Here is a 445,814-nt window from a genome sequence, read left to right on the forward strand (position 1 = left end):
TGGCGATCCTGTGCGCCCACTCGACCGCGTCTTCGCGGGTCGGCAGTTCGAGCACCGTGAAGCCGCCGGTGAGCTCGCTGCCCGGATAGGTGGTCTTCTGGACGGTGCCGTCGACCGCGACCAGCACGGGATCGATCTCTTCGGCGATGCCCCCGCCGAAGACGTAGACGCCCGCCGCTTTGGCCTCGGCGATCACCGCATGGGACTCGGCCACGACGGTCGGGAAGTCCTCTTCGGCGACCTGCATGGCATCACTCGGGAACGAGATGAGGAACTTGGTCATGCGTCGATGGTGCCGCGCGGGTGGCGACGGAACAAGGGGGTTGCGTCGCCGCTGCTCGTCCGCTCAACCGCACGCCCGCTGGTCCGCTCGCCCGCTCGCCTGCTCGCCCGCTCGTCTGCTCGCCCGCTCGCCCGCTCGTCAGGCGGCGATGTCGAAGCGGGCGCGACCGCCGAGGCGCGGAGTGCGGGCGGGGTCGACGTAGCGCGGAGGCACGAACCAGACGCGCGCGGCCACTCCTGCGCCGTCGATGCGGATCTCCCAGTCGTTGTCGTGGATGCGATGGTGACACGTCTCGCACAACAGCACGCCGTTCGACAGGTCGGTCGGTCCATGATCCCGCTTCCACCATCGGATGTGATGCGCTTTCGTCATCTCCGGCGGCAGCCCGCACATCGCACATCCTCCGTCGCGTTCCACCAGTGCCCGTCGTTGCGCGCGGGTGAAAAGGCGCTTCTCCCGACCCCAGTCGAGGATCTCGCTCTCACCACCGAGAACACAGGGGATCACGCCACCTCCGGCCGCCATCCGACGGGCCGCCGCGACGCTGATGGGCTGGTCGATGCCGTCGATCGCCGCGGAACCCGTTCCGGACTGCAGTTCATCGAGGCCGATGCGCACGATCACCGTCGCCCCGGCCAGCGGGAGTCGCTCCGCGGTGCATCCCAGCGCGTGAGCGCAGAGGACGGCGAGGCCATCGGCCTGGATCATCGCGACCGTGCGGCGATCCGCATCCGGCGATTCGGGGTCGGGAGCCTCCGCGCGGGCCGCGAACGCCGCGGTGACGTATCCGCGGATGGCAGCGACGATCGGAGCCGCCGTCTCGACATCGAGCTTGGCGTCGAGGTGCAGCATGCCGTTGCGCTCGAACATCCTGAGCGAACGGGCGCTGCGCTGCTCCTCGCCGCGCGGTTCGACCCCATCCGGATCCAACCACGCTTCCGCCCGCACGATGAGCTTGCGCAGGTCGTCGAGCGAAAGGCCGGGGGCAGCTTCTGCCAGCATCCGCTCCCCCACTGCGATGCGCTCCGCGCCGGCCGCGACGCGGCATCGGTCGAGGAGCGCCACGATCAAGGCGGCAGCCTGGACGCCGATCATCCCCGACTCGAGCGCCGCGCGCACGGCAGGATACCTGGCGGGCAGGCGCGCGCCCAGAAGGTCACTGCGCGGAGCCGTAGCCTCGCCCACCGCGACCAGTCGCGCGGCGTCGCCGGTCGAGATACCCGTGGTCGCGGCGATGAGTTTGGCCGGCGAACGGTACCCCCGCTGCTTGGCCAGGCCATCGGCGCCGAGTTCGGGACGAGACTCCCGCGCGATGCCCGCAGCCACCTCGGCGTGCACGGCATCCAACTGGCGCTGCAGCGCTCCGATGGCCTCGTGGACCCCGATGAGCTGATTCCGCGTCAGCTCGAGCGCGTCATCCGCATCCGCCCACACGGCATCGAGGCGGAGGACCGCGTCGTGCAGGGCGAGGAGTGTGGACATACTCGATTTTACCGCGGAGAAGGACCGAATTCGTATTTTTGTTCGAATGTATTCCGATACTTCAGCATGCCGCAGCGGGAGCCTGGGGACCGGCGCAGAGACGTCAAGTCTGGCTAGAGCGTGGTTGAGGCACCTGCTTCGGCCGCCGGGTTCAGCCACCCCGACCCGGCGCTTGCCTCGGCCGAATACCCTCGCCTCGGCCAGATCTGCCGCATACGGCCGAGGCAAGCGCATTCGTCCGAGCGAAGTGCACCGTCAACCGCGGAGCCCCGCACCCGCACCCGCCCCCGCAGCTAATTCCGGAGCACCGACTCCAGCAGTCCCGGGAACAGCGCGTCGAGATCGTCACGGCGGAGCGTGAGCATCCGTCGGCGACCGTTGGGCTCATTGCGGATGACGCCCGCCTCGCGCAGCACCTTCATGAAGTGCGACTTGGTCGACTTGGGGAGGTTCGGGTCTGTGGCGTGGCAGGCGGCCATGTCGAGCGGGCCGTCGGCGAGCTGGCGCGTGATGGCGAGGCGCTCGGGGTCGCTGAGCGCGAAGAGCACATCGGTCAGCTGGATCTCGGAGCGCTCCGGGTGCGGAAGATCGCCAGGCATGGTTCGATAATAGTTGAACAATTGACGGATGGCGAGTACGCTCCGATAGTTCGATGATTCTCGAACCATATGAGGAGTCGCCATGACCAGTACCGCGCCGATCGTCGTGCCGACGGCATCCGCTGCCCTTCGACAGGCGCATGCGCCGACCCGCCCGCGTGCACGATTCGGGTTCGCGCTGGCGATCGTGGCGCAGATCCTGATGATGGTCGGGGCCAGTGCGCCGTCGCCGTTCTATCCGGTGCTGGCGCAGGACATCGGTTTCGACGCGATCGTCATCAGCGCCGTGTTCGCGGTCTACGCCGTGGCCCTGCTGCTCACCCTCCTCACCGCCGGGTCGCTCTCGGACCACATCGGCCGCCGACCGGTCGCCATCGCCGGGTTCCTGCTGCTGGCGGGGAGCATGTTCCTGTTCTGGCACGCAGATGCCGTCGCCGTGCTGTTCCTCGCCCGCATCCTGCAGGGCATCGCGAGCGGTCTGCTGATCTCCGCGCTCTCGGCGACGGTGCTCGACTTCGCGCCGGGCGGACGTCCGGGCGTCGCGGCGCTGTGGAACGCGCTGAGCCCCGGCATCGGACTCGCCCTCGGGGCGCTCACCTCGGCCGTGATGCTCGACGTCAGCGGCGAGGCGCTGCTCGACGTGTTCGCGCCGCTGACTTCCGCGTACATCGTGCTCGCGGCACTCTTCTTCCTCATCCCCGAGACCGCACCGCGCAAGCCGGGAGTGTGGGCGTCGCTGAGCTTCCGCCTGTCAATCCCGCAGGAGATCCGCGCGGACTTCTGGCGTGGAGCCCCCGCCGTGATCGCGGGCTGGGCGACCGGCGGGCTGTTCCTGTCGCTCGGTGCCAACATCGTGCGCGGCGAGCTCGGCGGCACAGACCACATCTGGCAGGGGCTCGGCGTCGTGCTGCTCGCCGGAGTCGGCGCGGTCACCGCGTTCGTGCTGCGCAAGATCCCCGCGCGCTCGATGGTGCTGTTCGGCACCTCGGCCCTGGCAGTCGGCACGCTTCTGTCGCTGATCGCGCTCGGCGTGGAGTCGCTGCCCTTCTACCTCGCCGCCGCCGCCGTCACCGGCATGGGCTTCGGCACCGCGTTCTCGGGAGTGGTCGGCTCGCTCGCCCCGCGGATCCCGGCGACCCAGCGCGCCGACACCTTCGCCGTCATCTACCTGCTCGCGTACCTGGCCTTCGGCGTGCCGGCCGTCATCGCCGGGGCACTCGTGGGGGTCGTCGGGCTGGAGGCCGTGTGCGTCGGGTACGGCGTCGTGGTCATCGCGCTGGCGGGGGTCGCGTTCGGACTGCGGGTGCGGGCCGGGCGGGCCTGAGGCACCGTTCGCCCGCGCGCTCGCCCGTGCGCCCGCCGGCTCCGAAGGAGAACTCCCCTTCGGGAGGATCCCTCGGCGCGATTGCTCCGCACGAAAGCGAGTTCTCCTCCCGAATGCCGCCGTCACGAACCGACCGAAAGGACGTCGCTAGGCTTCGAGGCATGACAGACGACGTTCGCAACGTGCAGGATGCTCTCGCCACGATCACCGAGCACTGGCAGCCGCACCGACTGACCAGCATCAACGACTACGACGTCAAGGTGGTCAAGCTGCAGGGCGAGTTCGTCTGGCACACGCACCCCGACACCGATGAGCTGTTCATGGTCGTGAGCGGGCAGCTGACGATCCAGCTCCGCGACCGCGATGTGGTGCTGAACCCGAGCGATGTCTTCGTGGTGCCGCGCGGGGTCGAGCACTGCCCGAAGGCAGAGGAAGAGGTGCACGCGATCCTGTTCGAGCCGAAGGGCACGGTCAACACCGGGGATGCCGGCGGCGACATGACCGCAACACTGCAAGAACTCGGCTGACAGGCCGCGCCGCAGCATCCGTCTCCGGCTCGATTCAGGACTCGGTCATGGGCGTGACATCGACGCTGATGACTCCGAAGGGGAACGGACTGAACACCGACCAGGAGCCCGACGAGAACTGATCGAGCGGGATCATCCGGAACCACACCACCGAGACGACGAGCATCGGTGAGTTGGCGCAGCGGACAGGCGCGCCCCCGTCGGATGCTCCGCCGTCGGGAAGCCTCAGGTGAAGGTGAGAGTGAGGGTCGGCACGGATGACCCGCTGGGCGTCAGCGAACCGACGAGCACCTCGGTCGTGGGCGGCGTGCGGGTGAAGTAGCCGAGGAACGGGGTGGTCAAGGATCCCTGCGCGGGAACGGTAGCCGTGCACACGACGGCGGTCGACGTGAGGGTGATCGCCCAGGAGCCGAACCCGTAGCCGTAGAGCTCGACCGCGCCCTGCAACCGGGGAGCGACGAAGACGACGTCGATGGGATCGTCAGTGGAGTTCGTCGCGGTGAAATTGGTCTGCGCCTGTCGGGACGTGATCATCTGGGCCGTCCATGTCCACGACAGGGCCTGCGCGCTCGCTGCGGCCAGCGGGGTCGCGGCGGTGACGGCGATGACGGGCGCGGACCAGACGGCCGCTCGCAACACGGCGCGTCGATCCGGTGCGTTCGTCCCTTCCACAGTTCTCCCCTTGTCGCGTTGCCGAGCCCCTCGTCCGATCGCTTCTGAGAATCGTGGAGGGGACCCGCCCGGACCGACCCCTGGCCTATCGACCGGTACAGCCATCTCGCTTGCGATGCGAAACCGGCGTTCAACTCGAGTAGATTCTCTCTTGCAGGCGTGAATCTACTCGAGTAGCATCGCCATATCAGCACCACTTCCCAGGCGAAGCCTCGGGACCCGTCGCGTAAGGAACACATGAGCCAGTCACTGCTGACGGCAGACCGAAGCTCCGGTCGTCCGTCGAGAGAGTTCGTCCTCGACACCGACATCGGCACGGATGTCGATGACCTTCTCGCCTTGTCGATGATCTTCGGCTCCCCCGAGCTCCACGTCACAGGAGTCACTACTGTTTACGGTGATGTCGAGCTTCGCGCACGGATCGTCGCGGCAACCTACCGCGCCGCCGGCCTGACTCCTCCCCCGATCGCCGCCGGCCACGCGGAGACGCAGTCGGGACGACCCGTCTGGTGGCCAGGGCACGAAGGATCGACCATCGCCGACCTCGACGACCATGAGTTCGAGTCCGCGGTCTCTGCCATCGACCTGCTCGCCGCGAGCGCCACCCTCGTCGCGATCGGCCCTCTCACCGACGCGGCCGCCGCTACGATGCAGGCAGGGCACCGCGTGAACCAGGTCGTCATCATGGGTGGCGACTTCCGCCGCGACATCGTCGAGCACAACATCAAGTGCGACATCGATGCCGCCCGCTCGCTCTTCGCGTCAGACGTCCCTGTGCTCGCCGTCGGACTCGAGCAGACCGAGCGTGTACGCCTCGGCAGCGACGAGCTCGCCCGCATCGGCGCGGCGGGCCCGCTGGGCGCCATGGTCGCCGCCGAGATGACCCGATTCTGGGCCTTCGCCGAGCAGGACTACAACGTGCCCCACGACCCGATCGCCGTGCTCACGCTCGCCCGTCCCGACCTCTTCGAGATCGCGGCCGGGACCGTGACGGTGACACCGGAGGGCCGGACCCTCTTCCAGCACGACTCCGACGGCATCCATTCGATCGTGACGGACATGGATGTCGATGCCGTCGCTGCCGAGATCACCGATCGCATCCTCACCGCCGCGGATACCTCCACTTCCGCTTCCACCCCCATCTGACACCCTGCATCACACTCAACGAGGAGACCAGCACATGCACACGAACCCGATGCGTGCGACCGCCGTCGCCGGGCTGACCATCGCCGGCCTGGTCCTGGCCGGCTGCGCCGGCGGCCAGAGCCAGGCCGGAGACGAAGGCGGGGCGGTCACGCTCACCTTCGCGAACGCCGACCCCGCGGAGACCTGGGCACCGGTGGTCGAGGCGTTCCAGAAGGAGCACCCGGGCATCACCATCAAGCAGCTCAACATCCCGTACGCGCAGTACACGAGCACGATCAACCAGCGCCTCGGCGGCGGAGGCGGCGGTATCGACGTCATGGTCGTGGATGCCGGCGGCGGCCTACTCGACTGGACCAACCGCGGCTTCCTCGCCGACCTCAGCGCCCTCAAGGAGGACGCCGTCGAGGCATCCGTCTCGGAGAGCATGGTCACGGCGCGCGAGGTCGACGGCACGTTGCGCGCGATCGAGCCGTGGACGACGTCGCAGTTCCTCTACTACAACGCCGATCTGCTCGCCGCGGCCGGCGTCGAGCCGCCGTCGACCGATCCGACCGACCCATGGACGTATGAGCAGCTCACAGAAGCGGCCCGAAAGGTGCAGGAAGCCGGCGTCGCCGAGTATCCGTTCCTGTTCGACCAGTGGGACTCGTACTACCAGCTGCAGATGCTGGGCCGATCTGCGGGCGGCGGCGACGGGATCGATGACGAGGGTGTCGTCGACTTCTCGAACGACGGATGGCAGCGGGCGCTGTCGTGGTACCACGACCTCTTCGAAGAGGGTCTCTCTCCTCGGGGAATCACGAACGACAAGAACGGCGCGCTCTTCCAGACCGGCAAGGCGGCGTTCATGATCTCGGGCCCCTGGGGCGTGGCCGTGAACGAAGACGGAGACATCGCCTGGGGCATGGCCCCCGCTCCCTACTTCGAGGGCGGTGAGCGCGCGACGTCGACCGATTCGTGGGGCGTCGCGATCGCCGAGAAGTCCGAGAACCAGGAGGCCGCCGAAGCGTTCCTCCGCTACATCACGATCGACGCGACCGGCAACGCCCAGTCCGCCGAGGTGGCAGGAATCGCGCCGACGACGAAGGAGGCTTACGCCCAGTACGCCGAGCGGGTCAGCGGCACCGCGGGCGAATCGTCCGCCCCCTTCGGCGACATCATGGAGTACCAATTGCAGGACAACGCGGTGCACCGACCGGTCGTCGTCGGATACAGCGTGTTCGAGCCCGGCGCCAACCAGATGTTCTCCGACATCCGCAACGGGTCCGACCCGGCGGAACGCGCGGCGCAGGCCGACAAGGAGATCACCGAGCAGATCGACCGACTGAAGTAGGACAGATGAGCACCACGACGCGAGAGCGTCGGGCGGGAGCGGCGGGACCCACGGGTTCCGCCGCTCTCCGAGCCCCCGACCGCCGCACACCCACCCGACGCAGCCGCGCCGCTCGCACCACGGCCATGGCGCTGCTCATGCTCGCCCCCGCCCTCCTCGCGCTGTTCTTCCTCCGCGTGCTGCCGATGATCACGGCCGTCGGCCAGAGCTTCCAGAGCACGTCTCTCGCCACCGGCACCACGTCGTTCGCGGGCATCGAGAACTACGCGTACCTGTTTACAGACCCCGGTTTCCACGCCGTGCTGGCTGTGACCCTGCTGTTCAACCTCGTACTGAACCCCGCGATCGTGATCCTGTCGGCCGCGCTCGCGCTGCTGACCGTGCAGAACGTCCCCTTCGTGGGGCTGTGGCGCTCGCTCATCTTCGTGCCCGCCGCCGTGCCCGGCGCTGTCGTCGCCCTCATCTGGTCGACCGCGCTCCAGCCGGACGGACTCGTCAACAGCATCCTCGAGACGATCGGCCTCCCCCCGCAGCCGTTCCTCACATCGGCGAACCAGGCCGCATTCTCCATCGGCATCATGGTCACCTGGGGTGCGATCGGCTACTGGATGATCTTCATCATCGCCGGACTCAAGGACATCCCGGAGAGCCTGTACGAGGCCGCCGCACTCGACGGTGCCGGGTGGTGGCGCCGACTGTTCGCCATCACGCTGCCGCTGCTCAAGCGGCCGATGTCGTTCGTGCTCATCGCCTGCACGGTCGGTTCGTTCCTCGTGTTCGCCCCGGTCCAGGTGCTGACCAAGGGCGGTCCGAACGGCGCCACCAACTTCATCATGTACGACATCTACAACCGCGCATATCTGCTGAACGACCTGGGCGTGGGACAGGCCGAGGTCGTCGTCCTCATGCTCCTGCTGTCGATCATCGTCGCCATCCAGTTCCGTCTGCTTCGCGAGGAGAAATCATGAGGCGATCCCGGGGCACCACGATCACGCTGTCCATCGCCGGCGGCCTGATCGCCGTCGCGATCTTCCTGCCGCTCTGGTGGGTGTTCGTCTCGTCGACCCGACCGGGCAACACCTACGTCGACAACATGACGCCGCTGTCGTGGCTGGCTTTCATCCCCTGGGGTGGCGAGCTCACCAACTACACCGGACTGCTGAGCGGTCCGTTCGTGCTCGGGCTCTTCAACAGCTTCTTCGTCGCCGGGGCCACGATCCTGTTCGGGCTGCTCATCGCGATCCCCGCCGCGTACGCCCTCGCCACCATGCGATTCCGAGGCAGAGGCATCGTGTTCAGCTTCATCGTGATCGTCGCGATGATCCCGTTCGACGCGATCGCCATCCCCCTCTCCTCGCTGTTCCAAGGCTGGAATCTGTCGGATTCCTATCCCGGCCTCATCCTTCCCGCCCTCGCCAACGGCTTCGCGATCTTCGTCCTGCGGCAGTTCTTCCTCGGCATCCCGTCGGAGCTCATGGAAGCCGCGGAGATCGACGGCCTCGGCACCTTCGGCACGCTGTGGCGGATCGTGCTGCCCCTGTCGAAGCCGGCATTGATCGGCGCCGGCATGATGCTGTTCCTGTCGCAATGGCAGGCTTACCTGTGGCCGCTGCTGATCGGCACCTCGCCGGAGCGCCAGCTCGCTCCGATCGCGCTCGCCAACCTGAGCACGATGTTCACGGTCGACCTGGGGCAGATCATGGCCGGATCCTTCGTGCTCAGCATCATCCCCATGATCCTGCTGCTCTTCTTCCAGAAGCAGTACACCGAATCGCTCTCCACGACAGGACTCAAGGGATGAATGCACGGATCGTCGTCGTCGGATCTCTCAACCTCGACCGCACCTACTCCCTGGGTCGCCTCCCCCGCGAAGGAGAATCGCTGCACGCCACCGGCCACGAGGTGGCATCGGGCGGAAAGGGCGCCAACCAGGCGGTCGCGGCGTCCCTGCTCGGGGCAGACGTGCGTCTGGTCGGAGCGGTCGGAGCGGATGCCGCGGGCACGCTGCTGCTCGACGCGGTCGCCGCGTCCGGCGTCGACGTGACCGGCGTGCGTCGTCGACCCGACGGCTCGACCGGCGAGGCGGTGATCTTCGTCGATGACGACGGTCAGAACCTCATCGTCATCTCTCCCGGGGCGAACGCCACGGTCGCCGCCGACGATGTGGCGACCGTGGACGCGGACTGGGTGCTCAGCGGCTTCGAGATCCCCGACGAGGCCGTGATCGCCGCCGCGCGTCACGCGCATGCAACGGATGCCCGTTTCGTGCTCAACCCGTCGCCTTTCCGCCTGATCCCCGACGCGCTGAGGCACGCGGTCGATGTGATGGTGGTCAACGAGCACGAGCTCGTCGAGGCGCTGGGGGCGGCCGTCGACAGTTCCTCTGACGCGGAGCTGCAGCAGGCGCGCGCGAGCCTCTCCGTGCCGCAGCTCGTGGTGACGCTCGGAGCCGCGGGTGCCGCTGCCGTCTCCGAATCCGGCGTCTTCCGCGCACCCGGCCGCGTCGTGACCGCGGTCGACACGAGCGGCGCGGGCGACGCGTTCACCGGTGCCCTGGTCGCCCGACTCGCCGCAGGAGACGCACTGGAGGCGGCAACCGTCTTCGCCACGCAGGTGGGCGCCCATGCCGCCACGCGTCCGGGAACGCAGTCGTCGTATCCGACATCCGCCGAGCTCGATCGCTGGCTGCAGGGCTAGCGCCGGGCGGCGCCCTCCTGCTGATCCTGATCGCATCCGCACGACGAGCGGATGACGAGCGACACCGGCACGATCGATGACTCGACCGGCTGCGTACCGACCACCGCATCGAGCGCGGCCGCAGCGAGCGCGGCGATCGGCTGCTCCACCGCGGTGAGGGGCGGATCGCTGAACACGGCGTCGTCCGTACCGTCGAACGAGATCACAGCCAGGTCCTCTGGCACGCGGATGCCGCGCTCGCGTGCAGCGGCCAACAGCCCGAGGGCCTGAACATCGGAGGCGACGAACACGGCATCCGGGTGCGGGGCACCCGCCAGGAGCGTCCGTCCTGCGTCGAGACCTCCGGCGCGGCTGAACTCCGAGCGGACGAGGAGCTCGTCGTCGATGTCGAGGCCGAGCTCCTCGCACTGGGCGCTCCAGCCCCGCACGCGCTCCTCGGCGCCCGGCAGCCCTTCGAGACCGCCCAGATGCGCGATGCGGCGACGCCCGTGCTTCGCGAGGTGCTCCACCGCCATGCGCGCCCCTCCCTCGTTGTCGACGACGATCGACGTCTGACCCGAGAGCGTGCGCTGGCCCAGGAACACGGTGCGCGTGCCGCGGGCATCGACCACGGAGCCGGGCTCGAGGCTCGTGATGATGAGCCCGTCGATCTGATGGCTGACGAGCGACTCGATCTGCGCGCGCTCCCGCTCGATGTCGTTGTCGGCGTCGCCGAGCAGCAGTGCGTAGCCGGTCTCGAAAGCCTGGTTCGACAGCTCGCGCGCCAGAGCTCCGAAGAACGTGTTGCTCACGTCTGGCACGACCACTCCCACCGCCTGCGCGCGGCGGAGCTTGAGCGCCCGCGCAAGCGCGTTCGGCCGGTAGTCGAGCTGCTCCATGGCCGCCTCCACCCGTTTGCGGGTGGCGGTCGCGACCGGCCGAGGGCCGTTGTTCACGACATAGCTCACGACGGCAGCGCTCACACCGGCCAGCTTGGCCACATCGGTGCGGGTGGCGGCGCGGGGGGCCGCGTTTTCGTGAGGGAGTGTCATGGGGTGCTTTCTGCTGGGGAAAAGGATAACCGTTGCGCCGGGCACGAGCGGAGGCGGGGCCGACTCTGGGATGAGCCGACCCCGCCACGCTCATCGTCGTCTGTTCAGGGCACCGTCGATCGACCACAGGTCGTAGGAGTAGAGCGAGTCACAGGTGGCGAGACTCCAGTCCTGATCGTCGATCGTCGGCAGGCTGGAACAGCTCGTCGTGAAGACGACGGACACCGCGTTCTTCTCCGCGAGATGTCCTTGCCAGTCCCGCGCGAAACCGGCGTTGTGGTTGCGGTCGAAACCGGTCAGGGCCTCGTTCACGTCACCGACGGGCTTCCACGTTCCCCGCCCGCGCAGCAGATCGCGCTGCGGGATGGTCGCCACCTGCACGGCGGGACCGATCCACCAGGGGTTGTCGAAGGCGTACGGATGCTGTTCCCGCACGGTGAGGAACTGACCGCCCTTCTTGTCGAAGACCAGGTCGAAGCCGTTGAGATAGTCCGGAGCACCGTCGGTACCGGTCAGGCCCGAGGTCGGCAGCTGCACAGGAGTAGTCGTGGTGAAGGCCTCGGCCTTCTTCAGATTCACCTCGGTCACGTAGGCGCGTGTCGAGGTGTCGCCCTGGGTGTACCCGAGCAGAACCGTGCCGGGCTTGCCGGGCATCATCACTGCCGTGGGCTGACCGGCACCCCACTGGTCGGTGCGGTCGAAAGTCACGATCGGCTCGGGCAGCTTGACCCACGGCCCCTCCGGACTGTTCGCGAACGCGACGCCGATCTGATTGTGCGCGCTCGCATCGAGGTCGTTGCCCAGATAGAACATCGCGAGCGAGTACTTCACACCCAGGTAGCGGAACTTCCCGGCGACGACGCTCGGGTCGCACACGTGAAAGCTGTCCCACGCCGGGGCGGGCGATGCCTCCAGCACCGACCGGGAGTCGACCACGACGCCGTCGACGATCTTCGTCAGGTAGATGTGGTCCTTGATCACGCGGAACTCGTCGTTGTGACAGGTCCAGATCCATTCGGTGTCGCCGTCGCGCACGACCGATGGGGCATAGGAGTAGAAGCCGTCGGCCGGTGCGTAGACCTCCCGCTGCGAGGCCGGGTCCCATGTCACCGGGGCATGCGTGCGGGACGCCTCGTCGCCGGTCGGCGAGGTGTCGGCGGTGGCGGGGGCGACTCCGATGAGGAGAGCTGCTCCGAGAGCTGCGGTGGTCGCGGCTGCGAGCAGCCGTCGGGTCAGGCGCCTGCGCGGTGCCAGGTGGTCATGCGTCATCGCATTCCTTTCTGTCGCGCCACTCGAGCGAGTTTACTCGAGTAGACGATGTGTGCACGAGTGCGTGGCGGAAATGCACTCGCGACGCTGTCAGAGGCTCGCCGTCGTGCGCACGATGGCGTACGACCAGAGCGAGTTCAGGTCGAGAGAAGCGGTCGTGACGAACACGGTCAGTTGCGATTCGTCGGGCAGGGTGCCGAACTGCGTGCGCAGGAAGCCCGGGTTGTGGCTGCGCGCCGCCCCGGTGACCGAGCTGTCGATCACGCCCTCAGCGGACCAGGTTCCGGTGCCGGACCACATGCCCGCGCCGGAGATGCTCAGCACCTGCACCGCGGTGGAGATGTAGTTGGGGCTCGTCGACGGATACGGATGCATCTCGCGCACCAGGTAGAAGCGGTCGCGCTGCGGCGAGTAGGCGATGTCGAAGTTGTTGAGGAAGTCCGCAGCACCCGAGCTGTCGAGCAGGCCGGCCGTGGGCACGGCACCGACACCCGAGAGCGTCGGCGTGCCCGACAGCAGACTCACCTGCCCGAGCTTCGCGACCGTTCCCGTCGAGTACCCCTCGGTCCAGGTGAGCAGCACCGTTCCCGCCGCGGCATCGATGGTCGTGGCGCTCGGCTGGCCCACTCCCCACTCGGAGGAGCTTGCGCCAGCCTTGAAACCGACGACCGGGTTCGGAGCCTTGACCCACGGGCCATCGAGGCTGTTGGCGTACGCGACGCCGATCTGGTTGTGGCAGGAGCAGTTCTGGTCGTTGCCGAGGTAGAACATCGCGTAGTCGTAGCTCTGCCCACCGAGCGTCGCGTCGACTCTCACCACGCTCGGGTCGCAGATGTGGAACGAGTCCCAGCCCGAGGCCGATGCCGTCAGCACCGAGGCGCTCGACGTCACCGTCGAGCCGGCGCGCTTCACGAGGAAGATGTCGTCGCGCACATCACCGGCCGCGCGGCTGTGGCAGACGAACGATCGCTCCGTCGTGCCGGCGATGGCGGAGGGCGCGTAGGCATACCCGGGAGTCTGGATCGAGGATGCCGCATACACGGGCGTCGGAGTCGACCAGGGCCCCGCCGCGACAGCAGCTGGAGCCACAGAGGCCACCAGCGCGACGGCGAGCAACGCCGCCGGTATGAGCCTCAGCACAGTTGTCTTCAGGGACTTCTTCAACATCGCCGTTCCTCCTCGAACGCGTCATCCGCCGGTGCGGTTGCTCGAACGCTACACGAGTAGAACTCGGTAGACCAGAGGGTGATCGCAGGAGATCTACGGCCATCCGGTCTCGGGACTGGCGCTTCGCGCGGCCAAATGCGCCTCCCTCGGCCGTTCATACGACAGCTGGCCGACGCACGTGCATTCGGCCGAGCGGAGCGCTCCGGCTCTTCGGCGCGGATCAGGTCGCGTTGACCCTTCGCACAAACGACTCCGGTACCCACACGAGACAGGCACCGACGAAACCCGCCCGGCATCCGCTCTACGCTGGAACGTCTGCCTCATTCTCGAGGCGCCTTCCCCTGGAGCATCCATGTCTGTGACGACGGTCGATGATCGTGCCCGCTATCGGGCGAATCCCTCTGTGCTCACGGCGCTGAAGAACCCGCGGATGCTGACGCGCGAGGTACTGGCCGGACTCGTCGTCGGGCTCGCACTGATCCCCGAGGCGATCGCGTTCTCGGTGATCGCGGGCGTCGACCCGAAGGTGGGGCTGTTCTCGTCGTTCATCATGGCGGTGTCGATCGCGTTCCTCGGCGGACGTCCGGCGATGGTGACAGCGGCGACCGGAGCCGTCGCGCTCGTCATCGCCCCGGTCGCGCCGACGTACGGGCTCGACTACTTCATCGCGACCGTCATCCTCGCCGGCATCTTCCAGGTGATCCTCGGAGTGGTCGGCGTCGCGAAGCTGATGCGGTTCATCCCCCGCAGCGTCATGGTCGGTTTCGTGAACGCGCTGGCGATCTTCGTGTTGAGCTCGCAGTTCCCGCAGCTGATCGATGTGCCGTGGCTGGTGTATCCGCTGGTGGCGCTCGGGATTCTCGTGATGATCGTGATGCCGAAGATCACCAAGATCGTGCCGGCGCCGCTGGTGTCGGTCGTGATCGTGACGGGCGTCGTGCTGACGTTCGCGATCACCGTGCCGACCGTCGGCGATCAGGGCGAGCTGCCGCGGAGCCTGCCCTCTCTCTTCTTGCCGGATGTGCCGTTCACGTGGGAGACGTTCACGATCATCGCTCCGTTCGCGCTCGGAGTCGCGGTCGTCGGACTGCTGGAGTCGCTCCTCACCGCGAAGCTCGTCGACGAGATCACCGACACCCACTCGCGCAAGAGCCGCGAGGCGTGGGCGCAGGGAGTGTCGAACGTGCTGTCGGGGATCTTCGGCGGCATGGGTGGATGCGCCGTGATCGGTCAGACCATGATCAACGTGAAGGCCTCGGGCGCGCGGACCCGTATCTCGACGTTCTGCGCTGGGATCTTCCTTTTCCTGCTAGTGGTCGTGTTCGGCGACTTCGTCGGGACGATCCCCATGGCCGCACTCGTGGCCGTAATCATCATGGTCGCGATCGGGGCGTTCGACTGGCACAGCATCCGTCCGTCGACGTTGAAGCGGATGCCGAAGAGCGAGACCTTCGTGATGGTCGCGACTGTGGTGCTGGTGCTGATCACGCACAACCTGGCGGTCGGGGTTGTCGGCGGGGTGCTGGTCGCGTCGGTGCTGTTCGTGCGGCGGGTGGCGCACTTCGTGACGGTGTCGCGGACTGCGTCCGGTTCCGTTGCCCGCTATGTGGTCGACGGGGAGCTGTTCTTCGCATCGAGCAATGATCTGACTACGTTGTTCTCGTACTCATCGGATCCCGATCACGTTGTGATCGATCTGTCGGGGTCGCATGTGTGGGATGCCTCGACCGTCGCCGCGTTGGATGCGATCGAGACGAAGTATGCCGCGCTCGGGAAGACGGTGGAGATCGTCGGGATGAATGACGCGAGTGAGCGGATGCGGGGGCGGTTGACGGGTGGGTTCGAGTAGGGGCAGCGATTCAAGCGCCGGCGCGCCGTGCGACCAAAGTTCCGCCTCGTCGTTTCGCCAAGCCGACCTTGCAGCAAGACAAGTGATGCACAAGCTCTCGGCGCCCAGCTGACGCAAAATAGGGAGATGATTGATGTCTTCATGGACAGCGGCTCCTCCGAGATGTACCGCCTTGAGGCTGTTGGTGTCCGGCTGGTCGAAACGATAATCGCACGGGCTAGCCTCGTCGGAGCGACGACTGGGGATCGTCGAATACACGTCGTGGGTCCTGACTTTGAGTACCGCACGAGTCCGAGACTTTTTGCGGGCCGTGTAGGCCGCGGCGCCTTGAGAATCGCCATGGACACCAACCTCCTTATCGACTATTTCGAGCATGGGCACTCCATGTGGATGGGTGAATCAGTGACTAAACTGCACACCGGCGAGTACGGAGAACATCTTGAGGCGCTACAGCTGATCCTCGCCGTGTGGGTCTTGCGCGACATTGAATTCGTCATGCTCAAGGAGTCCCTTCGCGACTCGAAACGCAGGAAGCTCGCGCCGCACCTGGATCAGAGGAATCGAAAAGCCTGGACGGAGTTCTACAGCGCGCTCACCCACAGTCCTTATCACTCAGAAGACAGGACTGACGCAGCGCAACGTCTGCCGTCCAGATTGATCGATCGGGTCATCGATGCAGTCCCGGCTGGCGGAGACCAACGCATGGTTCGCGCCGCCCTCAACGACGGGGCGCATGTGTATCTCACCCGGGACAAGAGGGTACTCCGCGCATCGGATCAGCTACGACCATTCGGGCTCTCGGCGATGACCCCGGGGGACCTCCTCGACGCTCTATCGCGGTACGGCGCGCTCAATTTCCTCTGGGATCCCACAAGCCTTTACTGGCCGCTTCCCGACCAGGAGAAGGTCGCACACATGATCTGGGCATTGCCGAAGCGTGGAGAAAATGGCTAGGACCCACGGTGCGTCGGGGCGAGCTAGCCTGACCATTGTCAAGGGTCGTCGACCGGAGCCGGCGACCGAACAGAATGCACTTCGCGTGATCGCAGCGATCAGCTTCGATGGTCATGAGATTCTGGCTTGCCGCCAGAAGACGGACAGGCCGCTAGCGGCCTCTAGGAGTTCCCGGGCGGAAAGACTGAGCCGGGCGAGACGCCTACATCGGCGCTCCTCCGAGAGATCGAGGAAGAATTCGATGTCTCTGTCAGTATCGACGACGAGTTGAGCACAGTTGTGACATCCGTACCCGTCGGATCGATCGAGCTCGTCTGCCTGCGCGACCGCCTCCAAGGTGCCCGACCGATCGATAGTTCCGATCATGACCGGCTTCTTTGGCTTCGTGCGGCCGATCTCGATCAGCCCGAATTGGCTGCGCCCGATCTGGCTGCGGTACGACGTCTGATCGCAGCGGACCACAGTCGGCTGTCCGAGGACCCTCAGGCGGTGCGATCGGAGCTCGCCGCGACGGTTGGAACTATTGCCCCTCCGAAGGTCTCCGGGTCGTGAGCGACCTCGCCCAGCGTGCGGCGTTCGGATGCTCGGGAATCGCGTTCGCGACAAACGACCCGAGCTCGCGGTGCGCCGGCTCCTCCATGCAATGGGCCTGCGGTGTCGGGTCGATCACCGTCCGACTACTCAGCTGCGGGCACGAGGGGCCCTGGTGTTTTCTCGTCGATGTATGGTGGTGTTCATCGATGGGTGCTACTGGAATGGTTGCCCCCAGCACTACACATCACCCAAGTCGAACGCGGCTTGATCGTCAGCGAAGATTGCCGCGAATCGCAAGCAGGACGCTCGGACGACTGACGTGTTGACGGAGCTCGGCTGGACGGTGGCGGTTCTGGTCACATCAGGATCCTGTCGAGATCAGGGAAGCTGTCCGACCCGGTCATCCGCCCGCGGAGTGATCAATGAGACGAGAAGCTCATTGAACCCCATGAGTCGGCGATGTGCTCGCGCGTAAGCGACTTCGAGTTGATGGTCCGGGTGCACATTCAGCGACCCCAGCTGGTGTCCGTCGCGGTCCAGAACTGTCCAGTCATCTGCGAAGCAGATCGCGCCGTGGTCGAGCATCACATGGTGGTTGGGGCACAGCGACAGCACATTGGCATCGATGTCGGGACCGTCAGCGCCGCCCCCGAGCGGCACGAGGTGTGCGCCCTCGCTATAGGGGCCGGCAAGTGTGTCGATTCGAATATCGCACACCTGACACCGGTAGTCATAGAGCTCCTTCACTCGCGCGGGGACTCCGGCGTCGCGCACGAGTCGGTAGTGGGTCGTGAGGACTCTTTTCGCCTCTGCTTGCTTGATGTCACCGTTGTCGGACTCTCCAGCCAATTGCAGCGCTCTCAGACGGTACTGACAGATCTGGAAACCACTGGCTCCCGGCCGCAGGAAGGCGTCCTCGACTACGTATAGGCCGGAGTATTCGAACTCGCCTGCCACGGCTCTGATCAATCTGATGGGCTGCGCAGTCTGGGCGTTCATCGCCAGGGAGCGGTTAAGGCCACTGAATTCTTGATCGGCTATCAAACGCCCATTATCGTTACGCTTGCCGATGCCGGTGTAGTAGACGATCTGGCAGAGGTCGAGATCGTCTTCATACCCTCCGGAAACCACGACGCTCTCGGCGCCTCGCTTCTTGTCGGGTCCGCCGCAGATGCCACGGCCTATGTCGCGGTGTATCTTTGCATCGTAGAGCGATCTGCGGTTCCGGAAGCGCGCTCCGATCGGGATCCCGTGGACGGCTCCGTAAGTCACGATAGTTCCTTTCGCAGATATCCGTGACTCCCGAAGAGCGTCTTGCGGTCGAGGAACTTGTTGTAGTGCGAGCAGGATGGTTCACCGATGTGTAGGCAGGCCAGGCACGCGCCGGTCGAGCGGTCGCATCCGGGATCGAGGGGACACCGTGTCTCTGCGTCGACTTGCAAGTCGAGGAGACGATCGAGGTCGGTTTCGAAGACGGACTGGAGGCCGCCGAGAACGAACTGTCCGCGTGGTGTGGCGTAAATGAAGACTCCGAGGTGATGGGGCACCAGGTATTCGGCGAGAGATTCGCGGTCGACACCGGCAAGCACGGCCAGCTGGCGGATGAATCGGTGTGCGTAGGTGTGCAGCAACGAGAGGACCGTGCTCCCGGCGGTCTGGACGGGGACATCGTCGCCGCGGTCTGGGAACTCGGCAGCGTTGATGATCGCGATTCTCGCTTTGGTGGGATCGGTCGGCGCCTCTTTGAGGAGCCCGCGCCGGTGCAGCCATGCTGCGACTCGTACCGGGTCAAGTCGCAGGTACAAAGCCTCGGTCTCATTCGTGTCGGCGTAGACCCGAACAGACTGCTGTCGTCCTTGATAGGCGACCAGTCTGCTCTCTCCTACGGGCTTTCCTCCGCGCGTGTACCCGAAGACGCCTCTCAGGATCGGGAACCGGTCGACATGGTCGACGTCGACGAGTCCGGCGCGATGGATCGCCGGCACGTACTTGTCTTCGTAAATCGCTCGAAGGTTGGCTCCAACAGAATCACCGGGGAGCTGACTCGCGGTGCGTCGTCCTTCATATGTGGCTAGGGCGACCTCAAGTGCCGTGGCTTCGGCTTCTTCTCGGCGAAGGGGTGAGATGTCGAGGACATCGACAGGCTTGTCGAGGTGGCCGGCGCCGGCGTCGATCGCGGCCTGCACGGCGGCTTCTGCCGCCGCGAGTGGAAGACCTTGCTGTACGAAGCTGTCGATCATCGACTGTCTGGTCGGTGCCAGCTTCTCCGGACGTGCGGTCTGCATACCACTCAGTAGCCATCGCAGGCTCTTCTCCCGTCCCCCGTCGGCGAGTAGCGCTTGCAGGTGTTCGGGGCGTGCGGGGTTGACCATCGTGAAGGTGTGCGGAGTGTAGACCGACGCTGCGCGGTGCACGTTGAATGTGAGTCCTGGCTGCTTGCATCCGGGGCAGGGCCGTCCGGCTCCGAGTCCTTGTTGAAGGGCGCGGTGGCAGATAGGGCATACGAATTCGAGGTCGCGCACGCTGCTACTGCTGGAGTGCTTCACGAGGGCCTGGTTGTGCTCGGGACACTTCGGGATGAAGGGCTCGCCCAGGTAGCCGCATTCATGGAATCCGACGAAATGCAGCTGGGCCCAGGTCTTGTTGCCGCACACACATTGCCCCTTGAAGTTGGTCACCCGCCGGCAGCTCTGGCAGCGCCAGACGTTTGGCCAGGCGTCGACTTTGACGCCCTGCTCGGGGTTCACACCGACGACTTCGACGATCTTTCCTTGGTGGAGTTGTTTGGCGAGGCCGTTGTCGTTTCCTTGCGCACGCCAGGGATCGATCGCCGACAGGAGGCGCTGCCTGACTCCGTCGGTGTCGACTCGGAGGGTGAGGGGGTTTAGCCAGGACTGCACCTTCCAGATCCGGCTCTTGATGTCGGTGGTCTGCGCAGGCAGGTGTGAGAAGAGGACTTGGCTGGGACTGCGGGTTTCTCTCATCGTCATTCTTCTCCGGTGATCGGGACGCCCTCTTCGACGTCACGTAGGGATCTCATGGGCTGCCCGCTGGGCGATAGGTCGCTCGGCCACTTTGCTTGGGTGGCGGGGTCTGTGAGGTTGTCGAAGTAGCTGATGGCCCATTCGTTGATGTCTCTGCGCAGCAGTTCATCGAGTGGGCCGTCCAGGCCCAGCGCGTCGGTGAGCGCCGCGGTTTCGGTCTCCACAGTGATGCCTGCGTCACGATAGTAATTCCGGAGCTTGTTGATGGTGGTCAAGGCGGTTCCTGCTGCGTATTCGTGGACCGAGAGGCGGCGGGCTTCTTCGGCTCCGATGGCTGTGAGCGCGAGAACGCGACGGCTGGCGCGGGTGATCGGGATCGGCTCGACGAATCGGTCTCCCTGCGTGATGAACTTGTCGAATTGCGCATAGGTCGCGACTTCGCGCTCCCGTGTGATGCGGTGCAGGACGTAGACGATGCCCGGCCATCGGCGTCCGACGCGTGCCGAGGTTTGGATGAACTCCGCGGTGGTCAGCGGTAGCCCTTTCATGACCATGATGTTGAATCGGTCGACGTCGACTCCGTGGGAGATCATGCTGGATGCCGCGATGAGGTGGATGCGGGCCGCAAAGTCGGACTCTGGGGTGTCGAGTCGTTCGAGGATCCGACGGACATCGTCGAAGGGTGTGGCGCCGGTGAGGGATTCGGCGTTGACAGAGTACGGGAACTCAGTCTCGGCGGAACGGCGAGCTGCCTCGACGTCGCGGACGGTGTTTCCGTAGACGAGGTCCACTCCGTACTGGCTGATCAAGTGTGCAGCGTGTTCAACGGGGATTCCGAGCAATCCGCAGACGCGAGTCGGGTCGTTGACGAGTTCACGGACGCAGGATTGGAGCGTGTTCAGAGCGCGGTCCGCGACGAATTCGAGCGTGACACCCCGGGGCGCGACTGCCACGTATCGCCGCGCAGGGACGCTGTTCGATTCGGACCAGAATGACTCGTCGAGCGCTGGCCCCGGTTGTGGGAAGACACGCACGTCGCGCCGGTAGAGGACGTCGACCTGCCGTTCCACCCCGCTGAGGGTCGCTGACGAGGCGACGATCTTCGCGCGAGTGCCGGTAAGCGCGTGCTGCAGGTGGTCCATCAGTGACTCGTAATGGGAGTCGACGGCGCCCAACGAGTCGCGCAGCAGGTGGAGCTCGTCCTGGAGGCGGAAGCTCGGTGCCCACCTCGACGAGTCCATACCGAGTGGTCCACGAGTTCCCTTGCAGCCTGGAACAAGACAGCCGGAGGGGGACTTGCTGCGGCTGGCGTAGCTGTAGCCGTGCCCAGGTTTGCTGCATACTCCGGCGGGTGGTCCGAAGAATCCCCGGATGGCGGTCTGCATCGCGACGAGGGCAGCCTTGTCCAATGTGCCGACCACCACGGTCGGCAGGAATCGGTAGATCTCCTGATCGACAACGTAGAACGGCAGCGGATTGTCGCCCCATGCGCAGCCCGCTCTCCCGCAGACATGCTCGAGAGTCCATCTCGCTCGGTCGAAGCGCATCGTGATCTGCTCGTTTCGACAGAACGGGCAGCGCAGCAGCACCTGGTACCGCGCGGGCATGGAGCGGTCGACCGCGTTGGGTTCCCCCTCGAGGGGGATGCTGTTGGGAGTGCCTCCCTGTCCGACATAGAAACCGAGTGAGATCGGGGCGCCGCCGATTCCGTGCTTGCGGCGTTCCAGTTCGGCGCCAGCGAGAGCGTCCGCGAATCGTTGGGTCTGCTGGAGCGAGAGCATGCGGAGCGGGAACCGGGTCCATGCAGTGATGCCGTCCGACTTGCCGGTGAGGCGGTCGTAGATGATTGCGGTGACGAGTAGGCCGAGGTAGGTTTCGGTCTTTCCCCCGCCGGTGGCGAACCACACGGTATCGACTGTCTGAGCATCGTTCGGATCTATGATGCCGGGCAGCGCCGAGATGAGGAATCCGATCTGGAATGGCCTCCAGGCATCGTACTTCCCCGCCGCAGCATGGCGGATGGCCGCTGAGGCCATCTTGAATGCCTGCAGTAGCTGCGGGCCGGTGAGGAGAGCGTCGTATCCACGCTCAAGCCTGTCGACCTCGGCCCTGTACGCCGCGGCGGCTTTCTCTGCTTCGGTGTGCATGGCCGCCGTCCAACCTACGGATCGGGCGGCGAGCGCCCCGCGCCCCCAGTGTTCTTCGCCCCATTCCCGTGCGGAATCGATGAGTTGCCGTAGCTGCGGGAGCGGGTCCGTGGACAGTGTGTCGAAGGTGAAGTCGGGCTCGGGTGCGGAGTGATTCCAGTAGCGTGGACGGTTCTTGTCGACCGTGACGGTGTCGCTGGTCCTGAATCCGCTGTCCGTATTTTCGACGCCGCAGTTAATCCCGATTGCGGCGACACTGCGGTCGTAGCGGAACGAGTCCGGCAACGATTCGAGCTGGAAGCCAGTGGTGGCCAGGCCTGCGACCTCAAGCACTGCTTCGTAGAGATGCGTATCGGGTGTGCTCTTGTCTGGTTCGTCGCTTGTGTTGACGAGGGACACGACGAGCTCGTCGTGTTCGCGCCATGTTTCGAGGTCGACGCGGACCTCGGCGCTTCTGCCTCCGAGTCCGAGTGCGCTCAGTTGAGTTGCGATTGAGTTGGCGCCGTTGTCCGAGAGTGTCCCGTCTTGAGCCACGGTGGCGTTGATCGTGGCAGTCACAAGGGGCGACTTGGTGAAGGTGCCGGACGGTTGTGGCTCCCAGCAGCGGAATCGGATGGCGATCTCAAGCGTCCAGGGTCCTGCAGTAGCCGGGCGCAGGCGGATACCGATTGCGCAGGGGTCGAGCTTCTCCGCGCGCTGACCGAGCGGGCTGTTGATGACGGACGTTTCGGATGCAAGGCGTCCCAGCCAGAAGCGGTTTCGCGGTGCGGTGTCGCTGGTGTCGATAAGGTCGCCGCGTGCTTCCTCGACGACGCGTCGGTGCATCCACTCGAGAAACCGCCAGGACGATTCGTATAGCCCGTCGGGGTCGTTATCGTAAGTCATGTAGTCGGGTCCTCGTCAGTCGATGTCGGTGAGGTGGGCGAGTGGCCGCCGCAATTGCGGTGACGCGAGGATCTTGTTGAGGATCTGGCGTGCGCGTTCTCGTGTAATCCCATATGCGGCGCCAATCTCGTCGAGGGTGCGTTCGTGGTCGTCGTCGAGTCCGTATCGGAGCCTCAGCATGGCGACCGCATGTGCGGTCGCGCCTTTTGCGGTCTTGGCCTGATGTTCGGCGACGTCGTCGAGGACGACACGGATACGAGCGTTCGTTAGCGCATCGAGGACTTCGTCCGCGACGTCTGCTGCATAGAGGTCGAGAATCGCGCCGAGGTCGGTGTCAGTGTCCTCGCCAACGGGCGCGTCGATGCTGATTGGATCGCGGGCGAGGTCGAGGGTGGCGCGGACGTCTGCGGGATCGACGTCGAGCTCGACGGCGAGCTCCTGCAGAGTCGGTTCGCGGTCCAGTGAGGCGCGGAGCCTGCTTTGGGTACCGGTGATCCGTTGCAGCTTCTCAGTGACGTGGACGGGTATTCGGATGAGGCGGCCCTTATCCGCGATTCCGCGTTGGATTGCTTGACGTATCCACCAGGTGGCGTACGTGGAGAATTTGTAGCCGAGAGTGTGGTCGAACTTGTCGGCAGCTCGCATCAGTCCGATCGTGCCCTCTTGGATGAGGTCGGCGAGGTCCATTCCTGCCGGCCGATAGCGCCGAGCAATCGATACGACCAACCGTAGATTCGCGAGGACTAGCTGATCGTGAGCGATCCTGCCGTCGGCAATCTGCTTCGCCTCATCACTTTCGCGCGGTGGGGCCGGGTTGTGGGCCGCGATGTTCTGACCTATGCGGATGCGACGGCCCAAGAGGACTTCTTCGTCCGCTGTGAGCAGCTTGGCTCGCCCAGCGGCGCGAAACATAAGGCCTAGCGTATCGAGAGCAGCCATATTCACCTCCGGGGACTCCGCCAACACCGTCAACTCTTCAGTCTCGGCCTCCTTGAGATGGACACCGCTCTTTCGCAGGCTCGCGAACACCGCGGTCGTCTCAGCACCATCAAGTCGATGGGCATCGACGAGGCGTTGGACATCAGTCAGAAAAAGCTGCCCTTGCCGTTCAAGGTCAGCGAGCGCATCATCGACGCATTCGGCAACCTTGACGGACAACATATCTGAACTCTAGAGCGTCCCGGCGGCAGCGCCGAAGTCTCATAAGCGTACGATCGCCGCAGAGGACGCGCGACAATGCGCCGAGGGGTCAGCAACAGGACGAAATTAGCGCCAGCCTACGCAGCGTCAGACTCCGAGCTCTCACGCTCGAGTTACGCCGACGGCTCACTGTCGAGAAGCGCCCTGGATTCTCTGTTGAGACTCCAGATCCCGCGCCGGCTGCAAGATTTCGAGGAGTAACCGCCGCGCGAGTTGGGGTGGCACAGCGTTGCCGATCATCGTCGCGAGCGCAGTGCGGGTGGTTGCCTTGCTGAAAACGAAGTAGTCAGGGAAACCTTGGATCCGTGCTGCCTCGTGCGGCGTCAACGCCCGGGGCAGGTCGGGATGCATATAGCGACCCTGTCCGATGCTCCCGAAGCCACTTGTGATCGTTTGCGCGGGTTGACTCCACTTGAGCCGACCATACATCGACTTGTACGAGTGCTCCCCCTGATGGCACTTCGGCCGAAGGCGATTTGGGAGGTCATACTCGCCTTCCGCCAGGAGGTACTGCATGCGTTTGATGTTGTCGGCCGATGGAGTTGGGGCGCGATCAAACAAACCCTCGCTTACGGTCTTCGCCAGATCGCCGATCGCCCAAGCGAGATCCACAGTTGGCATGATGCCTGTTGCGAGCTGTTCGAAGATCTCGCCCGGCTTTTTCATGCCAGCGCGAGTCGCGAGGAGAATGTGTCGTTTCCGAGTTTGCGGCACTCCTAGCTCATGAAGCGGGACTATCCGATCGTCCACTTCGTACCCGAGGGCCTTGAGACGGCCCCGGACGACGGCCACGGCGTTCATTCCCTTGTACTTGTCGTTCAGGACAGCCGGCACGTTCTCCACCACAATCACGTCTGGAGAGAAAACGAACGCGGCCCTAGCCATGGTGACGTAAAGACCATTCTTTGGGTCTTCCCGTCGAGTGTGATTGTTCAGATTGCTGTGGCCCTGGCAGGGGGGGCCACCGACTAGCACGTCTAGCTTACCGACGCTGCTGCGCAACTCCTTCTCTATCTCGCTTAGCGGCTTGTCGAGCTCTGCAGAGAAGAGAGTTGTGATGTCCGCCACAGTGACAGCGCGAGCCTTGGGGAAGTTCGACCGGTAAACGTCGGCAGGGGACTGATCGAATTCCACCGCTAGGCGCACGTCTAGTCCACGCTCTAGATCATGAGCCGCCTGCGCGACTCCCAGCGACAACCCTCCGCAACCCGAGAACAGATCGACAACTGTCACTGGATTCACGAGAGTTTCGAAGGCTGGTCGCTCCGAGACGGTCAGCGGGTGCGGCTGGGCGATGCCGTCACTAATCATAGGTCTTAATCATACCGCTGGCGCCGCTTGTCGAAGCCGTCCAACCACGGCACAGCATCCGCGTTTCCCGATGACACCAGCGTTTAGACAGCGCTCGGGGAGTTGTTCGACGGCGCTGGATTCCCATGTGGCTACGCTTAGCGGCATTTAGCGAGATTGCCCCTGATATGGCCCGGGGGCAAGAGGGGTTTTCGGCGGGCTTGACGTTCCAAGGTCTGAGTTCCCACCACCCGGCTCATTTATGCGCGCCCACCAAACCTCTCCCCCGAGCTCACCTGCTGCGCCACCCGCCGCAACGCCAACAACAACGGCTCCACCAGCACCGACCCCAGCACCACGTACCGCACCGCAGCCTCCGCAGACTCATCTGGCACTCCGGCTAGCTCGGCATCCGCGATCCGCCGTGCGCTCGCGAGGTACTCCGCCATCGCCGCATCCGGCACGGTGAACCCGGCTCGCTCCAACCCCTGCAGCGCCCGAGCGACCGCGTGCAGCACAGCTTCGTCGCACATCCCCGGCTTCCACCCGAGCCCTGCGACGAGACGCTCGGCCTCGGCCAGATCCAGGGCCTCATCCACCGGGGGAGTGATCGCCGCATGCGCGGTCCCGAGTAGCTCGTGCGGGTTCGCCGGTGGATCATCCAGCGCCCCCAGCACCCGTCGAGTCTCGGCGATGCTCACGCCGGCATCGAGCAGCGCCCGGATCACCCGCAGCCGCTCCACGTGCTTCTCACCGTATGCGGCCTGAGTCGCAGATGACCGCTCCCCCTCGGGCAGCAGACCCTCGCGTAGGTAGTACTTGATCGTCGGCACGGTCACGCCCGTCTGCGCGGACAGTTCGGAAATTCTCATCGCCACCTCTTGACTTCGATAGTAGCGCTATCCAGTATGGATAGTGACGCTATCCAACCAAGAGGAGTCATCATGTCGAAGATCATGCCGGGCCGCATGACCCACCGCCACGAGGGCGAGCTCGTCGTGTTCCACATCGGGATGCAGATCAACCGCTGGTGGCGCCCCGACCTCTGGTTGCCGCCCTTCCTCGCCATGCCGCGGATGCTGCGAGAACTCTCCATCGACACCGACTCGGGCTTGCTCGGCTACCACCTGCTCCTCGGCGCCGGCGGACCGTACGTGGTGCAGTACTGGTCGTCGATCGACAGGCTCTACGCCTATGCATCCAGTCCCTCGCAGGAACATCGTCCGGCCTGGACCCGCTTCAACAAGATGGCGCGCAAGGCTCCGGGAGCAGTCGGCATCTGGCACGAGACCTTCCTCATCGACACCGCCGAGAGCGTGTACGTCTCGACGAAGCCGATGGGGTTGCCGAAGGCCACGGAGCTCGTCGAGGTCCCTCGACGTCATGACCGGGCGCAGGCACGGTTTGCGGATGGGCGGACAGCCGCCCATAACGGGGAAGTGGTGGAGCGTTAGCCGATCGAAAAGGTAGCGCGGCGATACGCTCGACGTGAACCGCGCATCGCCGCATCGAGGCGTCGCTGGACTCGCAACCTGGAGGGCGCTTTGAAGGCTGTCGATGCCAATCTGCTGGAGCTGCTGAAGAAAAGCGAGCGCTTCGTCGTGCCGATCTATCAGCGCGTCTACTCCTGGGGAATCACGGAATGCGAACAGCTGTGGACAGACATCGTCCGCGCCGGCGCACGCAACAGCCTGAGTAACCACTTCACCGGTTCGATCGTCTACATCGAGAAGGACCAGGGGACCACGACGTCGCGAGAACCCGACCTGATCATCGATGGTCAGCAGCGCGTGACCACCGTGACGCTGCTCCTCGCTGCCCTCGCGGCACACCTCGACGACCTACCTGACGACGAGCGCGAGCCTGTCACCGGTTTCGCTCCGCAGAAGATCCGAGGCCTCTACCTAACAAACCCCTATGAGTCGGGCGATGACTTCTTCAAGCTGATGCTCTCGAAGCGAGACAAGGAAGCGCTGAAGGCTGTCATCAGCAATGCACCGCTGCCGGCGTCGGACTCGAGGATCATAGAGAACCACGCGTTCTTCATCGACCAGCTAAGCCGCGCAGACGCGGAGACGGTCATCGATGTCTGCCGCGGGCTCTCCAAGCTCGTCGTCGTGGATGTGAAGCTCACCCGCGGCACTGACGACCCGCAGCTCGTCTTCGAGTCGATGAACGCGACCGGCAAACGACTCTCCGAGGCTGACTTGATCCGGAACTTCGTACTCATGGACCTTCCTCCAGCCCGGCAGGAACGCCTGTACGAGGACTACTGGTTCCCGATGGAGAAGGAGTTCCAGGGAACGAACGAGCCCCGATTCGACGAGTTCGTTCGCCACTTCCTGACGGTTAAGACGCTGAGCATCCCTCGGCTCGACGAGATCTATGACGCCTTCAAGGACTACGCCGCCGGACAGGCAGAGCACGGGATGACCCGCGACCAACTGGTCGTGGAGCTGAGCCGCAACGCGAGCTGGTTCGCTGCCATGGCGCTCGACAACGAACTCGACCCATCGCTGGCCAAACGCTTCCGCGAGCTCGACCACCTTGCAACGGTCACGTACCCGTTCCAACTGCGACTCTATGCCGACTACGCGAACGGCAACCTGTCGAGTGCTGAGTTCGCGGAGATCCTGGACACGATCATCGCCTATCTGTTCCGCCGAGCGGTGTGCCGGATTCCGACTAACAGCCTCAACAAGACTTTCGCAACCTTGGCCGCAGCAATCGACCAGCACGACTACGTCGGAAGCGTGCGCGGACGCCTGCTCACGCTTCCGGACTACCGCCGATTCCCCAGCGACGAGGAGTTCAAGGAGGCTCTCAAGTCGACTGACATGTACCACCTGAAGCGGCGCGGCTACTTCTTCCGCACACTGGAGAACCACGGCCGCAAGGAGCAAGTCTCGACGGCTGAGTACACGATCGAACACATCATGCCGCAGAACGCCACTCCGGCATGGCAGGGCGCACTTGGTTCTGACTGGGAAGGCGTTCACGACCGCTACCTTCACACCTTGGGTAACCTGACGCTCACGGGGTACAACCCGGAGTACTCCGATCGGCCCTTCCGCGAGAAGCGAGACATGGAAGGTGGTTTCCGCGAAAGTCCCCTTCGCCTGAACCACGGCCTTGGACAACTGGACACATGGGATGCCACAGCGATTGAACAGCGCGCGGAGCGGTTGGCCCAACAAGCCGTCGAGATTTGGACGCGTCCGTCACTCTCCGAGTCCGAGATCGACGAGTATCGGCGAAAGTTCGATGACTCGCGCCGGTTCGACTGGTCGATGACTCATTCGATCCTCGCCTCATTCCCCGCGGGGCGATGGACGAGTTACAACGCACTTGCCGAAGCAGTCGGCACGGGAGCGCAAGCATTGGCGCGTCATCTCATGACCTGTCGAGACTGTGAGAACCCGTATCGCGTTCTCACTTGGGACGGGAGAGTCGCGAACGACTTCAGGTGGAGTGACGGTGATGACCACCGCGACCCGGCTGACCTGCTCAACTCCGAGGGTGTGCAATTCTCCTATGGACACGCAGACGCCGAGCAGCAACTGACGACCGATGACCTCTTGGAACTTGCCGGAGAAGGCGACTCATGACATAGCGGCCTGAACTCTGGCCCGCTCATAGCGCTCTTACTCCCGCGCTCAGTGGGGTGGCGTCCAGGTAGAACTATCAGCGTCCCACGCGATCACTGTCTTCGAGCTCCCCTCGTGCACGCCTTCTGCCTGTCTTTCGTCAGCACCGAAAACAGCTGCAGTTGCGTGCTCAAGGGATTCGATCGCCTTCGAAGCAGTCGCCTCGTCGCTGGTCTTGATGACAGCGGTCACGGAGTGCTCACGCGTAGAGATCGTCCAGTTCACCGTCGTGGGCACCTCAGCTGACGACCCTTCGGGTGTCCGGCGGCGGCGCCAAAGCACTTTCACGCCGTCCCAGATAACATTCGCTCCGATGGATAGGAGAACCGCATAGGCCACGTCGACGTAGATCTGCGGGTCCGGGACGAGTCCAAACTGGTAGGCGCGATTGATCGAAATCGTCTCATCGCATCGCTCATCCACGGTCAAAGCAGATTCAGCTGCGACAAGAGAGTCATCATCAAACCAGGCGTGGTCGGCGCTGATAGTCACACCGCCCCGGGTACCGCGTCCCACCCTGGAATCACGCTCGATCGGGAGCGTCATCGTGACGGACATCCCGGGAAGCGTTTCGAACCAACGAACATCGTCCTGGTGAACTTCAAGGTTGCACCACAGTTGGTTCACGCCTTCGTCGGCGTGAACGTAAGCTCTCACGTTGCGCACACGGAGCGGCCGCGCGAGATCGTGCCCCAAGTGCATCGGCAGGCCCTGACGATTAATTTGCGCGGCCGCCTCCTCCAAGAACTCAACCGGGACGGAGAATCCACCGTAGGCACTGATTCGTTCGTCGGTCATCATGATCCCGCGCTTCGCTAGCCATTCGCTGTCGCTCATGCAGCCATGCTCCCAGAGGTCGGGCCGAACCTTCGCGATCGGCTACGTCGCAATCCCCCGCAACAAAACCTCAACCGTTCCCTCCACCCGCTCATCCCCCAACGGCCTCCCCAACAGCGCCGCATAACTCGCCATCGCGATGAGCTGATCCGCAATCGCGGCAGCATCCACATCCGCCCGCACATCCCCCGCGGTAACCGCGAGCGACAACCGCGACGTCACCCACTCCCGGATCGGCGCAGCCAGCTTCTCGTTCAGCTCCAGCCCCAACTCCGGGTCCGACGCGGTCACCACGATCAGCGCTCGCGCGACGGCGACGCCATCCGCATCCGCCAACCCGTACGACACCGCTGAGAACCAGGCCCGCAGGTCCGCACCCAGATCATCGGAGAAGGGCACGGCGGCATCGGCACCCGGCACCGACCCCTCGCGCAGCGCCTCCCCGAGGATCGCCGCCTTCGACCCCCACCAGCGGTAGATCGTCTGCTTCGACACCCCGGCGGATTCAGCGAGCCCCTCGATCGTCACGGCCTCGTAGCCGCCAGCTGACAGGGCAGCACGCATAGCGTCCAGAACGGACTGGCGCGCTTTTTCACTGCGAGGACGAGGCACCTTCCGAGCGTACTCAGGCGTACACTGGAAAATAAGTAGACGCACCGTTGCGAAACTCGAACAAGGAGAACAAATGGCCCTCACCGCTCACTCCACCATCGGCGACTGGCTGAACGACCCCACGGGCGGTCCGCTAATCCGCAGCCTCTTCGAGAAGACGGGTGCCGACCCCGAACTGCTCACCCCGGTGCTGGGCCTCCCGCTGCAGCAGCTGGTCGCGATGAGCCAGGGCGCGATGCCGCAGTCCATCGTCGACGACCTGGTGCGCGCGGCCAACGGCGGCGAGATCCCCGAAGACACCGGCGACGAGGGCTGGACCGAGAAGCCCACCGCCGGACGTTTCTCCGGCAAGACCGTGATCGTCACCGGAGCGGCGTCCGGCATCGGCAAGGCCACGGCATCCCGCATCGCCCGCGAAGGCGGACGCGTGATCGCCAGCGACATCGCTGCCGAGAAGCTCGACGCCCTCAAGGCGGAGCTGCCGGATGCCGACATCGTCACGGTCCCCGGCGACCTCACCCAGCAGCACGCGATCGACGCCGTGCTCGCCGCCGCGGGCGACCGCATCGACGGCCTCGCAAATGTCGCCGGCATCAACGACGACTTCTCCCCCGCCGGCGAGACGACGGATGCCGTCTGGGACCGCGTCATTGCGATCAACCTCACCGCTCCGTTCAAGCTCATGCGCGCCGTGCTCCCGATCATGGAGGCAGCGGGCCGCGGCTCGATCCTCAACGTCTCGAGCGAAGCGGGTCTGCGCGGCAACTCCTCGGGCAACGCCTACACCGCCAGCAAGCACGGCATCATCGGCGTCACGAAGTCCGCGGCGTTCATGTACGGGCCGAAGGGCATCCGCGTGAACTCCGTCGCCCCCGGCGGCGTGGCCACCGGCATCCCGATGCCCCCGCACATGTCGGAGTACGGCTCGGGACGACTGGCTCCGTTCCAGCAGGCGATCCCCACCGTCGCGACCGCGGAGCACCTGGCTGCGTCGATCACGTTCCTGCTGTCGGACGATGCCGTGAACATCAACGGCGCCATCCTCGCCTCGGACGGCGGATGGTCGGTGCAGTAAGCCGCACCCTGTCGCACCCGCGAAGCCGACGCCCCCGCCGACCCGAACGGGGGGGGCGTTTCGCGTCTACGGGCGGACGCTCAGCGGTCGGTCGTGACCACTGCTGTGGCGATGGCCGCCGCGACCACGCCGAGCACCCCGACGCCGAGAAGTACGAGCCCCGCGGGCCAGACCACGAGATACGTGGCCTCGAATGTGTCATCGCCCAGGTCGTTGAGCTGTTCGATCGTCCCGGCGCCCGTCAGCCAGATGCCGACGATGAGCGCGACCATCGGCACGATCCAGGCGACGCTCCACGAGAACCTTCGCGCCAGCATCCGTTGCTTCTCCCGCAGTTCCGCCTCCTCGACGATGACCTCGTCGAATCGAGCATCCGCGGCGCGCTCCTGCGCAGCATCCTGAGTCGCATCCATGCCTGCACAGTATCGCTCCCATCACGCCGCGGGATAGGTTCAGGGCTGGGGATACCGACGACGCTGGCTGCGAATGCGCACCACTGGAGTCCGCTCAGATCCCCCAGGACTGCGCCCTCGTATGCGTGCTTTAGTTGCTCACAAGAGGTTGGGTCACCTCCCGCCCACCTCAACGACAAGAGGACGACGACGCATGCTGATCGAGACCGTTGCGGCGCTTGTCGGGGTGAGCGCGGGCTTGATGTTCGGATCGCGGGCCACCGGGCCGCATCGCTGGATGCTGACACTCGCTCCACTCCTGATCGTCGCGGCGGGCTTCATCGGAGCCTTCGCGGTGCTCCCTACCTCCCCGTGGGCGGCTTCCATCTTCGGGATGAGCTCCTTGATCACCAACGTGCTCGCATCCGCCGCAGTCCGGCGGCAGGAGCCGGCCTTTGTCGCGGAGCCGTACTGGCGCCGCGCATTGATGTTCCTGTCGGGGCGCTACCCGACCACCAGCGCCCTTCCAGAGGGAGACGAGCTCGCAGGTCGATAACACCCGTCACCCCCAGAACTCCCGCGCCTCCTCCGCCACAACCCGCCCCTGCGCAGCCTGGGGCACCCACTGGTCGCGAATCGCCTCCTCCCGAGGGTCGAGGCGACAACCTGCGACCACTCGCCGCACGGACTGGTCGCGAATCGCCTCCTCGCGACAGTCGAGGCGACAATTTGCGACCACTGCGCTGAGGAGAGGGCGCGAATCGTCGGCTGCAAGAGCAGGCGCGACCTCACTGCGCTGAGGAGAGAAATGCGCCCGCCGCACACGACCCCGCACGCGGCGTCTCTCGCCTCCTCACGAGGCCGGACCCGCCCCCCATCCTGGACAGAGTCGAACAATTCCCCCGGTCCGCGGGCAGAAAGTCTCGCCGCAACCGAACCGTGAGCAACACGATATATTGCCGAAACATACGTTCCATACGTTTCATACGTATCCCTCAGGGCCACAAGCCCACCCCGCACCACGACGACGTGATCGGTCGCCCTCGCCATGCCAACCCGAAAGCACCCATGCTCCGACTGACCTCCCCTGCCCGTCGGCGAATGCTCGCGACCCTCCCGGTCACCGCGCTGCTCGCCGGTTCCCTCCTCGTCACCTCCGTTCCCGCAGCCGCGGCCGACGACCCGATCGACGGCCCCCGCACTTCCGGCGACGCGATGTTCCCGAACGTCGGCAACGGCGGCTACGACGCTCTGAACTACGACGTGTCCCTCGCCTGGAGCCCGACCGGCGTCGCCGACGGCCTCATCACCGGCGACATCACCACGGCCACGACCACCATGACCGCCAAGGCGCTCTCGCCGCTGCGCAGCTTCTCGCTCGACTTCGAGGGCATGACCATCTCGGCCGTCACCGTCAACGGCGCACCCGCCACGTGGGAGCGCGACATCGACGCGGATGCCGTGAAGTACAAGCTCATCGTCACCCCGGCCACTCCGGTCGACGGCGAGTTCACGGTCGCGGTCACCTACAGCGGCACCCCCGAGCGCCACGTCGACACCGACGGCAGCTACGAGGGATGGAACGGCACGAACGACGGAGCCATCCTGCTCGGACAGCCGATCGGCATGATGACCGGCTTCCCCCACAACAACACCCCGAGCGACAAGGCGACCTACACGATCTCGGTCGACGCACCCTCGGTGCTCGCGAACGCCTCGGGCGTCACGGGTGACGCGGCCGTCGCCAGCAACGGCGAGCTGAAGTCCAAGACCGTCTCCGGCGACCGTACGACCTGGGTGTGGCGTCAGGAAAAGCAGATGGCCTCCGAGCTCGCGGTCATCGCGATCGGGCGCTTCGAGGTGATCGAGGGTTCGATCACGCTGACGGATGGTCGCAACATCCCGTCCTGGTCGTTCATGGACTCGGGTCTCAGCGACGGCAACAAGACCACGATCCGCAACCGGGTCGCCCAGCTCGAGACCATCACGCAGAACCTGGAGTCGATGTACGGCCCCTACCCGGGCAACAGCACGGGCGTGATCGTCGACAGCGTGCCGGGCGGCGTGAACTACGCGCTCGAGACGCAGGACCGCTCGTTCTTCCCCAGCGCGAGCTCGGTGAACGGCAACACGCTCATCCACGAGCTCGTGCACCAGTGGTACGGCGACAACGTCGCACCCACCACCTGGACCGACATCTGGATCGGCGAGGGCATGGCCACGTGGGGTCCAACGCACTACAACAGCGCAGCCGGCTTCGGCAGCGGCACGAGCACCGAGCAGAGCTACTACTCGTCGTGGAACCGCACGGCATCGAGCAGCGCGAACTGGAACACTCCTCCCGGCGCGCAGACCGCCTCGGAAGACCTCTACGGTTACCAGACCTACACGCGCAGCGCGCAGTTCTGGGCGGCGCTGAAGATCTCCATCGGCGACGACGCGTTCTTCTCGCTGATCAAGGAGTGGCAGACCCGCTTCGCCGGCCAGAGCCGCACCGCCGCCGACCTCAAGGCCCTCGCCGAGGAGATCTCCGGTCGCGACATCACCGCGCTGTGGAACGACTGGATCCTCGAGCCCGGCAAGCCCGCCTGGCCCGACAAGCTCTCGCTCTCGCTGACGGATGCCGGCGCTGACCCGCTCGCGGTCGGCGACACCGTGACCTACACGGTCGCAGCCACCAACACGGGCCTCGTGCCCCTGGCGTCTTCGGTCATCACGGTCGACCTGAGCGAGCTGCTGACCCGCGCTACGCTCGACGCCGTCCCGGCCGGAGCCACGCTCGACGGCACGACGCTCACCTGGAACGTCCCGGTCGACACGGCTCCGGCGGCCACGGCCGAGCTCACCTTCAGCGCGACCGTGATCGACACCGCTCCCGGTGGTGCGTTCTCGGTCACCGGACGCGTCGCCACGCTCGGCGGCACGTGCGACGGCTGCGTCGCCGAGGCCGACGTCATGCAGGTGCTCGCACCCACCACGGCCCCGACCATCGCGGGCAAGGCTATCGTCGGACAGACCCTGACCGCGAGCTCCGACGGATGGCCCGAGGGCACGCAGCTCAGCTACGAGTGGGCGATCGACGGCGAGCCCGTCGTGAGCACGGCTCGCGCGGCGGACCCCGCCACGACGTTCACGATCCCCGCGAGCGCGCTCGGTGCGCGCATCTCGGTCACGGTGACCGGGTCGCTGGAGGGGTTCCGCACGGGCTCCGCAACGAGCGCGGCCACAGCCGTGGTCACCGCGGCGGCCGTGCCGGGCGACGGTGGCGATCCCGACACCGGCGGCGATCCCGACACGGGCGGCGTGACGAGTCCGGGCGACGACGAGCTCAGTTCGACGGGTGGTGACCTGCCGATCGGCGGCATCCTCATCGGCATGGTGCTCCTGTCGCTCGGCGGGGCGATCGTCGCGATGCGTCGACGCCGCGGCATCGACGCCTGAGACCCGACGGATGCCGTGACCCGAACACGGCATCCGTCGTCATCCCCCTCTGGGGATGGGAAGCGCACGTCATCCCCCCGGGCGTGCGCTTCTCTCATGCGTGGGGGCGTGTGGTGCCGGCGGTGTGGCGCGAGAAGCGGAGTGGTCCCACTCGGCCGCATCCTGCGCGTTGTTGCGGCCGTTTGCGACGCCTGCCACGAGCGAGAGGACGCGTTTCGCCTGATCGGCGCACGTGAGGCGACCATTCGCGACCACTGCAGCTGTGGGGTCGGCGCGAAGGCTGGGCCGCACACGAAGACTGGCGCGGGAGGGGATCGCTCCAGCGGATGCTCCGGACGAGCCTACGCCCGCCTCCGCACGGCATCACCCATGGCGACGAAGGCTTCTTCCAGGATCGGTCGCGGGGTCGCGAAGACCACCCGCACGTAGTCCTCGTATCCGCGCCCGAGCAGGCGACCCTCGGTGAGCACGACATCAGCCCGCTCGCGGAAGAACTGCGCGGGAGGGCCGTCGATGTCGAGCGCTGCGACGTCGATCCAGCCGATGTATGTCGCTTCGGGAATGCGGTACACGGCGCCGGGCAGCTGCTGCTCCACGAGCGATGCCAGCTGCCGTCGCGAACCGTCGAGGTACCCGATCACCTCGTCGATCCAGGGCCTGCCGTGCCGGTACGCGGCGGTCGAGGCCACGACTCCGAGCGTCGACGCACCGTGGTGCACCGCGAAGCCGAACTTTCGGTACAGCTCCTGGTCGGCGTCGTTCGAGGTGATCAGCTGGGCGGTCTTGAGTCCCGCGATGTTCCACGCCTTCGAGGCGCTGGTGCCGGTGACGGTGTGGCCGGCCGCGGCATCCGAGGTGGACGCATAGGGGATGAAAGGCGCCTGGTCGAAACGCAGCGGCGCATGGATCTCATCGGCGAACACCCGCCCGCCGTGCCGCTCCACGATCTCGGCGATCGCCTCGAGCTCAGCACGCCCGGCGATGGTGCCGGTGGGGTTGTGCGGGTTGCAGAGCACGAGCGTGCGCGCACCGGCAGCGAAGGCCTCGTCGATGCGTTCCAGGTCGTGCTGCCAGCGCCCGTCGACCTCGACGCCCGGCACCTCGATCACCGGATGTCCGATCGAGGGCAGATATGTCAGAAACGGCATGTATGCCGGGGTGGGCACGATCACGGCCGAGCCGGCGGGTGAGTACTCCCGCACGGCCACGCCGAGCGCCGCCATCACATCCGCGACGTGGTGCACGCGCTCGGGGTCGACCACCCATCCGTACTCATCACGCATCCAGTCGGCCGTGGCCTCGCTGAGCTCCGCCGCGACCGGAGGCGACAGATACCCGAGGTTCTCGTCGGCGACCGCGCGGCCGAGGGCCTCGGCGATCGGGGGCGCGACCCCGAAGTCCATCTCCGCGACCCAGGCGCCGATCGTGCCCGGATGCAGGCTCCATTTGCGGCTGTGCGGCCGATCGAGCTGCACCCGCGAACGGGCGTCGAACGGATGGGACGGGAGCGACTCGACCATGACAGGACTCAGGCAGCGCCCGGACAGGACCGACGGGTCGTGGTCTGGATCTCGGACATGGGAAGGCTCCTTCACAGCGGGACTCGACCAATCTACGGATGCCCTCCGCACGACGCACGTCTCGTGTCGTCGGATAACGCGAGGGGCGTTTCTTCACGTGTGGGGTGGTGGTGGCGCGAGGTGGAGTGGTTGCGGGAGTGGTCGCGAATGGCCGCATCCGCGCGGGGATTGCGACCCTTCGCGACCGGCCCCGCGCGGCGCAGGTCGCAGGTCATCGCATCCCTGCGTGGGAGACGACCATTCGCGACCACTCAATGCCCCGAGACGCCGCGCCTCTCACGACTGCGTATCGGAGTCAAGGGAGCAGACGGGTTCGTGCGGGCGACCTAGTTTCGGAGCATGCTTCACGAGAATGCCGCCGCGAGGGTGCCGCGATGACGCTCGACGTCGTCTCACCGGCGACCGCTCTGCTCGACGACCGCTACCTGCTCCAGGAGCGCGTCGGACGCGGCGGGATGTCGACTGTCTATCGCGCGATGGACACCCGCATGGAGCGCCCGGTCGCGATCAAGATGATCCACGAGGATGACCGCGCCGCCGCATCCGCCGACCGCGCCCACACCGAGAAGGCGCTGCTGGCCGCCGTCGACCACCGCTCGCTGGTGACGCTGTACGACGCGCAGCTGATCCCCGGACGCCCTCGCTACCTGGTGATGGAGTTCGTCGACGGCCCCACGCTCGCCCGACGGCTCACCAGCGGTCCGATGCGCCCTCGCCAGGTCGCCCGTTTCACCAGAGACCTCGCCGAGGGGCTGGCCGTCGTGCATGCGGCGGGGATCATCCACCGAGACGTGAAGCCGTCGAACATCATGCTCGCCCGCGACGCGCTCGGCGGTCCGTGGACGGCGAAGCTCGCGGACTTCGGCATCGCCTGCGAAGTCGGCAGCCCCCGCATGACGGCACCCGGCGTCGTGCTCGGCACCTTCGCCTACATGGCGCCAGAGCTGCTGCGTGACGCCGAGCCCGGAACTCCCGGTGACGTGTTCAGCCTCGGCCTGGTCGCGCTCGAGGCGCTGACCGGGAGCCTGGCGTACCCCGCGAACGGATCCGGCCGCGGCGCCGCGACCGCCCGCGTCATGAATCCTCCCGTGATCCCGGATCGCATCCGCGACGACTGGCGCCACCTGCTCGAGCGGATGACGCGTCTGGACCCGGCCGAGCGCCCGACGGCCGCGCAGGTCGCCCTCTCGGCGGAGTCGCTCATGCGCGTGCGGCGCGCGACCACCGTCGTGGCCCCCGCCACTGCGTGAGCCGCGGCGCCGGCGCGCGCGGTGCGGAGTCTGCGTGCGCTCCGCGCGGCCAGATGTACGTTTATCGGCCATGCGGTGCGGAGTCTGCGTGCGCTTCGCGCGGCCAGATGCACGTTTATCGGCCAGACTGAGCGAAATTGGCCGAAGAACGTGCATCTGGCCGCCGGGAACATCGGCCGACGGAAGCGCCGGCCGCGGATGCCCCGCGCACGGGCTCAGCCGGCCTGCACGTCGAGCACCCAGGTCACGCCGAAGCGGTCGGTGAGCATCCCGAAGCCCGCCGACCAGGCCGACGCCGCGAGCGGCTCGACGATCACGGCACCCTCGGAGAGCGCGTCCCAGTAGCCGGTGATCTGTTCGAGCGAGTCACCGCGCAGGGACTGGAAGAACGTGCGATCCGTGATCGTGGTGCCGTTCTCGCGGTGGGTCGATCCGGCGGTGGCCGTGGTATCCGGATCGTCCTGCCCCGGGATGTCGTAGGCCATCAGGCGGATGCCGTCGGCGGTCTGCAGCTGTCCGAACACGATCTTGTCGGCGCCGGGAACCCCCGCGGGCATACCGAAGTCGCCGTAGGTCGCGGCTGTGACCTCTCCGCCGAACACGGACTGGTAGAAGTCGAGCGCCTGCCGGGCGACGCCGCGGAAGTTCAAGTGCGTGGTGGTCGTGAGAGTCATGAGATGTTCCTTTCTGCCGGCGTTCCGTCGGTCGGAGTCGCCGTGAGATCAACGATCGCAACAGAAGAGGTCAGTTTCGGTCCTCTTCTCGGCGCACAATGGAGGACATGACCGGAAGCTCCTCGCGCATGCTCGCGCTGCTCTCGCTGCTGCAGACGCCGCGGGACTGGCCGGGGCATGTGCTGGCCGAGCGGCTGGAGGTGAGTCCGCGCACCGTGCGCCGCGACGTGGATCGACTGCGGGAACTGGGATACCGGATCGGTGCGGTCAAGGGACCGGACGGCGGGTACCGTCTCGCGGCGGGGTCGGAGCTGCCGCCCCTGCTGTTCGACGACGACCAGGCCGTCGCGATCGCGGTCGCGCTGCAGAGCGTGCCGTCGAGCGGCATCGACATCGACGAGGCCGCGTCGCGCGCGCTCGCGACCGTGCGGCAGGTGATGCCCTCGCGGCTGCGGCACCGCGTCGACGGCATCCGCTTCACCGACGTCGAGAACACGACCAGGGTCGATCCGGCCGTGCTGGAAGCGGCGAGCGCGGCCGTACGCGACCGGGTCGTGCTGCGGTTCGACTACGACTCGGTGTCGCGCCCGGCATCGGGCGATCGGCCCGCCCGGCGCACCGAGCCGCATGCCGTGGTGGCACGCGAGAGCCGCTGGTACCTGCTCGCCTGGGACCTGGATGCCGGTGATTGGCGCACCTTCCGGCTCGACCGCGTGCATCCGCGCATCCCGACCGGCCCGTCGTTCACGCCCCGACCGCTGCCGGCGGCGGATGCGCAGACCTACCTGGCCGCCCGCGCGAAGGGTTCGACGACCGAGGACCGCTGGCCGTGCACGGGCGTGGTCGAGATCGCCCTGCCCCCTCGCGAGGTCGCCCCGTGGATCGGCGACGGCACCCTTGAGGCGATCGACGACGGATCGTGTCGGATCACGATGGGCTCGTGGTCATGGACCGGCGTACTCGCCACGGTCGCGCGCTTCGACGCGCCCTTCACGATCGTGGGACCGGCCGCGCTGCACGAAGCTGCCGGGGCGCTGGCGGAACGGTTCGAGGCCGCACGCGACGCGGAACTGCGGGTGGACACACGCCGGTAGACTGGAGCTGCCCCGCCGGCCCCTTCCTTTGGAGTGCGCGTGACCACCGCCCCTGCACCTTCCCACAAGCACGTCCCCGACTCTGTCGAGAACGCGATCGCGACGCCCGAGAAGGAGCAGCCGTACGCGGCCCTCGGACTCAAGCCCGACGAGTACGAGCGCATCAAGGAGATCCTCGGCCGCCGCCCCACCTCGGGCGAGCTGGCGATGTACTCCGTCATGTGGAGCGAGCACTGCTCATACAAGAGCAGCAAGAACTACCTGCGTCGCTTCGGCCAGAAGGTCAGCGACGAGATGAAGGAACGCCTCATGGTGGGCATGGGCCAGAACGCGGGCGTCATCGACGTCGGCGAGGGCTGGGCCGTCACCTTCAAGGCCGAGTCGCACAACCACCCCTCGTTCATCGAGCCCTTCCAGGGTGCGGCGACCGGCGTCGGCGGCATCGTGCGCGACATCATCTCGATGGGCGCCCGCCCGGTCGCGGTCATGGACGCGCTGCGCTTCGGAGCGATCGACCACCCCGACACTGCCCGCGTCGTGCACGGCGTGACCAGCGGCATCAGCTTCTACGGCAACTGCCTGGGACTTCCGAACATCGGCGGCGAGACTGTGTTCGACGCGGTCTACCAGGCGAACCCGCTCGTGAACGCGCTCGCGGTCGGCGTGCTCCGCCACGAGGACCTCAAGCTCGCCAACGCGACCGGCGTGGGCAACAAGGTCGTGCTCTTCGGCGCTCGCACCGGTGGCGACGGCATCGGCGGCGCCAGCATCCTGGCCTCCGACACGTTCGCCGACGGCGGGCCCACCAAGCGTCCGGCCGTGCAGGTCGGCGACCCGTTCGCCGAGAAGGTGCTCATCGAGTGCTGCCTCGAGCTCTACCGCGACGAGCTGGTCGAGGCGATCCAGGACCTCGGTGCCGCCGGCATCTCCTGCGCCACGAGCGAGCTCGCCGCCAACGGCAACAGCGGAATGAAGGTCTCGCTCGACAACGTGCTGCTGCGCGACCCCACGCTCACGGCCGAGGAGATCCTCATGTCGGAGTCGCAGGAGCGCATGATGGCGATCGTCGCCCCCGAGAAGCTCGACGCGTTCCTCGCGGTCGTCAAGAAGTGGGACGTGGAGACCTCGGTGCTCGGTGAGGTCACCGGAGACGGACGCCTCGTCATCGACTGGCAGGGCGAGCGCATCGTCGACGTCGACCCCTCGACCGTCGCGGTCGACGGCCCGGTCTACGACCGTCCGGTCGCGTACCCGACGTGGATCGACGCGCTGCAGGCGGATGCCGCCGAGAACCTCCCGCGCTCCAACGACCCCGAGACGCTGCGCGAGCAGTTCCTGAACCTGGTCGGCTCGCCGAACCTGGCCGACACCAGCTGGATCACGAACCAGTACGACTATTTCGTGCTCGGCAACACGGCACTGAGCTTCCCCGACGACGCCGGCATGATCCGCGTCGACGAGGAGTCCGGGCTGGGCTTCGCGATCTCGACCGACGCGAACGGCCGCTACTGCCAGCTCGACCCCTACGCGGGTGCGCAGCTCGCGCTGGCCGAGGCATACCGCAACGTCGCCGTCACCGGAGCGACCCCGACCGCGATCACCGACTGCCTGAACTTCGGTTCCCCCGAGAACCCCGAGGTCATGTGGCAGTTCGGGCAGACGGTCGACGGCCTCGCCGACGGATGCTACGAGCTGGGCACCCCGGTCACCGGCGGCAACGTCTCGTTCTACAACCAGACCGGCGATGTGCCGATCCACCCGACCCCGCTGGTGGGCGTGCTCGGCATCATCGACGACGTCTCGCGCCGCATCCCCTCCGGATGGCAGGACATCGGTCAGAACATCTACCTGCTCGGCACCACTTCGACCGAGCTGTCGGGTTCGGCCTGGGCAGACGTCGTGCACGACCACCTCGGCGGACTGCCCCCGAAGGTCGACCTCGCCGGAGAGAAGCGCCTCGCCGGCCTGCTCGCGGCAGCCCGCGACGAGTGGCTCATCTCCTCGGCGCACGACGTGTCGGAGGGCGGCCTCGGCCAGGCCCTCGCCGAGGGTGTCACGCGCTTCGGCGTCGGCGCCCGCGTGTGGCTGAACGAGATCATCGAGCGCGACGGGGTCGATGTGGCATCCGCTCTGTTCTCCGAGTCGACCGGTCGCGTCATCGTGACGGTTCCCCGCGAGGATGACGTGAAGTTCCGCGGACTCTGCGAAGGCCGCGGCTACCCCGTGGCACGCATCGGCGTGACCGACAGCGAACCGCAGCTCGAGGTGCAGGGCGTCTTCACGGTCTCGGCCGCTGAACTTCGCGAGCGGTCGGCCGCCACGCTTCCGTCGTACTTCGGTCCGACCGTCACCGAGCCGGTGAGCGCATGAGCGACGTCAGCCGTCAGAACCCGAACGACGAGGACTACGGCGACCTCGGCGAGCGCCGCAACCGTCGCATCCGCATCGTCGCCTGGACCGTCATCGTCGCGCTGATCCTCGGCGGCGGCGGGGCGACGGTGATCACCCTGCTGCTCGGCTGAGCTCTTCGGTCCGGGCTGGTTTCGGAGGAGATTCCACCTTCGGGCGGACGGTTTCGCGCGGATGCTCCGCCCGAGGCCGAGAACTCCTCCCGGAGCGGTGTGCCCGGGAACTCGACGCCGACGTCGCAGGTCGTGCCTGGAGTGGGCGGATGACCACCGACCTTCGCGCCCTCCTCACGGACCTCCGTGCGCAGGCCGCGGCGCGTGTGGCCTCCACCTCCGCGATGCTGGCCGAGCTGACGCATGACCGCGCGGGCTCGAACGACGACGACGAGCACGACCCCGAAGGCGTCACCCTCTCGTCGGAGTGGTCGCGCCTGACCGGGCTCGCCGAGGCCGCAGCATCCGAGCTCCAGCAGGTCGACGACGCGCTCGCCCGGATGGATGCCGGCACTTACGGCATCTGCGCGAACTGCGGGCGGCCGATCCCGGCAGCACGGCTGGCTGTGCGGCCGTTCGCCGAGTACTGCGTGGCGTGCGCGGAGAAGCTCGGACGCTGACACAGCAGGAGTCGCACTCGACCGGCTACCTGCGCGCCCGCTCCCGCCGCATGAGCTCGCGCAGGAAACCGGCATCGCGTTCGTACTCGTGCGCCTCCGCGAGGAGGTGCGGCTTGTCGAGCTCTTCGGCCTTCTCGATCGACATCTGCGCCAGGTCATCGAGCCGGATGATCGCCACTCGCAGCACGTCGATCCAGGTCGCCTCAGAGCCATACGCACGCAGGATGCGCTCGACACGGCTCTGCGCCTCACTCATTCCCGGAGCATTCTCCGGTGTCACCGCCGTCAGCGGCACTGCTCGGGTCGCGAAGTAGGCGATGTCCCAGAGCCGCGGCCCGGGAGAGCACATGTCGACGTCGATGACTCCGACGATCTTCCCGTCGCGGAACACGAGGTTGTGAGGGGAGAAGTCGTTGTGGCAGACGACCTCCATCGGCACCTTCGCCGGCGCCTGCCACGTCGCGCCGTCGAGAGGGAAGCCGATGCTCGCGTCGTGAAGCTCCCGAAGGAGTCGCGCGCCTTCTTCGAGCACGGAATCCTTGAAGACCCACGTCGGCAGAGGGTAGAGCGGCACTTCTCCTTCCACGAAGGTCAGCCGTTCGCGTCCGTCTTCCACGCCGAGCGCGCGCGGGGTGGCGTCGACTCCGGCCATAGCGAGATAGTCGAGATAGCGATGCACCGTCGGTGTCCAGGGGCCCGCGTTGCGGAGAACCGTGTCGCCCTGTCGCTCGACGTCGTTCATGTTGCCGCCGAGAAGTGGTCCATCCATGCCTCGAGTGTAGGTTGCGTCGCACACCCGGAATGGTGCGGGGCCGTCGTTCTGCGATGTCGCATCCGAACGCGGTACACGTGTGTGGCGTGCACGATTTCGGAGGTCGGGCCGGACACGCCGGGGGCGGGCGGCATGCGCCGGGGTGTCGGGGAGCGGGTCCGAAGCTGTGCACACGACGTGCTCACGAGTGGCGTGCACAGCTTCGGAGATCGGGCCGGACACGCCGGGGGCGGGCGGCATCCGTCGGGGTGTCGGCGCGCGGATCCGAAGCTGTGCACAGGAGGTGCTCGCGAGTGCGGGCGAGTAGCATCCGTCCCATGCCCATCAGACTCGAGAACGTCGGCATCGCGGTGCGCGACCTGGAAGCGACCATCGCCTTCTTCACGGACCTCGGGCTCACAGTGCTCGGGCGCGACGAGGTCAGCGGGGAGTGGGCCTCGACCGCGGTCGGACTCGACGGCAATCACGCCAAGATCGCGGTGCTGCAAACGCCGGACGGGCACGGGCAGATCGAACTGTTCGAGTACATCCACCCCGACGCGATCGAGACCGAGCCGACGCTGCCGAACGAGATCGGGATGCACCGCGTCGCCTTCTCGGTGGATGACATCGACGAGTCCCTGGCGATCGCCGCGAGACACGGATGCCACCCGCTCCGCGGCGTCGCGAACTACCAGGACGTGTACAAGCTCACGTACCTGCGCGGCCCCAGCGGCATCCTGGTGATGCTCGCGCAGGACCTGACCAAGGGCTGATCCCGCGCCCGGCGGGCCGTGCACACCTTCGGAGATCCGGCACGACACGCCGGCGGGCGACAGCATCCGACGGCGCGGCGCCTCCGATCTCCGAAACCGTGCTCGCGCACGACCTCCGAAGTCGTGCGCGCCCTGGCGTCACTTTGTGCGCCGGGGCCACTCCTTGCCCATGCAACGTCGTATCGGCCGCCGCGCGCGGCCCTCGAAGTCAGATCGGAAAGAAGAACATGCAGGAGAACCCCAGAGCCGATGGCTTCTCGCGCCGCACCGTCGTGAAGGGCGCCGCGTGGTCCGTGCCTGTCATCGCCGCGGCGGTCGCCACGCCCCTCGCCGCAGCCTCCACCCCGACGCCCGCCGCCGCGACCTTCTGGGCCACCGGGGCGACAGTGAGCGTCGTGAGCGGCAACGTGACCAACTTCACCGTGGAGGGAAGCGACGCCGACGGCAACCTCGCACTCCTCCCCTCCGGCACGAGCGTCCTGATCGTTCCGGACCCCGGTGTGACGCTGCAGCTCGTCAACGCCACCGGAATCGTGACCACCACCAACCCCGACGGCTCGATCACGGCCATCATCACAGGGAGCGACGTCACGAACATCCGCATCCAGTTCCGCCCGACGGGTCCGTCGGGATCGGGGTACTCGATCACGACCAACATCGACATCGACCCCTTCACGGAGACGATCGACGTCAAGCTGCGCTGACACGCAGGGATGAGCACCGCGCTCTCTCCGGCACCGACGTCGCCGGAGAGAGCGATCCATCCGACTCCGAGAACTCGTGGCGTCACTTTTCGTCGACCCCGCACTCCTTCAGAGAGGATCGCGGAACACTCCCCCTGTTCTCCGATATCCGCCAACCGAGAATGCGTCTGAGCCGACCCGTCCGGGCTGGACTCAGAGGCACCGACACAGGGAGTGCAGTGTGAATCAGCAGAAGAGATATCGGAACCGATTGGGCAGCTGGATCGGTGCGGGCGCGCTCGCACTCGGCGCGCTGATCGCGCCTGCCGCCGCAGCATCGGCCGCAGTGGACGACGGGGATGCTGTCTACATCGGCAGCAAGCAGGGCTACGGCGGCACGGGGGTGTTCCCGATCTGGTCGGAGACGCCCGCCGTCGGCGACGCGGACTTCTGGGCGTACTGCATCGAGCACGACGTCTCCGCGCGGACGCAGCTCGAGGGCTATGTCGGCAGCGCCGAGGACTACCTCGGCGCCAACTACTTCACCGATCCCGCAGTTCAGGGCAAGGTGCTCTGGGTGCTCGCCCACAGCTACCCCGCGCTGACTCTCGAGGAGTTCGGTGCCGCGGCCGGCGTTCCGACCATCTCGCGCAATGACGCGATCGAGGCCACCCAGTACGCGCTCTGGCGCTATACCGACCTCGACTTCGACGCGGCGTGGGCGTGGGAGACCCCGGACTCGGAAGCCGCGTACTGGTACCTGGTGAACGGCGCGAACGCGAGCACGGGGATGACGCCGGCCGACTTCGAGGTCACCGCGACCATCGACGCCCCGAGCGCGCCACAGACCGCCGATTCCCTGGTCGGCCCCTTCCTGGTCGACACCAACCGGCCCACCGTCAGCGTGAGCGTGGACCCCACCGTGTCGTTGGTGGATGCCGATGGTGACGCGATCGACGCGAATGCCGTCGTCGACGGCCAGGCGCTGTACCTCGATCTGCGCGGCTCGACCGCGGCCGGCTCTGCCACCGTGTCCGTGACAGCGACGGGATCGGGCGGCACCGGGAAGATCATATCGGTGCCGACCACCGCAGCTCCGACCCCCACGGCGGAGAACCACGCCCAGACGATCATCCTGGTCGCGCCGAGCACGGCGACCACGACCGCCGCGGCCACCGTCGAGTGGACAACGACGGCCGTCGAAGCACCTTCGATCGGGACGTCGCTGGTCGACTCCGCTGATGGCGACCGCATCCTGCCCTGGAACGGCGGCACCGTCATCGACACCGTCGCCTACCAGAACCTGGTTCCCGGCACCGAGTACACGCTCACCGGCGAACTCCAGAACAAGGCCGACGGCACCGCCACCGGCATCACCGGGACGACCACCTTCACCCCCGAGACTGCGAACGGCTCGATCGACGTGTCGTTCACGATCCCGACCGGATACGCCGGCGCCACGCTCGTCGCCTTCGAACGTCTCCACGAAGGAACCGACACCACCTCTGAGCCCGTCGCCGTCCACGAGGACATCGACGACGCCGCCCAGACCGTCACCATCGAGAACGCCCCCGTGACGCCGACGACCCCGACCCCGACGACCCCGACGCCGGTCGCGACGCCGACGGTCCCGGCCGGACAGCTGGCCACGACCGGCGGGGACGTTCCCGGCATCGCCGTCGGCGCGGCCGGCGCGCTGCTCGCCCTGGGTGCGATGATCCTGTTCGCTGGACGTGCACGACGGAAGACCGTCGACGCCGACTGATGAACCACGCCGGGCCTCGCTTCTCCGTGGAGCGGCGAGGCCCGACTGTCGGCCTGGCGCCACCCCGGGGCGCCGCGTCCCTCGAGAACGAAGGAAACCATGACCGAATCGCTGCCACCACTGCTGTCCGACTTCATCACCTCCGTGAACGCGCACGATGCGGACGCGTTCATCGCGGCGTTCGCACCGGACGGCGTCGTCGACGACTGGGGACGCGAGTTCGTGGGCACCGAAGCCATCGTCCGCTGGAGCGACCGCGAGTTCATCGGCTCCGCCGGCACGCTCCGCATCATCAGCATCACCCGGCAGGGCCAGCGGACCACGGTCGTCGGCGACTGGCGTAGCACCCACGCGAACGGCGTGAGCGCCTTCACCTTCGACGTGGCCGGAGACAAGATCACGCGGATGACCATCCGCGAGGGCTGAGCCCCCTGCCTCGCCCGGCGACGACGAGTCAGTCGTCGCCGGGAACGAAGAACAGCCCGGATGCCTCGGTGCGGGTATGGGCGATCAGCGCATCCATCTCGTCGAGTCGGCGCTGCATCAGCACGTTGCTCCCCGTCGCAATAGTGGCGAAGCCCGATCAGGCAGCGCCAACCCACGGCGATTTTGACCCCTGCTAGGGGTCACGAGGCGTCGTGACGAGCGCACGGCAGCAGAACGACCCGGGCGACGATGGGCGGCTGGGGAATGCCGTGACCCGTCGCCCGGGTCTCTGGGGCCCGTTCTCAGCTGAAGAGAACGGGGAGGGGCACGAGCGTCGCGGGGTCGGGCGCAGTGACGCTGTCCCACACCTGAGAGGGAAGGATTCTCAGCCCCGGAGCGGCGCCGGCTCGTTGCCGCACGCGCACGCCGATCCTCGAGGAGTGAGGGAGCTCGCCGCTGAAGCCGGGTTCCAGCGTGAGCATCGAGGTGAACATCGCGATGTCTCCGTTGATGGAGAGTGTCCAGGCGGTGTTGTCGACCGTCTGCGTGTACGGGCCGCTGTTCCAGACGGCGTCGAAGCTCGTCGCCGTCTGGTCGTAGTCGAACTCGAGATCCGTCACACCGGTGAGCCGCAGGAACACCGTGCCGACGGTGACCGGCGCCTCCCAGTTCGCGACCGTGTAGATCAGATCGCGCCACTCGGTCGTCGACAGGGGCACCGGAGAGTCCGAGTTGACCATGTTCATGAGGCGGCTGAGGGGCAGCGCTCCCGTCGAGGCGGCAGCGAGCGGCGTCGCGATCGCGGCGGCGACCACCGGGACCGACCAGGCCCCCGCCCTGAGGATCTCTCTCCGGGCGATCCCGGAGGAGTCCGAGCTCTTCGTTTCGTTGCGCATGAGTACCGTTCCTGTGGGGCTGGCGCAGAGACTGACAGCTCAAAGTAGCGATCTCGCAGAGAGTGGACTAGTCCCCGAACGGAGGTCATTTTCCGGAGGATTCCGGGGCGGCGCCCGTGCGTCTGCTCCCACGGAACTCCGCACGACCCGGTCCGCGGCTGAACTCCGCGCGAGCGGGCGCGTCACTATTCGTCGCAGACGCACACCTTCTCTGTGTGATGGACATTGCTCACCGCACGGCGACGGCCGACCCCACCCCCGTACCCCCGTCCGCCGGGGCTGTGTCGTGCTGAGCGAGCCGGTGGACGCCCGCCGAAGGAGGCGCGCGTTCATCGTCGATGAGCTCGTGATGCAGCGCTCCCGCATCGACCAGCTGCTGACGGGCGTGGCCGGCCTCGACGTCGTGGGGGTCCGCGACACCTTCCTGGACTTCCTGGCGTGGCTGCGCCGCACGGACAAGACGCAGTGGCCGCATCTCCTCGTCCTCGGCCTCACGGCGCACCCCTGGTCGGCACGCGAGCTGTCCGCGCTCGCGGCGCTGCGAGAGGCCGGCATCCGGGTTCTGGCGCTCACCACATCGACCTCGCGCACGGTCGGTCGCCGGCTCGCCGCCGACGGCGTGGAGGGGTTCGTCTCGGCAACCGACTCCGAAGACGACTTCGTCGCCGCGGCTGCGATCGTCCTGAGCGGTGGAGTGATCGTGACCGCCCGCGCGCACGACCTGCTCCATGCCTCGTCTTCGGGAACCCGCCTGAGCACGCAGGAGGCGCGGGTGCTGTCGCTCTACGCGACCGGCCTCACCATCGCCCAGGTGGCCGACACGATGGGTATCCGCCACGACACCGCCAGGAAGTACCTGAATCGCGTCCGTAACAAGTTCACGTCGGCCGGTCGCCCGGCGCGGTCGAAGCTGGATCTCGCGCAGATCGCCTGGGCGGACGGGTATGCAGAGCCCGCTCCGCGGGATCGCCCCGTCGTGGGCTCGCGGTGACGATGGTGGAGGGACCGTGGAGCCGGGGAGGACCCCACGATCCCTCGTTGAGAAGGAGTGCGGAACGTCGGAATCGTGACGCGCGGCGTCAGGGGTCGACGAGCTCGAAGGTCATCGTGTCGGGCCCGCCGCCCCACGGATCGAAGATGATGTCGGGGTCGTACACGTCCACGGCCTTCTCATATGCCGGTCCCCAGTATCCGTCGCTGTCGAGCGCCCGCATGCTGAAGTAGTACCAGCCGGCCGCATCCATCAGGAGGCGTTTGCGCGTGTAGCCGTTCTGGTCCAGGGCGATGGTCGCGGAATGACCCTCCATCGACGCGATGTACACCCGGCCGTTCGGCGGCCCCGTGACCGCGATGACCACGCCGGTGGTCTGTGCCTCGTCGACCAGCATGTCCTCGAACCCGGTGAGCTGCTCCAACCCCTGCACCTGGATCGGGAGCACCGTGAAGGTGCCGGAGGTGACGGTCGACTGCGACGTCTCGTCGTACGCCCATACCTCGTAGGCGTAGGTACCTTCGTTCGGCTGCAGGTCGCGGGTGTCGAAGCTCCAACTACCGTCTTCCGCGACCGTGGGGGCGTATCGCGTGGAGTCGATCGCGACGACCACGCTCTGACCCGGCGCTGTACGACCCGCGATGACAGGCGAGAGGTACCCGGACGAGGTCGTGGGACTGGTGACCCCTGGCGACATCGGAGACTCCGGATCCGTGCCCGGTCCCGGCGTACCGGGATCAGCCGGCTGCGGCCGTGTCGGCGCCGTGGGGAACTCCTGATCGGGATCATCGGAAAGGCCGGCCGAGGGGATGCTCGGATCCAGCACCCATCGCCCGAGGACCGGTTCCTCCGGAGGCGACACCGGAGGGAGGGACGGAATCGAGACGACCAGCTCGGGGCCGGGAGTGCGCTCGGGATCGGGTTCAGGCGCCGGAGCGCTGAGGGCGTCCGTGCTCACCGGAAGGGCGTCCGCCTGAGAGGGCGCGGGTCCCGGCCCGGCGATCAGCGCGGCGACGAGGATCCCCCCGACAGTGGCGGCCCCCAGGGTGCCGGCGAGGAGCCATCCGGAGAATCCGGCGAACGCGGCGGCGGCGACCGTGCCCGACGACAGCGAGGCGACAGCGGGCGTTCCGGCCCCGGCAGCGCCCAGCAGCACGGCCAGCGTCCGGCCCTGCAGGCGTGCTGCCCCGCCGCGCGTGGAGTGCAACAGGTCGCTGCACTCGACACACGACTCGATGTGCGTGGTGACCTCGAGGCTCACGGTGTCGTTGTTCGGTTCGGTCAGGTACTGCGGGATCAGGCGCGCGATATGCGTCGTGTCATCGCGCAGCGCGACGGGAATCTGTCGGGTCAACCACTGGAACTTCAGTCCCGTTCGCGCGCGACGCTGCAGCGCCGACACGGCATTCGGCTTGATTCCCAGCTCGTCGGCGATCTCCGGCCGGTCGACTTCATCGACTTCGGCCAACCACAGCACACGCTGCCACCGTTCGGGCAGGGCCTGGAAGGCGGCGAGCACATCCGCCGAATTGGCCTGCTGCTCCAGGGCGCTCAGCCCGTCATACAGCTCGACCTGGTCGATGTCGTCGCTGGTCAGCACCCGCTCCGCGTCCTTGCGCCACGAGATCGCCGTGTTGCGGATCACGGTCTTCAAGTAGGAGCGGAAGGCGAACTGCGGGCCCTTGTCGGTCGTGGTGACCTGCTGATAGATCGCCAGGAACGACTCCGAGACGAGGTCGTCGGCACGAGCGGGGAACAGTCGATAGGCGTAGCGCCGCGCCGCCTCGGCATGGCGGCGCCACAGTGCCTCGTAGCTGCCACGATCGCCGGCGCGCAGCGCACTCAACAGCTCCGCATCGCTGCGCGGATCGCTCACGTTCCCTCCCCGGAACAACCACCCTCTGATATATCGCAAATATAGGGCACGGTGGCGCGAGAAGACGCGGTGTCCCGTTTTCGGGGCCCGATGACCCCCGTTAGGGGTCGGCGGGCGAGCACAGCTTCGGAGATGCCGCGCGGCACGCCGACGGATCGGTCGCAGGGGCGGCGTGGCGGATGCGAGCTCCGCAGCTGTACCCGCGAGAGCAGGCGCAGCCCCCTCAGAACCGCCGACCTCCGCAGTAGGCTGAGCACATCATGGAACCGTTCTGGACGTGGCTCGGCACTGTGCCCTGGTGGATCATCTTCCCCATCATGGGCGTGGCCGGCGGCGCAGCGAAGGCGTGGGAGCGCAACTCGCGCCGCCGGCATGAGCGCCGCCTGGAGACTCTGCGAGTGAAGGCGCAGCTCAAGGCCGCCGAGATCGAGGCCCGCGCGCTGACCCAGCAGGGCAAGCGCCGCGTCGCGTCGTTCGTCGACACCACCGCCTCCGTCCCCTCGAACGATCTGCTCGTTCGTCTCTTCGCCGAGCACGACGAGATCACCGCGCACTGGCTCGACTACGAGCTCGACGTGGCCAAGCTGATCGCGTTTCCCGCGATGAGCGACGGTCGCCAGCCGCTGACCGCCGCCTTCCTGCGCGCGAAGAAGAAGGCGGATGCGCTGCGACCGGCATCCGCGGATGCCAAGGTCAGCGAGCAGCAGGTCGGCGAGTACCTGCAGGCGGTCGGCGACTACGCCGTGGCGTTCGAGATCGCCGAGAAGGATGCCCGCCGCCTGCGCGACTCGACCTTCACCGAGCCGGAGCGCAAACGCCTCGAACGTGCGCAGCAGCTGCTGAAGGTCGCGATCGACGAGTCCGCCACCCAGGCCGAGCGCAACGTCGCCTACAAGCGCGTGCGCGAAGAGCTCGACGGCCTGATCCTGCTGAGCGACGACGCCGTCACGGTGCTCGAGAAGCAGGTCGCGCGCGAGATCACGGCTCCGGCCGCGACAGCGCCCCCGGCATCCGCCGACCCCGCAACGACCGAACCCGAGCGGGTGCCGCTCCCTCTCCGCGACCAACAGCCGCTCCGCACCGAGCAGGGCTTCCGCGACGAACGGGCCTGAGTCCCAGGCCGATGACAGACGCGGGATCTTCTCGCGCCCGCCCGAGAGGGCGAACGATGGAGGCATGCCGCAGTGATCACTCGGTTCGAAGAACTGGACTGGCAGACGACACCGATCGGCGACCTCACCCTGCGCCGACGCACGGAGCCGGCCGTGGGGCAGGAGATCTACGAGGTGAAGCTCGGCGACGAGTACCTGATGTCGAGCCTGTTCACGGTGGCCGAGGAAGAACTGTCGAACCTCGGACTCGCCGCCGTCTCGGGCGAAGGTCTGTCCGTGCTGGTCGGCGGACTCGGGCTCGGCTACACCGCGGTCGCCGCCCTGCGCGATGACCGGGTGGCATCGCTCACGGTCGTCGACCGGCTCGGCGCGGTGATCGGCTGGCACGAGCGCAAACTGCTGCCCGTCTCGGCGGAGCTCGTCGACGACCCGCGCACGAGCCTGGTCGAGGACGACTTCTTCGCCCTGGTGCGCTCCGCACCCGCAGAGGGGCACCCGGGGTACTCGGCCATCCTGCTCGACGTGGACCACTCTCCGCGCCATCAGCTCGACCCCACGCACGCCGACCTGTACGACGCCGCGGGGTTGCGCGCCCTCGACCGTCATCTCGCCACGGGCGGGGTCTTCGCGCTGTGGTCGGACGATCCGCCCGACCCGGAGTTCATGGTCGAGATGAACGCCGTGTTCGATGACGCCACCGCCCACGTCGTCGACTTCGAGAACGCGGTCACAGGCGGGATGTCGTCGAACACCGTCTACGTCGCACGGAGTCGCGCATGACTCCCGAGAACGTCACCGGCCCGGTCGCGCACCACGCCGAGGCCCCCGTGTGGTCGACCGGCTGGGGCGGCCTGCGCTGGGTCGACGGAGATGCCGGGGATCTGCTGACGCTGCGCGCCGACGGAGTGACCAGACAGCACGTCGACGACGAGTACCTGGCGTTCGCCCGTCCCCGCGCGAACGGCGGCCTGGTGGCCGTCGGCGCCCGGACGCTCTACCTGGCCGATGCGGATGGCGACGAGTTCCGTGCGGCAGCGAGCCTGCTGGACGACCCGGGGGTGCGCATGAACGACGGATGCTGCGATCCGCGCGGCCGTCTGCTCGCCGGCTCCATGGCGTATGACGCGGCAGCGGATGCCGGCATCATGCTGCGCATCGACGCCGACCTCGCCGTGACGACCGTGCTGCCGCGCACGACCATCTCGAACGGTGTCGGCTTCTCGCCCGATGGACGGCGCGCCTACTACGTCGACACCCTCTCGCACCGCATCGATGTGTTCGACGTGGCCGAGGGCGAGCTGCGGGGCCGGCGGGTGTTCGTGAGGATCCCCGAGGAGCAGGGCCTGCCGGACGGCCTCACCGTCGCCGCCGACGGGAGCGTGTGGGTCGCGCTGTGGGGCGGCAGCGCCGTGCACGGCTATGACTCCGGCGGCGTGCACGTCGCGACCGTCGAGCTGCCCGTGCCGCAGGTGAGCGCGTGCACATTCGGCGACGACGACCTGGGCACGCTCTACATCACGACATCCGCACAGGGGATGCCGGCAGGCCACGGCACCCCGGCCGGCTCGCTGTTCTCGGTGCGACCGGGAGTGCGCGGCATCCCGGTCACGCCGTTCGCCGGCTGACGCGCACCAACGGAGACGGCGACGGCCTCTGCCCGAGCCACGGCACACCCAGCGAAGGAGCCGTGACACGGGCACAGGCCGCCGCCCGTCCCAGTACGGATCAGCCCAGCCGCACCCGCTCGGTGCGCTGGTGCTGACGCCCGAGCCCCTCGATCTCGATCGTCATCTCGTCGCCGTCCTGCAGATAGGGGAAGCGTCCGGACAGCGCGACGCCCTGCGGCGTTCCGGTGTTGATCACGTCGCCCGGCTCCAGCACCAGGTACTGGCTGAGCTCGTAGACGATCTGCCGCACCGGGAAGATCATGTCGGCGGTCGAGGAGTCCTGCCGCGGCTCGCCGTTCACGAACGAGCGCAGCCGGAGCGCCTGCGGGTCGACCTGGTCCGCCGGCACCAGCACGGGACCGAGCGGGTTGAACGTCTCGGAGCATTTGCCCTTCGACCACTGTCCGCCCGAGACGTCGAGCTGATACGCACGCTCCGACACGTCGTTCGAGATCGTGTATCCGGCGATCACCTCATCAGCCGCATCCGGCGACGACAGATACCGGGCGGTCTTCCCGATCACGATCGCGAGTTCGACCTCCCAGTCCACCTTCTCGGCGCCGGGCGGCAGCAGCACCACGTCATCCGGTCCGACGACCGTGTTGGGGTGCTTGAAGAAGATCACGGGATGCTCCGGCGGCGCCGACCCCGATTCAGCGGCGTGGGCGGCGTAGTTCTGACCGATGCAGACGACGGCGGTCGGACGCGCGATCGGTGGCCCGACGCGCAGTCCGTCGACCTCGGCGGGCAGCAGCGTCCCTCGCGACAGCGCGTCGCGCACCCGGGCGATGCCGTCTGCCGCCAGGAACGCCCCGTCGATGTCGCGGGTCAGCGGCGCGAGGTCGTAGACGATGCCCGCCTCATCGCGGACGAACGGATGCTCGTCGCCCGCAGCGCCGAGTCGCATGAGTTGCATAAGGAGTCCTTGGGTCAGCGCGCGGCGGCGTAGGTCGGGTTGACGATCGGCACGGATTCGCCGTCGCGGAAGCGGATGAGGTTCTCGGCGGCGTGCACCGGAAGATCCTCCAGTGCTTCCGGCGAGTACCAAGCCGCGTGAGGCGAGAGCAGCACGTTCGGCGCATCGCGCAGTGCCGCGCCCGCGGCGAGGGGCTCGGACTCGTAGACATCGAGGGCGGCCGCGCCGATCTGTCCGCTGCGCAGCCCGGCGACCAACGCATCCTCATCGACCAGCGGCCCTCGGCAGGTGTTCACGATCACGGCTCCTGGCCTCATCGTCGCGATGGCAGCCTCGTCGATCAGGTGCCGTGTCGCGTCGGTGAGAGGAACGTGCAGCGTCAGCAGGTCAGCGGTCGCGATGGCCTGCTCGATCGTCACGTACTCGCAGTCCGCCGCGCGCACGGCGTCAGCCGAGGCATACGGATCGGCGACGAGCACGCGGAAACCGAGCGCGCGGCATCCACGGGCCACCAGCGAGCCGATACGCCCGAATCCGAGCACCGAGACCGTGGTGCGCGAGGGACGCACGGCCAGCGGGCGGGCCGCGACCGGCTTCCATTCCCCCGCGCGCACCGCCCCGTCGTAGGCGGGAAGCCCCCGCGCCTGCGCCATGATCATCGCGATCGTGTGGGCGGCGACCTCTTCGGTGCAGTAACTGGGCGTGTTCGCGACGGGGATGCCGCGTTCGCTCGCCGCCGCGACGTCGACCATGTCGTAGCCGATGCCGAGACGGCTGATCATCTTCAGCTTCGGCATCCGATCCATCAGCTCGCCGTCGATCCGGCGCCACTGCACGATCAGGCCCTCGGCCTCGGCGCCGAGCGCCGCGAGGGTCTCGAACGAGGTGTCCGGTGCGCGTTCGGCGCGGAATCCCGCCGCGCGAAGCGTCTGCTCTGCCGCGTCGCCGGGGAGGTCGCAGTCCGTGATGAGGATGAGTGGGGTGGCCATGAGGCAAAATGCTATAGCATCTAGCACTTCACGGCCACCCCGACTTTCAGCGGCGGATGCGCCCACCCGCTTCACGCACCGAGGGCAGCCCCCACACCGCCGCGAGCAGAGCGACACCCGTGAGGGCCACAGCGACGACGAGCACGCCCGGCACCCCGACCGCCCCGTGGGCAGCGCCCGCGAGCAGAGGACCGACGAAGGCACCGAGGTTGAGCGCGACCGTCGCAGAGGCGCCACCCAGCACCGGCGCACCTGCCGCTTCGCGCACGATGCGACCGATCAACGCCGAGCCGACGGCGAACGAGAGCGCCCCGCACGCCACGGCGAGGGCGAACACGGCCGTCGCGGATTCGACCAGCATCCACAGCGCGGCCCAGGCGAGGAGCAGCGCGATCAATCCGCTCGCGACCCACACACCCTCCCGCCCCGCAGCCCAGCGCCCCGTCGCGGCGACCCCGACAAAGGCGCCGACGCCGAATCCCGCCAGGAGCAGCGGCACGAACGCCGTCGCGATACCCGCGGATTCTCCGATCACCCCGAGGAACGTGAAGACCCCGAACGTACCGGCATTGACCAGCACCGCGACCACGATCGTCGCGAGCACCGGCCCGCGGACGAGCGCCCCGAGTTCGGTGCGCAGCTCGACGGCCGCCGCCGCTCCGCCCCGCAGAGGCGACCGGTTGAGCAGCAGCGCGCCGAGCGCGGGGCCGCAGAGCAGCACCACACCCCAGAACGTCGCGCGCCATCCCAGCGCATCTGCGAGAGCAGCTCCGGCCGGTACGCCCACGATCGTGGCGAGAGTCGTGCCTGCCAGCAGGGTGGCGACGGCGCGCGTCGTGGCCTGCGGCGGCACGAGCATGCGCACGGCCGAGAGCGACACGGCGAGGAAGCCGGCATTGGCGATGGCCGCGACGACGCGGGTGACGAGCAGCACCGCGAACGACGGGGCGAGCGCTCCGGCGATGTGCGCGAGCACGAACACCAGCAGAAAGGCGATGAGCGTGCGCCGCGGATGCCAGCGGGAACCGAGCAGCGCCATCGCCGGGGCGCCGATCACCATCCCGATGGCGAAGGCGCTGGTTACGGCGGCCGCGCTCCCCGGCGGGACTCCGAACTCCTCGGAGATCGGAAGGAGCAGGCCGGCGAGCATGAACTCGCTGGTGCCCTGGGCGAAGATCGCCAGGGCGAGGACAGAGATGAGGACAGGCATGAAGGCATCCAGACAGACGACATCGACGCACCCGGAAGGATGCGCGACGAGCGAGAAGGGTCGGCGAGATGCGGGGAGCGCACGGCGTGCGGCTCGAACCCGCGATCTAGCGTCTGTCTGACTCAGGACTCACGTCATCCACCCTAACCGGCGTGCGTTCCTCTCGCGCGGGAATTTGCTATAGCATCTACCCATGACTGCTCGTCGCGTACTGCTCACGGGAGCCAGCTCCGGTATCGGAACGGCCGCCGCCCTCGAACTCGCCCGCGAGGGCGCCTCCCTCTGGATCACCTACGCCGGGCGCGAGGCCAAAGCCGCCCGCGTCGCCGAGGAGTGCCTGGCGGCCGGGGCCGCAGATGTGCACGTCTCCCGCCTCGACCTGCGCGACCCGGAGTCCACCGCCGCCCTGATCAACGAGATCACCGCGACCTGGGGCTCGCTGCACGTGCTCATCAACAACGGCGGTGTGTGCCCGTACACCCCCTACGAGGACATCGACCTCGAGGAGTGGGACTTCGTGCTCGAGACGAACGCGCGCGGCACGTTCTTCCTCACCCGCGCGGCGCTCCCCCTGCTGCGCGCGGCGGAGGGCGACCGCTCGGTCGTGAACATCGCCTCGATCGCCGGTCAGGTCGGAGCGCTGCAGACCGGCATCCACTACGCGGCGAGCAAGGGCGCCCTGCTCGCGATCACGCGCAGCTTCGCCCGGCACCTCGCCGCGGAGGGCATCCGTGTCAACGCCGTGACCCCTGGCCCCGTCGCGAGCGCGATCACCGACCAGTTGCAGGGCGAGAAGCGCGAGAAGCTGGCCGCGTCGATCCCGCTCGGCGCGTTCGGACAGCCGGAAGACGTCGCCTGGATCATCGCCTCTCTCGCCTCCCCACGGGCGAGCTTCATCACCGGCGCGACCTACGACGTCAACGGGGGTGTGCGCATTGACTGATCACAACGCTCCCGGCCGCTCCGCCCTGGATACCGTGCAGGCGCAGCTCGATGCGTTCAACGCGCACGACCTCGACGCCTTCGTCGCGACCTACGCGGCGGATGCCGTGATCACCGGGGTCGCTCCCGAGCCCGTGGTCGGGGCGGCGGCGATCCGGGAGTTCTACGAACCACGGCTGCAGAACCCGGAACTCTCGTGCGTGATCGAGACGAGCGTGCTGTTCGGCAGCCGGTGGGTCGTGGCGCAGGAGCAGGTCATCAATGCGGGCGTCGCGACCGAGACCATCGCGACCTTCGACGTGGTCGACGGCCTCATCGCGCGCGCCTCGATGCTCAAGGCCTGACGCACGCGTCACCGGTTCCGGTGAGACCCCGGTTCCGGTGAGACCCCGGTTCCGACGAGACCCCGGTTCCGACGAGGTGCTCCCGATATGAAGGAGATCTCTCGGAATGAAGGAGCCCCTGGGGAGAAACCACCTTCATATCGCGTCTTCTCCTTCAGAACGCGCGAGCCTGAGGCGAGTCAGTCATTCGTGCTCGGGCAGGAGCGGCGACGACCACCCCTCGTCGCGGCCCAGCTGAGCCGCCCGCGAGACGGATGCCGCACCGTAGCGGTCGCGGAGGGTATCGAGCACGGTGTCGAGGCGCGCGTCGTCGCCCCAGTCGATCGGCAGCTCGGGCTGCACGCTCTCGACACGGTCGAGGTGCGACAGCGAGAGGCCGACCAGGGTGATGCCGCGTGCCGTGATCTCGGGCTGTGCGGCAGCGAGCAGGGCGCGAGCCACGGTGAGCAGCACGGCGGTGCGGTCGGTCGGCGCGCGGAGCGAGCGGGAACGGGTGACCTTGGCATAGTCGCCGAAGCGCAGCCGCAGCACGACGGTGCGGCAGACCCGGTCGCCGTCGCGGAGGCGTCGAGCGAGCCGGTCGACGATCTGCGTGAGGATGAGGTCGAGCTCCTCGGCGGAGCGGGGACGGATGCCGAGGGCGCGCTGCGACCCGATCGATCCGCGGCGCCGGGTGGTGTCGACCGGCCGCGGATCCCGCAGTCGCGCGAGCGCGTGCACGTGGGCCCCCGTCGCCTTGCCCAGCATCCGCTCGGCGGTCGCGGCCTCCAGCTCGGACAGCTCGCCAACCGTGTGGATTCCGTAGCGGTGCAGCTTCTCGGCCGTCACCGCGCCCACACCCCACAGCCGTTCCACCGGAAGCGGGAGCAGGAACTCCTCTTCGCGCGCCGGATCCACGACCAGCAGGCCATCGGGTTTGCTCACGGCGCTGGCGACCTTGGCGAGGAACTTGGTGCGCGCGACCCCGACCGAGATGGCGAGCCCCACCTCCGTCCGCACGCGCTCGCGCAACCGCGTCGCGATCTGCTCCGGCGACCCGGCGATCCGGCGGAGACCCCCGACCTCGAGGAACGCCTCGTCGATCGACAGCCCCTCGACGAGCGGGGTGGTGTCGCGGAAGATCGCGAACACGTCTTTGCTGGCGGCGGAGTACGCGTCCATGCGCGGCGGCACGACCACGACATCGGGGCAGAGCTCGCGCGCCTGCCGTCCCCCCATGGCGGTGCGCACCCCGCGGGCCTTCGCCTCGTAGCTCGCCGCCAGCACGACCCCACCACCCACGATCACGGGGCGACCACGCAGCTCCGGCGCATCGCGCTGCTCGACCGAGGCGTAGAACGCATCGAGGTCGGCGTGCAGCACCGTCGCTTCCCCGCGCATCCCGTTCTCCCGTCGACACGCGGATCGTCGCACGAACCAGGGACACAGGGCCCGGCGTCGGCGGTCGGGAGTCGGTGTCCGTGACGGCGGGTATGGTCGGCGCGTGCCGGAACCGGTGGAGCAATGGTGGGCGCGACGGCAGTTCTCCCGCGGTCGCGCGGTTCCGTATGACGTGGGCACCTACCGCGCCGGGTGGGCGGCGTATCCGGAGTTGATCCGGCAGTACCATCCGGAGCTGAACCACGGCATCACACTGTCGCAGATCCCTCTCGCCGCCGATGTGCTGCTCTGCTGGGAGTGCACGGTCGGTCATCGGTTCGCCGCGACCCCGACCGAGCAGCGCGAGCGCCCAGGACAGGTGCGGCGCCGCTCCGCGTGGTGCCCCGAATGCTCCGCGCTCGCCCGCCCGCAGCCGGTCGTGCTCGGCGAAGCGCGCTCCCTTCCCCGCGCGCCCCGTCGCCCCGCGCCGGCGCTGTGCACGAAGACGCCCGACCTGCCGACCGGCACCGCGTTCGTGAGCGAGTGCGCCCCGCGCCCCGCCTCGGCGGCAGAGGGTCGCCTGCGCGCGGGGCTCCGGGCGGCGATCGAGTTCGACGCGACCGTGAACGCCGTGAAGGTGTCGAGACCGTTCTTCCGGCACACCGAGGTCTGGCCCGACATCGTGTTCCCGGAGCTGCGGGTCGCACTCGAGTACGACACGGTCGGCCGGCACGGCCTGGAACACGTCGGCAAGCGTCAGGACACCGATCTGCGCAAGGACCGCGCCCTGCGCGCCGCGGGGTGGGAGGTCATCCGGATCCGCACCGGGAAGCTCGAACCGCTCGGGCCGCATGACCTGGCGCTGACGTCGGTGGGCGCGAAGGGCATCGCCCGCATCATCGACGAGCTGCGGGTCATCCGTGGTGCGCTGCTCGTGGACGCGTACCTGCGGTGAGTCGCGCGCCGCCTTCCCACCCAGAGAAGACCTCACGGAATGAAGGAGACCGCGCGGAATGAAGGAGCGCACAGGGCAGAGCCCCCTTCATCCGGAGTTTTCTCCTTCAGAACGCGCGAGCCCGATCAACTTCAGAACGCGCGAGCCCGATCAACTTCAGAACGCGCGACTCCGATCAACTTCAGAACGCGCGACTCCGATCCCGATCAGCCCCGCTCGAACCGCGCCCGCAGAGCCGGGTCGACCGCGACGTCGCCGAAGGATGCCGTCCACGCGCCGTCGACCGCGATGGACTGGCCGGTCAGATACGGCGCCTGGTCGGAGAGCAGGAACGCGGTGACCGCGGCGACCTCTTCGGCGCGGGCGATGCGTCCCATCGGCGGTCCTTCGGCGAGCGCGCGCTCCGCGGCAACCGGATCGGCGGAGGCGGCGATCTGCGCCTCCAGGTGCGGCGTGCGCACCCCACCCGGTGCGACCGTGTTGGCGCGGATGCCGAGCCCGCCGTACGTCACGGCGAGGCTGCGGGTGAGCGCGTCGATGCCGCCCTTGGTGAACTCGTAGGCGGCGTGGTCGATCGAGCTGGAGCGGCCGTGGATCGAGCCGATGTTCACGATCGCCCCGGCGATGCCCTGGTCGATGAACGCGGTCACGGCGGCCGAGCATCCCCAGAGGTAGCCGAAGCCGTTGATGTCGATGATCTCGCGCACCACGGTCTCGTCGAGCTCGTGCAACGGCGTGCGCTTGGTGATGCCGGCATTGTTGACCCAGCCGGCGAGCGGCGCATGAGCCCGCGCCGCCGCAGCCGCGCGCTCATGCGCGGCCCGGTCGGACGAATCCCCGAGCACGACCTCGGCCACGATGCCCTCGTCGACCGTTCCCGATCCGGGCGAGCGCTCGAGTCCGACGACGATCCAGCCGTCGGCCGTCAGGCGCTCGGCGACCGCGCGGCCGATGCCCTTGCCGCTGCCGGTCACCACGACGCTGTGTGCGGAGTCTGTCATCTCAGTCCCTCCCGAAGTGGAAGACGGCGGGGTCGAGCGTGAAGCCGAGCCCCACGGCATCCGTCGGGCGCACGCGACCGTCGAACGACGGGCCCCCGACGATGAACGACGGGGCCGGATCGTAGGGGTTGACTCCCCGCGCGAAGGTCTCGACACCGATGCCCAGGTGCGCGGTGACCTCAGGATAGACGTGGCCCGACACCGGCACTCCACGCTCGTCCGCCCACGCGATCAGTTCACGCGCCGGTGTCACCCCACCGATCGCGACGACGTCGAGGCGCAGCACGTCCACGGCCTCGTGCTCGACGAGGGCGCGGAGCACGGCGGGGTCGGTGACCTCGTCGCCCACCGAGACGGCGAGCCCGGACTCCCGACGGATGCGCGCGCAGCCGGCCGCGTCTTCGGGAAGCAGCGGGTCTTCGAGCCAGGCGAGCCGGGGGTCGCCCCACTGAGCGATCTCGGCGAGGGCGGCGTCGGCATCCGGCCATCCGAAACCGACGTCGACCACGAGCCCCGTGCTCGCCGGAAGCTCGGCGTTCAGCAGGCCGATCAGCTCCCGCATGTACGCGGGGTCGGCCGCACGGGAGATCTTCACCTGCGACCAGCCGTCCGCCTGCGTGAGCACCTCGTCCGCGACCTCGCGCGGAGTGCGGCTCGGCGACGGATACGCGGCGACCAGCATCGCGTCCCGCGGCGCATCTCCCGTGCCGAGCATCTGCCACAGCGGCACACGCGCACGCCGGGCCGCGATGTCCCACAGGGCGATGTCGACCAGGCCGATCGCACGACGCACCAGGCCGACCCGTCCGACGATCGCGCTGCCGCGCAGCATCCGCTCCCAGGTGGTGGCCGGGTCGTCGGCATCCGGCCCGAGCGCATGCGTCGCGACGAGCCGCTCGACGATCTCGGCCATCGGCGCCTCCCGCGAGAGGCAGTACGCGACCCCGGTCGTGCCGTCGGCGTCGGCTGCCTGCACGGCGCTGTACTCGCGGCGGGTGACCGTCATGGCCCCCAGCTGCAGGGGTGCGGGCAGCGGCAGCACGGCGGCGGCCGTGCGGATACGCGCGATCTCGGTCATTCGGGCTTCTTCGCCAGCGGAACGCCGTAGTCGACCAGGAAGCCGCCGTCGACGGTGAGCGTCTGGCCGTTCATGTAACGGGACTGGTCGGACACGAGGAAGCTGACGGCCGCGGCGATCTCACTCGCGTCGCCCAGACGTTTCGCCGGGATGCGCGACAGGATCGTGTCGAGGCTCAGCGTGCCCTGCTCTACGCCCTGGCGGAACACGCCGGTGTCGATGTAACCGGGGGCGACGGCGTTGACCCTGACTCCCCGCGACGCCCACTCGGCGCCGGCGGTCGAGGTCAGACCGATCACGGCGGCCTTGGTCGTGGAGTACGGGGCCCGCCCGGCGGAACCTCGCGCCGAGATCGACGAGATGTTCACGATGCGGCCTTCGCCGCGCTCCAGCATCCGCTTGCCCGCGGCCTGCAGCGCCGAGAAGACTCCGTGGAGGTTCACGTCGACCACGGCCGACCATTCGTCCCAGGTCAGGTCCTCGATGCCGCGGTGCCGTTGGATGCCGGCGTTGTTGACGAGCACCTCGATCGGTCCGAGTTCCGCCTCGATCTCGCCGAACACCCGGTCGACGCCGGCGTGGTCGGTCACGTCGAGCTCTCGCCACAGGATGCCGGCCGGGTTGTCACCCGCCGTGAGCCCGGGCACACGGTCGGCGGCGACCACGAGGTAGCCGTCGGCGGCGAGGCGCTGCCCGATCTCCCAGCCGATGCCGGCGGAGCCTCCGGTGATGATGGCGACGGGGGCGGTCATGGCTCTCCTCAGGATGGTCGAGATTTGCTATAGCAAGACTAGTAGGTCAGGCGCGGATCTGTCGTCGCGGTTCGGGAGGAGATATCGCCCTCGGGAGGAGGAATTCCCGGAGAAGCTCCTCCCGAGCGAAGGTTCTCCTCCCGAGCGCGCATGACCGTCAGGCGAGCAGATCAGCGACCGCCGCAGTGGCGTGCTCCACGAGCAGCTCCAGCGCGCCGGGGGCGAGGGGCGTCTGCCAGGCCTGATACGCCCCTCGGTCGTAGGCGTCGCGCGTCGGCAGATACACGAAGCCCGGCCCGTTCGTGAGGTTCATCACGACGATCGGGGTCTCGGGGAAGCGTGCCCGCAGCATCGTCTGCAGCGGCGAGTACGCCTCGCCGGGGTGCCCGACGATGATCGCGTCGCCGAGCCGCCAGGCCCAGACCGGATGCGGCACCGTCGGCCCGTCGATGTACCCGTCGCGCAGGTTGCGCGCTCGCCCCAGTCGCTCCTCGCGCGAGCGCGGGTCGATGTCCTTCCACTCCTCGGCGAGCTCGTCGATCGTGGGCAGGGCGCGCAGGGGCAGCTCCACGCTCGTGAGCGACGCTGCGGCATCCGTGCCACCATCGACCGCACGCCCGGCCCAGATCGCCAACGGCGCACCCGACTCGACGACGCCCTCGAGCGTCAGCTCCTCGCCGGGCGTCGGCAGCGCGTCGAGGGCCGCGAGCACCGCATGCCCGAGCGAGCGTCCGTGGCGATCCGCCACCCCGACGTCCCCGGTGTACTGCTCGCGCGGCGCGAGCTCGCCCGAGGCTCCCTGCACGAACAGGCACGGTGCCCCGGTCGCCGACTCGACGATCTCGCGCATCGCGCCGACGTAGTCCGGCGAGACCTCGCGGTTCTGCCAGGCGAGGGTCGTGGGGTGGCAGGCGTAGTTCACGAGCGTCGCGCACACGACACCGTCGAGGCTGATCCGGCCGATCGTCACGGTGTCATCCGCCGTGCCCGCAGGGTTGTAGCCGACGAGTGCGCGCCCGTCGACGTCGAGCTCGCGGTCGGCCGCCAGCGTGCAGCGACCGTGGGTCCACTCGATGAGACCGGGAACGGCACCATCGAGCGCTTCCCGCCCGGCAGCGACACCGGCGGCGGCGAGCGCGTCGAGGTAGCCGGGGATCAGCTCTCCGCCGGGCAGGTGCGCATCGGCCGCGCACAGCACGGCCCCGGCGTGGGTGTGCGAGAGCGAGAGCATCAGCTGATCGGGATCCAGCCCGAGACCGGAGAGGATCGCCCCGCGCACCGCCTGCTCGTCGGCCACACGCCGCCACCAGGTGCCGTCGACCGCGAGCAGCACCCGCGGTCGCTCATCCGACGAGATCAGCGCGAGCGCGGTCAGCTCGAACGGGCGATGCGCGCCCTCCGAGCGCTCCCAGTCCGCCGGACCCCAGTTCTTGGCGCGGATGCCGAAGGGCGGCGTGATGTCGCGGCGCGCGACGCCGATGCGTGCCGCGGTGCGCGGGATGCGGATGCGGTCGCCGACGTGCGTCGCGGTTGCCGTGTCGTTCACACCAGGTCCTCCATGGTCTCCATGATGCCGCCGCTCACGCGATCGTGAGCACGTCGGCGATCAGCACGCGGTCTCCGGCCTCGGGGAGGCCCGCCTCGACACCGCGCACGACGTCGTCGCTGAACAACAGCGTGGATGGCTCCGAGAAGCCGTCAGCCAACCGCAATCGTCCGCCGACGAACTGGCCGCCGGTGACGCGCGCGTGGTTGACGCCCGTGCCGATGTCGACGTGCGTCGCGCCCTTCTCCGCTGTCGAGGTCAGACCGCTCAGACGCCAGGTGACGACCCCGGCGCCGGCGGCTCGGGACAGCATGGCTCCCTCGCCGCGCTCGGTGCTGAGCTCGACCCCTTCCATCACGATGACCTGGTCGCGCACCGCGGTCGCGGTGAGCAGGACATCGCGCACCGTGCCGCCGCGGATGGTCACCCGCGACGCACCGAACTCGGCGGTCGCGCCGTCCGCGGGACCGCTCAGGCGGCAGTCGACGAACTCGACCGGCCCGGCACCTCGCGCCTTCGTCCCGTCCACCCCGGTGATGGTGCAGCGCACGAAGCTCACCGGCACCGTGACCGGGGTCTGGATGAGCACCTGGTCCTTCGGCAGCGCGAACGTGCAGTCCTCGATCGTCGTCGGCCGTGAGGATCGAGACGACCGCTGCCCGATGGCCAACAGCCCGGCGGTGCATCCGCGCAGCTGGGCGCCGTCGGCATTGATCGTCATGGTCGCCTGCGGGTCGAACGTCGACCGTCCGATCACCCGGACGTTCTCGAGCGTCAGATCGCTGATCCTGGTGCCGGCCACGAACCACGAGCAGACGTGATCGCGCACCGTGATCCGTTTGGCGGAGGTGCCCCACTGCGCGCCGGAGTTGGCGATGTCCATCAGCCCCGAGCATCCGATGAAGGTGAGGTCGTGCTCGTACTGACCGTGGGTGGTGAAGGGGTTCCCGCCCTGATCGTCGCCGTCACCGTGGCAGTTCTCGACGATGCAGTATGCGCTGGCGGTCAGATCGTTGAGGTGCCGCGCGTTCGACGACGTGCAGTCGCTCACCCGCCCGTAGAGGCAGGAGATCTGCTGCGTGAGGTACCCCGCGCCCCCGTAGAACACCGTGGGCGGGTTCTCGACGGAGCAGCGCTCGGTCGTGAAGTGGGTGTTCCACCGCCGCATCACGACCGGCCACCAGGTGCGGCTCGCGTGCACATCGGCGACATCGCAGTGGATGGCGTACTCGAAAGCGATCGGATGCGATCCGGTCAGCTCACGGGGGTCGGGGAACGAGCCGTCAGTGGGTCCGTCGAAGGGACCGGCGCCGAGGAACCGCATGTTCGAGATGCGCACTCCGGAGACGGGGTCCATCTGTCGCCAGGTGAGTGTGCGCCCCTTGTCCAGCGGCCAGCCGTTGAGGTAGTCGATCCGGATGTGCTTTCCGTCGATCTGCTGCGTCACCTGCACGAATCGCTGGATCTCGCGCTCATCGGCTCCACCTCCGGCGACCGCATCGCACTGCACCGCCCACCAGGAGTCCACCGGGAACTTCGCTGCATCGGGCACGGCGACGGCATCCGTGAGCTCGGGCCAGGCCTCCGCCAGCTGATGCTCGACGACGACGTCTCGCGACACCCCGGTGAAGAACATCACCGCACCGAACGGATTGTCGTGGGTGTTCGCCTCGATGCCCTCCGTCGAGATCAGATGACCGCCGAAGTCGATCTCGAGGTGGGACCGCGTGAAGCGATGCCGCCGCTGGAACAGCAGATCCGTGTGGGCTTCGATCCGGGCGATGCGGGGGTCGTCCACCATCGCGGCGAGCGCGTCGTCGGCCGCCGTCTTGGGCCCCGTGATGCCGAAGACCCGGAAGTCGACGGTACCGTCGTGCTGCAGCAGCCAGGTGGTGCCGCGCTTGCCGGCGATCACCGTGCCGCCGTTGGGCGTGCTCTTCGGGTTCTCGCTGCCCACGTACACGAGCAGCCCCGCGTCGCCCGGCGTCCGATACCCGGCGACGATCGCCATCTCACCATCCCGCGCGCGCAGCCGCGACAGCTCGGCGACGGATTCCGCCCGCGTGATGTCTTTCGCCCCCATCGCGGCGGGCGCAGCCTGCGCGGGTGTCGTGGCGGCGAGGGAGCCAGCAGCGCCGAGCGCGACCGCACCGAGCCCGGCCAGGAGGGTGCGGCGACCGGTGGAGCGCGCGCTCCCCTCCGGCGACATCGTCTCCGCGTGCGGATCCGTCACGGCGGGTGATCCGTCGGTCATGACAACTCCTTCCTCATCGGATGGTTCCCACCGGGACCGCGCTCGTCACGGCACCCTGCGACTGCCACAGCGCTGCGGCCTCGGCACGCCGACGGCGCTCCCGCACCGGGTCGGCCACCGGGATCGCGGCCATCAACCCGCGCGTGTACTCGTGCTGCGGGTTCGCGAACAGGGCATCGCGGGCACCGATCTCGACGATGCGCCCCTGCTGCATGACCGCGACCGTCGACGACATGTACCGGATGACCGCCAGGTCGTGGCTGATGAACAGGTACGTCAACCCCAGCTCCGCCTGCAGCTCGCGCAGCAGATTGAGCACCTGCGCCTGGATCGACACGTCGAGAGCCGAGACCGACTCGTCGAGCACCAGGAACTCCGGCTCGAGCACGAGCGAGCGCGCGATCGACACGCGCTGACACTGCCCACCCGACATCGAGCGGGGCAGGCGGTGCGTGAACTCCTCGTCCAGCCGCACGCGGTGCATCGCCTCACGCACCTTCTCGGCGCGCGTGGCGCGGGTGCCGATGCCGTGCGCGAGCAGCGGCGCCTCGATGATCTGGGCCACCGTCTGCCGGCGGTTCAGCGCCGAGAACGGGTCCTGGAACACCATCTGCATCCGCCGACGCAGCGTGCGCAGGTCTTCGCCGCGCATCTCGTGCGGGCGGTGGCCGTCGAAGACCACGGCACCCGCATCGATCCCGCCGAGCGCGAGCACCGCCTTCGAGACGGTCGACTTGCCCGACCCCGACTCGCCCACCAGGCCCACGGTCTCACCACGGCGGATCTGGAACGACACGTCGTCGACCGCTGTGACGCGTCGCCCAGAGCCCAGCGTGAACACCTTCGAGAGCCCCTGCACATCGACGAGCACGTCGCCGCTCTCGCGGGCGCGGTCGATCGCGCTGATCGACCCCGCTTCCGTCACCGCCTCCGTGCCGCGTTCGAGCACTTCGGCCGCGGTACGGATCGGCTGGTGCACGTCGATCGTGAGGTCGACCACCGCTCCCAGCAGCGCCTTCGTGTACGGATGCTCCGGCTCGGCATAGAGCGTGTCGACGGGTGCCTCCTCGATCACACGTCCGTGGCGCATCACGTGGATGCGCTCGCAGAAGCCGGCCGCCACACCCAGGTCGTGCGTGATCAGGATCACGGCGGTACCGTGCTCGTCCGCCAGTTTGTCGAGCAGGTCGATGATGCGCGACTGGGTCGTGACGTCCAGCGCCGTGGTCGGTTCATCCGCGATCAAGACCGCCGGGCGTGACGACATGGCCATCGCGATCATCACGCGCTGCCGCATGCCGCCGGAGAACTCGTGGGGGTACTGCGCGAGGCGCTCCTCAGGCAGCGGCACGCCGACCTCCGTCAGCAGCTCGACCGCCCTGGCGCGCGCCGCTTCCTTCGAGACCCGGTCGTGCAGCCGGATCGCCTCGACCAGCTGATGACCGATCGTGCGCACCGGGTTGAGAGACGACATCGGGTCCTGAAAGACCATCGCGATCTCGCCGCCGCGCACGCGGGTCATCTCCCGCTTGCTGAGCGTGAGCAGCTCCCGGTCGCGCAGACGGATGCTGCCGCCGAGCGTCGCGCCGTCGTTGAGCCGCATGATCGACAGCGCCGTGAGCGACTTGCCCGAGCCGGACTCGCCGACCAGGCCGATCCGCTCGCCGGGGCGCACCGAGAAGCTGATGCCCTTGACCGGCATCGCATCGCCGTAGGAGACGGTGAGGTCCTGCACCTGCAGGACGGGCGTGACCTCGGTCATCGTCCCTTCCCCTTCCGATCGCCGCCGAACTGGTCGGCGAGCACGTTGAGCAGCCAGATGGTGACGAAGATGAACAGCGCGGGGAACAGCACGTACCCGATCGACTGGTACATCTTCTGGTAGCCCTGCTGCACGAGGGTCCCCCAGGTCGCCTCGGGGGGCGCGATGCCCAGACCGACGAAGCTCATCGAGGCCTCCAGCAGGATGGCGTTGGCGGCGTTGATGGCGGCCTGCACCACGATCGGCCCTCGCGCGTTCGGGAGCACCTCGGCGAACAGCAGCCGGCTGCGCTTCGATCCGAAGGCGATCGCCGCCGTGAAGTAGTCCTCCTGCAGTTCGCTGAGCACCGAGGAGCGCACCAGTCGCGCGGTCGTCGGAGTGAGCAGGATGCCGATGATCACGGCCAGCTTGACCGGATCGGCACCGAACGCCGAGATGAAGACGAGCGCGAACAGGATCTGCGGGATCGCCATGACCGTGTCGGCGAGCCGCATCAGGATCTCGTCCCAGAGGCCGCGGGCGAAGGCGGCGGCCATTCCCCAGGCGATGCCGAGCACCATCGCGACCAGCGTCGCACCGCCGGCGATGAAGATCGTCAGCTGCCCGCCGTAGAGCACGCGGCTGAACAGGTCGCGCCCGAGCTCATCCGTGCCGAACAGATGCACGGCCGAGGGGCCGGCGAACCGGTCGGACGACTGGGCGGACGGATCGAACGGCGCGATGATCGGCGCCAGCACGCACGCCAGCACGATGAGTGCCAGCAGAGCCAGCGGGATCCAGGAGGCGAGCGCGAGCCGGCGACGGGGTCGGGGTCGGGTCGACCGCAGCGCGAGAGTGAGGGTGTCAGCCACGGCTGCTCCTTGCACGAAGACGCGGGTCGAGCACTCCGTAGAGGAGGTCGACGATGAGCGTGGTGAGGATGAACATCGCCGAGATCAGCAGCACCACGGATTGCAGCACCGCGTAGTCGCGCTTGAACACGGCATCGATCGCGAGCGAGCCCAGTCCCGGAACCCCGAACACGTACTCGACGATCACGACGCCGCCGAGCGTGTAGCCGACGATCAGTCCGAGCATCGTGAGTCCGGGGATCAGCGCGTTACGCAGTGCGTGACCGAGCACGACGCCGCTCGCGGACTGGCCCTTGCCCTTCGCGGTGCGGATGTAGGAGGCATCGAGCACCTCGACCATGGATGCCCGCAGGAAGCGCATGAGGAGCGGCGCCGCAGCGAAGGCGAGGGTGAGGGCCGGCAGGATCATGCGCACGAGGTTGTCGCCCGGGTCCTCGCTGAACGGCGTATAGCCGCGCGCGGGCAGCACCTTGAGCTGCACCGCGAACACCACGATCAGCACGATGCCGATCAGGAACTGCGGCAGCGCCATGCCCGCGGTCGAGATCGCGGTGAGGATGCGGTCGACGGCGCCGAGCGGACGCAGCGACGCGATCACGGCGGCCGGCGTCGCGATCAGCACCGCGAGCAGGATGCCGATGACGGTGAGCTCGATCGTGGCGGGGAAGCGCTGTGCGATGAGCTCGGAGACCGAGTACTGGTTGAAGTACGACTGACCGAAATCACCCGTGAAGACCCCGCCGATCCAGCGCAGGTACTGCTCGATGATCGGCGCGTCGAGACCGGCCTCCTCCCGGAGGCGCTGCAGCATCTCGGCGTCGACGCCGGGGGTCGAGCCGAGCCGGGTGATGACGGGGTCGCCCGGCAGCAGCCGGAGCACCACGAAGACGAGGAGCGAGGTGGCGATCAGCATCGCGATGCTGATCGCCACCCGCCGAAGGATGGACAGAGCCACGTCAGCCCTTCAGGTGCGCGTTCTCGAGGTGCAGCTGTCCGCCACCCTCGACCCACACGCCGTCGACCGTGGTGCTGGTCGCCGTGACCACGGTGGACTGCAGCGGCACGATCAGCGGGACCTGCTGGTTGATGATCGTCTGCACGGTGCCCCACTTCTCGGCGCGGGCGGTCTCATCGGGCTCGGCGACGGCATCCGCGAACGCCTGCTGGAAGTCCGGATCGACCCAGTTGCACTCGCAGCGACCCTCGAGGTAGAAGTTCAGCGAGTACGCGGGCTCCGGCGGAGTGGACTGGAAGTTCGGCACGATGTAGCCGGGGAAGCTCTTACCCGCGGGGTAGAACGAGTCGACCCAGGTGCCGATGTCGTTGTTGTCGATCTTGAGCGTGATGCCGATCTCCTTCAGGCTCGCTTGCAGGATCTCACCACTCGTGTTCCACTCCGGGTACTGGCCCGCGATGCCCCACCAGGTGAGGGTGCTTCCCTCGGTCACGCCCGCCTCGGCGAACAGCTGCTTGGCCTTGTCGAGGTCGTAGGAGTAGTCGGTCAGATCGCCGCCGAACCAGGGGTTGACCTCGCCGAGCGCGTTGTTGGTGGGCGAGACGGTGCCCTGCCCGTAGTACGCGGCCTCGAGGATGGCCTCCCGGTCGGTCGCGTAGGCGAGAGCCTGGCGCGCACGGACGTCGTCGAACGGCGCCGACTGCGTGTCGACCTCCCACGAGGGCCACTGGCTGGGGTTGTCGGGGGTGACGAGCGCGATGTCGCCACCGCCTTCCAGCCCGGCGACGTCGCCCTGCGGCACCGACCACAGCACGTCGATGTCGCCGGAGCGCAATCCGGTGACCGCTGCCGTGGATTCGGCGGCCTTCACGAGAGTGATCTCGTCGAGGGCCGGCGCCTCGCCGAAGTACTCGGGGTTCGGGACGAGCGTCAGGCTGTCATCCGGTGTGAAGGCGTCGACGATGTACGGACCGGTGCCGATCGGCTCCTTGTCGATCGTGTCGAGGGCGTCGACGTCGAGCATCTTGACCCAGACGATGCCGGCGGCGAAGGTGGCGATCGGCTCGGAGAGGGTGATCACGACGGTCTTGTCGTCGGATGCCGCGACATCCGTGACCATCGAGATCTTGTTCTTCTCCTGGGTCGCGGTCTCGGGGTCGAGGTAGTACTCGAACGACGCCACCGCGTCGTCCGCCGTGAACGGGTCGCCGTTCGAGAACGTGACGCCGTCGCGCAGCGTGAAGGTCCAGGTCATCTGGTCGTCCGACACCTCCCACTTCTCAGCGAGGTCGCCGACGATCTCGCCGGACTCGTCGGTCTTGGTCAGACCGTTCCACAGCAGCGGGAACAGCACCTCCTCCCAGGCGAAGGTGCGGATCGCGGGATTGAGCTGCGGGATGCCCTGCGCGGCGGCGACGGTCAGGGTCCCGCCCTCCTGCGCCTGGCCATCGGGAGTCGAGGGCGTGCTGCTGCAGCCGGCAGTCATGAGGGCGACGGTGAGCAACGCTGCTCCGCCCAGCCGAACACGGCGACGAGACATGGTGCCTCCAAGGGGTAGATGGTGCTTCGGGTAGTGAAGGGTTTCGCTATAGCATGTAGCAAAACAGCATCTTCGTCTAGTGCGAATCGGGCGGATGCGGTTACGTTCTCGTTACGCTCGCCGGACGGGTCATCCCGCCACCGCCCCAAATCTGCCATAGCATCGGTCGATGCAGGAACTTGCCCGGGGGCCCCTCGGTTCGCGGCACAGACAGGAGAGCCACCGTGCGGAGCGTGTCGGACCAGAACATCGCCGAACAGGTCGCTGACGAGCTGCGCTCGGCCATCCACTCCGGCGAACTCGCCCCCGGTGAGCGCCTGGTGGAGCGCAAGCTCGCCGACCGGCTCGGCGTCAGCCACATCCCGGTGCGCGAAGCCCTGACGCGCCTCGCCGAGGAGCGCCTGATCACGCGCGAGCCACGCCGCGGCGCCCGCGTCGCCCAGCTCAGCGCGCAGGATCTCGAGGAGATCTCCAGCTTGCGGATCGTACTGGAGCAGTTCATGGCGATCCGCGTGCAGGAGCGATGGAACGCCGAGTCTGCCGCCCGTCTCGGCGCGATCATCCAGGACATGTCGGCCGCCGCTCCCGGCGACATCGCCGAGGTGCTGCGCCAGGACCGCCTGTTCCACGAGACGCTCGCCGACCTCGCGGAACACCGTTTCCTCGACGAGCTGAGCACCCAGCTCCGCGGACGCATCGCCGGGTTCCTCCACGCCGCGAACGCCGCGCTGGACCCCGCCGAACAGGAGGAGCACGTGCGCAGCCATCAGCAGATCGTGGATGCCATCGCGAGCGGCGATCCCGACCACGCTCGTGACGTGATCGCGGAACACGTGACCAGGGCCGTCGAGCGCATCACCCCGTCTGCCGAGTGAGCGCCCCCGTGCGCCCGAGGACCATCGTCATCACCGGCGCCTCCGACGGCATCGGCGCCGCGGCCGCCCGACAGCTGGCCGATGCGGACCACCGGCTGATCCTGGTGGGCCGGTCCCCCGAGAAGACCAGGGCCGTCGCCGCCGAGACCGGGGCCACGCCCTTCGTCGCCGACTTCGCACGGCTCGATGAGGTGCGCGAGCTCGCGGCGCAGATCGCGGCCGAGGTGGGCGAGGACGGCATCGACGTGCTGGCGAACAACGCCGGCGGCATCTTCGGCGATCAGACCCCGACGATCGACGGGTTCGAGAAGACGCTGCAGGTCAACCACCTGGCGCCCTTCCTGCTCACGAACCTGTTGCTCCCGGTACTGCTGCGTTCTGGCGCGGCGGTCATCAACACCTCGAGCGTCGCCCACCGGCTGTTCGGGCACATCGACATCGACGACCTCGACAACCGCCGCAGGTACAGCGCCAACAAGGCCTACGGCGACGCGAAGCTCGCGAACGTGCTCTTCACGAAGAGCCTGCACACGAGGTTCCACGCCGAAGGGCTGCGCGCGGTCGCCTTCCACCCCGGCACGGTGAGCACGAACTTCGCCTCCGAGTCATCCAGCATCATGCGGCTCGTGTACCGCACTCCGCTCAAGCGACTCCTGCTCATCAGTGCGGAGCGGGGCGGGGCGAACCTGCGCTGGTTCATCGACGGCATCCCCGACGAGACCTGGTTCTCGGGCGCCTATTACGACGAGCGCGTGCTGAGCAACCGCGTGAACCCGCAGACCGACGCCCCCGCCCTGGCCGAGTCGCTCTGGCAGCGCAGCGCGGAGCTCGTGGGGCTGTAGCCCGCCACGTCCCCGAGTGCACGGCTTCCCGCCGAGTGCACGACTTCTTCGCGTTGAGAAGTCGTGCACTCGCGAACAACCCGTGCACTCGCGGATGCCGCCAGCGCGAGTGCGGCTCAGACCACGAGGTTCGCGGTGTCGACCACGCGGTCGCCCTCGACGGGGAACGCGGTGCGGGCGACGCCGGACTCGACGTTGCCGGTGTGCAGCAGTGTGGACTCCGCGCCGAACGCGCCGTCGGCGAGCTCGACCGCACCACCCTCGAAGCGGTTGCCCACGGCGCGGTAGTGCGTGACGCCGGTCTTGATCGCGACGTGGGCGGCAGCGCCCTCCGCGCGGAACGTGCTGTCGGACAGCGTCAGGTGCAGGGCTCCGCTCCCGGTGCGCGAGATCCCGGTGCCGCCCTTGTTCACGACATCCGAGCCCGCGATCTCGACCGTCTGGGCCTCGCCGCGCGCCGCCGCGATCCGGGTGTTCCGCAGTGTGGAGCCCTCGAACCGCAGCCGCTCCGACGACGAGACGACCGGTCCGGCATCCTCCGCCGCGGTGAGGGTCGAGCCGCGGAAGGTCACCGCTCCCGCCCCCGCGATCTTCATGCCGCCGACCCCGCTCAGCACCGTGTCGACGAAGGTCACCGGCGTCTTCACGGTCGCGTTCGTGAGCTCCCCCGGCGCGACGAAGGTGAAGTGCGAGTCGGCGATCACGGTCGGCCGCGCGGAGTTGTCGGATGCCTGCGTGATGATGAGCGTGTCCGATGCCGTGCATCCGCGCAGCTGGGCGCCGTCGGCGTTGATCCACAGCATCCCGGACCCTGCGAGCGACGGCTTGCCGATCACCTGCACGTCCTCGAGCGTGAGGTCGGTGATGCGCACGCGGGCCACGAACCACGAGCACACGTGCTTGCGCACCGTGATGCGCTTCGCCGCCGAGCCCCAGGCGGCGCCGGAGTTCGCGAACGTCATGAGCCCCGAGTTGCCGGTGTAGGTGAGGTCGTGCTCGTACTGTCCGTGAGTGACGAACGGCCCCTGGTCGTCGCCGTCGCCATGGCAGTTCTCGACCAGGCAGTAGGCACTCGCGGTGAAGTCGTTCAGGTGGCGCGCGTTCGACGTGTGGCAGTTCGCGACGTAGCCGTAGAGGCAGTAGATCTGCTGCGTCAGGTAGCCGGCGCCGCCCCAGGTGACCGAGGTCGGGTTCGTGAGGGTGCAGCTCTCGGTCGAGAAGTAGGTGTTCCACCGACGCTGGATGAGCGGCCAGAAGGTGCCGGTGCCGTCGATGTGGTCGACGTCACAGCGCACCGCGTACTCGAAGGCCAACGGGTGAGACCCGGTGTACTCGTCGGTCCCGGTGCCGAGGAACTTCAGGTTCGACACTGTGACGTCGTGCACTGGCACGACCCGACGCCACGTGATGGTGCGGTCCTTGCCGAGCGGCCAGCCGTTCTTGTAGTTGATGCGGATGTGCGTGCCGTCGACGATCTGCGTCACCTGCACCAGGCGCTGCAGCTCGCGCTCCCACCGCCCCGACAGAGCGTTGACCTCGGCGGCATACCAGGTGCCCACCGAGAAGAACGAGGAGTCCGCGACCGGGAAGACGTCAGCCAGGTCGGGCACGTCCTCCCCGAGGCGCGCCTCCTGCACAGCATCGGTCACCTCGCCGCGGAAGAACATGACCGCAGCGAACGGGTCGTCCTTCGGGGCGTTCTCGATGCCGTCGGTCGTCATGAGGTGGTTGCCGAAATCGAAGGCGAGGTTCGAGCGCGTGAAACGGTGGCGGCGCACGAAGTTCAGGTCGGTGTGCGCCTCGATCCGGTGGATCGCGGCGTCGGCCACCATCGCGTCGAGGGCGTCGTCGGCGGGTGTCGACGCGTCGGCGATGCCGAACTGCCGGAAGTCCACGACCCCCGCGTGCACCAGCACCCAGACGCCCTCCTTGCGGGCGGCGAGCACGGTGCCGCCGTTGACGTCCGGCGCATCCTTCTTCACGAAGCGGTACAGCCCGTCGCCGCCGTCGCCGGCGGTCGCATAGCCGGCCGTGCGCACGAGCTCTCCGGCCTTGCCCTTGCGCTTCGCGAGATCGGATGCGGTGCCGACGCCCGCGACCGACGCCGAGCCCGCAGAGCTCTGCGGCACGAGGGGTCCGGCCGCTTGGGCGGGCCCGGTCGTGGCGACGGCGGCGACTCCGCCCAGCGCCGCGGCGCCGAATCCGGCGAGCAGCATCCTCCGGCTCCGAAGAGCCGCGGTCTCGGTGTTCTCCTGATACGTCATGGTGATCCTCCTTGCGGCGTCGTCGCCGCGGTCGTGCGCCCGCCGTGTCCGGCCGGGGCGCGTTCTCCGGTCAGTCCCCAGATCCCCAGTTCCGTGTCCGAGCGGATGCCCGGAAGCTCGTTGCTTGCGGTCGCGACGAAGTCAGGGCGGCCCTTCGACAGGCTCAGGGACCCAGGGACAGGGCGGCCCTTCGACAGGCTCAGGAGCCCAGGGGCGGGGCGGCCCTTCGACAGGCTCAGGGACCCAGGGGGCCTGAGTGCGCGCCGCCTCCGCCGCGCGGATCGTGTTCGCCACGACCGTCCGCGCCCGCGTCCACGGCGCCACGACCTCGCCCCGAGCGGCGGCGCGGAGCAGCGCTCCGACGAGGCCGTGGAATCCGAGCGACTCGTTCGGATCATCCATCGGAAGCACGACCGAGCGGATGCCGGATGCCGTGACGAGCTCGACCGCGTACGCGTCAGGGCCGGGCACCCCGCTCACCAGCACCTCCACCGGCACCTCGTCCACCCGCCCTGCGACACGCAGCAGCCCGCTCACGCCGGCCGCATCCTCCGAACGCGTGGTCGATCCGGTGCTCCGGCGGGTCCATCCGCGCCCGGCGCGCAGCTCCGCTCCGGGAAGCACGACGTCGAGCATCTCCCAGGCGTGCACGCCGACCGTCACCAGGGTCCCTCCGCCGAGATGCGGGTCGTCCTGCCAGGCGCGACCCGGCAGCTGGAACGCGGCGCTGTCGTGCTGGGCGCGCACGCGGATGCTCAGCACCTCGGCCGCGGCGACCTGCGCGGCGAAGGCGGTGAGCGCCGGGGCGAACCGCAGCGGCGAGCTCGTGCCGACCGCGCTCCGGCCGGCGGCGATCGCGCGGTCGCGGGCGGCGAGCTGCCCGGTGGTCGCGGCGATGACCTTGTTGAGGAACACCGGGGCATCTGCGGCATCGACCGCGAGCGCGCGCAGGAGCGGCACGACCTCCTGCGGCCGCGGCGTCGCGATCACGAGGTCGGGGCGCAGCGCGCGCAGCTCCTGCACCGAACCGACAGCGGCCCCGCCGAAGCGCAGGGCGAACTCGGCGCTCGCGTGCGCATCCGTGTCATGCACGGCCACGACCTCGGCCCCGAGCGCGCGCACGTTGGCTGCGTCCGTCGAGGGATGCGAATGCGCGAGCCCCGCGAACGCGACGCGCAGCGCTGAGCCGGTCATGCCATGGAGGACAGCTGGTCGCGATCGATCGCGTGCACGAGCGGGCGACCCTCGAGAAAGGCGGCGACCTCGTCGGTCACGATGTGCCCCTGTCGACGCCGGCCCTCTGCCGTTCCGGCCGCGCGATGCGGGGTGAGCAGCACACCGGGAAGGGAGCGGAAGGGGTGGTCGGCGGAGAACGGCTCCTCGTCGAACACGTCGATCGCGGCGCTCAGGCGGCCCGTGCGGAGTTCCTCGATCAGCGCCTGCTCGTCGACCAGCCACGACCGGGCGGTGTTGACCAGGCCGGTGCCGTCGCGCATCAGCGCCAGCTCGCGGCGACCGATCAGGTGGTGCGTCTCGGGCAGCGTCGGCGCATGCACCGCGACGATCTGGGCGCGGCGCAGCGCCTCATCGAGCGAGACGGGTTCCGCTCCGAGCTCGGCGGCGGCGGCCGGGTCGAGGGTGGGGTCGACCAGCAGCGGTTCGGCGCCGAGCGCACGGATCAGCGCGAGGTACGAACGTCCCGTGCGGGAGGCTCCGATCACGGCGATCGGCGCGCCCAGGATCTCGTGCTGCACGCCGGCGGTCTCGGCGTCGTACCAACCTCCGCCCTCGCGCAGAGCGTTGTGCATCTCGGGCACCCGGTGCAGCAGCGCGAGCGTGAACGCGAGCGACACCTCGGCCACCGGGCGCGCCATCCCCGCACCCGCCTGGGTCACGGCGACGCCCCGGTCGAACAGCTCCTCGGTCACGAAGGCCTTGAGCGAGGCACCGGTGTGGGCCACGAGCTCCAGTCGCGGCAGGGCCGACAGCGTGGCCGCATCGAGCGGTCCGACGCCCCAGCTGGTGATGACGATGCGGACCTCGTCGAGCACGGCGTCGGCCAGGCGGTCGACACGCACGAACGATCCGCCCGCCTGCGCGGCGAGGGCGTGGAGCCGCGCGGTGTCGGCATCCGAGAAGAACTCCGCGAACAGCTCGGCGGAGACCACGGCGACGATGCTCGGTGCACTCATGTCATCCCTCTCGGCTCATCTCAGCGCAGCCATGCGTCGAGGTTCTCGGCGATGAAGGCGTCGTCGTTCAACGCCGGGTAGGCCTCACGCACGCGCGCGATCTCCTCAGCCTGCCCCGGCGACAGCCCCTCGTCCGGGTCGAGGCACCAGACGCCGTCGAGCAGCCCCTGCTGCCGGAGCATCTCGTGCACTCCCGCGATCACGCCGTGGAAGTCATGACCGGGATCGAACACCGCCTGGTTCACGTCGACCATGTCGGAGGCGAGGAGTCCGAGCTCGCGGTACGCGTCGGCGTCGCCCTCCATCGACCGACGTGCGCGTTCCAGCAGCGCGACGGCGGCGCGGGTGCCGACCGCCCACTGCCCGAGGAGTCCGCCGACGAAGCGCAGCGTGCGCGGTCCGGACGGGGAGTCCACGTGGAACTCCGAGAGCAGGTCGGCGACGATCGCGTCGTCGTTGCCCGTGTAGAGGGCGATCTCGTCGGCACGGCCGGAGGCGGCGACACCGCGCACCAGCTCGAGTGTGCGGTACCGGTCGAACGGCGCAGCCTTCACCGCGACAACCGCCGGGATCGACGCGAACTCGCGCCAGAACTCGCGGTCGAGCACGGGGCCGCCGATCGCGGTCTGCAGGTAGAAGCCGATGAGCGGGCTGACCTCGCCGACCGCGCGAGCCCGATCGAGGAGCGCCGCGTCATCGGCTCCGTCGACACGCGGGCTCAGCAGCACGGCGTCGTAACCGAGGTCGCGAGCGAGCTCGGCCTCGGCCACCGCCTGCGCTGTGCCTCCGGTGACCCCGGCGATGCGCACAACATCGGCGCTCGCGCGGGCATCCATCTCCTCCGCGGCGAGCGCGAGGACCGGCTCGAACAGCGCATGCTCCGGGTCGCGGATCTCGAACTGCGTCGTGTGCACCCCGACCGCGATGCCGCCGGCACCCGCGTCGAGGTAGTAGCGCGTGAGCGCGCGCTGCCGACGCTCGTCGAGGCGACGGTCGGGGGTGAGTGCGAGCGGATGCGCGGGGACGACGGTGCCGCGGGCGAGGGTGGCCGCGGCCTCGGGGCGCAGGGTCGGTACCGCCATCAGAACTTCCCGTCCCGCACGGCCCACTTGGTGGGCTTGGCCGTCATCGGCAGCCCGCCCGCGATCCAGTCGGCCTGCATGCGGATGAGCGACTCGGCGGGCACAGACGGATAGCCGAACAGCGCCATGCACCGGCGCGCGTCACTGAGCAGCGCCGTCGGCAGCGGCTCGTCGACCAGCGTGACCTCTCGGTCGAACAGTGCGCCGAAGCGGCGAGCGATCGACTCGACGCTCAGCAGCTCGGGCCCGGTGAGGTTGATCCTGAACGGCTCGGTCGACGCGTACACCAGGCTGCGCAGCACGACCTCGTTCGCATATCCCTGCCAGATGACGTTGACGTTGGCGGTCGCGACCGAGACGGGCTCCCCCGCGTACACGGCGCTGCCGATGTCGGCGAGCACCCCGTAGCGCAGATCGACCGCGTAGTTCAGGCGGATGATCGCGACCTTCGTGCCGCGCTCCTGCGCGCCGAACTCGAACACGCGCTCGCGTCCGAGGCACGACTGCGCGTACTCCCCGATGGGCGCGGGGGCGACCTCTTCGGATGCTCCGCCCGAGGAGGCGGGCACGAACGGGTAGATGTTGCCGGTGGAGAGCACCGAGATCGCGCTGTCACGGTAGCGGCGGGCCACGCGGTCGGGCAGCGCGGCGTTGACCTCCCATGCCCACGAGGCATTGGTGGCGGCCCCGAACTTCGCGCCGACCATGAACACCACGTTCGGGGCATCCGGCAGCGACGAGAAGTCGTCGTTCTCGATCAGGTCGAACGAGACGACCTTCACCCCTGCGGCGTCCAGGCGCGCACGGATCGCGGCGTCTCCGAAGCGGGAGACGGCGTAGACGGTGTCGTGCTGACGGCCTGCGGCGTCCAGTCCGCGGCGGGCGAGCATCGCCAGCGTCGGGCCCATCTTGCCGCCGGCGCCGAGGATCACGAGGTCCCCCGCTCCGCGCGCGAGGTCGGCGACGAGCCCGGGGCTCGGGGTGGCGAGAACCTCTTCGAGCTCCGCCTCTGAGGTGAATTCGTGCTGAGTCATGTCGTGCTTTCCCTTCTTCTCAGCCCTTGATCCCGGTACCGGCGACGCCTTCCTGCACGTACCGCTGAGCGATGAGGTACGCGAGGAAGATCGGCAGCAGTGCGACCACGGACCCGGCGAGCATGGTGCTCAGCGGGACGTTCTGCTGCTGCAGTGACGAGATGCCGACGGTGAGTGTGAACATCGAGTTGGACTTCGCGATGATGAGCGGCCACAGGAAGTCGTTCCAGTGCCACAGGAACACGAAGATCCCGAGAGTCGCGAGGATCGGCTTGCACAGCGGCAGCACGATCCGCAGGAAGATGCGGAACTCCCCGGCGCCGTCGATGCGGGCCGCCTCGAACAGCTCGTCGGGGAGGCCCTGGATGAACTGTCGCATCAGGAACACGGCCTGCGCGTTCGCGAGCGAGGGCAGGATCAGCCCCCAGTAGGTGTCGACGCCGCCGAGGTTGGCCATCAGGATGAACGTCGGGATGAGGGTGACGTGGAACGGCACCATGACCATCGCCAGGAACGACCAGAACATCACCTCCTTGCCGCGGAAGCGCTTCTTGGCGAAGGCGTAGCCGGCGAGCGCCGACAGGAACAGCACGGCGACGACCGAGACCAGCGAGTAGATGAGGGTGTTGCCGAGCCATCCGAGGATGTTCTGCCCCGCCAGCACCTGCTCGTAGGCGTCGAACGAGATGTCGGTCCAGGGCAGCAGCGATCCGGGGAGTTCGACGACCTTGCCGGGCTTCAGGCTCAGCACGACCATGGCGTAGAACGGGAAGAAGCTGAGGATGCCGGCCAGGCTCAGCCAGACCCAGCGCACCGCGACGCCCCAGCCGGTGGGCTCGAGTGCGCGGAACGAACGGCGCTTCCTCGACGACGGCGAGGGGACCGGCGGGGTCTTCGTCGCGGACGGCGGCTGCAGGAGAGCGGTCATTTCTGCTTTCCGATCACGAGGCGCTGGATGAGGGCGACGACCAGGGTCATGATGAACAGCGCGACACCGACGGCGGCCGCGTAGCCGTAGTCGAAGTAGCGGAAGCCCTGGTCGTACAGCAGGTAGACGAGCGAGTAGCTGGCGTTGGCAGGTCCCCCCTGGGTCATCACGTAGATCACGTCGAAGACCTGGAAGGCCGCGGTGGTCTCGATGACCGCGAGGAAGAAGATAGTCGGACGCAGATAGGGGAGCACGATCCAGCGGAAGCGCTGCCAGGCGTTCGCGCCGTCGACCAGCGCGGCCTCCTCGAGCTCGCGCGGCACGTCCTGCAGGGCCGCGATCATGATCATCATGCCGTAGCCGAATCGCGACCAGACGCCCACGACGATGATGGCCGGGATGACGAGGACCGTGCTGCCCAGCCACGATCCGCCCAGCCCGAGCGGGGTCATCAGCGCCGACCAGGGGCCGTTCGCCGAGAAGATCCACACGAAGATCGAGCCGGCGAGCACCAGCGAGGTGATGACGGGCAGGAAGAAGATCGAGCGGAAGAACCGGGCTCCGCGGAACGCCCGGCGCACACCCAGGGCCATCACGGTGGAGAGCACCAGCGAGATCGGCACGGCGAAGAGCGTGTAGATCACCGTGGTGCCCAGGGCCCGCCAGAACAGCGGATCGGCGACCAGGCGCTGGAAGTGGTCGAGACCGCGCCAGGCGATCTCGCCGGTGATGTCGTAGTCGAACAGGCTCAGCGCGACGCCGACGATGCTCGGCCCGAAGCGGAAGGCGATGAACAGGAGGAAGGCGGGGAGCACGAACAGGAACGCCACGCGGGCTTCCCGCCGGGCGAGCACCCTGGTCACGCGGCCTGCGGGCCTCTTCACCGTGGTTGCGGTCGTCATCAGTCGATGCCTCTCAGGAGAGAAGGAGGGAGGGGGCGCGCGGCGGATTCCCGCACGCCCCCGGTCATGCTTACTTCTTCAGCAGCGGTGCCGCGGCGGCCGCCGCATCCTTCAGGGCGTCCGCCGGCGCCTTCTGGCCGAGCAGAGCCGCCTGGATCTCCGGAGCGAGCACGCCCATGAGAGCGCGCGAGCTGGCGTTGAGCTCGCCCACCGTCGTGTCGGGCACGTACTTCTCGACCTCGCCGAGCAGCGGGTCATCCGCGTACAGCGGCTCGGTGGTGCTGAGTGCCGAGAAGTAGCCGGCCGCCGTGAGGTAGGGCTCGATCACGTCGGCGCTGGTCGCGTACTCGGCGAAGGCCGCCGCAGCCTCGGGGGCCTTCGAGCCCTTGAGCACCGAGAGCGAGCCGACCGTGCCGTAGGCGACGGTCTCCTTGTCGGTGAGCGGCGCGAGGACCTTGACGTTCTCCTCGCCCCAGAACGGAGCGACCTCGGTGACGCCGTTGTTCCAGGTGCAGGCGACCTTGCCCTGGGCGATCGCGGTCTGCTCGAGCGGGACGTTCGTGGTCAGCGCCTCGGGGTCGAGGGCGCCGGACTCTGCCAGGTCAGTGAGGAAGGTCAGCGCCTGCTCACCGGCCGTGCTGTCGAAGCCGACGTCGCCGTCCTTCGTGAAGACCTCGCCACCGGCCTGCCACAGCAGCGGGTAGTAGGTGAGGTTGAGGGTGTTCTCGGCCGAGGCGGGGTAGTTCAGGGCGTACATCCCCTTCTCGGTGAACTTCGGCGCCATCTCGATGATGTCATCCCAGGTCTCCGGGTACTCGGTGACACCGGCCGCCTCGAACGCCGCGGCGTTGCAGATGAGGGGCTGAGCGCTGGTGAGCACGGGAGCGCCGAGGAGGTCGCCGTCGATCGTGACCGAGCTCTTGACGTTCGGCAGCAGGTCACCCTGACGCTCTTCGCTCAGCAGATCGTTGAGCGGGAGGATCGACTTCTGGTACGCCGCGAGCTGGTCGGGCACGAGGTAGACGAGGTCCGGGCCCTTGCCGGCGGCGATCGCCGTCTGCAGGGATTCGTCGCGATTCGCCCACGGGAAGATCTCGTACTTCACGGTGACGTTCTCGTTGTCCTTCTCGAACGCGGCGATGGTCGTGTCCCAGAAGTCCTTGTGCACCGCCTCATCGGCGATCACGGGGTACAGCCAGACGGTGATGTCCTGCTCCCCCGACGGGGCGCTGCCGCCGCCGGCCGAACATCCGGCCAACAACGTGGCGGCCGCGATGCCTGCGGCGACGCCGGTGAATCTGCTGACGCGCATGGTGCTCCTTTGCTAATGCCGTGCTGGGTCGTCTTATTATGACACCAGCGTGGGATAATTGGTCAAGTGCAGATTCGCATGACGTTGTTACGGTTGTGTTTCCGCGTTGCGAACAACATCTGTTGATTCAAAAATGCGGTGTGCTATTTTGATCGCACCCGGAGACGGCGAAGAAGGAAGGACCGCACATGGTCGTGCTGAACCCGCTGTCGATCGTGACCCGATCGGCGCTGCACCTCCGCGACGTCGGGCCCGCCACCGTGAACGAGCTGTCCCGATCCCTCGAGGTCTCCCGCACCTCGGTCGAGACCGCCGTCACCGCTCTGAGCGACTCGAGCACGATCATCGACAGCCCCGTCCGGGCGGGCGTCGGCGCCGGTCGACCCGCGCGTCGCTACTCCTTCCACTCCGCCGCCGGCACGGTCGTCGGCCTCGATATCGGCGTGGCCAGCGTGCGGGTCGTGCTCGCCGACCTCGCAGGACTCGTGGTCGCCCAGCACAGCTACCCCGGCGTCGCCGCGCACGACGACGGTGCCGCGAAGCTCGCCGCCGTGATCGACGACGTGCGTCGCTCACTCGCCTCCTCGTCGATCCCGGCCTCGCACGTGCGGGCGATCGGCGTCTCGCTGCCCGGCATCGTCGACGACTCCGGGCGCGTGACCACCTCGGTCGTGATCCCCGAGTGGTCGGGCGTCGACATCGGCGCCCAGCTGCGTCAGGCGTTCGGATGCCCCGTGGCGGTCGACAACGGCGTGCGTCTGGCCGCCGTCGCCGAGCACCACCTGGGCGTCGCCCAGCTCGTGGACGACGTGATCTACCTGTCGGTCGGCAACCGCATCGCGATGGGCCTGATCCTCGGCGGGCTCCCCCGCCGCGGCATCCACAATGCCGCAGGAGACATCGGCCGCCTGGCCTTCCGTGGACTCGACACCGAGACCGGTCAGATCACGTGGCGCACGGCGCCGACCGCCGCCGAGGTGTTCGGGGCGGCGCGGGCGGGCGACCCGGAGGCGCAGCGCGAGCTCGACGCCTTCATCGACGAGCTCGCCCACGGCATCGCGACCCTGATCATGACGGTCGACCCGGCGATGATCGTGATCGGCGGCGGCCTCTCCGCCGCGCACGAACAGCTCCTCGATCCGCTCCGCACCGCGCTGCCGCGTCACCTCGGCCTCCCGTTCCAGGTGCCGCTGGCCGAGGCACGCCTCGGTGCGGATGCGGCGGCGCATGGCGCGCTCGTGCATGCGTTCCAGCGGCACTCCGGCCAGATCTACCGGATCGACGACATGCCCGTGCCGCCGATCACTCCGCTGCCCCACGACTCCGCAGCATCCGCGGCGTCCCCCGATTCCCCCGAGGAGAGCAAGTGAGCACGTTGACGGTCGGACTCATCGGCGCCGGCGGGATCTCGCGCGTGCACGCCGACGCCTGGCGCGCACTCGGCGCGGCCTGTTATGTGACCTCCCTGGTCGGCGCCGAGGAGATCGGCGAGGAGTACGGCTTCACGGTCGTCGACGACGTCGATGCGCTGATCGAGCTGGTCGACATCGTCGACATCGTGACTCCCAGCAGCACCCACGCCGACTTCGCCCTGCGCGCGATCGCCCGCGGCCGCGACGTGATCTGCGAGAAGCCGCTCGCCGCCACCGCCGAGATCGCGGCGACGGTCGCGCGGGCCGCCGCCGACGCCGGTGTGCGCCTCTTCCCCGCCCACGTGGTGCGCTACATGGGCGAGTACCGGCGCATCAAGCAGGGCATCGAGGCGGGACGCATCGGCACGGTCGCGGTGCAGCGCTTCAGCCGCTCAGGCTCCGCGCCGCAGACCCCCTGGTTCTTCTCCGAGAGCGCCGGCGGCGGACTCATCCGCGACCTGATGATCCACGACATCGATCAGGCGATCTGGTTCGCCGGACCCGTCACGTCGGTCTACGCGGTGCAGAACCCGCCGACCGTCGACGATCGGGTGCCCGCCCCCGTGACCTCGCACGTCGTGCTCACGCACCGCAGCGGCGTGATCAGCCACATCCACGGCAGCTGGGTCGCACCCGGCATGCCGTTCCGCACCAGCGTGGAAGTCGCGGGATCCGAGGGCCGTCTGCGCTACGACAGCGCCGAGGACCACACGCTGCGTACGGATGCCGTGCTCGACAGCACCGCCGCCGACTACCTGCCGCCGATGTCGCCGCAGGAGAGCCCGTACTACGCCGAGATCGCCGACTTCGTGGCGGCGATCCGCGGGGGACGCGATGCCCTGGTCACCCCGGCCGACGGGATCGAGGCCGTCGCCGTCGCTGAAGCCGCCTATGCGTCGATCGCCGCGGGCGCCGCGATCTCCCTACCCGTCTCCGAGGCCGAGGAGGCCACCCGATGACCGCCGCCACCCCGCTGCGCATCGCCGTCCTGTCGTTCGCGCACACGCATGCGCTCAGTTACGTGCACGCACTGAAGACCATGCCGGGCGTGGAGCTCATCGCCGCCGACCCCGACGGTGCCGGTGCGCCGGACGATGCACCCCGCGGCGCCGAACTCGCGGCCCAGCTCGGCGTCGATTACGTCGACACCTACGACGAGGCCTTCGCCTGGCAGCCCGACGCGGTCGTGATCGCCGCCGAGAACTCGCGCCACCGCGCCCTCGTCGAACGCGCGGCCGCCGCCGGCGTGCACGTGCTGTGCGAGAAGCCGCTGGCCACCACCGTCGAAGACGCCGAGGCCATGCGTGCCGCGTGCGAGCGGGCGGGCGTGATCCTCATGGTCGCGTATCCGGTGCGCTTCGCCCCGGCCGTGCGCGATGCCATCGGCGAGCTGCGCAGCGGACGCCTCGGCCGCATCCTCGGTGTCACCGGCATCAACAACGGCACGCTCCCCCAGGACCGCGCCTGGTTCACCGATCCGGAGCTGGCAGGCGGCGGAGCGCTCGTCGATCATGTCGTGCATTGCGCCGATCTGCTCGATGAGCTGCTGGGCGAGCGGGCGCAGTCCGTGCGAGCCGTGTCGAACAGCATCCTGCACGCGCAGCGCGACCTCGCCGTCGAGACCGGAGGGCTCGTCACGATCCAGTACCCGAGCGGCGTGATCGCGACGATCGACTGCTCGTGGAGCTGGCCGCTCAGCTCGCCGACCTGGGGCGGACTCACGCTGCAGATCGTCGCGGAGCGCGGCACCGTCACCGTCAGCCCCTTCGCCAAGGGCGTCGCCGGCCACGATGCCCACGGCGAGACCTGGGACCCGGTCGGCGCCGACCTCGACGCGCTGCTGCTCGAGGAGTTCGTCGCCGCGGTGCGCGAGGGCCGTCAGCCGCAGCCCGACGCCGGCGTCGGCATCCGCACCGTCGAGATCGTGAAGGCCGCGCAGGCATCCGCTGCGCGCGGCGGCGAGGTCGTCCGGCTCTGACCCCCGCGGAACCCTCGAGCCTGCCACCTCTGGGTCAGCAACCCAGAAGCGACGCAGATCAACTCAGAGGCGACGCAGATCAAGAAGAGGGCTTCTTGCGTGCGCGCTTCTTGATCTCAGGGACCACGAGCGTCGGCACTGCTCGGAGCATGAACTTGTCGAAGTCGGGCACCGTGAAGGCGGCGTAGCCGTGCTCCGGTGTGAACAGCAACCCCATGTCGATGAGTTCTGCACGGGTGGGGCCGACCTGAGTTGACTCTCGACCCATCAGACGGGCAACAGCATCTGCCTTCTGAGGTTCAGGACCCAGTTCAGCCATCGCCCGCATGTACGCGGTCTGGAGGGGTGTGGCCCTATCCAGACGGACTCGGAAGAACGAGCTGTCGAGCTTGTCCTCATACGCTTCCCGTGCCAATTCGACGTCGCTACGAGTGATCGGATTCTGTTCGGCGATCTCCCAGACCTGGAACCCGAGTTCCTGGATGAAGTACGGGTACCCCTGCGTTATCTGGAAGGCGAGATCGACGGCATCCGATTCATAGCGAACCCCCTCGGCCTCCGCCGGCTCAGTGATCGCCTTCTGCGCATCCGCGGCAGCCAAGGAGTCGATGCGCGGGAACTGGAAGAGTCTCTCGGCATACGACTTCGCATCACCGGCGAGTTCAGCGATCTGGGGAAGTCCGGCTCCCACGAACGTGATCGGCAGCTTCCGCTGAACGGTCTTGTGGATCGCCTGGATGAGAGCCTCGAGTTGCCGTTGTGTGAGGAACTGGACCTCGTCGATCAAGATCGCGACTCCGCGGCCCTTCTCCTTCGCCGCTTCCCCGACAGCCACGAGTGCATCGCTGAGGTCCATCGCCAGCTCACCGTGATCGGCCAGCCCCTCGGCCGCGTCGACATCCCAGCCGATCGACCAACTGCCCTGCTGATCGACAGCCACCGAGAAGGCGGTGATGACCTCGGCCGCTCGCCGTCCCACATCGCTCCATCGAGCTCGTGGCGAGATCCGCAACAGAGAAGCCTTCAACAGTGTCGCAATCGTCTGACGGAACCGCGCGTCGTCGTGTTTACTGGCTTCCAGCTCGATGACCTCCCACCTTGCCGCGTAGGCGATCTCTCGGAACTCGTTGAGAAGGACGGTCTTCCCCACTCCCCGCAATCCGACGATCACCATGGATTGGTGCGTCCGCCCTGCCGAGAGACGGGCGAGCAAGGTACGAAAACCGCGGGTCTGCTCCTCCCTCCCCACGATGATCTCCGGAGAAGCTCCAGCGTTCGGCGTGTAGGGGTTCAGGATGCTGTCCACGAATCCTCCTTAGGAGGTTTAGATGGCTTTATTTGCTTCTAATAAAGCGTACTAAGACGAGCAAACGTCGCGCACTCCCAGGAGTGAGGGATCCCCCGGCCCGCGCCTACCGCGAGTTCTGCGGCCACACGCAACTTCTGCGGCCACTTCCTGCGCGAGAGGCCGCAGAAGTGCGAATCGGCCGCAGATCTGAGGGGCCTCCGGGCCCGGAGTGCGGATGCTCAGGAACCAGGCGTATGCTGAAGCGTTGGGTCGAGCGACCCGAGGAGAGTCCGAAAGGCGGTGATGGCGATGTCCGATGATAGTTACGACGCCGCCACCGCTGCGTCGCGACTCCCTGTGATCGCCCGTTGAGCTTCCGCTCCGCGATCGCACGTCCTTCTCCGCAGCCGTCGGCGGCGTCATCCGCCCCCTGACGAATTCTGCGCACGACCCTCAGCGGCCGTGTGCGCGCGAGAACGGAGCCTGATCATGGCCCTCATCGACAACGGCGTGTACGTCCACGGACGTCGCGTGGAGACCCCGAAGAACCTCGACGACACCTACCGCATCATGGATTCGGTCGGCGGCACCGCGTGGATCGGCCTCTACCGGCCCAGCCCGCAGGAAGTCGAATCGGTCGCGCGCGAGTTCGATCTGCATCCGCTCGCCGTCGAGGATGCACTCTCGGGACACCAGCGCTCGAAGGTGGAGCGCTACGGCGACACCCTGTTCGCGGTGCTGCGGCCCGCCCGCTACCGCGACGAGCAGGAGTCGGTGGAGTTCGGCGAGCTGCACCTGTTCATCGGCCCCGACTTCGTGGTGACGATCCGGCACGCGGAGTCGCCGAACCTGGTCGCGGTGCGCCAGCGCATGGAAGCCAACCCCGAGCTGCTCGCGATGGGGCCGGAGGCGGTGCTCTACGCGATCCTCGACGAGGTGGTCGACGGCTACGAGCCGATCGTGGCCGGGCTCCTCAACGACATCGACGAGATCGAGGACGAGCTGTTCGGCGACAGCGATGACGACGCGCTCTCGCGCCGCATCTACGAGCTGTCGCGCGAGGTGATCAACTTCCAGCGCGCGGTGCATCCGCTCACCGGGATGCTGGAGTGGCTGCGTCGCGGCTCCGACAAGTACCGCATCGACGAGGAGCTGCAGCGCTCACTGCGCGACGTGCTCGACCACACCATCCGGGTGAACGAGCGCGTGGACTCATTCCGCGCGATCCTCGACAACGCCCTCACCGTGCAGTCCGCGCTGGTGGCACGGCGCCAGTCCGAGGTGAGCCTCGCCCAGAACGACGAGATCAAGAAGATCTCCTCCTGGGCGGCGATCATCTTCGCCCCGACGCTGGTCGGCACCGTCTACGGCATGAACTTCGACGTCATGCCGGAGCTGCACTGGGCCGCCGGCTACCCGCTCGCGCTCGGAGCGATGGCGGCCTTCGCCGTCGCCCTCTACGGGGTCTTCAAGTACAAGAAGTGGTTGTGACGGGTCAGTCCTCGTCGGGGCCGCTGATGTGGTCGAGGAGATCGTCGAGGTTGTCGAACTCGACGGTCTCCACGCCATCGCGGTCCCTGACCTCGATGCCGGAGACCTCGAGGTCCTCATCCAGCTGCACCAGGATCCGCGAGTCGGGGAACTGACGCGGGGCGTCGAAGGCCAGCAGCACGGCATCCGCGAAGACGACGACGGAGGTCGCCTCCAGATCGTCGCGCAGCTCGACCTGCTCGATCACCGGCTCGTCGTCGACCGCTTCCTCGATGTCGGCGACGACCTCATCGATCACGGCGCGCCAGGTCGTCTCGTTCACCGAGAGGATGCGCGACATCGCCTCGAGCAGTGCGTCGATGTCGACGTCATCCCCGTGATCCTCCAGCTCGGGGTCGACGTTCACCGTCACCACGGTTCCCGCGGCATCGATGCTCGCCTTGCCGTAGACCAGATCGTTCTCGGCCACGGGTTCGTCGAGCAGGCCGCTCTCGACGATGCGGGCGAGAAGGGCGTCGAGCACAGGCGAGGTCATGACACCAGTCTTTCGCATCCGGGCCCGGAGTGGGGCGGCCGATAGGCTCGACACCGTGCCGAACGCCGATTCCCCCGCCTCCGCCGCATCCGATCTCCGCCGTCTCGCCGACGCCCTCGCCGGCGCCGAACCGCTGAACTGGGTCATCACCGGCGACTCGATCACGCACGGCCTCGTGCACACGCAGGGCGGACGCAGCTACCCGGAGCACCTGCACGAGCTGATCCGCGGGGAGCTCGAGCGCGTGCGCGACATCGTCATCAACTCGGCCATCAGCGGCCACCGCATCGTCGACATCCTGGGCGACTGGGAGCGCCGGGTCTCGTCGTGGCGGCCCGATGTGGTGACCCTCATGATCGGTACCAACGACATGTCGACCGGTGGCGTGTGGCCGATCATCTCGGCCGAGGACTACGCGGCGTCGCTGCACGAGTTCGTCTCCCGGGTGCGGGCGCTCGGTGCCGTCCCTGTGCTGCAGACCCCGCCGTCGATCGACTCCGCGAACGCTCCTGAGCGCGCCCGACTCGCGGAGTTCGCCGCTGCGGTGCGCGCGGTGGCCGCGAGCGACGACGTGATCCTGGTCGACCAGCTCGCCCGCTTCACCGAGCTCGGCGGCGGCGGGGTGCCGTGGGGTCTGATGAACGACCCCTTCCACACCAACGCCACCGGCCACGCCGCCCTCGCCGTCGAGCTCGCGAGGGCTCTCGGCATCCGCCCCGATCCGACGCGCTCGCGCACCCTCGGGGCGCTCGCGGCGCAGGTCGAGGCCGCGCGAGTCTGACGCGGCGTTCCGCCCGGCGCACACGCCCCGAGGCGGAGGTCTCCGCTTCGGGAGGAGGATCCTCGGCTCAGGCTCCTCCCGAGACCGAGGACTCCTCCCGAAGGGGAGTCAGAGCGTCGCGAGGATCCCGGTCATCTCGGCGATCTCGGCTCCCTGCGCCTCCACGATGGCCCGCGCCAGGGCGATCGCATCCGCGTCACGCCCCTCGGCGATCTGCTCCTGCGCCATCTCGATCGCCCCCTCGTGGTGCGCGATCATCTGCTCCAGGAACAGGCGAGATGCCTCGGGGCCTGGAGCAGCGTCGAGGGCAGCCAGGTCGTCGTCCGTCATCATCCCGTCGCCGTGGTCCATGCCCGCCCCGTCGTCGGCGGCGACACCCCAGTCATCGAGCCAGCGCTGCAGCTGCTCGATCTCGGGTTGCTGTGCCGCCTGGATGCGCTCGGCCAGATCCGTCACGCGCGGGTCGACCCCGTCCTTGTCGAGGATCAGGGCCGACATCTCGACCGCCTGTCGGTGGTGGACGATCATCATCGAGGCGAACATCACGTCGGCATCACCCGCGGCGGGGGATGCCGAGTGATCCATCCCCGGCATGGAGGAGTGATCGCCGGGCGTGGTGGTGCAGCCGGAGAGCACGAGCACACCGGTGAGGAGGAGAGCGGCCGCAGCCGCAGGTCGAATGGTCATGTCAGTTCTCTTTTCGTCGGAGGTGGCGGCCGCGGGCGCGGCGCGCGGGGATGCGATGCCCGAAGGCGGCGCATCTCACCTGCGACTGATGCAGAGGACGACGAGGGAGGGCGCGCGGGCGCGCACCGCGACGACGGACTCGACGAGGTGGGCGACGCGGGCGCGCATCGGCGGCGCCGAGGTCCAGCCGACAGGGCGCATCAACAGCACGACCGCGGCAATCAACGCGAGCACGCAGACCATCCACATCGAGGAGTGGCCACCACCGCAGTCGGCGCAGTCGGGCTGACCGACCGCGTCGCCTGCGGGAACGGACGGCGCACTCGCGTGCTCCGCATGAGCGACCGCGGCCTGCCCCGTTCCGCTGGAGTGCGTGCCGTGCCGGTCGAGCGCGTGCATCCCGACGATGCCGAGCACGACCCCGGCGACGAGCACGACGAGGAGCAGTGTGCCCTGCATCCATCGCCGTCCCCTCATGCGCACAGCATACCCTCCTGGGGTATTCGAGCGCAGGATGCGGCAGCCGCAGCATCCTGCGTCCGGCGGAGATCTCGGTGTCGGGAGGAGGATCCTCGGCTCAGGCTCCTCCCGAGGCCGAGATCTCCTCCCGAGGCGCGGGCGCAGCGACCCCGCTCGCGATCTCCTCGATCACGCACGCGGCGGCGCCCCGCGCCCAATCCTCGAATGCATGCGGGCGCAGCACGATCGCACAGTCACCCGCGGCCCCGAAGGCGTACTCGGCGAAGGCCGCGCGCAGGTGCTCCTCGTACAGCCCGTACTCGGTGACGTTCTCACCCGCGAACACGACGAGCTCGGGCCCTGTGAGGTTCACCACCGCAGCGAGCGCTGTGCCGATCACCCTGCCGGCCTGCGCGAACACCCCGCGCGCGACCGGGTCTCCGGCGTGCGCGAGCGCGAACGCATCGCCGATCGCCAGATCGGGCTGACCGCGCCCCTCTCGCACCAGGGAGAGGATCGCGGCGGTCGAGGCCGCCGCTTCCACGCACCCCTGACGTCCGCAGCGGCAGCGCAGGTGCGCCGGAGCGAAGGGCAGGTGCCCGATCTCGCCCGCCACGCCGAAGGCCCCCTGCACGACCCGGCCGTTCAGATAGAGCCCGCATCCGGTGCCGGTGCCGATGGTCACGACCGCGAACGACTCCGCATCCCGCCCTGCTCCGAACAGCAGCTCCGTGGTGGTGAGCGCGCGCACGTCGTTGTCGAGCAGCGTCGGGATGCCGGTCGCCTCCTGCACCATCCGCGCGAAGGACACGCCCCGCCAGCCGAGCAGCGCGGAGTCCCGCACCTGCCCACCCGCGCGATCGACGTCTCCGGACACCGCGATCCCGATGCCGCCGATCGGGCCCTCCGCCCCCACCGTGAGGCGATCGACCACCCGCACGACCGCGGCGCGCACCGCTGCCACCGACGACCCGGCGTTCTCCTCGTCGGCCCGTGCACGCACTGTCGCGCCGAGGTCCGTCCGCACCCCATAGGTCCGATCCGCGGTGACCTTGATCCCGATGACATGCGCGCGATCGGCAACGATCGCGAGCGGACTGATCGGCCTGCCCACGGTCGCCGTCGCGCGCGGATCCGCGGACTCGATCACGAACCCGGCGGCGATCAACGGGGCCACGGCCTTCGTCACCGCGGCGGCGGAGAGTCCGGTGTCGCGCGAGATGTCGACCCTGGCGACGGGGCCGTGCGTCAGGATGCGACGGAACACCGCGACCGCGGCGGGCGAGGTGACCGGGATCCGATTCACAGGCGAGTCCTTCCGACCGCACACCTGACGCGCCGGACGCGCTCGGGTTGCAGTCATCCCCGACAGTACGCATGATTAATTCATGACGTCAAGTAACTCGGACGCACAGCGCCAGGCCGCCGCGCCGACCCACCTCCGCAACGGCGGGGTCAGCGTGGTGTTCTCCCCGGACGTCTTCGGCATCCCCGCGGTCGCGCACTGGGGTGCCGCGCTGGATGACGCCGACATCCCCGGGCTGCTGGCGACCGCCACCCCCGCCGTGATGAACAGCTCCCTCGACATCCCCCGGTCGTTCTCGATCGCCGCCGGACGCGCGCACGGATGGTCGGGCACCCCGGCGATCGAGGCGCACGCGGCGGATGCCGTGATCGACGGCTTCTCACTGGTCGAGGCCGCCCACGACGGCGCCGAGGTGCGATTCGTGCTGCGGGATGCCGCCGCCGCGGTCGAGGCGACGTTCCACTACATCCTGGACGCCGCGGGCCTGCTGCACGCGACCATCGCGCTCGCGAACACCACCACCGACCGTCGCGTCGACATCACGGCGGCACGCTCCCTGCTCCCCCTGCCCGCACGCGCGGCCGAGATCGTCGACTTCACCGGACGCTGGACGCACGAGCGCCAGCCGCAGCGGGCGCGGATCCTCGACGGCACGTGGCTGCGCTCCTCACGACGCGGCCGACCCGGACACGACGCCTCCTTCCTCACGCTCGCCGGCACCTGCGACTTCCGCTTCCGCACCGGCGAGGTCTGGGCTGCTCACCTCGCCTGGAGCGGCAACCAGGAGATGCGGGTCGAGCGGCTCCCCGAGGGCGCCGGTGTGCACAGCGCGGTGCTGGGCGGCGGCGAGATCGCGGATGCGGGCGAGCTGCGGCTGCAGCCCGGCGAGGCGTATCTCTCGCCGGAGTCGCTCTTCGCCTGGAGCGACCAGGGCATCGATGGCGTCACGGCACGGCTGCATGCTTCGATCCGCTCCCGTCCGGATCACCCGCGCACCCCTCGACCGCTGCTGCTGAACACCTGGGAGGCCGTGTACTTCGACCACGACCTCGCCACCCTCACGACCCTCGCCACGACGGCGGCCGAGCTGGGCGTCGAGCGGTTCGTGCTCGACGACGGGTGGTTCCGAGGGCGACGGGATGACCGTGCCGGTCTGGGCGACTGGTTCGTCGACGCGACGGTCTGGCCCGACGGCCTCGTGCCCCTGTCCGAGCGCGTGCACGGGCTCGGGATGCAGTTCGGCCTCTGGTTCGAGCCCGAGATGGTGAACCCGGACTCCGACCTCGCCCGACAGCATCCGGAGTGGATCCTGGGTGAGAACCCCCGCCTCACCTCGCGCCACCAGTTCGTGCTGGACTTCTCACTCCCCGAGGTCGAGGCGTACATCCTCGAGCGCCTCGACGACGTGATCACCGCCGCCGGCGTCGACTTCGTGAAGTGGGACCACAACCGCGATCTGCATGCGTCGCTCGGCGCGCACGGCGACCGTCACGTGCGGGCGCACACGCTCGGCGTGTATCGCGTGCTGGACGAGCTCCGCCGACGGCATCCGCTGCTCGAGATCGAGTCGTGTGCGAGCGGCGGCGGTCGTGCGGATCTCGGGATGCTCGCCCGCACCGACCGCGTCTGGACCTCGGACTGCAACGACCCGATCGAGCGTCAGCAGATCCAGCGCTGGACCCAGACGGTGCTCCCTCCCGAGCTCCTCGGCGCGCACGTGGGTCCGACCGTGTCGCACACCACCGGTCGGCACGCCTCCTTCTCGTTCCGCGCCGCGACCGCTCTGTTCGGGCACGCCGGCCTGGAGTGGGATCTGACCGCGGCGACGCCCGACGAGCGCATGGCGATCGCCGCCTGGACCGCGCTGTACCGCGAGCTGCGGGGCCTGCTGCACTCGGGCGTCACGGTGCGCGGCGACGACGTCGACCACGGCGCGCTGCTGCACGGCGTCGTGAGCGCGGACCGCCGCGAAGCCGTGTTCGCCTGGGGGCGCACCGAGACCAGCGGCACCGCGAACACCCCCCGCGTCCCGATCCCCGGACTCGACCCCGCGGTGAGCTACCGTGTGCGGGTGCGCGACGAGGTCGGCGCCGCCGGCCGTCATCAGGTGGCGGATCCGGCCTGGATGTCGGGCGACCTCACCGTCACGGGCGCGGTGCTCGCGCAGGGGCTCCCGCTGCCCGTGCTGAACCCCGGCAACGCCCTGCTGTTGCATCTGACGGCCGCCACCACCACCGCCACCACCACCACCTGACATTCGCCGCACCGTCACGGCGCGGTGCTCCCGTGCACAACTTCGGATTCCGCGCCCGACACGCCGCGGCCGAGGGCCGGCGGGCGGGGTGTCCCCGGCGATCTCCGAAGTTGTGCCCGGCGACCGCCGACTCGAAGATGGCCTAGACGCCCCACCAACACACCGATATGTTGGCCGCATCTGCAGTCGAGAGCGGGGTGGCTCATGTCTCATGTGGTGGCAACCGGAGCGGGCAAGGCGATGATGGAGCGTCGGAACGATCCGACGCACGACTACATCCTCGGACTCACGAGGAAGAAGAGACCTCGAGTCCTCTTCGTCGGAACCGCGACCGGAGACGACGCCGCGTACATCGTGAGCTTCTACTCCACGTACGACTCCGACCGGTGCGCACCGCACCATCTGCCGCTGTTCCACCGCGCGATCGACGACCTCGCCGGGTTCGTGAAGGGCTTCGACGTGATCCACGTGGGCGGCGGGAACACCGCCAACATGCTCGATGTGTGGAAGCGACAGGGTCTCGACGAGATCATGCGCGAGATGTGGGAGGACCCCGCCTCGAACGTCGTCTTCACGGGCGGCAGCGCCGGCGGCATCTGCTGGTTCGAGGGCGGCACCACCGACAGCTACGGTCCGACCCTTCAGGTGCTCCCCGAAGGACTGGGGTTCCTGCACGGCAGCTTCTGCCCGCACTACGACGCCGAGGACCAGCGGCGCCCGCTGTTCCACGACTCGCTCCTGAGCGGCGAGCTCGCCACGGGCTACGCGGTCGGCAATCTGCAGTCGCTGCACTTCGAGAACTCGGAGTTCGTGACCGCGATCAGTCCGGTCGAGAACCCCTTGGCTCTGCGGGTCGAGGCCATCGGCGGTCGTATCGTCGAGACCGAGCTCGCCACCGAGATCCTCGTCGGGGCGGCCCCGGTCACGAAGGGGCCGTCGTCATGAACGACAACGTGTGGATCCTGATCGCCCAGCTGATCGTCGTCATCCTCGCGATCTACATGGGCACCCGCACCAGCGGGATCGGCCTGGGCGTCTGGGGACTCGTCGGTGTCGCCGTGCTCGTCTTCGTGTTCGGCGAGGCGCCGGGCAACGCGCCGGTGGATGCGGTCTTCATCGTCATCACCGTCATCACCGCGGCATCGACCATGCAGGCCGCCGGCGGCATCGACTGGATGGTCTCGGTCGCGGCCAAGGTCATCAGACGCAAGCCGAAGTCGGTCGTCTTCCTCGCCCCCGCGATGTCGTTCCTCTTCACGGTCGGCGCCGGCACGGGCAACATCTTCTACCCACTGCTGCCGGTCATCTACGACGTCTCGTACCAGCAGAAGATCCGTCCGGAGCGGGCGCTGTCGGTCTCGGCGGTCGCCTCGCAGGTCGGCATCCTGTGCTCTCCGGTGTCGGCGGCGACGGCCTCGATGGTCGTGCTGCTCGCACCGCAGGGCGTCGACCTCGGCGGGCTGCTGCTGATCATGTGGCCGGCATCCATCGCGGGTCTCTTCGTCGCTGCGCTCGTCATGATGCGGCACGGCAAGGACCTCGAGGACGACCCGGAGTTCCAGCGTCGCCTGGCCGACAAGCAGATCAAGCCGCCGGCAGTGGATGCGCACGAGACCACGCTCCCTCGCACCGCAGTGCTCTCCGCAGCCCTGTTCCTGATCGGCGTCGGGGTCATCGTGCTGTTCGGACTCTTCCAGGGCCTGCGCCCGGTCATCGGGACGGATGACGCCGGCGACCCCGTGCGCCTCAGCGTCACCGTGATCATCGAGGTGGTCATGGGCGTCATCGCGGCTCTGATCTTCGTGTTCTGCAAGGTCAAGGCCGCCGACGTGCCGAAGCAGCCGACGTTCCCCGCCGGACTCGTCGGTGCCATCGCCCTGTTCGGTATCGCCTGGCTCGCGAACACCTTCGTCGCCGCGAACCAGACCCTGATCGTCGACGGCCTCGGCTCGGTCGTCTCGGGGTCTTCGGCGTTCCTCGGCGCACTGCTGTTCGCACTCGCCCTGTTCGCCGTCGCGATGCTCACGACCAGCCAATCGAGCGCGACCAACGCGATCGTGCCGATCGGCATCACGATCGGTCTGCCCGCACCGCTCCTGGTGGGTCTGTGGCCGTCGACCATGGGCATCTACACGCTGCCAGCCAACGGCAGTCAGGTCGCGACCGTCGCCTTCGACCAGACCGGGACGACGAAGATGGGCAGGTTCGTCTTCGACCACTCGTTCCAGCTGCCGAACCTCGTCTACGTGGGTGTCGCGATCATCGTCGGAGTGACGCTCTCGTTCCTGTTCTCCTGACATGACCGACCCCGACGGGACGGCCCGCTGACATGCCGGATGCCGTCGCCCGCGCGGCCCTGCGCCAGTTCCTGCTCGGACTGGCGCAGGGGATGAACGCGTCGGCCGAATCCGTCGACCGCATCCGCGACACCATGACCGAGGTGGCCGCAGCCTACGGCGGCGACGACACCGACTTCGTGGTGCTGCCGACCATCATCCTGGTCGAGACCGGCGGTGACGAGGAGTCGCGCGTCGCCATCCGCTCCGCGACCAACGCGTCCTTCCGCTTCGACCAGATCGCGGTGCTGTACGAGCTCATCGCGCGGGCGCGCACCGGGTCGGTCCCGCCGCTCGACGGCATCGCCCGGCTGAACGAGATCGGGGCGATGCGGCCGCGGCTCGGATGGGTGACCCGCACGCTCGGGCACGCCGTGCTCACGACCGGCCTCGCGCTGCTGCTCGCCCCCACCTGGCAGGGAGCGATCGTCGCTTTCGTGCTCGGCGCCGGCATCGGACTGCTCAAGCTCGTGCGTTCGCCCACCCTGCAGCTCGTGATGCCGATCGCCGCGGCCTTCGTGTGCGCGACCGCGGTGTTCCTTCTCGCCGAAGTGGTCGAGATCGGCGACCCCATCCGGCTGCTCATCGCCCCGCTGGTGACCTTCCTCCCCGGTGGCGTGCTGACGACCGCGACCGTCGAACTCGCGGCCGGGCAGATGATCTCAGGAGCCTCGCGCCTGATCTACGGCTTCGTGCAGCTCGCGCTGCTGGCGTTCGGCATCCTCGCCGCCGGCAGCGTGGTGGGCGTGGAGTCGCGCTCGTACGAGCCGCTGGCCACCGCATCCTTCCTCCCGTGGTGGGTGGCGCTCATCGGCATCCTGGTGTTCGCACTGGGGAACTATCTGCATTTCTCCGCGCCCGCGTCGACGTTCGGGTGGGTGCTGCTCGCGCTGATCGTCGCGTACGCGGGTCAGTGGGCCGGCGCGGTGCTGCTGGGTGCGACGATGGGCGGCTTCATCGGCGCGGTCGCGATGACCTTGGCCGTCTTCTGGATCGCCTCGCTGCGACACGGCGTGCCCGCGCAGATCACGTTCCTGCCCGCGTTCTGGCTGCTCGTCCCCGGCGCTGCGGGCCTGGTCGGACTCACCGAGGCGGTGGCCACCGACAGCGGCCTCGCCGATTTCATGACCGCGCTCGTGTCGGTCATGTCGATCGCGTTGGGTGTGCTCATCGGCACGGCCCTGTATCGCGTGGTGCACCACGGCGCCGAGGAGATCGTGCAGTTCGCGGTGGCTGCACCGACCGTGGTCGCCCGGGCTCCCCGCGTGTGGGAGCGTCTACTGCCCTGGCGTCGGCGTTAGGCCCGTCCGTCACCCCCGCCCCCACCCACCGCCCTGTCCCGGCCCCCGGCCACAGTTCCGCCCCCCACCCCGGGCACAACTTCGGAGACCGGGGCCGACACCCCGGGAAGGATGCCGTGGCGCCGGCGCGTCCAGCCTGATCTCCGAAGCTGTGCCCGCCAGCCGCCCGCCAGCCGCCCGCCCGCCCCCTACGACCGTCCCGGCGACAGCAGGGGCCGGGCGACCCTCGGCACGACCGCCGCGGCAGCGAGCGCGAGGGCGACTCCGAGCAGCGTCATCCCGACGCGCTCGATGAACCAGTGCGCGGGCGTCGCGGTGTCCTCGAGAAGCAGCATCGAGAGCACGACGAAGGTCGAGAAGAACGGGAAGACGTACCAGCGACTGCCCGCGGTGCCGGTGCCGACGGCCAGGACGACGATCAGCAGCAGCGCGAGCACGGCGGTTCCCGGAGCGATCGCGGCGACACCGCACGCGACCAGCGCTCCCCCGATGACCGAGAGCGCGCGCCCCCACCCGCGGCTGACGAGCGCGAGATGCTGCGGACGACAGACCAGGAGCGCGGCGGCGCACGCCCAGCCGGGGTGATCCACGCCGAGCGCGAAGCCGACGGCGGCCGCGACCGCACCGGCCAGCCCGATCTGGATGCCGTAGACGAGCATCGCCGAGCGTGTGGTGTCGGGGCGGGCCGGACGCGCGACCGCGACCCCGTCGGGCCAGAGCAACGAGACCACGAAGCCGTAGAACGAACCGGCCAGGAGCAGTGCTGCGGCGGCGAGCGCCGCCGACACCGAGGGGAACGAGAGGCCCACTCCGATGAGCGGGAGCCCGAGCAGCATGACCGGCGCCGCGAGACGTCGGGAATGATCGGCGGCGATCACGGCGACCCCGACGCACAGCACGAAGATCACCGCCACGGCGAGCGCGGGGATGCCGGAGACCACGGCACCGAGCAGCACCGCCACCGCAGCGATGGCACCGACCACCAGCGCCATCGCCCGCTGACGACGGCTGCTGGCCAGACCGAGCGCGGCGGCGGGGAGCACGCCGACGGCGAGAGCCAGTCCGGCCGACGGGTCGCTGAGCGTGGCGATGCCAGCGGGGGCGGCGAGGGCCACCCCATGCACGGCACTCCTCCACGACCACGCGACTGCAGACGCCATGACATCACTCTGGACGGTCCGGCGGCCGTGCGCCACCACTCCCGTCATCCGGCATCCAACATCCGCCCCGACACTCGCCCACCCCCGCCCACCCCCGGGCACAACTTCGGAGACGGCAGCCGACACCCCGACCTCGACGCCCTCTCCCCGGCGCGTCCGCCCGCATCTCCGAAGTTGTGCCCGCCACGCGCGTCAAACCGGCCGCGAGAAACTTCAGTATTCGGTGTTGCTAAGTACCGGTACCTAGTGTTACTTTGTACCGGTACCCAGCATCACTGAGTACCGAACAACGAATGAGAGGAGCATCCATGGGCAAGCAGATGACCGAGATGCTCAAAGGCACTCTGGAGGGCATCGTCCTCGCCCTCCTCGCCGAGCAGCCGGCCTACGGGTACGACATCACCGCACGCCTGCGCGACCACGGCTTCACCGACACCGCCGAGGGCACGGTCTACGCCCTCCTGGTGCGGATCGAGCAGCGCGGTCTCGTCGACGTCGAGAAGGTTCCGAGCGAGAAGGGACCGCCCCGCAAGGTGTACACCCTCAACGCGCAGGGCACCCACGAGCTGGCGGAGTTCTGGAAGACCTGGAACGTCCTCGCGCAGCGCATCGAAGAACTGAACACGACACACACCGACACCACCCAGAAGGAGAACTGATCATGGCTGCGAAATGGATCGAAGCCCTCACCGGATCGCTCGAGCAGAAGAAGCAGTACCGCCAGGCGAAGGCGCGCCTCGACGCCCTGCCCGAGCCCTACCGCGCGACGGCCGACGCCTTCCACCGGTACTTCATGTACTACGGAGGCATCACCGAGGGAGACACCCTCGTGCAGATGATCGTCGACTACGCCGACCTGTGGGAGCGCGCCGCGATCGACGGCACCCCGATCAGCGCGATCGTCGGCGACGACCCTGTCGAGTTCGCCGAGAACTTCGCCAGGGCGTACAGCGGAAAGCAGTGGATCGACAAGGAGCGCGCGCGCCTCATCAAGGCCGTCGACGAGGCCACGCAGACGGAGAAGGAATCATGACCGCAGCGATCAGCGTGCGGGGCATCGAGAAGTCCTACAAGGACCTGCACGTGCTCCGCGGCGTCGACTTCGAGGTGGCGCGGGGCAGCATCTTCGCGCTGCTCGGCTCGAACGGCGCCGGAAAGACCACCGTCGTGCGCATCCTGTCGACGCTCCTGAAAGCGGATGCCGGCACGGCGACCGTGCAGGGCGTCGATGTGGCCGCCGACCCCCTCGGGGTGCGGGAGCGGATCAGCCTCACCGGGCAGTTCGCCGCGGTCGACGAGATCCTCACCGGGCGCGAGAATCTGGTGCTGGTCGCCCAGCTCCGCCACCTCGCCGACCCCGGCGCGATCGCCGACGATCTGCTGGCGACGTTCCGCCTCACGGATGCCGGATCACGCAAGGTCGGCACCTACTCCGGCGGCATGCGGCGTCGACTCGACATCGCGATGAGCCTGGTCGGACACCCCGAGGTCATCTACCTCGACGAGCCGACCACCGGCCTCGACCCCGAGGCACGCCTCGAGGTGTGGCAGGTCGTGAAGGAGCTCGCGAACACCGGCACCACGGTGCTCCTCACCACCCAGTACCTCGACGAGGCCGAGCATCTGGCCGACCGCATCGCGATCCTGCACGAGGGGCGCATCATCGCAGGCGGCACGCTCGCCGAGCTCAAGAAGCTGCTGCCCGCCGCGAAGGTCGAGTACGTCGAGAAGCAGCCGACGCTGGAGGAGACCTTCCTCACCCTCGTCGGCGCCCCGTCTACGAAGGAGGCATCCGCATGAGCACGCACTTCGTCGCCGATACCGCGACGCTCACCGGCCGCTCCATGCGGCACATCTTCCGCAGCCCCGACACCATCATCACCACCGCGGTCACCCCGATCGCACTGATGCTGCTGTTCGTGTACGTCTTCGGCGGCGCCCTCCAGCAGAGCGCGGGCACCGAGAACTACGTGAACTACCTGCTGCCCGGCATCCTGCTCATCGCCGTGGCATCCGGCATCGCCTACACGGCGTTCCGCCTGTTCAACGATCTGCAGAGCGGCCTGTTCGAGCGGTTCCACTCCATGCCGATCGCCCGTTCGAGCGTGCTGTGGGCTCACGTGCTCACGTCATTGACGGCGAACGGCATCACCCTCGCGATCATCTTCGCCGTCGGGTTCCTGATGGGATTCCGCACCGGTGCCAGCCCGCTCGCCTGGCTCGGAGTCATCGGCATCCTGCTGCTGTTCACCCTCGCCCTCACCTGGCTGGCGATCATCGCCGGACTCAGCGCGAAGACGATCGACGGCGCGACCGCGTTCTCGTACCCGCTGATCTTCCTGCCGTTCATCAGCTCGGCGTTCGTTCCCACCGACACGATGCCCGGCCCGGTGCGCTGGTTCGCGGAGAACCAGCCGGTCACCTCGATCGTCGACACGATCCAGGCGCTCTTCGCCGAGAAGCCGGTCGGCACCGAGATCTGGGTCGCCTTGGCCTGGTGCGTCGGCATCCTCGTGGTCGCCTCCGTGCTCGCGGTCATCGCCTATCGGAAGAAGGTCGGATGACCGCGCTGCCTGAAACGCAGCGTAGGAGAAAACCCCGAGGTAGGAGCGGATGACAGCATCCGTCCTACCTCGGGGTTTTCTCCTACGCCTGTGCGGGAGGGATCAGATCAGCTGGTGACGACCCAGTCGAACTGGTCGCCGTACTGCTTCAGCCACTCATCCACGGCATCCGCTTCCTTGCCCTCGCCGTACTCGTTGACGACCAGGTCCTCCAGCGAACCGTACTGCTCGTCGTCGAGCTTGATCTTCTCGATCAGCTCAGCCGCCTCGGGGAACTCGTCCGCGAAGCCCTTGGTGCCCAGGAAGTGCAGGCCCTCGGCCTCGCCCATGGCGCCCTGGGGGTCTTCGAGGTCCTTCATGCCGAAGGAGTCGTTGGCCCAGAACGGACGCCACAGCGTGACGACGAGGTCCTCCTGCTTGTCGGTCGCGGCCTTGAGCTCAGTGAGCATCGCGGCGGTCGACGAGGTGACCAGCTGGTACTCGTCCTCGAGGCCGTATGCCGGGATCATCTTCTCGGTCTGGGCGGTCAGGCCCGCACCCGGCTCGATGCCGATGATCTTGCCGTCGAAGTCGGCACCCTTGCCCTTGAGGTCCTCGATCGAGGTGAGCTCGGAGTACTCCGGCACCGCGATGGTGAGCTTGGCGTTGTCGTAGTACGTGCCGAGGTCCTCGATGTCGTCACCGTACTGCTCCATGTAGGCCGCATGCGTCAGTTCGGGCCACGCCGAGGGGTACATGTCGACATCGCCCTGCGCGAGGCCGGTGTACAGCGGGCCGGCCTCGGTGAGCGTCTTCATCTCGACCGTGTAGCCGATCTTCTCGAGCTGGTTCTGCAGCAGGTATGCCGTGCTCAGGCCGTCGGTCCACGAGGGCAGGAAGCCCAGCGTGATCGTGCCCTTGTCGCCGGAGGCGCTGTCGTCGCCGCCGGAGCCGCCGCCGGTGCCGCCCATGCCGTCGCCGCTGCACCCGGCGAGGGTGAGGGATGCCGCGACGCCGAGCGCCGCGATGCTGAGGATCTTCTTCTTCATGCTGATCTGTCTCCTGGTTCCGTATGGATATTCGTACGTCTGTGTGTGCTGTGTTGCGGTGGTGCACCGCGGGGTCGGTCCGCCGCTCGCCGGCAGACGAGAGGCGATGCCGACCCCGCGGGGGTCAGCGCGTGAGCGCGGGGATGCGCTCTGCGGCGGGCTGCTCGTCCGTCGACGCAGCGGATGCCGCATCCGCGCGCTGCGTCGTCTTGCGGCGTGCGAGCAGGCCGAGAAGCGACGAGGGGTTCTGGCCGGCGGATCCCAGGGCGGCCGTGACGCGGTCGAGGAAGACCGCGATCAGCACGACACCGAGCCCGGCTTCCACACCCTTGGGGATGTTGATGGTCGAGATCGCCTCGACGACCATCTTCCCCAGACCGTCGGCGCCCGCCATTCCGGCGATGACCGCCATCGACAGGGCGAGCATGATGACCTGGTTGACGCCGGCCATGATGGTCGGCATCGCGAGCGGAAGCTGGATGCCGCGCAGGATCTGCCCCGGCTTCGCGCCAAAGGCCTGTCCGGCCTCGACGGTCTCGGAGTCGACACCGCGGATGCCGAGCTCGGTCAGTCGCACGCCGGGGGGCAGCGCGAAGATGACCGTCGCGACGAGCCCGGGGACCACGCCGATGCCGAAGAACACGATCGCCGGGATCAGGTACACGAAGGCCGGCATGGTCTGCATGAAGTCGAGCACGGGCTTGAGCACCGCGCGCACCGAGGAGTTGCGCGCCGACCAGATGCCCAGGGGCACGGCGATCAGCACGGCGACGATCGCGGCGACGAGTACCAGGGCGAGGGTCTGCATCGCCGGGACCCAGAGGTTCATGGCGACGATCAGTCCGAACGACACGACCGTGCCGATCGCGAGCTGCCACGAGCGCACGACCCACGCGATGAGGGCGGCGATCACGATGATGACCACGAAGTGCGGGCTCAGCAGCGCGCGGGTGAGCGAATCGACGAGGAAGCTCACGACGAACGAGACGACGTCGAGCAGACCGTCGAGGTTGGCCTTGATCCAGTCGACGCCGGTCGCGACCCAGGTTCCGATGGGAATGCGGAAACCGTCCATCAGCGCACCTCCCCGATCATGTTGTCGGTACTGCCCTGGGCCCCTGAGCCGCCCTGGGTCCCTGAGCTTGTCGAAGGGGGCGGATCCGCCGTCCAGCCGTCATCCAGCACGGCATCGATCTCGGCCTGCGGCATCGGCAGCAGCGGGAGCGTCAGCTCGCCGGTCGCACCGGGGCCGGGGCCCAGGGCGGCGAGCAGGGTGACGCGCGGGATGACCCCGACCAGGCGGCCTTCGGCATCCGTCACCGCGAGCGGCAGAGGAGACTCGACCGAGGGCACGAACAGGTTCATCAGCACCTCGTCCTCGCTCACGCTCTGCGGCACGGGCTTGATGACGTCGCGCAGGGTCGACGTGCCGTTGCGCACGAGCTTCACGGCGTCACGGTCGGTCACGATGCCCAGCAGCTTGCGATCGCGGCCCGTCACGTAGGTCGCAGACATGTAGGCGTCGCGCATCTGGCGCAGGGCCGTGCGCGGACCGGCGGTGTCGGGGACGACGGGGCGCGCCCGCTCCATGACGTTCGCCGCCGTGAGCACGCGGGCGCGGTCGACGTCCTGCACGAACTGCTCGACGTAGTCGTTTGCGGGGTCGGTGAGGATGTCCTCCGGCGTGCCGATCTGCACGATGCGACCGTCGCGCATCACGGCGATCCGGTCGCCGAGGAACATCGCCTCGTTGAGGTCGTGCGTGATGAAGACGATGGTCTTCTGCAGCTTCTCCTGCAGTTCGAGCAGCTGCTCCTGCATCTCACGGCGGATGAGCGGGTCGAGGGCGCTGAACGCCTCGTCCATCAGCAGGATGTCGCTGTCGGCCGCGAGCGCGCGGGCGATGCCGACGCGCTGCTGCATGCCGCCGGACAACTCGGATGGGAGCTTCTCGGCCTGGCCCTCGAGCCCGACGAGCCCGAGGATCTCCTCGGCCTTCGCGAGGCGCTCGGCCTTGCCGACACCCTTGAGCTCGAGCGGGTAGGCGACGTTCGCGGCCACCGTGCGGTGCGGCAGCAGCGCGAAGTGCTGGAACACCATCGAGATGCGGTCACGGCGGATCTCGCGCAGGCGCGAGCTCGGGATGCCGGTGATGGCGTCGCCGTTCACGATGACCGAGCCGTCGGTGGTCTCGTGCAGACCGTTGAGCATGCGGATGATGGTCGACTTGCCGGAGCCGGAGAGCCCCATGATCACGAAGATCTCGCCCCGGTTCACGGTGAAGCTGGCGTCGATGACGGCGGCGGTTCCGGAATCGGTGACGTCTGCTCTGCTCTCACCGGCCTTCAGTCGACGGACGGCGGCGCTCGGATTCTTCCCGAACACCTTGTACAGATTGCGCGCTTCAAGAGCGATTTCGGACACGTTTCCCCTGCGGCTCGCCTTCGGGTGGCTGAGCCTGCTTCGGTTACGCCCGGGTGACGCTCCCGGCCGTTTCGAGAAAGGTGCTGTGGCGGCGCGGACGGCGGATTTCGGATCCACCGCGATAGAGCATCGACCGTACGCCCACGCCTCTTCGCAGCACAGCTCATCGAAAGAAGGACGTGGCCGCGGACTGGTCTTCGGACCGTCAGGCCCGCATTCCAACGTAACGAAATGGCCGGTCAGGGGCAAATCCCGCCGCCGTGGGATGCGCCGCTTTCACCGTCTGACCGGGGATTGCATAGGGTTCTGTCAGTTTCCCGTGCAGCGGGTTCGCGCACCCGACGAGGGGTCGGCACACGCCGCGACGCGGGGTCCGGACGCGGCGCGTCTCGACCCCTCGCGGAGGGCATCAGCCGCGTCGGATGCCGCGTCGGATGCTGCGCGTGACCGTGAACTTCGCCGTGCGCTGCAGCTGCTCGGTCGGACCGATCAGACGGGTCAACTCGGGCCGGTACGAGAGCGAGGAGTTGTACACCGTGAGCAGCTCTCCGCCCGGCCTCAACAGACGCGCCGCGGCCTCGAACAGACGGGTGGCCGCGCCGACATGGATGCTGTTGCCGAGGTGGAACGGCGGGTTCAGCAGCACGACATCGGCCCCACCGTCGGGGAGGTCGGACGCGGCATCGTCGTGCATCACGGTGATGCGGTCGGCGAGGCCGTTCGCCGCGACGCTCGCGCGGGCCGAGGCGACGGCCGCGGCCGAGCGATCGGTGGCGATGACGCGCACGTCGGGGTGCGCGAGGGCGTAGGCGATCGCGAGGGCACCGGTGCCGCAGCCGAGGTCGACCACGGTCGGCACGGCGTCCCTGTCGTTCACAACTCCGGAAGAACGGGCGGTTTCGGGCCGAATCGACCCCGAATCGGCGTAGTCGGCCCCGGTTCTGAGGAGTTGTGAACGACCAGACCCGAGCACATCGAGCAGCACCCGCGTGCCGATGTCGATCCGGGCGCCCGCGAACGCGCCCCCGAAGGCCACGAGGCGGAACCCGTCGTGCGCCGCGGTCACAGGGAACGGCGGGGTCGCCGGCACCTCACGCGGCTCCTTCGCGACCAGCAGCCGCGATTTGCGCGCTGCCCGCTCGGCCTGCACCAGGGCGAAGCTGCGCCCCAGCACCTCGTTCTGGGTGAGGGTCATGTGCTTGACGCGGCCTCCGGCGATGAGCACCACGTCGGGCGCGGCCCAGCGGGCGACGGCATCGGCGATCTGCTCGAGCTCGGCCAGCGCCTTCGGCAGCTGCAGCAGCACGAGCCGCGCACCGTCGAGCAGGTCCGCGTCGAGCTCATGCGCGCCGAAGCCGTCGAGTCCGAGCTCCTGCGCGTTGCGAGCGAGCGCGCGACGACCGGTCGCGAGGTCCTGGTGCACGCGGATGCCGCCCACTCCGGCATCCGTCAGGGCCAGCGTGATCGCGCCGTACTCGTCGCCGATCACGGCCACGTCCGAGCCGTCGAGCTCGCGCGCGGCGATGGTCTCGAGTGCCCTCTCGACGAGCAGCAGATCGGTGGCGTCATGCGCCTGGAGGTTGTCCGCCTCGACGTCGGGCCACCGGCGCAGGCGACTGTAGGGGAACTCCGGCACCAGCCCACTGTACGCGGCGTCCGTAAGGATTTCGCATGCGTTGTTTCACCGTATTCACAACATTGTGAATCAGGCGTACGCTCCCGCGCATGACCACCGTCATCGCCACCCGGAACCTCACCAAGCACTACGGACACGTGCACGCTCTCGACGGGCTCGACCTGACCGTCGAGCAGGGACAGGTGCACGGGTTCCTCGGCCCGAACGGCGCGGGCAAGTCGACCACGATCCGCGTCCTCCTCGGCCTCGCCCGCCGCACCGGCGGCACCGCCACCGTGTTCGACGACGACCCGTGGCAGCGCGCCGTCGAACTCCACCGGCGCATCGCGTACGTCCCCGGCGACGTCAGCGTGTGGCCGAACCTGTCGGGTGGCGAAGCCGTCGACCTCCTCGCCCGGCTCCGCGGCGCCCGCACGAAGGACGACCCCTATCAGCACGAGAAGAAGCGCCTCACCGAGGCGTTCCAGTTCGACCCGCGCAAGAAGGGCCGCGCGTACTCCAAGGGCAACCGGCAGAAGGTCGCACTGATCGCCGCGTTCGCCGTGCCCGCCGACCTGTACATCCTCGACGAGCCCACAAGCGGGCTGGATCCGCTGATGGCGGTCATCTTCCAGCATGAGGTCGCCCGCGCGCAGGCGAACGGCGCGACAGTGCTGCTGTCGAGCCACATCATGAGCGAAGTGGAACAGCTGTGCGACCGGGTGTCGATCATCCGCGCCGGCCGCATCGTCGAGACCGGCACCCTCGGCGAGCTGCGGCACCTCACCCGCAGCGACGTGTCGTTCACCCCGTCCGGAGCCACTCTCGACCAGGTCGCCCGCATCCCCGACGTGCACGATCCGGCGATGCAGGGCGACCGCATCCGTCTCGCCGTCGACAGCGACCGCACCTCCGTCGTGCTGCCCGCCCTCGCCGCGCTCGGCATCAGCGATCTGCGGGTGGCTCCCCCCTCGCTCGAGGAGCTGTTCCTGCGCCACTACGGCGACGACCTCGCCAGCCTCGAGGCGGCAGAGGAGGGCGGAGCGGATGACTCCACGCCCCGCACCCGTCGCGCCCGGCGCGAGCAGAGCGGTCGTGCGTGATGTCCCGCTTCGGCGTGCTGCTGCGGCAGCGGCTGCGGAGGGACTGGCTGCAGCTGACACTGTGGATCGTCGGCACCGCGCTGATGGCGTTCGCCGGATATGCGGGGGTCACGCAGTCCTACGCGACTCTCGCCGACCGGCAGAACATCCTCACTGCGGCGCTCGCGAACCCGGTGATCCTGATGTTCCGCGGACTACCGTCCGGCACCTCGGAGGGAGCCTTCCTCGCCTTCGAGGTCCTGCCCTGGCTCGCCCTGCTCGCGGCCCTCATGAGCAGCTTCCTCGCCGTGCGGCACACCCGCGGCGACGAAGAGGCCGGACGATCCGAGCTCGTCTGGGCGACGCCGGCCGGGCGCCGACTGCCGACGGTCGCGACCGCCGTGCACGGCATCATCGCGAATCTCCTCCTCGCCGCGCTGACCGCGCTGGCGCTGATCGCCACCGGGTTGCCGGCGGCCGGCTCGGTGCTCGCGGGGGCAGCAGCGGGCGCGTGCGGCGTCGCGTTCCTCGGCATCGCGCTGCTGGCCGCGCAGCTCATGCGCACGTCGCGGGGAGCGAACTCCCTCACGATCTGGGTGCTGGTGGCGACCTTCCTGATCCGCGGCATCGGCAACGCAGCCGGCACGCCGAGCGACGATCTGTCCCGCATGACGAGCGCGTGGCCCGCCTGGCTCTCGCCGTTCGGATGGGCGGAGCAGACCCGCCCGTTCGACGCCGACCTGGTGGCACCGATGTTCCTCGCCCTGGGCTTCGGGCTCGTGCTCTCCGCGGCAGCCGTGGGCCTGCAGTCGGTGCGCGACATCGATGCCAGCTTCGTGGCGGAGCGGCGCGGGCGGGCATCGGCACCCGCAGCTCTCGCATCTCCGCATGCGCTGGTGTGGCGGTTGACCGCAGGATCGATCGTCGGCTGGGCGGTCGGCGGCGCCATCACCGGCATCCTCGCGACGACGCTGAGCGGTCTGGTCGACCGGATCTCGGGCGAGAACCCCGCGGTCGCCGACATCCTGAAGAAGATCGGCGGCGCGACCGGTGGTCTCGACGAGGTCGTGGTGACGGTGTTCTTCACGCTGCTCGGCATCCTCGCCGCGTGCTGCGCCGTGCAGACCGTGGTGCGGGCCAGGCAGGAGGAGGCCAGAGGCACGGCGGAGGCGGTGTGGGCGACGCCGGTCGGCCGCGTGCGCTGGCTCGCGGACTTCGTCATCGTCGGCGTGGTCGCAGCGCTGATCGTGATCGCCGCCGCCGTGGTGGCCGGATGGATCGGCGTCTGGTCGAACGGCGGCGATGACACCCTCTACCGGATCGTCGCGGTGGCGGGTCTCGGCCAGGCTGTCGCCGCGTCGATCTTCGCCGTGCTCACGGCCGTGGTGTTCGCGCTGCTGCCCCGGGCGACGGCGGCCGTGGCGTGGAGCCTCGTGCTGCTCGCGGCCCTGTTCGGGATGTTCGGGCCGCTGTTCGGCCTGCCCGAGTGGAGCGCGAACCTGTCGCCGTTCGCCGTGACGCCCGTGGTCGACGGAAGCGGGGTGGATGTGCGCGGGCTGTGGTGGCTGGTGCTCGTCCTGGCTGCCGGCGGCGCGTCCGCCTTGACCCTGATGCGGCGGCGCGAACTCGCCCCCGGCGCCTAGGAGGACCGATGCCCGACGACACCACCGACGGCATCGACGCCGCTGCAGCACACCGCGCCGTCGAACCCGCGGAGCAGGCGGCGGCGATGATGACCGCCGCCGGAATGGCCCGCATGCCGGCGCGGGTGATGATGGCGCTGGTCGCCGCTCCCGAGGGCGGATACACGGCGGCCGAGCTCTCGGAGCGACTCGGCGTCTCCGCCGCCGCGGTGTCGGGTGCGGTGCGCTACCTGCAGCAGCTGCACTTCATCCAGCGCCGGTCGCGGCCGGGCGATCGCCGCGACCGCTACGAGTTCGTGCACGATCCGTTCGTCAGCTCGATCGTCGGGAACCTGCCCGTCTACTCCCGACTCTCGGAGTACATCGACGACATCGCCGCCGAGCACGCCGACGACCAGGGTGCGCATGACCGCGCCCGGGAGCTCGCCGAGTTCTTCCGCTTCCTCTCGACGCGGATGCTGCAGATCGTCGACGACTGGCGCGCGCAGCGCCGTGACACCCCGTCCTGACGGCATCCGCCCGCGCGTGGCGACCGCCCCGTGCACGACTTCGGAGATCGTCGACGACACGCCGCACCCGGACAGCGGATGCCGGCGCGCCGCCGCTCGACTCCGAAGCTGTGCCCGCCCTCTTGACAGAACCCCGGTTGCATGGTTACTTAGTCGAGTAACTAACCCACTAACCGACCGGAGGACTCGTGATCGAAGAAGGCAAGCCGCTCTTCCTCCAGATCGCCGAGCAGATCGAGGACTCGATCCTCGACGGCTCTCTCGCCGAGGAAGCACAGGCTCCTTCCACGAACGAGCTCGCCGCGTTCTATCGCATCAACCCGGCCACCGCAGCGAAGGGAGTCGCCATGCTCACCGACAAGGGAGTGCTGTACAAGCGCCGCGGCATCGGCATGTTCGTCGCCGACGGCGCCAAGGAGCTGCTTCTGGGCGAACGGCGTGCCGCCTTCGCCGACCGTTTCATCGACCCGCTCCTCGCCGAGGCCCGAACGCTCGGGCTCGGCGCCGACGACCTCGCGGACCTGCTCCGGCAGCGCGCCGCGCACACCACCACCGCAGAAGGGAAGAACCCCGCATGACCGCCGTCATCGAGGTGCAGAACCTCACCAAGACCTATAAGGACACGCGCGCGCTCGACAACATCTCGCTCTCACTCGAAGGCGGCGCGATCTACGGCCTGCTCGGCCGCAACGGCGCCGGCAAGACGACGCTGATGTCGATCCTCACGGCGCAGAACTTCGAAACCTCCGGCACGGTCCGGGTCTTCGGCGAGCACCCCTACGAGAACACCCGCGTCCTCGGCCGGATCTGTTTCGTCCGCGAGAGCCAGAAGTACCCGGACGATGCCTACCCGAAGCACGCGTTCAAGGCCGCGAGCCTGTTCTTCCCGAACTGGGACCAGGGCTTCGCCGACGAGCTCATCGCCCAGTTCCAGCTGCCGATGAAGCAGACGATCAAGAAGCTGTCACGCGGTCAGCTGTCGGCGGTCGGCGTGATCATCGGACTCGCCTCCCGCGCCGATCTCACCTTCTTCGACGAGCCCTACCTCGGTCTCGACGCCGTCGCACGGCAGATCTTCTACGACCGGCTGCTCGAGGACTACGCCGAGCATCCGCGCACCGTCATCCTGTCGTCGCACTTGATCGACGAGGTCTCCAACCTCATCGAGAAGGTCATCGTGATCGACAACGGCACGATCCTCCTCAACGAGGACACGGATGCCGTGCGCGACCGTGCCGTCACGGTCGTCGGCGATGCCGCCACGGTCGACGGATGGGTCGGCTCTCGTGAGGTGCTCCACCGCGAATCGCTCGGACGCGTCGCCTCGGTGACCGTGCTGGGCGCGCTGTCGGCCGCCGAACGCACAGAGGTCAGCGCGCTCGGCCTCGACCTGGCCCCGGTCTCGCTGCAGCAGCTCGTCGTCCGTCTCACCCAGAAGGCGGAAGCACAGTCCGCCGCGAAAGAGGAGGTCCGCTGATGCGACGCACACTCAACGTCATCCGCCTGCAGTTGATCAACCGCCAGACCTTCATCTGGGTGCCGCTGATCATCCTCGGCAGCGTCACCGTCCTCGGGGTGCTGATCTACGCGATGATCCCGGGCGACGGGCCGAAGTACATCGGGGCAGGCCAGGCACCGCTCTGGTACTTCTTCGCAATCGGCATCTCGGCGATGACCCTCACCTTCCCGTTCTCGCAGGCCATGAGCATCACCCGCCGGGAGTTCTTCACCGGCACGCTGCTCACCGCGATCCTGGGCAGCGCGTTCCTCGGGGTGATCTTCCTGATCGGCGCCGGCATCGAGATGGCTACGAACGGCTTCGGCCTGAACGGCTACATGTTCTACCTGCCGTGGCTGTGGGAGGCCGGTCCCTTCGGCGCCTTCGTCGCCTACTTCACGCTCGCCCTGCTGCTGTTCGTGCTCGGTTTCACCGGGGCCACGATCTACAAGAGCTGGGGCCCGACGGTGCTCACGATCACGGGCATCGGGCTCGCACTGGTGCTGGTCGGGCTCCTGTTCCTCGCGACGCGGCTCGAACTGTGGCTCGACGTGTGGCGCACGCTCGGCACCCTCGGCGCGTTCGGCCTCGCTCTGTGGGGACTGGTCGTGGTCGCCGTGCTCAGTGGAGTCTCCTTCCTCGCCTTCCGGAGGGCGATCCCCTGAACTCAACCCACCCGCCTCGGATATCGGATGCCGCGCCCGCACTCCCTCGTGCGGCGCGGCATCCGTCGTTCCGGGCGTGCTGAGGTCAGATCCGGTCGTCGGCCGCGAGCAGATCGATCTGCCACGGACGGCTGTCCGGATCGGCGGGGTCATGCGCCTCGACGGCCGCCGACACCACGTCGTCGATGCGCTCCATCAGCGCCTCGAACTCGGCGCCGGTGAGCCGCACCGAGCGCTGCGAGAACGTCGCGTGCACCTCGGTGGCGCGTCCGCTGATGTAGTCGGGGGACCAGGCGAGCACCCGGCGCAGCATGTCGTGATGCTCCTCGGCGATCGCGTTCAGCATCACACCGCCGAGCACCTCGTCGGCGACCGGATTCTCAGGGCCACCGAGGTTCAACGCCTGCTTGCGCGCCACCCACACACGATCGCGGCGATCACGAGCATGCTCCGGAGCCTCCTCGATCAACTCCGCGTCGGCGAGGACGCGCAGATGGAAGCTCGCACTGTTGGCCGCGACCCCCAGCTCCTCGGCGATGTCGGCCGCCCGCAGGTGTCCGCGCTGTCGGAACAGCTGCAGCATCTGCCGGCGAAGCGGATGCGTGTACGCCTTGAGCATGGCCGATGTCATCCACACCGGATCGGGCCGCTTCTGCTCCTCGCTCATGTCGTGAGTCTATCCGCACCCGAAATTGCGCAATAAGACTTGCGCAATAGTTCTTGCGCATCTACTCTCGACCCATGACCACCGTGACCGCCCCGCATCGCCTGTGGCGCAACACCCGCTACCTGACCTGGCTCGTCAGCGATACGAGCAAGGGACTCGCGGCCGCGCTGTTCGCGTTCGCGATCCCGCTGCTCGCCCTGATCATCACGAACGACCCCGCTCAGGCCGGCATCATCGGCGCCGCGGCAATGGCGGCTCGCCTGCTCACGACGCTCGCCGGCGGCATCCTCGCCGATCGTCATCCGCGCATCAGGCTGATGCTGTGGGGGTCGCTGATCGGCATCCTGCTGGCGGGGGCGTTCACGGCCCTCGCCCTCTCCGGCTCGCTGACCTTCACCACGCTGCTCGTGATCGACGTGCTGCTCGCCGCCCGCAGCGGACTGTTCGACGTCGCAGGCGAGAGCGCGATCAAGGAGATCGTGCCCGACGACGGCATGGGACGCGCGCAGGCCGCGAACCAGGGGCGGGATGCGGCGCTGCAGCTCGCCGGCGGACCGCTCGGCGGCCTGCTGCTGGGCGTGGGCGGATGGCTCGTCGGCGCCGTGATGACCGTCTGCCACGTGATCGCCGCGCTGACGGCATGGATGCTGGGGCGCGGCCGCTCGGGCGAAAACCGAGACGATGCCGACGAGCCGCGGAGCGCCGGGCCACGACCCGCCGGCGCCGCGACGGATGATCCCGGTTTCGACACTGCCCCCGCCGCGAGACCGAACGCCTGGCGGGAGATGCGGGAGGGCTTCACCTGGCTGCTCTCCCGACCCGATCTCGGCGGCGTGCTGCTGATCACCACGATCATCAACCTGGGCTTCAACGCCGCGATCACCACGGTGATCTACGCACTGCAGCAGGACGGCTATCCGGAGCTGCTGATCGGCACACTCTCGGCGGGGATCGGGATCGCGATGCTCGCCGGGGCGATCGTGGCACCGCTGCTCGTGCCGCGCATCGGGGCCGGCATGCTGACGATCGTCGGGCTCGCGGTCGCCGCCGCCGCCGTGATCGTGCTCTCGATGGTGACCACACCGTGGGCGATCATCGCGGTACTCGGCACCGCCGTGCTGCTGCTGCCGTCGCTCAACGCCAGCATGATGGGCTACTTCATGGTCGCCACCCCGACGCAGCTGCTCGGGCGCGCCAACAGCGCCGCCGGCGTGCTGGGCATGGGCGCGATGCCGCTCGCGCCGCTGATCGCGGGCTTCGGTCTGACGATGCTCGGTCGGCAGTGGACCATCCTCGTGTGCGCGGCCCTGTGCCTGATCGCGGTCGCGCTGGCCATCGGCAACCGGGCGCTGCGCGCACTGCCGGTCGAGTCGCAGTGGGCCGAGCACGCGAAGCAGTTCGAGGTACGGTGAGGCGCCGCATCAGGCTCCCCTAGGGTGGCGTGTGGGCGGCAGCGCCCTGAGGAGGCGTGATGCAGGAACGACGATGGCCGGCGATCGCCGTGCAGACAGCCGGACTCCTCGCCGCCGCCCTCGCCGTCACCTGGACGATCGCGCACCTGATCTCCGTGACGGTGCACTCGCCCTCGCAGTTGCGCGACGTGGCCTTCGGATGGCCGATCCCCTGGTACCACCAGGACCTCACCCGCTACCAGCCCGTCGACTATCCCGCCACGGTCGAGATCGTGGGCGATCGGGTCGATCCGGTTCCGACGACCGTGGACTGGCTCGCGCTCGTCGGCGATGTCGTGCTGACGACGCTCGTGCTCTGGGCCGTCGTGGCTGCACTCATCCAGCTGTTCGGGCCCGCCCTGCGCCGCACGCTGGCAGAGCGCGAGCGCTGACCGGCCCCGCCCTCGTGTGGGAGAGCTCCGAGCATCCGCCGCCCCGGACACAACTTCGGAGACCGTCAGCGACACGCCGGCGATCGACACCGGATGCCGGCGCGTCGCCTGTGAACTCCGAAGCTGTGACCGGGCTACGCGGCCGAGAACAGGGGACCAAGGGTCACAGTGCGCCGGTGAGCGCAGCGATGCCGACGAGCACCGAGACCAGCGCGAGAACCAGGGCGATCGAGATCAGCACCACGTGCACGGTGAGGAACGGGGTCGCCTTGCCGTTCGCGTCACGGGCCCGCGGATCCTTCGCGACCCGCTTGTAGAACTGCGGCCAGACGACGGCGTTGAAGGCGGCGTTGAGGAAGAGCACGATGGCGAGGGGGATCACCTCTCCACGCTATCGGCATCGGCATCCGCGTGAGCTGCGCCGTCATCCGCCGGGCCCGCCCCGTCATCCGCGCGGGACTCGCGCCGTCATCCGCGCGGCCTGCAGGAGGATGTTCCACCTGCAGGATGACTCGCCGCGAAACGGTCCTGCATTCCGGGCTTTCTCCTGCAAGCGGCACGGCACGCCCCGGGAACGGATGCCGACAGCGGATGCCATGACACCCGATGTATCAGGAAACCCTTGCCGTGCTCCTGGTAGATGTGATCACAATGGGCTTCATGATCGACGGTGCACCCGGCGCCGCACTCGATCCTGCATCGGAGAACGGGCCGGCGCGCTGGCAGCGGGCAGCCGATCTCTTCGACGCATGGCGCGAGGGCGATGGCCGCGCGATGGACGAGCTGGTGCGTCTGATGACGCCTGTGCTCTGGCACGTCGTGCGCGCCTACGGGCTCGAACGCACCCTCGCGGAAGACGTCGTGCAGACGACCTGGTTGCAGCTGGTGCGCGGTCAGGTATCCATCGCCGATGCCCGCGCGGTCTCGGCGTGGCTGACGACCACCGCCCGCCGTGAGGCCTGGCGGGTGGGCAAGGCGCAGGGCCGCGTGGACACCACCGACACGGACGACCTCGACGTCCTGCTTCCCGAGCAGCAGTCTGCCGAGGAGCACGCGACGCTCAGCGACGAGAAGCGGCGGCTCTGGGCGGCCGTGACGCGCCTGGCCGAGCGCTGCCAGCGACTGCTGCGCGTCATCGCCTTCGACGACCGTCCCGACTACACCCGCCTCGCCGCCGACCTCGCCATGCCGATCGGGAGCATCGGCCCGACCCGCCAGCGTTGCCTCGCCAAGCTCCGCGCCATACTCGATGCGCCGACCGCGCCGAGCACAGGAGGTCTCGCATGAGCGATCACGACGACGCCGAGGTCTTCACGCAGCTGCGTGCGCTCTGGCGTGAGATCGACCCCGTACCTGCGACGCTGATCGATCGCATGATCGCCGCGGTCGCCTCCGACGGGCTGAGCCAGGAGTACGCCCTGCTGACCCTGGTCGAGAACGAGCTGGGTCCGGTGCGGGGAGACGCCGATGCGCTGACCCTGCAGTTCAGCGACGGGGTCACCAGCATCCTGCTGCACGTGACGACCACGGCATCCCAGCGCCGACGCGTCGATGGATGGGTCGACACCGCCGCCGCCGAGATCACGCTCGTCCAGGGCGAGAAGTCGCGCACGACAGAGCCGGCAGAGACCGGACGCTTCTCCTTCGACGACGTACCGCCCGGACTCACACGGGTGCATCTGACGACGACCGGCTCCGAGGGGGAACCCCGCACGCTGTCGACGCCGCAGTTCGAGTTGTAGACCGCCTTCGGGCGCAGGGGCGGGGTCACCCGCACGGAGAGGATGACCGATGGAGCAGCCCAGAGGGTGGACCTGGCAGGACCGCGCGGAAGGATCGATCCGGCGGGGCACCGCGCTCGATCCGAGCCTGGAACCCGTGGACGGCATCCGCGCCTTCCCCACCGCCTATCTGCCCGAACGGCTGCTGATCACCCAGGACCTCGAGGACAACGAGGCGTACGACCGGGAGATCCGCACGCTGCGAGACGCCGCGGACAGCTTCGGATGGCTGCTCGAGATCGAGCAGGTCGAGGGCGGCGAGCGCGAGCTCGTGCCCGGAGTGCCGGGGTTCCTGCGTGCGCACCTGACCACGCCCGACGAGCCGGGGCGTGGGGAGTCCCCGGTCGCACCGGACGCCTGGCGCGTGCTGCAACGGGCTCGCCGGATGTCGCGGTCGGTGATGCCGCGCACCGGCCTGGAGCACGTGCTGTCGATCGACCCGGTCGGACTCAACCCGTTCAGCCGTACGAACCCGTTCAGCCGTACGAACCCGTTCAGTCGCACGAACCCGGTGGAAGGACGAGGCGCCGGCAGCGACGACTACCTCGAACCGGGCAGAGGAGCGCGGCAGCCGGTGACCTGGCTCGGCCCCGCACCGCGCCGCGGGCCCGCCCCGAAGCGCGGTCGTCGGCCCGTGGTCGCGGTGCTCGACACCGGCTGCGGGGTGCACGACTGGCTGCCGGATGACATCGTGACCCGGCACCTGGAGCTCGACGGCGTGCCCATCGGCCTCACGGATGACGCCGACCCCGAGCGCTATCCCGATCTGTACGGGCAGCTCGATGGCGAGATCGACGCCGTCGCCGGACACGGCACGTTCATCGCCGGCATCATCCGACAGGCTGCGCCGGATGCCGACATCGTCTCGGTCCGCGTGGCCGGAGCGCTCGGGGTCGTGGACGAGAGCGCCCTGCTCGAGAGCCTGGCGCAGGTCATCGAGCTGCTGCGTCGATACCGGGAGGACCCGAAGACCGGGCATCCGATCGACGTGCTCAACCTGTCGCTCGGGTATTACCACGAGACCCCCGTCGACGGTCAGTTCAGCCGCACCCTCTACGCCCTGCTCGCCAAGGCGCGCGAACTGGGGTGCGTGGTCGTGTGCTCGGCGGGAAACGACGCGATCGACCGCCCCTCGTTCCCGGCGTCGCTGTGGCCCTGGCCCGGCGCCGACAACGGCATCGGACCCGACCGCGGCGCCCCGCACGTGTCGGTCGGCGCGCTGAACCCGTCCGGCCGCTCGGTCGCCCTGTTCTCGAATGTCGGACCGTGGGTGCGGGTGTACGCACCGGGCGCAGCCGTGGTCAGCACCTCACCGGCCTTCGTCGGTGGAGCCCAGGCGACGACCAGGGCCGACGTCGACGGACTGCACCGCGAGACGATCGACCCGGACGACTACCGCGGCGGCTTCGCCGTGTGGAGCGGCACCTCGTTCGCAGCGCCATACGTCGCCGGCCTCATCGCCGCACGCCTCGGCGTCGTCGGTGCCGGGCGCACGGATGCCGCATCCGCCGTCAAGGCCGTCGTGACGACGCTCCCTTCGCCGACGGACTGAGCCCGGCGCGCCTCCCGCCCGAGCCCGCGACCGCCGGCGCGACCCGCGACCGCCGGCGCGACCTGCGACCGCCCGCGCGATGTGCGACCGCCCGCGCGTCCTGCAGGAGATGCCGCGGACTGCAGGAGGAATACACGGCGATTCCTCCTGCATCCCGCCATTCCTCCTGCAGGTGGGCAGGAGACAGGATGCCGACCCGCGCCGCCGAGACGGGATGCCGACACGGGCCGACGAAACCGGGATGCCGCGGCCCGGACAAGTCCCCGGCTCTTCCGCCCGGGCGCGGGGCACGGCATTCTGGGACGATGCCCCTGTCCGCACAAGAGCTGCACCGGCGCGGGGTCGAAGCGGCCAACTCCCGACGGTTCGCGGCGGCCCGGCGTGCGCTGGCGACGGCATCCGCTCGGACGGATGACCCCGACCTGCGCGCCCGCATCGATGGCACCCGGGCGTATGTGCTCGCGCAGACCGGAGAGCCTGCCGAGGCCGAGCGCCTCTGCCGCGAGGCCCTCGACCGTGACGGACTGACCGACGAGACGGTCGCGGTGCTCAGCGGACAGCTCGGCACGCTGCTGATGCACTCCGGGCGGCTGGAAGAGGCCGAGACGATGCTCACGCGTTCCATCGAGGCGATGAGCGCCGAGACGACCGAGCTCGCGAACTGCCTCATGAACCGCTCGATGCTGCGGATGCAGCAGCATCGGCTCGAGGCGTGCGTCGCCGATCTGCAGCGCGCGGTCGCCGTGTACGAGGCGAACGGCGACGATGAACCTCTCGCGGAGGCACGTCACAACCTCGGCTACGCGGCGCTGCTCGGCGGCGACCTGGTCACGGCGCTGGCTCTCATGACCCGTTCCCGTCCGACCCTCGCGGAGATGAGCGACCTGTCGGCGGCGATCAGCGACCTCGACCGTGCCGAGGTGCTGCGCGATGCGGGTCTCACCACCGAAGCAGAAGCCCTGCTCGGCCAGGTCGCGGTGCAGTTCGGGGCGCAGCGGATGCGGCAGGCCCGGGGAGAGGCCGAGCTGCATCTCGCCCGTTCGCTGCTGCGCCACGACGTGACCGCCGCCGAGCGCGCAGCACGCACCGCGGCGCGCCGGTTCGCTGCGCTGGGCAGCGCCGGGTGGGAGGCACGGGCCGACGCCGTGCGGCTGGAGGCCCGGCTGAGCGGCACCTCGCGGCGGCGCCCGAGCGAGGACGAGGTGAGGCGCACGGCCTCGGCACTCGATCGCGCCGGGCTGCGCACCGAGGCGACGGCCTTGCGCCTCAGCGCACGACGAGACGGCGGGGGACGGCTCCCGACCGTCGCCGACGACGCCCCCGCGCCGCTGCGTTTGCGCGTGCACGAGGTACGGGCCGCGCGCGCCGCCTCGGCCGGACGCCCCCGCGACGCCCTTCACGCCGCAGCCGAAGGGCTCGATCTGCTCGCAGGGTGGCAGCAGTCGTTCGGCGCGCTCGACCTGCAGGCCTCCGTGGCGATGCAGGGGAGCGAGCTCGTCTTCGCCGGGCTGACGGCGGCCGCGCGCACCCGCGATCCGGAGACGCTGTTCGCCTGGTCCGAGCGGGCACGGCATCTGAGCCAGCAGGTCGCGCCGCTGCGCCCTCCGCACGACGACGCGCTCGCGACGGATCTCGCCGAACTGCGGATGCTGCGCGCCGACCTCGCAGGTCACGACTGGACGACCGACGCCCGCGTGCGGGTACTGCGGGATCGGGTGCGGGAACGGCAGTGGTCCTCGACCGGCTCCAGGGGCACGAACGAACGCGTCGACCTCGCCGAGACCACGGCCCTGCTCGACGCGGACACCGCCGTGCTCGCCTACGTGTTCACCGGCGCTGCGCTGCACTGCGTCGTGGTGACGCCATCCGCTGCCCGCATCGTCGACCTGTCGCTGTCGCGCGTGCAGTCGGCGCTGGACGGACTGCGCGCCGACCTCGACGTGGCCGCCCTCACGCGCGGCGGACCGATGGCCGAGGTGATCGCCCGCTCGCTCGACGCGCGCCTGGCCGTGCTCGATGCCGAACTCCTCGCACCAGTGCGGGGATCGGCGCGGCAGCTGGTGGTGACCTCGCCCGGCATCCTCGCCGGAGTGCCCTGGGCGATGCTCCCCGGCATGCACGGCACCCCGTTCACGCTCGCGACCTCGGTCTCACGGTGGAGCGCCGATCGTCGTCGTCCCGGCGAGAAGGGCGCCCGCATCGGATTCGCCGCCGGCCCTCGCGTGCCGCGCGCCGCTGAGGAGATCCGCCAGGCTGCCGCAGCGTGGGGCGCTTCCCCGGTGCAGCTGTACGGACCGGAGGCGACCGTCTCGGCCGTCACGACCCTCGCCGGCACGAGCGACCTGCTGCACATCGCCGCCCACGGCCGCCACGCGGTCGACAACCCACTGTTCTCCGGCTTCGAGCTGGCCGACGGCACCCTGTTCGGCTACGACGTCGACCTGATCCCGACCGTGCCGGACACGGTGATCCTCTCGGCATGCGAGCTCGGCCGCTCCTCGGTGCGGTGGGGTGAAGAGGCCCTCGGCATGACGCGGGTGTGGCTGCATGCGGGAACGCGCTGCGTGATCGCGGCGCCGGTGGTGGTGCCGGATGACGTGGCGTGCGAGCTGCTCAGCGCGGTGCACGGCGAACTCGCGGGCGGTGCGACCCCCGCTGCGGCTCTGGCCGCGGCATCCGTCTCGACCGGCCATCGCGCGCCGTTCCAGTGCCACGGCAGCGGATTCTGAACTTTTTCTCCATTCGGTGTATCACCGCGGAGGGTCGGCGCTCCTGTTCTTCGGAAGGTGTCATGCGGAGGGCCTCGGAGAGTCGGGGCGCAAGGGAGGCGCAGTCAACGCGGAGTCTCGCGCACTGGGGAGTGCGAGACGACGTGGACACCAACTGCTCAGAGTGTGCAGCGGTATGCAGCCGTGACGCGCTCGCGAGGCCTCGGCGTTGTGGGGACGCCGAGGCCTTCGTTGCGTGTGGCGATGGCGCCGGCATCCCCCGCCGCGCTGACGAGGTCCGTGCTCAGCGGGCCTCCGCGAATCGTCGCAGTTGGTGCGCCGACAACGTGACCTCCCGCGCTCCCATCGCCTCGTCGATCTGCTCCACCCTGCTCGCCCCGACCAGGGGAGAGATCCCCTGACTCATCAGCCAGGCGAGCACGACCTGGTTCGGTGTCGCGCCGACCTCGCGCGCGACCTCGTCGAGCACACGCAGCACCCGCTCCGTTCCCGGGTGGGCGTAGCCGTCGGAGAACGGGCGATCCGCGCGGGTGTATCCGCCCATCAGCAAGGGTGTGTAGCACCAGAGCGCGAGGCCCTCCGACCGGGCGAAGTCGAGGTCGTCCGGCTGGAGGAGCTTGTGGCCCGCTTCGGGGACCGTGGTACCCGGGCGGGGCTGCACGAGGGAGTGTCGCAGCTGCAGCGCCGACCACTCGGCCACTCCCTGCCGGCGAGCGAGTTCACGCGCCTGCTGCACCCGCCAGGACGCGTGGTTGGCCGCGCCGATGCGGATGGCACGCCCCTGAGCCACCGCCTCACCGAAGCCGGCGACGGTCTCGGCGAGATCGACCGACCGGTCCTCCGCGTGGGCCCACAACAGGTCCACGTGATCGACCCCGAGACGCTCGAGGCTGCCGTCGAGTCCTGCCCTGATGGCGTCAGCCGAGAGGCCCTCCGCGCTCTCCGGCCACGAGTGGGCGACCAACGGGTCCTGTCGGACCTTGGTGGCGAGGCCGATGGTCGAGCGCGCGCCGGGGTTCGCCCGCATCCAGGCTCCGAGCGTGCGTTCGCTGGCACCGCCCAGACCGGTCGGGTCGCTCCAGAACGAGTAGCAGTTAGCGGTGTCGAGCCAGTGGCCGCCGGCTTCGACGAAGCGGTCGAGAAGTCGGAATGCGGTGGATTCGTCGACACGGGTGCCGTGATCCATGGTCCCGAGAATGATCTGAGGAGTGTGCAGCTGTGCGGTCATGCTTCGATGCTGGATGCTGGAGCGCGCTCCAGGTCAAGCCGATCTCAACCGCGGTGCACGTCGGTCGACTGCTCGCTGTAGTGGGCGATCTTGTCATCCAGCACGCCGAGCGCGAGGTCGATGCGCGTCTTCCGCTCCTGAAGCTCCCGCCGATGCCCCTGGAGGAACGCGACGCGGTCCGAGGCACTGCCCTCACTGCGGAGGAGGGAGGTGAACTCCCGCAACTCGGAGATCCCCAGCCCGGCGTCCCGCAGGCACGTCACCAGTCCGATCCAGAACAGATCGTCGTCGCCGTACGCGCGATGCCCGCCGGCCGTGCGCGCGATCGGCCCGATCAGTCCCTCTCTCTCGTAGTAGCGGAGCGTGTCGAGCGAGACGCCCGCCCGTTCAGCGGTCGCCTGCGGAGTGAGTGTGTCTGACATGAGGAGCCCCCTTCTCGTGCACGATCGGTTCCCCTTCCGATTCTGAGCCCTGGCGCGCGCTCCAGGGCAACTCAGCATCGCTCTCGCTCACCCGAGCTGCGCGACGATCTCCGCCTTGAATCCGTCGGAGTTCTCCAGCCACCCGGCGTAGTGATCGGGCCCACCCGCGTGGGGGTAGCGATGCTGATAGAGCGGATGCCACCCATGCTCCGGGGCGGCATCCATGATCGCGTCCACTCGCTCGGCCGCGCCGCCTGTGAATGCCAGATGATTCACCCCCGGACTTCGCCGCTCATGGATCGAACCGCTGAGGTTCGGCGACGTCGTGACGGTGAGATAGGCGCCTCCCGCCTCCCACGACTGCCCCTCGGCCCACTGGCTTTCGCGCGTGAAGCCCACCTGCTCCAGGAGCCACCCCCACTCGGCCAGCGCCCGCTCGAGGTCAGCGACCCATATCTCGACATGATGGAACCCGGCCATTCTTCGAGTCTCTCAGGTGTGCGCTCTGCTGCGCATGTGGTCTCACAGGAGAAGCTCTTCGACGTAACACGAGCACGCCGGCTGTGAGACTGGACGCATGGCAGCCATCGGATCCGCCAGCACCCGCCTGATCATCCTCCGCGGCGACTCCGGGTCAGGGAAGACGACGACTGCGGCGGCGCTTCGCCCACTGCTCCGCCCCAAGACTGCAGTGATTCATCAGGACTACTTCCGACGCGAACTCTTGGCCGGGGGCGAGAAGGAGTCGCGATCCGCCGATGCCGCAGCACTCGTCGATGCGGCCGCGCGCCAGTCACTCGACCTCGGGTATGACGTCATCCTCGATGGCGTATTCAACCTCCGCGACTATGCCAGTCGATTGGAACAGCTGTGGAGAGACCATCGAGGGGTCACACGGATCTACCAGTTCGATGTCGGATATGAAGAGACGGTCCGACGCCACGAAGGCCGGGAACTGCGCCACGCCTTCACCGCCGAACAGATGCGCGAATGGTTCGACGGATGGCAGCCGCTCACGTTCGTCGACGAAGGCCGGATAGGCCCGGACGAATCCCTCGCTGACGTGACCAGACGCATCATCGCTGACGTCGGCTTGGCAGCTCTCGAAACGAGGGAGGACAGCGCGGACGCACCACACCTGCCAGACCGACTGGAGGACACGCGCGATCAATGAAGGAGATCTCGCATCGTGAAGGGCCGCGCCGCCGCATCCGCTCCTTCATAATGCGAGATCTCCTGCATGCCGTGCGAGCGACCACGCGGCAGTACCTCGCCGGCTCGCACGATCCGCCGTCGAGTGGATCGCGCAGCTCTCCGACGTCTCGCGCTCGGCGAGCTGACCGCAGACCTCAGACGCGCGTTGCGCCGCCGATAGCGATCGTCGCGACGACGGTCGTAATCACCACCACGGCGATCCCCACGGTGGGAACCCACCAGGTGACTTTGCCGCGCGCGGAGAAGACCAAGATGAGCACACAGGACAGCACGACGCTTCCCAGACTTACCCACAGTTGGGCCCGCCACGCTCCAGACACGACGTCGTACACACACGCATCTCCGCATCCCGCGACGAGGAAAGTCTGCATCAGCACCCAGTAGCCCGCCGCTCCCGCCACCAGCACCTGCACGACCAGAAGTCCGAGGGCCAAAGCGCGGGAGGTGGGGCTCTTGTGCACCGGCGCCGTCATGACGGTCACCCTACCTGCTGGGCGACGGTCGTCGAGGCGCACGTCGCACCGCAGTTGCTCTACGAACGGGCCGTCGAGCCCGCCGCCCGCTTCTCCTGAACTCCCGACGGATGAGAAGCTGGACCGTGATCGAATTCCGGCCTGCCGAACCGACCGACGCCGAGGACATGGCCGAGGTGCAGAACGCCATCCATCGCGCGGGGCTCCGGCAGAGTCCGGTCGACGTCGCACTGATCACAGAGCGCTACCTTGGTGTCGAGCACACGGTCGCGTGCACTGTCGCCGAGCAGGACGGCCGTGTCGTCGGATTCCAGTCGCTCAAGCGCGCGTGGCCCGACAATCCCTACGACGTGCTCGTCGGGTGGGGGATCATCGGCACTCATATCCATCCCGACGCCGGACGCAGCGGCATCGGGCGCCGCCTCTTCGCCATCTCGCTGTCAGCGGCGAAAGCGGCCGGGTTGCGGCACATCGACGCGACGATCGGTGCGGACAGCGCGCCCGCTCTGGCGTACTACTCGGCCATGGGGTTCGTCCCCTACCGCGAGGGTGACGGCGTCATCCCTCATCGCTTCGATCTGTAGGCGCAGACCCACCCTCACCCCGCGAGCAGCACCTCGTGCCCGGCGTCCCGCAGCGCGGCGACCGCACCGGCATCCGCTCCGGCATCCGTGAGCACGGTCGGGAACAGGTCCACGCCGCCGACTGCGGCGAAGGCCACGACGCCGAGCTTGCTGCTGTCGGTGACCACCACCGCGCGGCGGGCGCGCTCGGCCATCATGCGGTTCACGGCCGCCTCGCGCTCGTCATGCGTGGTCGCGCCGGACTCGGCATCCATGCCGTTCACGCCGATGAAGGCGATGTCGAGGCGCACCCCGCGCAGCAGCTGTTCGACGAACGGTCCGACGAGCTCGTAACTGCGGGAGTGGATGACGCCGCCGGTGACGACGACCTTGATGTCGGGGCGCGTCGCCAGCTGGGCGGCGATGTTCACGGCGTTCGTGACCACCGTGATGCCGGCGCCGGAGGCGAGGTCGTCGCGCGCGGCGAGCGCCGCGGCGATCGCGGTGGTCGTGGTGCCGCCGGAGAGTCCGACGACCATGCCGGGTGCGACGAGGCCGGCCGCGGCCTGGGCGATGCCCGCCTTCTCGTGCGTGCGCAGGTGGCTCTTGTACCGGATGGGCAGCTCGTAGGCGACGGCCTGTGCGACCGCGCCGCCGTGCGTGCGGGTGAGCAGCCGCTGCTCCGCGAGCGAGTCGAGATCACGACGCGTCGTCGCGGCGGAGGCGCCGAACTGCTCGACCAGATCATCGACCGTCACCTCTCCGGCTTCGGCCAGCAGGTCGAGGATCGCGTTCAGCCGGGCGGCGCGCTTCAACGCCGCCCCCGGACGGATGCCGTGTGCGCGAAGGGTGTCATCCCGCCACCGTATCGTCCCCGGCACCGGCGAACAGACGCAGCAGCCGCGCGGCTTCCTCGGCCAGCGCCTCGCGCGCCGGAGCAAGGTACTTGCGGGAGTCGACCAGACGCTCGTCGTCGGCGAGCACCGCACGCACAGCACGGGTGAAGTGCCCGTTCAGATGCGTCGACACGTTGATCTTCGCCATCCCGGCGCGCACGGCCTGAACGATCACGTCGTCGGCCACACCGGAGGATCCGTGCAGCACCAGCGGCACCGGCAGCGCGGCATGGAGCCGGGCGATCAGGTCGAGGTCGAGTGCGGCGGTGCGGTCGATCATGGCGTGCGACGACCCGACGGCCACGGCGAGCGCATCGACACCGGTCGCCGCGACGAAGGCCCGCGCCTCGTCCGGATCCGTGCGCACACCGGGCGCGTGCGCACCGTCCTTGCCGCCGACCTCGCCGAGCTCGCCCTCGATGTAGACCCCGGCCGCGTGCGCACGGGCCGCGACCGCAGCGGTCAGCGCGACGTTGTCGTCGTAGGGCAGCGCGCCACCGTCGAACATCACAGAGCCGAACCCGAGGGCGATCGCCTCATCGACCAGCTCCGGCCGCTCGGCGTGGTCGAGGTGCACCGCCACCGGCATCGCCGCGCGGCGGGCCACGGCGAGGGTCGCGAGCGCGATCGGCTCCAGCCCTCCGTGGTAGTCGGCGCAGTTCTGGGAGATCTGCAGGATCACCGGCAGCTGTGCACGCTCTGCCGCGCGCACGAGCCCCTCGGCGGTCTCGAGATGGATCACGTTGAAGGCCCCGATCCCCCGACCGGCAGCGGATGCCGCGGCGACGAGTTCACGGGCGGAGACGAGGGTCACGAGAGGTCCTTCCGGACGGATTCGGGGTCGGGATGCGAGACGCGCAGCTGTTCGGCGAACGCCGGCCACTGCGGGGAGATGTCGCCGGCGAGGGGCATCAGCACGGCTGCCGCCGACCAGGCGGTCGCGCGGCGCAGGATCACCTCGGGGTCGCGCTCTCCCTCGGCGTACAGCACGGCGCACGCGGCCACCGCCGCATCACCGGCGCCGGTCGGATTGCCGGAGAGGGGGTCATCGAGGCGGGCGTGCACGAGTGCGGATGCCGTGACGGCCAGCATCCCCGCCGCACCGAGCGAGAGCAGCACGAGCTCGGCGCCCCGCTCGATCAGCGCACGGGCACCGTCGAGAGGGTCGAGGATGCCGGTGGCCTCCGCGAGCTCGGCGCGATTCGGCTTGAGCACCGAGGCGCCGGCATCGGCCGCCCGCAGCAGCGCGGGCCCGGAGGTGTCGACGATCACCGGCACACCGGCATCCTTCGCCACCGCGATCAGCAGCGGGACGAAGCCGTCCGGAGCGCCGGGCGGGAGGCTGCCCGAGATCACGAGCACGCGCGCGCTCGGCAGGGCGTCGACCAGGGCGGCGAGCAGGTCCGCCCACTCCTGGTCGCTCGGGGTGAGGCCGCGCTCGTTGATGATCGTGGTGTCGCCGAGGGCTTCATCGACGATCGCGATGCTGCGACGCGTGTCCTGCGCGACCCGCACCAGCGCGTGCGGCACCCCGCTGCGGCCGAGTTCCTCCGCGAACTCCTCTCCGGTGCGCCCACCCGCGGTCGTGATCGCCCGCACCGCTGCCCCCTCCGCGTGCGCGACCCTGGCCACGTTGAGGCCCTTGCCTCCGGCCCGCACGGCACCGGCGTCGGCGCGATGCGTGTCGCCGACGCGGAGCCGGTCGACGTGCCAGGTGAGGTCGAGAGCGGGGTTCGGTGTGACCGTGAGGATCATGCGACCTCCCGCGCCCGCAGCGCTGCCCCGAGCAGTCCGGCGTTGCCGGAGAGCTCAGCCGGAACGAGCACGGGCAGGCGGTGGAAGCTCAGCCGGGCGGCGAGGCGGGCGCGGAGCTCGTCGAACAAGGCACCGCCGGCGCGCGACAGTCCGCCCCCGATCACCACGGCCTCGGGGGCGATCACGGCGGTCAGCTGCGCGAGCGAGAGGGCCAGCGCATCGAGTGCGGAGTTCCAGATGTCCCTCGCCGCGGGGTCGCCGGCTGCCGCGCGGGCGATCACGTCCTTCGCCCCGTCCGGAGCGACCCCGGTGGCCTCGTGGTAGCGGCGCGCGATGGCTCCTGCCGAGGCGACGGCCTCCAGGCATCCTCGCGCGCCGCACGCGCAGATCGGCCCTTCGGCGACGGGCGAGTGCCCGATCTCCCCGGCATACCCGCCGGCGGTGTACGGCACGCCGCCCACGAGCAGGGCGCCGGCGATCCCGGTGCCGATTACGAGCACCACGGCGTTCTCGTAGTCGCGCGCACCTCCGAGCAGCCGTTCGGCCCAGCTCGCCGCACGCACGTCGTGGTCGAACGCGACCGGCAGCCCGAGACGGGCGCTGGCGAGATCGCGCAGCGGGGAGTCGTGCCAGCCGAGGTTGCTGGCGAACACTCCGAGCCCGGCATCCGCGTCCACGATCCCGGGCACGACGAGGCCGACGGCCTGCGGCTCGATGCCGGGATGCGCCGCGCGCAGTTCCTCCGCCAGCACGCCGAGACGTGCGATGAGCGCCTCGGTGCGATCTCCCTCGACGATCGGCGTCGGAGTGCGGCGCAGGCCGTGCGCGGTGCCGTGCGCGTCGAACAGCGCCGACTTGATGTCGGTGCCCCCCACGTCGAAGGCCAGCACCGGCACGCCGGCGCCCAACCCGCGAACGGCCGTGAGCGCCTCTCCCGATGCGTCGCGCAGGACGTCGGGAACATCGGCGGCGGGGTCAGACCTGGTCATCATCGGCTCCGGTCGCGGGCCTGTGTCATGCGTCCAGGACGACGGATCGCGTGAGGTTGCGGGGCTGATCCGGGTCCAGGCCCCGCGCCAGCGCGCGGTCGAGGGCGACCCGGTGCACGCGGACGAGCTCGGCGAGAGGATCGATCGGATGCTGCACGAAGCGCGCGCCTGTCGCCTCGACCTGGGCCTCGAGCCCTTCAGGAGCCGCGCCGAACTGCCACGTCACACGGCCGGGAGCCGCGATCGCGATGGGACCGTGACGGTACTCCATCGACGAGTAGGACTCGGTCCACGACTGCGAGGACTCGCGCATCTTCAGCGCCGCCTCGTGGGCGAGGCCGATCGTCCACCCGCGCCCCAGGAACGTGTACTGGTCGGCGTCGCGCAGCTCGTCGTCGGCCGGAGCGGCGAGCACGGCGGAGGCATCGGCGATCGCGGCGGTGAGGTCCTCTCCGAGCGAGGCGCGGAACAACGCGAGCGCGGTGGTGGCGAAGCGCGTCTGCACGACCGACTTCTCGTCGGCGAACGGCAGGAGCACCGCCTCGTCCACGAGCGAGACGAGGGGCGACTCCGGGTCGCCGATGACGCCGATGGTGGGGATGCGTCCCTTGATGCGTTCGACCAGTTCGAGCACCTCGGTGGTGGTGCCCGAGCGCGTGAGCGCGACGACGGCGTCGTAGCCGCGGTCGACGAAGGCTTCGGATGCCGTGAACGCGTCGGTCTCCCCCAGACCGGCCGTCTCCCGCAGCACGGCGTAGGACTGCGCCATGAACCAGGAGGTGCCGCATCCGACGACCGCGATGCGCGCTCCGGCAGCCGGGAGGAGGGCCTGTGCATCGCGCAGCTCAGCGGCTGCCGCCCACGTCTCGGGCTGGGAGGTGAGCTCTTCGCGCATGTGTGCGCCGGGCGACGATTCCGTCATCGGAGTGCCTTTCTCAAGAATCTTTGCGTGATTGTGATTGTTTAAGCCGTAAGTCGATCATAGTATGGCGCTCATGGATATCCACTAGAGGATTTTCTTGATTTGTTTATTCGCCTGACAAATAATCGAACAAGTTCCACCGCCTCGGTGCCACGCCCCATCGACATCGAGGACTCGAGTCGAACCGACTCGAACGATCACGACCGCCACCGGCGGGACCGATCACCACGCACCGTCGCGTGAAGTGCTCTGCGACTGTGCCCCGCGCCCCCTCCACCGAACGGCGGAGTCACTCCTCATCCGAGTGGCACCCGTCCGACGGAGCGGCAACCCACACACACAGTGAGGAATGCAACACACATGAAGAAGTCACTGCGATTCGGCGCTGTCGCTCTTGCGGCAACCGCCACACTCACGCTCGCTTCGTGCGGCTTCGGCGGATCCACCGGCGACAGCGGCGGCGATGCCGGAGGGTCGACCACGCTCGACCTGCTTGTCCCCAGCTACTCCGACGGCACCAAGGCGAACTGGGAGACCGTCATCGAGGGGTTCGAGAAGGCCAACCCCGACATCAAGGTCAAGCTCGAGGTGCAGTCGTGGGACAACCTCGAGAAGGTCGTCTCCACCAAGATCCAGGCCGGCGAGGCACCGGACATCTACAACGGCGGCCCGTTCGCCGGCTTCGTGGGCGACGAGCTGCTGTACCCGGTCAAGGACGTCGTCTCGGATGACGTCTACTCCGACTTCCAGGAGTCGTTCCTCGCGAACGCCGAGGTCGACGGCACGGCCTACGCGCTGCCGCTGATCGCGTCGGCACGCGCCCTGTTCGTCAACAACGCACTGCTCGACCAGGCGGGTGTCGAGGCTCCGACCGACTGGGACTCCCTGCTGGACGCCGCCACCAAGGTGTCCGCGCTCGGCGGCGGGGTGGCCGGCTACGGCATGCCGCTCGGCTCCGAAGAGGCGCAGGCCGAGGCGGCCGTGTGGCTGTGGGGCGGCGGCGGCTCGTTCGGCGACGCGTCCGAGATCACGATCGACACCCCCGAGAACCTCGTCGGCGCCGAGCAGATCAAGAAGATGATCGACGCCGGTGCGACCCAGGCCGACCCCGGCTCGACGCAGCGGTCGCCGCTGATGGACATCTTCATCCAGGGCAAGATCGGCATGCAGGTCGGCCTGCCGCCGACGGTCGGACAGATCGCCGAGGGCAACCCCGACCTGGACTACTCCATCGTCCCGATCCCGACCAAGGACGGCTCGCCGTTCACGCTCGGCGTCATGGACCAGCTGATGGCGTTCCAGAACGACGACGACAAGAAGGACGCGATCACCAAGTTCTTCGACTACTACTACTCGGCCGACGTGTACGTGCCGTGGGTGCAGGCCGAAGGCTTCCTCCCCGTCACCAAGTCCGGCGCAGAGCAGCTCTCCGGCGAGGAAGCCCTGAAGCCGTTCCTCGACGTGCTGCCCGACGCGCAGTTCTACCCGTCGACGAACGCCAAGTGGTCCGCCGCAGACGGTGCGTTCAAGTCCCTGTTCGGCCAGCTGCAGGACCAGCCTGCCGCTGACGTGCTGAAGCAGATCCAGGCGCAGGTCGACGCAGGCTGAGGCCTGCCGATCGGGAAGGTTCGGGTACACGAATGAGCCAGACGACACAGTCCTCGAACCTCGCGGGGGCGGCCACCGGCCGCCCCCGCACCCCCGACACCCCCCGGGGACGGTCGCGGGCGAAGGACCTCCTCCAGGCGCTGCCCTGGATCGCACCGGCGCTGGTGCTCATCATCGGCGTCGTGCTGTTCCCCGCGGGTGTGATGTTCTACAACTCCACGCGCGACATCTCGCTCTCGGGCCTCGACAAGGGTTCGGTGGGCTTCGACAACTTCGCCACCGTGTTCGCCTTCACGGAGTTCTGGCCGATCTTCTTCCGCACCATCGTGTGGGTCGTCTCGGTCGTGCTGTTCACGGTCGTGATCTCGCTCGGACTGGCGCAGATCCTGAACAAGGCCTTCCCCGGCCGACAGATCGTGCGCATGGCCGTGATCGTGCCGTGGGCGGCATCCGTCGTGATGACGACCATGGTGTTCTACTACAGCCTCGAGCCGTACTTCGGGGTCTTCAACAAGTTCCTCTACGACATCGGACTCTCGTCCGACTCGGTCGGCTACGGCTGGACCAAGAACCCGACGACCGCGTTCATCTGGTCGATCGTGATCGCGATCTTCGTGTCGCTGCCCTTCACGACCTACACGATCCTGGCCGGACTCCAGGCGGTGCCTGCCGATGCGCTGGAGGCCGCGAAGATGGACGGCGCCGGAGCCACCCGCACCTACTGGTCGATCGTGCTGCCCCAGCTGCGCAGTGCGCTGGCGGTCGCGATCCTCATCAACATCATCAACGTCTTCAACTCGCTGCCGATCCTCAAGGTCATGACGGGGTCGATCCCCGGATACGGCGCCGACACGATCATGACGATGATCTTCAAGTACATCGAGCTGCAGAAGAAGGTCGATGTCGCGAGCGCCCTGTCGGTGGTCGCCTTCCTGATCGTGATCCTGATCGTCGCGGCGTACGTGAAGGTCGTCAAGCCCATGAAGGAGGTCTGATCGTGACCGTCACCGAGACCGAACTCGTCACGACCGCAGGCCGCGGCGGACGCAGCATCCCGCCCCTGCCCGGTCGCAAGCGTCGCTACACCGCCGATCAGGTCTCGCTGCCGCGGGTCATCCTGCGGATGGCGGCCGGATTCCTCGTGCTCGCGATCTTCGTGCTGCCGTACCTGATCATGTTCTTCGGCTCGGTGAAGACCAAGCCGCAGATCCGCTCGGTCGACCCGACCTACCTGCCGACCGAGTGGCATTGGGAGAACTACATCACGATGTGGTCGACCCCCGAGACGCCGCTGCCGTACAACCTGATCTCGACCATCATCATCGCGGTCTTTGCGACACTGCTCGTGCTCGCGGTCTCGCTCCCCGCGGCGTACTACACGGCCCGCTTCAGGTTCCCCGGACGGATGGTGTTCCTGTTCCTGGTGATCGTGACGCAGATGCTGCAGCCAGCGGTGCTCACCTCCGGCCTGTTCCGTCAGTTCACGACCCTCGGGCTCGGCGACACCTGGGCGGCGATGATCTTCATCAACGCGGCGTTCAACCTGTCGTTCGCGGTGTGGATCATGCACTCCTTCTTCGCCGGCATCCCCAAGGAGATCGACGAGGCGGCGCAGATCGACGGCGCCGGTCGCTTCACCGTGCTGTTCAAGATCAACCTGCCCCTGGTGTGGCCCGGCATCGTCACCGCGATCGTGTTCACGTTCGTGGCGTGCTGGAACGAGTTCGCGGCCTCGCTCGTCATCCTCTCTACCGACAAGAACCAGCCGCTCTCGGTCGCCCTGACCAAATTCGTGGGTCAGTACGAGACCAGCTGGCAGTACGTGTTCGGCGTCTCGATCGTGGCGATCCTGCCCGTCGTCATCCTGTTCATGCTCATCGAGAAGCGCCTGGTCGGCGGGCTGACCGCGGGCAGCGTGAAGTAGTCCGGGTTCGGGTCGCGCTCCCGACATGAAGGAGATCTCGCGAGATGACGGAGCGGATGCCGAATCGGCTCCTTCATCTCGCGAGATCTCCTTCATTCCTGGATCGCGGCCAGGCCGGGCGCCCCGGGTTCGGGAGGAGATCTCGGCGTGGGGAGGAGCGGATGCCGCCGCAGATCCTCCCGGGGACGAGCTCTCCTCCCGAACCCGAGACGGATGTCAGCGCGAAGGGCGCGCGGCGGCGATCAGCTGCGCCGGGCTCCAGCGCACGCCGAGCACCGCGGTCAGCGCAGCCTGAGCGGCTCCGGCCGACTCCGTCGCGCGGGTGTCGGCATAGCGCACCGGCACCGCGGCCGTGCCGCTGGCGTGATAGTCGGTCTCCTGCTGCAGCAGCGCGAGGAACCGATCTCCGAGCAGGGTCGCCGGTCCGCCGATCACGACCTCGGTCGGATCGAGCAGCGCGCTGATGAGCTTGATCGCCCTGGCGAGCGCTCGCGCCCCGGCACCGAGGTCGGCATCGTCTGCCGTGACGGCGAGCGCGGCGACGGCATCCGCATCCATCGCGTCCGTGAACTCCGCACCGAGCAGGGCGGAGAGCGATGCCGACGACTCGAGGCAGCCGTGGCGACCGCACCGGCACTCGCGTGCCGCGTCGCCGAACTCGACCTGCACGTGACCGATCTCGCCCGCGCGGTCACGAGGGCCGGGAGCGAGGTCTCCGTCCAGGGTGATCGCCGCGCCGACGCCGCCGCCGAGGTGGATGAAGAGACGGTACCCCGCCGGGGACTCCTCCATGCCTGCTTCGGCGATCGCCTCGGCGTCGACATCGTTCACCAGGAGCACGGGCGCCCCGAGCAGCGCCTCGAAGCGGTCGGCGAGCGGCACATCCTGCCAGCCGAGCTGCACGCTCTCGAGCACGGAGCGGCCGTCGGTCGTGCCGGGCAGCTGCACGCCCGCGGCGATCACGCGCGAACCGTACTCTGCAGCGACGTCGACGATCGCAGCGTCGAGCGCCGCATCGCGCGTCTCGGGGGTGTATGCGAGGCGGCGGATGTCGATCTCGGCGCCGTCGAGCGCGACCAGGGCGATGCGGGCGCTGGTGGGCTGGATGACGAGCACGAGGATCAGGTGGTGGCTGGCATCGACGCTCAGGGTGGTCGCGCGTTTGCCGCCCGTGCTCGCTGCCTGCTCGCCGTCGACGATGAGCCTGCTCTCGATGAGCTCGGCGACCAGGGAGGATGCGGTGGCCGCGGTCAGTCCGGTCGCCCTCGCGATGCCCGCGCGCGTCTGCGTGCCCGAGCTGCGGAACACCAGCTGCAGTGCGCGCCGGAGGTTCGCACGCCGCACGGATGCCTGCGTGTCGAGGCCGTCGTCGCTGTTCAACATGGGTTTCCGTTCGTCCGCGCGCCGGGGAGCGCGATTGACAGATCAGGCGGCGCTCCGTACGCTCGGCACAGTTAGTTTATTTACTAAACTTAGTAGCAGAGTCCGCCGCTGCCACAGTGTCCGCCGCCTGCGAAGGAGCATCGTGCACTACTCCCAGATCATAGGACGCCCCGCCGTCTCGGTCCTGGTCGCCTCCTCTCGCCGTCATGTCGGAACGGCCCTCGGCGCATGAGCGTGCTCCTGCCCCCGACCGCCCCGCCGTCGACGCCGCGCACCCCGACGGTGAACACGCATGCCCAGGGCATCCGCCATCGCAACCGTGGCCTCGTGCTGCGCACCCTCATGCAGCATGCGCTCGTCAGCCGCGCCGATCTCGCCCGGCTGACGGGGCTCGCACGGCCCACGATCTCCGAGGTCGTGAAAGACCTGCTCGACGACGGCGTGCTGCGCGAGAGCGGTCAGAGCCAGGATGCCCGCCCGGGCAAGCCGGCGGTGATGCTCGAATTCGACCAGCGCGCCGTGCAGGTGATCGCCCTCGACCTGAGCGCGCCCGATCACGTCGTCGGCGCCCTCGCCACTCCGGACGGCGGCCTCGCACACCGGCTCGTGCGCTCGAACGACGGCGACCCGGTCACGGCGGCATCGGCACTCGTCTCCGATCTCGCATCGCTCGCCTCGCACCCTCCGCTCGGAATCGGCATCGGCGTGCCGAACGGCTCATCCGCACTCCTCGGCCTCGGCCCGCTTCTCGCTCAGACGGCCGGCGCGCCCGTGCACCTGTTCGACGACGCCGATCTCGCCGCAGATGCCGAGCTGCGGTTCGGCGCGGTCGACTCCGACTTCCTCCTGGTGCGCATGGGCACGCGCATCGGCACGGCCATCCGCGCGTTCGACGACGACGGAGCCCCGGTCGAGCGGTCGACCGGCGCCCGCGAGCTCGCGCACGTGATCGCCGGCGGTGACCCTGGAGACGCCTGCCCGTGCGGGCGCATCGGCTGCGTGCACGCCTGGGCATCGGTGCCCGCGCTCTCCCGGCGACTCGACGCGGCGACGACGGCCGACGATCGGGGCGCGGTGCTCACGGCGGCCGGCTCCCGCCTGGGTACCTCACTGTCTGTCATCGCCGCGGCCGTCGACCTGCCGAGCATCGTGGTGAGCGGGCCCGCATCGGTCCTGGGGGACGAGCTCATCTCCGCGACCGCCGCAGCTGTGCAGGCGGCTTCGCACCCCTCACTCGGTCCGGCCGTGCACCGGAGCACCCTGGACGATGCCGTGCTGCGGGGCGCAGCGGCTCGCGTCGTGGCGCAGGAGTTCAGCGCACGCTGAGACGCTCGGGCTGCGGCCCGCACTGCTGCCAGGGGTGGAAGACTCGAAGGGGCGTCCGAGCGGATGCCGCGGCAGACGGAGAGGACACCCCATGAAGGCACTCGTCATCGGAGCAACCGGCAGCATCGGCAACGTCGTGGCGACCACGCTCGAATCCCGCGGCCACGAAGTCGTGCGGGCGTCACGCAGCGGAGAGACCTCGGTCGACGTCACCGATCCGGCGTCGATCGCCGCGCTGTTCGCCCGGGTGACGGATGTCGATGCCGTCGTGGTGGCCGTGGGCTCCGCGCCGTTCAAGCCGCTCGGCGATCTCACCCGCGACGACTACCTCGCGGGGTTCACCGGCAAGGCCCTCGCGCAGATCGAGGTCGCGCGTCAGGCCCTCGCGCAGGTGAAGGACGGCGGGTCGATCACGGTGACCAGCGGCGTGCTGGCCCGCGAGCCGATCGCCACCGGCGCAGCCGCCGCGATGGCGAACGGGGCGTTGGAGTCGTTCGTGATCACGGCGGCCGCCGAGGCGCCGCGCGGCATCCGCATCAACGCGGTCTCGCCCGACGTGCTCGAGAACTCCCCCGGTTACCACGCCTCGTTCCCTGGGCACCGACCGGTCACCGACGAGGAAGTCGGCACGGCCTACGTGCGGGCTGTCGAGGGCGTCATCACCGGACGTATCCTGCCGGTCTGACATTCCGTCATCCGTCCGGTGATCCGGGCCGACGGATCACGGAGACGATGACGAATCACGGACGATGCTCGGCGCAGTCCTCCGGGATCCGTCATGACCTCCGGGATCCGTCGGCGCCGAGGCACGCTGTCGGATGCCGCGGGCGCGAGAGGATGGGGAGATGTACTCCGAGACGCCGCTTCCCGACGGGGCCGCCCTGTGGCGGTCGCTGGGCAGTGACGGCGCGGTGATCCCCGCCGACGGGTGCGTCGACCTGATCCTCCGTGAGGACCGGGTGTTCGTGGCGGGGCCGTCGACCCGGTGGATCGCCACCGAGAGCGACGGTGAGACCGGCAGTGTGGGGCTGCGGCTCGCCCCGGGGCGGGCCGGACGGATGCTGCGCACTGAGCTCTCGGAGCTCGCCGATCAGCTGCTTCCGCTCGACGCGATCGTGCAGGGCGAACCCCGGAGGCATCTGCGCCAGGCGATGATGCGATACCGGGAAGGAACGACGGGGATCGGCCAGATCTCGTCGACCGTGCCGCTGGCATCGGGCTCGAGCCGCTGGGTGACCTCGGTGCACTCCCAGGCCATCGCTGCCGTGCCGGCGATGCAGGTGGCGTCGGAGCTCGGCGAGTCCGAGCGCACGTTCCGTCGAAGGATGCTCGCGACTTTCGGCTACGGCTACGCCACGCTCGTGCGCGCACGCCGAGCACAGCACCTGATCCGACGCGGCGTGTCTCTCAGCGAGGTGGCAGCCCACGCGGGCTTCGCCGACCAACCGCATCTCTCGCGAGAGTTCCGTCGGCTGGTCGGCGCGACCCCGGGTCAGTTCGCGTCCAGCTCCGCATAGAGTTCGATGGAGTTGCCATCGGGGTCGAGCAGCGTCGCGTAGCGCTGGCCCCAGTGCGCATCCCACGGCTCGACGTGCGCCGGGTAGCCCGCCGCGACCAGCGCGGCGACAGCGGAGTCCACCTCGGCCGGGGTGCCCTTGTCGAACGCCAGCGCGATGCGGTGCCCGCCACTCGCCGGCACGTAGCCCGGGTCGAAGCCCCTGATCGTCTCGATGGTGTCCCATGCGAGCGTCACGCCGTCGTCGAGCGTCGCGTCGACGTGAGGTGCGTCATCCTGCCCCGCGGCGATGGGCACGCCCAGTGCACGATAGAACGCCAGCGATGCCGCCATGTCGCCGGTGACGATGCCGATGAAGCCCAATCTCAGTGTCATGGTCTCACCGTACGGCGGCCGTGGCGGCGGGGTCGTGAACAGAACGGCCACCCCTGCGCGTCATCCGTTCCGTCGTCCTCTCGTCATCCCGCCCGACGGATCACGGAGAGGATAACGGATCACGGAAGAACCTGCACGAATCTCTCCGCGATCCGTCACGACCTCCGGGATCCGTTGCGGTGACCGACGCCGCGGCGTCATCCGTTCCGACGTCGTCGTGTCATCACGAACGACGGATCACAGAGCGGATGACAGATCGCGGAAGAACCTGCACGAATCTCTCCGCGATCCGTCACGACCTCCGGGATCCGTCTGCGGCAGCGCGGGACTCAGCGCCCTTCCGCGGCCTCGGTGTGGTGGCGGATGACCTCGGCGACCACGAAGTTGAACCACTTCTCGGCGAACTCGGGGTCGAGGTGCGCCTCCTCGGCGAGCGCGCGCAGCCGTGCGACCTGCTGCTCCTCGCGGCCGGGATCGGATGCCGGCATCTCGTACTCGGCCTTGAGATGCCCCACCTGCTGCGTGGCGCGGAACCGCTCGGCGAGCATGAAGATGAGCGCGGCGTCGATGTTGTCGATGCTGGCGCGAAGTCGGAGCAGTTCGGCCTTCGGGTCCGGGGCAGCAGTCATGCCCCTACTCTAGGGCCGCGCGCAGCCGGGATCCGGCCGTGGGCACCGCTATCGTGAGCACATGAGCAACGACGAGTCGCCGGCATCCGTCCCCGCTGAGCAGTCAGCGGACACCGCCTCCACGCAGACCGCTCCGCCCCTGGCCGTTCCGTCCGACACCACGTCATCCGACGGAACGGAGCCTCGTCGCGTGGTGGTCGAGCCGATGACGCCGAGCCGGTCCTTCTGGACGCGGATCGACCGACCCTTCGTGTTCGGGTTCCTGGTGACGCTCGGCGCACTCGGTGCGCTCCTGCTCGGCCTCGCGCTGAGCAACCTGGCGACCGTTCTGATCTACATCGCCCTCGCGCTGTTCGCGGCTCTCGGACTCGATCCGTCCGTGCGCTTCCTCGAACGCCGCGGACTCTCCCGCGCCATCTCGGTGCTCGTCGTCATCCTGAGCCTGATCGTCGTGATCGCACTCATCCTCTGGATGATCCTGCCGATCGTGATCGAGCAGATCGCCAGTTTCGTGCGTTCGGTCCCCGGCATGATCGCGGACTTCCAGCGCAGCGACATCTACGCGACCCTCGAGCGGCAGTTCGGCGATCAGTTCCAGGACCTCGTCGCCGACATCCAGAAGTTCCTCACCGACCCGGGCAACATCGCCACCATCGGCGGAGGCGCTCTGCAGGTCGGGGCATCGATCGCCACGGCGATCTCCGGCGTGATCGTCGTGCTGGTGCTCACGCTCTACTTCGTCGCCACACTGCCCGGCATGAAGCAGAGCCTGCTGCGCCTGGTTCCGGCCCGCGACCGCGCCCGCACCAGCGACATCACCGACCAGATCACCGACTCGGTGGGCGGCTACGTGATGGGGATGGTGGTGCTGGCGTTCTTCAACGCGATCCTCGCGTTCCTGCTGTACTTCTTCCTCGGACTGCCGTTCCCCCCGCTGATGGCGACGGTCGCGTTCTGCATCACCCTGATCCCGCTCGTCGGCTCGGTGATGTTCTGGATCATCGGCACGACGCTCGCCCTGTTCACCAACCCGATCGGGGCGCTGATCTTCGCGATCGTGTACCTCGTCTACATGCAGATCGAGGCGTACGTCATCACGCCGCGAGTCATGAACAAGGCCATCGCGATCCCCGGCTCGCTCGTCGTGATCGGTGCCCTCGCCGGCGGTACGCTGCTCGGTCTGCTCGGTGCTCTCGTGGCGGTGCCGGTAGCGGCATCCATCCTCATCATCATCAAGCAGGTCTGGGTGCCGCGGCAGGACGCCCGGGTCTAGCCGGCTCGCCCGCACGCAGAAGTGCCCGGACCCACGGGCCCGGGCACTTCAGTGACGACGAGTCAGAGCAGGCCGTTGTCGGTCAGCCACTTCTTCGCGATGTCCTCCGGCGACTTCTGGTCGACCGTGCTCAGGACGTTGAGCGACACGAGCTCCTCGGCGGTCAGCTTGGCGCTGATCGCGTTGAGCACGCCGGACACGTCATCCGCGATGTCGCTCGAGACGATCGGCACGACGTTCGACGAGATGATCAGGTTCTCCGGGTCCTCCAGAGCGACGATGTCCTCCGTCTCGAACGCCGGGTCGGCGGTGTAGATGTCTGCCACCTGGATCTGGCCGGCGAGCAGCGACTCGAGCGTGGTCGGGCCGGTGGCCGAGAACGCCAGGTCGACGCCGTAGACCTCCTTGGCCCTGGCCGGGCTGTACGGACGCTGCTCGAACTCGGGCGCCGCACCGATGGTGAGCGGCGTCGTCACGTTCTTGAGGTCGCCGATCGTCTTCAGGTCGTTCTCCTCGGCGAAGCTCTTGAGCACCGTGTAGGAGTCCTGGTCGGAGGCCTCGGCGAAGTCGAGAGCCGTGAGGCTGTCGGGCAGGGCATCCTGCAGCGCCTTGTAGACGTCGTCGGGGCTGGTGACGGTGACGTCGTCGTCCGAGATGTACTCGAGCAGGCTGCCCGTGTACTCCGGGAAGACGTTGATCGCGCCGGACTCGACATCGGGCATGTACGCGTCGCGCTGACCGATGCTGAATTCACGCTTGACCGTGTGGCCGTCGGCCTCGAGAGCCTGCGCGTAGATCTCCGCGATGATCTCGTTGGAGTAATACGCCTGCGAACCGATGACGATGGTGTCGCCACTTCCCGCGCTCTCTCCGGCGTCGGACGGCTCGGAGAGCGGGTTGCTCGAACCGCAGGCGGACAGGGCGATGGTCGCGGCGGCGATCAGGCCGACGACGGCTGCGGAGCGCGTGCCTCGTGCTGTGAACATGGACTTCCTCTTTTCTGGGACTGCTGTGGGACGACGGTGATGGACGTTGCCGGCATGGACGATCAGGCGGTGGCGGGAGCTGCGGTCGGAGCCGGCGCGGCCGCACGGCGTCGAGGCACACGGCTCGGGCGCAGCCCAGCGGGGACGGCCGCGTGCTGCGCCACCGCGAGCAGCAGGTCGACGATCAGCGCGAGGACGGCGACCAGGAGTGCCCCTGCGAGCACCTGATCGAACCTCTGCAGCGGAATGCCCTGGATGATCGGATAGCCGAGACCGCCGAGACCGATGTAGGCCGCGATCGTCACGGTCGCGATGACCTGCAGCAGAGCTGAGCGGATGCCGCCGACCAGAAGCGGCAGTCCGAGCCGCACCTCGACCTTCCAGAAGATCTGCCATCCGGTCATGCCCATGGCCTTCGCGGCGTCGATCACGCGGCGATCGATGGCCTCGAGCCCGGTGTAGGCGCCGGCCAGCAGCGAGGGGATCGCGAGGAGCACGAACGTGGTGATCGCGGCCTGCGGAACCCGGAGCACTCCGAGCAGCAAGACGAGAAGGATCATGAGCCCGAAGGCGGGGATCGCGCGTGCCGCTCCCGACACGGCGACAGCGATCTCACGCCCCTTGCCGGTGTGGCCGATGAGCCAGCCGATCGGCACCGCGATCGCCATGGCGATCAGCACGGAGACAGCCGTCAGCGTGAGGTGCTCGGCGAGGAGCTTGGGCAGCGCGTAGTTCCCGGTCCACTGCGCGGGAGCGAGCATCCAGGCGAAGGCCTCGGCGAAGAGGTTCATGCGGCGGTCCTCACGGGAACGGCGCGGCTCGCGGTGAGCCGACTGGCAGCGGTGGTCCAGGGCATCAGTGCGCGCCCGATCAGCAGCAGGATCAGATCGAGGATCAGGGCGATCACGACGACGGCGATGACGCCGGCGAACACCTCGGCGATGATGCGACGGTCGAGTCCGTTGGTGAAGAGATAGCCGAGGTTCGAGACGCCGATCAGGATGCCGACGGTCGCGAGCGAGATGGTGCTCACCGCGGTGACTCGGAGTCCGGCGAGGATCACCGGTCCGGCGAGCGGGAACTCGACCGCCCAGAAGCGTCGGAAGGAGGCGAAGCCCGTGGCGGTGGCCGCCTGACGCACGTCGTCATCGACCGAGTCGAGGCCGTCGGACACCGCCCGCACCAGGATCGCGATCGCGTAGATGGTCAGTGCGACCATCAGGTTCGCCTCGCTGCGCGCCGAGTAACCGGCGACGGAGGGCAGCAGGATCAGCAGCGCGAGCGAGGGGATCGTGTAGAGCAGCCCGGTGAGCACGATGATCGGGCCGCGCACGAGCCGGTACCGCCAGGCCACCCAGCCCAGCGGGAGCGAGAGCACGAATCCGAGCACGATCGGGATGATGCTCTGACGCAGATGCACCAGAGTCAGCTCGAAGATCAGACCGAGGTTGTCGGTGACCCAGTTCACGGATGCCCGTCCTGCCCTGCGGCCGCAGCCACGGCACCCGGATCGGCGAGCGGACCGCCATCCGTCTCCGGCGCCGCGACGATGGCGCCCTGCGTGCGGCCCTCGGAGTCGACCACGACCGTGCCGTGCGGGGTCTGCTTCAGGTGCAGCGCCCGGCGTCCTCGGTCGGCGCCGATGAACGCGGCGACGAAGTCGTCTGCGGGGTTCTCGATGATCTCGCTCGGGCTGCCCACCTGCACGATGCGCGCACCCTTGTCGAGGATGACCACCTGGTCGCCGAGCAGGAACGCCTCGTCGATGTCATGCGTGACGAACACGACCGTCTTGTCGAGCTCATGCTGCAGCCGCAGCGTCTCCTGCTGCAGGTCGGCTCGTACGATCGGATCGACCGCGCCGAACGGCTCATCCATGAGGAGGATGTTGGGATCGGCGGCGAGACCACGGGCCACACCGACACGCTGCTGCTGGCCGCCCGAGAGCTGGCTGGGGTAGCGGTCGGCGAGGGCCTGGTCGAGCCCCACCGTGTCGAGCAGTGTGCGGGCCCGCTTGTGCGCATCCGCCTTCTTCACCCCGGTGAGCCGCAGCACGGTGGCCACGTTGTCGATCACGGTGAAGTGCGGCATGAGGCCGGAGTTCTGCATGACGTAGCCGATGCGCCGACGCAGCTGCACCGGATCGCCCACCAGCACGTTCTCGCCGTCGATCTCGATGTCGCCGGAGGTCGGCTCGACCATGCGGTTGATCATGCGCAGCAGAGTGGTCTTGCCGCAGCCGGACGAGCCGACGAACACCGTGGTCTTACGCGACGGCAGCACCAGGCTGAAGTCGTTCACGGCGACGGTGCCGTCGGGGAACTGCTTGGTGACGTTGCGGAACTCGATCATGGCTGGTCTCCAGTCGGTCGATCGACGAGGCGTGCGTCGGCGCCGCGGCGCCGCCAGAGGGAGGTCACTACGGTCCGACCTCGACGCCGGGGGCGAAGGCCACGTAGCCGGAGAAGTCCGTGCCGACGCGCTCGAACGCGGACGGATACGGGTCGGGGTACGACCACGCGAGGTCGGTGTGGAGGCTGCCGCCCGCCTGCACCGAGTAGTACTGGCACACGCCCTTCCAGGGACACGTGTAGGGCGTGGGGCTCTCGACGAGCACTCCGGGCGTGACGGAAGCCGGCGGGAAGTACCAGTTTCCTTCGATGCGGACGAGGTCTCCCTCATCTGCTTCGGCGATGACGGTTCCTGCGAGTACAGCCTTCATGGTCCTGCCTCCTCGGATTCGGGTTCGAGCGTATAAGAGGTCTGCGACATCCGCGCCAGGGTTGCGCGCGGAGCCGTCAATATGAGACACAATCCGCTTCGGCACGCGGGCGCGCAAGAGCATCGAGCTGACTCGTGGATTGTTCGGAGCGCACGTCGGAACGGATGGCGCAGCGCGGCATCCGTCCTCCCGCGGCGTCCGCGAGGATCACGCCGACTGCCGCCCGTAGCCCTCGAGGAGCCTCAGCCAGACCTCGCTCACGGTCGGGTACGAGGGCACCGCGTGCCAGAGGCGGGCGATCGGCACCTCGCCCACGATCGCGACCGTCGCGGTCTGCACGAGCTCGGCCACCTCGGGTCCGACGAACGTCGCACCGATCACGACGTCGCGGTCCGTGTCGATCACGAGGCGCGCCTGCCCGTCGAAGCCGTCCTCGTAGAGGCTCGCGCCGGCGACCCCGCCCAGGTCGTAGTCGACGACCTGCACCTCGCGTCCGGCGTCACGCGCCGCCTTCTCGGTGAGACCCACCGACGCCACCTCGGGGAATGAGAAGGTCACCTGCGGCACGGCACTGTGGTCGGCCGTCGCGACGTGGCGCCCCCATGCTCCGTCGTCCACGGTCTCGTCCTTCGCCCTGGCGACGATCACATCGCCGGCCGCACGCGCCTGGTACTTGCCCTGGTGCGTGAGGAGCACGCGGCCGTTGACGTCGCCGACCGCGTAGAGCCAGTCGGACCCGGGAACGCGCAGTGTGTCATCCGTCTCGATCCAGCGTCCGGGCTCGAGACCTGCGACCTCGAGGCCGATGTCTCCGCTGCGCGGCGAGCGTCCCGTCGCGGCGAGCACCTCGGTCGCGACCACCGTGGAGCCGTCGTCGAGGGTCACGGTCACGCCGTCGTCGCCGCGGTGCACCGATGTGGTGCCCGTGCCGGTTCGCACATCGACCCCGAGCTCGCGCAGCCCCGCGGCCACCCGCTCTCCGGCGAACGGCTCCATCGAGGACAGCAGCTCCCCCCGCGCGATGAGCGTCACGGTCGACCCGAGCGCCGCATAGGCGGTCGCCATCTCGACCGCGACGACGCCGCCGCCGATCACGGCGAGAGAATCCGGAAGCTCCTCGGCACTGGTCGCCTCCCGACTGGTCCACGGCGACGCCTCGCGCAGCCCGTCGATCGGCGGGATGACGGCATCCGATCCCGTGCTGATCGCCACCGCATGACGGGCATGCAGCACGCGGGTGCCGCCGTCGGCATCCGTCACGGTCACCTCGCGCTCGCCCGTGAGGCGCCCGTGCCCGCGGGCCAGGTCGATGCCGGCCGAGTCGAGCCACTTCACCTGTCCGTCATCCGACCAGTTGCTGGTGAACGAGTCGCGGCGGTCGAACACGGCGCGCACGTCGAGCTTTCCGGTGACGGCCTCGGCTGCGCCCTTCACGTGCTGCGCGGCCCGCAGCGCCTGCGCCGAGCGCAGCAGCGCCTTCGACGGCATGCATGCCCAGTACGAGCATTCCCCGCCGACGAGCTCGCTCTCGACGATGATCGCCGTGAGCCCTCCCTGCACGGCGCGGTCGGCCACGTTCTCGCCGACGGGCCCCCCGCCCAGCACGATCAGGTCGTATTCGTCGGTCCGTGTGTTGTCAGCGCTCATGACCCAAGCCTCTCGTCGCCGGTCGTCATGTTCAAGACCAACGTCGGATCAGGGGGCGGATGTTCCCCGACGCGCCGATCGCGTAGTCCTCGGGGTCACGCCTCGACGGGCTGAGGCTGCCGCGACGCGAGCCGGGGCGCGAGCACGACCGCGGCGCCGCCGATGGCCGCGGCGAGGGCGAACACGGCGGTGAACGGGTCGGCGACCGAGGCCAGGCTCGCGAACAGCACGCCCGTGATGGCGAGAGCCAGTGCGCTGCCGAAGGAGTCCGCGACCGTCATGGCCGAACTGTTGAAGCCCTGCGTCTCGGGTGTCGACAGCGCGAGGGTGAGCGCGCTGGTGCGCGGGCTCATGAGGCCCATGCCCGTTCCCGCGACGATCCAGGCGGCGATGATCAGAGCGGCATCCGCGCGGAGGGCTGCCGTGGCCAGGGCCATGCCGATGCCGACGAGCACCAGGACCGTGCCGATCCGCACGGCGACGACACTCGACAACCGCGCGCCCATGCGGCCCTGCACCGTCGCGGCGACCGACCATGCCAGCGCGCCGCCCGTGAGCGAGAGCCCCGCGAGAGTCGGCGAGACCTCGTAGCGCTCGGTGAGCAGGTAAGGGATGTACACCTGGGCCCCGAAGAACGCCGCCGCCGCCAGACCGCGCACCAGGATGACCGAGGGCAGCCCCCGACGCGCACGCAGGGTCCCGCGCGGCAGCAGCGGACGCACCGCCACCAGGGCCACGATCACCGCGACGACCGCCAGCACCGGGCCGACACCCGGAACATCGCCGAGCAGGTTGAGCCCCAGCACCGCGAGCGCCGCCAGCACCGACCAGCCGAGGCGGCCGAACGCCCACGGGGTCGACGCATCGCCGTCGTTGTGCGCCAGTCCGCGCAGTGCGGGCACGACCATGAGCAGCGCCGCCAGCACGAGCACGACGACGCCGAGGAACACCCAGTGCCAGCTCCAGAGCTCGGTCACGGCTCCGGCGACGGTGGGGCCGATCAGCGAGGGAACCACCCAGGCGGCCGCGAATCCGGCGAAGATCGCGGGGTGGAGTTCGCGGGGGTACACCCGGGCGACCACGACGTAGAGGGCGACCGTGAGCGCACCGCTGCCGAGGCCCTGGGCGAACCGGCCGGCGACCAGCACCTCCATGGTGGGGGCGAAGCCGGCGACGAGCAGACCGATCACGAAGATGCCGACCGAGGTGTACAGCGGCTCGACGGGTCCGCGGCGGTCGGCCCAGTTGCCCGCCGCGACCATGCCGATCACGCCGGTGGCGAGCGGACCGGCGAATGCGAGCGCGTACAGCCGCTCTCCGTCGAGGTCGGCGCTCACGGCCGGCATCACCGTGGTCACGGCCAGCGACTCGAAGGCCCCGAGGAAGACCAGGGCGCACGCGCCGATCGTGATCCAGAGGTACGCGCCGCTCAGGATGCCCGGTTCTGTCACCGTCGTGGCGCGCATCTCGCCCGTTTCTGTCGTCATAGGTTCGAACGTAGAACCTCAACAAAGGTTGAGGTCAAGCCGCGGTGTTCACAACTCCTCAAGAACTGCGCCGCACCTCGGCGGCACCCCCGCGTTCCCGCCGATTCAGGCCGGGTGGTCAACCGCTGCCGCGGTACTTTGAGGAGTTGTGAACGCGAGCCGGGCGAGCCCTGGCCCGAGTCCGACGCGCCTCAGTCCACCGGCAGGAAGCAGGTCGGCGAGGGAGCTGCAGCCTCGTGCCGGATGCCGAGTGGTGCGCCCGTACGCTCGTCGAGGTCGAGCAGTGTGATCGTGTCGGACAGCTGCCCGGCGACGAGGAGCTTGCCCTCGTACACGAGGTGATGACGCGGCCAGTTCACCCCGGAGTCGGCGAGCGCGATCGACTCCAGCGACTCTCCGCCTCCGCGCACCCGGAGTGCCGCGATCGTGTTGCTGCCGCGCAGCGCGGTGTACAGGAACGCCCCGTCGCGGGTGCGGGCGAGCTCGGCGGGGAAGTCGGTGCCGATCTGGGCGATCGGGCTCGAGAGCACCGACGAGACGACGCTCCAGGTGCCGTCGGGGCCGGCGGCGAGCGTGAACACCTCGCACGAGTACTCGGTCACGACGTGCAGGTGTCCGCTCGGGTGCACGACCATGTGACGAGGGCCGGTGCCCAGGGGCAGCGTGACCTCATGGTCGAGCGCGAGCCCTGTGGCGGTGAGACGCCAGATGCGCACCAGGTCGAAGCCGAGATCGGTGGTCGCGATGCGGCCGTCCGGCAGGAAGGCGGCGGCGTGCGCGCGCGAGACGCGGTCTCCACCGGCGGCGTGCGGGTCGGATGCTGCGGCACCGACACCGGCCGGCACCGCCTCCGGCTGCTCCTCGCCGAGCAGTGCGGCACGGAGCGCGGCGGCGGCGTTGTCGCGGTCGGCCACGGGGCGGCCCGCGGCGTCGAGGCCGATGCGCACGACCCGACCATCGCCGTAGCAGCTGGCGATCAGCGCGGAGCCGTTGGGAGCGACCGCGACATGGCACACCGATGCGCCCGCCTCGACCGGATCGCCGAGCGGGGCGAGCGTCGACTCCCCCGTGCGGACGAACGCCTGCACGACGGCGGCATCCTCCAACGCGGCGTAGACGACGTCGAGAGAGGGATGCCGGGCGAGCCACGTGGGCGACGAGGGGGTGTCGGTCACCGCCCCGCGGTACGCGAGGGTCGTGGCCTCCCGCCCCGCGTCACCGGCGAGCAGCCCGATGCCGTCTGCCGAACCATCCATGCCGGCGCCGTAGCCGCCGAGCCAGAACCGCGTCATGCTCTCCCTCTCACCGGCCCCGTGCCGGTCGGCCTATGCGCCCGTCGCGCCGTGATCAGTCGAGCAGGTCGTGACGGACGATGACCTGGTCCCGCTCGGGGCCGACGCCGATCACCGAGATGCGCGTGTTGCTCATCTTCTCGAGCGCCAGCACGTAGTCCTGCGCGTTCTTCGGCAGGTCCTCGAAGGTGCGCGCGACAGAGATGTCCTCGTTCCACCCGGGGAAGTACTCCAGGACCGGCTTCGCGTGGTGGAAGTCGGTCTGGTTCACCGGCACCTCGTCGAAGCGCTCTCCGTCGACGTCGTAGGCCACGCACACCGGGATCTGCTCGAGACCGGTGAGGATGTCGAGCTTGGTGAGCACCAGGTCGGTGATGCCGTTGATGCGCGTCGCGTAGCGGGTGATGGGCGCGTCGTACCAGCCGACGCGGCGCGGACGGCCGGTCGTGGTGCCGAACTCGAAGCCCTGCTTGCGCAGCCACTCGCCCTGTTCGTCGAAGAGCTCGGTCGGGAAGGGGCCGGAGCCCACGCGCGTCGTGTACGCCTTGACGATGCCCACGATGCGGTCGAGCGCCCCGGGGCCGACACCGGCACCGGTCGCCGCGCCTCCGGCCGTCGCCGACGACGAGGTCACGAACGGGTAGGTGCCGTGGTCGATGTCGAGCATCGTCGCCTGGCCGCCTTCGAACACGACGACCTCGCCGCGGTCCAGAGCCTGGGCGATCAGGTAGCCGGTGTCGGCGACCATCGGCCGCAGCCGGTCGGCGTATGACAACAGGTCCTCGACGATCTCGTCGGCCGTGATGGCGCGGCGGTTGAAGATCTTCACCAGGAGGTGGTTCTTCTGGTCGAGCGCGCCTTCGACCTTCTGGCGCAGGATGTTCTCGTCGAAGATGTCCTGCACGCGGATGCCGACGCGGTTGATCTTGTCGGCGTAGGCCGGGCCGATGCCGCGACCGGTGGTGCCGATCATGCGCTTGCCGAGGAAGCGCTCGGTGACCTTGTCGAGCGTGCGGTGGTACTGCGTGATGATGTGCGCGTTGGCGCTGACCTTCAGGCGCGACACGTCGATGCCGCGGGCGGCGAGCGCCTCGAGCTCGAAGAACAGCACCTCGAGGTCGACGACCACGCCGTTGCCGATGACCGGGGTCACCCCGGGAGACAGGATGCCGGAGGGCAGCAGGTGCAGGGCGTACTTCTCGTCGCCGACGACCACGGTGTGCCCGGCGTTGTTGCCGCCGTTGAACTTCACCACCCAGTCGGTGCGCTCACCGAGCAGATCGGTGGCCTTGCCTTTTCCTTCGTCTCCCCATTGCACGCCGACGATTACGATTCCTGGCATGGGTGTCCCCCCTGCTTTCGCCGGGTTTGCACCGGCCGATGAGCTGGCCCTCTTCGGGCGACTCCATCCTAGCGAAGGGGGCTCCGGGCCCTTCCGGCGGGTGCCTCTGCGGGTGTGGTGGTCACGGGCAAGGCCTCACGGATCGAAGGGGATCTCACCGGATGCAGGAGCGGATGCGGCATCCGCTCCTGCATTTCGTGAGATCTCCTTCGTTTCGTGTTCGACGAGTCGCGGGAGGGTTCGTCGCGCGCTCGAGGCACGGTCGGAAGAGGGCGGAAATCCGTTGACGGCTGTCCGTCCCGCATATCGCCGATGTCGGTGGCCTCTGCGACGATCGGACCATGTCGAAGACCGCTCCCGTCTCCGGCGGCCTCCCGGTCACGAAGACGCAGGGACCGCTCGTGCTCATCGCCGCTCTGGTGACGGTCGTGCTGTGGGCCTCGGCGTTCATCGGCATCCGCGGGGCGGGCCCGCACTACGACCCGGGCGCGCTGGCACTGCTGCGCATGGCGGTCGGCAGCGTGGCGCTCGCGATCATCGCACTTCGTCACGGCATCCGCCTTCCGGCGAAGCGGCACTGGTGGCTCATCGTCGTCTGGGGTGTCGGCTGGTTCTGCGTCTACAACCTGGCCCTCAACGCGGCAGAGCGCACGCTCGATGCGGGCACGGCCGCGATGGTCGTGAACCTCGCACCGCTCATGGTCGTGATCTTCAGCGGGCTGTTCCTGCGCGAGGGATTCCCGAAGCCCCTGGTCATCGGGGCGCCGATCGCCTTCCTCGGCGTGGTGCTGATCGGCATGAACTCGTCCACCAGCGCCGGCCCCGACATCACGGGCCTGCTGCTCGCACTTCTCGCCGCGGTCATGTACGCCGGCTGCACGCTCGTGCAGAAGCATCTGCTCAGCGCGGGAACCGACGCCACGACCCTCACCTGGTTCGGCGCACTGGCCGGAACCGTCGCCCTGCTGCCGTGGACGGGGAGCCTCATCGGGGCGCTGCAGACCGCTCCGCCGGACGCGACGCTCTGGGTCGTCTACCTCGGCATATTCCCGACGGCCATCGCCTTCACGACCTGGGCCTATGTGCTGCAGCGCAGTACCGCGGGACAGACATCCGCCACGACCTATGTGGTCCCGGCCGTGGCGATCCTGATGTCGTGGGCGATCCTCGGCGAGGTGCCGACGCCGCTGATGTTCCTCGGCGGCGCACTCTGCCTGCTCGGAGTGCTCGTGACACGACTGCGGTGGGGCCGCCGCGCCTGACCTGGTGCCTGACCCCGGTGTCTGTGACGGATCCCGGACACTGCGACGGATCACGGAAGGACGGGAGGGGGTCACGGCGTCCGCCCGACGGATCCCGGACACTGTGACGGATCACGGACGGTTCCATGGAGGTTCGTCCGTGATCCGTCACCCACTCCGTGATCCGTCACCCGCTCCGTGACGTCACACGGGGAGCGAGCCGACCCCGACGCCGTGCTGTCGGCGGAACCAGAGCTCAGCCGCATCCGCATCGCCCGCCAGCATCGCGGCGCGCATCTGCCGGTAGCACTCGCCACGGAACTCCGCCGTGCCGATCAGCGTCCCCGCCTGTCGCAGGTTGCGCGACACCAGCAGGCTCGCCTCGTGCATGACCGTCGCGAAGAGCCGGTTGCCGGACTCGCGGGTCAGGTAGCCGACGAACATCCGCGAGGCGAGCATGAGGTCGTCGGCATCACCGGCATCGGATGCCGCGATCATGCGGTCCAGCATCGCGACGGCCTCGTGCAGCGCACTGTCATCCATCCGCCGCATGGCCAGCTGCAGCGCCATTCCCGCCTGCATCCCGGTGTATTCGAGCGTGCTGGCGAACATCTCCTCCGTGACCTCGGTGACGCGCGTGTAGCGGTTCGGCGCGACCTCGACCAGCCCGAGCCAGGCGAGTCGCTGCAGCGCCTCACGCACCGGCGTGCGCGAGATGCCGAGGGCCTCCGCGATGCTCTTGTCGCTCACGTGCTGACCTCCGGCGATCCGACCGGAGACGATCGCATCGCTGACGGTCTCGAACACGCGATCACTGAGCGCGACCCCGGCAGCCAGCGGGCCGAGGCTCTCCTGCAACGATGTGTCGACCATGATCCCCACCTTCTCCGGCGCCCCCCAGAGCGCCGAACCTCCGATGATATCGACCCTCGCCATGACCACCCTGGCAGGCACGTCGCACCGGTTCCGGTGTCAGATATACCGATGTATTGCGGGTCGCGATAGCGCGTGCTCCCCGGCCACTACAGTGGCGCACGGAGGCGAAATGACAACCTGGTGGCCCTACGCCCGCATCGCAGCAGCCCTGCTCGCCCTGGCGGCGATCATCGCCCAGCTGATGCGCTCCCTGCAGAACGCCCTCGAGGCGACCACGGAGTGGGGCGCGCACCTGCCGACCGTCGCCGCGAACTTCCTGAGCTTCTTCACGATCGAGGCGAACTTCCTCGCCGCGGTCGTGCTGCTGATCGGCGCGGTCTGGGCGCTGCGCCACCGTTCGACGAGGGATGCCGAGCCGCGCTGGCTCGCGGTGCTGCTGGTGTGCGTGAGCACCTACATGATCGTCACCGGCATCGTCTACAACATCCTGTTGCGCGGCGTGGAGCTGCCGCAGGGCGCCACGGTCCCCTGGTCCAACGAAGTGCTGCACGTCGTCATCCCGCTGTTCCTCCTCGCCGACGTGCTGTTCGCACCGCGACGCCGCGCGCTCGGATGGAACGCGATCTTCCTCACCGCGATCTTCCCGATCGTGTGGGCGGTCTACACACTCGTCCGCGCGAACCTCATCATCGCGCCGTCGAGCGGCAAGCCCTGGTGGTACCCGTATCCGTTCCTCGATCCGCACCTGGTGCCCGGCGGGTATCTGGGTGTCTCGGGGTACATCCTCGGCATCGCGATCGCGGTGATCGGGGTGGCCGCCGGGGTCGTCTGGATCGGCCGCCGCCGGGGTACCCCCGCCGTCTGACCGCACCCGCACCCGCATCCGCGACGTGCAGGAGCATCCGCGACCTGCAGGACCGGATGCCGGCGATTCGTCCTGCATCCCGCCATCGGTCCTGCACGTGGCGCGGACTCCGCCCTCGCACCCGGGACGGCCGGACGGGCGAAAGGGCGGAGTCGGGAGCGGCCGCTCAGGCGGTGGCAAGCACCTCACGGTCGTCGTCCCGCGGCACGTCGCCGATGCTGCGCGCCGGCTCGACGGCATCCGGATCCAGGTCGAGGTAGCGCTCGAGCGAGTCGTCGAGCTCCTCGAGCCACGGCGTGTGGTGCACGATCGCCAGGGTCCCGGTCATGACCGATGCGTAGATGCGGTCGCGGTAGCCCATGATGTCGTGCTTCTTGTCGCGCTTCCACATGAGGAAGATCTCGACGACCCGGTCGATGTCGAACTCCGGGTAGTCGGTGAGCCGGAGCAGATCGCGGATGTAGTCGGCCTGGAAGCGGATCTCTGCCTCGACGGAATCGATCTGCCCGAAGCGGGTGCGCCAGTCGGCGATGGATGCCGCTCGCTCCTGCGCGTCCGGCAGCGCCAGGTGCCCCAGGATGAGGTCGCGCACGTACCAGGCCTGCGCATCGAACATGTTGAACGTGAACCACTGGTCCTGCGCGCCGAGGTACATCAGGCGCGGGTTGCCCTGCCACACGACCCCGCGATACAGCCCGTCGGGGTAGACGTTGTTCGGCGATGAGAGGGCGAGGTCCTGGGGGAGGAACGGGTACTTGTGCAGGTATCCGGTGCAGAGGATGACCGCGTCGAACTTCTTCGACGAACCGTCCGCGAAGTGGGCGATGCTGCCCTCGAAGCTGTCGACGGCCGGGCGCTCCTCGATGCCGTCGGGCCAGTCGTAGCCCATCGGCGCCGAGCGGAAGCTCGCCGTCACCGAACGGGCGCCCATCTTGAACGCCTGGCTGCCGATGTCCTCCGCCGAGTAGCTCGCACCGATCACGAGCACGTCCTTGTCTGCGAAGGCCTCGGCGCCGCGGAAGTCGTGGGCGTGGCTGATGTAGCCGGGGAAGGTCTCGATGCCGGGGAAGTCCGGCACGTTCGGGAAGGAGAAATGTCCGCTGGCGACGATCACGCGGTCGAACTCCTCCACGGTCGACCGACCGGTGGGGAGGTGCTCGCTGGTGAGGGTGAAGACCTCGCGTTCGCTGTCGAACACGATCCAGCGCACCACGGTCTGGAAGCGGATCAGCTCGCGCACGTCGCTCTTCTCCAGGCGTCCGGCGATGTAGTCCCACAGCACCGGGCGCGGCGGGTAGGACGAGATGGGACGCCCGAAGTGCTCGTCGAAGCTGTAGTCCGCGAACTCCAGCGCCTCCTTCGGTCCGTTCGACCACAGGTTGCGGTACATGCTGGAGTGCACCGGCTCACCGAACTCATCCAGCCCGGTGCGCCAGGTGAAGTTCCACTGTCCGCCCCAGTCGTCCTGCTTCTCGAAGCAGACCAGTTCGGGGATCTCCGCCCCCGCACGGGCCGCGGATTCGAAGGCCCGCAGCTGCGCCATGCCCGAGGGGCCGGCGCCGATGATCGCTACTCGTTCTCGCTTAGTCACGTATCGTCCTCATACTCTTCAGTCATGTATCGGGCGCGGCCGCATCCGAGCGAGGGACAGTTCTGTCCCGGGGGGAGCGATCGTGCTCGACCTGCCCGGAAAGCGGCTGCTCTTCGACGTTAGCAGGGTCGATCCGGGGCACCCTCGGCACCGGATCCGGCCCCGGCGACGCCATCCGCAGGAGCATCCGCCACCTGCAGGATCGGATGCCGGCGATTCGTCCTGCATCCGGCCATCGGTCCTGCACGTCGCGCGACGACGGCGAGCGGGATGCCGGCGAGTGGCGAGCGGATGCCCGAGGCCGTCGCCCCGAACGATGCGGTTACGCTGTTTCCGGGGGCTGAACGCGACGTGCACCTCCGGAAGATCGAGGGAGCCATCAGATGACCGAGCCGTACGCGTCGGACCCGCAGTCCTCGCAGGCCCCGCCGCCTCCGCCCGCGCCGACCGCAGCGCCGCACCCGACCGTCACGGCCCCGGCAGCGGCCACTCCGAACAACGGCGCACCGACCGATGCCGAGATGGCCCGTGCCGCCGAGGTGCTGTCGATCGTCTCCACCTCGTACTCGGCGAAGATGGTCGGTCAGGAGCGGCTACGCACGAGCCTGCTCGTGTCGCTGATCGCCGGCGGCCACATCCTGCTCGAGAGCGTGCCCGGCCTCGCGAAGACGACGGCGGCGAGCACCCTCGCCGACACCGTGAAGGCGCAGTTCAAGCGCATCCAGTGCACGCCCGACCTGCTGCCCAGCGACATCACCGGCAACCAGATCTACGACGCCGCCACCGGAACCTTCCGCACCGTGCTCGGTCCTGTGCACGCGAACTTCGTGTTGCTCGACGAGATCAACCGCTCGAGCGCCAAGACTCAGAGCGCGATGCTCGAGGCGATGCAGGAGCACCAGACCACGATCGGCGGCGAGGTGCACCACCTGCCCAAGCCGTTCCTGGTGATCGCGACGCAGAACCCGATCGAGCAGGAGGGCACGTACGAGCTGCCCGAGGCGCAGATGGACCGCTTCCTGCTCAAGGAGATCGTCGAGTACCCGAGCCCGGCCGAGGAGTTCGAGATCCTCAGCCGCATCGACTCGGGCGTGCTCGACCCCGACCGGCACGTGAGCAGCTCCATCTCGCTCGACGACGTCCGTCTGCTGCAGGATGTGGCGAGCCGCATCTACGTCGACCCCGCGATCCGCAACTACATCGTCTCGATCGCCTACGTCACGCGGAACCCGGCGCCGTACATCGGCGAGGACCGCGCGCGCTTCATCAAGTACGGCGCGAGCCCCCGTGCGAGCATCGCGTTCCTGCAGGCCTCGCGTGCGCTCGCGCTGCTGAGCGGCCGCTCGCACGTTCTCCCCGAGGACATCCGCGCGCTGCGCCACCTGGTGCTCCGCCACCGGGTGCTGCTGACGTTCGAGGCCGACGCCGAGGGCATCCGCAGCGAGGAGATCATCGACCAGATCTTCGCCTCCGTGCCCACTCCCTGACCCTTCGACACGCTCAGGTCCCCCACTCAGGGGCCCAGGAATCTCCCCATGGCCAGTCTGATCGCCCAGGTGAAGAGCAAGCTCTTCATCCACTCGTCGCGCAAGTCGATGCACGCCCTCGACGGCGCGTACGCCTCGCTGCTGCACGGGCGCAGCCTGGACTTCGAGGATCTGCGCAAGTACGAGTACGGCGATCAGGTGCGCGACATCGACTGGCGGGCGACGGCACGGCTGGGCACGCCGTTGGTCAAGCGCTCGCGGGCCACGCGCATGCACACAGTGCTGTTCGTGGTCGACACCGGCCGCTCGATGGCGGCCCTCGCCGCGGACGAGCAGCCCAAGCGCGACCTGGCGATCCTCGCGACCGGAGCGCTCGGGGTGCTCACGCTCCGCCACGGCGACGACTTCACGGCCGTCTACGGCGATGCCGCGAAGGTGCGCCGCGTCGCTCCCGGCCGCAGCGAGGGGGCGCTCGAGCACACCCTGCGCACGATCGATCGCGCGATCAGCACCAGCTCCGCGCCCAGCGACCGCGACGCCCTGCTGTCGTACGTCACCCGCACAATCTCCCGTCGCATGATCGTCGTGATCGTCACGGACGAGGCGCCCCTCACCGACGAGACAGAGCGGATGCTGCGCCGACTGCGCGTGCAGCACGATGTGCTGTGGCTCACGGTGCGCGATGCGGAGCCCGTGCTCGATCACGCGACCGGCCGCATCCGCAGCGACGTCGACAGCCTCTGGGAGGTGCCCGACTTCGTGCAGGGCGACCTCGGCATCGTGCAGGAGCTGACCGCGCAGACACAGGCGGACGCCGCCCGGCTGGCCGAGACGCTCACGCGCATGGAGATCAGTCACGCCGTGCTCGACGGTCAGGACGACGCCGTCTCGCAACTGCTGCAGCTGCTGAACCGGAGGTCGAATGCCCGGTTCTGATGAGCTCTATCCCCCGGCCCAGTACGGATGGGGATGGATGCTGCTCGCCATCGGCATCCTGCTGCTGCTGGTCGCCGCCACCTGGCTCGTGATCGTGCTGACGCGTCCGCGCCGCGCCCCTGCCGTGGCCTCGCAGCAGGGCCCGCTGCCGGCGACCGCCGACGTGCTCTCGCAGCTGCGCACCGAGTACCTCGACCGCATCCAGCAGATCGAGACCGACTACCGCGAGCGCCGGCTGACCCCACGCAACGCGAACCTCGAGCTCAGCCGTGTCGTGCGCACGTTCGTCAACGAGTACAGCGGGCTGGAGGCCCCGGTGCTCGCTCTCGACGACCTGCGGGCCCGCGGCGTGCATCCCGCGCTGCTCGACGCGATGGGGCGGCACTACTACCCGAGCATCTTCCGTCAGGGTCCGTCGATCGATCCGGTCGCCGGCGCCGAGGCGGCGCGGACGGTGGTGCGCACATGGCACTAGCGAACTTCTGGATGATCATCGTGGCCGTCGCCGTGGTGCTCGTCGCCCTCGGTGTCGGTCTCGCCCTCGGGTTGCGACGCCCCGGCCGCTCGCACGCCGCCGACACCGCACGCATCGCACGCGCCGAGCGCCTGCGCCGGCTGCCGAGCTTCCGTGAGGCGCTGCTGCGCCGGGTGCTCGCGCTCACCGGCATCCTCGCCCTCGGCGCCGTCGCGGTGATCACCGCCGGCGTCGTGGCTGCGCGCCCGATGTCGTCGCAGACCATCCAGCCGGTCAACACGAGCCGCGACATCATGCTGTGTCTCGACGTCTCGGGGTCGATGACCGAGGTCGACGTCGAAGTGCTCAGCGTGTTCGAGGAGCTACTCGACGACTTCGAGGGCGAGCGCATCGGGCTGACGATCTTCAACAGCTCCCCGGTGCAGATCTTCCCGCTGACCGACGACTACGAGTTCATCCGCAGCCACCTGGAGAGCATCAAGAGCAGCTTCGACTACGTCGACGAGATTCCGGAGCACTGGGTCGGAACCCTCAACGGCAACGGCGCCTCTCTCATCGGCGACGGACTCGCCGCGTGCACGATGGGCTTCGACCGCCCGGATGACGAGCGCTCCCGTTCGGTGATCTTCGCCACCGACAATGAGATCAACGGCGCCTCGATCGTGACCCTGGAGGAGGCCGCCGCCTATGCCGCCTCGAAGGATGTGCGGGTGTTCGCGCTCAACCCGGTGCAGGGCAAGGACGCCGACGTGAGCGCCGAGCTGGCGGCCGCGGCCGAATCGACCGGTGGAGCCGCATTCGGCCTGCGCGACACGACCACCGTCTCCGACATCGTCACGCAGGTGCAGGAGCAGGAGGCCACCGCCCTGCGCGGCGAGGCGCAGGTCGTGTGGACAGACACCCCCAATCTCTGGATCGCGGTGCTGATGGTCGCGGTGCTGTCGTTCATCATCGTGGTGTGGAGGGTGCGACTGTGATCTTCCAGCCCGTCCTGCATCCGCTGCTGCTGGTGCTGCTGTTCCTCCCCCTCACCGCCCTCGTGGTGTGGGTGCTGATCCGTGTGCCTCGCCCTTCGACAGGCTCAGGGACCCAGGGGACGGCAGCGGGGACCCCGGGGATGGCGGCCAGGACCCAGGGGACGGCAGCGGGGACCCCGGGGATGGCGGCCGGGGCGAAGGCGGCGAGCGCCGGCTCCATCGCCTCGCATCGCACCCTGTGGGCGCTGCGCCTCGTGCTGGTGCTGGCGTGCTTCTTCCTGGTGCTGCGCCCCGGCATCCCCGGCGGCGCGACCCAGACTCTCGCGACGGACACCGACATCGTGCTGGTCGTCGACACCACCGCGAGCATCGTCGCCGAGGACTGGGACGGCGACCAGCCGCGCCTCGACGGTGTGCGCGAAGACGTCAGAGCGATCATCCAGGAGTACCCCGGCGCGCGCTTCGCCCTGCTGACCTTCGACGCTGCGGCGCAGCTGCGGATGCCGCTGACCACCGACACCACCGCACTCATCGGCTCCCTCGACGTGCTGCGCCCCGAGGTCACGAGCCGGTCGCGCGGCAGTTCGATCGGGATCGCCGCCCCGCTGCTCGCCGAGACCCTGAAAGGCGCGGCCGAGTCGTCGCCCGACCGTTCGCGCATGGTGTTCTACTTCGGCGACGGCGAGCAGACAGTGGACACGCCACCGGAGTCGTTCAGCGCGAGCGCGAAGTACACCGATGCCGGTGCCGTGCTCGGCTACGGCACCGCCGAGGGCGGGCCCATGCGCATCACCAGCGGCGGGCTCTCCGGCGAGGACTCCGGGTACATCGAGTATCAGGGCGCCGACGCCCTGTCGACGATCGACGAGGCGAATCTGACGGCGGTCGCGGACCAGCTCGGCGTGGAGTATCAGCACCGCACGGCGGACGCCGCCCCTACCCTGCCCGCCGCCCCCTCCACGACGACCAGCTACGCGGAGTCGGGCTCGACCGGCAACGTCACCGAGCTGTACTGGATCGCCGCCCTCGTGGTGCTCGCGCTGCTCGGGTTCGAACTGACCAGGGCCACGATGCTCATCGCGCGACTGCGGCGGCTGCGGGCCCCGCGGGCGCGCCCTTCGACAGGCTCAGGGACCCAGGTCGCCGACACCCAGAGCTGGGTCGCTGAGCCTGTCGAAGCGTCCCCGCCCTCGCCCTCCCGCCCCGAGGGAGATGTCCGATGACCGTCGACGCCCCGAACCTCGCGGCCGCTCTGCTGGCGGCGAATCGCCGGCGCCGCCGCATCCGCCGGTGGATCGCGATCGGCACGCTCCCGCTCACGCTCGCCGCGCTGCTCTTCGTGGGCAAGCTGCTGAGCATGTACGCCTTCGCGCATCAGGCGATCACGGCCTACGTGGTCGACGACTACGCGGGGTCGGAGGCGTCAGCCCGCGGCCAGGAGTTCCTCAACTGGTTCGAGCCGTACAAGGCGCCCTTCAACGTCGGCACCGCCCTGGGCGCGGCCGAACAGCTCCCCGAGGCGCGCGCGAAGCTCGAAGAGGCTCTCGAACTCGCCCACGGTCTCGAGGTCTGCGGCGTGCGGATCAACCTGGCCCTCGTGATCGAGCGACAGGGCGATGCCGCCCGCACCGACGGCGACGGGGCCAGCGCGGCGGCGTTCTACGGCGAGGCGCTGACGGTCACGCTGGAGACCCCGGACGAGTGCAACAGCGAAGAGGCGCAGCAACAGTCCTCCGACCCGCAGCGCGACATGGAGAAGTCGCTCGACGACACCGAGGACCGCCTGAAGCAGAAGCAGCAGGAGCAGGAGCAGCCCCCGCCGCCGCAGGAGGAGCAGCCGCAGGAGGAGAAGCCGCAGCCGTCGGACGACAAGCTCCAGGATCTGCAGGACAAGCTCGAGCAGGGCACACAGGAGCGCGACCAGCAGCAGAACGGTGACGACCCGGGCGGCTCGGGAACGGACAAGCCATGGTGATGGACAACGAGAAGCAGCGGGCACGCTACGTCGCCGGCACCGAGGGTGCCCCACCGGTCCCGCCGCCCGGCGGCTACAGGAACGCCCGCCGCCAGCAGGCGCCGGCATCCTGGGTCCCGCCGGTTCCCGTGGTCGACCAGGCGGCCGTCGAGCCGAAGCAGCCCGCGAACGCGATCGGCTGGATCGCGCTGCTGGCCGCCATCCTGTTCGCACTCATCCTGTTCGGCACGCTGTTCGCCGGAGGGACCGACATCCTCTACGGCGTCACGTTGCTCACGCTGCAGCTGGTCGTGGTCGCGGTGATCGTGGCGGCACTGGTCTCTCGTCGAGGGCGGACGCTGGGCGCCATCGCTCTGGTCATCACGATCATCTTCAACGTCGCGACCGTGGGCGGCATGAGCGCTCTGCAGACATCCGCGTCCGGCAACTACGAAGGTGTGAAGTCCGAGGAGCAGAAGCACGCGGAGGCGTACCCGGGGATCAAGGGCACCGATTCGCAGAACGTGCTCGCCCAGCAGTCGCTGGAAGAGGTGCGCGCCGACGCGGACAGCCTGTTCGCCGACATCCGCACCCGCCTGAGCGACCGGTTCGGCTACACCTGGACCGAGGTGGGGGACGAGGACCTGCGCCCTGAGCGCAACGGGTACGGCGGGGAGTCGATGCTGATCGAGTACACCTCGGTCGGATGGGCGACCAACGAGCCGATCCAGGATCCGGACCGCAAGGTCGAGGTCATGCGGATCATCGACCAGGTCGTGGTCGAGCACGGCCTGTGGAACCTGTACAGCTTCAACGACCCGACGAACTCGGGGATCGACCCGACCATGATCACGAAGCTCTACGGCAGCGACGACCCGCGCACGCAGCACACCTGGGAGTACTACACCGAGAACTACCCCGACCCGCTGCGGTTCTACGCGAACATCTACGATCTGTCGAACGACCCCACCGGGGACTTCCGCATCGCCAGGGAGGCGCAGAACGCGCGCACGGGCGAGCCGCTCGAAGGACTGCAGCTGATGGTGATCGCGAGCGCCGTGCTCAGCGAGGCCGACCGCGCAGAGTTCGAGCAGAAGCTGCAGGAGTACCCCGGGTTCGAGTGAGATCAGGGCGCCATCCGCCCGGCCATCATGCCGGCAGCCGGCGCCGTCAGTCGGCGAGCTGCAGCAGCATGCGGGCGGTGACGAACCGCATCTGCCCCCGCGGAGTGCGCGGGTCGTAGCCGAGCTGCTCGATCAGCGCGGTCAGGCGGTCCTGCACGCTGGAATGATGCCGCCCCAGGCGCACGGCGGCGGCCCGCACGCTCTGCTCGTCGACGACCGCATCGAGCAGTTCGCGGCTGCGTGCGTCCAGGCGCCCGAGCGCCGCGGCATCCGGATGCAGCACGCCGGAGTCCGCTGCGCCCGCGATGAGCAGGAAGGCGCCGAGATCGTCGGCGGCCACCACCGGCTCCGACGCCGTCGTCAGGCGCACGGCGATCAGGGCCTCCGCCCAGGAGCTCGGCAGGCTCTCCCCTGGGCCCGCGGTGCCGATGCCGAGGCGCAGATCGCTCGACGCGGCCCACACGTCCTCCGCGGCGGTTCCTGCGGGGACGATCGTGGCCCTGGTCAGCCCATGACGCGTCGCGACGACCGCGGACGGATGCCGGGGCAGTGGTGCGGGGTCGGGCGGAGAGGCGATCACCCGCATGGGCTCAGCGATGAGGCGCAGCCGCGACAGGGCGGATGCCCGCTCGCCCTCGCCCGCGAAAGAGCTGATCACCAGCTCCACCGCGCTCTCCGCGTCTCCGGCTCGGCGGGCGCGGAGGATGCCGAGGGCGAGGGTGAGCCGCTCCAGGATCATGGCGTCGTTGGTGTGAGGGGCGCCCTCGCGTTCGATCCAGGCGACGGCATCAGGGCCGCTCTCGCGCCGCATCCACCTGTCGCCGGGATCGACCGGTTCGATGCGCACGCCGTCGGCCCGCACCCGGATGATCTGACGCGCATCGCGCTGCCCCACGGTCGCGCCGCTGAGCACGGCCGCACCCCGCAGCATGCTCTCGACCCCGACCGCGCGCGCGACGAGGGTGTCGAAGTAGGAGACGACCTTGAGGGTCTCGCTCGCATCCGGGTCGAGGGCGGTGAGCCGCCCCAGCAGATCTTGCATGTCGGGCTCCATCGCGCGGGGGATTCCACCCTACGGGGTCGACGGGCGACCCCGGAGGGCGCAGGAGTCAGCCGAGCAGGCGGTGCACCCAATCGTTGCGGGCGGCGAGCATGGCCTGTGCGACCGCGGCGTGCGGGGCGAACATGTCGAAGCCGTGGAAGCCGCCGGCCCACACGTGCAGCTCGGCCTGAACCCCGGCCTCCCAGAGCTTGGTGGCGTAGGCGACATCCTCGTCGCGGAAGACCTCCGCGCTGCCGCAGTCGATGAACGCGGGCGGCAGTCCCGTGAGATCGGTCGCGCGGGCAGGGGCCGCATAGATCGACACGTCGTCCGTGCCCTTGCGGTCGCCGAGGAGCGCGGTCCATCCGGTGATGTTGGAGCCGCGGTCCCACACGCCGATGCCGTCGATCTGCTGCGTCGACACGCTCTCGTCGCGATCGTCGAGCATGGGGTAGATCAGCAGCTGGCCGATCAGCGCGGGGCCGCGGCGGTCGCGGGCGAGCAGGGTGGTGCCGGCTGCGAGGCCTCCTCCGGCGCTGCCACCGCCGATCAGGATGCGGTTCGGGTCGATGCCGAGGTCGGCGGCGTTGTCGGCGGTCCACACCAGGCCGGCGTAGCAGTCCTCGACCGGGTACGGGTCGGGGAACTCCGGCGCCAACCGGTACTCCACCGTGACGATGACGCCGTTGAAACGCTCGGCCCAGTCCAGGAATCCGACGACACCGAGCCAGCGGTTGCCGATGATCATGCCGCCGCCGTGCGTGTGGAAGAAGCCGGGTCCGGTGCCGGTGCGGCCCGCCTTCTCGATCACCGTGACGACGATCTCGTCGCCCTCGTGACCGGCGATGGACACGTCGCGGTGGGTGAAGCCGCGCTCGTCGAGCACGGCGAAGATCTCGTCCTCGCCGCTCACCGGGTTCTGCCGGAGCAGCGGGATCATCTCGGCCGTCAGCGTCGGGGGCAGCTGGTCGCCGACCAGGGCCAGCGCCGCTTCCAACTCCGGGTCGAACGGAGGGCGGAGGGTCGTCTCAGTCATCAGAACTCCTTTGTTCTCGGTCGCCACTGCGGCGGCGTCCCGCCAGAATCCCCGACGTCGCCCCTGAGCGTAACCCGCCAGGCGAGGCCGTTCCGTGCGTCGGAGGCCGACAGGTGGCGGGGTGCTGCGCTCCGACGGCGAGGAGACCCCTCGAAGTCCCGTCGCACGCTGGCTACACTGGCGCCAGAAGGGAAGGTGCACGCCATGATCCGAGTGCTCGACGAGCAGCAGTCCTACGACCTGCTGACCACGACCACCATCGGCCGAGTCGGTTTCGTCCATGAAGGACGGGTGCAGATCTTCCCCGTGAACTTCGTCGTGTCCGGCCACGACCTCCTGCTCCGCACCGCTCCCGACGGCGTGCTGGGCGAGCTGACGCGCGAGCCGGCGGATGTGTCGTTCGAGGTGGACTATCACGACCCGCTCGGCAGCACCGCCTGGAGCGTGCTGATGCACGGCTCGCTCTCCAGGGTGCCCGAAGAGAAGGTCCCCGGAGCCAGGGCGCGCGTGGACCCGTGGGCCGACAGCGACCGCGACCTTCCGCTGACCTTCCGCGTCGAGAAGATCACCGGTCGCAGCGTGCGCCGCGACCAGACGCACGGGAAGATCTGACCCTCCCCCGCGCGACGCCCGATCTCTAACCGGCGCAGCGCGTTATGCGGTCGTCAGGACGCGAGGGCGAGACCGGCGGCGAGCGCGAAGCCCAGCACGGTCGCGAGCCCCGTCGACTCCTTCGCCTTGGACTGCGCCTCGGGGATCATGGAGTCGACCAGCATCACGAGCAGCGCGCCGGCTGCGAAACCGCTCGCCGCCGCGCGGAAGTCGTCGCCGGTGACGCTCGCCAGTCCGAAGCCGGCGACGGTCGCGAGGGCACAGAGCACGGCGACACCGGCCCACAGCAGCAGCACTCGCGACTTCGCCATCCCTCCCTCCAGGAGGTCCGATGCCGATCCGATCGACTCGGGCAGGTTCGAGACCAGGATCGCGACCACGAGCGCGATGCTGACCGGCTCTCCTGAGGCGAGACCGATGCCGAGCACGAGCTGCTCGGGGATGCCGTCGAGCAGGGCGCCGACCGCGAGCTGGCCGCCCCCCGCCTTCTCCTTGGTCTTCGCGGCCCGTGCATCGAGGATGCGATCTGCGATGTAGTAACTGATCGCTCCGGCCGCGACACCGGTCACGAGAGGGATGGGGCCGGCGAGGGCGAGTCCCTCTTCCCAGAGCTCGAACGCGATGGAGGCCATCAGGGCGCCGGCGCCGAAACCGAGGACGATGCCGAGCCACCGTGGCGGCCACTTCCGGAGCAGCGCGAGCACGGCACCGATGAACAGCGGCGCCGCCGCGACCACACCCCAGAGAATCGCTCCACCCATGTGCCGCCTCCTTCACGGCCACTCTGCCACCGCTCCGGCGGAAACGGCAGATGCGGCCGGCTCGCCCCTGCGCGTCGCCCCCCGCCGGGCTCCGCTCTGCTCAGTCGCTGCGCACTCGATGGATGCCGAGGTCGGTGCGGCCGGGAAGCAGATCCGTTCGGAGCGCCCGGGTGCCGTGGTAGTCGCCGTCTCGAAGTCGGCGATACGGGCTGCTCGGAGATTCGTCGCCGATCCCCGAGAGGCGTTCGACCAGACGTGCGCTTTCGTGGTCGATCTCGGTGCGCCCCAGACGGTCCGCGTCGTGGACGACATGCAGGTCGAGCGGCTCGATCCCCGTGTACCAGAGGGTTCCATGGGTGAGGGGGAACAGCAGCGAGTCGAGATCTCCGCTGACGCCCCGGCTGCCGATGGAGCGCTCGTCCTCACCGGCCGTCACGATCACGAGGGCGCGGCGGCCGGCCAGAAGACCATCGCCGTAGCGGAGGGGGAGACCGGTGCTCGGGTCGACAGGGCCGTAGGCGAACCCGTTGGTGAGCACGCGATCGAACCATCCCTTGAGGATCGCCGGGGGTCCGTACCACCACAGCGGGAACTGGATCACGACGAGGTCGGCGGCCTGGAGCTTGCGCTGCTCCTCGCCCACGTCGGCCGGCACCTGCCCGCCCGCGTAGACCTCCCCCATCAGCTCGACCACATTCCCATCCCGCCCCTGCGGGTTACCCAGATCAGGGGCGGCGAGCACGGGGTCGAACCGCTGTCGGTAGAGATCGGTGGTCACGACGTCGTGGTCGCGCGACAGCGCCTCGACACCGTCGCGGAACAGCCGCGCGTTGAGGGAGCTCTCCTGCGGGTGGGCGTAGATCCAGTGGACGGTGGCACGTGGGTGCGACAAAGGTGGGCCTTTCATCGGTGTGGCGGCGTCGGTGGGGGGCGGCGTCAGGCGGGGCGGCCTCGGCAGGGCCGCATCAGCGTGGGGCGGGGACGACGTCCGTCGATGTGCGTCTCCACAGCGGCAGGAGAGCCGCGGCTACGACCGCCGCCGCTGCGACGAGGAGAGCGACGGTGAACCCTCCCGACCCGACGATCGAGGCGATCGTCCCGAGCACCGCGATGCCGAGGCCGCCGCCGAGCGCGAATCCGACCTCCTGGATCGCCCCGACCTGACCGGCATCATCCTCGGTCGTGACGTCGAAGAGAGTCGTCGCTGCGAGCGTCGCCGTGATGCCGAATCCGATGCCGACGAGCACCAGCGGCATCACGACGAGGTCGACTCCGGTGGAGAGCCAGACGAGTCCCGCGCCCTGGACGATGAGGGCGAGCACCGTCAGCGTGGGCGAGCTCAGCCACCTCAGGAACAGCGGAGCGAGCACACCGCCTAGCGCGATCGCGACCGCCTGCGGGAGGATCGCCAGCCCCGCCTCCGCCGCGCTGTGCCCCCTGGCATCCTGCAGATGCAGACTCACCAGGAGCACGGTCGCCGACGAGACGCCGCCGCTCGCGACGATGCGCACGATGGCGGGGCTGAACCCCGGCACCCGGAAGAGCCGCATGTCGATGAGGGGCTCGCGCAGGATGCGCTGGCGGCGGATGAAGAAGACGAGGGTCGCGACCGCGACGGCTCCGGCGACGGCGGCGGGGAGGGGAGCGGCGAGCACCTCGTGCAGCGCGAAGACCAGGGCACCGAGCGCCACGATCGACGACCCGATGCTCAGCACGTCCCACGACGGCGGACGAGAGCTGCGGGAGTCGGGCACGAGCCAGATCGCGAGCGCGCCGGCGAGCACCGCGAGCGGCACGCTCCCGAGGAGCAGCCACCGCCATCCGGGGCCTTCGGTGACGACCCCGCCGAGCACGGGGCCCAGAGCGCTGCCCGCACCGAATGTCGCGGTCCACAGGCCGTAGGCCAGAACCCGCTGCCGGGCCTGATAGTGGGCGCCGATCGTGGCGACCACCCCCGCCACGACGAAGGCCTCGGCGACACCGAGGAGCGCGCGCACGACGATCAGCACCATCCCGTCCTGCGCGAATCCCCCCACGACGTTCAGCACGGCGAAGCCGGCCAGCCCGAGGATCACGATCCGCTTGCGCCCGAACGCGTCGCCGATCCGCGCGGCGAGGATGAGGGTCGCCGCGAGCGACAGCGCGTAGACGTCGACGAGCCAGAGGGCGCCGCTGTCGCTGAGGACGAGGTCTGCGCGGATGGCCGGCAGCGCGGTGGACACGCTACTGATCGCGAGCGCGCCGATCAGGATGCCCAGGAGCAGCGGAATCATGGCGAGCCACGGGTGGCGGGTCGTGCGTGGTCGAGCGGTTGCCGGGGAGGTCGAGAAGGTCACCACCTCAGTCTCGGGTGGAGGTACGCTTCTGACAAGTACGGTCATTCGAGGTACATACTTACACTTCGGATACCATGGAGGGCGACGGAAGGCGGAGCCGATGAGGGAGAAGACGGAGCGCATCGTCCGGGGCTGGGGCGACGCGTGCGATGCGGAGATCTCGGTGGCCGTGCTCGGCGGGGCCTGGAAGCCCAGCATCCTGAGCCTTCTCGACGAGCATGAGGTGCTCCGATTCGGCGAGCTCGGCAGACTGCTCGGCGAGCCGACCGCCCGCGTGCTCACCCGGCAGCTGCGTGAGCTGGAAGACGACGGGCTCATCGTCCGGATGGTCTACCGCCAGGTTCCCCCCAAGGTCGAGTACCGCCTGAGCGACCTCGGCCGAGGATCCATTCCGCTGGTCGAGGCGCTGACGAACTGGGGCGGTCGATATGCCGCGCACCAGCGGCGCGAGCTCGCACGACCGGCTGCCGAAGTCGAGCACCTCGACGCCGCGGTCGCGCGCTGACCGCGCCCGGTCGTCCGAAACACCCGACACGCCGCGGATAGACTGGGAAGCATGTCCAAGGTCCTCCAGTCCCTTCCCGTCGGCGAGCGCGTCGGCATCGCCTTCTCCGGAGGACTCGACACCTCCGTCGCCGTCGCATGGATGCGCGAGAAGGGCGCAGTCCCCTTCACCTACACCGGCGACCTCGGCCAGTACGACGAGGATGACATCGAGTCGATCCCCGGTCGCGCGCTGGAGTACGGCGCCGAGGCCTCGCGCCTGGTCGACTGCAAGACGGCCCTGGTCGAAGAGGGCCTCGTCGCCCTCTCCTGCGGCGCCTTCCACATCCGCTCCGGCGGCAAGACCTACTTCAACACCACGCCGCTCGGCCGCGCGGTGACCGGCACCCTGCTGGTGCGCGCCATGAAGGAGGACGGCGTCGACATCTGGGGCGACGGCTCCACCTACAAGGGCAACGACATCGAGCGGTTCTACCGCTACGGTCTGCTCGCCAACCCGCGCCTGCGCATCTACAAGCCGTGGCTCGACGCCGACTTCGTCACCGAGCTCGGCGGTCGCAAGGAGATGAGCGACTGGCTCGTCGAACGCGACTTCCCCTACCGCGACTCCGCCGAGAAGGCCTACTCCACCGACGCCAACATCTGGGGTGCGACGCACGAGGCCAAGACCCTCGAGCACCTGAACGTCTCGCTCGAGACGGTCGACCCGATCATGGGCGTGAAGTTCTGGGACCCGTCCGTCGCGATCGAGACCGAAGACGTCACGGTCACCTTCGAGGCCGGCCGCCCCGTCGCGATCAACGGCGTGGAGTACACCGACCCCGTGGCGCTGGTGCAGGAGGCCAACACGATCGGCGGACGCCACGGCCTCGGCATGAGCGACCAGATCGAGAACCGCATCATCGAGGCGAAGTCGCGCGGCATCTACGAGGCACCGGCCATGGCGCTGCTGTTCATCGCCTACGAGCGCCTCGTCAACGGCATCCTGAACGAGGACACCCTCGCGACCTACCACGAGCAGGGTCGCCGCCTCGGCCGCCTCATGTACGAGGGCCGCTGGCTGGAGCCGCAGTCGCTCATGCTGCGCGAGTCGATCCAGCGCTGGGTCGGCCTCACGATCTCGGGCTCTGTCACCATCCGCCTGCGCCGCGGTGACGACTGGACGATCCTCGACACCGTCTCGCCGAACCTCTCGTACGGCCCGGACAAGCTCTCGATGGAGCGCGTCGGCGACGCCGCCTTCGGCCCGGTCGACCGCATCGGCCAGCTCACCATGCGCAACCTCGACATCGCGGACTCCCGTGCCCGCCTCGAGCAGTACGCGGGCCTCGGCCTCGTGGGCGGCGCGACCGGCGAGCTCGTGGGACGTGTGACCGCCGGCGAGTCCGGCGAGATCACCGGCTCGGTCGAGGAGATCGACGAGACCCTGGCGGATGCCGTCGACACGGCCTCCGAGGGCGCGGCCTTCGACTCCGGCACCGACTGACCCTTCGTCGGGCTCAGGGACCACCGCTCAGAGGGGGCGGATGCTGCGGCATCCGCCCCCTCTGTCGTGCCCGGTCCGCCTCTGGATACGAGGATGCTGTGAGTCCGGCACTTATCTTGCACACTACTGTGCACAATAAGTACGATGGACGCATGACCACCCGCGCACCCCGCCGCGATGCCGTCGAGAACCGCGCCGGCATCCTCTCCGCCGCCCGCACCGCACTCGCCGTCGACCCCCACGCATCGATCGACGTGATCGCCCGCAGCGCCGGCCTCTCGCGCCGCACGCTCTACGGCCACTTCGACGACCGCGATGCCCTGATCCGCGAGCTCATCGCGCACGGAGCGCAGCGCTTCAACGCGATCGCCGCGAGCGTGACCGATGCCGATGCCCGTCTGGCGCTCGCCCGGCTCGCCGCCCTGCTGTGGCACGAGGCCGCACACGTGCAGGTCGCCGCCGCCCTCGCCCTCGACGAGACGCATGTCGAGCACACCGCCGAGGCGCTCGCCCCGCTGCGTCGCACGGTCGCCGCGCTCGTGCGCCGCGGTCAGGACGACGGCAGCTTCCGCACCGATCTCACCGCTCCCACGCTGGCCCGCCTGATCGAGGAGATGGCGCGCACCGTCGTCTCCCGCACGGATGCCGCCAGCACAGAAGCGGCGAGCATCGCCGTGCGCACGGTCCTGAGCATCGCCGGGCTGTCGTGGCGCGAAGCAGACGAACTGCTCGCCACGCACCCCGAGATCGGTGCACCATCGAACACGGAGGCTGACGCATGAGGATCACACTGCATGAGGTGAGCAAGGGGCGCGCAGGCCAGGCGCTCCCTTCGATGAGCCTGGAGTTCCACAGCGGCGCCGTGCGCTTCGCACTCGCCGAGACCGAACAGCGCCCCACGGTGCTCGGTCTCATCGCGAGCGGACGGATGAAGCCGGATACCGGCCGGGTCACCATCGACGACACCGCGAACCCGAAGGAGCTCCGCCGCCGCATCGCGCTCGTCGACGCCCCTGACGTGAGCGATCCGCACCCCGACATCACCCTCGCCGGTGTGGTCGGCGAGGAGCTCATGTTCGCCGGCGTCGGCGCGACGCCGCTGCACGCCCGGCGGTGGCTCACGCAGCTCGGCTACAACGAGCTGGCCTCGACCCCGATCGGCAACATCGACCCCGCCGCGCGCGTACGCATCCTGTGCGAGCTCGCCGTGCTGCGCGACGGCGTCGACGGCGTCGTGCTGGTCGCCCCCGACCGCCACGGCGGGAGTCCGGACGGCTGGTGGCGCATCGCCGGCGAGTTCGCCGACCGCGGCTACGCCATGCTTGTGATCATCGGAGGCTCAGCCGCCGTCGCCCTCGAGCGGATGCAGGAGTTCGAGGCCATCAACGCCTCGGGCCCCGTGCAGCCCCTGGTCCTCGAGGCGCCGGCGGATGCGGATGCCGATGCGGATGCCGAGCCCGCCGACGAGGATGCAGAGCCCGAACTCTCGGCGGCTGAGCCCGCCGAAGCAGCCGCCAGCGGCCCCTGGGTCGCCGAGGCTGTCGAAGCACCCGAACCCGACCCTCTCGAGGAGGAGGCCGAGGCCCTTCGAGAAGCTCAAGGACCCGCCTCCAGCATCGAAGCATCCGACACAGACACAGACACAGACACGACCGAGAACGGAGCCGCACGATGAAGGTTCCCTCCATGATCGCCGCCGAGCTGCGGCGTCTCACCGCGAGCAAGATGGGCATCATCGCGCTCATCGCGCTCGTGTGCGTGCCGATCCTCTACGGCGGCCTGTACCTCTGGGCGAACCAGGACCCCTACGCGAAGTTCCCCGATGTGCCGGTCGCGCTCGTGGTCGCCGACGAGGGCGCACCCGCGCCCACCACCGGCAACGACGCACCCACCGGTGACACCGTGAACTACGGCGAGGACGTCGCCGAGAACCTGATCGAGGGCAACGCGTTCGACTGGCAGCGGATGTCGGCCGACGAGGCCGCGACCGCCCTGCGCGACGGCACCGTCGACTTCACGGTGACGATCCCCGCGGACTTCTCCACCGCACTCACCTCTGCGGCAGGCGACGACCCGCACCGGGCGCGCATCGACCTCGAGACGAACGACGCGAACAACTACCTGGCCTCCTCCATGGGCACCCAGGCCGTCGAGAAGATCCGCAGCTCGGTCGCCGAGATGGTCGGCAGCGAAGCGGCCGAACGCCTGTTGACCGGCCTCAGTGACGTGCGCGACAGCCTGATCACCGCGACCGACGGCGCCACGAAGCTCACGGACGGCGCGAACAGCGCCGCATCCGGAAGCTCCACGCTCGCCGACGGCACGGCGCAGCTCGCCTCAGGTACCGCCCAGCTCGCCTCCGGGGCGCAGACGCTCGCCTCCGGCGCGCAGCAGGTGAGCGCGGGCAACCGGCAGCTCGCCGACGTCGCCGATCGTGCGGGATCGGCCGTGCAGCAGGCCGCCGATGCGCTCCCCCAAGTGCGCACCGACATCGCCACCGTCCTTTCCGAGCAGGGACTCAGTCAGGACGAGATCGACCAGGTGCTCGCCCGGCTCGACCCGCTGGCCACGCGGCTGCAGGACGGCAACAGCAAGGTGCAGGCCGCGGTCGGCAAGGTCGACCAGCTCGCCGCGGGTGCGGCATCCCTCGCCTCAGGCGCCTCCGACCTCGCCACCGGAGCCGGCACCGTCGCGACCGGAGCAGCCGCGGCGAACGACGGCGCGGCGCAGCTGCGCGACGGTCTGAGCACACTCGCGTCCGGCACGGCCGAACTGCGCGACGGACTCTCGAACGGAGTCGACGCGATCCCGGCATCCACTCCCGAGCTGCGCACCCTGCAGGCCGACACGATCGCCGACCCGGTCACGGTGTCGAGCGACAAGGTCGCCTCCGCCGAGGACTACGGCGCAGGGCTCGCTCCGTTCTTCGCCGCGCTGTCGGCCTGGATCGGCATCTACGCGCTGTTCCTGATCGTCAAGCCGATCTCGCGCCGCGCGGTCACAGCGCTGCATTCACCGATCCGGATCACACTGGCCGGATGGCTGACGCCGGCCATGCTCGGGGCGGTACAGATGGTCGGTCTGATGGGCATCCTCGCGATCACGCTCGGGTTCACCTTCAACCATCCGCTGGGCACCCTCGGGGTGATGATCTTCGCCTCGGCGACGTTCGCGGCGATCATCCTCGCGTTGAACGTGTGGCTCGGATCGGTCGGACAGTTCCTCGGACTCGTGCTGATGGTGCTGCAGCTCGTGACGGCGGGCGGGACGTTCCCGTGGCAGACCCTGCCGGCACCTCTGGCTGCGCTGCACCACGTGCTGCCGCTGGGCTACGTGGTCGACGCGATGCGCCAGCTGATGTACGGCGGCAACCTCGGCCGTGCCGGCTGGGACCTCGCGGTGCTGGGGATGTGGCTCGTCGGAGCACTGCTGTTCGCGATGCTCGGAGTCACCCGTATGACCCACCGCCGCACGTTGCGCGATCTGCAGCCGAGCCTGATCGGCTGAGTGCCCGCGTGCGGGGGCGCGACCCCCGCACGCGCACGGGTGTGTATAAGATGCGAGAGCGCGTCCCCGAAACGCGAACCCGGACTCGGTGGAACCGAGTTCCCCGCACTACCCGAAAGAGTTCTCGACGATGACGACAGACTCGCAGCCCATCGACGTACCCGCGCGCCGCCCCTGGGGTCCGCGCATCGGGCGGATCGCGTTCCTGGTGCTGGCCGCCATCATCGTGATCGCCGTGGCTGCGGCCTTCTTCGTGACCTGGACCATCCAGCGCTCGTTCCCGCAGACCGCGGGCACCGTGACCCTCGACGGGCTCGCCTCCGAGGTCACCGTGCAGCGCGATGATCGCGGCATCCCGACCATCACCGCCGACTCCACGGACGACCTGTTCTTCGCCGAAGGGTTCGTGCACGCTCAGGACCGCTTCTTCGAGATGGACTTCCGTCGCCATGTCACCTCCGGCCGCGTCGCCGAGATGTTCGGGGAATCACAGGTGGGGACGGATGCGTTCCTGCGCACGCTCGGGTGGCGCAAGGTCGCCGAGGCGGAGGTCGCCGCGATGGACGAGAAGACCCTCGGCTACTACGAGGCCTACGCGGATGGCGTCAACGCCTACCTCGCGTCACGCTCCGGCGCCGAGCTCTCGCTCGAGTATGCCGTGATCGGCATGCAGAACCCCGACTACACCCCCGAGCCCTGGGAGCCCGCGGACTCCGTCGCCTGGCTGAAGGCGATGGCGTGGGACCTCCGGGGGAACGTCGAGGACGAGTCCGAGCGGGCGCTCCTGGCCGCCGAGCTCGATGGCGGAGCGACCGCCGATCCGGATGCCGCCGCCGAGACCTCCGAGATGCTCGAGAGGCTGTACCCCGCCTACCCGTTCGACGAGAACCCGGTCATCGTCCCCAAGATCTCGACGGTCCCCGCGCTCGGCACCGATGCCGAGGCGGCGTTCACGACCCTTCCGGAGCAGGACGGCGACATCCAGCTGGCGACGACGACGCTGGACTGGGAAGAGACCTCGAGCGTGGTCGAGGCGGCGAGCATCCTGGTCGGCGACGTCGGCGAGGGCATCGGGTCGAATTCGTGGGTCGTGTCGGGGTCGCTCACCGAGACCGGACTGCCGCTGCTCGCCAACGATCCGCACCTCGGGGCCTCCCTCCCCTCGGTCTGGTACCAGGTGCAGCTGAAGTGCTCGACCGTGAACGAGGCGTGCCCGTTCGATGTGGGCGGCTTCTCGTTCTCTGGACTTCCCGGCATCGTGATCGGCCACAACCAGACCGTGGCCTGGGGATTCACGAACCTCACCACTGACGTGACGGACCTCTACGTCGAACGGATCGAGGGGGACCAGTACTGGCGCGACGGCGAGCTCGTGCCGCTCGAGGAGAGCACCGAGACCATCGCGGTGGCCGGAGGCGATGACATCGAGCTGACCATCCGCTCGACCGTGCACGGGCCGATCATCTCGGGCCTGACGGACGACTTCACCGCGATCGCCGAGGACCCGTCCGCCGGGCTCTCGGCCGGTGGGGCATCGGAGCCGGCACCCGATGCGGAGTCGTCAGACGCGGAGTACGCCGTGAGCCTGCGCTGGACCGCACTCGACCCGGGGACTGCGGCGACGGCGATCTTCGCGCTGTCGACCGCGCAGGACTTCGAGGACTTCCGCTACGCCGCGTCGCTCTTCGATGTGCCGGCACAGAACCTCATCTATGCCGACACCGAGGGCAACATCGGCTACCAGACGCCCGGCCGTCTGCCGATCCGTGGCGCCGGCGACGGATGGCTGCCGCAGCCCGGATGGGACAGCAGCTACGACTGGACCGGCTTCATCCCGTTCGAGGATCTTCCCGTGTCGTACAACCCGACCTCGGGATACATCGTCACCGCGAACAACGCGATCGTGACAGACGATTACGACTACTTCCTCTCGAAGGACTGGGACTACGGCTACCGCGCGGCACGCATCGCGCACCTGATCGAACGGCGGGCCGCCGTGGCTCCGCTGACGGCGCAGGACATGCGGGAGATCCAGATGGACAGCGAGATGTGGATCGGCAAGCAGCTGGCATCCGCGCTCGGCGATGTGGAGGTCTCGGGCAAGGGGCCCAAGGAGGCTGTCGAGCTGCTGCGCACCTGGGATGCTCAGAACACGGCATCCTCCGCCGGCGCCGCATACGCGAACGTGCTGTGGTCGAACCTCGTGCAGAACATCTTCGCGACGCGCGACCAGCCGCTGCCGATCAGTCACCAGAGCCGCCTGTTCACCGTCGTCTCGGAGATGCTCTCGAACCCGTCCGATCCGCTGTGGAGCAACGAGGCGATCGACGTCGCCGGGATGGAGGAGATGCTGGCGCTCTCGGCAGAACAGGCCTACGACGAGCTCGCCGCACTGCAGGGCGATGTGGTGTCGCGCTGGAACTGGGGGTCACTGCACGCGATCACGCTCACCAGCGACACCCTGGGGTCGTCCGGCATCGCGCCGATCGAGGCCCTCTTCAACCGGGGCCCGTTCCCCGTCAGCGGCGGCGCCTCGGTGGTCAACGCGACCGGGTGGAACCTCGGCGAGAGCTACGCCACCACGACCGTCCCCTCGATGCGCATGGTCGTCGACCTCGCCGACTTCGACGCCTCGACGTGGAATCACCTCACCGGCGCCTCCGGCCACGCGTTCCACGAGCACTACATCGACCAGACGGCCGACTGGGCCGTCGGAGCGCAGAAGCCGTGGGCGTTCTCCGCGAAGGCGGTCGATGCGGCCGCGGTCGACACACTGGTGCTGACGCCGAAGGGCTGACGCAGGCCCCCGAGTCCCTGAGCCCGCTCGGGTCCCAGCCTCGCACCACGCTGGGTCCCTGAGCCCGTCGAAGGGTCCTCCCTGCCTCGTGCCGCCCTGGGTCCTGAGCCCGTCGAAGGGGCCTCCCTGCCTCGCACCACCTTCGGTCCCTGAGCCCGTCGAAGGGGCCTCCCTGCCGCGTCGACTACCGTGGATGGGTGCCGAAAAGTCTGCTCGCCCCGAAGGGCGTCCCCGTGACCCTCGTCGAGTTCGAACGCAGCGGCGCCAGCCTGATCGCCGAGACCTTCGGCGAGGGTGCACACACGTTCATCCTGCTGCACGGCATCGGCATGGGTCGCAGCGTCTACCTCGATGTCGTGCAGAGGCTGAAGGGTCGTGTGATCGCTTTCGACCTTCCCGGTTTCGGCGAGGCTCCCGAACCCTCTCGCACGTTCACGATGGAGCGGCATGCCGACCTCGTCGCGGCGTACCTGCGCGAGTTCGACGCCGGCAAGGTCGTGGTGATCGGTCACTCCATGGGCAGTCAGATCGCGGCAGAGCTTGCGGCCCGTCATCCCTCGCTCGTGGAGGGCGTCATCCTCGCCGGCCCCACCGTGAACAAGGCGGCCCGCAACATCCGCGCGCAGGCGACCTACCTGCTGCGCGACCTGATGGGCGAGCGACCGGAGGTGCTGTGGCGCGGGGCCAGGGAGTACCTGCGCGGCGGCCCGCATCTGATCCGCAAGATGAAGGCGACCATCGTGCACGAGCCGGAGAAGGCGTTCGCGCGCATCGAGGTGCCGGTGCTCGTGCTGCGCGGCGAGAGCGACCCGCTCGCGCCGATGAGCTGGTGCCAGGAGATCATCGACGAGATCCCGGGCGCCGACCTCCAGGTCATCCCCGACCACGGTCACGGCACGCTGATCAGCGACTCTGAGCCCGCCGCGCGCCTGATCCAGCGCTTCACCGACGCCCTCTGACCCGCCCGGCGTTCGTAACTCCTCAATATCAGCGGACCGCGCTTCCGCGTTCGGCGGTGTTCCGGGCCTGCCGCGGTCACGGCTGTCGGAGGGCGCAGATTGTTGAGGAGTTGTGAACAGGATCATGAGGTGAACTTCGGCCCCAGAGTCCGAATCACCGCCTCCAGCATCTGCCGCACCCCGTTCTCGTCTCCCATGATGTCCGCCGCGATCGGGCGCACCGTGACGTAGCCCTGCTGCGCGGCGGCACAGTCTCGACGGCGATCCTGTACCTGTGACTCCCATCCGCTGTGGAACTCCCGGCTATCGCACTCGATGATCAGCCAGCCCTCCACCACGAAGTCGACGCGTCCGACCCCCGGCACCAGGACTTGGGTCTCGTAGTCGACGCCGATGGCTCGCAGGATCAGTCTCATGTACGTCTCGGGGCCCGACTCGGCCGCGCCGTCCACAAGCCTGAGCAGTGCCCCGTGCCGGACGGGCAGCGAGCGGAAGACCTCCTCGAGTTGCGCTCTCGTGACGAGGCCATGGTGAAGCAGACTGTCCAGAGTCGCGACTGCGGCACGCGGCCGCTGGCATCGCACGGACTGGCGCACGGCATCGAGCAGCGGAGCGGCGTGAAGCGGAGACTCCCGCCCGGAAGGCGCGACCCAGTGCACGATCGCACGCTCCTGGTCGACGGGGCGAAGGCGGGACGTTCCTTGGTCGACGGCCACATGAACCCTCTCGCACCGATGCACGAAAACTCCCAGACTCCTGAGGAGGGAGAGGCATGAGAGACGGCCCCCGATCCGAACAGCTTCGATGATGTCGCGATCCGTGTCGGCCAGGACGTACCGATCCCGCCGCACCCGCAGCAGATGCCCGGCGCGGACGCTCGCGGTGATGTCTCTGCCGCGCATCCCCGCCGCGATCAGATCGGCCCTGGTGTAGACCGTGCGCCTGCCGACATCTGTGGCGCGTGCGGTGACGGCGTGCTGCGGAACCATCCCAGCAGTCTTAGGACAATGCGGTGCCCCCGACGACGATGGACGCCGATCCGGACGAACACACCTGTGCGCGGCGTCTGTGCAGGAGGACTGTGCGGGAGGCTGTGGCGGCTGACCTACCGTTCACAACTCCTCAAGAAGTTGCCCTGGGCAGGTCCGTCCGGGGCAGATCGGCGTTCACCCGCCAGTTGTTGAGGAGTTGCGAACGCGAAGAGCGCCCGCCCGGCCGGACCGGACTATCCGGCGCCGGGAGGGGTCTGCTTCGAGTCCGCGAGCTCGTCGACGACCAGGGTGCGCTGCTCCATGGTGCCGTTGCGGTACGCCTGGCGTCCGACCATGTGGGCCGAGAGCGGAGCGGTGGCGAACTGCATCAGCACGATCGGAGCGACCAGCACGATGCCGAGCAGGATGCCGCCGACGCTGCGCTGCGACAGCGCCACCGCGAGGCAGATGAGCACCAGACCGAGCACCTGCGGCTTGGTGGCCGCATGCAGGCGCGAGGGCACATCGCGGAAGTGGAGCAGTCCGACCGCGGCCGACAGGCACAGCACCGCTCCGAGCAGGATGAGCACGAGCACCGCGACGTCGATGACGGCGTCGGGGATCACCAGACCGAACACGTTCATGGCGTCGTGTTGTCCCTTCTCGCGACGAAACGGGCGACGGCGATCGAGCCGAACACCCCGATCGCGGCGATGATCAGCAGCACCGGGATGCTGCGGGTGTGCCCGTTGATGGCCATCTCCGCGCCGATCACGCACATGACCTCGGTGAGGAGCACATCGGAGGCCACGGCGCGATCCAGGATCGACGGCCCCCGCACGATGCGGATGAGGGTGAGGATCGCGGCGACACCGAACACGATCATGATCAGGAGCAGCAGGACGTTCATCGGACACCGCCCTTCTTCGCTCCGGCACGCTCGTCGGCTCTGAGGGCTCGGTACTGCGCGGGGCTGCCGAGCGCACGCACGATGCGGCGCTCCCAGACCAGCACTCCCTCACGCTGCTTCTCGACGTCGGCGGCGTTGCGCACGCCGATCACGTGCAGGTACAGGATACGGCGGTCGCGATCGGCCTCGACCACGAGCGAGCCGGGGATCAGCGACGAGGTGACGGCCACGTGCGTCATGACGAGGTCATCGGCGTAACGCAAGGGCACGGCGATGATCGCGGCTCCGGGCTGACGGCGGAAGTCGAACACCTGCACGGTCACGTACAGCGCGCCCTGCAGCACCGCGAACAGGAACTGCACGACGAAGAGCACCGCGTACCAGATGTTGATCCGGCCGGAGAGGGCGACCGTCGGCAGACGGAACACGCGGGTCACGAAGATCGCGACCACGAGGCCGGTGAGGAACGACAGCACCGTGAACTGCGCCCACAGCAGCATCCAGAGCACGACGAGCCAGGCGAGGAACGGCAGCTGCGAGCCGATGTCGCGCCAGAGGTGCCGGCGGGTGCGTTCCATCATCCGTCCACCTCATCCTGCAGCTGCACCAGATTGACCGGATCGAGCAGCGTGGCCCCGATGCGATCGCACAGTGCGTAGAGGGGACCGGCGAACACCGTCAGCGCGACGGTGACCGCCACCATGCCCGCGGTGGCATACGTCATGATCTTCGGGATGCGGCGACGCTCCTGCTGCTCGTCGGCGGCGGGGGCGTTGCCCAGGTACGAGATGCGTCCCTCGGTCTCGCTGGAGTCCTCCTCCTCGCGCCAGAAAGCGAGGTTCCACGCGCGCATCAGGGCGTACAGCGTGAGCAGCGACGTCACGATGCCACCGACGATCAGCACGATCATGAGCGGGGTTCCGACGGATGCCGCCGCCTCGAACAGCGCGAACTTGCCGATGAAGCCGGAGAACGGGGGCAGCCCGCCGAGGTTGATGGCCGGCACGAAGTAGAGCACGGCGATCACCGGAGCCACCTTCAGCAAGCCCTTCACGCGCAGGATCGAGGTACTGCCCGCTCTACGTTCCACGAGCCCGACCGCGAGGAACAGGGTCGTCTGCACGACGATGTGGTGGACGATGTAGTACACCGTCGCGCCGATCGCCGCCGGCGTCGCGATCGCCAGGCCGAAGATCATGTAGCCGACGTGGCTGACCAGGGTGAACGACAGGATCCGCTTGAGCTCCGCCTGCGCGACCGCGCCGAGCACCCCCACGATCATGGTCGCCAGCGCGACGATGAGCAGCAGGGTGTCGATGTCGTTGTCGGCGAACAGCTGCGTCTCGGTGCGGATCAGCGCGTACACGCCGACCTTCGTCAGCAAGCCGGCGAACACGGCCGTGACCGGAGCCGGCGCCGTCGGGTAGGAGTCGGGCAGCCAGAACGAGACGGGGAAGATCGCGGCCTTGATCCCGAACGCGACCACCAGCATCAGGTGCAGCACCAGCTGCGTCTCCTGCGGCAGCTCGGTCATCCGCTCTGCGATCTGCGCCATGTTCACGGTGCCGAGCGCGCCGTAGATCATGGCGATCGCGGCGAGGAACAGGATCGACGAGACGAGCGAGACGACGATGTAGACCGCGCCGGTGCGGATGCGCGACTCGGTGCTGCCGAGCGTGATCAGCACGTACGAGGCGACGAGCAGGATCTCGAAGCCGACGTAGAGGTTGAACAGGTCGCCCGCGATGAAGGCGTTGAAGATGCCGGCCGCGAGGATCAGGTACGACGGGTTGAAGATCGAGATGGGGGTCTCGTCCGTGCCGTCTGCAACTCCCTGACCGATCGAGAAGAGGAGCACCGCGAGCAGCACAATGCTCGAGATGAGCACCAGCAGCGCGGCGAGCCGGTCGACGTAGAGCACGATGCCGAAGGGCACCGGCCAGCCGCCGACCGAGACGGCGAGCGGCTCACCGGCGTCCACCACCACGAGCAGCACGGCCGCGATGACCGACACCGCGGCGAGGGTGAGGACCGTGACGAGCACCTGCAGCCGGGCGTTGCGACCGAAGATCAGCGTGATGGCGGCGCCGAGCAGCGGCAGTCCGACGAGAAGGGGGACCAGCGCGGTCATGTGCGGTCCTTCCCTTCGTCTTGCTGCGTGGATCCTGAGTCCGCCGATGGGCGTTCAGGCCGGGCGTCGTCCGAATCCGTCCCCGTGTAGGGCCGGGACGGCAGATCCGTCGGGGCGTCGTCCTGGATGGCCGCGTGGTCGCGCATGTGGAGCACCGTGATGGGCGCGGTCTGCACGCCCACGAAGTCGGTGGTGGCCTCGTCGTCCTCGGTGTCGCCCTCGTCGTCCATGACGTCTTCGTCGGCGTCGGTGCGCTCGCGCAGAGCGATGTCGGCTTCGTCGTCCTCGACCGTGTCGGCCTGTCCGAGCTGCCAGGAGCGGTAGATCAGCGCGAGCAGGAATGCCGAGACCGCGAAGGTGATCACGATCGCGGTGAGCGTCAACGCCTGCGGGAGCGGGTCGCTGACGCTGCCGTCGGCGTCGTAGAACGGGGCGTTGCCCGGCACGCCCATCACGATCAGCAGCAGTAGGTTGGTGGCGTTGCCGAGCAGCAGGAAGCCGATCAGCACGCGGGTGAGGCTGCGCTCGAGCATCGCGTAGACGCCGCACGCGAAGAGCACGGCCATGATCACGATCAGGGTCAGCGAGACATCCATCAGACGCTCACCCCCCGCTCGCGCATGTCCTGCGCCTGCCGGTCGACTTCAGCACCGAGGCTGCGGAGCACGTCGAGCACGAGTCCGATCACGACGAGGTACACGCCGATGTCGAAGATGGTCGACGTGACGAACTCCATGTGCCCGATTCCGGGGATCTCCCACTCCCAGAACGAGCTGGTGAGGGGCGCGAGGCCGAAGAAGAGCGGGATGACGGCGGTGCCGACGGCCAGGATCAGACCCGCGCCCAGGAGGCGTCCGGCATCCGTGGGAGCGGCGGCGCCGAGCTCCCAGCGTCCCCCCGCGATGTAGCGCATGACCAGCGCCATGCCCGCGACGAGTCCGCCGGCGAAGCCGCCGCCGGGGAGGTTGTGCCCGGCGAAGAGCAGGAAGATCGACACCACGATGATCGTGTGGAACAGGATGCGGACGATCACCTCGAGCAGGATCGACCTGTTCTCGGGCTTCATCTTCTGGCCGCCCACGAGCCAGGCGCGAGGGCTGGCCTGGTTCTCGATGGTCTGGAAGCGGATGCCCTCGGTGGTCTCGACCAGCGGCCGGCTGCGTGCGGCCTTCCGGGTCGCGCGGGGCAGGGTGCGGGTGGCGGCGAGCAGGTCGGCGCGGTGGGTCACGAACACGAGCGAGGCGACACCGGTCGCGGCGAGCACGAGCACCGACAGCTCGCCCATGGTGTCCCAGCCACGCAGGTCGACCAGCGCCACGTTGACGACGTTCTTGCCGTGGCCGATCTCATAGGCGAGCCTCGGGAACGCGGCCGAGATCGGGTCGGCGACGCGCGACTGGGTGGCGACGACAGCGATCAGCGCCATCGTCAGGCCGACGCCGATGCCGAGCAGCGCACGAGGGATGCGACCGACGGAGGCGTTGTGCTCGCCCATCCGAGCAGGCAACCGACGCAGCACCAGGGCGAAGGTGACCATCGTGACGGTCTCGACGAGGATCTGCGTGAGGGCGAGGTCGGGGGCGCCGCTGGTCGCGAACAGGGCGACCATGCCGAGGCCGGTCACCGAGACCAGCACGACGCCGGTGTACCGCTTCTGCGCGCGGACGGCGAAGATGCCGGCCGCGGCCATGATCGGCGCCACCACGATCTGGGCAGGGGTGTGCCAGGCCGACAGCTGGAAGCGGTCGACGTCGGTCGCGACGAGCGCCGTGACCTCAGCCGCGACGAACACGACGAAGATCGTGCCGACGTACACGGGCAGCGAACCGCGCTGGGTCAGCGTGGTGCTCAAGACCGAGAGACGGTCGACGCCGCGGACGACGAGGTAGTAGACGTCTGCCGCCGTGAAGCGCAGCAGCCGGGGCTTGCGATCCCAGCCGGTGCGACGGGTGAGGAGGAACAGCCCGAATCCGAACAGGATCGACAGGATGGAGATGCCGAGCGCCGGCTCGAAGCCATGCCAGAGAGCGAGGTGACCTGGCCCCTCGGTCGCCTCTCCCGCCGGGTCGAGCCCGGGCGTCGCGGTGACCGCGTAGCCGTGCAGGGCGACGTCGAGTGCCGGGGCGCCGATGCCCGCGGCGAGCGTCACACCCGCGAGGATGATCGGAGCGGAGAGGAAGCCGACGGGAGGGTCCGGCCACGCCGTCGTCGGCATCCGTCCGCCCTGCGCATCGCGCTTGGTCCAGAAGGCTCCCCACAGGAAGCGGACGCCATATGCCGCAGTGAGCATGGACCCGAGCACGACGCCGATGATCGCGACCAAGCCCCAGGGGGAGCCGGCCAGTGCATCGTCGAGAAGAGCGGTGAGGGTGGATTCCTTGGCCACGAATCCGATGGTCGGGGCCACGCCCGCCATGGATGCCACCGAGATGAACGCGGCCGTCGCCATCACGGGTGCCTGACGTCCTACCCCGGAGAGCTCGTTGATGTCACGGGTCGACAGTTGCCGGTCGATCACGCCGACGATCAGGAACAGTGCCGACTTGAACAGCGCGTGGCCGATGACGAGCGCGAGCCCGGCGAGGGCGGCAGCCTGCGTGCCGTACCCGACGACCACCGCGAAGAACCCGAGCTGACTGACTGTTCCGAAGGCGAGGATGCGCTTGAGATCCGTCTCGCGCAACGCCTGGATTCCGCCGAGCAGCATCGTCACGATGCCGAGCGTGATCACGATCGGTCGCCACGGGGCACTGAAGGCGAAGATCGGCGCGAACCGGGCGATCAGGTAGATGCCCGCCTTCACCATGGCAGCCGCGTGCAGGTAGGCGCTCACCGGAGTGGGCGCGGCCATGGCGCCGGGGAGCCAGAAGTGGAAGGGGAACAGCGCGGACTTGCTGATCGCGCCGATCAGCAGCATCACGATCGCGGCATCCACGAGCGGGCCCGTCGGGGCGAGGGCGAGGATCTCGCGGATGCTGGAGGTGCCGGCATCCACGACCAGCAGCACCACGCCGACGAACATGACCAGACCACCGAGAGTGGTCACCAGGAGAGCCTGGAGCGCGGCACGACGGCTGGCGGCGCGGCGGCGGTAGTGACCGATCAGGAGGTACGAGAGGATGCTCGTCACCTCCCAGAACATCACGAGCATCACGAGGTCGTCGGTGAGCACGAGGCCGTACATCGCGCCCGCGAAGCCGAGCAGCACAGCCGAGAACTGACCGATCCCGGCGGAATCGTCGTGGAAGTACCAGCGGCAGTAGAGCAGCACGAGGGCGCCGACACCGGTGACGATGAGAGTGAGCACCCAGCCGAGCACGTCCATGTGCATCGAGAGGTTGAGGCCGAGCTGCGGGATCCACGCGACGGAGACGAACGGCGATGAATCCGGATCGAGCACCTGCGGCGTCATCACGAGCGCGTGGATGAATGCGGCCGCGGGAACGAGGGCGGCGATCGCGAAGGCCTGAGCTCCGAGCCAGCGCACCAGAACGGGCATCAACAGCGACCCGAGGAGGAACACGGCGAGGAGCGTCAGCATATACGCGGCTCCTCGGGGCTCGTCGGCCAGATGGCACAGGCGGGCAGGTCACCCCTAGTTTACCGGGCGATCGAGGCACTCAGGTGCGCAGTATCCGATCCCGAGTCGGCCAAATGGCCGGTTTCGCCGTCCTGACGCAGCATTCTGCCTATCGAAATCGACGAAAAGAGATCATTCAGACGAGGATGCAGGTCGTGGCAGAGTATCGAACATGACACGGGTCCGGGTGCGCGAGCTGGCGGGCTGGCTCACCGCCCTCGCCATCGCCCTGATCGTGACCGGCCAGGTCGCGGCATCCGCTCGCTCCGAGCTGCTGTTCCGCGACGGGGATTCGCTCGTCGTCGCGCTGTTCGCGCAGTCCTGGCTCGCCGGAGATCCGTCGAACTGGGCGATGTCGAGTGTGCTCTTCCTCCCCGAGACCGCCGTCTTCGCCGGCCTCGATGCCGTCCTCCCCTTCGACGTGAACGGCGTGCTGGCCGCGAACGCGGTCGTCAATCTGCTCTCCCTGTACGGCGCGCTGCGGTTCGCCGCCGGTCGCCGACGCGATGATCGTGCCCCGGTGGCCTGGGCGCTGATCGCGATGGCCGTGTTCGGGGCGCTCGCGATGACCGAGACCTCCTCGTCGCGCGATGCGCTCGAACTCGCCTCCCTCCTGCTCACCACCACGTACTACTCCGCGACCGTGATCGGCGTGGTGCTCACGATCGGCGTGATCCGCCGCTTCGTCGTGCACGAGCACCATGGAGCGGGTCAGCTGATCGCACTGGCGCTCATCGCGGCGGTCTCCACGCTGTCGAACCCGCTCTTCGCGGTCTGGGCGACAGTCCCTCTCACGGCCGTCCTGGGCGCTCTGGCGCTGCGGTCGACCGCGCGATCGCGGATGCTGCTCCCGCTCGTCGTGCTCATCGGCGGCACCGCTCTCGGCTTCATCGGACGCATTCCGTTCGCGGCATGGATCGCGAACACCGGAGCCGGCTACGCACAACCCGAGCGCTGGGCGGAGTCGATCGGCTACTACGCGGGGCTCCTCGCCGACCGGCTGTCCACGCCACTGGGCCTTGCCGGCACGCTGCTCACCGCGGCGCTGCTCGTCGTTGCGATCGTCCGCTCAGCCCGCAGCCGCGACCCCTCGGAGCGACTGGTCGCCCTGGCCGCCTGGGTGATCCCGGTGCTCGTCGTCCTCGGTGCGGTCGCTCTGGGCACCCATGCCGCGCGCTATCTGCAGCCGCTCAGCTTCGCTCCGGTGCTCGCTCTCGTCGCGGCGCCGCGCGCGTTCGCGATACCGCGTCCCCGTCCGCTCATCGCGATCGGAATGGTCGTGCTGCTGGCGGCATCCGCGCTCAGCATCCCGCGCCTGGCCTCGGCCGTGCACACCCCGGACGCCGCCCTCACCTGCGTCACCGACTGGGTGGACGCCTCCGGCCGCACCGGCGCCGGCCAGTTCTGGACCGTACGGCTCCCGAAGCTGCACCTCGCCGACCCCTCGCAGCTCGTGCAGGTCGATCATCGAGTGAACGGCTACGCCTGGCTGGTGAACCGCACCGATTTCGACGTCGGCGCGGTGTCGTTCCTCATCGAGGATGCGCAGACCGTGGCGTGGCAGCTTCCGCTCGACGCCATGCCCGACGACATCATCGAGTGCGGTCGGTACCGGATCGTCGACTTCGGGAGCGCACCGCTCCCGCTCGGCCAGCCGCACAGCTGACATCCGCGCGAGCCTCCGGCTCCGCCGCTCAACGGCTCTCGCGACTCAGCGCGCCGGAGGAGCCGTCGTCGTGCCCTGGCGGAACCGGCATGTCAGGTGCTGCGTGATGCCCGGCTCTCCGCGCAGCATCCGCGCGACCTGCTCACCGGCCGCGCGCCCCTTCTCGACCGCGGGCTGCACGCTGGTGGTGAGCAGCTGTGGCCCGAGTCCGTCGACCGCGATGCCGTCGAACCCGGCGACCGAGACGTCCTGCGGCACCCGCAACCCCAGCTCCTCCGCCGCGCGGATGACGCCGACCGCCAGCAGGTCGCTCTGCGCGAGGACGGCCGTGGGCCGCGTCTCGGGGTCGGCGAGCAGCATCCGTCCGACGATCGCCCCCTCGTCGATGAGGCTTCCGGAGGCCGAGATCGCCGGCGCATCGGGGAAGATCTCCCGCATCCCGGCCAGTCGGTCGATGGTCACGTCGACCGTCGCCGTGGCGATGCGCTCCTGGGTCACCAGGCCGCGCTCGCGCTCGGCGTCGAGGGCGAGCGTCACGAGTGCGACGTCGCGGTGACCCAGGTCACGCACATGCCGCGCCACATCGGCAGCGGCAGCCGCGTTGTCGAGCGTGATGCGCGGGATGTCGCCACCGGCATCCCCTTCGATCACGACGACCGGGAGGCCGCGCCCGCGCACGATCTCGAGTGAGGCGCGCGTGCGCCCGGAGCATCCGATGAGCACGAAGGCGTCGACCGGAGCACTCGCCAGAGCAGACCCGTCCTCACCCGGTTCGTCGCGCATCAGCAGGATGCCGGCGCTGAGCTCGGCGAGACCGTCGGTGAGGCCGTCCATCATCGCGGTCGTGACCGGATCGAGGAACGCCGCGCGCAGATGACCCTCGAGCACCACGGCGACGATGCCGCTGCGGCCGCGCCGCAGGGAAGCCGCCCGGGGATCGGGGCCGGCGTAGCCGAGCTCCGCCGCTGCCGCGAGAACGCGCTCGCGCGTCGCTGCGGCGACCTTGGCCTTGCCGCTGAACACCACGGAAGCGGTCGACGTCGCCACGCCCGCCTCTCTCGCGACGTCCGCGATCGTCGCTCGACGCGGCGTCTCGTGACTGCTCATGTATCGAGGATAGCTCCCTTTGGCGTGGCGGAGTCGAATCGATTCGATATGCTGTGCCACATGGAATCCGCTCTCACCCGCTCCCAGTTCGTCCGGTGGCGTGCCGCCATCTTCGCGATCTTCTTCGCGAGCGGCCTCTCGATCGCCACCTGGGCCTCTCGGGTTCCGAGCATCAAAGCGGACCTCGCGCTCGACAACGCACAGGTGGGACTCATCCTCCTCGGCATGGGAACCGCGTCGATCATCGGCATCTCGACCAGTCCTGCCGTGATGGCGCGCACCGGCGCTCGTCGGGGGATGCTGCTGACGATCCTGCTGTTCGCGGCCGGCATCACGCTGGTGGGACTCGGATCGACCGTCTTCGCCTCTGTGCCGGTCGTACTCATCGGCATGGCGCTGTTCGGTTTCGGCAACGGCAGTCTCGACGTGATGATGAATGTCGAGGCGACGGCGATCGAGCAGCAGATGGGCAAGACGATCCTGCCCGTATTCCATGCGTTCTTCAGCTTCGGCACCGTCATCGGCGCGGGCCTCGGAGCCCTCGCCGCACTGCTCTCGCTCACCGTCGCGGTGCACGCCTCGATCATGGGCGCGCTGATCGCCGTGCTCGCGTTCGTCTGCTTCTCCCAGGTGCCGTCGCGGGAGGCCGCTCTCGACCCGGAGCCGTCCGAGAAGCCGCACTGGCGGGAGCGGATGCACGTCGCCCTGGAGGCCTGGCGCGAACCCCGCACCTACCTGCTCGGCGTGGTCATGCTCGGCATGGCCTTCGCCGAGGGAGGGGCGAACGACTGGATCGCGCTGGGCACCGAGCAGGGCCACGGCTTCACGACCGGAACCGGCGCGATCGCCCTCGCGGTCTTCTCCGTGGGCATGACCGTGGTGCGGCTGTTCGGCGGGCCGCTCGTCGACCGCTTCGGGCGCGTGGCCGTGCTGCGCACCCTCGCGGTGGCCGCCGCATCCGGCATCCTGCTCTTCATCCTGGCCCCGAACCTCCCGCTCGTGCTGGTGGGGGCCGCGCTCTGGGGCATCGGGGCATCGCTCGGGTTCCCCCTCGGAATGTCGGCCGCGGCCGACGACCCCGCGAAGGCGGCTGCCCGCGTGAGCGCCGCAGCCACCATCGGCTACGTGGCGTTCCTCGGCGGACCTCCCGTGCTCGGCTTCATCAGCGAGCACATCGGCCTGCTGAACACGCTCTTCATCCTGGTCGCGCTGGTCGTGGCGTCCGGACTGTTCTCCGGCGCCGCCCGCCCGCTGCGCGACGACGAGAAGACTCCGGTGACGACCAGCTGACCGTCAGGGCTGCGGATGCCGCGTCAGCGCGGCGGCGTGCGCGCGACTGCGTGCGCCGAGCTTGGCCAGCACGCTCGACACGTGGGTCTTCACGGTCGGCACCGAGATGCTCAGCCTCTCGGCGAGCTGGGCGTTCGACCATCCTTGCGCGATGCCGTCGAGCACCTCGCGCTCGCGTGAGGTGAGTTCGGGATGCTCTCGGCGTCGCGCGGGCGCAGCCGGTGCGCTGTGCGCCACCGCGGCGAGCGCCCGTCGTGTCACCCTCGGGTCGAGGACACCGTCGCCCGCGGCCACCGACCGCACCGCCTGGGTCAGGGTGGCCGCATCAGCCGTCTTGAGGAGGAAGCCGGCGGCGCCCGCACGGATCGCGCCGAACACGAGCTCGTCCTCGTCGAAACTCGTCAGCACGAGCACCTCGCTGAGCCCTCGCTCGACGATCTCGCGCGTCGCCGAGACACCGTCCCGACCGGGCATGCGCAGGTCCATCAGCACCACGTCCGGACGCATCGCCGCCGCATTGCGCACGGCGACGTCACCGTCGGCGGCCTCGCCCACCACGACGATCCCCTGACCCTCCAGGATGATGCGCAGCCCCGCGCGGATGGCCGCATGATCATCCGCGAGCAGCACGGTCGGCCCGCTCATGCGCGCACCGTCATCGGAATCCTCGCCTGCACCGTCCATCCGCCGGGCGACGGGCCTGCCGAGAACTCGCCACCCAGCGCATCGACCCGTTCCCTGAGCATCGCCAGCCCCCATCCGCCGCCGGCATAGTCAGCCACGACGAGAGAGGCACCGCCCCGCGACCGCACCGCGACACCGATCCCCCGTTCGTCTTCGGCGATCACGACGTCGACCTCGGCTCCGCTCGCATGGCGGATGCAGTTCGCCAGAGCCTCCCGCACGATGCGCACGACCGCCTGCTCGACGGGATCGCTCAGCGGAGACAGGTCGGGCATCGAGAAGCGGATGCCGAGTCCGGCCCGCTCCGCATCCTCCACCACGCCCTGCAGATCGGCGAGGCGCGGCGTGGGCGACAGCTCGCCGTCACCGCGCCGCAGCACGCTGATGAGGGACCGCAGCGCGGCGTGCGCGTCGAGTCCGGCGCCGCGGACAGCCTGCAGTGCCTCACGGTCGCTGGCCTCGTCCGGCGTGGTCGAGAGAGCCGCCTCGGCACGGATCGCCATGGCCAGCACGTGGCCCGCGACCACGTCGTGCAACTCCTTCGCCATGGTCTCGCGTTCGCGACGTACGGCCTCGGCGCGGTCGCGGGCCGCTACCGCCGCAGCGTCGTCGGCGCGCTGACGGTGCAGTTCCGCGAGCTCGTTCGCCTGCGAGACCGCCACCGCCCACCAGTAATCCGTGCCGACGAAGGCACCGAACTGCACGGCGACCAGGAACGCGGCCGGCAGCGAAGCACGCGAGACCACAACGGCTGCCACGAACAGTGCGACCACCGAGACGGCGATCGCACCCAGCAGACGAACGCGCGCTCGAGGCGACGCGAGGAAGGCCGCGGTCCACAGCACATCGAGCAGGACGACCAGCGGTCCGAGCCCGCCGAACGTCAGCAGGTCGATCGCGAAGATCACCGCGGCCGCCACCAGCGAGGCCATCGGGAAGCGCCTCTTCGCCAGCACCAGCGCACAGGCAGGCAGCGCCGTCGCGAGCGTCCACCACGCCGAGGTGCCGGTCGGGACCAGCGAGAACATGCCCCAGATCCCGCCGAAGCCGAGCGTGGCGCCGAGCACGGTGAACAGGGCGATGAGCAGCGCATCCGCCGCCGGACGGTGCGTGCGGTACCAGCTGCGGATCCGCTCCCCCGTGGCCTGCTCCATGTCGTTCATGCAATCACGACATCTCCCTGCATCGCATCCGCCGAAAGGATGAGCGCGCCGTCCGAGAACCGGACTTTCGCCCGATCCGCTCCGCCGCGCGCTCGCACACCCTGGAGGCATGGAACTCTTCGGTGGGCTGCCGCTGCCCCTCTCACTGGCCGTGCTGGCGCTGCTCGACGGCCTCAGCGTCGGCACCCTTCTCATCCCGGTCTTCCTCCTGTTGAACCCCGGGCGGGTGCGGGCTGGTCGCGTTCTGCTCTACCTGGCCACGATCGCGACGTTCTACCTCCTGATCGGTCTCCTCTTCCTGTGGGGGCTCGTGAACGTCGTCGACGTGGCCGCCGACTTCCTCTCCTCGCCGGTCGGTCTCGTCATCCGACTCGTCGTGGGCGCGGCGCTGCTGATCACGGCATTCGTGATGCCCACCGGTTCGAGCGCCGGCGCCGGGAAGCAGGCGGCCGCGCCGTCCGCGTCGGCACGGATCTCCCCCTGGACCGGGATGCCGATGCAGGACCCGGCACCGGTCGTCGGTGCCACCGGCACCACTGACCCGCGTTCTTCGTCGCCCGGACGCATCACCCGGTGGCGTGAACGTCTGCTCGACCCGCGCACGCGCGGCACCGCCGTGATGGGGGTGGCGATCGCGGCGGGACTCGTCGAGGTGGCCACGATGCTGCCCTACATCGTGGCGATGACGATGCTCGCCGATGCGGGCGTCGGCACGCCGCTGCGGGTGCTGTCGCTCGTCGGATACTGCGCGCTCATGATCCTCCCGGCCCTGGTGCTGCTGGCGCTGCGCCTGGTCGCGGCCCGCCTCGTGCAACGGCCGCTCGAGCGCTTCGCGGCATGGATGGAGCGCACCGGCGCCGAGAACACCGCGTGGATCATCGGCATCATCGGCTTCCTGATCGCCCGATCCGCAGCGACGGAGCTCGGGATCTTCGACGCACTCGGACAGCTCGGCGGCTGACCCGCCGTGCAGCGTCGAACCGGGTGCGCGGATGCCGTTAGGCTCGACGGGTGCGTCTCGTCATCGCCCGCTGCTCGGTCGACTACACCGGTCGGCTCAATGCCCATCTCCCGCTTGCCACGCGTCTGCTCGTGCACAAGGGGGACGGGAGTCTGCTCGTGCACTCGGACGGCGGCAGCTACAAGCCGTTGAACTGGATGAGCCCTCCGTGCTCGCTGTCCACCGAGGACCCTGGCGAGGAGGAGGCGAGCGCCGGCGTGGTCGAGGTGTGGCGCGTGACCCACAAGAAGACCGGCGACGCGCTGCGCGTGCAGATCTACGAGATCATCCACGACTCCTCCCACGAGCTGGGAATCGACCCCGGCCTGCAGAAGGACGGCGTCGAGGCCGACCTGCAGCGCCTGCTCGCGGAGCAGGTCGACCGCATCTCGGAGGGTGCCACGCTGGTGCGCCGCGAGTACCCGACCGCGATCGGACCTGTCGATCTGCTGGTGCGGGATGCGGACGGCGCCGCGATCGCGGTCGAGATCAAGCGCCGGGGCGACATCGACGGCGTCGAGCAGCTCACTCGCTACCTCGAACTGCTCGGTCGCGACCCGCGCCTCTCCCCGGTGCAGGGCGTGTTCGCCGCGCAGGAGATCAAGCCGCAGGCCCGTGTGCTCGCCGAGGACCGGGGCATCCGCTGTCTCGTGCTCGACTACGACGACATGAAGGGCATCGAGTCGGGCATCCCCCGGCTGTTCTGATCCCCGAGCCCTCCCAGACGCCTCGGTGGCGTCAGCGAAGGCCGATCAATCGTCGCGGCGGTCCTTCCAGTCGCGCGATCGCGATCCTTATCTCACCCAGCTCGTGCCCCACGCCGAGGAACCTCTCGTCAATCCGCTCGAACCTCTCGTCAATCCGCTCGAACCTCTCGTCGATGCGTGCGAACCTCTCGTCGATGCGTGCATCCTGCGCCGCGAACTTCTCGTCGATGCGGGCGTCCTGTATCGCGAATCTTTCGTCGATTCGCGCATCCATCCGGTCGAATCGCACGTCCATCCGATTGATCAGCCAGCCGCATCCGCTCACGAACGCGACGATGATCGACACGGCGCACGCCAGCATCGTGATGACTTCCACCGACACGAACATCCCCCCAGTCTCGCTCTGTGGGTCCGAGCCTGTCATGCCCCGGATACGGGGGTTCCCCACGATCGCCCGACGGGCGGAGAACGTCTGAGGATGCACACCTGTGCAGGAGGAGTCGGCGGTACGCGTCGAGCCCATAGGCTGGAAGGCATGGCCACTTCCCCCTACTCCTGCGTGCTGTGGGACGTCGACGGCACCATCGTCGACGCCTCGATCGGCATCCTCCGTCGCTTGAATGTCGCGCTCACGCACTTCGGCAAGCCGGCCCCCACCCGCGAGGAGCTGATCCACTGGATCGGCCCGCCGATGTTCCAGTCCTTCCAGGACCAGGCCGGCATGACCCCGGAGGAATCGGCTGAGGCGGTCGCCTTCTACCGCACGCTCGGCAAGGCCGACGGCTACACGACCGATGTGACCACCTACCCGGGCGTGACCGATCTCATCCACGACCTTCATGCGGCTGGTGTACCTCAGGCGACGGCGAGCTCGAAGCCCGAGAACCAGGTCGACGCGTTGATCGACTACTTCCAGCTGCGTCCGTCGTTCCTGACCACGGTCGGTGCGACGCCCGATGAGTCGACCCTGGCGTCGAAGACCGACATCGTCGCCGAGGCGTTGCGCCGGCTGACCGCGCTCGGCGCCGACGTGTCGCGTCCGGTGCTGATCGGCGACCGCCACCACGATGTCGAAGGCGGCAATGCCAACGGCGTGCCCGTGATCTTCGTGGAGTGGGGCTTCAGCGAGACGCACGAGGGCGACGAGGCAGCATTCCGCGCAGCATCCGTCGACGAACTCCGCGCCCTGCTCCTGAGCTGACCGCCGCGCGTGGTCGTCGCCACGTGCAGGACCGTCGGCGACGTGCAGGAACACGCGCCGCGCGAAGCTCCTGCATCCGGCGGTTCCTCCTGCGCATCGCGCGCGCTCGGACCTCGGATCAGCCCCACGAAGCACAGAACTCCCCGCCGGATGCCGCGAACGAGCGGATTCCGGTCGGGGAGTTCAGTGTTGTGCCCGCCTCAAAGGGGGCGGATGTTCTCAGCCTGCAGGCCCTTGGGGCCCTGCGCCACGTCGAACTCGACTCGCTGGTTCTCTTCGAGAGACCGGTAGCCGGAGGAATCGATGGCGGAGTAGTGCGCGAAGACGTCAGCGCCGCCGTCGTCGGGGGAGATGAAGCCGAAGCCCTTCTCCGAGTTGAACCACTTGACCGTGCCCTGGGTGCTCATGTACTGCCTGTTCTGCTGGTGAAGAAGCCGACGCAGGTATGCCCCGACATCGCTAACGCTAGTGGAGGAGGCCCTCAAGGGAATAGCCGCGGCCAGAAGGTAACCCAAATGTTGCACGAGCGGAATCTGGGCGACATGCGCGGATCCAGATCGTCGGAGGCGGGTCGGCGTCGACACGGGCCCCAGAAAATGGTGTGGCCCTCACCGCGGGGGGAGCGATGAGGGCCGAAGACGACCGGAGGGTGCGTCAGGAACAACCCTAACCCCTTTTCCGGACTCTTGTCCCCCTTTTGGGGGACAAATCGAAAAAAAAGTGAGAAGATGTTCGAGAGCGGCCCCCTCGAATAGTCCATTGGGGACTGAACTACTCGAGAGGGCCCAATCGCATGCACGGATCGTCCTGCCTCTGGGGAAGGCTGCCCGTCATCTGGGGGTGACGGAGACGATCTAATCCCCTTGTGCATGCACCTTCACCATAGGGGAGGAATGCACGATCCCGCCACGGACTTTTCGTCCAGGCGACGGGATCTGCGAAGGTCGGGGAGAGGATCCGCGAGGATCGCAGGTTTCGGGAGGAGACAGGGCGTCACAGCACGGAGGCACCTCCGTTCGCCCGTCTCCCCCGAATCCGCGGGTTCCGGCGCGCCGCGCGGGTGCTCCACCGCGCCACCGCGCGATGCACGAAAGGCCCACCCGCGAGGCTCCGGGGAGGGGAGAGTGCCTCGCGGGTGGGGGTCGGGGTGCTACTCCGACGCCGGGCGCGGGCGGGCGATGGCGAAGGCGATCGCGAATCCGCCGATCAGCATGAAGGCGGCATCCCAAGGGAACGCGGGCGACGTCGTCGTCGCGGGCAGCGTGATCTGCGCGCCGTCTGCGGACGGTGCTTCCGCCCGCTCAGCCCGCACCAGCAGGCGATGCGTGTTCACACCGATGGGCGTGCAGGTGAGGAGCGTGAGGTAGTCGTGGCCCGCCACCTGCCGCAGATCGTCACCGACGTCCGGCAGCACGGTCTTGATCTGATCCACGACGTAGGTCAGCTTCTCGCCGGCGACCTCGACCACGATCGCGTCGCCGATCTCCACCTCTCCGAGTCGGGTGAACAGACTCTCACCGGGAATCCCGGAGTGTCCGGTGAGCACGGCGTGCGTACCCGCACCCCCGACCGGAAGTCCCGAGCCGTAGAGGTGGCCGATGCCCTTCGAAAGGGTCTCCGCGTCCGTGCCGTGGTAGACCGGCAGATCGACATCGATCTCCGGGACGCGGATGCGCGCCATCGGCGCGCCGGGACGCAGGGAGAGCTGGGCGAGGTAGTCCGAATGCTGATCGCGGGTGTCATCGGCGCCGCCCTCGGCGTTGAGCACGTACGGATCGCGGAGCGGGCCGTCCGGAAGGTCGGCGTTGTACCGCCGCGCGGCGGCGAGGAGATCGTCGAGGTCGTCGGCATCCGTTGCAGCGACCTCCTGCGCGTATCCCGACACGGTGGAGGCGTGGGTCAGGTCGGTGACCCACGTTCCCGCCGAGGGGTAGGCGACCAGGCAGGTGCCGGCGACGACGACGAGGCCGACCGCGACGTTGGCCGGCGACCAGCGCCGTCCCGCACGCCGTGCCGGGGTGGCGACACGCGCGTCTGTGGTCGTCATGGTCTCCTCCTGAGGCGACGGTGGTGGTGAGGGGAGGACGGCCGGCGACGACCGCCCTCCCCTCACGATGCAGGTCAGGCGTTCCGACGTCGCTTGATGACGAGGAACACGATGCCACCGGCGACGAGGCCGAGGCCGACCAGGTAGAGCAGACCGGTGCCGGTGCCACCGGTGAACGGCAGCTGGAAGCCGCCGTTGTGCGGCACGTTGGTGACGGTGAGGTCGATGCCGACGGCGGTGGTGGCGGCGGTGACGGTGAACTCGATCGGCTGGGCGAGGAGCTCGTAACCGGTGGGTGCCTTCACCTCGACGAGGTAGTACTGCAGGTACCCGGCGTCACCCGGTGCGACCGTGGCCCCGTTGGCGAAGTCGCTGTAGCGCAGGCCGGTGATGGTGAGCGTGCCATCGGCGTCAGTCACCTCGAACTCCGTCTCTCCGTTCAGGGTGACCGGGTTCGTCTGCGCTGCCGCATCGGCGGCCGAGGTGAACACCTGGAACACGGCACCGGTGAGTGCCTGGCCGCCCGGTCCGACCTTCTCCACGGTCAGGCCGCCCCAGCGGGTCTCGACCTCGGGGGTCGTGGTGGGTCCGCCGGGCTCACCGGGCTCGATGTCGAAGCTGGGCAGGTTCGGGTACACGAGCGCCTGGTTGACGATCTCGCCGATGGTGTTCACCGTGGTGATGATGTCCACGACCACGCGTGTCGTGTTGTGGGCGGCGAGCACTGCGCGTCCGGCAGCGGTGAACTGGACGGTGACGGCGTTCGTCGCGGCGTCGTGCGTGATCGTGTAATCGGTGCCCTCGGCGATCGTCGTGCCGTCGGCCAGGGTGACGGTGGAGGCGACGTAGTCGAGCTTGCTGTCGAGTACGTCGACGATCTTGTAGCCGTCGATCGGGTCGACGTTGGGGATATCGGACGTGATCGTGAACGTCACCTCATCGCCCAGTTGCACGGCATCCGCATCCTCCACGGTCTTGGTCGCCGACGTGACCGCGTTCTTCGGGTAGACGTGCACGTCGTACAGCCACGCGTCATGGTTGTCGGGATCGGTCAGCGGCACCGACACGAGGAACGGCGCCGATGGCGTCACCCCCGCCGGGAAGCTGGTCTCCTCGACGAGATACAGACCGACGGGCAGGCCCGTGAACGACGCCTGACCGGCCGCATCCGTCACCAGAGACGAACCCGCCGCGAGCGCGTACCCCGCGCCGGTGATCGAGCCTTCGGGATCTGCGGCGTCGAACACGCCCGACAGCGTCGAGGCGTTGGTCCACCCGCTGTTCGTCGACAGATCGATGCCGGTGACCTGCCGCACCTGGAACTCGACGCCGGCGAGCGGTGCGAGACCGGTGGTGTCGACCGAGGTGCCGTTGTTCGGGAGGCCCGTGGGAGTGTCGGGAGCTTCGAGCTTGTGCACCGTGATCGAGCCGGTCGCGTTCGGATCGACCAGCGGCGCCGCTGCTGCCGGTGCCGCGAGGCCGAGCCCCAGCAGCACCGCGGCGGCGCTCGCTGCGAGGCCGACGCGGAGTCCGCGTCGTGCCGGATTCATGGTCTTCATGTTTCTTCCCCCTTGGGTCTGGTCTTGCGTTTCTCGGGTATTCGGGTGGGCGCGCATGTCACGCCCGGGGACCGCGTGAGGTGACGGCGAGTGCTCGTCGTCGTCGCGCGAGGTTGAGGGTGCCGGCGGTGGTGCCGGCGAGGAGGAGGGTGAGGCCGATCAGGGAGATCCCGGCCGTGCCGGGTCCTCCGGCGTCCGGGAGATCGAGAGCGGGAACGTCTTCGACACGGATCGTGCGGATGCCGTCGACATCCACCAGCTGTACGTTCGAGGAGGAACCCGGCCCGAGCGTGATCGTGCCGTCGGCGGCGACCGTGAACGGCACCCGCCCGGCGAGCAGCGCGAACCCGTCCAGAGCCCGCGTCTCCTCCAACCAATACGTCCCCGCCGCGAGGGTGACGTCACGGAACAGGCCCGTCACCGGAGTTCCGCCCGACACCGCCGCCGGCACCGGGTCAACGAGCGCCGTTCCCCCGGTCTCCGCCGAGAAGATCGCCCACGACGACCCGTCCATCGGCACCACAGCCCCGGTCGACGCCTCACCGACCTTCTGGATCTGCACCGGCGTCGGCGTCACCTGCGACGTCGTGCAGTGCTCGTCACACGGTTCCGGATCGATCGGCGCGGCCGGAGTTCCTGCCGCTCCCGTGACCACGTTCGTGAGCGTCGACGACCACGCGTCCGCCCCCACGGTCACCCGGTAGGTCAGAGTCGCCGTCGCACCCTTCGGGAGCGTGAACGGTCCTGCCGTCAGGACCGTCCCGGCAGGATCGGCGACCGCGACCGGAGTGCCCGCACCGATGACGAGCTGCCCCGACCCCGGAACGAACGTCGCGTCATCCAATACCTCGGCAAGGTCGTCCGACAGCGTCACGCCGGTGATGTCGACGGTGGCCGCGCTGACCGCGGTGACCGTGTAGGAGATCTCGTCCCCGGGCTCGACGACGGCGCCCTGGGCAAGAGGGACTCCGGCGACTGACGCTGATTTCGACAACGACCAGGTCAGAACCGGCTGGATCGGCACCGTCGCCGTCGCCTGGTTCGAGATGACTCCGCGGCCCTCCTGCGTCGCGCCGGCCGCGGTGGCCGTGTCGTCGATGCGACCGTGAGCGACATCCGCGTTCGTGGCGATATAGGTGCCCGTGCACACAGTGCTCTGCCCCGGGTTCAGCGCCGTGACCGGGCAGGTTGGACCAGACGTCAACGCCCCCGCAGGCGCCTGCTGCACATCGGTCACCACGATGTTCTGGATTCGCACATCGGAGATGTTCTTCACGGTGAAGCTGTAGGTCACGGTCTGCCCCGGTCCGGTGATGACTGCCGGGCTCGGCGCCTTCGTGATCGTCAGACCGACACACTGACCGGCATCCTGAACGGCGCTCGCCCCGTAGAACTGCGGTCCTCCCGACAGCACCGTCGTGTAGGAGAGCATCGCCGTGCTCGCCGCCGTGGGCAGAGACGCGAGCGAGATCCGATTGAGCTGACCGCTCGGGGCGGCCATGAAGAAGTTGCCTCCGGACTGCGCACCGCCCCACATCGCCGGTACGGTGCCGATCTGCGTCATCGACCCGTCAGGATGAATGCGGTAGACCCGCGAGTTCGACAGATTTCCATCGAGAGGGCGCACACCGAAGGCGAGGATGTCGCCGTCCGGCAGCACCGTGAAGTCGCCCGCAGAACTGATCTGGCTCGGGAACTGCGTCCACAGCGTCGTGACCCCTGTGTTCACATCCAGCCGGTAGATCGCCCTCGACGAGTACGACCCCACCAGCAACGTGTTCGCATCCAGCGCCGCCAGCGCGTTCAGGCTGTACAGAGTCGCACTCGGACCCGGAACCGTCGCCTGGGTCAGAATCGGCCCCGTGATCGCAACCGATGCGAGCTCAGCACCGGTCACAGGATCGATCCGCCTCAACACCGGCGCCCGACCCGTGCCACCGTCATAGTCCACCCCGTACAGCGCACTTCCGTTGCTGCTCCACGCGATGTCCCCGTACTCACGCGCCAGCGGGGTCGAGGAGACGAGCTGGAAGGTCGTGGGGTTGTACTGCTGCAGCGCATTCGCGGTGTTCGTCCACACCGGCACCGCCACACAGGGGTCGGATGGGAAGAACCTCACCGAGGCGCAGGCGGGAAGGTCGATGCCCACGTGCGCGGTGATGTTCGCGGCGCAGTTGTCGTATGTCCCCGCGGTGTTCGAGGTGACGTCCAGGGTGATGGTGCATGACGCCTGCCCAGCGTTGAGCCTTCCGTTCGATACGACCACGGATGTCGCCCCTGCGGCGGCAGCGACCGTCGCGGTGCACGTGCCCCCCACGTTCGCGGGGGAACGCACGGCGAGGCCGGCGGGGAGGGAATCCGTGAACGACCAGCCGACCTTCTCGGCGAGCTCGCTGGTGTTGGTGACCGTGAGCGTCAGCGTGGACGTGCCGCCCGTCGGTACGGAAGCCGGGCTGAACGATTTGTCCAGCTGCGGGGTCACATCCAGGACGCGGATGTTGTCGAACGCACCGTCGTTGCCGATCCCGTTGCCCTGGACATTGCGCATGGTGATGCCGAGGGTGGCGCTCGTGTAGAGCATCGAGCCGTTCGCCGGGAAGCGGCCGTAACTGACGGAGCCCCCGAATGCGGTCGTGGTCAGCCGTCGCGAGTCGGTGCAGGGGTTGATGGCCGAGCTGGACACCGGCGTCTCCGTGCCGGCCGCGTTCGTGAGGTAGAACCGGAGCGACGGCTGGTTGCCGGTGGCGCAGTTCGTCGCGGCTGCATCCACGGAGAAAGTGATGAAACGTCCGTTCGACGGCACCGAGAGCTGCGAGCTGATGAACTGGCGGGCATTGGCCGGGCCGTTCGAGGACGTGTTGCTCGAGACAGCGCGGTTGGTCGTCGAGTTCTGCGGACTGTTGAGGAGTCCGAGGGCTGCGGCCTTGCGCTGCACCTCGGTCCACTCGGTCGCCCGTCCCCCGCAGACGGTTCCGCCGGGGAACGGGGCGGGCTGGCTCAGGATGAAGCCGTTGCACGCGGTGGCGTCGAGCCAGAACGGATCGGCCGAGTAGGTCGCCCCGGATGCGGAGACGTAGTTCTCGAGCTCGGTGATGCCGGTGCCCTGTTGGAAGTCCTCCTGGAAGAGAACGGCGGGGGCGCCCGGCACCCCCGGCGAACCGGGGGCTGCCGAAGCGCTCTGTGTTCCACCGGTCGCGCCGACCACGCCGAAGAAGGCGATGAGCATGGCCGTGCACGCCATCGCCCCCAGACGGGTCATTCGACGGCGGCGAAGGCGACGACGGTTGCCGTCGACACGGAACGGCGCTTCCGATGAATCCATGACGTTCTCCCCGATGGTCACGTGGCGCTGATCGCGACGCTCGGGGGAGATGTCCACCCGAGGTGCGGAGCCGGGGTCGACGGTACGCGCGGCAGACAGCGGATGGAACGGCGCCGCGGTTCCGCCTTCATTGCGCCCCCGCAACCCGCGGAACGGCGCGTTTTCACGTCGCACTACGCCGAAATCGACGTCGCATTCGCGGCGTTTCGCCGCGGTCGACGGGGGGGGACACCGGACCCCCTCGATCGCTCCGCCGATCCGGCGCGTGATCGCTCCCGCCGCCCCGGCGACAGCGCCGAATCGTCGCCGCGCGCACGAAGCTGCTCGCGCACGAGGTCGCGCAAGTAGCCTGGAGCCGTGACGATGCTCAACAAGGACATGACGCTCTGCATCTCGTTGTCGGCGCGGCCCAGCAACAATGGGACCCGCTTCCACAACCATCTGTACGAGGCGCTCGAGCTGAACTGGATCTACAAGGCGTTCGCGCCGACCGACCTCGCGCAGGCGATCGCCGGGGTGCGCGGCCTGGGCATCCGCGGGTGTGCGATCTCGATGCCGTACAAGGAGGATGTGATCGCCCTGGTCGATCGGATGGATGCCTCCGCGACCGCGATCGACTCCGTCAACACGATCGTCAACGATGACGGTGTTCTCGTGGCGTACAACACCGACTACTCCGCGATCGCACAGCTGATCGAGCGGAACGGCCTCGATCCGGCATCCTCCGTGCTGCTGCGCGGCTCCGGGGGCATGGCGAAGGCGACGGCCGCCGCGTTCCGTGACGCCGGCTTCTCCGCGGTCACGATCATCGCCAGGAACGAAGGCCTCGGCCGCGCACTCGCCGCGCAATACGGCTTCGGATGGCAGGCGGATGCCGCGGACCTCGAGGCGGACATCCTGGTGAACGTCACGCCCATCGGCATGGCCGGCGGCCCCGATGAGCACGCTCTCTCCTTCGACGACGCTGCGATCGCCGCGGCGTCCGTCGTGTTCGACGTCGTGGCGCTGCCGGCGGAGACGCCCCTGGTCATGGCCGGCCGCGCGGCCGGCAAGACCGTGATCACCGGCGCCGAGGTCGCGACCCTGCAGGCGCTCGAGCAGTTCGTGCTCTACACCGGCATCCGTCCGTCCGCTGATCAGGTGCGCGCGGCCGAGGACTACATGCGCGCGCAGTAGCGCGCCGTGACGAGGCGCGGTTCGGCCGCTGAACCGGGCCGGGTGGGGTCCGGTGCGGCCATCGTGCTGAACGTCACGCCGTGACGGTGACGAGGGTCGCCGTGTCGGCGCGGGGACGGGTGCGCGCGGCGAGGGACACGGCGACGAGCATCACACCAAGTGCGGATGTCGTGAGCACGGCGCCGATCCAGATGGGAGAGGTGTAGCCGAGGCCCGCCGAGATCCCGACGCCTCCGGCCCAGGCGCCGAGCGCGTTGCCGACGTTGAAGGCGCCGATGTTCGCACCCGAGGCGAGGGTCGGGGCCCCTCCGGCGTAGTGCATGATGCGGCTCTGCAGCGCGGGCACGGTGCCGAAGCCGAAGCCGCCCATGAGCACGAGGATGACCATGGTCGCCGGCTGCGACCAGGCGAGCAGGCCGAAGGCGACGAGCACGACGGCGAGCGCGGCGATGAACCAGAGCAGCGTGCGGTCGACCGAGCGGTCCGCGAGGCGTCCGCCGATCGCGTTGCCCGCCACCAGACCGAGCCCGAACAGCACGAGCAGCCACGGCACGGCCGCGGGGGCGAAGCCGGTCACGCTCGTGAGCGTGTAGGCGATGTAGGTGAATGCGCCGAACATGCCGCCGTACGCGAGGATCGTGACCAGCAGCGAGAGCCAGACCTGACCGGAGCGGAACGCCGAGAGTTCCTGGCGCAGACTCACGGCGGAGCCGGCGCTCCGCGGTGCACGCACGAGCACGGCGATGCCGACGAGAGCCACGACGCCGATGACGGCGATCACCCAGAACGTCGACCGCCAGCCGAACTGCTGCCCGAGGAAGGTGCCGAAGGGCACGCCGAAGACGTTGGCGGCGGTCAGTCCGGTGAACATGATGGCGATCGCCCTGGCCTTCTTCTCGGGCGCCACCAGATCGGCCGCCACGACGGACCCGATGCCGAAGAAGGCGCCGTGCGACAGTGCCGCCACGATGCGGCCGGCCATCGCAACGCCGTAGTCGGGTGAGAGAGCGGTGAGCACGTTGCCGGCGATGAACAGCACGAGCAGCCCGAGGAGCACCGGCGTGCGCGGGAGTCGTGTGGTCGCGGCGGTGAGCAGCAGCGCACCGACCACGACGCTCAGCGCGTAGCCCGAGATCAGCCACCCGGCGGTCGCTTCGGTGACCCCGAAGTCGGCGGCCACCTCGGGCAGCAGCCCCATGATGACGAACTCGGTGAGTCCGATGCCGAATGCGCCGATGGCGAGTGCGATGAGTCCGAGTGGCATGGGTGCGCTCCGAGATCCTCTGCTAAAGTAGTTGCAGACGCGGTATTTTGCGTCCGAGACATAATGATTGCACGCGCAAGTAGTTTGCGCAAGCAACTACCTCTGGAGGTCACTCATGGGCATCTCCGACGACGCCGTCGAGATCCGCGCGCGCGGCTGGCGCACGCTCGCCGCACTCCACGGCATCATCGAGGCCGAGCTCGAACGGGCGCTCGGCTCCTCGGCCGACCTCTCCGTGGTCGAGTACACGGTGCTCGACGCCCTGAGCCGCCAGGATGGCTGGCACATGCGGATGCAGCAGCTCGCCCGGGCCACGGCGCTGAGCCCGAGCGCCACCACGCGACTGGTCACCCGACTGGAAGACCGCGGTCTGCTCACCCGCATCCTGTGCCTCGACGACCGCCGCGGCATCTACACGGAGCTGACGCCGGCCGGACGCGAACTCTACGAGACGGCGCATCCTATCCACGACGAGGCGCTGGAACGCACTCTCGGCGAAGCGATCACGCAGCCCGAGCTCGCCCCGGTCGTGCACGCGCTGCAGGGCAGCACCGCGCTCGCCTGACGTGCGTCACGCGGGAAGGGTCGACACCTTCTCTGCCGCCGGCAGCACGCGCCCGCGGATCAGGAACAGCGCCACGATGCCGAACAGGATCACGCTGTAGTTGCCGGTGCTGGCGATCGTGAGCCAGATGTTCTGCGCTGCCCCCTCGACGGCCGTGTCGATCCCGCCCGTCGAGAGGAAGAGGGTGGGATCGGTGAGCCCGTGCATCACGATCGCCCAGACGATGCTGCCCGTCACACGCATCACGAGGTACATGCAGATGCCGAAGAAGAACGTGTAGATCAGCAGAATGGCGATCGTGAGGTCGAAGCCGGTGCCGATCGCGTTGACGAGGTGCATCAGCGCGAACAGCGTGGAGGAGAGCACGGCGACGACGAGCTCCTTGTGACCGGCCTTACGCAGCAGCGCCACGCCCGCGCCGCGGGTGACCAGCTCTTCGGCGATGCCGATGAAGAGACCGGTGACGAGCATCAGCACGACCACGCTGGCGGGGAACGATCCGTAGTCGATTCCGATGAAGCGGAAGACGATCGGATACGCGACGACCACGACCGCGATCCACATCCACGGGCGTCCCGCGATCGGTTGACGCCCGAAGACGGGCTTGATCCAACCGATGGCGGCGAGGAAGGCCAGGATGACGACAGCGCCGAGGCCGATCGGCAGCAGCAGCTCGATCGCGACGTTCGTGGCGCTCGCGAAGGGTCCGCCGTCGACGATCAGGTGCCCGAGGGTCAGTCCGACCAGCTGACTGACTCCGAGATAGATGACCAGATACCCGGCCGTGACGAGCAGCGCGCGCCACCATCCACCCCGATGCCAGAAGCCGTCCCGCGTCTGCCAGAAGTCCGCCATGCTGTCCGCCCCTCAGCCCGGTCGCCGGTGTCGACGCTCCTGTTTCATCCTGGCGGTTCGGAAAAGGCGCGTCCAGAAGCGATATACCGGCGCGACGCGGTGCACCGGTTCTGGGGGATCTGGCAGTCCGAACATCGGGGCGAGCTCGTCCGGTCGTTAGCCTCCCGGCATGCCCTCGCATCCGATCTCCGTGGTCGCGCTCATCCTGAGCGCTCATCCCTCACAGTCGCTCTCGCCGTTCGATTCTGGTCGCCGTGGTGACGCGTGTCGCGGGGCCGGGGACGCACCGAACCGGATCGGCGCGCCCCCGACCCCGCGAGAGGTGCGGATCAGGCGTTCGCCCGCTTGCGTGGCTTGATGAAAGCCTCGGGCTCCTGCTTCGACCGCTTCGCGAGGCGCTTCTCCTTCAGCGAGAGCTGCGGGACCTTCTTGCCGTCGCGTGCCTGCGGTGACTTCTTGGACATCTGAAACTCGCTTCCCCTTGATGGCTGGCGGCTGACACTCCCGACCATAGCCACTTCCCAGGGGAAGTCAAATTACCGCTGAACAGGAAAAAACTCCCGATCATCAGCGCTCACTCGTCTTCGCGAGCCGCGGCGATCTCCTCTTCGACCTCTTCCGGAACCTCCGGCTCCTCCGGGACCTCCGGAAGGCCGGAGAAGTCCTCGAAGCTGTTGATCAGGGCGTCTGGATTCGACATCGTGCACTCCCTCGTCGATGGATCTCTCCCCTCCAGAGTCGTACGGATGCGAGGGAAAGGGAAGGCCCTCACAGAGCTCTCGCGGTCTCAGACCTCCGGCTGCAGCCCTCGCCAGAAGATCTCGCTCGCGGTCTCGACCAGGTCTTCCGCCGCGACGCCGTCGAGCAGCCCGCCGGAGCTCAGCGTCGCCACACCGTGGAACGTGGCGAAGGCGGTGAGCGCGATGCGCTGCGGGTCGCCGGGGCCGATGGCGCCGAGCCGCTGCGCCGCGTCGACGACGCGCATCGTGATCGCCATCGACGCGTGCCCGGCCTCGATGAGCTCGGCGCGGGCGTCCGGCGCGTGCTTCAACCCGAACATGAGCGACAGCAGCGTGGGCTGCGCGAGCGCGAAGGCGACATACCCACGAGCGAGCTCATCGAATCGCTGCCGCACGTCCGCCACGGTCGTCGCCTCCGCACCCGCAACCTCCTCGAGCGCCGCACTCAGGCGGAGGAAACCGTCTTCGGCGAGCGCGTCGAGCAGCGCCTGCTTGTCGCGGAAATGTCGACTGGGGGCCGCGTGGCTGACTCCGGCATCACGGGCCAGTTGGCGCAGTGACAGCGCTTCGACACCCTCGACCTCGATGCTCGCGCGGGCTGCTTCGAGGAGCGTGCGGCGGAGATCGCCGTGGTGATAGCGCTGTTCGGGCACCCACCCATCCTAGGAGCAGATGTAGACATTGACAACACCCGGCGACGCGTGCACAATGATGACACTGACAACATCGAGGAAGGCACCATCATGACGCGCGACCTGCACGGAGGCACCGCACTCATCACCGGCGCGAGCTCGGGACTGGGCGTGGAGTTCGCGCGACGATTCGCGGCGCGCGGATCGAACCTGGTGCTCGTGGCCCGACGCGCCGACCGGCTCGAAGCCCTCGCCGCCGAGCTGCGAGCGAGCGCCCGCGTCGACGTCGAGGTCGTGCCCGCGGATCTGGGCGTCGCCAGCGCCGCAGCCGCACTCCGCGACGAGATCGACAGGCGCGGCATCCGCATCACCTCGCTGGTCAACAACGCAGGCTTCGGCTCGCACGGCGCCTTCGATCAGGCCGACCCCGCCCGCACGCGCAGCGAGATCCAGCTCAACGTGGTCACGCTGGTCGAGCTGACCCGCGCCTTCCTCCCGCAGCTGCTGCAGGGACACGGCGCTCTGGTAACGGTCGCGAGCACCGCGGCGTACCAGCCCACACCCGGCATGGCCGTCTACGGCGCCACCAAGGCGTTCGTGCTGAGCTTCACCGAGGCACTCTGGGCGGAGGCGCGCGGCACCGACCTGCGCGTGCTCGCCGTGAGCCCCGGTTCGACGAAGACCGAGTTCTTCGACGTCGTCGGCAGCGACGCGGCATCCGTCGGCCGACAGCAGACCTCCGCGCAGGTGATCGACACGGCCTTCCGCCAGCTGGACCGCACGAACGGCGCACCCAGCGTCATCTCCGGCACCAGGAACCATCTGTTCGCGCTCGGCACCCGTCTGCTCTCGCGGAGAGCGCTGGCACGCACAAGCGCACGCCTGCTCGGCGAGGTGCGACTCGGTCAGCGCTGACGTGCGGACCCGCTCGCGTGAACTCGGCGCGTGAGCGAGAGACGCTTCAGGCGCGCGGAGCTGCCGTCGATGCGCGCACGATCAGCTGCGATCCGAGCGTCACGATGTCGCTGATCACGCCTCCGGCCATGGCCTGCAGCAGCAGATCGACCGCTAGTGCGCCACTGCGCTCGATCGGCATCCGCACCGTGGTGAGCGCCGGGGTCACCGCGCCGGCGAGGTCGATATCGTCGATCCCGACGATGCTGATGTCGGTGGGGCAGCGGCGACCGAGCTCGATGAGTCCGGCCTCGAGGCCGAGCGCGACGAGGTCGTTGTAGGCGACGACCGCGGTGGCTCCGCTCGCCGCAGCGGGCGCGGCAGCCGCGCGGCCGCCCTGGATCGATGCCGCGTGATGACTCAGCGGAGTCAGCCGGATGCCGTGGCGCTCGCACGCCCGTGCGATGGTGTCGGCGCGGCGCACGTCCGCCCAGGAGCCACGCGGTCCGGCGGCATAGGCGATGTGCGTGTGCCCCAGCGCAGCGAGGTGCTCGATCGCCTGGCTGGGCCCGTGCTCGGTGTCCATCAGCACACAGGCCGCACCGTCGATCTCACGGTTGACCACCACGTAGGGCGTGTCCCCGACGATCGCGAGCACATCGGCGTCGGGAAGTCGTGGCGAGCACAGCAGCATGCCGTCGAGCTTGCGGGCCTGCTCGATCTGCTCGCGCTCGCGCCGCAGGTCCTCATCGGCGTCGAACAGCACGATGCGGTGGCGCCCATGCCACGCCTGCCCCTGGATGGCCTTGAGCAGAGTCGCATAGACAGGGTTGGCGACGTCCGGCACCACGACGCCGAACGTGCGGGTGGCGACGGCCGACTGCGGCGTGGAGTAGCCGAGATCGGTCGCGGCCTGCAGCACGCGCTCGAGCGTGCCGTCGGCCAGACGCTCCGGCTCCCCGAAGGCGCGGGATGCCGTGGCGATGGACACGCCTGCGCGCCTCGCCACGTCCGTCAATGTCGCTGCCACTGTCGCCTTCCGGTTATCCCGCAATCCTACGATCACGGACCGGGATGTAAAACAGGTTGACAATTTTGTACAACTCATACACACTGCTTTACATGACGATCATCGCCGATCACCCCCAGTGGTGCGCCGAAGCCCGTGAGGGGATCACCCCGTGAGCATCCAGGCCCCCACCCTCGGCCGTGCATCCTCCGGCTCGGCTTCCCTCTCCGCCGCTCCGTCCGGCGCCGGCATCCTGCACCTCGGACTCGGCAGCTTCCATCGGGCGCACCAGGCGGTCTACACCGCGTCCGCCCTGCAGAGCACCGGTGGCGACTGGGGCATCATCGGCGTCGCCTCCCGCTCTCGCACAGTGGTCGACGCGATGCACGCGCAGGACATGCTCTACTCGGTCGCGACGATCTCGCCCGCGGGCACCTCGCTCACCATTCCCGGCGTGCACACGGATGCCTTCGTCGGCGCGGCCCAGCCCGAGCGCATCGTCGCGCACCTCGCGGATCCGAACATCCGCATCGTGACGCTCACCGTCACCGAGAACGGCTACAGCTACTCGGCGGCCACGCAGCGCCTCGACCTCGACGACCCCGCCGTGCAGGCCGACCTGGGCGGCGGGGCACCACGCTCCACGATCGGCCAGCTGGCCCGCGGCCTCCAGGCGCGCGCCACGGCCGGCGGCGGCCCGCTCTCGGTGCTCAGCTGCGACAACCTCGCCGCCAACGGCAAGCACACCGAGAAGCTGGTGCGCGAGTTCCTCGATGCGCTGCCCCAGGGCGAGGGAGCCGACACGCTCGCCTTCCTCGACCAGTCGGTGACGTTCCCCTCCAGCATGGTCGACCGCATCGTTCCGTCCACCACCGCGCAGATGCGCGAGCAGGTCAGCGCGCTCCTCGGCGTCCGCGACGAGGTTCCGGTGCCCGCCGAGCCGTTCACGATGTGGGCGATCGAAGACCGGTTCGCCGGTGGACGCCCCGCCTGGGAGGCCGGCGGTGCCGTGTTCACGAACGAGGTGGGACGCTACGAGCAGATGAAGGTGCGGCTGCTCAACGGCACCCACTCCCTCATCGCCTACCTCGGCGCGCTCCGCGGCGTCGCGACGATCCCGGAAGCCATCCGTCTCGACGAGATCGAGGAAGCGGCCCGGTCCATCCTGCGCAGCGAATACGAGCCGTCCGTCGATGTGCCATCCGGCGTCGACATCCGCGAGTACGAGAGCCAGCTCTTCGAACGCTGGGGCAACACCGCGCTCGGCCACCGCACGAGCCAGGTCGGCACCGACGGCTCGGTCAAGCTGCGCCAGCGCATCCCGGAGCCGGCGATGCTCGCGCTGGGCCAGGGTGAGATGCCGCACCTGATCGCGCTGACGGTCGCCGGCTATCTGTCGTGCATCGCGCCGCTGCCCGGCTTCGACCCCGGTCTGCATGCCGCCGCCATGACGGATGCCGCACGCGAGCGCCTGGCCGCCCTGGCTGCGAGCGCGCGCCACGGACGCGACCTCGCCGAGCGTGTGATCGCCGGGCTGCAGCTGTTCGGTGATGAACTCGCGGGGCAGGACGCGTTCATCACCCGCGTCGGCGAACTGATCGACATCATCCGCGGTCCCGGAATCGACGCGGCCATCTCCGACGCCGTCTCGGCATCGCACACGATCATGAAGGAGGGGCGACGATGAAGGCTCTCGCCATCCACGGCAAGGAAGACATCCGCTGGGAGGACCGCGAGGTCCCGACGCCCGGTGACGGCGAGGTGCGCCTGCGGGTGAACTACGTCGGCATCTGCGGATCCGACCTGCATTACTACTTCCACGGCGCGAACGGCGAGTACACGATCCGTGAGCCGCTGACCCCCGGACACGAGCTGTCGGGCGTCGTCGACCTCGACCCGTCCGGCCGCCTCGCTCCCGGCACACCGGTGACCGTGCACCCCGCGCGCTACGGCCCCAGCATCCCCGGTCTCGAGAACCGCCCGCACCTGCGCCCCGGTGGCGACTACTTCGGCAGCGCGGCGGCGAGCCCGCACCGCCAGGGTGGGGCATCCGAGTACCTGTTGGTGGAAGACCACATGGTGCGCGTGCTCCCCGAGAGCCTCCCGCTCGAGCGCGCCGCCCTCGCCGAGCCGCTCGCCGTCGCGATCCACGCCGTGAGCCTCGCGGGCGACCTCAGCGGCAAGCGGGTGCTGGTCATCGGCGCAGGTCCCATCGGTCTGCTCGTGGTCGCGGCCGCCGTGCACGCCGGCGCGGGCGTCGTCGGCGCGAGTGACGTGCGCACCGAACCCCTCGACCGCGCACAAGCCCTCGGCGCGACCGAGCTCTCGCTCGTCGGCCGCGACACGATCGAGAACGAGTCGTACGACGTGGTGTTCGAGTGCTCCGGCGTCGGAGTCGCCCTGACGCAGGCCGTCCGCGCCGCACGCCGCGCCGGCACCATCGTGCAGGTCGGCATGCTCCCGAACGCGGAGATCGGGGTCAACCTCGCTCCTCTGCTCGCGAAGGAGCTCACGATCCGCGGCGCTTTCCGCTTCTCGACCGAGATCGACGACGCGGTGACGATGCTCGCCGAGTCCGACGCCCTCGACCCGGTCATCTCCCACGTCATCCCCGCATCCGACGCCGTGCGCGCGTTCGAACTCGCTCGCGACTCGTCCGCCTCGGCCAAGGTTCTGCTCTCCCTCTAGCGATACCCCCCCCCGTTCCCGGTCCAAAGGAGTACCTCCCATGTCAGAACCGCAGACGACGGCACCCGCCGTCGACGATCCCACCGCGAAGAGATCGGTCAAGGACCTCGTCCGCGCCGCGATCTCCGGGTGGCTCGGCACCGCCCTCGAGTTCATGGACTACCAGCTCTACTCGCTGGCCGCCGCACTCGTCTTCGCCGATCTCTTCTTCTCCTCCGAGAACCCCGCCGTGGCCGTCGTCGCGGCGATGGCGACCTACGGCGTCGGCTACGTCGCCCGCCCGGTCGGCGCGTTCTTCTTCGCCCGTCTCGGTGACAAGACCGGCCGCACGAAGGTGCTGTTCTACACGATCCTCCTGATGGGACTCGCGACCACCCTCATCGGCTTCCTGCCGACGTACAACCAGGTGGGCGTCCTCGCGCCGATCCTGCTCGTCCTCCTTCGCATCGCCCAGGGCTTCGGCGCGGGCGCCGAGATCTCGGGCGCCGGCGTCATGCTTGCCGAGTACGCACCGGCGAAGCGCCGCGGCATCATCGCCTCTCTCGTCGCCCTCGGCACCAACTGCGGAACCCTGCTCGCCTCCGGCATCTGGGCGATCCTCCTCGTCGCGTACAGCGAGCAGGAGGTCATCGACTGGGCATGGCGCATCCCCTTCATCGGCAGCGCGATCATCATGCTCTTCGCGATCTGGGTGCGCTTCAACCTCAAGGAGACCCCGGTCTTCGAGGAGCGCGACGACGTCGTCGACGGCAAGGCTCTCTCCCGCGAAGAGACGATCCAGCTCGCCACCGAGACCGGCGACGTGCGCACGCTCGAGGCGATGGAGCGCAAGCCCTGGAAGGCGTTCTCGATCGCCCTCCTGCTGCGCTTCGGCCAGGCCGGCAACTCCGGCATGATCCAGACGTACCTGATCAGCTACATCACCGTCGTGCTGCTGCTCGACCGCTCGATCGGCGTCAACGCCGTGATCGTCTCGTCGCTCGTCGCGTTCATCACCGTGCCGCTGTCGGGCTGGCTCGGCGACAGGTTCGGCCGCAAGCGCATGTACATGGTCTGGGCGGTCGTCGCGCTGATCATCATCATCCCGACGATGCTCATGATCAGCAGCGGTGTCACCCTGCAGGTCTTCATCGGCTACGTCGTGCTGCACAACCTCGCGGTGATGAGCTTCGCGTCGCTCGAGAACCTCACGCTGCCCGAGCTGTTCGGTGCCCGCAACCGTTACACCTTCACGGCCATGGCCCGCGAGATCGCCGCCATCATCGCGACCGGCGCTGGGCCTGTCATCGCCGCCGCGTGGGTCTCGGCCGTGACCGGCTCGTTCATCCCGATCATCATCATGCTCTTCATCTTCACGCTGAGCGCACTGATCGCGTCGATCTGGATGCCCGAGGTCGCCGGTCGCGATCTCACCGACCCGCGCGACGCGATCTGACCGAACCGACACCCACTCGGGGTGCGGCCGCCCGAACGGCCGCACCCCACCTCCACCCCCACTCCTGAGGAACCCCTGCCATGACCATCGAGCTCGTCGACGTCAACATCACCAGCCCCGGACGCAACTTCGTCACGCTCAAGATCACGACCTCCGACGGCATCGTCGGGTGGGGTGACGCCACACTGAACGGTCGCGAGCTCGCGGTCGCCTCCTATCTCTCCGACCACGTCGCCTCGATGCTCATCGGCCGCGACGAGGACCGGATCGAAGACACCTGGCAGTACCTCTACCGCGGACCGTACTGGCGTCGCGGTCCCGTCACGATGGCCGCGATCGCCGCAGTCGACATGGCGCTGTGGGACATCAAGGCCAAGAAGGCCGGGATGCCGCTGTACCAGCTGCTCGGCGGTGCGAGCCGCGAGGGCGTGCGGGTCTACGCGCACGCCTCCGGCACCGACTATGCGGCGCTCAAGAACGCGATCACCGGCTACGAGGAGCTCGGCTACACCGCCGTGCGCGTGCAGACCGGTGTGCCCGGCCTCGGCCAGATCTACGGCGTCTCGTCCACCGGCCCCGGCGTGCGCTACGACTACGAGCCCGCCAAGCGCGTCGAGAACGGCCGCCCCAGCGAGGAGCGGTGGGACACCCGCAACTACCTGAACCACATGCCCGGGATCTTCTCGCAGATCCGCGAGGACTTCGGCACCGACCTGCGCATCCTGCACGACGGCCACCACCGGATGACCCCGATCGAGGCCGCCCGCTTCGCCAAGGACATCGAGCCCTACGACCTGTTCTGGCTCGAGGACTGCACGCCCGGCGAGGACCAGTCGGCCCTCCGCCTGGTGCGCCAGCACTCCACGACTCCGCTCGCGATCGGCGAGGTCTTCAACTCGGTGTACGACTACCAGACGCTCATCACCGAGCGGCTGATCGACTACGTGCGCTCCGCCGTCACCCACACCGGTGGCATCACCGCGATGAAGAAGCTGCTCGACTTCGCCGCGATCTACGGCATCCGCTCCGGCATCCACGGCCCGACCGACATCTCGCCCGTCGGCATGGCCGCCGCGCTGCACCTGGACCTCGCGATCCACAACTTCGGCATCCAGGAGTACATGCCGCACAACGAGAAGACGCTCGAGGTGTTCCAGACGTCGTTCACGTTCGACAAGGGCTTCCTGCACCCCGGCGAGCAGCCCGGTCTCGGTGTCGAGCTCGACGAGGAAGCCGCAGCCGGGTACGAGTACACCAAGGCGTACCTGCCCGTGAACCGCCTGCTCGACGGGACCGTCCATGACTGGTGAGACGTCCCGTATCGCGCTGCCCGAGCGCACGGTCGAGTCCCGGCTCATCGTCGTCGCCCGCGCACAGCGCGCCGAGGACTACGACGCCGTGCTCGACGTGCTGGTGGACGCCGGCATCCGCAGTGTCGAGCTGACGCTCACCACACCGGGCACGTTCGCGCACTTCCCGCAGTTGCGCGAACGCTTCGGTGACGTGGTGGACCTCGGCATCGGCACTGTGACGAGCAGCGACGACCTCACCCGCGCGATCGATGCGGGAGCGACGTACATCGTCACCCCGATCACCTCGACCGCGTTCGTGCAGCAGGCGACGGACGCCGGCGTGCCGATCGTTCCCGGAGGGCTCACCCCGACCGAGCTGTTCGCGTCGTGGTCGGCGGGCGCATCGGCCGTGAAGGTGTTCCCCGCCGGCCAGGTGGGGCCCGGATATCTGAAAGATCTGCGCGGCCCGTTCCCCGACATCGTCGCTGTGCCGTCGGGCGGCGTCGACCTGGCGGGAGCAGAGGCCTGGCTGGCCGCGGGTGCGGTCGCGGTGAGCGTCGGCGGCCCGCTGCTCGGCGATGCGTTCGGCCGCGGCGACCTCGGCGCGCTGCGCGACCGGGCCGCGGCCTTCGTCGCGGTCTGCGCGCGATGACTCGACCCTCGGTGGTCACGCTCGGCGAGACCATGGCGCTCGTACGCACGACCGAGATCGGATCGCTGCGCCACGCGTCCGAGCTGCGGTTCGGCATCGGCGGAGCGGAGAGCAACGTCGCGATCGGACTGGCTCGGCTCGGCGTGCCCGTGTCCTGGCTGGGCCGCGTCGGCGACGACTCTCTCGGTGAGCGCGTGGCGCGGGAGCTCCGTGGCGAAGGCGTGGACGCGCGCGCCGTGGTCGACGCGGATGCCCCCACCGGCCTCATGGTCAAGGAGAAGCCGTCGGTCTCATCGACGGCCGTCCACTACTACCGGGCGGGGTCGGCGGGGTCGCGGCTGGCCGCCTCCGATCTCCCGGACGGCTGGGTCGAAGGCGCCGCGCTGCTGCACCTCACCGGCATCACACCGCTGCTGTCGGAGTCGGCCAGGGGCGCCGTGCACGCGGCCCTGGATCAGGCGAAAGCCGCGGGCGTGACCGTGAGCTTCGACATCAACTACCGGTCCGCGCTGGATTCGGCCGCGGTCGCAGGGCCTGTGCTCCGCGAGATCGCCGAGCGGGCCGACATCGTCTTCGGCGGGGCCGAGGAGTTCGCGATCCTCTACCCGGATACATCGGCCGACGATTCTCCTGCACTGCTCCACGCGGCCGGGTGTGCCGCCGTCGTCATCAAGCTCGGGCCGAAGGGCGCAGCCGTGCACATCGGCGACCGGGTCGTCGCCTCGCCCGGGTTCGTGATCGACGTGGTCGACACGGTCGGTGCCGGTGATGCGTTCGTCGCGGGGTACCTCAGCGCCCTGCTCGACGGTGCCGATCTGGATGCCGTGCTGAGGCGCGCGAACGCCTGCGGCGCGATGGCCTGCCTGGTGCCGGGCGACTGGGAGGCCGCGCCCACGCTGCGCGAACTCGACCGGTTCCTCACCGGCGATGCCGACCCGGTGCGGCGCTGACGCGTCGATAAGCCGATGGACTGCAGGGAGGGCGCCCACTTAGGGTCGTAACTGGAAGTCGTCGCCCGCCCGGAAGGTCCTGATCGTGTTCTCATCGGTTGTGCTCTCCCAATGGGTGCCGGACGAAGTCCGCAGTCTGCCGGCGGGCGAGGTCGCGGTGTCGGTCGATCCCGCGCTGTCGGCGAATAGATCGGTGTCGTTGCTGCGGCGAGAAGATGGGAGCGCCGTGCTCTCGGTCTCGCTCGAGCGGGCGAGCGAGCTCGAGCTCGTTGGCGAGGAGCGCGTTGACCCGGCTGATCTCTCCGCACGGATGGAGCGCGTGGGAATCTCTTTCAACGATCCGGATCATCTCTTCTACCTGGCACTCGAAGACCAGGCAGTTCTTCTCAGCGAGAGTTTCGGTGCCGGAACGCGCCAGCTCACTGCCGCGGATGCGTCGGTTTTCGAGGATTTCGCAAGCGATACGCCCGAGGAGGACCTCGACGAAGCGTTCGTCGAACTCGACCATTGGCTCGTGTTCGGAACCTTCATCGACGACAGGTTGGTGAGTGCGGCGAGCATGTACCCGTGGAGCGGAACGCGCCTCGCTGATCTCGGAGTGATCACGCTCCCCGCGTTCCGTGGTCGTGGGCTGGGCCGCGTGACTGTCCGAGCGATGAGCGCAGAGGCACTGCGGCGAGGATACGAACCGCAGTATCGCTGTCAGCTCGACAACGCCGCCTCGGTCGCGCTCGCGCTCGCATCGGGATTCACTCGTCTAGGCGCGTGGGAAGTCATCGACACGGGTGAATAATGCTCAGTCTCCCCGCCCGTGCCCGGGGGTGAGGATCAACGCGAGGGCTCTGCCCTCAGAGCATGGTCGTGAGAACCCCACCGTCGGCGCGCAGTGCCGCACCGTTGGTGGCTGACGACAAGGGACTGGCGAGATAGGCCACCAAGTGCGCGATCTCCGCCGGTTCGATGAACCGCTGAAGAAGCGAGGTGTCGCGGATCAGCGAACTCTTCAGGTCGTGGACGGAGACCGAGTTCGCTGCGGCGATCTGTTCCACCTGATTCGAGACGCCGTCGGAATAGGTGGGACCGCCGAGCACGGTGTTGACCGTGACCCCGGTGCCCCGCGTCAGCTTGGCGAGGCCGTTCGCGACCGCGAGCGCCGCGGCCTTCGATGCCCCGTAGTGGATCATGCCGGCCGGAACATCGACCGCCGACTCGGTGCCGATGAAGATGATCCGACCCCACCCCTCGGCGAGCATGGCCGGCAGGAGCTGACGCGACAGTCGAACCGCGCCCATGACATTGACCTCGAACGACCGCGTCCACGCCGCGTCATCGAGCTCCGCGAAGGGGACGACATCGAAGATGCCCGCGTTGTTGACCAGCACATCTACGCGGCCGAGCTCCTCGATCAGCGCGTGCGCTTCCGCGGCATTCGAGAGGTCGGAGGCGATGCCGGACACATCCGCCTCCGGCACCTCTGAACGCAGCCTCGCGACGGCGTCTGCGACCCGCTCCGGCGAGCGTCCGTTGAGCACGACCGCTGCCCCCTCGGACGCACAGGCGACGGCCACCGCGAAGCCGATGCCCTGAGTTGAGCCGCTGACGAAGACCTTCTTGTCGCTGAGTTCGAGATTCACTGCTGCATCCATCCGTCGTAATTACTTTCTTAGGAAAGTTAACCCTAGGCGCGATCAATTTCCTGAGCAAGTCATGATCTAGGGTGGGGGCATGACCGATCTCGGACCGTCTGACGCCCTCCGCGACGAGGAGCTCGAGACGTGGTCAGCTCTCGCAACCCTGCTCGAGTGGCTCCCGGCTGCGCTCGACAGCCAGTTGCAGCGAGATTCCGGCATCAGTCATTTCGACTACGGCATCCTCTTCGCCCTCTCCCAGGCAGCCGAGCGCACGTTGCGGATGACGGAGCTGGCGAGCTATGCCAACAGCACCCTGTCCCGCCTCTCCCGCGCGGTGGCACGGCTCGAAGCCCGCGGCTGGGCGCGCCGCGCGCCCGATCCCGGTGACGGCCGCGTCACGCTCGCAACACTCACCGACGAAGGAGAAGCTGCCGCGCGCGCCGCCGCGCCGGGCCATGCCGCACTCGTGCGCCGTCTCGTCTTCGACACGCTCACCCCCGCCCAGGCGAAGCAACTACGCATCGTGAGCCGACGCATCACCGGCGCGATCCGCGACGAGGGCACGTGGGTGCCGCCGGCGTGACGTCGTGCAGGACATCTCGCGACATGCAGGAGAAAGCTCCGGTGAACGATCCTGCATCCGGCAATTTCTCCTGCAGACGGCAACCGACCGCAGCCTCCCCTGGGTGCTCCGGGCGTGGCGCCGACCTCGACCGCCCTCAGCTCTCGAGCGGCTCCGGACGCGCGAGGCCGACGTACGGCGCCAGCCGGCGCTCGAACTCCGCCCGGTCCGCACCCGGCAGCAGTCCGTTCGCGCCGTACATGACCGAGATGGAGTTCGGGAGGGAGCCGTACTCGGCCGAGGCCTCCGCCTGCTCCGAGAAGCGCCCGTCGGCGTCGAGCGAGAGATCCTGCATGGTGAACATCAGCCACTGGCCCTTCGGCCCCTCCAGCATCCCCGAGACGATCACCGACTCTTCCGGCGTCACTCCGCCGAAGGACTCCTTCAGGTCGGCGGCAGTCATGTGCTCGGAGTCGTGATCGAGCGTGAACTCCGTGAAGCCGCGTCGTGCCGCGACACTGGCGATGATCTCCAGCGCCCGCTCCTTCTCGGCCCAGGTCGCGGGCACGTGGGTGGACTGGCGCCCCTGCACGTTGAGCGTGCGGAGCATCGACGGCCCGCCGTAGAAGTTCTGCGCCGGAAAGGCGACCTGGTCTCCGTTGCCTGTGGACGGCGGCGCCCACTCGAGACCGAACTCCGCGGTCAGCGCCGTCTCGATCTCTTCGAGCAGCGCACGTCCTGCTGCCTCTCCCTCTTCCAGGCTGGGGCCGGAGAGGACATCCTCGGGGTCGAGGTCGGGGATCCCCGGGTAGTCCCGCCAGAACACCTCGCGCTGTCCGTCTTCCGTGGCCTCGACCGTCACGACACCGCGCGCATCGGAGACGAGCATCACCGCGATGGCCGCCGCCGGGGCGCCCACCACGACCGCACCGACGACGATCGCGCTGATCGCGAAGACCCGGCGGCGCGTGAAGGTTCCACGCCGTGCGCTCACCCCCTCGGACAACGCGGCCTGCAGCGCGCCGAGCGCCACCTGCACGCGAGGGATGCCGAGTTCCTCCGCTCCGGCGAGATCGGCGAGCCACTCCTCACGGCGCACCTCGCGCCGCGACCGGGGAAGGAGTGCCGCAGCGATGCGGACGAGCGTCTCGGAACCGTTCATCCCGGGATCCCGAAGGCGAGTCGCGGTGTGGGCGCGGCCACGACGCGGCGAGCGCGCGCAGCGACGAGCGCGGCGGCCTCTACGCGTCCCTCATCCGTGAGGCGGTAGTAGCGGCGACGCGGCCCCGCGTGGTCGGACTCCCCCTCCCAGTCGCCGACGATCCATCCGAGCTCTTCGAGCCGGGAGAGGATCGGGTACACCGTGCCCGGCGCGCGCTCCACGGCCTTCGCCAACGCGAGTCCCCAGATCGGGTCCGCGGATCCGAGCAGTACCTGCACCACGTCGAGAGTGGGTGCCGTGACCCGGGTCAGCTTCGTCATGCGGCTTATTCTACATATAAAGAACAAGCCTCACAGAGCGGATGCCGCCTCGGAACGTCAGCAGAGATGCTCTTCATCGAGTTGACGCGAGCGCGAGTCGACAGCTATCGTCGGATCACTGAGAGAGCGCTCTCTCCTAGTGTTCACAGACTTGGAGCCATCACAGATGCTGACTTCCGACGCCCAGCCGCAGGCGTTGCCCTCGACGGTCAACGGTGACGACGCGATCCCTCGCGATCTTGCTCGTCACGAACTGCGGCACGCATCCGACAGCGGTCACGACGTGACGACTCACGGAGAGCGGTTCCGGTTCCTCGAGCGGAGCGGAGCATCCGACGCCGACTTCCTCGCCCTCACCGCGGAACTCGAGACACTCGGGAACGCGAACTATTCGGCGAGCGAACCCTCCGACCTCGACGCGATCCGCGCGCTGCTGCCCGCACCGCACACCACGCCGATCAGCGACGACATCGCCAGAGCGGGAATCCACGCGGCCTGGACGGGGCGCATCGTGGGCAACATGCTCGGCAAGCCGATCGAGGACGGCACCCACTGGAGCTACGAGAAGATCAACGCCTACCTGGCGTCCGTCGACGCCGTGCCTCTCGTCGACTACATCCCCGTGTCGAGCTCAGCTGCCCTCGAATGGGGCTTCCTGCCCAACTGGACCGAGAGCACGCGCGGGCGCGTGGACGGGTCGAGCAGAGACGACGACATCGACTACACGATTCTGAATCTGCACATTCTCGAGCAGCATGGTGCAGCATTCGCTCCCGCTGACATCGCTGCCGCCTGGCTCGAGCGACTCCCCTATCGGCAGACGTTCACAGCGGAGCGCGCGGCCTACCGGAACATCGTTCGCGGGGTGCCGCCGACGCTCGCCGGCGGTACCGAGAATCCCTACCGGGAGTGGATCGGTGCACTCATCCGCGCCGACGTCTTCGGCATGGTGTGCCCCGGAGATCCGCGGAGGGCGGCCGAGCTGGCCTGGAAAGATGCCGTCGTCTCCCACCGAGGAAACGGCATCTATGCGGAGATGTGGGCTGCCTCACTGGTTGCAGGGGCTTTCGGGATCGACGATGTCTCCGAACTCATCCACGAGTCATTGCGTCATATTCCCCCGCACAGCAGGCTCGCGAACGAAGTTCGCACCGTGCTGGACGCCTTCACGGGCGGGGAGACCTGGGAGACGACGCTCGTCGCGTTGCACACGAGGCACAGCGAGAAGAACTGGGTGCACAGCATCAACAATGCCGGGGTGATCACCTCCGCGCTGCTGTGGGGCGATGGCGACTTCAGCCAGTCGATCGAACTGGCCGTTCGCGGGGCGTTCGACACGGACTCCAACGCCGCGACTGTCGGAGCCGTCGCCGGTGTGCTCGCGGGGCCTGAGGGAATCGATCAGCGATGGACGAGTCCCCTGCATGACCTCGTACGGTCCGCGATCTTCGGCTACGACCGTGTCTCGATATCGGATCTGGCCGAGAGAACCGACATCGTCCGCACGCGCATCTCGGGAGAGGGTGCCTGATGCCCTCGACCATCGAGAGTGCCGAGGTCATCGTGTGCTCGCCCGGCCGCAACTACGTCACCCTCAAGATCGTCACGAGTGACGGCGTCATCGGCTGGGGAGACGCCACCGTGAACGGGCGCGAACTGGCCGTCGCCTCCTACCTGCGCGATCATGTGTGCCCGCTGCTCGTCGGGCGCGATGCTCAGCGGATCGAGCAGACCTGGCAGTGGCTCTACAAAGGCGGGTACTGGCGACGCGGGCCCATCACGATGGCCGCCATCGGAGCCGTCGATCTCGCGCTCTGGGACATCAAGGGCAAGGAGCTGGGCGTGCCCGTGTACCAGCTGCTCGGCGGCGCGGTGCGGGATGGAGTGCTGACCTACGCCCACGCATCAGGCTGGGAGGTGCCGCAGCTTCTCGACGCCGTCGACGAGAAGCTCGAAGCGGGCTACCTCGCCGTGCGCGCGCAGTCCGGGATTCCCGGAAGACGCAGCGTGTACGCGGTCGCGTCTCCCGAACCGGATGAACCGACGAACGGCTTCCCCCCGGTCGAGGTCTGGGACACCGACGCCTACCTCCGCCACATCCCCGGCGTTCTCGAAGCGGTGCGCTCACACGTGGGGGACTCCATACGACTGCTCCACGATGCCCACCATCGACTCACACCGATCGAAGCGGCCCGGCTCGGCAAGGATCTGGAGCCGGTCCGGCTGTTCTGGCTCGAAGACGTCACGCCGGGCGAGAACCAGGAAGCACTCCGCCTGGTGCGCCAGCACACCACGACCCCGTTGGCGATCGGAGAGGTGTTCAACACCATCTGGGACTGCATGGGCTTCATCTCCGGGCAGTACATCGATTTCGTCCGCACCAGCGTCATGCACGCCGGTGGGATCTCACCGTCTCGCCGGATCAACGACTTCGCGTCGCTCTACCAGGTCAAGGTCGCCCCTCACGGCCCCTCGGATGTCTCGCCGATCACGATGGCGGCTTCGCTGCATCTCGATATCGCCACACCGAACCTCGGCATCCAGGAGTACATGGGGTACGCCCCCGAAACGCTCTCCGTATTCCGGGCCGACTACTCATTCGACAAGGGATACCTCCACCCGGGTGATGCGCCGGGGTTGGGCGTGGAGTTCGACGAGGTCGCCGCACGCGCCTTCCCCTATGAACGCTCGTACCTGCCTGTCGCGGAACGTGAAGACGGTACTCCGATCGATTGGTGACCCCTCGTAAGCCCGCCATGCGATGAACAGTCCATGGCTACCAGCCGACGACTGGTGCGATCAGTCGCTGGCGCTCCTGACGGCATCCGCCGCCAGGAACACGCACGCAGATCCACACGCAAAGGAGTGTCAAGTGGTGACCAGGAAACACAACATCATCCGATTCGGGGCAGGGGCGGCCGCGGTCGGTCTGCTGCTGACGGGATGCGCGCCGGCCGCAGAAGACGACGCCGCATCGGGCGACGTGACCCTCACGGTGGGGACGTTCAACGATTCGGGCTTCGCCGACGAGATGTTCGCCGAGTACGAAGAGCTCAACCCCGGGGTGAAGATCGTTCACAACAAGGCCGCCACGACCGACGACGCCCGCACCAACTTCTTCCAGAAGCTCGGCAAGACCGGCCTCTCCGACATCGAGTATGTGGAGGGCGACTGGTTGCCCGAGGTGATGGAGTACGCCGACCTGCTCGCACCCGTGCCGACCGACCTGAAGGATCGCTGGCTGGACTGGAAGGTCGAAGAGGCGACCGATCCCGAAGGCAACCTCATCGGATACGGCACGGACATCGGCCCGCTGGCGATCTGCTACCGCTCGGATCTGTTCGAGGGCGCCGGCCTTCCCACGGACCGTGACGCCGTGGCCGAGCTTCTCGGTGGAGACTGGGCGCGCTACTTCGAGATCGGAGACCAGTACGTCGAAGCGACCGGGCTTCCCTTCTTCGACTCGGCGCGAGGAGTCTGGCAGGGGATGATCAACCAGATCGCCGTTCCCTACGAAGACCCGAAGACCGGCGAGATCATCGCGACCGAGAACGATGAGGTCCGCAAGTCCTACGACCAGTTGCTGGCCGCGAGCTCGACGCAGTCGGCTCATCTGAGCCAGTGGAGCACCGACTGGTACGCGGCGATGGCCAACGGCGGCTTCGCGACCATGCTCTGCCCGGGCTGGATGCTGGGCGTCATCGAGGGCAACGCGAAGGACGTCACCACCTGGGACGTCGCCAATGTCTTCCCGAACGGCGGCGGCAACTGGGGTGGCTCGTATCTCACCGTCCCGGCTTCCGGAGCCAACGTCGAAGAGGCGCAGAAGCTCGCCGACTGGCTGACGGCGCCGGAACAGCAGCTCAAGTACTTCGAGAACGCGGGCCTCTTCCCCAGCCAGGTCGAGGCGATGAGCTCGCCGATCCTTCTCGAGGCGACCAACCCGTTCTTCAACGACGCCCCCATCGGGCAGATCTTCTCCGACAGGGCGCAGGCGGTCGAGGTCGCTCCGTTCAAGGGTGAGCTGTACTTCCAGGTCGCGACAGCGATGGGCGACGCGATCGCCCGCGTCGAAGACGGCACGCAGGACGCGGGAGCCTCCTGGGACCAGTGGGTCGAAAAGGTGAACTCGATCGAGTAATCCGCAGCCCCCGCCCGGGTCACGGGCGGGGGCTTCTCAACGAAATGAGACTTCGTTCATGCCTTCACATCGTTCGATCCTGCCGCAGCGGAACGGTGCCTCCGCTCTCCGGGAGAAGCTGACCCGGTGGGACGTGAAGTCCGCGCCGTATCTGTACATCGCGCCGTTCTTCCTGATCTTCGTCGCCACCGGCCTCTTCCCGATCGGCTACACGGCCGTCATCTCGCTCATGGAGTGGGACATGGTTCGCGGCACGGGTGAGTTCGTGGGATTCGACCAGTATTGGCGCGTGCTCTCCGCACCCGATTTCTGGATCGCGCTGCGCAACACGGTGAGCATCTTCCTGCTCTCCACGATTCCGCAGCTCGTCGCAGCGATCATCATCGCCGCCGCCCTCGATCGCAACATCAGAGCACGCACCTTCTGGCGCATGAGCGTTCTCGTCCCGTACGTCATGGCTCCCGTCGCCGTCGCCCTGATCTTCAGCAACATGTTCGGTGACAAGTTCGGGCTCGTTAACTCGCTGCTCACGCAACTGGGAATGACGTCCATCCCCTGGCACACCGATCCGTTCGCCAGCCACGTCGCGATCGCCACGATGGTCAACTTCCGTTGGACCGGGTACAACACGCTGATCCTGCTCGCCGCCATGCAGGCGATTCCTCGGGAGTACTACGAAGCGGCGACGGTCGATGGTGCCGGGGCGATCCGTCAGTTCCTGTCGATCACGATCCCCGGCTTGCGCGGAACCCTGATCTTCGTCGTCGTCACCTCCACGATCGGTGGACTCCAGGTCTTCGACGAGCCTCGGATGTACGACCACACGGGCACAGGCGGCCCCGACAACCAGTGGCTCACGATCGCGCTCTACCTCTACAACGTCGGATGGGGCGAGTGGGACTTCGGTCGAGCAGCCGCGATGGCGTGGATCCTCTTCGCGCTCATCCTGCTCGTCGGCCTCATCAACCTGATCGTCACGCGAGGGCTGGTCCGTGACGATGCTGCGGCGGTCGCGGAGACCCCCGGGCGGCGCTCCCGCCGCGCGCGCCGTGCCGCTCACGACAACGCACGACCGGTCGAGGAGGCCAACCGATGAGCCGTCACCTGCCGATGCCGAGCGCATCGAAGAACGTCCGTCGCGCGCGACGGTTCTCGCGACCGAGCCCGTGGGTCTACCTCTTCCTGGGTGTCGTGCTGCTGGCCAGCGTGTTCCCCTTCTACTGGTCGTTCCTGATCGGATCCGGCGACTCGTACACGGTTCGAGACCCGCACATGTCATGGCTGCCCGGCGGCAACTTCTGGGTGAATGTCGACAAGGTCGTCAACGACCCGTCAGTCAACTTCTGGCGTGCGCTGTGGAACTCGATCTACAGCTCGACTCTGATCGCCGTCTCGGTCGTCTTCTTCTCGACCCTGGCCGGGTGGGCCTTCTCGAAGCTCCATTTCCGCGGGCGGGGACGACTGCTGGTGATGGTCGTGGCGACCATGGCCGTGCCGATGCAGCTGGGCGTGGTGCCGCTGTACATCATGTTCAGCGAGCTCGGTTGGACCGGCAACATCGGCGCGATCATCATCCCGTCGCTCACCAGCGCCTTCGGCGTGTTCTGGATGACGCAGTACCTCAGACAGGCCGTCCCCGACGAACTCATCGAAGCGGCCAGGGTCGATGGCGCATCCTCGTTCCGATCGTTCCTCACGGTCGGAGTCCCCGCGGCGCGACCGGCAGCGGCGATGCTCGGGCTCTTCACCTTCGTATCCGCGTGGAACAACTTCTTCTGGCCGTTCATCGTGCTCGACCGGCAGGACCCGACGCTACCGGTCGCCCTGTCCCTGCTGCAGTCGGGCTACTTCGTCGACTACTCGGTCGTTCTGACCGGAGTGCTCCTCGCTACCGCGCCGCTTCTGCTCCTATTCGTCTTCGCAGGCAAGCAGTTGGTCAGCGGAATCATGGCGGGCGCCGTCAAGGGCTGACCACGCACCGGGATTCAGGTGGACTCGCGGACGATGAGCTCGGTCGCGAGCACCTGTCCCTGTTCGACGGGCTCTCCTGCGACCAGCGCGAGAGCCGTCGCCGCGAGGGCTGCACCTTGCTCACGTGAGGGCTGACGCACGGTCGTCAGCGGCGGAACCGTATCCGCCGCTGACGGCACGTCGTCGAAGCCGGCGATCGCGATGTCGTCTGGGATCCGAAGCCCCCGCTTTCTGAGGACACCCATCGCTCCGATGGCCATCAGATCGTTCGCAGCGAAGACAGCCGTGCACGAAGCGCTCTCGTCGAGCAGTCGTTCAGCGCCGGCGACGCCGCCGGCACTCGTGAAGTCCCCCGCCACGATCGGCCCGGCCTCGATGCCCGCCGCCTCGTGCGCGTCGAGATACCCCTGCAGGCGATCGACCGCGGCCGGCGAATCCTCTGGCCCTCGGATCATCGCGATCCGGCGGTGGCCCCTCTCCAGGAGATGACGGGTGACGAGCTCCGCGCCTCCCCGGTTGTCGACATCGACGTAATGGCACGTCGGTTCGGTGGCATCGGTGGGTCGTCCCGCGAGAACGACGGGAAGCGAGGCCGACATCATCGACATGAACGATTGCTCGATCCTGTGCGAGAAGAGGATGGCCGCATCGACCTTGCCCCCGAGCAACAGGTCCGACGTCTGTCGAGGGTCGTCCGCCGCGATCAGCACATCGAGAAGAAATCCGGAGCCTCGCATCTTTCCCTGGATTCCGGCCACCAGCGCCCCGAAGAAGGGATCGCCGAAGAAGCGCTCCACGTCCTCCGGTACGACGAGGGCCACAGCTCCCGCCCGACGACTCGCGAGCGAACGGGCGGACAGATTGGGCACATACCCCAGTTGCTTCACCACCACGTTGACGCGCTCGGCGAGCGCAGGGTCGACCGTGGACACCCCGTTCACGATGCGCGACACCGTGGCGCGCGAAACCCCCGCCTGACGGGCGACCTGTTCCAGTGTGACTGCGCTGTGCCGAGGGAGCATGTTCTCTCAATGTGTTCGTTCTGTCGCTGCGAGACAAGCGTGAGGAGCTGTCGGCGACCCGTCTCCACAATGCCCGAGATGGTGAGGCATGACAAACAGTCGATCGTCGCCTCGATCCGTCAGCGGAACGCGCGACTGATGCCCCCGGCGATCTGCGTCAGCTGCACGAAGCACAGGAAACGGAAGACCGGCCTGAGCAGCGCCCCCATGACCCTCCGGCGGCGGCGACCCGCGTGCAGCTCCCACCCGAACGAGAGACGCAGCTGCGCTCCTCCTGCGGCCGGCTCGATGTCGACTGAGACGACGCGCGCATTCGATCGCGGCTCATCGGGGTAAGTGAAGTGCCAGGTGACGTGCGACGGCCGCTCGCTCCGCACGGACTCGGCGTACTGCCGACGGATGCCGTCGCGGATCTTCAGCGGCTTGCCACCGGAACCCACCGTGCGCGTCCGCGCCTCCCAATGACCGGTCGCAGCATCCCTCCTCACGACCTCCCCGATGGTCGGCTCCCACTCCGCGAGGCGTTCGCCGTCGGCCAGCAGGGTCCACACGTCGAGCGGATCCGCCGGCACGAATGCCGTGTGCGTGCCGTGGATGGTGGGCTGCTCACCCGCCGTCCTCCGGTGTTCGGCGATCATCGCTGCGGCGTCGTCGAGCGCGTCGATGATGCGCTCGGGCTCCACGTCCATCCGCTCGAGAAGATCCGTCATGAGGCCACTGGGCTCGTCGAGCAGCGCGCGCAGCACGGCGGCCGAATCACCATCACGGTCTCCGGAGACGGCCTCCCTCATCACCGCGACCACCCGCTCCGTCCAGTCGTATCCGCCGGTCTCCGGATAGACGATGCGGCCGCCGGCACTGTCGGCCTGCACGCCCAGCGACCCCAGCTGGTCGACCTGCTGCTTCTCGATCGCCGAACGGGCCACGTCGAGAGTGATGCCGAGGCTGCGCAGCACCTGCCCCCCGATTCCCGCGTCGATCGTCAGTGCGAGGAAGAGGTGCTCGATGTCGGCATCCCGCAGTCCGAACCGGGACGCCTCCTCCATGGCCGCCAGCGAGAGGGTCTGACTCGTCGCGGCGGCGCGGATGAGCTTGCTCATGCGTTCCTCCTCGGGATCTCGATCGAGGGGTCGATCCGCTTCGCGTGCTTCTTGTGGACGGCCTGCCTCGTCACGCCGAGCGCATCGGCGATGCCCTGCCAGCTGATTCCCGCGCGCAACGCCGCTTCGACCTGCCGTAGTTCGAGGGTGTCGGCGAGACGTCGCAACGAGGCGACGGCGCGAAGACCCGCGCGCGGGTCGGAGGTGTCGGCCGCGATGTCGGCGATCTGAACGGATTCCATGTTGTCAACCTACGTTGCTAATCCCCCGCTTGTCAACCTTGGTTGCTCACTCGGCCTCCGCCGCTACGCCCGCCTCCGCCCGCCAGACCGCGCGCAGCACGTCGATCACGTCGTCCTGTCCGGCGCCGGTCGCGGCCGCTTCTGTCACCAGCTCCCTGATGTGCTTCAGCACGGATGCCGGCAGCAGCCCCGCCGACTCCGCGACGCGCGTGCCGGCGGCGGTGCGAGTGACCACCAGTCCGTCGTGCTCGAGCATCTTGTACGCCTTGGCGACCGTCCCTGCGGCGACGCCGAGGTCGGCCGCGGTCTGGCGCACGGTGGGCAGGCGCTCGTTCGCGCCGAGCTGGCCCGACACGATGAGCCCGCGCAGCTGCCGATAGATGTCCTGCGTAGGACTCCCCTCGTCGGCCGCCGACAGGATCGGAGACGCGGTCATCGCACGGCCTCCACATCGGCCGTGTCGGACTCCGCTCCTACCGGGACCTTGGGCGCACGGAGCCGCACTGCGACCAGCAGCAGCAAGGAGAAGGCGAGGACTTCGAGCACCGGTGCAGCCCAACCCGCCACGGCCGCGAGCTCCGCGTGGCGCCAGATCACCTCGTAGGGAGCGCCGTCGTTCTTCCCCTCGACCACGAGACCCGAGGCGGTGCCGGCGCCGGCGATCAGCCTCCAGGCACCCGCCAGCCCCAGCAGCATCGCGGCGGTCGCGATGCGTACGGCATCCCGCGCCACGGCACGACGCGCGTCCCGCTCGGCAGCGACCGTCTCCGGACGGATGTACGGCCGCGCCGCGTTGGCGTGCAGCACACCCCAGGCGGCCGCCGCCAGCAGTGCGGCGCAGATCAGGACGGGCACCCCGTAGGTCCATCCGTAGAAGTGCAGGCGCAGGGGGTCGACCGTCTCCTCATTGGGGATCGGGATCTCGAGCCATGCGGAATCACCCCGGCTGTCGGCATAGGCAGCCAGCCCCGCCGCGATCGATGTCGCCACGATGGCGACGAGCGCGACTACTCCCCCGATGAGCCCGACGCGCGGCCCGAAGCTCGTCCAGGTACGCCGAGCGCCGGACACGACGGGAACCTCCGAGGGTTTCGCGCCGCGCACCTCGATCGCCGCCACGACTCCGAGGCCGAGTGCGGCGACGAAGAGCGCCGTCGCGAAGCGCCACCACGGCAGCAGCTCCCCCAGCTCCAGCACGTAACCGCGCAGCACGTTCTCGACGGCGAAGGCGAGGACCACCAGGACTCCGGTGATCGCGAGCACCACGCGCTCGCGGCGGTGGCGCGCCTGGACGGATCGGATCACCTCCGCGGCACCGCCCTGCCCGCGCCGGACGCCGAGCTGCGGCCGGGACGCGAAGATCAGGATCACGGCGACGACCACCGCGGCGAGGAACAGCGACAACAGCGGCAGCGAGAACGCCGCTCTCACCAGGTCCATCAGCCCGAACAGGGGTGCATCACTCTGTGACATCTCGTCTCCGATCTCCAAGTTGTGTCATATGTCTATCACAACTTGTACTCTGAGCGCGATACAAGCAGGGGAGACAGAATGGAGCCATGGAGTACGTGACGATCGAGATCCCGGTCCACCTCTGGTGGCGGGTCGACGGCTGCGTCGACAACAGCATGGCGATCGATGTGGTCGACGGCGTCGTGATGACGACGATGGCCGGCTCCTGCGTCCGTGATGCAGGATGGCGCGCGTCCGCCGCATTCGACGGCGAGCGGGATCAGTACGGATGGCCCCCGCAGCACCATCCGCTGCCCGTCGTGCTGCGCACCGTGCACTGGGAGTGGACCCTCGAGCAGCTCGACCGCTGGGAACCGTATGCGACGGACTCGAGCTCAGCCGAGGTGCGCACGCTCATCGCTGACGCTCTGCGCGATCGGTGAGCGGTGAGTGCGGGGCAGACTAGTCCTGACCGCGTCGAAAGGACACTCCGCATGACCACCTCCGCCACCCTCCGCTCCCTCAGCGGCGTCGTCGACAGCCCCGCTGCGCTGGCGACGTCGACCGTCGTGCTCGTCGACTTCCAGAACACCTACACGCGCGGCGAGATGGAGCTCGAAGGGTGGGATGCCGCGCTCGATGCTGCGGCAGAACTGCTCGCGAAGGCCAGGGAGGCGGGAGCGACAGTCATCCACGTGCAGCACGACGGCGGCGCGGGATCCGCGTACGACATCCGCGAGGACATCGGTGCCATCCACGATCGCGTCGCTCCGATCGAGGGCGAGGCCGTCGTGATCAAGCACGCCCCGAACTCGTTCGTCGGCACCGACCTCGGCGACCGTGTGGATGCCGCAGGTCACGACGACATCGTCATCGCCGGCTTCATGACCCACATGTGCGTGACGTACACGACCGAGGGCGCGTTCCTCCGCGGAAACCGCCCCACCGTGGTCGCTGCGGCGACGGCGACGCGCAGCCTGCCGTCCGTCGCGGGCGACGTGCCGGCGGAACAGCTGCACCGCTCGGCGCTGGCCGGCATCGCCGACCTCTACGCCACCGTCGTCGCGAACGTGTCCGACCTGCGCTGACGGGTCGGCGGCACCGGCTACTCGATCTGCCCGATCGGCTCGCGCTTCTCGGCCTGGAACTGATCCTCCGCACGTCCACGCGCCCAGTAGGCCGAGATCGACAGCGACTCCCGCGGCACCTCGCGCTGCTTCAGCAGAGCGCGCACTTCTTTGATCGTGCCGCGCTCACCGTGCGCGAAGACCCCCGGAGTGCCCTCGGCCCAGGGCAGGTCGGCAAGGGCGGCGAGAAGTTCGTCGTCGTCCTGCGTCCAGCGGATGCTCACACCCGAGGGCAACGCGGGAAGGATGCGGTCCGCCGGATCGGCCACGCTGAGCAGCACATGGCCCTGCGCCGCCACATCCAAGGCCTCGACGGCGGAGGAGATCGCCGGGAGAGCGGTGTGGTCTCCGATGAGCAGATGCCAGGGCGCGGCGGCATCCGGACGGTAGCCGCCACCGGCGCCGCTGACGACGATCGTGTCACCCGGCTGAGCGGCCCGCGCCCAGGGGCCGGCGACGCCCTCGTCACCGTGCACGACGAAGTCGATGACGATCTGCCGCGCCTCGGCGTCGGCCGAACGGATCGTGTAGGTCCGTCGCGTGGGGAGCTTCTCGGGCTCCTCGGCGCGCAGCTGCGCCAGATCGTAGGGAGGGGTCAACCCGTGACGCGGATCGGAGAAGAGGATCTTGGCGTACTTGTCGGTGAAGAGGTTGTCGTTGTAGTCGGCGAACCCGTCGCCTCCCGCCGTGATCCGGATCAGATCCGGGCTCACCTGCTCCACCTGCTGCACGGTGAGGACGGCCTGGCTGGGCGCTTTGCGGGGCTGCTCTTGATTCATCACGTCTCCGGAGGTCTGCGGATGGTCCTCCCCCAGTCTGCCGGTGACGGAGCGGTTGGGGGCCGCGCCGTGCCACCGCGATGGCACGGCGGGAAAATCGTCGGTAAGGAAGTGGTTCGTCGTCCGAAAGGGCGCGCGTCTTCCGTCGCGACAGGGGCCTGCGCAGCGGTGTGATGAGAAGCGGATCATCAGCATCTCTCGACACCCGGACGGACGAGCATGAACAAGGGGCCTTTCGATCTTGCCGTGGGCAGCGACCTCGTGATGGGGAGCGCGGCGACGCCTGCGCCGGCAAGTGAAGTGTCTGTCGTCCATCCGGATGTCCAGTACGCCATCGATGCGGTGCCGGGGGGCACCGTCATCGATGCGCACACCGTGGTCTGGCCGGAGCTCGGCTTGGAACTCTCTGTTCCGTCGCCCGACTCCCGCGCCGTCGGCTCCTGCGCCACCGGATCGTACTGTGCATACGCCGGAGCGAACAGGAGCGGCACGAAGCTCAGCTGGGTGACGTGTTCGACGGTGAGTACCGCGGCATTGAGCACCGTTGGTTCGATCGCCAACGCGCGCTCATCCGGCACGGTGCAGGCGCGGAAGGGCGCCAGCACCGTGCTCGGATCCGCCGGACCCGGTGCGACCGTGAATCTGCCCGGTGGCACCACGAACCTGCGCTGCCTCCTGTAGCCCTGCGCGTGGGCCGCTAGTCTGGTGAGCAATCCCACCATCGTGAGCGAGGTCCCCATGTTCGCGTTCGGGGCCATCGGTTCGCTGCGGATCGTCTTCTCCAGCGTCTCGTCATCCTCCAGCACGTCCACCGGTGCCCGACAGCTCCTGCGACGCCGCCATAAGGGCGCGACGACCCGAGCCGCGAGCCCGCACGGGCCGGAGCGCAAAGAAGTCGTGTTCCGGCGACTCTTCGACGACTACTGGCCACGGGTGCATCGACACCTCGACTGCTACATCGATGACAGCGACGAGGTCGACGAGATCACCGCCGAGATCTTCACGGTCGCATGGCGCAAGCTCGACGCTGCCCGGCCGATGCCCCTCACCTGGTTCCTGCGCGCAGCGAACAACAAGCTGCGCGATCGCTCCCGTCGCGTGCATTCCCGCGATCGTGCCCTGGAGGCACTCGTCCGTGGGCTCGAGAACCCGTCGGAGGAGCTCGATCCGCTGGAGGTGCTCGCGCTGCGCACAGCACTCACCGCGCTCAGCGCCCGCGAGCGGCAGATCGTCGTACTCACCTACTGGGATGAGCTGAGCGCCGGCGAGGTCGCCGAAGTGCTCCGAACGAGCCAGAACGCCGTGTGGACGACGCTCACGCGGGCGCGCGCGAAGCTCCGCGCCCAGCTGGAAGGCGGTGGGCAGGGATCATGAATGTCTCCGTCGATGAGCTCGACCGCCTCTTCCGGGCCGCCCACCCTGCACCGCCGCAGGATCACGAGGCGCTCTCCGCCGCGCACATCGCGCTCCGCGAGGACATCATCCGTGGCGCCGTGCGCCCCCGCCGGCACCGGCAGCGCCCGCGGAGGACTCTTCTCTGGGCCGGACTCACGACCGCCGTCGCGACCGTCGTGGCGGCCGCGGTGATCGCCGTGAACGTGCTGTCCCCCACCGGTCAGGCGGTGGCGCTCACCCCGCCCCCGCTCGAATACCGACCCTCCGGCTCACTCTCCGACGTGGTGGATGACGCCGAGCAGGCGCTGCTCGCGCCGCCTGACATCCAGCAGGAGTCGCGAGTCCACTCCGTCAGCTGGGGCTGGAGCGTCGACGTCGCGCAGGACCACGTCGAGGTCGTTCCTCAGGACATCACGTTCGTGTGGGCGCCCGGCGAGACCGCGACGAGCACCATCGTCGCCGGGGACCCGTACTGGTCGGATGCCGAGCGCCCGGCAGACGTGGAACCGAGCGAGTACCAGCCCGGCGATCTGATCGACGAGGTCGTCATCCCCCCTGAGGACTTCACGCTCCCCGCAGCGGCGGCGACTCTCTCCGGCAGTTCGCGAGAGGATCTCGAGCCGGCGCTGGCGGCTTTCGGCGCCACCCCCGCATCGTCATCCGGTGAGCTGCTCTCGGCCATCGCCGGCCTGATGCAGTACTGGACGTTGAGCGATGCCCAGCACGCGACGCTGCTGCGCCTGCTGATCGACACCGGCGACGTGCACGTGCTCGGCGAGACGACCGACCGCCTCGGCCGCGACGTCATCGGTCTCCGGGTCGCATCGGCCACCCCCGAGCGTGTCGACACCGTGTTCGTCTCCATCGAGTCGGGGCGGATCGTGGGTACGGAGAGCGAGCTGATCGAGCCGCTCGACACGCTTCCCGTCGGCGTGATCTCGTACACGATGTGGGATGCCGGTCGCTGAGGTCAGCCGACGAGCGGGCCGCCGATCTTCCAGTATCCGAGGAAGGACACGCGCTCCTTCGGGATGCCGACGGCCGACGTGATGTGTCGGCGAACGCGCGCGGTGGTGCCGGATTCACCCGCGATCCAGGCGTAGAACGTGGGGTCGTCGCGCACCGCCGCGCCGTGCTCGGCGCTCCACTCCGATACGGCGCGTTCGGCTCCGGGGACATCGTCATCGCCACGCGCGACGACCCGGATGCGCGCCAGTGCCGGCGCATCCGCGGACACGATGTCGTTCACGGGGTCCTGGCACTCCAGGATCACGTCGACCACGTCCGTCGCGTCCAGCGTCTGGAGGATCGACCTCACGGCGGGGAAGGCGGTCTCGTCGGCGACCAGCAGGAACCTGCGTGCGTCCCCCGGTGCCCAATGCAGCCCGTAGCCCGTCCATCCCATCCGCCGGTCGGGACCGGTGATCACCACCTCGTCGCCGGGTGCCGCGGACGCCGCCCAGGCGGATGCCGGACCCGCAGGCTCGTGCAGGTAGAAGTCCACGTCGAGCTCCCGCTGCTCCGGACGGATCGCCGCCGGAGTGTAGGTGCGCAGGACGTTGCGCTCACCCTCCGGCAGCGCCTTCCACCGGGTGTACCAGTCCGAGGGGTGGGGCGTCGGTTCCTCGAGCAGACCGAAGTCGGCGAGCGATCCGTCGGGCAGAGGCAGGACGAGCTTGATCCGCTGGTCGGTCCCCCAGGTGGCGAAGTTCTCCAGGGCGTCGCCGGCGAACGTCAGCCGCACGAAGCCGGGACTCAGCACCTTCCGCGAGACGACCCGCACCGGGAAGGCGCTGTAGGCCCAGGGACGTTCGGTGCTCATGAACCCTTCTCCTTCTTCGAGGTGCCGCGCAGGGGCACGACCAACGGCCCGCCCGTGACCGGATCGGCGATCACCACGTTCGCCAGCCCGAAGACCTCGAGCACGCGTTCACTCGTGATCACCTGCTCCGGCGTGCCCTCCGCGACGATCCGGCCCTGGCGCATCGCGATGACGTGCGAGGCGTAGCGCGCGGCGTGGTTCAGGTCGTGGAGCACAGCGACGATCGTCCTGCCGCGCGCGTTCAGCTCCGCGAAGAGCTCCATGAGCTCGACCTGATGCGCGACGTCGAGGTACGTCGTGGGTTCGTCGAGCAGCAGCAGATCCGTCTGCTGGGCCAGCACCATCGCCACCCAGACCCGCTGGCGTTGGCCCCCGGACAGCTCGTCGACCGTACGCCCGGCCAGATCGCTGGTGCCCGTCGCCTCCAGCGCCTCGCGCACGGCGGCCTCGTCGTCATCGGACCATTGCCGCAGCAGGCTCTGATGCGGATAGCGGCCGCGGGCGACGAGGTCGTTCACGGTGATCCCGTCCGGTGCGACGGCGCTCTGCGGGAGCAGACCGAGTCTGCGAGCGACTTCCTTCGCGGGGTAGGTCGCAATGGACCTGCCATCGAGCACCACCTCGCCGCGCGAGGGGGAGAGCAGGCGGGAGAATCCGCGCAGCAGCGTCGACTTGCCACAGGCGTTGGCGCCGATGATCACCGTGAACGAACCAGGAGGGATGTCGGTGGTCAGCTCGTGCACGATCTCGGTGCGGTCGTACGACAGGCTGATCCGCTCGGCTCTCAGGCGGGCGGATGCGGCGGTGGGGGAATCGAGGTCAGGCACGGCGGCGGATCTCCAGGATGATCATCAGGACGAGGTAGGCGCCACCCACCGACACCGTGACGACGCCGACGGGGAGCGTGACCGGCAGCAGGTGCTGCGCCACCAGGTCGGAGGCGAGCAGCAGCATCCCTCCGACCAGTGCGGAGAGCGGCATCGACAGCGAGGGGGTGCGTGCGAGCAGGCGGGCGATCTGCGGGGCCGCGAGCGCCACGAATGCGACGGGTCCGGCGACGGTCGTCGCGGCCGCCACCAGCACCACTCCGATGAGGAGCGCGATCGTGCGCACCACGGACGGCCGGGAGCCCGTGGCCGCCGCGACGTCGTCACCGAGGTCGAGCTGACGCAGCCGCGGACCGAGCAGGCCGGCGGCGACCACGAACGGCGCCGCACACAGCAATGCGACTCCCAGGCCTTCGGCGGTCACACCGTTCAGCGACCCGGCGCCCCACGCCGACGCGAACATCGCCGTCTCGAGCTCGATCTGCAGCAGCATCCAGGTGTTGAGCGAGGCCAGGATCGCTGAGACGCCGATGCCGACGATGATGAGGCGGAACCCCTGGATTCCCCCGCGTGCGGCGAGGAACCAGATCACGGCGGCGGTCGCGAGACCCCCGGCCAGCGCGCCGATCGTGCGGGCGGAGACCCCGGCCGACACGAACACGAGCGCGAGGAGCATCCCGGTGAACGCGCCGTTCGAGAGGCCGAGGATGTCGGGACTGGCGAGCGGGTTGCGGGTGACCGTCTGGAACAGTGCTCCGGCGATCGCGAGGAGAGCGCCCAGCGTGATAGCCGCGAGCGCTCGGGGCAGCCGCCACTCCATCACGACCGTGCGTTCGATGCCGTCGCCGCCCCCGAAGAGCACGGTGAGGACCTCGCCGGGAGAGAGCGGGAAGGAGCCGAGTCCGAGCGACAGGATCAACAGGATCAGTGTCGCAGCGATGCCGGCGGCGGCGACCAGCAGGCTGCGAACGCGGAGGGGCACCTGAACGGGTCCGAGCCGCAGGAGCACACGCCGCGGGCCGACCGCGAGCGAGGGGAAGCGGGGGGAGGTCATAGGCTGCTCGCCTTGCGTCGTCGGGCCAGGGCGATGAGCACGGGCGCTCCGACCAGAGCGGTCACGATGCCCACCGGCACCTCGGCTGGGGCGATGATGACGCGGCCGAGCACGTCGGAGAGGAGGACGACGACGGGGGCCAGCACGGCGGAGAGCGGGATGATGAGACGCTGATCGACCCCGAAGGTCCAGCGGATCACGTGCGGCACCATGAGTCCGACGAAGGAGATCGGCCCGGCCAGGGCGGTCGCGCCGCCCGCCAGGAGTGTGACGGCGACGATCACGCCGATCCGGATGCCCAGGACGTTCGCGCCCTGCGCACGGGCGATGTCGTCGCCCAGACCGACGGCGTTGAGCCCCGCTGTCAGCCCCAGGGCGATCACCAGCCCGACCAGCAGGAACGGCAGGATCGGCAGCAGCACGTCGAAGCCGCGGCCGAGCAAGGACCCGGCGTTCCAGCTGCGCATGGAGTCGAACGCCTCAGGGTCGCTCAGCGTGAGACCCGTGGTGATGCCCGACAGCACGGCCCCCAGGGCGACACCGGCGAGAGTGAGCCGGAGCGGATCCGCCGCGCCACGGCCCGAGGAGCCGACGAGGTAGACGGTCACCGTGACCACCAGCGCGCCCAGGAACGCGAGCCAGATGAACTCCGACGCATCACGCAGACCGAGGAAGGCCACGCCGAGCGCGACCGCCAGCGCGGCTCCGGCGTTGACGCCGAGGATGCCGGGGTCGGCGAGGGGATTCCGCGTGAAGGCTTGGATCAGTGCGCCCGCGACGCCCAGAGCGGCACCGGCGACGAGGCCGACCGCCGTCCGCGGAATCCGCAGCTCGAACAGCACGTAGTTCGTCTCCGCGTCGCCGCGCCCGTTCAGCGCATCCCACAGCACCGACGGAGGGATCGGATTCGCGCCGATCATCAGAGACAGCACGACGGCGAGCGCGAGGGCGACGAGGAGCACGGCGGCCCCGGTCGCTGCTCGCCTCGCGCGTCGCCGGCGCGGAACGGTCTCCGCGCCGGCTCGGGCGGAAGGTGTCAACGGTTCGCTTCGAGGTACTTCTCGATGTCGTCGAGCACGGCGTGCGCGCCCTTCGGTCCGACGCCGGAGACCCAGTAGCTGGTGTCGACGAGCGTCACCGACGGGAATGCCGCGGCGTTCTCGGTGATGGCGGCGGGAACGGCGGATTCGTCATCCACGTCGGCCGCCGTGACGAACACGTGGTCGGCCTGCGCGTCGAGGATGTTCTCCGGCGAGATGTCGGCCTGCAGGCCGTCTGCCCAGTCCTGTTCGGGGATCGTGTAGCCGACGCATTCGAGCAGGCTGCCGGCGAACGACACCGGGCCGTAGAGGCTCAGCGTGGTCTCGTCGCGCGGGCGGAGCAGCTGGGCGGTCTCGCCGTCGACCCCGTACTCGTCCTCGAGGCTCGTGCACCGCTCGTCGACCGAGTCGAGAAGGTCGGCGACCTCATCCTGACGGTTGAGCGCCTCGCCGATGAGCAGCGCGTTGTCGCGCCAGGGGTCGGCCTGCGTCGCGATGAAGACCGTGGGAGCGATCGCCGACAGCTGCTCGTACAGCGCGGAGTGACGCGCCTCGGTACCGAGGATCAGATCGGGCTTGAGAGCCGCGATCGCTTCGAGGTCGGGCTCGGGGACGGTGCCGACGCCCGTGACACCCGTGACGTCGAGGTAGGCAGGGGTGCCGGCGACGTTCGACGCGACGGCCGCGCCGACCGGAGTGATGCCCACTGCGACCGCGGTGTCGAGCTCGAGAGGCTCGAGGGTCACCACGCGCTGCACGTCCTCGGGCACCTCGGTCGTGCCGCGCGCATGCTCCACCTCGCGGATGCCGGACGGGGCGGTCGTGGTCTCTGCATCGGCGGGCTGAGCGGAGGCACAGCCGGTGAGCAGGAGCGCGGCGGAAGCGGCGAGGGCGAAGAGGGTGGTCGCGGGGCGTCGGAGGCGTGCGGGCAAGTCGGGAGCCTTTCTCGGGGCGGAGGATGCGCAGAGCGAGTGTCTACTTAGGTAAGGCTAACAAACTTCGACTTCCCGCCGAGCGACCCCTCGACGGAGTCGGTAAGGATTCCGCCGGACGGACGAAAGGGCCGCCACCGGTCAGCCCGTCGCGGCCTCGCCCTCGCGAAGACTGGATATCGTCCGCGACAAGCGCGGCGATGCGACGGGGGGCCGTGATGGCGATCGAGATCACGCATGTTCGGTTCGGTGGCACAGGCCGCACGGCAGACGAGATCATCCGGTACCGCTGGGTGAACCCGGAATCGGGCAAGGTCGGCGAGATCGACAAGCCCTCACTCGTCGCCTGGGTCGAGGTCAAGGGCGGCGAAGCCTCCGTGGGCTCAGGCGCAGATCGCGTGCGGGTCGCGGTGGTCAGGCCGGGTCGCGGAAACCCCTACCTCCGCACCCATGCGGATGGTCAAGGCGCGAACAACCTCGTGAGTCTCGACACGTTCTAGGCGTCATCGGGAAAGGCCCACTCGCACGGCGGACGCCTCGAGTCGACGCGTGTCGCTGGGAGCTCTCGTCGTCAGGCAGCGGGCTCCGCCGCAATCACAGACACTGTCGCCGGCCCGTTGGGCGCCGTGTAGGTGACATGGTCGCCCACGTATCTGCCGTTGACGGCAGCGCCCAGCGGCGAGCGCGGCGAGAGCGCGCGGTCGTCGGCCAGCACGGTGCGGTCGCCGAGCAGGAATGTCTCCGTGCTCCCATCGGCGAACTCGACGGTGACGAGCATTCCCGGCTCCACGAGACCGTCGTTGGGCTTCACCGCGACGTCCGCGTTTCGCACGAGCGCGCGAAGCTCGATCACACGCGCCTTCTCGGAGAGAGTCGCCTCGCTCCCCTTCGATTCCAGCGTCGCGATCTCGGCCTGCAGGGCGGCGAGGGTGGCAGGCGGCATCCACACGGCAGGTGAAGTCATGGCAGTTCCTTCGGTAGGCAGCGACGCAGGCATGATTCACGTGGCCGAGTCAGGCCCCGGTCGCTGACTGGCGTGCGTCGGTTTCCCTGCTGGAGGCCAGCAGGCGTAACCACCGACCATATCGAGTCGCCGCGGGAAGTCAACCTCCTCGGGGAGCGATCCGGCAAGCGCAGCCTGCATCCAGGTGATATCGAAAGGGTCCGTCGGAGGTCGGAATGTCTGCGCCGCCTCGCGTCCGTCACAGGAGGTCTCGCACAGAGCTCTGCCGATGAGGACGTGGATGCAGCGTCATCCCGCCCGTCACGTCGAGCGTCGCGCCCGTCGTGCGCGACGCCCTGTCGGAGACGAGGAATGCCACCGCCTCCGCGACCGCAGACGGATCCGCCACGCCTCCCAGCATCGACAAGCTGCCCATGTAGGCCACCGCGGTCTCACTGCTGAACGCGGGGTGGCCATTGTCGGTGAATCCTGGGATGACCGCATTGACGCGTATTCCGCGTGGAGCAAGCGCCTCGGCCATGTTCCGCGTCAGTGATTCCAGCGCGGCCTTCGTCATCGCGTAGATGATGTCGCCGGCGCTGGCGATGTGCACGCTCGCGGAGGAGATGTTCACGATGCTCGCACCCTCTCCCATGTCCTCCGACAGCATCTGAGTCAGGAAGAGGGGCGCTTTCACGTTGATGCCGACGTACTCGTCGAAGGTCTCCGGCGTCGCCTCGAAGAACGAGGGACCGAGCATCTTCGCCGCATTGTTGACGAGCGCTGCCACCTGGAGATCCGACTGGGACGCCCGCCGGCGAACGGCATGGACCAGTGCCGCCCTCCCCTCGACGGTGGAGAGGTCAGCCTTCACCAGCTCGCACGCCGAGACGTCCCTCCTCAGCTCCGCCGCCGTGTCCTCATTGCTCCGGTACTGCGCGATGACGTGGTAGCCATCCGCAGCCAAGGTCCGGACTATCTCCGCGCCTATGCCGCCGGACGCGCCCGTGACGATCGCCAACTCACCTGCCATCGACCGGCCTCCTCTCGACCACAGCGCCGGCCAGCTTGGCGCGACGCACTCCGTGCTGCACGATCTCCGCGGCGAGCCTTCCCGCGGGCGAGACCTTGAGGCGCAGCGTGGGCGCGGGACTCGCGTCGGCGTACCGCTGGAACGTCAACTGCAGCTTTCGAAGACTCGACCGCGGCGCCACCCGTTGCGCGACTCTCTCGACGTCCGCGATGGCTTGGATCGCTGTCAGGTGGTCGGATGGGTGATCCGAGAGCAGAGGATCCTGCATGTCGACCTGGAGAAGCCCTTCATAGGTGAAGGCCGATCCCTTCGACGGGGGATTCGACCTGTCCGACTCCGGTGCGTGTTGACGGACCCGCTGGTACACGGCAGCAGGTATCAGAGAGGACTTCGCCCGGCCGATGGCGATGAGCCCCTCGGATGTCTCCAGCGCGAAGTGCTGCACGAGCGATCGTGCACGGCCCCGCACACCCGTCGCCACGATCTGCGAGCGAATGCGACCCCTCCGGTGTGATTCAGCCCACTCCCGCACGGAGATCACCCTCGTCATCGCCATCTGGTCCAGAACGAACACCTCGTTCCGAGGCACACCGAACTGCTGGTGGGCCTGGAGGATGCCGGCCTGTCGCTGCACCTCGATGAGCTCCACCAGCCGGAGCGCTCTCGCTCCGACGGGAACCTCGAAGAGCGCGGACAGGGAATGAGGCGACTCACGAATCGGATCCTGGATCCACACGTTCTCCGGTCTCACCTTGTGCACGTCCACCGGACGAATCCGCGCCGCAGGATCTCGCTCCTGGCCGGCCAGGTCGACGCTCACACCGACCCTCGAAGACTGTGATCGTTCAGCATTCATGCCGGCCCCCTCCGGTCATCGAGCGAGCGAGCGCGCTCTTCGCTCACATCCTAATCCGGGCGCGCGCAACGATTCTCGGATGAGTGGCGCCCCCGCTCTCAGACAGGAGGAGGCGCGACGTGTCGACGGGAGGGACCGTTGATCCGGTCGACGACTCGGTCGCCAGACGTCGAGAGCGGCGAGGGCGGAACCGCGCACCTCGCGGCAGGCGCTACTCGGCGAGCAGCGCCTCCAGAGTCGGCATGAGGCGCTGCATGCGCTGGGGCAACGACTTCCAGCCGTCCTCCAGACCGGACAACACCTGAGACCCGACGAAGACGGTGTTGAACAGCTCGGCGAACAGATCGATGTCCACGTCTGAGCGGACGGACCCGTCTTCGAGGCCTCGCTCGAGGAACGTCCGCGTGACACGGACCCATTCCAGGTACGGCTCACTCGCCTCTGTCGTGACCTCCGAGGACGGCTGGCCGGCGAGTCTGATACCGGCCTGGACCACCTCATCCCGCGCGATGAGCTCTCCGAGATCCCTCATCAACCGGAGAAGCTGCGCGCGTCCGGTGCCTCGCTCCTCCTCGACACGCACCAGCACGGATGTCATCCGCTCCTGCTGCTCATCGAGGACCGCCCGTGCGAGGTCCGCCTTGCTGCGGAAGTGGAAGTACAGTGCGCCTTCGCTCACGCCGGACTCCACGGCGACATCGCGGTAGCGCGCCTCGGCGTACGTCGCGCGGGCGAACACGCGTGCGGCACCGGAGAGGAGAGCATCCCGAGTGTCGATCGAGCGCTGCTGCTTGAGCTGCGGCATCTTGCGTTCAGTCATGGAGATCTTCCTCTGGCCGACGTGTGTAGCTGAGCCCCACGGTCACATCCGGGTACCCAGCATATGTTGCCTCACTCACCGGCCCTTACCAAGCTCGACCGGCGACACCGTCGCCATCTGGATCGACAGCGGGAGCGCCGATGCAACCCACACCGCCCCGAGGGCCAGGACAGCCAACGCGCCGGCGGCCGGCGCTGCGGTGAACGCACTGAGCGTCAGCATCGTCACGACTCCGCTGGTCACCGCGATGCCGCCGATGAACGCGCACTCCAGCGTCACCAGCGTGGCGACCGCCCGGGGCGATGCGCCCCCGAAGAGGTAGGCAGCGAGCTCGCCACGTCGCGAACGGACGGCCAAGGATGTCGCCAGACCGCCGAGCAGCCCCACAAGGATCGGCAGCCACCGCTCGGTCCGATCGAGGAACGCACCTATCACCGAGGACGACTCGCGGTACGCAGGGACGGCAGTGATGTTGCCGCCATCCGCACGCAACGCGGCGACGGCGACGGACACGTCCTGCGGTGTCGCTCGCCAGTCCATCTCGACGATGCACTGGGTGCCGACAACCGTCGTCGCGGACAGCGGGACGGTGACGGCCGAGTTGGTGTCGATGCCCGCGGGCTGCATCGTCCCCGTGCTCGCGGGAAGCACGTCGTCGCCGGCATCCAGGAACCCCACGAACCGTTCCGGGCTGATCGCGCTCCCCACCAGAGCGTGCCCGTCTCGGAGTTCGGGGAGGAGGGTGGCGCTCGCTCCCAGGATCGGGATGCTCCCACCCAGTGGCGCCACCGGACCCCGTCCGAGGTTCACGATGATGCCGGCGCGCTCCACGGTCGGAAGCTCTCCGAGACGCTCACAGGATGACCGCTCGATGGACACCGGATGCTCGTCTGAGGACGCCTCGATGAGATACACGCTTCGCCCCTTCTGCTGAAGCCGGGCTATCGACTCCTCGAAGTGCACCCACTGCGCAGTGAAGGCGATGGCAGTCAGACAGCCCGCGAGCAACGCGAAGATCGCGTACGGGAACATGCGCGAGCGTCTCCCCGTGACATTCTTGACCGCCTCCCGCGCGAGGAGCCGAAGGCGCCATCCCTTCGTGCCGGTCATCGTGCTCCCAGATCCAGCAGGGTGTCGCATTGCTCCATCAGGAGGGGATCATGGGTGGCGACGATGATCAGACGCTCGTCCTGCAGGCGGCCGAGCACATCGGCGACATTCTGTGCCGCTTCGCGGTCCAGGCTCGCCGTAGGCTCGTCCGCGATGATGATGGGGCGCGACATGCAGATCGCTCGCGCGAGCGCGACTCGTTGGGTCTCCCCACCCGAAAGCACAGACGCCGTCGCGGCGACTCTGTCTCGCATCCCCACCTGCTCCAGCGCTGCCTCGGCGCGCTCCATGGCCGCCGCAAGCTCCACTCCCTCCGCCAAGGCCCCGATGGCGACGTTGTCGGCGACGCTGCGCTCCGGAAGGAGGTAGGCGCCCTGCGGCACCCAGGCGACGTCGTCTCGCGACGGTTTGCGCCGCTGGCCATCCTGAGAGAACACGACGGTGCCCGTGTCCGGTGCTCTGAGGCCGGCGATGACGGACAGCAGCGACGACTTCCCGCTGCCCGAGGGGCCCACGATGCCGCAGATCCCGCCATCGACGAACAGCGCGCTCGCGACGTTGAGCACCTCGCGTCCGGAGAATGCGACGCTGACACCCGCGATCTCTACTCGCACGCGTCGAGACTTCCCGGCGGGGCCTGAGCGACGTCCGACAGCAGACGGACTCCGACGAGGTCGGCGTGAACGAGCATGATCCCCGGCTGCCCCGTCGATTCACGCGAATCCACGAGCGGGATGACCGTCCCCTCGGCGTCGACCGCACAGCGAGCCCCGGTATCGGAGATGTACACGGCGCTGGAGGGGACGGTTCCCCACGCTCCCGGTTCCGACAAGGAGACGCGTGCGTTGGCATACCGCATCACCGCCCCCTCCTCCAGCGCAGTGGCGTTGACCCCCGCCCCGGACAGGGCGGTCGCGACGTCCGTCGCGGCCGCTCCGTCGAGAGATGTCCCTTCCACGGACACCGAGGTGTCGGCCAACTGGAGCGTGAGAGGCGCGCCCGAGAACGGAGGCAAGGGGTTCAGGTCGGGGTCTTTGATCTCGACCTTGATCGCCGGTGCCATGCCCGACATGATCCGGTCATCGAGCGCGACTCTGTCCCCCGGCACGACATCGATGGCGGCGACAGTGAACGAACTTCCGACATAGGCCACGTAGCCCGGATCGAAGACGCCATCGACCGCGTGACCGTTGTCCTTCTGGAACGCTCTCACCGCCCTGTCGACCTGTGCGCCGAACACATCGTCGATGGTCGTGACGTCGAGGAACCCGCTGTCGCGCAAGAAGACCTCGAGCGCTTCCACATCGGGACCGCGGTCCCCCCTCGTGAGCGGCCGGTACAGCGGGAAGTCCTGGGCGTACGCGCGGATCACGGAATCGTCGATGGCCAGGACGGGCACGCCGTTCGTCAGCACCGATCCCGCGGCCGTGAGCACTTGCGTGACGGTGCCGGCCGATCCGCTGGTGACGAGGTGCGCGTCACCGAGGTGGACATCGACGACCGCATCCCGCGCCTCCGCGTCCACGCGCTCCCCCACCTGGATGAGATCTGGTCCGTCGGCGGTCACCGCCGCGTGCTCGACGAGGCCTGATGCCGACCACATGGCCACGGCGATGCCCGTCGGGACGAGCCACACGGCAACGCACACGATGACGAAGAGGGCGACAGATCGTCGACCCGAAGGCGACGCGGTCACGAGTAGTCAGAGCAGACGGCGGGGTCCTCTCCGGCATCGAGCAGCTGCTTGTTCATCTCCTCATACGTATCGGCCGGCACCAGCCCGAGTCCTTCCAGGCACGCGCGGAGGATACGCGCCGAGTTCGAGGTGTCGATCCGTGCCAGCTGCCAGGCCGAGTCGATGGAGGCGAAGTGCTCTTCGTAGCACGTCTTGTCGACACCTGAATCGACAGCACCGGACGGAACCGAGAACTGGACTGTCTGATTGTCCTCGCCGTCGATGCGCAGCGAATAACCCGCGTCTTCCAGACACGAGCTGTAGGCGCTGAAGGCTGCCTGATACTCGTCGTAGGTGACGTCCTCCACGGGTTGCCCCGCGTCGTCGGGAACCTCCGGTGTGCCGCTCGTGCATCCCGCGAGAAGGAGCACAGCCGCGCACGCAGCGAGGGCTTTGGTGGCGCCTCGCATCAGGACGAGAAGTTGATGTCCGAGCTCGAGCCGCGCTTGGCGAGGTGGTTCGCTCCATGGACGATGTTGCCGGGGTTCGTCCCGTACACGGACGTGTAACCGTAGCTCCATGACGTGTAGTAGGTCGGGGAACCCGAGTACAGGGTGTAGAAGATCCGCACGCCGAGCTCGCCGCACGTCGAGGAGTACTGCGTCCATGTCTGTGCGCTGCCCTTGGCCGAACTGTTGCCGTAGACGGCTGCGACGGATGAGCATGCACCCGAAGAGCTGCCCAGCGCGGAGGCCGGGCTGGCGCTGCCCAGAGCCAGACCCAATGCCGCCACGACAGCGAATCCCACACCCAGCTTGTTGATCTTCATCGACTTCCCCCTCATGAAAATGGCCCTCATCAGGACCGTAGCCGCACAAGTCGGGTGCCCGCAATGTTTTGTTCCCCGAGTCGCTGGCGATCAGATCGAAGACGAGACGCCAGAGGGCCACCCTTCGACGCGTGTCCGGTGCATGCGCTAGCATCACGAATCAAGGTGGGTGCATTACTTAGAAAACCTCGGAGGGTGATCATGAAGAAGAAGAAGCGTTCCATCGGCGGTGCCATCGCTGTCGCCGCTCTCGTGGGTGCGACGCTGCTCGCGACGACGCCGGCTTTCGCCGCCGACAGCCGGAACGGCTACACGGAGTGCAATCCCAACCGCACGCTGCGGATCACGAGTACGACCTCGGGTTCGGGAAGCACCTTCGCGGTGGGGCATGCGGTGGGTGGCGGCTCCCCCGTCAGCGTCGGCTGGTCGACGGCCGGTTACCACCAGTCGTCGCACGGCGTTGCGGGAGGCAGCTGGGCGATCTCCACGAATGGCTCGATCAAGAGCGGCGGAGCGAGCTGCGCTTCGTGAGTCTCGCCGCGACGCGGAAGGGCGGCATCCTCGGGGGTGCCGCCCTTTGCCTCGTCCTGCTCGCGGGTTGCTCCACACCAGGCGAGCAGCCTGGCTCCGACGCGACGACGGAACCCGGGTCGCCTGACTACCTCCGCGGTCAGGCTGAACAGTGGGCCGAGTACTACGGGGTCGAGGATCCGCCAGCTGTCGAGGTCGTGCGCTACGTCGATACCCCCGAACGCGATGCCGCGCTCCGGGACTGCCTCACCGAGGCCGGATACCCGACGGAGTCCAACGGCGGAGTGAACGTCCCGTCCGGCAACGAAGAGGCTTTCGCGCTGGCGCAATACACCTGCGCCGTGCAGTACCCCGTGCCGGAGAGGTACACGAGGACCTGGTCTGACAAGGAGATCCGTCTGCAGTACGCCTGGACCGTCGACTTCGTCATCCCCTGCCTCGAGGACCGCGGGCATTCCATCTCGGATCCGCCCAGTGAGTCCGTGTTCGTCGACTCGTGGCTCTCCGACCCGTATTTCCCGTTCGCGCAGGTCTCCCTGGCCGTGGCGGAGGACAACTTCAATCAGGCGTGGGCGGAGTTGGAGGATGCCTGCCCGCAACAAGCGCCCGGCGAAGTGCTCTGGGACGGGGTCAGCATCGACGACTGGAAGCTCACGAACGGACGTTGACCACGCATGGAGAATGCCCCCCGCACGACCTCCGGTGACGACCACCCCGGAGCGCGGATCCCCACCAATCGTCGAGGACCACTCCTCATCGTCACGACGATTCTGGCTGTCCTCGCCGCCGGCGCCATCGGCTGGGCGGCTTCATCCGTCCTCACTCCCGCCGACGATCCACTCGAGGCGGCGGATTTCACTTACGTGGAGGTGCAGTCGGGCGCTGTGGGATCGACGACGAAGCTCAACACGGTCGCGAAATGGACTCCGGTTCCTGTCGGTTCCAACCGAGCAGTCGGGGTCGTGACGGCGGTGCCCATCGAACCGGGCACCGAGGTGGGCCCCGGTGATGTGTTGTACCGCGTAGATCAACGCCCGGTCGTCATCGGCCAAGGGGACGTCCCTGCGTTCCGCATGATCGGCCTCGATGCCGAGGGCGCTGACGTCGCGCAGCTGCAGAGCATGCTCGCCGCCCTCGGGCACTACGGCGGAGCCGTCGACGGCATCGTCGGCGTGCGCACCGTCGAGGCGATCCGCGCCTGGCAGAAGGCGCTCGACGTCGAGCAGACCGGTGTCGTCGATGTCTCCGACGTCATCTACGTACCGGACCTTCCCACGCGCGTATCCCTGGACGACGCGGTGATCGCTCGCGGAAACCTCGTGGCTGGCGGCGAATCTGTGGTCCGCGCCCTCTCGACCGCACCGGAGTTCCGGGTACCGGTGACCGAGGCCCAGGCGGCCATGATGCCGACGGGCACTCGGGTGGAGATCACCTCCCCCGGAGGAGACCTCTGGACGGCTGCGGCGGGGAAGCAGGTCGTCGACTCCCAGTCCGGCTCGATCGACATCTCCCTCGATCCTCTCGACGGCGGATCCATCTGCGGCGACGGGTGCTCCCAGATCCCCGTCAACGGCGAGGCGCTCCTGGGATCCGTCATCGTGACAGCCGAGGAGGTCTCGGGCCTGGTCGTGCCATCAGCCGCGCTGGTGACAGGTGCCGATGGCCAGGTCGCCGTCATCGACAGATCCGGAGACAGGTTCGCGGTCAAGGTCATCGCTTCGGCGCGGGGCATGAGCGTCATCGAAGGGGTGGATGAAGGGATGGATGTTCGCGTTCCCGGCACGGAGCCGACTCAGTGACTGTGCACCCTCTCGTCGCTCACGAGATCACCTTCGAGTACGGACGAAGCGATCGGACAGTGCTCGACAGGTGGTCGGCAGAGTTCCCGGCTGGCTCCATGACGGGCATCACCGGGCCTTCCGGCACGGGGAAGTCCACACTGCTGTATCTCCTCGGCCTGATGCTGAAGCCCACCACCGGTCAGGTCTCTGTCGACGGCGTGCCCGTGACACACCTCCATGACGCAGGTCGAGCACGGCTGCGCGCGGACACGTTCGGCTTCGTGTTCCAGGACGCCGCGTTGGATGCGACGCGCACCGTGCTCGACAACGTGACCGAGGTCGCGCTGTACCGCGGACAGAAGCGTGCCGACCTGGCCGGTCGAGCTCGCGAACTGCTCGACCGCTTCGGCGTCGACGTGCCGGCGCATCGCAAGCCCGGCCAGGTGTCTGGTGGGCAGGCGCAACGCATCGCACTCTGCAGAGCACTCCTCAGCGAGCCGTCGATCATCCTCGCCGACGAGCCGACGGGCAACCTCGACCCGGCCACGAGCCGGATGGTCGTCCACGCGCTGCGCGACCGCGCCGCAGCGGGCGCGACCGTCATCGTCGTGACTCACGATCCCGCCGTGGCAGAGGCGTGCGATATCGAGATGAGACTGGGATGAAGACGGCATCCCGTGGCATCGCTATCGCGCGAGAAGCGATGTCGACAGCGGCCTCCCAGCCGGTTGCGTCCATCGTCACGATTCTGATGGTCGCCGGCATGGTGCTCACCGTCATGCTGACGACGGGACGGACCGTGGGAGCAGAACAGCGCGTGATCGCCTCCATCGACTCCGCCGGCACCCGGTCCATCGTGGTTCGCGCCGAGCCGGGAGCAGGCGTCACCTCCGACGTCCTCGATCGAATCTCGGGCATCTCGGGAATCGAGTGGGCCGGCGCGTTCTCCTCCGCGATCGACGCCACGAACGCTGCGATTCCCGATGGCACGCGCGTACCCGTCAGGTACGCGTACGGGAGCCAACTCGACTACCTGGGAGTTCCTGCCGCCGACGCGCCGACGGCGTACGGCTCACCACTCGCGTTGGAGCAGCTCGGACTCGTCGATGGAGCCGGCGGCATCAGTCTCACGACAGGAGCGTCGTACCCTGTCGCAGGGCGGATCGCGACGCCCGATTTCCTCGCCGGTTTCGAACCGCTCGTCCTGGTCTCGCAGCCAGGGGCAGCAGGAGACGAACCGGTGAGTGCACTCGTCGTCATCGCTGAGGAACCCGACCTCGTGGCGCCCGTGTCCACCGCTGTTCTCTCCGTTCTCGCCGCGGACGATACGACGAAGGTGAGCGTGCAGACGTCCGAAGAGCTCGCGGAGCTCAGAAGCCTGATCCAAGGCCAGCTGGGCTCCTTCTCCCGAGGACTCGTCATCGTGATGGTGGCAGTCACAGGGACTCTTGTGGCGATACTCCTCTACGCGCTCGTGATGATGCGACGGAAGGACTTCGGTCGCCGTCGCGCACTGGGCGCCACCCGTGGGCTCATCATGTCCCTGCTGCTCACACAGACCGCGGGGCTCGCCTTTATCGGCGTGGTGATCGGAGCGACGACGGCGAGCGCTGTGCTCGCCGTCGGCGGCGACCCGCTGCCAGGGGCCGAGTTCACCATCGCCGTGTGCGTGCTCGCGATGGGAACGGCCACGTCCGCTGCGTTGCTCCCCGCGATCGTCGCGGCGAGACGAGAACCCATCCGCGAGCTTCGCGTGCCGTGAGTGATCGCTCGAGAGGTCGAGGGAACGCTCGTCTGCGCACCCATGACGCCGGGCCGGGCGCCGACGGCCTCGTCACTCCTCGACACGATCTAGGCGTCCAGGAGGCCGTCCTCCAGACGCGCTGCCTCCAGGACGTGCGCACGAAACCACTGGTGTGCCGGGTCGAGCTCGAACAAGGGGCTCCAGGCGGCCGATATCCCGAACGGCGGCGCAAGGTCGCGGGGAGCCGGGATCGTGCGGATACCGTGCGAAGGGCCCTTGATCTCCCCCAGTCGCGCGGGAACCAGCGCCGTGAGCCCGGCAGCGGTGACGATGGAGAACAGTTCGAGGAACCCCTCCGTGCGTACGACCAGCCGATCGCTGAAGCCCGCCTTCTCCAAGAGCCGGCCAGGCGTCCAGGGCGCATCGATCAGATCCCAGCACACGGCCCAATCGCGGTCTCGAAGCTGCTCGACCGTCTCGCCCGCCTCCAGATCGTCGTCCGCGGCCACGATGCACGCCCATTCGTCCGTATCGAGGAGAGAAGAGGGCAGATGTTCGGGGATGGCGGCGCTGGGGAGGACGATCAGATCGTGTCGGCGCAGTTCGTCGTGCAGGCCGTGATGCATCACATTGGTCGGCGCGTCGACGCGCAGTCGCGCGGACGGTGAGGCGGCTCTCAGACGACGGAGCAGAGGGGGCACGATGACTTCGGCCTCGGCATCCGAGATGAGGACGGAGAACTCCCGCGTCGTCGTCGCGGGATCGAAGGGCCCCGTAGCGAGGACCACTTTCCCGATGTCGCCGATCGTGTCGGTCACGACGGCAGCGGGCGCGATCCTGTATCCCGTCTTCGCCCGGAAGGTCTCCGGCTCCCTGCTGCGCACAGCGGCGTTCTGCATCGCGGGTGCAGGCTTGATCGGAACATCGCTCACCACGACCGAATCGCCCGGTCACGAGCATCCCCTGCTCCACCAGGCCGTCGTCGGGCTTCACCGCGACGTCGGCATTGCGCACGAGCGCACGCAGTTCGATCACGCTGGCCCTCTCGGCGAGAGTCGTCTCACTCCCCTTTCCCTCCAGAGTCGCGGTCTCCGCCTCCAGCGCGGCAAGCGTGGCAGGCGGCATCCATACGGCGGGGGAAGTCATGCCAGATCCTTCGATAGGCAGCGAAGCGGGCAATGACGCACGGGCGGTTCGCGGCTGCAGTTGCCGACAGACGTGCGTCGGATTGCCTGCTGGCGGCCAGCAGGCGTAACCACCGACCATGTCGAGTCGCCGCAGCAAGTCGACATCGGCGCGCGTCACCGTCGTCGGGCTCTGGGCGAGGGAACCCTACCTGCGATAGATCATCTCGCCGTGGAGAACGGAGAACCATCCGTCCTCGTCTGCGGCCCATTCCATCCATGCGTCGCTGATCTCTTGCAGATCAGCAGATGTCGCCTGGCCGGAGGCGGTGAGCTGCCGTGCGATCGCGGAGTTCACGATGCGATCGGCCCACATCCCTCCCCACCAGGCACGCTCGGCGGCTGTCGAATAGCACCAGGTACTGGAGGTGGCGGTGACCTCTTCGAAGCCGGCGGCGTGGGCCCACGACAGCAGGCGGCGTCCGGCATCCGGCTCCCCGCCGTTGGCGCGCGCGGCCGTGCGATACAGGTCGAGCCAGGTGTTCAAGGCGGGGAGCTGAGGCCACCAGCAGAAGCCGGCGTAGTCGCTGTCACGCACGGCGACGATGCCACCGGGCTTCGTTACGCGTGCCATCTCGCTCAACGCCCGAACCGGGTCGGTGACGTGCTGCAGCACCTGATGCGCGTGGGTGACATCGAAGGTGGCGTCGTCGAACGGGAGCGCATGGACGTCGGCGACCCGGAAGTCGATATTCGTGCTGGTTCGTTCCGCGGCGGTGGCGCGCGTGAGTGCCAGCTCGTCCGGCCCGATCTCGGTCGCGGTGACTTCGGCGACGAGTCCGGCGAGATCGACTGTGATCGTGCCCGGTCCGGCGCCGATATCCAGCAGCCGGTCCGTGGGCTTCAATAGCGGAAGCAGGTAGGCCGCCGAGTTGTGCGCAGTGCGCGAACGGTGCGATCGCAGGACCGATTCGTCATGTCCGTGGGTGTAGGCCGCCATGGGGTTCCTTACTGATGTGGGGCGTCTTCAGTACGAGCCTCCGGCTCCGGGCGGCTGGGCGGAAGGCCGTAATCTTCATAGGAGTCCCGCACCCACTGGCGCGACCGACGCAGAAGGAGGCCGCCATATGCCCAATGAACTCGGCGACTTCCTCCGCGCCCGTCGCACAGACGCGGCGCTCCAGCCTCCTGTTCCCGGCGGGGCCGGTCGACGTCGTATCTCAGGCCTTCGCCGAGAAGAGGTGGCATCGGCAGCGGGGATCAGCGTGGACTACTTCATCCGTCTCGAGCAGGGCCGCGAGAAGCACCCCAGCGACACCGTCATCGACGCGCTTGCACGCGCGCTATCTCTCACGAGCGACGCGAAGGAGCATCTTTACAGGCTCCGCGGGGCGGCTCCCTCGGCTGAGCGAGGCACCCACACCGATGACGGCGCCCTCTCTGCGCGGATGACAGCTCTGGTCGAGGCGGTCAGCCCCAATGCGGCGTATGTCTTGGACCGGCTGAGCAACATGATCGCCGCGAACGCGGAAGGCCTGGCACTCTACGAGGGTTTCGCCGAGCTCACGCCCCAGCAACGGAACACATGTCGGTATCTCATGACCGATTCGCGTGCGCCGCAGAACTTCATCGAATGGGAAGAGCTCGCGCGCGGCGCCGTGGCTCACCTGCGCGCCGCCAACGCCGACGACCTCCAAGACCCTGAGTTGCAGGCGCTTGTCACCGACCTCAGCCGGCAGAGCTCGCTCTTCACAGACTGGTGGAGCGAGCACATCGTCCAGCGGCGACGGGCATCAATCACACATATTCGGACCAGCACCGGCGACGTGGTCGCCCGGCGCTACGAAGTCCTCCACCTGCCCGATGAAGCGCTGCGCATGACCATCTGGCTTCCCGGAGGGTAGCGAGAGGGCGGTCACGGATTCGGCACGCAGCATCACGGCGTCATCCGCACGCCACCACCACCGTGGCGACGGCGGCGAGCAGTATCGCAGCGCCGCCGACAGCGCACCCTAGCCTGAGGGGATGAACGTGCTCTTCGTGTGCAGCCGGAATCGGTTGCGCAGCCCCACAGCCGAGAACGTGTTCCGTGACTGGCCGGGAGTCCAGGTCGCCTCCGCCGGCCTCGCACCTGACGCCGACGAGATCCTCACCGCCGAGGACATCGACTGGGCCGACGTGGTCATCGCGATGGAGAAGAAGCACAAGGCGGAGATCAGCCGACGGTTCATGCCACAGCTGCGGGATACCCGGATCGTCGCTCTCGGCATCCCCGATGACTACGGGTACATGGACCCGGAACTCATCGAGATCCTCCGCGCGAAGGTTCCCCCGCACCTTCGGCGCCGCTGATGCCCTCCGGTGGAGCCGGGTCTACCGCAAGATGACGCGTGCGGCCCCGTGATGACCGCGAGGACTCCGAGAGCCAACGCCCATCCATGTCGAACGGAACAGAAGCGCGGTAAGGCTAGGCGGCTGGCGTATCGCGAGCGAAGTCGCTCCTGTTTCCATTGTGGAAACTTGCTGGTACTGTTTCCATTATGGAAACAGGCAACGGGCGATCACCGGAGCGAGATGAAGCGCACGCGATGCTTGAAGAGGCACGCCGAGCTGAAGCGGAGACGCGGAACCCGCCGTTGCCATGGTGGTTCTTCGTCACGCAAGCGGCGCTTCTCACCGCGATCTGCAGTGCACAGATGCTCCCCCTCGGGCCGTCGCGAGTGGTGACGATCCTCGGGCTTGTGGCTGTGGTGGGTGTCGGAATGCGGATGGTGTTCACGAGGCCGGGGTACGGCGTCGTCTGGCCTGATGGTCGGGCGGTCTTTCCGTACATGATCGCGATGATGATCCTGGTCGGCGTTCCGGCCGTGCTCGCGGTGAGTCTCGAGGTCTCGTGGCTGTGGCTCGTCGCTGGCGCACTGGCAGGGGTGACGACTCTGGAGATGGGGCGTCGGTACCGCAAGGTATACGGGCGTGACTGAGGCGGGATTCGATCCCTTGATCCACGCCCCGCATCGGCTGCGAATCTGCGCGATCGCGCATGCGGCGACGCATGTCGAATTCGGTGAGCTTCAGGAACGACTGGGTATATCGAAGTCCGCCCTCAGCAAGCACGTCGCCCAGCTCGTCGAGCACGGGTACCTGAGGGAAGAACACCTGACAAGAGAAGGACACTCACGCCTGCGCCTGTCACTCACCGAGCCTGGACGTCGCGCGTATCGCGGGCATACAGCCGCGTTGAAAGAGATCATCGAGGCGGCCGAGTGACCATCAGGCACTCGAAGCGACTGAGCGATCCGGAACTCATCGAGAGCCTTCGCGCGATGATTCCCCCACCTCCAGCGCAGCGGATGCCTGGCGCCCTCGCGTCCGTGCGCGGGGATGATCAGGAGCTTGTCTTCCACCAGGGTTCTTGAAGCTCACGCCACCACGCCCGTTCCGTGAACGGATAGCCGAGCGCTCGGAGTTCAGCCGCGAGCAGCCGAAGCTCCCGGTCGAGTTCGTCACGATCCTGCTTGTGTCGGAGCAGTGCGATCTCGTAGCCCCAAGCCTGACTGAACGACTCTTCCCACAGAGTCAGCCTCCTTCACTGCCCGCCACGCGGTTCTCGGAGATCGACTCGGTAAGGATTCCGCAGGAGTGACGAAAAGGCGGCACCCCGGCCCGCGCGGCGATGTCTCTCCCCCACCAAGACTGGAGATCGTCCGCGGCAAGCGCGGCGATGCGACGGGGTGGCAGGGATGGCGATCGCGCCCCGTCAGACCACGAAAGGAAGAACTGAATGCGTTCAGCAGTAAGAGCGGCCATCGCGACAGGCATGGCGGCGCTACTGGCCTTCAGCGGCGCGATGACGGCGCACGCCTCGACAGTGGCGGAACCCGGCCCTGCACCGACTCTTGCAGGCACGGAAACCCTCCAAGAGGGTGACGTGATCGCATGGTCCCCGGTACTCGGGGCGGACGACTGGGTCGAGTTGGGTCAAGCCGAGACGCCGGCCGCCGGGTCGACCGCTGAAACGGAAGCGCAGCCATTGGCTACGATGACCCGCGCCGCAGTCAGTTGCGGCAGTAGTACGAGCGTGCTCGAGAAGTACTCGAGCAAGTACGACGGCACGATCAAGCTGGAATGCGGGTCCGCTGGCGGCTTCGGACTCAAGCACATCCTGAGCAGCCATCCCGAGCAGCAGTGGCGGAACCAAATGGGCGGTCCGGGCAACGTCCAGGACTTCATCAAGTACCTGATTCGAGGAGGTCTGAGCGCTCCGTCTAAGAAGGGCAACGTCTCGGCAAGCAACAAGCGTTGCTACTCGACGCCGACGATGATTTACGAGATGGTGAACGGCAAGCCGAAGTACAAGAAGACGATCAACGCATCGATCTTCGTCTCGGTCAACAACAAGCGCGTGGTCACCGCGATCCCCAGCACGACAAGCCGGTGTTAGGTTCAGGGCATGTTCGAGACGATGGTCTTCAGTTGGGATCACGCGTTCCCGCTTGAGCAGTACGGTGATGACGATGAGCCCGACATCCGCGACGTGCTACCGGCCGGGCTGGTCGCGCGTCTGACCGAATGGGGCGAGCGCTTCGACGCTGCATGGGACTACGAGGTCGCGCTGTTCCGACACAGACAAGACCGCGAGGAACTCGATCGGGAGTTCCGGCAGTTGGCAGCTGAACTCCGCGCTCTCGGTTACCCGTTCACGGAACGAGCATGGTGGCGTGATCTTCCGGAACCCTGGTGGAAGACAAGCCCCTGACATGATCAGCGGACCGAGGCATCGCGCTCTGGCATCAGCCGCCAGGGCGCGATGTGCTGCCTGGCGCCTGCCGCGACGATGTCGACTTCCGGCCGCGACTCGATATGGTCGGTGGTTACGTCTGCCGGCTCCCCGTACCGCAAGATCGATCTGCCATGACCACGCCCGCCGTATGGACGCCGCCCGCCACGCTCGCTGCCTTGGAGGCGGAGAAATTGCGTCACTGCGCTTGGACGAATCGCTGAACGACCCAATCGATACCGGAGAGCAGCCGGCCGAGCACCGATATCGCTCGGATCCGGTCCGATGGACGCCGTCGACGGCTCTCGAAATCGGCAGTCGCTCCCCAGCAGCTCGGACGAGGCGTTTCGGTGCATGGGTGAGAGCGAGGAGGAACGTCGCAATGACCGCGGTTCCGTTTAGTCGGTAGCGACATGGGCGGTGATGTAGCTGTCGAGATAGAGCTTGAGCTCGTCGAGCAGCGAAAGCGCAGCCGTCACCTCGAGGTTGTCGGAAGAGTCACCGTGTGCAAATGCGGTTGCGCACCCCCAGGATGTCTCCCAGGCTGTCCTCCAATTGAGGATTTGATTACTCCCCCGAGCGCGACAGTTGCCCCAGAAGAGGACCGATGGGATAGTCCGCGGTCACATCCTCAAGCATGCCAAGAGCAACGTGCGTCAGTTGGCGCGTGAGCCACAGTCAGCCGAGGCGGGCCACCCCTCCCCGGCTGACTGTGGCTAGCCTCAGCCTGCGAGGTCTTCTCGCACGAACGTGAACTCGATGCTCTCAGCTGGGCCATCATCTTGGAAGAGTGCGCCAGAGCGTGCGACACCGCATGCCACCGAAACCGTGCTGCCGTACTTCTTTTAGTACGGCGAACCGGACAGCACGTATCCGGGAGGCGGGGTCAGCGTCGCATGCCCCCATCCCTGGAACCTGCCGGGACCCTCTGAACACGAGACAGCCCGGTTGTTCTGGATTCGCGCCTTGTTATGGCCGTTTACGTACGTTTGTGTAAGAATAGAGACGTGAACGAGCTCTTGAGCGTGGACGATGTTGCAGAACGGTTGCAGCTACGGCCGAGGACGATCCGTGAATACATCCGGAGCGGTCGGCTGCGAGCGACGCGCATCGGCAAGCAGTATCGGATCCGGGTCGAAGATCTGGATCTCATCCAGCAGGTGCGCTCCATCAGGGTTGATGGCGAACCGGTGGTCAGCGCGACTATCGCTGTGCGCATTGAAGCGGCGGACCACCGTCAGGAGGAGAGAGTGTTCTCGCTTCTCAACGTCGTCGGCGGTTCGCCCGGAGTGGCGCTACAGGTCGCGCGCGATCCGGAAGGCGGCGTTGTCCAGGTCGTCGCGACGGGCTCCCTCGCCGCGGCTCTGGACGTCCTCACGAGAATCAGCAATGCGATGGAGGCTACCGATGACTGATGACCGACGATTCCGGACAGACGCCGGCGCGAGCGAGATCCGCGACTCCTACAACGACCTCATCGAGAAGTACCTGCCGAACGTCGTCCGGCGCACCGCTCCCACCTCGATTGGTCCGGTTGCAACCTTCAGCGCCGGGCCTGAAGATGGAACGCCCGTCATCCTCTTGCATGGCTCAGGATCGACGGCCGTCTCGTGGGCTCCGACCATCATGCGACTGTCGAACGAGTACCGGATCCATGCAATTGACCTGCCTGGGGAGGCGGGACTCAGCACAGCGACGCGTGTTCCCTTCAAAGCGGACGCGCAAGCGCGGTGGCTCGCCGAGGTGCATCGTGAGCTGGTAGACCGACCATCTATCTTCGTGGGAGTCTCTATCGGCGGCTGGATCGCCACCGCGCTGGCCGCATACGAGCCGGAGCGTGTCTCCCACCTCGTTGTGCAATCGGCGAGCGGTTTCGGTCCACGCAAGACTCTGCCGCTCGTCCTTGCCGGGGTGCTCTCGATGCTCGGGGATGGCGGGCGACGTCAGGCGCTGGCGTACCTGACCGGACCACGGTCCCACGCCAAGAACCGGTCGACGATGCAGCGCGATCTCGATGCGTTCGCTCTGCGCACGTTCGCACACTTCGCCCCCCGCACCGACCCGCTCCCCGAACTTGCGGATGAGGAGCTCGCCCGCGTCCGCGCTCAGGTGACGGCGTCCTTCGGCGCGCGCGACCGGATGCTCGATGCGGGAGCGGCAGCTCGCAGGATCCGAACTGTTCTCCCAACAGCGTCCATCGACCTCAGAGACGGAGTGGGGCACCTCGTCGACGACCAAGAGACCCTCACCAGCCAGCAACTCAGCGCGCTGCTTCGATAAGAGAATGCTGGCGCCACCGACCTGGGCCTGTCTTCCGACGAACTCGCTGGAGTACGCGATGCTCTGCCCGCTCGGGAGGTTGTCGGCTCTCGTGACGGTATCGACGCACCCGCAACAACGTTCGAAGCAGGATGTCGGGAAGGTCTTCACTGTCCTGAATCCGCGCCCAGATTGGCGCGTCGACGAGCACCCGTAGATCCCGCTCCGCACGACCGTCGGTGAGCAACGGATGCTTGTCGGGATGGTGCGCTCGAAGCTGGAACGGCGTTTTCACGGTCTTCGTATGCCTCTCGCTCGAGGCAAGCATCCCATGACCAACTTCACCGGGAACAGAAGAGGCCGGTCAGTTTTTTAGCCTGACCGGCCTCTTCAATTTACGAACAATTGGCCCTGAATTTACGAACAGGGCCCGCTGTGCGCGAGGGGGGACTTGAACCCCCACGTCCATAAGGACACTGGCACCTGAAGCCAGCGCGTCTACCATTCCGCCACTCGCGCGAGCGTCTCGTTCCGAAGAACTCAACTTTGCGAGGATATCACGCGTCTGGAGCACGGAGAAATCAGCGCAGCATCCCGCAGTTCTGGGCCCTGGACGCGCCCGGATTTCGCCCCACAGCGCCGCTGCGGGGCGCACTTCCAGGTCACCTGGCTACGATGTCCCTACCAGTTGGCATGCCAGAGGAGCCCAGTGGGACTACTTGACAGCTTTGAGAAGGGTCTCGAGCGCGCCGTGAACGGCGCCTTCGCGAAGACCTTCCGCAGCGGCATCCAGCCGGTGGAGATCGCTTCGGCACTCCGGCGTGAAGCCGATACGAAGGCCGCGGTCGTGAGCCGCGATCGCATCATCGCGCCCAACAGCTATGTCGTGCGTCTCAGCCCCGACGACGCGGACCGCATGCGCGGCCTCGGCGGCGCGCTGACCGACGAGCTGCACGCTCTGCTCACCAAGCACTCGAAGTCGCAGGGGTATAGCTTCGCCGGCCCACTCGCCATCTCGCTCGAACCGGATGACAAGGTCGCCACCGGCACCGTGCGCGTCAGCTCCGGCACCGTCGAAGGCCGCGTCAGCTGGCAGGCCGTGGTCGATGTGGACGGTCGCCGTCACTCGATCACCCGCGCCCGCACGGTCATCGGCCGGGGAACGGATGCCGACATCACCATCGCGGATGCCGGATCCAGCCGCAAGCACGCCGAGATCCTGTGGGACGGCGAGCGAGCCATGATGCGCGACCTCGGCTCCACCAACGGCACCAAGGTCAACGGTCAGAAGCTGCGCGAAGCAGCCCTCCCCAGCGACACCACGATCACGATCGGCCGCACCGACCTGGTGTTCAAGATCGTCCCTGTCGCATCCCCTTCCCGTCCGACGGATGACTCCACCCGGGCGTTCGGAGCCCTGTCATGAGTGAACTCGTCCTGCTCCTGCTGCGCATCGGCTTCCTGATCGTGCTGTGGTTCTTCGTCTTCGGCGTCATCTACTCCCTGCGCGCCGACCTGTTCGGCGTGAAGGTGCGCAAGCTCCCCGTCGAGGCCACGGCGGGTGGAGCTCCTGCGGCGGGCGCCAGCCCGACCCCCGCACCGACCCCGAGGCCGGCATCCGCGAAGCCCTCGACCGGTCCGGCGACGATCGCGACGGCGAAGCGCCTGGTCATCACGTCCGGCCCCAAGGCGGGGCTGGAGCTTCCTCTCGGCACCGACTCCCTCACGATCGGTCGGTCCAGCGAATCGGCTCTCGTCATCCGCGACGACTACACGTCCAGCCACCACGCGCGCCTCATGCTGCGCGGCGACAGCTGGGCGATCCAGGACCTCGACTCCACCAACGGCACCTTCGTCGCCGGCCAGCGGGTCTCGGGGTCCCCCGTCGCCCTCTCGCTCGGCACGCCCGTCAAGGTGGGCGCCACGACCTTCGAGCTGCGAGCCTGACCCCGGCATGGTCTTCGAAGGCTCGAGCTCTGCGATCTCCCATACCGGGAAGGTCCGCTCCAACAACCAGGATTCCGGATACTCCGGAGCGAACCTGTTCGCCGTCGCCGACGGCATGGGCGGCCACGCCGGCGGTGACGTCGCCTCGAGCATCGCGATCCAGCACCTCGAGCCGCTCGACCAGGGCTACGCCTCGACCGAGGATGCGCAGGCATCACTGCAGGCCGCCGTCACCACGGCCGCCGGCGACCTGATCCGCGCCGCCAAGGAGCGCCCGGAGCTCGCCGGCCTCGGCACCACGGTCAGCGCGATCATCATGGTCGACGATTACGCCGTCATCGGCCACATCGGCGACTCGCGCATCTACCTCTACCGCGACGATGCGCTGACGCAGATCACGACCGATCACACGTTCGTGCAGCGTCTGGTCGACTCCGGTCGCATCACCCCCGAGGAGGCGCGCTACCACCCGCGCCGTTCGGTGCTCATGCGCGTGCTCAGCGACATGGACTCCGACCCCGAGCTCGACCTGTTCGTGATGCACACGCAACCCGGCGACCGCTGGCTGCTGTGCTCCGACGGGCTCTCCGGCGTGGTCGACGAGACCCGGGTGCTCAAGGCGATGCGCCTGGGCATGGCTCCCGGGCGCACGGCGGACAATCTGCTCAAGCAGGCCCTCGACGGCGGAGCGCCCGACAACGTCACGATCGTGCTGGTGGACGTGGGCGGACACCACCCGCTCTCCTCCGGCACCCCGACGATCGTCGGTGCCGCGTCGAACCCGCCCGGCGTGCTGGTGCCCTCCGCCCGCCCTGCCCGCTCGAACTGGCTGCACCCGGTGCGCCAGGCGGCGAACGAGCCGAGCCACTTCGAGCCCGCGGCCGAGTACCTCGAGGAGCTCATCGAAGAGGACCGTCGCCGTGCGAAGCGCCGCCGCCTCGGCTGGATCGCCGGTGTGCTCGTCGTCATCGCGATGCTCGGCTTCGCGGCCTTCGCCGCCTACAGCTGGACGCAGACGCGCTACTTCATCGGCGCCGACGACGACAGCGTCGTGATCTTCCAGGGTGTGCAGCAGAACATCGGGCCGATCACCCTGTCGACTCCCGTGCAGGACACCGACATCCTGCTCGCGAACCTGCCCGAGTACCAGCGCGCCTCCGTGGAGCGCACGATCTCGGCGCGCTCGTTGTCGGATGCGATGGCCATCGTCGATCGGCTGCGCGCGGGGGCCGACGCGAATGCGCTGCCGACGCCCACCCCCACACCGACTCCCCTGCCGATGCCGACCGAGACACCGGCCGGAGGTGACGGATGAGCACCGACGTCTCCGCCGACACCAGCGTCATCAAGGCCCTCAAGCGCATCCGCCTGCCCCAGACGCAGCGCAACCGCGAGTTCTGGTTGCTGCTGTTCGCCTGCGCCATCGCCGGTGCATCGCTGACCCTGGTGCAGCTCGGCGCCCTGGGCGTCATCGACCCTGTCGTGCTCGGCATCGGCGGCGGCCTGGCCGTGCTGGCGTTCGCGCTGCATTTCGTGCTGCGGGCCGTGGCCTCCGACGCCGACCCGTTCGTGCTGCCGATCGCGACGCTGCTCTCCGGGCTCGGCATCGCGATGATCTACCGCATCGACATCGCGTTCAAGAACACCGGATGGGATGCGTACTCCACGAAGCAGCTGGCGTGGACGGCGATCTCGCTCGCGGGCGCCATCGCGGTCGTGATCGCGCTCCGCAACTACCGCATCCTCTTCCGCTACACCTACATCTTCGGCCTCGCCGGCATCCTGCTCCTGCTGCTGCCCTTCGTGCCGGGACTGCGCATCCCCGACGCGAACGCCGCGGTGTGGGTGTCGCTCGGCGGCGTCTTCGCGTTCCAGCCCGGCGAGCTCGCCAAGATCTGCCTCGCGATCTTCTTCGCCGGCTACCTCGTGCGCACCCGCGAGAGTCTGACCTCGGTCGGCACGCGCTTCCTCGGCATGACCTGGCCGCGCATGCGCGAACTCGGACCGGTGCTCGTCGTCTGGGTCATCTCGCTCGGCATCATCGTGCTGCAGCGCGACCTCGGCACCGGAACCCTCATCTTCGGCATGTTCGTCGCGATGCTCTACGTCGCCACGGGCAAGACCAGCTGGGTCGTGATCGGCCTGACCCTGGTGGTCGCCGGCGTCGCGGTGGCCACGCAGATCCTCAGCTATGTGCGCGGACGCTTCATCAACTGGCTGTTCCTGTTCGACCCGAACCAGGTCGACCCGGATGGCGCGGGCTATCAGCCGATGCAGGGACTGTTCGGCCTGGCTCGCGGCGGACTCATCGGCACCGGATGGGGCCAGGGCCGCCCGGAGGTCACCCCGCTCGCCCACAGCGACTACATCATCACGAGTCTCGGCGAGGAACTGGGCCTGATCGGGCTCTTCGCGATCCTCTGCCTCTACATGGTGTTCGTCAGCCGGGGCGTGCGCATCGGCCTCGCTGGTCAGGACGACTTCGGCAAGCTGCTCGCGACGGGGCTCTCGTTCACGATCGCACTGCAGGTGTTCATCATGGTCGGCGGCGTGACACGGGTCATCCCGCTGACCGGCCTGACCACGCCGTTCCTCGCCGCAGGAGGTTCCTCGCTCGTGGCCAACTGGCTCATCGTGGCGCTGCTCCTGCGCATCTCCGACGGCGTGCGCCGCCAGCCCCGGGTGGTGATCGGATGACCCGTCTCCACCCGCGTCGGTCTCTGAACCTCACAGGCGGTGATGCCTCATGACCCGCGAACTCCGCCGCCTCAGCATCGTGATGCTGTTCATGTTCATCGCCCTGTTCGCCGCGACCAGCTGGATCCAGGTCGTCGAGGCCGATGCGCTGGCGCAGGACCCGAACAACAAGCGCACACGACTGGACAGCTACGAGATCCAGCGCGGTTCGATCATCGTCGACGGCACCGCGATCGCGACCTCGGTGCCGAGCGACGACCAGTATCAGTTCCAGCGCGTCTACACGGATGCCGCGATGTGGGAACCCGTCACCGGCTACTTCAACGCGGCGCTCGGCTCGAGCACCGGCATCGAGCAGGCCATGAACACCGACCTGTCCGGCACCGGATCCAACGCGTTCTTCGCCGAGATCGAGCGCATCATCTCGGGCCAGCCGCAGCGCGGGTTCAGTGTCGAGCTCACGCTCGACACGGCGGCGCAGCGCGCGGCCTACGAGGCACTCGACGGCCTCACCGGAGCCGTGGTCGCGATCGAGCCGAAGACCGGGCGCATTCTCGCCATGGTCTCGACGCCTGGCTTCGACACGAACCTGCTCGCGACCCACGATGCGGATGCCGCGAACTCCGCTTATGCGCAGCTCGCCGCCGACCCGTCGAAGCCCCTGTCGAACCGCGCGATCGCCGGAGACCTGAACCCACCGGGGTCGACGTTCAAGATCGTCGTGGCCGCCGCCGCGTTCGCGAGCGGTGACTGGACACCCGAGTCCACGCTGCCGAACCCGGCCTCCTACACGCTCCCCGGTTCGTCGAACAAGGTGTCCAACGCCTGGGGCAGCGCCTGCGGCCCCGGCGAAACGGTCACGATCGCCGAGGCCATCCGCCTGAGCTGCAACATCCCCATGGCGGAACTGGCTGTGGAGCTCGGCGACGACGCGATCCGGGAGATGGCCGAGAAGTTCGGCTTCAACAAGAGCTTCGACACGCCGCTCACCTCGACGCCGTCCAGCTACCCGCGCGCGCTCGACGACGCGCAGACCGCCCTGACGGGGTTCGGCCAGGGCCAGGTCACCGCCACTCCCCTGCAGATCGCGATGGTCGCCGCGGGAATCGCCAACGACGGGATCGTCATGAACCCGCACATGGTCGACGCCGTGATCGGAGATGACCTCTCGGTCATCCGTGCGTTCGACAACAGCGAGTTCGGCCGCGCGATGGAGGCGGACACGGCCGACGAGGTCGCTGACGCCATGGTCGCGAGCGTCTCTACGGGCGCGGCGCAGGGTGCAAGAATAGACGGGGTCAACGTGGCGGGTAAAACCGGTACAGCCGAGAACGGAAACAAGCCGCACACGTTGTGGTTCACGGGGTTCGCCCCGGCGGACGACCCGGCGGTCGCAGTAGCAGTCGTCGTCGAAGACGGCGGCGGTCAGGGACAATCAGGATCCGGCGACACGATCGCCGCTCCGATTGCGAAGAAGGTCATAGAGGCGGTGCTGGGCAGATGAGGCCGACGCAGGGTGTGTCGTTCGGTGGTCGCTACGAGTTGCTGTCGCGAATCGCGATCGGCGGCATGGGCGAGGTGTGGGAGGCGACGGATCACGTCATCGGACGTACCGTCGCGATCAAGATCCTCAAGGACGAGTACATGGGGGACCCCGGGTTCCTCGAGCGTTTCCGTGCGGAGGCACGTCACGCCGCTCTCGTGAACCATGAGGGCATCGCCAGCGTCTTCGACTACGGCGAGGAGAACGGCAGCGCCTACCTCGTCATGGAGCTCGTGCCCGGTGAAGCCCTGTCGACCGTGCTCGAGCGCGACGGTGCGCTCAGCGCCGACAAGACGCTCGACATCGTGGCCCAGACGGCATCCGCACTGCAGGCGGCGCACGCCGCCGGCCTCGTGCACCGCGACATCAAGCCGGGAAACCTGCTGATCACGCCAGACGGCCGCGTCAAGATCACCGACTTCGGCATCGCACGCATCGCCGACCAGGTGCCGCTGACGGCGACCGGTCAGGTGATGGGAACCGTGCAGTACCTGTCACCGGAGCAGGCATCGGGTCACCCTGCCTCCCCCGCGACCGACACCTACTCGCTCGGCATCGTGGCCTACGAATGCCTGGCGGGCAAGCGTCCGTTCACGGGCGAGTCGCAAGTCGCGATCGCGATGGCGCAGATCAACGAGCAGCCGCCGCCGCTCCCGCCCACCGTGCCGATCCCGGTGCAGAACCTGGTGATGGCGATGATCGCCAAGAAGCCGAGCGACCGTCCGTCCTCCTCTGCGACCGTGGCGCGCGCGGCGCAGGCCCTGCGACGCGGCGACCTCAACTCCGCGGCCATCGCCGTGCCGGCGATCGCCACCGGTGGCGTCGCCGCGAATGACGACGCCACGCGCCTGCTCACCGCCAGCGGCGACGACGGCGCCACTCGCATCCTTCCGACGACCGCGCAGCTGCCGACCGGCGCCGGCACCGACGAAGAGACCGAGAAGAAGAAGAAGCGCAGCCCGTGGACCTGGCCGCTGGTCGCCCTGATCACGCTGCTGGTGCTCGTGCTCGGCGGAACGGTCTTCGCCCTCATGAACCAGGGCGATGGCGACGAGAAGCCGTCCGGCGCACCGACGACCACGCAGACCACGCCGCCGCCGACTCCCTCCGACGATCCGGAGCCCGAGCCGACCCGCGTCGACGTCAGCGCACTCAACCTGCGAGGCATGGACTGCGCCACCGCGACGAGCACGCTCAAGGACAACGGCTTCACCAGCGAGATCACCTGCGTGGACGGCGATCCTGCACCCACCGATGCCGAGGTCGGTCGCGTCTACAACGTGGAGCCCTCGGGCAACGTCGACGTCACGCGCGCGATCGCACTGACCGTGTACGGCGCACGGACGGCCCTCCCGGTGCCGACCGACACCCCCGTCATGACCGGCGACCCGGTCGCGGGCAGCACGGTGACGATCTCCTGGGGAACCGGATTCACCTGCCCGAGCGGAACGACGCTCTCGGGGTATGTGGTCTCGCTCACCAACGGCACCTTCGTCGGCGATGGCCCGAACTTCCCGGCCACCCAGCGCAACGCGCAGATCGTGGTCGGCGACGCCGAGGGCAAGCAGCTGATCGCCAGCTACCAGGGGCTCTGCTCCGGCGGTGACCAGCGCACGTCTGACGCCTCGCCGCCGCTGTCGGTCACGATCACCGCTCCGGTGGTCGACCCCGGCGAAGGTGATGGCGGCAACGGCAACGGCAACGGCAACGGGTAGCCTTATTCCAGCTCAGTATCAGTTTCGCCAGGGGGTAGTTCGTGTCGACAGAGCCACGCGTTCTCGCGGGTAGGTACCGCGTCGGCGAGCTCATCGGACGCGGGGGGATGGCCAAGGTCTATCGCGGCCAGGATCTGACGCTCGGCCGCGAGGTCGCGATCAAGATCCTCGATCAGGAGCTCGCCAAGGACACCGCGTTCCGCACGAGGTTCCGTCTCGAGGCGCAGGCCGCGTCGCGGATGTCGCACCCGTCGATCGTGCGCGTGTACGACGCCGGCGACCCCTCGAACACCGACAGCTCCTCCGACGAGCCTCCGTACATCGTGATGGAGCTCATCAGCGGCACGCTGCTGAAGGACATCATCGCCTCCGGCCCCGTGCCGGTGGAGGATGCTGTCCGCTACACCGACGGCATCCTCGAGGCTCTCGACTACTCGCACCGTGCCGGTGTCGTGCACCGCGACATCAAGCCGGGCAATGTCATGGTCACCGAGAAGGGCCAGGTCAAGGTCATGGACTTCGGCATCGCTCGTGCGGTGTCCGACTCATCGTCGACCGTGGCAGAGACCACCCAGATCATCGGCACGGCCGCCTACTTCTCGCCGGAACAGGCGAAGGGCGAGCCGGTCGATGCGCGAGCCGACCTGTACTCGACCGGCGTGGTGCTCTACGAGCTGCTCACCGGACGCCAGCCGTTCCGCGGCGAGTCGCCGGTTGCCGTCGCCTATCAGCACGTGAGCGAGACGCCGCTCCCTCCGACCGAGGTCAATGAAGATGCCCCCGGCGCCCTCGACCCCGTGGTGCTGCGCGCTCTCGCGAAGGACCCCTACCAGCGCTACCCGGATGCCGCGCACTTCCGCGCGGCGCTCGACGGCGCGGTCAGCGGCCACGCACCGAGCCGCAAGGAACTCGGCGCCCTCACCAGTGAGCTGTACGGTCCGAGCCCGCGCCAGGCGCAGGAGACTGCGCGGTCTCTGCGCCAGCTGAGCACCGACACGACCATGGCCCGCACGCAGTCTGGTCCCCCCGTCGCCTGGATCTGGGCAGGCGTCGCTCTTCTCGCCGTGCTCCTCGCGTCCGTGCTGTTCTGGGTGTGGACCATCAGCATGCGCCCACCCGAGGTGCCCACCACGTCCCGCGTGGTGCCGAATCTGGTGAACGTCTCCTCGGAACGGGCACAGTCCGACCTCTCTGATCTGGACCTCACCACGAAGCTCGTGGTCGAGACGAGTACGGACATCACCGAAGGCAACGTGATCCGCACCGATCCCGAGGCCGGAGAGACGGTCAGTGAGGGAGACACCGTCACCCTCTACGTGTCGTCCGGCGTCGAGACGTCGACCGTTCCCCAGCTGGAGGGGATGTCGCTCGCGGATGCGGAGCGGGCGCTGACCAGCGCCGGACTCGAACTGGGCACCGTGATCCAACGCAACGACAAGTCGATCGCAGCCGACACCGTGATCTCCGCCAGCGAGAAGGAAGCCGCGGAGGTCGCGCCGGGTACCGTGGTCAATCTGGTCGTCGCGAGCGGCAAGGTCACGCTCACGGATCTCGCGGGATGGACGCTGGCCGCAGCGACGACGAACCTCGAATCGCTCGGGCTCACCGCGACGCCCGTCGAATCGCCGGACTGCCCGGCGACCGACCCGCCCACCGTCGTCTCGATGTCGGTGGCCCCTGGTGACGTGCCGATCGGGTCGGCCGTCGAACTGCGGTACTGCACCGGCGAGTAGGACTCAGCGCGCCAGCGGGTGCAGTTCCTCGGCCCGCTCGACGGCGGAGGCATCGCCGATGGACACGAGCCAGTTCGCCAGCAGCCGGTAACCGCCCTCGGTCAGGACGCTCTCGGGGTGGAACTGCACGCCGTGGATCGGCAGCTCCACATGGGAGATGCCCATGACCGTTCCGCTCTCGGTGCGCGCGGTCACTCTCAGCTCCGCCGGCAGTTCCGCCTCGGCGAGGGCGAGCGAGTGATAGCGACCGACGTCGAAGGGAGACGGGAGCCCGGCGAACAGCAGCGAGCCGTCGTGATGAACCGGTGAGACCATCCCGTGCATGAGCTCGGGCGCCTCGGTCACGGGTGCTCCGAAGGCGGCGCCGACCACCTGATGCCCCAGGCACACGCCGAGCAGCGGCAGACGCGTGCGTGCGGCGATCCGTACAGCCTCGAGCGAGACACCGGCATCAGCCGGAGAACCGGGGCCGGGCGAGAGCATCAGGGCGTCGAAGTCGGGCAGCAGCTGCGCGAGCCCGGCGGCATCGACATCATCCGACTCGATCATCGTGGTCTGGGCGCCGAGCTCCTGCAGGTAGCCGACCAGGGTGTGCACGAAGCTGTCGTGGTTGTCGACCACGAGCACCCGGATCATTCGAGGTCGATCTCACCAGGGGAGATGATCGGGCTCACCCAGGGGAACACGTAGTAGAAGAGGGCGTAGAGCACGGCGGACACCACGATCAGCACGATCAGCAGTCGCACCCACCACGGGCCGGGCAACAGGCGCCAGAGTCCGGCGTACATCAGTCTTCTCCCTCGTCGCTTTCCACAACCTACACCGACGGTGCGGCCGGAGGCGGCGGCGGATCGGTCAGCGCCTTCGGCGGACCTTCAGCCCGGGGCTGGAAGCTCTCGTAGACCCCGTAGGCGACGATGCGCTCGGCGAGCGAGTACAGCGGCGAGCAGGCGGTGAGGGTGATGTAGCGCTCCCCCGTCTGCACCTCGGGCATCTGCGGCACGTCGGCGAGCACGTCGGTCTGCGTGGGCTTCACGTACTCCAGCGTGCGGAAACGGTACGTGAACCAGCCGTCCGGCGTCTCGACCACGATCGCATCGTTGAGCTGCAGCTTGTCGAGCTGGTTGAAGGGCTTGCCCCACGTGGTGCGGTGCCCTGCCATCGCGAAGTTGCCGACCTCGCCGGGCATCTTCGAGTTCGTGTAGACGCCGATGCCGAGGTCGTCGAGGGTGCGTGCGCGGCTGGTGCCGCCGTAGATGCCGAAGTTGTAGTCGGCGCCGAACCGCGGCACGTGCATGCGCCCCAGCTCTTCGGTGTCGGCGGGGGCGGCGGGGATGACCGGCTCGTACTCGGTCGTGCCGTCGTCCTTCTCGATCAGGGGCGGAAGGTCGGGGGCCGGGGCTGCGGCCCACTCCGCGGAGATGGCGGCGCCTTCCTCGTTCTTCTGGGCGCTGATGATGATGTCGCCGATCCACATCTGCCAGGCGACGAACAACAGCACGAGAACACCGGCGGTGAGCAGGAGCTCCCCGAGGACGCTCGCGAAGGTCGCCCTGGATCGTGGCCGGGAGCGATGCGAGCGTCGCCCCCCAGGCGCGACGGATGCAGTCATGGCCGTGATCCTATCGCCCGGTGCTGAACAGAAGCCGAGCAGGGGCGAGATCCCACATCGATTCGAGACAGCACTCTTGGGTACAATGACGGAATGGCACGAGAGCGCAAGAGTGAAGAGCCCGTCGTCGAGCGCGCCGAGGGCGAGGCGGCTCCGAACGCCGTCTGGTTCAAGCCGGTGATGATCGGTTTCATGCTGCTGGGTCTGGCGTGGATCCTCGTGTTCTACATCTCGGGGATGCAGTTCCCGATCCCGGGACTCGACAACTGGAACCTGGCGATCGGCCTGGGCATCGCCCTGATCGGCTTCCTGATGACCACCCGCTGGCGCTGACCCGCACCCCCCACTTCCCGAAGGGCCCCTCGCAGAGAGCGAGGGGCCCTTCGTTTTCCCCCTCCCCACGGCGAGGCTGGACGGCCGTCCTGGGGGTCGGTGCTCCCGGGAGTGAGCATCGGGAGGGGACCCGCGCAGCGGGGAGGGTGCCCGTTCTGCGAACGAAGGGAGCACCGATCCCCAGGACCCCACAAGCCCTCAACAAGTTATCCACAGTTCTCTCCACAACCTGGGGAGAATTACACCGGTGTTATTCACAGGGGTTAACAACCCTGTTAACAACTCGGGATCAGGCCAGGATCAGCAGTGGCGGCACGACGAACACGATGACGAGCAGCGCGACGGCGGTCGCGGAGAGCAGCACGATCTGCCAGGTCCGCTGTTCGCGGCGCTTCGTCCTGGTGAGGATGAAGGCGACCAGCGCACCGACGATCGCGCCACCGAGGTGCGCCTGCCAGGAAATGCCGCCGGCGAAGAACCCGAAGGCGAAGTTGATGCCGAGGATCACGAGGATCCCTGTCACGTTCGCACCGATGTGGCGTCCGATGATCAGCAGCGCGGCCATGAGGCCGAAGATCGCGCCGGAGGCGCCCACGGTCGGCGACTCGGGGGCGATGAGCGCGACCATGACGGAGCCGCCGAGGCCGCTGATCAGATACAGCGCGAGGTAGCGGGCACGGCCGAGCATCGGCTCGAGGCTCTGGCCCAGCATCCACAGCGCCAGCATGTTCAGCGCCAGGTGCACGAACCCTCCGTGCACGAACAGAGCCGTGAGCAGACGCCAGGGCTCGAACGGGAAGAGGGAGAGCGAGGGATACAGATAGGGCGCGTAGAAGGCGAGCGCCTGGGTGATCGGGTCGTTGAGCCCCGGGATCAGCTGGACCAGCCCGATGAACGAGGTGATCGCGAGCAGGGCATAGGTGACGACCGGCTTGCCGCTGCGCACCGCGGTGACGGATCCGCGACCTCCCCAGCGACGCTCAGCGCGCTTCTGCGCGGGGGTGCGGTTCTTGCGCTGCTCCTTCATGCACTCGGGGCAGATGACCCCGACCGGTGCCGGCGTCTGGCACTCCGGGCAGATGGTGCGCAGGCAGCGCTGGCAGAGCACGAAGCTCTGCCGATCCGGATGCCGGTAGCAGAAGTTGTCGCGATTGCTCGTGAACTCAGGCGTCGACATCCGGATCGGCCGAAGCTGTCGTCAGGCCGCGACGATGTCGATCGAGTGCAGCACGACCGGCTCGATGGGGCGGTCGCCCGTGCCGGTGGCGACGGAGCCGATCGCGTCGACGACGGCCTTGGAGGCGTCATCGGCGACCTCGCCGAAGATCGTGTGCTTGCCCTGGAGCCACGGGGTCGGGTCGGTGGTGATGAAGAACTGCGAACCGTTGGTGCCCTCCGGCTTGCCGGTGATGGCGTTGCGGCGGAGGCCGGCGTTGGCCATCGCGAGGATGTAGGGAGCGTTGAAGTTCAGCTCGTTGTTGATCTCGTCGTCGAAGTTGTAGCCGGGACCGCCGACGCCCTGTCCGAGCGGGTCGCCGCCCTGGATCATGAAGTTCGGGATGATGCGGTGGAAGACCACGTCCTTGTAGAGGGGACCCTCGCCGGGCTTGCCGGTGGCGGGGTGCGTCCACTCCTGGGTGCCGTCGGCGAGGCCGACGAAGTTCTTGACCGTCTTAGGGGCGTGGTCACCGAAGAGGTTGATGACGATGTCACCGTGGTTGGTGTGCAGGGTTGCGACATGAGAGGCGTGAGGCATGCCCTCATTCTCGCAGAGCTTCCCATGCATTGGCTTTGTTGCCGCACCCGAACGGGGACGAGAAGGTACCGCGTACCCTGCGACTTGGCAAGGGGGAGGTGTTTTCCCGCCTCGCATCCAGCCTCTTCTGGCAAGATGGGGAACCCGCACCTCCAATCGACAGGAGAACATCGTGAGCCTCAGCCGCAAGCGGAAGAAGGAACTGCGCCGACTGCAGAACGACGCGACCCAGCTCTGGGAGTCGCAGCAGGTTCTGGTCGGACACGCCGCCGATGTTGCCCGCGAGGCGAGCCGCCAGCTCGGCAGCCTCGGTCGCGAGCAGGTGCTGCCCGTGGTCCAGGACACCTACAACCGCCGGGTCGCCCCGGTGGTGGACCGTGGTGTCAAGATCGGCAAGCACGTCGTCGACGACAAGGTCGTCCCGATCGTCGGCGGAGTCGTCGGCAGCGCACTGACCGCGTGGGACGTCGCGAACGCCAAGCGCCTCGGCATCGAGAAGCAGGTGCGCAAGGCAACCAAGCCCCAGAAGAGCGGACCCGGCCTCGGCTCGGTCGTCGCGATCATCCTGGGTGTCGCAGCCGCCGCCGGCGTGCTGTACGCGGCATGGCAGGCGCTTCGTGCCGACGACGAGCTCTGGGTCGCCGATGACCCGCTGTCCGCTCCCGAGGCGTGACCTCCTCTGATCCCGCCTCCGCACCTTCGGGTGACGGGGGCGATCAGCACGCCCGGGTCCGTGACGCCGCGGCGGCTCGCGGCCTGACGATCGACATCCGGGAGCGCCCCGCGGCGAACAGCCTGTTCGAGGCCGCCGAACTGCTCGGCATCCCCGCATCCGGCATCGTGAAGACGTTGGTCGTCAAGCGCCCTTCGACAGGCTCAGGGACCCAGAGGACGGATTCAGGGACCCAGGGGGAGTACCTGTTCGCTCTCATCCCCGGCGGGCGCTCGATCTCGTGGCCGAAGCTGCGCGCCCTCGTCGGCGTGAACAAGCTGCGGCTGCCCGAACCTGAGCTCGCCCTGGCCGCGACCGGGTACGAACGCGGCACGATCGTACCCATCGGCAGCACCACGGACTGGCCGATCTACGCCGACGAGTCGATCGTCGGTCAGCGCATCGCCATGGGCGCGGGAGCTCACGGCTTCAGCCTGTTCGTCGACGCGGACGATCTGATCGCCGCCTACGGCGCCACCGTCGCCGACATCTCCGTTCCGGAGGAGCGTCGGGACTGACCGATCAGTAGATCCCGGCCATCCGCATGGCGATGTCGACCAGCTTGACCCGCTGCAGATCGGCGACGGCGCGGCGTGAGAACCACTCGGCCATGTCGGTCGAGCCGTCGGTCTCGAACCGCAGCTTGCCGCCCGTCACCTGTGCGCGATAGACGATACGCAGGGTATGCAACGGCTCCGCCGCCTTCTGCACGCGCTGTGTGGCCGGGATCACCCGGGAGTGCACGCCCAGCAGCTCGCCGACCTTGACGCTGTAGCCCGTCTCCTCGCGGAGTTCGCGACGCACCGCGTCCTCCGGCGGCTCGCCCGGTTCGAGCCCGCCGCCGGGCATCGTCCAGGCCACCCGGCGTCCTTCGGTCCAGCGCGCGAGCAGCAGCCGGCCGTCGTCGTCCGTGACGACCGCGTATGCCGCGACACGCAGGTCCATGCTTTTCACCCTAGCCCCGGATACCGGCCCTCGACGTCTGTGAGTCAGACCACAGCCGGTTCCGATCGATCACGAATCGAGAAGCACAGCCCGCGGCGGCATCCGTACTCTGAAGGCATCACAGATCGCATCGCGAAAGGAACGGCCGTGGCCGACAACGAGAAGAACTTCAGTGCCGAAGAGCGCGAGGCCATGCAGGCAGCGGCCAAGGAGGCCAAGGCCCGGCGGTCCCGCGCGAAGAAGACTCCCGAGGAGCAGCGTGCCGAAGGTGAAGCCGACCTCAAGGCCGCCGTCGACAAGCTCTCCGACGACAACGACAAGAAGCTCGCCACCGCGCTGCACGAGCTGGTGACAGAGGTCGCCCCCGACCTCATGCCGCGCACCTATTACGGGATGCCTGCCTGGGGCAAGGACGGCAAGGTGCTCTGCTTCTTCCAGCCGGCCAGCAAGTTCAAAGTGCGCTACGGAACCTTCGGCTTCGAGCCCATCTCGAACCTCGACGACGGCACGATGTGGCCGACGGCGTACGCCCTGCTCGAGTTGACATCTGCGAACCGAAGGCTGCTCGCAGAGCGCATTCGTCTCGCGATCAGCTGACGATACCGGTCGGCACGAGAAGGGCGGAGACACCGGCGAGAGCGCGCAGTAGCGTGGACGCCGTGAGCACTCTGCCCTTCTCCTCAGCCGTGTACGCCGCCCGCCTCGACCGCGCCTCCGCCCTCGCTGCCGACGCCGGATTCGACGCGATCATCGTCGGTCCCGGCCCGGACCTGCAGTACCTGGTGGGTGTCGAAGGCGACACGATCGAGCGACTGACCGCGCTCGTGCTCGGACCAGGCCTCGCTCCGACTGTCGTGGTGCCGCGCATGGAGCTGGCGAAGGTGCGCTCGACCGCGGTCGGCGAACTCGGCCTGCGCCTCGCGGACTGGGTCGACGGCGAGAACCCCTACGACCTGGTCGCCGAGGCACTGGGCGCCGTGACGCGCGTCGGGGTCTCGGATGCGCTTCCGGCGCTGCATGTGATCCCGATCGGGCAGCGGCTGGGCGTCACGCTCGAACTCGCGACCCCCGTGCTGCGCGAGAGCCGCATGGTCAAGGATGCCGCCGAGATCGCGGAGCTGCGCCGTGCCGGTGACGCCATCGACGCCGTGCACCGGCGCGTTCCGGAGTGGTTGCGGGCGGGCAGGACCGAGCGCGAGGTGGCTGCGGACATCGCCGAGGCGATCGTGGCCGAAGGACACCGCACGGTCGAGTTCGTGATCGTGGGCTCGGGTCCGAACGGCGCGGATCCGCATCACGAGGTCTCGGACCGGGTGATCCAGGACGGCGACGTCGTCGTGGTGGACATCGGGGGCGCGGTGCCCAGCGGCTACAACTCCGACAGCACGCGCACGTACGCCGTGGGGGAGCCCTCGACGGAGGCCGCCGAACGCATCGCGGTGCTCGTGCGCGCACAGCAGGCCGCGGTCGATGCCGCGCGCCCCGGGGCCACAGCCGCACAGGTCGATGCCGCCGCCCGTGACGTGCTCTCCGCCGCGGGACTGGGGGAGGCGTTCCTGCACCGCACCGGTCACGGCATCGGCGTCTCGGTGCACGAGGAGCCGTACATCGCCCCCGGCAACGATCTGGTGCTGCGCGAGGGCATGGCGTTCAGCATCGAGCCCGGCATCTATTTCGCCGGCGACTGGGGTGCACGCATCGAGGACATCGTCGTCGTGACCGCCGACGGGTGCGAGCGTCTGAACGTCGCGCCGCACACGCTCACCGTCGTCTGATCGAGCGCAGCCGTACCCGCATCCGCTGCGAAGACGAAGCCGCCCACCCCGGGGAACGGGATGGGCGGCTTCGTCTTGCGGAGCCCCTGGGGGTCAGGACTCCACGCGGCGCCGTCGGAGGACGAGCACGCCACCGGCGGCCAGCAGGACCAGCAGCAGGCTGATGAGCGTCAGGGGGATCGCTCCGCCCGTCCCGGCCAGTCCGTCGCCGCCACCGGATGCCGCCGCGGTCACCCGCAGCGCGCCCTCGGCGCTCAGACCGGAGTCAGCGCCTTGCGCGATGAGCGTGTGATCGCCCACCGGAGCGGATGCCGGCACGGTCACCTGCACCCGGAACGCTCCGGTGCCGTCCGCCGTGACCTCTCCGAGGCTGATCGGGTCGGAGTGCAGCGTCAAGGAGACGCTCTCGCCCGAGGCGAAGCCACGACCGATGACCTCGACGCTACCGCCCTGCACCACGCTCTTCGCCCCGATCACGATCTCGGCCTCCAGCACCGGAGTGCCGCGGACCTCGAGCGTGAGCGGCGCCGACTCGGAGCCGCGGTAGGCCTCCGGGTCGGACGGCACGAACCGTGCCACGAAGGTGTGCGTTCCCGAGGTCGCGATCAGCACGTCGGCCGTCGCGGTACCCGCGGTGACGGTGGCGGAGCCGACCACGGTGTCACCCTCGAAGAAGTCGACCTTGCCCGCCGCGTCGGCCGGGGTGACCGTCGCGGTGAGTGCGACCGATTCTCCGGCGACGGGATCGTCTGAGCCCGCGGCCAGGGTCACCGAGGTGCTCTTCGGGGCCGAGGTCTCGGCGGCGACCCGGAGTGACGTCCGGGCTTCGACGTTCGAGACGTCGCCCAGCGCCACCACGGGGTGATCGCCGTCCACCGCATCCTCCGGCACGATGATGTCGCCGCGGATCGCTCCGTCGCCATCGGCCTTCACGACCACCGGCTCTTCGTCGTCGATGCGGATCGACACGTTCTCGCCGGGGGCGAAGCCGGTGCCGGTGATCTCGACCGAGTCGCCGGGGTGGGCTTCTTCGGGTGCCGCGATCTCCGGGGCGTACTCGGGTTCCGGCTCCTCGACCGCGATCTCGAGCGTCGCATCCGCCGACTGCACACCGTCGTCCGCCGTGACGGTCACCGTGAAGGTACCCGCCGTGGCGTAGGTGTGGTCTGCGGCGACGGCGCCGTCTTCGACCTCGACCGCGGTGACGGGAGAACCGTCACCCCAGTTGACGATCGCGGTGCTGTCTCCGGCACCTCCGGTGACCGTGGCGAGCGTCGCGTCGAACGCCTCGCCGGCGATCTGGCCCGACACGGTGCCGGCCTCGACCTGCAGCGGTGCTGCGGCCGAGCGGTCGCCGTCGGAGCCGACGGCGAAGATGTGCACGCGTCCGTCGTTCAATGAACCCGACTCCTTCGGCATCGTCAGCGACTCGACGATCTTGGGCGCGCCCTCGTCATCGACATCGAGCGTGATCGGCGCGGTCGCGAAGATCGCCGTGTTCTTGGCTCCTCCCGATTCCGCCCCCGTTCCGGAGAGACGGCCCTCCGAGATCGTCAGCACGGTGTTCTGCTTGTACGGGTTGCCGGATGCTCCGACCCAGTCGCCCAGGCTGATCGTCACCGTCTGCGTGCTGCCGTCGGTGAAGTGCAGCACGGCCTGCGAATCGCGGTTGCTCTCGGTCGCCGTTCCGACGAAGGAGAGCTGAGTGGCACCGACGCCGAGCGACAGACGCACGATCTGACCCTCGCCGGTGATGTTGTCGGGCGCACCCGCAGCCACCGCCGGAAGGTCGTACGTCAACTCGGTGCCGGGGATCGTCAGGGTCTCGCCCTGCACGAAACCGTCGGCAGCGAGCTTGTCGCGGTAGTACCCGTGACCCTGCGAGTCGCAGTTGGCCGCGGTGACGCCCAGGTCGCCGATGCAGACGTTGTTGAAGGCGCCGACCAGCGTCTCATCACGGTAGACCGTGACGGTCGCGGTGGTCTGGGCCACCGCGCCGCTCGAGTCGCGCACCGTGATGCCGGCCGAGTAGGTGCCGGGAGCCGTGAAGGTGTGCGGTGCGCTCACCTTCCAGCCGCCCAGGTCGTCGCGCACCAGCTTCACGTCGGTCACCTCGGTGTCGTCGCCGTAGTCGACCGTGACGGTGTAGCCGGAGGCCTCCGTCTCGGTGCCGACGATCGTCGCGAGCGAACCGGTGAACTCGGTGTCGACCTTCACCCGCTGCGGGGCGCCGGCCGAGATCTGGAGTCCGTCGGCATCCGACGCCGAAGCGAACAGCTCGACCTCCGACAGCGCCAGCGCCTCGCTCTTCGACGTCAGCGTGAGCTTCACGCTCGTGAAGCCATCCGCGTTCTGAGCCGTGAACGGCCGGGTCTGGGTGTCCCAGGTGAACGTCTCGCCCTCGCGGCTGTCGATCTCGGTCCACGTCGTGCCGTCGACCGATCCCTCCAGCGTCCAGCTCGACGGGGCATCCGCCTTCGCGGCACTGGTCAGCGTGTACTGCCCGATCGAGACCGGTCCGGACTGCGAGGTCCACACCAGCTCGGTCGAGTCGCCCGCGAACGTGACCTTGGAGTTCATGTTGTCGTCGACCAGCGAGCCGACGGGCGTGCCGTCGGTGGCCGTGAGCGTGCCGCGGCCGACCTTCGTGGCGTCGACCAGCGTGGTGGGAACCTCCAGCTTCTCGCCGAGGTCCTTGGCACCCCAGGCGGACGGCTCAGCGCTCATCGTGAAGTCGAGAGTTCCTCCCTCGCGCACCAGGTCTCCGTCGAACGTGGTGGAGTCGATGGCCGTGCCGTTGACGCTGACCCCGGCGACGTAGTCCTTGCCCGTCGACGCTCCTGGAGCGTTGATGACCAGGTCCGTGTCACCGATCGAGAGCGTCGCGCTGTCGAACAGCGGCGTGCCGATCGTGTAGTTCCCCGATCCCACCTCGAGCGGGTAGAAGCCGAGGGCCGAGAACACGTACCAGGCCGAGAACTCGCCGTTGTCCTCATCGCCCGGGTAGCCCTGGCCGATGTCGGAACCCACGAAGAGGCGGTCCTGGATGTCGCGGATCAGCTCCTGCGCCCCCGAGGGGTTACCCGCCTCGGCGAGCACGTAGGGGATGTGGTGCGCGATCTGGTTGGACATGCCGAGCATGCCCAGGCGCACGTCGCGCGCCTCCCGAGCCTCGTGGATGCCGGAGTAGTCCGCCTTCTCGCGAGTGGTGAGGAAGTCGTGCATCACGTCAAGGAGCCCCTGGCGTCCGCCGTACAGCGCGGCGAGACCGTCGACGTCGTGCGGCGCGTGGAACCCGAAGGTCCAGGCACTCGCCTCGGTGAAGGCACCGCCCCAGGCCTTCTTGTCGAAGTCGGCACCGGAGGTCCAGCTGCCGTCCGCGTTGCGCGAGGTGAACGTACCGGCTTCCGGGTTGTACATCTCGACGTAGTGCTCGGCACGTGCCTCGAAGTAGGTCGCCTCCTCCTTCAGCTGCGCGACGCGGTCGGACGGCGTCTTCGGGTCCTCCGAGAGGGCCTTCGCCATCTCGGCGATGCCGAAGTCATTGATGTATCCCTCGAGGCCCCACGAAGCGCTCTCATGGGTGCTCGCCTCGGTGTAGCCGAGGAAGATCGACTGACCGAGCCCCTTGCGACCGACGGCGTTGGATTCCGGCAGCACGGTGGCGTTCTTGACCGCGGCGTCATACGCCTCGAGTGCGGTGTCGGTGCTGAGCGCACCGGCGAGGTAGGCGTCGGCGAACGCGACGTCGGAGCTCGTACCGGTCATGAGATCGGCGTAGCCGGGGGAGGACCAGCGTGCGACCCATCCGCCGTCGCGGTACTGCTGCACGAAACCGTCGACCAGTTCCTCGGTCACGTCGGGGTAGAGCAGCGAGTACAGCGGCCAGGCCGTTCGATACGTGTCCCAGAAGCCGTTGTTGACATAGATCTTGCCGTCGACGATCTTCGCGTTCGTCTGCGTGTCGCTCGCCGATCCACTGGTCGCGGAGACCGGGCTGGCGTACTTGTAGACCGGCTTGGTGGCCGTGCCCGTGTTCTCGAACTGCGAGTTGGGGTACAGATTCAGGCGGTACAGGCTCGAGTACAGCGTCACCAGCTGGGTGTCGCTCGCGCCCTTGACGTCATGCACGACGCCGAGCCGCTCGTTCCATGCATCGCGGACCGCCTTGTGAGCCCGGTCGAACGAGACGCCCTCGAGCTCGAAGCCGTGGTTGGCCTTCGCCTGGTCCTGCGAGATGAACGACGACGACAGACGCAGCTCGACCGTGCGGTCGGTGGTGGTGTCGAACGCCGCGTAGCGTGCGGTGCCGTTGCGGTCGCCCCGGGTGGTCGCACCGGATGCCGTGGGCTCGCGGTCGAACGTGCCGTAGACGAACATGCGCGTGCGCCCAGGCCAGCCGGATCCGCCGTCGACCCATCCGCTCACGGTGTCACCCGAGATGGTGAGCTTCGAGCTGTTCACGAGCTGGTCGATCAGCACGGAGCTGGCGTCGCCGGTGAACTCGAAGCGGTAGATCGCTCCGTGGTCGGTCGCGGTGACCTCGGTGTTGATGCCGTTGTCGAACTCGACGCCGTAGATGTCGGGTCGCGCGGTCTCGTTCTCGTGGTGGAACGTGAGCTTGCGGTCGTTCAGCGACGACGTGGGGTTCGCGTTCGCGGCGGGCAGCACGGCGATCTGGTTGCGGTCGCCCATCCAGATGCTGGGCTGGTGCGAGAAGCCGATGCCGTTCAGCGCAGGCAGGTTCTGCGCGTTGTTGGCGCGCTGGTACTGGTAGATCGTTCCGACGTTGTCGGCGTTGGTCATCGGGGTGATGAAGTTGAAGCCGTTCGGCCACGCGGTCGCCGGCAGGTTGTTGCCGCGCGAGAATCCGCCGGTCGAGTTCGTGCCACGGCGCGTGTCGACGTAGGAGACGAGTCCGTCGGTGGTGTCGAGCTCCTCCGCCGCGCCGATCGCGACGTCATCCAGCCATCCGCTGAAGGCGGTGTCGCCGGTGGGAACCTCGACGCCCGTGACGTCGGTGCCGGGGTGGTCGTAGGTGAAGAGGATGTCGTCGACCGTGCGTCCGGCGAACTGGCCGAGGTCGACCGTCACCTTGTTCCACTGGTTCGGCCACAGCACGTTGGCCTGACCCTGCTGCCGCGCGTTCGCGCCGTAGCCGTAGGAGTCGACCGCTCCGCTGGTGGAGAGTGAGGTGCCGTCATCGAAGGTCAGGTCGACCGCGACGAACGTGGCGGCGTAGGTCTGCTCGCCGTCGAGCACCGGGAAGACGAGGTACGACAGCTCGCTGTCATCCACGACCGCGAGGTCGACGTCGTCGTAGAGCACGCTGGTCGACGAGGCGGGGCCGGCGGCGAGGTGGCGTCCGGTGTACTGCAGCGCCTTCGTGCCGGTGAAGCCGACGCCGGTCTTGGCCGTGTCGGAGCTGGTGGGGCCGTTGCCGATCTGCAGCTTGAGGTCGGCGGGCTCTGGCGTCGCGCCGTCGACGGCGATGGGCTCCCACCCGGCCAACTGCACGATGTTCTTGCTGGGAGTCTTGGTGGCGAGCACGTCGAGGCGGTAGTACGTGTACGCCTCGCTCGGTGTCGTGAGGGTGAAGGTGCGGGTCTCGCCGCGGCCGCTGAACAGCTCGCCGCTGCGCTCGTCGACGGTCACCCAGTCGGTGCCGTTGTTCGAGCCCTGCACCCGGAAGTCCTTCGGGTCGCGGTCGGGCTCGTCGTTGCCGGAGGTGAGCGTGTAGCGCACCATGGGCTGCGGCTGCGCGAGCTGGTACTGCACCCACGCCTTGTTGGTGAAGGCGAGCCACTTCGAGGAGGCATTGCCGTCGGCGACGAAGGCTGCACCTTCGTTCGGGGTGTTCTGGGCGGATGCCGTGACGGCGGTGACGCCGCCGAGCACGCTGCCGGGGGCGAACTGGCTGCCGGTGACGTTGATCGCCTCGCCGGTGCCCCTCAGGGCGGGCGCGGCGTCAGTCGACTCGAACGATGACGCGAACGTCGAACCGGTCGCGGCGGACGCCTGGACCGGCGTCAGCATGGCCAGGCTCACGGTCACCGCGACGCCGGCCGCCGCCCATGACCGGCGGGCGCGTCGTGCATTCCTCGGGCTGGGGACCCTCATGGTTGCTCCTCAAACTCCACTGCTGTGTGTCGTCCGTCTGCCGCGGGTCCTCCGATGAGACCGCGTGACGATATGACATCGCTGTCATATGATGAGGACGCTACCACAGCACTCGCGGCGCAGGGAAGGTGCATCTCCCGATGCACGACCGCGATAATGAGCTATCCGCCCCCGGCGGGCGAGGGGGACGCATGACACGGACAGACGACGAGGCGAAGCCGCGGCCGACGCTCGCGCAGGTCGCCGCCCGCGCGGGAGTCAGTCTGAAGACGGCATCCCGAGCCCTCGGCGGCGAGTCGTACGTGAGCGCGAAGACGCTCGCCAGCGTGCTGGCCGCGGCCGCCGAGCTCGACTATCAGCGCAACGCCGCCGCGAGCCTGCTGGCCAGCGGACGCCTCGCCGAGTCGATCGGACTGATCACGGGAGACTTCACGAACCCGTTCTACTCCGCGCTCGCACAGGCCATCGAAGACGAGATCCGTCCCCGCGGCATGCACCTCTCGGTCGCGAACTCCCGCGAGTCCGCCGAGCAGGAGCAGCGCGTCGCCCACGACCTCGCCGACCGCCAGACCAAGGCCGTGATCACGGTCTCCGCCATGACCGACCACTCCGACTACGCGCAGCTGCAGGCCCGCGGCATCCCCGTGGTCTTCGTCGACCGTCCGGCCGAGAACCTCGACGCGGACTCGGTCGTCTTCGACAACCGCGAAGGGGGACGCCTGGCCGCCCGGCACCTGATCGACGCCGGCCACCACCGCATCGCCTTCATCGGCGACTACGCCTGGCTGCCCACGTATCGCCAGCGCCTCGCCGGCATGGGCGACGTGCTCGACGGTCACAGCTCGGATTGGCGAGAGCTGCTGCGCACCGACGCGCACGACGTGCCATCGTCGCGGGAGTGCATGCGTGACCTGCTCGCGCTGGAGACCCCGCCGACCGCGGTGGTCGCGGGGAACAACCGCATCCTCCTCGGCGTGATGGAGGAGATCGCCGATCACCCGGAGGCGTCGCCGGCGGTGATCGGGTTCGACGAGCCGGAGTGGGCACAGGTGCTCGGCATCAGCGTCGTCACCGGCGACGTCGAGGCACTGGGCCGTCAGGCCGCCCGCCTCGCCGTCGCCCGTCTGAGCGATCGCACCCGCGCCTACGAGAGCGTGGTCATCCCGATGCAGCTCATCGCCCGACGATCGACGGCCGCGCCGATGAGCTGAGCAGGGATGTCACCTCGTCGGCCGAGACCAGGTCGGCCATGGTCACGGCACCATGGGTCGAGCCCGCGATGCGGACGGCCGCGAGGGCGGTGAGCCGGCCGGTCGCCTCGGACTGTCCGGAGCCAGCAGCCTCTCGGCGCTCGCCCGTGCGACGGTTGCGGGTGACCACATGCCAGTCGTCGCTGCCGACGTGCGGGGCGATCGAGAGCACTCCCCGCAGCACGGGCAGGCGCCCCACCAGGTCGAGGGAGGCCGTCATCACCGCCGAGCCCAGCGTGAGGTAGGAGCGGATGACGGGTGCCCCGGTCGGCGCCAGCAGAATGTGGTCGGGGAAGTCGGCGCGCAGGTAGCGGCGGGTGCGACCGTCCGGGCCCTCGGCCCGAACGCTCGTGCGGAAGTTGCGCACCTTCCCGGTGTCGGGCGGCAGGTGGATGTCGGCGCCGACGAGTCCGGCCGTCCAGGCGACAGCGGCGGGTCCGTGCTTCTCTCCGCTGCCGAGCATCACGAGCACGTCGATCTCATCGTGCGGACGTGTGTCGAGTGCGGCGGCGAGCACGGTCGTCAGTCCCGGAGCGAGTCCGGCGCCGAGCACGACGGGTCCGCGGGCGGCATCCCGGAGCGCGGCGAGGTAGCTCCCCGTGGCCGAGATGTCGACCAGGGGTGTGCGCGCCGCCGCGGTCGCGAGCTCAGGACGCTCGATGCCGGAGGCGTTGATGACGACGTCGTGGTCCGCGGCGAGTGCGGTGAACGGGGCGAGCTCGCCGCGGAGGTCGAGGCGGACCCCGCCCGCCTCGGCGCGACTGGCTGCGGTCACGGTGTGTCCGGCGAGTTCGAGTTCGCGCCGGATCACGGTGCCCACAGCACCGCGGGCACCCAGCAGCAGCGCCTTCATCGGATGCTCGCGGGGGAGGGACGTCGTTCGATCATGGTGCTGCTCCTTCTCGCCCGGAGTGGTTCGCGAGCGGCCTCCATCGTCGAACCGCGGAGCCACCGACATCCATCCGGTTTGCAGATTCTGCAAAGATTGCGGATATGGATGCCGATACCGTCGCCGTGCTGGACGCGATCGGTCCTCGGCTGCGGCGGCTGCGCTCGTCGCGACAGCTGACCCTGGCCGAGGTCGCCGCTCTCTCCGGCCTGTCGGTGAGCGCGCTGTCGCGCATCGAGACCGGCCGCCGGCAGCCGACCCTGGATGCACTGATCCCGCTCGCGCGTGCCTTCGGCGTCTCGCTGGACCGGATCATCGCCGCCCCCGAGACCGGGGATCCGCGGGTGCACCTCGAGCCGCAGCGGCTCAGCACGGGCGGAGTCGCCGTGCCTCTCACGCGGTATCCGGGACGGGTGCAGGCGTTCAAGCACGTGCTGGGGCCACGGGAGCCCGTCTTGGCGAGTCACCCCGGCCACGCGTGGATCCACGTGCTCGCCGGACACCTGCGGCTGATCCTCCCCGGCGAGGAGCACCTGCTCGAACCGGGGGAGCAGGTCGAGTTCGACTCGTCACTCCCGCACTGGTTCGGGCCGGCCGATCAGCGGGCGGTGGAGATCCTGCATCTCTTCGTCCCCGACGGCGAGCGGCCGGTCACCCGGGTGCTTCCGGACGATCGACCGCGCTGAGGTCGCACCCGGTCGGGAGGAGAATCCGACTTCGGGAGGAGGGATCCTGCAGAATCCTCCTCCCGAACAGCGGGGCTCCTCCCGAATCGGTCACACGAGGGCGGCGGCGCTCTGCAGCTCCTGCGCCCGCAGGGCGCGCTCGACCTTCTCGACATCGCGCACGGCGCCGCGGTCGGCGGAGGTCGCCATGGCCGCGTACGCCCGCAGCGCCAGCGACACCGGCCGGGCACGGTCGACCGGCTGGTAGCCGGTGCCCTCGAGCAGGCGGGCGCGGCGCTCCTCGAGCTCGGCCTCGCTCACCTGCAGCACCATCGACCGGGAGGGGATGTCGATGTCGATGATGTCGCCGTCCTGCACCAGGGCGATGACGCCACCGGCGGCCGCCTCGGGGGAGACATGGCCGATCGACAGCCCCGACGTGCCACCGGAGAAGCGGCCGTCCGTGATGAGCGCGCACACCTTGCCGAGGCCGCGACCCTTGAGGAACGAGGTCGGGTGCAGCATCTCCTGCATGCCGGGTCCGCCCTTGGGGCCCTCGTAACGGATGACGACCACGTCGCCCGGCTGCACCTTCTTGCCGAGGATCTTCGCGACCGCCTCCTCCTGCGACTCGCACACCACGGCGGGACCGGAGAACACCAGGATCGAGGGATCGACGCCGGCCGTCTTCACCACGGCACCGTCGACTGCCAGGTTGCCGCGGAGCACGGCGAGACCGCCATCGACCGAGTAGGCGTGCTCGACATCGCGGATGCAGCCGGTCGCCGCATCCTCATCCAGGGCCGCCCAGCGCTCGGACTGCGAGAACGCGCTCGAGGAGCGCACGCCGCCCGGGGCCGCGTACCAGAGGTCCTTCGCGGCATCCGTCGCCTTGCCGCCGCGGATGTCCCAGTCGTCCAGCCAGGCCTCGAACGACGGGGAGTGGATGGTGCTGACGTTCTCGTCGAGCAGGTTGCCGCGGCGCAGCTCGCCCAGGACCGCCGGGATGCCGCCGGCGCGGTGCACATCTTCCATGTAGTACATGCGCCCGGAGGCGGGGTTCGGTGCGATCTTCGCGAGGCACGGCACCCGGCGCGAGACCGCGTCGATCTCGTCGAGGCCGAAGCTGATGCCGGCCTCGTGCGCGGCGGCGAGCAGGTGCAGGATCGTGTTGGTCGATCCGCCCATCGCGATGTCGAGCGCCATCGCGTTCTCGAACGCCGCGAAGCTCGCGACCTCGCGCGGCAGCACCGAGGTGTCGTCGTCCTCGTAGAAGCGGCGCGTGATCTGGACCGCGACCTCACCGGCCTTCTCGTACAGCGCGCGGCGCGCGGTGTGGGTGGCGAGCACCGAGCCGTTGCCCGGCAGGGCGAGGCCGAGCGCCTCCACGAGGCAGTTCATCGAGTTCGCCGTGAACATGCCGGAGCAGGAGCCGCAGGTCGGGCAGGCGTTCTCCTCGATGCGCTTCATGTCGGCATCCGACACCGTGTCGTTCGCCGCCTCGGAGATCGCGTCGACGAGGTCGAGCGTGCGCACGGTTCCATCGACCAGAGTCGCCCGACCGGCCTCCATCGGGCCGCCGGAGACGAAGACGGTCGGGATGTTCAGGCGCAGCGCGGCCATGAGCATGCCGGGGGTGATCTTGTCGCAGTTCGAGATGCAGACCAGGGCGTCGGCCTGGTGCGCATTGACCATGTACTCGACGGAGTCGGCGATCAGGTCGCGCGAGGGGAGCGAGTACAGCATCCCGCCGTGGCCCATCGCGATGCCGTCGTCGACTGCGATCGTGTTGAACTCGCGGGGGATGCCGCCGGCGGCAGAGATCGCGTCGGAGACGATGCGCCCGACGGGCTGCAGGTGGGTGTGGCCGGGGACGAACTCGGTGAAGCTGTTCGCGACGGCGATCATCGGCTTGCCGAAGTCGGCGGGGTTGACGCCGGCAGCGCGGAACAGGGCACGGGCTCCTGCGGCGTTGCGGCCGTGCGTGACGGTACGGGAGCGAAGAGGGGTGGGCATTCTTCCACCCTGTCCGCTGCGGGCGGTCGAAGGAAGACGGCGCTGACACTAGTAGTGAGAGCACTAGGTTTGTATCCATGGCGAGCGACGAACAGCAGCGGAGAGAACTCGGTGCCTTCCTGCGTGCGCGCCGCGAGCACCTCGACCGCGCCGCGTTCGGACTGCCGCCCGCCGGACGCGGCCGCACCGTCGGCCTCCGCCGCGAGGAGATCTCCTACCTCTCCGGGGTCAGCGTCACCTGGTACACCTGGCTCGAGCAGGGGCGCGACATCAACCCCTCCCGCCAGGTGCTGGATGCCGTCGCCACCACGCTGCACCTCACCGTGACCGAGCACGACTACGTGCTCACCCTCGCCGGTTTCGCTCCAGCCCGACCGGGGGGAGGAGCAGCCGTCGAGACCGCTCCTGCGCACGTGCAACGGTTCCTCGATGCGCTCGAGGAGCATCCGGCCTATGCACTCGCGCCCGACTGGGGCGTCGCCGGATGGAACGCGGCCTACGAAGCCCTGTACCCCAACGTGGCGCAGACCCCGCCCGAACAGCGCAACCTGCTGTGGCTGATCTTCACCGATCCGTATGTGCGCTCACTGCTCGACGACTGGGATGTCACGAGTCGACGCTTCCTGGCCGAGTTCCGCGCCGAAGCCGGCCCGCGCCTGGGCGACCCCCGCTACCGCGACCTCGTCTCCCGGCTGGTGGAGGCGAGCCCGGAGTTCCGCGAACGCTGGGAGAGTCACGACATCCGGGGATTCCAGTCCCGCGAGCGGGTGTTCCAGCATCCGGAGCTCGGACGACTGGTCTTCGAGCACCACCAGTTGCGCCCCTCGGATCAGACCGAGATCCAGCTCGTCGTCTACACGCCCGACGAGGCGACGCGCGAGCGGTTCGGGCGACGGGTGCGCTGAAGATCGAGCGGGTCAGCGCACTGACAGACGCCCCGGCCGCCTCCGGTCAGGCGCCGTTCTTCCGCCACGGCATCGGCATCGGCGTGCGCACCTCCTGGATGCGCAGATCGCCGTCCTCCCGAGGGATGAGCTTGACCCACTCGTTGCGCTCGAAGGGTTCGAATCCGTCGTCACGGGCGCGATCATCCTTCGTCACGGCCATGACCCGCCCGTGATTGCTGTTGGAGATGCTCACCTCGATGCCGCGATACGTCCCGCGATGACTGATGCGGAAGCACTCCATCACCTCGTCCTCCGCGATCTTGCGGAAGAACTTGCCGCTGCGCACCTTCGTGAAGCCGGGCACGGGCCTCGTGGCCAGCAGCGTCCAACTGTCACCTCGGGTTCCCAGCCGATACTCCACCCCATCGAACACGGCGAACTGGCCGTGTCGCAGCACGTCCGTCGTCGTCTCGGATGCCGCCGCGGCGCGAGCCTGCGCGGCTCGACGCTTCTTCGCGGTCATCGCCGCCTCCCCTCCACGTTCACACCCAGTACGGTCTCGCGCGCTCGGTGAGCTCGCGCATCGCGGTGCCGTCGAGCACGACACGGGTCTCGTCGACGCCGAGCGCCGGCCACTGCACCACGAGCTCGATCGGACCCTCCGGGGGTGCGGGCCAGAGCCAGAGCTGGTCGCCACCGGAGTAGCTGCTGCCTCCGCCACCACCACCCTGAGCCTGGTTGTTGAGAACGTATCCCTGCGGCTCTGTCATCGGATCACCGACGCCGGAGTACGGCGAGTCGGCCAGCACCTTCTCCCCGTTGCCGAGCACCATGCCGTAGCGAAGTCGGCCGGCCTGGCCCGAGGGTCCGACGAACGGCATGTACTCCATGAAGGTCGAGCACAGCTCATTCCATTCCGTCAGCGGCAGCCCGTTGCGGCGCAGGCGCCGGTCCACCCGGAACTCCACCCCGTCGCTGTAGACCGCCACCGCGACCAGCGCGATCGCGAGATGGTCCGTGACCGCCAGCGTCTCCGAGACCGGCAGCAGCGCGGGAAGCTCATCCTGCGGACTGCTCCACCACCGCGGTTGCCAGCTCTCACTCTCCTCGGGTTCGCTGATCTCGGGGTCCGGCGGGAAGAACGTCATGCTGCCAGCAGATCATGCGCCCTTCGCGGCACGCAAGCGTGGCGGTTGATACCGTCGAACGCATGAACGTCTTCGGCATCGCGACCGCTCTCGCCGGGGTGGTCCTGTTCCTTGCGGCTCTTCTGGCCACCGTGCGCGCGAACCGGGATGTGCGGATTCCGTACTGGATGCAGCCCGTGACCCAACCCCGCGGTTCGGTGGCGATGCGCGCGCTCGGTGCCGGTCTGACCGTCCTGGGCGCCGTACTGGTCGGCCAGACCTCCGTGTGGTGGGCACTCGCGATCGTGGTGGCGGGTCCGGGTGTCGCACTCGTCGTCATCGGGCTCCACAACGCCAGAGTCCGACAGTCGTCGCGCTGAACATCGGCGACATCGGGCGCGGATTCCCGCCGTCTCTGCACAGCACCGAGTTGTTAACAGAGTTGTTAACAACTGTGGACGACCGCCCGGAAACACGAAAGCCCCGCCGAGGCGGGGCTTTCGTGGACTGTCTCAACACAGTGTGGAGCCTAGGAGATTCGAACTCCTGACATCCTGCTTGCAAAGCAGGCGCTCTACCAACTGAGCTAAGGCCCCGTGAGGGTTATTTTGAATTGAAAGTGTGGGGCTACCAGGACTTGAACCTGGGACCTCTTCATTATCAGTGAAGCGCTCTAACCACCTGAGCTATAGCCCCGTCAACCTCCGAAACTTTACCGGAGTTTCACGGAAAATCCGAATCGAGGGCGAGGGCCCGTACGGAGCCCTCGCCCTCGACGGTGATCAGCGCCCCGGACGAATGGTCACCCTGCCCGCTTCGAGCGAGACATCGACCGCGCGTCGAGCACTCGATGACTGCTCGACCTGCGCGTCGAGCGACCCCGCACTCACGTCCTTCGTGATGTCGTACGCGACGTCAGGCACGGTCAGATCCAACGATCCGGCACTCACATCGATCGAGGTCCGGCTAGGCGCTGAACCCGTGAGCTCCACAGTGAGGTCGCCCGCGGAGACACCCAGATCGGCCTCATCCACGCCGTCGAGCAGCACATCGGCTCGCCCTGCGCTCATGTGAACGTCGAATCCGGTCGCAGCGCCCCGCACGTCGAGGGCTCCTGCGTTCACATCGATGTCGAGCGCTCCGAACTCCCCGACCACGTCGAGGCTTCCGGCGTTGAGGGTGAGGTCCGCATCGAGCTCCTCCCCCTGCAGGCTCTCCGGCAGCGTCAGGACGGCCACCTCCTCGTCTCCGAACCAGCTCCCGAACCACCAGCCCCACACGCCCTGCGGACTGCGCACGACCAGCTCGTCTCCGTCGCGCTCGAAGGTCCACGCCGAGCCGCGTCCGTTCGTGATCGCGAGCCGCGCCTCGTCGACCTTGCCGTACTCGACGCGCATGCTGCTGGCATCCGCACTGACGTCGACACCGGTGATGCCGTCGGTCTGCACGGTCTGCACGGATTCGGGAGCGCTCGACGTCAGGATGCTCCCGGCCGCAGCGGCTGCAGCGGCACCACCGGAGCCCAGGATCGCGATACCGCCCACGACGGCCGTGACGATCATGACCGCTTTCGAACCGGCAGAGCGCCCCGCTGCGGGTGGCGCCGGCACCTCCGACGCGGTGGCCGGCGGAGCGGGCTGCGAGTCGGAGGCCGGCGGGGGAGTGAGCGGGGTGTGCCCGCCCGAGAAGTCGTTCTGATCAGTGGTCATCGTGCCACTCCTGTCTGGCCGGTCGGAGGCGTCGGGCCTCCGGTGTTCTCGATGTGTGCAAGGGCGGCGAGCACGCGGCGGTTTCCCGACTCGTCCTGCTCGAAGCCCAGCTTCTGGAAGATGGCGGTGATGTTCTTCTCGACACTCGCCTCCGAGAGGAACAGCAGTGCGGCGATCGCCTGATTCGACTTGCCCTCGGCGATCAGCGCGAGCACGGTGCGCTCCCGCTCCGTGAGCCGGAGCATCCGATCGTCGCGGTTGCGGCGGGTCAGCAGCTGCGCGACGACCTCGGGGTCGAGCACGGTGGCTCCCTCCGCGATGCGCTGCACCGAGGCGAGGAACTCCGAGACGTCAGCGACCCTGTCCTTGAGCAGGTAGCCGAGCGGCCCGCCCTGCGCGGCGATCAGATCCGACGCGTAGCGCTCCTCGACGTACTGCGAGAGCACCAGGATCGCCAGCGATGGGTGGGTGGACCGCAATCCGAGTGCTGCGCGGATGCCCTCGTCCGTGAAGGTCGGGGGAAGCCGCACATCCAGGATGCAGAGCTCCGGGTCGCTGCCGGCGACTGCTTCGGCCAGACCGGTGGTGTCGGGGAGAGCGGCGACGACCACATGACCGGCGTCTTCGAGGAGCCGGACCAGACCTTCGCGCAGCAGGACGGAGTCCTCGCAGATCAGGATGCGCATGGCACGTTCACCTCGAGGCTGGTCGGACCGCCCTGGGGGCTGTCGAGACGGAAGGTGCCGCCTGCCGCGAGCACCCGGTTCGCGATGCCATCGAGTCCGCCGCCGGGCTGCAGTTGCGCGCCGCCCATGCCGTTGTCTTCGACGCGCGCCCAGAGGGTGTTCCCTTCGCGGATGCGCACGGTGACACGAGCCTCACTCGCTCGCGAGTGCTTCGCCGCATTGGTGAGGGACTCCGCGATGGAGAAGTACACGGCGGCCTCGGCCTCGCGACTGCACCGCCCTTCCATCCGCACATCGAGATGGACGGGGATATGTGAGCGCCCGGCGAGCGCCGACAGCGCCGCGTCCAGTCCGCGATCGTCGAGAACCGAGGCATGGATACCGCGGGCGAGCTGCCGCAGCTCGGTGATCGCAGCCTTGGTGGAGGTGTGCGCCTCGGCGATCAGCTCCTTGGCGGTGTCGGGGTCATTGTCGATCTTCTGCTGTGCCAGTCCGAGCGTCATGCCGACCGACACCAGACGCGGCTGGACGCCGTCGTGCAGATCCCTCTCGATGCGGGTGCGCTCGAGGTCGGCCGCGCGGACCGCCCCCTCCCGCTGCGCGGTCGACGTGCGCACCTTCTCGGTGAGTTCGGTCTCGCGGCTGCGGATCACGATCGAGAGCGACAGCGTGCGGTGCAGCAGCGCGAGTCCGACCATGCCGACCACCGAGGCAGCGACCCCCAGGATGCCGACCAGCGGCGCCCAGGCGACGGGGATGCCGCCTCCACCGAACGGACCCATCACGGAATCGGCGGAGGTCAACGGGGCGAAGGAGATGATGACCGACCACACCAGGGTCCACGCGAGGCGCAGCACGATGAGGCCGAGGATCGCGGTGATGGCGAGGTTGGCGACCGCACGCCACATGCGTCCGTCGATGGCCTGTCGTCCGAGCGAGCGCAGCCAGCCGCCGAAGCCGGGGCGATCGCGGCGGCGCAGAGCGAGCGGTGCGATCGGGGTGCGGTAGAGCTCACCGACGCGGGCCACCTCGAACCAGCCGACGCCGAACAGCGCGTAGACCAGACCCACCAGGAGGATGGCACCGACGCCGGCGACGAAGAGCAGTCCGAGTCCGGTGCCGAGCAGCCCGCCGAGAGTGCTGAAGATCATGCCGCCGATCACGCCGACACCTGCCAGATGCAGGATGGTCGTGAAGATGCGCAGCGGCGGTTTCGCGGCCGTCACCGGCGGCGTGTTCGCAGTCTGAGTGGTCATGCTTCCAAGGTACGGGCGCCCCGTGCACGCCGACACCGAGTCAACCGGACTCCTGCGTTCGGGTTTTCCCTACTCCGCCGAGAACGACGAAGGGCGGATGCCGCAGCATCCGCCCTTCCGAAAGAACGGGGTCCCTGAGCCTGTCGAAGGGTCAGTTCGACATGAAGCCGACGAGCAGGCCGCCCGTCACCTTCACGGCGAGGTTGTAGATTCCGGCGATCACGGCGCCGAGCACCGTGAACACGATCAGGTTCAGGATCGCGACGACGGCAGCGAAGGCCATGACCTGCGGCAGCCCCACCAGCGTCGACAGCACGATCGCACCGTCGGAGAACTTGTTGATGAACTCATCGGCGGTCGCCATGATGCCGGTCGCCTGAAGCACGAGGAAGATCAGGAAGAACGACACCATCGTGACGACGGCGAGCGCGACCGCTCCGAGGAACGAGAGCTTCACTGCCGACCAGAAGTCGACGTAGACGAGACGCAGGCGGACCTGCTTGCCACTGGTTTTGCGCGTGGACTTCTTCGCCAGCTTGTCGGCTACTGTGCTCATGCGTCGGTACTTTCCTCAGGGTTCTGGGTCGTCTCGGGGGCTTCGGATTCCCCCTCCGCCTCCGTGGCGTCCTCGTCGTTCGCGAGGCCCCGCTCACTGTTGCGGGCGATGGCGAGGATACGGTCGGCTTCCGTCGTCCGTGCGAACACCACTCCCATGGTGTCTCGGCCCTTGGCGGGCACCTCGGCCACGGCAGAGCGTACCACCTTGCCGCTGGACAGAACCACCAAGACCTCGTCGTCCTCGGCGACGATCAGACCACCCGCGAGAGTGCCCCGATCGTCGTTGAGCTTGGCGACCTTGATGCCCGTTCCGCCGCGTCCCTGCACGCGGTACTCCTCCACCGCGGTGCGCTTGGCGAAGCCTCCATCGGTGACGACGAACACGAATTTCCCGAGTGCGGCGACCGACGCCGACAGCAGGCAGTCCCCGTCGATCTTGAACTTCATGCCCCGCACACCCGCGGTCGCACGACCCATCGGACGCAGTGCTTCATCGGTGGCCTCGAAGCGCACCGACATGCCTCGACGGCTGATGAGGAGGATGTCGTCCTCCTTGTTCACCATGAGCGCGCTGACCAGCTCGTCCTCGTCATTCAGGCGGATCGCGATGACACCGCCCTGACGGTTGGTGTCGTAGGCGTCGAGACGGGTCTTCTTGACGAGACCCTCTCGCGTCGCCAGCACCAGATACTCGGCGACCTGGTAGTCGCGGATGTCGAGCACCTGCGCGATGCTCTCGTCCGGCTGCAGCGCGAGCAGGTTCGCAACGTGCGTGCCCTTCGCGTCACGGCCGGCCTCTGGCACCTCGTAGGTCTTCGCCCGGTAGACGCGGCCCTTGTCGGTGAAGAACAGCAGCCAGTGATGCGTCGTCGTCACGAAGAAGTGCTCGACGATGTCATCCGCACGCAGCTGCGCACCCTTGACACCCTTGCCGCCGCGGTGCTGGGAACGGTAGTTGTCGCTGCGCGTGCGCTTGATGTAGCCCTCGCGCGTGACGGTGACGACCATCTCCTCTTCGGCGATGAGGTCTTCCATCGAGACGTCGCCGTCGAAGCCGTGCAGGATGTGGGTGCGGCGGTCGTCGCCGAAGCGATCCACGATCGCCGTGAGCTCTTCGCGGATGATGGTGCGCTGACGCGACTCGTCGGCGAGGATCGCCTTGAACTCCGCGATCTGGCTCTCCAGCTCGCTCGCCTCGTCGAGGATCTTCTGACGCTCGAGAGCGGCGAGGCGACGCAGCTGCATTCCGAGGATCGCATCCGCCTGATCGTCATCGATGTCGAGCAGGGCCTTCAGGCCCGAGCGGGCGTCGTCGACCGTGGGAGAGCGGCGGATGAGCGCGATGACCTCGTCGAGCGCGTCGAGCGCCTTCAGGTACGCACGCAGGATGTGCATGCGGGCCTCGGCCTTGCGCAGTCGGAAGCCCGTGCGGCGCACGATCACTTCGATCTGGTGCGAGATCCAGTGCGAGATGAAACCGTCGATCGCGAGCGTGCGCGGAACGCCGTCGACGATCGCGAGCATGTTCGCGCCGAAGTTCTCCTGCAGCTGCGTGTGCTTGTACAGGTTGTTGAGCACGACCTTCGCGACCGCGTCGCGCTTGAGCACGACGACCAGACGCTGACCCGTGCGGTCGGAGGACTCGTCACGGATGTCGGCGATGCCGGTGATCTTGCCGTCACGGGCCAGATCACCGATCTTCACGGCCACGTTGTCGGGGTTCACCTGGTACGGCAGCTCGGTGATCACGAGGCACGTGCGGCCCTGGATCTCCTCGACGTTGACGACCGCGCGCATGGTGATCGACCCGCGACCGGTGCGATATGCCTCGTGGATGCCCTTGGTTCCGAGGATCTGCGCGCCGGTCGGGAAGTCCGGGCCCGGTACGCGCTGGATCAGACCATCGAGCAGCTCTTCTCGTGTGATGCCGGGGTTGTCGAGCGCCCACAGCGCCGCATCCGCGACCTCGCGCAGGTTGTGCGGCGGGATGTTGGTGGCCATGCCGACCGCGATACCCACCGAGCCGTTCACCAGCAGGTTCGGGAAGCGTGCCGGCAGGACCGTCGGCTCCTGGGTCTGACCGTCGTAGTTGTCCTGGAAGTCGACGGTCTCCTCTTCGATGTCGCGCACCATCTCGAGCGCGAGCGGAGCCATCTTGGTCTCGGTGTAACGCGGGGCAGCGGCACCCATGTTGCCGGGGGAGCCGAAGTTGCCCTGTCCGAGAGCCAGCGGATACCGCAACGACCACGGCTGCACCAGACGCACGAGAGCGTCGTAGATCGCCGAGTCACCGTGCGGGTGGTACTGACCCATGACCTCGCCGACGACGCGGGCGCACTTCGAGAACGACTTGTCTGGGCGGAAGCCGCCGTCGTACATGCCGTAGATCACGCGGCGGTGCACGGGCTTGAGACCGTCGCGCACGTCGGGAAGCGCACGGCCGACGATCACGGCCATCGCGTAGTCGAGGTAGCTGCGCTGCATCTCCGACTGCAGGTCGACCTGGTCGATCTTGCCGTGATCGTGTTCCGGCTCAGTGCGTTCTTCGTCAGTCATGTGTCTGTTTCGATTCTGTCTTGGCTACCGGACTCCGGGATGCCGCTTCGCTCGCAGAGCGGGGACCCTCCCGCTTCGCGGGCCCCTCCCGATGCTCGCTCCGCGGCATCCCTGCGTCCTCACGTCATGCGTGGCGGTAGCCTCCGATTCGCGTGTGTGTATGTAAGTAGGGTCAGATGTCGAGGAAGCGGACGTCCTTGGCGTTGCGCTGGATGAAGCTGCGTCGGGACTCGACGTCCTCACCCATCAGCACGCTGAAGATCTCGTCGGCCGCCGCGGCATCCTCGATGGTGATCTGCTGGAGAGTGCGCGTGGAGTGATCCATCGTGGTCTCCCACAGCTCCTTCGGGTTCATCTCACCGAGACCCTTGTAGCGCTGGATGCCGGCATCCTTCGGGATGCGCTTGCCGTTGTCGAGCCCGTGCTTGAGCAGGGCGTCGCGCTCGGCGTCGCTGAAGACATACTCGTGCGCGGAGTTCGACCACTTCAGGCGGTACAGCGGCGGCATGGCGAGGTAGACGAAGCCCGCCTCGATGAGCCCGCGCATGTAGCGGAACAGCAGCGTGAGCAGCAGGGTCGTGATGTGCTGGCCATCGACATCGGCATCGGCCATCAGCACGATCTTGTGATAGCGCGCCTTCTCGATGTCGAACTCTTCACCGATGCCCGTGCCGAAGGCCTGGATCATCGCCTGGACTTCCTTGTTGCCCAGGGCCTTGTCGAGACGCGCGCGCTCGACGTTGAGGATCTTGCCGCGCAGCGCCAGGATCGCCTGGGTGTGCGGATCGCGTCCCTGCACGGCCGAGCCGCCTGCGGAGTCACCCTCGACGAGGAAGATCTCGCTGATCGAGGGGTCCTTGCTCGTGCAGTCCTTGAGCTTGTCGGGCATCGCCGCCGACTCGAACACGCTCTTACGGCGAGCGGTCTCGCGTGCCTTGCGGGCGGCGAGTCGAGCGGTCGCGGCGTCGAGCGCCTTGCGGATGATGTTCTTGGCCTGGGCGGGGTTGCGGTCGAACCAGTCGCCGAGCTGATCGCCCACGACCTTCTGCACGAACGCCTTGGCCTCGGTGTTGCCGAGCTTGGTCTTCGTCTGACCTTCGAACTGCGGCTCGCCCAGCTTGATGGAGATCACCGCGGTGAGTCCCTCGCGCACATCGTCGCCGGAGAGGTTGTCGTCCTTCTCCTTGAGGATGTTGTTCGCACGTGCGTACTTGTTCACGAGCGTGGTGAGCGCCGCGCGGAAGCCCTCCTCGTGCGTTCCCCCCTCGTGCGTGTTGATGGTGTTCGCGTAGGTGAAGACGTTCTCGGTGTACGAGGTGGTCCACTGCATCGCGACCTCGAGCGAGATCTTGCGGGCGGTGTCCTCGGACTCGAACGCGATGATCTCCTCGTTCACGACCTCGGCGTGACGGACCTTGTTCAGATACTCGACGTAGTCGACCAGACCGCGCTCGTAGAAGAAGACGTCGCCCGGCTGCTTCGTGACGGTCTGTCCGTCGACCTCGATCTCGTAGGCCGACTGCGGACGCTCGTCGCGCAGATCGATGCGCAATCCCTTGTTCAGGAACGCCATCTGCTGGAAACGGGTACGCAGGGTGTCGTAGTCGAACTCGATCGTCTCGGTGAAGATCTCGGCGTCCGGCCAGAACGTGATCGTCGTTCCGGTCTCGTCGGTCGCCTCGCCCTTCTCGAGCTTCTGCTGCGGGGCGCCGCCGTTGGCGAAGCTGTGCCGCCAGACGAAGCCCTTCTGCTTGACCTCGACGTCGAAGCGCGTCGAGAGCGCGTTCACGACGGACGAGCCCACACCGTGCAGACCGCCGGAGACGGCATAGGCGCCACCGCCGAACTTTCCACCCGCGTGCAGGATCGTGAGCACGACCTCGACCGTCGACTTCGTCGGGTCGGAGGAGTGCGGGTCGACCGGGATGCCGCGACCGTTGTCGACGACGCGCACGCCACCGTCGGCGAGCATCGTGACCAGGATGGTGTCGGCGTAGCCGGCCAGCGCCTCGTCGACGGAGTTGTCGACGATCTCGTAGACCAGGTGGTGAAGACCTCGCGGACCCGTGGATCCGATGTACATGCCGGGGCGCTTGCGGACGGCCTCGAGGCCCTCCAGGATCTGGATCGAGTCCGCACCGTACTCGCCGGGCTGCTTGATCTTGGGGGAGATCGACGTGGACTGAGTCCCCTCGTCCGCCGGTGTCTGGGTCTCTGAGCCCGTCGAAGGGTCAGGCGTTCCCTCGGTGTTGGATTCCGTCTCGTCAGCAGGGGATTCAGGCGTCATCAGAGGGCATTCTCCACATCGATATCACGAACTCCCATTCTAGCCGGGTTTTGTCGTGAAATCCCGCTCAACGGCCGCGTGTGGCCCTCTGAGCCGTCCGGACCCTGCCGATGGTGTCCTACCCGTAGGTATCGCGTGGGCCCCGCCCTGGGACGGCTCTGGGACCCCATTTCCAGGAGGGAACGTCCGGTCCGATGAAGCGGAGGTTCTCCACACCGGCATCCGGATAGCGTCGTCCGATCTCCGTCACGATGGTCGCCCGCATGTACTGGAGGTTCTTCGCCCACGCCGTCGAATCGCACTTCACCGTGAGCAGACCGCGCTCCAGTGAGACCGGCTCCGAGTGCTTCGCCGTGTCGGCACCCGCGAGATCCGCCCACTGGCGCACCAGATCCTCGCGGGCGAGCGTGGTCTGCCACCCGGAATCGCGGCTCAGCTTGTCGAGCACATCGCCCAGGGTTCCCGGGTCGCGCCCCGGTGTGAACGGAGCGTTGTCGTCATCGTCGCGGATGCGACGCTTGCGCTTCCACGAGTTCGGGCTCGGCTTGAGACCCCTCAAACGCAGGTAGGTGGAGACCGTCTCCGGTGGGTCGGATGCTCCCGCGGCGTCCGTGGTGATGTCACTCATCCGTCGCCTCCTGCTCCGCGTGCTTCCCGGTCGCCGTTCCGGTCGACACACTGCGGTCGTCGCTGATGGTCCCTGCACTGATACGCACCACGTGAGCGTGCAGCACCTCGGGAATATCCTCCTCCACGGCCGCCGTGACCACCACCTGCTCGTAACCGGCGGTGAGGTCGGCCAGTCGCTGACGACGATTGGCGTCGAGCTCGGCGAACACGTCATCGAGGATCAGCACCGGATCTCCGGCCGGCGACTCGCTGCGCAGCAGCTCCGCCGATGCGAGGCGCAGTGCGAGCGCGACCGACCATGATTCACCGTGTGAGGCGTACCCCTTCACCGGAAGCGAGCGCACTCGCAGGATCAGATCGTCACGATGGGGTCCGGTGAGCGTCAGACCGCGGTCGAGCTCGCTCGACCGCTTGGCCAGGAGCGACGCGCGGAACATCTCGGCGATGTCGCCGGAGGTCTCGAGCACGGCATCGCCCTGCGCATCGAGGCGCCCTGCATCTTCTTCAGGGTCGGCACCGCGCACCGACAGCGCCCACTCGAGCTGCGGCTGATGATCTGCCCCGGCGATCGCCGCGTAGGCATCGGCCACCGGTTTCTGCAGATCTGCCGCCAGCCGCTGACGAGCCACGATGATCTCCGAGCCGAGCGCGACCAGCTTGTCGTCCCAGACGTCGAGGGTGCTCAGAGCCTCGCCCTTGATGCCGCGAGCCCTCGCGGACTTCAGCAGCGCGTTCCTCTGTTTGAGCACACGGTCGTAGTCGGCCAGAACCGCGGAAAGACGCGGCGTGCGTTGGATGAGGAGCTGATCGACGAAACGTCGGCGCGAGGACGGATCCCCCCGCACGATCTGCAGATCCTCCGGCGCGAAGAGCACCACGTGGGCATAGCGAGGGAGCTCGTTCGTCTTCGACGGCGACCCGTTGATGCGCGCTTTGTTCGAGCCCTGACGGTTCAGCTGCACCTCGACCAGCACCCGACGCTCGCCGTGCGACAGACGAGCGCGGATGATCGCGTAGTCCTGGCCATCACGCACCATCGGCGCGTCGGACGACACCCGGTGCGAGCCGAGCGTCGCAAGGAACACGACCGCCTCAGCCAGATTGGTCTTGCCCTGCCCGTTGAGGCCGACGAGGACGTTGGGCCCCGGGTGCAGGGTGAGTTCGGCGGTCGCGTAATTGCGGAAATCGACCAGACTCAGGTGCTCCACAATCACGGGTTCACACTACCTTCGGCGTCTGACACTGGACACACGACGAGACGGGAGCGCCTCCGGCGGCAAGCCGGGGTCAGCGGAGGAGGAGGTTGGGCTGCAGCAGGTACTTGAAGGAGTCCAGTCCGGCCTGGTCGACCGAGGTCTGGCTGGTGACGAGAACCGGGCTCAGCTTGTTGGCGTTGTCGCTCGAGGTGAACGTCACGCGGACGAACTCGCTCTTCACCGCGCCGAGGGCTTCGATCAGGTACTGCGGGTTCAGACCGAGCGTGACCTCGTCACCACCGTGGAGGATCGCGTCGACCGACTCCGATGCCCGCGCATGCTCGCTGCCGGATGCATCCATGGTCACGCCGTCGCTCGAGAACGTGAAGCGCAGTGGAGCGGCGCGATCGAGCACCAGGGCGACACGGCGAACGGCCTCGACGAGGTCTGCCGTGTTGATGACCGCATAGTGGTCCGTCTGCTCGGGGAACAGTCGGCGCACGGGCGGGAAGTTGCCCTTGATCAGGAGAGATGTGACGGTCTTGTTGCCCGAGGTGAACGCGATGATCTCACGGTCGCCGGCACCGGAGAAGGCGATCTGGATCGTCCCCGCGTGGCCGAAGGTCTTTCCGACCTCGAGCAGCGTGCGCGCCGGAACGAGTGCCGTCGTCTCGACGGTCTCGCCATCCCAGGGCACATCACGCAGCGAGACGCGGTAGCGGTCGGTCGCCACGAGGCTGAGGGTGTGGCCCGAGACCTCGAGCTGCACACCGGTGAGGACCGGCGTCACGTCATCCCGGGAGGCGGCGAAGCCGACCTGGGAGATCGCGGTGGCGAAGTCATCGGCCGGGACGACACCCGACGAGCCGGAGACCTCGGGGATCGAGGGATATTCCTCGACCGGCATGGCCGCGAGGGTGAATCGGGCGGATCCGCAGGTGACCGTGATCCCGCCGTCCTCCTCGACGGCGATCTCGATCGGCGCGTTCGGAAGCCGGCTCGCGATGTCCGACAGCAGTCGACCGTGGACGAGGATCGTGCCGGGGGTCTCGACAGTCGCCTCGATCGTGGTGCGAGCCGAGGCCTCGTAGTCGAAGGCCGAGAGCGTGAGACCGGCACCGTCCGCCTCGATCAGAACTCCGGCGAGGATCGGCTGCGGGTTGCGCTGCGGAAGAAGCTTGACGACGAACGAGACTGCCTCGCTGAAGACATCGCGGTTGACCTGAAACCTCACGGGTGCTCCCTTGTCGTCGTTCTGCGACGCGTGTCGTCGTCTATCCCTGTGCAGGGCTTCCCATGCTAGCCCCAGAGTCACACGTATCCCTACGCCCGAGGGATTTGTGATTCGGATCGCGGTCTTCACACTCTCTGGTGATCGGATCGCGCCTTAACTGGGTTAACTCCTTAACAGTGTTAACAGCTGTGGATTCTGTGGATAACTCGGTGGATAGCTGTCGGGAGTAGGGAACTACACAGTTGTCACTTGTGGAATCCCTGAGGAAACCGGGGGTGGAGGACGATCCGGCCCCTTCCCACTTCCCCGGAGTTATCCACAGGTTGCGTGGATCGACCCACATTCCGTCCTGGCTGTTCAACAGTCATCCACAAGTTATCCACATGTGCATAGACGCATTTACCGGGGGCCCGGTCGGCGTGTCAAGTCGGCAAAAAGGGGGACACCCCACCCGAACGGATGCGGTGTCCCCCTCTGTGGGAGTGTGACGATCGCTCAGCGGCGACCGAGCTGAGTGGTGATCTCCGTGACCTGGTTGTAGATCGAGCGCCGTTCCTTCATGAGCTCGCTGATCTTCTTATAGGCGTACATCACCGTGGTGTGGTCGCGGTTGCCGAAGAGCTGGCCGATCTTCGGCAGAGACAGACTCGTCCGCTCGCGGCACAGGTACATCGCGATCTGTCGTGAGGTCGCGATCTGCTGCGATCTGCTCGACCCGTAGAGGTCGTCGACCGTCAGCTTGAAGTACTGGGCCGTCGCGGTGATGATGTCGGTCGGCGAGATGATGTTGTCTTCCGCCGTGTCGATGATGTCGCGCAGCACCGTCTGGGCGAGGGAGATGTCGAGTGCCGACCGGTTGAGGCTCGCGAACGCGGAGACGCGGATCAGGGCGCCTTCGAGCTCGCGGATGTTGGAGGAGACGACGGTCGCGATGTACTCCAGCACCTCGTCGGGGATGTGGAGCGCCTCGCTCTGCGCCTTCTTGCGGAGGATCGCGATACGCGTCTCGAGGTCGGGCGCCTGCACATCGGTGATGAGGCCCCACTCGAAGCGGCTGCGCATCCGATCCTCGAAACCGGTGAGGTGCTTCGGTGCGACATCGCTGGTGATGACCACCTGCTTATTGTGGTCGTGCAGCGTGTTGAAGGTGTGGAAGAACGCCTCCTGGGTCTCCGCACGTCCCTGGAGGAACTGGATGTCGTCGATCAGGAGGATGTCGACCTCGCGGTAGCGCGCCTGGAATGCGGCACCGCGGTTGTTCGCGATCGAGTTGATGAAGTCGTTCGTGAACTCCTCACTCGACACGTACCGCACCTTGACTCCCGGATAGAGGGACTGCGCGTAGTCGCCGATGGCGTGAAGGAGGTGCGTCTTGCCCAGACCGGAGTCTCCATAGATGAAGAGAGGGTTGTACGCCTTGGCCGGTGCTTCGGCCACGGCGACGGCGGCGGCATGCGCGAACCGGTTGGACTGACCGATCACGAAGTTGTCGAAGGTGTACTTCGGGTTCAGCCGGGACTCGTGGCGCATCGGCGTGGGCTGTTCCATGGGCGACTCGACCCGCACGTGGTCCTGGCGGGCGAAGTCGCCGTCCTGTCGGCCGAACTCGGACACGGGGATGGGAGCGGTGGGCTGCTCGGCGAGCTCGTGATTGACGACGACGCGGAAGGCCGTGACCTCATCGCCCAGGTGTGTGAGTGCCTCCATGATCGGAAGACGGAGCCTCTTGTTGATCTGCGCCGCGGTGAGATCGTTCGGAACCTCGAGGTACAGGGTCGCGGCCATCACGCCGGCCGGGACGGCGAGGCTGAGGAAGCCCTGGAGCTGCGGAGTGACGCGATCATCCGACTCGAGCAGCTCCTGCACCGTGGTCCAGATCGGAACGTCGGGCTGGGCTGGTGTGGACATGACGCTCCGCGCGGGGGATCGGTGAGGGGTCCTGGATGCTGCGGTCCCCTGTGGATAACTTGCTCTGCCACGGTAGTCATCCGGGCCTCGAACGGCAACCTGCCCTTGAAAACACGCGAGCGTGTTGTGCACGCGCTGGGCCCGAGGGTTGTGGATAATGGCTGTGCGGTTCACTCTGGACGCCGTATGCCTCAGCGCGCAGATTTGCTCTGTGCGCCGCCAAGACGTACCCTTACTTGGTTGACTTATGCCATTTTTGGCAGTACCCCATGTCTCCGGTCGCAGTGAACCCGGTGGCAGCATTCCCGGAGTGATTCCATGACTAAGCGCACCTTCCAGCCCAACAACCGTCGTCGTGCCAAGAAGCACGGCTTCCGTGCTCGCATGCGCACCCGCGCCGGCCGCGGCATCCTCGCCGCTCGTCGCGCGAAGGGCCGCACCGAGCTCTCCGCGTAGTCCGCTGTGCTCGCCCGCCCGTATCGGCTGACCCGCGGGAGCGACTATCGATTGGTCGTTCGACGGGGATCCCGTTGTGGCGGGGCGCGCGTCGTGACCTCGATGTTGTCGACGGGCGAGAGCACCGCTGCACGGTTCGGTTTCATCATCAGCAAGCAGGTGGGGAACGCCGTGGTGCGCAACTCCGTACGCCGGCGGCTCAAAGCCGTCTGCGCGGAGGCGCTGCCGCGCGTCCCCGAGGGCACGGATGTCGTCATCCGTGCCCTTCCTGCGTCTGCCACCGCGACCTATGCCGAACTGAGTGCGGATGTGAACCGCTGCCTCGGTCGACTGAGTCCGGCGCCTGCCGAGGTACGGACATGACGGCTCTTCCGGCTTCGTCGATCGGCGACGCGCATCTTCAGGGGCGCGATCTCCTGCGGAGCATCCCGCTGATCCCCCGCAACCTGGTGCTGGGATTCCTCTCGGGATATCGCACCGTGATCTCTCCTCTGTATGGAGATGTCTGTGCGTACTACCCCTCGTGTTCCGCCTACGCTGTAGGTGCAGTGCAACAGCACGGCGCTGTGCGGGGATCCCTGGTCTCGGCCTGGCGCATCCTCCGTTGCAACCCTTGGTCTCGCGGTGGCGTCGATGACGTTCAGCCGCACAAGCACTTCCGCTACGACCTGACTGCTCGCGGTTTCGTCGTCCCTGCCCGAAAGGACTGATCAGTGGGTCTTGATCTCCTACTAGCCAGCACCACCCCCAGCGACGCGCCCGCAGCGGGAGGCTTCGATCTGCTCGGCACCATTCTGTGGCCGCTGAAGTGGGTCGTCGAGCTGATTCTCGTCGCTTGGCACTGGCTGCTCACCGCGGTCGGTCTGCCGGCAGCATCCGGGCTTACGTGGGTGCTGTCGATCGTCGGTCTCGTCATCGTGGTGCGCGCGGCACTGATCCCGCTCTTCGTGAAGCAGATCAAGAGCCAGCGAAAGATGATGGAAATTGCTCCTGAGCTGCGAAAAGTTCAGGAGAAGTACCGCGGTAAGAAGGATCAGCTCTCTCGCGAGGCCATGAGCCGCGAGACGATGGCGCTGTACAAGAAGCACGGCACGACGCCGATGTCGAGCTGCCTGCCTCTGCTGGTGCAGATGCCGATCTTCTTCTCCCTTTTCAGCGTGCTGAGCGACGTCAGCAAACACGCGAAGGACGGCATCGGTGGTGTGGGCCTGCTGAGCCCGGAGCTCACCAAGGAGTTCTACGACGCCAAGCTCTTCGGTGTCGCCTCACTGCACGAGAACCTGGGGAATGCGATCGACGTGGGCAACACCACGGCGATCATCATCCTCGTCACGCTCGTCGTGCTCATGATCGGTTCGCAGTTCTTCACCCAACTGCAGATCATCTCGAAGAACCTGTCGCCCGAGGCCAAGACCGGCCAGGCGTACCAGATGCAGAAGATCATGCTCTACGTGCTGCCCCTGGGCTTCATCTTCTCGGGAATCTTCTTCCCGCTCGGCGTCGTCGTGTACTGGTTCATCTCGAACCTCTGGACCATGGGACAGCAGTTCCTCGTCATCCGTGAGATGCCGACCCCCGGCTCTGAAGCTGCGAAGGCTCGTGAGGAGCGCTTGGCTCGCAAGGGCAAGGCGATCGATTCGTCGGGCAAGGTCGTTCCGATGTCGGTGTACGAGGCTGAGCAGCAGCGCAAGCTCGAGGAAGTCGAGAAGGCGAAGGCCGAGGCCCCGAAGCGTCAGCAGCCGGTCGGCAAGAAGCGTGCGAAGAAGAAGGGGAGCGCCTCATGACCGAGAGCGTGACGGAGAGCGTCGAGCCCACGGTGGCTCAGCTCGAGAACGAAGGCGATATCGCCGCGGACTACCTCGAGGAACTCCTCGACATCGCCGACATCGACGGTGATCTGAACCTCGACGTTCGTCAGGGCCGTGCCTACGTGTCGGTCGAAGCGGAGGATGACGGATTGGCTCTGCTCTCTGCGCCCGATACGGTGCAGGCTCTGCAGGAGCTGACGCGCCTCGCGGTCCAGAACAAGACCGGTGCGTTCTCTCGTCTGATCCTGGATATCGGCGGATCTCGCGACATCCGTCGTCGCCAGCTGGAGACCCTGGTCGATGCCGCCGCAGCGAAGCTCGACGAGGGCTCGTCGCAGGCGTCGCTGCCGGCCATGTCGAGCTACGAGCGCAAGCTGGTGCATGACATCGCCTCGGACCGTGGTCTGGTGTCGGAGTCTTACGGCGAGGGTGCAGACCGGCATACGGTCCTCCGCCGTCGTTGATGTTTCACGTGAAACACTCGTCGGGAGTGGGAGCATGACCGGTCTCGAGGTGGAGCCGGTGATCGCTGCCGAGCTCTTCGGTGATCGGATCGACGAGGCACGGGCGTTCACGGATGCTCTCGCGCGCGAAGGGGTGGAACGCGGCCTGATCGGTCCGCTCGAGCTCCCTCGGCTGTGGACGCGCCACATCCTGAACAGTGTGATCGCGGCTCCGCTTTTCCATGGATCTGTGGCGGACATCGGTTCCGGTGCCGGCCTTCCCGGGTTGGTGCTCGCCATCGCCCGGCCGGATGTGCAGTGGACCCTCATCGAGCCGATGGAGCGGCGTGTCACCTGGCTCAACGAGCAGGTGACGGCGCTGGCGCTGGAGAACGTAGAGGTGCACCGCGCTCGCGCTGAGGATGTGCGCCGTCCTGAGGGATTCGACGTCGTGACGGCGCGAGCTGTGAGCGCGTTGCGTACCCTCATCCCTCTGACTGCGCCCCTGGTGAAAGACGGGGGAGAGCTCGCGCTGCTCAAGGGGATGAACGTCGAGAACGAGATCGAGGCGGCGCAGAAGCCGATCAAGAAGTTCCGGCTGTCGAACGTGCGCGTTGAAGTTCTCGGCGAAGGAGTGCTCGCTGAGACGACCCGGGTACTGCGGGCCGTGGTCCGGTAGATCACGCACGCTGTGTTTCACGTGAAACATGCGCTGCGCGACGGTCACGTCAGCGTCATATCGTCGGGGCATGACGCGTGCGCTTTTGTGCGTGAGCCCCGGGCCCGGGGGTCCTCGCGCAACTGAGCGGGGCTGCCATTGGGATCGGCGGCGACGATCTCGTCTGTGCCTGGTGTCGTTTGTGCCTGGTGTCGTTTGTGCCTGCGGACTGTCGCAGCGGAAGGTCTTCGGGTGCTGGTAGACGTGGAGGCTTGGCGTCCGCGGCGTGGGCGAGTGCCGTCGCGGAGATCGCACCATGTTCGGCGTCGGTAGCCCGCGTGATGCCCGCTCGCTGTCGGTGGATGTTTCACGTGAAACGCGAACGCATGGCTGTCACCAGGTATCGTCGGCAGGCTGAGAGGGCGGGATGGTCATTGTCTCAAGGAGCTACTCAGGGATGGCACGTTCGCGTGATGGCTCCCCGACAGCGGTCTGACGGAGGGTGCCTGAGGATGCGTGTTCGCGGTGTGTGGGAAGACATGCCCACGTGAGACAGTGGCAACGAATCGCGTCGCGGGGCGGGATCTCTGCCGCAGCCTATGGATCAGATGAGGATGTTATCCACAGGCCGCATGAAAGCGGCCGGGAAGGGCGAGGGGTCCGAGATCCCAGTCGTTCACAAGGAACACGGCGAGTGTGGAGGAGAGGCCGCGGGTGTCCCGGTCATCGATCCGGGCTCGCTCCACAGATCCATCCACAGGGCTCGCGACGGTGATGTGCGCGATCTACGAGTACTTCCACCGTCGATGTTTCACGTGAAACATCGCACCCGACCGGTGGGTTCCCTGCAGGGAGCGTCCGGTAGACCGTTCGTCACTGGTCCTGTCGCGTTTCGTGAGTGATGCGCTGGTGGTTGAGAGACACGCACCGTGACCACCGAGCGGGACCTGCGGGTACTTCATCCCTCCGATTCAGAGGCTCCCACACGTGTTGCCGCACGGCCTCATCTAGAGGGTCGATCCAGGGCGATCGATCTCGACCTGCGCGACTAGCTGCGCGCGGAGGTATCGCGTTTCACGTGAAACATCGCGTTCGCACACCCTCATCATGGCCTGCGCCCCTGCACCCTGTGACCCGGCGGGTGTCGTCGTGTCAGGACTGGGGGAGTGGAGGCTCGACGCGTACGTCCGCTGCACGCCACGTGGCTGTCCGAGGCCCGTGCACGGGGCTGCCTCTCATCCACGTCGAATCCTGTGGACCACACTCGGACCCCCACGGCGAGGCGCCATCACCCGCGGCTCACAGCTCGGACGGTGCTCTGCGATGGGGTGCTGCGTGGCGGTGTTCAGCGCGCTTGGGGGCGGGGTGAGGTGTTTCACGGGAAGCATCGGAAGCCCTGGCCGGGGTGACGACGCAGATTCTGCGCACCAGGTCGTCTCGGCGAGGCGACGCTCTCGCTTCTCGCCTGCGGTACCAGCCCGGGGGCAGACGCGCCAACCACTGCCGCGCACCGAGGACCGACTCCCGCTCCCGGGGCTCTTCTCGTCAGGGATCCCCGGAGCCGAGCACCCGGAGTCCGTTCCCTGGGGTCACCATCACGCCGCGCTCCGATCACAGAACCCCACCATGCATGACTGTTCTTCACATCGATGAGGAGCGTGTTTCATGTGAAACATCGTCCTCGCTCCCGGCGCTTCGCGGTCTGAGTCAGGATGGCCGATCCACCTGTTGCGCGTCGAGCGCTCGAGGTGGGCCACTGCCGGGGTGCCGTACGCACCGGGCCGGCCCGGGAGATCCGTGCCACGCGGACGGTCGGACTCCCTCCTGCTCCCGTCATTCACGGCCACTGCGCTGACGTACGGGAGCCTCATCTCACGATCACCCCCGCCGAGGAACCGCACGTGAAGGCCCCCGGTTGCGCAGCGTCTTGCAGTGGGGGAGTGGATGGCGTGGTTTCACGTGAAACACGCGCTACGGGGCCAGCAGTCCGCTCGATGCGGAAGGTCTCGTGCTCACCGACGACGTGGGATCGAGGTGGGATTCGGCTATCGACGCTGCGCCGCGGCTCGGGCATCATGGAAGGCACTGCGTCCGGTGAGAGAAGGCCTCCTTCTGCGAACACGACGCGACCCCTGTGGCTGGATGGCGATGAGAGCGGCATGCCGGTCTCGACGTCACATCGGGGGAGGGGGACGACGATCCCGTGCTGCGGACCGCTGACGACGGCTGCAGGGGTGCTTCCTGGCCGCCGAGGAGCACGCCCGACGGCCGAACGACCGACGATCACCGTCCGTCGCAGCGATTAGAGTAGAACGCGGCCCCGAAAGGAGTGGATGTTTCACGTGAAACAGTCCGAAAAGGCATCCTCGAACGATCCGTTCGGTATGGATACACCGCTCGCGCGGGAACTCGCAGACCTCTCCGCTCGGCGGCGTGCCCTTGAATCCGCGAAAGTGGAGTTCACGGGGAACACACGCGTCCTGACGGTGTCCAACCAGAAGGGCGGCGTCGGTAAGACGACCACGGCCGTCAACGTCGCTTCGGCCCTCGCGGGACTGGGCGCCAAGGTCCTCGTGATCGATCTCGACCCCCAGGGCAATGCCTCGACGGCGCTCGGAGTTCCTCACAGTGCGGACATCCCCAGCGTCTACGACGTGCTGATCGATGAGTTCCCCCTCGCTGACATCATTCAGCAGAGTCCGGAGAACTCGAACCTGTTCTGCGCGCCGAGCACGATCCATCTGGCCGGTGCTGAGATCGAGCTCGTCGCTCAGGTCGCCCGAGAGCACCGCCTGCGTCGCGCGCTGGAAGACTACCTCGCGGACAGTCCGATGGATTTCGTGATCATCGACTGCCCGCCGTCTCTGGGCCTTCTCACCATCAACGCGTTCACCGCGGCATCCGAGGTGTTCATCCCGATCCAGTGCGAGTACTACGCGCTGGAAGGTCTCAGTCAGCTGCTCGGCAGCATCCAGATGATCCAGAAGCACCTGAACCCGGCGCTTCACCTCTCGACCATCCTGCTGACGATGTTCGATGGGCGTACACGCCTGGCGCAACAGGTCGCAGACGAGGTCCGTACCCACTTCCCGACTCAGGTGCTCGAAACCGTCATCCCGCGTTCCGTGCGGGTGTCGGAAGCCCCGAGTTTCGGCCAGACCGTGATCGCCTACGATGGGCAATCCGCCGGAGCGATCGCGTATCGCGAGGCCGCTGTCGAGATCGCGTCGCGCACAGCGTCGCAGAGCAAGGAGAAATGATGGCGAAGCGCACTGGATTGGGCCGTGGAATCGGCGCCCTCATCCCGACCGCCGATCAGTCCGAGCGTCCCGTGGACGTGTTCTTCCCCGGCGCGAGCCTGCGCCCGTCGCCGGAGAGCACAGCCCCGACCGCGGAGCCCGATCTGACGGCGGTCCCCGGCATCCACCTGGTACAGGTCGACCCGCAGAAGATCGTCCCGAACCCGCGGCAGCCGCGCACGCACTTCAATGCCGAAGATCTCGCCGAGCTAGTGCACAGCGTGCGCGAGTTCGGTGTGCTGCAGCCTGTGGTGGTGCGCAAGAACTCCGAGGGTGACTACGAGCTCATCATGGGGGAGCGGCGTACCCGAGCGGCGCGAGAGGCGGGCCTGGAGACCATCCCCGCGATCGTGCGCGAGACCGCCGATGAAGACCTGCTGCGAGATGCCCTGCTCGAGAACCTGCATCGTTCGGAGCTCAACCCGCTGGAAGAGGCGTCGGCCTACCAGCAGCTGCTCGAGGACTTCGGCATCACGCAGGAGGAGCTCGCGACGCGCATCGGACGCTCGCGCCCGCAGATCAGCAACACCATCCGCCTGCTCAAGCTCCCGGTCCCCGTGCAGCAGCGGGTCGCGGCCGGCGTGCTCACCGCCGGGCACGCACGTGCGATCCTGAGTCTCGACGACGCCGAAGCCATGCAGCGTCTCGCCGACAAGGTCGTGAACGAGGATCTGTCCGTCCGTGCGACGGAAGAGGTCGCCAAGCGCCAGCCGGCCGCGGCGGGCTCGACGCCGAAGCCGACGCCTGGGGCGCGACGCGCCTACCTCGACGAGGTGGCCGGCAAGCTCGGTGATCGCCTGAACACGCGCGTCAAGATCGCATTGGGCGCTCGAAAAGGCCAGGTCACGATTGATTTCGCGTCGATCCAGGATCTGAATCGCATCCTCGAGGAACTCGGCGAAGAAGGTTACGGCAAGAGCTGACGTCGCCCTGGGTGCATCGAGGCGGGCCTAGACTCCCCTCAACAGACGTCGGGGAGGACATCATGTCAGCGACACCATCGGGTTCAGCTCTGAAGGGTCGCGTGATCGCGATCAGCATCGCGGCGGCATTGGGCGGCTTCCTGTTCGGATTCGACACCGCGGTGATCAACGGTGCGGTGGACGCCCTTGCGGGATCCGGTTCCGGGTTCGACCTCGGGGTCGGACTCAAGGGTTTCGCCGTCTCATCCGCGCTGATCGGCTGTGCGGTGGGTGCGTGGTTCGCCGGTCCGCTCGCGAACCGCTACGGCCGCATCCCGATCATGGTGGCCGCTGCCATCCTGTTCCTCGTCTCATCGATCGGCTCCGGCCTCGCCTTCAGCGTCGTGGACCTCATCATCTGGCGCGTCGTCGGCGGACTCGGTGTCGGCGCGGCATCGGTGATCGCGCCGGCCTACATCGCAGAGGTCTCCCCGGCACGGATGCGAGGACGTCTGGGATCGCTCCAGCAGCTCGCTATCGTCACCGGCATCTTCGTCGCCCTGCTGTCCGATGCGATGCTTGCAGATGTCGCCGGCGGAGCCGCAGAGCCGCTCTGGGGTCTGTACGCATGGCGCTGGATGTTCATCGCCGAGGCGATCCCCGCGATCGTCTACGGTGTCATGGCGCTGCGCCTGCCGGAGTCTCCGCGCTACCTGGTCGCCAAGGGGCAGCTGGAGAAGGCATCCGAGGTGCTGACCGCCGTGACCGGGACGGTCGACGTCGACGCGAAGATCAAGGAGATCACCGGAACGATCAACACCGAGCGGTCGGAGTCGTTGCGCGACCTCCGGGGCAACCGTTTCGGGCTGAAACCGATCGTGTGGGTCGGCATCCTGCTCTCCGTCTTCCAGCAGTTCGTCGGCATCAACGTCATCTTCTACTACTCGACGACGCTGTGGCAGTCGGTGGGCTTCGGTGAAGCGCAAGCGCTCACGATCACCGTGATCACCTCTGTGACCAACATCGCCGTGACGATCGTGGCGATCCTGCTGGTCGACAAGGTGGGGCGGCGCATCATGCTGCTCGTCGGCTCAGTGGGCATGACCATCTCGCTCGGGCTGATGGCACTCGCCTTCTCGTTCGGCACCCTGGATTCCGCCGGCTCGGTCACGCTCCCCGACCCGTGGTCGACCGTGGCGCTGATCTGCGCCAATGCGTTCGTGGTGTTCTTCGGGGCGACCTGGGGCCCGCTGGTGTGGGTGCTCCTGGGAGAGATGTTCCCGAACTCGATCCGTGCTGGTGCTCTCGCGGTCGCCGCAGCGGCGCAGTGGGCGGCGAACTTCTTCATCTCCACGACGTTCCCCGCCTTCGCGCAGATCGGCCTTCCGTTCGCCTACGGCTTCTATGCCTTCTTCGCGCTGCTGTCGTTCTTCTTCGTGTACTTCCAGGTGGCGGAGACCAAGGGCAAAGAGCTGGAGGAGATGAGCGACGAGGTGAAGATCGAGCGCCGACCACGGCGCACGCGCGCGTAGGCTGGAGGTATGACCGAGTCCGTCCCCCGCCGCGCCAGCCTCGAAGTGCTGCGTGCGGAGGCGACCGACGAGCTCGCCGTGCTCATCCAGGAGCGACTCCTCGGCGGAGAGGACCCCTGGGAGTTCATGGAGGAGTTGCCGAGCGTCGACGAGCTCGTGGTGTACCTCCTGCGGGCCGACAACATCACCGCGAACGATGGAGTGCGCCCCAACGCCGCTCGGCACTACCGTGTGCTGCGTCAGATCGCGCTGGAGTACCCGGAGCTCACCCCGGCCGTCTGGGGCCTCCTGGACGAGAAGCAGCGCCACCGGCGCTGGGACCCGTCGGTCGCCGACGCCTCCTGACGATGCCGCGGCAGCTGGTCGCCTACGACCCGGACTGGCCGGCGCAGTTCGAGCGCATCGCTGCCGAGCTGCGTGCGCACGGCGACCCGGCCTGGGTCGTCGAGCACATCGGTTCGACCGCGGTGCCGGGCATGCGGGCGAAGCCCATCATCGACCTCGCGGTGCGGGTCGCGGACATGGCGGACTTTGCGCGGCATCGGGAAGCGCTGGAACGCTTCGGGTGGCGCCTCGGCAGCGGGGTGCGCACACACCCGGTGATGGTGTTCGAGTCAGACGGCATCCGCACCCGCATCGCGCACTTCTTCCCGGCTGTCGACTGGGACGACGTGAACCAGCGGATCCTGCGCGACTGGCTGCTGACGCATCCGATGGACGCCGACCGGTACACGCACGCCAAGTGCGACGCCGTCGCGGCGGCTGCGCGTGGACAGTCGTCGTACAACGAGGCGAAGACACCCGTCATTCAGGAGATCGTCGACCGCGCGCGCGAGGCGCGGGGCCTGCCTTCTGTCCCCGTCTCCGACAAGTAGGCGGATCCCCAGGCAGTCGCGCACGGCGACACATCCCGGAAAGGATGACACTTCGCTGAACGAGTCACGGTGGAAGCTCCGGGATTCGTCCGAGACTCCGCGATTCGTCGGGGCAACCGCGTCGGGGGTAGCCGCGTGGGCGATAACCGCGCCGGGGATAACCGCGCCGGGGATGACGAAAGGCCGCCGCCTCCCGGGGGAGACGGCGGCCTGGACGTGTGAGGGGATCAGCCGATGAAAGCGGCGAGGTCCTTCTCGAGAGCGAACTTCGGCTTCGCGCCGATGATGGTCGTCTTGACCTCACCACCGCTGAAGACCTTCATCGCCGGGATCGACGTGATCTGGTACTTCATCGCCAGCTCAGGATTCTCATCCACGTTGAGCTTGAGGATGGTGATCTTGTCGGGGTTGTCGGCCTGGATCTCGTCCAGCACCGGGGCGACCATGCGACACGGGCCGCACCATTCCGCCCAGAAGTCCACCAGCACGGGACCGTCGGCCTGCAGAACGTCCTGCTCCCAGGTCGCCTGGCTCGTAGCCTTTGCACTCATCAGAGTTCTCCTTGATTCGAGGTTCGTCTGCTACAACAGCCGACGAGGTGAAACTGTTCCCGCCGCGTCAGGCGGTGAGGATCTCGGCGGCTTCGGCAGCCGGGAACTCGACCGAGGCATCGTCAAAATCCGCGAGGAAGTGCTCCGCGTCGAGGGCGGCGACCGTTCCGGACCCGGCAGCCGTGATGGCCTGGCGGTAGGTCGGGTCGATGACGTCTCCGGCAGCGAAGACGCCGGGGATCGAGGTCACAGAGGAGCGTCCGTCGACCCAGATGGTGCCTTCATCCGTGAGCTTCAGCTTGTCGTGCACGAGGTGCGTGCGCGGGTCGTTGCCGATCGCGATGAAGAGTCCGTCGAGCGGCAGGTCGCGCAGGGTGCCGTCGACCGTGGAACGCAGCTGGACGCCGGTCACGGAGTCTCCACCGAGCACCTCTGCGACCTCGCTGTTCCACACGAACTCGATCTTCTCGTTCGCGAACGCGCGCTCCTGCATGATCTTCGAGGCGCGGAGGGAGTCCTTGCGGTGGATGACGTAGACCTTCTCCGCGAAGCGCGTGAGGAAGGTCGCCTCCTCCATCGCCGAGTCACCGCCGCCGACGACGGCGATCGTCTTCTCGCGGAAGAAGAAGCCGTCGCAGGTGGCGCACCACGAGACACCGTAGCCGGAGAGACGCTCCTCGCCCTCGATGTCGAGCTTGCGGTAGGCCGAGCCGGTCGCGTAGATCAGCGCCCTGGTCTCGTGCTCTGCACCGCTGCCGAGGATGACCTTCTTGACGGGGCCGTCGAGCTGCAGCTCGGTGACGTCGTCGTAGACGACCTCGGTGCCGAACTTCTCGGCCTGCTCCTGGAACTTCGCCATCAGCTCTGGGCCCTGGATGCCCTCGGGGAAGCCCGGGTAGTTCTCGACCTCGGTGGTGTTCATCAGCTCGCCGCCGACCTCGACCGAGCTCGCGATGAGCAGCGGCTTGAGGTTCGCTCGGGCTGCGTAGATGGCAGCCGTGAATCCGGCGGGGCCGGAGCCGATGATGATGACCTGACGCATGTGCTCTCCGTCTTAGAAACTGCAGTCGAATGACCTTCGAGTGCTTCAACCCATGGTAGCCGCGAGGCATTCCCTGACCAGGGTCGCGCGCCGGGCTGGGAGACGGCTCGACGGCAGGCTCAGCGGCCGGGCAGGAACCGTCGCACCAGGGAACCGGCGACGCTGAGTTCAGGGGCGCGCATCAGGGCGAGGATCCCGATGTAGACCACGACCACGACAAGGCCGATGACGGCGGTTCCGACGGCGCCGAGGAACTGGCCGGCGACCATCCATCCGTCGGCGCCTCCGGAGAGCAGGTAGACCCCCCAGCCGGCGAGACCCGCGGGGATGCCGGCGACGGCGAAGCGGCCGATCGTGAGCATCCAGCTCCCGACCTGCAGGCCGCCGATCTTGCGGTGCAGCAACCAGGTCGCCACGACGGTCTGCAGGATGCTCGCGATCGACTGCCCGAGAGCCACCGCAGCGGCGAGAGAGGTGATCGGGATGACATCGGCCTCGAGCAGACCCCAGGCGGCGAGAGTGGTCGCCACGATGAGCACGCACTGGAAGATCGTGAACCAGAACGGCGTGCGGGTGTCGTCGTAGGCGTAGAACGTGCGCTGCACGATGAAGAGGATCGTGAGCGGGATCAGGCTCACGAGGTAGCAGAGCAGGACGAGGGCGGCTCCTTCGGCGGCGCTCGCTGCCGAGACCGTCTCTGTGGGCTTGGTGAAGACGCGGGATGCGGGCACGGCCGCCGCGGCGACTGCGGCGACCGCGGCGATGATGAAGAACAGGAGAGTTCGGATGCTGCGGGCGATGTCCGCCCGCACCTCCGTCGTCCGTCCTGCTGCGGCATGCTCGCTGATCTGCGTGAAGTAGGGCGTCCCGATCGACAGCACGATGACCGAGTACGGCAGCATGAAGATCAGCCACGCGTTGGCGGTCACCGCGAGCGAGGCACCGGATTCGGACGCCGCACTCACGATCCGCCCCTGCAGCACCCCGGCTGCGAGAGAGGCGAAGGCCATCAGGAAGGTCCATCCGGCAAGCTTGCCGACGTTGCCGAGCCCGACGCCGCGCCAGTGGAAGTCGGGGCGCAGCGCGAGGCCGGTCCGACGCCAGAAGAACAGGAGGATGAGGGCCTGGATGGCGATGCCCAGGGTCGCCGTGCCGCCGAGGGCGGCAATCATCTCCGGTGTCCAGGCGGAGGCGTTCGTCGACACCGGTGCGAAGACCGCACCGAGCACCAGGAACCCGATGATGGACACGATGTTGTTCACGACCGGAGCCCAGGTGAACGGCCCGTAGATCTTGCGGGCGTTCAGGGCTTCGCCGAGCAGCGCGTAGAGGCCGTAGAAGAGGATCTGCGGAAGACACCAGTACGCCAGAGCGGTGGCGAGGGCCTGTGTGGTCGGCGACAACCCACCCGCCACGATCTCGACCAGCCACGGAGCAGCGATCGTGGCGAGGGCTGTGATCGCGACGAGGACCACGGTGCCGAGGGTGAACAGCTTCGAGATGAAGGCGTTGCCGCCATCGGCATCGGCTGCGGCCTTCACGATCTGGGGCACGATGACCGCGGTGAGGATGCCGACCGAGATCAGCGAGAACACGCTGTTCGGGAGCTGATTGGCTGCGGCGAAGGCGTCGGCAGGGCCGGACTTGTACGACCCGATGACCGCCACCAGCACGATGCTGCGCAGCAACCCCGTCACGCGCGACACCATGGTCCCAGCGCCGATGATGGCGCTCGCGCGGCCGAGGCTACTCATTCGGCTTCTCGGCAGAGGCGGCATCCGGGGCAGTGTTCACAGCGTCCTCTTCCACGGCATCCGGATCGGCGGTTGCGTCTGCATCCGCCGCCTCCTCGTTCGCCTCGTTCCGGCGGCGTCGCACGGTGCGCCACACACCCAGACCGATCAGCACCACGATCAGCCCGCCGAAGACCGCCAGGCCGATGGTCTCCCATTCGGCACGCACGGCGACGCGGACGCTCTCGGTTCCACCGATCGGAACGCCGGTCGGAGTCGACAGGCTCAACCGGAGTGTGAGCTCACCGCTGCCGACACGAGCCGACACCGGGACCTTGACGCGGGTGCTGGAGTTCGCCGGGACCTGGGCGATGGTCACCGGCTCAACATCGAGGCGCAGGTCGGTGGGGATGACCGTCAGCCGCACGGTGACCGGCCAGGGCAGGTCGTTGCGCACCCGGAAGGGGAGATCGGCGGCTGCTGTGAGCAGCTGGATCGTGCTCGACGGAGGGATGCTGACCGCGCTCAGGGTCTCCCGCGTCGCCTCGCGGTGCGCACCGACCTCGGCGCCGAAGGAGTCAGCCGGGATGCCGACGGCGAGAGTGCGCAGGATCCGGATGCGCTCCGGACTCAGCATCAGCTGGGGGTCCGCGAGGATCGACGAGAAGTCCGTGAGGGTGTTCTCGTCGGCGAGCAGCTCGTGGACGGCGGCGGCGCGGCCGGCGTCGGGTTCCGTGGTCAGGGTCGCGGCCGTGGCCGGCGTGGCGCGGAGGTCGGTGAGGCCGAAGCCCGCGGTGTCAGCGGTCGAGATCGCATCCCGCAGCGCACCGGCACTGCGGGTCTCGTCTCGCTCGAGTCCGATGAGCAGGGGGGCACTGCGGTCGCTCTGTGCGGCGAGGAAGAGATGCGCGGTGGCTGCTGCCAGAGAACGTTGGCGCGCAGCGGCGTGGTTCTCTGCCGCGGCCTGCGAGAGCACCGCCGATGCCGCATCGTCGGTGACCAGGACCGCGGACGACCCCACGGTGGCGTGCGCCGATGTCGCACCGCCGACGCTGCTCGACGGGAGGACGGTGAGGGCCGCGCGTTCCAGATACGACGTGAAGGTCGCCAGGTCGTCTTGCGTGACGTCTCCGCGCGGCCAGAGGATGCCGGGTGTGGCGCCCTCGACCTTCGAGAGCGCGTCGTCATCGGGGAGCGCGGGGTCCTCCGTCGCCGCGGGGGAGGGCGTGGGGCTCATCGTCGGTGCGTCGGTGAGCGGAGCATCCGGCGTCTTCGGGAAGTTGCGTTCGTCGAGGAACGGTGCGAGCGTGGTCGGCTGCAGCAGCGACGGGAGCTCGGCATGTGCCTGCGCGGTGGCATCCGCGTCACCGAACTGGAGGGCGAACCGCTCGTTCGGCAGCTCGTCGAGCCGGGCGAGCCACTCGGTCGCCGATGCGGGTGCCGCTGTGCCGAGCACGCGGATCGAGGCCATGATCGCCGGGTCGATGGCGAGGATCGCCGCGGTACCCGTGACGCCGTCGAGCTGCGCGGTGAGTGCGCCGTCGTCGGCGGTGAGTGTGCCGAGCTCCTCTGACGTGAGCAGCGCTCCTCCGGCCGGAGTCGCCGTGATCGGCACGAGCACGCCGACCTTCGCGGTCGTGCCGGCCGTGACGACCAGCACGCTCGTCGCGTCGGCATCACGGTCGACCTCGTCATCGGATCCCGCGGCTCCCGTGCTCGCTCCGGTGAGAACCGCGCGCAGCGGGTAGACACCCGGAGCGATGTCGCCGAGCACCTCGTCCGGTACGACGACTGTCGTCGTCTCCTCATCGCCGGCTTCCACGGCGCTCGTGGTCTCGGTGCCCAGGGTGGTGAAGTCACCGGAGGCTTCGCCATCGTCGAGCCAGGTCGTGATCGCGTCGTCGTCGGCGAGAGGTGTGCGGTTGAGTTCGACGAGCACCCGTCCGCCGCTCAGCTGCGACTCGGTCTCGTTCTGCACAGTGACGATCGCCGACGTCGAACCGCCGACGGCGACGGCCCCCCGCGCGCCTGCCGAGACATAGAGCTCGACCGTCTCGTCATCCTTCGCCGGAGCGTCGTCTGTCGCGCCGACCGCTGCACTCGGAGCCACGAATCCACAGATCCCGAGTGCGATCGCGAAGACCGCGGTCCTGCGCGTGAGTCGCAGAAGGCGCGCACGGGGGCCGGTTTCGGGGGTGGTCACGGTCATGAAGGTCTTCCTCGAACGCCCGGGACAGGGCTGATCGTGAGTACTGACCTAGTGATTCTAGGAGGCCCGAGGAAGGAGAACCCTGAAGGCGCGTAGAGTGACGGCCGTGTCCGACACCCCTGCACCCGTCCCCGAGCCCCTGCTGTGCGCGGCGTTCGCCGCCGATCTCGACGCCGCCGACCTGCGTTCGGAGCCTCTGCGGAGCCTCTGGGGGGAAGAAGCGGATGACGCACTCGCCCGCGGCATGCGCGAGCCGATCCTGCGGCAGATCCGCGGTGACGGCGGGGTGCTGGCGACCCTCGGGCGACTTCTGGTGCTCGGGATGCCGCAGCCGCGGGAAGCCGTGGAGGCGGCGCTGCCACGACTGAGGGTGGCAGGACTCGTCGGTCTCGGCCTCGCGAGAGCGGATGCCGAGACCGTGACCCCGACCGCGCTGCTGCGCCCGCAGTCCTTCGTCGACACGGAAGGCGTCGGTGAGTGGTGGATCGCGAGCGACCTCGACGAGGTGGCGCTCGACGGTGCGCTGCCGCCCGACCACGTCCTGGGAGTCGGCGGCGCCTCGCGCACCCTGGCGGAGATCGTGGTGCCGATCGAGGTGGAACGCGCGCTCGACCTCGGCACCGGATGCGGCATCCAGGCACTGCTGGTGGCTCGCCGCGCCGGCACGGTGATCGCCACCGACATCTCGGCCCGTGCGCTCGCGTATGCGGAGATGAACGCTCTGCTGAACGGTGTGAGCAACATCGAGTTCCGCTTGGGCAGCATGTTCGAGCCGGTCGCCGGTGAGGCCTTCGATCTGATCGTCTCGAACCCTCCGTTCGTGATCACGCCCCGCGGCGATGATGTGCCCGAGTACGAGTACCGCGACGGCGGACTGGTCGGCGACGCCCTGGTGGAGCTGTTCGTGCGCACCGCACCGTCGTACCTCACCGAGGGCGGCATCGCGCAGCTGCTGGGCAACTGGGAATCACGCGGAGGGGTGGCCGGTCTGGCCCGACTGGAGGCGTGGGTGCCCTCCGAACTCGACCTCTGGGTGATCGAGCGCGAGCAGCTCTCGCCCCTCGGCTATGCGGAACTGTGGATCCGTGACGGCGGCACGAGACCGCGCGATCGGGCGTTCACGCCTCTGCTGACCGCCTGGCTCGACGACTTCGCGGCCCGGGGGGTGACCTCGATCGGATTCGGGTACGTGCTGATGCGCCGGGGTGGCGGCACCCCTCTGCGTCGGACGGAGCGCCTCATGCAGCACGTGTCAGGCGTCGGTCAGGCCCTCGGTACCGGGCTGCACGGTCACGATCTTCTCGCCGAGGGGGTTCCCGCCACGCTCGTCACCGCGGCGGATGTCACCGAGGCCCGGCACCTGCTGCCCGGAAACGACGACCCGAGCGTGATCGAGCTGCGCCAGGGCGGCGGTTTCGCGCGCACGGTGAACGTCGACCCCGCGCTCGCCGCGTTCGTGGGCGCCTGCGACGGCGACCTCACCGTCGGCCAGATCGCCCAGGCCCTCGCCGACCTGTTCGACGTGGCACTTCCCGAGCTGTGGACGGAGCTGGAGCCGCGCATCCGCTCGCTCGTGCTCGACGGTTTCCTGGTGCCGGCGGAATAGCCCACGGCATCCTGTCTTCCTCTCCCTCGCGTGGTGGTGGGGGCGTGGTGCGCGGGGTGCAGTGGTCCGCGGGGTGGAGTGGTCGCAGATGGTCGCTTCCTCGGTCATGATCCGGCGTTCTGCGACGGCTCGCCACGGGGAGTGGTCGCGAATGGTCGCCTCGGATGCCTGGATGCGACCATTCGCGTCCACTCCCGGGGGAATAGCCCATGGCATCCATGCGTTCGAATACATCATGAAGGCTTTCGGATTCCTCTCTTTCGGGCACTACGCCGACGTGCCAGGTTCGGCGACCCGCACCGCGGGCGACATGCTGAAGCAGACGATCGCGATCGCCGAGGGTGCTGACGAGATCGGCGTCAACGGCGCTGCGGTCCGGGTGCACCACTGGGCGCGCCAGGCCGCGTCTCCGATGCCGTTGCTCGCGGCGATGGCCGCGCGCACGAAGCGCATCGAGGTCGGCACCGGCGTGATCGACATGCGCTACGAGAACCCCCTGCAGTTCGCCGAGGAGGCCGCGGCACTCGACCTGATCGCCGATGGGCGGATCGCACTCGGGGTGAGTCGTGGGTCACCCGAGACCGCGCTTCGCGGCTATGAGGCCTTCGGCTTCCGCGACGAGGAGGACCCCGAGCGCGGCAGCGTGCTCGCCCGCGAGAAGTTCGACATCTTCTTGCGTGCGATCGACGGCGAACGCCTGGCTCAGGGCGACCCTCGGATGGTCGGCGCCGGGCACTATCTCGCGATCGAGCCGCAGTCTCCGACCCTCCGCGACCACATCTGGTGGGGATCGGGTTCCCGTGCCACCGCCGAGGAGACCGGTCGCAAGGGCCTCAACATGATGAGCTCCACGCTGGTCACCGAGGCGACGGGGCAGCCGTTCCACGAGCTGCAGCGCGAGCAGATCGAGCTGTTCCGTTCCGCATACAAGGAGGCCGGTCACACCGGCACCCCGCGCGTCTCGGTCAGCCGGAGCGTCTTCCCGCTGATCTCCGACATGGACCGGGCGTACTTCGGTCTGCGCAGCGAGGAGAACGGCGACCAGATCGGTGTCATCGACGGCTTCCGTTCCACGTTCGGCAAGACCTATGCGGCAGAGCCCGACGTGCTGATCGAGCAGTTGAAGAACGACGAGGCCGTGATGGCCGCGGACACCCTGATGCTCACGATCCCGAACCAGCTCGGCGTCGACTACAACCTGCACGTGCTGCAGGCTTTCGCCGAGCATGTGGCTCCGGCGCTGGGGTGGAAGCCGAACACGGAAGGTCCTGTCGAGGGGTACGCGATCTGAGCGAGCTGGTCGAAGAGCTCGGTTGATAGGCTCGCGTTCATGAAGACCAACTGGACGCTGCTGCTGACCTCAGTACTTCTTCTGGGGGGCTTCTTCCTCGTGCGCAGCCCCGAGGAGTTCTCGCAGGGTCTCGGGTATGCCTTCATCTTGGGAGCATGCGCAGTCCAGCTTCGCTACCTCCTCACGTCGATCAGTTCCTACCGGAGGCGTCAGCTCGACCAGAGCTGATGAGGCCGCAGCGCGCGGGCACTGGCATCCTGATGCGATGACATTCGCTGTTCGCCCCCCGTGCATCGCTGACGCCCCGGAGATCGCCGAGTTGCACGTGTCGACGTGGCGCGAGGCATATTCACACCTCTTGCCGGACACCTTCTTCTCCGAGGAGTACGTTGCGGGTCGTCACAAGATGTGGGAACACGTGCTCAGTCACCCCACGGATGGCGTCGTCGTCAGAGTTGCTGAGAGCGAGGGGAAGATCATCGGCTTCGCATGGGTCGGACCGGGGACGAGGCGTGAAGGGGAAGAGCCGCCGCGCGTGCGTCAGCTGTACGCGATCTATGTGGCCGCAACGCACTACGGCTCCGGCGCGGCCCAAGCGCTTTTGGATCAGGCGCTGGGTGACAGTGGGGCGATGCTCTGGGTCGCCAAGGAGAATCCCCGAGCAACAGCGTTCTACCTACGCAACGGATTCCATTTCGACGGCACCGAGCAGATAGATTCGTCCGCACCCGCCATGACTGCAGCTCGAATGGTCAGGTAGCGAACACCGATCACGCCGGCGTGTGGCGACGTCAGGAATCGACCCTGCGGCATTCCGATATACCGGGGTAGCCTGTCCGCATGCGTGTGCGCGGGAGAGGCCTTGTCATCGGAGTCGCGGCGTTGTTCACGGCCGTCGTCCTTGCAGTGCCCGCATCGGCGGCCACCACGTCGACGTGGGCAGCCTGGCAACCACTGACCGGAGTCGGTGGCGCGTTCACGACCTCGGTCGCGGTCGCCGCGAACCCCGCCGTCACGGCCACCGTCACGAGCGACTCGCGCGGCGGACAGGTCGGCATCATCTCCGGGGCATCCGTCTGGCTGTCTCAGGGGACGCCGGTGGGCGCGAAGTACGGCTCGAGCATCAACCAGCCGTACCTGAACCTGCGTCCGAAGGCCGACAACGCGACGAGTCCGTCGACGACCACGTACTCCTTCGACGCACCGACCCCCGCGTCGGGATGGGCCTTCGTGCTCGGCGACATCGATGCCGACGCCGTGCGCATCAGCGCGGTCGGAACGGACGGGCAGGCGCTGACGGCCGCCCAGCTGGGTTTCCGGGGCGGCTTCAACTACTGCGCGCCGGGCGTCGCCGGCAAGCCCTCGTGCACCGGCGCCGCGGATGACGTCCCCACGTGGAACCCCGTGACCCTCACACTCATCGGAAACGCGGCCGCGGCCGACACGAGCGGCGCCGCCGCGTGGTTCGAGCCGAACGTCCCGATCACCTCGCTGAGCCTCATCTTCACCCGACGCGCCGGATTCCCGGTGTACCAGACGTGGTTCGCCTCCCTCGCCCGCGACATCACCGGCACCGTCGCCGACCTCGTCGAGGGGCCGCTGACCGGCGTGACGCTGAGCCTCACCGACGCGAACGGAACCGTCGTCGGCACGACCACGACGGCGGCAGACGGTACCTATTCGTTCGCCGGATTCGTGGCGACCGACGGCTACACGGTGCGCGTGACGCCGCCCGACGGAAAGATCTCGACGGGAGCGACGACTCAGTCCGCCGATCTGACCGATGCGGATGCCATCGCCGACTTCACCGTGCGCGACATCATTCCGGTCGCCGTGTCCGGCCAGGTGACGGATGACAGAGGCGACCCGGTCCCCGGAGTGACCGTCACCATCGACGGCCAGACGACCACGACGGATGCCGACGGACGCTACCTGTTCGACTCGGTGCCCGTGGGAGAGCACACTGCCGAGATCGTCGCACCGCCCGGATTCACGATCACGGACTCGCCGCCCGCCTTCACGGTGCCGGAGGACAGCGAGGATCCGATCACGGGCGTGGACTTCGCGCTGGCCGAGAACCCGACGCTGAGCGGCACCGTCGCCTCGAACGGCGCCGGTGTCGCGGGAGTGACGGTCACGGCGAGCGGCCCCGGGGGCACCCTGAGCACCGTGACGAACGCGAACGGCGACTACAGCTTCCCGCGGTTGCCGGCCGACGACTACGACATCACGATCACGCCCCCCGGTGGATACGTCGCCGCCGGCCCTGTGACGCGGGCGGAGCAGGTCGCAGCGGATGACGTGGAGGACGTCGACTTCGCGCTCGCCCGCCTCGGATCCTTCGACGGTGTCGTGCGCGATGCCGGCGGAGGCCCCATCAGCGGTGTCGTGGTGGAGGTCTCCGGCCCGGGCGGCACGCAGCGGCTGACCACGGATGCCGACGGCTCCTACGGACTCGGGGCACTGCCGCCCGGCACCTACACGCTCACCGTGGTCGCTCCCACCGGCACGACTGTCGTCGGAGCGGCTACGCGCACCGTCCTCATCACGGCTGCGGGCGAGGCGATCACGGATCAGGACTTCACGCTCTCCGCCGTCGTGGTCACCCCGACCCCGACGCCGACCCCGACCGATACGGTCTCCCCGACGCCGGGCACGGGTGGCGGGCAGGGTCCGCTGGCGGGAACAGGCCTCGGGCCGGAGACGTTCGCCTGGGCCGCGGGTGGCGCGGTCGTGCTGATCCTCGGCGCGACGCTGCTGATCGCCTCCCGTCGCCGGTCGAAGCGCGACTGACCAGAACGGACGTCAGCCCTTGGGCGGGCCGAACAGCTCCTCGCCGTGCTCGTGCAGCAGCCGGTAGGCGTCTGCGAAGGTCTCCGGCTCCGGCTCGTCGGGACGTCCGTAGCGGGCGATCAGCAGTCCGAGCAGTCCGCGGGCGGGGGGAGTGAGCGGCTTCTCCTGATCCTTCTCGCCGGGATGCGGCGGATTCTGCTCGGGGTTCGGCGGGGTGTAGGCGGGGGTCGTGATCGGCCAGTCGGCGGGATGCCGCGGCTGGTCGAGGTTCACGACGCCGAGGATGTTGTTCGCGGACTCGTCTCGGTCGTTCAAGGGCTTCAGGCCGTGCAGGCGCGAGAGGGTCGCGGTCACCGAGCCGTGATGCATCTCGTCGTGGATGATCGTCCCGCGCCGCGTGTACGCCGACACCGCGATCGCCGGCACCCGGCATCCGAGGCGGTCGAAGGTGAAGCCCATCTCGCCGGGGCCGGTGTCGGGCGTCGGCTTCGTGGCAGAGGGCGGCGGCACGTGGTCGTAGCATCCGCCGTGCTCGTCGAACGTGATGAGCAGCAGGGTGTTGACCGCGTTCGACCCCTTCGCCGACGCGCTGGTGCGCACGGCCTCGTAGATGTCGTGGATGAGCCGGTCTCCGGCGCGCACGTCGGAGATCGCGCTGTCGAAGATCTCGGAGCCGTCGACGTCGCTCGCCCGCACCTCGCCGAACGGCGGGTGGAAGTCGTTGTGGTCATAGACCATGCGCGGCTCGATGAACGCGTAGGCCGGGAGCGTGCCGTTCCTGGTGTCGGCGTAGAAGTCCTCCATCGTGCCGAAGTGCTCGGTGCGCCAGTACTTCTCGAGCACGGCGGCGTGCAGCATCCCGGTGAACGAGACGAGCTGCAGCTTGTCGATGTAGACCTTCCACGAGATGCCGGCATCCTCGAGGCGGTTGAAGACGGTGGGCGCAGCGGGCGCATCGAGCCACTTGGAGTAGCCGCCGCCCGCCTGGTTGGTGACGAAACCGTGCGAGGTGGAGGCGTGGAAGAACGAGCGGTTGCAGAAGGTCTGCGACGGCACTCCGGCGTACCAGTGGTCGAACACCGCGAACTCGGAGGCGAGGGTCGACAGCGTCGGCAGCATCTCGGGGGAGAAGGAGCCCATGATGTGCCGGGCCTCGTCGAGCGACGGCTCGACCCCCTTGCGCAGCCGGCGCAGATTGACGAAGTAGTCGGTGAGGAACCCGGACATGGTCGCCTTCGTGCCGTGCGGCGGAGCGTTGAACGGGGCGTGCATGCCGTCGACGTAGAGGTCTGCGTTGGAGGCCGGGTCGATCGTGTCGAACAGCTGGGTGTTGACGTGCGGATACTCCTCGCCCGGATCCGGGTCGGGGAGGCTCATGATGCGATCGGTGTCACCGGTGTGCACATGGGCGGGGACGACGGTGCCGTCGGGAGCGGTGTTGCTGTGGTCGCCGAAAGCGAGTCCGTCGAAGGTCTCGCCGTCGGGCAGCGTGTCCTTCGAGTACAGGTAGCCGAGCAGGTTGTCGAAGGAGCGGTTCTCGCCCATCACCACGACGATGTGGTCGAAACCCGGCTCCTTGCGCGGAGTCAGGGCGGCGAAGGGGTCGGGCTCAGCGGCGAAACCGCTGCGACTGTTCGCCGCCATGCCTGCGCCGATCGCGGCTCCGCCCGCCCCGCCGACGACGGCACCGGCCAGTGCGGCACCACCCATCTTGAGGAAGCCTCGGCGGGAGGTGTCGGGTACGGGAGAACGTTCGTCGTCAGCGGCCACGAGCCGATCCTATGACCGCGGTTCGCGCTTCGCAGGGTTCTGCGTCGTGCAGGGTCTCGACCGGGTGCGCACAGTTTCGGAGATCGGAGCGGACACGCCGGTGTCGGGCGGCCTCGCACGGCGCGCCGCCCGGTGACCTCCGAAGTTGTGCACGGGTGCCTGGCGGGGCCGGCCTGGGCCGGGCACCTGGACCCGGGGGTCAGGCGGCCGCGATCCAGAGCACGGCACCGTCGCGCCAGCCGAGGCCGGCGGTGCCCTCGGGGATGGGCTCTTCGTGCCGCGGGCGCACGACGCGCAGCCGCCGACCGGCGAGCTCGACGATGTACACGATGTCGGCGCCGCGGTACACGTGCGTGACGACCTCGACGCCCACGGGAGCATCCGCGCCCACGGCCGGCGACAGTCGCAGGTCCTCCTGGCGAAGCACGACCTCTCCGGCGCCGTCCGGCCCGGCTCCCGTCAGCGGCACCTGGATCCTGGTGCCGTCGAGTGTCGCCACGGCACCGGAGCGCGTCGCCGGGAGCAGGTTGGCCGCACCGATGAAGTCGGCGGCGAACGGTGTGCGCGGTGCGCCGTAGAGGTCGGCGGGTGCACCCTCCTGCTCGATCACGCCCGCGTTCATGAGCACGATCCGGTCGGACAGGCTCATGGCCTCCTCCTGGTCGTGCGTGACGAACACGGTGGTGAGGCCGAGCGTGCGGTGCAGTTCCTTCAGCTCGACCTGCATGTCTTCGCGCAGGCGGGCGTCGAGGTTCGACAGCGGCTCGTCGAGCAGCAGCACGCGGGGCTCGAAGGCGATGGCGCGGGCGAGCGCGACGCGCTGCTGCTGGCCGCCGGACAGCTGTGCCGGCATCCGGTCGGCCAGGTGGCCCATCTGCACGCGCTCGAGTGCGCGCACGGCCAGCTCCTTCTGCTCCGACTTGGACTTCTCGCCCGACATCCGCAGCCCGAAGCGCACGTTCTCGACCACGCTCATGTGCGGGAAGAGCGCGTAGCTCTGGAACATCATGCCCAGGTGGCGCTTCTCGGGCGGGAGCTTCGTGACATCCTCTCCCGCGATCTCGATGGTGCCGCCGCTGGGCGATTCCAACCCCGCGATGCAGCGGAGGAGTGTCGTCTTCCCGCACCCTGACGGGCCGAGCAGGGAGACGAACTCCCCCGACTGCATCGTGAGGTCGATGCCCTTGAGCACCGACGTCCCTTTGAAGTCCTTGGTGAGTGAGGTGATGGTGAGTGTTGTCATCAGACGAACAACCTTCCCAGGCCGATGATGCGTTCGAGCACGATCATGAGGACGACGGTGAGCAGGACCATGAGGGTCGAGACGGCCGCCACGGTGGGCGACGTGCTGAACTCCAGCTGGCCGTATATGGCGATGGGGAGCGTCTCGAGCTGCGGGGTGCGCAGGAAGAGGGCGATGACCGCATCGTCGAAGGAGATGTTGAAGGCGAAGAACGCTCCGGCGGCGATGCCGGGGCGGGCGATGGGGAGCACCACGAGGCGGTAGCGGTTCCAGGCGCTGGCGCCCAGCGTGCGGGCCGCCTCCTCGGTGAAGTGGTCTGCCCTGGTCATGACACCCGTGACGGTGCGCATGACATAGGGGATCGCGATGACCACGTGGATGGCGATCAGCACACCGACGTTCGGGGCGCCGATCGTGAGGGACGAGATCGAGAGGGCGCCGATCGCGAGGATGATCGTGGGGATCGTCAGCGGCGACATCAGCAGCCCCTGGATCGCGGCGCCGCCGGGGACCTTGAAGCGGGTCAGGGCGAGCGCGGCGGCGGTGCCGATGGATGCGGCGACGATCGCGACCGTGATGCCGACCAGCAGGCTCAGTCGGAACGGCTCCAGGTAGGTGTCGGAGGTGAGCGCGTCGACGTACCAGTCGAGCGTGAAGCCCTGACCCGGGAACGTGAGGAAGCGGTTCTCACCCACCGATGCGCCGGCGACGACCATGAGGGGGACGAGCATGTACAGCGTCACGACGACGCCGAGGACGATGGCGAGGACCCTGCCGAGGATCGGAACGGAACGGACCATGGTCACACCTTCTGCTTCCCGAGTCGGGACGTCGCTGCGAGCACGAGCATGACGCCGGCGAACAGCAGCACGGCCTGCGCGGCCGCGAACGACCAGTCCAGGTTGGTGGTCGCGTCGACGTAGATCGTCTGGGCGAATACGGGGATCTGCGCCCCGCCGATGAAGCGGGGGGTGATGAACGAGCTCACCGAGAGCACGAAGACGAGCGAGGCGCCGGCGACGATGCCGGGGATCGCCAGGGGGAGGACGACGTGTCGGAGCGTGCGCCAGAAGCCGGCGCCGAGCGTGCGCGACGCCTCCTCCAGCTGCGGGGTGATGCCGGAGATCACGCCGAGGATGCTCAGCACGGCGAACGGCAGGAGCACCTGCACCATCGCGATCACGACACCGGTCTCGGTGCCGAGGAAGCCCTGCGTGCCGCCGACCAGGAACTCGGCGCCGGGGATCTTCATCAACAGGCCCGACGGCCCCATGAGCACGACCCATCCGAACGTGCGGACGACGACGCTGGTCATGAGCGGCAGGATGACGACGATGAGGAGGAAGGAGCGCACCTTCGAGCCGGCGCGCGCCATCACGTACGACAGCGGGATGGCCAGCACCAGGGTGATCACCGTCTGGATCACCCCCAGGCGGAGCGAACGCAGCGCCGCCTGGAGGTGATATTCACTCGTGAACAACCGGGTGAAGTTGTCGAGGGTGAACCCGCCTGCCGACGATTGCACGCTCATGAGGAGCATGCCAGCCACCGGGGTGATGAAGGCGAGCGCGAGCAGCACGATCGCCGGCAGGAGCAGGAGCCAGGGCTCCCTACGGGTTCGGACGCTCATTTGGTGATCAGCGCATTCCACTCGTCGGTCCAGGACTGCCGGTCGGCGGCGATGTCGCCGGGCGCGTAGACCACGACGTTGTCGAGCTCGTCACCGGTCAGCACCGCATCCGCGGCGTCGCCCGAGAGCTCGGCCTTGGTGTTCACCGGCGAGTACCGCATGTTCTCCGCGAAGACGGTCTGCGCTTCGGGGCGCAGCTCGAAGTCGATGAAGAGCTTGGCGAGGTCGGGGTTGTCCCGTCCTTCGACCACGTTGGCCGTGATGAGGGATGCCGTGGCACCCTCCTCCGGGACGATGAACTCGACCGGGAGCCCTGCATCCTGCAGCGTTCCGGCGTAGTCCATCGCGTAGGGGGCGATCCACGTCGCGCGCTGGGCGAACGCGGTCTGCAGGTCGGGCGAGGTGGGTACGACGATCGCGTCGCCCGACGACGCCAGGGCACCGAGGTCCGCGATCGCCTGCGACGGGTCATCGATGCCGCCGCCGAGGGCATCTGCGACACGGAGCATCGAGAGCACGCCGTACGTGTTCGAGAAGTCCGTGAGCGCGACGTGCCCTGCGTAGGCCTCGTCGAACAGGTCGAGCCACGAGGTCGGCGCGGGGGCGTCGGCCTCGGTGTTGTAGACCAGCCCGATCGGGGCGAGCTGGATGACGGGTCCTTCGCCGCGCTCGAGACCGGCGGTCGCGAGGTCGATGAGGTCACCGGACTCCGAGAGCTCGTCGGCCGCGATCGGGGCGATGAGGCCGTCCTGGGCCGCGGTGAACTCCTGGCCGCCGGAGAAGTGCACGACGTCGATCTGCGGGCTCGCCTTCTGGGCGGTGACCTGCGCGAGGGCATCGGCGCTGTACAGCGTGATCAGCTCGACCTTGGCGCCGGTCTCCTCCTCGAAGGGATCGACGACGGCCTCGATGAAGGCCTTCTCCCAGTCGCCGCCGAACGAGGTGACGACGATGGTCTCGCCGGCGAACTCCTTGTCGCCGCCTGCGGTGGTGTCGTCACCGGCTGCACAGCTGGCGAGGACGAGGGCACCGGCTGCGACGAGCGCTCCGGTCGTGAGAATTCTTCGGGTATTCATGCACTGCTCCTTCGGGATGGGTCCAGCACGGAATGGACGCCTAGACCAGGCGTCCGATGGTGAGCTGCTTCGCTCCGTCGATGCGGATCGCCGCGCTCTCCTTGGCGAACTCCGCCAATCCTTCGGTGATGCCGCCCCAGATGTTGACGGGTGTCCATCCGAGCGGGCCGAGAGTACGTGCACCACGATCGTAGAAGACTCCGATCTCGTACCACTCGAACGGCAGGCCGCCCATCTGCATCGGACGCTGCCAGTACCACTGCAGATCTCCCGGTGCGGGGACGACCTGCTGGTTCTCGAACGGCACCTTCTCGGGGTCGAAGTTCTGTGCCTCTTCGGGGAGGCCGACCATGACCTCGGGTCCGGCGTACATCGCGTGCATCGCCTGCATGGTGACCGGCTTCTCCAGTGCACCCCACATGGCCTCGCACGTGCGAGGGGCGAGGTCCTCGAACAGGGTGGCGACGGCGCGGACGCCGTTCTCGTACTCGAGGAAGACCTGCTTGGTCATCGTGTTCCTTTCTCCACAGCGGCGTGTTCCGCTGCTCGTTCACGGGCGGCCGAGACGAACGCCGCGAACAGCGGGAGCTCCTCTGCGGCCTCGGCGGGGTCGATCATCTTCTCGGGGTGCCACTGCACCGCCCAGAAGGGCCAGTCGCTGTCGGCTTCGACGGCCTCGACGATCCCGTCCGGCGCCCATGCGACGGGGCGCAGACCGGGGGCGGGGATGTCGACGGACTGGTGGTGGATGGTGTTCACGACGCGCTCGCGCACGCCGTAGAGTGCCGCGAGCCGGCTGTCGGCCGCGAACGAGACGGGATGCCGGGCCGAGAGCTGCTCATCGGCGCCGCGCACGGGGTGGTGGTCTTCGGTCGAGGGGATGTCGACGATGAGCGAGCCGCCGAATGCGATGTTGCTCACCTGCAGGCCGCGGCAGATCGCCAGCACGGGAAGGCCGCGCTCGCGGGCGCCGAGGGCGAGCGCGATCTCGAACTCGTCGCGGGCCGGATCGTACGTCTTCTCGGGCTGCGGCTGGGCGCCGTAGCGGGCGGGGTGCACGTCTTCGCCGCCCGAGAGCACGAGTCCGTCCAGGTGGTCGAGCACCTCGTCGACGCCCCCGGTCGGCGGCAGCAGCACGACGGCTGCGCCTGCGGCCTCGATGGGCGCGGAGTACTCGGTGCCGAGGCTGTGCGCAGGGCGCCCTGCACCCAGGTCGGTGTCGATGAAGCGGCGCCACGTGGTGATGCCGATGAACGGGCGGGTCATGAGAGCGCGATCCAGGTGGTCTTCAGATCGGTGAACTTCTCCATGGCGTGCAGGCTCTTGTCGCGACCGAAGCCGGAGCCCTTGACCCCGCCGAAGGGGATCGTCATGTCGCCCTCTTCGAAGCAGTTGACCCAGACGATCCCGGCCCGCAGTCGGCGCGAGAGGGTGTGCACGGCGTTCAGGTCGTTGCTCCACAGCGCCGCGGCCAGCCCGAACTCGGTGCCGTTGGCGATCGCGAGGGCGTCTTCCACGTCGTCGTAGGCGATGACCGACAGCACGGGGCCGAAGACCTCGCGCTGGGCCACCTCGTGCTCCGGGGTGACGCCGAGCACGACCGGGGCGAAGTAGCTGCCGCCGTCGACGGCGTGGAACCGCTCTGCGCTGCCGGCGGCGAGCACGCCGCCTTCGGCCTGGGCGCGCTCCACGAATCCGGCGATCCCCGCGAGCTGCTTCTCGCTGACGATCGCCCCCATCGATGTGGTGACGTCGAAGGGGTCGGCGGGAAGGCTGTTCCTCGCCACGTCGGCGGCGATCTCCAGCGCGCGCTCATGCTGCGATCGCGGCACGAGGAGGCGAGAGGATGCCGTGCACATCTGCCCCTGGTTGTAGAAGCAGCCGTCGGCGGTGGCGCGCACCGCGTTCTCGAGGTCGGCATCCGGCAGCACCAGGCTCGCGGTCTTGCCGCCGAGCTCGGGCCAGACGCGCTTGCCGTTGGATGCCGCGGAGTAGCCGAGGAAGCGTCGGCCGACCTCGGGCGAACCCGTGAAGGTCACGACGTCGACGTCGAGGTGCTCGCCGAGCGCACGGCCGGCGATGTGTCCGGCACCGGGGGTGACGTTGAGCACACCGGCGGGGATACCGGCCTCGTGGGCGAGCTCCGCGAGGCGGAGTGCCGAGAACGTGGTGTGCTCGGCGGGCTTGAGCACCACGCTGTTGCCGACCGCGAGGGCGGGGGCGAGCTTCCAGGCGGTCATCGTGAGCGGGAAGTTCCAGGGCACCACGGCGGCGACGACACCGGCCGGCTCGCGGGTGACGAGCGCCAGGCTGTCCGGCGCGGTGACGGGCATCTCGTCGAGGACCTTGTCGGCGGCCTCGCCGTACCAGCGGAAGCAGTTCACGACCGCGCGGAGCTCGGTCTGCAGCGCCTCGCGTACGGGCTTGCCCATCTCGAGCGAGATGGTGAGGGCGAGCTCTTCGGCGTTGTCGTGGATCTTCTGGGCGAACGCGATGAGCAACTGTCCGCGCTCACGGGGTGCGATGCGCGACCACACGCCGGAGTCGAAGGTGCGGCGAGCGGAGCGCACGGCCCGGTCGACGTCGGCGGCCGATGCCGCGGTGATCTCCGGGAGGACCCGCCCGTCGCGAGGGCTCGTCGGGGTGAGGGGCTCTGCCGAGCCGGCCTCCCAGCCGCCGTCGATGAACATGCGGGTGCGCAGGTGCAGGGTCGCAGCGCGATCCGCCCAGTCGTCTCCAGTTGCCGTGAACACGGTCGTCCTCTCCAGGGGTGAAGGCCCTGGAGAGATAGTCGCCCTATTTCGCCACTGGGTCAAGCCATGACGAACGATCTCGCCATTTCTTTACACGCTCGTAACAGAATCGGCCTACAGGCGGATCGCTCCCGTCGGCATGTCGATGGCCATCGCCTCGGGCGCCTCGTCGACGATGAGCGACCCGCGCAGCACCGGCGTGATGACCACGAGTGACTCGACGACCTCCAGGCCGTCGTGACCCGCCACTGCCGGACCGGTGAGGAACCGGTAGAACTCGTCGGCGTCCTTCACGAGCACGTTCGCGAGCAGCTGCGAGGTGCCGGTGGTCGCCGCGATGAACTTCACCTCGGGCGCGGCCGCGAGTGCGGTGCCCACCTTCTCGAGCCGATCCATCGGCACACGCAGCCATACCAGGGCCTCCAGCCCCAGGCCGAACAGGCTCGGCACGACCTCGGTGCGCGGGTGCATCAGGCCGCGGCGGTTCAGCGACTCCATGCGGCGGCGGGTGGTCGTGACGTTCAGGCCGAGCGCCCGGGCGAGCTGGGCCACCGGCATCCGCCCATCCTTCAGGAGCAGCGTGATGAGCGCTTCCTCCTCGTCGGTGAGCGCATCGGCGGGGTCGACCTCCGACCCCGAGGACTCGTCGAGCATGCGGGCCTGCTCGTCGGTGAGCACTCCGGCGCGCCAGTCGTGGCCGGAGCGGAAGAACTTCAGCACCGTCGTCACGTTGATCGACGCGATGCCCTCCAGCTCGGGGAAGTCGGTGAACAGCAGTTCGCGGATCGAGGCGTCATCGCGCGGCAGCAGCATCCCGGCGATGTCGCTGCTGCCCTCCAGGACCGACACCGAGGAGGCATCCGACCGGCGGGCGAGCGTGCGGGCCACGTGCCAGAGGGCATGAGGCTCGGTCGTGATGCGGAAGAGCACGGCGCGCGCATGCAGCACCCGGGCGGGATCCACGTAGGTGGAGACGCGGACCAGTCCTCGGTCGAGCAGACGCTGGCCGCGGCGGGCGACGGTGCGCTCGGGCAGATCGACCACGCGGCCGATCTCGCCCCACGAGGCTCGACCGTTCACCTGCAGGGCCGCAGCGACGATCCGATCGGTCTCGTCGGCCATCACATCGTTCGCGGGCACGGGTTTCTCCTTCGGCGGGACGGACTCGGTGGAAGGTTATCCCAGTCCGGCGTCGACTCCGGGTGCACGACTTCGGAGATGGCGGACGACACGCCGCGCAGGATGCCGAAACCACGGTGTGTCGTCCGCGGCATCCGAAGTTGTGCGCGGGGGAGCGGCGGAGGCTGTCACGCGACCCTGTCGCGATCCGTCCCCGGCGCGGATCAGATGTCGCTGAAGTCGTTGCCGCCGCTGCTGAGCCGGGTCACGACGTCATCGGTGATCTGGAGGTCGATGTACTCCACGCCGACTTCTCCCGGATGCACGAGTGACGTCGTGCCGGGAACCTCGCGCACGCCGATGCTCAGGTAGTCGGCGACGCCGTCGCCGTCCTCGTCCCACCCGTCCACCGCGCCGGCGGCCATCGCCTCGGCGCGTGTCGACCCGAGGCCGATGCCCTCCGGTGTGCGGAAGAGCACGCCGGACGCATCCGCCGACACGACCAGGTCGATCCGGGTGTCTCGCACCAGCGCCTTGGTCCCTTCCCAGTCGAATCCGTCGTACACGCTGCCGTAAGGTCCTTCGACGGGCCCTTCCGTCGGCGCCGACCCGAACGCGTCGGTGAGAGCGGCGACAGCCTCGTCCGCGGCGTCGTACCCGATCACGGGACCCCCGTCGATCGAGAGACCGTCGACCGAGATCTCGACGATGCGATCAGCGGGTGTGGGGGTGGCCGACGGCGTGGGAAGCGGCGAGGACGATGTGGACGGCGTTGCCGCTCCATCCGGCTCGTTCGCAGGCGTGCAGGCGGCCAGCGAGAGGCCGACGGCTACGGCCGTGGCGGACAGGAGGACGAGGCGAACGCGGCGGTGCATGGCCTCAGCATAGGAGGAGCGCGAGATGCGACTCGGCCTCGCCGGCAGCACGATCACGGATCGTTATCGACGGGAACGCGGAGGGCGCCGCCGAGGCCGAGACCCCGACGGCGCCCTCCTGGACGGATGCCGCGTGCTACTCGGCGTCGACCTCCGCGTGCGGGCGGCGGCGGCGCATCGCGAACAGGCCGAGGCCCAGCGCGAGGAGCACCACGGCGCCGATCACGTACGGCGTACTGTCTGCTCCGGTCGTGGCGAGGTCGCCGTCGGCCGAGCCTCCCGTGTTCCCGCCCGGGGTCTCGTCGCCCCCGGAGGATGCCGCGGTCACGGTGAGCGGGGTGGTGACCTCGGTGCCGTCGGCGCGGATCACGGCGAGCGTGTGCACGCCGGCCGGGGTGTTCGCGGGGATCGTCAGCGTGCGGCTGAAGGCGCCGTCCGCATCGGCCGTGACCGTGCCGAGGTCGACGGGGTCGGACCGGAGCTCGAACCGGAGCTCGGCGTCGGCCGCGAAGCCGCTTCCGGACACCGTGACCGTGCCGCCGGCCGCGACGGATGCCGCGCCCAGCTCGATCTCGGCAGGAACCTCGGGCTCCGGGGTGACGGGCGGCGTGACGCCCTTCTCGGTGACCCACTTCTCACCGGCATCCGACTTGGTCACCGTGAAGGTGTCGTAGACGGCACCGACGGGGAGGTCGGTCGTGGAGTTCTCGGTCTTCTCGGCGAGGTACGAGCGGTAGACCAGCTGGTTCTTCGACACGTCGATCACCTGGTAGGTCGTGACTCCCTGACCGCGCAGCACCTGGGTGGCGCCGTTGTTGGTCCAGACGTTCTTCTCGGGGGTCTCGAGGTCGTAGTGCTTCGCGCCCGAGTTCGACACGACGTAGACCGGCCCGGTCGTGAGGCCGGGAGTCTCGGTGGCGTCGGTGTTCACGTAGCCGCGGGCGTAGGTGTGGTCATGGCCCATGAGCACCAGGTCGATGTCGTTGCGCTGGAAGATCGGCAGCCAGTCGGCGCGCAGCACCGGCTCGTCGCGACCCTCGGATGCCGAGAACACCGGCTGGTGGAACGTGACGACATTCCACTTCGACGGGCTGTTCTGCAGCAGCAGGTCGAGCCAGGCGCCCTGGAAGCGGGTCCACAGCACGTCGATCCGGTTCGCAGGGCAGTCCGTTCCGGTGCAGGACGGGAGCCCGGCCGGGGTGAGGAACGTCTTGTCGCGGGTCGCGTTCAGCGTGATGAAGCGCACGTCCTGGTAGTCGGTGTAGTACGCGGTCTCCGCGGCGAACGAGCTCCAGTGGTCGAAGAACGCGCGGTACTGCTGCGCGACCTCGGAGTCGCCCTTCGCGAGCTCGGCCAGTTCGCCGACCGAGCTGGTGGACGGGTTGTTGTGCGGGTACTCGAACGCGGCCTTCCACGCCGTGAGCAGCTTGTCACCGGAGTACTCGTGGTTGCCCGGCGCCGCCATCACGTTGGTGCGGACCGCGGAGTCCTTCATGCCCTTGAACCAGTTCAGCCACTCGTTCTCGTTGCTGGACGTGTTGATCAGGTCGCCCGCGTGCACGGATCCGATCGAGCGCGGAGCGTTCGCCTCGGCCTGCTTCACGACGCTCGGCCAGGTGGTGTCGAGACCGATCTGCGCGTCGCCGTAGTAGATGAACTGGAAGTCGGTGGCCTTCGGGTCGGCCGTGCGGAACTGGTACCAGTCGCTCCAGCTGCCCGGCAGCCCGACGCGGTAGCGGTACTCGGTGGCAGGGGTGAGGTTCGTGACCGTCGCCGAGAAGTGCTTGTTCGGGTTGCCGTTCACGACGCCCGCGTCGTAGGCGTCGACCGTGCGAGTGTCGCCGCCGGCCGCCGGTGCGATCTCGACCTGCCCGATCGTGTGCGAGGCGTCACCGGCGAGCCAGGTGAACGACTGCGAGATCTCGGGGTTCTCGGTCGGGGTGAGGATGACGCGGGTGGGAGCGGCGACGACCGGGGTGCCGGGGTCGGCCGCTTCGATCAGCGTCAGCGACGACATGTCGAAGTAGATGTCGGAGCTGGACTCGCGGTCCTGGAAGAGCGAGACGGCGATCGTGTTCGTGCCGTCGTGCAGCAGTTCGCCCTCGGCGCTGAAGGAGCTCGTGAGCGGGTCGCCGTTCGAGTCGCCGGCGTACTCGACGTTCGTGGTGTCGGTGATGCGGCCGTCGACGTAGCGTGCGACCTCGGTGCCGTTGATCCAGACGATGATCGCGTCGTCGTACGTGATGGTGCTCTGCAGCGCGGCGACCTGCTCGGCCACGCCCGCCTCGAGCTCGAACGTCGTGCGGAAGAAGTACGTCGGCACGGTGGGGGCCTTGGTGCCGTCGAGGTAGTGGGTGAGCAGCGTCTTCGGCGTCTGCGGGCCGACCGCGCCGAGCTTGCCGTTCTTGGCGCCGAACGAGCCGGGCGCCGTCTTCCAGTTGCTGTCGTCGTAGGCCGGGAGGGTCCAGTCGCGCAGGGCCGCCGGCGCAGGCGACGGGTCGGAGCCGTCATCCAGGTAGTGCCAGGCGGTGTCACCGGAGATCAGTGAACCCGTGGGCACCTCGGGTTCGGGTGCGGCGAGGGCCGCGGGGGCGACGACGGCGCCGCCGAGCAGGGCGAGGAGCGCGACGGATGTGAGTCCGTGACGCCGCCACCGCACCGCAGGGGTGGGGGAGGTCATGTCAGTCCTTCGTGGGGTGGGGTTCCGTGCTCAGCCGCACGGGGCCCCTTCAGCCCATCGGTGCGGGATGACCGCGGGCTGACCTCCGGGCAACCGGCAGATGAACGGATGCTGCGGCAGCCGCCGTCCGTGAGTCGCCCGAGCGGTCCTGATCCTCGCGGTCGCGATCTTCGCCTTCGAGGTGATCGACCCCGATGTCGGCGTCTGGCTGCTCGTCGCGGTCGCCCTGGTCGGCGGGTTCCTGATGAGCGCGCTCCTGGTGCGTCAGATGCAGGCGCGCACGCAGGCCGTCGCCCAGGCCAAGGGGGAGAACCCGCTGTTCTGACGCGTCTGGCGGCGGGATCGTATACCGGTGAGCCGCCCGGATCTCGGTATGGTCGGTCGAAACGATCCCCGGGGGGCGATCATGGGGAAGAAGAGCGTCGTCGACTGCCTTCGCGAAGTGCTGCAGCGCCGGAGAGCAGCCGACCCGCCGGCCGATTCGGAAGAGCCGGTGTCGCGCACCGGCGGCGTGGACGCGGATGCCGTGGTCATCGCCGAGACGAGGTATGCCCGGTCACTCCGGCGCTCGGCCGGTCGCGCGTCGCTGGTCGGGATGCTGCTCGTGGCGGTGCAGCTGCTGTTCGTCTGGTTGACCGGCCTCGTTCCCGACCGCGGGACGTCGCCGTTGACGCTCTCTCCGGCCACGCTCGGCCTCGACCAGGGCGGTGCTGCCCTGGTGCTGCTCCTTCCGGCATCGATCGCCTTGCAGGTGCTGCTGCGGATGCCGCGGGACCACGAGAACATCGAGCCGGAGGATGCGATCGCTCACCGGCAGTTCTGGGGGCATGTCGCCGGGGTCGTGGCCATGTCCTCGGCGTTCGTGGCGCTGTCGACGTTCCTCGGCGCAGCGGCGTCGCGCTTCCCCGAGACCTTCGATGTGGTTCAGGTGTTCGGGGTGCCCGTTGGAGCGGTGATGACACTGCTCATCGCGGCGGATGCCGCGACCCTCGCCGATCTGGAAGCGGAGAAGCTGAGTCTGGCATCGTCGCGCACCGGAGCGGTGATCGCGCGCATTCGAACGGCCATCGACCGCATTCCGGGTGAGCGCGACCCGCATCCGCGACGCTCGCTCACCCTGCGCGGGGGGATCGTGACCGTGCTGACGATCGGGGCGGGTGCCTTGCTCGTGCAGGCGATGCTCGATCGGGTCGGCTTGACCGCGGCCTACGTCGTGTTCGCTGCGGTGCTCACCCTCTTCGCGGTGGGGGCGGCTCTCCAGGCAATACCGTCGGCGCTGCAGGCCAGGGTGCTCGACACGATGATGCTGCTCATACCGCCGGCGCTCGTGTCGGTCGTCGTCGCCATGGAGGGAGGTGTCACGGCGATGAACCTCGGTTCCGGTGACGAGCTTCCCCGATATCTCGTTGGTCTGGCGTACGGGTTTCTGATCCTGGTGCCTCCGGGGGCGGTCATCGCTGCACTGATCCTCCTGCCGGGCACGAGGAAGAGGTCGCCTGCGCTGCTGGCTACCGCTCGATCTGCACTCGAGGCACAGGTCGAGCGCCTGCAGCAGGTGCGCACCAAGAGCGAGCCGGAACCGTGGCGGGTGTTCGCCGTGGTCGCCATCCTCCTCAGCCCGCTGCCGCCGGCATCGTTCGTGCTGGTCGTGATCGCCAGCTGGCTGCGGCGCTCGAGTGACGATACCCCTCGTGGTCTGCTCGTCGCGGCGTGGGTGGTCACCGCACTGGTCGCGGCGCTGGAAATCGCCGCACTGCTGCTGCTGCCGATCTACGGCGAGTTCCTGGGATGGTTCGCCGTCTCGTAGTGCCGGAGTCGCCGCCGTCTCGTAGTGCCGGAGTCGCCGCCGCGCGTCAGAACGTCCGCTCGAGCGGATGGTTCGCGAGCTTGCCGACGACGCCGCCGGTGACCAGCCGGTGCGCGGCGGTGTGCGGTTTGCGCGCCGCCTGATCGACGACGCCGTCGCCGAACTCGCGTGCGAGCTGAAGGCGCGGGTACGCGGCGAGCACCTCGCGGACGAAGGCCGCGGGAAGCGCATCGGGCCGCGCTCCGGAGATGTCGAGAGCGGTGCCGATCTCCAGCAGGTACCCCTCGACGTCCATCGCGGGGTCGACCGAGGGCCAGTTGTGACGGATGATGACCTCGAGTGCACGCCTGCTGCGATCCGCATCCCATCCGGCGCCGGTCGCGAGGGCCACGGCGACGTGGCCACCCGCTTCTTCGTAGGACAGGTGCACGTTGTCGAATTCGGGCACGATTCCGATGTCGTGCAGCATCGCAGAGACGTACAGCAGCTCGTGATCGATGTCGCCGCGGTCCTCGGCGAGGGCGAAGGCCTCGGCCCACAGCCATGACCTCACCACGTGGTTCAGCATCGACGCGGAGTGGTACTGCGTCGCCAGGGCGCGAGCCCCGCGCGCTGCGGGCGTGGGCGGAGGCGCGAATGTGCTCAGCTGCATGATGGGCCTCACACTACCTGCGCGACCCCGCCCGGTACGCTGGAACCCATGCTCAACATGGCTGACGGCCTCGCCCGTCTCGGTGCGCTCGCCGAGAATCCGGTCGTCCGCACCCTCGCGACGGCCTTCGCGGATGCCGGATTCGACTTCGCCGTCGTCGGCGGTCCGGTGCGCGACGCGCTGCTCGGTCGCGAGACGCACGACCTCGACTTCACGACGAACGCGTCGCCCGACGAGATCCTCACGATCGTCAAGCCGATCGCCACCGCGCACTGGGACATCGGTCGCGCGTTCGGCACCATCGGCGCCCGCGTGCAGGGCGAACAGGTCGAGATCACCACGTACCGCGCCGACAGCTACGACGGCGTCACGCGCAAGCCGACCGTCGAGTTCGGCGACTCGATCGAGGGCGACCTCGTGCGGCGCGACTTCACGGTCAACTCGATGGCGCTGCGGGTGCCTTCGGTGAAGCTGGTGGATCCGACCGGGGGAGTGGAAGACCTCGTCGCCGGCATCCTGCGCACGCCCGCCGACCCGCGCATCTCGTTCGGCGACGATCCGCTGCGGATGCTGCGTGCCGCCCGTTTCAGTGCGCAGCTCGGGTTCCGCGTCGAGGATGCCACGGCCGACGCGATCGCCGAACTGCGCGAGACGCTGAAGATCGTGAGTCCCGAGCGCATCCAATCGGAGCTCGTTCGCCTCATGCAGAGCGACGACCCGGTGCGCGGCATCCGCGTGCTGGTCCGTAGCGGACTGATCGACGAGTTCCTTCCCGAGGTCAGCGCGCTGCGTCTGGAAGTCGATGAACACCACCATCACAAGGACGTCTACGAGCATTCGCTCACGGTGCTGAGTCAGGCCATCGAGCTGGAGCAGTCGCGCAACCCGGGCGCCGAGCCCGATGTGGCCCTGCGTATCGCCGCGTTGCTGCACGACATCGGCAAGCCGCGCACCCGCAAGCTCGAAGACGGCGGCATCGTCACCTTCCATCACCATGACGTGGTGGGATCGAGGATGGCCCGCAAGAGGATGCAGGCCCTGCGTTTCGACACCGCCACCACGGATGCCGTCGCCACCCTCATCGAACTGCACCTGCGGTTCTTCGGCTACGCGGAGGGCGCCTGGACCGATGCGGCCGTTCGCCGCTATGTGCGCGACGCCGGTGACCAGCTCGATCGGCTGCACATCCTCACCCGCGCCGACGTGACCACGCGCAACAAGCGCAAGGCCGCACGCCTCGCAGGCGCCTACGACGACATCGAGTCGCGGATCGCCGCACTGCGCGAGCAGGAGGAGCTCGACTCCATCCGCCCCGAGCTCGACGGCAACCGCATCCAGCAGGTACTGGGCATCACGCCCGGACGCGCGGTGGGCGAGGCGTACAAGTTCCTCCTCGAGCTGCGTCTCGACGAGGGCGTGCTCGGCCCCGAGGTCGCCGAGGAGCGCCTGCGCGCCTGGTGGGACGCGCGCGCCTGAGGCGGCTCCCCGTGGTCCCCGTGAGGGGCCTGCGCCCCAGCCGAGGCCCCTCACGGCGAGGAGGCTCCATCGTCTCCTCGGGCACCCTCCGCAGATCCGTGCCCTCGACCGCTCCCCTGGGCGGTCCGAGGGATGCACGGCGCGGTGGCGACTCCCAGCCCATCGCGCTGTGGCATCCCTCTCCCGAATCCTCCCCGACGCCGGCATCCTGCTGCGCCGCAAACCTGTCATTCCTCGTGTCCTGGACGCGTTCTGTCCGTTTCTCGTCGCGATTTCGGCTCCTTCTCCCCGCGCGTCTGCATCGCACGCCAACGCGCGGGGGGAACTCCGTGGACCTCCTGGAACGCGCGCCGCATGGTGCGGACGCAGCTGAAGCCGCTGCGGCGCGCCACCTCGGTCATCGTGAGCCGCTCCGCGCCGAGGATGAGCATCGCGGCGACGCCGACCCTGTGATCGCGGATCGCATCCTGCACCGCACGATCGACGCGTGCGTATGCGCGCTGCAACTGGCGGGCCGACACATGGAGCGCGTCGGCGAGCGTGTGCAGGGTGACGTCGACGGAGTGCCCGTGATCGGCGATGCGAAGATCGGCGAGTTCGCGCAGGGCGTCGAGCGGATGCCCGGCGAGGATGTCCTGTTCGGTCGGATCGTCCGGTCGCGTGACCGCGGTGCCGAGCTCGACGAAGCCATTGTGGATCACCCCGTCGATGTCCGCCTGTCCGTCGAAGCTCTGACGAGAAGCCAGCGTCGTGCGCACACGGGCCACGGAGCGGAGCCGCGTGCGGAGCTCGCGCACCGAGAACGGCTTCGCGAGGTAGTGGGCGACGCCCAGCATCCGCATCTGGTCGACACTGCGGGCGCGACGGTCCGCGGTCACGGCGATCACATCGACGTCGTCGCCCAGGTGGGTGCGCAGCAGCCGGAGCACGTCGATCCCCGACATCCCGGGGAGCTGCAGATCGAGAAGCACCACGTCGGGAGGCTCCCTCGTCATCATCTCCACCGCCTCCTCACCCGAGTAGGCGAGGCCCGTCACGACGAACCCGGGAGTGCCTTCCACGAACATCCGATGCAGTTGCGCCGCCATCGGCTCGTCGTCGACGATCAGCACTCCGAGCTCATGCATCGGGAAACCTCCACTCGTCGGACCGCGGCACCGGGAGTCGCGCCTCGAACTGTGCGCCACCGAGTTCGGACGGGCGGCACACGCATGACCCGCCCACCCGGGTGACGGCTCCTCGCACGATGGCGAGACCGTATCCCCGCGCGTCGCGGCCGGTCTTCGTCGTCATGCCGAGCGCGAAGATCTGATCCCTCAGATGCTCCGGGACCCCAGGCCCGCTGTCGTCGACCTGCAGCGTCACCTCGAGGCCTCGCCCAGCGGCCGCAGGCCGAGAACGGATGCTCAGGCGCACCCGGTCATCCATCTCGCAGCTCTCGACGGCATTGGAGAGGAAATTGCCCACGACCAGCAGGCCGGCCTCTGTGAAGAGCGGTTCGGCGCCCGCGAGGTCGGGTAGAGCGGCACCGGGCGCGACGACGAGCTCGATGCCGCGTTCGCGTGCGCGAGCCCGGTGCGCGTAGACGAGTGCGCGCACACTCGGGTCCTCGATCCCGTCAGCCGGCATGCCGAACTCCCCGGACACTCCACCGGCTCGGACGAACTCCAGCGCGCGATCAGGCTCCTTCATCTCCAGCAGTCCCTCGATGATGTGCAAGGTGTTGGCGAACTCGTGTCCGCGTGAGCGCAGAGCATCGATATGACTCTGCGCTCCGTCCAGCTCGCGCAGCAGCGAGGCATCGCGCGAGTAATCCCTGAGCATCACGAGCCGGCTCTCGCCCGCGGCGTGCGAGAGCGTGAGATCGGATGACAGCATCAGCACGCGGTCGCCGATCTGGATCAGATGAGCGTCCAGAGCGTGACCGCTGCCGCCGCCGCCCGCGGTCGACAGCACCTCCTCCGCGCTGCGGCCGATGTCGGTATCCGCCACGCCGAGGAGGTCCTCGGCTGCGCGATTGAACCACAGCAGCCCGCCGTCCTTGTCGATCCCGATCGCCGCATCCGCGATGCTCTCCAGCAGCGTCGCCCGCTCGCGCACGATCTGGTCGACCTGCTCCGGCTCCATGCGGTACGCCGCGCGGGTCATGCGCACCGACAGCACGCGCAGCAGGATGAAGGACGGCGCGGCCGCCCCGATGATCAAGAGCGAGACGGGCAGGGCGATGCCCATCACCCGATTGCCGAGCCAGCGCTGATCGATCTCGACGAACAACCAGCCTCCGCGTGCGAGCGGAAAGGAGAATCCCGGTCCGGTCGATGCCCCCGGTTCGCTGCCGAGCCCGTTCACGTGTCGTCCGATCGCCCGATCACCGTCGGGCCCCTCCGCCGCGACGATGTCGCCCGCGGCATCGACCACGGCGTACAGAGACAGGGGCCGTCCCAGAGGGCGGGAGTCGCCGCTGAGCACGCGGTCGGCGATCTCATCGGCGACCGGATGCTTCAGCATGCTGAGGACGCCGCGTTCATTCTCGGCGCCCGCGAAGGTCAGAGCGCCGACCAGCGTGACGGCGAGAAGGATCGCGAACACGAACGTCTGCGCGAGGAGCACGGCTCTGCGCGACATCCTCCTCGCGCCACGGTGTCTACGATCGGCGCGGATCGCCGATAACCCCGTCTGCACATCCCCTCCGCCCCTGCTCCTGCTGGTCTAGTGCTGCGACCGTTTCGGACGCAACGCAGCATCGCGGTTTCCCTCACTTCCGGGGGGTTGCGGATTCGGCGTCGATCGGGTGATCCGCACTCTGTGCCTCGCCGCGTCCGCGTCGTACACTGGCATGACGCTCCACCGCCGATGATCGGAGACCGCCGTGTCTGCCTCATGGCACGACTCCCGGGACGTCCAGCCCGCGACCTCCCGCCTCCTGATCGAGCGTGCCCACGAGGAGCTGTTGGCGGGCAACCTCGACGACCAGCGGCTCGCTCAGGTGCGACCGCTCGTGCGCGAGTCGTGGGAGCGGTCGTGGCGGCGACGCGTCGGGCCCGAGACGGCCCCGGTGCTCGAGCTCGCGACCGAGGAGCTCGAGGCGTATCGGCGGACGCATCCGCTCGCGTCCGCCATGGACATGATCCGCGCTCTGCTGCTCCCCGGCGATGCCGAGGACACCGGCGTGGTCATCGCCGTCGGCGATCAGGCCGGGCGCCTGCTGTGGATCGAGGGCGACCGGCAACTGCAGTCCCTCACCGACGGGATGGGCTTCGTCGCGGGGGCGAACTGGGCGGAGGATGCCGTCGGCACGACCGCCCCCGGTACCGCGCTCGCCCTCGGCCAATCGGTGCAGATCCGCGGCGCCGAGCACTACAACCGGCTCGTGCATCCGTGGTCGTGCTCGGCGGCACCGGTGCGCGACCCCGAGACGAAGCGCGTGCTCGGCGTGATCGACATCACGGGTGGCCCTGAGGTGGTGAGCCCGCAGGCGCGGCTCCTGGTCGATGCCACGGCCCGCGCCGTTGAATCCGAGCTCCTGGTGGCACGGCTGCGCTCGCGCGCCGAGACGTCGGCTCGTGCGCATGCGGTGGTCTCTCGCACCCGTGCCACCGCCCGGGCGACCCTGCACGTGCTGGGCCGGGATCGGGCGCGGCTCGAGACCGAGTCGGCGCATGAGGAGTCGATGATCGAGCTCAGCGCCCGCCACGCCGCCATCCTGCTGATGCTCGCGGTGCACCGGCAGGGACTCTCGGCCGAGCGCCTGTGCGAGCTGGTCTACGGACCGGAGGTGTCACCCGACACGCTGCGCCCCGAGATGGTGCGGCTGCGCAAGGTGCTCGAACGCGCGGCCCCCGACCTGGTGCCCGAATCGCGCCCCTACCGGCTGCCGCTGCCACTCGACACGGACGCGCATGACGTGCTGTCGCTGCTCGACCGCGGCGCGCACCGTGTGGCGCTGACCGCCTACCGTGGGCCGGTGCTGCCCGAGTCGACATCGCCCGGCGTCGAGGAGTTCCGTGAGTCGGTGCGTGCCGGTCTGCGTGAGGCGATGCTGTCGGAGGCGAGCCTCGACGTGCTCCTGGCCTACGCCGACATCCCGGAGGGGCAGGCGGACGTCGAGATCCTGCGCCTGGCGCTCGAGATGCTGCCCGCCCGGTCGCCCAAGCGCGCCGGTCTGGTCGCCCGTATCGAGCGCGCCGAGTAGCGCCGGCATCCGCCTGCAACCACTCGCAACGTTGCGCACGCGGGTGCAACCTCCCGCGACCTACCTTCAGAGGACACGCCGCAGCACCGACGCGCGGCCGGTCGAAGGAGTCACGATGACCATCGTCGAAGAAGACGTGTCCACCGCCTACACGGCCCCGGGTCAGCCGGGCGCCCTTGCGAACTACCGCGCTCGCCACGGCCACTACATCGGCGGCGAGTTCGTCGATCCGGTCAAGGGCCAGTACTTCGAGAACGTCAGTCCCGTCAACGGCAAGCCGTTCACCGAGGTCGGCCGCGGAACCGTGGAAGACATCGACCGCGCGGTCGAGGTCGCGTGGCAGGCGTTCGCGTCCTGGGGAAAGACGAGCCCCGCCGAGCGCTCCGTGATCCTCAACAGGATCGCCGACCGCATCGAGCAGCACCTCGAGGAGATCGCGGTCGCCGAGACCTGGGAGAACGGCAAGCCGGTGCGCGAGACGCTCGCCGCCGACATCCCTCTCGCGGTCGACCACTTCCGCTACTTCGCCGGCGTGCTGCGTGCCCAGGAGGGCGGCATCAGCCAGCTCGACGAGAACACCGTGGCGTATCACTTCCACGAGCCGCTGGGTGTGGTCGGGCAGATCATCCCCTGGAACTTCCCGATCCTGATGGCGGTGTGGAAGCTGGCCCCGGCGCTCGCCGCGGGCAACTGCGTCGTCATCAAGCCGGCCGAGCAGACGCCGGCATCCCTGCTGTTCCTGTTCGACATCATCGGCGACCTGCTCCCGGCCGGCGTCGTGAACATCGTCAACGGCTTCGGCATCGAGGCGGGCGCTCCGCTGGCTCAGCACAAGCGCATCCGCAAGGTCGCCTTCACGGGCGAGACCACGACCGGCCGCCTGATCATGCAGTACGCCTCGCAGAACCTGATCCCGGTGACGCTGGAGCTCGGAGGCAAGAGCCCGAACGTCTTCTTCGAGGATGTGGCTCGCTCCACCTCCGACCCGTTCTACGACAAGGCGCTCGAAGGCTTCACGATGTTCGCGCTCAACCAGGGTGAGGTGTGCACCTGCCCCTCGCGCGCACTGATCCAGCGCTCGATCTACGACGGCTTCCTCGCCGACGGACTCGAGCGGGTCAAGAAGGTCGTGCAGGGCAACCCGCTCGACCCGGCGACCATGATCGGCGCGCAGGCCTCGAACGACCAGCTGGAGAAGATCCTCAGCTACATCGACATCGGCAAGCAGGGCGGAGCCCGTCTGCTCACCGGCGGCGACCGGGTCGATCTCGGCGGCGACCTCAGCGAGGGGTACTACGTCGCCCCGACCGTGTTCGAGGGCACGAACGACATGCGCATCTTCCAGGAGGAGATCTTCGGACCGGTGCTCTCCGTGACCTCGTTCGACGGGTTCGACGATGCGATCTCGATCGCCAACGACACGCTCTACGGCCTCGGCGCCGGTGTCTGGAGCCGCAGCGGCGACACCGCCTACCGCGCGGGCCGCGCGATCGAGGCGGGCCGCGTGTGGACGAACACGTACCACCAGTACCCGGCGCACGCCGCGTTCGGCGGATACAAGCAGTCGGGCGTCGGCCGGGAGAACCACAAGATGATGCTCGACCACTATCAGCAGACCAAGAACCTCCTGGTCTCGTATGCAGAAGGCCCGATGGGCTTCTTCTGAGTTCGATCAGCTAGGACACCCAGCCTGATCCGATGGGTCGTTGAGCCTGTCGAAGCGTCGCCGATCACGCGGCCCTTCGACAGGCTCAGCCCTTCGACAGGCTCAGGGGGCCAGGAGATGTGCGAGACGAGGGATGAATCATGGTGAGCATCGGCACCTACCAACGGGTCGACGTGACGGATGCCGCGGCATCCCTCGTGCGCGATCTGACCACGCAGCACGGGCCGCTCATGTTCCATCAGTCGGGCGGATGCTGTGACGGCTCGTCGCCCATGTGCTATCCCGTGGGCATGTTCATCACGGGGCCAGGCGATGTGCTGCTCGGCGCGCTCGACGTCGGGCTGGAGGCACCCGTCGAGGTGTTCATGTCGGAGTCGCAGTTCGAGTACTGGAAGTACACGCACCTCACGATCGACGTGGTGCCGGGGCGGGGGGCCGGCTTCTCGGTCGAGGGGCCGACGGGGATGAGGTTCCTGATCCGGTCCCGGATGCTGAACGACGCGGAGCTCGCGTACTTCGGGTTGGCCGCGCCCTCGGCGTGAACGACGGTTCAATGGTGGCCAGAATCCCGGCTATCCGATGGCCAGAAAACAGGCTAAAATATGGTCCATGCAGAGCGTACCGCTGAGTGAGGCCAAGGACCGCCTGTCGCGTCTCGTCGATCAGGTGGAGCGAGAGCACGAGACGATCGAGATCACCCGCCATGGGCGTGGGGCCGCGGTGCTGGTGAGCAAGGATGCGTTGGATTCTCTGTACGAGACCCTGTTCTGGCTCTCCCAGTCGGGAACGCGCGAGGACGTCGATGCTGCGCGTCTGCAGACCGCGGCCGGTGGTTTGCGCAGCGCAGAGGACACGATTTCACGGTACGGAGTTCGACCTCGGTGACCTGGAAGGTGCTGTTCGCGGACTCGGCGTGGCGGGATCTTGATCGATTACCGCCGAAGATCGCGACGGCGATCGTTGAGTTCGCCGTCTACACGTTGCCGGACAACCCGCTTCGTATGAGCAAACCCCTGCAGGGCGACTTCGAAGGGCTCCGGTCGGCGCGTCGGGGCGACTACCGGGTGCTGTTCTTCCTTGAGGATTCTGATCGTCTGATCGTCGTTCGTGCTCGGCACCGGCGTGATTCATATCGGCCGCCAGCACCCGATATGGGGTGACTTGGTCGCTTCGGCGGGGGATGTGTCGCGGTCTCAGCGCGGCAGCCGCGGCACCGGGCTGAGGATCTCGCGGAGGGGGCGGGTGCCGATCTCGAGCACGGCACTGCGTCATCGTGCAGGGAAGGGCGGACGCCGCTTCCCGCCGCGAGAGGTGGGTCTCGCGGCGGGACGCGATGCTCAGGAGGCGCGGCGTCGACGGGCGACCATGACAGCGCCACCCGCGGCGAGCAGGAGTCCTGCACCCGCGAGGAGTGCCACCGGCGCCGACGATCCCGTTTCGGCGAGCGACGCGGCCTGCGTGGACGGCGACCGGTTCTCAGCGGAGCCGGTGACGACGGGTGCGGGCTGCCCAGGCGCGACGACCGGCTCAGCGGGGGTGGCGGGCTCGGCGGGCTCCGCAGGCTCTGCGGGCTCTGCGGGTTCGGCGGGTTCGGCGGGTTCGGCGGGCTCTGCAGGCTCGGCGGGCTCCGCGGGCTCGGCAGGGTCGACCGGGGTGGCCGGCTCCTCAGGTTCGGCCACGACGCATGTCCCGGGAAGGTCATCGGTCGACACGGAGGCGATGTGGTCCTCTGCGTCGCTAAGGAGCGCGACGACCGCGACGGCCGTTCCGGGTATTCCGGTGACCGTGATCGTCGGGTCGTCGTAGCGGTAGCCCACCGTGTCGAGGATCGACACGTACTCCGCCCCCTCAGCTGCACCGGCGGCCTCGCGGATGGAGTAGCCCTCACCGAGCGGCAGCTCAGCTCCACCCTGCACGACAGGGCCCCAGGTCGCCCACTGGGTGCCGGTCGCGGTGTCGCAGCCGGAGGCGATCACGGTCGCGTAGGCGGGTCCGGCCGCCGATGCGGGCGCTGCGGCGACCAGGCCGCCGAGGGTCAGCAGGACGGTCGTCGTGGCGATGCCGCCGATGATGCGTGGTCTCATGGTGTGGGGTCTCCTCAGGGGTGCGTACAGGACCGGCATTCTCTTCCGGCCGGTCGCATTCTCTCCTTCGAGAGACCCGCCGGTGGCCGATCAGTGACGCGCGAGCGCCAGAATCCCCTAGATCCGGGGGGACGGGCCCGAGCCCTGCAGTGACGCCCGCTCGTCCCGCTGCACGCCTACCTTCTGCCGTGACTCAGGGCAGCCGCGGCACGGCGTCGACGAGCGCCCGCGTGTAGGGGTCCTGTGGGGAGTGCAGCACCGAGGCGGTCGACCCCTGCTCGACGACACGGCCGTTCTTCAGCACGAGCGTGCGGTCGCAGGCCGACGCGATCGCCGTGAGGTCGTGCGACACCATCACGAGCGACAGGCCGTTCTCGCGGCGCAGCCGGTCGAGCAGTTCGAGAACCTGCACCCGCGTGGTGACGTCGAGGGCGCTGACCGGTTCGTCGGCGAGCAGCACGCGCGGGCGGGAGACGACGGCCCGCGCGATGGCGATGCGCTGACGCTGCCCTCCGGAGAACTCGTGCGGATACCGGCGTGCGGTGTCGGCGGGGAGGCCGACCGACTCGAGCGCTTCGGCGATGCGGCGCTGGGCGTCGGCACCGGATGCGAGTCGCAGTGAGCGGAGCGGCTCGCCGATGATGCGGTCGATGCGCTGGCGGGGGTCGAGAGACGAATACGGATCCTGGAACACCGGCTGCACGCTCGCGCGGAACCGACGCAGCTGCGCACGATCGCGCACAGAGAGTGGTTCCCCCTCGAACAGCACCTGTCCATCGCTCGGGGCGGCGAGGCCGAGCATGAGCCGGAGGATCGTCGACTTTCCCGCCCCCGACTCGCCGACGAGGCCCAGCGAGTCTCCCTCGTCGATGCGCAGCGAGATGTCGTCGAGCACGCGGCGAGATCCGTAGGCGAAGCCGGCCGCGCGCAGCTCGAGCAGCGTCATGGTCCGACCTCCCCGGCGTCGAGGAACGCATCGAGAGTGCGTGCGCTGTCGACCAGCATCCGGGTGTACGGCTCGGCCGGTTCCTGCAGAACCTGGGACACTGCGCCTTCTTCGACCACGAGCCCGTCACGCAGCACGACGATGCGGTCCACCATGCGCGAGACGATGGCCAGGTCGTGGCTGATGAACAGCAGCGCCATGCCGCGCTCTGCGACCAGGCGCTCGAGAAGGGTGAGCACGCCGTCCTGCACGGTCACGTCGAGCGCGGTCGTCGGCTCGTCCGCGATGAGCAGCTGCGGGCGGGCCGCGAGGGCGATCGCGATCGCCACCCTCTGGCGCTGGCCACCCGAGAGCTCGTGCGGGTACGCGCGCGAGATGCGCGGATCGGAGAGCGCGACCTCGTCGAGCGCCGCGGCGACGGCGCTTTTCAGCTCCGCCCCGCGCAGCCCGAGGTGGCGGCGTAGCGGCTCCGCGACTTGACGCCCCACCCGCATCAGCGGATCGAGCGCGGTGAGCGGCTCCTGGAACACGATCTGCGCGACGGGTCCGCGGAGCGGGCGCAGATCGGCATCCCGCGCGCCGATCACCTGGTGGCCGTCGAGCAGCACCGAGCCCGATGCCGAGAGCGAATCCGGCAGCAGACCGGTCACTGCGAGCGAGGTGAGCGACTTGCCGGAACCGGATTCGCCGATCAGGCCGAGACGCTCTCCGGCTGCGAGCGAGAACGAGACCTCGCGCACGAGGGCGTGGGATGCCGAACGCACCGAGAGGCCTGCGACGTCGAGAATGCTCATCGGCTCCTCCTGCGGGTCGGGTCGGCCAGGTCGCGCAGTCCGTCGGCCAGGAAGTTCACGCCGAGCACGAGCGCGATGATCGCGAGACCGGGAGCGATCGCACCGACCGGCGCGGTGAGCACGGTGCCCTGTGCCTCCTGCAGCATCCGCCCCCACGACGCGTTGGGCGGCGGAGCGCCCAGGCCCAGGTACGACAGGCTCGCCTCCGCGAGCACGGCGGCACCGAACTGCAGCGCGAGGCTCACGGCGAGGGTCGGCGCGATGTTCGGCAGCACGTGCTGGAAGATGATGCCGAGCACGCTCGTGCCGCTCGTGCGGGCGGCGGTGACGAACTGCTCCTGCAGCACGCGCCGGGCGAGGATGCGCGTGAGGCGCGCGACCACCGCCGACATCGCGAGGCCGATCGCGAGCACGGCCGACCACAGCGATGCGCCCTGGATCGCGACCACCAGCATCGCGAGCAGCAGAACGGGGAACGCGATCACGACGTCGAGTCCGGCCGAGAGCGTATCGTCGACCCAGGGCCGGGAGAACGCGGCGATCAGGCCCACGATCGTGCCCAGCACCGCGGCGATCGCGACCGCGCAGATGCCGACGATCAGAGCGATCCGGGCGCCCCACATGAGCTGAGAGAGCAGGTCACGGCCGAGTCGATCCGTGCCGAGCAGGTGCAGCGCGCTCGGCCCCTCGAGCCGGCTGCCGCTGGTGTCGGCGAGCGGATACGGCAGCCAGAACAGCGAGACCAGGGCGACGAGCACGATCGCACCCGTGAGGACGAGCCCGATCAGCAGGGTCGCCTTCGGGCGCCGTCGTACGGGTACGGATCCGGTGATCAGTTGTTCGGCGACGCGGCTCATCGATTCCCCGAGACGCTCGTGCGCAGACGCGGATCGATCAGGCGCTGCACGATGTCGGCGGCGAACCCGACCGTCAGCACGAACAGCGTGCTGATGACCAGGACGCCCTGGATGACTTGGAAGTCGTGCTGCTCGATGGCCGACAGCAGCAGACTCCCGAGTCCGGGAAGAGTGAAGACGCTCTCGACGACGACCGCGCCGAGCAGCGTCGTGGACAGCTCGATGCCGAGGACCGCCACCACGGGGACCGCGCCGTTGCGTACGCCGTGACGCAGGAGCGCCTCGGCGGTGCCGGACCCGCCGGCGCGGGCGGTGCGGAGGTAGTCGCTGCCGATCACGTCGAGAGTGGCCGAGCGGACGTAACGGCTGAGGGAGGCGCTCATGACGATCACGATCGTGATCACCGGGAGCGCGAGCGAGCGCAGTGCGTCGGCCGGATCCTCCCAGTCGTCGCGAGGGAATCCCCCAGAGGGCAGGAGGCCGAGTCCGAGTGCGAACACCCAGACGAGCACCACGCCGACCCAGAACACGGGGACGGCGACGCCGAGTTGCGCGAAACCCGAGAGCGCGATGCCGTACCAGCGGTCGGACTTCACTGCGGCGGTGATGCCGATCACGAGCGACACGAGCAGCGCGACGGTGAAGGCGATGAGAGTGAGCGGCAGGGTCACGGCCAGACGGTCCGCGATGTCGGGTCCGACCGGACGACCGCTCAGGAACGACTCGCCGAGGTCGAAGCGCAGCAGCTGTCCCGCCCAGGTCGTGAACTGCTGCAGGAGGGGCTGATCGGAGCCGACCTGTTCGCGGGCGGCCGCGATCTGCTCGGGAGTGGCGTTCACGGAGAGCAGGGCGTTCGCCGGGTCGCCGGGGAGCAGGCGCAGCAGCACGAAGATCGCGATCATCGCGACGATCAGCGACACCACGAGGAAGGCGAGGCGGCGCAACAGGTAGGCGAGCATGGCTTCTCAGGATGACGAGGGGGATGCCGACGCGCGGCATCCCCCTCGCACGTCAGGACTTGACGATGTCGTAGGCGAAGAACTGCGAGTTCAGGCCGTTGACCGGGTACCCGCTGAGATCGCTCGAGGCGACCACGATCTGCGGGTACAGGTACAACCATACGCTCGCGGCATCCGCGGCGATCTTCTCGTTGACCTGCTTCAGAAGAGCCGTCTGCTTGTCCGTCGTCGCTGCCTGCTCGGCCTCGGCGACCCACTTCTGCACGTCGGCGTCGTCGTAACCCCAGTAGAAGTCGGGGTTGCCGTACCAGACGACGTCACGGTCGTTCACGTGCTCCTGAAGAGTGGCCTCGAAGTCCTGCTCCTTGAACACCTTGGTGTACCACTCGTCGGCGCTGATCGTGTTGATCTCGACCGTGATGCCGACCTCGGCGAGCTGCGACTGCAGGAACTCCGCCACGGCGGGGTGCGGGTCGTAGCTCGGGGTGTCAAGCGTGAACGTGAAGCCTTCGGCGTACCCGGCCTGCGCGAGCAGGTCCTTCGCCAGGTCGACGTCGTACGGGTTCACGCTCGAGAGGTCCTCGTACCAGGGATCGGTCGGCGGGACCATGGAGCCGATCAGTGTGCCGTAGTCGCCCCAGATCGATTCGAGGAGCTTCTTCGTGTCGATGGCCGAGTAGATCGCCTTGCGCACCAGGGTGTTGTCGAAGGGGGCGACCCGGTCGTTGAACGCGAGCAGCTCCTTGGTGGTCGACGTGCCTTCGCTGATCACGTAGTCGTCGTTGTCGAACTGCGAGAGCGAGTCGGGGCTCTGCACGCTGGTGATCACATCGATCTCACCCGTGAGCAGGGCGTTGTTCTCGGCCGTCGCGTCGGTGAAGTACGTGTAGACGACCTCGCCGTTTTTGGCCGGCTCGCCCCAATAGTCGTCCCAGCGCTCGAGGGTGAGGGTCGAGCCCTTCTTCCACTCGTCGAGCGTGTAGGGGCCGGTGCCGTCCTCCGAGCCGGTGATGTCACCCGCCTCGTCGTTGACGATCCACACGTAGCTGAGGTTGTAGAGGAACGAGATCGACCGCTGAGACAGCGTGAACACGACCGTCTGGTCGTCGGGAGTCGCGATGTCGGCGATCGTCGAGAAGCTCGACTTGCGGGCCGATACCGAGTCCTCGGCGGTGACGGCCTCGACGCTCGACTTCACGTCGGCGGAGGTGAGCGGGTCACCCGAGTGGAAGGTCACATCGTCGCGCAGCGTGATCGTGTAGGTCAGGCCGTCGTCGGAGACCTGGGCGTCTTCGGCGAGCAGCGGCTCGACCTCGCCGTCGTCCGTGAGTCGGTACAGGCCTTCGTAGACGTTCCCGGTGAGCGCCTCCGTCACGCCCTGGCCGCCACCCTGGGTGTTGCTCAGGTTGGTGGGCTCGTACAACGACCCGATGAAGATCGTGGCGTCTGCGCTCGCGGTGGTGTCGTCGCCCGTGCCGGACGCGCAGCCGGCCACGAGGGCGAGCGTGGCGACGGCGCCGAGCGCGCCGAGGATGCGAGTTCTTCTCATGAATGCTCCAGGGTGAGAGTGTGCGGCGTCACGCCGCGTAGATGTCGAAGCCGTCGCGGAAGACGACGTTCTTCTCACCTGCTCGGATCGGCAGGGGGAAGCGGTTGGATGCCGGCGGCAGCGGGCAGTTGTACTGCGCGCTGAATCCGCATGGCGGCACGAAGGCCCTGTTGAAGTCGAGGACGACGGTGCCCTCGTCATCGCGCAGCTGCACGAACAGGAAGCGCCCGGAACCGTAGGTCTCCGATCCGTTGGTCTCGTCGCCGAAGACGAGCAGCAGCGTGCCGCCGTCGTCGAACGCCGCCAGGTCGTACTCGCGTCCGTCGAGCGTGAGGCGGATGTCGCCCGGCACCACGAGGTCGCGCGTTCCACCGTTGTCGCGGATGTGCTCGAACGACACTCTGCGGTCGCCGGCTACCGGGGTGAAGTGACCCTCCAGCACCCACGCCGGATCGTACTCGTAGGTGTCGATGCGGTCGAAGGCGCGGATCGCGGGTGCGTCGGCATCCCAGACGCGCAGTCCGTGCTGGTCGTCGCCGGTGTCGATGTCGGTGCGCTGGATCGGCGTCACGGTGACACCGGCCCGCGCCGCATTCTGCTCGGCTTCCAGATCGGGGCGTTCGCCGGTCCAGCGGGTCTCGATCAGCGCCAGGTTGCCGGTGGCCGCGGTGACGGAGGCGCGGCGTTCTGCTCGCCAGAGGGTGTGGGTTTCGCGTTCGGACATCACCTTCCATTCTCTTGCATGCAGAGGGGGGTGGGGCCGTGCTCGTCACTTGCGGTAACGCGGTACATCGCCCCCAGACGTGGGGGATCTCCGCGAAAACGAGTGCTTGCGGTGCGCTTTCTGTCGTCTCATGGAGGTGATGGAGCCGGGCCGAGAGCCCGGCGAGCGTCTCGTGATCACCGACGGGATGCTCGCCTGGAGGGCGGTGGCGCTGGGCGCGCTGCCGCTGATCGTGGGCGAAGGCGCATTCGGGTTGCGCCTGCGCACCATCTCGTTCGATGGGAGAGCGAACTGATCGAGGGCCTGGGTGCGCGTCGGCGCATCCAGGCCCTTCCTCGTGCAACCGGAGGGCGTCGAGAGGCAGAGTCGTCCGATTCCAGCCGCGACCTGGGAATATGCGGCTGAATGAACGCAAGGCATTGCAACCTCATCCGGTATACCATTCCGACAAGCGCCGAGCAGCGTCAGTCCCCAGCTGACCGCGGGCGCGACGGCTATGCCGTCATGCAGGAGGAGATCCCCAGTCTTCCTCCTGATCCCGAGGGGGGATGGGGTGGGCAGTCGTTCCCCAAACGGCACCCACCCCCACATACGGGCGTTCGCCGCTAGTTCAGTCGGCTCAAGAACCAGAACACGCCGAACGCGATCAGGACGACGATCGGCAGCCACGTTCCGCTGCGCTTGAGTCGACGTCCCTGCTGTGCAACCCCGGGTGGGGGAGTGAGCAGACCGGCCGGCGGGTCGAACGGCAGCGCGGGATCGGTCGCGGCAGACGGCCGCGACGCTGCGGCATCCGCGTTCTCCGCGAGCAGTCGATCGTCGCGCCACCGCGCCCACTGGTCGAACTTCGTCAGCAGCGCCCCCACGGCGCCGAACAGCCACGCCCAGGTCGCCGGATCGAGCGTCGACACCTTGCGCTGGGTGTACAGGAAGAGCCAGTCGTCGACGATCTCCACGTCGAGCTGTGCGGCGTTGTCGATGAAGCGGGCCATGATGTCGGGCGTGAACAGGTACAGCGCGTCGCGCTCGTACCCGGCCGGGCAGTACAGCGTGAAGTGCTGGTCGAAGTCGCCCTCGAGGGACAGGCGCTGCTCCTTCTGGAACGAGGCGGGCAGGTTCGATCCGAAGCCGTTGTTCCCCTTGGCGTCGAGCACGATGTTCGGCAGCGGAACATCGAGCTTCACCGCCACGTAGCCCCACCGGTACGTGGTGGAGTTCTTTCCCCTCTGCACCGTGTACTGGTAGTTGCCGAATTCGACGTAGCGGGGAGTCGACCCGCGCACCAGGTCGGTGGCGAGACGCGAGCGTCCCAGGCTGAAGATCATGCCCGGCAGGGGCGGGTCCGCGACCCGAGCCTCGTACGACATGCCGTTCGCCTGCGCGAAGCGGCTGAGGCGGTAGCGGGTGTCGCGCCCGTTGCGCCATCCGAGCCAGACCATGATCCCGATGGCGGCCAGCACCAGGCCGATCAGCAGCAGCGGGATCGCCGCAGTGCCGGGGGAGCCGCTGGCCGAGGCGAGGCTGAGGATGACGGTGACCACAGTCGGCACCAGCACGAGTGTCACGACGACCGCTACGACGATGCCGATGATGGTCGAGATCGCCGGCCCCTGCGCTCCGCGCGCACGCACCTCGGCGGCGAATGCGCGGACGGCCGCCGGATCGACGGGGTCGGTGAGGGGCGCGGCGTCGAAGGTGAGCGGAGACTGCGGTGTGCTCACGGGTTCACCTCGTCGCCGTTCCATCCCAGATCGGCGCCCTCGGTGATCGGCAGCGCCTCGAGGCGCTCGTCTGCGCAGAGCGCCCGGATGAGCTCGGCGGAGCCGGCCACGACGGTCGAATCGAAGTCGACCTCGCTCACCACGACCCAGGCCCGGTCCTCCGGCCAGATGATGCTGGGTCCCTGCGCGGACGCCTGGAAGCCGTGGTCCTCGGCGAGGCGGTCGCGCCACGGCACGTCGAGCACCCACGCCGGATCGGCGAAGAGGCGCGGGGGCGTAGAGAAGAGCACATGGTCACGGCCGGGCAACCGGAGTCGCGGGCCCTCGGAGATCTCGCGCGACAGGATGCCCTCCTGCCACGACGGCTTGCGGAACACGTTGTTGAACGGGTCGTGGGTGCTGCGGTTGAGCATCGCCTCATGGTTCGGATCGCCGTCCATGGTGAGGAAGACGCGCGAGGGTGACTCGCCCAGGTAGCCGACCAGGCCACCGGTGCCCTCCCACAGTGCGGCGTAGCCGGCATCCGGGGTTCGCGTGTGGGTGATCAGGTGCGCGGCGACGGCGGCCAGCGCGTCGACGTCGAGCTCACCGTCGATCGGAGCCGTGAACTCCCGGCCGTCAGGGGCGACGCGCGCCCGCCAATCCTCTTCGGGAGGCGTCCGCACGATCCGCTGCCATTGCGCCAGCGGATGCAGCGTCGTGCCGAACGCGGCAGCGGTCTCCGCCCACGTGGTGGGCTCGTCGACGAAGAGATCGACGAGCCGAGCCTGCTCGCCCGGAGCCAGCCGCTCCCACTCCTGGTGGGTGGGGACCGCGCGGCCGGGCAGGGACCGCACCACGGCGGGGTGGAACACCCGGGCGTACGCCGGGTATCCGCGAGGGACGACACCGTGCATCGTTCGGTAGTCCTCATCGAGCTGCTCGCGCAGCCACTCGCCGACGCTCGGGTTCGCGATCCACTCCATGCGACCCACGGTACCTGTCGTGCGACGGCCGTGCCCTAGGATCCGAACGTCGAGAAGTGGCCTTCTGAGAGGATCGCGCGTGGTGGATCAGACGCCGTTGCACAGTGGCGGGCTCGCCCCGGACTACCCGATCCCGACCCCACGGCTGCTGCTGAGACCGATCGCGGCCGACGACGCCGTCGCGATGCACGCGTACAAGTCGGATCCGGATGCGGTGCGCTACGTGCCCTATGCCCCGCTGACCCTCGGCGAGGTCGAGCAGCGCATCGCGACGACGTGGTCGCGCACGGTCTTCACGGGGGAGGGCGACGGGATCTGCCTCGCCGTGGAGGAGCGCGAGAGCGGTGCGCTCGTCGGAGATGTCGTGCTGTTCTGGCGCAGCGAGACCGACCGCGCGGGCGAGGTCGGCTACATCTTCGACCCCCGGTTCTCGGGGCGCGGATACGCCACGGAGGCGGTCGACGCGCTGCTCGCGCTCGGCTTCGACGGGCTGGGACTGCATCGGATCGCGGCGCGGATCGACGAGCGCAACTCCGCGTCAGCGCGCGTCGTGGAGCGGTTGGGCTTCCGCCGCGAGGCGTGTCTCGTCGAGAGCGAATGGTTCAAGGACGAGTGGACGACGCTCCTCATCTACGGCCTCCTGGAGACCGAGTGGCGAGAGCGGTCCGCATCCGCGCGGTGATCGCATCCCCCATAATCGAGGGGTGACTGCCACTGCAACGATCCCTTCCCTCGACGGCCGCCGATTCCGGATGGTGTCGTCCACGACCTCTGCGGTCGACCCCGCTGCACCGAGCATCTTCGAGTACTTCGAACGCGACGGGGCGATCTGGGGTGGGTACGAGGGTGACACGGTCACGTTCGGCAAGTTCGTCGGGACCCGCACCGGGGATTCGATCTGGGTCTCGTTCGTGCACGTGCTCGTCGCAGACGGCACCGTCGTGACCGGGGACGGCGAGAGCGAGCTGGAGTTCACCGAGGACGGAGCGATCCGCCTGGTCGAACACTACGAGATGCACGGACTGCCGCAGCTCAGCGTGTGCGAGGAGATCGCCGCCTGATCCTCTGTCAGCGCGGGGGGAGCGTATCGCGACCGGGAGAGGCCGGCGTCCAGCGGGTCATCCCCAACGGGGCGGCGTCGCTGTCGCGCTCGGGTAGATCGCCCGGCAGCAGGTAGGGCCGACGGATGACCTCGTCGAGCACCACCACGCTCACGACCGTGCGCACCTCGGGCAGCTGCGCGATGACGCCGGTCGAGAACTCGTGCACACCGCTCACGTCGACGGCGCGGATCAGCAGCATGGCGTCGTGCTCGCCCGTGGTGATCGCGCACCACTCGACGTCCGGCATCTCGAGCACGCGATCGCGGAACGACGCCCAGGCCTGCGGCAGCACCGTGACGAACACGAGCGCCCCGATCGAGAGGCCGGCCTTGGCCTGATCGACCCGCGCGCTGAAGCCCGTGATGACCCCGTCGTGCACGAGCGACTCGACCCGTGTGTAGGCGTTCGCCCGCGAGATCCCCACCTTGTCCGCGAGCGCGGCGATCGAGACGCGACCGTTATCACGGAGCACTTCGAGGATTCTGTACGCGGTCTCGTCCAAAGGGGTGGCATTCCGTCCAGAATGCTTTGACTGTTCGGCACCCTTGCTGGACATATTGCTCCTCACATCCGAGGTTCTAGACAGACCATGATGATGATCCGCATCCTTGCTGGACACATCGTCGCATATGATGCGAATCTGATCACCGGTCGTCCACATCTGGGGCGGCCACACCCGAATGTACTCCTCGCCTCTGGAGGCTCTCATGTCGTCACGTCGCAGCACGTCGGTCATCGCGATCGGAGCCGTTGCGCTCCTCGCGCTCGCAGGATGCTCAGGAGGGAACTCGGCCAACAACGGCGACCAGTCCTCCGGCACGGATTCGCTGGTCATCGACACGGCGTTCTCGATCGAGACGGCCGACCCCGGCCACACCTACGACCCCACCGGCAACATGATCGCCAAGGCGCTCTACGAGACGCTGGTCGACTTCAAGGGCTCTGACGTATCGACCCCGGTTCCCGGACTCGCGTCCTGGGAGCAGAACGACGAGGCGACCGAGTTCACGTTCACGCTCGAGGGTGATCGCGTCTTCTCCGACGGCTCGCCCATCGAGGCGAAGGACGTCGTCTTCTCGCTGCAGCGCATCCAGGGAATGGCCGACGCCAAGCCGAACTTCCTGCTCGGCGGCCTCACCATCACCGAGGTCGACGACAAGACGATCGAGTTCACGTCAGAGACCCCGCTGCTGCAGCTGCCCGCGATCCTCGCGAACCCGGCCCTCGGCATCGTCAACTCCGACGTCGTGATCGAGAACGGCGGCACGACCGACGGCACCGACACGGCGCAGAAGTTCCTCGACGGGGAGTCGGCCGGTTCCGGCCCGTTCGTGCTCGACACGCTCGACCTCAGCTCGCAGGTCGTGCTCACCCGCAACGACGAGTACAACGGCGACGAGGAGTCGGCGTACAAGCGCGTCGTCGTGCGCAACGTCTCGGAGAGCGCCACGCAGCTCGCCAACCTCAAGGGCGGCGACTCGATGGTCGCGATGGACCTCAACGGCGACCAGGTCGCCGGTCTGGGCGACGACATCACGGTGGACTCGGTCCCGTCCGGACAGACCATCTTCCTGCTGCTGAACCAGTCCGAGGCCGTCGCCGGCGACCTGGCGAATGTCAAGATCGCCGAGGCCATCCGCTACTCGCTCGACTACGACTCGCTGCTGGAGCTGGCAGGCGCCGGCTCCGTGCAGGCGACCGGTGTCATCCCGCCCGGATTCGAGGGCGCGCTCGACAGCGGAGTGACGCAGGACCTCGACAAGGCCAAGGCCGCGCTCGCCGAGGCCGGCTACACGGGTCAGACCCTGAAGCTGCAGTTCCCGAACGACTACCCGGTCGGTGGCGTGGAGTTCACCCCGCTCGCCGAGCGCATCCAGGCCCAGCTCGAAGACGCCGGCATCACGGTCGAACTGGCACCGGCTCCCTTCGCGACCGAGCTCGACGCCTACGTCAACGGCACCGAGGGCTTCGGCCTCTGGTTCTGGGGTCCGGACTACGCGGACTCCGCGAACTTCCTGCCGTTCGGTCCCGGTCTGAAGGTCGGTCTCCGTGCCGGCTGGGCCGCTGAGGCCAATCCGGCCATCGCCGCGATCGCCGCCGATGCCGCGGCTGCCACCGACGCCGCTGCACGCACCGATGCCTTCACGGCATTCGCCGAGGCCATGCAGACCGAGGGTCCGTTCGTGCCGCTGATCGTCCCCGGTCGCAACATCTCCTCGGCCGACAGCGTCACCGGCGCCGTGTACAACTCCGTCTGGGAGATGGACATCGCCGAGATCACCCCGGCCGGCTGAGCGGATATCCCATGACGACAGTGGCGGTGCAGAGGCAGGCGCAGCGGCGCCGGTCGCCTCTGCTCGGATACCTGCTGCGGCGGGCCGGCACCTCCCTGCTCCTGTTGGTGGGCGTGACGATCGTCACGTTCGCGCTCACCAACCTGGTGCCGGGAGACCCGGTCTCGGCCGCACTCGGTGAGGGCGCGTCCCAGAACCCGGCGACGCGCGAGGCGTTCATCCGGGAGCACGGACTCGACCAGCCACTGTTCGTGCAGTACTTCATCTATATGGGGAACCTGCTGCGCGGGGACCTCGGCACGTCGCTGGTGACCGGACGCCCGGTCACCAGCGACCTCGCCACCGCGGTGCCGGCCACGATCGAGATCGCGATCGGCGCGATCATCCTCAGCCTCGTGGTCAGCATCGTGCTCGGCACGCTCGCCGCCTACCGGCGCGGACTGGTCACCGACCAGGTCATCCGGGTGGTGACGCTCGTGGGACTCAGCGTGCCGACCTTCTGGCTGGCGCTCGTCAGCTTCTACGTCTTCTTCCTGGAGCTGCGCATCGCCCCCGGCTCCGGACGCATCTCCCCGTCGATCACCCCGCCCCCGCGTGTGACCGGGCTCTACACGGTCGACTACCTCCTGAACGGCGACGCGGTCGGCTTCTTCGACGCCCTCGCGCACCTCGCCCTGCCGGTCATGGTGCTGTCGCTCGTCACGATCGGTCTGCTCACCCGGTTCATCCGCACATCCGTGCTCGAAGTGCTCGGCAGCGACTACGTGCGGGCCGCGCGGGCCAAGGGGCTCCCGGCCATGCGCGTGATCCTCGACTACGTGCTCCGTGGCGCCTCGCTGCCGATCCTGACCGTCGTCGGTGTGGCCTTCGGGGCGCTGCTCTCGGGGACGGTGCTCGTCGAGTCGGTCTTCGCCTGGCCGGGATTGGGCACCTACGCCTACAACTCGGCCGCGAACCTCGACCTGCCCGGCATCATGGGCGTCGGTCTCGTGGTCGGATTCATCTACCTCCTCATCAACTTCGTCGTCGACCTGCTCTACGGCGTCCTCGACCCGAGAGTGAGGATCGCATGAGCCGCATCGCCGCCGCGACCCCGGCCGGACGCTTCCGCTTCCGGTGGCCCCGAGCCTGGCGCACCCCGCTGGGCATCATCGGCACCGTGATCGCGGGCGCCTGGGTCATCGTCGCCTTCACGGCGCAGTGGTGGGTGCCGTTCGGCCCCAACGCCCAGGTGCTCCCGCGCCTGCAGCCGCCGGGAATCGACACGCTGCTCGGCACCGACGGCAACGGGCGCGACATCTTCTCGCGTCTGATGACCGGTGCCACCGTGAGCCTGCCGCTCGCGCTCACCCTGGTGATCGCGGCCATGATCATCGGCACCGTGATCGGTGCGCTCGCCGGATACTTCGGCGGATGGCTCGATGAGACCCTGATGCGCATCACGGACCTGTTCATGGCGTTCCCGACCGTCATCCTCGCGATGGTGGTGGCGGCATCGCTCGGCCCCTCGCTGTTCAACGCCGTGATCGCCGCGATCGTGGTGTCGTGGCCGCAGTACTCCCGTGTCACCCGCAGCATCGTGCTCGGTCTGCGCAGTCAGAACTACGTGATCGCCGGCCGGCTGCTCGGCCATTCGCCCCTGCGGACGCTGTTCGTCGACATCCTCCCGAACATCGCCGGGCCCGTGCTGGTGCTGGCGACGCTCGACATCGGCGCGGCCATCCTGCTCCTCTCCGGACTCTCCTTCCTCGGTCTCGGCGCACAGCCGCCGACGGCCGAGTGGGGATCGATGATCTCCGGCGCGATGCAGAACTTCGACGCCTGGTGGCTCGGAGTGTTCCCCGGACTCGCGATCCTGACCGTGGTGCTCGCGTTCAACTTCCTGGGCGACGCGATGCGCGATGTGCTCGACCCGACGGCCGAGATCACGCACGAGAAGCAGGCCGAGCACAAGGCCTCCGCGACGGGAGTCGCCGCATGAGCGCCCAGAGCACGCCGGTTCAGGGGGCTGCGACCACCGTCGCCCCGACGCTGAGCATCCGCGACCTCACGATCGACATCGGCCGCCCGCTCGTCAAGGGCGTGTCGATCGACCTCGCGCCCGGGCGCATCCACGGTCTCGCCGGCGAGTCCGGCTCCGGCAAGACGCTGACCTCGCTGGCGGTCCTCGGACTGCTGCCGCGCCAGGCGCGCACCGGTGGGTCGATCCGCCTCGGCGACGATGAGCTCGTCGGTCTCGGACGTCGCGCGCTCAACCGCATCCGCGGGAAGCGCATCGCGATGATCTTCCAGGACCCCTCGGCGTCGCTGCATCCGCAGCTGCCGGTCGGCCGCCAACTCACCGACCACATGCGCGTGCACCTCGGCCTCAAGGGGGCGGCGGCGCGTGCCAGGGCGGTCGAACTGCTCGAGACCGTGCAGGTGCCCAACCCCGAAGAGGCCCTGAAGCGCTACCCGCACCAGTTCTCCGGCGGACAGCGTCAGCGCATCGCGATCGCCTGCGCCCTCGCGTGCGACCCCGACGTGCTGCTGGCGGACGAGCCGACCACCGCGCTCGACGTCACGGTGCAGGCCGGCATCCTGCGGCTGCTGCGCGACCTCGCGACCGAACGACGCCTGGCTGTGCTGCTCGTCACGCACGACCTGGGCGTCATGAGCGCGATCGCCGACGAGGTGGCCGTCATGAAGGACGGACGCATCGTCGAGCGGGCCGAACGCGAGACCCTGTTCCTCTCGCCGCAGCACGAGTACACGCGCACGCTGCTCGCGGCGCTGCCCGGTTCGAAGATCGAGGAAGCACCCGAGGGAGAGGCCGCTGATGAGTGAGGTCGCCGTTCTCGACGCGCAGAACATCGTGGTGCGCTACCCGGGCAACCCACCCGTCATCGCCGTGAACGGGGTCTCGCTCAGCGTCGCCCCGGGTGAGACCGTCGCCCTGGTCGGCGAGTCCGGCAGCGGCAAGTCCAGCCTGGCGCGTGCCGTGGTGGGCATCGAGAAGACCGCGGGCGGGACGGTGCTCTTCCGGGATGCTCCCGTGTCGCCGCTCGGCATCCGCCGCCGCTCGATCGCGCTCACCGGCATCCAGATGGTGTTCCAGGATCCGTCGACCTCGCTGAATCCGCGGCGCCGGATCGGCGAGCAGATCGCCGACGGCATCGCCACCGCTCGCGCACGGGGTGCGGAGGGGTCGACCGTCGAGGAGTGGCTGGAGCGCGTCGGGCTGCCGACGACCGTGAGCACGCGGTTCCCGCACCAGTTCTCGGGCGGGCAGAAGCAGCGCATCGCGATCGCCCGCGCGCTGGCCGCCCGGCCCTCGCTGCTCGTCGCGGATGAGCCGATCTCGGCACTCGACGCCTCGACGCAGACGAGCGTGGCCGGACTCATGCGCGATCTCGTGGCAGAGGCCGGAGCCGGGATGCTGTTCATCTCGCACGACCTCGCCGTGGTGCGCCGCATCGCCGACCGCACGTTCGTGATGTTCGGCGGACGCGTGCTGGAGTCGGGTCCGACCGACCGGGTGTGGGCCGATCCGCAGCATCCGTACACGCGGGCACTGCTCGCCGCGATCCCGGAGCCGGACGGCGCCGGTCGCATTCCCGTCGCTCCGACGACCGAGGAGCGCATCATCTGGTCGGAGATCCCCCCGGTCCTGAACTGAGGTCGCTCGCGCGCCTCATCCGTCGGCCCTCGTCGGGTTCGTCGGCCCTCTCGCTCCCCTCGCCCGGCGGTCCCGTCGGGCGAGGGGCCACCATGCCCTCAGGTGAGTGCAGTAGTTGATGACGATTGCTCCGGGACTGCACCCCCGACCGCCTCGCGCGGCGTGCTCGAACCGACGCGTCGAGACGGGTAGAGCAGAATCAGCCCGGTCGCCGCAAGGCAGCAAGCCGTCCAGAGCCCCTGTCCGGGGATGCCGTCTGCGCTGGCCCACTCGACCCAGAAGAATCCGGAATCTGCGAGGGGGAAGGCGAGAACAACGGTCACTATCGCCACTGCGCCGATAGGGCGTCTCGGCACGATGCGTGCGACCACGAGTGCGATGACGATCGTGGCCATGATCCCCCACAGGGTGAGGAGAGGCGTGAGGTCGAACGACGAAATGGCCTCAGCGCAGGCCGGATTCATCTCGATCCAGGTCGCGCCGGCGCAGGGAGCCCAGTACGACGATGTGACCCACACCATCCAGAGCGAGGCTCCGATGAGGACAGTCGCGCTCGCGAACCGGGTCCATCTTCGGAGGCGTTGATCGAGACTCATGATGCGCATGCTACCGGGTCGGTCAAGGGGCTGGCGAGCCTCCTGACCGACCCGGGCGTGCCCGTTAGCAGGCACGGAGCCCGGTGACGTTCCCGCCGAGATTGTTCACCTTGAACCAGACTCCTGCCGTACCGGTGTTCCGGTAGGACGTGGAACTGCCCAGGCCGGGGCCAACTTTGATGAAGAGGCAGGACTTGGGGCCGACATAGACCGCATCCCAGTCGTAGAAGCGTCCAGACGAATCCTTGAAGACGTTCGAGTTTCTGTAAGCGTTGAGCGTGGCGGTCACGCCGGTCACCGTGCCCACGCCACTGCTGATGGTGGGGGAGAAGTTCGTGCCGATTCTGATGTTCACGGACGAGGTGTTGTAGATGATGCCGCAGTTGATGCCGACTTGGTTGGCAGTGCATCGGGTGTCAGAAGCGTTCGCTGGGGCCGCACCCAAGCCGACTGCCGCGAACGACAACAGGACGGCGAGTGTTGCTGCGACCATCTTCTTTCTCGGCGTGCGTCGAACCTGCTTCGTTGTTGTTGCATGCGTCATTTCAGTTCCTCCTTTGGCGCGCCGCGGTGACGCTTAGGAAGAGGGAACTGCATAGCGGCGAACAGCACCACAGCGCAGATTGCCTTGACGACACGCACGAGGGGGTATATCAGACCAATGTTGTGGCGGGTGGTGCCCTGCCGCGCTAGATTCTCGTGTACTGCGTCCGCGGGTCAGATGTAGTTTCGACAATCCATCGCCGGGGGGTGTATGGCGAAAACAGACTGGGCTGTTCTCAACATCGCGAGGCAAGTTCGTTGCGCTCGTCGAATGCGCGGAATCTCGCAGGAGAACGTCGCGTATCAGGCTGAGATCGCTGTGCACACGTACCGTCGTCTCGAAACCGGGCTGGGTGGTTCGTCTCTCGATTCACTGCTGCGCACGATGATCGCACTCGATATGGAGTCCCTCTCTATTGAGCAGAAGGATGTTTGTGCGGGTGCTGTCGGCAGCACGTCTGCCGACGAGGTCGCAACCTGTGAACGGTGCTTGTCAGCGCCACCCAGGACGGATCGACCCCGCTGAAGCTGCCGGAGCTCGCACGACCTCGCCGTGGTGCGCCGCATCGCCGACCGTACGTTCGTGATGTTCGGAGGACGCGTGCTGGAGTCGGGTCCGACCGACCGGGTGTGGGCTGATCCGCAGCATCCGTAAACGCGGGCACTGCTCGCCGCGATCCCGGAGCCGGACGGCGCCGGTCGCATCCCCGTCGCGCCGACGACCGAGGAGCGCATCATCTGGTCGGAGATCCCCCGGTCCTGAACTGAGGTCTAGATCGTGCCAGAGTCAGGTGGCACGCTCGAATAGCGGGATCCAAGGAGTGCCGGAGACGACGCCTGACTTCCAGAATATTGGCGCAACGTTGTTTGGGCAGTTGAACTCCAGCAGGGTGAGAAGAGCGCGGCCTCCGAATCCAAGTGGATTGTTGGGCATAAGCGCACCTCCAATCGAGCTGGTCATCTCTTCCGCGTCACGACGTTCCTTCTCAGTGTCGAAGACTCCAGATTTAGGACTGAATGGTCGGAAGCGGTCACCAAGATATGTCCCACCAACCGTCTCAACCCCGACAGGTCCATCGGACCGGGGAAGATCCGCTTCATCTCCAACGACGCTGGCGCCAACGACAACGTGGACCTTCTCTCGCCACTCCTCGCCCATGCTGACGATCATCTCAGTGAGAGAGTCGAGCTCTCTAGATAGATGGGTACCCGTGCCGCAGTAATCATCGAGCAGGAACACCACCGCGCCGGTTTCATGGCTTCGGATGCGGTCAGCTAGCGCGGTGACTTTGACGATGTTTGCCTTCTTGATCTTTAAGGCCTTCGCGAGAGCGGCTAGGGTTCCTTGTGTGGCGAACGACACATGGGCTTCGCTCACGACACGTGCGCACTAGGCCGGTCAGACGTCGAGTGCTTCGCTTGTCACGGTGTTTCGCGAAGAGCATGGTGACTATCGTCGATGCGGAGCCAACGCCGGAGAAGACTCGGGCTCGATGGGGACGAATGGGACGGCCGAGCAGATTGTGCTCGCAACAACGAACACAACGCCCTGATCGCACAGGAACCGGTTGCAACTATTCTCGAGCGCGGTCAGGCGGCATCGTCTAGCGCGGCCCGGCACTTCGAAAGCCTGCGCCATTGTCGTCAGCGCCGCCAGGAAGATCAGCCACCCCAGTAGATTCCCTACTTTGAGCGCGCCGCGTTCACTTCTGCCAGATAAGCTTAGGCAACCCTTATCTCACGGAACAGGTCCCCGCCATGCCTCTCTCCCGTTCGAAGGCGCTGACCGCCTTCTTCGCCGCTGCGCTCGCCGCGGCCGTCCTCACCTCCTGCTCGCCGTCGACATCGACCACGGATGGCTCGGCACCCGCCGCCGATCCCGGCGCGTTCCCGGTCACGGTCGACCACGCCTACGGCGAGACCACCATCGCCGAGCAACCCGAGCGCATCGTGACGGTCGGCTACACCGAGCAGGACACCCTCTGGGCGCTCGGCCTCACGCCGGTCGGGGTGACCGACTGGTACGGCGACCACGAGTTCGCGTCCTGGCCATGGGCCGACGCGGCGCGTGGGGACTCCGAGCCCGAGGTGCTCACCACCACCGACGGCCTGGACTTCGAGGCGATCGCCCTGCTCGACCCCGACCTCATCATCGGTACGAACGCCGGGATGACGGAGGAGGACTACGACCGCCTCTCCGACATCGCCCCGACCGTCGCCCACTCGGGCGACTATTCGATGTACTTCGAGCCGTGGGATGTGCAGACCCTGCAGATCGGCGAGGCCGTCGGACTGGGCGATGAGGCGCAGAAGCTGGTCGACGACATCGACGCGCAGTTCGCGGAAGCCGCCGCCGCCCACCCCGAGTTCGCCGACACCTCGATCGTGTTCCTGCAGAACGCGATCTACGACGGCGCCGCGATCGCCTACCAGGACGGCTTGAGCACCGACTTCCTCACCGACCTCGGGTTCACGATCCCCGCCGACATCGATGCCTACGCGCCGGATGACAGCTCGGGCGGCCAGGCGTACATCCCGGTCGAGAACCTCGATGTGCTGAACGCGGCCGATGTGCTGATCTGGGGCACCGAGTCCGACGACGACGTCACCGCGCTCGAGGCGCAGCCTTTCGTTACCGCGATCGACGCCATGAAGAACGACAAGGTCGTCTACACCGACGGCATCACGGCCGGTGCGATCTACTTCACGTCGCCGCTGAGCCTGCCCTACGTCCTGGACTCCCTGGTGCCGGCCCTTGCCGATGCCGTCGCCGGGAACGGGCCGGCCCGCACCGCGGAGTGACCACCGCCGCACGCACGAGACGCGATCCGCGCCGGCTCTCCACCGGTCGGGTCGCGCTCGTGGTCGTGCTCGCGGTCGCGGCGCTCGCCCTCACGACCGTGATCGGGCTGACCGTCGGCACGAAGCCGGTCGGGCTCGACACCGTCTTCGCCGCGATCGCGCACTTCGACGGCAGCGACCTGCAGCTCGTGGTGCGGGAATCGCGCATCCCGCGCACCGCGCTCGGCCTCGTCGTGGGGCTGGCGCTCGGTGCGGCGGGAGCCGTGATGCAGGGACTCACCCGCAACGCGCTGGCGGATCCGGGACTGCTCGGGGTCAACGCGGGCGCATCCGTGGCCGTGGCCATCGCCGTGGCGGCACTCGGACTCCACGACTTCCCGCACCTGATGGCCTTCGCCCTCGGCGGGGCGCTCCTCGCGACGGTCGCCGTCGTGCTGCTCGGAGCGGCCGGGGGAGGGAGCCCCGTCACGCTCGTGCTCTCGGGCGTCGCGCTCGCCGCGGTGCTGGGTGGCGTGACGACGGCCCTCGTGCTGCTGAACCCGACGGCCTTCCTGCAGATGCGCAGCTGGGAATCCGGCACGCTCGCCGGACGCGACCTGTCGATCCTCACGGTCGCCGGCCCCGCGATCGCGGCGGGATTGATTCTGGCGCTCCTGATGACCCGCAGCCTCGACGTGCTGGCCCTCGGCGACGACACCGCGGCGGCGCTGGGCGTGCGGATCGGACGCATGCGCACCGGCGCGGTGGCTGCGGTTACGCTGCTGGCGGGAACGGCGACGGCGGTGGCGGGTCCGATCGCATTCCTCGGCCTCGCGGCCCCGCACATCGCACGCGGGGTGGTCGGTTCTTCGCAGAAGGCGATCGTGCCGCTGGCCGCGGTGATCGGAGCGATCGTCGTGGTGCTCGGCGATGTGGTGGGACGCATCATCATCGCCCCGCAGGAGGTGCCGGTCGGCATCGTGATGGCGTTCATCGCCGCGCCGTTCCTGATCTGGATCGGCCGCCGCAGGAATCCGGTGCAGATGTGAACACCTCGACCCACGTGAACACCTCGACCCACGCCGACATCCGCCGCGCCCGCCGCCCCCTCGGCCGGCGCGGGTGGTGGGCGATGGGCACGCTCGCCGCGGTGATGCTGCTCTCGTTCCTCGCGAGTCTGTCGATCGGCGACACCGTGATCCCGCCGCTGCGGGTGATCGAGGCGCTGTTCGAGACGGACGGGGGCATCCGGATGGTGGTGGTCGACTGGCGGCTGCCGCGGGCGCTCGCCGCCGTGTTCTTCGGAGCCGCGCTCGCACTGTCGGGCACCGTGTTCCAGACCATCACCCGCAATCCGCTCGGCAGCCCCGACGTGATCGGGCTCACCACCGGTGCCTACACGGGCGCGCTGATCGTCATGACCACCGGGGGCGGATCGGGCTTCGCCGTCGCGATCGGTGCGGTGCTCGGCGGCTTCGCCACGGCGGCACTGGTCGCGCTGCTGATCGCGGGCCGCGGGGCACTGGGCTACCGCATCGTGATCGTCGGCATCGGGGTGAGTGCAGTGCTCGCCGCCCTGAATGCATGGATGCTGCTGCGGGCCAGGCGCGAGGTCGCGATCTCCGCCGCGATCTGGGATGCCGGATCGCTCAACGGTGTCGGCTGGGCGCAAGCCCTGCTGCCGATCGCGGTCGTGACAGTGCTCATGATCGTGCTGTGGCTCGCGCAGCGCGGACTGTGGCTGATCGAGCTCGGCGACGACATCGGCACCGGCCTGGGTGGACGGATGGGTCTCACCAAGGCCGGACTCGTGGCCATCGCGGTCGGCCTGATCGGTGTGGTGACAGCGGTGATCGGTCCCATCGCGTTCATCGCACTCGCCGCTCCGCACCTCGCGAAGCTGATCGCGAAGAACGGTCCGGCGCACCTGATCGCGACCGCGCTGATGGGAGCGACGCTGCTCTCGCTCGCCGACATCATCGGACAGAACGCCGTGCCGAAGCACGCGCTGCCGGTCGGCGTCGTCACCCTCGTGCTCGGCGGGGTCTACCTGATGTTCCTCGTGGTGCGCACGGCGCGGCGGCGGTTCTGAGCGGGCGGCCGGAGGGTCGATCCCTGGAGGGCGTGTGACTATCATGTCTCGGTGCCGGACCGGGAAGATTTGAGAACTGTTCCACAGGCACCCCTCGAGGGGGTGCGCGTGCTCGACGTGTCCACGCTGTTCGCCGGGCCTCTGGCGGCGACCTTCCTCGGGGATTTCGGTGCGGATGTCATCAAGGTGGAGCACCCGATACGTCCGGATGCCTCGCGGGGGCACGGACCCCAGAAGGACGGTGTGAACCTCTGGTGGAAGACACTCGGGCGCAACAAGCGCACCGTGACGATCGATCTGAGCGACCCCGCCGGCGCCGAGGTGCTGCTGCGGCTGGTGGCCGATGCCGACGTCATGATCGAGAACTTCCGCCCCGGCACACTCGAGCGCTGGGGGCTCTCGCCTGAACGTCTGCAGAAGGCGAATCCTCGGCTGGTGCTGGCCAGGGTGACCGCGTTCGGGCAGTTCGGTCCGTACTCCGCGCGGCCCGGCTTCGGCAGTCTCGCCGAGGCGATGAGCGGCTTCGCCGCCCTCACGGGTGACCCGGATGGCCCGCCCACGCTTCCCCCGTTCGGTCTCGCCGACGGGATCGCCGCTCTCGCCACCGCCTATGCCGTGATGGCCGCGCTGCGCAGCGCCGAGCGTGACGGCCACGGTCAGGTCGTCGACATGGCGATCATCGAACCGATCCTCATGCTGCTGGGCGGACAGATCACCGCGTGGGATCAGCTCGGCATGGTGCAGCCCCGCACCGGCAACCGCTCGGTCAACAACGCTCCGCGCAACGTCTACCGGTCCCGCGACGGCGTGTGGCTGGCGGTGTCGACGAGCTCGCAGTCGATCGCTGAGCGTGTGATGACCGTCGTCGGGCGTGCCGAGCTGATCGAAGAGCCCTGGTTCCGGTCAGGACATGAGCGGGCGCTGCACGCTGACGAGCTCGATGAGGCGGTGCAGTCCTGGATCGGGGCTCATGATGCCGACGAGGTCGTCGCGGTGTTCGAGGCGGCATCAGCGGCCATCGCCCCGGTCTACGACGTGCGCGGCGTCGTCGAGGACCCGCAGTATCAGGCGTTGGGCACGATCGTGCGCGTCGACGACGACGACCTCGGCGACGTCGCGATGCAGAACGTGCTGTTCCGCCTTTCGCGCACGCCCGGGTCGATCCGGTGGACGGGGCGGAGACACGGCGCCGACACCGACGAGGTGCTGCGCGATGCCGGTCTCTCCGATGCGGAGATCGCGCGCCTCAAGACACGGGGAGCGGTGTGATGGACGGCTACCGCAGTGGTCTCTATGTGCCGGGGGATCGTCCTGACCGCTTCCTCTCGGCTGAGGAGAGCGGTGCCGATCTGCTGGTGTTCGACCTCGAGGATGCCGTCGCGCCGGAGCGCAAGTCGGCGGCGCGCGACGCCGTGGTCGAGTGGCTCCGCGACGGGCGGCGGGGGAGTGCCGCGGTGCAGGTGCGCGTGAACGCGGGCGACGAGCGGGATCTGCAGGCCGTGTCGGCGCTGGCGCCCGAGATCGGCATCCGCCTGCCGAAGGTCGAGGGCGTCGCCGATCTCGACCATGCGCTCGCGCTCGCACCGGGACGGCCGCTCATCGCCCTGCTCGAGTCCGCTCGTGGGGTGGTGAACGCTGTCGCGATCTCTGAGCATCCGGCCGTGGTCGCCCTCGCGCTCGGGGAGAGCGATCTGCGCAGCGAGGTCGGGGGAGGGGAGGCGATGATCACGCACGCGCGGCTGTCGATGCTGTTCGCGGCGCGCGCCGCGGGATTGCCTGCACCTATGGCGTCGGTGTACCCCGCGATCCGCGACCTCGAAGGGCTGGCCGACGACACCCGCCGCGCAGCCGATCTCGGCCTGTTCGGACGGATGGCTGCGCATCCGCTGCAGCTCGCGGTGATCGCCTCGATCTTCGCCCCCACCGAGGCCGAGGTCGCCTGGGCGACAGATGTCCTCTCGGTGCTGCAGGGGGGAGGAGTCATGACCCTCGCCTCGGGCGAGATGGTCGACCCCGCGATGCGAGGGCGCGCAGAACGGATTCTGGGGATGACCGAACCGAGGTCTTGACACCCGGAGGGAGTCCGCCTAGATTCCCTGGAGCCCAACCAGCGCCGATTTGGAAACGTTTCCAAATCGCACCGTGGAAACGTTTCCGCTCGACGAGGAGAATCATGGGGACGAAGCCGACTCTGCACGAGGTCGCCGCCGCGGCCGGTGTCTCACTCGCTTCCGCATCACGCGCCCTCACCGGCCGTTCCGCGAGCCCGGAGATGGTGCGAAAGGTGCGCACGGCGGCGAAGCGCATCGGCTACCTGCCCGATGCCACTGCGCGCTCACTGCGTCTGGGCGGTCATCCCCAGGTCGTCTTCGCCGTCGACGACATCGGCAACCCGAACTACGTGCAGATGCTGCGCGCGATCGAGGAGGAGCTGGGAGAGACGACGCGGATCAGCGTCTCGGCGACCGGCCGCCGCCCCGACCAGACGGTCGAACTCGTGCGCATGCTCAGCATGGGGGCCGGCGACGGCCTGATCATCTCGCCCCTGCGCGTCACCCCCGCGCTTCGCCAGGCGCTCGCCGACACGGTCGTGCCGGTCGTGGTCATCGGCACCCTGCACTCCGAACTCAGCATCGACAGCGTCTTCGTCGACTCCGCGGTGGCCGTCGGGATGGTCGTCGACCACCTGGTCGAGATCGGGCGCACCCGGATCGGCGTGATCAACGGGCCGGGCAACACGAACCCCGGTGCGGCCCGCCGCGCCGGATTCGCCGCCGCCGTCCAGCGCCACGGACTGACGCGCACCGATGCCCTGCAGATCACCGCGGCCGACTTCACCGTCGGCGCAGGGGTGGATGCCGCCGAGCGGCTGCTCGCCGCGACGACGGAGAGCGGCGACAAGATCGACGCGATCGTCTGCGCGAACGATCTGATCGCGATCGGCGCCATCAACGCGATCCGCCGGCAGGGTCTGCGCGTACCGGAGGACATCGCCGTGACCGGCATCGACGACACCGATCTGGCCGCGCTCTACAGCCCGCCGTTGACCTCCGTCTCCCTCCAGTCCGAGCGACGGGGGCGGATCGCCGCACGCATGCTCAGCGAGCGTTTCGCCGATCCCTCGCGCCCCACACGGCGCGAGACGGTCGAGGCCACTCTCGTCATCCGAGCGTCAACGATCGGGGAATCCGCATGAGCTCGACAGCTGTGAAGACGGCCACGACGAAGGGGATCGCGCCCAAGCCGGGCGGCCTCGCCCGTTCGCGCCGCAACGAGGCGCTCGGTCTCGTCATCCCGACGCTGATCCCCATCCTCGCGCTCAGCGTGATCCCGCTGTTCATCGGCGTCGCCACGGCGTTCACCGATTCGCGCCTCGCCCGGAACCACGAGACGCAGTTCGTCGGATTCGAGAACTTCATCAAGCTCGGCTCCGACACCCAGTTCTGGCAGTCGTTCGGGATCGGCATGATCTGGGCCGTCACCGTGACCGCTTTGCAGCTGATCGGCGGACTCAGCCTCGCGCTGCTGCTCAACACCGATCTGCGCTTCCGTGGAATCACCCGCGTGCTGGCACTGATCCCGTGGGCGATGCCGCCCGTCGTGGTCGCTGTGATGTGGCAGATGATCTACTCGCCGACCAACGGGCCGCTGAACTGGCTGATCGAATCGCTGGGAGGGCCGGAGAACATCAACTGGCTGGGCGACTTCGGACTCGCCCTTCCCGCCGTCATCCTGGTCGGAGTGTGGGTCGGCATGCCGCAGAACACCGTCGTGCTGCTCGCCGGCCTGCAGCAGGTGCCGGGCGAGCTCCTCGAGGCGGCCGCCGTCGACGGCGCGAGCACCTGGCGCCGGTTCATCAGCGTCACCCTGCCGGCGCTGCGGCCGGTGATCTTCTCGATCGCCAGCCTCAGCTTCATCTGGAACTTCAACTCCTTCGGCATCGTCTACGTCATGACCGAGGGCGGTCCGGGAGGTCGCACGATGCTGCCGATGCTGTTCACGTACCTCGAGGCATTCAAGTCCCGCAACACCGGAGGGGCGGCGGCGATGGGTGACGTCATCGTGATCTTCCTCGTCGTGATCCTGGTGATCGCCCTGTGGCGTCAGCTGCGTCCGGAGAGGAGCCCGCGATGACTCAGAGCACCGTCACCCGCGCCATGGTCACCCAGAACACGACGAAGAAGCAGCGCAGAACGATGAATCGGCGCACCAAGAAGCCACTGGTCCGCATCCTGCAGTACGTGGCCCTCGCGGGGTTCCTGATCTTCCTCGGTTTCCCGCTGCTGTGGCTGATCTCCACCGCGTTCAAGTCGTCCGCCGAGATCAACTCCCTCGCCGTCAACCTGTTCCCCCTGCAGCCCACGATCGACAACTTCGTGGTGGCGCTGGAGCGGCAGGGGCTCGTGCGCGCGGCAGGCAACAGCCTCCTCGTCGCCATCGCCACGACGATCATCGTCACGCTGCTCTCGATCCCCGGCGCGTACGTCATGGCGAGGTACCAGGGCAAGCTCCGATCGATCGGGGTGGGCTACATCCTGGTGAGCCAGATCTTCCCGGTGATCCTCATCGTCATCCCGCTCTTCTTCATCCTGCGGTCGGCCGGCCTGGTCGACTCCCTGCTCGGGCTCGTGGCGGTCTACTCCGTCTACACCCTGCCGTTCTCGCTCTGGATGCTGCAGGGATACGTCGCGGCGATCCCGTACGACATCGAAGAGGCCGCGTCGATCGACGGTGCCAACAAGGCGCGCACGCTGCAGCGGGTCGTATTTCCGCTGCTGATGCCGGGGCTCGTGGCGACAGCGATGTTCAGCTTCGTCTCGGCGTACAACGAGTTCTTCTTCGCCCTGGTGCTGCTGCAGTCGCCGGAGAACTACACGCTCCCCATCGCCCTCAGCACGTTCGTCGGCGGCGAGGGCAAGGTCGCGGTCGGGCCGCTCGCCGCCGGGGCTCTGCTGTCGAGCATCCCGAGCATCGTCTTCTTCACACTGCTGCAGAAGCGTCTCGCCACCGGCCTGCTCTCCGGCGCCGTCAAGGGCTGAGCTGGACACATGGACTTCCTGCAATTCCCATCACATAAAGAAAGAGGTATGAAGTGAAGAAGCTTCATCGCGCGTCCATCGCGCTCGCCGCAGCCGCGGTGACGGCGCTGACCCTCGCGTCCTGCTCCGCGGGCGGCGACACGACCGACGACGCCGGCGACGGCGAGCCGGTATCGATCACCTTCCAGTCGTTCTCCGACCAGCCGGCCGCGATCGAGGCGACCAAGGAGATCGTGGATGCCTGGAACGACGACAACCCCGACATCCAGGTCGAGATCGTGCAGGCACCGACCGACAGTCTGGACGACAAGCTGACGACGCAGTTCGCGGGTGAGGTCGCGCCCGACATCATCCACTACGAGGTGCTCGGCATCGTGCCCTTCGCCCGTGACGGCTACCTCGCCGACCTGAGCGAACTGCTCAGCAAGGAGACCATCGACGACATCGACCCCGGCGTGCTCGCCTCGGTGACGGTGGACGACCAGATGATCGGCGCCCCGACCGAACTGCAGACCTACGTCGTGTTCGCGAACAAGAAGCTGCTCGAGGCGGCGGGCGTGGAGATCCCGACGGGCGACTCCATGACGTGGGATGAGCTCGACGAGATCGCCAAGGCCACGACGTCCGGCGATGTGCACGGCATCACGTGGGGGCTGAAGAGCCCCACCGCGGCGTTCATGAGCCTCGGCATGGGCTTCGGCTCCGAGTACTTCACCGGCGAGGGCGACGACATGAAGGTCGACGTGAAGGACGCCGACCTCGAGGTGCCGAACCGTGTGCGGTCGATGATCGAGGATGGCTCCGTGGACCCGATCGGCGTCACGCAGTCGGGCTCCGACGTGCTGGCGACGTTCTACGCGGGCAAGGCCGCCATGACCGTTCAGGGCTCGTACCAGGTGGCGAACATCGCCACCGATGCCCCGGCCGACATGGACTGGATCGTGCTGCCGCCGCTCGCCGGATCCGAGGGAGCGGTGCAGGCCGCGAACCCGCAGACGCTGTCGATCAACATCGACTCGCTGTACCAGAAGCAGGCCGCGAAGTTCCTCGACTACTTCATGCAGACCGACAACCTCGTGAAGATGAACATCGCCGATGGACTCATCCCCACGACGATCTCGGCACGTGAGGCGCTCGCCGAGCAGACGGCCGACCAGAACGGCTGGCCCGAGATCGTGCAGTCGGCAGAAGGCCTCGACGGACCGGCCTTCCTGCAGGCGAACGGCTTCGTGCGCTGGAAGGACACCGTCGCGACTCCCGCGTTCCAGAAGTTCCTGGGCGGAGAGATCGACGACAAGGGCCTGGCATCCGAGCTCGATGACGGCTGGGCACAGGTCAACGGTTGACGACGGTGGGGCGGATGTACGCATCCGCCCCACCTTTAAGAGAGGAATGGCATGAGCTGGATTCGGGAACGCACGGCGGCCGTGCTCGCGGGGTCGGCCATCGGCGACGCCCTGGGTGGGGCGGCCGAAGGCTTCAGTCCGGAGAAGATCAAAGAGCGGTACGGGGGTCCGATCACGGGCATCGTCCCGCCCTATCACCTGGACTGGCAGACCGCTCGACCGGTCAGCCCGTACCACAAGGGTGACGGGCACATCACGGATGACACCCTGATGACGCAGGCGCTGATCCGGGTGTACGCAGAACGTCGAGACCACATCGACGCGTTCGCCGTCGCCGAGCTGCTGGTGCCGCTGCTGCAGACCGAGATCCGCTGGATCCCGGAGCTGGAGCGCGAATCGATCCTGCTGCAGCGCATCTTCCTCGCCGAGAAGTGGCTGGTCACGCGTCTGCAGTACGGCCATGTCGATCCACGGGAGGCGGGCGTCGGGAACGTGGTCAACTGCGGTGCCGCGATGTACATGGCACCCGTCGGCATCGTCAACGCGGGCAATCCCGAGGCGGCGTACGCCGAAGCGATCGACGTCGCCGGGGCTCACCAGTCGAGCTATGGACGGGAAGCCGCCGGGGTGTTCGCCGCCGCGGTCGCCGCCTCCGTCGCTCTCGATGCCACGGTCGACTCGGTGATCGACGCCGCGCTGCGCGTCGCCCACGACGGCACGGCTGCAGCCATCCGCGCGGTGGTCGATGCGGCCCGCGGCCTGGGGCCCGATGCCGACGAGGAGCAGATCGGGCTCGCCCTGCGCGATGCCATCCGTCCTTTCGACACCGTGGGAGACGCGTATCGCGAGCCGCTCATGGATGCGCGAGTGCCGTCTCGGACCAAGTCGATCGAGGAGCTGCCCGTCGCGCTCGGCTTCCTCGTCGCGCACGAGGGAGCGTTCCTTCCCACCGTGCTCGGCGCCGTGAACTACGGTCGAGACTCCGACTCCATCGCATCGATGGCCGGAAGTCTGGCCGCCGGCATCGGCGGTCAGGCCGTGATCCCGTCCGACATGCTCGACACTATCGCCACGGCCAGTCGGGTCGACTTCGATGAGTACGCCGCACTGCTGTCGAGCGTCGCGGTGGATGTCATGCAGAAGGACGCGGCTCGCGCCGAGGCCGACCTGCGCCGCGTGGCCTCGCTCCGGGAGGCGTGATGCGCCTGACCTGGGCACAGCCGGAAGACCTGCTGCCGCACGAGCTGGTGCAGGCGCGTGCCGAAGGCAAGCACGTCGAGGCGATCGCTGCCCGCTGGACCGCGGCGGGCGGCACGCTCGACCCCGTGCGCGGCGGGGCGACAGCGGATGCGGCGTCCGACGACCTCCGGATGCTGGCCCGCGCGCTGCTGATCGAACTCGACGCGGTTGCCCCCGCGGAGCCGGAGGCGACGACATGGGACGAGGTACGTGCCGAGCTCACCGGCACGCCCGCACCGATCGCGACGCCGGATGACGCCGCTCTCCTCGGCCGTATCCACGGCGCCTGGGCCGGGCGGTCGGCGGGGTGTCTGTGGGGAAAGCCCGTCGAGAAGATCCCGCGCGCCGGGATCGAGGAGATCCTGCGGGCGACGGGTCGTTGGCCGCTCACGGAGTACTTCACCGCGCAGGGGCTGCCGGACGACGTCGCACGCCGTTGGCCATGGAACCGGCGCTCGGCGGTCAACTCCCTGGTCGAGAACATCGCGGGGATGCCCGAGGACGACGATCTCAACTACCCGCTCCTGAACCTCCGGGTGCTCGAATCCGCGGGTCGCGGGTTCACGACCGACGACATCGCACAGGCGTGGTTGGCAGACCTCCCGGCGGGACGCACCTTCACCGCTGAGCGCATCGCGTATCGCAACCTCCTCGACGGCTATCGCCCGGATGAGGCTGCTCGCGTGCGCAACCCGTTCCGCGAGTGGATCGGCGCCCTCATCCGCACCGACGTCTACGGCTGGATCAACCCCGGTGACATCACCGAAGCGGCCCGCATGGCCTGGACGGATGCTCGCCTCAGCCACATCCGCAACGGGCTGTGGGGAGCGATGTGGGCGGCGGCGCTGACCTCGGCCTCGCTCGTCGCGGCATCCGTCGACGAGGTGCTCGATCTCGCAGCGACCGCCGTTCCCGTAGGGAGCGACCTCGGGCGGGCGATCGCCTTCGGAGCCGCGCTCGGGCGCGGCGACCTCGACGACGCGGCAGCCATCGACGCGCTGCACGAGGCCTACGGCCACCTGCACTGGGTGCACACGATCAACAACGCGGCCCTCATCGCGTTCGCGCTGGCGCGCAGTGGCGGAGACTTCGCCCGCGGAGTGCCGCTGGCGGTGATCACGGGGTGGGACACCGACTCGGCGGGAGCCACCGTCGGTTCGGTGCTCGGCGGGCTCGCGGGCATCGACGGCCTGCCCGCTCGTTTCACCGATCCTCTGCAGAACTGCATCGCGACGAGCCTTCCCGGGCTCGACGGTGTCGAGATCGACGACCTCGCCCGCCGCACCTTCGCGCTGGTCCCCGCTCATTCCGCTCATTCCCAGAGACAAGGACGTTCATGACTTCTCCCACGCCGACCCTGCAGGACCGCGTCCGTGGTTCGCTGGCCGGACTCGCCATCGGCGATGCGATCGGTCGGCCGGTCGAAGGCTTCTCCGCCGCCGAGATCCAGGCCGCCCATGGCCGTGTGACCGGGTACCTCGATCCGGAACCGGCCGGCAGCGACGACACCGAATATGCCCTGCTGACCGCGAAGACCGTGCAGCGCGTCGGCGTGAATGCCACAGCTGATGACTTCGCGCAGACCTGGATCGAGGACGTGCTCCCGCAGGCTGACGACTTCAAGGGCGGGGGGTTCAGCGAGATGGCCGCGATCGACAACCTGCGTCGCGGCATCCGCCCGCCCCTGAGCGGCGACACCATGCACGGCTGGAGCGACGGGCTCGCGATGCGGGTCAGCCCGCTCGGCATCGTCGCGGACGGAGATGTCGACCTCGCCCGTCGCCTGGCCGAGGCCGACGGTGCGGTGAGCCACACGACCGAAGGCATCTGGGCCGGAGTGGTCGTCGCGGTCGCCGTGACCACCGCTCTCACCGGAGCGGATGCCGCCGCCTGCTACGACGCAGGGCTCGCCGCGATCCCCGCGGACAGCTGGACGGCCCGCAACCTGCGTGATGCGCGCGACCTGGTTCGTTCCGGACTCGATGACGACGCGCTCGCGCTCGCGCTCCACGACCGCCTCGCCGTGGCCGACTACTTCTGGGCCGACCTTGCGCCCGAAGCGGTCGGGCTCGCGATGGCCTCGGTGCTGCACGCCGAGGGGCGCGCGTCTGACAGCATCCTGTTCGCCGTCAACATGGGACGAGACGCCGACACGACTGCGGCGATCGCCGGCTGCATCGGGGGCGCGATCTCCGGCATCGGCGATCTGCCCGAGGAGTGGGTGGCAGGACTGCGTCCGGTCGTGGGCTCGTGCATCCGCTCGATGGCCGGGATCCACCCGCTGGATGCCGCCGACACCCTGACCCGCATCGTCGAGGAGGCGCGCGCATGACCACCCCCCTGATCGATCTGCTCACCCGGGGCATCGTCGCCGGCGAGTCCGCGTCGTCGATGAACGCCGACTTCCGCGTCTACGCGCTCCCGCCCAAGCGTGTGAACCGGGTGCGCATTCTCGCCAAGCTCGGCGACGATGACCGCACCACGACCGTTCCGCGTCCGTTCACGCATGCGGCCCCGCCCACCACGCTGCATCCCGGACCGGGCGAGAACATCGAGTGGTTCGCGTTCTCCGCACGCCAGCACGCACGCGGGCTGGGCCTGACCGAATGGCGCGAACTCGCCGAGCTCGAAGCCGACCCCGATGGAGGGCTGCGCGCCCGCATCGGCACGAAGCTGGCACTGCAGAACCTGCGCGCCGGCGCCGAGCCGCCGCAGTCCGGCCACGACAACGCCCACTACTTCGATGACATCGCCACGGTGCGGGCGCTCGCCGCCGTCGCGGTTCACGGTGCAAACGGAGCTCTGGACGCCGCAGAAGCGGATGCCGCCGTCACCCACTCGCTCGACGGCCTCTGGTGTGCCAGGGCCAGTGCGGCGCTGTTCGGTGCGCTGGTCGATGGCGCCGCGGCGGCCGACGCCGTGCGGGTCGCGGTCGATCAGCTCCCCGAGAACACCTGGAGCCGGCGGATGGCGGAGACTTCGCTGCGGGTCGCGGCCGAGGCGACGGGCCCACTGGACCGCGCGCGCCGCCTGAGCACCCAGGTGGGGGACTGGGTCTACAGCTACCCGATCGCAGCACCCGAGACGTTCGGCTTCCTGCTCGCGCACGTGGCGACGGCCCGGAGCGCGGACGACCTGCTGCTCGGGGCGCTCGCGCAGCCGCGGAACGCCGCATCGCTGCCTGCACTGGCCGGTGCAGCCGCCGCCGTGCTGTTCGGAGAGAGCTGGATTCCCGCGGGACTGGAGGTCGATGACATCCGTCTCACCGGACTCGGCATCCCGGCAGTGGCTGCACGCACGGTCGCCGAGGTGATCGCCGGCTGACGGACGACGCCCTGCGGAGTCCCGGGCGTCCGTGTTCGCGCCACGCCCGGGACTCCGCTAGACTGGGCAGGTTGTCTGCCTACCGGCATCCGATCTGGATGCTTCGGGCCGACACGTTCACACACCCTCCTGCTCCCGGGAAAGTCCCGAGAGCCGTTCTAGTCCGAAGGAGGTGGGTAAGTGACGCACCAGTACGAACTCATGGTCATTCTGACCCCCGAGATCGACGAGCGCACGGTAGCCCCGACGCTCGACAAGTTCCTGAAGGTCATCACCAACGATGGTGGCTCGATTGACAAGGTCGACATCTGGGGCAAGCGCCGTCTTGCATACGAGATCCAGAAGAAGAACGAGGGCATCTACGCCGTCGTCAACTTCACCGCGACCAGCGAGGCCACGCAGGAGCTCGACCGTCAGCTCAAGCTGAACGAGCAGATCATGCGCACCAAGGTTCTTCGTTCGGAAGAGGCTCAGGCGATGGTCGCCACCGAGGCCAAGCGCACCGAAGAGAAGGCAGCCCGCAAGGCCGCCAAGGCTGCGAAGGCCTAAGTCTCATGGCCGGCGAAACCGTCATCACCGTGGTGGGCAACCTCACGGCCGACCCCGAGCTGCGCTACACGCAGAACGGGCTGCCGGTGGCGAACTTCACCATCGCTTCCACGCCGCGCAACTTCGACCGTGCTGCGAATGAGTGGAAGGACGGCGACGCGCTGTTCCTCCGCGCATCCGTCTGGCGCGAGTTCGCGGAGCACGTGGCGGGTTCGCTGACCAAGGGCATGCGCGTCATCGCGCAGGGCCGCCTGCGTCAGCGCTCCTACCAGGACCGCGAGGGCAACCAGCGCACGGCGATCGAGCTGGAGGTCGACGAGATCGGCCCCTCGCTGCGGTACGCCACCGCGCAGGTCACCCGCGCTGCCTCGAACGGCGGTGCCGGTGGAGCCGGCGGTGCCGGGGGCGGGCAGTCTCGTCCCGCGCAGGTGTCGGAGGAGCCGTGGTCCACGCCCGGCTCGTCGACCAGTGCAGATGCCTGGAGCACTCCGGGCAGCTTCGGCGACGACACCCCGTTCTGATCAAACTCAGGCCCTGAGCTCGACCCGTCTGGGTCCCTGAGCTCGTCGAAGGGCCGCTCATCAAAAAGGAAGAACCATGGCTGGAAAGTCGAGCGGCGACCGCCGCAAGCCGCGGAAGGGCGCGAAGAACGCTGCTCCCGCGAAGTCCATCCGGGTCGGTGTCATCGATTACAAGGATGTCGCCACCCTTCGCAAGTTCGTCTCGGAGCGCGGCAAGATCCGCGCCCGTCGTATCACCGGTGTCTCGGTGCAGGAGCAGCGTCTGATCGCCACGGCGATCAAGAACGCGCGCGAAATGGCGCTCCTGCCCTACGCTGGCGCCGGCCGGTAAGGGGTATCGAGATGGCAAAGCTGATTCTCACGAACGAGGTCGCCGGGCTGGGTAGTGCCGGTGACGTGGTCGAGGTCAAGAACGGGTACGCCCGTAACTTCCTCATCCCCCAGGGTTTCGCTACGGCGTGGACCCGCGGTGGCGAAAAGCAGGTCGCCTCGATCCAGGCCGCGCGTCAGGCACGTGCGATCCACGACCGTGACGACGCTCTCGCGCTGAAGGCCGCCCTCGAGGGCACCAAGGTGCGTCTCGCCGTCAAGGCGGGCGCCGCTGGTCGCCTCTTCGGTTCGGTCAAGACCGAGCACGTCGCCGACGCTGTCGCGGCAGCCGGTCTCGGTTCGATCGACAAGCGCAAGGTGCAGATCACCTCGCCGATCAAGTCGACCGGTGACCACGAGGCCACCGTTCGTCTGCACGACGACGTGACCGCAGTCATCACGCTGCAGGTCGTCGCCGCCAAGTAAGGCACGACACCTTCCGAACGCCCTCTGTCCTCCGGGACAGGGGGCGTTCTGTGTTGCCGGGGTCGCTTCCGGCGCCGGTTGCAGGAGATTCGGCGGGTTGCAGGAGGATCCGGGCCGGATTCCTCCTGCAGGTCGCCGATCCTCCTGCAGGTGGCGGGATGCTGAGGCAGGTGGCGGGATGCTGAGGCGCAGCCCCCGGGCTACTCCCTCTCGGCCACGACCTCGAAGACGTTCGTCGACTCGTCGGCGGAGGCGGCACGGCGTTCCTCACGGCGGGCCCGGCGCTCGGCGCGCTTGGCGATCCGGCGATCCCGACTGCGCTCGACGAGCGTGTACAGGACCGGCACGAGCACCAGGGTGAGCAGCGTCGATGAGACCAGCCCGCCGATCACCACGATCGCCAACGGCTTCGAGATGAACACGCCGCCACCGGTCAGGCCGAGCGACATCGGCACCAGCGCGAACACCGTCGCGGCGGCCGTCATCAGGATCGGACGCAGACGCAGACGCGTTCCGTGCTCCACGGCCTCATCGAGGCTCGCTCCCGCCACCCGGAGCCGGTTCACGAGGTCCATCAGCACGATGGCGTTCGTCACGACGATGCCGATGAGCATCAGCAGTCCGATCAGGGCCGGGAGCCCCATCGGCGTACCGGTGAGGAGGAGCCCGAGGATCGCGCCGGTCGCCGCGAACGGGATCGAGATGAGCAGCACGAGCGGACCGCGGAAGTTGCGGAACGTCGCCACCATCACCAGCAGCACGAGAACGATCGCCCCCAGCATCGCCAGGCCGAGCTGACTGAACGCCTCGTCCTGCTGGGCGGACGCGCCGCCCTGTTCGAACGTGACCCCCGCCGGCAGATCGGTCTCGGCGATCGCCTCGTCGATCGCCCGGCTGGCCGCCGACAGACCGCCCTTCTCCGGCGTGACCGTGAGGGTGACCTGACGCTCGCCTTCCGCACGGGTGATGGTCGGAGCAGTGAGCTCCTCCTCGATCGTGGCGATCGCGGCGAGAGGGATCGCCGTGCCCGTGACCTCCATGGCCGCCTTCTGCTCCGCCTCGGCGGCCTCGGCTTCGACCTGCTGGGCGGCGGCGTCGGCGCGACTCTGCCGCAGGGCCTTGATCTGCTCGTCCGCCGCGTTGATGCCGGACTGCGCGCCTTCGATCGCACTCTGCAGCGCCGCGAGCTGCTCGGCGCGCTCCGTCTGCGCCTGGAGCACGGCCTCGTCCTCAGGGCTCAGCGGGTCTGCGGGGATGACCGGTGCCGCCGACAGTTCCGCGAGCTGCTGGTTCAGGGCGCCGATCTGACCCGCGAGCTCAGCCCGCTGTCTCGTGGCCGTGTCGATCTGCGAGTCGAGTTCGTTCTCGGCCTCGGCCCTGGCCTCGTCGGCCTTGGCCTTGGCCTTGGCCTCGAGCGCGTCGGCGGCCGCCTTCTGCGCCTCGGCAGTCTGCTGAGCCGTGACGGGCAGCATGATCTCGCCGAGCTTGTCGGCGGTTCGCGCCGAGCCCGGGGTGCGCACGACGATGTCGCGCTCTCGGCCCTCGTACATGAGGGTGCCGACCGTGGTGCCCGAGAGCGCCTCCTGCACGGCCTTCGCGATGGTGGCCCGGTCGAAGCCGAGGCGCGCGGCCAGCGGCTCGTCGACCTTCACGCGCAGCACCGGCTGCTCGCCCGCGAGCTCGCTCTTCACGGATCGCACCCCGTCGGCGTCGGCGAGCTGTGTCTCCAGCAGATCGCTGGCGGTCCGAAGCGCGGCCGGGTCGTTGCCCTGGATCGCCAGGGCGATGCCGTCACCGGCACCCGCGAGGGAGGCATCCTGCGAAGCGAGCTCGATCTTCCCTCTGTCGGCAAGGCCGTCCAACGCCTTCTGCACCGTCGACTCGACCGCGGCGACGTCGGCGCCCTCCTTCACCCGCAGGTCGTAGGTGATGGAGGTCGGGGTGCCGGGTGTGGGGACCGGGATCGAGGTGGTGATGTCGTCGATGTCCGCGATCTTCCCGAGCGTCTTCTCGACCGGCTCCGCGGCCGCGACCAGGTCGGCCGTCGCTTCTGCGGGGGGCGTCTGCACGACCTGCAGGCTCGCCTGACCCGATGAGCCGAGGAAGTCGGTCTGGATGAACGGCGTCATGCCCAGCGTCGCGACGAGCAGCAGCGCCGAGGCGACCAGGGTGATGACCGGGTGTCGACGGGTCGCGTTCAGGGCCGGCATGAACGTGCGTTGCAGGCGGTCAGGTGCGGTGTGGATCTCGTCGAGCTCGGACGTCACCTCGTGTTCGGGGGCGGGCCTCTGCGCGACCGCCACCGCAGGAGCCGCAGCAGGGGCCGTCGCCTCCGACGCCTCCGCGGCGAGCGCTGCCTCGTCCGCCGATCCCTCGGCCACAGGAGCCGCATCGGCGTCTGCGGCACGGTGCTTCGGGGCCCTGTTGAGGAACCAGGAAGCGAGCACGGGCACGATCGTCAGCGAGACGACGAGCGAGGCGAGCAGGGCGATCGAGACCGTCACCGCGAACGGCCGGAACAGCTGCCCGGCGATACCGGAGACGAAGGCGATGGGCAGGAAGACCGCGACGGTGGTGAGTGTCGAGGCGGTGATGGCACCGGCCACCTGGCGCACCGAGGCGACGATGCCATCGGTGGTGAGCGGGCCGTCGCCGCGGCGTCTCGAGATGTTCTCGATCACCACGATGGAGTCGTCGACGACACGTCCGATGGCGATCGTGAGCGCGCCGAGGGTCAGGATGTTGAGGGTGTTGCCGCTCCACCACAGGCCCACGAGGGTGATCAGCAGCGACAACGGGATCGACACGGCCGCGATCACCGTCGAACGCCACGAGCGCAGGAACGCGAGGATCACGAGCACCGCGAAGAGGAGGCCCAGCCCGCCCTCGACGGAGAGGTCGTGGATCGACTGCTCGATGTAGGGCGCCTGGTCGAAGATCGTCACGAACTCCGCCTTGAGGATCGGAGCGAGCCGGTCGAGCTCGGCGTTCACGCCGTGCGAGATGTCGACGACGTTGGCTCCCTGCGACGGGATGATCTGGAGGGTGAGCGACGGGTTGCCGTTGACCCGCGAGATGGTCTGTGCCGGCACGGTCTCGATCGAGACATCGGCGAAATCGGCGACAGTGACGGCGCCCTCGGGCGTGGGTACAGGGAGGGCCTGGATGTCTTCGAGAGTGGCGAGTCGCGACCCCACGGTGATCGACAGAGGGCCCTCGGCGGAATCCGCCTGCCCTGCCGGAAGGGCGGCGCCGTGCGCCTCGAGGATCGGCCCGAGCGTCGACGGCTCGACCTTCAGGCGCGTGACATCTGCCGGGCGGAGGTCGATCGTGATGCGCTGTGTCTCCTGGCCCGCGAGCTCGACGCCGCGCACACCGGGTACGCCCTTGAGCGCCGGGACCACGGTCTGCTGCAGAGCGTCGCCGAACGTCTCCTGGTCGCCGCTGGTGCCCGCGCTCAGCACCATCGCCGGCAGGTCACCGGCACCGCCCGACGCCACCTGGACCTCCGTGCCGGACGGGAAGCTCGGCTTCAACGACTCGGTGGCACTGCGGATCGTGCGCAACGTCTCCTCGTCGTTCTCACCGAACGACCACTCGACGAGGATCTGCGCACCCCCGCTGGACGTGGTGGAGGTGACGCTCGTCACGCCGGGGACGGCACGGACGGCCTGCTCGACGGGCTCGGTCACGCTGCTCGCCATCTCCTCGGGCGCGAGACCCTGCGACTGCGCCGAGATGAACGCCATGGGCGCCTGCAACGACGGCATCAGCTCCTGCTTGAGCGAGCCCATCGAGATCAGGCCGAGAGCGACGATCGCGAGTGTCGCAAGCGACAGGATGAGGCGATTCTTCAGGCTGCTGCGTGTGAGGAACGACATGGAGCGGTGAGGTCCTTTGTGCGGGGTCGCAGCGGCGGGCACAGTGGCACGCGCGCGACGCGGAAGCCGCCTGTGAGCACTCGACTCTCGTCGCCCCGTGCCGAATCCTGTGGTTCCGGCCTAGCGCGATGAGAGGCGACTGAGCTCCGGCGACACGATCGACGATTCGAGCCTGCCGGGTTGCGCGCGCCGAGACATCCTCCCGCGGTACGATCCTCGTCCCCCTGGGGGACTACTCTGAGGCGTCGTGACCCGACGATCGGCCTCCCCGCACGGGCGCCGGTTCTCCCGCAGTTCGCAGGATGTGCCTGCCGAGACCCCCTCGATGGCGCGGCGGATGCCCCGTGGAGAACAACCCCCACGAGGCACCCGCGATGTCGCGCGGGCTGAGACGGTATCGGATGCCGGGACGCGGTGCCCGGTCGCCGCGATCGTCGACGCGCCCGCGCACCGACGGTGCAAGGTCTCCTCCCCCGAGGACGCCCGCACCGCCGGGGCTGGGGCTACGCCGTCATCGTGCGACGACGCAGCAGGGCGAGGCCCCCGAGCAGCAGCAGCGCTCCGATCGCGAGCAGACCGGGTGCGGGGGCGCCGCCGGTCATGGCGAGACCTTCCGCCGCGCCGGTCGTGACGCCTCCGGATGCCGATGCCGCACCCGACCCGACGGGGTCAGCGCCGGGAGCGGTTCCCGGATCCGTCCCCGGGTCGGTTCCGGGGTCAGTACCGGGATCGGTGCCGGGATCCGTTCCGGGGTCGGTTCCCGGATCGGTGCCCGGATCCGTGCCGGGGTCCGTGCCGGGGTCCGTGCCCGGGTTCGTCCCCGGCGTCGTGACCGTGCTCTCGCCTCCCACGGCGATGGCGTTGCCGCCGATCGTGATCGGCAGGGTCAGCGGCACCGACAGCTGTGTGCCGCCGAGGATCGAGTCCAGGCCGGTCGTGAGGCCGCCTCCCGTGGTCGGAGCGGTAGGGGCCGGACCGGCGCTCGGGGCTCCGGTGACACTGCTGTCGCCGAGGATGCCGATCGCGTTGCCGACGACCGAGACCGGCGCCGTGACCGGCGCGATCACCTGCGTGCCACCGAGGATCGCATCGTCACCCGACGTCTCGGCGGGAGTGCCGGGCGTGGATGCCGGTGCGGGCGAGCCCGCGCCTCCGGCGACACTGCTGTCGCCGAGGATGCCGATCGCGTTGCCGCCCACCGTGACGGGAGCCGTGACCGGCGCGATCACCTGGGTGCCGCCTCCGATGCCGTCCTCGCCGGACGTGGCGGGTGCTGCCGGGGTGCTCTCCGACGGGCCTGCCGGGGCGGGAGCCGCCGGAGCCGGTGCGGACACCGCGCTGGTGTCGCCGACGGTGACCGCGTTGCCGACCACCGTGATCGGCGCGGCGATGGGGGCCGTCACCTGGGTGCCACCCAGGAGCGAGTCATCGCCCGAGGTGCCGCCAGACGGGGCGGGCGTCGAGGCGGGGGCGGATGCTCCCGAGCCTCCGGTGACACTGCTGTCACCGAGGATCGAGATCGCGTTGCCGCCGACCGTCACCGGCGCGCTGACCGGCGCGACGACCTGGGTTCCGCTGCCGACGCCATCCGATCCGTCTGTAGCCGCACCGGTGGGAGCAGAGGATGCCGGTGCTGCGGCTCGCTGCCCTGCCGGTGCGCTCGTGCCACTCGTGCCGAGCAGCGACACCGAGTTGCCGGTGACCGTCACCGGCGCATCGACCTGCAGCAGCGCCTGCGTGCCCGAGAGCACGCCGTCGATGCCGGTGGTCGTGACGGACGGCACCCCGGCCGCGGGAGTCTGGGCCTGGGGAGCCTCACTCTGGGAAACCGCGGTCGGGGTGCTGGCTGAAGACGTGCCGAGAAGGCTCACCGCATTGCCCGTCACGGTGACGGGAACGGTCACGGTGACCGCGGCCTGGGTGCCGGAGCCCGCGCCGGATTCGCCACTCGTCACCGGTGACGGGGCGGGTGCCGGAGCCGGGGCGGGTGCCGGTGCCGGGGCGGGTGCCGGGGCGGGGGTGGGAGCGGGTGCCGACGCGGTCGAGGTGCCGAGCACCGAGATCGCATTGCCGACGACCGTGATCGGCGCGGAGATCGGCGCCACTGCTTGGGTGCCGGAGAGAAGGCCATCCTCTCCCGATGTCTCGGCCGCGTTCGCGGCCGTTGCGCCGAACAGGGTGATCCCGCCGGCGATGAGCGTCCCCCAGAGGGCACGCTTCAGATAAGTACGCATGATGTTGCTCCTGACTGGGTGTGGGGTGTCTGGGAAGTGCGCGCGCATCTGGGGGCGCGCAGCACAGCATCTGCCGTTCACGAGGAACGACGAGACGACCCGTCAGTCAGGGGAGACGTCGGTGTCGGCGACCGGAGACGCCGGAAGGGCGTCGTCGGATGCGCCGGCAGCCCGCTCCCAGGCACGGAGCGGGGATACGCCGGAGTCGCTGAGGCGAGCATGGGCGTACGGGGATGCTCCGCCGGGGCCGGCGGAGGATGTCGGGGATACCGGGGCGCCAGGTGGGGCACCGGGTGCGCCGTCCGCGGGGAGGCCCGCCGGGACGACGTCATCGTTCACGAAGACCACGGGCGGCGGTGCAGTGGCATCGCCCGAGGAGGACGCCGCGGCCGTCGAGAGCGCACTCGCAGGCCCCGCGCTGGGGGCTGCGCCGGGAGCGGCGCTCACCGCGGGGGCCGGGATCGCGACAGTCGGGGTGGACGGAGTGCTGGGCACGGCGCCGGGGGTCGTCGGTTCGAGAGCCTCGAGCACCGGCGGAAGCGTCCCGGCACCGATGTCGCCGATGAGCCCGGTCGCTTCGTCGACGACGCCGACCACATCGCGGACGACGCCGGTCACGCCGAGATCGTCGACGAGGCCGCCGACGACGGGAAGGCCGGTGACGGCATCCAGGATCGGATCCGTGATCTGCGCGACCGGGGAGTCGGTGAGCAGGTCGGTGACGGGAGTGGTGACGGCCTGCGCCGTGTCAGCGACCACCGTCACCACGGGGGCAACGGCAGGGCCGACGACGGGCGTGTCCGACACGGTCTCGGTGACCGTCTTCACGACTTCCGGTGCGGCCTGCTGCACCGGCGCGACCACGGTCTGGACGACCGGGGCGACGACCTGCGTGACCACCGGAGTGACGACCTGCGTCACGACGGGTTCGGCGACCTGGGTGACGGTCTGGCCGACGAGAGATGTGAGTCCGTCGAGCGGGCCGTCGTCCCCCTCGTCTGCGTGGGCGACGCCGCCGGTGAGGATCGTGAATGCGGACCAGAGGAGCACGCCGAGGCCACCCCAGATGACGCCGGCTGGTACGCCGCGTCGGGTGGCCCGAGCATCCACGTCAACCTCCCCCTCCGAAGGCAACGCACGTCTACACGAAGTGCATCGATTGCGGCAGACCTTACTCGCACGGATTCCCCCTGTCTAGGGGGTTTTCCGCGCGATGCCGTTGATGTCGATCCGTGACGCGCCCGGGAGAATCTGAGCTTGACTTTCCCCAGGTTGTACACATTCCTCCCCAGCGGAGGCAACCTTCAATCGAATATTGAAGCTCTTTTCCATCCACAGGGTGGGGAAACAACAAAACCCAGGTCAGAGCGACAAAGAAAGTTCTCGTCGCACCCCCTCCACCGAGTTATCCACAGCGGTTCTGCACAGACACTCCGATCTTGTTCGCACACTTTGCACAGGGTTATCCACAGGCCGTGTTGCATGGGGAAAGCCGCCCTCGTAGCGTTAGCGAGCGACCGAATGTCGGGGGTGCCTGATTCGCTGTGCAGGTGCCCGTCGCACAGTCGAAGCGGATCCAGCCCCGCTTCCTGCAGCGGCGCAACCACGTCAACGAAAGTCGCATCGAAGGGAGCAGTGTGTCGATCGCGGACATCTCGCAGGACCGTCTCGGAGGGCAGCGCGCTCCCGAGCGCGTGCCGCCGCACGACCTCCTCGCTGAGCAGAGCGCCCTGGGTGGGATGCTGCTCTCGAAGGACGCCGTCGCCGATGTGATCGAGACCCTCAAGGGCGCGGACTTCTACATCCCCAAACACGAGCTGATCTTCGAAGCGGTCCTCTCGCTGTACTCGCACGGCGAGCCCACCGACGTGGTCGCGGTCACCGACGAGCTCATCAAGACGGGCGAGCTCGGCAGGGCCGGCGGTGCCGACTACCTGCACACGCTGACCTCGATCGTCCCCACCGCCGCCAACGCCGGCTACTACGCCGGCATCGTCTCCGAGCGTGCCGTCCTGCGCCGCCTCGTCGACGCCGGCACGCGCATCGTGCAGCTGGGCTACGCGGGCGAGGGCGACGCGACCGACATCGTCAACAACGCCCAGGCTGAGATCTACGCCGTCACCGGTGCCGAGACGGCCGAGGACTACGTTCCCCTGCAGATCGCCGTCGACGCCGCTCTTGAAGAGATCGAGGCGGCCAGCGGTCGCGATGGGTCCATGACCGGTGTCCCCACCGGCTTCAAGGAGCTCGACGAGCTCACCAACGGTCTGCACGGTGGCCAGATGATCGTCGTCGCCGCCCGACCCGCCATGGGTAAGTCGACGCTCGCGCTCGACTTCGCGCGCTCGGCATCCATCGGTCACAACCTCCCCTCCGTCTTCTTCTCGCTCGAGATGGGCAAGAGCGAGATCGCGATGCGTCTGCTCAGCGCCGAGGGTGCGATCCCCCTGCAGAACATGCGCAAGGGAAACCTCGACCCTCGCGACTGGACGACGGTCGCCGCGACGCGCGGGCGCATCAACGACGCCCCGCTCTACATCGACGACAGCCCCAACATGACGCTGGTCGAGATCCGTGCGAAGTGCCGTCGGCTCAAGCAGCGCGAAGGCCTGCGCATGGTCATCATCGACTACCTGCAGCTGATGACGTCGGGCAAGCGCGTCGAGTCACGTCAGCAGGAGGTCTCGGAGTTCTCGCGTAGCCTCAAGCTCATCGCCAAGGAGCTGCAGGTTCCGGTCATCGCCCTGTCGCAACTGAACCGTGGTCCCGAGCAGCGCACCGACAAGAAGCCCGCGATCAGCGACCTGCGTGAGTCCGGATCGATCGAGCAGGATGCCGACATGGTCATCCTGCTGCACCGCGACTCGGTCTACGACAAGGACGTGCGTCCCGGTGAGGCCGACCTGATCGTGGCCAAGCACCGTAACGGTCCGACCGCGACCATCACCGTCGCGTTCCAGGGCCACTACTCGCGCTTCGCGGACATGGCGCCGGGCGGCGACTTCCACTGACGCGGAGAGCGGAAGCCGTGCGGCCGGACAGGCCGTGCACTCATGCCCCGCTGAGCGGTCTCGCTGCAGCCAGCCACTGCTCGGGCGTCACCTCGGGGTGGTCGAGCCAGTAGTCGGCGTAGTAGTCCATGAGGGGCGCGTACTCGTCGACGATGCGCCGCAGCTCGTGGATCGAATCCGCCTCCTCGGGCGCGATGTCCACACGCAGGTCCAGCCGGGCACGGCGCGCTCCGCGCACGGTCGTGATGATCGACGACGACACATGGCGTCTGCCCTCGCCTCCGGCCGCGAGTCCGGCCTCGAGCGACTGCAGCAGCCGCTCCTCGAACGGCACGTCGGTCGCGGACTCGAAGCGCGCGCCCATGGCCTCGAGCACGCCCGCGCCCACCAGCCCGTTGCCCAGCGCAGCGAAGCCGTCGCCGACGAGGTGTCCCGCGTACAGCTCGCCCTCCACGTAGTCGCCGGTGTGGGCGGCGACGCGGCCATCGTCGAGCACGATTCCGAGCTGCCGGTACCGGAAGGACGGGTCGGTGGTCGACAGCGCCGCGATGATCGACCGCGGATCCAGCCCGGTCTGTCCGAGATCCCACGCCCGCTGGCCGAGACGCCAGTCGGAGTGCCACTGGCTGGTCACGGCCACGCCGCCCGCCACCTGCGGACAGCGCGACGCGAGCGCGATCGATCCGGTGCCCTGGCACACTCCCACGGCGCCCGTCGCCGGGTCTGTGGCGATGATGCTGAATGTCATGACTTCTCCTCTCGTCTGAGTGGGGGCGCACCGTCAGCGCGCCCCCACTCGCAAGGCGCTCAGCGCGCCGTGATCTCCCAGCGGATGACGATCTTCCGCAGCACCCGCACCGCGAGGTTGAGCAGGATGCCCAGGACAGACAGGATGATCAGCAGCGCGAACACGGCCGCCGTCTCCATCCGCCCCTGCGCCTGCAAGATCAGCACACCGAGACCCTTCTGGGCTCCGACGAACTCCGCCACGATCGCGCCGATCATCGAGTTGGCGACGGCCAGCTCGAGCCCGGAGAAGATCTGCGGGAGCGCGGCCGGCAGCATGAGCCTGGTCTGGATCTGCAGCGGCTTCGCTCCGTTCACGCGGAACAGGTCCAGCTGATCCCGATCGACCCCGCGGAACCCGTGCAGCGCGTTCACGAGCATCGGGAAGAACGCCAGCAGCACCACGACGACGACCTTCGACGGCATCCCGAATCCGAACCAGATGATGAACAGCGGCGCGACGGCCACCTTCGGGATCGACTCGATCGCGACGATGTACGGGAACACCACGGCATACGCGGTGGGGGATTGCGCGAGCAGGATGGCCAGCACCAGCCCCGCTACGACACCGATGACGAGACCCAGCAGCACGATCGACATGGTCGAGGCCGCGTTCTCCAGGTACCGCGGCAGCGCCGCCGGATCGAACAGCGCCGCCAGCACATCGCTGAGCGGAGGCACGACGTACTCGGGGGTGTTCGTCCACCCCGGCACGAACTGCCAGGCGAGGAGCAGCACCGCCAGCAGACCCAGCGAGGCGAGAGTGCGCTTCATGGGTGTGTTCACGAGAGCCCGGCGCTGTGTCGGGATCTGCACCGTGGCGGTCATGCTGCCACCTCGAAGTGACGACGGATGTGAGCGGTGAGTGCGGCGAACTCGGGGTCGCCGAGCAGCTCCGGGGTCCGCGTCTTCCCGAACGGGATGTCGATGATCTCGGCGATCCTCCCAGGGCGAGCGGTCATCACCACGACGCGCTCAGCGAGGAACACGGCCTCGCTGATGCTGTGGGTGATCAGCACCGCGGTGGTCGCGGTCTCCCGCCAGATGCGGTTCAACTCCACGTTCAACGCGTCGCGGGTCATCGCATCCAGTGCGCCGAACGGCTCATCCATCAGCAGCACCGCAGGATCGTGCACGAGCGCCCGGCAGATCGCGGCGCGCTGCTGCATGCCGCCGGACAGCTCATGCGGATGCTTGGACACGAACTCCCCGAGTCCGACCATCGTCAACAGGCTCGTCGCATGGCCGCGGTCGGCCGCCGTGACGCGTCGCTTCAGGCTCAGCGGCAGCAGCACGTTGTCGAGGATGTTCAACCACGGCAGCAGCGTCGCCTTCTGGAAGACCATCCCCGCCTCCCCGCGTGGGGCTCCGATCGGCACCCCGGAGATCGTCGCCGACCCGGCCGTGTGCTGCTCCAGTCCCGCGAGGATCCGCAGCAGCGTCGTCTTGCCGCACCCGCTGGGCCCGAGGATCGAGACGAACTCGCCCTCGCCGATTCCCAGGTCCACGTGCGAGAGCGCGGTCACATCCCCGGTGCGGGTCTGATAGACCTTCGACAGGTCTTCGATCTCGATCAGCGTGCTCATAATGCCTCCAATCCATAGACACGAGTCAGGTTCTCGTTCAGTACTCGACGGGCCAACCACTCCGCCTGCGTCGTCGTCCACAGCCGATCCGCCACCCCGGATGCGAGCGCCCGGTCCAGCAGCAGGCGGCCACGGGCCACCGACGCGACGTGGAACTCCGGCTGCCCGGTATCCGTCCCGAACATGACCTTGTCGGCCGGCAGCAGCTCCAACCACTCCTGCAGCATTCGCTCCAACGCGTGGTGATGCAGGTACGGCATCCAGGAGAAGTCGACGAACACGTTCCCGTGCGCCTGACTCAGTGCGGCGAGATGCGATGTGTAGGGATACCCGCCGTGGATGAGGATCACCCGCAGCCGGTTCAGCGCACGATCCGACAGCAGCGGCTCCAGGAGGCGCGGATCGGCGCCCGACAGCAGCAGACCCGGCTCGGCATGGCCCATGCCGGTGTGAATCTGCACGGGCAGCTCGCGCTCCACCGCCATCTCCGCGATCGCGAAGATCAGGTAGTCGGCGAGTGCGGCGTATGCCGGCGTCTCGACCGCCCCGGGATCCTGTCGCAACAGCGCATACGCCGCCTCGGCCTCCTCGCGGGAACGCCGGGTGAAATCGAGCGAGCGCACGTAGGCCGAGGCGATCTTCAGCCCGACGAATCCGCTCTCCTGTCGCCGGATGATCGATCCGCGCACGAAGTCGAGGTAGGCACCGAGGGTCGTCGGCGGTTCGTCGAGCCCCTCGGCATCCAGCAGATCCCGCAGGATCGAGCCGAACACCCTCCGGAACCTCGGGGTGTCGGAACCGCGACGGCGGAACACCGGGTGGCCGAACGGATACAGGTACGGGTCGATCCGCCCGATCGGCTTGTACCGTTCGGGAGACCAGGACTGCGCATCGATCGCGGGGATGTCGGTGAGCACGAGGGCCGTCTCCGACACCTCCAGCGCGCGGTCGTACAGGCCGGGGAAGTCGTCCTCGCGCTGCTGCGCACTCACCCGGACGGCCTCCGCGTGGTCGAGCTCGCCGTAGAGGGCACGGGTTCCCTCGGCCAGCGAGACCCCGTAGACCGACGTCGACTGGAAGATGCTGCTCTCGTCGAAGAGCGCCTGGATGCCGTGGTCGGCCTCCAGCCGGGCGAGCTCGCCCGCGTCTCCGGCGGCCCGAGCGGTGATGAACGCGTCGAACACCTCGACAGGAAGGTTCGCTTCCAGGTGCCCCATCGCGTTCTCACGCTGGAGGGCGTCGATCCCCTCCAGTCGCTCGCCCGGTCGCACATAGCCGGCGTGGGAATGGTGATCGATCGCCGGGACGCCGGCGGTGAAGGTCGGGATGCTCATTCGGCGCTCCACTTCTCCGCCTCGGCGACGACCGCGTCGGCATCGAAGTCGTTGTAGGCGGTGACGAAGGTGTTCGGTGCTGCGGCGACCGTGTCGACGGCGGAGTCGATGATGCCGGCATCCAGGGCGAAGGTTCCCCATGCCGTCAGCGCAGCCTCGTCATAGGCTCCCCACGACTGCGTGCCCTGGGGGTCGCCGGCGGTCAGCAGGGCGATCCGGGCGTTGAGTGCGACCAGGTCGACCTTCAGCTGGTCGTCGATCGAGTTGCCGGCGACCAGAGTGTCGGGGTACTCGTCGTACATGATGCGCAGCGCCGCCTCGGGGTTGGTCGCCGTGAACAGCGTCGCCTTGGCCATCGCGCGCCCGAACCCCTCGACCACCTCGGGGTTGTCCGCCACGAAGTCGGTACTGGAGAAGTACGTCGTGGAGAAGAGGGAGGCGACCTCGTCGGTCGTGAAGTAGCGCAGGGGAGTGCCCTGCGCCTCGAACGCCGCGTACTCGGTGTCCCACAGCGACAGCGCATCGACCTGGCCGGTCTTCAGGGCCTGCAGCGCAGCGGCGCCCGTGCCCACCGCCAGGTGCGTGTAGTCGACATCGGGCTCCAGCCCCGCTGAGGCGAGGATGCCCTCGGAGAGCAGCATGTTCGAGGTGCCGAGGCTGTACTGGCCGATCACCGCGCCCTCGAAGTCGTCGAGCGACGTGATCGGGCTGTCTTCGAGCACCGCGAGCGATCCGGTCTGCTTGCGGATGTAGTTGTAGACGAGCTGCAGATCGCTGCCCTTGGTCATGGCCTGCCAGATCGGCTCGGGCGGCGTGCTGCCGATGTCCAGCGAGCCGGAGTCGATGCCCTGCACGATCGAGGTCGAGTCGCCCGTCACGACGATGTCGACCTTGAGGCCCTCGTCCTGGAAGTAGCCGAGCGCCTCGGCGACGGCCATCGGCGAGTTGTTGGCGCCCATGTTCGTGGGCAGGCCGAACTCGACGGTGGTCAGGGCATCGGTCGAGCCGGAGCTGTCCGTGTCGGTCGAGCAGCCTGCGAGAGCGGCGATCAGCGCGGCAGCGGTGACCGCTGCGGCGGTGGTCCGGATGGTCTTCATGGTGTCTCCTTGCACATAGTCGAGGTGATGCTGTTCGGGTCGAGCAGGTAGTGAAGGTCGAGCAGGTAGTGAAGGTCGAGCAGGTAGTGAAGGTCGAGCATTTTCGGCATCGCCGAACACCGCTGTCGTCGGACGACGAAGCGGGCGTATGAGGGGGCCGGCGTCGGTGCGGGCCCTGCGGTCAGGTCGTGACGGGTGGGGCCGCGGAGGGTGGGGTCACCACCCACAGTGCTTCGCCGACGGAGTCGCCGACGTTCACGATGCTGTGCGGAGTCGACGTGCGGTAGTCGATGCTGTCGCCCGGTTCGAGGATGAACTCCTGGTCGCCCAGGTTGAAGCGGAACCTCCCTCGCAGGATCACGCAAATCTCCTGCGAGTCGCCGTGCGTGTAGTTCTCGCCTCCCTCGCCGTGGCCGGGCTCGTACTCCGAGGTCAACACCTCGACGTTGCCCAGCGGCGGTTGGGTGATGCTGAAGTGGCGGACGGAGTTGCCCGATGACAGCATGGGGCGCTCGCCGCGCCGCAGCACGGTGCCCACCGCGGGCTGAGCGCTGAACAGCTCGGTCCACGGAATCCCGACGGCCGCCGCGATGCGCCGGACGACATCCAGGCTGGTGTTGGCCTGACCGTTCTCGATCTGGCTGACGTACCCGGCGCTGATGGATGCTCGGCGCGCGAGTTCACGTGTGGACATCTGCCGCAGTGTGCGCAGCTCACGCACGCGAGCGCCGAGATTGCTGTCGTCCATCACGCCCTCCCCTCTCCCGGTAATCAGTTCGATTACCTCCAGTAAGCACACTGTAAACTGGCCCGGGTTCGGAGACAAGACATTCGTGTTACGGAAACGTAAACTGTGCCGGATGACACGGGGGCAGAGGATGGTCGACCGCCGCGTGCGCGACAGCTACTCCGCGCGTGCGGCCGAGTACACGGCCCTCCTCGGCGACATCGAGCAGATGGACGAGGTCGACCGGGAACGCATCCGGGTCTGGGCAGACGGCATCGATGGACGGGTTCTCGATGCGGGATGCGGCCCGGGGCACTGGACCGCATTCCTCGCCGAGCGCGGGCATGACGTCGAAGGCATCGATCTGGTGCCGGACTTCATCGCGCACGCCGCGTCGCGGTTTCCGCATGTGCCGTTCCGGGTGGCATCGCTGGCCGATCCCGGCATGGAGCCCGGGTCGCTGGGCGGCATCCTCGCCTGGTACTCCGTGATCCATGCGGATGCCGATGAGCTCCCGTCACTCCTCGCTGCCGCACGTCGCCTGTTGCGCACCGGTGGACACCTGCTTCTGGGGTTCTTCGACGGAGCGGACGGCGAACCGTTCGCGCATGCCGTGACGACCGCCCACTACTGGTCGATCGACGGCATGACGGCGCTGCTCGAGGGGGCGGGGTTCTCCGCCGTCGACAGCGAGGCGCGGGCACACGAGGGGCGTCGACCGCACGCATCGATCAGCGCGATCGCGGTCTGACCCGGCGCCTCCGTGACGGATGAGCCGACGCCGCTCAGACCGTCTTGGTCGCCTGCAGCGTGTAGGTGAGCGGAAGCCGTTCCGGGTGCTCGGTCAGCGTCCACTCGCCGTTGTCGTCGAGATACATACGCCCGGGCAGGGCCTCCCACGGCACGCTGGTGTGCTCGACGAACTGCGTGATGGTCAGGCCGGCATCCAGCACGGCCGTCAGGATCTCGCCGATGCCGTGGTTCCACTCGTGGGTGACGGAGGCCCGGATGCGCTCCTCTGTCTCGACGTAGGTGCTCGAGTCGTCCCAGACCAGCGGTTCGGACTGTTCGAAGTACGGGTAGCCCAGGATGAGCGCGTCCGTCTTGTCCTCGTCGATCGCCCAGAGCACCGGGTGGCCCTCGCGGATGAAGAGGCGACCCCCGGGGGTGAGCAGAGACGACACCGTGCGCGCCCACGCGGTGATGTCGGGGAGCCAGCACAGTGCTCCGATCCCGGTGTAGACCAGGTCGAAACGACCTTCTCCGAGTGCGGAGACGGCGCGGTCGACGTTCGACTCGACGAACACGGCCGAGCTGTTCGCACGTGCGGCGAGGTCGCGGGCGCCCTCGATCGCGGCGGGAGAGAAGTCCAGGCCGGTGACCTGGGCGCCCAGGCGCTCGAGCGAGATGGTGTCGGTGCCGATGTGGCACTGCAGGTGCACGGCCTTGACGCCGTGCAGGTCGCCGAGTCGCTCGCGGTCGAAGGCGACGACGTCGGAGAGCCGGGTCGGATCGTCGACATAGGACTGGACGGCGTACTCGCGCGAGGCCAGATGCAGCGGCGCGCGCTCGTCCCAGTTGGCGCGGTTGAGGTCGTAGGAGGAGGAGTCCGGCATGGGGTGGTCCTTGCGAGTGCGGTGGTGCGGCGGCGATGCTCGGTCAGGGGCGGACGCGGACCGTGCGCCCTTCGAAGCTCACCAGGTCGCCGTCGTGCAGTTGCCGCCCACGGCGGCGGTCGACCTCGCCGTTGACCGTCACGTAGCCATCGATCACGACCTCTTTGGCGTCGCCGCCCGAGTCGAGCAGGCCTGAGTACTTCAGGAACTGGCCGAGGCGGATCATGTCGCCGCCGATGGATACGTCGTCGATCGGAGCGGATTTCGTCATGTCTGCATGCTAATGCTCTGTCGGACGGCGCACCTCGATCGCTACACTGATCGTCGTGAAACGGGATTCATCCCAGCATCTGCGCGAACCCGAAGGCAATGCCGAACGCCGCAGACTGAACCTCCTCGTGCGGTCGGCGATCGGACGTGGGGACTATCCCCGCGGTCGGCTCCCTCGGGAATGGGAGCTGATGGACACGACCGGCTCCACGCGCGCCGTCGTGCGGGATGCGATGCGCGAGCTGGCCGAATCGGGGGTCGTGTCCCGAGAGCCGGGACTGGGCACGCGCACGGGGGTGCTCCCGTCGATCTTCGGCCTCCGGGCGTTCCACGGTGTCGACGGGGTCCCCGAGCAGTCCACCTATCCACGCGTGACCGACAGATCGGTGATCCCCACTCCGCCGGTGGTCGCCGCACGGATCCCGGAGTGCGGGCCCGAGGTGCTGCGCGTCGAGTACATCGCGGTGGCCCAGGAGTTCCCCGGCGCCGTGTCGACCAACTACTTCCTGCTGCCACGGGCCGACGCGCTGCGGGACGCGGATTTCGGCCACAACATCTACGCGTTCCTCGCGAACGGGGGCATCCACCTGTCGGCGAGCGAACTGCTCATCGGTGCGGCCGAGGCGGATCTGTACACGGCAGGGCGCTTGGCCATGCCGCCCGGAGCGCCGGTGCTGACCCTCGAACAGGTCATGTACGACGAGGCGGGGGCCGCGATCTGCTTCTCGACCGTCGCCCAACGCGGCGATCGGGTGCGCTACTTCGCCCACAACGTCACGGCAGGCGTGCGACCCGTCGACGGGGACGCGGTTCAGGGTGCCGCGGAAGAGGGCAGCCCGGCGGCGTAGCATCCGCTTCCACCCGGTGTTCTCGCGGCATCGAGCGGCGCAATCCAGGCGCAGTCCCGGCGGCGTTGTCGCCGCGATACGGAGCGTCGTAGCCTCGTGGCGAGCGATGATCCACCTTCGGAGATCCGAAGGGGAACAGCGCGACCCGACGGATCTCCGGCCCAGCGGAGATTCCTATGGCCGCCGTCGTCGATGGTGCACGCACCGGCGACGACCGCTCACCCGCCGGACCCCACCTCGCCGGCGGGTGAGCGCCGGCGTCAGCGGTGGGCGTGCGAGAACACGGCGAGTCTGTCGCCCCGCATCGCGACCACCGAGAAGCTCAGCGGATCACCCGCGTCGTCGTAGATGGTCTGTTCGAGGAAGAGCACCGCGCTCGATGCCCGGGTCCGCAGCCGCAGCGCGAGGGAGTCGCCGGCCGTGATCGCGCCGATCACGAAGTCGGTCGCCGAGACCGCGAGCCCTGCCGCTGCGAGGAAGCTGTAGACGTTGTCTCCGAAGTCGGCGGTGCGCAGCGGGTCGGCCTTGGGCAGCACGAAGAAGCCGGTGGACACGCCGTCGGCCTGTTCGTCCGGCACCGAGACGTACTCGACGCGCAGCACCTCGGCACCGGCGGTTGGCAGCCGCGCGGCGACCATCGTCGGCGTCGGCACCGTGGCGATGTCGATCACACGCGGATGCATGCTGTACTGCGGCACGCCGCCTTCGGCCGGCATCGTCAGCAGGTTGAACGGCACCGGCCGGTTGTCGGCCGGCAGCGTTCCCATGCCCCGGGTGCGGGTGAGGATGCCGACATCGGCCAGCGCGTTCAGGGCGTCGCGAACCACGGCGCGCGAGACGTCGTAGGTCGCCGCGAGTTCGTCGTCGGTCGGCAGTCGTTCGGGATAGTCGCCGCGGGTGATCGCGGCGCGCAGCAGAAGAGTCAGCCTGCGTCGTGCGGCATCGCCGGATTGCTCACTCAGATCGGTCATGCCCCAGCCTCCCAGCGACAGCATAGTGACGCGGGCAGCGGCGGCGGAAGAACGCCGCACGCTGCCCGCGTCGCCCTGGACGTCCGGGTACTCAGTCGTCGATGTCGGTGCCGACCACCGCGAATGCGGAGTCGAAGTCGATGTCGATCGAACGGTTGTCGGTCGTGAGCACCGAGGCGTCGTAGGGGCTGACGTCGTCGCTGTCCACGTCGAGGTCTGTGATCATCCCGTCGGCCTCGTCGAGCGCGGCGGCCACGAGCGAGCGGATGGTCGCCTCGTCGAGGATGAGTGCGGGGCCGGTGTCGTCGCCGTCGGCGGCATCCGTCGAGACGATGCTCGTGGCCAGGTCCGCGTCGACGCGCACGTCGGTCTCGTCGCCGTTCGCGGCGGTGAGCTGCACCTCCCAGGTGCCGTCGCGCTTGGCGTCGATCGAGGTGACATCGCCCTCGGCGGCACCGCGGGCGGCGGCGGCGATCGCCACGAGCTCGTCGGCCGAGGCGGTGCCGATGCCGGTCACCGGGGTGCCACCGCCGTTCGAGCCGCTCTCGTCGTCATCCCGGTCGCCGCGGTGGTCGTCGCGATCCGCGGGGGCGTCGTCGTGGCGTGCGTCGTCGGAGACCGAGGGGCGATCGTCGTCGTCGCCGAACTCGTCGCCGATCGCGGCGCCGACGGCGATGCCGCCGCCCGCGAGGATCACGGCGGCGGCGATGCCTCCGCCGATGAGCAGGGCGCGGGTGCGGCGCGGCTTCGGCGTGTCAGCGGCAGGCGCTGCGGGTGCGGGATGCTGACCGGCCGCCGGGTACTGTGCGGTGGCGTCGGATGCCGTGGCGTCGGATGCTGCTGCCGGGGCGACCGGCACGGTCGGGGCGTCGGGCGCGGGGGCTGCGGTGGGCTCGGGGGTCTGGTCGGGGGTGAGGTTCTTGTCGTCCATGCGTCGATGTTCCCGCGGAGGCCCTGAAGCCACCCTGAAGCGTCCTGAAGAGCTCTTCAGGAAAGCCTGCGTGCGCTGTCGTTCAGCGGGCGAGCGGCAGCGTGACGACGAATCGCGCGCCGCCCCAGCGCGAGTCGTCCACGGTCACGGTTCCCCCGGCAGCGCTGGCGATGCCGCGCACGATCGCCAGGCCGAGGCCGCTCCCGCCGGCGTCCCGGCTGCGGGCCTCGTCGAGCCGCACGAAGCGCTCGAAGATGCGCTCGCGCTCCTCGGGCGGCACCCCGGCGCCGTCATCCTCGATCGTCACGAACACGTGCGCACCGGAAGGCTCCACGCCGATCGCGATGCGCCCACGGCGGTGGCGGGCGGCGTTGTCGGCGAGGTTGCGCAGTAGCTGTCCGAGCAGGCGGGGATCACCGTCCACACGCGCGGCGCGGATACCGCTGCCGTCGACGTCGAGCCCGGAGGCGCGCAGTCGCCGCACCTCGCCGAGCGCGATGTCGTCGAGGTCGACGGGCTCCGTGTGGCCGTGCACCCCCTCGTCGAGCCGGGCGAGGAGCAGCAGCGACTCGACGATCCCCTGCAGCCGGAGTCCCTCTTCCGAGACGACCTCGGACAGCTCGCCGATGCTTGTGGTGGCCGGATGGGTCTGCGCGAGTTCCGCATGCTGACGGATGGTCGCGAGCGGGGACCGCAGCTCGTGCGAGGCGTCGGAGATGAAGCGCCGTTGCGCCGCCGCAGACGCATCGAGGCGATCCAGCATCCCGTTCATGGTCGTCGCGAGTGCGGCGATCTCATCCGCGGACTCCGGCACGGCGATGCGCTGATGCAGTCGCTCCGCGGTGATGCCGTCGACCTCCTGGCGGATCCGGGTCACCGGCCGCAGGGCGCGACCGACCACGAGCCAGGTCGTGACGGCGACCAGGAGCAGGAGCAGCGGAACCGCGACCGCGAGCAGGGTCGCGACCGTCGCCAGGGTCTCGGCGCCGTCTTCGATCGAGACCGCCAGCACGAGCGTCTGGTCGTCGTCGAGGTCATCCGACACGATCAGCATCGGCTCGCCGTCGATCGTCATGGTCTGCGGGTCGTCGGAGACGGGAAGGGATGTCGCCCCGAGTGCCTCGCGGGCGTCCTCGCTGGCCGCCCGCACTGAGCCATCGTCACCGATGAGCTGCACGATCTCGTCGTCCAGGGAGTCGAGCGAGCGTCCTCCCGGGCCGTCGCCACGCTCGGTGAGCTCTGAGATCCGCTGCTCGGCCGCACGCTCGGCGCTGCCGTGCACACTGGCGCTGAGCACGCCGTAGAACGAGAACGCGCCGACGAGCAGGGCGGCAGCCACGACGAGGGTCGCGCCGAGCGTCGTGCGCCCGCGGACCGAACGCCAGCCGCGCTCAGCCACCGTCGGCCGCCAGCCGGTATCCCGCACCGCGCACCGTCTCGATCGCCTCGCGGCCGAACGGCTTGTCGAGCTTGCGGCGCAGATGCCCGACATAGACCTCGACGATGTTCGGGTCGCCGTCGAAGTCGTCATCCCAGACGCCCTCGATCAGCGCACGCTTCGACAGCACCTGGCCGCGATGGCGGAGCAGGTACTCGAGCACGGCGAACTCGCGGGCGGTCAGCGGTACCGGCGTCTCACCACGCCAGACGCGGTGCGCGGCGGGATCGAGCCGCAGGTCGCCCGCCTCCAGGATCGTGGGTCGTGCGACGGCACCGCGTCGCACGAGCGCGCGGATGCGGGCGACGAGGATCGCGAACGAGAACGGCTTCGTGACGTAGTCGTCCGCGCCGGTCTCGAGTGCCTCGACCTGGTCCCACTCGCCGTCCTTCGCGGTGAGCATGAGCACCGGAGTCCAATTCTCCTCGGCGCGCAGGGCCTCGCACACCTTCCATCCGCTCATGCCCGGCATCATGAGGTCGAGCACGATCGCGTCGTAGCGGGTCTCGCGAGCGCGCCAGAGTCCGTCGACGCCGTTGTGCGCGACGTCGACCGCGAAGCCTTCGGCCTCGAGTCCACGCCGGACACCGTCCGCCAGACGCACCTCGTCGTCCACCACCAGGATCCGCATCCCTCCAGTGTGGCGGTCTGCGGCTGAATCGGGGCTGAAGCGGGGGCGGGTCAGCAGGTGATGACACTGCGGCCGTGTCCGCTAGTCCGCGATCTCTCCGTACATGCCCGAGGGATCAGTGACGTCATCCTTGTCGAATCGCGGTACATCGCCGGTTCGCTTGCGGGTGAGCATGCGTCGCACGCGGCTGCGGGGTTTCGGTGCCGGCGCCTGCACGGCCAGAGGACTGCCGATGATCACCTGCGTTACCGGTGACTCCCGTCCGTCGCGGCTGCGCGATGAGAGACCATGGATGCTCACCAATGGCAGTTTCGTGGTTACAAGGGCGGAGGGGTCGAGGATGTCAGAAACCCGGAACACGGCCTCGATCGACTCGGAGCGGTGATTGCTGTAGTCGTTGAACATCTCGGACACCGCCCAGGCGAGCATCTCCGGCCGAAACTGCCGCGGGAGCTCTTCTCCTCGCAGTTCGGCCCCATTGGCACGCGCATAGAGGAACTCGAAGAGGGCCTCCGTGCCTGAACCGGCCCGTTTTGCAGGCAATGTCGCGTCGAAGGTGTCGTACATGTTGCCGTCGGCTGAGCCGTGGATGACCAGCCAGGTCACGCTGTCGCGGTCGGCGTTCGGTACTTCCAGCAGCCACGCGGCGACTCGCGGTGCCGTATCCGCTCGATCGCGGAAGTCGTCGTGGAACGTCTGGATGAACCGAGACTGCCCCGCGATCTGATACCACTGTCCGATCTCGACAGGGGTGCCCGGGAGGATCACGGGCGCGTCCGCGAACGCCGAACTGATGAGTGTCACTGCTCGATCGCGCAGGTACGCCGGGTCGACAGCGAGTTCAGGTTTCATCGCGCTCTCCTGACGCCACCCCCCTTCGGGAGTGAGGTCCGAGAAGCCGGCGCTGAACGACCGTGTCGTCTCGACGGTGTCCGAGCTGGCCGTCATCGCCGACACCTTCTGCAAGCCGATGTACTTCGCGCGCGGCAGATCCAACTTCACGACGTGTCCCTTCGTCCTCGGCCCTGAACGGGATTCGTTCTGTCTCCGACGCTATCGCGAGGAGGCGGTGACGTGGGCGCGCGCGTGCTGTCGTGAAGAAAGGTCGAGCGCTTCGCCCGCCTGCCCGCGCAGTAGCCTGATCAGATGCCCGTCCCTCCGCCCTTCAGCCCCACGGTCGCGCTGCTGACCGTGGTGGGCGTGTGGCAGGAGGAGTTCGCCGAGGCTTTGAAGCCGCTCGGACTGACCTCGCGCAAGTATGCGCTGCTCGGCCACATCCGTGCCACGCCCGGGATCTCGTTCAGCGAGCTCGCGCGAAGGTCGCGGATCACGGCGCCCAGTGCCCACGTCGCGGTCGCCGCTTTCAAGGACGACGGGCTCGTCGAGGATGCCACGGCGCGCGCCGGGGCTGCATCGCAGCTGCAAGTGACCGCGGCGGGGGAGCAGCTGCTTGCAGACGCGGGGGTGCGGCTGGCCGAGCTCGACGCCCGGTTCGCCGCCGCCCATCCCGGACTCACGGAGGCGCTGAGAGCGCACGTCGCAGAACTGATGAGCGGACGCGAGAACCTTTAGTTAGACTAAAGGTGTGGAAAACACCCTTCTCGCCGTGCACGTGCTCGCCGGCATCCTCTTCGTCGGCCCCGTCGCCGTGACCACGAGCCTGTTCCCGCGCTTCGCTCCGCGGCCCCTCGGCGCAGCGGGGGAGCCCGCGGACGCGGGCATCGACGTCGCCCGACTGCTGCACCGGATCACCCGCACCTACGGGGTGCTCGCGCTCGTCGTGCCACTCGTCGGACTCGCGCTCGCCGCCGTGCAGGGACGGCTCGGCGAGATCTGGATCACCGCCGCGATGGTGCTCACGGCGGTGGCCGGCGGGCTGCTCGCGCTGCGCATCGTGCCCGCGCAGCGCGACGCGTTGCGCGAACCTCTCGATGCGCGCGGGCAGCGAGGGATGCGTATGCTGACCGGCATCTTCAACGTGCTCTGGGCGATCGTCGTCGTGCTCATGATCGTCCGGCCGGGTGCCGAGTGAGGCCGCTGCTGCGCGTGCTCGAGGTGCTGTCGGTGCTCGAGCTGCTGAGCATCGCGGTGCTGCTCGGCAACCTCGCGACCGTCCACATCGACGGGGTGGCCGCCGTGCTCGGACCCGTGCACGGCGGCCTCTACCTCGCCGTCGCCGTCACCGCCGTGCTCGGCCGCGACCTGCTGCTGCGCAGCAGACTGCTGGCGTTGATCCCGGTGCTGGGCGGTGTCTTCACCCTCATCAACGTGCGCAAGGAGGCCCGCCGATGAGTGTGCGGCACTTCTTCCGTCGTCCGCCCGCCGTCAGCGCGGCGGAGTCGATCGCGCTCATCGCCGGCGGGGCGGTCGTGGTCGATGTGCGCCGGGAGCAGGACTGGCGGCGCCACCACATCCCCGGTTCGATCCACATCCCCTTGGCGCAGCTCGAGGAACGTGCAGATGAACTTCCGGACGACCGTCTGCTGATCACCTTCTGCACCGGCGGCCTCCTCTCCAGCGGCGCGGCGTCACTGCTCACCGAACTCGGATTCGACGCGGCCACCATGGCGAGAGGCTTGATCGACTGGCGCGCTGTCGGGGGAGAGCTCGTCGGCGACTGAGCCTCGTCCGGATGAGTCGCGGTCACACGTCGGTGCGGAACCCGGCGGCCTTGTGCGTGCCGTCGCAGAACGGCTTGATGGTCGAGAGCCCGCACCGGCAGAGGGCGACCGTGCGGCGGCGCGGTTCTATCGGCTCTCCGTCGGCCGTGCGCAGCTCGACAGCGCCGCGCACCAGCAGGGGACCGTCGGGGTAGGGCGTGATGGTCGCCTCGCGGTCGGCGGCGGCGCTCATCGCGGGTCATCCGTCCGCAGCGAGGACTCTCCGCGCTCCCAGGCGTCGAGCATGTGCCCGGCCGCCCAGCCGTCGACCGTCAGGCAGGCGGATGCACCGAACATGATGTCGGACAGCAGTTCAGGATGATCCTCGGCCAGACCGCCGGCGAGGTCGCGCGCGGCGATCTGCTCGTGCACGGCATCCGCTTCGACGTGCTCGTCGAAGTAGTCGGTCACGTCGTCGCCGAACCCGAGCCGTCGCATCCCGTCTCCGTAGAGGCGGTTGGGGATCGACGAGGTGATCTCGAAGGCGGCCAGGTGCCCGACGATCGCGCCCACCAGGCGGCGGTTGATCCCGAACATCGACATCATGTTGTGCGAAGCGAGCGTGATGGCCGGCGCCTGTTCCAGGTAGGCGCCGTACGTGTCGTCGAGCCCCGCACCCCGCATCGCCTTCGCGAAGATCGTGGCGTGCACACGGTCGGGCCGGCCGCCGCCGTACTCGTCGGACTGGATCTCGACGAGCGCGGCCTTGGCGCGCCCGTGCAGGCGGGGGATCGCCCAGGAGTGTGGATCGGCCTCGTGCAGCGTGTAGATCGAGCGCTGAATGAAGAACTCCCGCGCCTGCTCCGGCGTCGCCTTCTTCGCGACGTACCGCGACAGGCTGGGGCCGGTGTCGGCCTCCGCGAGGGCGAACAGCGCGCGACCGACCGCGTCGACCGTCGCCTCGGGGAGGGGCGGCTGCGGCACGGATGCCCGGAGGGCGCGCTCGAAGGCGTCTTCCAGAAGCCGTCTCGTCGCGATCAGGTCCGGGTCCCATTCCCGCGCCGGGTCGAGCTGCGGGAGCGCGCCGTACGACGAGGCGAACAGCAGGAAGAGCGCGAGCTGGATGTCGTCATCGCGCACGATGTCGTCGGTCCGGGCGATCGCGGCCTCGGCCTCTGCGACGTGGTCGTCGGATGCGTCGCGGTCGGTGAGACCGCGGATGAGCGCGGCGCTCAGCGGACCTCGCTCGCGCAGGTCTGTGGTTGTCGTTGTGCGGACGGCGGTCGGGCTCACGGTTCTTCCCATCGATCGGATGAGAGGCAGTCTGACCCGGCCGAACGGCGGCGGATAGGGTCTTGACTCCCGCCGCTCGTTCGGGTCCGCGCGGCTCTCAGGGCGCGACGGGGTAGTGGCTGCTGACCGCGATGCGGTTCCAGCTGTTGATCACGACCGTGAGCCAGGTGACCGCGGCGATCTGCTTCTCGGTCAGCACGCCATCGACGTCGACACCGCGATCGGCGAGGCGTCCGTGGTCGCTCAGCAGGGTCACGTGCTCGGCGATCTGCAGTGCGGCCTGCTCCTCGGCGCTGAAGTACTGCGACTCCCACCAGCCGGCGAGCACGGCGAGGCGGTCGGACGTCTCCCCGGCCTTCACCGCGTCGGCGACGTGCATCTTCAGGCAGAACGCACAGCCGTTGAGCTGTGAGGCGCGGATCTTGACCAGCTCGACCAGCAGCGGCGACAGCCCGGCATCCACTCCTGCCGCGGTGGCCTGGGCGCTGAACTCGAGCATCGCCTTGTAGGGCTCTGCGTAGACCTTGCCGATGTTCACGTGCGACACGTTCTCTCCTTGGTTCCGGGCGCGGGCGCGCCTCCACCGGGTACGACGGCGCAGCCCGCGGATGTGTGACGTCGCACGCCGCGTCCTCGGGAGGAGAACTCGGCTTCGGGAGGAGAGTTCTGGCCGAAACCTCCGCCCGAGGGAGAGAACTCCTCCCGAACCGCGCGCAGCCCGGGCCCTGGCGTCTACGCTGATCGAGCGCAGGTCGCGCCGCCGCCCCGACATCCGAGGATCCCGATGACATCGCGTCCCGAGACCGCCGAACGGCTCGACCTCGCCGCCCACCCCGAGGGCGGGTGGTTCCGGCGCACCTGGACGAGCCCGGTCGCGGTCGAGACGCCGAACGGTGCACGACCGGCGGCGACCTGCATCCACTATCTGCTGCTGCCCTCCGAGCGGAGCGAATGGCATGTCGTCACGAGCGACGAGATGTGGCTGTGGCACGGACCCGGCCGGCTCGAACTCAGCCTGGGCGGAGACGGCGCCGAGCCAGGGGCCGCCTCCACGGTCGTGCTCGGACCGACGGATGCCGCCCAGGTGCTCGTGCCTGCGGGGGTCTGGCAGGCGGCCCGCCCGCTCGATGACGTCGAGGTGCTGGTCTCGTGCGTCGTGTCGCCGGGGTTCGACTTCGCCGATTGGCGGCTGGCTGCGTCAGCCGAGGAGTCCTCCTCGTTCGACGGACCGCTACCCCTCGGGCAGAACCCCGGCCCCGAAGATGCCTAGGCTGGAGTCATGACCAAGAACTCGCTCTGGACCGTCGTCGGTGTCATCCTCGCCGTGGTGATCGCGTGGTGGCTGGTCAGTGCGCTCTTCTCGGTGCTGTGGTTCATCGCGAAGCTGGCCATCGTGCTGGTGGTCGCCGTCGGCGTCTTCTTCTTCCTGCGTTCGGTGTTCGGCCGCAGCGACGACTGACCCGGCCGGTCACCGCGGGAAGGTGACCCCGACCAGCTCCTCCGAGATCCGCCAGATGCGCGACGCATCCTCGGCGCTCCTCAACGGGGCGTACAGGGGCTGCTCCGACGGCATCCCGCCCATGCGTCCTGGCCCACGGGGGCTGTACAGCGCGCGCGCACTCGACGTGCTCAGCGTCGCGGCCGCGAGGGCAGGGAGCGCCGCGCTCTCAGGAGTGCCGACGATCAGTCCACGCGCAGAAGCCCACCGGATCACCCGCACCTCGAGGGTGTCGGTGGTGCGCCCGAGCTCCGGTCGCGCCGCCAGCAGGCTCGTCGGAGCGACACCCGGATGCGACAGGTTGCTCGTGATGCCCCATCCGTGCGCCTCGCTCTGACGGTCGAGTTCGAGACCGAACAGCCCGAACGCGATCTTCGACTGGCGGTAGGCGCGCATGCCGTCGTATGACTGCTCCCACTGCAGATCCGACCAGTGGATGCGTCCGCTGCTCGCCGCCACGCTCACCTGCGACGTCACCCGGGCGCTGCCGGCACGCAGCACCGGCAGCAGATGTGCGACGAGTGCGACGTGACCGAGGTGGTTCGTGCCGAACTGCAGCTCGAACCCGTCGGCCGTCGTCTGCCGCGTGGGGGGAGTCATCACGCCCGCGTTGTTGATCAGCAGATGCACCGGCTGCGCGTCGGCGTTCATGGTCTCGCCGAAGGCGGCGATCGAGTCCAGCGACGAGAGGTCGAGCGGGGTGGTGCGCACCCGGGCGTGAGGGACGGCATCGCGGATGCCGGCGGCTGCCGTCGCGCCCTTCTGGGCGTTGCGCACGGGGAGCACGATCTCGGCTCCGGCCCTGGCGAGGCGGGTCGCGATGCGCAACCCGATCCCATCGCTGCCGCCGGTGACCACGGCCGTCTTTCCGGTGAGGGACGGGATGTCGATGTCGGGGATGCTGCGCGTCATGATGCTCCTTCGAGGGTCGCATCCAGCATGCGTGCCTGCCGCGACCGCATCCAGGACTCCTCATGCAGTGGATACGCGTACCGCGACGGTGCGAGGATCATGATCGGCACAGCGAGGAGATGAGATGGCGATCGACAGAGCAGCCCTGGCGGGGTTCCTGCGTCTGCGCCGCGACAGCCTGCAGCCCGAAGACGTCGGGCTGGGCCGAGGGCAGCGCCGGCGCACCGAAGGACTGCGTCGCGAGGAGGTCGCCGCGCTCAGCCACATGTCGGCGGACTACTACGCGCGCCTCGAGCGCGGGGACGGGCCGCTGCCGTCGGCGCAGATGCTCGCCTCCATCGCTCAGGGGCTGCATCTCACGATCGACGAGCGCGACCACCTGTTCCGGCTGGCCGGTCATCAGCCACCGGAGCGCGGCGGGGCGAGCGAGCACGTCAGCCCCGGCATGCTGCGGATCCTCGATCGGCTGCAGGACACTCCGGCCGAGATCGTGACCGAGCTCGGGGAGACTCTGCGGCAGACGCCGCTCGGAGTCGCGCTGACCGGCGACACGGCGAGCATCCGCGGACCGGAGCGGAGCCTCGGGTACCGCTGGTTCAGCGATCCGGGCTCGCGGGCGCTGTACGCCGAGGAAGAGCATGAGTTCCTCTCCCGGCTGTGGGTCTCCGGTCTGCGTGAGGTCAGTGCGCGGCGGGGGAGCGGGTCGCGGGCCGCGGGGTTCGTCGAGGCACTGCTCCCACGCAGCGCCGAGTTCCGCGAGCTCTGGGACCGGCACGAGGTCGGCCTGCGGCCCCGCGCGACGAAGCACTTCGTGCACGCGGAGCTGGGGCCGCTCGAGCTCACCTGCCAGAGCCTGCTCGACCCGGAGCAGTCCCACGCACTGCTCGTCTACACCGCGGTGCCAGGTTCGGAGAGTCAGGAGAAGCTGCGGCTGCTCTCGGCGCTCAGCCCGCGGACGCTTTCGTCCTGACGGGCGTGCGCGCCGCACGGCCTCGGGAGGAGAACTCGGCCTCGGCAGGAGCATCCGGGCCGAATCGTCCGCCCGACGGCGAGAACTCCTCCCGACCCGGATGCCGTCGCCTCACGTTCCTGAGCCCTGCGTCGTCATGCGGGTATGAGACGACTCCACCTCCTCGCCCTCGCCGCTTCGACTGCTCTCGGACTCTTCGTCGGAGGATGGGCGTACTTCGCCTCCGCCGCCTTCTACGATTCGTTCCCCGGCGTTCTCGGCTCCTGGGTGTCCGTCGACGGCCCCTATAACGAGCACCTGATCCGTGATGTGGGAGCCATGTACCTCGCGCTCGCCGCGGCCAGCATCGGCGGACTGATCTGGCGGAACGAGATCGCCTTCCGCATCCTCGGCATCGCCTGGTCCGTGTTCGGGCTGCTGCACTTCGCGTACCACGCACTGCACCTCGAGCACATGACGCCGGCGACCGCGATCGGTGAGATGGTCGCCCTGGGCATCAGCCTGCTGCTCGGCATCGTGCTGCTGATCCCCGAGCGGATGCCGTCGCACCGCGGCTGAACGTCAGCGGGCGTCGTCCTCGGCGCGCCGTGGGCTCGGATCGGGAGGCAGGATCTCGACCGGGGTCGCCGAGGCCTTCACCTGTGCGCGCCACCAGATCACGAACCCGGTCGCGGTGAACAGGCCGTAGAAGACGTACATCAACCCGGTCGCGTAGTAGCCCGAGCTGAACAGCAGCGGCACTCCCACCACGTCGACCGCGATCCAGATGAGCCAGAACTCGGTCCATCCTCTGGCCATGCCGTAGGTAGCCAGCAGTGAGCCGACGAAGGTCCAGGCGTCCGCCCACACCGGCTCCCACGAGCCGAGCGCACGGAACAGGGGGGTGAGGGCGACGGTGCCGACGATCATCACGAGCACCATGCCGATGCGGGCGCTCGTGGGTGCCCAGCGCGGGGTCACGCGTCCGCCCGAGGCGTTGCGCCAGCGGATCCACCCGTAGATCGCGACGGTGATGAACATGACCTGGCGCCCCGCCTGCCCGAGCAGGTGCGGCAGCGAGTGGTCGGGACTGAGGATCGAGCCGAGGAAGACGGTCAGCAGCAGCAGGTTGCCGACGATGCCCACCGGCCACGCCCACACCTTGCGTCGCATGCCGCCGATCGCGCTCGCGAGCCCGAACACGTTGCCGACGACTTCGCGCACCAGCAGCGTCTGCCCGCCCGGCAGCACCCACTGGGAGTTGAACGCGTCGACGAACCACTGCAGTGCATCCATCGGGTCTCCGTTCAGGACGCGGTGTCGGGAGCGGTGCGCTCGTCGAGGATGAGCTGCAGCAGCGTCAGATCGAGCCAGCGGCCGAACTTCACGCCGACCTGCGGCATGCGGCCCACTTCGAGGAAGCCGAGCCGCTCGTGCAGGCGGATCGATCCGACGTTGCCGCTCTCGACCGCCGCGACCATGACGTGCACGCCGCGGGACCGGGCGAGCTCGATGAGCTCCTGCATCAGCGTCCTGCCGACGCCGCGTCCCTGCTGGTCGCCCCGCACGTAGACCGAGTGCTCCACGGTCTGCCGGAATCCGCTGTGCGGACGGAAGCCGCCGAAGGAGGCGTAGCCGATCACGCCGGTGTCGTCGGCGGCGACGATCACGGGGAAGCCGTGCGCGCTGCGGTCGGCGAGCCACGCCGCCCGGTCATCGATGTCGACGGCGTCGTCGTTCCAGATCGCGGTGGTGTGCACTACGGCGTGGTTGTGAATCTCGGTGATCGTCTCGAGGTCGGCGACGACCGCATCCCTGATCTGCACTGGGCTCTCCTGCGTCTGCGCTTCGGGCGCGCAACGCTGACGTTAGCAGGATGCGGAGGATGTCGGATCGCCGAGGTTCCACCGGCGCACGGCCCGACGGATCACGGAGAGGATGACGGATCCCGGAGGTTCAGACGGGGATCTCTCCGTGATCCGTCAGGTCGTCCGTGATCCGTCGCCCCTGGGGTCGGCTGAGTCGGCCGAACCGCCGGTCTCGTCCGCGCCCGAACCGCCTCGCCAGGAGGTCAGCTTCGCCGGATTCAGCACGATCCACACCCGGCTGATCCTGCCGTCCTCGACCGCGAAGTTCATGACGGAGGCCACATCGCCCTCCGCGCGGAACACGAAGGCGAGGCCGTCGCCCGTCTGCAGTTCCGCGGCCTCGAGGTGGGGGTTCTTCTGAGCGATCCCGAGCAGGAACCGTGCCACCCGGTCGGCGCCGCTGACGACGTTGAGCGCGGCGCGCACGACTCCGCCACCGTCGCTGCGCAGCTCCACGTCGGGGGCGAGCACCCGGATCAGCTCGTCGACGCCGCCGGTCAGTGTTGCGGCGCGGAACGCACGCACCACCCGGTCGTGCTCCGCCCGCGGCACCGCAGTGGCACGGTTCTCGCGCACGTGACGCCGCGCCGAGGTCGCGAGTTGACGCACCGCGGCGGGCGAGCGCCCGAGGATCTCGGCGATCTCGGGGAACGGCACGTCGAAGATGTCGTGCAGCACGAAGGCCACGCGTTCGGACGGCGTCATCGACTCCAGCACGACCAGCAGCGCCGTCGACACCGAATCGTCGAACGACACGCGCTCCAGGGGGTCGGTGATCTCGCGCGAAGACGCGGTCACCCGGCCGCTGTCCGCGAACGCGTCGGAGGGCACCGGCTCCGGCAGCCACTGGCCCACGTACTGCTCGCGGCGCCGCCGGGCCGAGGTCAGCAGATCGAGCGAGATCCGGCTGGCCACGGTCGTCAGCCAGGCGCCGAGGTTGAGGATGGCGTCGCGCTCGGCATCCGTCTGCCGATACCAGCGCACGAACGTCTCCTGAACGACGTCCTCCGCGTCGGCGAGGGTGCCGGTCATGCGGTAGGCGACGGCCAGCAGCCGGCGGCGTTCGCGGAACACCTCGTCCAGGTCGTCGTGCACGTTCTCTCCTCGCAGCGGATGCACTGGAAGACTACCGACCTCACACTTATGCATCCGCCGTCGTCGGTGTTGTGACAGGGTGACGCGCAGAGCACCCGGAACGAAGGGAACCCCATGAGGATCGCCATCGCAGGAGGCACCGGAACCGTCGGGCGCCATGTCACGCAGTCCGCGCGTGACGCCGACCACGACGTCGTCGTGCTCAGCAGGGCGAACGGCGCGGATGTGCTCACCGGCGAGGGGCTCGCCGACGCGCTCGCCGGAGCGGATGCCGTCATCGATGTCACGAACCTCTCCACCACGCTCTCGGCGAAGAAGTCGAGGAGCTTCTTCGAGACCGCGGCGCACCATCTGCTCACGGCCGAGCAGAGGGCCGGCGTCGGCCATCACGTCGTGCTGTCGATCGTCGGGATCGATGACATCGACACCTCGTACTACGCGGGCAAGCTCGCCCAGGAGCGGGCGGTGGCCACGGGACCGGTGCCGTTCACGATCGCCCGCGCGGGCCAGTTCCATGAGTTCGCGGGGCAGATCCTCGGTCTGGTGCGCGGACCGTTCGCGCCGATGCCGCGCACGCTCATGCGACCGGTCGCGGCCCGCGAAGTCGCCGCGCACCTCGTGCGGGTGGCCGAGGCCGGTGCGGTCGGCCGGGCGCCGGACCTGGTCGGCCCGCGCGACGAGACCCTCGCCGACGCCGCGCGTCGGCAGCTCGCATTCGACGGCATCCGTCGCCGGGTGCTCGACATCCGGCTGCCCGGGGCCTACGGCAGGGGGCTCGCGTCGGGCGCGCTGCGCGGAGGACCGGATGCCCTCCGAGGCGAGATCACCTTCGACGAGTGGCTGCGCAGCGCGGATCACGCACGGGTGTGAGCCGCGCGTCGTCGCCGGTCAGACGTGCACGTCGGCGGGGGATTCCTCGCCCTCGTGGAAGTTCGCCTTCTTGCCCAGCATCCGCGCGACGGCGAGCACGATGCCCACGATGATCAGCCCGGCGATGAGTCCGGCGACAGCGGAGAACAGGGTGTCGCCGATCCAGACGATCACGGGTCCGAGCGGCTCGAGCAGGTGCTCGATGCCGTGCAGCACATCGGCGCCGAAGTGCAGGCCGACCTCGCCGAGGTTCACGAGCAGCAGGTGGCCGCCGACCCAGAGCATGGCGACGGTGCCGAGGATGCTGATGAAACGGAAGACCGCGGGCATCGAGCGCACGATCCGTGTGCCGGTGTGACGGATGCGCTGCACCGGGTTCTTCGCCATCTTGAGACCGATGTCGTCGATCTTCACCAGCAGCGCGACCGCGCCGTAGACGACGCCCGTCATGATGAGAGCGATGACGGCGAGGATCGCAAGGGTCGTCCAGATGTCGAGCCCCGCCTCGAGGTTCGCGAGCGAGATGAGCATGATCTCGGTGGAGAGGATCAGGTCGGTGCGCACGGCGCCCCACACCAGCTTGTTCTCGTTGCGGTCGCCCTCGTCGGCATGACCGTGCTGCACGCCGAACCACTCGAGCACCTTCTCTGCACCTTCGAAGCAGAGGTACGCGCCGCCCAGGATCAGCAGGTACGGCAGCACCCACGGTGCGAATGCGGTCAGGAGCAGGGCGATCGGGATGATGATGACGAACTTGTTCGCCAGCGATCCGACCGCGATCTTGGCGACCACGGGCAGTTCGCGCGCAGGAGTGATCCCCTGCACGTACTGCGGCGTGACGGCCGCGTCATCGATCACGACGCCGGCGGCTTTGGCCGAGGCCTTCATCGCGGCGCTCAGGATGTCGTCGACGACGGCGAGCAGACCAACCGACATGTGCGTCCCCCAGGTTCTTGTGCAGACGAGAAACTATATCCACATCGTGTGGTGGCGGAGGTTCCGTCGGCGTCGGCTACTCGCTGTCGAGGAAGACGCCGACCCGGTCGCCGTCGAGCACGAACTGCAGCGCGGTGCCGTCGGGGAAGGCCTCACGCGGCTCGGGCGGCGCATCGGCGGTGAGCGGAACCTCGATGGTGGCGGGGAAGACCCCGACTCGGCACCCCGAGTAGATGGGGCCCTCGACGCCCCAGGAGTCAGTGGTGAAGTCTTCGGCCGCCGGTATCTGATCCGAGGTGACGGCCATGAGGCACGCGGCGTCCAGAGGGTTGACACCTCTGAGGCCGCTCGAGCTGAGGAAGAGCGTGAGTCCGTGGAACTCGAAGGCGGGCGAATCCTCCACCGCTCCCATGAACCCCACCGGAACCTCGATCGCGTTCGTGGGGGCCAACGTGGAGATCTGCGGTGCTCCCGACGATGCCGAGACCGGGGCGAACGACACCGCAGCGTACGTGATGCCGGCTGCCACGGCGGCCGCGGTCGCGGCGGTGATCCACAGCGTGCGGCGTCGGTAGCGGCGCGGACCGGCGGGCTCCTGCGACGGGGTCGTCTCCGCCGCAGATACAGGGTGCTCCGGGCGCTCCGGGTCGGGCGTCAGCTCTGCGGATGCGGGGTGATCGGGGTGATCCGGCGTCGGCGGGAACAGCGCGTCGAGGGCGGCGAGGCCAGGGGTGTGCTCATCCGGCATCCGCTCTTCCACCGGTGCGACCTCGGCTCCCGCCGGCGCCGCGGCATCCGCGCTCATCGTCTCCGCGCGCCGCGCAGCGCGGAGGCCCTCCAGTTCATGAAGCCGCCGGACGGCCGCCGGGTCGTTCGCGATGTCGGCGTGCGGACCGTAGGCACGCGCACGCAGCGTACGGAGTTCTTCGTCAAAGGCATCCATCCCCGGCATCGTCTCATGCTCGCGGCGTCGGGATGGGCCGCCGAAACTCACAGCGCGCTCCCAGCCCTGCGGGACCAAAACGGCCGCCGCGCTGGTTGTGATCATCAGACGCTGCAGCCAGCCGCGTCAGACAAGGAGACAGATCGTGTCGAACGACTACCGCAAGACGTCCGAGGCCGTCAGCGACCTCACCCACCTGCAGTACGAGGTCACACAGGAGGACGGCACCGAGCCTCCCTTCCGCAACGCGTACTGGAACAACCACGAGGACGGCATCTACGTCGACGTCGTCTCCGGCCAGCCCCTGTTCAGCTCGACCGACAAGTTCGACAGCGGCACCGGATGGCCGAGCTTCACCAAGCCCATCGAGGCGGATGCCGTCACGACCCGCACCGACCGGAAGCTGTTCATGACGCGCACCGAGGCCCGCTCGACCGGGGCGGACAGCCATCTCGGGCACGTCTTCGACGACGGACCCCGTGACGCGGGAGGATTGCGGTACTGCATGAACTCCGCCGCTCTCCGGTTCGTGCCGGCTGACCGGCTCGAGGACGAGGGGTACGGTCGCTACAGCAGCCTCTTCACCCATCAGACCACCGACAACGCCGAGGAGCAGTCATGACCGACGACACCGGAACCATCACCCGCACCCCCGGAGCCGAGACCGCTGTGCTCGCCGGCGGGTGCTTCTGGGGCATGGAAGACCTGATCCGCCGCCAGCCCGGAGTGCTCAGCACCCGAGTCGGCTACACCGGCGGCTCGAACGCGCACGCCACGTACCGCAACCACCCGGGTCACGCCGAGGCGGTCGAGATCGTCTTCGATCCGACCAAGACCACGTACCGCGACATCCTGGCGTTCTTCTTCCAGATCCACGACCCCTCGACCAAGGACCGTCAGGGCAACGACATCGGATCGAGCTACCGCTCCGCGATCTTCCCGCTCAGCCCTGAGCAGGAGACCGTGGCTCGGGACACGATCGCCGACGTCGACGCCTCCGGACTCTGGCCGGGCAAGGCCGTCACCACGATCGAGCCCGAGGGGCCGTTCTGGGAGGCCGAGGAAGAGCACCAGGACTACCTGATCAAGTACCCCAACGGCTACACCTGCCACTTCCCGCGCGCGGGCTGGGTGCTGCCGAAGCGCGAGGAGAGCGCGGCGGTCTGACCCCGCGATCCCGGGCCCTTCGCCTCTCGAGGCGGAGGGCCTTCTTCGTGCCCGGTGGCGACGCCTGGAATGGCAGCGCGCGGAATGAAGGTGATCGCACGGAATGAAGGAGCGGATGCTGCATCCGCTCCTTCATTCCGCGAGATCTCCTTCGCGGCGGGAGGGCGCGTCAGCCCTCGCGGAGGAACTCCAGTGCCGCTTCCTTGAAGTCGCGCGAGCCGGGCGCGTTGAAGTGGTTCCGGTTCGGGATCTCGAAGAAGCGGGCGTCGGGGGCGGCGGATGCCAGGGCGCGGGAGCCTTCGATGATGGCGTCCTTCGATCCGGTCGCGAACAGGATCGGGCGGGTCGGCGCATCCGCCGGGTCAGGATCGATCGCCCCGGATGACCGCATCCCCTCGGCGAGAGCGACCAACGCGCTCAGGTCGTTGCCGGGCACACGCTCGGTGAGGGCGATGTAGTTCTGCGTCGTGGTGTCGCTGACCGGGGTGCCGTCGGCGATGTAGGTGCGCACCTGGTCGAGGTCGAGACGGGCGAGAGGGATGCCGTCGGGCACGCCGCCGAGCACGGCCCTGCCGATGCGCTGCGGAAGATCGCGCACGACCTCCCATCCCACGCGTGCGCCGAGCGAGTAGCCGACGTAGACGGCGTCGTCGACGAGGTACGCGTCCATGACCGTCTCGACGTCGGTGACCAGGGTGCGGATGCTGTAGTCCTCCGGCTGATGCGGCTTCTCGCTGCGCCCGTGGCCGCGCTGGTCGAGGGCGAGCACGCGGTAGCCGGCGTTCGTCAGCTCGCGCACCCACCCGGTGAGCACCCAGTTGTCGCGCGCGCTCGACGCGAAGCCGTGCACCGTGACGGCGACCGGGGCATCGAGTTCACCCCAGGTGTACGTGGCGAGCCGGGTGCCGTCGGCCGCGTACACCTGCTGCGGTTCGGGCATGCGGGTGAGGTCGGAGAGAGGAACTGCCACGGCATCCATTCTCCTCCTCCGCGCCGCTCCAGGATCTCCGAGTGCACGAGAAGCTGCCGAGTGCACGGCTTCGACGCGATGCGAAGTCGTGCACTCGGCAGCAGGCCGTGCACTCGGCGCCGGAGCGCGAGCGGGAGAGGGGTCAGACCTCGCGGCGCAGGGCCTCGCCGAGGGCGGCATCCACGTTCGTCCAGTACTGGAAGAAGCGCTCGCGGATGCCGTCGATCGTGATCGAGCGTCCCTGACCGGTGAGGGTCTCCAGGAACCGGGCCCGCTGCGCGTCGTCGAAGACCGTGCGGTAGAGCGTGCCCGCCTGACCGAAGTCGTCGTCGTCGATGTGCAGGGTCGCGGCCGCGCGCATCAGCTCGCCGTCGGACTCCCAGCTCGCCTCGACACCGGCGACCGGGTCGGCCACCGGGCCACCCGCCGGGCCGAAGGAGTGCGGCGTGTAGACGCGGTGTGCGGCATCGTTGTGCCGGTACTGCATCTGACCCTCGTGCATGTAGTTGCGCGTCTCGGCGGCGTGCGCCTGGTTCACGGGCAGCTGGTTGTAGTTCGCCCCGATGCGGTAGCGCTGGGCGTCGGAGTACGCGAACACGCGCGCCATGAGCATCTTGTCGGGCGAGATGCCGGTGCCGGGCACCTGGTTCCCGGGCGAGAACGCGGCCTGCTCGATCTCGGCGAAGAAGTTCTGCGGGTTGCGGTTCAGCGTGAACGTGCCGACCTTGATGCGCGGGTAGTCCTTCTTCGACCAGGTCTTGGTGAGGTCGAACGGGTTGAACCGGTAGTCCTTCGCCTCGTCGTACGGCATGACCTGCACGTACACGTCCCACGAGGGGTGCTCGCCGCGGTCGATCGCGTCGAACAGGTCGCGGCGGTAGTAGTCGGCATCCGATCCGGCGAGCTGCTGCGCCTCGTCGGCGCCCATCTCCTCCACGCCCTGCTTCGACAGGAAGTGGTACTGCACCCAGAAGCGCTCACCCTCGGCGTTGATCCACTGGTAGGTGTGCGAGCCGTATCCGTTCATGTGGCGCCAGCTGCGCGGCAGGCCGCGGTCGCCCATGAGGTACGTCACCTGGTGCGCGGTCTCGGGCGAGAGCGTCCAGAAATCCCACTGCATGTCGGCGTCGCGCAGGCCGGAGTCGCCGAGTCGCTTCTGCGAGTGGATGAAGTCGGGGAACTTCATGGCGTCGCGCAGGAAGAACGTCGGGGTGTTGTTGCCGACGATGTCGAGGTTTCCCTCCGACGTGTAGAAGCGCAGCGCGAAGCCGCGCACATCGCGCCAGGTGTCGGGGGAGCCCTGCTCGCCGGCGACCGACGAGAACCGCAGCAGCGTCTCGCTGGTGGCGCCGGGCTGGAACACCGCGGCTCGGGTGTACGCCGAGACGTCTTCGGTCACGACGAACTCTCCGAACGCGCCGCCGCCCTTGGCATGCGGGTTGCGCTCCGGCACCCGCTCGCGGTTGAACGAGGCGAGCTTCTCGACCAGATAGCGGTCGTGGAGCACGGTGGGGCCGTCGGCCCCGACGGTGAGCGAGTGGGCGTCGCTGGCGACCGGCGTGCCGGTCTGCGTCGTCGTGGCGGGCTGGTTGGTGGCAGGATTCGTCATGTTCTTCTCCTTCTGCGCGCAGGCGCGACGAGCATCCCTGTCTCACGGATGGCGAGAAGGGGCGGGCGCGTCGGACTACTGCGCGGCGTTCTGGCAGCTGGGGCACACGCCCCAGAAGGTGACTTCGGCTGTCTGGACGGTGAATCCCCCGGCTGAGGACGGGGTGAGGCACGGCGCCTCGCCGACCACGCAGTCCACATCGCCGACCGCACCGCAGGAGGTGCAGACGACGTGGTGGTGGTTGTCGCCGATGCGCCGCTCATAGAGGGCTGCGGAGCCTGCCGGTTCGATCCGGCGGATGAGTCCCGCCGTCGTCAGGTCCGCGAGGATGTTGTGCACCGACTGGATCGACGTGGTCGGCAGCACAGCGGACACGGCGCGGTAGAGCCGCTCCGCATCCGTATGGGCCATGGAGGTCAGTGCCTCGAGCACGGCGACGCGGCCCGCGGTCGCGCGCAGCCCGGCGCCGCGAAGCGCCGAGTCGAGTTCTGTCTCCATGCCTCGACCCTACCCCTTCTTTTTAGTGATTCAAAAGAACGGATGTCGTGGGCGTGTCATCCGTGTCATCCGTCGTCATCCGTCCCGGAAACCGGTGACGAATCACGGAGAGGATGACGGATCACGGAACAATCTGCGGCGTCTCTCCGTGATCCGTCACGAGCTCCGTGATCCGTCCGGGCCCAGCACCTTCCACGGGCGACATAATCGTGACTGTGTGCTCCCTCATGACGATCGGCGATTTCTCGAGAGCTGTGCGCCTGACAGCCAAGGCGCTGAGGTTCTATCACCGTCAGGGTGTGCTCGTGCCGGCCCATGTCGATGACCACAACGGCTACCGGCTGTACACCCCGGAGCAGATCCCGGATGCGCAGACGGTGCGCAGTCTGCGCACCCTGGAAGTGCCTGTCGAGGTGATCCGCGAGGTGGTCTCGACGCCCGACGTCGAGCTGCGCGCCGAGCTGATCTCACATCACCTCGCGCGGATGGAGGACAAGCTCGAAGAGACCAGGACGGCCGTCGAGAGTCTGAGAGCGATGCTGGAGCGGCCGCGTCCTCAGTCGGAGATCATCCACCGCAGCGTCGCGGAGACCCGGGTGGTGGCGATCAGCGAGAGCATCGACCTGCGCGACCTCGGCGCGTGGTTCCGCCGATCTGTTTCGACGTTGCAGGACATCGCCGAGAGTGCCGACCCCGACATGATCGGGTCGTTCGGCGGCGTGTGGCCGGATGACCTGATCGTCGACGGCCGGGGGACGGCGACCCTGTACTTCGCGATCCAGGACGGCTTCGATGAGAGCATCCTCCACTCCGGTGCAGAGGTGCTGGTGCTTCCCGCCGTCGAACTCGCGGTCGCGCGGCATGAAGGGCCCGACGCGCTGGTCCCCCAGGTGTACGCGGCGCTGGGTGAACACGTCGCGCGGCACGAACTCCGCATCGATGCTCCCGTGCGCGAGACCTACATCGAGGGATTCCCCGGCATCGATGAGCACTGCGTCATCGACATCGGATGGCCGATCTTCCGCGTGTTCCGATGAAGGTCGCCACCGCCGTTTGACCTTCCCCCGAGGGGAAGGCCCAGTGTGGGGGCATGCAGGAGAACACACCCCACTCACGACCGGACCTCGGCACCGACTACCCTCCCGCCCTCGCACTCGGGGGCTCCCGCGCCCTCCTGCTCGACGCCGCCGACTCGGCGACGCCGGCCCTGCTCGCCGAAGCCGTCGCGGAGGCCGGCGGACTGGACATCCTCGTGCATGTCGTCGGGGGCTCCAGCGCGCCCGCCGGAGGTCATGCCGCGCTGACGGATGCGGACTGGCAGCGGGAGCTCGAGATCAACCTCCTCACGGCGGTCCGTCTCGACCGTGCGCTGGTCCCCGCACTGACCTCAGCCGCAGAGCGGGCGGCGATCGTGCACGTGGGCTCGATCCAAGCGCGCATGCCGATCCATGACAGCACGCTCGCGTATGCCGCAGCCAAGGCGGCGCTTCGCACGTACAGCAAGGGGCTCGCGAACGAGCTCGCTCCGCGCGGAGTGCGCGTCAACATGGTCTCGCCGGGCGGGATCGAGAACGAGAGCAAGTCCGCCCTCGCGCTGCGGCTGGCTCAGGCGGAGGGTCTGTCTGCGCAGGAAGGAGAGCAGAAGATCTTCGACCTGCTGGGCGGAGTGCCGCTCGGTCGATTCGCCGCGCCCGAAGAGATCGCCGAGGCGGTCGGATTCCTGGTGTCGGATGCCGCGGCGTCGATCGTGGGGACCGAGCTCGTCGTGGACGGCGGGACCGTCAAGACCGTCTGAGCCCCCATCCGAACCGCCGAACCATCACCCATGAACCATCACCCATGAACCATCACCCAGCAGAGGAGAACACCATGACCGAATCCCACGACCTCACCCCGTTCCAGCCCGCCGAGCTCCCATCGGCCGTCGCCCGCTACCTGAGCGCCCAGGACTCCCGCCTCGGGAGGGAGTCCGCCCTCGAGGTCTTCGGCTCCGAGGCGCATGTCCGTGATGACGGCATCGACTATCGCGGACATGCCGCCATCCACGGTTGGCTCACCACCGTCGCATCGGAGTTCACATACACCACGACGCTCATCGGCCAGCGTCAGGTCGATGCCGAGCGGTGGGTCGTCGCCGCGCGGCTGGAGGGGGACTTCCCCGGAGGAGTCGCCGATCTCCGGTACCGCTTCACCCTGCGCGACGGGCTCATCGACGACCTCGTGATCGCGCCGTGAGCCCGTCGGCATCCACTTACGAACCACGGAGAGGATGACGGATCACGGAGGGATCTGCGGGGATCTCTCCGTGATCCGTCACGACTTCCGTGATCCGTCACCCGCCGAACCGGAGACTCGGCCGGGCGTCACCCCCGGGTGATCGTGAAGCCCGCGCCGCGCACGCGCACCTTCCCGCCCTGCACGGCCTGGCCACGAGCGGAGCCGTCGGCGTCGTAGGCCCGACCGTTGCCGCGCCCGAGCGCCGGCACCCGCTGCTCCGCGCGCGTGCCGTTGGCGTAGAGCACCGCGGTTCCGGCCGTGGTCGTGTACACCGCGTTCACGATGCGCGGCTGGATGACGAGTGCGTCGAGTCGCACGTCGCCCCGGCTCGTGCAGCGCACGGTCACGGCGGCATCCGGCAGGTCGCCGCCGAGCAGCTGGGGCACCAGCATCCCGTCCGCCTCGGTCAGTCCGCGATCGCCCGTGCCGCCGGCCGGGGTCTTCGTGCTCCACACCGTGCGACGGCCGCGGAACACCTCCCACACGGCGTCACCCGCGTCGGCGGCCTGACGCCAGACGAGTCCGTGCAGGATGCCGCCGGCTTCGGTGACGTCGAACTCGACCCACTCGCCCTTCGGCAGCCGCACGAACGCGCCACCGGAAAGGTTGCCCTCGCCGGTCCAGGCACCACCCGCCGGGGTCTCGACCACGGCGCCGGCCGATCGGCGCGCCGTCTCGGCGTCGATCACCCGCAGTCCCGAGAACGAGCGGAGGCCGGTGATCGAGGTCGCGATGTCGGCGACGTCGCGGTGGGCGTCGAGCAGCAGCATCGTGAGCAGCCCGTGGATCGTGGACTCCGCGCCGGAGTTCCGGTTCACGCGTCCGTCGGTTTCCACGCCGTCGAAGGTGACGCCGGTGGCGGGGTCGTACACGGGGACGCCCGCGGTGTTCGCGCCGAAGAACCAGCCGGCGGCGAGGCCGGCGAGAGCACGATGACCCTCTCCGCCCGCGGCGACCGCGCCCGCCACGCGACCGTGCGCACCGTAGGCGATCTGCGCCTCGGCCGGCAGCGGCGCCCACGCGTTGTGCGGACCGCCCGAGGCGAGCACCTGGGGCGTGAAGCGTCCGGCATCGGCGACCGCGGCGGCGGTCCAGTCGCGGCGACGCAACAGGGATCCCGCGCGGGCGAGCGCTTCGGGTGCAGCCGCACCCCAGACGTGCCAGAAGCCGAGCGAACCGGTCCAGGGCAGCACGGCGCCGAACGGCCAGCCTTTCGACGGGTCGCTGGACATCGCGGCGACGCCTTCGCCGTAGGTCTGCAGTGCACCGCGGCTGCGGGAGTCGCCGGCTTCGGCCGCTGCGGCCAGGCCGAGCATGGCTTCGGCCGTGGCATCCGCTCCTCCGGCGATCAGCCAGGCCGGGAGCTTGCGGCCGTCGCTGCGCACCCACTGCCCCGCGCGCGACAGCGACTCCTTGCCGAGGGCATCGAGGCACAGGTGCAGGCGGGAGCGCAGGAACTTCGCGAACTCGGCATCCTCCCGCCGGAACGCGGCATAGCCCTCGCCGAACGCCCACACGCTGCGGGCGAGCCAGTAGGACTCGGCGGAGTCGGACGGATCGGGGAGTTCGACGGGGATCGCGCTCGGGTTGAGGGTGCCGTCCTCCTGCTGCCACAGCACCACGCGTCCGGCGTTCGGGCCGGTCGTGGTCTGCAGGAACGCGAGCGAGCGCAGCAGGTCGCGCGCCTCGTCGCGGCTCTGCGCCTCGCCGGTGGCTTTCCAGTCCCGCAGGAACACGATGGCCGCACGGGCGATGTCGTCGGCGTTGTAGGCGCCCTGCGTCCAGTACCCGGTCACGGCATCACGCGTTCCGCCGCCGACCGGGCGGAAGCCGCCGGCCCCGTCGGTGTCGGCGTAGGTCCAGGGGGCGCGCACGATCGGCCGGGTGTCGATCCCGAACGTCGTGTGCGTGTCGCTCGGCACGACGGGAACCTCAGCCAGCAGGAAGCGCAGGTGCGCGAGGTTCGTCAGCCGAGGGCGCCGGGCTGCCTCGAGGGGCAGCGATCCGGGCGCGCCCTGGGCGGTGGTCGTCGCGCCGACGGCGGCGTCGACGGGGAGGAGGGCGAGGGCGGAGGCCGTCGCCGCGATGGTCAGGAACGAGCGTCGTGAGGTGTCCATGTCGTCACTTCTTCGTGCGGTCGGTGGATGGGGTGGGTGGATGGGTGAGGGGGCGACGGATCGCGGAACGGATGACGGATCACGGAGGAAAGTACGGTGATTCCTCCGTAATCCGTCCCGACCTCCGTGATTCGTCGGGCCGGACCAGGGCCGGACCAGGGCCGGCCGGTGGTCAGGGGGTGTCGGAACCGGACTCGCGCAGCGCGCGACCCCAGGACTCGGCCGGATCGTGGATGGCGACCGCGAGGGTCGTGTCGGACTGCCCGTAGTACGCGAACCACTTGTCCTGGAACTTCACCAGACCCTCCACGAAGGTCACGTTGGAGACCAGGCCGTGCATGTCCTCGAAGGTCTGCGGACGCAGCCACGGCTCCTGCATCCGCGCGATCACCCGGGTGGGGTCATCCGGATCGATCGCGATCTGGCCGCAGCGGTAGTCCACGTCGACCGTGCCGTCGTCATGCACCGTGCGGGTGGCGCCGTTGGTGAGGAACAGCAGCAGTCCGTTGTCGGTCACCACGGGGGAGGTGCCGATCTCGACCAGGGCCTCATCCCAGGTGCCCGGCGTCGGCGAGTACATCGGCTCGGTGTCGGGGGTGCCCGGCGTCCAGTGGATGAGGTCGTCGCTGGTGGCCCAGTAGATGGCTCCTTCGCCGAAGTACATCCACCACTTGCCGTGCATCCGCTGCGGCACGATGACCCCGGCCTTCGACCAGTTGAACCCGCGCGGATCCATGGTCTTGAACGTGTCGAAGTCGTCGAACAGCGGACCGTGCTTGGTCCAGGTGCGCAGGTCGGTCGAGGTCGCCAGGCACAGTTGGGCGCTGCGGCGGTCCCAGCCCGTGTAGGTGAGGTAGTAGGTGCCGTCGATCAGGGCGATGCGGGGGTCCTCGCAGCCGAACCGCTCGTAGTCCTCCGAGGGCGAGAGGATCGGCGCATCCTCCCTCGTGAAGGTGACGCCGTCGCGCGACCGGGCGATGCCGATGTGCGAGATGATGTCGTCCGCATGGGCCCGGTAGAGCAGCACGACCTCGTCGCCGTCGACGATCGCGGCGGGGTTGTAGAGGTTCGCGGACTCCCAGCTCGCGCCGCGGGGACGCAGGATCGGGTTGCCCTCGTGGGGCGTGAACGGTCCGAGGGGGAAGGATGCTCCGGTGAACATGGATGCCCTTTCTGGCTAGACAGCGGGGGATCAGCCTTTGACGGCCGCGCCGAGGTCGGTGGCGGTGAAGAAGCGCTGGAAGACGACGAACAGGATGACGACGGGGAACGCAAGCGCGGTGGCGCCGGCGAGGATCGCCCCGTTGGGGTTCGCGGTGGACTGCGCGACGTTGGAGATGTAGTTCGCGAGGGACACGGCGAGCGGCTGCAGCGTCGCATCCTTCGTGATCAGGAACGGCCACAGGAACTCGTTCCAGGGCCCGATGAAGGTGACCAGCACCACCGTCACCAGCACGGGCCGGATCAGCGGGATGGCCACCGAGGTGAGCAGACGGATCTCGCCCGCCCCGTCGATGCGGGCGGCCTCGAAGATCTCCACGGGCAGCGCCTTGAAGAACTGCACGAAGATGAACACCGCCGTCGTGTTGATCAGGAACGGCAGGATCATGCCCAGATACGAGTCGCCCAGGCCGTAGTTGCGGGTGATCTGCACGTAGAGCGGGATCATCAGCAGCTGGAACGGCACCATCTGCACGAGCAGCATCAGCACCCAGACCACTCCGCGTCCGCGGAAGTCGAGGCGGGCGATCGCGTAGCCGGCCAGCAATCCGAACACGACGGTTCCCAGCAGCACGCCCGCCGTGAAGATCAGCGAGTTGAGCAGCGAGCCCATCAGGTCGATGCGGGAGTCGATGGCGATGAAGTTGTCGAACGTCCAGCCGCCGGTGGGCAGCAGTTCGCTCGGCGAGTTCGTCGGGTTCTCCTGGAACGCTCCGACCAGCATGAAGTAGAACGGGAAGGCGAACCCGATCGCCGCGACCGTGAGCAGGATGATGCTCAGGATGCGGGGCAGTGAACGTCGGCTTCTCATCATCGCTCCCTGGTTGCGCGGTTGGCGGCCAGCGACAGCATCCCGACCAGGATCACGAGGATCATGCCGATCGCCGCCGCCGTGTCGGGGTTCTGCTGCTGGATGCCCAGCTGGTAGATGAGCAGCACCGGGGTGGAGGAGGCGCCGTCCGGGCCGCCGCCGTTGGTGAGCAGGTACGGCTCGGTGAAGAGGTTCGCCCCGGTGATGATCGAGAGGATCAGCACGAGCGTGGTCGCGCTGCGCACCCCGGGGATGGTCACGTGCAGGAAGCGCTTGAGGGCCCCCGCGCCGTCGGTCTCGGCCGACTCGTAGAGCTCCTTGGGCACGTTCTGCAGCGCGGCCAGGTACAGCAGGATGTAGAAGCCCAGCTGCTTCCAGGTGACGTAGAGCGCGATCATCGGCATCGCCAGTGCGCTGTTCACGAGCCACGAGGGGTCGGGCGCGAGCGGACCGAGCACGGTGTTGATCAGGCCGTTGCCCGAGAACAGCAGCATCCACACGCCGACGAGCGAGACGCTCGCGGTCAGGTACGGCACGTAGAACGCCACGCGATACGCGGCGACCCAGCGGATGCCGGTGTTCAGCGCGGACGCCAGCACCAGTGCCAGCACCGCGGTGAGCGGCACGTTGATCACCAGGAACACGAGGGTGTTGCGGAACGAGTCCAGCACCCGGGGATCCGTGAGCACCGTGACGAAGTTGTCGAAGCCCACGAACGGGCGGTCGACCTCGACGTTCGGCGCCGTGAAGAAGTAGTCGTGGAAGGCGATGTAGACCGCGAACGCGAGTGGGTAGGCGAAGATCGCGATCACGAACACGAAGTACGGCAGCGTGAAGAGGCCGCCGATCGGTTGCGCACCCAGCCATCGGGTGCGCAACCGCCGGTTGTCGGTCACGGTGTCACTCGGCGACGAGCTTGTCGATCTTCTCCGCCGCGTTCGCGAGGAAGTCGTCGATCGAGTTCTTGCCGAAGATCACCGCGGCGGAGTACTCGTCGCGGAAGGCCTGCCAGGCCTCGACCGAGTTGGGGATGCTGGGCACGTCGGCGGTCGCCTCGGCCTGCTCCGCGAACGCGACGTAGTTCGGGTTCGAGTCGAAGTAGTCCCCGTAGGTCTCGGTCAGGTCGGTGCGCATCGGCATCTGTCCGGTCTGCTCGAGCAGCTCGCCGTCGCTCTCGACGCTGGTCGAGAACTTCAGGAACTCCCACGCCGTGGCCTGGTTCTCGCAGGCCGTGAACATCGAGACGCTCTTGGAGTCCGCGAAGGTGATCGGGTTGTCGCGGCCGTCGCTCGTGGGCACCGGCATGAAGCCGACGTCGACCGTGTCGGCGTACGACGGGATGGCCCAGGGGCCGGCGAGCTGCATCGCGGTGGTCCCGGCCGACATCGCGTCGTCGGTGGAGGCTTCGTTCGGCGCGAGCTTCTCGTCGTAGAAGGTCTTCCAGAACTCGGCGACGGTCTTGCCCGCCTCGTCATCGAAGGTGGACTTGCCGTCCTCCACGAGCATCGTGCCGTCGGTCTCGGCGAGGTACAGCGGGTAGAAGTCGAACCACGGCTGATAGAACTCGCTGGTGGGAGCAGGCCAGATGGCGCTCTGCACGCCGGAGTCGACGATCGCGCGGGACCCCTCGAGGAACGCGTCGTAGGTGTTCATCTGCGGGTCTTCGGGATCGATGCCCGCCGCCTCGAACAGGGCCTTGTTGTACATGACCATGACGGGGTTCGACTTCCACGGCAGCTGGTAGAAGCTGCCGTCGGTCGAGTAGCTCTCGACGTCGCCGCTGCGTGCGGTGATGTAGTCGCTGCCACCGTCCATCTTGCTCAGGTCGACGAGTCCGCCCTGCTTGACCCAGCCGGAGACGGCTGCGGGGGCGACGTTATAGACCAGGCACGGAGCGGTGCCGGCGGTGATGGCCGCGGTGATGGCCTCCTCCGACGAGGATCCGGCCGGGATCTCCTGCGCGGTGACCTTCTCGTCGGGGTGGTCGGCATTCCACGCCTCGACGACGGCGGTGCCCCAGGCAACCTCCTGCTCGTTGTTGGAGAGCCAGACGTTGATGGGACCGGTGCCTTCGGCGGAGCCGGAGTCGTCTCCTCCGCCACCTCCGGCCGAGCATCCGGTGGCGACGAGTGCGACGGCGCCGATGAGCGCGACTGCGCGGATCTTCTTCATGGTGTCCTCCTCGACACAGTGGGTGGAGCGGCCGACGGTGCAGCCGTGCTCTCGCGGAAGTGCACGACGTTGCAGTCGACGATCTCGGTGCGCGGGTGCGCTCCGAGGATGTCTGCCCGCAGCAGGCGGGCGGCAGCGCGGCCTCGGGCCGCGGGGTCGGATGAGACGCTGGTGAGCGCCGGGGACAGATGCGCCGACAGGTGATCGTCGTCGAATCCGGAGATCGCGAGGTCGTCGGGGATGACGAGACCCTGCGAACGGGCGAACGAGAGGCCGGCGATCGCCATGGTGTCGTTCGAGTACACGATGGCGGTCGGACGCTGGGGGAGGGCGAGCAGCTCCTCGGTGAGGGCGCGACCGCTGGCGGCCGTGAAATCGCCCTCGCGCAGCAGGGTGTCGTCGCCCATCGTGGCGATGTAGGCGTCGGCGCGGGCACGGGAGTGCACGTAGTCGAGCGGGCCGGAGACGTGCGCGATGCGTTCGTGCCCCGCGTCACGCAGATGGGTGATGATCTCGCGGACCGGCGCGGCATCGTCGGTGCGGACGCAGGAGAATGCGGTGGGCTGTTCGTAAGCGCCGACCAGCACCGTCGGAAGACCGAGGTCGTCGAGGAACGGCACGCGCCAGTCGTCGTCGCGGAGGTCGAGCAGCAGGGCGCCGTCGGCGCGGCCGTGGGTGAGTGCACGGTAGGCCCGCTCCTCGGCCTCGCGGTCGGGCACGACCTGCAGGATCAGCGCGGTCTCGGTCTCGGTCAGCACCGACTCGACTCCGGCGATGAAGGCGGGGAAGAACGAGTCGTTGGCGATGACCTCGGGGTCTCGGGCGAGCACGACGGCGACGGCGTTGGCGCGGCGGGTGGCGAGGGCTCTGGCGCTCTGGCTCGGCACCCAGTTGAGCTTCTCGGCTGCGGCGAGCACCTTCGCCCTGGTCTCTTCCGAGATGGGGCGATTGCCGCTCAGGGCATGCGAGACCGTGGCCTTGGTCACGCCTGCCTCTCGGGCGACGTCGGCGATCGTCGTGCGGCTCATGCCACCTCCTCGTGGGAATCACCCACGCAGCGAGGTGGGTACGGCTGCGAGCGTAAACCGGTTTGATACCAGAAGTCAATGGGGTTGCCGAGGTCCCCCAGGTGTAGGGGAACGGTCACCGGGTGGATGCGGAACGGGCGGCCGGAACCCTCAGTGCGCGGCGTCCCACCAGTCGAGCACGCGGGTTCCGAACAACGTCAGCCACGGGGAGGGTGCCCCCTCGGGGACATCCACCGAGACCCAGGTGCGGCCGAGCAGCGGCGCTCCCTGGCGCCACGTCCCATCGGGGAGACGCGCGGCCCGCACCACCGCCACCGCATCGTCGAGCCGCGGGTCCGGAGGGACTTCTTCGTACAGCGAGACGGCACGGAAATGGTCGAGTGCCGTGAGCGCGCTGTAGCGGTGCCGGTGCGGATAGGTGAACTCGTGCACGAAGTCGCCCACCGGCTCTCCGGTCGACAACCGGTGGAGAAGTCGCCGCTGCAGCAGGTACTCCTCGCCGCCGTGTCGAGCGTCGCGGACGGTGTGATCGCCGGTGAGCTGTTCGTAGTACAGGAGCTCGCGCACCGCGTTGAGGGTGGAGTGGAACGATGATCTGGTCGACCTCCCCTCCTCGGCCTCGCAGTTCCAGCCGCCGTCCGCGAGGCGATGCTCCACGAACCACCGGGCCAGTGCGCTCATGTCGACGCCGAGCCACGCTCCGGTCGCGAGGGTGAACGCGTTGATGCACACGTCGACCTCGCCTCCCCAGTAGGGAAGATCGTCGTACTCCCAGCGGCTGTTCGCGGCCAGCTTCTCGGCTGTGCCCTGAAGGACGGAGGCGTCCAGCCCCGCGTCACGCAGGTCCTTCAGCGCCCAGGTCGTGGCGACCCAGGGTTGGCCGGGCGCGGCCTCCTCGGCGCTGCCGAAGAAGCCGGCCGGGAAGTACGCCCCTCCGGCCCACTGCCCGTCGGGGTCCTGATGTGCGAGCACCGCGGCGCCGAACCCCTCGGTCGCCACGCGGTCCCTCGTCGCCTGCCACACCTCGGGTGGGGCATCGAGCAGGTCGCGTTCGACCTGCCAGCGCAGGCTCGGATCGGAGTCGAGCAGCCAGTCGCGCACGTCTGTCGAGATCGCCATGCCGGGAACGCTACTCCTGGCGGGGGACGCTGTGGGGTCCTGACCGCGCTTCGGTATCTGAACAGGTGTGCGGCGGCGGCTCAATTCTCGCGGTAGTCGTCAGAGTGATCAGAGGTGTCCGGTTGGGAACTGTGTCGCAGCGAGCCAACGCTGAGCATGATGCCCGCCGCAGCCGCTCCGAGACCCACCGGGACATAGGTCCAGTCCGACGCATAGATGCGATCTGTTGCCATGACGATCGTGGTGGCGAAGGAACCGATCGTCAGCACGCTGAGCGCCGTCCACTGCGAGGCCTTCCTGCTCTCGACGGCGAAGAAGGTGCCAACCAGGTATGCGATCGAGGATAGCGCCGCCCAGAAGGGGAGTGGGAGGGGGATCAGCAGCCCGAAAGCAAAGGGCCACGACCAGCAGATGAACCACCCACTACTCCCTACGACGAGGAGTATCCACGTTCGTGGTCGTGAAAACCACCGGAAGGAGAGGCCCGATCCCACGAAGAGAAGAAAGAAGCCGCAGCCTTGGATCGCGAAAAACGCCCAGGGATTGACCATGTGATCGACGACAACCGTCGCAGCGATCGCCAAGCCGCCGAGTGAGATCAGTGCGGCACCCGAGATGGGCACGAGGCTGCGGGTGCTCGTCATGCGCTCTTTCCTAAAAGCTCTGATTTATTCTGGCGGTGCAGCCAGGTACGTTCGGGAACAGACAATGCAGGGAGTAGTAATTGGCGCTGGAGTATACCAGATGGCCATCCCCGTAGATAGGTGACCACCAGAACTGATGGACAGGCATTTTGTCGTGCTTTCCGACCAGTCTCCAGGATCGCGTGTCCAGAGTAGCTATCATTTGACCATCGATGTCCTGCGCGAAGGGCTCCATGGGATTGCCGGCATGCGCCTCAAAGGTCAGTCTTGTGAGAGCCGGAGCGATTACCGAGGATGCTGAAAGCTCGCTGAGGGGAGCTGTGGCGTGGCCAACGACGGTGCAGTTGAACCCAGATCGAGGAAAAGCGAGGGAGCAATGGGCTCGCGTGGTTTCGGCCATATGTTTCGTCCAAAAGACCTGTGAGTCGCCAACGTACCCGCGTATGTCGAACTTTGTACCGACACTATTGACGTCCCACCATGCGCGGTCGGACCCATTGAATACAATGAACGGTTTCGAAGGATCGCCACTGTAACCGGGGCCGAGAACATACTTCTCTGGGATATATGCCTGGTATGAGAAGACGAACTGGGATCCAATTGCAGTCGCCGCGGATAGTTCGTTGCTCCGTTGCTCGCTATTGCCCGCTTCATCAGAGGACCGCGCCTGAATCTGCGTATCGGGATGGGCGACGTTGTATTGCAACTGCTGACGGGCAGCGTCTGTCCACGTTTGTCCTGGTCGAGGGAGGATTGATTCTTGCTCAGACGTGCCTTGGCGGGGTTTCGTTACGTCTTCAGTCCTTCGCGCTCCGTTACCGGAAGTCGCCCACGGATCTTCGGTGAGGGGGAGCGCAAGGCCACCGACGGGCAGCCCGATCCCGGCGATAGGCGCCGCCGCGGTAAGTCCGCAGCCGGTCCCGGTCTTTAGTGTGAGGTTGACGACCTCGTAGCTGTATTCGTGTTGCGGATTCAGGCCCGAATCGGTGAAGGATGTACGGCACGTGATGGCGATGGCCCTGGGCTGGATTGGTTCGTCACCGAGCCCGGCGTAGGGGTTCGTCTCCGAACGAACTATCTTTCTTGGTACATTCGGGGCGCCGAGCACGCGAAGGTTCGCTGTACCGTTCTGTATGGTTCCTGTGATTGCCGTGGCACGGTCGGACGCGGAACCATAGAGGTTGCTTCTGTAATAAAGGCGTGCGATCTCCGTCCCCGATGCATTCAAAGCCACGAGAGTAAAATAGTCCGGAGTTCCAGTGATTGTGACCGAAGTCGTGGAACTTGTCGTTATGACTGAGCCATCCCAGTTCAAGGCACGGTATTTCGTCGCACCCGCGCGGGCGTTGAACGTCACGGTATAGGTGCCCGTGCCGAGCGTGGTGTTAGTAACTGTCCACGCGGGGTCAGCCGAACGGGTAATTGTTGTTGGAGCCGCCACGGAGGTGAGGTTTGCGGCGGTCGTCGCCGTGCCCACCAACGTCAGCGACGTGGTCTCTGAGGCCAATAAACCAATGTAGTAGTGCGCGGCACTGTTGGTAGTTAGACTCGCTTTTTTTCCTGCGGGCAAAGTGATGGCCGATTGTCTTTGTCCGACGATGGTTGCGAGGGCGAAGGAGGCCAGATCATCGGCGGGTGCAACTACCACCTTCGTTGCTGAACGACTCTTGCGGTCAACGTGAAGCTGCATAATGTTGTCGTAGCTGGAATTTATCGCCGCGGGGCTGTCGAGAAGAAGCTCCACGTAGTGGTCTGAATCGTCGGGGTCGAGCTGATCGAGAACGGCCGGGTCTCCCGAAAGCGCAACCTTCGGGTCCGCGATTGGAGTCAAGTACGAGCGGAGAGGCCCCGCGGCTTGGTTGCCGCTGAGGGCAAGCAACGCACTGTCAGTGGCGGCACTGTAGGACAGAGCAGCTTCCATCGCCGAGACGTTCGAACTTTGTGCGATTACGAATGCCGTGGTTCCTGGTGCAACGAGGAGCTTGGATCGCTCGAATGGATCAACGTTCAGTGCGATCTTCTTGCTCGTCACCTGTGGATCGATCGCGCTTCTATAGCTTGCGGGGAAATCGGTCGGGGTCCCGACAAAGGTGAGCGTCTTGATCTCTTTTTGAGTCACGACCGCATTGACCGCGGCCGGGTTTGTGGATGAGGTCGACACAATGACGGTTGCGCCATTGATGTTCGCTGCTGCGGATGCCAGCGCAATGGAAATCGCGTCGTTGGCTGGCGCAACAAACGCTGCGCTGACGGTCCCAGGATGGGTAACGGCGCGAACATTGTCTGCAACTATTGAAATGCTGGCGCCGGTGATGTTGCTTTTCGCGGTGGCTGCGGCGGCGGTCTGTGGGCTCGCGGCCCCGGCTCCGACAGCCAGTGCGAGTCCGACGGCCGCGGCGATCGTGATTGAACCTAGTTTGCGCATATTGAGCCCGTCTTTAGGGGGCACAACATGAAGTGGCGCCATTCGGAGCTTAGGGAACTGTCTACCTCGACGTCTGCCCCCCTTTAGGGGGTCTGATTGGCGAGAGGGCCAGCTGTGGGCATTGATGTCGACGGATCTGGGAGCGGTCATCGGTCCGATCCGGTTGTCGTCGAGACGCCGGCCGCGAAGATCACTTCACCTGACCTCCCAGTGACGCGGGCCGAGGCAGCCGACCACGCCTGGGCTCGTCAGGCCCTCGTGCTGCGCGGCGACCCCACTGTGCGCATCCCGGCGATCATCTAGCCGTTCAGGGCGCTCGGCGTCTCCAGGTCATGCGCGTCGACTACGGCATCCAGGAGTCCGACACGTCGGCGGGTAGCCTCGGCGCCAGAATTTTCTTGTTGACCGCGAGTCTCCTGTTGACAGGGCTCTTCGTGGAGTGTCCTTCAGGAGCATGGCGCTCGGCCTGTGGGGTCGCCGGCGCCATTCTGAGTGAGCGGTCGCCAAGAGCCACCTGTTCGTCTGGGAGCCGTGACGGTCGTGTGCCGCGCCTCAGACGAAGCGGACGGTCTGCTGCAGACGCGTGCGCACGTCGAAGAGCTCGTTGCCGCCGATGGCCCGCGCGCCGGGAACGCCCTGCCGCAGCACCATCGCGAGCGCGCTGCGGCGCACCACGACGACGGGAACACCGCGACTGGTGCCGAGAGGGGTCACCGCCTGGGCGAGGTCGTCATCGGGGAGCACGATGATCGCACCGCCGAAGCGCACGCGGGCGGCACGGGCGACGGTGCGCATGCGCGCGAGCGTGCCCGTGACCGGGGCGCGCGTGCCGAGGCTCGGCCCGGTGATCTCGCCGCGGCGGAAACCCACGACCCCGCCGAAGTCCTCGGACATGATTCCGTACAGGCCCGAAGGGCTCAGCACCACGTGGTCGAGCTTGTCGTCGGCATCCTTGCCCGCATCGACGTCGTGCCACACCGTGAACCCCATGCCGAGGTCCGAGACCGTGCGGGCAGTGGACTCCTCGGCCAGGGCATCCGCGAGCATGCGGCGCAGTTCGCGCGGCGCCGAGCGCACCAGCGCGGGGTCGTACGGATCGGGGACCTCGACGCCGCGGCCGGCCCACTCGCGGATGAGCACCAGGTAGCGTTCGCGCCTCCAGCCGCCGGGGTGGCCGTAGGAGCGGGCGCGGGGTCGGGTGTCGGCGCGGGCTGCGGGCGGACGCCATCCGCTCCACGTGGTGTCGGTGGCCACACCGGTGCGCCGGTCGTAGGCGGCGCGGTCGTCGGGGGTGCCGACCAGCTCCCAGGCGCGCTGCACCTGGATGAACACGGCGGCGTCACCACCGGTGTCGGGGTGCGTCTGCCGGAGGCGGAGTCGATACGCGCGCCGCAGCTCGGCGTCGTCGACCGTGGCTTCCACGCCGAGGATCTCGTACGCCGAGGCGGAGAGCGGGCTGTCGAACATCGCTCTCCTTCCAGGTTCGCGGCATCCAGGATATCCGCCCTGGCTTGTGGGTTCGCCGGAGGCGGGTGTTCATAACTCCGCAAGAACCGAGGCTTCGGCCGTGCGGGCCCGCGTCATTCCGGGGTTCTCGGTCGCGGGGGCGACAGTTCTTCCTGAGTTGTGAACAGCGACCACGACTGCCGCCGCGGCGACGGTGCTCAGTCGGGCACGTCGACGATGCGTTCGGCGCCGATGACGGGCGTGACCGCGCCGGCGGATGACGCGGCGAGCTCATCCGTCAGCCGCGCGATCTCAGGCTCCGGCACCCAGAGTTCCAGGGTGGCGAGGGCGGCGTACTGCGGCTCGCCGAGCGTCGCCCCGTGATGCGCAGCCCAGTCGCGCAGCAGGTTGTCGTAGCGGCCGGCGTCCGCATGCGCCACGTCGATGCTCACCTGCGTGAGCGCCGCCCGCCGCACGAGGGCGGCGAGGTCGAGCGTCTCGGACACCGCCGAGGAGTACGCCCGCACGAGCCCGCCGGCCCCGAGCTTGACCCCGCCGAAGTACCGCGTGACCACCGCGACCACATCCGTCAGCTCGCGTCGGCGCAGCACCTCGAGCATCGGTACACCCGCGGTGCCCGAGGGCTCGCCGTCATCCGAGGAGCGGGCCTGGTCGCCGAGGAGCCCGGTGACCATCGCGGTGCAGTTGTGGTTCGCATCCCAGGCGCGCTTGCGGATGCCGGCGATCACCGCCTCCGCCTCCTCGACCGAGCCGACCGGCTCGATGCGCGTGAGGAAGCGCGACTTGCGGATGCTGATCTCGTGCTCGACCGGGGCCGCGATCGTCGCGGGGTACGTACGGGCGGAGGTCATCCGCCTCAGGATATCCAGCCCGTCACCCCGGGGCGTCCGCTCAGCTGTCGACGAACGACATCTGCTGCGGGTTGTACCGGTCGCCGCTGACCCCGACACGTGTGGCGAGGCTCGAGAGATCGGCGACCTCGTCGGCCGACAGTGCGACGGCCGTGCTTCCCGCGTTCTCGGCGATGCGGGCCGTGCGGCGCGTGCCGGGGATCGGCACGATCCAGGGCTGACGGGCCAGCAGCCAGGCGAGCGCGATCTGCCCCGGCGTCGCTCCCTTGGCCGCCGCGAGCTGAGCGACGTGGTCGACCAGCGCCTGGTTGGCCGAGCGGTTCTCGGGGGTGAACCGCGGGATCGTGGCGCGGATGTCACCGGCAGCGAAGTCCGCAGCCGTGTCGACGGTTCCCGTCAGGAACCCCTTGCCGAGGGGGCTGAAGGGCACGAACCCGATGCCCAGCTCGGCGAGCACGGGCAGGACCTCGGCTTCGGGATCGCGCGTCCACAGGGAGTACTCACTCTGGAGCGCGGTGACCGGCTGCACGGCGTGAGCGCGGCGGATCGTGTCGGCCGACGCCTCCGACAATCCGAAGTGGCGCACCTTGCCTTCGCTGATCAGGTCGGCGACGGTGCCGGCGACGTCTTCGATCGGCACGGCGGGGTCGACGCGGTGCTGGTAGAAGAGGTCGATGGTGTCGGTGCGGAGGCTGCGGAGCGACGCCTCGGCCACGCGCCGGATCCGGGCGGGACTGCTGTCGAGGCCGACGCTCGCACCGTTCTCGATCCGCCACCCGAACTTCGTGGCGACGACGACCTCATCACGGATCGGCTCGAGCGCCTCGCCCACGAGCTCCTCGTTCACGTACGGGCCGTACACCTCAGCCGTGTCGAAGAACGTGACCCCGTGCTCCGGTGCCGAGCGCAGCACCGCGATCATGTCATCGCGGCTCCCGGGGTTCGGCCCGTAGCTCTGCGACATCCCCATCGCGCCGAGTCCGATGGCCGAGACCTCGAGCCCCTGTCCGAGAGTGCGTGTGTGCATGAGTGATCCCTTCCCGTGCGCCGCGGGTTCATCCGTCGGCTCTGCGATCGACGCTACGCATCCGTGCTCCGGCGAGGGAGGGCCTGGTGAAACCCCTCACCGCGACCGCAGTGCCGGCGCGGCGCCGGATCGGTCGAATGATGGAGGCGCGGACCGGCCGTCGGAGCAAGAATGTGAGGATGTCGTCCCTCGAACCGCCGCACGCTGACGCCGCCGCGATCCGGCCGGCGCGCACCTGGGCGGGACTGGTGGGGTCGCTGCGCATCGGCCAGGCCGTCATGACGGTCGTGCTGCTGGTCGTCGGCGTCGTCCGCGCCTCGGCCGACGGCATCCCGCTGCCCTGGCTGCTCGCCCTCTCGCTCGTGTTCCTCGGCTGGTACGGCGGGGGACTGCTGCTGGCCGAGCGCACCGACGACCGCCGCCTCGCGACCGGCTGGCTGCTCGGACTGAGCGCCATCTGGCTCGGGGCTGTGGCGCTCTCGCCCGAGTTCGTCTGGCTCGCCTTCCCGCTGTGGCTGCTGGCCGGATTCGTGATGCGGATGCGCGGGGCGGTCGTGCTCAGCGTCGCGATCCTCGCCGTGGTGATCACCGCGCCGCTGCTGCACACGGGCATCACGAGCTATGCGAACGTGATCGGCCCCCTCGTCGGCGGTGTCTTCGCGTTCGGCATCTCGCGCGGCTACCTCGAACTCGTGCGCGACGGTCGGGAGCGTCGCCGCCTGATCGCCTCGCTGGTCGCGACCCAGGAGGAGATGGCCGCGCTGCAGGACGAACTCGCCCGCACGCAGCGGGAGTCGGGCGCGAGCGCCGAACGCACCAGGGTCTCGCGCGACATCCACGACACGGTGGCGCAGAGCGTGTCGTCGATCGGGATGCTGGCGCGCTCGGCGCTGGAGTCGGATGACCCCTCCCGCAGCACCCGCGCGCTCGAGCAGATCTCCGCGCTGGCCGCTGATGGGCTCGCGGATGCCCGCCGGATCGTCGACGAGCTCATGCCGGCCGAGCTCGAGTCGACCGCGCTCGGTGAGGCGCTGGCCCGCATGCTCGACCGTCTCTCCGACGAGACAGGGATCGCTGCGAGCCTGCACGCGGATGCCGACCTTCCCGCGCCGGGGCTGGCGGCGGAGGTCGCTCTGCTGCGCACCGCGCAGTCGGCGCTCGCCAATGTCCGCACACACGCGCAGGCCTCACGTGTGGTGGTGACCCTCGCGGATGCCGGCGACTCCCTGCGCCTCGACATCGTCGACGACGGTGTCGGCTTCGACGCGACCCGCTGGGATCACCAGGGCGCTCAGGGTGGCGGCTACGGCCTCCGGTCGATGCGCGCCCGGCTGCGTGAGCTCGGCGGGGGACTCGACGTGGAGAGCGCTCCCGGCGACGGTACGGCGCTGTCGGCATCCGTGCCGCTCGGGCGAGCGGTCGCCCCGACCGTCGAGGGAGGAGCGGTATGACCGTGCTGACCGTGCTGCTCGTCGACGACCATCCGATCGTCCGCGCCGGTGTGCGCTCGCTCTTCGACCGCCGCGATGACATCGAGGTCGTCGGCGAGGCATCGTCGGGGGAGGAGGCGGTCGCCCTCGCGCGGCACCTGCACCCGGACGTGGTGCTGTGCGATCTGCGTCTGGGCGACGGCATGGACGGCGTGCAGACGACAGCGGCGCTGCGCGCGCTGGACCCGGCGCCGGCGGTCATCATCCTCACCACCTTCGACCGGGATGCCGAGATCCTCGGCGCGATCGAGGCGGGCGCTGCCGGCTATCTGCGCAAGGACATCGCCCCGGATGACATCGTGCGGGCGATCCGCCAGGCCGCCGGCGGCTCGCTCGTGCTGACCGCCGAGCTCAGCGAACGGGTGGAGCGGGTGCGCCGGGCGCCGCGGGTGCGGCTCACCGAGCGCGAGCTCGATGTGCTGCGTCTGCTCGACACCGGTTCGTCGAACCGCGAGATCGCGAAAACCCTCTTCGTCACCGAGGCCACGGTCAAGACGCACCTGGTGCACGTGTTCGAGAAGCTGGGCGCGGACAGTCGGGCGCGGGCGCTCGCGATCGCCCGCGAGTCCGGCCTGATCTGAGTGCAGCGGCCCGGCCGCATCCGCATCTCCACCGTTCGATGGATCCCCGATCCGGCCGCGACGCCGAGGCTGGAATCAGATCGAAAGGAATCTGATGCGCAGACTGTTCTACGCCGCGTTCGCCTGCATGGTGGCCGGGGTCGCCTCCGGACTCTTCTACCGGGAGTTCACCAAGCTCAACGACTTCCCCGAAGGGGCATCCACGCAGCTGGGCCTGGTGCACACGCACCTGCTCACGCTCGGATTCGTGGTGCTGCTGATCGTGCTGCTGCTCGAGAAGCAGTTCGCGCTGTCGCAGAGCCGCCTGTTCAGCTGGTTCTTCTGGACGTACATCGCCGGCCTCGTGCTGACCTCCGCGATGATGGTCTGGCACGGTTGCCTCACGGTGCTCGGGCTGGAGTCGTCGAAGATGATCGCCGGCATCGCCGGGCTCGGCCACATGCTCCTCACCGCAGGGATGGTCCTGCTGTTCCTCGCCCTGCGCAAGCGCCTGACGGCCCCGACCGTGGCGCCGGCCGTCGCCTGATCGGCTCCGGTCGCTCCGGTCGCTCCGGTCGCTCCGGTCGCTCCGGTCGTAGAGAGGCACCTTCCCTCCGCGGGAAACGGTGTTTCTCTGCGACCGGAGCGCTCCGCGCGAAACCAGTGGATGACAGGGACCGAATCGATTCGATAAGCTGGTGGCTCCCCCGATCCGCACTCCAGTCCTGCGAGCTCCTCCTCATGGCCACCTCCCTCACCACGGGCCGCCCGTGGCGTGTCATCCTTGCCTTCTCCATCCCGCTCCTGCTCGGCAACGTCGTGCAGCAGCTGTACCAGTTCGCCGACGCCATCGTCGTGGGGCGCCATCTCGGTGTGGGGTCGCTGGCCGCCGTCGGGGCGACCGGGCCGCTGCTCTTCCTGCTGCTCGGGTTCGCCTGGGGATTGACCAGCGGCTTCGCGATCCCGATCGCGCAGGCGTTCGGCGCGCGCGATGACGATGCGGTGCGCCGCTCGGTCGCGACCGGAGTGGTGCTCAGCGGCATCACGAGCATCGTGCTCATGGTCGGTGCGCCGTTGATCGCCGAACCCCTGCTGGCGGTGCTGCAGACGCCACCGGAGTTGATGGCCGAAGCGACGGTCTTCACCCAGATCAGCTTCCTCGGCGCCGGCGCCACGATGTTCTTCAACTACCTCTCGGCGATCATCCGCGCGATCGGTGATTCGCGTACCCCGCTGGTGTTCCTCACGGTGTCGTGCGCGCTGAACGTCGGACTCGTGGTGCTCATGGTCGGTCCCCTGGAGTGGGGTGTCGGCGGTGCTGCGCTCGCGACCGTGATCGCGCAGGCCGTGTCGGTGGTGCTGTGCCTGGAGTTCGTGCGCCGCCGGCTCCCGATGCTGCACCTGCGCCGTGCGGACTGGCGCATCACCCGTGCGGATCTCGCCGAGCACCTGCGCCTCGGACTGCCCATGGGCTTCCAGGCCTCGATCATCGCGATCGGCACGCTCACCGTGCAGGTGGCGCTGAACACCCTGGGCGCCGACGCGGTCGCCGCGTACACGACGGGAGCCCGCGTCGACAGCCTCGCCGTCGCACTGCTGTCCTCGCTCGGCCTCGCGGTCTCGATGTACGCGGCGCAGAATCACGGCGGACGCCGCCCCGACCGCATCCGTCGCGGCGTGGTCGAGGCCACCTGGATGGCGATCGTCGCCGGCCTCGTGCTCGGCGGTCTGCTCATCGCCTTCGGCGCCCCCATGGTGCGCCTGTTCATCGGCGAGGGCTCGGACGACGTCGTCGAGCTCGCGCACCTCATGCTCATCGTCAACGGATGCGGCTACTGGGCGCTCGGCATGCTCTTCGTGCTCCGCGGTGCACTGCAGGGTCTGGGGCACACACTGGTGCCCACGGTGACCGGTGTGATCGAGCTCGTGATGCGTGTGGCCGCGGCTGTGGTGCTCGGAGCGGCGATCGGCTTCACCGGCGTCGCCCTCAGCAACCCCTTGGCGTGGGTCGGGGCGATCGTGCTGCTGGTGCCCGCGTATGTGCGCGCGCACCGGGCGCTCGCGCGCATGCCCGTGGATCCGATCGATGCGACCGAGACGTCGGCGATCGCGATCGTGGGGCCGACCGACGGCTCGATGGTCGTGGATGCCGTTGTCACTCAGTCGGTGCCCGTCATCCGCACATCGCGTCTGCGGCGCCTGACGCTCACCCGGTCGAAGCGCCGCGCCCGCCGCTGACCCCTTTCGGCGGGTGCGCGCGAAGATCCTCCTGCAGGATGATGCGTGTCGCACCTGAGACGGATGGCTTATCCCCGACACTTTCATAGTGTGAAGAACGCGGATGTTCCGCAGACCGGGGGGTCATCATGACGACATTGAAAGTAGCCAACGATCTGGCTGCGCTGATGGTGCCGATCGGCATCATCGGGGCCGCGCTGGCGGCAGTGTGCGCGATCGTCGCGGGTATCGCGATCATGCGAGGGGCCGGGGGGCTCATCGGCGGTGCGGTGGGGCTGTGGATCCCGTTCGCGATGCTGAGTTCGACCGCATCGTTCGCGAATCAGTGGCTGCCTCTGATCGCTTCGGGGGCGGCACTCGCTGTGATGCTGGTGCTCGGCGGGGTGGTGCGCGCGATCGTGAACGTCGCGGACGGCGGAAGTCCGTCGCGTCGACCGGTCACCGCTCCGGTGGCCGTGGGGGCTCCGGTCGTGTCGGCGATGAAGTCGTCTCCGGTGACGTCGGCGATTCCGATCGTCTCGACGCGCTGAGCGCGGTCGTCACCGGTTCATAACTCCTCACAGGTGCGGGTACCTGCGGGGAGTTCCGGCGTGCTCGCGGGGGTCAGGCTGCCCGGCGTCGCCGCTCTTGAGGAGTTGTGAACCGGAAACGGGAGAGCCCCGCAGGAGGATGTCCTGCGGGGCTCTCCGTGCGTCACAGTGCGCAGGCCGGATTCAGTGCGGTGAAGCTCAGCGGCCCGATCCAGATGTTCTGGTTCGGCCGATCGCCGACGGCTCGCCCCGAGTTGTTGGCGACGAAGGTGAGATCGAACGCGCTCACCGGGGGCATGGTGACGTTGACGTTCCCGGCGGCGCTGCTGGGGATGACCTCGACGTTCGGCGTGCCGGTGAAGGGACGCCAGGGGTTGGCGCTGGTCCCCTGACCCCGGATCCAGGCGGTGTTGTACGTGCCGGTGCCCTCGGACAGGTAGACGCGCTCCGCACCCCCGAGACCGTCCACCGCCTGGAATCCGTCGATGTCCTTGATCTTGTACGTCAAGCCGTCGACCGGTGCGGGGACACCGTCGAGCGCGAAGCTGAACGTCACTCTCTCGCCCCCGCCGATGTTCCGCAGGTCGACCGTGTCGAGCGACAGCCGCACGCTGGGCTGCGCTTCGCCGCCCTGCGTGCCGGAATCCAGCACGAAGTTGTTCGTGGGGTTGATGGTCATGTTGGTGGCGCCGTTGGGAACGGCCGTGAGGGTCAGTGTGAGGTCTTTCCCGTCGCCGAACACGTTCGCCCAGGTGAACACCGCCGATGTGGCGCTGAGCCGCGAGTAAACGGCCGTCGTCGTGCTGATGGCGGCGGTGCACATCAACGATGCCGCGGCGATCGGTGTGGCCGCGGCCGCGGCGATCACGGGCAACGACCATGCGGCACCGTGAATGACGGTCCTGCGGGTCAGGCCACGGCTCTCCGGGACTGCTGCGTCGTTCTTCTTCATCGGATCAAACTCCCCTTCGACTCGAGACGAATGTCGTCTGCATAGAGAGATGAGTCCGTGTGGCTCCGAAAGTGACGCGAGGGCTCCGTCGTGTTCCGAGGAGAGGAGAGATCCTCAGCGGTAGTCGCGGTCGCGGTGCTGGCCGGCGTCGTCGCCGGACTCCACCCGTGCGGCCTCGCGGGCGCGCAGTTCGACCCGGCGGATCTTGCCCGAGATGGTCTTGGGCAGCTCGGGCACGAACTCGATGATGCGCACCCACAGGTGCGACGACAGCCGGTCGTGCGCGTAGGTGAAGATCGCGCGGGCGGCATCGGCTTCGTCGGCCGTGGCATCGGGATGCAGGCACACGTACGCCTTCGGCACCGAGAGCCGCGTGGGATCGGGGCTCGGGATGACGGCCGCCTCGATCACGAGCTCGTGCTCGAGCAGCACGGACTCCAGCTCGAACGGCGAGATCTTGTAGTCGGATGCCTTGAACACGTCGTCGGCGCGGCCGATGTACGTCAGGTAGCCGTCCGCGTCGCGCGCGGCGATGTCACCGGTGTGGTGGTAGCCGCCGACCCGGGATTCCGCCGTCTTCTCGGGGTCGTCGTAGTACCCCGCCATCAGGCCGAGCGGCGCATCGGCGAGGTCGAGCGCGATCTCGCCCTCCCCGTCGACGACCGCACCGGTGACCGGGTCGAGCAGCACCACGGGGTAGCCCGGCAGCGGGCGGCCCATCGAGCCGACCTTCACGGGCTGTCCAGGGGAGTTGCCGATGCACGCGGTCATCTCGGTCTGGCCGAAGCCGTCGCGGATGGTGCCGCCCCACGCCTCGCGCACGCGGTCGATGACCTCGGGGTTGAGCGGCTCTCCCGCGCCCACGAGCTCACGGGGCGGATGGGTGAGGCGGGCGAGGTCGGCCTGGATCAGCATCCGCCACACGGTGGGCGGGGCGCAGAACGTCGAGACGTGATGCGTGTCCATGACCTGCATGAGCGTGTTCGCGTCGAAGCGCTCGTAGTTGTAGACGAACACGGTCGCCTCGGCAAGGAACGGGGAGTAGAAGCTCGACCAGGCGTGCTTCGCCCACCCCGGGGAGGAGATGTTGAGGTGCACGTCGTCGGGGCGCACGCCGAGCCACCACATGGTCGACAGGTGGCCGACCGGGTAGGAGACGTGCGTGTGCTGCACGAGCTTCGGACGGTTGGTCGTGCCGGAGGTGAAGTAGAGCAGTGCGGTGTCGGTGGCGGGAGTCGGCCCGTCGGGCTCGAACGTCGTCGGAGCGCTCGCCGAGTCCGCGAACCGCACCCACCCGGAGGGGATGTCGGAGCCGACACCGATGCGCAGGATGCCGTCGTCGATGCCCGTCAGCCGGTCGCTCAGCGACCCCAGCGTCACCACGGCGCGGGCGCGGCCGTGCTCGATGCGGTAGGCGAGGTCGGATGCCGAGAGCAGCGTCGAGGTCGGGATCGACACCGCGCCGATCTTCGTGATCGCGAGCATCACCTCCCACAGCTCGATCGTGTTGCCCAGCATCACGATCACGTGGTCGCCGCGTCCGATGCCAAGACCGGTCAGCCAGGCGGCGACCTGGTCGGACCGGGCGGAGAGTTCGCCGTAGCTCCAGGCCTGCAGGCTCAGGTCGGCCGACACGATCTGCACGGCTGGGCGGTCGGGGTTCTCGGCAGCGACGACGTCGAACCACTCGAGCGCGAAGTTGAACTCACCGACCTGTGGCCACGCGAATCCGGCGCGCGCGGCGGCGTAGTCGGTCGCGTGCGTGAACAGGAAGTCGCGCATCTCGCGGATGGTGTGCGTGGCGGCGGTGGCACTGCGGCTCATGATGCTCCCTTGCTGGCGTGCAGTCCATCCTCCCGCACGGAGCGGGGGAGCAGGCCGACCCCGTCGCGCAGCTCGAACACCAGCTGCGTCTCGGTGCCGCGGACGACGGCGTGCACGGTGATGTGCTCGAGCACGATGTCGCGCAGGGCGGTGGCGTCCTGCACGGCGACGTGCACGAGGAAGTCGTCGACGCCGGCGACGTGGAACACCTGCAGCACCCGAGGGATGCTCGCGAGCGCGTCGAACAGCGCGGTGACCTTCTGCCCGGTGTGGTTGGCGAGGCGCACCTTGATGATCGCCTGCAGCGGGAACCCGACGGCGGCCTCATCGAGACGGATGCGGGTGTCGCGGATGATCCCGCGCTCGCGCAGCGATCTCACCCGATGCGCACAGGTGGACTCCGCGAGGTTAAGACGGTGGGCGAGCGCCTTGTTCGTGACGTCCGCGTCGTGGGTGAGGACGGCCAGGAGCTCGAGGTCGGTCTCGTCGAGCGGCGTGCCTTGCGCTTTCGCCAATGTCATCCCTCCTCGGATGCCGGATCTTGTTCAGAATAGCGAGATAGGGTTCATCTCTGGCAGATCCTGTCGATTCGCTGCATCGAAGCCGTGATTCCGGCAACGTGGAGGGATGACTGCACCGCTGCATCCTGACACCATCGCCGTGCACAGCGGCCGCTCCGACCTCGACGGGCTCGGGGTCCACGCCCTGCCGATCGACCTGTCGACCACGAATCCTCTGCCCGACATCGAGCGCGGAGGCGACTCGTACGAGGCGATGGCCACCGGCGGGCGACCGCCGGCCGACGGCAGCATGGTCTACGCGCGGCTGTGGAACCCGACCGTCGCCCGGTTCGAGGAGGCGCTCGCCGAGCTCGAGCACGCCGAGGCCGCCGTGGCCTTCGCCTCGGGGATGGCGGCGATGACCGCGGTGATCCTCGCGCACACCGGTGCGACCGGGCTGCGGCACGTGGTCGCCGTCCGTCCGCTTTACGGCGGCACCGACCACCTGCTCGGGTCCGGTCTGCTCGGCGTCGAGACGACCTACTGCCACCCGGATGAGGTCGCCGCCAGCATTCGCCCCGACACCGGAATGGTCGTGCTGGAGACGCCGGCCAACCCCACGCTCGAGCTCACCGACATCGCGGATGTGGTGCGGCAGGCCGGCGCAGTGCCCGTGGTCGTCGACAACACCTTCGCGACCCCGGTGCTGCAGAACCCGATCGACCTGGGGGCGGCGATGTCGCTGCACAGCGCCACCAAGTACCTGGGAGGACACGGCGATGTGATCGCGGGTGTGGTCGCGTGCAGCGAGCAGACCGCCGAAGCCCTGCGCCGCGTGCGTGCCGTGACCGGAGGGCTGCTGCATCCCCTCGGCGCCTACCTGCTGCACCGCGGGCTCACCACGCTGCCGGTGCGGATGCGCCAGCAGCAGGAGAACGCCCGGCGGGTGGTGCAGTGGCTGATCGACAGACCCGAGGTCGCCGAGGTGTTCTATCCGGGACTCGACGGCGATCCGCACGGGATCCTCGCGCGACAGATGCGGGGCACCGGAGCGATGATCGCGATGCGGATGCGGGGCGGGTTCGCCGCGGCATCCGCTGTCACGACGGCGACGACGCTGTTCACGCACGC

436 protein-coding genes, 3 tRNA genes and 1 pseudogene (2 of these 440 only partly in view) are annotated in these 445,814 nt (G+C 68.4%); 213 read left to right on the top strand and 227 right to left on the bottom strand.

From position 1 onward, the window contains the following. From ACIOVG_RS06345 to ACIOVG_RS06355, 3 genes are all read right to left on the bottom strand, one after another. Window positions 1-283, bottom strand: the 5' portion of a protein-coding gene (locus ACIOVG_RS06345) for a YciI family protein (RefSeq protein ID WP_400870384.1). 56 nt of this gene lie to the left of the window's left edge; only the first 283 of its 339 coding nucleotides appear in the window; the start codon lies at window positions 281-283; the stop codon falls past the left edge of the window. Between the two features lie 138 nt (window positions 284-421). Next, a complete protein-coding gene (locus ACIOVG_RS06350; RefSeq protein WP_400870387.1) occupies window positions 422-1,765 on the bottom strand; it encodes a DUF222 domain-containing protein in 1,344 nt (447 codons plus the stop codon). Window positions 1,766-2,058: 293 nt separating this feature from the next. Continuing rightward, window positions 2,059-2,364, bottom strand: a complete 306-nt coding sequence (locus tag ACIOVG_RS06355) for a transcriptional regulator (RefSeq protein WP_363557603.1) — start codon at window positions 2,362-2,364, stop codon at window positions 2,059-2,061. Window positions 2,365-2,446: 82 nt separating this feature from the next. Between ACIOVG_RS06355 and ACIOVG_RS06360 the strand changes: the two genes are divergently transcribed. Together ACIOVG_RS06360 and ACIOVG_RS06365 are read left to right on the top strand one after the other, a co-directional pair. Continuing rightward, the gene (locus ACIOVG_RS06360) at window positions 2,447-3,688 is read left to right on the top strand and encodes an MFS transporter (RefSeq protein ID WP_400870390.1); all 1,242 of its coding nucleotides are present in this window, start codon (window positions 2,447-2,449) and stop codon (window positions 3,686-3,688) included. A 161-nt stretch (window positions 3,689-3,849) separates the two neighbouring features. Continuing rightward, window positions 3,850-4,215, top strand: coding sequence for a cupin domain-containing protein (locus tag ACIOVG_RS06365; protein WP_400870393.1), 366 nt, complete (start codon window positions 3,850-3,852; stop codon window positions 4,213-4,215). A gap of 34 nt (window positions 4,216-4,249) precedes the next feature. Here the strand turns inward: ACIOVG_RS06365 and ACIOVG_RS06370 are convergent, their stop codons facing one another. Continuing rightward, window positions 4,250-4,381, bottom strand: coding sequence for a hypothetical protein (locus tag ACIOVG_RS06370; RefSeq protein ID WP_400870396.1), 132 nt, complete (start codon window positions 4,379-4,381; stop codon window positions 4,250-4,252). Window positions 4,382-4,440: 59 nt separating this feature from the next. Beyond that, on the bottom strand, window positions 4,441-4,887 hold the full coding sequence (locus ACIOVG_RS06375) for a hypothetical protein (protein WP_400870399.1): 447 nt from the start codon (window positions 4,885-4,887) through the stop codon (window positions 4,441-4,443). A gap of 237 nt (window positions 4,888-5,124) precedes the next feature. Here ACIOVG_RS06375 and ACIOVG_RS06380 point away from each other — a divergent pair, with 237 nt between their 5' ends. Genes ACIOVG_RS06380 through ACIOVG_RS06400 form a run of 5 tightly spaced genes read left to right on the top strand, consistent with a single transcriptional unit; the run spans window position 5,125 to window position 10,063 of the window. Further along, window positions 5,125-6,033 carry a nucleoside hydrolase gene (locus ACIOVG_RS06380; RefSeq protein ID WP_400870401.1) on the top strand — a complete coding sequence of 303 codons (909 nt, stop codon included), beginning with the start codon at window positions 5,125-5,127 and terminating at the stop codon, window positions 6,031-6,033. A gap of 34 nt (window positions 6,034-6,067) precedes the next feature. Next, window positions 6,068-7,366: an ABC transporter substrate-binding protein gene (locus tag ACIOVG_RS06385; RefSeq protein WP_400870404.1), complete on the top strand. Its 1,299-nt coding sequence runs from the start codon at window positions 6,068-6,070 to the stop codon at window positions 7,364-7,366. Between the two features lie 5 nt (window positions 7,367-7,371). Then, window positions 7,372-8,334: a carbohydrate ABC transporter permease gene (locus tag ACIOVG_RS06390; RefSeq protein WP_400870407.1), complete on the top strand. Its 963-nt coding sequence runs from the start codon at window positions 7,372-7,374 to the stop codon at window positions 8,332-8,334. Beyond that, complete coding sequence (locus ACIOVG_RS06395) at window positions 8,331-9,167, top strand: carbohydrate ABC transporter permease (RefSeq protein ID WP_400870409.1); 837 nt, start codon at window positions 8,331-8,333, stop codon at window positions 9,165-9,167. Before ACIOVG_RS06390 ends, ACIOVG_RS06395 begins: the two co-directional genes overlap by 4 nt. Next, window positions 9,164-10,063, top strand: coding sequence for a ribokinase (locus ACIOVG_RS06400; protein ID WP_400870412.1), 900 nt, complete (start codon window positions 9,164-9,166; stop codon window positions 10,061-10,063). Before ACIOVG_RS06395 ends, ACIOVG_RS06400 begins: the two co-directional genes overlap by 4 nt. Here the strand turns inward: ACIOVG_RS06400 and ACIOVG_RS06405 are convergent. From ACIOVG_RS06405 to ACIOVG_RS06415, 3 genes are all read right to left on the bottom strand, one after another. Further along, window positions 10,060-11,094 carry a LacI family DNA-binding transcriptional regulator gene (locus ACIOVG_RS06405; RefSeq protein ID WP_400870415.1) on the bottom strand — a complete coding sequence of 345 codons (1,035 nt, stop codon included), beginning with the start codon at window positions 11,092-11,094 and terminating at the stop codon, window positions 10,060-10,062. The genes ACIOVG_RS06400 and ACIOVG_RS06405 overlap by 4 nt on opposite strands. A gap of 90 nt (window positions 11,095-11,184) precedes the next feature. Beyond that, window positions 11,185-12,363 (bottom strand): hypothetical protein, encoded by a 1,179-nt coding sequence (locus ACIOVG_RS06410; protein WP_400870417.1) that lies wholly within the window; start codon window positions 12,361-12,363, stop codon window positions 11,185-11,187. Between the two features lie 90 nt (window positions 12,364-12,453). Beyond that, a complete protein-coding gene (locus ACIOVG_RS06415; RefSeq protein WP_400870420.1) occupies window positions 12,454-13,530 on the bottom strand; it encodes a hypothetical protein in 1,077 nt (358 codons plus the stop codon). Window positions 13,531-13,882: 352 nt separating this feature from the next. On the opposite strand from ACIOVG_RS06415, the gene ACIOVG_RS06420 reads away from it, so the two are divergent. The 4 genes and pseudogenes from ACIOVG_RS06420 to ACIOVG_RS06435 all read left to right on the top strand — a co-directional run bounded on the left by ACIOVG_RS06420 (window position 13,883) and on the right by ACIOVG_RS06435 (window position 17,135). Then, window positions 13,883-15,379, top strand: coding sequence for a SulP family inorganic anion transporter (locus tag ACIOVG_RS06420; RefSeq protein WP_400870423.1), 1,497 nt, complete (start codon window positions 13,883-13,885; stop codon window positions 15,377-15,379). 126 nt (window positions 15,380-15,505) lie between these two features. After that, window positions 15,506-16,333, top strand: coding sequence for a hypothetical protein (locus tag ACIOVG_RS06425; RefSeq protein ID WP_400870426.1), 828 nt, complete (start codon window positions 15,506-15,508; stop codon window positions 16,331-16,333). A 180-nt stretch (window positions 16,334-16,513) separates the two neighbouring features. After that, a pseudogene (locus ACIOVG_RS06430) lies at window positions 16,514-16,885 on the top strand (NUDIX domain-containing protein); the annotation flags it as partial. A 28-nt stretch (window positions 16,886-16,913) separates the two neighbouring features. Further along, a complete protein-coding gene (locus tag ACIOVG_RS06435) occupies window positions 16,914-17,135 on the top strand; it encodes a hypothetical protein (protein WP_400870428.1) in 222 nt (73 codons plus the stop codon). 110 nt (window positions 17,136-17,245) lie between these two features. Here the strand turns inward: ACIOVG_RS06435 and ACIOVG_RS06440 are convergent, their stop codons facing one another. The 6 genes from ACIOVG_RS06440 to ACIOVG_RS06465 form a co-directional block, all read right to left on the bottom strand. Beyond that, the gene (locus ACIOVG_RS06440) at window positions 17,246-18,139 is read right to left on the bottom strand and encodes a YDG/SRA domain-containing protein (RefSeq protein WP_400870431.1); all 894 of its coding nucleotides are present in this window, start codon (window positions 18,137-18,139) and stop codon (window positions 17,246-17,248) included. Then, a complete protein-coding gene (locus ACIOVG_RS06445) occupies window positions 18,136-19,851 on the bottom strand; it encodes a hypothetical protein (protein WP_400870434.1) in 1,716 nt (571 codons plus the stop codon). The genes ACIOVG_RS06440 and ACIOVG_RS06445 overlap by 4 nt, the downstream gene beginning before the upstream one ends. A 2-nt stretch (window positions 19,852-19,853) precedes the next feature. Then, window positions 19,854-22,883 (bottom strand): helicase-related protein, encoded by a 3,030-nt coding sequence (locus ACIOVG_RS06450; RefSeq protein ID WP_400870436.1) that lies wholly within the window; start codon window positions 22,881-22,883, stop codon window positions 19,854-19,856. A 15-nt stretch (window positions 22,884-22,898) separates the two neighbouring features. Beyond that, window positions 22,899-24,044, bottom strand: a complete 1,146-nt coding sequence (locus ACIOVG_RS06455; protein WP_400870439.1) for an RNA polymerase sigma factor RpoD/SigA — start codon at window positions 24,042-24,044, stop codon at window positions 22,899-22,901. Window positions 24,045-24,209: 165 nt separating this feature from the next. Continuing rightward, entirely contained in the window at window positions 24,210-25,394 is a 1,185-nt protein-coding gene (locus ACIOVG_RS06460; RefSeq protein WP_400870441.1) for a DNA cytosine methyltransferase, read from the bottom strand. A 239-nt stretch (window positions 25,395-25,633) separates the two neighbouring features. Then, a complete protein-coding gene (locus ACIOVG_RS06465; protein ID WP_400870444.1) occupies window positions 25,634-26,245 on the bottom strand; it encodes a MerR family transcriptional regulator in 612 nt (203 codons plus the stop codon). 72 nt (window positions 26,246-26,317) lie between these two features. On the opposite strand from ACIOVG_RS06465, the gene ACIOVG_RS06470 reads away from it, so the two are divergent. Next, window positions 26,318-26,827 (top strand): DUF4188 domain-containing protein, encoded by a 510-nt coding sequence (locus tag ACIOVG_RS06470; protein ID WP_400870447.1) that lies wholly within the window; start codon window positions 26,318-26,320, stop codon window positions 26,825-26,827. A 90-nt stretch (window positions 26,828-26,917) separates the two neighbouring features. After that, the gene (locus ACIOVG_RS06475; protein WP_400870449.1) at window positions 26,918-28,981 is read left to right on the top strand and encodes a DUF262 domain-containing protein; all 2,064 of its coding nucleotides are present in this window, start codon (window positions 26,918-26,920) and stop codon (window positions 28,979-28,981) included. Window positions 28,982-29,029: 48 nt separating this feature from the next. On the opposite strand, the gene ACIOVG_RS06480 is transcribed toward ACIOVG_RS06475, so the two are convergent. Beyond that, window positions 29,030-29,857 (bottom strand): hypothetical protein, encoded by an 828-nt coding sequence (locus tag ACIOVG_RS06480; RefSeq protein ID WP_400870452.1) that lies wholly within the window; start codon window positions 29,855-29,857, stop codon window positions 29,030-29,032. Window positions 29,858-29,899: 42 nt separating this feature from the next. Further along, complete coding sequence (locus ACIOVG_RS06485; RefSeq protein WP_400870455.1) at window positions 29,900-30,469, bottom strand: TetR/AcrR family transcriptional regulator; 570 nt, start codon at window positions 30,467-30,469, stop codon at window positions 29,900-29,902. Between the two features lie 73 nt (window positions 30,470-30,542). On the opposite strand from ACIOVG_RS06485, the gene ACIOVG_RS06490 reads away from it, so the two are divergent. Beyond that, on the top strand, window positions 30,543-31,544 hold the full coding sequence (locus ACIOVG_RS06490) for an SDR family NAD(P)-dependent oxidoreductase (RefSeq protein ID WP_400870458.1): 1,002 nt from the start codon (window positions 30,543-30,545) through the stop codon (window positions 31,542-31,544). A gap of 80 nt (window positions 31,545-31,624) precedes the next feature. Here ACIOVG_RS06490 and ACIOVG_RS06495 read toward each other — a convergent pair whose 3' ends face one another. Next, window positions 31,625-31,957, bottom strand: a complete 333-nt coding sequence (locus ACIOVG_RS06495; RefSeq protein ID WP_400870461.1) for a hypothetical protein — start codon at window positions 31,955-31,957, stop codon at window positions 31,625-31,627. A 193-nt stretch (window positions 31,958-32,150) separates the two neighbouring features. Here ACIOVG_RS06495 and ACIOVG_RS06500 point away from each other — a divergent pair, with 193 nt between their 5' ends. Then, the gene (locus ACIOVG_RS06500; protein WP_400870463.1) at window positions 32,151-32,492 is read left to right on the top strand and encodes a hypothetical protein; all 342 of its coding nucleotides are present in this window, start codon (window positions 32,151-32,153) and stop codon (window positions 32,490-32,492) included. Between the two features lie 512 nt (window positions 32,493-33,004). Next, window positions 33,005-35,377, top strand: coding sequence for a M1 family aminopeptidase (locus tag ACIOVG_RS06505; protein WP_400870465.1), 2,373 nt, complete (start codon window positions 33,005-33,007; stop codon window positions 35,375-35,377). 341 nt (window positions 35,378-35,718) lie between these two features. Here the strand turns inward: ACIOVG_RS06505 and ACIOVG_RS06510 are convergent, their stop codons facing one another. Next, window positions 35,719-36,897 carry a MalY/PatB family protein gene (locus ACIOVG_RS06510; RefSeq protein ID WP_400870467.1) on the bottom strand — a complete coding sequence of 393 codons (1,179 nt, stop codon included), beginning with the start codon at window positions 36,895-36,897 and terminating at the stop codon, window positions 35,719-35,721. Between the two features lie 434 nt (window positions 36,898-37,331). On the opposite strand from ACIOVG_RS06510, the gene ACIOVG_RS06515 reads away from it, so the two are divergent. Then, entirely contained in the window at window positions 37,332-38,207 is an 876-nt protein-coding gene (locus tag ACIOVG_RS06515) for a serine/threonine-protein kinase (RefSeq protein WP_400870470.1), read from the top strand. 215 nt (window positions 38,208-38,422) lie between these two features. On the opposite strand, the gene ACIOVG_RS06520 is transcribed toward ACIOVG_RS06515, so the two are convergent. Next, entirely contained in the window at window positions 38,423-38,881 is a 459-nt protein-coding gene (locus tag ACIOVG_RS06520) for a VOC family protein (protein ID WP_400870473.1), read from the bottom strand. 107 nt (window positions 38,882-38,988) lie between these two features. On the opposite strand from ACIOVG_RS06520, the gene ACIOVG_RS06525 reads away from it, so the two are divergent. From ACIOVG_RS06525 to ACIOVG_RS06540, 4 genes are all read left to right on the top strand, one after another. After that, complete coding sequence (locus tag ACIOVG_RS06525; protein WP_400870476.1) at window positions 38,989-39,975, top strand: helix-turn-helix transcriptional regulator; 987 nt, start codon at window positions 38,989-38,991, stop codon at window positions 39,973-39,975. Window positions 39,976-40,014: 39 nt separating this feature from the next. Further along, entirely contained in the window at window positions 40,015-42,345 is a 2,331-nt protein-coding gene (gene purL, locus ACIOVG_RS06530) for a phosphoribosylformylglycinamidine synthase subunit PurL (protein WP_400870479.1), read from the top strand. Next, window positions 42,342-42,497 (top strand): hypothetical protein, encoded by a 156-nt coding sequence (locus ACIOVG_RS06535; protein WP_400870481.1) that lies wholly within the window; start codon window positions 42,342-42,344, stop codon window positions 42,495-42,497. The genes purL and ACIOVG_RS06535 overlap by 4 nt, the downstream gene beginning before the upstream one ends. A gap of 149 nt (window positions 42,498-42,646) precedes the next feature. Then, entirely contained in the window at window positions 42,647-42,997 is a 351-nt protein-coding gene (locus ACIOVG_RS06540) for a TraR/DksA family transcriptional regulator (RefSeq protein ID WP_400870484.1), read from the top strand. A 25-nt stretch (window positions 42,998-43,022) separates the two neighbouring features. On the opposite strand, the gene ACIOVG_RS06545 is transcribed toward ACIOVG_RS06540, so the two are convergent. Continuing rightward, window positions 43,023-43,766 carry a phosphotransferase gene (locus ACIOVG_RS06545; protein WP_400870487.1) on the bottom strand — a complete coding sequence of 248 codons (744 nt, stop codon included), beginning with the start codon at window positions 43,764-43,766 and terminating at the stop codon, window positions 43,023-43,025. 320 nt (window positions 43,767-44,086) lie between these two features. Here ACIOVG_RS06545 and ACIOVG_RS06550 point away from each other — a divergent pair, with 320 nt between their 5' ends. From ACIOVG_RS06550 to ACIOVG_RS06565, 4 genes are all read left to right on the top strand, one after another. Next, window positions 44,087-44,524, top strand: coding sequence for a VOC family protein (locus ACIOVG_RS06550; protein ID WP_400870490.1), 438 nt, complete (start codon window positions 44,087-44,089; stop codon window positions 44,522-44,524). 227 nt (window positions 44,525-44,751) lie between these two features. Then, on the top strand, window positions 44,752-45,228 hold the full coding sequence (locus tag ACIOVG_RS06555; protein WP_400870493.1) for a hypothetical protein: 477 nt from the start codon (window positions 44,752-44,754) through the stop codon (window positions 45,226-45,228). 220 nt (window positions 45,229-45,448) lie between these two features. Then, the gene (locus ACIOVG_RS06560) at window positions 45,449-46,972 is read left to right on the top strand and encodes a VaFE repeat-containing surface-anchored protein (protein WP_400870496.1); all 1,524 of its coding nucleotides are present in this window, start codon (window positions 45,449-45,451) and stop codon (window positions 46,970-46,972) included. A 99-nt stretch (window positions 46,973-47,071) separates the two neighbouring features. Continuing rightward, window positions 47,072-47,398 (top strand): nuclear transport factor 2 family protein, encoded by a 327-nt coding sequence (locus ACIOVG_RS06565; RefSeq protein ID WP_400870498.1) that lies wholly within the window; start codon window positions 47,072-47,074, stop codon window positions 47,396-47,398. A 302-nt stretch (window positions 47,399-47,700) separates the two neighbouring features. Here the strand turns inward: ACIOVG_RS06565 and ACIOVG_RS06570 are convergent, their stop codons facing one another. Next, a complete protein-coding gene (locus tag ACIOVG_RS06570) occupies window positions 47,701-48,294 on the bottom strand; it encodes a hypothetical protein (protein WP_400870500.1) in 594 nt (197 codons plus the stop codon). A 286-nt stretch (window positions 48,295-48,580) separates the two neighbouring features. On the opposite strand from ACIOVG_RS06570, the gene ACIOVG_RS06575 reads away from it, so the two are divergent. After that, on the top strand, window positions 48,581-49,285 hold the full coding sequence (locus ACIOVG_RS06575; protein ID WP_400870503.1) for a LuxR C-terminal-related transcriptional regulator: 705 nt from the start codon (window positions 48,581-48,583) through the stop codon (window positions 49,283-49,285). An 88-nt stretch (window positions 49,286-49,373) separates the two neighbouring features. Here ACIOVG_RS06575 and ACIOVG_RS06580 read toward each other — a convergent pair whose 3' ends face one another. Beyond that, the gene (locus ACIOVG_RS06580; protein ID WP_400870506.1) at window positions 49,374-51,161 is read right to left on the bottom strand and encodes a sigma-70 family RNA polymerase sigma factor; all 1,788 of its coding nucleotides are present in this window, start codon (window positions 51,159-51,161) and stop codon (window positions 49,374-49,376) included. A gap of 260 nt (window positions 51,162-51,421) precedes the next feature. On the opposite strand from ACIOVG_RS06580, the gene ACIOVG_RS06585 reads away from it, so the two are divergent. The 3 genes from ACIOVG_RS06585 to ACIOVG_RS06595 all read left to right on the top strand — a co-directional run bounded on the left by ACIOVG_RS06585 (window position 51,422) and on the right by ACIOVG_RS06595 (window position 53,898). Beyond that, the gene (locus ACIOVG_RS06585; protein ID WP_400870509.1) at window positions 51,422-52,273 is read left to right on the top strand and encodes a hypothetical protein; all 852 of its coding nucleotides are present in this window, start codon (window positions 51,422-51,424) and stop codon (window positions 52,271-52,273) included. A 72-nt stretch (window positions 52,274-52,345) separates the two neighbouring features. Next, the gene (locus ACIOVG_RS06590; RefSeq protein WP_400870512.1) at window positions 52,346-53,053 is read left to right on the top strand and encodes a spermidine synthase; all 708 of its coding nucleotides are present in this window, start codon (window positions 52,346-52,348) and stop codon (window positions 53,051-53,053) included. After that, entirely contained in the window at window positions 53,050-53,898 is an 849-nt protein-coding gene (locus ACIOVG_RS06595) for an SMP-30/gluconolactonase/LRE family protein (RefSeq protein ID WP_400870515.1), read from the top strand. Before ACIOVG_RS06590 ends, ACIOVG_RS06595 begins: the two co-directional genes overlap by 4 nt. Window positions 53,899-53,998: 100 nt before the next feature. Here the strand turns inward: ACIOVG_RS06595 and ACIOVG_RS06600 are convergent, their stop codons facing one another. Genes ACIOVG_RS06600 through ACIOVG_RS06610 form a run of 3 tightly spaced genes read right to left on the bottom strand, consistent with a single transcriptional unit; the run spans window position 53,999 to window position 57,055 of the window. After that, window positions 53,999-54,856: a fumarylacetoacetate hydrolase family protein gene (locus ACIOVG_RS06600; RefSeq protein WP_400870517.1), complete on the bottom strand. Its 858-nt coding sequence runs from the start codon at window positions 54,854-54,856 to the stop codon at window positions 53,999-54,001. A 14-nt stretch (window positions 54,857-54,870) separates the two neighbouring features. Continuing rightward, window positions 54,871-55,845 carry a C-terminal binding protein gene (locus ACIOVG_RS06605; RefSeq protein WP_400870520.1) on the bottom strand — a complete coding sequence of 325 codons (975 nt, stop codon included), beginning with the start codon at window positions 55,843-55,845 and terminating at the stop codon, window positions 54,871-54,873. Between the two features lie 46 nt (window positions 55,846-55,891). Further along, a complete protein-coding gene (locus ACIOVG_RS06610; protein ID WP_400870522.1) occupies window positions 55,892-57,055 on the bottom strand; it encodes an MFS transporter in 1,164 nt (387 codons plus the stop codon). Window positions 57,056-57,248: 193 nt separating this feature from the next. Between ACIOVG_RS06610 and ACIOVG_RS06615 the strand changes: the two genes are divergently transcribed. Together ACIOVG_RS06615 and ACIOVG_RS06620 are read left to right on the top strand one after the other, a co-directional pair. Further along, the gene (locus tag ACIOVG_RS06615; protein WP_400870525.1) at window positions 57,249-57,998 is read left to right on the top strand and encodes an SDR family NAD(P)-dependent oxidoreductase; all 750 of its coding nucleotides are present in this window, start codon (window positions 57,249-57,251) and stop codon (window positions 57,996-57,998) included. Beyond that, window positions 57,982-58,341: a nuclear transport factor 2 family protein gene (locus ACIOVG_RS06620; RefSeq protein ID WP_400870528.1), complete on the top strand. Its 360-nt coding sequence runs from the start codon at window positions 57,982-57,984 to the stop codon at window positions 58,339-58,341. Before ACIOVG_RS06615 ends, ACIOVG_RS06620 begins: the two co-directional genes overlap by 17 nt. Window positions 58,342-58,524: 183 nt before the next feature. Here ACIOVG_RS06620 and dinB read toward each other — a convergent pair whose 3' ends face one another. After that, window positions 58,525-59,721: a DNA polymerase IV gene (gene dinB / locus ACIOVG_RS06625; RefSeq protein WP_400870531.1), complete on the bottom strand. Its 1,197-nt coding sequence runs from the start codon at window positions 59,719-59,721 to the stop codon at window positions 58,525-58,527. A 103-nt stretch (window positions 59,722-59,824) separates the two neighbouring features. Between dinB and ACIOVG_RS06630 the strand changes: the two genes are divergently transcribed. Next, entirely contained in the window at window positions 59,825-60,655 is an 831-nt protein-coding gene (locus ACIOVG_RS06630; RefSeq protein ID WP_400870534.1) for a zinc-ribbon domain-containing protein, read from the top strand. 206 nt (window positions 60,656-60,861) lie between these two features. Here ACIOVG_RS06630 and ACIOVG_RS06635 read toward each other — a convergent pair whose 3' ends face one another. The 9 genes from ACIOVG_RS06635 to ACIOVG_RS06675 form a co-directional block, all read right to left on the bottom strand. After that, window positions 60,862-61,656, bottom strand: coding sequence for an SDR family NAD(P)-dependent oxidoreductase (locus tag ACIOVG_RS06635; protein ID WP_400870537.1), 795 nt, complete (start codon window positions 61,654-61,656; stop codon window positions 60,862-60,864). A gap of 1 nt (window position 61,657) precedes the next feature. Then, window positions 61,658-62,734, bottom strand: coding sequence for a mandelate racemase/muconate lactonizing enzyme family protein (locus ACIOVG_RS06640; RefSeq protein ID WP_400870540.1), 1,077 nt, complete (start codon window positions 62,732-62,734; stop codon window positions 61,658-61,660). Then, the gene (locus tag ACIOVG_RS06645) at window positions 62,731-63,486 is read right to left on the bottom strand and encodes an SDR family NAD(P)-dependent oxidoreductase (protein ID WP_400870543.1); all 756 of its coding nucleotides are present in this window, start codon (window positions 63,484-63,486) and stop codon (window positions 62,731-62,733) included. Before ACIOVG_RS06645 ends, ACIOVG_RS06640 begins: the two co-directional genes overlap by 4 nt. Window positions 63,487-63,643: 157 nt before the next feature. Further along, window positions 63,644-65,032 (bottom strand): hypothetical protein, encoded by a 1,389-nt coding sequence (locus tag ACIOVG_RS06650; protein WP_400870546.1) that lies wholly within the window; start codon window positions 65,030-65,032, stop codon window positions 63,644-63,646. A gap of 34 nt (window positions 65,033-65,066) precedes the next feature. Next, the gene (locus ACIOVG_RS06655) at window positions 65,067-67,286 is read right to left on the bottom strand and encodes a peptidase C14 (RefSeq protein WP_400870549.1); all 2,220 of its coding nucleotides are present in this window, start codon (window positions 67,284-67,286) and stop codon (window positions 65,067-65,069) included. A gap of 13 nt (window positions 67,287-67,299) precedes the next feature. Continuing rightward, entirely contained in the window at window positions 67,300-69,048 is a 1,749-nt protein-coding gene (locus ACIOVG_RS06660) for an ABC transporter ATP-binding protein (protein ID WP_400870551.1), read from the bottom strand. Beyond that, window positions 69,045-69,899 carry an ABC transporter permease gene (locus ACIOVG_RS06665; protein WP_400870553.1) on the bottom strand — a complete coding sequence of 285 codons (855 nt, stop codon included), beginning with the start codon at window positions 69,897-69,899 and terminating at the stop codon, window positions 69,045-69,047. The genes ACIOVG_RS06660 and ACIOVG_RS06665 overlap by 4 nt, the downstream gene beginning before the upstream one ends. Continuing rightward, the gene (locus tag ACIOVG_RS06670; RefSeq protein ID WP_400870556.1) at window positions 69,892-70,830 is read right to left on the bottom strand and encodes an ABC transporter permease; all 939 of its coding nucleotides are present in this window, start codon (window positions 70,828-70,830) and stop codon (window positions 69,892-69,894) included. Before ACIOVG_RS06670 ends, ACIOVG_RS06665 begins: the two co-directional genes overlap by 8 nt. A gap of 25 nt (window positions 70,831-70,855) precedes the next feature. Continuing rightward, window positions 70,856-72,394: an ABC transporter substrate-binding protein gene (locus tag ACIOVG_RS06675; protein ID WP_400870559.1), complete on the bottom strand. Its 1,539-nt coding sequence runs from the start codon at window positions 72,392-72,394 to the stop codon at window positions 70,856-70,858. A gap of 233 nt (window positions 72,395-72,627) precedes the next feature. On the opposite strand from ACIOVG_RS06675, the gene ACIOVG_RS06680 reads away from it, so the two are divergent. After that, window positions 72,628-73,269 (top strand): GntR family transcriptional regulator, encoded by a 642-nt coding sequence (locus ACIOVG_RS06680; RefSeq protein ID WP_400870562.1) that lies wholly within the window; start codon window positions 72,628-72,630, stop codon window positions 73,267-73,269. 8 nt (window positions 73,270-73,277) lie between these two features. Then, window positions 73,278-74,111, top strand: a complete 834-nt coding sequence (locus ACIOVG_RS06685) for an SDR family NAD(P)-dependent oxidoreductase (RefSeq protein WP_400870565.1) — start codon at window positions 73,278-73,280, stop codon at window positions 74,109-74,111. Between the two features lie 116 nt (window positions 74,112-74,227). Here the strand turns inward: ACIOVG_RS06685 and ACIOVG_RS06690 are convergent, their stop codons facing one another. From ACIOVG_RS06690 to ACIOVG_RS06725, 8 genes are all read right to left on the bottom strand, one after another. Then, complete coding sequence (locus ACIOVG_RS06690) at window positions 74,228-76,375, bottom strand: peptidase C14 (RefSeq protein ID WP_400870567.1); 2,148 nt, start codon at window positions 76,373-76,375, stop codon at window positions 74,228-74,230. Window positions 76,376-76,516: 141 nt separating this feature from the next. Next, entirely contained in the window at window positions 76,517-77,569 is a 1,053-nt protein-coding gene (locus ACIOVG_RS06695) for a hypothetical protein (RefSeq protein ID WP_400870570.1), read from the bottom strand. Continuing rightward, complete coding sequence (locus ACIOVG_RS06700) at window positions 77,566-78,567, bottom strand: hydroxyacid dehydrogenase (RefSeq protein ID WP_400870573.1); 1,002 nt, start codon at window positions 78,565-78,567, stop codon at window positions 77,566-77,568. The genes ACIOVG_RS06695 and ACIOVG_RS06700 overlap by 4 nt, the downstream gene beginning before the upstream one ends. Window positions 78,568-78,587: 20 nt before the next feature. Further along, entirely contained in the window at window positions 78,588-79,649 is a 1,062-nt protein-coding gene (locus ACIOVG_RS06705) for a dihydrodipicolinate synthase family protein (protein ID WP_400870576.1), read from the bottom strand. Continuing rightward, entirely contained in the window at window positions 79,649-80,683 is a 1,035-nt protein-coding gene (locus tag ACIOVG_RS06710; protein WP_400870579.1) for an NAD-dependent epimerase/dehydratase family protein, read from the bottom strand. The genes ACIOVG_RS06705 and ACIOVG_RS06710 overlap by 1 nt, the downstream gene beginning before the upstream one ends. Before the next feature lie 19 nt (window positions 80,684-80,702). Next, complete coding sequence (locus ACIOVG_RS06715; protein WP_400870581.1) at window positions 80,703-81,611, bottom strand: carbohydrate ABC transporter permease; 909 nt, start codon at window positions 81,609-81,611, stop codon at window positions 80,703-80,705. Further along, window positions 81,608-82,513: a carbohydrate ABC transporter permease gene (locus tag ACIOVG_RS06720; RefSeq protein ID WP_400870584.1), complete on the bottom strand. Its 906-nt coding sequence runs from the start codon at window positions 82,511-82,513 to the stop codon at window positions 81,608-81,610. The genes ACIOVG_RS06715 and ACIOVG_RS06720 overlap by 4 nt, the downstream gene beginning before the upstream one ends. Window positions 82,514-82,583: 70 nt before the next feature. Further along, window positions 82,584-83,825, bottom strand: coding sequence for an ABC transporter substrate-binding protein (locus ACIOVG_RS06725; protein ID WP_400870587.1), 1,242 nt, complete (start codon window positions 83,823-83,825; stop codon window positions 82,584-82,586). Between the two features lie 188 nt (window positions 83,826-84,013). On the opposite strand from ACIOVG_RS06725, the gene ACIOVG_RS06730 reads away from it, so the two are divergent. The 3 genes from ACIOVG_RS06730 to ACIOVG_RS06740 are packed head-to-tail and all read left to right on the top strand — an operon-like array spanning window position 84,014 to window position 87,215. Beyond that, window positions 84,014-85,195, top strand: coding sequence for an ROK family protein (locus ACIOVG_RS06730; protein ID WP_400870590.1), 1,182 nt, complete (start codon window positions 84,014-84,016; stop codon window positions 85,193-85,195). After that, complete coding sequence (locus ACIOVG_RS06735; RefSeq protein ID WP_400870593.1) at window positions 85,192-86,196, top strand: Gfo/Idh/MocA family protein; 1,005 nt, start codon at window positions 85,192-85,194, stop codon at window positions 86,194-86,196. Before ACIOVG_RS06730 ends, ACIOVG_RS06735 begins: the two co-directional genes overlap by 4 nt. Then, a complete protein-coding gene (locus ACIOVG_RS06740; protein WP_400870595.1) occupies window positions 86,193-87,215 on the top strand; it encodes a Gfo/Idh/MocA family protein in 1,023 nt (340 codons plus the stop codon). The genes ACIOVG_RS06735 and ACIOVG_RS06740 overlap by 4 nt, the downstream gene beginning before the upstream one ends. Window positions 87,216-87,294: 79 nt before the next feature. Here the strand turns inward: ACIOVG_RS06740 and ACIOVG_RS06745 are convergent, their stop codons facing one another. Continuing rightward, window positions 87,295-88,521: an ATP-binding protein gene (locus ACIOVG_RS06745; protein WP_400870598.1), complete on the bottom strand. Its 1,227-nt coding sequence runs from the start codon at window positions 88,519-88,521 to the stop codon at window positions 87,295-87,297. A 471-nt stretch (window positions 88,522-88,992) separates the two neighbouring features. Here ACIOVG_RS06745 and ACIOVG_RS06750 point away from each other — a divergent pair, with 471 nt between their 5' ends. Continuing rightward, the gene (locus ACIOVG_RS06750) at window positions 88,993-89,994 is read left to right on the top strand and encodes a magnesium and cobalt transport protein CorA (RefSeq protein WP_247628644.1); all 1,002 of its coding nucleotides are present in this window, start codon (window positions 88,993-88,995) and stop codon (window positions 89,992-89,994) included. 4 nt (window positions 89,995-89,998) lie between these two features. On the opposite strand, the gene ACIOVG_RS06755 is transcribed toward ACIOVG_RS06750, so the two are convergent. Continuing rightward, complete coding sequence (locus ACIOVG_RS06755; protein ID WP_400870602.1) at window positions 89,999-90,529, bottom strand: cytochrome C5; 531 nt, start codon at window positions 90,527-90,529, stop codon at window positions 89,999-90,001. 55 nt (window positions 90,530-90,584) lie between these two features. Here ACIOVG_RS06755 and ACIOVG_RS06760 point away from each other — a divergent pair, with 55 nt between their 5' ends. After that, window positions 90,585-91,310: an SGNH/GDSL hydrolase family protein gene (locus tag ACIOVG_RS06760; RefSeq protein ID WP_400870605.1), complete on the top strand. Its 726-nt coding sequence runs from the start codon at window positions 90,585-90,587 to the stop codon at window positions 91,308-91,310. Window positions 91,311-91,418: 108 nt separating this feature from the next. Here the strand turns inward: ACIOVG_RS06760 and ACIOVG_RS06765 are convergent, their stop codons facing one another. From ACIOVG_RS06765 to ACIOVG_RS06775, 3 genes are all read right to left on the bottom strand, one after another. Beyond that, the gene (locus tag ACIOVG_RS06765) at window positions 91,419-91,997 is read right to left on the bottom strand and encodes a DUF305 domain-containing protein (protein WP_400870608.1); all 579 of its coding nucleotides are present in this window, start codon (window positions 91,995-91,997) and stop codon (window positions 91,419-91,421) included. Window positions 91,998-92,072: 75 nt separating this feature from the next. Then, window positions 92,073-92,474: a DUF6153 family protein gene (locus tag ACIOVG_RS06770; RefSeq protein WP_400870611.1), complete on the bottom strand. Its 402-nt coding sequence runs from the start codon at window positions 92,472-92,474 to the stop codon at window positions 92,073-92,075. Between the two features lie 100 nt (window positions 92,475-92,574). Beyond that, the gene (locus tag ACIOVG_RS06775; RefSeq protein WP_400870614.1) at window positions 92,575-93,762 is read right to left on the bottom strand and encodes an ROK family protein; all 1,188 of its coding nucleotides are present in this window, start codon (window positions 93,760-93,762) and stop codon (window positions 92,575-92,577) included. An 82-nt stretch (window positions 93,763-93,844) separates the two neighbouring features. Here ACIOVG_RS06775 and ACIOVG_RS06780 point away from each other — a divergent pair, with 82 nt between their 5' ends. The 4 genes from ACIOVG_RS06780 to ACIOVG_RS06795 all read left to right on the top strand — a co-directional run bounded on the left by ACIOVG_RS06780 (window position 93,845) and on the right by ACIOVG_RS06795 (window position 99,653). Continuing rightward, complete coding sequence (locus ACIOVG_RS06780; RefSeq protein WP_400870617.1) at window positions 93,845-96,016, top strand: alpha-galactosidase; 2,172 nt, start codon at window positions 93,845-93,847, stop codon at window positions 96,014-96,016. Between the two features lie 204 nt (window positions 96,017-96,220). Then, on the top strand, window positions 96,221-96,961 hold the full coding sequence (locus tag ACIOVG_RS06785) for a Type 1 glutamine amidotransferase-like domain-containing protein (protein WP_400870620.1): 741 nt from the start codon (window positions 96,221-96,223) through the stop codon (window positions 96,959-96,961). Further along, window positions 96,958-98,313 (top strand): anaerobic C4-dicarboxylate transporter family protein, encoded by a 1,356-nt coding sequence (locus ACIOVG_RS06790; protein WP_400870623.1) that lies wholly within the window; start codon window positions 96,958-96,960, stop codon window positions 98,311-98,313. The genes ACIOVG_RS06785 and ACIOVG_RS06790 overlap by 4 nt, the downstream gene beginning before the upstream one ends. 32 nt (window positions 98,314-98,345) lie before the next feature. Further along, window positions 98,346-99,653, top strand: coding sequence for a threonine/serine exporter ThrE family protein (locus ACIOVG_RS06795; RefSeq protein WP_400870626.1), 1,308 nt, complete (start codon window positions 98,346-98,348; stop codon window positions 99,651-99,653). Between the two features lie 188 nt (window positions 99,654-99,841). Here the strand turns inward: ACIOVG_RS06795 and ACIOVG_RS06800 are convergent, their stop codons facing one another. Next, window positions 99,842-100,813: an FUSC family protein gene (locus ACIOVG_RS06800; protein WP_400870629.1), complete on the bottom strand. Its 972-nt coding sequence runs from the start codon at window positions 100,811-100,813 to the stop codon at window positions 99,842-99,844. A 308-nt stretch (window positions 100,814-101,121) separates the two neighbouring features. Between ACIOVG_RS06800 and ACIOVG_RS06805 the strand changes: the two genes are divergently transcribed. From ACIOVG_RS06805 to ACIOVG_RS06820, 4 genes are read left to right on the top strand one after another with little or no spacing between them, the layout of a single operon-like run. Next, window positions 101,122-101,472 (top strand): PadR family transcriptional regulator, encoded by a 351-nt coding sequence (locus ACIOVG_RS06805; protein ID WP_400870631.1) that lies wholly within the window; start codon window positions 101,122-101,124, stop codon window positions 101,470-101,472. 2 nt (window positions 101,473-101,474) lie between these two features. Then, window positions 101,475-101,846, top strand: coding sequence for a DUF1048 domain-containing protein (locus tag ACIOVG_RS06810; RefSeq protein ID WP_400870634.1), 372 nt, complete (start codon window positions 101,475-101,477; stop codon window positions 101,844-101,846). Then, a complete protein-coding gene (locus ACIOVG_RS06815) occupies window positions 101,843-102,613 on the top strand; it encodes an ABC transporter ATP-binding protein (RefSeq protein ID WP_400870637.1) in 771 nt (256 codons plus the stop codon). Before ACIOVG_RS06810 ends, ACIOVG_RS06815 begins: the two co-directional genes overlap by 4 nt. Then, complete coding sequence (locus ACIOVG_RS06820; protein ID WP_400870640.1) at window positions 102,610-103,377, top strand: ABC transporter permease; 768 nt, start codon at window positions 102,610-102,612, stop codon at window positions 103,375-103,377. The genes ACIOVG_RS06815 and ACIOVG_RS06820 overlap by 4 nt, the downstream gene beginning before the upstream one ends. Before the next feature lie 107 nt (window positions 103,378-103,484). Here ACIOVG_RS06820 and ACIOVG_RS06825 read toward each other — a convergent pair whose 3' ends face one another. From ACIOVG_RS06825 to ACIOVG_RS06840, 4 genes are all read right to left on the bottom strand, one after another. Beyond that, entirely contained in the window at window positions 103,485-104,405 is a 921-nt protein-coding gene (locus ACIOVG_RS06825; protein ID WP_400870643.1) for a glycine betaine ABC transporter substrate-binding protein, read from the bottom strand. A gap of 124 nt (window positions 104,406-104,529) precedes the next feature. Further along, on the bottom strand, window positions 104,530-105,480 hold the full coding sequence (locus tag ACIOVG_RS06830; protein ID WP_400870646.1) for an ABC transporter permease: 951 nt from the start codon (window positions 105,478-105,480) through the stop codon (window positions 104,530-104,532). Then, window positions 105,480-106,829 carry a glycine betaine/L-proline ABC transporter ATP-binding protein gene (locus ACIOVG_RS06835; protein WP_400870649.1) on the bottom strand — a complete coding sequence of 450 codons (1,350 nt, stop codon included), beginning with the start codon at window positions 106,827-106,829 and terminating at the stop codon, window positions 105,480-105,482. Before ACIOVG_RS06835 ends, ACIOVG_RS06830 begins: the two co-directional genes overlap by 1 nt. A gap of 409 nt (window positions 106,830-107,238) precedes the next feature. After that, window positions 107,239-108,465, bottom strand: coding sequence for a class I SAM-dependent methyltransferase (locus ACIOVG_RS06840; protein ID WP_400870652.1), 1,227 nt, complete (start codon window positions 108,463-108,465; stop codon window positions 107,239-107,241). Window positions 108,466-108,554: 89 nt separating this feature from the next. Here ACIOVG_RS06840 and ACIOVG_RS06845 point away from each other — a divergent pair, with 89 nt between their 5' ends. From ACIOVG_RS06845 to ACIOVG_RS06870, 6 genes are all read left to right on the top strand, one after another. Further along, complete coding sequence (locus tag ACIOVG_RS06845) at window positions 108,555-109,547, top strand: ATP-binding cassette domain-containing protein (RefSeq protein WP_400870655.1); 993 nt, start codon at window positions 108,555-108,557, stop codon at window positions 109,545-109,547. After that, complete coding sequence (locus ACIOVG_RS06850) at window positions 109,547-111,169, top strand: ABC transporter permease (protein ID WP_400872696.1); 1,623 nt, start codon at window positions 109,547-109,549, stop codon at window positions 111,167-111,169. The genes ACIOVG_RS06845 and ACIOVG_RS06850 overlap by 1 nt, the downstream gene beginning before the upstream one ends. Before the next feature lie 8 nt (window positions 111,170-111,177). Then, window positions 111,178-111,678 carry a GbsR/MarR family transcriptional regulator gene (locus ACIOVG_RS06855; protein ID WP_400870657.1) on the top strand — a complete coding sequence of 167 codons (501 nt, stop codon included), beginning with the start codon at window positions 111,178-111,180 and terminating at the stop codon, window positions 111,676-111,678. A gap of 188 nt (window positions 111,679-111,866) precedes the next feature. After that, window positions 111,867-112,256, top strand: a complete 390-nt coding sequence (locus tag ACIOVG_RS06860) for a GntR family transcriptional regulator (RefSeq protein ID WP_400870659.1) — start codon at window positions 111,867-111,869, stop codon at window positions 112,254-112,256. Continuing rightward, on the top strand, window positions 112,253-113,155 hold the full coding sequence (locus ACIOVG_RS06865) for an ABC transporter ATP-binding protein (protein ID WP_400870662.1): 903 nt from the start codon (window positions 112,253-112,255) through the stop codon (window positions 113,153-113,155). Before ACIOVG_RS06860 ends, ACIOVG_RS06865 begins: the two co-directional genes overlap by 4 nt. Further along, the gene (locus tag ACIOVG_RS06870; RefSeq protein ID WP_400870665.1) at window positions 113,155-113,841 is read left to right on the top strand and encodes a hypothetical protein; all 687 of its coding nucleotides are present in this window, start codon (window positions 113,155-113,157) and stop codon (window positions 113,839-113,841) included. Before ACIOVG_RS06865 ends, ACIOVG_RS06870 begins: the two co-directional genes overlap by 1 nt. A gap of 85 nt (window positions 113,842-113,926) precedes the next feature. Here the strand turns inward: ACIOVG_RS06870 and ACIOVG_RS06875 are convergent, their stop codons facing one another. Continuing rightward, entirely contained in the window at window positions 113,927-114,508 is a 582-nt protein-coding gene (locus ACIOVG_RS06875) for a winged helix-turn-helix domain-containing protein (protein WP_400870668.1), read from the bottom strand. Window positions 114,509-114,582: 74 nt separating this feature from the next. Between ACIOVG_RS06875 and ACIOVG_RS06880 the strand changes: the two genes are divergently transcribed. Together ACIOVG_RS06880 and ACIOVG_RS06885 are read left to right on the top strand one after the other, a co-directional pair. Next, window positions 114,583-115,920: an MFS transporter gene (locus ACIOVG_RS06880; protein ID WP_400870671.1), complete on the top strand. Its 1,338-nt coding sequence runs from the start codon at window positions 114,583-114,585 to the stop codon at window positions 115,918-115,920. A gap of 59 nt (window positions 115,921-115,979) precedes the next feature. Continuing rightward, on the top strand, window positions 115,980-116,351 hold the full coding sequence (locus ACIOVG_RS06885; RefSeq protein WP_400870674.1) for a hypothetical protein: 372 nt from the start codon (window positions 115,980-115,982) through the stop codon (window positions 116,349-116,351). A gap of 163 nt (window positions 116,352-116,514) precedes the next feature. Here ACIOVG_RS06885 and ACIOVG_RS06890 read toward each other — a convergent pair whose 3' ends face one another. Next, the gene (locus ACIOVG_RS06890) at window positions 116,515-116,733 is read right to left on the bottom strand and encodes an SCO4848 family membrane protein (protein ID WP_400870677.1); all 219 of its coding nucleotides are present in this window, start codon (window positions 116,731-116,733) and stop codon (window positions 116,515-116,517) included. A 278-nt stretch (window positions 116,734-117,011) separates the two neighbouring features. On the opposite strand from ACIOVG_RS06890, the gene ACIOVG_RS06895 reads away from it, so the two are divergent. The 4 genes from ACIOVG_RS06895 to ACIOVG_RS06910 all read left to right on the top strand — a co-directional run bounded on the left by ACIOVG_RS06895 (window position 117,012) and on the right by ACIOVG_RS06910 (window position 122,413). After that, window positions 117,012-117,638 (top strand): RNA polymerase sigma factor, encoded by a 627-nt coding sequence (locus ACIOVG_RS06895; RefSeq protein WP_400870679.1) that lies wholly within the window; start codon window positions 117,012-117,014, stop codon window positions 117,636-117,638. Continuing rightward, window positions 117,635-118,093, top strand: coding sequence for a hypothetical protein (locus tag ACIOVG_RS06900; RefSeq protein WP_400870681.1), 459 nt, complete (start codon window positions 117,635-117,637; stop codon window positions 118,091-118,093). The genes ACIOVG_RS06895 and ACIOVG_RS06900 overlap by 4 nt, the downstream gene beginning before the upstream one ends. A 49-nt stretch (window positions 118,094-118,142) precedes the next feature. Next, window positions 118,143-119,684 (top strand): S8 family peptidase, encoded by a 1,542-nt coding sequence (locus tag ACIOVG_RS06905; RefSeq protein ID WP_400870684.1) that lies wholly within the window; start codon window positions 118,143-118,145, stop codon window positions 119,682-119,684. A gap of 305 nt (window positions 119,685-119,989) precedes the next feature. Beyond that, entirely contained in the window at window positions 119,990-122,413 is a 2,424-nt protein-coding gene (locus ACIOVG_RS06910) for a CHAT domain-containing protein (protein WP_400870687.1), read from the top strand. A gap of 283 nt (window positions 122,414-122,696) precedes the next feature. Here the strand turns inward: ACIOVG_RS06910 and ACIOVG_RS06915 are convergent, their stop codons facing one another. From ACIOVG_RS06915 to ACIOVG_RS06925, 3 genes are all read right to left on the bottom strand, one after another. Continuing rightward, window positions 122,697-123,641, bottom strand: a complete 945-nt coding sequence (locus tag ACIOVG_RS06915; protein ID WP_400870690.1) for an aldo/keto reductase — start codon at window positions 123,639-123,641, stop codon at window positions 122,697-122,699. A 44-nt stretch (window positions 123,642-123,685) separates the two neighbouring features. Further along, entirely contained in the window at window positions 123,686-124,063 is a 378-nt protein-coding gene (locus ACIOVG_RS06920) for a MerR family transcriptional regulator (protein WP_400870693.1), read from the bottom strand. Window positions 124,064-124,150: 87 nt separating this feature from the next. After that, the gene (locus tag ACIOVG_RS06925; protein ID WP_400870696.1) at window positions 124,151-124,543 is read right to left on the bottom strand and encodes a VOC family protein; all 393 of its coding nucleotides are present in this window, start codon (window positions 124,541-124,543) and stop codon (window positions 124,151-124,153) included. A 97-nt stretch (window positions 124,544-124,640) separates the two neighbouring features. Here ACIOVG_RS06925 and ACIOVG_RS06930 point away from each other — a divergent pair, with 97 nt between their 5' ends. Continuing rightward, complete coding sequence (locus tag ACIOVG_RS06930) at window positions 124,641-125,237, top strand: AAA family ATPase (RefSeq protein WP_400870699.1); 597 nt, start codon at window positions 124,641-124,643, stop codon at window positions 125,235-125,237. Window positions 125,238-125,412: 175 nt separating this feature from the next. Here the strand turns inward: ACIOVG_RS06930 and ACIOVG_RS06935 are convergent, their stop codons facing one another. After that, a complete protein-coding gene (locus tag ACIOVG_RS06935) occupies window positions 125,413-125,751 on the bottom strand; it encodes a hypothetical protein (protein ID WP_400870702.1) in 339 nt (112 codons plus the stop codon). Between the two features lie 125 nt (window positions 125,752-125,876). On the opposite strand from ACIOVG_RS06935, the gene ACIOVG_RS06940 reads away from it, so the two are divergent. Further along, window positions 125,877-126,335 carry a GNAT family N-acetyltransferase gene (locus ACIOVG_RS06940; protein WP_400870705.1) on the top strand — a complete coding sequence of 153 codons (459 nt, stop codon included), beginning with the start codon at window positions 125,877-125,879 and terminating at the stop codon, window positions 126,333-126,335. A gap of 14 nt (window positions 126,336-126,349) precedes the next feature. On the opposite strand, the gene ACIOVG_RS06945 is transcribed toward ACIOVG_RS06940, so the two are convergent. The 5 genes from ACIOVG_RS06945 to ACIOVG_RS06965 are packed head-to-tail and all read right to left on the bottom strand — an operon-like array spanning window position 126,350 to window position 130,876. Beyond that, a complete protein-coding gene (locus ACIOVG_RS06945; protein ID WP_400870708.1) occupies window positions 126,350-127,129 on the bottom strand; it encodes a DeoR/GlpR family DNA-binding transcription regulator in 780 nt (259 codons plus the stop codon). Window positions 127,130-127,166: 37 nt separating this feature from the next. Continuing rightward, window positions 127,167-128,024, bottom strand: a complete 858-nt coding sequence (locus ACIOVG_RS06950) for a ketose-bisphosphate aldolase (RefSeq protein WP_400870711.1) — start codon at window positions 128,022-128,024, stop codon at window positions 127,167-127,169. Continuing rightward, window positions 128,021-128,965: a 1-phosphofructokinase family hexose kinase gene (locus ACIOVG_RS06955; protein WP_400870714.1), complete on the bottom strand. Its 945-nt coding sequence runs from the start codon at window positions 128,963-128,965 to the stop codon at window positions 128,021-128,023. The genes ACIOVG_RS06950 and ACIOVG_RS06955 overlap by 4 nt, the downstream gene beginning before the upstream one ends. Further along, window positions 128,962-129,954 (bottom strand): ROK family protein, encoded by a 993-nt coding sequence (locus tag ACIOVG_RS06960; RefSeq protein ID WP_400872698.1) that lies wholly within the window; start codon window positions 129,952-129,954, stop codon window positions 128,962-128,964. Before ACIOVG_RS06960 ends, ACIOVG_RS06955 begins: the two co-directional genes overlap by 4 nt. 25 nt (window positions 129,955-129,979) lie before the next feature. Further along, window positions 129,980-130,876 carry an SIS domain-containing protein gene (locus ACIOVG_RS06965; protein ID WP_400870716.1) on the bottom strand — a complete coding sequence of 299 codons (897 nt, stop codon included), beginning with the start codon at window positions 130,874-130,876 and terminating at the stop codon, window positions 129,980-129,982. Between the two features lie 360 nt (window positions 130,877-131,236). On the opposite strand from ACIOVG_RS06965, the gene ACIOVG_RS06970 reads away from it, so the two are divergent. The 3 genes from ACIOVG_RS06970 to ACIOVG_RS06980 are packed head-to-tail and all read left to right on the top strand — an operon-like array spanning window position 131,237 to window position 134,408. After that, entirely contained in the window at window positions 131,237-132,484 is a 1,248-nt protein-coding gene (locus ACIOVG_RS06970) for an extracellular solute-binding protein (protein WP_400870719.1), read from the top strand. Between the two features lie 32 nt (window positions 132,485-132,516). Further along, a complete protein-coding gene (locus ACIOVG_RS06975; protein ID WP_400870722.1) occupies window positions 132,517-133,479 on the top strand; it encodes a carbohydrate ABC transporter permease in 963 nt (320 codons plus the stop codon). 2 nt (window positions 133,480-133,481) lie between these two features. After that, window positions 133,482-134,408: a carbohydrate ABC transporter permease gene (locus ACIOVG_RS06980; protein WP_400870725.1), complete on the top strand. Its 927-nt coding sequence runs from the start codon at window positions 133,482-133,484 to the stop codon at window positions 134,406-134,408. Between the two features lie 216 nt (window positions 134,409-134,624). Here ACIOVG_RS06980 and ACIOVG_RS06985 read toward each other — a convergent pair whose 3' ends face one another. Beyond that, window positions 134,625-135,791: an ROK family protein gene (locus ACIOVG_RS06985; protein ID WP_400870728.1), complete on the bottom strand. Its 1,167-nt coding sequence runs from the start codon at window positions 135,789-135,791 to the stop codon at window positions 134,625-134,627. A 228-nt stretch (window positions 135,792-136,019) separates the two neighbouring features. On the opposite strand from ACIOVG_RS06985, the gene ACIOVG_RS06990 reads away from it, so the two are divergent. The 3 genes from ACIOVG_RS06990 to ACIOVG_RS07000 all read left to right on the top strand — a co-directional run bounded on the left by ACIOVG_RS06990 (window position 136,020) and on the right by ACIOVG_RS07000 (window position 138,634). After that, complete coding sequence (locus ACIOVG_RS06990) at window positions 136,020-137,117, top strand: ROK family protein (RefSeq protein WP_400870730.1); 1,098 nt, start codon at window positions 136,020-136,022, stop codon at window positions 137,115-137,117. A gap of 91 nt (window positions 137,118-137,208) precedes the next feature. After that, window positions 137,209-137,802: a short chain dehydrogenase gene (locus tag ACIOVG_RS06995; RefSeq protein WP_400870733.1), complete on the top strand. Its 594-nt coding sequence runs from the start codon at window positions 137,209-137,211 to the stop codon at window positions 137,800-137,802. A gap of 160 nt (window positions 137,803-137,962) precedes the next feature. Beyond that, window positions 137,963-138,634 (top strand): helix-turn-helix domain-containing protein, encoded by a 672-nt coding sequence (locus ACIOVG_RS07000; RefSeq protein WP_400870735.1) that lies wholly within the window; start codon window positions 137,963-137,965, stop codon window positions 138,632-138,634. Here the strand turns inward: ACIOVG_RS07000 and ACIOVG_RS07005 are convergent. Beyond that, window positions 138,610-139,008, bottom strand: coding sequence for a VOC family protein (locus tag ACIOVG_RS07005; RefSeq protein WP_400870738.1), 399 nt, complete (start codon window positions 139,006-139,008; stop codon window positions 138,610-138,612). The two genes, ACIOVG_RS07000 and ACIOVG_RS07005, sit on opposite strands and share 25 nt — an antisense overlap. A gap of 329 nt (window positions 139,009-139,337) precedes the next feature. After that, entirely contained in the window at window positions 139,338-139,637 is a 300-nt protein-coding gene (locus ACIOVG_RS07010; protein ID WP_141873818.1) for a chorismate mutase, read from the bottom strand. Between the two features lie 61 nt (window positions 139,638-139,698). On the opposite strand from ACIOVG_RS07010, the gene ACIOVG_RS07015 reads away from it, so the two are divergent. After that, the gene (locus tag ACIOVG_RS07015; protein WP_400870742.1) at window positions 139,699-140,910 is read left to right on the top strand and encodes an AI-2E family transporter; all 1,212 of its coding nucleotides are present in this window, start codon (window positions 139,699-139,701) and stop codon (window positions 140,908-140,910) included. A gap of 62 nt (window positions 140,911-140,972) precedes the next feature. On the opposite strand, the gene ACIOVG_RS07020 is transcribed toward ACIOVG_RS07015, so the two are convergent. The 9 genes from ACIOVG_RS07020 to ACIOVG_RS07060 all read right to left on the bottom strand — a co-directional run bounded on the left by ACIOVG_RS07020 (window position 140,973) and on the right by ACIOVG_RS07060 (window position 150,386). Beyond that, complete coding sequence (locus ACIOVG_RS07020) at window positions 140,973-141,896, bottom strand: ABC transporter substrate-binding protein (RefSeq protein WP_400870745.1); 924 nt, start codon at window positions 141,894-141,896, stop codon at window positions 140,973-140,975. A gap of 62 nt (window positions 141,897-141,958) precedes the next feature. Further along, the gene (locus ACIOVG_RS07025; protein WP_400870747.1) at window positions 141,959-142,687 is read right to left on the bottom strand and encodes an ABC transporter permease; all 729 of its coding nucleotides are present in this window, start codon (window positions 142,685-142,687) and stop codon (window positions 141,959-141,961) included. Then, window positions 142,684-143,364: an ABC transporter permease gene (locus tag ACIOVG_RS07030; protein WP_400870750.1), complete on the bottom strand. Its 681-nt coding sequence runs from the start codon at window positions 143,362-143,364 to the stop codon at window positions 142,684-142,686. The genes ACIOVG_RS07025 and ACIOVG_RS07030 overlap by 4 nt, the downstream gene beginning before the upstream one ends. Next, complete coding sequence (locus tag ACIOVG_RS07035; protein ID WP_400870752.1) at window positions 143,361-144,248, bottom strand: ABC transporter ATP-binding protein; 888 nt, start codon at window positions 144,246-144,248, stop codon at window positions 143,361-143,363. The genes ACIOVG_RS07030 and ACIOVG_RS07035 overlap by 4 nt, the downstream gene beginning before the upstream one ends. 67 nt (window positions 144,249-144,315) lie before the next feature. Further along, window positions 144,316-144,618 carry a DUF427 domain-containing protein gene (locus tag ACIOVG_RS07040; protein WP_141873806.1) on the bottom strand — a complete coding sequence of 101 codons (303 nt, stop codon included), beginning with the start codon at window positions 144,616-144,618 and terminating at the stop codon, window positions 144,316-144,318. Window positions 144,619-144,825: 207 nt separating this feature from the next. Beyond that, window positions 144,826-146,265 carry a dihydrolipoyl dehydrogenase family protein gene (locus ACIOVG_RS07045; RefSeq protein ID WP_400870757.1) on the bottom strand — a complete coding sequence of 480 codons (1,440 nt, stop codon included), beginning with the start codon at window positions 146,263-146,265 and terminating at the stop codon, window positions 144,826-144,828. Window positions 146,266-146,360: 95 nt separating this feature from the next. After that, the gene (locus tag ACIOVG_RS07050) at window positions 146,361-147,752 is read right to left on the bottom strand and encodes an MFS transporter (RefSeq protein WP_400870760.1); all 1,392 of its coding nucleotides are present in this window, start codon (window positions 147,750-147,752) and stop codon (window positions 146,361-146,363) included. A 191-nt stretch (window positions 147,753-147,943) separates the two neighbouring features. Next, window positions 147,944-149,044, bottom strand: coding sequence for a lactonase family protein (locus ACIOVG_RS07055; RefSeq protein ID WP_400870763.1), 1,101 nt, complete (start codon window positions 149,042-149,044; stop codon window positions 147,944-147,946). A 55-nt stretch (window positions 149,045-149,099) separates the two neighbouring features. Then, on the bottom strand, window positions 149,100-150,386 hold the full coding sequence (locus tag ACIOVG_RS07060; RefSeq protein ID WP_400870766.1) for an adenylosuccinate synthase: 1,287 nt from the start codon (window positions 150,384-150,386) through the stop codon (window positions 149,100-149,102). A 341-nt stretch (window positions 150,387-150,727) separates the two neighbouring features. On the opposite strand from ACIOVG_RS07060, the gene ACIOVG_RS07065 reads away from it, so the two are divergent. After that, complete coding sequence (locus ACIOVG_RS07065; RefSeq protein WP_400870769.1) at window positions 150,728-151,648, top strand: DMT family transporter; 921 nt, start codon at window positions 150,728-150,730, stop codon at window positions 151,646-151,648. Between the two features lie 183 nt (window positions 151,649-151,831). Here ACIOVG_RS07065 and ACIOVG_RS07070 read toward each other — a convergent pair whose 3' ends face one another. Continuing rightward, entirely contained in the window at window positions 151,832-152,563 is a 732-nt protein-coding gene (locus ACIOVG_RS07070; protein ID WP_400870772.1) for a GntR family transcriptional regulator, read from the bottom strand. A 109-nt stretch (window positions 152,564-152,672) separates the two neighbouring features. Here ACIOVG_RS07070 and ACIOVG_RS07075 point away from each other — a divergent pair, with 109 nt between their 5' ends. Further along, a complete protein-coding gene (locus ACIOVG_RS07075) occupies window positions 152,673-153,368 on the top strand; it encodes a Pr6Pr family membrane protein (RefSeq protein ID WP_400870774.1) in 696 nt (231 codons plus the stop codon). Between the two features lie 166 nt (window positions 153,369-153,534). Here ACIOVG_RS07075 and ACIOVG_RS07080 read toward each other — a convergent pair whose 3' ends face one another. Then, window positions 153,535-154,959, bottom strand: coding sequence for an NAD(P)-binding domain-containing protein (locus ACIOVG_RS07080; RefSeq protein ID WP_400870777.1), 1,425 nt, complete (start codon window positions 154,957-154,959; stop codon window positions 153,535-153,537). A gap of 521 nt (window positions 154,960-155,480) precedes the next feature. On the opposite strand from ACIOVG_RS07080, the gene ACIOVG_RS07085 reads away from it, so the two are divergent. Genes ACIOVG_RS07085 through ACIOVG_RS07115 form a run of 7 tightly spaced genes read left to right on the top strand, consistent with a single transcriptional unit; the run spans window position 155,481 to window position 161,912 of the window. Then, the gene (locus tag ACIOVG_RS07085) at window positions 155,481-156,446 is read left to right on the top strand and encodes an AAA family ATPase (protein WP_400872701.1); all 966 of its coding nucleotides are present in this window, start codon (window positions 155,481-155,483) and stop codon (window positions 156,444-156,446) included. A gap of 48 nt (window positions 156,447-156,494) precedes the next feature. Beyond that, window positions 156,495-157,382 (top strand): DUF58 domain-containing protein, encoded by an 888-nt coding sequence (locus tag ACIOVG_RS07090; RefSeq protein ID WP_400870780.1) that lies wholly within the window; start codon window positions 156,495-156,497, stop codon window positions 157,380-157,382. Then, on the top strand, window positions 157,369-157,857 hold the full coding sequence (locus ACIOVG_RS07095) for a hypothetical protein (protein WP_400870783.1): 489 nt from the start codon (window positions 157,369-157,371) through the stop codon (window positions 157,855-157,857). The genes ACIOVG_RS07090 and ACIOVG_RS07095 overlap by 14 nt, the downstream gene beginning before the upstream one ends. Beyond that, complete coding sequence (locus tag ACIOVG_RS07100; protein ID WP_400870786.1) at window positions 157,848-158,834, top strand: VWA domain-containing protein; 987 nt, start codon at window positions 157,848-157,850, stop codon at window positions 158,832-158,834. Before ACIOVG_RS07095 ends, ACIOVG_RS07100 begins: the two co-directional genes overlap by 10 nt. Continuing rightward, window positions 158,816-160,057, top strand: coding sequence for a VWA domain-containing protein (locus ACIOVG_RS07105; RefSeq protein WP_400870789.1), 1,242 nt, complete (start codon window positions 158,816-158,818; stop codon window positions 160,055-160,057). The genes ACIOVG_RS07100 and ACIOVG_RS07105 overlap by 19 nt, the downstream gene beginning before the upstream one ends. Continuing rightward, entirely contained in the window at window positions 160,054-160,809 is a 756-nt protein-coding gene (locus ACIOVG_RS07110; RefSeq protein WP_400870792.1) for a hypothetical protein, read from the top strand. The genes ACIOVG_RS07105 and ACIOVG_RS07110 overlap by 4 nt, the downstream gene beginning before the upstream one ends. Then, a complete protein-coding gene (locus ACIOVG_RS07115) occupies window positions 160,803-161,912 on the top strand; it encodes a hypothetical protein (protein WP_400870795.1) in 1,110 nt (369 codons plus the stop codon). Before ACIOVG_RS07110 ends, ACIOVG_RS07115 begins: the two co-directional genes overlap by 7 nt. A 46-nt stretch (window positions 161,913-161,958) precedes the next feature. Here the strand turns inward: ACIOVG_RS07115 and ACIOVG_RS07120 are convergent, their stop codons facing one another. Both ACIOVG_RS07120 and ACIOVG_RS07125 read right to left on the bottom strand, forming a co-directional pair. Next, window positions 161,959-162,954 (bottom strand): hypothetical protein, encoded by a 996-nt coding sequence (locus tag ACIOVG_RS07120; RefSeq protein ID WP_400870798.1) that lies wholly within the window; start codon window positions 162,952-162,954, stop codon window positions 161,959-161,961. Between the two features lie 67 nt (window positions 162,955-163,021). Continuing rightward, a complete protein-coding gene (locus ACIOVG_RS07125; RefSeq protein WP_400870801.1) occupies window positions 163,022-163,990 on the bottom strand; it encodes an alpha/beta hydrolase in 969 nt (322 codons plus the stop codon). A 204-nt stretch (window positions 163,991-164,194) separates the two neighbouring features. Between ACIOVG_RS07125 and ACIOVG_RS07130 the strand changes: the two genes are divergently transcribed. Continuing rightward, the gene (locus ACIOVG_RS07130) at window positions 164,195-164,602 is read left to right on the top strand and encodes a pyridoxamine 5'-phosphate oxidase family protein (protein ID WP_400870804.1); all 408 of its coding nucleotides are present in this window, start codon (window positions 164,195-164,197) and stop codon (window positions 164,600-164,602) included. A gap of 53 nt (window positions 164,603-164,655) precedes the next feature. Here the strand turns inward: ACIOVG_RS07130 and ACIOVG_RS07135 are convergent, their stop codons facing one another. The 3 genes from ACIOVG_RS07135 to ACIOVG_RS07145 form a co-directional block, all read right to left on the bottom strand. Next, a complete protein-coding gene (locus ACIOVG_RS07135; RefSeq protein ID WP_400870807.1) occupies window positions 164,656-165,363 on the bottom strand; it encodes a ZIP family metal transporter in 708 nt (235 codons plus the stop codon). A 100-nt stretch (window positions 165,364-165,463) separates the two neighbouring features. Further along, window positions 165,464-166,255: an NAD(P)H-dependent oxidoreductase gene (locus ACIOVG_RS07140; protein ID WP_400870810.1), complete on the bottom strand. Its 792-nt coding sequence runs from the start codon at window positions 166,253-166,255 to the stop codon at window positions 165,464-165,466. A 73-nt stretch (window positions 166,256-166,328) separates the two neighbouring features. After that, entirely contained in the window at window positions 166,329-167,699 is a 1,371-nt protein-coding gene (locus tag ACIOVG_RS07145; protein WP_400870812.1) for an MFS transporter, read from the bottom strand. 100 nt (window positions 167,700-167,799) lie between these two features. Between ACIOVG_RS07145 and ACIOVG_RS07150 the strand changes: the two genes are divergently transcribed. From ACIOVG_RS07150 to ACIOVG_RS07180, 7 genes are all read left to right on the top strand, one after another. Continuing rightward, a complete protein-coding gene (locus tag ACIOVG_RS07150) occupies window positions 167,800-168,204 on the top strand; it encodes a winged helix-turn-helix transcriptional regulator (RefSeq protein WP_400870815.1) in 405 nt (134 codons plus the stop codon). A 51-nt stretch (window positions 168,205-168,255) separates the two neighbouring features. Beyond that, window positions 168,256-169,689 carry an argininosuccinate synthase gene (gene argG, locus ACIOVG_RS07155; protein WP_400870818.1) on the top strand — a complete coding sequence of 478 codons (1,434 nt, stop codon included), beginning with the start codon at window positions 168,256-168,258 and terminating at the stop codon, window positions 169,687-169,689. Between the two features lie 152 nt (window positions 169,690-169,841). Then, a complete protein-coding gene (locus tag ACIOVG_RS07160; RefSeq protein WP_400870821.1) occupies window positions 169,842-170,471 on the top strand; it encodes a TetR/AcrR family transcriptional regulator in 630 nt (209 codons plus the stop codon). Beyond that, window positions 170,468-171,364 (top strand): hypothetical protein, encoded by an 897-nt coding sequence (locus ACIOVG_RS07165; protein ID WP_400870824.1) that lies wholly within the window; start codon window positions 170,468-170,470, stop codon window positions 171,362-171,364. Before ACIOVG_RS07160 ends, ACIOVG_RS07165 begins: the two co-directional genes overlap by 4 nt. Beyond that, window positions 171,361-173,196: a YhgE/Pip family protein gene (locus tag ACIOVG_RS07170; RefSeq protein WP_400870827.1), complete on the top strand. Its 1,836-nt coding sequence runs from the start codon at window positions 171,361-171,363 to the stop codon at window positions 173,194-173,196. Before ACIOVG_RS07165 ends, ACIOVG_RS07170 begins: the two co-directional genes overlap by 4 nt. Before the next feature lie 130 nt (window positions 173,197-173,326). Beyond that, window positions 173,327-175,993: a penicillin acylase family protein gene (locus ACIOVG_RS07175; RefSeq protein WP_400870830.1), complete on the top strand. Its 2,667-nt coding sequence runs from the start codon at window positions 173,327-173,329 to the stop codon at window positions 175,991-175,993. A gap of 197 nt (window positions 175,994-176,190) precedes the next feature. After that, window positions 176,191-176,952 carry an alpha/beta fold hydrolase gene (locus ACIOVG_RS07180; RefSeq protein WP_400870833.1) on the top strand — a complete coding sequence of 254 codons (762 nt, stop codon included), beginning with the start codon at window positions 176,191-176,193 and terminating at the stop codon, window positions 176,950-176,952. A 122-nt stretch (window positions 176,953-177,074) separates the two neighbouring features. Here ACIOVG_RS07180 and ACIOVG_RS07185 read toward each other — a convergent pair whose 3' ends face one another. The 7 genes from ACIOVG_RS07185 to ACIOVG_RS07215 form a co-directional block, all read right to left on the bottom strand. Further along, window positions 177,075-177,941 (bottom strand): hypothetical protein, encoded by an 867-nt coding sequence (locus ACIOVG_RS07185; protein WP_400870836.1) that lies wholly within the window; start codon window positions 177,939-177,941, stop codon window positions 177,075-177,077. Between the two features lie 236 nt (window positions 177,942-178,177). Next, on the bottom strand, window positions 178,178-178,567 hold the full coding sequence (mnhG, locus tag ACIOVG_RS07190; RefSeq protein WP_400870839.1) for a monovalent cation/H(+) antiporter subunit G: 390 nt from the start codon (window positions 178,565-178,567) through the stop codon (window positions 178,178-178,180). Further along, the gene (locus tag ACIOVG_RS07195; RefSeq protein WP_400870842.1) at window positions 178,564-178,833 is read right to left on the bottom strand and encodes a monovalent cation/H+ antiporter complex subunit F; all 270 of its coding nucleotides are present in this window, start codon (window positions 178,831-178,833) and stop codon (window positions 178,564-178,566) included. The genes mnhG and ACIOVG_RS07195 overlap by 4 nt, the downstream gene beginning before the upstream one ends. Then, window positions 178,830-179,414 (bottom strand): Na+/H+ antiporter subunit E, encoded by a 585-nt coding sequence (locus ACIOVG_RS07200; RefSeq protein WP_400870844.1) that lies wholly within the window; start codon window positions 179,412-179,414, stop codon window positions 178,830-178,832. The genes ACIOVG_RS07195 and ACIOVG_RS07200 overlap by 4 nt, the downstream gene beginning before the upstream one ends. After that, the gene (locus ACIOVG_RS07205; protein ID WP_400870847.1) at window positions 179,411-180,964 is read right to left on the bottom strand and encodes a Na+/H+ antiporter subunit D; all 1,554 of its coding nucleotides are present in this window, start codon (window positions 180,962-180,964) and stop codon (window positions 179,411-179,413) included. Before ACIOVG_RS07205 ends, ACIOVG_RS07200 begins: the two co-directional genes overlap by 4 nt. Further along, on the bottom strand, window positions 180,961-181,560 hold the full coding sequence (locus ACIOVG_RS07210) for a Na(+)/H(+) antiporter subunit C (RefSeq protein ID WP_400870850.1): 600 nt from the start codon (window positions 181,558-181,560) through the stop codon (window positions 180,961-180,963). The genes ACIOVG_RS07205 and ACIOVG_RS07210 overlap by 4 nt, the downstream gene beginning before the upstream one ends. Continuing rightward, window positions 181,560-184,505, bottom strand: coding sequence for a Na+/H+ antiporter subunit A (locus tag ACIOVG_RS07215; protein ID WP_400870853.1), 2,946 nt, complete (start codon window positions 184,503-184,505; stop codon window positions 181,560-181,562). Before ACIOVG_RS07215 ends, ACIOVG_RS07210 begins: the two co-directional genes overlap by 1 nt. Before the next feature lie 211 nt (window positions 184,506-184,716). Here ACIOVG_RS07215 and ACIOVG_RS07220 point away from each other — a divergent pair, with 211 nt between their 5' ends. Beyond that, entirely contained in the window at window positions 184,717-186,210 is a 1,494-nt protein-coding gene (locus tag ACIOVG_RS07220) for a hypothetical protein (protein WP_400870856.1), read from the top strand. 45 nt (window positions 186,211-186,255) lie between these two features. Here the strand turns inward: ACIOVG_RS07220 and ACIOVG_RS07225 are convergent, their stop codons facing one another. Continuing rightward, window positions 186,256-187,317: a LacI family DNA-binding transcriptional regulator gene (locus tag ACIOVG_RS07225; RefSeq protein WP_400870859.1), complete on the bottom strand. Its 1,062-nt coding sequence runs from the start codon at window positions 187,315-187,317 to the stop codon at window positions 186,256-186,258. A 60-nt stretch (window positions 187,318-187,377) separates the two neighbouring features. Between ACIOVG_RS07225 and ACIOVG_RS07230 the strand changes: the two genes are divergently transcribed. Continuing rightward, window positions 187,378-188,607 (top strand): MFS transporter, encoded by a 1,230-nt coding sequence (locus tag ACIOVG_RS07230; RefSeq protein ID WP_400870862.1) that lies wholly within the window; start codon window positions 187,378-187,380, stop codon window positions 188,605-188,607. A gap of 3 nt (window positions 188,608-188,610) precedes the next feature. On the opposite strand, the gene ACIOVG_RS07235 is transcribed toward ACIOVG_RS07230, so the two are convergent. Then, the gene (locus ACIOVG_RS07235; RefSeq protein ID WP_400870865.1) at window positions 188,611-189,252 is read right to left on the bottom strand and encodes a response regulator; all 642 of its coding nucleotides are present in this window, start codon (window positions 189,250-189,252) and stop codon (window positions 188,611-188,613) included. Then, window positions 189,249-190,454 carry a sensor histidine kinase gene (locus ACIOVG_RS07240; protein ID WP_400870868.1) on the bottom strand — a complete coding sequence of 402 codons (1,206 nt, stop codon included), beginning with the start codon at window positions 190,452-190,454 and terminating at the stop codon, window positions 189,249-189,251. Before ACIOVG_RS07240 ends, ACIOVG_RS07235 begins: the two co-directional genes overlap by 4 nt. A gap of 109 nt (window positions 190,455-190,563) precedes the next feature. Between ACIOVG_RS07240 and ACIOVG_RS07245 the strand changes: the two genes are divergently transcribed. Further along, entirely contained in the window at window positions 190,564-191,415 is an 852-nt protein-coding gene (locus tag ACIOVG_RS07245) for a GAP family protein (RefSeq protein ID WP_400870871.1), read from the top strand. 50 nt (window positions 191,416-191,465) lie between these two features. Further along, complete coding sequence (gene nucS / locus ACIOVG_RS07250; RefSeq protein ID WP_400870874.1) at window positions 191,466-192,161, top strand: endonuclease NucS; 696 nt, start codon at window positions 191,466-191,468, stop codon at window positions 192,159-192,161. A 31-nt stretch (window positions 192,162-192,192) separates the two neighbouring features. Here the strand turns inward: nucS and ACIOVG_RS07255 are convergent, their stop codons facing one another. Continuing rightward, complete coding sequence (locus ACIOVG_RS07255; RefSeq protein WP_400870877.1) at window positions 192,193-192,549, bottom strand: response regulator; 357 nt, start codon at window positions 192,547-192,549, stop codon at window positions 192,193-192,195. Between the two features lie 147 nt (window positions 192,550-192,696). Here ACIOVG_RS07255 and ACIOVG_RS07260 point away from each other — a divergent pair, with 147 nt between their 5' ends. Next, complete coding sequence (locus ACIOVG_RS07260; protein ID WP_400870880.1) at window positions 192,697-193,362, top strand: HAD hydrolase-like protein; 666 nt, start codon at window positions 192,697-192,699, stop codon at window positions 193,360-193,362. A gap of 200 nt (window positions 193,363-193,562) precedes the next feature. Here ACIOVG_RS07260 and ACIOVG_RS07265 read toward each other — a convergent pair whose 3' ends face one another. The 4 genes from ACIOVG_RS07265 to ACIOVG_RS07280 form a co-directional block, all read right to left on the bottom strand. Further along, on the bottom strand, window positions 193,563-193,769 hold the full coding sequence (locus ACIOVG_RS07265; protein WP_247623963.1) for a cold-shock protein: 207 nt from the start codon (window positions 193,767-193,769) through the stop codon (window positions 193,563-193,565). A 743-nt stretch (window positions 193,770-194,512) separates the two neighbouring features. After that, entirely contained in the window at window positions 194,513-195,409 is an 897-nt protein-coding gene (locus ACIOVG_RS07270; protein ID WP_400870883.1) for a class C sortase, read from the bottom strand. A gap of 74 nt (window positions 195,410-195,483) precedes the next feature. Next, entirely contained in the window at window positions 195,484-196,968 is a 1,485-nt protein-coding gene (locus ACIOVG_RS07275; RefSeq protein ID WP_400870886.1) for a SpaH/EbpB family LPXTG-anchored major pilin, read from the bottom strand. 58 nt (window positions 196,969-197,026) lie between these two features. Then, the gene (locus tag ACIOVG_RS07280; protein WP_400870888.1) at window positions 197,027-200,290 is read right to left on the bottom strand and encodes a hypothetical protein; all 3,264 of its coding nucleotides are present in this window, start codon (window positions 200,288-200,290) and stop codon (window positions 197,027-197,029) included. Between the two features lie 357 nt (window positions 200,291-200,647). On the opposite strand from ACIOVG_RS07280, the gene ACIOVG_RS07285 reads away from it, so the two are divergent. Further along, window positions 200,648-201,466 carry a shikimate 5-dehydrogenase gene (locus ACIOVG_RS07285; RefSeq protein WP_400870891.1) on the top strand — a complete coding sequence of 273 codons (819 nt, stop codon included), beginning with the start codon at window positions 200,648-200,650 and terminating at the stop codon, window positions 201,464-201,466. Between the two features lie 73 nt (window positions 201,467-201,539). Here ACIOVG_RS07285 and ACIOVG_RS07290 read toward each other — a convergent pair whose 3' ends face one another. After that, window positions 201,540-202,730, bottom strand: coding sequence for an MFS transporter (locus ACIOVG_RS07290; RefSeq protein ID WP_400870894.1), 1,191 nt, complete (start codon window positions 202,728-202,730; stop codon window positions 201,540-201,542). A gap of 115 nt (window positions 202,731-202,845) precedes the next feature. On the opposite strand from ACIOVG_RS07290, the gene ACIOVG_RS07295 reads away from it, so the two are divergent. After that, complete coding sequence (locus tag ACIOVG_RS07295) at window positions 202,846-203,295, top strand: MarR family winged helix-turn-helix transcriptional regulator (RefSeq protein WP_400870897.1); 450 nt, start codon at window positions 202,846-202,848, stop codon at window positions 203,293-203,295. 6 nt (window positions 203,296-203,301) lie between these two features. Here the strand turns inward: ACIOVG_RS07295 and ACIOVG_RS07300 are convergent, their stop codons facing one another. From ACIOVG_RS07300 to ACIOVG_RS07315, 4 genes are all read right to left on the bottom strand, one after another. Continuing rightward, on the bottom strand, window positions 203,302-204,150 hold the full coding sequence (locus tag ACIOVG_RS07300) for a CPBP family intramembrane glutamic endopeptidase (protein WP_400870900.1): 849 nt from the start codon (window positions 204,148-204,150) through the stop codon (window positions 203,302-203,304). 329 nt (window positions 204,151-204,479) lie between these two features. After that, window positions 204,480-204,614 (bottom strand): hypothetical protein, encoded by a 135-nt coding sequence (locus ACIOVG_RS07305; protein ID WP_281731704.1) that lies wholly within the window; start codon window positions 204,612-204,614, stop codon window positions 204,480-204,482. 110 nt (window positions 204,615-204,724) lie between these two features. After that, window positions 204,725-204,850: a hypothetical protein gene (locus tag ACIOVG_RS07310; protein ID WP_281731703.1), complete on the bottom strand. Its 126-nt coding sequence runs from the start codon at window positions 204,848-204,850 to the stop codon at window positions 204,725-204,727. 87 nt (window positions 204,851-204,937) lie between these two features. Next, complete coding sequence (locus ACIOVG_RS07315; protein ID WP_400870905.1) at window positions 204,938-205,543, bottom strand: TetR/AcrR family transcriptional regulator; 606 nt, start codon at window positions 205,541-205,543, stop codon at window positions 204,938-204,940. A gap of 90 nt (window positions 205,544-205,633) precedes the next feature. Here ACIOVG_RS07315 and ACIOVG_RS07320 point away from each other — a divergent pair, with 90 nt between their 5' ends. Continuing rightward, entirely contained in the window at window positions 205,634-206,437 is an 804-nt protein-coding gene (locus tag ACIOVG_RS07320) for an SDR family NAD(P)-dependent oxidoreductase (RefSeq protein ID WP_400870908.1), read from the top strand. 46 nt (window positions 206,438-206,483) lie between these two features. Here ACIOVG_RS07320 and ACIOVG_RS07325 read toward each other — a convergent pair whose 3' ends face one another. After that, complete coding sequence (locus ACIOVG_RS07325) at window positions 206,484-207,482, bottom strand: LacI family DNA-binding transcriptional regulator (protein ID WP_400870911.1); 999 nt, start codon at window positions 207,480-207,482, stop codon at window positions 206,484-206,486. 115 nt (window positions 207,483-207,597) lie between these two features. Between ACIOVG_RS07325 and ACIOVG_RS07330 the strand changes: the two genes are divergently transcribed. The 7 genes from ACIOVG_RS07330 to ACIOVG_RS07360 all read left to right on the top strand — a co-directional run bounded on the left by ACIOVG_RS07330 (window position 207,598) and on the right by ACIOVG_RS07360 (window position 215,235). Then, a complete protein-coding gene (locus ACIOVG_RS07330; RefSeq protein WP_400870914.1) occupies window positions 207,598-209,112 on the top strand; it encodes a mannitol dehydrogenase family protein in 1,515 nt (504 codons plus the stop codon). Further along, on the top strand, window positions 209,109-210,113 hold the full coding sequence (locus ACIOVG_RS07335; protein ID WP_400870917.1) for an L-idonate 5-dehydrogenase: 1,005 nt from the start codon (window positions 209,109-209,111) through the stop codon (window positions 210,111-210,113). Before ACIOVG_RS07330 ends, ACIOVG_RS07335 begins: the two co-directional genes overlap by 4 nt. 40 nt (window positions 210,114-210,153) lie before the next feature. Further along, window positions 210,154-211,548, top strand: a complete 1,395-nt coding sequence (locus tag ACIOVG_RS07340; RefSeq protein WP_400870920.1) for an MFS transporter — start codon at window positions 210,154-210,156, stop codon at window positions 211,546-211,548. Window positions 211,549-211,628: 80 nt separating this feature from the next. Continuing rightward, on the top strand, window positions 211,629-212,858 hold the full coding sequence (gene manD, locus ACIOVG_RS07345; RefSeq protein WP_400870923.1) for a D-mannonate dehydratase ManD: 1,230 nt from the start codon (window positions 211,629-211,631) through the stop codon (window positions 212,856-212,858). Then, window positions 212,848-213,492, top strand: coding sequence for a bifunctional 4-hydroxy-2-oxoglutarate aldolase/2-dehydro-3-deoxy-phosphogluconate aldolase (locus ACIOVG_RS07350; protein ID WP_400870926.1), 645 nt, complete (start codon window positions 212,848-212,850; stop codon window positions 213,490-213,492). The genes manD (ACIOVG_RS07345) and ACIOVG_RS07350 overlap by 11 nt, the downstream gene beginning before the upstream one ends. After that, the gene (locus ACIOVG_RS07355; protein WP_400870929.1) at window positions 213,489-214,442 is read left to right on the top strand and encodes a sugar kinase; all 954 of its coding nucleotides are present in this window, start codon (window positions 213,489-213,491) and stop codon (window positions 214,440-214,442) included. Before ACIOVG_RS07350 ends, ACIOVG_RS07355 begins: the two co-directional genes overlap by 4 nt. Before the next feature lie 157 nt (window positions 214,443-214,599). Next, window positions 214,600-215,235: a GNAT family N-acetyltransferase gene (locus ACIOVG_RS07360; protein WP_400870932.1), complete on the top strand. Its 636-nt coding sequence runs from the start codon at window positions 214,600-214,602 to the stop codon at window positions 215,233-215,235. Between the two features lie 55 nt (window positions 215,236-215,290). On the opposite strand, the gene ACIOVG_RS07365 is transcribed toward ACIOVG_RS07360, so the two are convergent. Then, on the bottom strand, window positions 215,291-216,076 hold the full coding sequence (locus ACIOVG_RS07365) for an SDR family NAD(P)-dependent oxidoreductase (protein WP_400870935.1): 786 nt from the start codon (window positions 216,074-216,076) through the stop codon (window positions 215,291-215,293). 91 nt (window positions 216,077-216,167) lie between these two features. Here ACIOVG_RS07365 and ACIOVG_RS07370 point away from each other — a divergent pair, with 91 nt between their 5' ends. Next, a complete protein-coding gene (locus tag ACIOVG_RS07370) occupies window positions 216,168-216,656 on the top strand; it encodes a MarR family winged helix-turn-helix transcriptional regulator (protein ID WP_400870938.1) in 489 nt (162 codons plus the stop codon). A 136-nt stretch (window positions 216,657-216,792) separates the two neighbouring features. Here ACIOVG_RS07370 and ACIOVG_RS07375 read toward each other — a convergent pair whose 3' ends face one another. Both ACIOVG_RS07375 and ACIOVG_RS07380 read right to left on the bottom strand, forming a co-directional pair. Next, window positions 216,793-217,797, bottom strand: a complete 1,005-nt coding sequence (locus tag ACIOVG_RS07375) for a hypothetical protein (protein ID WP_400870941.1) — start codon at window positions 217,795-217,797, stop codon at window positions 216,793-216,795. Continuing rightward, a complete protein-coding gene (locus tag ACIOVG_RS07380; RefSeq protein ID WP_400870944.1) occupies window positions 217,794-218,117 on the bottom strand; it encodes a PadR family transcriptional regulator in 324 nt (107 codons plus the stop codon). Before ACIOVG_RS07380 ends, ACIOVG_RS07375 begins: the two co-directional genes overlap by 4 nt. A gap of 166 nt (window positions 218,118-218,283) precedes the next feature. On the opposite strand from ACIOVG_RS07380, the gene ACIOVG_RS07385 reads away from it, so the two are divergent. The 5 genes from ACIOVG_RS07385 (at window position 218,284) to ACIOVG_RS07405 (ending at window position 224,229) form a co-directional block, all read left to right on the top strand. After that, entirely contained in the window at window positions 218,284-219,648 is a 1,365-nt protein-coding gene (locus ACIOVG_RS07385; RefSeq protein WP_400870947.1) for an ADP-ribosylglycohydrolase family protein, read from the top strand. Further along, window positions 219,648-220,856 carry a D-mannonate dehydratase ManD gene (manD, locus tag ACIOVG_RS07390; RefSeq protein WP_400870950.1) on the top strand — a complete coding sequence of 403 codons (1,209 nt, stop codon included), beginning with the start codon at window positions 219,648-219,650 and terminating at the stop codon, window positions 220,854-220,856. Before ACIOVG_RS07385 ends, manD (ACIOVG_RS07390) begins: the two co-directional genes overlap by 1 nt. Before the next feature lie 133 nt (window positions 220,857-220,989). Continuing rightward, window positions 220,990-222,258, top strand: a complete 1,269-nt coding sequence (locus ACIOVG_RS07395; RefSeq protein ID WP_400870953.1) for an extracellular solute-binding protein — start codon at window positions 220,990-220,992, stop codon at window positions 222,256-222,258. A gap of 58 nt (window positions 222,259-222,316) precedes the next feature. Beyond that, entirely contained in the window at window positions 222,317-223,354 is a 1,038-nt protein-coding gene (locus ACIOVG_RS07400) for a carbohydrate ABC transporter permease (RefSeq protein WP_400870956.1), read from the top strand. 14 nt (window positions 223,355-223,368) lie between these two features. Continuing rightward, the gene (locus ACIOVG_RS07405) at window positions 223,369-224,229 is read left to right on the top strand and encodes a carbohydrate ABC transporter permease (RefSeq protein WP_400872704.1); all 861 of its coding nucleotides are present in this window, start codon (window positions 223,369-223,371) and stop codon (window positions 224,227-224,229) included. A gap of 14 nt (window positions 224,230-224,243) precedes the next feature. Here the strand turns inward: ACIOVG_RS07405 and ACIOVG_RS07410 are convergent, their stop codons facing one another. The 5 genes from ACIOVG_RS07410 to ACIOVG_RS07430 form a co-directional block, all read right to left on the bottom strand. Further along, complete coding sequence (locus tag ACIOVG_RS07410; protein WP_400870958.1) at window positions 224,244-225,251, bottom strand: LacI family DNA-binding transcriptional regulator; 1,008 nt, start codon at window positions 225,249-225,251, stop codon at window positions 224,244-224,246. 119 nt (window positions 225,252-225,370) lie between these two features. After that, window positions 225,371-226,351, bottom strand: coding sequence for a Clp protease N-terminal domain-containing protein (locus ACIOVG_RS07415; RefSeq protein ID WP_400870961.1), 981 nt, complete (start codon window positions 226,349-226,351; stop codon window positions 225,371-225,373). Then, entirely contained in the window at window positions 226,348-226,593 is a 246-nt protein-coding gene (locus tag ACIOVG_RS07420) for a hypothetical protein (protein WP_363557200.1), read from the bottom strand. Before ACIOVG_RS07420 ends, ACIOVG_RS07415 begins: the two co-directional genes overlap by 4 nt. 46 nt (window positions 226,594-226,639) lie before the next feature. After that, entirely contained in the window at window positions 226,640-227,029 is a 390-nt protein-coding gene (locus ACIOVG_RS07425; RefSeq protein ID WP_400870964.1) for a GntR family transcriptional regulator, read from the bottom strand. Beyond that, a complete protein-coding gene (locus tag ACIOVG_RS07430; RefSeq protein WP_400870967.1) occupies window positions 227,026-228,066 on the bottom strand; it encodes a hypothetical protein in 1,041 nt (346 codons plus the stop codon). Before ACIOVG_RS07430 ends, ACIOVG_RS07425 begins: the two co-directional genes overlap by 4 nt. Before the next feature lie 86 nt (window positions 228,067-228,152). On the opposite strand from ACIOVG_RS07430, the gene ACIOVG_RS07435 reads away from it, so the two are divergent. Together ACIOVG_RS07435 and ACIOVG_RS07440 are read left to right on the top strand one after the other, a co-directional pair. Next, complete coding sequence (locus ACIOVG_RS07435; protein WP_400870970.1) at window positions 228,153-228,488, top strand: hypothetical protein; 336 nt, start codon at window positions 228,153-228,155, stop codon at window positions 228,486-228,488. A 51-nt stretch (window positions 228,489-228,539) separates the two neighbouring features. Beyond that, a complete protein-coding gene (locus ACIOVG_RS07440; RefSeq protein WP_400870973.1) occupies window positions 228,540-229,133 on the top strand; it encodes an isochorismatase family protein in 594 nt (197 codons plus the stop codon). Between the two features lie 17 nt (window positions 229,134-229,150). Here the strand turns inward: ACIOVG_RS07440 and ACIOVG_RS07445 are convergent, their stop codons facing one another. Continuing rightward, window positions 229,151-229,951: a siderophore-interacting protein gene (locus ACIOVG_RS07445; RefSeq protein ID WP_400870976.1), complete on the bottom strand. Its 801-nt coding sequence runs from the start codon at window positions 229,949-229,951 to the stop codon at window positions 229,151-229,153. 219 nt (window positions 229,952-230,170) lie between these two features. Here ACIOVG_RS07445 and ACIOVG_RS07450 point away from each other — a divergent pair, with 219 nt between their 5' ends. Genes ACIOVG_RS07450 through ACIOVG_RS07460 form a run of 3 tightly spaced genes read left to right on the top strand, consistent with a single transcriptional unit; the run spans window position 230,171 to window position 232,314 of the window. Then, window positions 230,171-230,632, top strand: coding sequence for a hypothetical protein (locus ACIOVG_RS07450; protein WP_400870979.1), 462 nt, complete (start codon window positions 230,171-230,173; stop codon window positions 230,630-230,632). A gap of 24 nt (window positions 230,633-230,656) precedes the next feature. Further along, window positions 230,657-231,325, top strand: a complete 669-nt coding sequence (locus tag ACIOVG_RS07455; RefSeq protein ID WP_400870982.1) for an RNA polymerase sigma factor — start codon at window positions 230,657-230,659, stop codon at window positions 231,323-231,325. Then, window positions 231,322-232,314 carry a hypothetical protein gene (locus ACIOVG_RS07460; protein ID WP_400870985.1) on the top strand — a complete coding sequence of 331 codons (993 nt, stop codon included), beginning with the start codon at window positions 231,322-231,324 and terminating at the stop codon, window positions 232,312-232,314. The genes ACIOVG_RS07455 and ACIOVG_RS07460 overlap by 4 nt, the downstream gene beginning before the upstream one ends. A gap of 2 nt (window positions 232,315-232,316) precedes the next feature. On the opposite strand, the gene ACIOVG_RS07465 is transcribed toward ACIOVG_RS07460, so the two are convergent. From ACIOVG_RS07465 to ACIOVG_RS07485, 5 genes are all read right to left on the bottom strand, one after another. Further along, the gene (locus tag ACIOVG_RS07465; RefSeq protein ID WP_400870988.1) at window positions 232,317-233,168 is read right to left on the bottom strand and encodes a siderophore-interacting protein; all 852 of its coding nucleotides are present in this window, start codon (window positions 233,166-233,168) and stop codon (window positions 232,317-232,319) included. Further along, complete coding sequence (locus ACIOVG_RS07470) at window positions 233,165-233,995, bottom strand: ABC transporter ATP-binding protein (RefSeq protein WP_400870991.1); 831 nt, start codon at window positions 233,993-233,995, stop codon at window positions 233,165-233,167. Before ACIOVG_RS07470 ends, ACIOVG_RS07465 begins: the two co-directional genes overlap by 4 nt. After that, window positions 233,988-235,049 carry a FecCD family ABC transporter permease gene (locus tag ACIOVG_RS07475; RefSeq protein ID WP_400870994.1) on the bottom strand — a complete coding sequence of 354 codons (1,062 nt, stop codon included), beginning with the start codon at window positions 235,047-235,049 and terminating at the stop codon, window positions 233,988-233,990. Before ACIOVG_RS07475 ends, ACIOVG_RS07470 begins: the two co-directional genes overlap by 8 nt. Then, window positions 235,046-236,011, bottom strand: coding sequence for an iron chelate uptake ABC transporter family permease subunit (locus ACIOVG_RS07480; RefSeq protein ID WP_400870997.1), 966 nt, complete (start codon window positions 236,009-236,011; stop codon window positions 235,046-235,048). Before ACIOVG_RS07480 ends, ACIOVG_RS07475 begins: the two co-directional genes overlap by 4 nt. Before the next feature lie 74 nt (window positions 236,012-236,085). Beyond that, entirely contained in the window at window positions 236,086-237,021 is a 936-nt protein-coding gene (locus ACIOVG_RS07485) for an ABC transporter substrate-binding protein (RefSeq protein ID WP_400871000.1), read from the bottom strand. A gap of 218 nt (window positions 237,022-237,239) precedes the next feature. Between ACIOVG_RS07485 and ACIOVG_RS07490 the strand changes: the two genes are divergently transcribed. Next, window positions 237,240-237,521, top strand: coding sequence for a DUF3892 domain-containing protein (locus tag ACIOVG_RS07490; protein ID WP_400871003.1), 282 nt, complete (start codon window positions 237,240-237,242; stop codon window positions 237,519-237,521). 71 nt (window positions 237,522-237,592) lie between these two features. Here ACIOVG_RS07490 and ACIOVG_RS07495 read toward each other — a convergent pair whose 3' ends face one another. The 9 genes from ACIOVG_RS07495 to ACIOVG_RS07535 all read right to left on the bottom strand — a co-directional run bounded on the left by ACIOVG_RS07495 (window position 237,593) and on the right by ACIOVG_RS07535 (window position 244,287). Beyond that, a complete protein-coding gene (locus tag ACIOVG_RS07495) occupies window positions 237,593-237,985 on the bottom strand; it encodes a GreA/GreB family elongation factor (RefSeq protein ID WP_400871006.1) in 393 nt (130 codons plus the stop codon). Between the two features lie 238 nt (window positions 237,986-238,223). Beyond that, window positions 238,224-238,997 (bottom strand): SDR family NAD(P)-dependent oxidoreductase, encoded by a 774-nt coding sequence (locus ACIOVG_RS07500; RefSeq protein ID WP_400871009.1) that lies wholly within the window; start codon window positions 238,995-238,997, stop codon window positions 238,224-238,226. After that, on the bottom strand, window positions 238,987-239,817 hold the full coding sequence (locus tag ACIOVG_RS07505; RefSeq protein ID WP_400871012.1) for a hypothetical protein: 831 nt from the start codon (window positions 239,815-239,817) through the stop codon (window positions 238,987-238,989). The genes ACIOVG_RS07500 and ACIOVG_RS07505 overlap by 11 nt, the downstream gene beginning before the upstream one ends. A gap of 247 nt (window positions 239,818-240,064) precedes the next feature. Beyond that, window positions 240,065-240,673 (bottom strand): ScbR family autoregulator-binding transcription factor, encoded by a 609-nt coding sequence (locus ACIOVG_RS07510; protein WP_400871015.1) that lies wholly within the window; start codon window positions 240,671-240,673, stop codon window positions 240,065-240,067. Window positions 240,674-240,748: 75 nt separating this feature from the next. Continuing rightward, window positions 240,749-241,783, bottom strand: a complete 1,035-nt coding sequence (locus tag ACIOVG_RS07515; protein WP_400871018.1) for a hypothetical protein — start codon at window positions 241,781-241,783, stop codon at window positions 240,749-240,751. Then, window positions 241,780-242,397: an ATP-binding cassette domain-containing protein gene (locus ACIOVG_RS07520; RefSeq protein WP_400871020.1), complete on the bottom strand. Its 618-nt coding sequence runs from the start codon at window positions 242,395-242,397 to the stop codon at window positions 241,780-241,782. The genes ACIOVG_RS07515 and ACIOVG_RS07520 overlap by 4 nt, the downstream gene beginning before the upstream one ends. Beyond that, window positions 242,388-243,479 carry a peptidoglycan-binding protein gene (locus ACIOVG_RS07525; protein WP_400871023.1) on the bottom strand — a complete coding sequence of 364 codons (1,092 nt, stop codon included), beginning with the start codon at window positions 243,477-243,479 and terminating at the stop codon, window positions 242,388-242,390. The genes ACIOVG_RS07520 and ACIOVG_RS07525 overlap by 10 nt, the downstream gene beginning before the upstream one ends. Then, the gene (locus tag ACIOVG_RS07530; protein WP_400871026.1) at window positions 243,476-243,826 is read right to left on the bottom strand and encodes a hypothetical protein; all 351 of its coding nucleotides are present in this window, start codon (window positions 243,824-243,826) and stop codon (window positions 243,476-243,478) included. The genes ACIOVG_RS07525 and ACIOVG_RS07530 overlap by 4 nt, the downstream gene beginning before the upstream one ends. A 101-nt stretch (window positions 243,827-243,927) precedes the next feature. Then, window positions 243,928-244,287, bottom strand: a complete 360-nt coding sequence (locus ACIOVG_RS07535) for a hypothetical protein (protein ID WP_400871027.1) — start codon at window positions 244,285-244,287, stop codon at window positions 243,928-243,930. Window positions 244,288-244,488: 201 nt separating this feature from the next. Between ACIOVG_RS07535 and ACIOVG_RS07540 the strand changes: the two genes are divergently transcribed. From ACIOVG_RS07540 to ACIOVG_RS07560, 5 genes are read left to right on the top strand one after another with little or no spacing between them, the layout of a single operon-like run. After that, the gene (locus ACIOVG_RS07540) at window positions 244,489-244,818 is read left to right on the top strand and encodes a hypothetical protein (protein WP_400871030.1); all 330 of its coding nucleotides are present in this window, start codon (window positions 244,489-244,491) and stop codon (window positions 244,816-244,818) included. Then, window positions 244,815-245,486, top strand: a complete 672-nt coding sequence (locus tag ACIOVG_RS07545) for a hypothetical protein (protein ID WP_400871033.1) — start codon at window positions 244,815-244,817, stop codon at window positions 245,484-245,486. The genes ACIOVG_RS07540 and ACIOVG_RS07545 overlap by 4 nt, the downstream gene beginning before the upstream one ends. A gap of 6 nt (window positions 245,487-245,492) precedes the next feature. Further along, window positions 245,493-246,617 carry a peptidoglycan-binding protein gene (locus ACIOVG_RS07550; RefSeq protein ID WP_400871036.1) on the top strand — a complete coding sequence of 375 codons (1,125 nt, stop codon included), beginning with the start codon at window positions 245,493-245,495 and terminating at the stop codon, window positions 246,615-246,617. Window positions 246,618-246,676: 59 nt separating this feature from the next. Beyond that, window positions 246,677-247,264 carry an ABC transporter ATP-binding protein gene (locus ACIOVG_RS07555; RefSeq protein WP_400872707.1) on the top strand — a complete coding sequence of 196 codons (588 nt, stop codon included), beginning with the start codon at window positions 246,677-246,679 and terminating at the stop codon, window positions 247,262-247,264. After that, window positions 247,261-248,361, top strand: coding sequence for an ABC transporter permease (locus tag ACIOVG_RS07560; RefSeq protein ID WP_400871039.1), 1,101 nt, complete (start codon window positions 247,261-247,263; stop codon window positions 248,359-248,361). Before ACIOVG_RS07555 ends, ACIOVG_RS07560 begins: the two co-directional genes overlap by 4 nt. Before the next feature lie 89 nt (window positions 248,362-248,450). On the opposite strand, the gene ACIOVG_RS07565 is transcribed toward ACIOVG_RS07560, so the two are convergent. Beyond that, window positions 248,451-249,275, bottom strand: a complete 825-nt coding sequence (locus ACIOVG_RS07565) for a LysR substrate-binding domain-containing protein (protein WP_400871042.1) — start codon at window positions 249,273-249,275, stop codon at window positions 248,451-248,453. A 400-nt stretch (window positions 249,276-249,675) separates the two neighbouring features. After that, complete coding sequence (locus tag ACIOVG_RS07570; protein WP_400871045.1) at window positions 249,676-250,467, bottom strand: class I SAM-dependent methyltransferase; 792 nt, start codon at window positions 250,465-250,467, stop codon at window positions 249,676-249,678. A 127-nt stretch (window positions 250,468-250,594) separates the two neighbouring features. Between ACIOVG_RS07570 and ACIOVG_RS07575 the strand changes: the two genes are divergently transcribed. From ACIOVG_RS07575 to ACIOVG_RS07610, 8 genes are all read left to right on the top strand, one after another. Continuing rightward, window positions 250,595-251,371 (top strand): helix-turn-helix transcriptional regulator, encoded by a 777-nt coding sequence (locus ACIOVG_RS07575; protein WP_400871048.1) that lies wholly within the window; start codon window positions 250,595-250,597, stop codon window positions 251,369-251,371. Window positions 251,372-251,492: 121 nt separating this feature from the next. Next, window positions 251,493-251,819: a low molecular weight protein tyrosine phosphatase family protein gene (locus tag ACIOVG_RS07580; RefSeq protein ID WP_400871051.1), complete on the top strand. Its 327-nt coding sequence runs from the start codon at window positions 251,493-251,495 to the stop codon at window positions 251,817-251,819. A 344-nt stretch (window positions 251,820-252,163) separates the two neighbouring features. Beyond that, window positions 252,164-252,448, top strand: coding sequence for a hypothetical protein (locus tag ACIOVG_RS07585; RefSeq protein ID WP_400871053.1), 285 nt, complete (start codon window positions 252,164-252,166; stop codon window positions 252,446-252,448). Continuing rightward, entirely contained in the window at window positions 252,441-252,734 is a 294-nt protein-coding gene (locus tag ACIOVG_RS07590; protein WP_400871056.1) for a transcriptional regulator, read from the top strand. The genes ACIOVG_RS07585 and ACIOVG_RS07590 overlap by 8 nt, the downstream gene beginning before the upstream one ends. A gap of 514 nt (window positions 252,735-253,248) precedes the next feature. After that, entirely contained in the window at window positions 253,249-253,908 is a 660-nt protein-coding gene (locus ACIOVG_RS07595; protein WP_400871059.1) for a hypothetical protein, read from the top strand. A gap of 9 nt (window positions 253,909-253,917) precedes the next feature. After that, window positions 253,918-254,223, top strand: a complete 306-nt coding sequence (locus ACIOVG_RS07600) for a hypothetical protein (protein WP_400871062.1) — start codon at window positions 253,918-253,920, stop codon at window positions 254,221-254,223. Window positions 254,224-255,251: 1,028 nt separating this feature from the next. Then, on the top strand, window positions 255,252-255,659 hold the full coding sequence (locus tag ACIOVG_RS07605; protein WP_400871065.1) for a helix-turn-helix domain-containing protein: 408 nt from the start codon (window positions 255,252-255,254) through the stop codon (window positions 255,657-255,659). After that, window positions 255,652-256,524 (top strand): alpha/beta fold hydrolase, encoded by an 873-nt coding sequence (locus tag ACIOVG_RS07610; RefSeq protein WP_400871068.1) that lies wholly within the window; start codon window positions 255,652-255,654, stop codon window positions 256,522-256,524. Before ACIOVG_RS07605 ends, ACIOVG_RS07610 begins: the two co-directional genes overlap by 8 nt. A 415-nt stretch (window positions 256,525-256,939) precedes the next feature. Here ACIOVG_RS07610 and ACIOVG_RS07615 read toward each other — a convergent pair. After that, window positions 256,940-257,022: transfer RNA gene (locus ACIOVG_RS07615), tRNA-Leu, on the bottom strand. Window positions 257,023-257,212: 190 nt separating this feature from the next. Here ACIOVG_RS07615 and ACIOVG_RS07620 point away from each other — a divergent pair. Genes ACIOVG_RS07620 through pknB form a run of 7 tightly spaced genes read left to right on the top strand, consistent with a single transcriptional unit; the run spans window position 257,213 to window position 266,138 of the window. Then, entirely contained in the window at window positions 257,213-257,929 is a 717-nt protein-coding gene (locus ACIOVG_RS07620) for an FhaA domain-containing protein (RefSeq protein WP_400871071.1), read from the top strand. Beyond that, window positions 257,926-258,450, top strand: coding sequence for an FHA domain-containing protein (locus ACIOVG_RS07625; protein WP_400871073.1), 525 nt, complete (start codon window positions 257,926-257,928; stop codon window positions 258,448-258,450). Before ACIOVG_RS07620 ends, ACIOVG_RS07625 begins: the two co-directional genes overlap by 4 nt. A 7-nt stretch (window positions 258,451-258,457) precedes the next feature. Beyond that, window positions 258,458-259,765, top strand: coding sequence for a PP2C family protein-serine/threonine phosphatase (locus ACIOVG_RS07630; RefSeq protein WP_400871076.1), 1,308 nt, complete (start codon window positions 258,458-258,460; stop codon window positions 259,763-259,765). Continuing rightward, complete coding sequence (locus ACIOVG_RS07635) at window positions 259,762-261,147, top strand: FtsW/RodA/SpoVE family cell cycle protein (protein WP_400871079.1); 1,386 nt, start codon at window positions 259,762-259,764, stop codon at window positions 261,145-261,147. The genes ACIOVG_RS07630 and ACIOVG_RS07635 overlap by 4 nt, the downstream gene beginning before the upstream one ends. A 49-nt stretch (window positions 261,148-261,196) precedes the next feature. Next, window positions 261,197-262,651: a peptidoglycan D,D-transpeptidase FtsI family protein gene (locus ACIOVG_RS07640; protein WP_400871082.1), complete on the top strand. Its 1,455-nt coding sequence runs from the start codon at window positions 261,197-261,199 to the stop codon at window positions 262,649-262,651. Continuing rightward, window positions 262,648-264,405 carry a protein kinase gene (locus ACIOVG_RS07645; protein ID WP_400871085.1) on the top strand — a complete coding sequence of 586 codons (1,758 nt, stop codon included), beginning with the start codon at window positions 262,648-262,650 and terminating at the stop codon, window positions 264,403-264,405. Before ACIOVG_RS07640 ends, ACIOVG_RS07645 begins: the two co-directional genes overlap by 4 nt. 41 nt (window positions 264,406-264,446) lie before the next feature. Continuing rightward, window positions 264,447-266,138: a Stk1 family PASTA domain-containing Ser/Thr kinase gene (gene pknB, locus ACIOVG_RS07650; RefSeq protein ID WP_400871088.1), complete on the top strand. Its 1,692-nt coding sequence runs from the start codon at window positions 264,447-264,449 to the stop codon at window positions 266,136-266,138. Between the two features lie 3 nt (window positions 266,139-266,141). Here the strand turns inward: pknB and ACIOVG_RS07655 are convergent, their stop codons facing one another. The 3 genes from ACIOVG_RS07655 to ACIOVG_RS07665 are packed head-to-tail and all read right to left on the bottom strand — an operon-like array spanning window position 266,142 to window position 267,750. After that, window positions 266,142-266,774, bottom strand: a complete 633-nt coding sequence (locus ACIOVG_RS07655; protein ID WP_400871091.1) for an anthranilate synthase component II — start codon at window positions 266,772-266,774, stop codon at window positions 266,142-266,144. Continuing rightward, window positions 266,771-266,926, bottom strand: coding sequence for a DUF4175 domain-containing protein (locus tag ACIOVG_RS07660; protein WP_141873626.1), 156 nt, complete (start codon window positions 266,924-266,926; stop codon window positions 266,771-266,773). Before ACIOVG_RS07660 ends, ACIOVG_RS07655 begins: the two co-directional genes overlap by 4 nt. A 29-nt stretch (window positions 266,927-266,955) precedes the next feature. Further along, window positions 266,956-267,750 carry a class E sortase gene (locus tag ACIOVG_RS07665; protein ID WP_400871095.1) on the bottom strand — a complete coding sequence of 265 codons (795 nt, stop codon included), beginning with the start codon at window positions 267,748-267,750 and terminating at the stop codon, window positions 266,956-266,958. A 93-nt stretch (window positions 267,751-267,843) separates the two neighbouring features. Between ACIOVG_RS07665 and ACIOVG_RS07670 the strand changes: the two genes are divergently transcribed. Beyond that, window positions 267,844-268,083 (top strand): cell division protein CrgA, encoded by a 240-nt coding sequence (locus tag ACIOVG_RS07670; protein ID WP_029264180.1) that lies wholly within the window; start codon window positions 267,844-267,846, stop codon window positions 268,081-268,083. Window positions 268,084-268,372: 289 nt separating this feature from the next. Here the strand turns inward: ACIOVG_RS07670 and ACIOVG_RS07675 are convergent, their stop codons facing one another. Both ACIOVG_RS07675 and ACIOVG_RS07680 read right to left on the bottom strand, forming a co-directional pair. Continuing rightward, a complete protein-coding gene (locus ACIOVG_RS07675; protein ID WP_400871099.1) occupies window positions 268,373-269,260 on the bottom strand; it encodes a rhomboid family intramembrane serine protease in 888 nt (295 codons plus the stop codon). Between the two features lie 21 nt (window positions 269,261-269,281). Then, window positions 269,282-269,839 (bottom strand): peptidylprolyl isomerase, encoded by a 558-nt coding sequence (locus tag ACIOVG_RS07680; RefSeq protein WP_400871102.1) that lies wholly within the window; start codon window positions 269,837-269,839, stop codon window positions 269,282-269,284. A 172-nt stretch (window positions 269,840-270,011) separates the two neighbouring features. Between ACIOVG_RS07680 and ACIOVG_RS07685 the strand changes: the two genes are divergently transcribed. Together ACIOVG_RS07685 and ACIOVG_RS07690 are read left to right on the top strand one after the other, a co-directional pair. Further along, entirely contained in the window at window positions 270,012-270,512 is a 501-nt protein-coding gene (locus ACIOVG_RS07685) for a DNA helicase (RefSeq protein WP_400871105.1), read from the top strand. Beyond that, the gene (locus ACIOVG_RS07690; protein ID WP_400871108.1) at window positions 270,509-271,069 is read left to right on the top strand and encodes an aminoacyl-tRNA deacylase; all 561 of its coding nucleotides are present in this window, start codon (window positions 270,509-270,511) and stop codon (window positions 271,067-271,069) included. Before ACIOVG_RS07685 ends, ACIOVG_RS07690 begins: the two co-directional genes overlap by 4 nt. Before the next feature lie 4 nt (window positions 271,070-271,073). On the opposite strand, the gene ACIOVG_RS07695 is transcribed toward ACIOVG_RS07690, so the two are convergent. Continuing rightward, window positions 271,074-271,496, bottom strand: a complete 423-nt coding sequence (locus ACIOVG_RS07695) for an NUDIX hydrolase (RefSeq protein ID WP_141873616.1) — start codon at window positions 271,494-271,496, stop codon at window positions 271,074-271,076. Window positions 271,497-271,643: 147 nt separating this feature from the next. On the opposite strand from ACIOVG_RS07695, the gene ACIOVG_RS07700 reads away from it, so the two are divergent. Both ACIOVG_RS07700 and ACIOVG_RS07705 read left to right on the top strand, forming a co-directional pair. Then, window positions 271,644-272,093, top strand: coding sequence for a hypothetical protein (locus ACIOVG_RS07700; protein ID WP_400871112.1), 450 nt, complete (start codon window positions 271,644-271,646; stop codon window positions 272,091-272,093). A 62-nt stretch (window positions 272,094-272,155) separates the two neighbouring features. Beyond that, the gene (locus ACIOVG_RS07705; protein WP_400871115.1) at window positions 272,156-273,271 is read left to right on the top strand and encodes a M24 family metallopeptidase; all 1,116 of its coding nucleotides are present in this window, start codon (window positions 272,156-272,158) and stop codon (window positions 273,269-273,271) included. A gap of 93 nt (window positions 273,272-273,364) precedes the next feature. Here the strand turns inward: ACIOVG_RS07705 and ACIOVG_RS07710 are convergent, their stop codons facing one another. Continuing rightward, entirely contained in the window at window positions 273,365-279,391 is a 6,027-nt protein-coding gene (locus ACIOVG_RS07710; protein ID WP_400871118.1) for a GH92 family glycosyl hydrolase, read from the bottom strand. A 191-nt stretch (window positions 279,392-279,582) separates the two neighbouring features. Here ACIOVG_RS07710 and ACIOVG_RS07715 point away from each other — a divergent pair, with 191 nt between their 5' ends. Then, on the top strand, window positions 279,583-280,602 hold the full coding sequence (locus ACIOVG_RS07715; protein WP_400871121.1) for a LacI family DNA-binding transcriptional regulator: 1,020 nt from the start codon (window positions 279,583-279,585) through the stop codon (window positions 280,600-280,602). On the opposite strand, the gene ACIOVG_RS07720 is transcribed toward ACIOVG_RS07715, so the two are convergent. Further along, window positions 280,565-281,494, bottom strand: coding sequence for a hypothetical protein (locus tag ACIOVG_RS07720; protein WP_400871124.1), 930 nt, complete (start codon window positions 281,492-281,494; stop codon window positions 280,565-280,567). The two genes, ACIOVG_RS07715 and ACIOVG_RS07720, sit on opposite strands and share 38 nt — an antisense overlap. Before the next feature lie 140 nt (window positions 281,495-281,634). Here ACIOVG_RS07720 and ACIOVG_RS07725 point away from each other — a divergent pair, with 140 nt between their 5' ends. Then, window positions 281,635-282,216 carry a helix-turn-helix domain-containing protein gene (locus tag ACIOVG_RS07725; protein ID WP_400871127.1) on the top strand — a complete coding sequence of 194 codons (582 nt, stop codon included), beginning with the start codon at window positions 281,635-281,637 and terminating at the stop codon, window positions 282,214-282,216. A 90-nt stretch (window positions 282,217-282,306) separates the two neighbouring features. Here the strand turns inward: ACIOVG_RS07725 and ilvD are convergent, their stop codons facing one another. Then, the gene (ilvD, locus tag ACIOVG_RS07730) at window positions 282,307-284,211 is read right to left on the bottom strand and encodes a dihydroxy-acid dehydratase (RefSeq protein ID WP_400871130.1); all 1,905 of its coding nucleotides are present in this window, start codon (window positions 284,209-284,211) and stop codon (window positions 282,307-282,309) included. 77 nt (window positions 284,212-284,288) lie between these two features. Here ilvD and ACIOVG_RS07735 point away from each other — a divergent pair, with 77 nt between their 5' ends. Continuing rightward, a complete protein-coding gene (locus tag ACIOVG_RS07735) occupies window positions 284,289-285,116 on the top strand; it encodes a helix-turn-helix transcriptional regulator (protein WP_400871133.1) in 828 nt (275 codons plus the stop codon). A gap of 46 nt (window positions 285,117-285,162) precedes the next feature. Here the strand turns inward: ACIOVG_RS07735 and ACIOVG_RS07740 are convergent, their stop codons facing one another. Further along, entirely contained in the window at window positions 285,163-285,621 is a 459-nt protein-coding gene (locus ACIOVG_RS07740) for a hypothetical protein (RefSeq protein ID WP_400871136.1), read from the bottom strand. A 19-nt stretch (window positions 285,622-285,640) separates the two neighbouring features. Continuing rightward, window positions 285,641-286,246, bottom strand: a complete 606-nt coding sequence (locus ACIOVG_RS07745; protein ID WP_400871139.1) for a hypothetical protein — start codon at window positions 286,244-286,246, stop codon at window positions 285,641-285,643. Between the two features lie 62 nt (window positions 286,247-286,308). Here ACIOVG_RS07745 and ACIOVG_RS07750 point away from each other — a divergent pair, with 62 nt between their 5' ends. After that, complete coding sequence (locus ACIOVG_RS07750; protein WP_400871142.1) at window positions 286,309-286,605, top strand: hypothetical protein; 297 nt, start codon at window positions 286,309-286,311, stop codon at window positions 286,603-286,605. Between the two features lie 143 nt (window positions 286,606-286,748). Here ACIOVG_RS07750 and ACIOVG_RS07755 read toward each other — a convergent pair. The 12 genes from ACIOVG_RS07755 to dnaA form a co-directional block, all read right to left on the bottom strand. After that, window positions 286,749-286,821, bottom strand: a tRNA-Ala gene (locus ACIOVG_RS07755). Between the two features lie 26 nt (window positions 286,822-286,847). Continuing rightward, window positions 286,848-286,921 (bottom strand) — tRNA-Ile (locus ACIOVG_RS07760). A gap of 86 nt (window positions 286,922-287,007) precedes the next feature. After that, window positions 287,008-287,934: a hypothetical protein gene (locus ACIOVG_RS07765; protein WP_400871144.1), complete on the bottom strand. Its 927-nt coding sequence runs from the start codon at window positions 287,932-287,934 to the stop codon at window positions 287,008-287,010. Continuing rightward, window positions 287,931-288,620: a LuxR C-terminal-related transcriptional regulator gene (locus tag ACIOVG_RS07770; protein ID WP_400871147.1), complete on the bottom strand. Its 690-nt coding sequence runs from the start codon at window positions 288,618-288,620 to the stop codon at window positions 287,931-287,933. Before ACIOVG_RS07770 ends, ACIOVG_RS07765 begins: the two co-directional genes overlap by 4 nt. Beyond that, window positions 288,608-289,876: a histidine kinase gene (locus tag ACIOVG_RS07775; protein ID WP_400871150.1), complete on the bottom strand. Its 1,269-nt coding sequence runs from the start codon at window positions 289,874-289,876 to the stop codon at window positions 288,608-288,610. Before ACIOVG_RS07775 ends, ACIOVG_RS07770 begins: the two co-directional genes overlap by 13 nt. A 151-nt stretch (window positions 289,877-290,027) precedes the next feature. After that, window positions 290,028-290,432 (bottom strand): DUF3566 domain-containing protein, encoded by a 405-nt coding sequence (locus ACIOVG_RS07780; RefSeq protein WP_400871153.1) that lies wholly within the window; start codon window positions 290,430-290,432, stop codon window positions 290,028-290,030. Then, window positions 290,429-292,990, bottom strand: coding sequence for a DNA gyrase subunit A (gene gyrA, locus ACIOVG_RS07785; protein WP_400871156.1), 2,562 nt, complete (start codon window positions 292,988-292,990; stop codon window positions 290,429-290,431). Before gyrA ends, ACIOVG_RS07780 begins: the two co-directional genes overlap by 4 nt. A gap of 172 nt (window positions 292,991-293,162) precedes the next feature. Further along, the gene (gyrB, locus tag ACIOVG_RS07790) at window positions 293,163-295,277 is read right to left on the bottom strand and encodes a DNA topoisomerase (ATP-hydrolyzing) subunit B (RefSeq protein ID WP_400871159.1); all 2,115 of its coding nucleotides are present in this window, start codon (window positions 295,275-295,277) and stop codon (window positions 293,163-293,165) included. A gap of 118 nt (window positions 295,278-295,395) precedes the next feature. Next, window positions 295,396-295,905, bottom strand: a complete 510-nt coding sequence (locus ACIOVG_RS07795) for a DUF721 domain-containing protein (RefSeq protein ID WP_400871163.1) — start codon at window positions 295,903-295,905, stop codon at window positions 295,396-295,398. Next, the gene (recF, locus tag ACIOVG_RS07800) at window positions 295,898-297,121 is read right to left on the bottom strand and encodes a DNA replication/repair protein RecF (RefSeq protein ID WP_400871166.1); all 1,224 of its coding nucleotides are present in this window, start codon (window positions 297,119-297,121) and stop codon (window positions 295,898-295,900) included. Before recF ends, ACIOVG_RS07795 begins: the two co-directional genes overlap by 8 nt. Window positions 297,122-297,194: 73 nt before the next feature. Then, on the bottom strand, window positions 297,195-298,337 hold the full coding sequence (gene dnaN / locus ACIOVG_RS07805; protein ID WP_400871169.1) for a DNA polymerase III subunit beta: 1,143 nt from the start codon (window positions 298,335-298,337) through the stop codon (window positions 297,195-297,197). A gap of 495 nt (window positions 298,338-298,832) precedes the next feature. Continuing rightward, window positions 298,833-300,548, bottom strand: coding sequence for a chromosomal replication initiator protein DnaA (gene dnaA / locus ACIOVG_RS07810; protein WP_400871172.1), 1,716 nt, complete (start codon window positions 300,546-300,548; stop codon window positions 298,833-298,835). Between the two features lie 15 nt (window positions 300,549-300,563). Here dnaA and rpmH point away from each other — a divergent pair, with 15 nt between their 5' ends. The 11 genes from rpmH to ACIOVG_RS07865 all read left to right on the top strand — a co-directional run bounded on the left by rpmH (window position 300,564) and on the right by ACIOVG_RS07865 (window position 310,218). Beyond that, a complete protein-coding gene (rpmH, locus tag ACIOVG_RS07815; RefSeq protein ID WP_045278552.1) occupies window positions 300,564-300,701 on the top strand; it encodes a 50S ribosomal protein L34 in 138 nt (45 codons plus the stop codon). 6 nt (window positions 300,702-300,707) lie between these two features. Further along, the gene (rnpA, locus tag ACIOVG_RS07820; RefSeq protein ID WP_400871174.1) at window positions 300,708-301,064 is read left to right on the top strand and encodes a ribonuclease P protein component; all 357 of its coding nucleotides are present in this window, start codon (window positions 300,708-300,710) and stop codon (window positions 301,062-301,064) included. Beyond that, entirely contained in the window at window positions 301,061-301,411 is a 351-nt protein-coding gene (gene yidD / locus ACIOVG_RS07825) for a membrane protein insertion efficiency factor YidD (protein WP_400871177.1), read from the top strand. The genes rnpA and yidD overlap by 4 nt, the downstream gene beginning before the upstream one ends. Before the next feature lie 3 nt (window positions 301,412-301,414). Continuing rightward, a complete protein-coding gene (gene yidC, locus ACIOVG_RS07830) occupies window positions 301,415-302,485 on the top strand; it encodes a membrane protein insertase YidC (RefSeq protein WP_400871180.1) in 1,071 nt (356 codons plus the stop codon). Beyond that, entirely contained in the window at window positions 302,482-302,973 is a 492-nt protein-coding gene (locus ACIOVG_RS07835) for a protein jag (RefSeq protein ID WP_400871183.1), read from the top strand. The genes yidC and ACIOVG_RS07835 overlap by 4 nt, the downstream gene beginning before the upstream one ends. 34 nt (window positions 302,974-303,007) lie before the next feature. Further along, window positions 303,008-303,631, top strand: coding sequence for a 16S rRNA (guanine(527)-N(7))-methyltransferase RsmG (gene rsmG, locus ACIOVG_RS07840; RefSeq protein ID WP_400871186.1), 624 nt, complete (start codon window positions 303,008-303,010; stop codon window positions 303,629-303,631). Window positions 303,632-305,943: 2,312 nt separating this feature from the next. Continuing rightward, a complete protein-coding gene (locus tag ACIOVG_RS07845) occupies window positions 305,944-306,870 on the top strand; it encodes a ParA family protein (RefSeq protein WP_400871189.1) in 927 nt (308 codons plus the stop codon). Then, window positions 306,870-307,832 carry a ParB/RepB/Spo0J family partition protein gene (locus tag ACIOVG_RS07850; protein WP_400871192.1) on the top strand — a complete coding sequence of 321 codons (963 nt, stop codon included), beginning with the start codon at window positions 306,870-306,872 and terminating at the stop codon, window positions 307,830-307,832. The genes ACIOVG_RS07845 and ACIOVG_RS07850 overlap by 1 nt, the downstream gene beginning before the upstream one ends. Before the next feature lie 62 nt (window positions 307,833-307,894). Then, window positions 307,895-309,343, top strand: a complete 1,449-nt coding sequence (locus ACIOVG_RS07855; RefSeq protein WP_400871195.1) for a sugar porter family MFS transporter — start codon at window positions 307,895-307,897, stop codon at window positions 309,341-309,343. 9 nt (window positions 309,344-309,352) lie between these two features. Continuing rightward, on the top strand, window positions 309,353-309,688 hold the full coding sequence (locus ACIOVG_RS07860; RefSeq protein ID WP_400871198.1) for a tryptophan synthase subunit alpha: 336 nt from the start codon (window positions 309,353-309,355) through the stop codon (window positions 309,686-309,688). A gap of 2 nt (window positions 309,689-309,690) precedes the next feature. Next, complete coding sequence (locus tag ACIOVG_RS07865; protein WP_400871201.1) at window positions 309,691-310,218, top strand: GrpB family protein; 528 nt, start codon at window positions 309,691-309,693, stop codon at window positions 310,216-310,218. A 227-nt stretch (window positions 310,219-310,445) separates the two neighbouring features. On the opposite strand, the gene trxA is transcribed toward ACIOVG_RS07865, so the two are convergent. From trxA to ACIOVG_RS07885, 4 genes are all read right to left on the bottom strand, one after another. Next, on the bottom strand, window positions 310,446-310,769 hold the full coding sequence (trxA, locus tag ACIOVG_RS07870; protein ID WP_017203843.1) for a thioredoxin: 324 nt from the start codon (window positions 310,767-310,769) through the stop codon (window positions 310,446-310,448). 67 nt (window positions 310,770-310,836) lie between these two features. After that, window positions 310,837-311,811, bottom strand: a complete 975-nt coding sequence (gene trxB, locus ACIOVG_RS07875; RefSeq protein ID WP_400871205.1) for a thioredoxin-disulfide reductase — start codon at window positions 311,809-311,811, stop codon at window positions 310,837-310,839. A 119-nt stretch (window positions 311,812-311,930) separates the two neighbouring features. Beyond that, window positions 311,931-313,565 (bottom strand): murein biosynthesis integral membrane protein MurJ, encoded by a 1,635-nt coding sequence (gene murJ / locus ACIOVG_RS07880; RefSeq protein WP_400871208.1) that lies wholly within the window; start codon window positions 313,563-313,565, stop codon window positions 311,931-311,933. Continuing rightward, window positions 313,558-315,753, bottom strand: a complete 2,196-nt coding sequence (locus tag ACIOVG_RS07885; protein ID WP_400871211.1) for a DUF6049 family protein — start codon at window positions 315,751-315,753, stop codon at window positions 313,558-313,560. Before ACIOVG_RS07885 ends, murJ begins: the two co-directional genes overlap by 8 nt. Window positions 315,754-315,850: 97 nt before the next feature. Between ACIOVG_RS07885 and ACIOVG_RS07890 the strand changes: the two genes are divergently transcribed. The 5 genes from ACIOVG_RS07890 to ACIOVG_RS07910 all read left to right on the top strand — a co-directional run bounded on the left by ACIOVG_RS07890 (window position 315,851) and on the right by ACIOVG_RS07910 (window position 321,443). Then, window positions 315,851-317,359, top strand: a complete 1,509-nt coding sequence (locus tag ACIOVG_RS07890) for a methyltransferase (RefSeq protein ID WP_400871214.1) — start codon at window positions 315,851-315,853, stop codon at window positions 317,357-317,359. Window positions 317,360-317,594: 235 nt separating this feature from the next. Further along, window positions 317,595-318,650 carry an LLM class flavin-dependent oxidoreductase gene (locus ACIOVG_RS07895; RefSeq protein ID WP_400871217.1) on the top strand — a complete coding sequence of 352 codons (1,056 nt, stop codon included), beginning with the start codon at window positions 317,595-317,597 and terminating at the stop codon, window positions 318,648-318,650. Window positions 318,651-318,689: 39 nt separating this feature from the next. Beyond that, window positions 318,690-318,878, top strand: coding sequence for a hypothetical protein (locus ACIOVG_RS07900; protein ID WP_400871220.1), 189 nt, complete (start codon window positions 318,690-318,692; stop codon window positions 318,876-318,878). Window positions 318,879-318,915: 37 nt separating this feature from the next. Further along, window positions 318,916-319,410 carry a GNAT family N-acetyltransferase gene (locus ACIOVG_RS07905; protein WP_400871224.1) on the top strand — a complete coding sequence of 165 codons (495 nt, stop codon included), beginning with the start codon at window positions 318,916-318,918 and terminating at the stop codon, window positions 319,408-319,410. A gap of 80 nt (window positions 319,411-319,490) precedes the next feature. Then, window positions 319,491-321,443: a collagen binding domain-containing protein gene (locus ACIOVG_RS07910; protein WP_400871227.1), complete on the top strand. Its 1,953-nt coding sequence runs from the start codon at window positions 319,491-319,493 to the stop codon at window positions 321,441-321,443. A gap of 12 nt (window positions 321,444-321,455) precedes the next feature. Here the strand turns inward: ACIOVG_RS07910 and ACIOVG_RS07915 are convergent, their stop codons facing one another. The 11 genes from ACIOVG_RS07915 to ACIOVG_RS07965 form a co-directional block, all read right to left on the bottom strand. Further along, on the bottom strand, window positions 321,456-323,213 hold the full coding sequence (locus tag ACIOVG_RS07915; protein ID WP_400871230.1) for an alkaline phosphatase family protein: 1,758 nt from the start codon (window positions 323,211-323,213) through the stop codon (window positions 321,456-321,458). 199 nt (window positions 323,214-323,412) lie between these two features. Continuing rightward, the gene (locus ACIOVG_RS07920) at window positions 323,413-324,456 is read right to left on the bottom strand and encodes an ABC transporter ATP-binding protein (RefSeq protein ID WP_400871233.1); all 1,044 of its coding nucleotides are present in this window, start codon (window positions 324,454-324,456) and stop codon (window positions 323,413-323,415) included. Then, window positions 324,456-325,256, bottom strand: a complete 801-nt coding sequence (locus ACIOVG_RS07925; protein WP_400871236.1) for an ABC transporter permease — start codon at window positions 325,254-325,256, stop codon at window positions 324,456-324,458. Before ACIOVG_RS07925 ends, ACIOVG_RS07920 begins: the two co-directional genes overlap by 1 nt. Window positions 325,257-325,258: 2 nt before the next feature. After that, complete coding sequence (locus ACIOVG_RS07930) at window positions 325,259-326,086, bottom strand: ABC transporter permease (protein WP_247628449.1); 828 nt, start codon at window positions 326,084-326,086, stop codon at window positions 325,259-325,261. Further along, entirely contained in the window at window positions 326,083-327,162 is a 1,080-nt protein-coding gene (locus tag ACIOVG_RS07935; RefSeq protein ID WP_400871241.1) for an extracellular solute-binding protein, read from the bottom strand. The genes ACIOVG_RS07930 and ACIOVG_RS07935 overlap by 4 nt, the downstream gene beginning before the upstream one ends. A gap of 40 nt (window positions 327,163-327,202) precedes the next feature. Next, window positions 327,203-327,673 carry a DUF3830 family protein gene (locus ACIOVG_RS07940; protein WP_017829890.1) on the bottom strand — a complete coding sequence of 157 codons (471 nt, stop codon included), beginning with the start codon at window positions 327,671-327,673 and terminating at the stop codon, window positions 327,203-327,205. Further along, window positions 327,670-328,428, bottom strand: a complete 759-nt coding sequence (locus tag ACIOVG_RS07945; RefSeq protein ID WP_400871244.1) for a gamma-glutamyl-gamma-aminobutyrate hydrolase family protein — start codon at window positions 328,426-328,428, stop codon at window positions 327,670-327,672. Before ACIOVG_RS07945 ends, ACIOVG_RS07940 begins: the two co-directional genes overlap by 4 nt. Further along, window positions 328,425-329,915: an aldehyde dehydrogenase family protein gene (locus ACIOVG_RS07950; protein ID WP_400871247.1), complete on the bottom strand. Its 1,491-nt coding sequence runs from the start codon at window positions 329,913-329,915 to the stop codon at window positions 328,425-328,427. The genes ACIOVG_RS07945 and ACIOVG_RS07950 overlap by 4 nt, the downstream gene beginning before the upstream one ends. 114 nt (window positions 329,916-330,029) lie before the next feature. Then, on the bottom strand, window positions 330,030-331,055 hold the full coding sequence (locus ACIOVG_RS07955; RefSeq protein ID WP_400871251.1) for an Lrp/AsnC family transcriptional regulator: 1,026 nt from the start codon (window positions 331,053-331,055) through the stop codon (window positions 330,030-330,032). A gap of 203 nt (window positions 331,056-331,258) precedes the next feature. Then, window positions 331,259-331,909: a hypothetical protein gene (locus tag ACIOVG_RS07960; RefSeq protein ID WP_400871254.1), complete on the bottom strand. Its 651-nt coding sequence runs from the start codon at window positions 331,907-331,909 to the stop codon at window positions 331,259-331,261. Between the two features lie 136 nt (window positions 331,910-332,045). Then, window positions 332,046-334,589 carry a fibronectin type III domain-containing protein gene (locus ACIOVG_RS07965; RefSeq protein ID WP_400871256.1) on the bottom strand — a complete coding sequence of 848 codons (2,544 nt, stop codon included), beginning with the start codon at window positions 334,587-334,589 and terminating at the stop codon, window positions 332,046-332,048. Between the two features lie 181 nt (window positions 334,590-334,770). On the opposite strand from ACIOVG_RS07965, the gene ACIOVG_RS07970 reads away from it, so the two are divergent. Both ACIOVG_RS07970 and ACIOVG_RS07975 read left to right on the top strand, forming a co-directional pair. After that, the gene (locus tag ACIOVG_RS07970; RefSeq protein ID WP_400871259.1) at window positions 334,771-334,914 is read left to right on the top strand and encodes a hypothetical protein; all 144 of its coding nucleotides are present in this window, start codon (window positions 334,771-334,773) and stop codon (window positions 334,912-334,914) included. Window positions 334,915-334,995: 81 nt separating this feature from the next. Beyond that, entirely contained in the window at window positions 334,996-336,396 is a 1,401-nt protein-coding gene (locus ACIOVG_RS07975; protein WP_400871262.1) for a hypothetical protein, read from the top strand. Window positions 336,397-336,442: 46 nt separating this feature from the next. On the opposite strand, the gene ACIOVG_RS07980 is transcribed toward ACIOVG_RS07975, so the two are convergent. Beyond that, window positions 336,443-337,048 carry an HD domain-containing protein gene (locus ACIOVG_RS07980; RefSeq protein ID WP_400871264.1) on the bottom strand — a complete coding sequence of 202 codons (606 nt, stop codon included), beginning with the start codon at window positions 337,046-337,048 and terminating at the stop codon, window positions 336,443-336,445. A gap of 48 nt (window positions 337,049-337,096) precedes the next feature. Here ACIOVG_RS07980 and ACIOVG_RS07985 point away from each other — a divergent pair, with 48 nt between their 5' ends. Next, complete coding sequence (locus tag ACIOVG_RS07985; RefSeq protein WP_400871267.1) at window positions 337,097-338,524, top strand: CCA tRNA nucleotidyltransferase; 1,428 nt, start codon at window positions 337,097-337,099, stop codon at window positions 338,522-338,524. 227 nt (window positions 338,525-338,751) lie between these two features. On the opposite strand, the gene ACIOVG_RS07990 is transcribed toward ACIOVG_RS07985, so the two are convergent. Next, window positions 338,752-339,651, bottom strand: a complete 900-nt coding sequence (locus tag ACIOVG_RS07990; RefSeq protein ID WP_400871270.1) for a response regulator — start codon at window positions 339,649-339,651, stop codon at window positions 338,752-338,754. Next, window positions 339,644-341,149: a sensor histidine kinase gene (locus ACIOVG_RS07995; protein WP_400871273.1), complete on the bottom strand. Its 1,506-nt coding sequence runs from the start codon at window positions 341,147-341,149 to the stop codon at window positions 339,644-339,646. Before ACIOVG_RS07995 ends, ACIOVG_RS07990 begins: the two co-directional genes overlap by 8 nt. Window positions 341,150-341,393: 244 nt before the next feature. On the opposite strand from ACIOVG_RS07995, the gene ACIOVG_RS08000 reads away from it, so the two are divergent. From ACIOVG_RS08000 to ACIOVG_RS08020, 5 genes are all read left to right on the top strand, one after another. Then, on the top strand, window positions 341,394-342,716 hold the full coding sequence (locus ACIOVG_RS08000) for a GAF domain-containing protein (RefSeq protein WP_400871276.1): 1,323 nt from the start codon (window positions 341,394-341,396) through the stop codon (window positions 342,714-342,716). Window positions 342,717-342,831: 115 nt separating this feature from the next. Then, complete coding sequence (locus ACIOVG_RS08005) at window positions 342,832-344,382, top strand: aldehyde dehydrogenase family protein (protein ID WP_400871279.1); 1,551 nt, start codon at window positions 342,832-342,834, stop codon at window positions 344,380-344,382. Window positions 344,383-344,522: 140 nt separating this feature from the next. Continuing rightward, on the top strand, window positions 344,523-344,924 hold the full coding sequence (locus ACIOVG_RS08010; protein WP_400871282.1) for a DUF779 domain-containing protein: 402 nt from the start codon (window positions 344,523-344,525) through the stop codon (window positions 344,922-344,924). Between the two features lie 67 nt (window positions 344,925-344,991). After that, on the top strand, window positions 344,992-345,267 hold the full coding sequence (locus ACIOVG_RS08015) for a type II toxin-antitoxin system Phd/YefM family antitoxin (protein WP_400871285.1): 276 nt from the start codon (window positions 344,992-344,994) through the stop codon (window positions 345,265-345,267). Continuing rightward, the gene (locus ACIOVG_RS08020; RefSeq protein ID WP_400871288.1) at window positions 345,264-345,542 is read left to right on the top strand and encodes a type II toxin-antitoxin system RelE/ParE family toxin; all 279 of its coding nucleotides are present in this window, start codon (window positions 345,264-345,266) and stop codon (window positions 345,540-345,542) included. The genes ACIOVG_RS08015 and ACIOVG_RS08020 overlap by 4 nt, the downstream gene beginning before the upstream one ends. Window positions 345,543-345,719: 177 nt before the next feature. Here the strand turns inward: ACIOVG_RS08020 and ACIOVG_RS08025 are convergent, their stop codons facing one another. The 7 genes from ACIOVG_RS08025 to ACIOVG_RS08055 all read right to left on the bottom strand — a co-directional run bounded on the left by ACIOVG_RS08025 (window position 345,720) and on the right by ACIOVG_RS08055 (window position 352,295). Then, on the bottom strand, window positions 345,720-346,466 hold the full coding sequence (locus ACIOVG_RS08025) for an LPXTG cell wall anchor domain-containing protein (protein WP_400871291.1): 747 nt from the start codon (window positions 346,464-346,466) through the stop codon (window positions 345,720-345,722). A gap of 193 nt (window positions 346,467-346,659) precedes the next feature. After that, a complete protein-coding gene (locus tag ACIOVG_RS08030; RefSeq protein WP_400871294.1) occupies window positions 346,660-347,412 on the bottom strand; it encodes an ABC transporter ATP-binding protein in 753 nt (250 codons plus the stop codon). Then, window positions 347,409-348,206 (bottom strand): ATP-binding cassette domain-containing protein, encoded by a 798-nt coding sequence (locus ACIOVG_RS08035; RefSeq protein ID WP_400871297.1) that lies wholly within the window; start codon window positions 348,204-348,206, stop codon window positions 347,409-347,411. Before ACIOVG_RS08035 ends, ACIOVG_RS08030 begins: the two co-directional genes overlap by 4 nt. Continuing rightward, window positions 348,203-349,063 carry an ABC transporter permease gene (locus ACIOVG_RS08040; protein ID WP_400871300.1) on the bottom strand — a complete coding sequence of 287 codons (861 nt, stop codon included), beginning with the start codon at window positions 349,061-349,063 and terminating at the stop codon, window positions 348,203-348,205. Before ACIOVG_RS08040 ends, ACIOVG_RS08035 begins: the two co-directional genes overlap by 4 nt. Further along, window positions 349,060-350,022 carry an ABC transporter permease gene (locus tag ACIOVG_RS08045; RefSeq protein ID WP_400871303.1) on the bottom strand — a complete coding sequence of 321 codons (963 nt, stop codon included), beginning with the start codon at window positions 350,020-350,022 and terminating at the stop codon, window positions 349,060-349,062. Before ACIOVG_RS08045 ends, ACIOVG_RS08040 begins: the two co-directional genes overlap by 4 nt. A gap of 52 nt (window positions 350,023-350,074) precedes the next feature. Next, the gene (locus ACIOVG_RS08050) at window positions 350,075-351,571 is read right to left on the bottom strand and encodes an ABC transporter substrate-binding protein (RefSeq protein WP_400871306.1); all 1,497 of its coding nucleotides are present in this window, start codon (window positions 351,569-351,571) and stop codon (window positions 350,075-350,077) included. Between the two features lie 28 nt (window positions 351,572-351,599). Further along, entirely contained in the window at window positions 351,600-352,295 is a 696-nt protein-coding gene (locus tag ACIOVG_RS08055) for a DUF1684 domain-containing protein (RefSeq protein ID WP_400871309.1), read from the bottom strand. A 139-nt stretch (window positions 352,296-352,434) separates the two neighbouring features. Between ACIOVG_RS08055 and ACIOVG_RS08060 the strand changes: the two genes are divergently transcribed. Further along, complete coding sequence (locus ACIOVG_RS08060) at window positions 352,435-352,590, top strand: hypothetical protein (RefSeq protein ID WP_400871312.1); 156 nt, start codon at window positions 352,435-352,437, stop codon at window positions 352,588-352,590. A gap of 310 nt (window positions 352,591-352,900) precedes the next feature. Here ACIOVG_RS08060 and ACIOVG_RS08065 read toward each other — a convergent pair whose 3' ends face one another. Both ACIOVG_RS08065 and ACIOVG_RS08070 read right to left on the bottom strand, forming a co-directional pair. Then, the gene (locus ACIOVG_RS08065) at window positions 352,901-354,016 is read right to left on the bottom strand and encodes a hypothetical protein (protein WP_400871315.1); all 1,116 of its coding nucleotides are present in this window, start codon (window positions 354,014-354,016) and stop codon (window positions 352,901-352,903) included. Further along, window positions 354,013-354,981 (bottom strand): hypothetical protein, encoded by a 969-nt coding sequence (locus ACIOVG_RS08070; protein ID WP_400871318.1) that lies wholly within the window; start codon window positions 354,979-354,981, stop codon window positions 354,013-354,015. The genes ACIOVG_RS08065 and ACIOVG_RS08070 overlap by 4 nt, the downstream gene beginning before the upstream one ends. 79 nt (window positions 354,982-355,060) lie before the next feature. Here ACIOVG_RS08070 and ACIOVG_RS08075 point away from each other — a divergent pair, with 79 nt between their 5' ends. Then, window positions 355,061-355,663, top strand: a complete 603-nt coding sequence (locus ACIOVG_RS08075) for a GNAT family N-acetyltransferase (protein WP_400871320.1) — start codon at window positions 355,061-355,063, stop codon at window positions 355,661-355,663. A 22-nt stretch (window positions 355,664-355,685) separates the two neighbouring features. Beyond that, window positions 355,686-356,042: a hypothetical protein gene (locus ACIOVG_RS08080; RefSeq protein WP_400871323.1), complete on the top strand. Its 357-nt coding sequence runs from the start codon at window positions 355,686-355,688 to the stop codon at window positions 356,040-356,042. 7 nt (window positions 356,043-356,049) lie between these two features. On the opposite strand, the gene ACIOVG_RS08085 is transcribed toward ACIOVG_RS08080, so the two are convergent. Beyond that, on the bottom strand, window positions 356,050-356,640 hold the full coding sequence (locus tag ACIOVG_RS08085) for an Lrp/AsnC family transcriptional regulator (RefSeq protein WP_400872710.1): 591 nt from the start codon (window positions 356,638-356,640) through the stop codon (window positions 356,050-356,052). A 151-nt stretch (window positions 356,641-356,791) separates the two neighbouring features. Between ACIOVG_RS08085 and ACIOVG_RS08090 the strand changes: the two genes are divergently transcribed. From ACIOVG_RS08090 to ACIOVG_RS08110, 5 genes are read left to right on the top strand one after another with little or no spacing between them, the layout of a single operon-like run. Then, window positions 356,792-358,378, top strand: coding sequence for an ABC transporter substrate-binding protein (locus ACIOVG_RS08090; RefSeq protein WP_400871326.1), 1,587 nt, complete (start codon window positions 356,792-356,794; stop codon window positions 358,376-358,378). Between the two features lie 11 nt (window positions 358,379-358,389). Continuing rightward, window positions 358,390-359,451, top strand: a complete 1,062-nt coding sequence (locus ACIOVG_RS08095; protein ID WP_247628421.1) for an ABC transporter permease — start codon at window positions 358,390-358,392, stop codon at window positions 359,449-359,451. Then, complete coding sequence (locus tag ACIOVG_RS08100; RefSeq protein ID WP_400871329.1) at window positions 359,448-360,359, top strand: ABC transporter permease; 912 nt, start codon at window positions 359,448-359,450, stop codon at window positions 360,357-360,359. Before ACIOVG_RS08095 ends, ACIOVG_RS08100 begins: the two co-directional genes overlap by 4 nt. Continuing rightward, entirely contained in the window at window positions 360,356-361,204 is an 849-nt protein-coding gene (locus tag ACIOVG_RS08105; RefSeq protein WP_400871332.1) for an ABC transporter ATP-binding protein, read from the top strand. Before ACIOVG_RS08100 ends, ACIOVG_RS08105 begins: the two co-directional genes overlap by 4 nt. Beyond that, window positions 361,197-362,036 (top strand): ABC transporter ATP-binding protein, encoded by an 840-nt coding sequence (locus tag ACIOVG_RS08110; RefSeq protein ID WP_400871335.1) that lies wholly within the window; start codon window positions 361,197-361,199, stop codon window positions 362,034-362,036. Before ACIOVG_RS08105 ends, ACIOVG_RS08110 begins: the two co-directional genes overlap by 8 nt. Window positions 362,037-362,134: 98 nt before the next feature. On the opposite strand, the gene ACIOVG_RS08115 is transcribed toward ACIOVG_RS08110, so the two are convergent. From ACIOVG_RS08115 to ACIOVG_RS08125, 3 genes are all read right to left on the bottom strand, one after another. Then, the gene (locus tag ACIOVG_RS08115) at window positions 362,135-362,632 is read right to left on the bottom strand and encodes a hypothetical protein (protein ID WP_400871338.1); all 498 of its coding nucleotides are present in this window, start codon (window positions 362,630-362,632) and stop codon (window positions 362,135-362,137) included. A 64-nt stretch (window positions 362,633-362,696) separates the two neighbouring features. Further along, complete coding sequence (locus ACIOVG_RS08120; protein WP_400871340.1) at window positions 362,697-363,176, bottom strand: hypothetical protein; 480 nt, start codon at window positions 363,174-363,176, stop codon at window positions 362,697-362,699. Between the two features lie 786 nt (window positions 363,177-363,962). Beyond that, window positions 363,963-364,553 carry a hypothetical protein gene (locus tag ACIOVG_RS08125; protein WP_400871343.1) on the bottom strand — a complete coding sequence of 197 codons (591 nt, stop codon included), beginning with the start codon at window positions 364,551-364,553 and terminating at the stop codon, window positions 363,963-363,965. 380 nt (window positions 364,554-364,933) lie between these two features. Between ACIOVG_RS08125 and ACIOVG_RS08130 the strand changes: the two genes are divergently transcribed. The 17 genes from ACIOVG_RS08130 to rplI all read left to right on the top strand — a co-directional run bounded on the left by ACIOVG_RS08130 (window position 364,934) and on the right by rplI (window position 380,861). Continuing rightward, on the top strand, window positions 364,934-365,977 hold the full coding sequence (locus tag ACIOVG_RS08130) for an ABC transporter substrate-binding protein (RefSeq protein ID WP_400871345.1): 1,044 nt from the start codon (window positions 364,934-364,936) through the stop codon (window positions 365,975-365,977). Beyond that, window positions 365,974-367,005, top strand: coding sequence for a FecCD family ABC transporter permease (locus ACIOVG_RS08135; protein ID WP_400871347.1), 1,032 nt, complete (start codon window positions 365,974-365,976; stop codon window positions 367,003-367,005). The genes ACIOVG_RS08130 and ACIOVG_RS08135 overlap by 4 nt, the downstream gene beginning before the upstream one ends. Continuing rightward, window positions 367,002-368,048, top strand: a complete 1,047-nt coding sequence (locus ACIOVG_RS08140) for a FecCD family ABC transporter permease (protein ID WP_400871349.1) — start codon at window positions 367,002-367,004, stop codon at window positions 368,046-368,048. The genes ACIOVG_RS08135 and ACIOVG_RS08140 overlap by 4 nt, the downstream gene beginning before the upstream one ends. A gap of 51 nt (window positions 368,049-368,099) precedes the next feature. Next, the gene (locus ACIOVG_RS08145; protein ID WP_400871351.1) at window positions 368,100-369,317 is read left to right on the top strand and encodes a CaiB/BaiF CoA transferase family protein; all 1,218 of its coding nucleotides are present in this window, start codon (window positions 368,100-368,102) and stop codon (window positions 369,315-369,317) included. After that, window positions 369,317-370,117 carry an HpcH/HpaI aldolase/citrate lyase family protein gene (locus ACIOVG_RS08150; protein ID WP_400871354.1) on the top strand — a complete coding sequence of 267 codons (801 nt, stop codon included), beginning with the start codon at window positions 369,317-369,319 and terminating at the stop codon, window positions 370,115-370,117. Before ACIOVG_RS08145 ends, ACIOVG_RS08150 begins: the two co-directional genes overlap by 1 nt. 104 nt (window positions 370,118-370,221) lie before the next feature. After that, complete coding sequence (locus ACIOVG_RS08155; RefSeq protein ID WP_247628415.1) at window positions 370,222-371,244, top strand: LacI family DNA-binding transcriptional regulator; 1,023 nt, start codon at window positions 370,222-370,224, stop codon at window positions 371,242-371,244. Beyond that, window positions 371,241-372,182: a carbohydrate ABC transporter permease gene (locus ACIOVG_RS08160; RefSeq protein WP_247628414.1), complete on the top strand. Its 942-nt coding sequence runs from the start codon at window positions 371,241-371,243 to the stop codon at window positions 372,180-372,182. Before ACIOVG_RS08155 ends, ACIOVG_RS08160 begins: the two co-directional genes overlap by 4 nt. After that, complete coding sequence (locus tag ACIOVG_RS08165; RefSeq protein ID WP_400871358.1) at window positions 372,179-373,087, top strand: carbohydrate ABC transporter permease; 909 nt, start codon at window positions 372,179-372,181, stop codon at window positions 373,085-373,087. Before ACIOVG_RS08160 ends, ACIOVG_RS08165 begins: the two co-directional genes overlap by 4 nt. Window positions 373,088-373,140: 53 nt before the next feature. Next, the gene (locus ACIOVG_RS08170) at window positions 373,141-374,433 is read left to right on the top strand and encodes an ABC transporter substrate-binding protein (RefSeq protein ID WP_400871361.1); all 1,293 of its coding nucleotides are present in this window, start codon (window positions 373,141-373,143) and stop codon (window positions 374,431-374,433) included. Window positions 374,434-374,484: 51 nt separating this feature from the next. Further along, window positions 374,485-375,633 carry an ADP-ribosylglycohydrolase family protein gene (locus ACIOVG_RS08175; RefSeq protein WP_400871364.1) on the top strand — a complete coding sequence of 383 codons (1,149 nt, stop codon included), beginning with the start codon at window positions 374,485-374,487 and terminating at the stop codon, window positions 375,631-375,633. Beyond that, window positions 375,633-377,012 carry an ADP-ribosylglycohydrolase family protein gene (locus tag ACIOVG_RS08180; RefSeq protein ID WP_400871367.1) on the top strand — a complete coding sequence of 460 codons (1,380 nt, stop codon included), beginning with the start codon at window positions 375,633-375,635 and terminating at the stop codon, window positions 377,010-377,012. The genes ACIOVG_RS08175 and ACIOVG_RS08180 overlap by 1 nt, the downstream gene beginning before the upstream one ends. Continuing rightward, window positions 377,009-378,004: an ADP-ribosylglycohydrolase family protein gene (locus ACIOVG_RS08185; protein WP_400871370.1), complete on the top strand. Its 996-nt coding sequence runs from the start codon at window positions 377,009-377,011 to the stop codon at window positions 378,002-378,004. Before ACIOVG_RS08180 ends, ACIOVG_RS08185 begins: the two co-directional genes overlap by 4 nt. After that, window positions 378,001-378,996 carry an ADP-ribosylglycohydrolase family protein gene (locus ACIOVG_RS08190; RefSeq protein ID WP_400871373.1) on the top strand — a complete coding sequence of 332 codons (996 nt, stop codon included), beginning with the start codon at window positions 378,001-378,003 and terminating at the stop codon, window positions 378,994-378,996. The genes ACIOVG_RS08185 and ACIOVG_RS08190 overlap by 4 nt, the downstream gene beginning before the upstream one ends. A 180-nt stretch (window positions 378,997-379,176) precedes the next feature. Next, window positions 379,177-379,545 (top strand): 30S ribosomal protein S6, encoded by a 369-nt coding sequence (rpsF, locus tag ACIOVG_RS08195; RefSeq protein ID WP_363556967.1) that lies wholly within the window; start codon window positions 379,177-379,179, stop codon window positions 379,543-379,545. 5 nt (window positions 379,546-379,550) lie between these two features. Continuing rightward, window positions 379,551-380,066: a single-stranded DNA-binding protein gene (locus ACIOVG_RS08200; RefSeq protein ID WP_247628406.1), complete on the top strand. Its 516-nt coding sequence runs from the start codon at window positions 379,551-379,553 to the stop codon at window positions 380,064-380,066. A 76-nt stretch (window positions 380,067-380,142) separates the two neighbouring features. Then, window positions 380,143-380,397, top strand: a complete 255-nt coding sequence (gene rpsR, locus ACIOVG_RS08205) for a 30S ribosomal protein S18 (protein WP_017203799.1) — start codon at window positions 380,143-380,145, stop codon at window positions 380,395-380,397. A gap of 11 nt (window positions 380,398-380,408) precedes the next feature. Next, window positions 380,409-380,861 carry a 50S ribosomal protein L9 gene (gene rplI / locus ACIOVG_RS08210; RefSeq protein WP_400871377.1) on the top strand — a complete coding sequence of 151 codons (453 nt, stop codon included), beginning with the start codon at window positions 380,409-380,411 and terminating at the stop codon, window positions 380,859-380,861. A gap of 200 nt (window positions 380,862-381,061) precedes the next feature. Here rplI and ACIOVG_RS08215 read toward each other — a convergent pair whose 3' ends face one another. From ACIOVG_RS08215 to ACIOVG_RS08225, 3 genes are all read right to left on the bottom strand, one after another. Beyond that, window positions 381,062-384,742, bottom strand: coding sequence for an efflux RND transporter permease subunit (locus tag ACIOVG_RS08215; protein ID WP_400871380.1), 3,681 nt, complete (start codon window positions 384,740-384,742; stop codon window positions 381,062-381,064). 503 nt (window positions 384,743-385,245) lie between these two features. After that, on the bottom strand, window positions 385,246-386,976 hold the full coding sequence (locus ACIOVG_RS08220; protein ID WP_400871383.1) for a chaplin family protein: 1,731 nt from the start codon (window positions 386,974-386,976) through the stop codon (window positions 385,246-385,248). Between the two features lie 102 nt (window positions 386,977-387,078). After that, window positions 387,079-388,086: a hypothetical protein gene (locus ACIOVG_RS08225; protein WP_400871386.1), complete on the bottom strand. Its 1,008-nt coding sequence runs from the start codon at window positions 388,084-388,086 to the stop codon at window positions 387,079-387,081. A gap of 527 nt (window positions 388,087-388,613) precedes the next feature. On the opposite strand from ACIOVG_RS08225, the gene dnaB reads away from it, so the two are divergent. Next, complete coding sequence (gene dnaB, locus ACIOVG_RS08230) at window positions 388,614-389,987, top strand: replicative DNA helicase (protein ID WP_400872713.1); 1,374 nt, start codon at window positions 388,614-388,616, stop codon at window positions 389,985-389,987. 40 nt (window positions 389,988-390,027) lie between these two features. On the opposite strand, the gene ACIOVG_RS08235 is transcribed toward dnaB, so the two are convergent. The 6 genes from ACIOVG_RS08235 to ACIOVG_RS08260 form a co-directional block, all read right to left on the bottom strand. Next, window positions 390,028-390,735, bottom strand: a complete 708-nt coding sequence (locus ACIOVG_RS08235) for a DUF1028 domain-containing protein (RefSeq protein ID WP_400871389.1) — start codon at window positions 390,733-390,735, stop codon at window positions 390,028-390,030. A gap of 59 nt (window positions 390,736-390,794) precedes the next feature. Then, on the bottom strand, window positions 390,795-391,601 hold the full coding sequence (locus ACIOVG_RS08240; RefSeq protein ID WP_400871392.1) for an ABC transporter permease: 807 nt from the start codon (window positions 391,599-391,601) through the stop codon (window positions 390,795-390,797). After that, entirely contained in the window at window positions 391,598-392,359 is a 762-nt protein-coding gene (locus tag ACIOVG_RS08245; protein ID WP_400871395.1) for an ABC transporter ATP-binding protein, read from the bottom strand. The genes ACIOVG_RS08240 and ACIOVG_RS08245 overlap by 4 nt, the downstream gene beginning before the upstream one ends. Then, a complete protein-coding gene (locus tag ACIOVG_RS08250; protein WP_400871398.1) occupies window positions 392,356-393,693 on the bottom strand; it encodes an amidohydrolase family protein in 1,338 nt (445 codons plus the stop codon). The genes ACIOVG_RS08245 and ACIOVG_RS08250 overlap by 4 nt, the downstream gene beginning before the upstream one ends. Next, window positions 393,690-394,790 carry an ABC transporter substrate-binding protein gene (locus ACIOVG_RS08255; RefSeq protein WP_400871401.1) on the bottom strand — a complete coding sequence of 367 codons (1,101 nt, stop codon included), beginning with the start codon at window positions 394,788-394,790 and terminating at the stop codon, window positions 393,690-393,692. The genes ACIOVG_RS08250 and ACIOVG_RS08255 overlap by 4 nt, the downstream gene beginning before the upstream one ends. A gap of 181 nt (window positions 394,791-394,971) precedes the next feature. Then, the gene (locus tag ACIOVG_RS08260) at window positions 394,972-395,538 is read right to left on the bottom strand and encodes a helix-turn-helix domain-containing protein (protein ID WP_400871404.1); all 567 of its coding nucleotides are present in this window, start codon (window positions 395,536-395,538) and stop codon (window positions 394,972-394,974) included. 112 nt (window positions 395,539-395,650) lie between these two features. On the opposite strand from ACIOVG_RS08260, the gene ACIOVG_RS08265 reads away from it, so the two are divergent. Further along, on the top strand, window positions 395,651-396,268 hold the full coding sequence (locus ACIOVG_RS08265) for a class I SAM-dependent DNA methyltransferase (RefSeq protein WP_400871407.1): 618 nt from the start codon (window positions 395,651-395,653) through the stop codon (window positions 396,266-396,268). 34 nt (window positions 396,269-396,302) lie between these two features. Here ACIOVG_RS08265 and ACIOVG_RS08270 read toward each other — a convergent pair whose 3' ends face one another. Continuing rightward, a complete protein-coding gene (locus ACIOVG_RS08270; RefSeq protein ID WP_400871410.1) occupies window positions 396,303-397,133 on the bottom strand; it encodes a class I SAM-dependent methyltransferase in 831 nt (276 codons plus the stop codon). A gap of 43 nt (window positions 397,134-397,176) precedes the next feature. Then, window positions 397,177-397,404, bottom strand: a complete 228-nt coding sequence (locus tag ACIOVG_RS08275) for an RNA-binding S4 domain-containing protein (protein WP_400871413.1) — start codon at window positions 397,402-397,404, stop codon at window positions 397,177-397,179. 55 nt (window positions 397,405-397,459) lie between these two features. On the opposite strand from ACIOVG_RS08275, the gene ACIOVG_RS08280 reads away from it, so the two are divergent. After that, a complete protein-coding gene (locus ACIOVG_RS08280; protein ID WP_400871416.1) occupies window positions 397,460-398,251 on the top strand; it encodes a GntR family transcriptional regulator in 792 nt (263 codons plus the stop codon). Between the two features lie 260 nt (window positions 398,252-398,511). Here the strand turns inward: ACIOVG_RS08280 and ACIOVG_RS08285 are convergent, their stop codons facing one another. From ACIOVG_RS08285 to ACIOVG_RS08305, 5 genes are all read right to left on the bottom strand, one after another. After that, window positions 398,512-399,222, bottom strand: coding sequence for a GntR family transcriptional regulator (locus ACIOVG_RS08285; RefSeq protein ID WP_400871419.1), 711 nt, complete (start codon window positions 399,220-399,222; stop codon window positions 398,512-398,514). 91 nt (window positions 399,223-399,313) lie between these two features. Beyond that, on the bottom strand, window positions 399,314-400,153 hold the full coding sequence (locus tag ACIOVG_RS08290; protein WP_400871422.1) for a hypothetical protein: 840 nt from the start codon (window positions 400,151-400,153) through the stop codon (window positions 399,314-399,316). Window positions 400,154-400,235: 82 nt separating this feature from the next. Further along, on the bottom strand, window positions 400,236-401,552 hold the full coding sequence (locus tag ACIOVG_RS08295) for a sensor histidine kinase (protein ID WP_400871425.1): 1,317 nt from the start codon (window positions 401,550-401,552) through the stop codon (window positions 400,236-400,238). Next, on the bottom strand, window positions 401,545-402,222 hold the full coding sequence (locus ACIOVG_RS08300; RefSeq protein ID WP_400871428.1) for a response regulator transcription factor: 678 nt from the start codon (window positions 402,220-402,222) through the stop codon (window positions 401,545-401,547). Before ACIOVG_RS08300 ends, ACIOVG_RS08295 begins: the two co-directional genes overlap by 8 nt. Before the next feature lie 81 nt (window positions 402,223-402,303). After that, on the bottom strand, window positions 402,304-403,224 hold the full coding sequence (locus ACIOVG_RS08305) for a hypothetical protein (protein ID WP_400871431.1): 921 nt from the start codon (window positions 403,222-403,224) through the stop codon (window positions 402,304-402,306). A 144-nt stretch (window positions 403,225-403,368) separates the two neighbouring features. On the opposite strand from ACIOVG_RS08305, the gene ACIOVG_RS08310 reads away from it, so the two are divergent. From ACIOVG_RS08310 to ACIOVG_RS08325, 4 genes are read left to right on the top strand one after another with little or no spacing between them, the layout of a single operon-like run. Next, window positions 403,369-403,794 (top strand): MarR family winged helix-turn-helix transcriptional regulator, encoded by a 426-nt coding sequence (locus ACIOVG_RS08310; RefSeq protein ID WP_400871434.1) that lies wholly within the window; start codon window positions 403,369-403,371, stop codon window positions 403,792-403,794. Window positions 403,795-403,807: 13 nt separating this feature from the next. Next, window positions 403,808-404,254, top strand: a complete 447-nt coding sequence (locus ACIOVG_RS08315; protein WP_400871437.1) for a hypothetical protein — start codon at window positions 403,808-403,810, stop codon at window positions 404,252-404,254. Further along, window positions 404,251-404,514, top strand: coding sequence for a hypothetical protein (locus ACIOVG_RS08320; protein WP_400871440.1), 264 nt, complete (start codon window positions 404,251-404,253; stop codon window positions 404,512-404,514). The genes ACIOVG_RS08315 and ACIOVG_RS08320 overlap by 4 nt, the downstream gene beginning before the upstream one ends. Further along, on the top strand, window positions 404,511-404,843 hold the full coding sequence (locus ACIOVG_RS08325; protein WP_400871443.1) for a rhodanese-like domain-containing protein: 333 nt from the start codon (window positions 404,511-404,513) through the stop codon (window positions 404,841-404,843). The genes ACIOVG_RS08320 and ACIOVG_RS08325 overlap by 4 nt, the downstream gene beginning before the upstream one ends. A gap of 22 nt (window positions 404,844-404,865) precedes the next feature. Here the strand turns inward: ACIOVG_RS08325 and ACIOVG_RS08330 are convergent, their stop codons facing one another. The 3 genes from ACIOVG_RS08330 to ACIOVG_RS08340 all read right to left on the bottom strand — a co-directional run bounded on the left by ACIOVG_RS08330 (window position 404,866) and on the right by ACIOVG_RS08340 (window position 406,662). Beyond that, entirely contained in the window at window positions 404,866-405,075 is a 210-nt protein-coding gene (locus ACIOVG_RS08330) for a CDGSH iron-sulfur domain-containing protein (protein WP_400871446.1), read from the bottom strand. Next, window positions 405,072-406,127 carry an iron-containing redox enzyme family protein gene (locus ACIOVG_RS08335; protein WP_400871449.1) on the bottom strand — a complete coding sequence of 352 codons (1,056 nt, stop codon included), beginning with the start codon at window positions 406,125-406,127 and terminating at the stop codon, window positions 405,072-405,074. Before ACIOVG_RS08335 ends, ACIOVG_RS08330 begins: the two co-directional genes overlap by 4 nt. Before the next feature lie 85 nt (window positions 406,128-406,212). Further along, window positions 406,213-406,662, bottom strand: coding sequence for a carboxymuconolactone decarboxylase family protein (locus tag ACIOVG_RS08340; protein ID WP_400871452.1), 450 nt, complete (start codon window positions 406,660-406,662; stop codon window positions 406,213-406,215). A 237-nt stretch (window positions 406,663-406,899) separates the two neighbouring features. Between ACIOVG_RS08340 and ACIOVG_RS08345 the strand changes: the two genes are divergently transcribed. Further along, complete coding sequence (locus tag ACIOVG_RS08345) at window positions 406,900-407,385, top strand: cupin domain-containing protein (protein WP_400871455.1); 486 nt, start codon at window positions 406,900-406,902, stop codon at window positions 407,383-407,385. 9 nt (window positions 407,386-407,394) lie between these two features. Next, window positions 407,395-407,574, top strand: a complete 180-nt coding sequence (locus ACIOVG_RS08350; RefSeq protein WP_247628338.1) for a hypothetical protein — start codon at window positions 407,395-407,397, stop codon at window positions 407,572-407,574. Between the two features lie 9 nt (window positions 407,575-407,583). On the opposite strand, the gene ACIOVG_RS08355 is transcribed toward ACIOVG_RS08350, so the two are convergent. Then, window positions 407,584-408,525, bottom strand: a complete 942-nt coding sequence (locus tag ACIOVG_RS08355) for an SDR family oxidoreductase (protein ID WP_400871458.1) — start codon at window positions 408,523-408,525, stop codon at window positions 407,584-407,586. Between the two features lie 124 nt (window positions 408,526-408,649). Between ACIOVG_RS08355 and ACIOVG_RS08360 the strand changes: the two genes are divergently transcribed. Beyond that, complete coding sequence (locus ACIOVG_RS08360) at window positions 408,650-409,495, top strand: helix-turn-helix transcriptional regulator (protein ID WP_400871461.1); 846 nt, start codon at window positions 408,650-408,652, stop codon at window positions 409,493-409,495. 144 nt (window positions 409,496-409,639) lie between these two features. Then, window positions 409,640-410,053 (top strand): hypothetical protein, encoded by a 414-nt coding sequence (locus ACIOVG_RS08365; protein ID WP_400871464.1) that lies wholly within the window; start codon window positions 409,640-409,642, stop codon window positions 410,051-410,053. A 3-nt stretch (window positions 410,054-410,056) separates the two neighbouring features. Here the strand turns inward: ACIOVG_RS08365 and pnuC are convergent, their stop codons facing one another. The 3 genes from pnuC to sigJ form a co-directional block, all read right to left on the bottom strand. Next, window positions 410,057-410,770 carry a nicotinamide riboside transporter PnuC gene (gene pnuC / locus ACIOVG_RS08370; protein WP_400871467.1) on the bottom strand — a complete coding sequence of 238 codons (714 nt, stop codon included), beginning with the start codon at window positions 410,768-410,770 and terminating at the stop codon, window positions 410,057-410,059. Window positions 410,771-410,781: 11 nt separating this feature from the next. Beyond that, entirely contained in the window at window positions 410,782-411,300 is a 519-nt protein-coding gene (locus tag ACIOVG_RS08375; protein ID WP_400871470.1) for a GNAT family N-acetyltransferase, read from the bottom strand. Between the two features lie 156 nt (window positions 411,301-411,456). Beyond that, window positions 411,457-412,437: an RNA polymerase sigma factor SigJ gene (sigJ, locus tag ACIOVG_RS08380; RefSeq protein ID WP_400871473.1), complete on the bottom strand. Its 981-nt coding sequence runs from the start codon at window positions 412,435-412,437 to the stop codon at window positions 411,457-411,459. A 114-nt stretch (window positions 412,438-412,551) separates the two neighbouring features. On the opposite strand from sigJ, the gene ACIOVG_RS08385 reads away from it, so the two are divergent. Then, the gene (locus tag ACIOVG_RS08385) at window positions 412,552-413,307 is read left to right on the top strand and encodes an SDR family oxidoreductase (RefSeq protein ID WP_400871476.1); all 756 of its coding nucleotides are present in this window, start codon (window positions 412,552-412,554) and stop codon (window positions 413,305-413,307) included. A gap of 18 nt (window positions 413,308-413,325) precedes the next feature. Here the strand turns inward: ACIOVG_RS08385 and ACIOVG_RS08390 are convergent, their stop codons facing one another. Together ACIOVG_RS08390 and ACIOVG_RS08395 are read right to left on the bottom strand one after the other, a co-directional pair. Then, window positions 413,326-414,243, bottom strand: a complete 918-nt coding sequence (locus ACIOVG_RS08390; protein WP_400871479.1) for a DUF808 domain-containing protein — start codon at window positions 414,241-414,243, stop codon at window positions 413,326-413,328. A gap of 76 nt (window positions 414,244-414,319) precedes the next feature. After that, on the bottom strand, window positions 414,320-415,186 hold the full coding sequence (locus tag ACIOVG_RS08395; RefSeq protein ID WP_400871482.1) for a hypothetical protein: 867 nt from the start codon (window positions 415,184-415,186) through the stop codon (window positions 414,320-414,322). A gap of 145 nt (window positions 415,187-415,331) precedes the next feature. Here ACIOVG_RS08395 and msrB point away from each other — a divergent pair, with 145 nt between their 5' ends. Together msrB and msrA are read left to right on the top strand one after the other, a co-directional pair. Beyond that, window positions 415,332-415,808, top strand: a complete 477-nt coding sequence (msrB, locus tag ACIOVG_RS08400; RefSeq protein WP_400871485.1) for a peptide-methionine (R)-S-oxide reductase MsrB — start codon at window positions 415,332-415,334, stop codon at window positions 415,806-415,808. Beyond that, on the top strand, window positions 415,805-416,353 hold the full coding sequence (gene msrA, locus ACIOVG_RS08405; RefSeq protein WP_400871488.1) for a peptide-methionine (S)-S-oxide reductase MsrA: 549 nt from the start codon (window positions 415,805-415,807) through the stop codon (window positions 416,351-416,353). The genes msrB and msrA overlap by 4 nt, the downstream gene beginning before the upstream one ends. A 169-nt stretch (window positions 416,354-416,522) precedes the next feature. Here the strand turns inward: msrA and ACIOVG_RS08410 are convergent, their stop codons facing one another. The 3 genes from ACIOVG_RS08410 to ACIOVG_RS08420 form a co-directional block, all read right to left on the bottom strand. After that, entirely contained in the window at window positions 416,523-417,332 is an 810-nt protein-coding gene (locus ACIOVG_RS08410) for an alpha/beta fold hydrolase (RefSeq protein WP_400871491.1), read from the bottom strand. A gap of 133 nt (window positions 417,333-417,465) precedes the next feature. After that, entirely contained in the window at window positions 417,466-418,932 is a 1,467-nt protein-coding gene (locus tag ACIOVG_RS08415) for a catalase (protein ID WP_400871494.1), read from the bottom strand. A 75-nt stretch (window positions 418,933-419,007) separates the two neighbouring features. Further along, window positions 419,008-419,430, bottom strand: coding sequence for a Fur family transcriptional regulator (locus ACIOVG_RS08420; RefSeq protein ID WP_400871497.1), 423 nt, complete (start codon window positions 419,428-419,430; stop codon window positions 419,008-419,010). A 227-nt stretch (window positions 419,431-419,657) separates the two neighbouring features. Between ACIOVG_RS08420 and ACIOVG_RS08425 the strand changes: the two genes are divergently transcribed. From ACIOVG_RS08425 to ACIOVG_RS08435, 3 genes are all read left to right on the top strand, one after another. Continuing rightward, on the top strand, window positions 419,658-420,467 hold the full coding sequence (locus ACIOVG_RS08425; protein WP_400871500.1) for a MerR family transcriptional regulator: 810 nt from the start codon (window positions 419,658-419,660) through the stop codon (window positions 420,465-420,467). Window positions 420,468-420,520: 53 nt separating this feature from the next. Beyond that, complete coding sequence (locus ACIOVG_RS08430) at window positions 420,521-421,225, top strand: oxidoreductase (protein WP_400871503.1); 705 nt, start codon at window positions 420,521-420,523, stop codon at window positions 421,223-421,225. Window positions 421,226-421,299: 74 nt separating this feature from the next. After that, window positions 421,300-421,665: a nuclear transport factor 2 family protein gene (locus ACIOVG_RS08435; RefSeq protein ID WP_400871506.1), complete on the top strand. Its 366-nt coding sequence runs from the start codon at window positions 421,300-421,302 to the stop codon at window positions 421,663-421,665. Between the two features lie 128 nt (window positions 421,666-421,793). On the opposite strand, the gene ACIOVG_RS08440 is transcribed toward ACIOVG_RS08435, so the two are convergent. The 12 genes from ACIOVG_RS08440 to ACIOVG_RS08495 all read right to left on the bottom strand — a co-directional run bounded on the left by ACIOVG_RS08440 (window position 421,794) and on the right by ACIOVG_RS08495 (window position 436,589). Further along, window positions 421,794-423,824 (bottom strand): hypothetical protein, encoded by a 2,031-nt coding sequence (locus ACIOVG_RS08440; RefSeq protein WP_400871509.1) that lies wholly within the window; start codon window positions 423,822-423,824, stop codon window positions 421,794-421,796. Between the two features lie 172 nt (window positions 423,825-423,996). Next, a complete protein-coding gene (locus ACIOVG_RS08445) occupies window positions 423,997-424,986 on the bottom strand; it encodes a glycoside hydrolase family 130 protein (RefSeq protein WP_400871512.1) in 990 nt (329 codons plus the stop codon). Window positions 424,987-425,016: 30 nt separating this feature from the next. Further along, window positions 425,017-425,859, bottom strand: a complete 843-nt coding sequence (locus ACIOVG_RS08450) for a carbohydrate ABC transporter permease (protein ID WP_400871515.1) — start codon at window positions 425,857-425,859, stop codon at window positions 425,017-425,019. Then, window positions 425,856-426,752, bottom strand: a complete 897-nt coding sequence (locus ACIOVG_RS08455; RefSeq protein ID WP_400871518.1) for a carbohydrate ABC transporter permease — start codon at window positions 426,750-426,752, stop codon at window positions 425,856-425,858. Before ACIOVG_RS08455 ends, ACIOVG_RS08450 begins: the two co-directional genes overlap by 4 nt. 4 nt (window positions 426,753-426,756) lie before the next feature. Further along, complete coding sequence (locus ACIOVG_RS08460) at window positions 426,757-428,028, bottom strand: extracellular solute-binding protein (protein WP_400871521.1); 1,272 nt, start codon at window positions 428,026-428,028, stop codon at window positions 426,757-426,759. Further along, on the bottom strand, window positions 428,025-429,056 hold the full coding sequence (locus ACIOVG_RS08465; protein ID WP_400871524.1) for a LacI family DNA-binding transcriptional regulator: 1,032 nt from the start codon (window positions 429,054-429,056) through the stop codon (window positions 428,025-428,027). The genes ACIOVG_RS08460 and ACIOVG_RS08465 overlap by 4 nt, the downstream gene beginning before the upstream one ends. 150 nt (window positions 429,057-429,206) lie before the next feature. Continuing rightward, the gene (locus tag ACIOVG_RS08470) at window positions 429,207-430,175 is read right to left on the bottom strand and encodes a squalene cyclase (RefSeq protein ID WP_400871527.1); all 969 of its coding nucleotides are present in this window, start codon (window positions 430,173-430,175) and stop codon (window positions 429,207-429,209) included. An 80-nt stretch (window positions 430,176-430,255) separates the two neighbouring features. Then, complete coding sequence (locus tag ACIOVG_RS08475) at window positions 430,256-430,819, bottom strand: hypothetical protein (RefSeq protein WP_400871530.1); 564 nt, start codon at window positions 430,817-430,819, stop codon at window positions 430,256-430,258. A 10-nt stretch (window positions 430,820-430,829) separates the two neighbouring features. Continuing rightward, window positions 430,830-433,244: a hypothetical protein gene (locus ACIOVG_RS08480; RefSeq protein ID WP_400871533.1), complete on the bottom strand. Its 2,415-nt coding sequence runs from the start codon at window positions 433,242-433,244 to the stop codon at window positions 430,830-430,832. Between the two features lie 552 nt (window positions 433,245-433,796). Continuing rightward, window positions 433,797-434,711 (bottom strand): J domain-containing protein, encoded by a 915-nt coding sequence (locus ACIOVG_RS08485; RefSeq protein ID WP_400871535.1) that lies wholly within the window; start codon window positions 434,709-434,711, stop codon window positions 433,797-433,799. A gap of 197 nt (window positions 434,712-434,908) precedes the next feature. Further along, window positions 434,909-435,562, bottom strand: a complete 654-nt coding sequence (locus tag ACIOVG_RS08490) for an IMPACT family protein (protein ID WP_400871538.1) — start codon at window positions 435,560-435,562, stop codon at window positions 434,909-434,911. 40 nt (window positions 435,563-435,602) lie between these two features. After that, window positions 435,603-436,589: an aldo/keto reductase gene (locus tag ACIOVG_RS08495; RefSeq protein ID WP_400871541.1), complete on the bottom strand. Its 987-nt coding sequence runs from the start codon at window positions 436,587-436,589 to the stop codon at window positions 435,603-435,605. 179 nt (window positions 436,590-436,768) lie between these two features. On the opposite strand from ACIOVG_RS08495, the gene ACIOVG_RS08500 reads away from it, so the two are divergent. From ACIOVG_RS08500 to ACIOVG_RS08520, 5 genes are all read left to right on the top strand, one after another. Further along, on the top strand, window positions 436,769-438,040 hold the full coding sequence (locus tag ACIOVG_RS08500; protein WP_400871544.1) for a sensor histidine kinase: 1,272 nt from the start codon (window positions 436,769-436,771) through the stop codon (window positions 438,038-438,040). Continuing rightward, window positions 438,037-438,660: a response regulator gene (locus ACIOVG_RS08505; protein ID WP_400871547.1), complete on the top strand. Its 624-nt coding sequence runs from the start codon at window positions 438,037-438,039 to the stop codon at window positions 438,658-438,660. Before ACIOVG_RS08500 ends, ACIOVG_RS08505 begins: the two co-directional genes overlap by 4 nt. Window positions 438,661-438,754: 94 nt before the next feature. Continuing rightward, window positions 438,755-439,186: a DUF2871 domain-containing protein gene (locus ACIOVG_RS08510; RefSeq protein WP_400871550.1), complete on the top strand. Its 432-nt coding sequence runs from the start codon at window positions 438,755-438,757 to the stop codon at window positions 439,184-439,186. A 194-nt stretch (window positions 439,187-439,380) separates the two neighbouring features. Beyond that, window positions 439,381-440,877, top strand: a complete 1,497-nt coding sequence (locus ACIOVG_RS08515) for an MATE family efflux transporter (RefSeq protein ID WP_400871552.1) — start codon at window positions 439,381-439,383, stop codon at window positions 440,875-440,877. A 128-nt stretch (window positions 440,878-441,005) separates the two neighbouring features. Next, window positions 441,006-441,407 carry a hypothetical protein gene (locus ACIOVG_RS08520; RefSeq protein WP_400871555.1) on the top strand — a complete coding sequence of 134 codons (402 nt, stop codon included), beginning with the start codon at window positions 441,006-441,008 and terminating at the stop codon, window positions 441,405-441,407. A 163-nt stretch (window positions 441,408-441,570) separates the two neighbouring features. On the opposite strand, the gene ACIOVG_RS08525 is transcribed toward ACIOVG_RS08520, so the two are convergent. The 3 genes from ACIOVG_RS08525 to ACIOVG_RS08535 all read right to left on the bottom strand — a co-directional run bounded on the left by ACIOVG_RS08525 (window position 441,571) and on the right by ACIOVG_RS08535 (window position 444,704). Further along, a complete protein-coding gene (locus tag ACIOVG_RS08525) occupies window positions 441,571-442,359 on the bottom strand; it encodes a hypothetical protein (RefSeq protein WP_400871558.1) in 789 nt (262 codons plus the stop codon). 114 nt (window positions 442,360-442,473) lie between these two features. Continuing rightward, a complete protein-coding gene (locus ACIOVG_RS08530) occupies window positions 442,474-444,183 on the bottom strand; it encodes an AMP-binding protein (RefSeq protein WP_400871561.1) in 1,710 nt (569 codons plus the stop codon). Then, a complete protein-coding gene (locus tag ACIOVG_RS08535) occupies window positions 444,180-444,704 on the bottom strand; it encodes an Lrp/AsnC family transcriptional regulator (RefSeq protein WP_400871564.1) in 525 nt (174 codons plus the stop codon). The genes ACIOVG_RS08530 and ACIOVG_RS08535 overlap by 4 nt, the downstream gene beginning before the upstream one ends. Before the next feature lie 106 nt (window positions 444,705-444,810). Here ACIOVG_RS08535 and ACIOVG_RS08540 point away from each other — a divergent pair, with 106 nt between their 5' ends. Next, a protein-coding gene (locus ACIOVG_RS08540; RefSeq protein WP_400871567.1) for a trans-sulfuration enzyme family protein crosses the window boundary here: on the top strand, window positions 444,811-445,814 show its 5' portion. 217 nt of this gene lie beyond the right edge of the window; only the first 1,004 of its 1,221 coding nucleotides appear in the window; its start codon is at window positions 444,811-444,813; its stop codon lies off the right edge, out of view.

It is taken from the genome of Microbacterium sp. NPDC087591, from assembly GCF_044743625.1.
Classification (GTDB): Bacteria; Actinomycetota; Actinomycetes; order Actinomycetales; family Microbacteriaceae; genus Microbacterium.

What these genes read in the sequence shown, in the direction of transcription:
- ACIOVG_RS07635 (WP_400871079.1), top strand. Translation starts at nt 259,762, where the DNA reads ATGAGCACCGACGTCTCCGCCGACACCAGCGTCATCAAGGCCCTCAAG.
- ACIOVG_RS06370 (WP_400870396.1), bottom strand. Translation starts at nt 4,381, where the DNA reads ATGCTCGTCGTCTCGGTGGTGTGGTTCCGGATGATCCCGCTCGATCAG.
- ACIOVG_RS08425 (WP_400871500.1), top strand. Translation starts at nt 419,658, where the DNA reads ATGACGATCGGCGATTTCTCGAGAGCTGTGCGCCTGACAGCCAAGGCG.
- ACIOVG_RS06970 (WP_400870719.1), top strand. Translation starts at nt 131,237, where the DNA reads ATGAAGAAGTCACTGCGATTCGGCGCTGTCGCTCTTGCGGCAACCGCC.
- ACIOVG_RS08115 (WP_400871338.1), bottom strand. Translation starts at nt 362,632, where the DNA reads ATGAGTCTCGATCAACGCCTCCGAAGATGGACCCGGTTCGCGAGCGCG.
- ACIOVG_RS07210 (WP_400870850.1), bottom strand. Translation starts at nt 181,560, where the DNA reads ATGGATGTCTCGCTGACCCTGATCGTGATCATGGCCGTGCTCTTCGCG.
- ACIOVG_RS07855 (WP_400871195.1), top strand. Translation starts at nt 307,895, where the DNA reads ATGTCAGCGACACCATCGGGTTCAGCTCTGAAGGGTCGCGTGATCGCG.
- ACIOVG_RS06490 (WP_400870458.1), top strand. Translation starts at nt 30,543, where the DNA reads ATGGCCCTCACCGCTCACTCCACCATCGGCGACTGGCTGAACGACCCC.
- ACIOVG_RS07910 (WP_400871227.1), top strand. Translation starts at nt 319,491, where the DNA reads ATGCGTGTGCGCGGGAGAGGCCTTGTCATCGGAGTCGCGGCGTTGTTC.
- ACIOVG_RS07465 (WP_400870988.1), bottom strand. Translation starts at nt 233,168, where the DNA reads ATGAGCACCGAACGTCCCTGGGCCTACAGCGCCTTCCCGGTGCGGGTC.
- ACIOVG_RS08105 (WP_400871332.1), top strand. Translation starts at nt 360,356, where the DNA reads ATGAGCGCCCAGAGCACGCCGGTTCAGGGGGCTGCGACCACCGTCGCC.
- ACIOVG_RS07850 (WP_400871192.1), top strand. Translation starts at nt 306,870, where the DNA reads ATGGCGAAGCGCACTGGATTGGGCCGTGGAATCGGCGCCCTCATCCCG.
- ACIOVG_RS08390 (WP_400871479.1), bottom strand. Translation starts at nt 414,243, where the DNA reads ATGTCGGTTGGTCTGCTCGCCGTCGTCGACGACATCCTGAGCGCCGCG.
- ACIOVG_RS08450 (WP_400871515.1), bottom strand. Translation starts at nt 425,859, where the DNA reads ATGATGAGAAGCCGACGTTCACTGCCCCGCATCCTGAGCATCATCCTG.
- ACIOVG_RS07135 (WP_400870807.1), bottom strand. Translation starts at nt 165,363, where the DNA reads ATGGGTGGAGCGATTCTCTGGGGTGTGGTCGCGGCGGCGCCGCTGTTC.
- ACIOVG_RS07035 (WP_400870752.1), bottom strand. Translation starts at nt 144,248, where the DNA reads ATGATCGAGTTCCGCAACGTCACCAAGCAGTTCCCCGACGGCACCGTC.
- ACIOVG_RS07355 (WP_400870929.1), top strand. Translation starts at nt 213,489, where the DNA reads ATGACTCGACCCTCGGTGGTCACGCTCGGCGAGACCATGGCGCTCGTA.
- ACIOVG_RS06405 (WP_400870415.1), bottom strand. Translation starts at nt 11,094, where the DNA reads ATGACACTCCCTCACGAAAACGCGGCCCCCCGCGCCGCCACCCGCACC.
- ACIOVG_RS07490 (WP_400871003.1), top strand. Translation starts at nt 237,240, where the DNA reads ATGGCGATCGAGATCACGCATGTTCGGTTCGGTGGCACAGGCCGCACG.
- ACIOVG_RS07930 (WP_247628449.1), bottom strand. Translation starts at nt 326,086, where the DNA reads ATGAGCGTCCGAACCCGTAGGGAGCCCTGGCTCCTGCTCCTGCCGGCG.
- ACIOVG_RS06410 (WP_400870417.1), bottom strand. Translation starts at nt 12,363, where the DNA reads ATGACGCATGACCACCTGGCACCGCGCAGGCGCCTGACCCGACGGCTG.
- ACIOVG_RS07095 (WP_400870783.1), top strand. Translation starts at nt 157,369, where the DNA reads ATGCCCGGTTCTGATGAGCTCTATCCCCCGGCCCAGTACGGATGGGGA.
- ACIOVG_RS07495 (WP_400871006.1), bottom strand. Translation starts at nt 237,985, where the DNA reads ATGACTTCACCTGCCGTGTGGATGCCGCCTGCCACCCTCGCCGCCCTG.
- ACIOVG_RS07120 (WP_400870798.1), bottom strand. Translation starts at nt 162,954, where the DNA reads ATGCAAGATCTGCTGGGGCGGCTCACCGCCCTCGACCCGGATGCGAGC.
- ACIOVG_RS06690 (WP_400870567.1), bottom strand. Translation starts at nt 76,375, where the DNA reads ATGACGTATCAGGAGAACACCGAGACCGCGGCTCTTCGGAGCCGGAGG.
- ACIOVG_RS08035 (WP_400871297.1), bottom strand. Translation starts at nt 348,206, where the DNA reads ATGAGCATTCTCGACGTCGCAGGCCTCTCGGTGCGTTCGGCATCCCAC.
- ACIOVG_RS08200 (WP_247628406.1), top strand. Translation starts at nt 379,551, where the DNA reads ATGGCCGGCGAAACCGTCATCACCGTGGTGGGCAACCTCACGGCCGAC.
- ACIOVG_RS08290 (WP_400871422.1), bottom strand. Translation starts at nt 400,153, where the DNA reads ATGGACGACAAGAACCTCACCCCCGACCAGACCCCCGAGCCCACCGCA.
- ACIOVG_RS07380 (WP_400870944.1), bottom strand. Translation starts at nt 218,117, where the DNA reads ATGACGAAGCTGACCCGGGTCACGGCACCCACTCTCGACGTGGTGCAG.
- ACIOVG_RS08485 (WP_400871535.1), bottom strand. Translation starts at nt 434,711, where the DNA reads ATGTTCGACAGCCCGCTCTCCGCCTCGGCGTACGAGATCCTCGGCGTG.
- ACIOVG_RS07225 (WP_400870859.1), bottom strand. Translation starts at nt 187,317, where the DNA reads ATGAGCAGTCACGAGACGCCGCGTCGAGCGACGATCGCGGACGTCGCG.
- ACIOVG_RS06515 (WP_400870470.1), top strand. Translation starts at nt 37,332, where the DNA reads ATGACGCTCGACGTCGTCTCACCGGCGACCGCTCTGCTCGACGACCGC.
- ACIOVG_RS06990 (WP_400870730.1), top strand. Translation starts at nt 136,020, where the DNA reads ATGAGCGTGCTCCTGCCCCCGACCGCCCCGCCGTCGACGCCGCGCACC.
- ACIOVG_RS06480 (WP_400870452.1), bottom strand. Translation starts at nt 29,857, where the DNA reads ATGAGCGACAGCGAATGGCTAGCGAAGCGCGGGATCATGATGACCGAC.
- ACIOVG_RS06450 (WP_400870436.1), bottom strand. Translation starts at nt 22,883, where the DNA reads ATGACTTACGATAACGACCCCGACGGGCTATACGAATCGTCCTGGCGG.
- ACIOVG_RS08440 (WP_400871509.1), bottom strand. Translation starts at nt 423,824, where the DNA reads ATGGACACCTCACGACGCTCGTTCCTGACCATCGCGGCGACGGCCTCC.
- ACIOVG_RS08180 (WP_400871367.1), top strand. Translation starts at nt 375,633, where the DNA reads ATGCGCCTGACCTGGGCACAGCCGGAAGACCTGCTGCCGCACGAGCTG.
- ACIOVG_RS07715 (WP_400871121.1), top strand. Translation starts at nt 279,583, where the DNA reads ATGACACGGACAGACGACGAGGCGAAGCCGCGGCCGACGCTCGCGCAG.
- ACIOVG_RS07075 (WP_400870774.1), top strand. Translation starts at nt 152,673, where the DNA reads ATGACAACCTGGTGGCCCTACGCCCGCATCGCAGCAGCCCTGCTCGCC.
- ACIOVG_RS06790 (WP_400870623.1), top strand. Translation starts at nt 96,958, where the DNA reads ATGAACGACAACGTGTGGATCCTGATCGCCCAGCTGATCGTCGTCATC.
- ACIOVG_RS08335 (WP_400871449.1), bottom strand. Translation starts at nt 406,127, where the DNA reads ATGGGAAGAACCGTGAGCCCGACCGCCGTCCGCACAACGACAACCACA.
- ACIOVG_RS08050 (WP_400871306.1), bottom strand. Translation starts at nt 351,571, where the DNA reads ATGAGAAGAACTCGCATCCTCGGCGCGCTCGGCGCCGTCGCCACGCTC.
- ACIOVG_RS08070 (WP_400871318.1), bottom strand. Translation starts at nt 354,981, where the DNA reads ATGGAGTGGATCGCGAACCCGAGCGTCGGCGAGTGGCTGCGCGAGCAG.
- ACIOVG_RS07015 (WP_400870742.1), top strand. Translation starts at nt 139,699, where the DNA reads ATGAGCAACGACGAGTCGCCGGCATCCGTCCCCGCTGAGCAGTCAGCG.
- ACIOVG_RS08330 (WP_400871446.1), bottom strand. Translation starts at nt 405,075, where the DNA reads ATGAGCGCCGCCGCCGACCGCGAGGCGACCATCACGCCCTACCCCGAC.
- ACIOVG_RS07405 (WP_400872704.1), top strand. Translation starts at nt 223,369, where the DNA reads ATGCCGAGCGCATCGAAGAACGTCCGTCGCGCGCGACGGTTCTCGCGA.
- ACIOVG_RS07960 (WP_400871254.1), bottom strand. Translation starts at nt 331,909, where the DNA reads ATGCACCGCCGCGTTCGCCTCGTCCTCCTGTCCGCCACGGCCGTAGCC.
- ACIOVG_RS06725 (WP_400870587.1), bottom strand. Translation starts at nt 83,825, where the DNA reads ATGCGCGTCAGCAGATTCACCGGCGTCGCCGCAGGCATCGCGGCCGCC.
- ACIOVG_RS08365 (WP_400871464.1), top strand. Translation starts at nt 409,640, where the DNA reads ATGAGACGACTCCACCTCCTCGCCCTCGCCGCTTCGACTGCTCTCGGA.
- ACIOVG_RS07430 (WP_400870967.1), bottom strand. Translation starts at nt 228,066, where the DNA reads ATGTCACAGAGTGATGCACCCCTGTTCGGGCTGATGGACCTGGTGAGA.
- ACIOVG_RS08055 (WP_400871309.1), bottom strand. Translation starts at nt 352,295, where the DNA reads ATGTCCGAACGCGAAACCCACACCCTCTGGCGAGCAGAACGCCGCGCC.
- ACIOVG_RS06525 (WP_400870476.1), top strand. Translation starts at nt 38,989, where the DNA reads ATGACCGGAAGCTCCTCGCGCATGCTCGCGCTGCTCTCGCTGCTGCAG.
- ACIOVG_RS08510 (WP_400871550.1), top strand. Translation starts at nt 438,755, where the DNA reads ATGCGCAGACTGTTCTACGCCGCGTTCGCCTGCATGGTGGCCGGGGTC.
- ACIOVG_RS07185 (WP_400870836.1), bottom strand. Translation starts at nt 177,941, where the DNA reads ATGGTTCCGCAGCACGCCGTCACCGCACGCGCCACAGATGTCGGCAGG.
- ACIOVG_RS06700 (WP_400870573.1), bottom strand. Translation starts at nt 78,567, where the DNA reads ATGAGTGCACCGAGCATCGTCGCCGTGGTCTCCGCCGAGCTGTTCGCG.
- argG (WP_400870818.1), top strand. Translation starts at nt 168,256, where the DNA reads ATGTCCAAGGTCCTCCAGTCCCTTCCCGTCGGCGAGCGCGTCGGCATC.
- ACIOVG_RS06805 (WP_400870631.1), top strand. Translation starts at nt 101,122, where the DNA reads ATGGGCAAGCAGATGACCGAGATGCTCAAAGGCACTCTGGAGGGCATC.
- gyrA (WP_400871156.1), bottom strand. Translation starts at nt 292,990, where the DNA reads ATGACTGACGAAGAACGCACTGAGCCGGAACACGATCACGGCAAGATC.
- ACIOVG_RS06815 (WP_400870637.1), top strand. Translation starts at nt 101,843, where the DNA reads ATGACCGCAGCGATCAGCGTGCGGGGCATCGAGAAGTCCTACAAGGAC.
- rplI (WP_400871377.1), top strand. Translation starts at nt 380,409, where the DNA reads ATGGCAAAGCTGATTCTCACGAACGAGGTCGCCGGGCTGGGTAGTGCC.
- ACIOVG_RS07110 (WP_400870792.1), top strand. Translation starts at nt 160,054, where the DNA reads ATGACCGTCGACGCCCCGAACCTCGCGGCCGCTCTGCTGGCGGCGAAT.
- ACIOVG_RS06715 (WP_400870581.1), bottom strand. Translation starts at nt 81,611, where the DNA reads ATGACCGCTCTCCTGCAGCCGCCGTCCGCGACGAAGACCCCGCCGGTC.
- ACIOVG_RS06640 (WP_400870540.1), bottom strand. Translation starts at nt 62,734, where the DNA reads ATGACCGAGATCGCGCGTATCCGCACGGCCGCCGCCGTGCTGCCGCTG.
- ACIOVG_RS07305 (WP_281731704.1), bottom strand. Translation starts at nt 204,614, where the DNA reads ATGTCCAAGAAGTCACCGCAGGCACGCGACGGCAAGAAGGTCCCGCAG.
- ACIOVG_RS08185 (WP_400871370.1), top strand. Translation starts at nt 377,009, where the DNA reads ATGACTTCTCCCACGCCGACCCTGCAGGACCGCGTCCGTGGTTCGCTG.
- ACIOVG_RS08240 (WP_400871392.1), bottom strand. Translation starts at nt 391,601, where the DNA reads ATGACCGCCACGGTGCAGATCCCGACACAGCGCCGGGCTCTCGTGAAC.
- ACIOVG_RS06455 (WP_400870439.1), bottom strand. Translation starts at nt 24,044, where the DNA reads ATGTTGTCCGTCAAGGTTGCCGAATGCGTCGATGATGCGCTCGCTGAC.
- ACIOVG_RS07660 (WP_141873626.1), bottom strand. Translation starts at nt 266,926, where the DNA reads ATGTACGCCGGACTCTGGCGCCTGTTGCCCGGCCCGTGGTGGGTGCGA.
- ACIOVG_RS07340 (WP_400870920.1), top strand. Translation starts at nt 210,154, where the DNA reads ATGTCAGAACCGCAGACGACGGCACCCGCCGTCGACGATCCCACCGCG.
- ACIOVG_RS06960 (WP_400872698.1), bottom strand. Translation starts at nt 129,954, where the DNA reads ATGACCAGGTCTGACCCCGCCGCCGATGTTCCCGACGTCCTGCGCGAC.
- ACIOVG_RS07445 (WP_400870976.1), bottom strand. Translation starts at nt 229,951, where the DNA reads ATGAATCAAGAGCAGCCCCGCAAAGCGCCCAGCCAGGCCGTCCTCACC.
- ACIOVG_RS07740 (WP_400871136.1), bottom strand. Translation starts at nt 285,621, where the DNA reads ATGACCGCGAAGAAGCGTCGAGCCGCGCAGGCTCGCGCCGCGGCGGCA.
- ACIOVG_RS08150 (WP_400871354.1), top strand. Translation starts at nt 369,317, where the DNA reads ATGGACGGCTACCGCAGTGGTCTCTATGTGCCGGGGGATCGTCCTGAC.
- ACIOVG_RS07860 (WP_400871198.1), top strand. Translation starts at nt 309,353, where the DNA reads ATGACCGAGTCCGTCCCCCGCCGCGCCAGCCTCGAAGTGCTGCGTGCG.
- ACIOVG_RS07935 (WP_400871241.1), bottom strand. Translation starts at nt 327,162, where the DNA reads ATGAATACCCGAAGAATTCTCACGACCGGAGCGCTCGTCGCAGCCGGT.
- ACIOVG_RS08245 (WP_400871395.1), bottom strand. Translation starts at nt 392,359, where the DNA reads ATGAGCACGCTGATCGAGATCGAAGACCTGTCGAAGGTCTATCAGACC.
- ACIOVG_RS06360 (WP_400870390.1), top strand. Translation starts at nt 2,447, where the DNA reads ATGACCAGTACCGCGCCGATCGTCGTGCCGACGGCATCCGCTGCCCTT.
- ACIOVG_RS07945 (WP_400871244.1), bottom strand. Translation starts at nt 328,428, where the DNA reads ATGACCCGCCCGTTCATCGGCATCACCACGTGGCGCCGCTTCATCGAC.
- ACIOVG_RS08325 (WP_400871443.1), top strand. Translation starts at nt 404,511, where the DNA reads ATGAGTGTGCGGCACTTCTTCCGTCGTCCGCCCGCCGTCAGCGCGGCG.
- ACIOVG_RS06550 (WP_400870490.1), top strand. Translation starts at nt 44,087, where the DNA reads ATGCCCATCAGACTCGAGAACGTCGGCATCGCGGTGCGCGACCTGGAA.
- ACIOVG_RS06770 (WP_400870611.1), bottom strand. Translation starts at nt 92,474, where the DNA reads ATGAGGGGACGGCGATGGATGCAGGGCACACTGCTCCTCGTCGTGCTC.
- ACIOVG_RS06965 (WP_400870716.1), bottom strand. Translation starts at nt 130,876, where the DNA reads ATGACGGAATCGTCGCCCGGCGCACACATGCGCGAAGAGCTCACCTCC.
- ACIOVG_RS07195 (WP_400870842.1), bottom strand. Translation starts at nt 178,833, where the DNA reads ATGAACGTCCTGCTGCTCCTGATCATGATCGTGTTCGGTGTCGCCGCG.
- ACIOVG_RS07255 (WP_400870877.1), bottom strand. Translation starts at nt 192,549, where the DNA reads ATGTTCGTGTCGGTGGAAGTCATCACGATGCTGGCGTGCGCCGTGTCG.
- ACIOVG_RS07245 (WP_400870871.1), top strand. Translation starts at nt 190,564, where the DNA reads ATGGAACTCTTCGGTGGGCTGCCGCTGCCCCTCTCACTGGCCGTGCTG.
- ACIOVG_RS07350 (WP_400870926.1), top strand. Translation starts at nt 212,848, where the DNA reads ATGACTGGTGAGACGTCCCGTATCGCGCTGCCCGAGCGCACGGTCGAG.
- ACIOVG_RS06695 (WP_400870570.1), bottom strand. Translation starts at nt 77,569, where the DNA reads ATGACCGGCTCAGCGCTGCGCGTCGCGTTCGCGGGGCTCGCGCATTCG.
- ACIOVG_RS07450 (WP_400870979.1), top strand. Translation starts at nt 230,171, where the DNA reads ATGAACAAGGGGCCTTTCGATCTTGCCGTGGGCAGCGACCTCGTGATG.
- ACIOVG_RS06470 (WP_400870447.1), top strand. Translation starts at nt 26,318, where the DNA reads ATGTCGAAGATCATGCCGGGCCGCATGACCCACCGCCACGAGGGCGAG.
- ACIOVG_RS07335 (WP_400870917.1), top strand. Translation starts at nt 209,109, where the DNA reads ATGAAGGCTCTCGCCATCCACGGCAAGGAAGACATCCGCTGGGAGGAC.
- ACIOVG_RS07070 (WP_400870772.1), bottom strand. Translation starts at nt 152,563, where the DNA reads ATGGCGAGGGTCGATATCATCGGAGGTTCGGCGCTCTGGGGGGCGCCG.
- ACIOVG_RS08160 (WP_247628414.1), top strand. Translation starts at nt 371,241, where the DNA reads ATGAGCTCGACAGCTGTGAAGACGGCCACGACGAAGGGGATCGCGCCC.
- ACIOVG_RS06920 (WP_400870693.1), bottom strand. Translation starts at nt 124,063, where the DNA reads ATGTCAGACACACTCACTCCGCAGGCGACCGCTGAACGGGCGGGCGTC.
- ACIOVG_RS08480 (WP_400871533.1), bottom strand. Translation starts at nt 433,244, where the DNA reads ATGCGCAAACTAGGTTCAATCACGATCGCCGCGGCCGTCGGACTCGCA.
- ACIOVG_RS06755 (WP_400870602.1), bottom strand. Translation starts at nt 90,529, where the DNA reads ATGACCTCGCCTGTGCTCGACGCCCTTCTCGCCCGCATCGTCGAGAGC.
- ACIOVG_RS06865 (WP_400870662.1), top strand. Translation starts at nt 112,253, where the DNA reads ATGACCGCCGTCATCGAGGTGCAGAACCTCACCAAGACCTATAAGGAC.
- ACIOVG_RS06445 (WP_400870434.1), bottom strand. Translation starts at nt 19,851, where the DNA reads ATGAGAGAAACCCGCAGTCCCAGCCAAGTCCTCTTCTCACACCTGCCT.
- ACIOVG_RS07575 (WP_400871048.1), top strand. Translation starts at nt 250,595, where the DNA reads ATGCCCAATGAACTCGGCGACTTCCTCCGCGCCCGTCGCACAGACGCG.
- ACIOVG_RS07540 (WP_400871030.1), top strand. Translation starts at nt 244,489, where the DNA reads ATGAAGAAGAAGAAGCGTTCCATCGGCGGTGCCATCGCTGTCGCCGCT.
- ACIOVG_RS08270 (WP_400871410.1), bottom strand. Translation starts at nt 397,133, where the DNA reads ATGCCGGACTCCTCCTCCTACGACCTCAACCGCGCCAACTGGGACGAG.
- ACIOVG_RS07220 (WP_400870856.1), top strand. Translation starts at nt 184,717, where the DNA reads ATGACACGGGTCCGGGTGCGCGAGCTGGCGGGCTGGCTCACCGCCCTC.
- ACIOVG_RS07280 (WP_400870888.1), bottom strand. Translation starts at nt 200,290, where the DNA reads ATGGATTCATCGGAAGCGCCGTTCCGTGTCGACGGCAACCGTCGTCGC.
- ACIOVG_RS06825 (WP_400870643.1), bottom strand. Translation starts at nt 104,405, where the DNA reads ATGAAGAAGAAGATCCTCAGCATCGCGGCGCTCGGCGTCGCGGCATCC.
- ACIOVG_RS06750 (WP_247628644.1), top strand. Translation starts at nt 88,993, where the DNA reads ATGGCCCTCATCGACAACGGCGTGTACGTCCACGGACGTCGCGTGGAG.
- ACIOVG_RS08130 (WP_400871345.1), top strand. Translation starts at nt 364,934, where the DNA reads ATGCCTCTCTCCCGTTCGAAGGCGCTGACCGCCTTCTTCGCCGCTGCG.
- ACIOVG_RS07150 (WP_400870815.1), top strand. Translation starts at nt 167,800, where the DNA reads ATGAGGGAGAAGACGGAGCGCATCGTCCGGGGCTGGGGCGACGCGTGC.
- manD (WP_400870923.1), top strand. Translation starts at nt 211,629, where the DNA reads ATGACCATCGAGCTCGTCGACGTCAACATCACCAGCCCCGGACGCAAC.
- pnuC (WP_400871467.1), bottom strand. Translation starts at nt 410,770, where the DNA reads ATGGATGCACTGCAGTGGTTCGTCGACGCGTTCAACTCCCAGTGGGTG.
- ACIOVG_RS07580 (WP_400871051.1), top strand. Translation starts at nt 251,493, where the DNA reads ATGAACGTGCTCTTCGTGTGCAGCCGGAATCGGTTGCGCAGCCCCACA.
- ACIOVG_RS08235 (WP_400871389.1), bottom strand. Translation starts at nt 390,735, where the DNA reads ATGACATTCAGCATCATCGCCACAGACCCGGCGACGGGCGCCGTGGGA.
- ACIOVG_RS06495 (WP_400870461.1), bottom strand. Translation starts at nt 31,957, where the DNA reads ATGGATGCGACTCAGGATGCTGCGCAGGAGCGCGCCGCGGATGCTCGA.
- ACIOVG_RS08060 (WP_400871312.1), top strand. Translation starts at nt 352,435, where the DNA reads ATGGAGCCGGGCCGAGAGCCCGGCGAGCGTCTCGTGATCACCGACGGG.
- ACIOVG_RS06535 (WP_400870481.1), top strand. Translation starts at nt 42,342, where the DNA reads ATGAGCGACGTCAGCCGTCAGAACCCGAACGACGAGGACTACGGCGAC.
- ACIOVG_RS07725 (WP_400871127.1), top strand. Translation starts at nt 281,635, where the DNA reads ATGGATGCCGATACCGTCGCCGTGCTGGACGCGATCGGTCCTCGGCTG.
- ACIOVG_RS06595 (WP_400870515.1), top strand. Translation starts at nt 53,050, where the DNA reads ATGACTCCCGAGAACGTCACCGGCCCGGTCGCGCACCACGCCGAGGCC.
- ACIOVG_RS06500 (WP_400870463.1), top strand. Translation starts at nt 32,151, where the DNA reads ATGCTGATCGAGACCGTTGCGGCGCTTGTCGGGGTGAGCGCGGGCTTG.
- ACIOVG_RS08445 (WP_400871512.1), bottom strand. Translation starts at nt 424,986, where the DNA reads ATGTTCACCGGAGCATCCTTCCCCCTCGGACCGTTCACGCCCCACGAG.
- ACIOVG_RS08345 (WP_400871455.1), top strand. Translation starts at nt 406,900, where the DNA reads ATGACATCGCGTCCCGAGACCGCCGAACGGCTCGACCTCGCCGCCCAC.
- ACIOVG_RS07025 (WP_400870747.1), bottom strand. Translation starts at nt 142,687, where the DNA reads ATGAACCTCTTCGCCGAGGCCTTCGCCTGGATGCTCGCTCCCGCGCAG.
- dinB (WP_400870531.1), bottom strand. Translation starts at nt 59,721, where the DNA reads ATGCGCGGGGAAGCGACGGTGCTGCACGCCGACCTCGATGCGTTCTAC.
- ACIOVG_RS07550 (WP_400871036.1), top strand. Translation starts at nt 245,493, where the DNA reads ATGGAGAATGCCCCCCGCACGACCTCCGGTGACGACCACCCCGGAGCG.
- ACIOVG_RS08165 (WP_400871358.1), top strand. Translation starts at nt 372,179, where the DNA reads ATGACTCAGAGCACCGTCACCCGCGCCATGGTCACCCAGAACACGACG.
- ACIOVG_RS06870 (WP_400870665.1), top strand. Translation starts at nt 113,155, where the DNA reads ATGCGACGCACACTCAACGTCATCCGCCTGCAGTTGATCAACCGCCAG.
- ACIOVG_RS07560 (WP_400871039.1), top strand. Translation starts at nt 247,261, where the DNA reads ATGAAGACGGCATCCCGTGGCATCGCTATCGCGCGAGAAGCGATGTCG.
- ACIOVG_RS07130 (WP_400870804.1), top strand. Translation starts at nt 164,195, where the DNA reads ATGATCCGAGTGCTCGACGAGCAGCAGTCCTACGACCTGCTGACCACG.
- rpsR (WP_017203799.1), top strand. Translation starts at nt 380,143, where the DNA reads ATGGCTGGAAAGTCGAGCGGCGACCGCCGCAAGCCGCGGAAGGGCGCG.
- ACIOVG_RS06565 (WP_400870498.1), top strand. Translation starts at nt 47,072, where the DNA reads ATGACCGAATCGCTGCCACCACTGCTGTCCGACTTCATCACCTCCGTG.
- ACIOVG_RS07045 (WP_400870757.1), bottom strand. Translation starts at nt 146,265, where the DNA reads ATGAGCGCTGACAACACACGGACCGACGAATACGACCTGATCGTGCTG.
- ACIOVG_RS06830 (WP_400870646.1), bottom strand. Translation starts at nt 105,480, where the DNA reads ATGGACGGTTTCCGCATTCCCATCGGAACCTGGGTCGCGACCGGCGTC.
- ACIOVG_RS08155 (WP_247628415.1), top strand. Translation starts at nt 370,222, where the DNA reads ATGGGGACGAAGCCGACTCTGCACGAGGTCGCCGCCGCGGCCGGTGTC.
- ACIOVG_RS07600 (WP_400871062.1), top strand. Translation starts at nt 253,918, where the DNA reads ATGTTCGAGACGATGGTCTTCAGTTGGGATCACGCGTTCCCGCTTGAG.
- ACIOVG_RS07765 (WP_400871144.1), bottom strand. Translation starts at nt 287,934, where the DNA reads ATGACCACTGATCAGAACGACTTCTCGGGCGGGCACACCCCGCTCACT.
- ACIOVG_RS06780 (WP_400870617.1), top strand. Translation starts at nt 93,845, where the DNA reads ATGACGTCAAGTAACTCGGACGCACAGCGCCAGGCCGCCGCGCCGACC.
- ACIOVG_RS07745 (WP_400871139.1), bottom strand. Translation starts at nt 286,246, where the DNA reads ATGACGTTCTTCCCGCCGGACCCCGAGATCAGCGAACCCGAGGAGAGT.
- ACIOVG_RS08435 (WP_400871506.1), top strand. Translation starts at nt 421,300, where the DNA reads ATGACCGAATCCCACGACCTCACCCCGTTCCAGCCCGCCGAGCTCCCA.
- ACIOVG_RS06765 (WP_400870608.1), bottom strand. Translation starts at nt 91,997, where the DNA reads ATGACCATTCGACCTGCGGCTGCGGCCGCTCTCCTCCTCACCGGTGTG.
- ACIOVG_RS08490 (WP_400871538.1), bottom strand. Translation starts at nt 435,562, where the DNA reads ATGACCTCCGCCCGTACGTACCCCGCGACGATCGCGGCCCCGGTCGAG.
- ACIOVG_RS08415 (WP_400871494.1), bottom strand. Translation starts at nt 418,932, where the DNA reads ATGACGAATCCTGCCACCAACCAGCCCGCCACGACGACGCAGACCGGC.
- ACIOVG_RS08090 (WP_400871326.1), top strand. Translation starts at nt 356,792, where the DNA reads ATGTCGTCACGTCGCAGCACGTCGGTCATCGCGATCGGAGCCGTTGCG.
- ACIOVG_RS07050 (WP_400870760.1), bottom strand. Translation starts at nt 147,752, where the DNA reads ATGACGACAGAAACGGGCGAGATGCGCGCCACGACGGTGACAGAACCG.
- ACIOVG_RS07065 (WP_400870769.1), top strand. Translation starts at nt 150,728, where the DNA reads ATGTCGAAGACCGCTCCCGTCTCCGGCGGCCTCCCGGTCACGAAGACG.
- ACIOVG_RS06435 (WP_400870428.1), top strand. Translation starts at nt 16,914, where the DNA reads ATGCTCGGGAATCGCGTTCGCGACAAACGACCCGAGCTCGCGGTGCGC.
- ACIOVG_RS08410 (WP_400871491.1), bottom strand. Translation starts at nt 417,332, where the DNA reads ATGGATGCCGTGGCAGTTCCTCTCTCCGACCTCACCCGCATGCCCGAA.
- ACIOVG_RS07260 (WP_400870880.1), top strand. Translation starts at nt 192,697, where the DNA reads ATGGCCACTTCCCCCTACTCCTGCGTGCTGTGGGACGTCGACGGCACC.
- trxA (WP_017203843.1), bottom strand. Translation starts at nt 310,769, where the DNA reads ATGAGTGCAAAGGCTACGAGCCAGGCGACCTGGGAGCAGGACGTTCTG.
- ACIOVG_RS08355 (WP_400871458.1), bottom strand. Translation starts at nt 408,525, where the DNA reads ATGACGCGCAGCATCCCCGACATCGACATCCCGTCCCTCACCGGAAAG.
- ACIOVG_RS07665 (WP_400871095.1), bottom strand. Translation starts at nt 267,750, where the DNA reads ATGACTGCATCCGTCGCGCCTGGGGGGCGACGCTCGCATCGCTCCCGG.
- ACIOVG_RS07275 (WP_400870886.1), bottom strand. Translation starts at nt 196,968, where the DNA reads ATGAAGACCATGAATCCGGCACGACGCGGACTCCGCGTCGGCCTCGCA.
- ACIOVG_RS07005 (WP_400870738.1), bottom strand. Translation starts at nt 139,008, where the DNA reads ATGACACTGAGATTGGGCTTCATCGGCATCGTCACCGGCGACATGGCG.
- ACIOVG_RS07420 (WP_363557200.1), bottom strand. Translation starts at nt 226,593, where the DNA reads ATGGAATCCGTTCAGATCGCCGACATCGCGGCCGACACCTCCGACCCG.
- ACIOVG_RS06645 (WP_400870543.1), bottom strand. Translation starts at nt 63,486, where the DNA reads ATGACCGCCCCCGTCGCCATCATCACCGGAGGCTCCGCCGGCATCGGC.
- ACIOVG_RS06675 (WP_400870559.1), bottom strand. Translation starts at nt 72,394, where the DNA reads ATGTCTCGTCGCCGTGTTCGGCTGGGCGGAGCAGCGTTGCTCACCGTC.
- ACIOVG_RS08215 (WP_400871380.1), bottom strand. Translation starts at nt 384,742, where the DNA reads ATGTCGTTCCTCACACGCAGCAGCCTGAAGAATCGCCTCATCCTGTCG.
- ACIOVG_RS06855 (WP_400870657.1), top strand. Translation starts at nt 111,178, where the DNA reads ATGCCCGACGACACCACCGACGGCATCGACGCCGCTGCAGCACACCGC.
- ACIOVG_RS07535 (WP_400871027.1), bottom strand. Translation starts at nt 244,287, where the DNA reads ATGAAGATCAACAAGCTGGGTGTGGGATTCGCTGTCGTGGCGGCATTG.
- ACIOVG_RS07585 (WP_400871053.1), top strand. Translation starts at nt 252,164, where the DNA reads ATGCTCCCCCTCGGGCCGTCGCGAGTGGTGACGATCCTCGGGCTTGTG.
- rpmH (WP_045278552.1), top strand. Translation starts at nt 300,564, where the DNA reads ATGACTAAGCGCACCTTCCAGCCCAACAACCGTCGTCGTGCCAAGAAG.
- ACIOVG_RS06705 (WP_400870576.1), bottom strand. Translation starts at nt 79,649, where the DNA reads ATGGCGGTACCGACCCTGCGCCCCGAGGCCGCGGCCACCCTCGCCCGC.
- ACIOVG_RS07610 (WP_400871068.1), top strand. Translation starts at nt 255,652, where the DNA reads ATGACTGATGACCGACGATTCCGGACAGACGCCGGCGCGAGCGAGATC.
- trxB (WP_400871205.1), bottom strand. Translation starts at nt 311,811, where the DNA reads ATGCGTCAGGTCATCATCATCGGCTCCGGCCCCGCCGGATTCACGGCT.
- ACIOVG_RS06465 (WP_400870444.1), bottom strand. Translation starts at nt 26,245, where the DNA reads ATGAGAATTTCCGAACTGTCCGCGCAGACGGGCGTGACCGTGCCGACG.
- ACIOVG_RS08310 (WP_400871434.1), top strand. Translation starts at nt 403,369, where the DNA reads ATGCCCGTCCCTCCGCCCTTCAGCCCCACGGTCGCGCTGCTGACCGTG.
- ACIOVG_RS08040 (WP_400871300.1), bottom strand. Translation starts at nt 349,063, where the DNA reads ATGAGCCGCGTCGCCGAACAACTGATCACCGGATCCGTACCCGTACGA.
- ACIOVG_RS08015 (WP_400871285.1), top strand. Translation starts at nt 344,992, where the DNA reads ATGCAGAGCGTACCGCTGAGTGAGGCCAAGGACCGCCTGTCGCGTCTC.
- ACIOVG_RS06540 (WP_400870484.1), top strand. Translation starts at nt 42,647, where the DNA reads ATGACCACCGACCTTCGCGCCCTCCTCACGGACCTCCGTGCGCAGGCC.
- ACIOVG_RS08300 (WP_400871428.1), bottom strand. Translation starts at nt 402,222, where the DNA reads ATGCGGATCCTGGTGGTGGACGACGAGGTGCGTCTGGCGGACGGTGTC.
- ACIOVG_RS08095 (WP_247628421.1), top strand. Translation starts at nt 358,390, where the DNA reads ATGACGACAGTGGCGGTGCAGAGGCAGGCGCAGCGGCGCCGGTCGCCT.
- ACIOVG_RS07835 (WP_400871183.1), top strand. Translation starts at nt 302,482, where the DNA reads ATGACCGAGAGCGTGACGGAGAGCGTCGAGCCCACGGTGGCTCAGCTC.
- ACIOVG_RS08285 (WP_400871419.1), bottom strand. Translation starts at nt 399,222, where the DNA reads ATGACCGATCTGAGTGAGCAATCCGGCGATGCCGCACGACGCAGGCTG.
- ACIOVG_RS08395 (WP_400871482.1), bottom strand. Translation starts at nt 415,186, where the DNA reads ATGGATGCCTTTGACGAAGAACTCCGTACGCTGCGTGCGCGTGCCTAC.
- ACIOVG_RS06555 (WP_400870493.1), top strand. Translation starts at nt 44,752, where the DNA reads ATGCAGGAGAACCCCAGAGCCGATGGCTTCTCGCGCCGCACCGTCGTG.
- ACIOVG_RS08265 (WP_400871407.1), top strand. Translation starts at nt 395,651, where the DNA reads ATGACACGGGGGCAGAGGATGGTCGACCGCCGCGTGCGCGACAGCTAC.
- ACIOVG_RS06355 (WP_363557603.1), bottom strand. Translation starts at nt 2,364, where the DNA reads ATGCCTGGCGATCTTCCGCACCCGGAGCGCTCCGAGATCCAGCTGACC.
- ACIOVG_RS07410 (WP_400870958.1), bottom strand. Translation starts at nt 225,251, where the DNA reads ATGCTCCCTCGGCACAGCGCAGTCACACTGGAACAGGTCGCCCGTCAG.
- ACIOVG_RS06845 (WP_400870655.1), top strand. Translation starts at nt 108,555, where the DNA reads ATGACCACCGTCATCGCCACCCGGAACCTCACCAAGCACTACGGACAC.
- ACIOVG_RS07680 (WP_400871102.1), bottom strand. Translation starts at nt 269,839, where the DNA reads ATGCCTCACGCCTCTCATGTCGCAACCCTGCACACCAACCACGGTGAC.
- ACIOVG_RS08420 (WP_400871497.1), bottom strand. Translation starts at nt 419,430, where the DNA reads ATGGAGACAGAACTCGACTCGGCGCTTCGCGGCGCCGGGCTGCGCGCG.
- ACIOVG_RS07010 (WP_141873818.1), bottom strand. Translation starts at nt 139,637, where the DNA reads ATGACTGCTGCCCCGGACCCGAAGGCCGAACTGCTCCGACTTCGCGCC.
- ACIOVG_RS06915 (WP_400870690.1), bottom strand. Translation starts at nt 123,641, where the DNA reads ATGACCGCACAGCTGCACACTCCTCAGATCATTCTCGGGACCATGGAT.
- ACIOVG_RS07090 (WP_400870780.1), top strand. Translation starts at nt 156,495, where the DNA reads ATGGCCAGTCTGATCGCCCAGGTGAAGAGCAAGCTCTTCATCCACTCG.
- ACIOVG_RS08430 (WP_400871503.1), top strand. Translation starts at nt 420,521, where the DNA reads ATGCAGGAGAACACACCCCACTCACGACCGGACCTCGGCACCGACTAC.
- ACIOVG_RS06795 (WP_400870626.1), top strand. Translation starts at nt 98,346, where the DNA reads ATGCCGGATGCCGTCGCCCGCGCGGCCCTGCGCCAGTTCCTGCTCGGA.
- ACIOVG_RS06505 (WP_400870465.1), top strand. Translation starts at nt 33,005, where the DNA reads ATGCTCCGACTGACCTCCCCTGCCCGTCGGCGAATGCTCGCGACCCTC.
- ACIOVG_RS07175 (WP_400870830.1), top strand. Translation starts at nt 173,327, where the DNA reads ATGACGACAGACTCGCAGCCCATCGACGTACCCGCGCGCCGCCCCTGG.
- ACIOVG_RS06380 (WP_400870401.1), top strand. Translation starts at nt 5,125, where the DNA reads ATGAGCCAGTCACTGCTGACGGCAGACCGAAGCTCCGGTCGTCCGTCG.
- ACIOVG_RS06985 (WP_400870728.1), bottom strand. Translation starts at nt 135,791, where the DNA reads ATGTTGAACAGCGACGACGGCCTCGACACGCAGGCATCCGTGCGGCGT.
- ACIOVG_RS08505 (WP_400871547.1), top strand. Translation starts at nt 438,037, where the DNA reads ATGACCGTGCTGACCGTGCTGCTCGTCGACGACCATCCGATCGTCCGC.
- ACIOVG_RS08495 (WP_400871541.1), bottom strand. Translation starts at nt 436,589, where the DNA reads ATGCACACACGCACTCTCGGACAGGGGCTCGAGGTCTCGGCCATCGGA.
- ACIOVG_RS06395 (WP_400870409.1), top strand. Translation starts at nt 8,331, where the DNA reads ATGAGGCGATCCCGGGGCACCACGATCACGCTGTCCATCGCCGGCGGC.
- ACIOVG_RS08220 (WP_400871383.1), bottom strand. Translation starts at nt 386,976, where the DNA reads ATGCGTACTTATCTGAAGCGTGCCCTCTGGGGGACGCTCATCGCCGGC.
- ACIOVG_RS06935 (WP_400870702.1), bottom strand. Translation starts at nt 125,751, where the DNA reads ATGACGGCGCCGGTGCACAAGAGCCCCACCTCCCGCGCTTTGGCCCTC.
- ACIOVG_RS07440 (WP_400870973.1), top strand. Translation starts at nt 228,540, where the DNA reads ATGACCACCTCCGCCACCCTCCGCTCCCTCAGCGGCGTCGTCGACAGC.
- ACIOVG_RS07000 (WP_400870735.1), top strand. Translation starts at nt 137,963, where the DNA reads ATGTACTCCGAGACGCCGCTTCCCGACGGGGCCGCCCTGTGGCGGTCG.
- ACIOVG_RS07770 (WP_400871147.1), bottom strand. Translation starts at nt 288,620, where the DNA reads ATGCGCATCCTGATCTGCGAGGACTCCGTCCTGCTGCGCGAAGGTCTG.
- ACIOVG_RS08005 (WP_400871279.1), top strand. Translation starts at nt 342,832, where the DNA reads ATGACCATCGTCGAAGAAGACGTGTCCACCGCCTACACGGCCCCGGGT.
- ACIOVG_RS07115 (WP_400870795.1), top strand. Translation starts at nt 160,803, where the DNA reads ATGGTGATGGACAACGAGAAGCAGCGGGCACGCTACGTCGCCGGCACC.
- ACIOVG_RS06875 (WP_400870668.1), bottom strand. Translation starts at nt 114,508, where the DNA reads ATGAGCGAGGAGCAGAAGCGGCCCGATCCGGTGTGGATGACATCGGCC.
- ACIOVG_RS06995 (WP_400870733.1), top strand. Translation starts at nt 137,209, where the DNA reads ATGAAGGCACTCGTCATCGGAGCAACCGGCAGCATCGGCAACGTCGTG.
- ACIOVG_RS06570 (WP_400870500.1), bottom strand. Translation starts at nt 48,294, where the DNA reads ATGCGCAACGAAACGAAGAGCTCGGACTCCTCCGGGATCGCCCGGAGA.
- ACIOVG_RS07215 (WP_400870853.1), bottom strand. Translation starts at nt 184,505, where the DNA reads ATGCTGACGCTCCTCGCCGTGTTCCTCCTCGGGTCGCTGTTGATGCCC.
- ACIOVG_RS07300 (WP_400870900.1), bottom strand. Translation starts at nt 204,150, where the DNA reads ATGGCGGACTTCTGGCAGACGCGGGACGGCTTCTGGCATCGGGGTGGA.
- ACIOVG_RS07435 (WP_400870970.1), top strand. Translation starts at nt 228,153, where the DNA reads ATGGAGTACGTGACGATCGAGATCCCGGTCCACCTCTGGTGGCGGGTC.
- ACIOVG_RS06810 (WP_400870634.1), top strand. Translation starts at nt 101,475, where the DNA reads ATGGCTGCGAAATGGATCGAAGCCCTCACCGGATCGCTCGAGCAGAAG.
- ACIOVG_RS06930 (WP_400870699.1), top strand. Translation starts at nt 124,641, where the DNA reads ATGGCAGCCATCGGATCCGCCAGCACCCGCCTGATCATCCTCCGCGGC.
- ACIOVG_RS08010 (WP_400871282.1), top strand. Translation starts at nt 344,523, where the DNA reads ATGGTGAGCATCGGCACCTACCAACGGGTCGACGTGACGGATGCCGCG.
- ACIOVG_RS07165 (WP_400870824.1), top strand. Translation starts at nt 170,468, where the DNA reads ATGAGGATCACACTGCATGAGGTGAGCAAGGGGCGCGCAGGCCAGGCG.
- ACIOVG_RS07885 (WP_400871211.1), bottom strand. Translation starts at nt 315,753, where the DNA reads ATGACCGTGACCACCCCCGAAACCGGCCCCCGTGCGCGCCTTCTGCGA.
- ACIOVG_RS08500 (WP_400871544.1), top strand. Translation starts at nt 436,769, where the DNA reads ATGTCGTCCCTCGAACCGCCGCACGCTGACGCCGCCGCGATCCGGCCG.
- ACIOVG_RS07475 (WP_400870994.1), bottom strand. Translation starts at nt 235,049, where the DNA reads ATGACCTCCCCCCGCTTCCCCTCGCTCGCGGTCGGCCCGCGGCGTGTG.
- ACIOVG_RS07905 (WP_400871224.1), top strand. Translation starts at nt 318,916, where the DNA reads ATGACATTCGCTGTTCGCCCCCCGTGCATCGCTGACGCCCCGGAGATC.
- ACIOVG_RS07900 (WP_400871220.1), top strand. Translation starts at nt 318,690, where the DNA reads ATGAAGACCAACTGGACGCTGCTGCTGACCTCAGTACTTCTTCTGGGG.
- ACIOVG_RS06900 (WP_400870681.1), top strand. Translation starts at nt 117,635, where the DNA reads ATGAGCGATCACGACGACGCCGAGGTCTTCACGCAGCTGCGTGCGCTC.
- ACIOVG_RS07595 (WP_400871059.1), top strand. Translation starts at nt 253,249, where the DNA reads ATGCGTTCAGCAGTAAGAGCGGCCATCGCGACAGGCATGGCGGCGCTA.
- ACIOVG_RS07990 (WP_400871270.1), bottom strand. Translation starts at nt 339,651, where the DNA reads ATGCATGAGCTCGGAGTGCTGATCGTCGACGACGAGCCGATGGCGGCG.
- ACIOVG_RS07515 (WP_400871018.1), bottom strand. Translation starts at nt 241,783, where the DNA reads ATGACCGGCACGAAGGGATGGCGCCTTCGGCTCCTCGCGCGGGAGGCG.
- ACIOVG_RS08275 (WP_400871413.1), bottom strand. Translation starts at nt 397,404, where the DNA reads ATGACGAAATCCGCTCCGATCGACGACGTATCCATCGGCGGCGACATG.
- ACIOVG_RS06350 (WP_400870387.1), bottom strand. Translation starts at nt 1,765, where the DNA reads ATGTCCACACTCCTCGCCCTGCACGACGCGGTCCTCCGCCTCGATGCC.
- ACIOVG_RS08085 (WP_400872710.1), bottom strand. Translation starts at nt 356,640, where the DNA reads ATGTCCAGCAAGGGTGCCGAACAGTCAAAGCATTCTGGACGGAATGCC.
- ACIOVG_RS07780 (WP_400871153.1), bottom strand. Translation starts at nt 290,432, where the DNA reads ATGAGCACAGTAGCCGACAAGCTGGCGAAGAAGTCCACGCGCAAAACC.
- ACIOVG_RS07230 (WP_400870862.1), top strand. Translation starts at nt 187,378, where the DNA reads ATGGAATCCGCTCTCACCCGCTCCCAGTTCGTCCGGTGGCGTGCCGCC.
- ACIOVG_RS06730 (WP_400870590.1), top strand. Translation starts at nt 84,014, where the DNA reads ATGGTCGTGCTGAACCCGCTGTCGATCGTGACCCGATCGGCGCTGCAC.
- ACIOVG_RS07020 (WP_400870745.1), bottom strand. Translation starts at nt 141,896, where the DNA reads ATGTTCACAGCACGAGGCACGCGCTCCGCAGCCGTCGTCGGCCTGATC.
- ACIOVG_RS06400 (WP_400870412.1), top strand. Translation starts at nt 9,164, where the DNA reads ATGAATGCACGGATCGTCGTCGTCGGATCTCTCAACCTCGACCGCACC.
- ACIOVG_RS08045 (WP_400871303.1), bottom strand. Translation starts at nt 350,022, where the DNA reads ATGCTCGCCTACCTGTTGCGCCGCCTCGCCTTCCTCGTGGTGTCGCTG.
- ACIOVG_RS07795 (WP_400871163.1), bottom strand. Translation starts at nt 295,905, where the DNA reads ATGAGTGACATCACCACGGACGCCGCGGGAGCATCCGACCCACCGGAG.
- ACIOVG_RS08525 (WP_400871558.1), bottom strand. Translation starts at nt 442,359, where the DNA reads ATGAAGAAGAACGACGCAGCAGTCCCGGAGAGCCGTGGCCTGACCCGC.
- ACIOVG_RS06605 (WP_400870520.1), bottom strand. Translation starts at nt 55,845, where the DNA reads ATGGCCACCCCACTCATCCTCATCACGGACTGCGACCTCCCCGGCGAC.
- ACIOVG_RS07630 (WP_400871076.1), top strand. Translation starts at nt 258,458, where the DNA reads ATGGTCTTCGAAGGCTCGAGCTCTGCGATCTCCCATACCGGGAAGGTC.
- rsmG (WP_400871186.1), top strand. Translation starts at nt 303,008, where the DNA reads ATGACCGGTCTCGAGGTGGAGCCGGTGATCGCTGCCGAGCTCTTCGGT.
- ACIOVG_RS06655 (WP_400870549.1), bottom strand. Translation starts at nt 67,286, where the DNA reads ATGACCGACGGATCACCCGCCGTGACGGATCCGCACGCGGAGACGATG.
- ACIOVG_RS08120 (WP_400871340.1), bottom strand. Translation starts at nt 363,176, where the DNA reads ATGACGCATGCAACAACAACGAAGCAGGTTCGACGCACGCCGAGAAAG.
- ACIOVG_RS06850 (WP_400872696.1), top strand. Translation starts at nt 109,547, where the DNA reads ATGTCCCGCTTCGGCGTGCTGCTGCGGCAGCGGCTGCGGAGGGACTGG.
- ACIOVG_RS07695 (WP_141873616.1), bottom strand. Translation starts at nt 271,496, where the DNA reads ATGGACCTGCGTGTCGCGGCATACGCGGTCGTCACGGACGACGACGGC.
- manD (WP_400870950.1), top strand. Translation starts at nt 219,648, where the DNA reads ATGCCCTCGACCATCGAGAGTGCCGAGGTCATCGTGTGCTCGCCCGGC.
- ACIOVG_RS06545 (WP_400870487.1), bottom strand. Translation starts at nt 43,766, where the DNA reads ATGGATGGACCACTTCTCGGCGGCAACATGAACGACGTCGAGCGACAG.
- ACIOVG_RS06820 (WP_400870640.1), top strand. Translation starts at nt 102,610, where the DNA reads ATGAGCACGCACTTCGTCGCCGATACCGCGACGCTCACCGGCCGCTCC.
- ACIOVG_RS07995 (WP_400871273.1), bottom strand. Translation starts at nt 341,149, where the DNA reads ATGTCGCGCAGAGCCGTGCTCCTCGCGCAGACGTTCGTGTTCGCGATC.
- ACIOVG_RS07240 (WP_400870868.1), bottom strand. Translation starts at nt 190,454, where the DNA reads ATGAACGACATGGAGCAGGCCACGGGGGAGCGGATCCGCAGCTGGTAC.
- ACIOVG_RS07400 (WP_400870956.1), top strand. Translation starts at nt 222,317, where the DNA reads ATGCCTTCACATCGTTCGATCCTGCCGCAGCGGAACGGTGCCTCCGCT.
- ACIOVG_RS08190 (WP_400871373.1), top strand. Translation starts at nt 378,001, where the DNA reads ATGACCACCCCCCTGATCGATCTGCTCACCCGGGGCATCGTCGCCGGC.
- dnaA (WP_400871172.1), bottom strand. Translation starts at nt 300,548, where the DNA reads ATGCTGCCACCGGGTTCACTGCGACCGGAGACATGGGGTACTGCCAAA.
- ACIOVG_RS08110 (WP_400871335.1), top strand. Translation starts at nt 361,197, where the DNA reads ATGAGTGAGGTCGCCGTTCTCGACGCGCAGAACATCGTGGTGCGCTAC.
- msrA (WP_400871488.1), top strand. Translation starts at nt 415,805, where the DNA reads ATGACCGACGACACCGGAACCATCACCCGCACCCCCGGAGCCGAGACC.
- ACIOVG_RS07375 (WP_400870941.1), bottom strand. Translation starts at nt 217,797, where the DNA reads ATGAACGGTTCCGAGACGCTCGTCCGCATCGCTGCGGCACTCCTTCCC.
- ACIOVG_RS07415 (WP_400870961.1), bottom strand. Translation starts at nt 226,351, where the DNA reads ATGAGCAAGCTCATCCGCGCCGCCGCGACGAGTCAGACCCTCTCGCTG.
- ACIOVG_RS06910 (WP_400870687.1), top strand. Translation starts at nt 119,990, where the DNA reads ATGCCCCTGTCCGCACAAGAGCTGCACCGGCGCGGGGTCGAAGCGGCC.
- ACIOVG_RS08465 (WP_400871524.1), bottom strand. Translation starts at nt 429,056, where the DNA reads ATGAGCCGCACGACGATCGCCGACGTCGCCCGAGAGGCAGGCGTGACC.
- ACIOVG_RS06415 (WP_400870420.1), bottom strand. Translation starts at nt 13,530, where the DNA reads ATGTTGAAGAAGTCCCTGAAGACAACTGTGCTGAGGCTCATACCGGCG.
- ACIOVG_RS07985 (WP_400871267.1), top strand. Translation starts at nt 337,097, where the DNA reads ATGCTCAACATGGCTGACGGCCTCGCCCGTCTCGGTGCGCTCGCCGAG.
- ACIOVG_RS07570 (WP_400871045.1), bottom strand. Translation starts at nt 250,467, where the DNA reads ATGGCGGCCTACACCCACGGACATGACGAATCGGTCCTGCGATCGCAC.
- ACIOVG_RS07965 (WP_400871256.1), bottom strand. Translation starts at nt 334,589, where the DNA reads ATGACCTCCCCCACCCCTGCGGTGCGGTGGCGGCGTCACGGACTCACA.
- ACIOVG_RS06520 (WP_400870473.1), bottom strand. Translation starts at nt 38,881, where the DNA reads ATGACTCTCACGACCACCACGCACTTGAACTTCCGCGGCGTCGCCCGG.
- ACIOVG_RS06635 (WP_400870537.1), bottom strand. Translation starts at nt 61,656, where the DNA reads ATGACAGACTCCGCACACAGCGTCGTGGTGACCGGCAGCGGCAAGGGC.
- ACIOVG_RS08255 (WP_400871401.1), bottom strand. Translation starts at nt 394,790, where the DNA reads ATGAAGACCATCCGGACCACCGCCGCAGCGGTCACCGCTGCCGCGCTG.
- ACIOVG_RS07975 (WP_400871262.1), top strand. Translation starts at nt 334,996, where the DNA reads ATGGGGAAGAAGAGCGTCGTCGACTGCCTTCGCGAAGTGCTGCAGCGC.
- ACIOVG_RS07370 (WP_400870938.1), top strand. Translation starts at nt 216,168, where the DNA reads ATGACCGATCTCGGACCGTCTGACGCCCTCCGCGACGAGGAGCTCGAG.
- ACIOVG_RS06925 (WP_400870696.1), bottom strand. Translation starts at nt 124,543, where the DNA reads ATGGCCGGGTTCCATCATGTCGAGATATGGGTCGCTGACCTCGAGCGG.
- ACIOVG_RS07265 (WP_247623963.1), bottom strand. Translation starts at nt 193,769, where the DNA reads ATGAGCACCCAGGGCACGGTCAAGTGGTTCAACTCGGAGAAGGGCTTC.
- ACIOVG_RS06880 (WP_400870671.1), top strand. Translation starts at nt 114,583, where the DNA reads ATGACCACCGTGACCGCCCCGCATCGCCTGTGGCGCAACACCCGCTAC.
- ACIOVG_RS08385 (WP_400871476.1), top strand. Translation starts at nt 412,552, where the DNA reads ATGAGGATCGCCATCGCAGGAGGCACCGGAACCGTCGGGCGCCATGTC.
- ACIOVG_RS07200 (WP_400870844.1), bottom strand. Translation starts at nt 179,414, where the DNA reads ATGATGGAACGCACCCGCCGGCACCTCTGGCGCGACATCGGCTCGCAG.
- ACIOVG_RS06720 (WP_400870584.1), bottom strand. Translation starts at nt 82,513, where the DNA reads ATGACGACCGCAACCACGGTGAAGAGGCCCGCAGGCCGCGTGACCAGG.
- ACIOVG_RS07625 (WP_400871073.1), top strand. Translation starts at nt 257,926, where the DNA reads ATGAGTGAACTCGTCCTGCTCCTGCTGCGCATCGGCTTCCTGATCGTG.
- ACIOVG_RS07310 (WP_281731703.1), bottom strand. Translation starts at nt 204,850, where the DNA reads ATGTCGAATCCAGACGCCCTGATCAACAGCTTCGAGGACTTCTCCGGC.
- ACIOVG_RS07750 (WP_400871142.1), top strand. Translation starts at nt 286,309, where the DNA reads ATGAACGTCTTCGGCATCGCGACCGCTCTCGCCGGGGTGGTCCTGTTC.
- ACIOVG_RS07640 (WP_400871082.1), top strand. Translation starts at nt 261,197, where the DNA reads ATGACCCGCGAACTCCGCCGCCTCAGCATCGTGATGCTGTTCATGTTC.
- ACIOVG_RS08350 (WP_247628338.1), top strand. Translation starts at nt 407,395, where the DNA reads ATGACCAAGAACTCGCTCTGGACCGTCGTCGGTGTCATCCTCGCCGTG.
- ACIOVG_RS06615 (WP_400870525.1), top strand. Translation starts at nt 57,249, where the DNA reads ATGACTGCTCGTCGCGTACTGCTCACGGGAGCCAGCTCCGGTATCGGA.
- ACIOVG_RS06660 (WP_400870551.1), bottom strand. Translation starts at nt 69,048, where the DNA reads ATGACCGAGGTCACGCCCGTCCTGCAGGTGCAGGACCTCACCGTCTCC.
- ACIOVG_RS07645 (WP_400871085.1), top strand. Translation starts at nt 262,648, where the DNA reads ATGAGGCCGACGCAGGGTGTGTCGTTCGGTGGTCGCTACGAGTTGCTG.
- ACIOVG_RS06740 (WP_400870595.1), top strand. Translation starts at nt 86,193, where the DNA reads ATGACCGCCGCCACCCCGCTGCGCATCGCCGTCCTGTCGTTCGCGCAC.
- ACIOVG_RS07940 (WP_017829890.1), bottom strand. Translation starts at nt 327,673, where the DNA reads ATGACCAAGCAGGTCTTCCTCGAGTACGAGAACGGCGTCCGCGCCGTC.
- ACIOVG_RS07290 (WP_400870894.1), bottom strand. Translation starts at nt 202,730, where the DNA reads ATGCCACTCGGACTCATCGCACTCGCCATCGGCGCATTCGGCATCGGA.
- ACIOVG_RS07170 (WP_400870827.1), top strand. Translation starts at nt 171,361, where the DNA reads ATGAAGGTTCCCTCCATGATCGCCGCCGAGCTGCGGCGTCTCACCGCG.
- ACIOVG_RS06390 (WP_400870407.1), top strand. Translation starts at nt 7,372, where the DNA reads ATGAGCACCACGACGCGAGAGCGTCGGGCGGGAGCGGCGGGACCCACG.
- ACIOVG_RS08530 (WP_400871561.1), bottom strand. Translation starts at nt 444,183, where the DNA reads ATGAGCCGCAGTGCCACCGCCGCCACGCACACCATCCGCGAGATGCGC.
- ACIOVG_RS06365 (WP_400870393.1), top strand. Translation starts at nt 3,850, where the DNA reads ATGACAGACGACGTTCGCAACGTGCAGGATGCTCTCGCCACGATCACC.
- ACIOVG_RS06895 (WP_400870679.1), top strand. Translation starts at nt 117,012, where the DNA reads ATGATCGACGGTGCACCCGGCGCCGCACTCGATCCTGCATCGGAGAAC.
- ACIOVG_RS06610 (WP_400870522.1), bottom strand. Translation starts at nt 57,055, where the DNA reads ATGCCTGTCCTCATCTCTGTCCTCGCCCTGGCGATCTTCGCCCAGGGC.
- ACIOVG_RS06955 (WP_400870714.1), bottom strand. Translation starts at nt 128,965, where the DNA reads ATGATCCTCACGGTCACACCGAACCCCGCTCTCGACCTCACCTGGCAC.
- ACIOVG_RS07735 (WP_400871133.1), top strand. Translation starts at nt 284,289, where the DNA reads ATGGCGAGCGACGAACAGCAGCGGAGAGAACTCGGTGCCTTCCTGCGT.
- ACIOVG_RS07385 (WP_400870947.1), top strand. Translation starts at nt 218,284, where the DNA reads ATGCTGACTTCCGACGCCCAGCCGCAGGCGTTGCCCTCGACGGTCAAC.
- ACIOVG_RS08250 (WP_400871398.1), bottom strand. Translation starts at nt 393,693, where the DNA reads ATGAGCATCCCGACCTTCACCGCCGGCGTCCCGGCGATCGATCACCAT.
- ACIOVG_RS08535 (WP_400871564.1), bottom strand. Translation starts at nt 444,704, where the DNA reads ATGACATTGGCGAAAGCGCAAGGCACGCCGCTCGACGAGACCGACCTC.
- ACIOVG_RS06460 (WP_400870441.1), bottom strand. Translation starts at nt 25,394, where the DNA reads ATGATTAGTGACGGCATCGCCCAGCCGCACCCGCTGACCGTCTCGGAG.
- ACIOVG_RS07425 (WP_400870964.1), bottom strand. Translation starts at nt 227,029, where the DNA reads ATGACCGCGTCTCCGATCCTGTCGGCGGCCGACGAGGGGAGTCCTACG.
- ACIOVG_RS06600 (WP_400870517.1), bottom strand. Translation starts at nt 54,856, where the DNA reads ATGCAACTCATGCGACTCGGCGCTGCGGGCGACGAGCATCCGTTCGTC.
- ACIOVG_RS06420 (WP_400870423.1), top strand. Translation starts at nt 13,883, where the DNA reads ATGTCTGTGACGACGGTCGATGATCGTGCCCGCTATCGGGCGAATCCC.
- ACIOVG_RS07060 (WP_400870766.1), bottom strand. Translation starts at nt 150,386, where the DNA reads ATGCCAGGAATCGTAATCGTCGGCGTGCAATGGGGAGACGAAGGAAAA.
- ACIOVG_RS07460 (WP_400870985.1), top strand. Translation starts at nt 231,322, where the DNA reads ATGAATGTCTCCGTCGATGAGCTCGACCGCCTCTTCCGGGCCGCCCAC.
- mnhG (WP_400870839.1), bottom strand. Translation starts at nt 178,567, where the DNA reads ATGAACGTGTTCGGTCTGGTGATCCCCGACGCCGTCATCGACGTCGCG.
- ACIOVG_RS07160 (WP_400870821.1), top strand. Translation starts at nt 169,842, where the DNA reads ATGACCACCCGCGCACCCCGCCGCGATGCCGTCGAGAACCGCGCCGGC.
- ACIOVG_RS07295 (WP_400870897.1), top strand. Translation starts at nt 202,846, where the DNA reads ATGGGCATCTCCGACGACGCCGTCGAGATCCGCGCGCGCGGCTGGCGC.
- murJ (WP_400871208.1), bottom strand. Translation starts at nt 313,565, where the DNA reads ATGAGTAGCCTCGGCCGCGCGAGCGCCATCATCGGCGCTGGGACCATG.
- ACIOVG_RS06905 (WP_400870684.1), top strand. Translation starts at nt 118,143, where the DNA reads ATGGAGCAGCCCAGAGGGTGGACCTGGCAGGACCGCGCGGAAGGATCG.
- ACIOVG_RS07920 (WP_400871233.1), bottom strand. Translation starts at nt 324,456, where the DNA reads ATGACAACACTCACCATCACCTCACTCACCAAGGACTTCAAAGGGACG.
- ACIOVG_RS06710 (WP_400870579.1), bottom strand. Translation starts at nt 80,683, where the DNA reads ATGACTCAGCACGAATTCACCTCAGAGGCGGAGCTCGAAGAGGTTCTC.
- ACIOVG_RS08360 (WP_400871461.1), top strand. Translation starts at nt 408,650, where the DNA reads ATGGCGATCGACAGAGCAGCCCTGGCGGGGTTCCTGCGTCTGCGCCGC.
- ACIOVG_RS07675 (WP_400871099.1), bottom strand. Translation starts at nt 269,260, where the DNA reads ATGTCGACGCCTGAGTTCACGAGCAATCGCGACAACTTCTGCTACCGG.
- ACIOVG_RS07320 (WP_400870908.1), top strand. Translation starts at nt 205,634, where the DNA reads ATGACGCGCGACCTGCACGGAGGCACCGCACTCATCACCGGCGCGAGC.
- ACIOVG_RS07655 (WP_400871091.1), bottom strand. Translation starts at nt 266,774, where the DNA reads ATGATCCGGGTGCTCGTGGTCGACAACCACGACAGCTTCGTGCACACC.
- ACIOVG_RS07205 (WP_400870847.1), bottom strand. Translation starts at nt 180,964, where the DNA reads ATGACCGCGCTGGTCCCCCTTCTCGTCGGACTGCCGCTGCTCGGCGCC.
- ACIOVG_RS07775 (WP_400871150.1), bottom strand. Translation starts at nt 289,876, where the DNA reads ATGACCACTCAGACTGCGAACACGCCGCCGGTGACGGCCGCGAAACCG.
- ACIOVG_RS08025 (WP_400871291.1), bottom strand. Translation starts at nt 346,466, where the DNA reads ATGAGACCACGCATCATCGGCGGCATCGCCACGACGACCGTCCTGCTG.
- ACIOVG_RS07125 (WP_400870801.1), bottom strand. Translation starts at nt 163,990, where the DNA reads ATGACTGAGACGACCCTCCGCCCTCCGTTCGACCCGGAGTTGGAAGCG.
- ilvD (WP_400871130.1), bottom strand. Translation starts at nt 284,211, where the DNA reads ATGCCCACCCCTCTTCGCTCCCGTACCGTCACGCACGGCCGCAACGCC.
- ACIOVG_RS07085 (WP_400872701.1), top strand. Translation starts at nt 155,481, where the DNA reads ATGGCCCGTGCCGCCGAGGTGCTGTCGATCGTCTCCACCTCGTACTCG.
- ACIOVG_RS06510 (WP_400870467.1), bottom strand. Translation starts at nt 36,897, where the DNA reads ATGGTCGAGTCGCTCCCGTCCCATCCGTTCGACGCCCGTTCGCGGGTG.
- ACIOVG_RS08470 (WP_400871527.1), bottom strand. Translation starts at nt 430,175, where the DNA reads ATGGCGATCTCGACAGACGTGCGCGACTGGCTGCTCGACTCCGATCCG.
- ACIOVG_RS08175 (WP_400871364.1), top strand. Translation starts at nt 374,485, where the DNA reads ATGAGCTGGATTCGGGAACGCACGGCGGCCGTGCTCGCGGGGTCGGCC.
- ACIOVG_RS07895 (WP_400871217.1), top strand. Translation starts at nt 317,595, where the DNA reads ATGAAGGCTTTCGGATTCCTCTCTTTCGGGCACTACGCCGACGTGCCA.
- ACIOVG_RS06800 (WP_400870629.1), bottom strand. Translation starts at nt 100,813, where the DNA reads ATGGCGTCTGCAGTCGCGTGGTCGTGGAGGAGTGCCGTGCATGGGGTG.
- ACIOVG_RS07055 (WP_400870763.1), bottom strand. Translation starts at nt 149,044, where the DNA reads ATGACGCGGTTCTGGCTCGGCGGCTACGGCGCCGGCATGGATGGTTCG.
- ACIOVG_RS07720 (WP_400871124.1), bottom strand. Translation starts at nt 281,494, where the DNA reads ATGAAGGCGCTGCTGCTGGGTGCCCGCGGTGCTGTGGGCACCGTGATC.
- ACIOVG_RS08460 (WP_400871521.1), bottom strand. Translation starts at nt 428,028, where the DNA reads ATGAAGAAGATCCGCGCAGTCGCGCTCATCGGCGCCGTCGCACTCGTC.
- ACIOVG_RS08260 (WP_400871404.1), bottom strand. Translation starts at nt 395,538, where the DNA reads ATGGACGACAGCAATCTCGGCGCTCGCGTGCGTGAGCTGCGCACACTG.
- ACIOVG_RS06585 (WP_400870509.1), top strand. Translation starts at nt 51,422, where the DNA reads ATGGAACCGTTCTGGACGTGGCTCGGCACTGTGCCCTGGTGGATCATC.
- ACIOVG_RS08475 (WP_400871530.1), bottom strand. Translation starts at nt 430,819, where the DNA reads ATGACGAGCACCCGCAGCCTCGTGCCCATCTCGGGTGCCGCACTGATC.
- ACIOVG_RS07500 (WP_400871009.1), bottom strand. Translation starts at nt 238,997, where the DNA reads ATGGCAGGTGAGTTGGCGATCGTCACGGGCGCGTCCGGCGGCATAGGC.
- ACIOVG_RS07980 (WP_400871264.1), bottom strand. Translation starts at nt 337,048, where the DNA reads ATGCAGCTGAGCACATTCGCGCCTCCGCCCACGCCCGCAGCGCGCGGG.
- ACIOVG_RS07865 (WP_400871201.1), top strand. Translation starts at nt 309,691, where the DNA reads ATGCCGCGGCAGCTGGTCGCCTACGACCCGGACTGGCCGGCGCAGTTC.
- ACIOVG_RS07670 (WP_029264180.1), top strand. Translation starts at nt 267,844, where the DNA reads ATGGCACGAGAGCGCAAGAGTGAAGAGCCCGTCGTCGAGCGCGCCGAG.
- ACIOVG_RS08520 (WP_400871555.1), top strand. Translation starts at nt 441,006, where the DNA reads ATGACGACATTGAAAGTAGCCAACGATCTGGCTGCGCTGATGGTGCCG.
- ACIOVG_RS06385 (WP_400870404.1), top strand. Translation starts at nt 6,068, where the DNA reads ATGCACACGAACCCGATGCGTGCGACCGCCGTCGCCGGGCTGACCATC.
- ACIOVG_RS07925 (WP_400871236.1), bottom strand. Translation starts at nt 325,256, where the DNA reads ATGGTCCGTTCCGTTCCGATCCTCGGCAGGGTCCTCGCCATCGTCCTC.
- ACIOVG_RS07710 (WP_400871118.1), bottom strand. Translation starts at nt 279,391, where the DNA reads ATGAGGGTCCCCAGCCCGAGGAATGCACGACGCGCCCGCCGGTCATGG.
- gyrB (WP_400871159.1), bottom strand. Translation starts at nt 295,277, where the DNA reads ATGACGCCTGAATCCCCTGCTGACGAGACGGAATCCAACACCGAGGGA.
- ACIOVG_RS07510 (WP_400871015.1), bottom strand. Translation starts at nt 240,673, where the DNA reads ATGACTGAACGCAAGATGCCGCAGCTCAAGCAGCAGCGCTCGATCGAC.
- ACIOVG_RS06885 (WP_400870674.1), top strand. Translation starts at nt 115,980, where the DNA reads ATGCAGGAACGACGATGGCCGGCGATCGCCGTGCAGACAGCCGGACTC.
- ACIOVG_RS07270 (WP_400870883.1), bottom strand. Translation starts at nt 195,409, where the DNA reads ATGACGACCACAGACGCGCGTGTCGCCACCCCGGCACGGCGTGCGGGA.
- ACIOVG_RS08030 (WP_400871294.1), bottom strand. Translation starts at nt 347,412, where the DNA reads ATGACGCTGCTCGAGCTGCGCGCGGCCGGCTTCGCCTACGGATCTCGC.
- ACIOVG_RS06785 (WP_400870620.1), top strand. Translation starts at nt 96,221, where the DNA reads ATGTCTCATGTGGTGGCAACCGGAGCGGGCAAGGCGATGATGGAGCGT.
- ACIOVG_RS06425 (WP_400870426.1), top strand. Translation starts at nt 15,506, where the DNA reads ATGATTGATGTCTTCATGGACAGCGGCTCCTCCGAGATGTACCGCCTT.
- ACIOVG_RS07235 (WP_400870865.1), bottom strand. Translation starts at nt 189,252, where the DNA reads ATGAGCGGGCCGACCGTGCTGCTCGCGGATGATCATGCGGCCATCCGC.
- ACIOVG_RS07845 (WP_400871189.1), top strand. Translation starts at nt 305,944, where the DNA reads ATGTTTCACGTGAAACAGTCCGAAAAGGCATCCTCGAACGATCCGTTC.
- yidD (WP_400871177.1), top strand. Translation starts at nt 301,061, where the DNA reads ATGACGGCTCTTCCGGCTTCGTCGATCGGCGACGCGCATCTTCAGGGG.
- ACIOVG_RS08100 (WP_400871329.1), top strand. Translation starts at nt 359,448, where the DNA reads ATGAGCCGCATCGCCGCCGCGACCCCGGCCGGACGCTTCCGCTTCCGG.
- ACIOVG_RS07100 (WP_400870786.1), top strand. Translation starts at nt 157,848, where the DNA reads ATGGCACTAGCGAACTTCTGGATGATCATCGTGGCCGTCGCCGTGGTG.
- ACIOVG_RS06975 (WP_400870722.1), top strand. Translation starts at nt 132,517, where the DNA reads ATGAGCCAGACGACACAGTCCTCGAACCTCGCGGGGGCGGCCACCGGC.
- ACIOVG_RS08515 (WP_400871552.1), top strand. Translation starts at nt 439,381, where the DNA reads ATGGCCACCTCCCTCACCACGGGCCGCCCGTGGCGTGTCATCCTTGCC.
- ACIOVG_RS07040 (WP_141873806.1), bottom strand. Translation starts at nt 144,618, where the DNA reads ATGAAGGCTGTACTCGCAGGAACCGTCATCGCCGAAGCAGATGAGGGA.